357 protein-coding genes, 6 tRNA genes, 3 pseudogenes, 5 riboswitches and 1 other annotated feature (2 of these 372 only partly in view) are annotated in these 461,373 nt (G+C 46.6%); of the genes and pseudogenes, 86 read left to right on the top strand and 280 right to left on the bottom strand.

Going from position 1 to position 461,373, the window contains the following annotated elements:
• On the top strand, nt 1-666 hold the 3' end of the coding sequence (locus ACQW03_RS04465) for a methyl-accepting chemotaxis protein (protein WP_441948445.1). It extends 1,035 nt beyond the left edge of the window; the window shows 666 of its 1,701 coding nt (coding positions 1,036-1,701); its start codon lies off the left edge, out of view; its stop codon occupies nt 664-666.
• 155 nt (nt 667-821) lie between these two features.
• On the opposite strand, the gene ACQW03_RS04470 is transcribed toward ACQW03_RS04465, so the two are convergent.
• The 10 genes from ACQW03_RS04470 to cobD form a co-directional block, all read right to left on the bottom strand.
• Nucleotides 822-2,441 carry a cobyric acid synthase gene (locus ACQW03_RS04470; protein ID WP_220030948.1) on the bottom strand — a complete coding sequence of 540 codons (1,620 nt, stop codon included), beginning with the start codon at nt 2,439-2,441 and terminating at the stop codon, nt 822-824.
• A 38-nt stretch (nt 2,442-2,479) separates the two neighbouring features.
• Nucleotides 2,480-3,349 carry an adenosylcobinamide-GDP ribazoletransferase gene (cobS, locus tag ACQW03_RS04475; RefSeq protein ID WP_104494979.1) on the bottom strand — a complete coding sequence of 290 codons (870 nt, stop codon included), beginning with the start codon at nt 3,347-3,349 and terminating at the stop codon, nt 2,480-2,482.
• Nucleotides 3,346-3,912, bottom strand: coding sequence for a bifunctional adenosylcobinamide kinase/adenosylcobinamide-phosphate guanylyltransferase (gene cobU / locus ACQW03_RS04480; RefSeq protein WP_053324914.1), 567 nt, complete (start codon nt 3,910-3,912; stop codon nt 3,346-3,348). The genes cobS and cobU overlap by 4 nt, the downstream gene beginning before the upstream one ends.
• Nucleotides 3,909-4,979, bottom strand: coding sequence for a nicotinate-nucleotide--dimethylbenzimidazole phosphoribosyltransferase (gene cobT, locus ACQW03_RS04485; protein WP_071639981.1), 1,071 nt, complete (start codon nt 4,977-4,979; stop codon nt 3,909-3,911). Before cobT ends, cobU begins: the two co-directional genes overlap by 4 nt.
• 43 nt (nt 4,980-5,022) lie before the next feature.
• The gene (locus ACQW03_RS04490; protein ID WP_441948448.1) at nt 5,023-5,856 is read right to left on the bottom strand and encodes an ABC transporter ATP-binding protein; all 834 of its coding nucleotides are present in this window, start codon (nt 5,854-5,856) and stop codon (nt 5,023-5,025) included.
• A complete protein-coding gene (locus ACQW03_RS04495; protein ID WP_441948450.1) occupies nt 5,853-6,899 on the bottom strand; it encodes a FecCD family ABC transporter permease in 1,047 nt (348 codons plus the stop codon). The genes ACQW03_RS04490 and ACQW03_RS04495 overlap by 4 nt, the downstream gene beginning before the upstream one ends.
• Nucleotides 6,896-7,903, bottom strand: coding sequence for an ABC transporter substrate-binding protein (locus ACQW03_RS04500; RefSeq protein ID WP_441948452.1), 1,008 nt, complete (start codon nt 7,901-7,903; stop codon nt 6,896-6,898). Before ACQW03_RS04500 ends, ACQW03_RS04495 begins: the two co-directional genes overlap by 4 nt.
• Nucleotides 7,904-8,111: 208 nt before the next feature.
• Nucleotides 8,112-8,305, bottom strand: a riboswitch (cobalamin riboswitch).
• A gap of 122 nt (nt 8,306-8,427) precedes the next feature.
• Nucleotides 8,428-9,180: a histidine phosphatase family protein gene (locus ACQW03_RS04505; protein WP_441948454.1), complete on the bottom strand. Its 753-nt coding sequence runs from the start codon at nt 9,178-9,180 to the stop codon at nt 8,428-8,430.
• A gap of 43 nt (nt 9,181-9,223) precedes the next feature.
• A complete protein-coding gene (cbiB, locus tag ACQW03_RS04510) occupies nt 9,224-10,195 on the bottom strand; it encodes an adenosylcobinamide-phosphate synthase CbiB (protein ID WP_441948456.1) in 972 nt (323 codons plus the stop codon).
• Entirely contained in the window at nt 10,185-11,288 is a 1,104-nt protein-coding gene (gene cobD / locus ACQW03_RS04515; protein ID WP_441948458.1) for a threonine-phosphate decarboxylase CobD, read from the bottom strand. Before cobD ends, cbiB begins: the two co-directional genes overlap by 11 nt.
• 159 nt (nt 11,289-11,447) lie before the next feature.
• Between cobD and ACQW03_RS04520 the strand changes: the two genes are divergently transcribed.
• Nucleotides 11,448-12,449 carry a lipoate--protein ligase gene (locus ACQW03_RS04520; protein ID WP_441948460.1) on the top strand — a complete coding sequence of 334 codons (1,002 nt, stop codon included), beginning with the start codon at nt 11,448-11,450 and terminating at the stop codon, nt 12,447-12,449.
• Nucleotides 12,450-12,611: 162 nt separating this feature from the next.
• A complete protein-coding gene (locus ACQW03_RS04525) occupies nt 12,612-13,412 on the top strand; it encodes a Cof-type HAD-IIB family hydrolase (protein ID WP_023987642.1) in 801 nt (266 codons plus the stop codon).
• Nucleotides 13,413-13,550: 138 nt separating this feature from the next.
• On the opposite strand, the gene ACQW03_RS04530 is transcribed toward ACQW03_RS04525, so the two are convergent.
• Complete coding sequence (locus tag ACQW03_RS04530; RefSeq protein WP_013309297.1) at nt 13,551-14,462, bottom strand: DMT family transporter; 912 nt, start codon at nt 14,460-14,462, stop codon at nt 13,551-13,553.
• 132 nt (nt 14,463-14,594) lie between these two features.
• Between ACQW03_RS04530 and ACQW03_RS04535 the strand changes: the two genes are divergently transcribed.
• Complete coding sequence (locus tag ACQW03_RS04535; protein WP_441948463.1) at nt 14,595-16,088, top strand: aminotransferase-like domain-containing protein; 1,494 nt, start codon at nt 14,595-14,597, stop codon at nt 16,086-16,088.
• 15 nt (nt 16,089-16,103) lie between these two features.
• Here the strand turns inward: ACQW03_RS04535 and ACQW03_RS04540 are convergent, their stop codons facing one another.
• Together ACQW03_RS04540 and ACQW03_RS04545 are read right to left on the bottom strand one after the other, a co-directional pair.
• Nucleotides 16,104-16,874 (bottom strand): MBL fold metallo-hydrolase, encoded by a 771-nt coding sequence (locus ACQW03_RS04540; protein WP_071639972.1) that lies wholly within the window; start codon nt 16,872-16,874, stop codon nt 16,104-16,106.
• A gap of 165 nt (nt 16,875-17,039) precedes the next feature.
• The gene (locus ACQW03_RS04545) at nt 17,040-18,101 is read right to left on the bottom strand and encodes a sulfate/molybdate ABC transporter ATP-binding protein (protein ID WP_061829549.1); all 1,062 of its coding nucleotides are present in this window, start codon (nt 18,099-18,101) and stop codon (nt 17,040-17,042) included.
• A gap of 222 nt (nt 18,102-18,323) precedes the next feature.
• On the opposite strand from ACQW03_RS04545, the gene ACQW03_RS04550 reads away from it, so the two are divergent.
• On the top strand, nt 18,324-18,725 hold the full coding sequence (locus tag ACQW03_RS04550; protein WP_023987637.1) for a secondary thiamine-phosphate synthase enzyme YjbQ: 402 nt from the start codon (nt 18,324-18,326) through the stop codon (nt 18,723-18,725).
• 173 nt (nt 18,726-18,898) lie between these two features.
• On the opposite strand, the gene ACQW03_RS04555 is transcribed toward ACQW03_RS04550, so the two are convergent.
• The 3 genes from ACQW03_RS04555 to ACQW03_RS04565 form a co-directional block, all read right to left on the bottom strand.
• On the bottom strand, nt 18,899-19,480 hold the full coding sequence (locus ACQW03_RS04555) for a TetR/AcrR family transcriptional regulator (RefSeq protein WP_023987636.1): 582 nt from the start codon (nt 19,478-19,480) through the stop codon (nt 18,899-18,901).
• Between the two features lie 5 nt (nt 19,481-19,485).
• Nucleotides 19,486-20,118 (bottom strand): YigZ family protein, encoded by a 633-nt coding sequence (locus tag ACQW03_RS04560; protein WP_023987635.1) that lies wholly within the window; start codon nt 20,116-20,118, stop codon nt 19,486-19,488.
• A gap of 141 nt (nt 20,119-20,259) precedes the next feature.
• Nucleotides 20,260-21,615 carry a glucose-6-phosphate isomerase gene (locus ACQW03_RS04565; RefSeq protein WP_013369975.1) on the bottom strand — a complete coding sequence of 452 codons (1,356 nt, stop codon included), beginning with the start codon at nt 21,613-21,615 and terminating at the stop codon, nt 20,260-20,262.
• Between the two features lie 250 nt (nt 21,616-21,865).
• Between ACQW03_RS04565 and ACQW03_RS04570 the strand changes: the two genes are divergently transcribed.
• On the top strand, nt 21,866-22,765 hold the full coding sequence (locus tag ACQW03_RS04570; protein WP_071639971.1) for an NAD(P)-dependent oxidoreductase: 900 nt from the start codon (nt 21,866-21,868) through the stop codon (nt 22,763-22,765).
• Between the two features lie 108 nt (nt 22,766-22,873).
• On the opposite strand, the gene ppnP is transcribed toward ACQW03_RS04570, so the two are convergent.
• The 4 genes from ppnP to ACQW03_RS04590 all read right to left on the bottom strand — a co-directional run bounded on the left by ppnP (nt 22,874) and on the right by ACQW03_RS04590 (nt 27,912).
• Complete coding sequence (gene ppnP / locus ACQW03_RS04575; RefSeq protein ID WP_025722684.1) at nt 22,874-23,188, bottom strand: pyrimidine/purine nucleoside phosphorylase; 315 nt, start codon at nt 23,186-23,188, stop codon at nt 22,874-22,876.
• Nucleotides 23,189-23,402: 214 nt separating this feature from the next.
• Nucleotides 23,403-25,448 carry a transketolase gene (tkt, locus tag ACQW03_RS04580; RefSeq protein ID WP_441948468.1) on the bottom strand — a complete coding sequence of 682 codons (2,046 nt, stop codon included), beginning with the start codon at nt 25,446-25,448 and terminating at the stop codon, nt 23,403-23,405.
• A gap of 414 nt (nt 25,449-25,862) precedes the next feature.
• A complete protein-coding gene (gene purU, locus ACQW03_RS04585; protein ID WP_023987631.1) occupies nt 25,863-26,762 on the bottom strand; it encodes a formyltetrahydrofolate deformylase in 900 nt (299 codons plus the stop codon).
• 22 nt (nt 26,763-26,784) lie between these two features.
• Entirely contained in the window at nt 26,785-27,912 is a 1,128-nt protein-coding gene (locus ACQW03_RS04590) for a deoxyribonuclease IV (RefSeq protein WP_235307806.1), read from the bottom strand.
• Between the two features lie 419 nt (nt 27,913-28,331).
• On the opposite strand from ACQW03_RS04590, the gene ACQW03_RS04595 reads away from it, so the two are divergent.
• Nucleotides 28,332-29,246, top strand: a complete 915-nt coding sequence (locus ACQW03_RS04595; protein ID WP_441948471.1) for a TIGR01777 family oxidoreductase — start codon at nt 28,332-28,334, stop codon at nt 29,244-29,246.
• A gap of 112 nt (nt 29,247-29,358) precedes the next feature.
• Here ACQW03_RS04595 and ACQW03_RS04600 read toward each other — a convergent pair whose 3' ends face one another.
• From ACQW03_RS04600 to ACQW03_RS04685, 18 genes and pseudogenes are all read right to left on the bottom strand, one after another.
• A complete protein-coding gene (locus ACQW03_RS04600; RefSeq protein ID WP_441948473.1) occupies nt 29,359-29,880 on the bottom strand; it encodes a hypothetical protein in 522 nt (173 codons plus the stop codon).
• A 197-nt stretch (nt 29,881-30,077) separates the two neighbouring features.
• On the bottom strand, nt 30,078-30,320 hold the full coding sequence (locus ACQW03_RS04605) for a DUF1871 family protein (protein ID WP_069080969.1): 243 nt from the start codon (nt 30,318-30,320) through the stop codon (nt 30,078-30,080).
• A gap of 338 nt (nt 30,321-30,658) precedes the next feature.
• Nucleotides 30,659-31,487, bottom strand: a pseudogene (locus tag ACQW03_RS04610) (WXG100 family type VII secretion target); the annotation flags it as partial.
• 306 nt (nt 31,488-31,793) lie between these two features.
• Nucleotides 31,794-33,608, bottom strand: a complete 1,815-nt coding sequence (locus tag ACQW03_RS04615) for a DUF6382 domain-containing protein (protein WP_441948475.1) — start codon at nt 33,606-33,608, stop codon at nt 31,794-31,796.
• 63 nt (nt 33,609-33,671) lie between these two features.
• Nucleotides 33,672-34,184, bottom strand: a complete 513-nt coding sequence (locus ACQW03_RS04620) for an A24 family peptidase (protein WP_025722689.1) — start codon at nt 34,182-34,184, stop codon at nt 33,672-33,674.
• Nucleotides 34,185-34,278: 94 nt separating this feature from the next.
• Nucleotides 34,279-35,274, bottom strand: a complete 996-nt coding sequence (locus tag ACQW03_RS04625; RefSeq protein ID WP_076292461.1) for a TadE/TadG family type IV pilus assembly protein — start codon at nt 35,272-35,274, stop codon at nt 34,279-34,281.
• Nucleotides 35,243-37,459 (bottom strand): hypothetical protein, encoded by a 2,217-nt coding sequence (locus ACQW03_RS04630; protein WP_441948478.1) that lies wholly within the window; start codon nt 37,457-37,459, stop codon nt 35,243-35,245. The genes ACQW03_RS04625 and ACQW03_RS04630 overlap by 32 nt, the downstream gene beginning before the upstream one ends.
• A gap of 40 nt (nt 37,460-37,499) precedes the next feature.
• Nucleotides 37,500-38,168 carry a TadE family protein gene (locus ACQW03_RS04635; protein WP_441948480.1) on the bottom strand — a complete coding sequence of 223 codons (669 nt, stop codon included), beginning with the start codon at nt 38,166-38,168 and terminating at the stop codon, nt 37,500-37,502.
• A complete protein-coding gene (locus tag ACQW03_RS04640) occupies nt 38,168-38,359 on the bottom strand; it encodes a Flp1 family type IVb pilin (RefSeq protein ID WP_013309278.1) in 192 nt (63 codons plus the stop codon). The genes ACQW03_RS04635 and ACQW03_RS04640 overlap by 1 nt, the downstream gene beginning before the upstream one ends.
• A gap of 13 nt (nt 38,360-38,372) precedes the next feature.
• Entirely contained in the window at nt 38,373-39,245 is an 873-nt protein-coding gene (locus ACQW03_RS04645) for a type II secretion system F family protein (RefSeq protein WP_071644244.1), read from the bottom strand.
• An 18-nt stretch (nt 39,246-39,263) separates the two neighbouring features.
• The gene (locus ACQW03_RS04650) at nt 39,264-40,055 is read right to left on the bottom strand and encodes a type II secretion system F family protein (protein WP_220030934.1); all 792 of its coding nucleotides are present in this window, start codon (nt 40,053-40,055) and stop codon (nt 39,264-39,266) included.
• On the bottom strand, nt 40,052-41,299 hold the full coding sequence (locus tag ACQW03_RS04655) for a CpaF family protein (protein WP_071639963.1): 1,248 nt from the start codon (nt 41,297-41,299) through the stop codon (nt 40,052-40,054). The genes ACQW03_RS04650 and ACQW03_RS04655 overlap by 4 nt, the downstream gene beginning before the upstream one ends.
• A 15-nt stretch (nt 41,300-41,314) precedes the next feature.
• Nucleotides 41,315-42,472: a hypothetical protein gene (locus ACQW03_RS04660; RefSeq protein WP_076292457.1), complete on the bottom strand. Its 1,158-nt coding sequence runs from the start codon at nt 42,470-42,472 to the stop codon at nt 41,315-41,317.
• Nucleotides 42,473-42,999: 527 nt separating this feature from the next.
• Nucleotides 43,000-45,327, bottom strand: a complete 2,328-nt coding sequence (locus tag ACQW03_RS04665) for a histidine kinase (RefSeq protein ID WP_441948483.1) — start codon at nt 45,325-45,327, stop codon at nt 43,000-43,002.
• A 215-nt stretch (nt 45,328-45,542) separates the two neighbouring features.
• The gene (locus tag ACQW03_RS04670) at nt 45,543-46,430 is read right to left on the bottom strand and encodes a metal ABC transporter permease (RefSeq protein ID WP_071639960.1); all 888 of its coding nucleotides are present in this window, start codon (nt 46,428-46,430) and stop codon (nt 45,543-45,545) included.
• Nucleotides 46,427-47,356 (bottom strand): metal ABC transporter permease, encoded by a 930-nt coding sequence (locus tag ACQW03_RS04675; protein WP_071639959.1) that lies wholly within the window; start codon nt 47,354-47,356, stop codon nt 46,427-46,429. Before ACQW03_RS04675 ends, ACQW03_RS04670 begins: the two co-directional genes overlap by 4 nt.
• A 5-nt stretch (nt 47,357-47,361) precedes the next feature.
• Complete coding sequence (locus tag ACQW03_RS04680) at nt 47,362-48,126, bottom strand: metal ABC transporter ATP-binding protein (protein WP_023987614.1); 765 nt, start codon at nt 48,124-48,126, stop codon at nt 47,362-47,364.
• Between the two features lie 14 nt (nt 48,127-48,140).
• Nucleotides 48,141-49,112, bottom strand: a complete 972-nt coding sequence (locus ACQW03_RS04685) for a metal ABC transporter solute-binding protein, Zn/Mn family (RefSeq protein WP_068939875.1) — start codon at nt 49,110-49,112, stop codon at nt 48,141-48,143.
• Nucleotides 49,113-49,347: 235 nt separating this feature from the next.
• Here ACQW03_RS04685 and ACQW03_RS04690 point away from each other — a divergent pair, with 235 nt between their 5' ends.
• Nucleotides 49,348-50,124, top strand: coding sequence for a DUF3153 domain-containing protein (locus ACQW03_RS04690; RefSeq protein ID WP_441948487.1), 777 nt, complete (start codon nt 49,348-49,350; stop codon nt 50,122-50,124).
• 192 nt (nt 50,125-50,316) lie between these two features.
• On the opposite strand, the gene ACQW03_RS04695 is transcribed toward ACQW03_RS04690, so the two are convergent.
• The 3 genes from ACQW03_RS04695 to ACQW03_RS04705 all read right to left on the bottom strand — a co-directional run bounded on the left by ACQW03_RS04695 (nt 50,317) and on the right by ACQW03_RS04705 (nt 51,741).
• Complete coding sequence (locus ACQW03_RS04695) at nt 50,317-50,742, bottom strand: thiol-disulfide oxidoreductase DCC family protein (RefSeq protein ID WP_441948489.1); 426 nt, start codon at nt 50,740-50,742, stop codon at nt 50,317-50,319.
• A 129-nt stretch (nt 50,743-50,871) separates the two neighbouring features.
• Nucleotides 50,872-51,198 carry a hypothetical protein gene (locus tag ACQW03_RS04700; protein ID WP_013309265.1) on the bottom strand — a complete coding sequence of 109 codons (327 nt, stop codon included), beginning with the start codon at nt 51,196-51,198 and terminating at the stop codon, nt 50,872-50,874.
• Between the two features lie 123 nt (nt 51,199-51,321).
• Nucleotides 51,322-51,741 (bottom strand): organic hydroperoxide resistance protein, encoded by a 420-nt coding sequence (locus ACQW03_RS04705; RefSeq protein WP_013309264.1) that lies wholly within the window; start codon nt 51,739-51,741, stop codon nt 51,322-51,324.
• A gap of 264 nt (nt 51,742-52,005) precedes the next feature.
• Here ACQW03_RS04705 and ACQW03_RS04710 point away from each other — a divergent pair.
• Both ACQW03_RS04710 and ACQW03_RS04715 read left to right on the top strand, forming a co-directional pair.
• Nucleotides 52,006-52,299, top strand: a pseudogene (locus ACQW03_RS04710) (manganese catalase family protein); the annotation flags it as partial.
• 211 nt (nt 52,300-52,510) lie between these two features.
• Complete coding sequence (locus ACQW03_RS04715) at nt 52,511-53,830, top strand: Nramp family divalent metal transporter (protein ID WP_071639954.1); 1,320 nt, start codon at nt 52,511-52,513, stop codon at nt 53,828-53,830.
• 76 nt (nt 53,831-53,906) lie between these two features.
• Here ACQW03_RS04715 and ACQW03_RS04720 read toward each other — a convergent pair whose 3' ends face one another.
• Genes ACQW03_RS04720 through cysE form a run of 5 tightly spaced genes read right to left on the bottom strand, consistent with a single transcriptional unit; the run spans nt 53,907 to nt 76,637 of the window.
• Nucleotides 53,907-68,498 (bottom strand): amino acid adenylation domain-containing protein, encoded by a 14,592-nt coding sequence (locus ACQW03_RS04720; RefSeq protein ID WP_441948492.1) that lies wholly within the window; start codon nt 68,496-68,498, stop codon nt 53,907-53,909.
• A gap of 16 nt (nt 68,499-68,514) precedes the next feature.
• Nucleotides 68,515-71,790, bottom strand: coding sequence for a non-ribosomal peptide synthetase (locus tag ACQW03_RS04725; RefSeq protein ID WP_441948494.1), 3,276 nt, complete (start codon nt 71,788-71,790; stop codon nt 68,515-68,517).
• 26 nt (nt 71,791-71,816) lie between these two features.
• Nucleotides 71,817-74,996: an amino acid adenylation domain-containing protein gene (locus tag ACQW03_RS04730; protein ID WP_441948496.1), complete on the bottom strand. Its 3,180-nt coding sequence runs from the start codon at nt 74,994-74,996 to the stop codon at nt 71,817-71,819.
• 37 nt (nt 74,997-75,033) lie between these two features.
• Nucleotides 75,034-76,044 (bottom strand): SagB/ThcOx family dehydrogenase, encoded by a 1,011-nt coding sequence (locus tag ACQW03_RS04735; protein WP_211201801.1) that lies wholly within the window; start codon nt 76,042-76,044, stop codon nt 75,034-75,036.
• Between the two features lie 20 nt (nt 76,045-76,064).
• Complete coding sequence (gene cysE, locus ACQW03_RS04740) at nt 76,065-76,637, bottom strand: serine O-acetyltransferase (protein ID WP_071639949.1); 573 nt, start codon at nt 76,635-76,637, stop codon at nt 76,065-76,067.
• A 514-nt stretch (nt 76,638-77,151) separates the two neighbouring features.
• Here cysE and ACQW03_RS04745 point away from each other — a divergent pair.
• Together ACQW03_RS04745 and ACQW03_RS04750 are read left to right on the top strand one after the other, a co-directional pair.
• Complete coding sequence (locus tag ACQW03_RS04745) at nt 77,152-77,694, top strand: PadR family transcriptional regulator (protein ID WP_071639948.1); 543 nt, start codon at nt 77,152-77,154, stop codon at nt 77,692-77,694.
• 13 nt (nt 77,695-77,707) lie between these two features.
• Nucleotides 77,708-78,916 carry an MFS transporter gene (locus ACQW03_RS04750; protein WP_071639947.1) on the top strand — a complete coding sequence of 403 codons (1,209 nt, stop codon included), beginning with the start codon at nt 77,708-77,710 and terminating at the stop codon, nt 78,914-78,916.
• 132 nt (nt 78,917-79,048) lie between these two features.
• Here ACQW03_RS04750 and kdpC read toward each other — a convergent pair whose 3' ends face one another.
• The 5 genes from kdpC to ACQW03_RS04775 all read right to left on the bottom strand — a co-directional run bounded on the left by kdpC (nt 79,049) and on the right by ACQW03_RS04775 (nt 84,352).
• Complete coding sequence (gene kdpC / locus ACQW03_RS04755) at nt 79,049-79,780, bottom strand: potassium-transporting ATPase subunit KdpC (protein ID WP_441948499.1); 732 nt, start codon at nt 79,778-79,780, stop codon at nt 79,049-79,051.
• Between the two features lie 19 nt (nt 79,781-79,799).
• Nucleotides 79,800-81,830, bottom strand: a complete 2,031-nt coding sequence (gene kdpB, locus ACQW03_RS04760) for a potassium-transporting ATPase subunit KdpB (protein WP_076292448.1) — start codon at nt 81,828-81,830, stop codon at nt 79,800-79,802.
• Nucleotides 81,831-81,867: 37 nt separating this feature from the next.
• Entirely contained in the window at nt 81,868-83,544 is a 1,677-nt protein-coding gene (gene kdpA, locus ACQW03_RS04765) for a potassium-transporting ATPase subunit KdpA (RefSeq protein ID WP_076292447.1), read from the bottom strand.
• 151 nt (nt 83,545-83,695) lie between these two features.
• A complete protein-coding gene (locus ACQW03_RS04770; RefSeq protein WP_071559652.1) occupies nt 83,696-83,773 on the bottom strand; it encodes a potassium-transporting ATPase subunit F in 78 nt (25 codons plus the stop codon).
• A 183-nt stretch (nt 83,774-83,956) separates the two neighbouring features.
• Nucleotides 83,957-84,352, bottom strand: coding sequence for a hypothetical protein (locus ACQW03_RS04775; RefSeq protein ID WP_023987603.1), 396 nt, complete (start codon nt 84,350-84,352; stop codon nt 83,957-83,959).
• A 115-nt stretch (nt 84,353-84,467) separates the two neighbouring features.
• Nucleotides 84,468-84,640, bottom strand: a riboswitch (cyclic di-AMP (ydaO/yuaA leader).
• Between the two features lie 466 nt (nt 84,641-85,106).
• On the opposite strand from ACQW03_RS04775, the gene ACQW03_RS04780 reads away from it, so the two are divergent.
• A complete protein-coding gene (locus ACQW03_RS04780; protein WP_071639943.1) occupies nt 85,107-85,592 on the top strand; it encodes a glutathione peroxidase in 486 nt (161 codons plus the stop codon).
• A gap of 146 nt (nt 85,593-85,738) precedes the next feature.
• On the opposite strand, the gene ACQW03_RS04785 is transcribed toward ACQW03_RS04780, so the two are convergent.
• Nucleotides 85,739-85,821 (bottom strand) — tRNA-Leu (locus tag ACQW03_RS04785).
• A 263-nt stretch (nt 85,822-86,084) separates the two neighbouring features.
• Here ACQW03_RS04785 and ACQW03_RS04790 point away from each other — a divergent pair.
• Together ACQW03_RS04790 and ACQW03_RS04795 are read left to right on the top strand one after the other, a co-directional pair.
• Entirely contained in the window at nt 86,085-86,822 is a 738-nt protein-coding gene (locus ACQW03_RS04790) for an urease accessory protein UreF (RefSeq protein WP_104496718.1), read from the top strand.
• Between the two features lie 296 nt (nt 86,823-87,118).
• The gene (locus ACQW03_RS04795) at nt 87,119-87,367 is read left to right on the top strand and encodes a hypothetical protein (protein ID WP_013309254.1); all 249 of its coding nucleotides are present in this window, start codon (nt 87,119-87,121) and stop codon (nt 87,365-87,367) included.
• A gap of 95 nt (nt 87,368-87,462) precedes the next feature.
• On the opposite strand, the gene ACQW03_RS04800 is transcribed toward ACQW03_RS04795, so the two are convergent.
• From ACQW03_RS04800 to ACQW03_RS04825, 6 genes are all read right to left on the bottom strand, one after another.
• A complete protein-coding gene (locus ACQW03_RS04800) occupies nt 87,463-87,846 on the bottom strand; it encodes a helix-turn-helix domain-containing protein (protein WP_013309253.1) in 384 nt (127 codons plus the stop codon).
• A 92-nt stretch (nt 87,847-87,938) separates the two neighbouring features.
• Nucleotides 87,939-88,313 carry a helix-turn-helix domain-containing protein gene (locus tag ACQW03_RS04805; RefSeq protein WP_028543045.1) on the bottom strand — a complete coding sequence of 125 codons (375 nt, stop codon included), beginning with the start codon at nt 88,311-88,313 and terminating at the stop codon, nt 87,939-87,941.
• Between the two features lie 185 nt (nt 88,314-88,498).
• A complete protein-coding gene (locus ACQW03_RS04810; RefSeq protein ID WP_071639942.1) occupies nt 88,499-88,954 on the bottom strand; it encodes a MarR family winged helix-turn-helix transcriptional regulator in 456 nt (151 codons plus the stop codon).
• A gap of 163 nt (nt 88,955-89,117) precedes the next feature.
• Nucleotides 89,118-89,200 (bottom strand) — tRNA-Leu (locus ACQW03_RS04815).
• Between the two features lie 15 nt (nt 89,201-89,215).
• Nucleotides 89,216-89,291: transfer RNA gene (locus ACQW03_RS04820), tRNA-Lys, on the bottom strand.
• Between the two features lie 86 nt (nt 89,292-89,377).
• Nucleotides 89,378-89,449, bottom strand: a tRNA-Glu gene (locus tag ACQW03_RS04825).
• A gap of 244 nt (nt 89,450-89,693) precedes the next feature.
• On the opposite strand from ACQW03_RS04825, the gene ACQW03_RS04830 reads away from it, so the two are divergent.
• Together ACQW03_RS04830 and ACQW03_RS04835 are read left to right on the top strand one after the other, a co-directional pair.
• Complete coding sequence (locus ACQW03_RS04830) at nt 89,694-90,455, top strand: DeoR/GlpR family DNA-binding transcription regulator (RefSeq protein ID WP_071639941.1); 762 nt, start codon at nt 89,694-89,696, stop codon at nt 90,453-90,455.
• A gap of 69 nt (nt 90,456-90,524) precedes the next feature.
• Nucleotides 90,525-91,400, top strand: a complete 876-nt coding sequence (locus ACQW03_RS04835) for a Cof-type HAD-IIB family hydrolase (protein ID WP_441948505.1) — start codon at nt 90,525-90,527, stop codon at nt 91,398-91,400.
• A gap of 179 nt (nt 91,401-91,579) precedes the next feature.
• On the opposite strand, the gene ACQW03_RS04840 is transcribed toward ACQW03_RS04835, so the two are convergent.
• The 3 genes from ACQW03_RS04840 to ACQW03_RS04850 all read right to left on the bottom strand — a co-directional run bounded on the left by ACQW03_RS04840 (nt 91,580) and on the right by ACQW03_RS04850 (nt 92,302).
• Nucleotides 91,580-91,668: transfer RNA gene (locus ACQW03_RS04840), tRNA-Ser, on the bottom strand.
• A gap of 1 nt (nt 91,669) precedes the next feature.
• Nucleotides 91,670-91,745, bottom strand: a tRNA-Asn gene (locus ACQW03_RS04845).
• Nucleotides 91,746-91,789: 44 nt separating this feature from the next.
• Nucleotides 91,790-92,302 (bottom strand): SprT family protein, encoded by a 513-nt coding sequence (locus ACQW03_RS04850; protein WP_071639939.1) that lies wholly within the window; start codon nt 92,300-92,302, stop codon nt 91,790-91,792.
• A 144-nt stretch (nt 92,303-92,446) separates the two neighbouring features.
• Here ACQW03_RS04850 and cmpA point away from each other — a divergent pair, with 144 nt between their 5' ends.
• Nucleotides 92,447-92,581, top strand: a complete 135-nt coding sequence (cmpA, locus tag ACQW03_RS04855) for a cortex morphogenetic protein CmpA (RefSeq protein ID WP_007429337.1) — start codon at nt 92,447-92,449, stop codon at nt 92,579-92,581.
• 104 nt (nt 92,582-92,685) lie between these two features.
• On the opposite strand, the gene ACQW03_RS04860 is transcribed toward cmpA, so the two are convergent.
• From ACQW03_RS04860 to ACQW03_RS04885, 6 genes are all read right to left on the bottom strand, one after another.
• A complete protein-coding gene (locus ACQW03_RS04860; RefSeq protein WP_179085886.1) occupies nt 92,686-94,908 on the bottom strand; it encodes a Tex family protein in 2,223 nt (740 codons plus the stop codon).
• Nucleotides 94,909-95,087: 179 nt separating this feature from the next.
• Nucleotides 95,088-95,438 carry a type II toxin-antitoxin system PemK/MazF family toxin gene (locus tag ACQW03_RS04865; protein ID WP_007429335.1) on the bottom strand — a complete coding sequence of 117 codons (351 nt, stop codon included), beginning with the start codon at nt 95,436-95,438 and terminating at the stop codon, nt 95,088-95,090.
• A gap of 6 nt (nt 95,439-95,444) precedes the next feature.
• Nucleotides 95,445-95,726 carry a CopG family ribbon-helix-helix protein gene (locus ACQW03_RS04870; RefSeq protein WP_007429334.1) on the bottom strand — a complete coding sequence of 94 codons (282 nt, stop codon included), beginning with the start codon at nt 95,724-95,726 and terminating at the stop codon, nt 95,445-95,447.
• 293 nt (nt 95,727-96,019) lie between these two features.
• On the bottom strand, nt 96,020-97,216 hold the full coding sequence (gene alr / locus ACQW03_RS04875; RefSeq protein ID WP_441948509.1) for an alanine racemase: 1,197 nt from the start codon (nt 97,214-97,216) through the stop codon (nt 96,020-96,022).
• Nucleotides 97,217-97,474: 258 nt separating this feature from the next.
• A complete protein-coding gene (locus tag ACQW03_RS04880) occupies nt 97,475-98,752 on the bottom strand; it encodes a DUF4367 domain-containing protein (protein WP_441948511.1) in 1,278 nt (425 codons plus the stop codon).
• 110 nt (nt 98,753-98,862) lie between these two features.
• Entirely contained in the window at nt 98,863-99,495 is a 633-nt protein-coding gene (locus ACQW03_RS04885; protein ID WP_071639936.1) for a LysE family translocator, read from the bottom strand.
• 234 nt (nt 99,496-99,729) lie between these two features.
• Between ACQW03_RS04885 and ACQW03_RS04890 the strand changes: the two genes are divergently transcribed.
• Together ACQW03_RS04890 and ACQW03_RS04895 are read left to right on the top strand one after the other, a co-directional pair.
• Complete coding sequence (locus ACQW03_RS04890) at nt 99,730-100,722, top strand: ABC transporter substrate-binding protein (protein ID WP_071639935.1); 993 nt, start codon at nt 99,730-99,732, stop codon at nt 100,720-100,722.
• A 108-nt stretch (nt 100,723-100,830) separates the two neighbouring features.
• Nucleotides 100,831-102,561, top strand: a complete 1,731-nt coding sequence (locus ACQW03_RS04895; protein WP_071644238.1) for an ABC transporter substrate-binding protein — start codon at nt 100,831-100,833, stop codon at nt 102,559-102,561.
• A 24-nt stretch (nt 102,562-102,585) separates the two neighbouring features.
• Here the strand turns inward: ACQW03_RS04895 and ACQW03_RS04900 are convergent, their stop codons facing one another.
• From ACQW03_RS04900 to ACQW03_RS04910, 3 genes are all read right to left on the bottom strand, one after another.
• Nucleotides 102,586-104,217 (bottom strand): formate--tetrahydrofolate ligase, encoded by a 1,632-nt coding sequence (locus ACQW03_RS04900; protein ID WP_071639934.1) that lies wholly within the window; start codon nt 104,215-104,217, stop codon nt 102,586-102,588.
• Between the two features lie 212 nt (nt 104,218-104,429).
• Nucleotides 104,430-104,738 carry a hypothetical protein gene (locus ACQW03_RS04905; protein ID WP_013309242.1) on the bottom strand — a complete coding sequence of 103 codons (309 nt, stop codon included), beginning with the start codon at nt 104,736-104,738 and terminating at the stop codon, nt 104,430-104,432.
• A 100-nt stretch (nt 104,739-104,838) separates the two neighbouring features.
• Nucleotides 104,839-105,342, bottom strand: coding sequence for a DUF6933 domain-containing protein (locus tag ACQW03_RS04910; RefSeq protein WP_023987589.1), 504 nt, complete (start codon nt 105,340-105,342; stop codon nt 104,839-104,841).
• Nucleotides 105,343-105,610: 268 nt separating this feature from the next.
• Between ACQW03_RS04910 and ACQW03_RS04915 the strand changes: the two genes are divergently transcribed.
• The 6 genes from ACQW03_RS04915 to ACQW03_RS04940 all read left to right on the top strand — a co-directional run bounded on the left by ACQW03_RS04915 (nt 105,611) and on the right by ACQW03_RS04940 (nt 112,649).
• Nucleotides 105,611-106,318, top strand: coding sequence for a response regulator transcription factor (locus tag ACQW03_RS04915; protein ID WP_220030924.1), 708 nt, complete (start codon nt 105,611-105,613; stop codon nt 106,316-106,318).
• Nucleotide 106,319: 1 nt separating this feature from the next.
• Nucleotides 106,320-107,264 (top strand): sensor histidine kinase, encoded by a 945-nt coding sequence (locus ACQW03_RS04920; protein WP_220030923.1) that lies wholly within the window; start codon nt 106,320-106,322, stop codon nt 107,262-107,264.
• Nucleotides 107,265-107,372: 108 nt separating this feature from the next.
• A complete protein-coding gene (locus ACQW03_RS04925; protein ID WP_076292440.1) occupies nt 107,373-108,296 on the top strand; it encodes an ABC transporter ATP-binding protein in 924 nt (307 codons plus the stop codon).
• Entirely contained in the window at nt 108,289-108,984 is a 696-nt protein-coding gene (locus tag ACQW03_RS04930) for an ABC transporter permease (RefSeq protein WP_220030922.1), read from the top strand. The genes ACQW03_RS04925 and ACQW03_RS04930 overlap by 8 nt, the downstream gene beginning before the upstream one ends.
• 121 nt (nt 108,985-109,105) lie before the next feature.
• Nucleotides 109,106-109,250, top strand: a riboswitch (FMN riboswitch).
• Nucleotides 109,251-109,422: 172 nt separating this feature from the next.
• Complete coding sequence (locus tag ACQW03_RS04935) at nt 109,423-110,370, top strand: DMT family transporter (protein ID WP_076292438.1); 948 nt, start codon at nt 109,423-109,425, stop codon at nt 110,368-110,370.
• Between the two features lie 248 nt (nt 110,371-110,618).
• Nucleotides 110,619-112,649 (top strand): methyl-accepting chemotaxis protein, encoded by a 2,031-nt coding sequence (locus ACQW03_RS04940; RefSeq protein WP_071639928.1) that lies wholly within the window; start codon nt 110,619-110,621, stop codon nt 112,647-112,649.
• 167 nt (nt 112,650-112,816) lie between these two features.
• Here ACQW03_RS04940 and ACQW03_RS04945 read toward each other — a convergent pair whose 3' ends face one another.
• Both ACQW03_RS04945 and ACQW03_RS04950 read right to left on the bottom strand, forming a co-directional pair.
• A complete protein-coding gene (locus ACQW03_RS04945) occupies nt 112,817-114,298 on the bottom strand; it encodes a carboxylesterase/lipase family protein (protein ID WP_071639927.1) in 1,482 nt (493 codons plus the stop codon).
• 154 nt (nt 114,299-114,452) lie between these two features.
• Nucleotides 114,453-115,016, bottom strand: coding sequence for a GbsR/MarR family transcriptional regulator (locus ACQW03_RS04950; RefSeq protein WP_071639926.1), 564 nt, complete (start codon nt 115,014-115,016; stop codon nt 114,453-114,455).
• 515 nt (nt 115,017-115,531) lie between these two features.
• Between ACQW03_RS04950 and ACQW03_RS04955 the strand changes: the two genes are divergently transcribed.
• Complete coding sequence (locus ACQW03_RS04955) at nt 115,532-116,755, top strand: quaternary amine ABC transporter ATP-binding protein (protein WP_029516322.1); 1,224 nt, start codon at nt 115,532-115,534, stop codon at nt 116,753-116,755.
• Nucleotides 116,730-119,327 carry a glycine betaine ABC transporter substrate-binding protein gene (locus ACQW03_RS04960; RefSeq protein WP_441948519.1) on the top strand — a complete coding sequence of 866 codons (2,598 nt, stop codon included), beginning with the start codon at nt 116,730-116,732 and terminating at the stop codon, nt 119,325-119,327. Before ACQW03_RS04955 ends, ACQW03_RS04960 begins: the two co-directional genes overlap by 26 nt.
• Nucleotides 119,328-119,423: 96 nt before the next feature.
• Here the strand turns inward: ACQW03_RS04960 and ACQW03_RS04965 are convergent, their stop codons facing one another.
• From ACQW03_RS04965 to ACQW03_RS04990, 6 genes are all read right to left on the bottom strand, one after another.
• A complete protein-coding gene (locus ACQW03_RS04965) occupies nt 119,424-120,647 on the bottom strand; it encodes an ABC transporter permease (RefSeq protein WP_441948521.1) in 1,224 nt (407 codons plus the stop codon).
• 1 nt (nt 120,648) lies between these two features.
• On the bottom strand, nt 120,649-122,013 hold the full coding sequence (locus ACQW03_RS04970) for an HlyD family secretion protein (protein WP_023987577.1): 1,365 nt from the start codon (nt 122,011-122,013) through the stop codon (nt 120,649-120,651).
• A 23-nt stretch (nt 122,014-122,036) separates the two neighbouring features.
• Nucleotides 122,037-122,621, bottom strand: coding sequence for a TetR/AcrR family transcriptional regulator (locus tag ACQW03_RS04975; protein WP_071639923.1), 585 nt, complete (start codon nt 122,619-122,621; stop codon nt 122,037-122,039).
• Nucleotides 122,622-122,876: 255 nt separating this feature from the next.
• Nucleotides 122,877-124,241, bottom strand: coding sequence for an ABC transporter substrate-binding protein (locus ACQW03_RS04980; protein WP_104496467.1), 1,365 nt, complete (start codon nt 124,239-124,241; stop codon nt 122,877-122,879).
• Nucleotides 124,242-124,366: 125 nt separating this feature from the next.
• Nucleotides 124,367-125,188 carry a carbohydrate ABC transporter permease gene (locus ACQW03_RS04985; protein ID WP_025721535.1) on the bottom strand — a complete coding sequence of 274 codons (822 nt, stop codon included), beginning with the start codon at nt 125,186-125,188 and terminating at the stop codon, nt 124,367-124,369.
• Complete coding sequence (locus ACQW03_RS04990) at nt 125,185-126,150, bottom strand: carbohydrate ABC transporter permease (RefSeq protein WP_023987573.1); 966 nt, start codon at nt 126,148-126,150, stop codon at nt 125,185-125,187. The genes ACQW03_RS04985 and ACQW03_RS04990 overlap by 4 nt, the downstream gene beginning before the upstream one ends.
• 191 nt (nt 126,151-126,341) lie before the next feature.
• On the opposite strand from ACQW03_RS04990, the gene ACQW03_RS04995 reads away from it, so the two are divergent.
• Nucleotides 126,342-126,662, top strand: a complete 321-nt coding sequence (locus ACQW03_RS04995; RefSeq protein ID WP_071639921.1) for a hypothetical protein — start codon at nt 126,342-126,344, stop codon at nt 126,660-126,662.
• 112 nt (nt 126,663-126,774) lie between these two features.
• Here ACQW03_RS04995 and ACQW03_RS05000 read toward each other — a convergent pair whose 3' ends face one another.
• On the bottom strand, nt 126,775-127,149 hold the full coding sequence (locus ACQW03_RS05000; protein ID WP_441948525.1) for a PH domain-containing protein: 375 nt from the start codon (nt 127,147-127,149) through the stop codon (nt 126,775-126,777).
• A 371-nt stretch (nt 127,150-127,520) separates the two neighbouring features.
• Here ACQW03_RS05000 and ACQW03_RS05005 point away from each other — a divergent pair, with 371 nt between their 5' ends.
• The gene (locus ACQW03_RS05005) at nt 127,521-128,309 is read left to right on the top strand and encodes a polysaccharide deacetylase family protein (protein WP_441948527.1); all 789 of its coding nucleotides are present in this window, start codon (nt 127,521-127,523) and stop codon (nt 128,307-128,309) included.
• 73 nt (nt 128,310-128,382) lie between these two features.
• Here ACQW03_RS05005 and ACQW03_RS05010 read toward each other — a convergent pair whose 3' ends face one another.
• Entirely contained in the window at nt 128,383-129,342 is a 960-nt protein-coding gene (locus ACQW03_RS05010; protein WP_220030915.1) for a sugar-binding transcriptional regulator, read from the bottom strand.
• A gap of 167 nt (nt 129,343-129,509) precedes the next feature.
• Here ACQW03_RS05010 and ACQW03_RS05015 point away from each other — a divergent pair, with 167 nt between their 5' ends.
• Nucleotides 129,510-130,478 carry a Gfo/Idh/MocA family protein gene (locus tag ACQW03_RS05015; protein ID WP_071639917.1) on the top strand — a complete coding sequence of 323 codons (969 nt, stop codon included), beginning with the start codon at nt 129,510-129,512 and terminating at the stop codon, nt 130,476-130,478.
• Nucleotides 130,479-130,600: 122 nt separating this feature from the next.
• Here ACQW03_RS05015 and ACQW03_RS05020 read toward each other — a convergent pair whose 3' ends face one another.
• The 5 genes from ACQW03_RS05020 to ACQW03_RS05040 form a co-directional block, all read right to left on the bottom strand.
• Nucleotides 130,601-131,929 carry a prolyl oligopeptidase family serine peptidase gene (locus ACQW03_RS05020; RefSeq protein ID WP_441948529.1) on the bottom strand — a complete coding sequence of 443 codons (1,329 nt, stop codon included), beginning with the start codon at nt 131,927-131,929 and terminating at the stop codon, nt 130,601-130,603.
• 101 nt (nt 131,930-132,030) lie between these two features.
• On the bottom strand, nt 132,031-132,912 hold the full coding sequence (locus ACQW03_RS05025) for an AraC family transcriptional regulator (protein ID WP_441948531.1): 882 nt from the start codon (nt 132,910-132,912) through the stop codon (nt 132,031-132,033).
• Nucleotides 132,913-133,248: 336 nt separating this feature from the next.
• Complete coding sequence (locus ACQW03_RS05030) at nt 133,249-134,922, bottom strand: hypothetical protein (protein ID WP_441948533.1); 1,674 nt, start codon at nt 134,920-134,922, stop codon at nt 133,249-133,251.
• A 30-nt stretch (nt 134,923-134,952) separates the two neighbouring features.
• Nucleotides 134,953-135,981 (bottom strand): LamG-like jellyroll fold domain-containing protein, encoded by a 1,029-nt coding sequence (locus ACQW03_RS05035; protein WP_441948535.1) that lies wholly within the window; start codon nt 135,979-135,981, stop codon nt 134,953-134,955.
• Nucleotides 135,982-137,304: 1,323 nt separating this feature from the next.
• Complete coding sequence (locus tag ACQW03_RS05040) at nt 137,305-138,285, bottom strand: hypothetical protein (RefSeq protein WP_441948537.1); 981 nt, start codon at nt 138,283-138,285, stop codon at nt 137,305-137,307.
• Nucleotides 138,286-138,661: 376 nt separating this feature from the next.
• Here ACQW03_RS05040 and ACQW03_RS05045 point away from each other — a divergent pair, with 376 nt between their 5' ends.
• A complete protein-coding gene (locus ACQW03_RS05045; protein WP_233901837.1) occupies nt 138,662-138,889 on the top strand; it encodes a tyrosine-type recombinase/integrase in 228 nt (75 codons plus the stop codon).
• Nucleotides 138,890-139,549: 660 nt separating this feature from the next.
• Here the strand turns inward: ACQW03_RS05045 and ACQW03_RS05050 are convergent.
• Complete coding sequence (locus ACQW03_RS05050) at nt 139,550-140,494, bottom strand: MBL fold metallo-hydrolase (protein WP_441948539.1); 945 nt, start codon at nt 140,492-140,494, stop codon at nt 139,550-139,552.
• Between the two features lie 229 nt (nt 140,495-140,723).
• Between ACQW03_RS05050 and ACQW03_RS05055 the strand changes: the two genes are divergently transcribed.
• Nucleotides 140,724-141,134: a MerR family transcriptional regulator gene (locus ACQW03_RS05055; protein WP_071639909.1), complete on the top strand. Its 411-nt coding sequence runs from the start codon at nt 140,724-140,726 to the stop codon at nt 141,132-141,134.
• A gap of 340 nt (nt 141,135-141,474) precedes the next feature.
• On the opposite strand, the gene ACQW03_RS05060 is transcribed toward ACQW03_RS05055, so the two are convergent.
• Together ACQW03_RS05060 and ACQW03_RS05065 are read right to left on the bottom strand one after the other, a co-directional pair.
• The gene (locus ACQW03_RS05060) at nt 141,475-141,897 is read right to left on the bottom strand and encodes a hypothetical protein (protein WP_420538174.1); all 423 of its coding nucleotides are present in this window, start codon (nt 141,895-141,897) and stop codon (nt 141,475-141,477) included.
• 73 nt (nt 141,898-141,970) lie between these two features.
• Nucleotides 141,971-142,174: a hypothetical protein gene (locus tag ACQW03_RS05065; protein WP_071639907.1), complete on the bottom strand. Its 204-nt coding sequence runs from the start codon at nt 142,172-142,174 to the stop codon at nt 141,971-141,973.
• A gap of 373 nt (nt 142,175-142,547) precedes the next feature.
• Here ACQW03_RS05065 and ACQW03_RS05070 point away from each other — a divergent pair, with 373 nt between their 5' ends.
• On the top strand, nt 142,548-142,847 hold the full coding sequence (locus ACQW03_RS05070; protein WP_441948542.1) for a tyrosine-type recombinase/integrase: 300 nt from the start codon (nt 142,548-142,550) through the stop codon (nt 142,845-142,847).
• A 99-nt stretch (nt 142,848-142,946) separates the two neighbouring features.
• Here ACQW03_RS05070 and groL read toward each other — a convergent pair whose 3' ends face one another.
• The 7 genes from groL to ACQW03_RS05105 form a co-directional block, all read right to left on the bottom strand.
• Nucleotides 142,947-144,575 (bottom strand): chaperonin GroEL, encoded by a 1,629-nt coding sequence (groL, locus tag ACQW03_RS05075; RefSeq protein ID WP_013309215.1) that lies wholly within the window; start codon nt 144,573-144,575, stop codon nt 142,947-142,949.
• A 73-nt stretch (nt 144,576-144,648) separates the two neighbouring features.
• Nucleotides 144,649-144,930 carry a co-chaperone GroES gene (gene groES, locus ACQW03_RS05080; protein WP_007429271.1) on the bottom strand — a complete coding sequence of 94 codons (282 nt, stop codon included), beginning with the start codon at nt 144,928-144,930 and terminating at the stop codon, nt 144,649-144,651.
• A gap of 359 nt (nt 144,931-145,289) precedes the next feature.
• On the bottom strand, nt 145,290-146,057 hold the full coding sequence (gene tatC / locus ACQW03_RS05085) for a twin-arginine translocase subunit TatC (RefSeq protein ID WP_023987474.1): 768 nt from the start codon (nt 146,055-146,057) through the stop codon (nt 145,290-145,292).
• Nucleotides 146,058-146,168: 111 nt separating this feature from the next.
• On the bottom strand, nt 146,169-146,420 hold the full coding sequence (locus tag ACQW03_RS05090) for a twin-arginine translocase TatA/TatE family subunit (protein ID WP_013309213.1): 252 nt from the start codon (nt 146,418-146,420) through the stop codon (nt 146,169-146,171).
• A gap of 103 nt (nt 146,421-146,523) precedes the next feature.
• Complete coding sequence (locus tag ACQW03_RS05095; protein WP_013309212.1) at nt 146,524-147,006, bottom strand: MogA/MoaB family molybdenum cofactor biosynthesis protein; 483 nt, start codon at nt 147,004-147,006, stop codon at nt 146,524-146,526.
• Between the two features lie 113 nt (nt 147,007-147,119).
• Nucleotides 147,120-147,608, bottom strand: a complete 489-nt coding sequence (gene moaC / locus ACQW03_RS05100; RefSeq protein ID WP_013309211.1) for a cyclic pyranopterin monophosphate synthase MoaC — start codon at nt 147,606-147,608, stop codon at nt 147,120-147,122.
• A gap of 38 nt (nt 147,609-147,646) precedes the next feature.
• A complete protein-coding gene (locus ACQW03_RS05105) occupies nt 147,647-148,300 on the bottom strand; it encodes a 5-formyltetrahydrofolate cyclo-ligase (protein WP_441952303.1) in 654 nt (217 codons plus the stop codon).
• A 270-nt stretch (nt 148,301-148,570) separates the two neighbouring features.
• Between ACQW03_RS05105 and ACQW03_RS05110 the strand changes: the two genes are divergently transcribed.
• The gene (locus ACQW03_RS05110; RefSeq protein ID WP_220031444.1) at nt 148,571-150,535 is read left to right on the top strand and encodes an ABC-F family ATP-binding cassette domain-containing protein; all 1,965 of its coding nucleotides are present in this window, start codon (nt 148,571-148,573) and stop codon (nt 150,533-150,535) included.
• A gap of 547 nt (nt 150,536-151,082) precedes the next feature.
• On the opposite strand, the gene tsaD is transcribed toward ACQW03_RS05110, so the two are convergent.
• From tsaD to tsaE, 4 genes are read right to left on the bottom strand one after another with little or no spacing between them, the layout of a single operon-like run.
• On the bottom strand, nt 151,083-152,147 hold the full coding sequence (gene tsaD, locus ACQW03_RS05115) for a tRNA (adenosine(37)-N6)-threonylcarbamoyltransferase complex transferase subunit TsaD (protein WP_076292343.1): 1,065 nt from the start codon (nt 152,145-152,147) through the stop codon (nt 151,083-151,085).
• Nucleotides 152,144-152,659 (bottom strand): ribosomal protein S18-alanine N-acetyltransferase, encoded by a 516-nt coding sequence (gene rimI, locus ACQW03_RS05120; RefSeq protein WP_071639897.1) that lies wholly within the window; start codon nt 152,657-152,659, stop codon nt 152,144-152,146. The genes tsaD and rimI overlap by 4 nt, the downstream gene beginning before the upstream one ends.
• Nucleotides 152,660-152,676: 17 nt before the next feature.
• Nucleotides 152,677-153,513, bottom strand: a complete 837-nt coding sequence (gene tsaB / locus ACQW03_RS05125; RefSeq protein WP_441948547.1) for a tRNA (adenosine(37)-N6)-threonylcarbamoyltransferase complex dimerization subunit type 1 TsaB — start codon at nt 153,511-153,513, stop codon at nt 152,677-152,679.
• A gap of 3 nt (nt 153,514-153,516) precedes the next feature.
• The gene (gene tsaE, locus ACQW03_RS05130) at nt 153,517-153,996 is read right to left on the bottom strand and encodes a tRNA (adenosine(37)-N6)-threonylcarbamoyltransferase complex ATPase subunit type 1 TsaE (protein ID WP_071639895.1); all 480 of its coding nucleotides are present in this window, start codon (nt 153,994-153,996) and stop codon (nt 153,517-153,519) included.
• Between the two features lie 134 nt (nt 153,997-154,130).
• Between tsaE and ACQW03_RS05135 the strand changes: the two genes are divergently transcribed.
• The 5 genes from ACQW03_RS05135 (at nt 154,131) to ACQW03_RS05155 (ending at nt 158,591) form a co-directional block, all read left to right on the top strand.
• The gene (locus tag ACQW03_RS05135) at nt 154,131-154,661 is read left to right on the top strand and encodes a cysteine hydrolase family protein (RefSeq protein WP_025718312.1); all 531 of its coding nucleotides are present in this window, start codon (nt 154,131-154,133) and stop codon (nt 154,659-154,661) included.
• Between the two features lie 589 nt (nt 154,662-155,250).
• Nucleotides 155,251-156,435, top strand: a complete 1,185-nt coding sequence (locus tag ACQW03_RS05140) for an acetyl-CoA C-acetyltransferase (RefSeq protein ID WP_028543085.1) — start codon at nt 155,251-155,253, stop codon at nt 156,433-156,435.
• Between the two features lie 55 nt (nt 156,436-156,490).
• On the top strand, nt 156,491-157,231 hold the full coding sequence (locus ACQW03_RS05145; protein ID WP_071639892.1) for an acetoacetate decarboxylase: 741 nt from the start codon (nt 156,491-156,493) through the stop codon (nt 157,229-157,231).
• 41 nt (nt 157,232-157,272) lie between these two features.
• Complete coding sequence (locus ACQW03_RS05150; protein WP_441948550.1) at nt 157,273-157,938, top strand: CoA transferase subunit A; 666 nt, start codon at nt 157,273-157,275, stop codon at nt 157,936-157,938.
• Entirely contained in the window at nt 157,935-158,591 is a 657-nt protein-coding gene (locus tag ACQW03_RS05155) for a 3-oxoacid CoA-transferase subunit B (RefSeq protein WP_071639890.1), read from the top strand. Before ACQW03_RS05150 ends, ACQW03_RS05155 begins: the two co-directional genes overlap by 4 nt.
• 240 nt (nt 158,592-158,831) lie before the next feature.
• On the opposite strand, the gene ACQW03_RS05160 is transcribed toward ACQW03_RS05155, so the two are convergent.
• From ACQW03_RS05160 to ACQW03_RS05170, 3 genes are all read right to left on the bottom strand, one after another.
• Nucleotides 158,832-159,011, bottom strand: a complete 180-nt coding sequence (locus ACQW03_RS05160) for an H-type small acid-soluble spore protein (protein WP_023987462.1) — start codon at nt 159,009-159,011, stop codon at nt 158,832-158,834.
• A 56-nt stretch (nt 159,012-159,067) separates the two neighbouring features.
• Nucleotides 159,068-159,307 carry a hypothetical protein gene (locus ACQW03_RS05165; RefSeq protein WP_071639889.1) on the bottom strand — a complete coding sequence of 80 codons (240 nt, stop codon included), beginning with the start codon at nt 159,305-159,307 and terminating at the stop codon, nt 159,068-159,070.
• A gap of 334 nt (nt 159,308-159,641) precedes the next feature.
• The gene (locus ACQW03_RS05170) at nt 159,642-160,040 is read right to left on the bottom strand and encodes a RidA family protein (RefSeq protein WP_071639888.1); all 399 of its coding nucleotides are present in this window, start codon (nt 160,038-160,040) and stop codon (nt 159,642-159,644) included.
• A gap of 412 nt (nt 160,041-160,452) precedes the next feature.
• On the opposite strand from ACQW03_RS05170, the gene ku reads away from it, so the two are divergent.
• Nucleotides 160,453-161,367, top strand: a complete 915-nt coding sequence (ku, locus tag ACQW03_RS05175; RefSeq protein ID WP_441948553.1) for a non-homologous end joining protein Ku — start codon at nt 160,453-160,455, stop codon at nt 161,365-161,367.
• 22 nt (nt 161,368-161,389) lie between these two features.
• Here ku and ACQW03_RS05180 read toward each other — a convergent pair whose 3' ends face one another.
• From ACQW03_RS05180 to ACQW03_RS05215, 8 genes are all read right to left on the bottom strand, one after another.
• Nucleotides 161,390-163,195 carry an ABC transporter ATP-binding protein gene (locus ACQW03_RS05180; RefSeq protein WP_441948555.1) on the bottom strand — a complete coding sequence of 602 codons (1,806 nt, stop codon included), beginning with the start codon at nt 163,193-163,195 and terminating at the stop codon, nt 161,390-161,392.
• A gap of 144 nt (nt 163,196-163,339) precedes the next feature.
• Nucleotides 163,340-164,836, bottom strand: a complete 1,497-nt coding sequence (locus ACQW03_RS05185) for a nucleotidyltransferase domain-containing protein (protein WP_441948557.1) — start codon at nt 164,834-164,836, stop codon at nt 163,340-163,342.
• Between the two features lie 28 nt (nt 164,837-164,864).
• Complete coding sequence (locus ACQW03_RS05190; protein WP_076292338.1) at nt 164,865-165,350, bottom strand: lasso peptide biosynthesis B2 protein; 486 nt, start codon at nt 165,348-165,350, stop codon at nt 164,865-164,867.
• 1 nt (nt 165,351) lies between these two features.
• Nucleotides 165,352-165,654 carry a lasso peptide biosynthesis PqqD family chaperone gene (locus ACQW03_RS05195; RefSeq protein WP_071639883.1) on the bottom strand — a complete coding sequence of 101 codons (303 nt, stop codon included), beginning with the start codon at nt 165,652-165,654 and terminating at the stop codon, nt 165,352-165,354.
• Nucleotides 165,641-166,684, bottom strand: a complete 1,044-nt coding sequence (locus tag ACQW03_RS05200) for a serine kinase (protein WP_441948559.1) — start codon at nt 166,682-166,684, stop codon at nt 165,641-165,643. Before ACQW03_RS05200 ends, ACQW03_RS05195 begins: the two co-directional genes overlap by 14 nt.
• 190 nt (nt 166,685-166,874) lie before the next feature.
• On the bottom strand, nt 166,875-167,003 hold the full coding sequence (locus ACQW03_RS05205) for a paeninodin family lasso peptide (protein WP_023987454.1): 129 nt from the start codon (nt 167,001-167,003) through the stop codon (nt 166,875-166,877).
• Nucleotides 167,004-167,055: 52 nt separating this feature from the next.
• A complete protein-coding gene (locus ACQW03_RS05210; protein ID WP_441948561.1) occupies nt 167,056-168,981 on the bottom strand; it encodes an asparagine synthase-related protein in 1,926 nt (641 codons plus the stop codon).
• Nucleotides 168,978-170,246 (bottom strand): sulfotransferase family protein, encoded by a 1,269-nt coding sequence (locus tag ACQW03_RS05215; protein WP_441948563.1) that lies wholly within the window; start codon nt 170,244-170,246, stop codon nt 168,978-168,980. Before ACQW03_RS05215 ends, ACQW03_RS05210 begins: the two co-directional genes overlap by 4 nt.
• A 214-nt stretch (nt 170,247-170,460) precedes the next feature.
• Here ACQW03_RS05215 and ligD point away from each other — a divergent pair, with 214 nt between their 5' ends.
• Nucleotides 170,461-171,363: a non-homologous end-joining DNA ligase gene (ligD, locus tag ACQW03_RS05220; RefSeq protein WP_071639880.1), complete on the top strand. Its 903-nt coding sequence runs from the start codon at nt 170,461-170,463 to the stop codon at nt 171,361-171,363.
• A 69-nt stretch (nt 171,364-171,432) separates the two neighbouring features.
• On the opposite strand, the gene ACQW03_RS05225 is transcribed toward ligD, so the two are convergent.
• A complete protein-coding gene (locus ACQW03_RS05225; RefSeq protein WP_104496492.1) occupies nt 171,433-172,377 on the bottom strand; it encodes a YitT family protein in 945 nt (314 codons plus the stop codon).
• Nucleotides 172,378-172,573: 196 nt separating this feature from the next.
• Entirely contained in the window at nt 172,574-174,004 is a 1,431-nt protein-coding gene (gene cls / locus ACQW03_RS05230) for a cardiolipin synthase (protein WP_441948566.1), read from the bottom strand.
• 146 nt (nt 174,005-174,150) lie between these two features.
• On the opposite strand from cls, the gene ACQW03_RS05235 reads away from it, so the two are divergent.
• A complete protein-coding gene (locus ACQW03_RS05235) occupies nt 174,151-175,182 on the top strand; it encodes a M23 family metallopeptidase (RefSeq protein WP_071639878.1) in 1,032 nt (343 codons plus the stop codon).
• 45 nt (nt 175,183-175,227) lie between these two features.
• Entirely contained in the window at nt 175,228-175,689 is a 462-nt protein-coding gene (locus ACQW03_RS05240; protein WP_025720451.1) for a bactofilin family protein, read from the top strand.
• Between the two features lie 39 nt (nt 175,690-175,728).
• Here the strand turns inward: ACQW03_RS05240 and ACQW03_RS05245 are convergent, their stop codons facing one another.
• From ACQW03_RS05245 to ACQW03_RS05320, 16 genes are all read right to left on the bottom strand, one after another.
• Nucleotides 175,729-176,814, bottom strand: a complete 1,086-nt coding sequence (locus ACQW03_RS05245) for an AI-2E family transporter (protein ID WP_441948568.1) — start codon at nt 176,812-176,814, stop codon at nt 175,729-175,731.
• A 239-nt stretch (nt 176,815-177,053) separates the two neighbouring features.
• Nucleotides 177,054-177,836 carry an ABC transporter permease gene (locus ACQW03_RS05250; protein WP_025720453.1) on the bottom strand — a complete coding sequence of 261 codons (783 nt, stop codon included), beginning with the start codon at nt 177,834-177,836 and terminating at the stop codon, nt 177,054-177,056.
• The gene (locus ACQW03_RS05255; RefSeq protein ID WP_071639875.1) at nt 177,829-178,749 is read right to left on the bottom strand and encodes an ABC transporter ATP-binding protein; all 921 of its coding nucleotides are present in this window, start codon (nt 178,747-178,749) and stop codon (nt 177,829-177,831) included. Before ACQW03_RS05255 ends, ACQW03_RS05250 begins: the two co-directional genes overlap by 8 nt.
• Before the next feature lie 109 nt (nt 178,750-178,858).
• A complete protein-coding gene (locus ACQW03_RS05260; protein ID WP_071639874.1) occupies nt 178,859-179,350 on the bottom strand; it encodes a hypothetical protein in 492 nt (163 codons plus the stop codon).
• Between the two features lie 131 nt (nt 179,351-179,481).
• Nucleotides 179,482-180,459, bottom strand: coding sequence for an LCP family glycopolymer transferase (locus ACQW03_RS05265; RefSeq protein ID WP_441948571.1), 978 nt, complete (start codon nt 180,457-180,459; stop codon nt 179,482-179,484).
• A gap of 14 nt (nt 180,460-180,473) precedes the next feature.
• Entirely contained in the window at nt 180,474-181,814 is a 1,341-nt protein-coding gene (locus ACQW03_RS05270; protein ID WP_441948573.1) for a UDP-glucose dehydrogenase family protein, read from the bottom strand.
• A 51-nt stretch (nt 181,815-181,865) separates the two neighbouring features.
• On the bottom strand, nt 181,866-182,675 hold the full coding sequence (locus tag ACQW03_RS05275; protein ID WP_441948575.1) for a WecB/TagA/CpsF family glycosyltransferase: 810 nt from the start codon (nt 182,673-182,675) through the stop codon (nt 181,866-181,868).
• On the bottom strand, nt 182,653-183,894 hold the full coding sequence (locus tag ACQW03_RS05280; RefSeq protein WP_071639870.1) for a glycosyltransferase family 4 protein: 1,242 nt from the start codon (nt 183,892-183,894) through the stop codon (nt 182,653-182,655). Before ACQW03_RS05280 ends, ACQW03_RS05275 begins: the two co-directional genes overlap by 23 nt.
• The gene (locus tag ACQW03_RS05285) at nt 183,891-185,123 is read right to left on the bottom strand and encodes a glycosyltransferase family 4 protein (protein WP_441952305.1); all 1,233 of its coding nucleotides are present in this window, start codon (nt 185,121-185,123) and stop codon (nt 183,891-183,893) included. Before ACQW03_RS05285 ends, ACQW03_RS05280 begins: the two co-directional genes overlap by 4 nt.
• 705 nt (nt 185,124-185,828) lie before the next feature.
• Nucleotides 185,829-187,097: a hypothetical protein gene (locus ACQW03_RS05290; RefSeq protein WP_441948577.1), complete on the bottom strand. Its 1,269-nt coding sequence runs from the start codon at nt 187,095-187,097 to the stop codon at nt 185,829-185,831.
• The gene (locus ACQW03_RS05295; RefSeq protein WP_441948579.1) at nt 187,084-188,427 is read right to left on the bottom strand and encodes a flippase; all 1,344 of its coding nucleotides are present in this window, start codon (nt 188,425-188,427) and stop codon (nt 187,084-187,086) included. The genes ACQW03_RS05290 and ACQW03_RS05295 overlap by 14 nt, the downstream gene beginning before the upstream one ends.
• 77 nt (nt 188,428-188,504) lie before the next feature.
• Nucleotides 188,505-189,494, bottom strand: coding sequence for a GDP-mannose 4,6-dehydratase (gene gmd / locus ACQW03_RS05300; protein ID WP_441948581.1), 990 nt, complete (start codon nt 189,492-189,494; stop codon nt 188,505-188,507).
• 21 nt (nt 189,495-189,515) lie between these two features.
• Nucleotides 189,516-190,454, bottom strand: a complete 939-nt coding sequence (gene fcl / locus ACQW03_RS05305) for a GDP-L-fucose synthase (protein ID WP_071639866.1) — start codon at nt 190,452-190,454, stop codon at nt 189,516-189,518.
• A gap of 36 nt (nt 190,455-190,490) precedes the next feature.
• Nucleotides 190,491-191,189: a sugar transferase gene (locus ACQW03_RS05310; protein WP_023987434.1), complete on the bottom strand. Its 699-nt coding sequence runs from the start codon at nt 191,187-191,189 to the stop codon at nt 190,491-190,493.
• Between the two features lie 85 nt (nt 191,190-191,274).
• Nucleotides 191,275-191,961, bottom strand: coding sequence for a CpsD/CapB family tyrosine-protein kinase (locus tag ACQW03_RS05315; RefSeq protein ID WP_023987433.1), 687 nt, complete (start codon nt 191,959-191,961; stop codon nt 191,275-191,277).
• On the bottom strand, nt 191,942-192,691 hold the full coding sequence (locus tag ACQW03_RS05320; RefSeq protein ID WP_023987432.1) for a YveK family protein: 750 nt from the start codon (nt 192,689-192,691) through the stop codon (nt 191,942-191,944). The genes ACQW03_RS05315 and ACQW03_RS05320 overlap by 20 nt, the downstream gene beginning before the upstream one ends.
• Nucleotides 192,692-193,018: 327 nt before the next feature.
• Here ACQW03_RS05320 and ACQW03_RS05325 point away from each other — a divergent pair, with 327 nt between their 5' ends.
• Nucleotides 193,019-193,387 (top strand): helix-turn-helix domain-containing protein, encoded by a 369-nt coding sequence (locus ACQW03_RS05325; protein WP_025720479.1) that lies wholly within the window; start codon nt 193,019-193,021, stop codon nt 193,385-193,387.
• Nucleotides 193,388-193,440: 53 nt separating this feature from the next.
• Here ACQW03_RS05325 and ACQW03_RS05330 read toward each other — a convergent pair whose 3' ends face one another.
• The 25 genes from ACQW03_RS05330 to thpR all read right to left on the bottom strand — a co-directional run bounded on the left by ACQW03_RS05330 (nt 193,441) and on the right by thpR (nt 225,162).
• Nucleotides 193,441-193,623 carry a hypothetical protein gene (locus ACQW03_RS05330; RefSeq protein ID WP_025720481.1) on the bottom strand — a complete coding sequence of 61 codons (183 nt, stop codon included), beginning with the start codon at nt 193,621-193,623 and terminating at the stop codon, nt 193,441-193,443.
• A 311-nt stretch (nt 193,624-193,934) separates the two neighbouring features.
• Complete coding sequence (locus tag ACQW03_RS05335; protein WP_071639865.1) at nt 193,935-196,232, bottom strand: hypothetical protein; 2,298 nt, start codon at nt 196,230-196,232, stop codon at nt 193,935-193,937.
• Nucleotides 196,233-196,280: 48 nt separating this feature from the next.
• Entirely contained in the window at nt 196,281-197,855 is a 1,575-nt protein-coding gene (locus tag ACQW03_RS05340; protein ID WP_441948586.1) for a glycosyl hydrolase, read from the bottom strand.
• A gap of 13 nt (nt 197,856-197,868) precedes the next feature.
• Nucleotides 197,869-197,949, bottom strand: a riboswitch (cyclic di-GMP riboswitch).
• Between the two features lie 155 nt (nt 197,950-198,104).
• Entirely contained in the window at nt 198,105-199,481 is a 1,377-nt protein-coding gene (locus tag ACQW03_RS05345; protein ID WP_025720487.1) for a sugar phosphate nucleotidyltransferase, read from the bottom strand.
• A 292-nt stretch (nt 199,482-199,773) separates the two neighbouring features.
• Complete coding sequence (locus ACQW03_RS05350) at nt 199,774-199,920, bottom strand: hypothetical protein (RefSeq protein WP_441948588.1); 147 nt, start codon at nt 199,918-199,920, stop codon at nt 199,774-199,776.
• 241 nt (nt 199,921-200,161) lie between these two features.
• Nucleotides 200,162-201,490 (bottom strand): UDP-glucose dehydrogenase family protein, encoded by a 1,329-nt coding sequence (locus tag ACQW03_RS05355; protein ID WP_071639863.1) that lies wholly within the window; start codon nt 201,488-201,490, stop codon nt 200,162-200,164.
• A gap of 5 nt (nt 201,491-201,495) precedes the next feature.
• Nucleotides 201,496-202,596, bottom strand: coding sequence for a glycosyltransferase (locus tag ACQW03_RS05360; protein WP_025720491.1), 1,101 nt, complete (start codon nt 202,594-202,596; stop codon nt 201,496-201,498).
• 28 nt (nt 202,597-202,624) lie between these two features.
• Nucleotides 202,625-203,773 (bottom strand): glycosyltransferase family 4 protein, encoded by a 1,149-nt coding sequence (locus tag ACQW03_RS05365; RefSeq protein WP_071639862.1) that lies wholly within the window; start codon nt 203,771-203,773, stop codon nt 202,625-202,627.
• The gene (locus ACQW03_RS05370) at nt 203,770-204,957 is read right to left on the bottom strand and encodes a glycosyltransferase family 4 protein (RefSeq protein ID WP_071639861.1); all 1,188 of its coding nucleotides are present in this window, start codon (nt 204,955-204,957) and stop codon (nt 203,770-203,772) included. Before ACQW03_RS05370 ends, ACQW03_RS05365 begins: the two co-directional genes overlap by 4 nt.
• Nucleotides 204,944-205,783 (bottom strand): glycosyltransferase family 2 protein, encoded by an 840-nt coding sequence (locus tag ACQW03_RS05375; RefSeq protein ID WP_441948591.1) that lies wholly within the window; start codon nt 205,781-205,783, stop codon nt 204,944-204,946. The genes ACQW03_RS05370 and ACQW03_RS05375 overlap by 14 nt, the downstream gene beginning before the upstream one ends.
• A gap of 22 nt (nt 205,784-205,805) precedes the next feature.
• Nucleotides 205,806-207,185 carry a lipopolysaccharide biosynthesis protein gene (locus ACQW03_RS05380; protein WP_013309157.1) on the bottom strand — a complete coding sequence of 460 codons (1,380 nt, stop codon included), beginning with the start codon at nt 207,183-207,185 and terminating at the stop codon, nt 205,806-205,808.
• Nucleotides 207,186-207,190: 5 nt separating this feature from the next.
• The gene (locus ACQW03_RS05385; protein ID WP_025720500.1) at nt 207,191-208,633 is read right to left on the bottom strand and encodes an O-antigen ligase family protein; all 1,443 of its coding nucleotides are present in this window, start codon (nt 208,631-208,633) and stop codon (nt 207,191-207,193) included.
• Between the two features lie 5 nt (nt 208,634-208,638).
• On the bottom strand, nt 208,639-209,409 hold the full coding sequence (locus ACQW03_RS05390) for a WecB/TagA/CpsF family glycosyltransferase (RefSeq protein WP_013309155.1): 771 nt from the start codon (nt 209,407-209,409) through the stop codon (nt 208,639-208,641).
• Nucleotides 209,410-209,413: 4 nt separating this feature from the next.
• A complete protein-coding gene (locus ACQW03_RS05395) occupies nt 209,414-210,751 on the bottom strand; it encodes an O-antigen ligase family protein (protein WP_441948594.1) in 1,338 nt (445 codons plus the stop codon).
• 10 nt (nt 210,752-210,761) lie between these two features.
• Nucleotides 210,762-211,697 carry a glycosyltransferase gene (locus ACQW03_RS05400; protein WP_061830280.1) on the bottom strand — a complete coding sequence of 312 codons (936 nt, stop codon included), beginning with the start codon at nt 211,695-211,697 and terminating at the stop codon, nt 210,762-210,764.
• Complete coding sequence (locus ACQW03_RS05405; protein ID WP_013309152.1) at nt 211,697-212,395, bottom strand: sugar transferase; 699 nt, start codon at nt 212,393-212,395, stop codon at nt 211,697-211,699. Before ACQW03_RS05405 ends, ACQW03_RS05400 begins: the two co-directional genes overlap by 1 nt.
• Before the next feature lie 16 nt (nt 212,396-212,411).
• Entirely contained in the window at nt 212,412-213,305 is an 894-nt protein-coding gene (galU, locus tag ACQW03_RS05410) for a UTP--glucose-1-phosphate uridylyltransferase GalU (protein ID WP_013309151.1), read from the bottom strand.
• A 39-nt stretch (nt 213,306-213,344) separates the two neighbouring features.
• Entirely contained in the window at nt 213,345-213,983 is a 639-nt protein-coding gene (locus ACQW03_RS05415) for a CpsD/CapB family tyrosine-protein kinase (protein WP_441948597.1), read from the bottom strand.
• Nucleotides 213,967-214,710 (bottom strand): YveK family protein, encoded by a 744-nt coding sequence (locus ACQW03_RS05420; RefSeq protein ID WP_071639858.1) that lies wholly within the window; start codon nt 214,708-214,710, stop codon nt 213,967-213,969. Before ACQW03_RS05420 ends, ACQW03_RS05415 begins: the two co-directional genes overlap by 17 nt.
• A 282-nt stretch (nt 214,711-214,992) precedes the next feature.
• A complete protein-coding gene (locus ACQW03_RS05425; RefSeq protein WP_013309148.1) occupies nt 214,993-215,631 on the bottom strand; it encodes a response regulator in 639 nt (212 codons plus the stop codon).
• Nucleotides 215,632-215,747: 116 nt separating this feature from the next.
• Nucleotides 215,748-217,385 carry a sensor histidine kinase gene (locus tag ACQW03_RS05430; protein WP_441948600.1) on the bottom strand — a complete coding sequence of 546 codons (1,638 nt, stop codon included), beginning with the start codon at nt 217,383-217,385 and terminating at the stop codon, nt 215,748-215,750.
• Nucleotides 217,386-217,706: 321 nt separating this feature from the next.
• Entirely contained in the window at nt 217,707-222,305 is a 4,599-nt protein-coding gene (gene gltB / locus ACQW03_RS05435; RefSeq protein WP_068938671.1) for a glutamate synthase large subunit, read from the bottom strand.
• Nucleotides 222,306-222,769: 464 nt separating this feature from the next.
• Nucleotides 222,770-223,453 (bottom strand): metal-dependent hydrolase, encoded by a 684-nt coding sequence (locus ACQW03_RS05440; protein WP_071639857.1) that lies wholly within the window; start codon nt 223,451-223,453, stop codon nt 222,770-222,772.
• A gap of 218 nt (nt 223,454-223,671) precedes the next feature.
• On the bottom strand, nt 223,672-224,484 hold the full coding sequence (locus ACQW03_RS05445; protein ID WP_071639856.1) for a cell wall hydrolase: 813 nt from the start codon (nt 224,482-224,484) through the stop codon (nt 223,672-223,674).
• A gap of 111 nt (nt 224,485-224,595) precedes the next feature.
• The gene (gene thpR / locus ACQW03_RS05450) at nt 224,596-225,162 is read right to left on the bottom strand and encodes an RNA 2',3'-cyclic phosphodiesterase (RefSeq protein ID WP_071639855.1); all 567 of its coding nucleotides are present in this window, start codon (nt 225,160-225,162) and stop codon (nt 224,596-224,598) included.
• A 227-nt stretch (nt 225,163-225,389) separates the two neighbouring features.
• On the opposite strand from thpR, the gene ACQW03_RS05455 reads away from it, so the two are divergent.
• Complete coding sequence (locus ACQW03_RS05455; protein WP_441948603.1) at nt 225,390-226,346, top strand: D-2-hydroxyacid dehydrogenase; 957 nt, start codon at nt 225,390-225,392, stop codon at nt 226,344-226,346.
• 4 nt (nt 226,347-226,350) lie between these two features.
• On the opposite strand, the gene ACQW03_RS05460 is transcribed toward ACQW03_RS05455, so the two are convergent.
• The 21 genes from ACQW03_RS05460 to ACQW03_RS05560 all read right to left on the bottom strand — a co-directional run bounded on the left by ACQW03_RS05460 (nt 226,351) and on the right by ACQW03_RS05560 (nt 289,068).
• Nucleotides 226,351-227,337, bottom strand: a complete 987-nt coding sequence (locus ACQW03_RS05460) for an RNA methyltransferase (RefSeq protein ID WP_441948605.1) — start codon at nt 227,335-227,337, stop codon at nt 226,351-226,353.
• Between the two features lie 13 nt (nt 227,338-227,350).
• Nucleotides 227,351-228,295 carry an MsnO8 family LLM class oxidoreductase gene (locus ACQW03_RS05465; RefSeq protein ID WP_441952307.1) on the bottom strand — a complete coding sequence of 315 codons (945 nt, stop codon included), beginning with the start codon at nt 228,293-228,295 and terminating at the stop codon, nt 227,351-227,353.
• Nucleotides 228,296-228,364: 69 nt separating this feature from the next.
• A complete protein-coding gene (locus tag ACQW03_RS05470; protein ID WP_441948607.1) occupies nt 228,365-229,780 on the bottom strand; it encodes a deoxyguanosinetriphosphate triphosphohydrolase family protein in 1,416 nt (471 codons plus the stop codon).
• A 243-nt stretch (nt 229,781-230,023) separates the two neighbouring features.
• Nucleotides 230,024-230,935 (bottom strand): nickel transporter permease, encoded by a 912-nt coding sequence (gene nikC / locus ACQW03_RS05475; RefSeq protein ID WP_023987407.1) that lies wholly within the window; start codon nt 230,933-230,935, stop codon nt 230,024-230,026.
• Nucleotides 230,936-230,970: 35 nt separating this feature from the next.
• On the bottom strand, nt 230,971-231,975 hold the full coding sequence (locus ACQW03_RS05480; protein ID WP_441948609.1) for an ABC transporter permease: 1,005 nt from the start codon (nt 231,973-231,975) through the stop codon (nt 230,971-230,973).
• A gap of 29 nt (nt 231,976-232,004) precedes the next feature.
• Complete coding sequence (locus ACQW03_RS05485; RefSeq protein ID WP_441948611.1) at nt 232,005-233,660, bottom strand: ABC transporter substrate-binding protein; 1,656 nt, start codon at nt 233,658-233,660, stop codon at nt 232,005-232,007.
• 497 nt (nt 233,661-234,157) lie between these two features.
• The gene (locus ACQW03_RS05490) at nt 234,158-238,027 is read right to left on the bottom strand and encodes a non-ribosomal peptide synthetase (RefSeq protein ID WP_441948613.1); all 3,870 of its coding nucleotides are present in this window, start codon (nt 238,025-238,027) and stop codon (nt 234,158-234,160) included.
• Between the two features lie 4 nt (nt 238,028-238,031).
• Nucleotides 238,032-249,344, bottom strand: a complete 11,313-nt coding sequence (locus ACQW03_RS05495; protein ID WP_441948615.1) for an amino acid adenylation domain-containing protein — start codon at nt 249,342-249,344, stop codon at nt 238,032-238,034.
• A gap of 33 nt (nt 249,345-249,377) precedes the next feature.
• A complete protein-coding gene (gene fabD, locus ACQW03_RS05500; RefSeq protein ID WP_441948617.1) occupies nt 249,378-250,625 on the bottom strand; it encodes an ACP S-malonyltransferase in 1,248 nt (415 codons plus the stop codon).
• A gap of 13 nt (nt 250,626-250,638) precedes the next feature.
• The gene (locus tag ACQW03_RS05505) at nt 250,639-257,772 is read right to left on the bottom strand and encodes an amino acid adenylation domain-containing protein (RefSeq protein WP_441948622.1); all 7,134 of its coding nucleotides are present in this window, start codon (nt 257,770-257,772) and stop codon (nt 250,639-250,641) included.
• Nucleotides 257,773-257,808: 36 nt separating this feature from the next.
• A complete protein-coding gene (locus ACQW03_RS05510; RefSeq protein WP_441948624.1) occupies nt 257,809-259,443 on the bottom strand; it encodes a carbamoyltransferase N-terminal domain-containing protein in 1,635 nt (544 codons plus the stop codon).
• 42 nt (nt 259,444-259,485) lie between these two features.
• Nucleotides 259,486-263,520 carry a beta-ketoacyl synthase N-terminal-like domain-containing protein gene (locus ACQW03_RS05515; RefSeq protein WP_441948626.1) on the bottom strand — a complete coding sequence of 1,345 codons (4,035 nt, stop codon included), beginning with the start codon at nt 263,518-263,520 and terminating at the stop codon, nt 259,486-259,488.
• A gap of 3 nt (nt 263,521-263,523) precedes the next feature.
• Nucleotides 263,524-265,548, bottom strand: coding sequence for a non-ribosomal peptide synthetase (locus ACQW03_RS05520; protein WP_441948628.1), 2,025 nt, complete (start codon nt 265,546-265,548; stop codon nt 263,524-263,526).
• A gap of 5 nt (nt 265,549-265,553) precedes the next feature.
• Nucleotides 265,554-266,765, bottom strand: coding sequence for a pyridoxal phosphate-dependent aminotransferase (locus ACQW03_RS05525; protein ID WP_071639842.1), 1,212 nt, complete (start codon nt 266,763-266,765; stop codon nt 265,554-265,556).
• Between the two features lie 31 nt (nt 266,766-266,796).
• Nucleotides 266,797-271,716, bottom strand: coding sequence for a condensation domain-containing protein (locus ACQW03_RS05530; protein ID WP_441948631.1), 4,920 nt, complete (start codon nt 271,714-271,716; stop codon nt 266,797-266,799).
• Nucleotides 271,713-279,335, bottom strand: coding sequence for an amino acid adenylation domain-containing protein (locus ACQW03_RS05535; protein ID WP_441948633.1), 7,623 nt, complete (start codon nt 279,333-279,335; stop codon nt 271,713-271,715). Before ACQW03_RS05535 ends, ACQW03_RS05530 begins: the two co-directional genes overlap by 4 nt.
• Before the next feature lie 83 nt (nt 279,336-279,418).
• The gene (locus tag ACQW03_RS05540; protein WP_071639839.1) at nt 279,419-280,567 is read right to left on the bottom strand and encodes an archaeosine biosynthesis radical SAM protein RaSEA; all 1,149 of its coding nucleotides are present in this window, start codon (nt 280,565-280,567) and stop codon (nt 279,419-279,421) included.
• A gap of 2 nt (nt 280,568-280,569) precedes the next feature.
• A complete protein-coding gene (locus ACQW03_RS05545; protein WP_441948635.1) occupies nt 280,570-281,976 on the bottom strand; it encodes a condensation domain-containing protein in 1,407 nt (468 codons plus the stop codon).
• A gap of 14 nt (nt 281,977-281,990) precedes the next feature.
• Entirely contained in the window at nt 281,991-283,022 is a 1,032-nt protein-coding gene (locus ACQW03_RS05550; protein WP_076292320.1) for a class I SAM-dependent methyltransferase, read from the bottom strand.
• Entirely contained in the window at nt 283,019-285,934 is a 2,916-nt protein-coding gene (gene uvrA, locus ACQW03_RS05555) for an excinuclease ABC subunit UvrA (protein ID WP_441948638.1), read from the bottom strand. The genes ACQW03_RS05550 and uvrA overlap by 4 nt, the downstream gene beginning before the upstream one ends.
• A gap of 38 nt (nt 285,935-285,972) precedes the next feature.
• On the bottom strand, nt 285,973-289,068 hold the full coding sequence (locus ACQW03_RS05560) for a cyclic peptide export ABC transporter (protein ID WP_441948640.1): 3,096 nt from the start codon (nt 289,066-289,068) through the stop codon (nt 285,973-285,975).
• 576 nt (nt 289,069-289,644) lie between these two features.
• On the opposite strand from ACQW03_RS05560, the gene ACQW03_RS05565 reads away from it, so the two are divergent.
• Nucleotides 289,645-294,135, top strand: a complete 4,491-nt coding sequence (locus ACQW03_RS05565) for an amino acid adenylation domain-containing protein (protein ID WP_441948642.1) — start codon at nt 289,645-289,647, stop codon at nt 294,133-294,135.
• 117 nt (nt 294,136-294,252) lie between these two features.
• Here ACQW03_RS05565 and ACQW03_RS05570 read toward each other — a convergent pair whose 3' ends face one another.
• From ACQW03_RS05570 to ACQW03_RS05690, 25 genes are all read right to left on the bottom strand, one after another.
• A complete protein-coding gene (locus ACQW03_RS05570) occupies nt 294,253-295,218 on the bottom strand; it encodes a glycoside hydrolase family 25 protein (protein ID WP_220030886.1) in 966 nt (321 codons plus the stop codon).
• Nucleotides 295,219-295,377: 159 nt separating this feature from the next.
• Complete coding sequence (locus ACQW03_RS05575) at nt 295,378-295,824, bottom strand: phage holin family protein (protein ID WP_076292315.1); 447 nt, start codon at nt 295,822-295,824, stop codon at nt 295,378-295,380.
• A gap of 92 nt (nt 295,825-295,916) precedes the next feature.
• Complete coding sequence (locus ACQW03_RS05580) at nt 295,917-296,060, bottom strand: CD1375 family protein (protein ID WP_220030885.1); 144 nt, start codon at nt 296,058-296,060, stop codon at nt 295,917-295,919.
• A gap of 59 nt (nt 296,061-296,119) precedes the next feature.
• Nucleotides 296,120-296,407 carry a hypothetical protein gene (locus tag ACQW03_RS05585; RefSeq protein WP_441948645.1) on the bottom strand — a complete coding sequence of 96 codons (288 nt, stop codon included), beginning with the start codon at nt 296,405-296,407 and terminating at the stop codon, nt 296,120-296,122.
• A gap of 14 nt (nt 296,408-296,421) precedes the next feature.
• A complete protein-coding gene (locus ACQW03_RS05590; protein ID WP_441948647.1) occupies nt 296,422-297,099 on the bottom strand; it encodes a phage tail protein in 678 nt (225 codons plus the stop codon).
• A gap of 15 nt (nt 297,100-297,114) precedes the next feature.
• Nucleotides 297,115-297,504, bottom strand: a complete 390-nt coding sequence (locus ACQW03_RS05595) for a phage tail-collar fiber domain-containing protein (RefSeq protein WP_441948649.1) — start codon at nt 297,502-297,504, stop codon at nt 297,115-297,117.
• Nucleotides 297,505-297,546: 42 nt separating this feature from the next.
• Entirely contained in the window at nt 297,547-298,314 is a 768-nt protein-coding gene (locus tag ACQW03_RS05600) for a putative phage tail protein (RefSeq protein ID WP_441952309.1), read from the bottom strand.
• A 52-nt stretch (nt 298,315-298,366) separates the two neighbouring features.
• Nucleotides 298,367-298,498 (bottom strand): hypothetical protein, encoded by a 132-nt coding sequence (locus tag ACQW03_RS05605; protein WP_441948651.1) that lies wholly within the window; start codon nt 298,496-298,498, stop codon nt 298,367-298,369.
• A gap of 41 nt (nt 298,499-298,539) precedes the next feature.
• The gene (locus ACQW03_RS05610) at nt 298,540-298,806 is read right to left on the bottom strand and encodes a hypothetical protein (RefSeq protein WP_076292311.1); all 267 of its coding nucleotides are present in this window, start codon (nt 298,804-298,806) and stop codon (nt 298,540-298,542) included.
• Nucleotides 298,807-298,866: 60 nt separating this feature from the next.
• A complete protein-coding gene (locus tag ACQW03_RS05615; protein ID WP_441948653.1) occupies nt 298,867-299,478 on the bottom strand; it encodes a hypothetical protein in 612 nt (203 codons plus the stop codon).
• 12 nt (nt 299,479-299,490) lie between these two features.
• Nucleotides 299,491-302,082 (bottom strand): hypothetical protein, encoded by a 2,592-nt coding sequence (locus ACQW03_RS05620; RefSeq protein WP_441948655.1) that lies wholly within the window; start codon nt 302,080-302,082, stop codon nt 299,491-299,493.
• A complete protein-coding gene (locus ACQW03_RS05625) occupies nt 302,083-302,757 on the bottom strand; it encodes a YmfQ family protein (protein ID WP_441948657.1) in 675 nt (224 codons plus the stop codon).
• Complete coding sequence (locus ACQW03_RS05630; RefSeq protein ID WP_441948659.1) at nt 302,750-303,901, bottom strand: baseplate J/gp47 family protein; 1,152 nt, start codon at nt 303,899-303,901, stop codon at nt 302,750-302,752. The genes ACQW03_RS05625 and ACQW03_RS05630 overlap by 8 nt, the downstream gene beginning before the upstream one ends.
• Nucleotides 303,901-304,365, bottom strand: coding sequence for a DUF2634 domain-containing protein (locus ACQW03_RS05635; RefSeq protein WP_441948661.1), 465 nt, complete (start codon nt 304,363-304,365; stop codon nt 303,901-303,903). The genes ACQW03_RS05630 and ACQW03_RS05635 overlap by 1 nt, the downstream gene beginning before the upstream one ends.
• Nucleotides 304,358-304,765, bottom strand: coding sequence for a hypothetical protein (locus ACQW03_RS05640; protein WP_014280222.1), 408 nt, complete (start codon nt 304,763-304,765; stop codon nt 304,358-304,360). Before ACQW03_RS05640 ends, ACQW03_RS05635 begins: the two co-directional genes overlap by 8 nt.
• Nucleotides 304,758-305,735, bottom strand: coding sequence for an XkdQ/YqbQ family protein (locus tag ACQW03_RS05645; protein ID WP_104496537.1), 978 nt, complete (start codon nt 305,733-305,735; stop codon nt 304,758-304,760). The genes ACQW03_RS05640 and ACQW03_RS05645 overlap by 8 nt, the downstream gene beginning before the upstream one ends.
• Nucleotides 305,732-306,376, bottom strand: a complete 645-nt coding sequence (locus tag ACQW03_RS05650) for a LysM peptidoglycan-binding domain-containing protein (RefSeq protein WP_220030878.1) — start codon at nt 306,374-306,376, stop codon at nt 305,732-305,734. Before ACQW03_RS05650 ends, ACQW03_RS05645 begins: the two co-directional genes overlap by 4 nt.
• Before the next feature lie 36 nt (nt 306,377-306,412).
• Nucleotides 306,413-308,206 (bottom strand): hypothetical protein, encoded by a 1,794-nt coding sequence (locus ACQW03_RS05655; RefSeq protein ID WP_441948663.1) that lies wholly within the window; start codon nt 308,204-308,206, stop codon nt 306,413-306,415.
• Between the two features lie 21 nt (nt 308,207-308,227).
• Nucleotides 308,228-308,359 (bottom strand): hypothetical protein, encoded by a 132-nt coding sequence (locus ACQW03_RS05660; RefSeq protein ID WP_019686368.1) that lies wholly within the window; start codon nt 308,357-308,359, stop codon nt 308,228-308,230.
• A gap of 23 nt (nt 308,360-308,382) precedes the next feature.
• Nucleotides 308,383-308,817 (bottom strand): phage tail assembly chaperone, encoded by a 435-nt coding sequence (locus tag ACQW03_RS05665; RefSeq protein WP_007429164.1) that lies wholly within the window; start codon nt 308,815-308,817, stop codon nt 308,383-308,385.
• A 100-nt stretch (nt 308,818-308,917) separates the two neighbouring features.
• On the bottom strand, nt 308,918-309,325 hold the full coding sequence (locus ACQW03_RS05670) for a phage tail tube protein (protein WP_013309122.1): 408 nt from the start codon (nt 309,323-309,325) through the stop codon (nt 308,918-308,920).
• Between the two features lie 122 nt (nt 309,326-309,447).
• Nucleotides 309,448-310,914 (bottom strand): phage tail sheath family protein, encoded by a 1,467-nt coding sequence (locus ACQW03_RS05675; protein ID WP_441948666.1) that lies wholly within the window; start codon nt 310,912-310,914, stop codon nt 309,448-309,450.
• 2 nt (nt 310,915-310,916) lie between these two features.
• Nucleotides 310,917-311,135 carry a hypothetical protein gene (locus ACQW03_RS05680; protein WP_013309120.1) on the bottom strand — a complete coding sequence of 73 codons (219 nt, stop codon included), beginning with the start codon at nt 311,133-311,135 and terminating at the stop codon, nt 310,917-310,919.
• Nucleotides 311,136-311,145: 10 nt separating this feature from the next.
• Complete coding sequence (locus ACQW03_RS05685) at nt 311,146-312,006, bottom strand: hypothetical protein (protein WP_441948668.1); 861 nt, start codon at nt 312,004-312,006, stop codon at nt 311,146-311,148.
• Between the two features lie 467 nt (nt 312,007-312,473).
• Complete coding sequence (locus ACQW03_RS05690; RefSeq protein WP_013309118.1) at nt 312,474-312,950, bottom strand: ArpU family phage packaging/lysis transcriptional regulator; 477 nt, start codon at nt 312,948-312,950, stop codon at nt 312,474-312,476.
• Nucleotides 312,951-313,278: 328 nt separating this feature from the next.
• Between ACQW03_RS05690 and ACQW03_RS05695 the strand changes: the two genes are divergently transcribed.
• The 4 genes from ACQW03_RS05695 (at nt 313,279) to ACQW03_RS05710 (ending at nt 317,192) form a co-directional block, all read left to right on the top strand.
• Nucleotides 313,279-313,752, top strand: coding sequence for a helix-turn-helix domain-containing protein (locus tag ACQW03_RS05695; protein ID WP_071639821.1), 474 nt, complete (start codon nt 313,279-313,281; stop codon nt 313,750-313,752).
• Between the two features lie 11 nt (nt 313,753-313,763).
• Nucleotides 313,764-314,189 carry an ImmA/IrrE family metallo-endopeptidase gene (locus ACQW03_RS05700; RefSeq protein WP_071639820.1) on the top strand — a complete coding sequence of 142 codons (426 nt, stop codon included), beginning with the start codon at nt 313,764-313,766 and terminating at the stop codon, nt 314,187-314,189.
• A 194-nt stretch (nt 314,190-314,383) separates the two neighbouring features.
• Complete coding sequence (locus ACQW03_RS05705) at nt 314,384-316,276, top strand: 5'-nucleotidase C-terminal domain-containing protein (protein ID WP_441948671.1); 1,893 nt, start codon at nt 314,384-314,386, stop codon at nt 316,274-316,276.
• 244 nt (nt 316,277-316,520) lie between these two features.
• Entirely contained in the window at nt 316,521-317,192 is a 672-nt protein-coding gene (locus ACQW03_RS05710; protein WP_023987369.1) for a 3'-5' exonuclease, read from the top strand.
• A gap of 40 nt (nt 317,193-317,232) precedes the next feature.
• Here ACQW03_RS05710 and ACQW03_RS05715 read toward each other — a convergent pair whose 3' ends face one another.
• From ACQW03_RS05715 to ACQW03_RS05725, 3 genes are all read right to left on the bottom strand, one after another.
• Nucleotides 317,233-318,216, bottom strand: coding sequence for a helix-turn-helix transcriptional regulator (locus ACQW03_RS05715; protein WP_013309113.1), 984 nt, complete (start codon nt 318,214-318,216; stop codon nt 317,233-317,235).
• A 71-nt stretch (nt 318,217-318,287) separates the two neighbouring features.
• Nucleotides 318,288-319,055: a hypothetical protein gene (locus ACQW03_RS05720; RefSeq protein WP_071639818.1), complete on the bottom strand. Its 768-nt coding sequence runs from the start codon at nt 319,053-319,055 to the stop codon at nt 318,288-318,290.
• A 223-nt stretch (nt 319,056-319,278) separates the two neighbouring features.
• The gene (locus ACQW03_RS05725; protein WP_023987366.1) at nt 319,279-319,434 is read right to left on the bottom strand and encodes a hypothetical protein; all 156 of its coding nucleotides are present in this window, start codon (nt 319,432-319,434) and stop codon (nt 319,279-319,281) included.
• Between the two features lie 313 nt (nt 319,435-319,747).
• On the opposite strand from ACQW03_RS05725, the gene ACQW03_RS05730 reads away from it, so the two are divergent.
• From ACQW03_RS05730 to queF, 6 genes are all read left to right on the top strand, one after another.
• Entirely contained in the window at nt 319,748-320,188 is a 441-nt protein-coding gene (locus ACQW03_RS05730) for a hypothetical protein (protein ID WP_071639817.1), read from the top strand.
• A 25-nt stretch (nt 320,189-320,213) separates the two neighbouring features.
• Nucleotides 320,214-320,918 (top strand): AIM24 family protein, encoded by a 705-nt coding sequence (locus tag ACQW03_RS05735; RefSeq protein WP_441948674.1) that lies wholly within the window; start codon nt 320,214-320,216, stop codon nt 320,916-320,918.
• A 79-nt stretch (nt 320,919-320,997) separates the two neighbouring features.
• A riboswitch (PreQ1 riboswitch) is annotated at nt 320,998-321,041 on the top strand.
• 134 nt (nt 321,042-321,175) lie between these two features.
• Complete coding sequence (queC, locus tag ACQW03_RS05740) at nt 321,176-321,859, top strand: 7-cyano-7-deazaguanine synthase QueC (RefSeq protein ID WP_220030872.1); 684 nt, start codon at nt 321,176-321,178, stop codon at nt 321,857-321,859.
• Nucleotides 321,852-322,343 (top strand): 6-carboxytetrahydropterin synthase QueD, encoded by a 492-nt coding sequence (gene queD, locus ACQW03_RS05745; RefSeq protein WP_071639815.1) that lies wholly within the window; start codon nt 321,852-321,854, stop codon nt 322,341-322,343. Before queC ends, queD begins: the two co-directional genes overlap by 8 nt.
• Nucleotides 322,336-323,199 (top strand): 7-carboxy-7-deazaguanine synthase QueE, encoded by an 864-nt coding sequence (gene queE, locus ACQW03_RS05750; protein WP_220030871.1) that lies wholly within the window; start codon nt 322,336-322,338, stop codon nt 323,197-323,199. The genes queD and queE overlap by 8 nt, the downstream gene beginning before the upstream one ends.
• A 413-nt stretch (nt 323,200-323,612) precedes the next feature.
• A complete protein-coding gene (queF, locus tag ACQW03_RS05755; protein WP_013309106.1) occupies nt 323,613-324,110 on the top strand; it encodes a preQ(1) synthase in 498 nt (165 codons plus the stop codon).
• A gap of 112 nt (nt 324,111-324,222) precedes the next feature.
• Here queF and ACQW03_RS05760 read toward each other — a convergent pair whose 3' ends face one another.
• From ACQW03_RS05760 to ACQW03_RS05785, 6 genes are all read right to left on the bottom strand, one after another.
• The gene (locus ACQW03_RS05760; protein ID WP_071559072.1) at nt 324,223-325,056 is read right to left on the bottom strand and encodes a helix-turn-helix domain-containing protein; all 834 of its coding nucleotides are present in this window, start codon (nt 325,054-325,056) and stop codon (nt 324,223-324,225) included.
• Nucleotides 325,057-325,271: 215 nt separating this feature from the next.
• Entirely contained in the window at nt 325,272-326,651 is a 1,380-nt protein-coding gene (locus ACQW03_RS05765; protein ID WP_441948678.1) for a glycoside hydrolase family 32 protein, read from the bottom strand.
• Entirely contained in the window at nt 326,644-328,899 is a 2,256-nt protein-coding gene (gene bglX / locus ACQW03_RS05770; RefSeq protein WP_441948680.1) for a beta-glucosidase BglX, read from the bottom strand. The genes ACQW03_RS05765 and bglX overlap by 8 nt, the downstream gene beginning before the upstream one ends.
• Nucleotides 328,900-328,917: 18 nt before the next feature.
• The gene (locus ACQW03_RS05775; RefSeq protein ID WP_076292297.1) at nt 328,918-330,324 is read right to left on the bottom strand and encodes a sucrose-specific PTS transporter subunit IIBC; all 1,407 of its coding nucleotides are present in this window, start codon (nt 330,322-330,324) and stop codon (nt 328,918-328,920) included.
• Between the two features lie 269 nt (nt 330,325-330,593).
• Nucleotides 330,594-332,363 (bottom strand): acid phosphatase, encoded by a 1,770-nt coding sequence (locus tag ACQW03_RS05780; RefSeq protein ID WP_220028061.1) that lies wholly within the window; start codon nt 332,361-332,363, stop codon nt 330,594-330,596.
• Between the two features lie 209 nt (nt 332,364-332,572).
• A complete protein-coding gene (locus ACQW03_RS05785; RefSeq protein WP_441948683.1) occupies nt 332,573-334,564 on the bottom strand; it encodes a stalk domain-containing protein in 1,992 nt (663 codons plus the stop codon).
• 355 nt (nt 334,565-334,919) lie between these two features.
• Between ACQW03_RS05785 and ACQW03_RS05790 the strand changes: the two genes are divergently transcribed.
• A complete protein-coding gene (locus ACQW03_RS05790) occupies nt 334,920-336,188 on the top strand; it encodes an MFS transporter (RefSeq protein WP_075153862.1) in 1,269 nt (422 codons plus the stop codon).
• 103 nt (nt 336,189-336,291) lie between these two features.
• Here ACQW03_RS05790 and ACQW03_RS05795 read toward each other — a convergent pair whose 3' ends face one another.
• Complete coding sequence (locus ACQW03_RS05795) at nt 336,292-337,206, bottom strand: EcsC family protein (RefSeq protein ID WP_071639807.1); 915 nt, start codon at nt 337,204-337,206, stop codon at nt 336,292-336,294.
• Nucleotides 337,207-337,339: 133 nt separating this feature from the next.
• Between ACQW03_RS05795 and ACQW03_RS05800 the strand changes: the two genes are divergently transcribed.
• Entirely contained in the window at nt 337,340-337,816 is a 477-nt protein-coding gene (locus tag ACQW03_RS05800; protein WP_441952311.1) for a GNAT family N-acetyltransferase, read from the top strand.
• Between the two features lie 66 nt (nt 337,817-337,882).
• Here ACQW03_RS05800 and ACQW03_RS05805 read toward each other — a convergent pair whose 3' ends face one another.
• Complete coding sequence (locus ACQW03_RS05805; RefSeq protein WP_071639805.1) at nt 337,883-338,308, bottom strand: Lrp/AsnC family transcriptional regulator; 426 nt, start codon at nt 338,306-338,308, stop codon at nt 337,883-337,885.
• Nucleotides 338,309-338,467: 159 nt separating this feature from the next.
• Between ACQW03_RS05805 and ACQW03_RS05810 the strand changes: the two genes are divergently transcribed.
• On the top strand, nt 338,468-339,220 hold the full coding sequence (locus ACQW03_RS05810) for an MBL fold metallo-hydrolase (protein WP_441948686.1): 753 nt from the start codon (nt 338,468-338,470) through the stop codon (nt 339,218-339,220).
• Between the two features lie 119 nt (nt 339,221-339,339).
• On the opposite strand, the gene mmsB is transcribed toward ACQW03_RS05810, so the two are convergent.
• The 5 genes from mmsB to ACQW03_RS05835 form a co-directional block, all read right to left on the bottom strand.
• Complete coding sequence (gene mmsB / locus ACQW03_RS05815) at nt 339,340-340,503, bottom strand: multiple monosaccharide ABC transporter permease (protein WP_071639803.1); 1,164 nt, start codon at nt 340,501-340,503, stop codon at nt 339,340-339,342.
• A complete protein-coding gene (mmsA, locus tag ACQW03_RS05820; protein ID WP_441948688.1) occupies nt 340,487-342,037 on the bottom strand; it encodes a multiple monosaccharide ABC transporter ATP-binding protein in 1,551 nt (516 codons plus the stop codon). The genes mmsB and mmsA overlap by 17 nt, the downstream gene beginning before the upstream one ends.
• Nucleotides 342,038-342,069: 32 nt before the next feature.
• On the bottom strand, nt 342,070-343,155 hold the full coding sequence (gene chvE / locus ACQW03_RS05825) for a multiple monosaccharide ABC transporter substrate-binding protein (protein WP_441948690.1): 1,086 nt from the start codon (nt 343,153-343,155) through the stop codon (nt 342,070-342,072).
• A 388-nt stretch (nt 343,156-343,543) separates the two neighbouring features.
• Nucleotides 343,544-343,876: a nucleoside triphosphate pyrophosphohydrolase gene (locus tag ACQW03_RS05830; RefSeq protein ID WP_441948692.1), complete on the bottom strand. Its 333-nt coding sequence runs from the start codon at nt 343,874-343,876 to the stop codon at nt 343,544-343,546.
• Between the two features lie 77 nt (nt 343,877-343,953).
• Complete coding sequence (locus ACQW03_RS05835) at nt 343,954-344,496, bottom strand: hypothetical protein (protein ID WP_441948694.1); 543 nt, start codon at nt 344,494-344,496, stop codon at nt 343,954-343,956.
• A 451-nt stretch (nt 344,497-344,947) separates the two neighbouring features.
• Here ACQW03_RS05835 and ACQW03_RS05840 point away from each other — a divergent pair, with 451 nt between their 5' ends.
• A complete protein-coding gene (locus ACQW03_RS05840; RefSeq protein ID WP_023987345.1) occupies nt 344,948-345,295 on the top strand; it encodes a helix-turn-helix domain-containing protein in 348 nt (115 codons plus the stop codon).
• A 41-nt stretch (nt 345,296-345,336) separates the two neighbouring features.
• Here ACQW03_RS05840 and hcp read toward each other — a convergent pair whose 3' ends face one another.
• The 4 genes from hcp to ACQW03_RS05860 all read right to left on the bottom strand — a co-directional run bounded on the left by hcp (nt 345,337) and on the right by ACQW03_RS05860 (nt 351,069).
• Entirely contained in the window at nt 345,337-346,629 is a 1,293-nt protein-coding gene (gene hcp, locus ACQW03_RS05845; protein ID WP_071639800.1) for a hydroxylamine reductase, read from the bottom strand.
• A 145-nt stretch (nt 346,630-346,774) separates the two neighbouring features.
• Nucleotides 346,775-348,076 carry a response regulator gene (locus tag ACQW03_RS05850; RefSeq protein WP_441948697.1) on the bottom strand — a complete coding sequence of 434 codons (1,302 nt, stop codon included), beginning with the start codon at nt 348,074-348,076 and terminating at the stop codon, nt 346,775-346,777.
• Nucleotides 348,027-350,081 carry a cache domain-containing sensor histidine kinase gene (locus ACQW03_RS05855; protein WP_441948699.1) on the bottom strand — a complete coding sequence of 685 codons (2,055 nt, stop codon included), beginning with the start codon at nt 350,079-350,081 and terminating at the stop codon, nt 348,027-348,029. The genes ACQW03_RS05850 and ACQW03_RS05855 overlap by 50 nt, the downstream gene beginning before the upstream one ends.
• Entirely contained in the window at nt 350,062-351,069 is a 1,008-nt protein-coding gene (locus ACQW03_RS05860; RefSeq protein ID WP_069079719.1) for a substrate-binding domain-containing protein, read from the bottom strand. The genes ACQW03_RS05855 and ACQW03_RS05860 overlap by 20 nt, the downstream gene beginning before the upstream one ends.
• Nucleotides 351,070-351,290: 221 nt before the next feature.
• On the opposite strand from ACQW03_RS05860, the gene ACQW03_RS05865 reads away from it, so the two are divergent.
• On the top strand, nt 351,291-352,517 hold the full coding sequence (locus tag ACQW03_RS05865; protein ID WP_071639797.1) for an acyltransferase: 1,227 nt from the start codon (nt 351,291-351,293) through the stop codon (nt 352,515-352,517).
• Between the two features lie 268 nt (nt 352,518-352,785).
• Here the strand turns inward: ACQW03_RS05865 and ACQW03_RS05870 are convergent, their stop codons facing one another.
• Nucleotides 352,786-352,971 (bottom strand): aspartyl-phosphate phosphatase Spo0E family protein, encoded by a 186-nt coding sequence (locus tag ACQW03_RS05870; RefSeq protein WP_076293429.1) that lies wholly within the window; start codon nt 352,969-352,971, stop codon nt 352,786-352,788.
• Between the two features lie 226 nt (nt 352,972-353,197).
• Complete coding sequence (locus ACQW03_RS05875) at nt 353,198-354,595, bottom strand: helix-turn-helix domain-containing protein (protein ID WP_076293428.1); 1,398 nt, start codon at nt 354,593-354,595, stop codon at nt 353,198-353,200.
• A gap of 198 nt (nt 354,596-354,793) precedes the next feature.
• Here ACQW03_RS05875 and ACQW03_RS05880 point away from each other — a divergent pair.
• The 3 genes and pseudogenes from ACQW03_RS05880 to ACQW03_RS05890 all read left to right on the top strand — a co-directional run bounded on the left by ACQW03_RS05880 (nt 354,794) and on the right by ACQW03_RS05890 (nt 356,504).
• A pseudogene (locus tag ACQW03_RS05880) lies at nt 354,794-355,201 on the top strand (AbrB/MazE/SpoVT family DNA-binding domain-containing protein).
• A 207-nt stretch (nt 355,202-355,408) separates the two neighbouring features.
• Nucleotides 355,409-355,915, top strand: coding sequence for a DJ-1/PfpI family protein (locus ACQW03_RS05885; protein ID WP_071639794.1), 507 nt, complete (start codon nt 355,409-355,411; stop codon nt 355,913-355,915).
• A gap of 94 nt (nt 355,916-356,009) precedes the next feature.
• Entirely contained in the window at nt 356,010-356,504 is a 495-nt protein-coding gene (locus tag ACQW03_RS05890; RefSeq protein ID WP_071639793.1) for a hypothetical protein, read from the top strand.
• Nucleotides 356,505-356,591: 87 nt separating this feature from the next.
• On the opposite strand, the gene ACQW03_RS05895 is transcribed toward ACQW03_RS05890, so the two are convergent.
• Nucleotides 356,592-357,068 carry a hypothetical protein gene (locus ACQW03_RS05895; RefSeq protein WP_071639792.1) on the bottom strand — a complete coding sequence of 159 codons (477 nt, stop codon included), beginning with the start codon at nt 357,066-357,068 and terminating at the stop codon, nt 356,592-356,594.
• Between the two features lie 376 nt (nt 357,069-357,444).
• Here ACQW03_RS05895 and ACQW03_RS05900 point away from each other — a divergent pair, with 376 nt between their 5' ends.
• From ACQW03_RS05900 to ACQW03_RS05915, 4 genes are all read left to right on the top strand, one after another.
• A complete protein-coding gene (locus tag ACQW03_RS05900; protein ID WP_071639791.1) occupies nt 357,445-358,533 on the top strand; it encodes a glycoside hydrolase family 11 protein in 1,089 nt (362 codons plus the stop codon).
• A gap of 37 nt (nt 358,534-358,570) precedes the next feature.
• Complete coding sequence (locus tag ACQW03_RS05905; RefSeq protein ID WP_441948701.1) at nt 358,571-359,644, top strand: polysaccharide deacetylase family protein; 1,074 nt, start codon at nt 358,571-358,573, stop codon at nt 359,642-359,644.
• Between the two features lie 176 nt (nt 359,645-359,820).
• Nucleotides 359,821-360,756 carry a hypothetical protein gene (locus tag ACQW03_RS05910; RefSeq protein WP_441948703.1) on the top strand — a complete coding sequence of 312 codons (936 nt, stop codon included), beginning with the start codon at nt 359,821-359,823 and terminating at the stop codon, nt 360,754-360,756.
• A gap of 75 nt (nt 360,757-360,831) precedes the next feature.
• The gene (locus tag ACQW03_RS05915; protein WP_013309068.1) at nt 360,832-361,068 is read left to right on the top strand and encodes an NHLP leader peptide family RiPP precursor; all 237 of its coding nucleotides are present in this window, start codon (nt 360,832-360,834) and stop codon (nt 361,066-361,068) included.
• Nucleotides 361,069-361,167: 99 nt separating this feature from the next.
• Here ACQW03_RS05915 and ACQW03_RS05920 read toward each other — a convergent pair whose 3' ends face one another.
• Both ACQW03_RS05920 and ACQW03_RS05925 read right to left on the bottom strand, forming a co-directional pair.
• On the bottom strand, nt 361,168-363,057 hold the full coding sequence (locus ACQW03_RS05920) for a sensor histidine kinase (protein ID WP_071639788.1): 1,890 nt from the start codon (nt 363,055-363,057) through the stop codon (nt 361,168-361,170).
• A 132-nt stretch (nt 363,058-363,189) separates the two neighbouring features.
• A complete protein-coding gene (locus ACQW03_RS05925) occupies nt 363,190-363,477 on the bottom strand; it encodes a hypothetical protein (RefSeq protein ID WP_441948706.1) in 288 nt (95 codons plus the stop codon).
• 183 nt (nt 363,478-363,660) lie between these two features.
• Here ACQW03_RS05925 and ACQW03_RS05930 point away from each other — a divergent pair, with 183 nt between their 5' ends.
• The 3 genes from ACQW03_RS05930 (at nt 363,661) to ACQW03_RS05940 (ending at nt 367,686) form a co-directional block, all read left to right on the top strand.
• Complete coding sequence (locus ACQW03_RS05930; protein WP_025723196.1) at nt 363,661-363,921, top strand: hypothetical protein; 261 nt, start codon at nt 363,661-363,663, stop codon at nt 363,919-363,921.
• A 464-nt stretch (nt 363,922-364,385) separates the two neighbouring features.
• Nucleotides 364,386-364,657 (top strand) — a binding site (T-box leader).
• An 87-nt stretch (nt 364,658-364,744) separates the two neighbouring features.
• On the top strand, nt 364,745-365,827 hold the full coding sequence (locus ACQW03_RS05935; RefSeq protein WP_013309063.1) for a bifunctional 3-deoxy-7-phosphoheptulonate synthase/chorismate mutase: 1,083 nt from the start codon (nt 364,745-364,747) through the stop codon (nt 365,825-365,827).
• 236 nt (nt 365,828-366,063) lie between these two features.
• Nucleotides 366,064-367,686 (top strand): nucleoside hydrolase-like domain-containing protein, encoded by a 1,623-nt coding sequence (locus tag ACQW03_RS05940; RefSeq protein WP_441948709.1) that lies wholly within the window; start codon nt 366,064-366,066, stop codon nt 367,684-367,686.
• An 86-nt stretch (nt 367,687-367,772) separates the two neighbouring features.
• On the opposite strand, the gene ACQW03_RS05945 is transcribed toward ACQW03_RS05940, so the two are convergent.
• Entirely contained in the window at nt 367,773-368,633 is an 861-nt protein-coding gene (locus ACQW03_RS05945) for a TrmB family transcriptional regulator (RefSeq protein WP_071639785.1), read from the bottom strand.
• A 155-nt stretch (nt 368,634-368,788) separates the two neighbouring features.
• Between ACQW03_RS05945 and ACQW03_RS05950 the strand changes: the two genes are divergently transcribed.
• Nucleotides 368,789-369,691, top strand: a complete 903-nt coding sequence (locus tag ACQW03_RS05950; RefSeq protein WP_071639784.1) for a DMT family transporter — start codon at nt 368,789-368,791, stop codon at nt 369,689-369,691.
• A 116-nt stretch (nt 369,692-369,807) separates the two neighbouring features.
• Here the strand turns inward: ACQW03_RS05950 and ACQW03_RS05955 are convergent, their stop codons facing one another.
• Both ACQW03_RS05955 and ACQW03_RS05960 read right to left on the bottom strand, forming a co-directional pair.
• A complete protein-coding gene (locus ACQW03_RS05955; RefSeq protein ID WP_023987319.1) occupies nt 369,808-369,987 on the bottom strand; it encodes an aspartyl-phosphate phosphatase Spo0E family protein in 180 nt (59 codons plus the stop codon).
• Nucleotides 369,988-370,137: 150 nt separating this feature from the next.
• Complete coding sequence (locus ACQW03_RS05960; RefSeq protein ID WP_071639783.1) at nt 370,138-371,370, bottom strand: MFS transporter; 1,233 nt, start codon at nt 371,368-371,370, stop codon at nt 370,138-370,140.
• Between the two features lie 131 nt (nt 371,371-371,501).
• On the opposite strand from ACQW03_RS05960, the gene ACQW03_RS05965 reads away from it, so the two are divergent.
• Nucleotides 371,502-371,759, top strand: coding sequence for a YqkE family protein (locus ACQW03_RS05965; protein WP_023987317.1), 258 nt, complete (start codon nt 371,502-371,504; stop codon nt 371,757-371,759).
• A 330-nt stretch (nt 371,760-372,089) separates the two neighbouring features.
• Nucleotides 372,090-372,767 carry a peptidylprolyl isomerase gene (locus ACQW03_RS05970; protein ID WP_071639782.1) on the top strand — a complete coding sequence of 226 codons (678 nt, stop codon included), beginning with the start codon at nt 372,090-372,092 and terminating at the stop codon, nt 372,765-372,767.
• A 226-nt stretch (nt 372,768-372,993) separates the two neighbouring features.
• Here ACQW03_RS05970 and ACQW03_RS05975 read toward each other — a convergent pair whose 3' ends face one another.
• Both ACQW03_RS05975 and ACQW03_RS05980 read right to left on the bottom strand, forming a co-directional pair.
• A complete protein-coding gene (locus ACQW03_RS05975) occupies nt 372,994-373,665 on the bottom strand; it encodes an MgtC/SapB family protein (RefSeq protein ID WP_441948712.1) in 672 nt (223 codons plus the stop codon).
• 121 nt (nt 373,666-373,786) lie between these two features.
• Nucleotides 373,787-375,160: an N-acyl-D-glucosamine 2-epimerase gene (locus tag ACQW03_RS05980; RefSeq protein WP_441952313.1), complete on the bottom strand. Its 1,374-nt coding sequence runs from the start codon at nt 375,158-375,160 to the stop codon at nt 373,787-373,789.
• A gap of 258 nt (nt 375,161-375,418) precedes the next feature.
• On the opposite strand from ACQW03_RS05980, the gene ACQW03_RS05985 reads away from it, so the two are divergent.
• A complete protein-coding gene (locus ACQW03_RS05985) occupies nt 375,419-376,210 on the top strand; it encodes an SDR family oxidoreductase (RefSeq protein ID WP_441948713.1) in 792 nt (263 codons plus the stop codon).
• Between the two features lie 118 nt (nt 376,211-376,328).
• Here the strand turns inward: ACQW03_RS05985 and ACQW03_RS05990 are convergent, their stop codons facing one another.
• On the bottom strand, nt 376,329-377,111 hold the full coding sequence (locus ACQW03_RS05990; protein WP_441948715.1) for a YwaF family protein: 783 nt from the start codon (nt 377,109-377,111) through the stop codon (nt 376,329-376,331).
• A 140-nt stretch (nt 377,112-377,251) separates the two neighbouring features.
• Here ACQW03_RS05990 and ACQW03_RS05995 point away from each other — a divergent pair, with 140 nt between their 5' ends.
• Nucleotides 377,252-377,464, top strand: coding sequence for a hypothetical protein (locus tag ACQW03_RS05995; RefSeq protein ID WP_013309048.1), 213 nt, complete (start codon nt 377,252-377,254; stop codon nt 377,462-377,464).
• A 93-nt stretch (nt 377,465-377,557) separates the two neighbouring features.
• On the opposite strand, the gene ACQW03_RS06000 is transcribed toward ACQW03_RS05995, so the two are convergent.
• From ACQW03_RS06000 to ACQW03_RS06030, 7 genes are all read right to left on the bottom strand, one after another.
• Nucleotides 377,558-378,829 carry a methyl-accepting chemotaxis protein gene (locus ACQW03_RS06000; protein WP_023987309.1) on the bottom strand — a complete coding sequence of 424 codons (1,272 nt, stop codon included), beginning with the start codon at nt 378,827-378,829 and terminating at the stop codon, nt 377,558-377,560.
• Nucleotides 378,830-379,092: 263 nt separating this feature from the next.
• Nucleotides 379,093-380,433 carry a hemolysin family protein gene (locus ACQW03_RS06005; RefSeq protein ID WP_441948718.1) on the bottom strand — a complete coding sequence of 447 codons (1,341 nt, stop codon included), beginning with the start codon at nt 380,431-380,433 and terminating at the stop codon, nt 379,093-379,095.
• A 141-nt stretch (nt 380,434-380,574) separates the two neighbouring features.
• Nucleotides 380,575-381,234 (bottom strand): SGNH/GDSL hydrolase family protein, encoded by a 660-nt coding sequence (locus ACQW03_RS06010; protein WP_441948720.1) that lies wholly within the window; start codon nt 381,232-381,234, stop codon nt 380,575-380,577.
• A 168-nt stretch (nt 381,235-381,402) separates the two neighbouring features.
• On the bottom strand, nt 381,403-382,320 hold the full coding sequence (locus ACQW03_RS06015) for a PD-(D/E)XK nuclease family protein (RefSeq protein ID WP_441948722.1): 918 nt from the start codon (nt 382,318-382,320) through the stop codon (nt 381,403-381,405).
• A gap of 131 nt (nt 382,321-382,451) precedes the next feature.
• Entirely contained in the window at nt 382,452-383,747 is a 1,296-nt protein-coding gene (locus tag ACQW03_RS06020; protein ID WP_441948724.1) for a galactokinase, read from the bottom strand.
• 189 nt (nt 383,748-383,936) lie between these two features.
• Nucleotides 383,937-385,460 carry a copper amine oxidase N-terminal domain-containing protein gene (locus ACQW03_RS06025; protein ID WP_441948726.1) on the bottom strand — a complete coding sequence of 508 codons (1,524 nt, stop codon included), beginning with the start codon at nt 385,458-385,460 and terminating at the stop codon, nt 383,937-383,939.
• Between the two features lie 101 nt (nt 385,461-385,561).
• Nucleotides 385,562-387,226, bottom strand: a complete 1,665-nt coding sequence (locus tag ACQW03_RS06030) for a PucR family transcriptional regulator (RefSeq protein ID WP_023987304.1) — start codon at nt 387,224-387,226, stop codon at nt 385,562-385,564.
• Nucleotides 387,227-387,470: 244 nt separating this feature from the next.
• Here ACQW03_RS06030 and ald point away from each other — a divergent pair, with 244 nt between their 5' ends.
• On the top strand, nt 387,471-388,601 hold the full coding sequence (gene ald, locus ACQW03_RS06035) for an alanine dehydrogenase (protein WP_071639774.1): 1,131 nt from the start codon (nt 387,471-387,473) through the stop codon (nt 388,599-388,601).
• A gap of 91 nt (nt 388,602-388,692) precedes the next feature.
• Here ald and ACQW03_RS06040 read toward each other — a convergent pair whose 3' ends face one another.
• The 11 genes from ACQW03_RS06040 to ACQW03_RS06090 all read right to left on the bottom strand — a co-directional run bounded on the left by ACQW03_RS06040 (nt 388,693) and on the right by ACQW03_RS06090 (nt 404,863).
• Nucleotides 388,693-389,229, bottom strand: a complete 537-nt coding sequence (locus tag ACQW03_RS06040) for a mismatch-specific DNA-glycosylase (protein ID WP_441948729.1) — start codon at nt 389,227-389,229, stop codon at nt 388,693-388,695.
• A 14-nt stretch (nt 389,230-389,243) separates the two neighbouring features.
• Entirely contained in the window at nt 389,244-390,107 is an 864-nt protein-coding gene (locus ACQW03_RS06045) for an aldo/keto reductase (RefSeq protein ID WP_076293421.1), read from the bottom strand.
• Nucleotides 390,108-390,120: 13 nt separating this feature from the next.
• Nucleotides 390,121-391,413, bottom strand: a complete 1,293-nt coding sequence (locus tag ACQW03_RS06050) for a hypothetical protein (protein WP_441948731.1) — start codon at nt 391,411-391,413, stop codon at nt 390,121-390,123.
• Between the two features lie 145 nt (nt 391,414-391,558).
• Entirely contained in the window at nt 391,559-393,013 is a 1,455-nt protein-coding gene (locus ACQW03_RS06055) for a PstS family phosphate ABC transporter substrate-binding protein (RefSeq protein ID WP_441948733.1), read from the bottom strand.
• 194 nt (nt 393,014-393,207) lie between these two features.
• Entirely contained in the window at nt 393,208-395,307 is a 2,100-nt protein-coding gene (locus tag ACQW03_RS06060) for a multidrug ABC transporter permease (RefSeq protein ID WP_441948735.1), read from the bottom strand.
• Nucleotides 395,282-396,184, bottom strand: a complete 903-nt coding sequence (locus tag ACQW03_RS06065; RefSeq protein WP_025723753.1) for an ABC transporter ATP-binding protein — start codon at nt 396,182-396,184, stop codon at nt 395,282-395,284. The genes ACQW03_RS06060 and ACQW03_RS06065 overlap by 26 nt, the downstream gene beginning before the upstream one ends.
• Nucleotides 396,177-396,566, bottom strand: a complete 390-nt coding sequence (locus tag ACQW03_RS06070; protein WP_025723754.1) for a GntR family transcriptional regulator — start codon at nt 396,564-396,566, stop codon at nt 396,177-396,179. The genes ACQW03_RS06065 and ACQW03_RS06070 overlap by 8 nt, the downstream gene beginning before the upstream one ends.
• 164 nt (nt 396,567-396,730) lie before the next feature.
• A complete protein-coding gene (locus ACQW03_RS06075; protein ID WP_441948738.1) occupies nt 396,731-399,406 on the bottom strand; it encodes a PAS domain S-box protein in 2,676 nt (891 codons plus the stop codon).
• A 164-nt stretch (nt 399,407-399,570) separates the two neighbouring features.
• A complete protein-coding gene (locus ACQW03_RS06080) occupies nt 399,571-400,506 on the bottom strand; it encodes a nucleoside hydrolase (protein WP_441948740.1) in 936 nt (311 codons plus the stop codon).
• 175 nt (nt 400,507-400,681) lie between these two features.
• The gene (locus ACQW03_RS06085) at nt 400,682-402,820 is read right to left on the bottom strand and encodes a glycoside hydrolase family 6 protein (protein WP_220030838.1); all 2,139 of its coding nucleotides are present in this window, start codon (nt 402,818-402,820) and stop codon (nt 400,682-400,684) included.
• Nucleotides 402,821-403,363: 543 nt separating this feature from the next.
• Nucleotides 403,364-404,863, bottom strand: a complete 1,500-nt coding sequence (locus ACQW03_RS06090) for an alpha-glucosidase/alpha-galactosidase (protein WP_441948742.1) — start codon at nt 404,861-404,863, stop codon at nt 403,364-403,366.
• 263 nt (nt 404,864-405,126) lie between these two features.
• Here ACQW03_RS06090 and ACQW03_RS06095 point away from each other — a divergent pair, with 263 nt between their 5' ends.
• From ACQW03_RS06095 to ACQW03_RS06115, 5 genes are all read left to right on the top strand, one after another.
• A complete protein-coding gene (locus ACQW03_RS06095) occupies nt 405,127-405,972 on the top strand; it encodes a Cof-type HAD-IIB family hydrolase (protein WP_076293417.1) in 846 nt (281 codons plus the stop codon).
• Between the two features lie 328 nt (nt 405,973-406,300).
• Nucleotides 406,301-407,299 carry a sugar-binding protein gene (locus ACQW03_RS06100; RefSeq protein ID WP_441948744.1) on the top strand — a complete coding sequence of 333 codons (999 nt, stop codon included), beginning with the start codon at nt 406,301-406,303 and terminating at the stop codon, nt 407,297-407,299.
• Nucleotides 407,296-408,741, top strand: coding sequence for a sensor histidine kinase (locus tag ACQW03_RS06105; RefSeq protein ID WP_441948746.1), 1,446 nt, complete (start codon nt 407,296-407,298; stop codon nt 408,739-408,741). Before ACQW03_RS06100 ends, ACQW03_RS06105 begins: the two co-directional genes overlap by 4 nt.
• A complete protein-coding gene (locus tag ACQW03_RS06110) occupies nt 408,716-410,053 on the top strand; it encodes an AraC family transcriptional regulator (RefSeq protein WP_025722404.1) in 1,338 nt (445 codons plus the stop codon). The genes ACQW03_RS06105 and ACQW03_RS06110 overlap by 26 nt, the downstream gene beginning before the upstream one ends.
• Nucleotides 410,054-410,280: 227 nt before the next feature.
• Nucleotides 410,281-411,681, top strand: coding sequence for a sugar porter family MFS transporter (locus ACQW03_RS06115; protein ID WP_441948748.1), 1,401 nt, complete (start codon nt 410,281-410,283; stop codon nt 411,679-411,681).
• Between the two features lie 109 nt (nt 411,682-411,790).
• Here ACQW03_RS06115 and ACQW03_RS06120 read toward each other — a convergent pair whose 3' ends face one another.
• The 20 genes from ACQW03_RS06120 to ACQW03_RS06215 form a co-directional block, all read right to left on the bottom strand.
• Nucleotides 411,791-412,702, bottom strand: a complete 912-nt coding sequence (locus tag ACQW03_RS06120) for a helix-turn-helix domain-containing protein (protein ID WP_441948750.1) — start codon at nt 412,700-412,702, stop codon at nt 411,791-411,793.
• 148 nt (nt 412,703-412,850) lie between these two features.
• Nucleotides 412,851-413,510, bottom strand: a complete 660-nt coding sequence (locus ACQW03_RS06125; protein ID WP_071639758.1) for a TetR/AcrR family transcriptional regulator — start codon at nt 413,508-413,510, stop codon at nt 412,851-412,853.
• Nucleotides 413,503-414,702: an MFS transporter gene (locus tag ACQW03_RS06130; protein WP_076293414.1), complete on the bottom strand. Its 1,200-nt coding sequence runs from the start codon at nt 414,700-414,702 to the stop codon at nt 413,503-413,505. The genes ACQW03_RS06125 and ACQW03_RS06130 overlap by 8 nt, the downstream gene beginning before the upstream one ends.
• A 143-nt stretch (nt 414,703-414,845) precedes the next feature.
• Nucleotides 414,846-415,502, bottom strand: a complete 657-nt coding sequence (locus ACQW03_RS06135; RefSeq protein ID WP_441948753.1) for a DJ-1/PfpI family protein — start codon at nt 415,500-415,502, stop codon at nt 414,846-414,848.
• A gap of 212 nt (nt 415,503-415,714) precedes the next feature.
• On the bottom strand, nt 415,715-417,553 hold the full coding sequence (locus ACQW03_RS06140; RefSeq protein ID WP_076293413.1) for an ABC transporter ATP-binding protein: 1,839 nt from the start codon (nt 417,551-417,553) through the stop codon (nt 415,715-415,717).
• A complete protein-coding gene (locus ACQW03_RS06145) occupies nt 417,534-419,270 on the bottom strand; it encodes an ABC transporter ATP-binding protein (RefSeq protein WP_081396559.1) in 1,737 nt (578 codons plus the stop codon). Before ACQW03_RS06145 ends, ACQW03_RS06140 begins: the two co-directional genes overlap by 20 nt.
• Nucleotides 419,271-419,514: 244 nt before the next feature.
• Entirely contained in the window at nt 419,515-420,651 is a 1,137-nt protein-coding gene (locus ACQW03_RS06150) for a homocitrate synthase/isopropylmalate synthase family protein (protein WP_220030833.1), read from the bottom strand.
• Entirely contained in the window at nt 420,629-421,393 is a 765-nt protein-coding gene (locus tag ACQW03_RS06155; RefSeq protein WP_025719337.1) for a HesA/MoeB/ThiF family protein, read from the bottom strand. Before ACQW03_RS06155 ends, ACQW03_RS06150 begins: the two co-directional genes overlap by 23 nt.
• 92 nt (nt 421,394-421,485) lie before the next feature.
• Nucleotides 421,486-421,875: a NifB/NifX family molybdenum-iron cluster-binding protein gene (locus tag ACQW03_RS06160; protein WP_028543220.1), complete on the bottom strand. Its 390-nt coding sequence runs from the start codon at nt 421,873-421,875 to the stop codon at nt 421,486-421,488.
• On the bottom strand, nt 421,872-423,179 hold the full coding sequence (nifN, locus tag ACQW03_RS06165; protein WP_441948757.1) for a nitrogenase iron-molybdenum cofactor biosynthesis protein NifN: 1,308 nt from the start codon (nt 423,177-423,179) through the stop codon (nt 421,872-421,874). Before nifN ends, ACQW03_RS06160 begins: the two co-directional genes overlap by 4 nt.
• Entirely contained in the window at nt 423,169-424,530 is a 1,362-nt protein-coding gene (gene nifE / locus ACQW03_RS06170) for a nitrogenase iron-molybdenum cofactor biosynthesis protein NifE (RefSeq protein WP_441948759.1), read from the bottom strand. Before nifE ends, nifN begins: the two co-directional genes overlap by 11 nt.
• A gap of 79 nt (nt 424,531-424,609) precedes the next feature.
• The gene (gene nifK / locus ACQW03_RS06175) at nt 424,610-426,139 is read right to left on the bottom strand and encodes a nitrogenase molybdenum-iron protein subunit beta (RefSeq protein WP_441948761.1); all 1,530 of its coding nucleotides are present in this window, start codon (nt 426,137-426,139) and stop codon (nt 424,610-424,612) included.
• Nucleotides 426,136-427,584 carry a nitrogenase molybdenum-iron protein alpha chain gene (gene nifD / locus ACQW03_RS06180; protein ID WP_025720286.1) on the bottom strand — a complete coding sequence of 483 codons (1,449 nt, stop codon included), beginning with the start codon at nt 427,582-427,584 and terminating at the stop codon, nt 426,136-426,138. Before nifD ends, nifK begins: the two co-directional genes overlap by 4 nt.
• 88 nt (nt 427,585-427,672) lie before the next feature.
• Nucleotides 427,673-428,539: a nitrogenase iron protein gene (nifH, locus tag ACQW03_RS06185; protein ID WP_441948763.1), complete on the bottom strand. Its 867-nt coding sequence runs from the start codon at nt 428,537-428,539 to the stop codon at nt 427,673-427,675.
• Between the two features lie 6 nt (nt 428,540-428,545).
• On the bottom strand, nt 428,546-430,045 hold the full coding sequence (gene nifB / locus ACQW03_RS06190; RefSeq protein ID WP_071639746.1) for a nitrogenase cofactor biosynthesis protein NifB: 1,500 nt from the start codon (nt 430,043-430,045) through the stop codon (nt 428,546-428,548).
• Between the two features lie 271 nt (nt 430,046-430,316).
• Entirely contained in the window at nt 430,317-433,574 is a 3,258-nt protein-coding gene (locus ACQW03_RS06195; RefSeq protein ID WP_441948766.1) for a GH32 C-terminal domain-containing protein, read from the bottom strand.
• On the bottom strand, nt 433,571-435,037 hold the full coding sequence (locus ACQW03_RS06200; RefSeq protein WP_441948768.1) for a glycoside hydrolase family 32 protein: 1,467 nt from the start codon (nt 435,035-435,037) through the stop codon (nt 433,571-433,573). Before ACQW03_RS06200 ends, ACQW03_RS06195 begins: the two co-directional genes overlap by 4 nt.
• Nucleotides 435,038-435,062: 25 nt before the next feature.
• On the bottom strand, nt 435,063-436,652 hold the full coding sequence (locus ACQW03_RS06205; protein WP_441948770.1) for an ABC transporter substrate-binding protein: 1,590 nt from the start codon (nt 436,650-436,652) through the stop codon (nt 435,063-435,065).
• Between the two features lie 64 nt (nt 436,653-436,716).
• Nucleotides 436,717-437,598, bottom strand: a complete 882-nt coding sequence (locus ACQW03_RS06210; RefSeq protein WP_071639743.1) for a carbohydrate ABC transporter permease — start codon at nt 437,596-437,598, stop codon at nt 436,717-436,719.
• Between the two features lie 15 nt (nt 437,599-437,613).
• A complete protein-coding gene (locus ACQW03_RS06215; RefSeq protein ID WP_071639742.1) occupies nt 437,614-438,576 on the bottom strand; it encodes an ABC transporter permease in 963 nt (320 codons plus the stop codon).
• Nucleotides 438,577-438,985: 409 nt separating this feature from the next.
• On the opposite strand from ACQW03_RS06215, the gene ACQW03_RS06220 reads away from it, so the two are divergent.
• Entirely contained in the window at nt 438,986-440,035 is a 1,050-nt protein-coding gene (locus ACQW03_RS06220) for a substrate-binding domain-containing protein (RefSeq protein WP_441948773.1), read from the top strand.
• A 335-nt stretch (nt 440,036-440,370) separates the two neighbouring features.
• On the opposite strand, the gene ACQW03_RS06225 is transcribed toward ACQW03_RS06220, so the two are convergent.
• The 5 genes from ACQW03_RS06225 to ACQW03_RS06245 form a co-directional block, all read right to left on the bottom strand.
• Nucleotides 440,371-442,887, bottom strand: a complete 2,517-nt coding sequence (locus ACQW03_RS06225) for a rhamnogalacturonan lyase (protein ID WP_441948775.1) — start codon at nt 442,885-442,887, stop codon at nt 440,371-440,373.
• Between the two features lie 501 nt (nt 442,888-443,388).
• The gene (locus ACQW03_RS06230) at nt 443,389-446,670 is read right to left on the bottom strand and encodes a DUF5704 domain-containing protein (RefSeq protein WP_441948777.1); all 3,282 of its coding nucleotides are present in this window, start codon (nt 446,668-446,670) and stop codon (nt 443,389-443,391) included.
• A gap of 4 nt (nt 446,671-446,674) precedes the next feature.
• Nucleotides 446,675-447,622: a stalk domain-containing protein gene (locus ACQW03_RS06235; RefSeq protein ID WP_220030826.1), complete on the bottom strand. Its 948-nt coding sequence runs from the start codon at nt 447,620-447,622 to the stop codon at nt 446,675-446,677.
• 438 nt (nt 447,623-448,060) lie between these two features.
• Entirely contained in the window at nt 448,061-449,518 is a 1,458-nt protein-coding gene (locus ACQW03_RS06240; RefSeq protein WP_441952316.1) for a beta-L-arabinofuranosidase domain-containing protein, read from the bottom strand.
• A 54-nt stretch (nt 449,519-449,572) separates the two neighbouring features.
• On the bottom strand, nt 449,573-453,628 hold the full coding sequence (locus ACQW03_RS06245; RefSeq protein WP_441948780.1) for a DUF5695 domain-containing protein: 4,056 nt from the start codon (nt 453,626-453,628) through the stop codon (nt 449,573-449,575).
• A 680-nt stretch (nt 453,629-454,308) separates the two neighbouring features.
• Here ACQW03_RS06245 and ACQW03_RS06250 point away from each other — a divergent pair.
• Nucleotides 454,309-455,160, top strand: a complete 852-nt coding sequence (locus ACQW03_RS06250) for an aldo/keto reductase (RefSeq protein WP_441948782.1) — start codon at nt 454,309-454,311, stop codon at nt 455,158-455,160.
• A gap of 118 nt (nt 455,161-455,278) precedes the next feature.
• Here ACQW03_RS06250 and ACQW03_RS06255 read toward each other — a convergent pair whose 3' ends face one another.
• Nucleotides 455,279-455,959 carry a TetR/AcrR family transcriptional regulator gene (locus ACQW03_RS06255; protein WP_441948784.1) on the bottom strand — a complete coding sequence of 227 codons (681 nt, stop codon included), beginning with the start codon at nt 455,957-455,959 and terminating at the stop codon, nt 455,279-455,281.
• Nucleotides 455,960-456,100: 141 nt separating this feature from the next.
• Between ACQW03_RS06255 and ACQW03_RS06260 the strand changes: the two genes are divergently transcribed.
• Entirely contained in the window at nt 456,101-457,453 is a 1,353-nt protein-coding gene (locus ACQW03_RS06260; protein WP_029514780.1) for an MATE family efflux transporter, read from the top strand.
• 234 nt (nt 457,454-457,687) lie between these two features.
• Here the strand turns inward: ACQW03_RS06260 and ACQW03_RS06265 are convergent, their stop codons facing one another.
• From ACQW03_RS06265 to ACQW03_RS06290, 6 genes are all read right to left on the bottom strand, one after another.
• On the bottom strand, nt 457,688-458,422 hold the full coding sequence (locus tag ACQW03_RS06265) for a TetR/AcrR family transcriptional regulator (RefSeq protein ID WP_441948787.1): 735 nt from the start codon (nt 458,420-458,422) through the stop codon (nt 457,688-457,690).
• On the bottom strand, nt 458,311-458,859 hold the full coding sequence (locus ACQW03_RS06270) for an L-serine ammonia-lyase, iron-sulfur-dependent, subunit beta (protein ID WP_441952318.1): 549 nt from the start codon (nt 458,857-458,859) through the stop codon (nt 458,311-458,313). The genes ACQW03_RS06265 and ACQW03_RS06270 overlap by 112 nt, the downstream gene beginning before the upstream one ends.
• Before the next feature lie 200 nt (nt 458,860-459,059).
• A complete protein-coding gene (locus ACQW03_RS06275; protein WP_441948789.1) occupies nt 459,060-459,455 on the bottom strand; it encodes a serine dehydratase beta chain in 396 nt (131 codons plus the stop codon).
• 91 nt (nt 459,456-459,546) lie between these two features.
• Nucleotides 459,547-460,311, bottom strand: coding sequence for an enoyl-CoA hydratase/isomerase family protein (locus ACQW03_RS06280; RefSeq protein WP_258383046.1), 765 nt, complete (start codon nt 460,309-460,311; stop codon nt 459,547-459,549).
• A 61-nt stretch (nt 460,312-460,372) separates the two neighbouring features.
• Nucleotides 460,373-461,212: an enoyl-CoA hydratase/isomerase family protein gene (locus ACQW03_RS06285; RefSeq protein ID WP_071639732.1), complete on the bottom strand. Its 840-nt coding sequence runs from the start codon at nt 461,210-461,212 to the stop codon at nt 460,373-460,375.
• Nucleotides 461,213-461,240: 28 nt separating this feature from the next.
• Nucleotides 461,241-461,373, bottom strand: the end of a protein-coding gene (locus ACQW03_RS06290; RefSeq protein ID WP_441948792.1) for a M20 metallopeptidase family protein. The gene runs 1,094 nt beyond the window's last position; only the last 133 of its 1,227 coding nucleotides appear in the window; the start codon falls outside the window, past its right edge; it ends in the stop codon at nt 461,241-461,243.

The following is a 461,373-nucleotide window of genomic DNA, read 5'->3' on the forward strand; positions in this document are numbered from 1 at the left end:
GGTAATACGCTCGCTCAAAAAGCTGTAGCTCAAATGTCACAAGTTGGACATGCTGCCGATGAATCGCTTCGATACATCCATAGTATGAATGAGCGCTCAGAAGCCATTGGCAGTATCGTTTCGGCTATTTTCGATATTACGAAGCAAATTCAAATGTTGTCCCTGAATGCCTCCATTGAAGCCGCCCGTGCAGGCGAACATGGACGGGGCTTCGCCGTAGTAGCTGGAGAAGTACGCAAGCTTGCCGAGCAATCTAAAGAAGCCACACAAGAAATTTCTGACTATTTGGTTACCATTCAAGAAGTATCGCAACAATCTGTGGACTCTGTGACCCAGGTTAGCCGTGAAATTCATTCGGGAACGGAAATCGTTCAACAAGCGAGCTCAGCCTTTAACCAGCTAAGTGAGCTTATGCAAAAGATCAATGCTACGATTCAAACGGTATCTGCAGCAACGGAGCAAGTATCCGCCAGCTCGGAGGAAGTATCTGCTTCCGTGGAAGAGACAGCTCTCATCGCTGCCAATGCACAGCATATGATTCAAGAAATCGGTTTTAACGCCGATGAGCAACTAAATGAAATGGAAAGCCACAGCGAGGTTGTTCGCCAATTAAGCAAACAAGCAACCGAACTGCAAAAGGCAGTTCAAAAATTTAAAATTACGTAATCCGATACAATAGAGGATTTTGCAAAAATCCCATAAGCGACTGGAATCGAATTTTGCAAACTCCTGAATAAAAAGAGGTATCTCACAGTCTTGAAAATGGCTGTAGAGATACCTCTTTATTTTTTAAAAGCGATTTTAATAATCATCCATGAAGTTTATGAATTCATTCCCATAATACGATAAATTTGCTCCATATCTAAATGATCCCGTACCACCTCTGCGACACGGTCAAACTCTCGTTCCTTGGCTTCACGTACAGTAAAAGTGCTTTCTAAAGGTGCCAAGCCCTTGGTTTGTCGCAATCCATCCAGCCAGCACCGGCGAAAACGGTCATTATCAAACACACCGTGCAAATAGGTTCCCCATACTTTACCGTCTGTCGTACCCCAGCCTTCCTCAAAAGCAGTTCCTTCGCCACGCCGGATATGGAATAACCTTTTCATTTCGCTTAGGTTAAAAGGTATATCTGTAGGTTCGTATGGTTTCGTAACATACTCCGTAACGCCCATATGTATTTCATAGCCTTCAATGCTTAGCTTGGAGGCAGAACCCGAATCAGGCACAGTGCTAAGCAAAAGCGGGCAATGATTAGACAGGGTTCCCTGTACGCGTACGGTTTGCTTTTCCTTTAAAAAGGTCGTGGATAGAGCCAGCCAACCTAACCCTTCTGCCTGCTGCGGCAACCCAGATTCGACGGCTTCGGGATCAAATAGCGCTGTACCCAGCATCTGATAACCTCCACAAATGCCAACTAGCTGTGTGCGTCCGGTATTCATAGCCTGCCGAATGTCTTTCTCCAGACCTCTCTCACGCAATTCCAGCAGGTCTCCAATGGTGTCTTTGGTCCCTGGTAAGATAATGGCGTCCGGTACGCCCAACTGTCCGGCTTCTGTGACATAACGAACACTCACATCCGGCTCTGCGGCCAGAGCATCCGTGTCTGTAAAATTGGAAATCCGCGGATATTGTATCACCACAATATCCAGTTCTTTATCCTTTGCAGATTGCTTGGGCTTCTTGTCCAGTACTACCGAATCCTCTGCTTCAATGCGAATGTCTGGTAGATAGGGCAATACACCGAGTACAGGAATGCCCGTCCGTTCTTCCAGCCAGTCTAATCCCGGTTGAAGCAGAGACAGATCACCTCTGAATTTGTTAATGATAAATCCGCGGATACGCTGTACTTCATGGGGTTCTAGTAACTCGATGGTTCCTACGAGAGAGGCAAAAACACCGCCCCGGTCGATATCTGAAATAAGCAACACTGGAGCATCCGCCCAGCCTGCCAGATTCATATTTACGATATCGCGGTCCTTCAAATTAATCTCTGCCGGGCTGCCCGCCCCTTCCATAAGGACAATATCATAGGTATCACGCAACCGATTCAGAGCAACCATAACGGTCTGTTTGGCTTTTGGCAAAAAATCCTTCCGGTAATCGGAGGCGCTCATATAGGCATAAGGTACACCGTGTACAACAATTTGTGAGTGCATATCTTTGACTGGCTTAATCAGAATCGGATTCATGTCAGTCGTGGCCTCAATACCGCAGGCCTCAGCCTGCACCCCCTGAGCGCGTCCAATTTCCTTGCCGTCCTCGGTAACATAAGAGTTTAACGCCATATTTTGCGACTTAAACGGTGCGGGACGATATCCGTCCTGCGTAAAAATACGGCAAAGCGCAGTTGTCACCACGCTTTTGCCCACATCCGACGCTGTTCCTTGAAGCATCAATACGGCTGCCGGGTTCGTGCAGGACGGTTCGAAAGTTGACAATTGCCTCTTCCCCTTTAACGAATTCATTTCAAATCTGGTCACAACCCGTACAAAATTACAATAAACAACAATAAAACAGTCTCCAGCAATTCGTTTAAAGTTCCGTATATATCTCCCGTAAGTCCACCCAAGCGGCGGTTAATACGGTTTGCCGTGAAGGTTCCAACACCGTAAGCCAAGACCGGAATCAACACAAAACCTATCGAGATTGGAAGGCTCTCAGAATATGAAAGGAACGTCTGTATGGTTGATCCTGCCAACGACAGATTCCCAGTATCCCTTGTTGCTGTAGCCAAACCTGCCAGAAGATATTGTCCTACGGCAGCACTCAAGGTCACTAATACAGCCCAGAATACGGCTAACCCTGCGCGGCCACCACTCATATCAGCAAAACGCGCAGCCAGCCCATCATCATTACGGGCTTTAGGCCAGCGCTTCATTGCATGTACCATAAACCAGCGGCTCCAAACCATCGGAAGCAGCAGCAAGCCAGACACATTCCGTTCAACCAACACCGTATACAGCAAAGAAGCCTTGAGCATGAGTAGCAACACACAAGCAATAACGCCCATCGCTCCTACACGGCTATCCTTCATAATCTCCAGCATCCGCTCACGGGATCGGTAGCTGAACAAGGCATCAGCCGCATCCATCCACCCGTCCAAATGTAATCCGCCCGTCAACCAAACCCAGACAACAAGCGTAAGAATCGCACACGGCAACGGCGGCAACACCATAGAAGTAAGTGCCGCAAAGCCCCAGACAATGATGCCAATAACCACTCCAACCAGCGGATAATAACTTGCACTACGTTTAAGCAAATTCGGGGAAAAATCCAATTCCGCCTTCACCGGAAGACGCGTTAAAAATTGAAAAGCCGCAGCAACAGCCTGACGTTCGCGGCTCATAGCTTATATTCCAACTGTTTGAGTTCTACGGGAATGCCCGCCGTCACCAAAAATACTTCATCACAAAGACGGGCAATCCGCTGATTCATAACCCCACTCAAATCCCGATACAGCCGACCCAGCGGATATTCGGGCACAATACCGTCACCCACCTCGTTGGTCACGATGACGAGCTGCCCCGGATACTGCTCCACAGCTGCCGCCAGTTCATTAATGGCAGCTCTGGACGCAGCTTCGCCGTCCTCGCCTGCGGCCAGCAGTACGTTCGACAGCCACAGGGTCAGGCAGTCGACTAGCACCATAGGCGCGGGTGATGGCTGCGACGCTTGATCGCCGCCAAGCCGTCGCAGCAGCTCCGGCAGCGCCTGCGCTTCCTCCAGCGTCTGCCAGTCGTATCCGGCAGACTCGCGCTGGACCCGATGAAGGGCGATGCGCTCCTTCATCTCCATGTCATAGGCTTGCGCCGTTGCAATATAGCAGGCGCCAGGCGCGCGCGACATGCATAATCGCTCGGCAAAGCCGCTTTTCCCGCTGCGTGCCCCGCCGGTCACGAGCGCTTTCATCGCTGCGCGGCTCCCTGACCATCCGATACGCCTGCATCGGCAAAGGTCGCCATTTCGCGCATAATGCGGCACGCCGCATCAATCAGGTGCAAGCTAAGCGCACCGCCTGTGCCCTCCCCGAGCCGCATGTCCAAATGAAGCATGGGCTCCAGCTTGAGCTGGCGGAGCACTGCCGCGTGCCCACGCTCGTCCGAGGCGTGCGAAGCGAGCATGTACGCAGCGCTAGCAGGCGCAAGTGCACGCGCTGCGAGGGCGGCTGCGCCTGAAATAAAGCCGTCCAACACAACTGGACAGCGATGTGCGGCTGCCCCGAGGATGACTCCTGCCAAGGCGGCAATCTCCAGACCGCCGACCTTAGTGAGCACGTCGAGCCCATCATTTGCATCTGGCTGGTTCACGTCTAATGCGCGGCAGACAACCGATATTTTACGGGTAAGCCCAGCCATATCTACACCCGTCCCCCGGCCTACGATAACTTCCGGCTCTAGCCCAGTGAGAGCACATACGACCGCAGCGCTGGCTGTCGTATTCCCGATGCCCAGCTCTCCGGTAACGAATAGCCGTGTGCCACCTTTAACCGCTTCTGCTACGGCTTCTGCTCCGGCCAAAACCGCCTGTTCCGCTTCCGTACGCAGCATCGCTGGCCCTTTAGCTATATTCGAAGTACCCATGCGTACCTTACGGTCCACCAGATTCGCGTGAGCGACATCCGCATTCACGCCAACATCTACCACCTTGACATCTGCGCCCGCATGGCGTGCCAGCACATTAATTGCCGCGCCACCTGACAGCATGTTATACAGCATTTGCTGTGTAACCTCAGCCGGAAAGGCACTGACTCCCTCTTCACACACCCCGTGATCCGCAGCCATGACCATAACCGTTTTACGATCAAATTCAGGCTTGTCCACTCCTGTAATTCCTGCTAGCTGAATGGCCACACTTTCCAACTTTCCAAGACTTCCCGGTGGCTTTGTTAATTGGTCCAAATGGGCTGAAGCTGCCGAGGCCGCCACCCCATCCGGCTGGGCAATGCTATCGATCAGCTGACGCAGCTTGTTGTTCATACCTTCCACTCCCTGCTCTTTTTAAGTGTGTTTCATCGTTTATTTAATTTGCTGTATCCGAAGCACTCCTGCGCAGCAAGAGCTGCGGCACACCGCTATCGGGATGCGGAAGCATCACAGGCTCAACACCGTATACTCGTCGAATCCGATCCTCGGTTAATAACTTCGATGAAGCTCCCAATCCTTCAACCATTCCATCCTTGAGTACAAGCAAATCTTCGCAAAATTGGGCTGTCAAGTTAAGATCATGCAAGACCGCAATGATCGTCACACCCGTTTCTTGGCGCCAATCTGCCAGTAGTTCCATAAATTCAAGCTGATAGCGCAAGTCCAGATAGGTCGTAGGCTCGTCCAGCAGCAATATTCGTGGCTCCTGCACCATTACTTTTGCCAAAGCTACACGCTGTCGCTGTCCCCCACTCAAGCGGTCCAATGCTCTGTCCGCCAGCGTGGTAAGACCCAATCGCTCCAGCACGCGATCCGTGATCGCCTCCACATCAACATCCTTTTCCCTGCCTAGCCAGTCCTGATGAGGAAAACGTCCCATTTCTACGACTTCCCTGACGGTGTATCCCACTGAAGGAAGCCCTTCCTGTTGGAGTACGGCTATGAGACGGGAAAGCTCTTTTCTGCTGTAGCTACCGATCTTTTTGCCATAGATATGAACGTTTCCCGAAGTTGGGTGATCTACACCCGAAAGCAAATGCAGCAAGGTCGATTTTCCACTGCCGTTCGGACCAATAATCCCCCACCAGGTTCCTTCGTCGACGCTCCAGCTTATATTCTTTAACGCATGGAACTCTCCATAGGCACGTGTCAGACCCGCTACCTCTAATGCCCGATCACGTACCTTCTGTGATTCACTTTGTTCTGTCACAGCAGTTCCCCCCTGCGCAGCTTCTTGTTCCGGTACAGGAGATATGCGAAGAACGGTGCCCCAACAAAGGCCGTCATCACGCCCAGAGGAATTTCCGTGGGGGCTAACAACGTGCGAGCCGCCGTATCTGCCCAGGCCATAAAAATAGCTCCACCGAGCGCAGATAATGGAACAATCATCCGGTAATCAGGCCCTGTCACCAGACGAATGATATGCGGTACAACGAGTCCCACAAAGCCAATCACTCCACATACCGACACAGCGGCTGCTGTCAGCAGCGTGGAAATGATCAGAACAGATAGCTTCGTCGCATCTACATGAACTCCCATGTGAGCCGCCTGACGTTCACCCAAAGCCAAAATATTCAGCACACGTGCCTTATTCCATAGAAATACCAGTCCTATGACCACATAAGGTAAAAGGATTCCTGTATATGACCAACCGCGCAGACTAAGACTTCCCATCGTCCAGTACAATATTTCATTGACCGTCTCCTTCGACATGGCTGTCAGAAAGGAAACAACCGCTCCCAGAAAGGATTGCATCACCACACCCGACAAAATGAGACTTTGTGTCGGAATTTTTCTACCTTCCCGTGCCAACGTCAGCACCATCCACAGCGTCAGCATTCCGGTCGTAAATGCCACTAGCGGCAGCGTCCATATGCCAACAAATGAAAATTGAAGGCCCCAATAAATCAGTACTGCCGCTCCTACCGAAGCCCCCGAGGATACCCCCAGTGTATACGGATCAGCCAAAGGATTACGCAGCACACCCTGAAATCCGGCTCCCGCCAGCGCCAGCGCTGCCCCTACCAACATTCCCAGTAACACTCGTGGCAATCTGACCTTCAAAATAATCTGCTCTGAGGATGTATTCCAATCCGGTGTAAACGTATCGCCTAACCACGGAAGGTGGTTAACCAGAATGCCCGTGATCTGGCTGACCGGAAGCTTGGCCGAGCCGATGCCAAGACAGAGCAGTAGCGTCAGAAACAGCAAGACAAGACCTGTCCCTCCAAAGCCGATCAGTTTACGGTTCATTTGAAAATTTCAGGATACACGCCCTTGGCCACTTCCTTGAGACCTTCCGTTACGCGTGGCCCCGGACGACTGATCAAATTATCATCCACGGCAAATACCCGGTTGTGGCGAACAGCCGATATTTGATCCCATCCACTGCGAGCTTTAATGATTTCGCCGAGCGTTTGACCAGTTTTGTCGTCCTTGACACTTTTGCTGTACAAAATCACGTCAGGGTTCGCAGCAATAATATTTTCTTCACTAATTTGGTACCACCCCTTCTGCGTGGCACCTACATTTTCGCCGCCCGCCAACGTAATCAGCTCGTCCATAAACTCGCCTTTACCAACTGTCCAGCCTGGTGAAAACTCGACGTATACCCGCAGCTTCTGCCCTTTACCGATATTTTTAACTCCTTCTTTCACTTCCGCTACATCTGCTCTCATCTTGTCAGTCACCGCTCTCGCTTCTTTTTGATGATCGGTGATTTTCCCATACAATTCGATGTTAGCTATGACATCTTCAACTGTCTTCGGTTCCGTTTTAAAAATCATAATTCCCATGTCGCGCAGCTTGGTCGTAGCCTGCTCACTAAGTGATATCCCTGCAAAAACGACTTCCGGGTTAGCAGCAATGATCGCCTCTTCGTTCGGTTTCATAATACCGCCTACTTTAGGCTTTTTCGTAGCTGCTTCCGGGTAATCAGAGTAGTCGGAGACGCCAACTATTTCCTTATCCAGACCGATGGCGAACAGCGCCTCGGTTTCTGCCGGGGAGACGGAAACGATTTTATCCGGCGCTTTTTTGAATGTAAATTCCTGTCCTGTTGCATCCTTAACCGTGAGTGGGTAAACTGTTTTGCCCGGAGGCTCTTGTGCGGTTACGGTCTGTCCCGGCTGCTGTGAAGAATTCTGGTTCTCTTTATTTTCAGCATTTTTTCCATTAGCGCCACATGCACTCAGCACAACTGCCAAAATCAGAACCAATAGACCTGTTGTCCAAACCTTTATTTTTTTTCCTGCCATGATTTGCACCCCTTCATAAAAAAATCGTTAAGAGCGTTACTTGAACATCATCAGATATCTTCTAAATCCAGCCTTCTTTTCCTATCAAAAAAACCCCGCATCCTCATATCAGGACACAGGGGTCACGTTAGCGCAGATCGTGCGCAGGCGGCAGCTTCTTTCCGCATGGACAGTCACTGCGAACACGTCATCCTTTCCTCGAAGGATTATGGTGACAGGCGGACGGGCAGGTATCCTGACTTATGGTAAAATGCATGTCCTGAAGTTCTTTCATATGCTTAGTAGCACATAAAGAAGGACTAACGGGCATGTTTCCATTTACAGTGGCGGGACCGCGCCGGACTCACACCGACTTCCCTTTTAACAGCGCAGGCAAGGGAAACCATAGTTTCATCACGCTGCGCCGACCTCGTCTGCTGGATATTTGATGTAGTGGTAGTCAAGCCGTTCTTTTACTTGATGATTATAGGTTAAAAAGAGGCGGCTTACAACCCAAACAGCCTCTTTATCCGCTGGTGTCTAGCCTAATGAGGAAGCATTTCTGCTATGTAATTGTGCCGTCCTGCCAACCTCAATTGAATCCTAAATGATTCTCCCGGCCTCGGATTCAGACTCCAAAAATCATGACCCGGTATCAGCATGCAAGCCAACTGACGAATTACGCCACCATGCGTAACGACCAAAACTGAGGGCGGCGCAGCAGTCAAATCCATGGGTTGAACTTCCATAGCAACACGCCATTCATACAGAGAGTCAAGAAATTTCCGTAGACGATTCACAAAATCTGCCCAAGACTCTCCTCCAGGAGGGGTTATCCGTTGCGGCTCATCAATCCAAGCGCGATACAAAGACACATCCTTGAGCATGTCATACGTTTTTCCATCCCACTCGCCAAAATGAAGCTCTCGCAGACGTGGTTCCATCATAGGAGACATAGTAGATAGGGAACCTCCAGACGTCAATTCTGATTCCGGCACAATGATCTGCAGGGTCTGGCGACATCGCATTAAATCGCTGCAATAGATTCGAGCAAAGGACTGCCCTTGCAATTTTTCTTGCAAAGGCTTTAATTCCTGCTCTGCTCCCGGTAGCAAACCTAAGTCGGAGTGTCCCAGATATCGACGTTCCTTATTCCATAAGGTTGTACCGTGACGAACTAACACGAGTTCCATGTCCCAATGCAGATCTTCTTTAGCATCATACGGCACCTTATCCTCCTGTGAGTTCGGACTTTGTGCGTATTCTACCGTCCTTTTTGCTGCTATATCTTGTTTCAAGAAATGTCACTTCCTGCTCGATCATTATTCAGTGTGTCACTCCTCACCGCACCCATCCCAAGGCAAAACAACCTGCGGCTCCTAACAAACACAATCCTACAAACATACTGGACACGGCGAACATCAGCTGGATCGTATGCCGTATATCTTTCGACTCTAGCGGTCGTATCCAATCGCCCATGTATGCACGAAAGGAGCGCACGCCATGATACACATTATAGCCTCCAAGACGAATCCCCAGTGCACCAGCAACAGCCGATTCCGGGAAGCCACTGTTCGGGCTTGGGTGCAGACGAGCGTCTCGCTTGACTGTGCGCCAGCTTCTTGCAGCATCTCGCTTGTACATCCACGCCGCTACCACAAGCATTGCCGCTGTCAGGCGTGCCGGAATGTAGTTAGCGACATCATCCAGACGTGCTGAAGCCCAGCCTAAATTCAGATACTTCTCATTTTTGTAGCCAACCATGGAATCAAGCGTATTCACAGCACGATAAGCCAGCGCCAAGGGTGCTCCCCCGATCAAGGCATAAAAAAGCGGGGAAATAATCGCGTCCACGATATTTTCAGCGACCGTTTCGACGGTACCGCGTACAATCTCAGGCTCATCAAGCTGTTGCGTATCCCGCCCAACTATCATGCCCAGCTCCCGCCGTGCCGCAGCCAGGTCATCCGCCTGCAACGCTCGGTATACTGCCATTCCTGCGTCCTTTAGTCCTTTGGAAGCAATCGTGGTCGCAATCAGCACCATTTCTACGCCGACAGACAACCACGGATGAATCCAGGCAAGCAAGTGCAATAGCGCCCAGGCGAGCGCAAAGGAGCCTCCCGCCACAATGAGCGGAAGCAGTATGCCCGCACGTTTTAGCCCCCGGTCACTTCGGACCTGGCGGCGAATCAATTTTTCCAATGCCGAAATGGCATGTCCCATACCGATGACTGGATGCGGCAACCACCTCGGATCACCGATCAGCCTGTCCAAAAGGTAGGCTGCCAGGATAATCAAGCTAACTGTCACGCCGCTGCTCCTCCTCCAGCACTTCACCCAATACAGACAGCAGCCAGTCGTTGGCTTCTGCATCCTTGACCGCAATCCGAAAATGGCTCGTCGTCAGTCCCGGATACATAGCACAGCTACGTATAAGAATTCCGCGTTGTCCAAGCGCCTGCTGAATAGCCGATGCGCTCCACGTACCCGGCGCCCTTGCCAGCACGTAATTGGCTTCACCGGGAACGACACCGCAGCCCCATTCCGCCAAGGCGGTCAACAGGCGGTTGCGCTCCGCAGCAATCAGCTCCTGTGTTTGGCGCTCATATGCTTGCCCACTTCTCAAACACGCCTCCCCAGCCAGCAACGCCAATCCATTCACACTCCAGGTCACCTGTTTGGCCGTCATTCGCCGGATATAGTCCGGATGAGCAATCGCATAGCCCAATCGCAAGCCAGGAATGGCATAAAATTTGGTCATTGACCGGATCAAAATCACATGAGGATAGCGATCCAGCACAGGCAGCAGTGAGATTCGCCGTTCCATCGGAATAAAATCAATGAATGCTTCATCCACCACCAGCACGGTACCCGTTGTGCCAGCCGCCTCTGCCAGCTCGCACAGCTCCTGCTCACTATATTGCACGCCATTTGGATTATTCGGCTGTCCGAGGAACAAAACATCTACCTGCTCCATGAGCTGAAGGATGTCCTCCACGTCCGCCTTCCATTGAAGCGAGGCCTTCCCATACACCCGGTTGACCTCGGCTCCGAATTTGCCAGCCAGCTCGGCATATTCCGAAAAACACGGCTCCACTGTACCCACACGCTTAGGAGCTAGTCCCAATAGTAGGAGCGCCATGCTTTCAGCCGCTCCGTTTCCGATACTTAGCGACTCCGGTGGAACATGCAGTCGCCGTGCGAGCATATTTTTAAAATTCCGATGCCCGGGGTCTGGATAGCGAATCACAGTGTCAAATGAGTGTTGCAGCGCCTCAAGCACCTCCGGCGGTGGACCAAGTGGATTAATATTTGCACTAAAATCTACAAAATCCGCAGCAGCTCCGCCAAAAGTCGCGGCAGCTGTTTCCCTGTCCCCGCCATGACCATAAACCTCTATCATTGCCTCTCATCCTTTCCGCCCGTTTCCAATCATTTAGCTCCATTATGAGGCTGCTTTTTGCGTCCCGTCAATGCAAATGAGCTTTTGTACATGGCTCACTTGGGTTACAATAGAAGGAGGCACACATAAATTACACAGTTTATATACGGAGGAATGGACATGCTGTTCATCGACAACCAGGGCATACACGATCCAGCCATTAATCTTGCTATTGAGGAATACGCGCTCAAGCATCTACCGCTGGATGACAGCTATTTGCTGTTTTATATTAATCAGCCTTCTATTATTATAGGCAAGCATCAAAACACTATTGAAGAAATCAACGCCGAGTTTGTTAGGGACAACAATATTCAAGTCGTTCGTCGCCTGTCCGGCGGTGGGGCTGTATATCATGATCTCGGTAATTTAAATTTCAGCTTCATTACTAAGGATAACGGGGAGTCCTTTCATAATTTCCTCAAATTTACGCAACCTGTGATTGATGCACTCCGCCAAATGGGAGTAGAAGCTGAAATGACAGGCCGCAACGATCTACAGGTCGGAGAACGTAAAATTTCAGGAAACGCTCAGTTTGCCACACGCGGACGTATGTTCAGCCACGGTACATTGATGTTTAACCTGAATCTGGACAATGTGGCTGCATCGTTGCATGCCAATCCCGAAAAATTCAAATCTAAAAGCACTAAATCCGTCCGCAGTCGCGTGGCTAACATCAGCGAACTGATGGACCGTGAGATGACCATAGAGCAATTTCGCGAGGAACTACTGCGTTTCATATTCGGATCAGAATTGGATCAAGTACCTCAATATAAGCTCACCGATGCCGACTGGGCCAAAATCCATGAAATATCCAAAGAACGCTACCAATCGTGGGATTGGAACTACGGTCTATCCCCCGAGAGCAATATCAAGCACACACGTAAATTTCCGGTCGGTATTATTGATATCCGCATGGATCTTAAGGAAGGCTATGTCCGTGATATTAAAATCTATGGGGATTTCTTCGGCGTGGGTGACGTTGCTGATATTGAAAATATCCTGCGCGGCAAGCGCTATGATGAAGGTGAGGTCCGTCAAGCCTTATCCTCTCTCGATTTGAAGCACTATTTTGGTAATATTGAGCTGGACGATTTTGTTGGACTTGTATTTTTGGAAGACTAACCGTTACTTTTTTCCATCGTTTCAAGCCAATACTTCAGTGGTTATAAGGGGACAGGCTCTTATAGGAGCCGTCCCCTTTTCATTGCGATATTGTCATTTTGAATATTATAAGATACAATTTTAACATTGCCCCAAGATAGAGATAAAGGAGAGAATACCGATATGTATAAATTAATTGCCATTGATATTGATGATACACTCATTAACGACCAGAAAGAAGTTACACCGGCGACACAACAGGCATTAGAAGCTGCTGTAGCTAAAGGTGTGGTGGTTACCCTCGCTACTGGACGAGCTTATGCCTCCGCCCACAAAATTGCTCGCCAAACTGGTTTGAACGTGCCAATCATTACGTACCAAGGAGCTTTGGTTAAAAACCTGCTGGACGAAAACGTGCTGTATGAGCGTTATGTTCCACTCGTGGCTGCACGTCGCCTGTATGAATTCTGCGTGGAACGCAATCTGCATCTGCAAACGTATATAGATGACAAATTGTACACACGTGAAGATAATCAGAAAATCAAAGATTACACGGAGCTGAACAACACGGAATATTTTGTAGAGCCTGTGTTCAGTAAAGTTATAGAACAGCCGGCTCCTAAACTGCTAATCATCGACGAGCCGGAAGTATTGGATGAATTAATTCCTGAACTTCGCGAACTGCTTGGCAATGAAGTGCATATTACAAAATCCAAGCCTCATTTTCTGGAAATTATGCATCATGAAGGCACCAAGGGTCACGCGCTTACCTTCCTTGCAAACCATTTTGGCTGTGAACTGTCGGAAACGATTGCCATCGGCGACTCTTGGAACGACCATGAAATGCTTGAATGCGCTGGTCTCGGCATAGCGATGGAGAATGCCATTCCTGATTTGAAAAAGCTGGCTGATTACATCACTCGTAGCAATAACGAAGACGGTGTTAAGCACGCCATCGACAAATTCGTACTCAATGTTGAATAAACAAAAAGTGCCTGCTCCCATAATTCTTAAATGAAGTAATACAACAACAAAGCCTCCAACTGTCGCATGATCAGTAACATACGACAGTTTGGAGGCCTTTTCTGTCAGATCATATAATAACCTGACCGCTATAAAATATCAGGCAGCAGAACGTACCTTACGCCTGTTCACCAGACGGATAATTCCATTGTTCATAAGGATTAATCCGGTCACAATGAGCAGCACCCCAGCCAGCATCCACCAGCTTACATGCTCTCCATACAACAACGCTCCCAAGCCCACCGCAATCGGCGGTGATATATACAGCCACGTCGTCGGAAACAGGGGATTTGTACGCTCCATGAGCCAGTAGAACAGTGTATGTGCAATCATCGAACCAAACAGGATCAGATAAAGTAAAGACCCCATGGCAGGAAGGTACTGCCACCCCTCAGAACTCCACGGTTCCGTGATCGCAGACAGCAACAGCAGCATCCATCCCCCATGGATCATTTGCGCCGCATTCAGGGCAATCGGGTTCGTTTCACGAAATACATCCATCACTCGCTTGGAATAAAGAGCTCCCCCGGAATAACACAGCTCCCCCAGCAAAATGACAAGGCATCCCGCCAGCCACAGACCACTGATCTGAACCGCCAATCCGGGCAGCACAACCAGCACCACACCAAGAAAGCTGATCATGCAGCCAACGACCGTAATCCGTGACGTTTTTTGCCGTAGCAGTACAGATTGCAAAATGACGATCATCATCGGCCCGGTAGCTGACAAAATAGCTCCGATCCCCGAGCTGACATATTGTTCTGCCCAATACAAGGCTGAAAATGTACCGAAGGTCGTTCCTGCTCCAATCAGCAACATTTCCTTACGCCATAATAACGACCATCGTACTTTTCCGGTCAGCTTCATAGCAATGAACAATATCGCCCCTGCCGCGAAAAAACGTACACCTGCCGATAGAAATGGCGGAAGTCCGGCTTCCACTCCCACTTTTATGGCCAAAAACGTTGTGCCAAAAATAAGACACATTACTGTAAACGCGATACCTATCATGATACGTCCCTCTCCCTTCAGTTGCTTTTAAGCATACAGGGAGACGAACAGAACAGATGTATAACTACAGAACAGTTGTATACGTTTTTAAAGTGCTATATAGTACAATACACAGAAAGGAGCGTGGACAGCATGGGTAAGAACAACAGCGAACTACTCTTTCCAGCCGATCATGCCTTAAAGCTGTATGAGCAGGTTATCCATTATGTAACTGTGCGGATTGATCGTGGGGATTGGCAAACAGACATGAAGCTGCCGTCCGTACGAAGCTTGGCTCAGGAGCTGGGTGTACATCGGCTAACTGTTTTCCGGGCATATCAGGAGTTGAAGCAACGGGGACTGGTCTATGTAAAGGACAAATCAGGATATTATGTTCATGCTTCGCAAGCGACTGGGCATGCAAAATATGCTGGCTACTCGGGACATTCGTCCATTGACCTCACGATTCACTCCGAATCTGCCCATGCGGCAGATGATCCGTCAGTTTCAGCCTGGAGAGGAATGGATGGACTTAGCCGCGTTCAATCGGTAAATGCGAATTTCCAGTTTTCCAAAGCGCTGATTGACCCCTCTCTCCTGCCCAACCGATTTTGGGGAGAGCTGATGATGCAGGTATTTGAAAAGCATCCAAAAGTAGCGGCCACCTATTCCGCTGTACAGGGCGATGCCGAGCTTCGGGAGGCCATGGCGCAGCATTTTAGCGTGGATAAGCATTTTGCTTTATCACCGGATGAAGTGCTGATTACCTCCGGAGCACAGCAAGCCATTGATTTAATTGCCCGATCTCTGCTCCGTACAGGAGACCGTGTATTGATCGAACGCCCTGCCTATGGCCCCGCTATGGAAATATTCCGTAGACTAGGCGCACGTCTGACTATGACTGATATTCGACCAGAAGGTTATGATATGGACCAGATTGAGTGGTGCATGAAAACGGAAAAACCACGCCTCTTTTATATGAATCCAACATTCCACAACCCGACGGGCTTTACGGTCCCCGATAAGCAGCGCAAACGACTGCCTGAACTAGCTGAGCGCTACGGTTGCCTCATTGTTGAGGATGACAGCACCTATGACATCAGCTTTGGGCAAAAGCCCCCTTCTCCGATTTTCGCCTATGATGTTTCGGGAAGCGTCGTCTACATTCGAAGTTACAGTAAATATGTCGCACCTGGTCTACGAATCGCAGCCGTGACCTGCCGACCACAGCTCATGAACAGCCTGCTGAACATCAAAGCGTTGGTGGACAATGGATCGCCACTGCTGAATCAAAAGCTGTTTTTACAATACTTTCAATCTCCACGTATGCAGCAACATATTAAAAAGCTATGCATTGCGCTCCAGATTCGTAAGGAAACGATGGAAGACAGTCTCCGCGATTCCGGTTGGACATGGACCAGCCCGGCGGGGGGACTCAACCTGTGGCTCCAGCTGCCTTCAACGTTGAAACCTAATGAATTACTTGCCAAAAGTATACAAGAGTCCGTATCCTTTGTTACTGGCAATGTGTTTGATCCCATCGGCGCAGAGGGTAAAACGCATATTCGGCTGTCTTATTCATACGCCAACGAGCTACAAATCAAAGAAGGAATCTCCACACTTCTACGTATCAGTCGAACGATGTAAAGGTAAAGAGCAACCTTATTCTAACGGCAAACTCATGCCGGTGTATGCCAAGCTAATCCCTTCCAGAAGCCCATAGTTGCGTGTGACATCCACATCATGGGACATATGTGTAAATACCGTGCTTTCAGGCTTAAGCCTTCCTATAAGCTCCTGAGCCTCCAGCATGTCATATACGGAACGGGTGGCATACTCGGCCTCCTCATGATAAAAACTCGTTCCCAGGACGAGCAAATTCAGATTGTGCAAGGGCAGAATTTCCGCCTCATTTAATCCAATCGAATCCGAACAGTAAGCCCACGAGAAGCCGTCCTTTTCCAGACGATAAGCGTAGGCATATCCGTTCTTCCCGTGATTCACACGCCACCCCCGGATATTCCATCCCCCAAGTTGGGCACCCTGATCTACTGGAATAAGATCCAAGTTTCCAGAGAGCCAGGAAAATTGACGCAAGATCGTGTCGATCACTTCCTGTGGCGCGTACAAGCGACCTCTGTTCCCAGTCCAGCGACAGGCATCTGCCCATTCTGGTAATCCTCCAATATGGTCAAAATGTGCATGTGTCACAAGGATCGTAGGGATAAAACGCAGACCGCGTAATTCTAGCTGTCTGCGCCAGTCCGGGCCACAATCAATCATAAAGTCCTCCGTCTCGCTTTCGATCAGCACAGACGATCTCAATCTTACATTCGCCCCTGTCGTGCGAGCTTCTGTGCATACGAGACAATCACAATATACACGCGGAACCCCCATTGCATCCCCCGTGCCAAGAAAAATAAGCCGATTCATGGTTTAACTCCTATCTATCTGGGTCTTTTTACTACTATTATAACGAACAGACCGATTCTACGTAAATCATCAGTGTAAATCCTTCCAGCGTCCAACGCCAAAAGGAGCATGCCCAAAGCCGTGAAATCAGGCTAGACATCCCCTCATGCGTGATCGTATTTATTTTTAGATGATGATAGGCATTGGATCTTCCTTCAGACGGTTTTCCACCATCCAGCTGGACTGGTCATTATAAAGATAGGCTCGATGCACCAACACTCGCACTTGCTGACCAGGTTCCAGCGTAGACTTCTCCAGCGAGCGGTATGTCATGAGACGATGATCCCCGACCTGTACTTCAACCATCCACTCACTTCCACGAAAATGCAAATGCTTCACTGTGCCTTCCTCGGTCGCCGACAGAAGCGTAAATTCCTCGCTTGGCCCGACATCAATATACTCCGGACGGATCAAGGCACGTGTTCCCACTCCAGCAGCTTCTTCGAAGCCTCTGAGACTGCCTGCCTGTTCAATCACTGTAGATTCCCCAATAAAGGAAGCCACAAACGGGGTACCCGGTTTTTTATAAATATCCCAAGGCGTTCCCTTCTGCTCCAGTCGTCCCTGATTAATCACCATAATTTCATCCGCTACTTCAATCGCCTCATCCTGATCATGGGTGACAAAAATTGAAGTAATACCCACCCGCTCAATCAACTCTCGCAGCCAGGTTCGCAGCTCCTGACGAATTTTGGCATCAATAGCTGCAAAAGGTTCATCCAGCAGCAGCAGTTGAGGCTCTGGTGCCAAAGCACGCGCAAAAGCAACCCGCTGTCGCTGTCCACCTGACAACTGATGCGGATAACGATGCTCAAAACCTTTGAGCCCCGTTAGTTCGACCAACTCTGTAACCCGTTCCTTGATGCGGGTTTTGGAGCTTTTTTTCACTTTCAGACCAAAGGCAATATTGTCGTAGACGCTCATGTGCTTGAACAAAGCATAGTTTTGAAATACAAATCCGATTCCACGTTCCTGCGGGGACAGCTCGTTTACCCTTTTTCCGTGAAAATGAATTTCTCCTGCATCCGGTTGCTCCAGACCCGCTAAAATACGAAGAATGGAGGTTTTTCCCCCACCACTTGGACCGAGTAAACCAATAAGATGGCCCGCCTGAATATCAAAAGATACGTCCTTTACCGCATGAAAATTACCGAAATGCTTGTTTAATCCTCTTACTTCCACATGCATATCCGTACACTTCCTTTCCGCTTCTGGACCTGTTCAGGCACAACAGCAGCCTTGCTTACCGCAAAGCACGTACCTCATTTGAAATCTTTTAATTATTCCAATGTATATACTATGTTTTTTTCTTATGTGATACTTTATCAAAGGAAAGTAATTTTCGTCAACTCTATATTTTATCTTAGGAATTAAAAGGGTAAAGTATTAAGAAGAAAGGAGATGGAGTCATTGCTGCATACTTTAGAATTATCCACTACACGGCGAGATGAAATGCGAGATATTACACGAGAGGTTGCTTCATTGATCGAAAAAAGCGGGGTACAACAAGGAACCGCACTTGTTTATTGTCCACACACGACAGCCGGCATCGCCATTAATGAAAATGCAGACCCAGACGTCAAACATGATGTGATGTTAAGACTAGATGAAGTTTATCCGTGGGAGCATCCCCAATATCGCCATATGGAGGGAAATACAGCTTCCCACCTAAAATCCATTACGACAGGCCCCTCACAAACGATCATCATCCATGATGGAAAGCTGTTGCTCGGACGATGGCAGGGGCTTTATTTTTGTGAATTCGACGGACCACGCAGACGCCAATACCATGTAAAGATCATGGAGGGTTGACGGACCGGGTAAAAAAAACAGACCATGATGTTTTCCTACTGGATGCATCATCGTCTGTTAAATCCTTAGTCGCTTTCGCAAAGTACCGTAATAATAAGTTACCGTCATGAAGTGCATACACCCAGAAAAGCGCCCTACATGTTCATGGCTGAAGCGTGTGAATGCAGGTACGCTCATAGGTGTCTGCACAGCAGCTTTACATGTGCTAAAGCAGCAGGCCTAATTTCTTCAAATGTTAAACCGTCCTGAATATAAAAGGATACAAAGCCATGCATGGATAAAAACAGGCTTTTCGGTACCCTTGAGCAATCTTCCTCCGAATGCCCCTGTCCACTCAATTCTTGACGGATCATAGACGCAAATAGTTCCACACAACGGTTTTGCTCTGTGCGACAGTATGCAAATAGTTCTTCATCGTGCATCATGAACATAATTTCGTACTGATATGGATTTTCCAAACCAAAACGGATAAATTCCAGCATCAAGTACTCCAGTCTGCTCAAGCCATCATCAGACGTACCTGTTGCTGCTTGCAGTAGAATCCCACGCAATGTATTAAAATCTTCAATCACAATGGCATAGAACAGTTCAGCCTTCTCTTTAAAATGATAATATAACGAACCATGACTGTAACCCAGATGCTGGCCAATGCTGCGCATTGAAATCGCACGGTAGCCCTTGGTAATAAACAAGTGCCTGGCCGCTTCCAGAATCCGCCCTCTTGACAACTCCTGTTCTACTGCTCTTCTAGCCATATTATTTATTCCCCTTCAATAAAGTAAAGCTGCTCTCCCTCCGACACAAGCGATTGCCCCTGCGTCAAGTCTGTTATCCAGTTGCTGAAGGATTCCGCATCACCAGCCAGCGGCAGACAGGTTAAGGTAACTTTATCCGTAAACATTGTTTCTCCAGTGCGGATGCTGCGATTGCGTAATTCATTTTCCACTTTGCCCAACCAGGTATAATCCAATTCTACAAAAACTTCGCGATGCAGCACACGCGTAATTGCATCCCCTGCCTCGATTGCTGCAACAGCACCATCTGAATATGCGCGAATCAGACCGCCTGCTCCCAGCAAAATCCCACCAAAGTAACGGGTAACAACAATAGCGACATTTTTCAGCTTCTGGTTGCGGATCACCTCCAAAATAGGCTTTCCAGCCGTACCACTCGGTTCTCCGTCATCCGATTGCTTTTGGATTTCGTCTCTTTCCCCAATCATGTAAGCAGAACAATTATGGGTAGCGTTCCAATGCTCTTTTTTGATGCGTTCTATGAAAGCAGTTGCTTCTTCCTCAGTTTGAACAGGCTGAATATGGCCGATAAAACGGGATTTTCGGATCACAATTTCCTTGTTGCCGGCACCGCGTACGGTTCGGTATTGTTCCAACATACACGTATAACCTTCCTTACTTCATTTTACAAGAAAGCAGTCCCCCGCTTCTGGCAGCTGGTGAACTGCTTTCCTGTACTTTACTATACACTATAACACTTCTGACCGAAATCCTGTTTCGCATCAGAGATTACAGCACTCTTATTCAGACAATCTCGCTTCAAGCTCAGCTTTTTCTTTTTCGAAGCCTGGTTTGCCGAGCAGCGCAAACATGTTCTTCTTGTAAGCTTCTACGCCCGGTTGATCGAACGGATTTACGCCCAACAGGTAGCCGCTGATACCGCAAGCTTTTTCGAAGAAATAAGCAAGATAGCCGAAAGAGTAAGGGCTCAAGTCAGGAATATTTACAATCAGGTTCGGTACTTGTCCGTCTGTGTGAGCCAGCAATGTACCTTGGAATGCCTTTTTGTTTACAAAATCCACAGTTTTGCCTGCCAGGAAATTCAGTCCGTCCAGATCATCCTCATCTGCTTCGATGGTGATGTGACTAGGTACATTTTCTACTTGAATTACCGTTTCGAAAATGTTGCGGCTGCCTTCCTGAATGAATTGTCCCATGGAGTGCAGGTCTGTCGAGAAATCAACAGAAGCAGGATAAATGCCTTTGTAATCCTTGCCTTCGCTTTCTCCGTACAACTGTTTCCACCACTCGGATACAAAATGAAGAGACGGCTCATAGTTTACGAGAATTTCAATTGCTTTACCTTTGCGGTACAAAGCGTTACGAACAGCTGCATATTGATAAGCCTCGTTCTCAGCTACATTCGGGTTGCTGTACTCTTTGGAAGCGTCTGCCGCCCCCTGCATCATTTCCTCGATGTTAATGCCTGCAGTAGCAATCGGCAACAAGCCTACTGCTGTCAGCACGGAGTAACGACCACCCACATCATCAGGAATAATGAAGGATTCGTATCCTTCCTCGTTAGCCAGTTTTTTCAAAGCGCCACGTTCTTTATCCGTCGTTGCATAAATACGCTTGCGTGCTTCTTCTTTACCGTATTTTTTCTCCAGAGCTGCACGGAATACGCGGAATGCGATAGCTGGCTCTGTTGTCGTACCTGATTTAGAAATGACGTTCACTGAGAAGTCTTTTCCTTCAATCAGTTCCAACAGATGATTTACATATGTAGAGCTGATGTTGTTGCCTGCAAAATAGATAGCTGGACCCTTGCGTTGATCTTTAGGCAGCGCATTGTAGAAAGAATGCGACAGCATTTCGATCGCAGCACGTGCTCCAAGGTAAGAACCGCCGATACCGATTACGATCAGTACTTCGGAATCGCTTTGAATTTTAGCAGCAGCCTTTTGGATGCGCGCAAACTCTTCTTTATCATAATTAGTAGGCAGGTCAATCCAACCCAAGAAATCGGAACCTACACCGGTTTGGTTGTGCAGTTGCTCATGAGCCAACTTGATAGGCTCTGCAAAATAATCAATTTCGTGCTGACCTACAAAGGAGAGTGCTTTAGTGTAATCAAAAATAACTTTTTTAGACATGTTTGGAACCTCCTGTTTGGTATTACTAAGACCATGAATACGAACATAAGGACTTAGGAATAGGATACTTTAATTTGCTGGGCCTGACAAGCTTGCGTTACCTGTGTATCCTGTGCTTGACAGCCCTTCTTGTAGATAGGGTAGCATGCCCATGCTACAATTAACTGAGATCAACCTGTTTCAATATTCAATTCAAGCCGAACTCGCATCTGCATCGGACGGCAACTTCCAACAAGAAAGGTGATTAGCAATGAAAAACATCGGATTTATCGGACTGGGCACCATGGGCGCCCCGATGGCATCCAATCTGCTAAAGCAGGGATTCGGAGTCACAGTTTATAATCGTACCGCTTCTCGCTGTGAACCACTGGCAGAGCAAGGCGCACGTACAGCTTCAACTCCTCGTGAAGCAGCTGAAGGTCAGCACTTGGTCATTACCATGGTCAGCGATGATCATTCCATTCGTGACATCTATTACGGCGAAGACGGCGTGTTTGCCGGTCTTACGGCTGGCATGACTGTGATGGACAACAGCACGATTTCACCTGATCTGGTCAAACAACTAGCCGCCGAAGCGGACAAGCTGGGCTGCTCCTTCATTGATGCTCCCGTAACAGGCAGTAAGCCTGCCGCTGTAGACGGCACACTCGTGTTCATGGTTGGCGGTAATGCAGAAGCCATTGCGGCACAATCAGATGTTTTTGATACGTTGGGCAAAAAGGTACTTCATATGGGACCTAATGGCAGCGGAGCCGTAGCCAAGCTCGCTCATAATACGATGGTTGGTATTCATAACCTCGCTCTGGCTGAAGGCTTTGCTATCGCGGCTAAATCCGGCATCCCGGCAGACAGCTTCCTTGAATTGGTGCAACTCGGATCGGCAGGCAGCAAGGCCGCTGACCTGAAAGGGCGCAAAATCATTGAACATGATTTTAGCAACCAGTTCTCACTTGCCTTGATGCTTAAGGACTTGAAGCTTGCTTCCTCACTAACAGACAGCCTGTCCATCCCTGCACCTATGTTATCCATTGCCAAAAGCCTGTTTCAAGCCGGGCAAACGCAAGGCTACGGCGACGAGGATCTATCCGCTGTCGTGAAGACTTACGAAGCATGGATTGGCCGCACCATTGGTGGTCAACCTCTCGAATAAGCTGTACCTTTCTTTGTAACCATACGGCTGTGCTTGTGTACATATGGCATAGCTTTAGGGTAAGCACACTTGGCTTGAAAGCTGAGTGTGCTTACCCGTTTTAGCTTATTATTCGGGATAAGAACAGCAATAATCAGTTACACTTCGTACTTCCAGCTTGAATGAAGACTTTGCAGGTACGTGAAAGGTTGATGTCCCTTGTATTTCCAGCCATTCCTCAGTACCTGGAAGCAACACTCTCAAATCCCCTGCCAAAATCTCCATGATCTCACGGGAATCCGTGCCGAACTCATACGTTCCTGGCAGCATAATACCCAGTGTAACCTTACTGCCGTCACCCAGGATGACTGTACGGCTTGTAACCTGACCATCGTAATAAACATTTGCTTTTTTAACTACGCTTACTCCATCGAACTGTGTCATTCGTTATCCCCTCATCTGCTCTCAATGGTTGAATGAATATTTGTGCATCATAACATAGATTTGATTCCAGCTTCAGTATGAAAATACACACTGTATCACCGTATGCTATACACTGGAATTCAATAGTGATTTTTTTACAAAACATCAACTGTATGAAACAAACAGCCGTAAGCCTTTCTCAGGTTACGACTGTCTGTTTTAGATGCTAGGTGTTTTATTTCAACAAAGCTTTCACACGACTAACAACATTCTCTACCGTAAAGCCGTATTCCTTAATCACGCGGTCGCCAGGTGCGGATGCGCCGAATGTGCTGATACCGAGAATGTCGCCTTGGTCGCCAACATATTTTTCCCAGCCCAGTGGATACGCCATTTCTACAGCCAAACGAGCTTTCACTTGTGGCAGCAGAACGGAATCTTTGTATGCTTTGTCTTGTTTTTCGAACAGATCCCAGCTTGGGAAGCTGATAACACGTACTTGGATACCTTGTTCTGCCAGTGCTTCCTGAGCTTTAACAGCCAATTGTACTTCGGAGCCTGTAGCCAGAATTTGAGCAACCGGTTTGCCGTCTGTTGCATCTGCAACCACATAAGCACCGCGTTTGATACCTTCGCGTGCATGCTCAGCACTAGCAGCCAGGATTGGCAGGTTTTGACGAGTCAATACCAGAGCAACCGGGTTTTTCTTGTTTTCCAGCGTATAAGCCCAAGCAGCAGAAGTTTCATTACCGTCCGCCGGACGAATTACTGTCAGGTTCGGGATAATACGCAGGGAAGCCAATTGTTCGATCGGCTCATGAGTCGGACCATCTTCACCCACAGCGATACTGTCGTGAGTCAAAACGTAGGTTACAGGCAATCCCATCAGAGCTGCCAGACGAACGGCTGGACGCAGATAGTCTGTAAATACGAAGAATGTACCGCCGAATACTTTTACACCTTGGTGCAACGCCATGCCGTTCATCGCAGCAGCCATACCAAATTCGCGGATACCGAAATAGATGTTACGGCCGGCGTAGTCTTCTGGCGTAAAGTTCGTCAGGTTGTTCAAATGTGTCATCGTGGAGCTCTCCAGATCGGCAGATCCGCCTGTCAGGAAAGGTACGTTTGGAGCCAATCCGTTTAGAGCATTACCAGAAGCTACACGAGTCGAAACGGCTTTGTCTCCAGTCGTGTATTTCGGAAGATCACGATCCCAGCCTTCTGGAAGATCGCCGTTTACAGCTGTTTCGAACTGCGCTGCCAAATCAGGGTGGGCAGCTTTGTATTTCGCGAACTGTTCATTCCATGCTTTGTTCGCCGCAATACCGCGCTCTTTTACTTTAGCAAAATGCTCGCGAACTTCTTGTGGTACGTGGAAGTCCTCTTCGTATACCCATTTGTAGAAATCTTTAGTCAACTTGGCTTCTTCTGATCCCAGCGGGGAACCATGAGTACCACCGTGTCCGCCTTTACCTTGTTTGTTCGGGCTTCCGTAGCCGATGACTGTTTTCACTTCAATCAGCGTAGGGCGTGTCGAGTCGCCTTGCGCTTCTTCAATGGCTTTTTGGATGGCTGGAAGGTCGTTACCATCTTCTACGCGCAGTACTTGCCAGTTGTAAGCTTCAAAGCGTTTGGCAACACTCTCGGAAGAGGACAAATTAAGCTTGCCGTCCAGTGTAATATCATTGGAATCAAACAATACAATCAGCTTACCCAGTTGTAAGCGACCAGCCAGCGAAGCAGCCTCGTGGGAAATACCTTCCATCAGATCGCCATCGCCGCAGATTGCATACGTGAAGTGATCTACAACTTTAAATTCGTCTTTATTATATGTTGCGCCCAGTTGAGCTTCAGCCATTGCCATACCTACGGACATTGCGAGACCTTGTCCCAGAGGGCCAGTTGTAGCATCTACACCAGCAGTGTGGCCAAACTCAGGGTGACCCGGTGTAAGGCTGCCCCATTGACGGAATTGTTTCAGTTCTTCCATAGGAAGATCGTAGCCGCTCAGGTGCAGAAGGCTGTATAGCAACATGGAACCATGTCCTGCGGACAATACAAAACGGTCACGGTTAACCCATGTAGGTTGATCGGGATTATGATTCATCGTTTTAGCAAAAAGTTGGTATCCCATTGGCGCGGAGCCCATCGGCATCCCAGGATGTCCCGAGTTTGCTTTCTCGATGGCGTCAATTGCCAACGTACGAATAGTTGTGATGGACAAATTGTCGATCGTGGAGTTTTCATCCTTTTGAATCGCTTGGTTCTGGTCAGTCATGGTTTGCCTCCTCATATTGTATAAAGTATGTCAATTGCATTCGGTCATACTCTCCAACACCACCGTCCGATATAGAAACGATGTCTATTGAAGTGAGTGAATCTGCTTGAATGTTTCAATATGACTTATACATTCTTAAGTATTGTACCATCTGCCGTGAAAGTTTGCCAGATCGTTTATAAAGATGATTGTGGAAATGTAGTACCGAGTCCTCATATAAATATACCCGTAATGTATTAACCTCATTTAAAAAATTATAAAATCACAAAAAATATTATGTACTGACCGTTTATAAGGCAAATAAACTCACATGAGGATTTTGCAAAAATACTTACATAAAAAAACAAAGCCCGTTATGCGACGGGCTTTGTTTAACAAAAAATATACTCACAAATTTTTTCTGAAATTTTAAGATTAGTTAAAAACGACCGTTTTGTTCTCATGAACCAGAATACGATCCTCTGCATGCCACTTCACGGCTCTTGCCAAAACGACCCGCTCTATGGTGCGACCGATCCGCTTTAGCTCATTTACATCATCTCCGTGGCTTACACGCTGCACGTCCTGCTCAATGATCGGGCCGCCGTCCAATTCTTCAGTTACATAATGCGCAGTAGCACCAATAATTTTCACACCGCGATTATAGGCTTGGGCATATGGCTTCCCACCCACGAATGCCGGCAGAAAGGAATGATGGATATTGATAATCCGGTTGCGATAATGCTCAATAAACTTGGGTGAAATAATCTGCATATAGCGGGCTAAAATGATAACGTCAATGTCTTCGCCAATGACCTCTAGTTGACGGCGCTCCGCCTCCGGTTTGGTATCGGCTGTTACCGGAATATGGTGATACGGGATGCCAAATGATTCCACATACTCCTTCATATCCGGATGATTACTAACCACCAATGAAATATCCGCGTCCAGATCTCCTGCCTGCCATTGCCACAGCAGTTCTACCAAACAGTGATCTTCTTTAGAAACGAAAATAGCCAGTTTTTTCTTGCGGCTAACCGCAGAAATCGTCCACTCCATACGGAATTGCTCAGCAACAGCGGCAAAATCCTGCTCCAACTGTGGCTGGGTTGCACTCAAATTCGGCAGATCAAATTCAATCCGCATAAAAAACATACCGCCGGACGGGTCCATTGTATATTGATCAGATTGAACGATATTGGCCCCATGCTCGTACAAAAAACGGGACACGGCCGCTACAATACCTGGTCCGTCTGGACAAGATACAAGCATACGCGCGCGGTTTTCATGGGCAGACAGAGTGCTATTTGGCTGATGTTTTACGTGAATTTCCATGTGGCTATTAATCCCCCTTAGCTTATACCGTCACTGGCAAATGACTGCCGGCAAACCAGGCAATCAACCGTTGATTAATGTGTTCTTCACTCAAATCTGGAAATAGTGCTGCTTCCGTTATCATGTCATACAGACGCTCCAACGGCTCACGTGGATCGGCTTTTCTTGCTTTGGCATCATTTTTCAGTAAAGTCCATGTGTCCAGCACAAATTTACGGACATCCACATCCTGTTTTTTGAAAAACGAATGCAATTGCTCTACCTGACCCAAAAACTCATCCCCAAAGCGCTCCTTTACATTTCCGCGAAGCAGGGCAATTTCAACCTCATACATCGGACGCTGAGTTTTGGCTTCCTTACCAATCCATGGCGTCTCCAAAATAAACGGACGTCCTTGAAGTGCTTCATGATGCACCACATTATGAATGGTCTGATAGCCAATCCAGCCTGATCCGATCGGAGTATGTCTGTCTTTATGAGCGCCAACTGGATTTTTACTATCATTGATGTGAACAACTGCGATGCGATTCAAGCCGACAATACGGTCGAATTGCTCCAATACACCGTCCAGATCATTTACGATATCATAACCTGCATCGTGAATGTGACAGGTGTCCATACAAACCGTAAGACGCTCGTTATGCTCTACTTTATCAATAATGGAGGCAATCTCCTCAAAGCTACGACCCATTTCCGTTCCTTTGCCTGCCATCGTTTCAAGCGCAATGTTAACATCTGTCTCCTTCACGCCGTTTAGTACCTCGTTCAAACCATCAGCAATACGCCCGATTCCGTATTCTGCATCCTTATCGGTAAAAGCGCCTGGATGCAGCACGATATTTTTCACACCAATCGCGTGTGTGCGTCGAATTTCCTCTTGAAGAAAGCTGACCGCAAGCTCATAGGTATTTTCTTTGTAAGAGCCAAGGTTGATGATATACGGGGCATGCACCACGATATCTTCCATTCCCTTCTCAGCCATTAACTGCTTGCCTTCCTCCAAGTACATGGACTCCATCGGCTTACGACGCGTGTTTTGCGGTGCTCCCGTGTATATCATAAAGGAGCTGGACCCGTAAGAAGACGCTTCTTTTGTAGCGCTGAGCAGACCCTTGTCCGAGAAGGACACATGAGAACCAATTTTCAGCATGATCCTGATTCATCCCCTTATCCTGTTATGCTTGTCTTATTTTAATTTAATCATTTTAACGTGATTATTGAAATCAAACAACATAGCTTTTATGGCAGCTTTCTTAAATGACTCTATTAAGGGAACACGTAGATAAAGTACACATCAGAATATATGTTAGTCAAACGAGGGTAAATAAAATCATGGATTGACATCCTTAACCGTATAAAGGTACATTCATGAATCAATTTCATAACTCATTAAAGCTTGGTGGTTGTAACTAGATATAGACAAATCGAATCATTTTGATCTATTTCTAGTTTTGATTGAAGCAGCTAAAGGTATTATGAAATTGATTCTCATATGAAGTTTTTTTCTCAAAAAGGGTTATATTCTATAACAGATGTATTTTTTTGTGAATTGGAAGGAGAGCTGGCTCCATGAACATCATCGTATGTGGAGGAACTGGATTGGTGGGGAGTGCACTGGTCAAAAGCCTGCTAGACGACGGATACACCGTGAAAGTCGTTACCCGCAAGCCACTGGTAGGACACGAAGCGAGCCCCCGCTTGCAATATATGAGTTGGAACGAATTAAAACAAAAGCCTGAAGTACTGGAAGGCACAGATGCGGTCGTTAATTTAGCAGGCGAAACGCTGAATCAGCGCTGGACGGATAAGTCCAAACAAAGAATTCTTCAATCACGACTCCTATCTGTTGCCCGGTTGGCTGAAGCATTGAATGCTCTACAGAAAAAACCGAAAGTTATCATTCAGGCTTCGGCTGTTGCCGCCTATGGTACATCCCTGACCGAAACATTCGATGAAACGAGCCCGCGTCGTTCGGAAGATTTTTTGTCTCAGGTGGTTGAGCAATGGGAGGAAGCCGCTAATGCCTACCCTTCTGATGCCCGTTTAATTAAGTTACGCATTAGCCTTGTGCTGGACAGAAAAAAAGGGGCATTCCCACTCATGAAGATACCTTATAGCTTCGGATTCGGCGGCAAAATAGGCAGCGGCCATCAATGGATGAGCTGGATTCATATTGAGGATATTGTTCGTCTGATCACGTACTGCATCCATACGAAGGAAATCGTCGGGGCAGTGAACGCATCATCACCACATCCCTTGACGAACGACCAGTTTGGGAGGACAGTAGCTACGGTATATCACCGTCCGCACTGGTTTCCCGTCCCCAGCATTCTCGTTTCAAAGCTAGTTGGTGAGATGAGCACGCTTGTATTGGATGGTCAAAAGGTACTACCGCGCAAAGCGCTGGAGCACGGATTTAAGTTTAACTATCCTTCACTTAAGGACGCTCTAGAGGAACTCCATTCTTCCCAAAAACAGCATTGAATTTAAAAAGAGGAACTCCAGGCTGGTAGGTAGTGTCACTACCGGCTTAGGTTTCATTTTTTTAGTCAGACACAATCTATCGAGCAGACTGTAAGTTTTTAAGTTGCCTCTTTTATTCTTTTGAATATTCCACTTCTGAAGTTTTCTCTCTATCTTCGGTAACTCGGTTTCCCACGCTTTTAGATTCTGAGTTTGGAAAAGTCCATCTCCAGTTCTCTTGCCCTTGATCACTCAAATCAGAAGATTGCTTGTCTTGATAATGACGTCCTGCTACGAACCCGGTCAGCTTATCTACCTGATAACGATCATTTTTACGCTGTGCTGGGGGAGAAGTAGGACCTAACCATTCCGAATCCAATACAGGTGCTGAATCGCTGTACATATGAGACGAAGTTCGATTGCGCTTCCATTTCCCCGTCCAGCTTATATAAGCAACAGCTGCAAGTACTAAGGTCAGCACCACGGAGATGATCAACGGTACCGTTTCTGGATGATCCAGATAAATATAACGCCACACAATGGCCGAAGTGAGCAGACATCCGAGAGCAATGTACATTTTATATTTTTGCAATCCAGAATCCACATCTTCCATCTCGAATTCGGCTTTTACCTCTGCATTCTCCTCTGGTTTCACGGACGGTTTGAGCCGATTGATGCGTTTAAGTTCCTGAATCCCCTGCAGAGTCTCCCGGTGATCTCGCCCGTACGTTCCGCCACGTTCTGTATAGTTCCCTTGTGAGGTATGAGAGGATCGAGCAGAAAGGCTAGGGTTGGCTGATGAAAAAGATCGCTCCCATTTTTATAGTTAAAGAAGCAAGCTTCGTGGATTAATTATTTTGTAACATTAATTATTTTTTCAGCGATTAATCGACATTCTTCAATACTTTTATCGAATTCCTTTTTAAAAGAATGAGCAAATACAAAATGAATCTGCTCCGCTAATTCTTCCACAGAATTTGTTATCTTACTTTTTTCATAGATTTTACTTATTTCTGAATAATATTCATCTTCTAATAGAGGATGTATCTCGATTGGATTCCATTCATTAATCATTTGTACGATATCATTGTTCATTTTTATACACTCCTACTCTCCAAATAACGATTTAGATAGTGCTTTATATGCATCATCATACTTACTCTTAGGAATAACTGTAACAAGTGTCCCATCGTTAGCAACTACGGCAGCACCTTCTTTTGAAAAGAACAAATGTTTACTGCCATTATTCTGGGAAAGGGACTTCCCATTTTCCACCCAAGAATCTGCCATTTCTTTTGTTACGCCGCGCTCTTGCATTCTTTCTAAAGCATGATTTGAAGAATTAGACCAATTTATTTGTGTTCCCGGATTCTCAACCAGCGTCCCTGACTTTCCAAAAGTATCACCAACCTGTGCAGTTTCACCTTTTCCCTGATGAGGAGTCGTACTTTCTGCCTTAGCTCCCGAAGATGGAGTAGATTTAGATGAGCCTCCACCTTCCCCTTTCGCCATTTGCCACAATTCCGCTGAGCTTTTCCCTATTCCGCTTGCTCCTTTAACTGCGGTTGTACCTCCATGTGCCGCTAAAGCTGCTGAGCCAATCAATCCAGGTATTCCGATAATACTACCAACTCCTGTGGATGAAACAGCTACTGATAATCCTTCTCCACCTGTTCCAACGATGACCTCACCAGCCCCCTGCAATGTCGTAGCTACGTGACCAAGAATTTCACCTACTTTAGCTGCCATTGGATGATCATGGTCACGGTCTTTGTCAGGCAGCAACCCCAAGGTTAAATCTTCCTGAATAGCTCCTTTCGCTCCCTGAGCAGTATCCCAGAGAATTTCTCCTTGAAGCTTGCTAGCTTCCATCTGAGCTTCAGCCTTGGTGATCTCCGCTTTTCCGATCTGTTCAAAAATTTTATGTAACCAACCTTCACCGCTTGATGCCGTTTTAACAGGCACACCATTCCCGGGCACATCAAGTACTACTTTTTCTCCATCTACCTGTGTGAAGTTTTTTGAAATAAAGATGAGTTCTTGGGCAACCGTAGAAAGCCGTTCAAGCGTCACACCCATGGATTGTCTAGAGACCTGAAAATCTTGGAAAAACCTCTCTCGGGTAGCACCAGCTCAGCCTTGTTGGACAAAATCAATTCTTCCATTCAGTAAATTCAACATCCGTTCCATTTCGTGTTTACCATGCAAGAACTGGTCAGCCACTTCCATTAGCTTGTCAGGTGGAACTAATATTCTCCCCATTCTACCACGCCCACTTTAATTTTGATGGAAATAATCTTATCAGAAGGAGATGTTTAGGGACATCCATCTATTATCCTGAAATTCCCTTTTTATATTCTGCGACAATTGGACTGAGATAATCAGATTTGCTATGCCTAAAGTATTATAACCCTTGTTATAAGATACATTTTATCAGCGTAGTAGTAGTAATCATCGCCTTCACATTATGTTCCTCAACCATAAATCCTTTCTAGCTCGACAATGCAGTTAGCAAGCTTTTTCATACAATTCAAAAAGGCTAGACGGACAATTCCGTCTAACCTTCATTTATGATGCATTGGAGGATTTAAAAGAGTCCAACCGATAAGTATAAGAGACTCCGGCGATTTTAAAAGTGTCTCCATCCTTCATTGTGTACTCCTTATAAGGCACCATAGGCTCTCCATTCAGAACAGTTCCGTTCGTCGAGGATAAATCCTTAACAATGTGGCTATGTTCTCCTGTAACTATGCAAAGCTCAATATGAGAACGGGAAGCTCCATCCGTATGCTCCACAAACTGGACCAATTGCGGATCTCTCCCGATGATAAAGCTGCCTACAACGAATTGGTCTGGCTGCAACCGGATGCGCTCGGTCCCTCCACTACCTGGTGGCTTGCGATCCAGGCAAGCAATCGGTGATTGCTGAACAGGTGAAATCTGTATCTCTTGATCTGGACGAAGCAGCATCGTTTCCTGCTTAGATACAGCATTTAGCAGCTCCGTTACCCCAGAGAGAGACTTATAATAAGCCTCACTGGTATCGCTGGCTTCCAATTCATTTCCTCGTTCCGCACCTTTCCACGATGGCTCGTGTAGGTCATAGTTTGCTGAAGTGTTCTCCCTATCTTCCGTAACTCGGTTTCCCACGCTTTTCGATTCTGAGTTTGGAAAAGTCCATCTCCAGCTCTCCTGCCCTTGATCACTCGAATCGGAAGATTGCTTGTCTTGATGATGACGTCCCGCTACAAACCCGGTCAGCTTATCTACTTGATAACGATCATTTTTGCGTTGTGCTGGGGAAGAAGTAGTTCCTAACCATTCCGAATCCAATACAGGTACTGAATCGCTGTACATATGAGCTGAAGCTCGATTGCGCTCCCATTTCCCCGTCCAGCTTATATAAGCAACAGCGGCAAGTACCAAGGTCAGCACAACGGAAATGATCAACGGTACCGTCTCTGGATGATCCAGATAAATATAACGCCACACGATGGTCGAAGCGAGCAGACATCCGAGAGTAATGTAGGTTTTATATTTTTGCAATCCAGGCTCCACATCTTCTACTTCGTTTTCTGTTACAAGCTCAGAATTCTCCTCTGGTTTCACGGACGGTTTGAGCCGATTGATCCGTTTAAGCTCCTGAATCTCCTGCAGAGTCTCCCTATGCTCTTGCCCGTATGTTCCGCCACGATCAGTATAATTCCCCTGTGAGGTATGAGATGTATGAGCAGATATGATAGGGTCGGCTGATGAAAAGGCTCGCCCTTCCATACTTTCTCCCTTCACGCTAGCACTCTCTGTACCAGTCTTCATTCCTTGCAATAGCAGTTCCTTTAGCAATCCCAATTCAAATTCATTTCTATCACACAGATCGAGAATGCGTTGTATATATTCTCCCTGAAAGTGGGCTACACGAGTCATTAAACGAATAACCATCTGCTTAAATTGACTGCCTGTTTGCTGCCCTGTATACTGTACACTGCGTAAAGGAACATAGGTTAAACTGGCGGTTTCCCTTGTACCTGAACCACTTAGAAAAATATAATCCTCGTGCAAAATAAACTGGCGGATATCTAACATATATTGCGGGCTGCGATGGAGGGCATCTGCCACTTCAAAAAGAATCCGGTAGAAATCAGAAGTCGACACGCTCCCACCTTTCCATAGCTGGGAAAGCATGCGTTGCCCCGAAATGTCGTAATGTAACTCTATCTGAAAATCGACTTCCTTTATTCTAAGTTCCAGCAGACCGGGAATCCGATTACCAGTCATCATGCCGGTCTGAACGGAATTTAAATCATCGGTCTTGAGCCCGTCTTCCTTGTTTAGAATCATAAATGTCCCGCCGTTCCGGGCAAAATCCCTGCTTAAACCAAACAATTCATGACCTCCTTAACAATTTCCTATCTCCGTGAGGTAGCATGATCTCCCCCAGCGGACATGTTATGGCAAGAAGTAAAGATAAGCACTGATCGCTCCCGGAATGACTGCCGTCATAAAAGGAAACCTGAGGTGCGCTTCATTCCCACTGGTCAGCGCTTTGCCGCTGCGAAATAGAAAAAATCCTCCTAAATTAAAAGCCACGCGCCGCAGTCTCATGATGGTTTCCCTCTTCCATAGCAAAATTCCTATGCCAATAATACCTGCAAAAAAAATCGAATATAAAGCTGACTGCCATGCAAAAGCGGCACCTGTCCATGCTCCAATCAAGCCGAACAGCTTTACATCCCCTGCACCAACAGCTCCCATCCAGTACAAAATCAGCATGAAACCAAATCCGGTACCCAGTCCAGCAACAGCAAATAAAAAACCGTGCCACCCTCCAAACAGAGTATTGAACACCAAGCCTACCACTATGCCGGGCAATGTAAGCTTATTAGGGATTTTCATGCTACGTAAATCCGTAACTAACGCGATCGCGAGCAGAACTCCGCATACAATATACATCCACGTCAATGCGATCTTCCCCCTTTATAAAATAGAACTAGCAGACTACCAAATCACTTTCCATCGTAGGTATTCCTGTCCGTCTATGTCGAGTCGATTCTATCTATCCATCAGCTGGCTTTTCCACGGTAAACGGAACTTCTATACGTTGACCATCCTCTGTTTCAATCACAAAGCTCCATTGACCGGGTGTTGTGTTCGTTCCCACAAACCAGTTCCATTCAATAATCCCGTCCGCATTGGCAGAGGTCCAGCCCAAATGCTGGGCCGTGCTTTGGCCCGACTTATAAAGTACAGAAAGATTAGCAGTCGTCCCAGGCTCAATCTTGGCCTTGATCAAATTGTACACACCCTTCACAGCAGGTTCAGGCTTGACGAGCAACTGTATGGAATGCTGCGCATCCTTATCCGCTGTTGCCTCTCCTGTACCTGTCCCCTCCCCTGTGTTCCCAATCCAGAGACGTTCCTCTGCCGCTGCCTGAATCACAATGCTGCGATACAAAAAGGGGACCTTCATCGGCAGTTCATACGATAGCTCTACTCTAAAATAAGGGTCCTTAGTTCCTGTAAGAGCAGGTACATGTACGCTCGTTATATGAATACGGTCATACTCCAGAATGCTTTCCTCCATAAAAGGCTTTAGCATCGGCTTCAGAACAGGATCGAGTGCAGCTTCCGTAAATCGCCCCCGCAGTTCCTCCATCGGCTTTTGACCGCCCTGAACAGCGCTTTCTACCCAATCGCCAATTGGAGGTGGCAACTGGGCAGCGAATTGGCTTGCATATTCACTCATAGATAACTTGGGCAATTCATCCAGCGGTTCACGGACTGCATCTATTTTCGCGGACGCCGCCTCCACGGCTAGAGAAACTGGGTAGATTTTAGTCGAAACCTGCTTGACCGCTTCTGAAGCGGTGTTCTGCAAGGCTGTGGATACCAGCGTCATCTGAACCATATAAATGAGAAAAATAATAAAAAACAGAAACATTGGCAACACCAGTGACGCTTCTAATACAATACTCCCTTGTTCACATTGCTTCTGCCCACAAACTTTCCGTAAACACCGATTAATAGGAAAAATGCGCTGTTTTCGTGACATAGTACACACTTCCCTTAATACTCTCGCCTTCTTTTGAGGCGGTCCCGAGCATCTTCATTACCCCAGGTAGAAACCACAGCCTCATCCCATTCTTGACCTCACCCGTTGCATACGTTTGCCGCTCAGCAGGATTGACATCTGTATTCAGGCGGATCAGAGCAAGCATACGGGACATTTTTCGTTCATTATTGCTATGGAGCATCAGGAACAATCGCAAATGATCCTTGTATGTCATTCGAAATTTCAGAAAATCAGACAATGGCACGTCCCCCTTTTGTGCCAGCATAATCATATCTTCTATTGCTTTTTCTACTCCATATAACAAAGCCGCCGCCAAAACGACCAGCGGATTACCTTTTGAGCTGTTTTTAACCAATCCCTCCATTGTTCGAATGGCAAGTCTCATAGCGAAAATTTCTCCATAGGCGGATGCCAGATTGCCCGTCGGATTATGGAACCCATACAGGATGTACTCAACTTCCTGATTATTCACCTCCAGCTGATCTCCCAAAATCTGTGCAGCATTTCCCACATTTCCACCCGATCCGGTCAAGCTGCCAAAACGGCTAAAATCCACATGATGGAAGTAAGATAGCGCATATTCATTCTGGTAAAACTCGTCTCCCAGTTGAGTCAGTAAATTGGATGCCGACCCGTATAGACCATCCATACTATCCATTGAAGCTCCCGCTGCAACATAGGTGTCATAGGGCAAATCAGCGGATACAGATGGACTGGATGTAGACTGGTTAAACGAAATACTTTCATTGTAATAGCGCTCCAGATGTTGGAATTTTTCTGCACTTTGTTTACCTTTGGAAAGAACCTCAATGATCCGATAGGCTTGTTTGAGCTTGTTTTTCGCCTCTTTTTCCATTTTCTTGCGTTCTTTGTCCGGTCCACGTCGCGTATCCATCATTTTGGCTTCACCGTCGAGTACATTGGCAGGTCCCGCCCAAGCATACGCATTCAAGTATTTATCTATCTCTTTGAGCGTTGATGCGACTTCTTGCTTGAGCATGTCTGCATTCAAAAATGGATCTGTATAAAAAGATAAGGTATGCATAATGCTCGTTATTCCATTGTTAGCAGTATTTATAGAAGTCCGTTGCCTTTCGATTTCTGCTTCCCATTGCTCAAATTCCTTATCTGGAATCAACAAATCCTCTGCTTTTTGCCGTGCGCTTCCTACCGACGGATCTGCGTTGGAGCCTGCTCCGCTTGGAGTAGGGGCTGCTGAAACCTCATCGTAGCCTGCATTGGCCGCCCTCTGCTTATATTGGGCAATGACTTTGCGCATCTCTTCATTAATCTGTCGGGCCTCATTTAACGGTTCCTTGGCTTCCAGAAGCAGCTTATCATGTTCTTCTCCAGCCTGAACCATGATCTGACGCAGGCGATCAAGCGCTGCCCTCGCTCTACGTGCATATTTTTCCATCTGCATGATTTTAACGTCGTCCACACTCTTCTTATTGTCTTCATATACATGTACGTAATGCTTATATTGAGCGGCAATATCGGCTACAACCTCAAGCGGGTCCCATATATACTGATTGGGCATATAGGTGCCCCTCTGTTTAATAATCCGCTTGCGAACCTCTTCCATATAAGCTCCTGCCTTACGCTGCTTCTCCAGCATGTCATCCAGTTGGGCCTCTCGTCTGTCGTACAGCTTTTGCAGCCTTTTCAGCAAATCTACCGTATGAGAAGCCTCTTTCATGTTTTGAGAGAGCGGCTTTAGCTTTTCGAGCACTTCAAACGTAAAATCGACAGGTGCTTTATACTTCATCTCTTCACGGATCTGTTCGTTAAATATGGCATATTTACCAAGCTCTCTTTCCATTTGCAGGGAACTTGAATCCAGCTTCGTATTCATCAGCGGGAGTGTATCCGCGTGTGCCGTACGTCGCGCGCTGTCATTCAGCACTTTGACCATAATTTGTTCTCCGCCGCCTTCGCCATAAGCAAACAAACCGTACTCCTGTTGTAATGTCGGATCATAAGCAGACATCACTGAACGAACCGCCGCATGGGTCAGCCGTTCGGTCTGCACATGCAATGCAGCAATTCTCGCGTAATCAATAAATACAGCAATAAAACCGAACATGACCGCCAGAATCAGAATTAAAAAGACCGTGACAGCACCTGATTCCCTGTCCTTTGTATTTTGTCCCTTACCAAACACCTGCTTCCTCCTTTCCAGTTACATTCCCGTTACTTACTTCTCACTGACCGTTTTGACCATATTGCATCAGTACTTTCCCTGCAACTGCCGAATCTACCTTTTCACCTGATCCTCTGCCCATAAACTTCGCACCATAATAACGGACCAACTCCACCGTACGAATCCATTCCACAGGTTCGACCACGCCAGAGCTCATTTTCCCTTGCAAATCTGTCTGATCTAAAAACTGATTCAACAAAGGTACCTTCACTATCTTATTTAACTTTGTGGTCACCTTACGGTGAATCATACTGTTCTCATATGTCATCTGCCCCTGCATGCCCGCAGGCATTCTATTTTCTGCATTGGACAGCTTCTGAGCAGGTAACGAGCCTCCCCCATTGCCGCCCGGAACCTGTACACTTTCCTGATTGTTGGCTCCGGTCCAGCCAAACAGGGCTCCCAGCATACCATCATCCTTCAGGCGCCAATAGAGAGAATCCCGTTGCCCTTGTGTAAATGCTCCCGTACGTGGGTCCTTGAAGCTGTTATTCCAACTGTAAGCGGCCCTTTCCGAAGCAGTAGCAGCGACCTGCACCAATATAGATTTTTGATATATGTACAGGCAAAAAAATAACATCACAAAAATGACCAGCAGTAGAATGGGAAAGACGAGGGAAGCTTCCAAGGAGAAGCTCCCGTCCTCTTTTTGTGCCAATTTGCGCAGCATTATGAATCCATAAAATCGTTACTTTTTTTATCCGCCTTTTTCAAAAGCCCTTCTACAATTTTCTTGATCTGATCCTTGAAAATAATTGCCACCGCAATCAGAATGGCAATGATCAGGATCATTTCTAACGTACCCAGACCATCCTCATCCTTGTACAACTTACGAATACTGCCTGTTACTAATGTCATCATCGTTGTATTCCTCCTACATATTCATCATCATTAAAGCCGGAGCGCCCACCAGCACAATTACCGTTAGCAAAATCAGCGCCATCGGGAATACTAGCTTAGATGAAGCCTGCTCCCCTCTTGTGCGGCTAATTGAAGTCCGCTTGCCCCATAACGTCTGGGATAGCTCACGCAAAGCCATCACGAAATCGCTCCCGCCGCGCCTCATATTCAACAAAACTGTCGTCGTAAATACTGTCATTTCCTGAATACCACAACGTTTGCTCAGGTGCTCAAATGCCTGTTGAAAGGAAAAGCCACTTTCCCATTCCGTCACCGTCTGCCTCAGTTCTCGATACAACGGATGTTTCGTATCCGCTCCTTTACGTTCCACGCAATGGAGCAATGCCCGTTGTACCGTCTCACCTGCACCTACTAAAAGCATCATTTTACTCAGCAGTTCAGGCAATTCCATTAAAATTTGCTGGTCCCGCTTCTGTACTTTCCCATGCAAATCCTTGATCAGCGCGATAGGTACCAGAATGCCAAGTCCCAATCCGAGCACCAGCCCGGTCGCATCCCCACCCATCAAGAGCGATATTATAACTCCACCAGCAGCCATCATATATCCGTAACCCAACATTTCTGCCAGAAAAAGCATCGTTTTTTCTCCGCTGTTGCGCATACCATACAGCTTCTGCACCGAACGCTGGAGCTTAAACATCAGCAAAGGCAGCCTGTGAGTAGCACGTGAAGCATGAATCATGTGTACAAATGGGACTGAAAGTCTTTGCAGCCGCAGTCCCTCCAGCTTCATATGGCGAAAATGCGCATACTTAGCACCATGCATCTGGTTCAGCACCACCCAACCTCCCACTTGCAGAACCAGCATGACCAGACAAACCAACATCACCACATCTATCTCTCCTTACACTTCAATCTTCATAATGTGGTTGATCCACACAAGACACCCACCAAGCACCAATAAACAAAAGGTTGATAAAATCATACCTGTACCGCTGTATAAGGGCATCATGTAATCACCCGCTGTCATCGTCATAAACAATACAAAGAAAAAAGGCGCCGCAAACATAACCCTCGATTCAAAACGTTTCTGTGCAATCATTACACCGATCTCCTGCTGAATTTCCAACTTCTCACCAATGACACTTGAAGCTCGTCGTACGACTTCCACCAGATCACCTCCGGTTCGCTTGCAAGCCGCAAATACGTCCGCAAAATTCGTAATATCCTCCATCTGCGCCCGACGGGCCAAATCCTGCAAAGCAGCCTCTACAGGTTGTCCGATTTCGAGACAGGCGGTAATAATGTTAAATTCAAAAATCAGGTCGTGATCTCCATCCGGACTAAGCAATCTCAAATCCTCTACAGCCTCACGAAAACCATTCTCCACCGACCTTCCCGCTGAAAGAGAAGACGAGAGCGAATATAAAGCCTGCTTGAATTGGATGCTTAGAGCAGACCTGCGTCTTTGCAGCAAAAATTGCCTAAAATAACGAGGTGTCACCACAGCCCCGGCAGCGCACAGCAACGATAATATCCATTGGTGATAAAATAGATAGCCGATCATCGCAAACAGCACGCCACTAAAGAATATGCACAGACTTTTTTGTACTGTCGATAATGTATACACCGTATAATCTGGCAGAGAAGGGACTTCACGTGATACTTGCTTGGCAGTCGTTTTTCCTGGCTTCACGCTGATACTCCTCCCCTGTGCCAGTTTTCCGGATTGATCCCGGCCATTTGCAGCTTCAAAGTATGTTGCAGACCCTCGCCACAACGTTCCAGACCTCCTACGATTCGCCCCTTACTTTCTCCTCGTTCCTGAAAACGATAAAGAGGGTTAAGCGTCACCTCACCATTTTCAAAGCCAATCACTTCGCTAATTTCCAGCACTCGTCTAGATTTGTCACGCATCCGTGACAGATGAACGAATATATCAATAGCTGAGCTGATCTGCTGCCGTACTACTCCAAGTGGAAGCTCTGCTCCTCCGAGCACCATCGTTTCCAGCCGGCTGACCATATCGCGGATATTATTTGCGTGGCCAGTTGACAAGCTTCCATCATGGCCAGTATTCATCGCTTGCAGCATATCCAATGCCTCACTTCCCCGGACCTCACCCACCACAATGCGGTTGGGCCGCATACGCAGGGAGGAACGAATCAGATCACGAATTGTGATTTCTCCCTTCCCCTCGGTGTTCGCATTCCTTGTTTCCATGGAAACTAGATTAGGGACCGTCACAATTTGCAGCTCTGCTGAGTCTTCAATGGTAATAATCCGTTCAGACGACGGGATAAACTGGGATAATGCATTCAGAAAAGTTGTTTTACCAGAACCCGTTCCTCCGCTTATAAAAATGTTGTACTTGCTACGTACCAAGTCCTTGAGCATAGCAGCGGTTTCTGCATCAAGCGCACCCATTTGTATCAAGTCATCCATCGTCATAGGACGCTCGGGAAACTTCCGTATTGTCATCGTCGGACCCTTGAGAGCAACTGGAGGCAGCACAATATTTACGCGTGACCCATCCTTTAACCGGGCATCCACAATGGGGGAAGCCTCATTCACAATTCGGTTCACCCCGGCTACAATCGTCTGGATTAAATCCTCCAGCCGCTCGCGAGACTCAAATTGATCAGGTACCTGCATCACTTCACCAGCCCGCTCCACAAAGATTTCCCGGTGACTGTTAATCATAATTTCCGTAACGGTCGGATCGTCAATCAATGGCTGGAGTACATCCAGCCCACGGAAAGAGTTAAAAATCTTGCGGACAAGTGCGTGCTTCTCTCGGGAAGTTAAGCCCACCAGCTCTACATCGTGTAAAATTCGATTTTCAATATGCCGTACCAGATCTGTATCCTTTACCGAAGACGTTACGTCTAACCCGTTTCGGATATCTGCTCGCAATGCCTTAAAACGTTCCTCATTCATGTTCATCAGCCCCTTTTAAGACCAAACGGCGGGCGGATGTGTTACACTGTCCACATTCAGCAGCTCGTGGCACAGATGACGAATTTCCCGCTGATAAATCGGTGAACTAAGCAGTAGCTCACGGTGCTGCATCTGCTTCCATGAAGGTATATAAGGTAACGCTCCGTTTAGCTCCATGAAGTCACGAGGTAATGAGTTGATCATAGTTCCCATATAGCGGTTCACCACAAAGCTGGTTTTGCATATCATGTCTTCAAGCCCTTCAGGCTGCGTGGTTTCTAAAACATCCAGCCATAATCCGCACTTGTGCATGCTCATTAAATCGTCTGCCAGCAGCCAAATCAGCTTATGACTAGCTTCAAGCACGGCTTGAGCCCGATCACCTTTTTCAGAATCGCCATCTACGATCACTACATCATACTGCCCACTTTCGGCAACCGTTCGAATCAGCTCTTTCGCTTCATCACAAGTCATGTCCGTCAGCTCCTTGCGATTATAGACAGGCTGAAAAGTATCCGCCTGAATTTCAGGGCGACGAATACAATAGGAAGCCATGGATAATGGAGTGTCCTCACTCCCCTCCGCCTTGAGATCATAGAGCAGCCTGGACAGCCCTTCTCCTTCTGCTCCGCTAGCACTGCCTGAACCAGTGAACAACGAGCTTGAATCCACCGTCTCCAGATTCAGATAGAATACCGAAAATCCCTCATTCCCCAGCTGTTTGGACATATTGAGTGCGGCCGTTGTCTTACCTAGTCCACCGGAAGCTGCTACCATGCCGATAATCATTCCACCTTCCCGACTGTTTACACTTTTCCGACCGTTCGACCTCTGTCTAGCCGTTTCCAAAATAAAACCGACCAGCTCAGATAAAGGCTGATATTTTAATAAAGGCTGTCCATATTCGCTCACTTGTTCTCCCTCATGCAATACCAAACAAGGAATATCAGCAGCTTCCCTGTCTGTCCATAGATTCAAAAAAGCCGCTTCACCTACCACCACATCCGGTCTTTTCATTCCACTGGTTTCCATCATGTATTGATGAAATGCCTCCGGTTGCGAAAAAGCCGTTATTCTCAGCCTTCTGGCGTACTCGCTTCCGTGAACATAATTCAGCAGCGGCTCAATATAATCCCGGCCTTCTACGGCCAATACCACTTTCACTGGAACCATAACGCTCATCCCTTTCCCTAACACAACAACGCAAAAAAGCACCGTTCATCAATCCGTAAAGTACATACGGTTGGTGAACGGTGCTTCCGTCACGTGCAATCTATTTACTGGTAGAATAGCATAGCGCTTATATTAGAGCAAGTATTTTTTGTGCAAGTATCTTCCAAAATCCTCGTACTAGGAGAAGGCGGGCAGTCTAGCCCCGCCTCCTACTATCTTCATCTTAGTAGAATTTGTGGTGACGACGATGACAGTCATGATGGCGATGATGGCGATGATGGCGACGTTTCCGGCAATGACATTTCTTATCAAAATCTTCATGTTTCCGGTGATCATGTTTAAATTTAGGTTTAAACTTAATGACAGTCACCTTAATGATCTTCTTAAAGATACGTTTTTTTGGCTTACGCGAATGACAATGTTTAAACATTTTTAATTCGCCTCCATTTCTTTGAGATAGAATATACTATGGAAGCAGCGAACCATCGGTAACCATCATATGACTATTTATGAATTTACTGGGCTAATTAATAATCTATCTCCAGTTTAATATCCGGATCATAATCCGCCACAATTAGAACATCCATATGACGTGCTTGACGGAGAATCCTCGGCACAACCGCAGCCTTACCCCAACGGCTACTTCGGGAAGACTGCCCCACGATGAGCTGCGTACCTGAATATCCTTCCACTGGAGCAATCAAAATGTCGGCAATTTCGCGTCGGCTGGAAACAAGCCGAATCTCAAAGGTCCCCCCCAGTCGGTGGGTCAGCAACTTTAGTTGTTCCAGACGAGGGTTCAGTCTCTCAGGTATACGCTCACCAACATGAGCATAAGTCACAATCCACACAGCCTTCAGACGAAAGGCGATACGAAAACCGCGGCGAATCAACCTTTCAGCATTTCCGCTTAGCGTCACGCCTACGAAGATCACTTCCTCCCTGCGCCACGGTCCCCGAAGTGATTCGTGTCGATCCCAGGATTCCAGCCGCTCATCTACGTCATCTGCCAATTCCCGCAAAGCAAGTTCACGCAACGCAATCAGATTGCCCAGTTTAAAAAAGTGGCTAAGTGCCTGTTCCACCTTCGCATGATCGTATATTTTGCCCTCACGCATACGCTGCTGCAACGATTTGGGAGCCACATCAACAAGCTGTACTTCATCGGCCAGACGCATCATATGGTCGGGAACAGTCTCTCTCACTCGTATGCCAGTAATCTGTTCTACCGCATCATTCAAGCTCTCCAGATGCTGTACATTCATTGTGGATATCACAGAAATACCTTGTTCCAAAATGATAAGCACATCCTCATAGCGCTTAGATCTCAGACTTCCGGGCACGTTGGTATGTGCCAGCTCATCAATAAGCACCACCTCGGGATTACGCCTGAGAATCGATTCCGTGTCCATTTCTTCCAAGTGTGCGCCATGCCGCTCGATGGACTGACGGGGTATCATCTTCAGAGATCCTACCTGGGCCAGTGTTTCTGCTCTTCCGTGCGTTTCCAGCAATCCGATAACTACATCGATTCCGCTCTCCAGCAGATCATTCCCCTCTCTCAGCATCGTGTATGTTTTGCCGACCCCCGGAGCAGCGCCAATGTATACCTTGAGCTTGCCCCGCAAGATTTTGGCTGCCTCAGCCTGTGCTTCCTCAACGCTCAAACGATGATACGGATCATTATCCCCCTCCTCCTGTCTCATTGTTGGCAAAATCCGCTCACCCTCCTGCTCGGCCCGGTCCGCAATCAGCAGCAGATCCATATTTTTCATTCGTTTTAAAATCCCGTTCACAAGCGATCCTTTCATCAACTCCTGCCACGGAGTCTGCCGAGAATGCCCCATAACAATTCGGGTAACATTGTGCGTCACCGCATAATGAATCAGTTGACTAGGCAACCTTCTGCGTGAAAAAAGCGGGATTTCTTCAAATGTTGATCCTATCTTGTCAGTCAATTTCTCAATTGAACGCTTGAAGGCTGCTGATTCCTTGGACAGCTTGCGCTTCGAGCTGACAAAGGAGACTACTAGCATATCTCCACCCAACCGCTTGGCGACCTGTTCCCCCCTACGTACATAAATGGACCCATTCCAATGATATTGGACGGGTACCAAAATACGCTCTGCGGCTCCTGATGCCCCGTGCAAGCCTAACTCCTCCCGGTGCCGTTCCAGCGAATCGTTCACATCCTCTGCTACCAATCGCAGGGCTAGCTCACGCAATTTACCCAGATTACCCCGGTGAAACATCTCAGGATTGGGCGTATGCATGTAGCCTTTCGCCAGCCGTTCCAAAATCATCTCCGGGGTGGCATCAATCAGACGAATTTCATCCGCTAGCTCGAGTGTATCAACCGGAACCGTATATTCCGCTTCAAAGCCTGTCAGCTGATATACCCACTCCGTAATTCCTTCGAGTTCATAAACATTGACCGTTGTAATGACGCTAATTCCCTGCTCCAGCAAATACCGAATATCCTCCAGCCGTGTTGGAAATGGGGCGTCTTTCCGGTTATGATGTGCCAAATGATCCACCAGTACCACTTCGGGATTTCGTGCCACCAAAGCTTCCACATTCAGATCCTTTTGCTCCTCACCATCTTTTATCCAATGAATACTAGGCACTCGCTCCAGCGTGCCGACCTGTTCCACGGTCACAGGCCGCTGCATGGTTGAGACCGCACAAATCACAACATCAATACCTTCATGCTGCAGCGATTGTCCCTCCTGCAGCATATGATACGTCTTGCCCGAGCCACTGACCGCACCCATGTATATTTTGAGTCTGCCTCGATGCAGTTTGTTAATCGAATCCAGTATTTCCTCTGGTGATTTACGTTTGAAGCTCTCCACTTTCGTTCCTCCCCACAGCGTGCTTGTTTGTTCCGTCCATTCTTATATGGTTGTAATGAATGTACTCCCGTGTCCCAATCAATTCAAGATGATCAATCAAGCTTGCCTCAAAAAAAGCCGCACAGGGCAGTATAAGCGCAAAAAACGTGCATTCAGGTCTCTTATGCCTGAATGCACGCTATTTTGGGTAACTCATATGGGATCACTTCCTACAATCACTTGCTATCTTCGCCAACGATCCCCCGTTGTTGAAATAACTTTTGCCATACCACACCGTGAGACGGGGAAAAGAGAAATACCAAAAGCAGCAACACACCCGATATACACAGCATACATGCCGCAATAGAAGCATCCAATACACTTGCTGTGTAAAAACCTGCGACCGAGCTGATGGCTCCAAATCCTACGCTGTATACAATCATACGGGACAACTTCTCCGTCAGCAAATAAGCGGTAAGAGGCGGTACAACGAGCATGCCAACCACCAGAATTGCACCCACGCTCTCAAATGACGCCACCGTCGTTAGTGAGACGAGACTCATCAGCAGATAATGAAAAAAAACAACTGGAATGCCTAATGAAGCTGCCAAGGCGGGATCGAAGGAAGTAATTTTAAATTGCTTGAAAAAGCCCCCTATCACGATCAAATTGATCAAAAACATCGCGCCCGTAATCCACACAGCCCTCGGACCGACATCGAAGCCGGCTATCTCTAACGTATTCCACGGCACATAAGCAATTTCCCCATATAAAACGTGATCCATATCCAGATGGACATTGGAAGCAAACACGCTGACCAGCAATACACCGATAGCAAACAATGTCGTAAACACTACCCCAATGGCAGCATCACTTTGCAGACCGCTTTGTTGGAACAGCTGAATCAGGTACACCGTTAGAAGACCCAACACTGCCGCACCAAACATCATCCACACCGAATCTCTCGATCCGCTGATGAGAAAGGCAATGACAATCCCCGGCAGTACCGCATGACTGATTGCATCACCGATCATAGCCATTTTTCGGAGCACGAGAAAGCACCCAACGATACTACATCCCCCTGCCACTAACATTCCCGTCAAAATTACATAAAATGAACTCATAGGGCACGCTCCTCCCTTGGCTGTGTACCGACTGCCTGCTCCAGATTTTTTCTGGCGTTCAACCGAACGATAGCCTTGGAGATCATCCCGCGTTGCGGCGCAAAAATCAAGCTCACTCCAAACACCACAGTCGCACACAACACGCATAACGGTCCTGTAGGCAGATTTTGTCCCAGAGAGCTAATGACCGTCCCACCAAGGCCTGCTATAGCACCAAACAAGCCTGATAGGCATACCATGACACCGAGTTTCTCTGTCCAGTATCTTGCTGACACGGCCGGGGTAATCAGCAGAGCAGCCATCATAATGACTCCCACGGCCTGAATGCCAGCAACCACCGCAATGACAATCAATAGCATCAACAACTTATCCAGCAAACCTGCCGGAAAACCAAGACCGCGGGCAAAGCCGGGATCAAAGCTGAGCAGCTTAAATTCCTTGAAAAATAATATACATATTCCGATGAGAACCACCGAAATTACCGCCATCGTATAAACATCAGACAATACCATTGCCGCAGCTTGACCAAATAGAAATTTATCCAACCCGCTTTGGTTTCCTGCGCCACTATGCTGGATTTCGGTCAACAGCATAATACCGAAGCCAAAAAATACGGACAGCACCGCTGCAATCGCTGAATCGCTTTTAATTCGCGAATACCGGGTTAACGCACTGATGGCAAAGGTCGCAACAATCCCTGCAATGGCGGCTCCAATCATAAATCCAAACACGGATTTTGTACCTGTGATCATAAAAGCCACACATACCCCCGGCAAAGCCGCATGTGCCAAAGCATCTCCCATGAGCGACTGCTTGCGCAAATACATAAAACTGCCAATTACCCCGCTACTTAAACCGAGTAAAATGCATCCCAGCAAAATCCACTGCATGTTTGGGTCGGTCAAAAGCGTTGCCAAGCTTGTCATACTGCTCACCTCACTCCGAGTATCGTACCGGAATCCGGGCCTGTTTTGAGTATACTCAGACGCCCGCCATACGTACGCTGCAGATTTTCCTCGGTAAAAATATCTGTCGTCTCTCCAAACGCCATCAGATGCCCGTTCAACAGCATAACCTGATCAAAATAATCCGTGACTGTAGATAAATCATGATGAACGACAAGCACGGTTTTACCCTGCTGTTTCAGATCGTTGAGCAATGAAATAATGGCTTTTTCTGTTGCAGCGTCCACACCGACAAACGGTTCATCCATAAAATAAAGCTGAGCATCCTGCGCGAGTGCTCTGGCTAAAAAAACACGTTGTTGCTGACCGCCAGACAATTGACTAATCTGTCTGTCTGCATATTTGCTCATTCCAACTTTATCCAAACTCTCCATCGCAGCCTGACGATCTGCTGCTCCCGGACGCTTAAACCAGCCTAATCTGCCATACCGTCCCATCATAACCACATCCAATGCGTTCGTCGGAAAATCCCAATCCACCGACTCCCGCTGTGGTACATAGCCAACCTTGAGTAGCTGTTGCTTATAGGGCTTACCGTAGACCAGCACTTCGCCCCTAAGCTTTGGAATCAGTCCAAGCGCTGCCTTAATCAGCGTAGATTTCCCAGCCCCGTTCGGACCGATAATACCTATCAGCTTGCCTTCTGGCACTTCAAAGGAAACATCGAACAAAACGGGCTTTTTTTGATAAGCTACCGATAAATCACGAACGACAAGTGGTGAATGCCCCATGTATCTTTGCCTCCTTATTTAAGAGCTTTAACAATCGTATTGACGTTATGCTTGACCATTCCAATATATGTTCCATCTTCTGTGCCCTCTTCACCCATGGCATCCGAATAGAGCTCGCCACCAACCTTAATTGTATGGCCTTGCTGAGCGGCCCCCTGAATAACCGCATCTATGGCCTTTCTCGGAACACTAGATTCTACGAATATAGCCTTGATTTTATGCTCCACCAAATAATCTCGCAGCTTGGTCACATCTTGAGAACCCGCTTCTGACTCTGTGCTCATACCTTGAAGTCCTCTCACTTGAATGTGGTAGGCATCTCCGAAATAGCCGAAAGCATCATGTGCTGTGACAAGCACGCGCTGGGCTTCCGGTATACTGGCAATCTGCTCTCTCGTGTAATCGTCCAGCTCTCGCAGCTCAGTGAGATAGGCTTCTGCGTTGGCTTTATACTCCTCCGCATGAACAGCGTCAAGCGCCGATAATTCATCTCTGACGGTTTCTACCGCAGACATCCAGTTCTGTACGTTAAACCAGATATGTGGATCATGCTCAGATCCCATTTCCGGACTACCTGCACGCAACTGATCCTGTGCGATGTTTTTGGACACGGGTATGACGGGTTTTTGCTTGCTGATTTTCTCCAGAATGTCCTGCATTTTTCCTTCCAGATGCAACCCGTTATAAAAAATAACGTCGGCCTGATCCAGCTTGCGCATATCTCCCTGAGAAGCCTTGTACAAATGCGGGTCAACGCCTGACTTCATAATTCCCGTGACCTCCACATGATCACCGCCGACCTTGCCGACAATGTCAGAGATCATACCGATGGTAGCCGTAGCCTTTATTTTTTGTCCAGCCTCTCTCGCAGTTCCCTGCTCCTTCTTCTTAGCATCGGTACATGCAGTCGCTAGAACCAGAGCTAGAGACAATACACCAACTGTCGTTACCCATCGCGGCAGAGCCTTCTTAAACTGCTTGTTCATGTTTTAAAATCCTCCTCTGAATTTCGTCTTGGGACAAACTATTTCCTTGATTCAATTATTTTTTATCAATACTATATTTTAGAGTATACACTAAAGTTTTTACCTAGGGAAACATTTTATAAAATATAATTCTTGTGCATTTCGTTATACCGTTCGATTTTCGTTCTCCCAATGTGTAATATATAGAAGATATCCAGTCGTTAAACCAAAGAATACATATAAAGAGGTGTAGGTCGTGGAGCCAACAGGATACAGCCCTTATCGGAACAAACGTCGGCAAGTTCGGATACGAAAAATACTGCTCATTTTTATGCTGGTGTGCTGTCTGCTTGCCCTAACTTCCTGTGCTCGAGGTGACATCCATGTAGATGTTCATCTCGATCAAAGTGTAGATATGGATGCAACGTTCAGTGTAAACAACCAGACACTGATGATGTTGGACAATCCCGGGCTGCTAGATCGATTAGTCAAGCGTATTCAAAGCAACAATGTAGATGTACAGCCGCTAGCTGAACAGGGAAGAAAGGGATATCAAATCAAGGGACATTATCAAGGAGATTGGAGCACAAACAAAAAAAATCCCAGTCAGGGATTAAATCTACCTGAGGGATTAGAAATAAAGCGCGCTGTGAGCCAACATTTTTTCACAACGAATATTGATCTTACCATGAAGCTCGATCTACCACGCCTGCTTCCTGAAGAAGCTCAAGGACTGAGTGACAAATTTGAGCAAATGAATGTGTTAGCGCGCAAATTACTGGAGCGGCAGCTGGATCTTAACTTCAGCCTATCCTTACCCATCCAACCTGCTACCAATAATGCGGACCGTGTGTCGGAAGACGGAAAAACACTGTATTGGGACATTGCTCCTTTGGAATCTAACGAGCTAAAATTGTCTGTTAACGTACCCAATGTACGACATATCGTGTATGTAGCTGTTACGAGCCTGATACTGATCGTGCTCGCTGTGATCTTACTAATTCGTAGACATCGCTCCAAAAAAGAAACTTAAAAAAGCAACTAAAAGTGCGTGTTCAAAAAGTCGGCTTTTCAGGACCGAGAAGGTTGGATGAAGCTAGGGACTGAGTAGCGGAGCGTAGACAGATCTACGTGAGCAACGGAAGGCCCGGCTGAATTCAAGATTCGACGTCGAATCCGCTTCTTGAATAGCTTCGTTATGGAAAGACGACTTTTTGAACAACCTCTAAAAAAATCGTTGTCTAATTTCTGGTGGGGGGATCTGACATTGATCCTCTTCATCCTTGCCAAACCAACGATATCGGTTACGCGCCACCCAGTTATAGACGGCATTGCGCACAAAGCGGGGAAGCAGGATGAGCACATAGGCCAGCGGATATGGAAAACGAAGATGTTTGGCAATTCGTAAAGCTGCGGTTGACCTTGTATAATACGTACCGTCTTCAATCAGCACGAACGTATCCAGCTGATCTGTAGATAGTCCTCCTGCACGTAATAGTTCTTGTCCTGCCTCAGATTGCAGGGAACCAAAATGAAATGTTCCCTTAGGGTCACGCTTGATAATAAAGCGTGCCGCTCCCTGACAAAAATGGCATACCCCATCCACCAACACAATGGAGTGATCTGAATGAGCATGATCAGACTGGTTCATAAATCATTTCACCTCCAGGGAAATCAATGGCATGAATACCAACAGCACAACCATATGAATATAAACAAAAAAACGCCGAAAGTATCCGACGCTTGTTTAGAAATGTATAGTCTTTACCTGTTCGAAAAACTAGCTCAATGCTTTCTCAAACAGCTGTTTCGTATTAATTTGCTCTAAAAACTCCTCATGGAACTTATCCATACACTTGCAGATAAAATCCTTATGGCATACCGGGCAAGGCGTCGTTAGCAGTCGACTAATATTCGTCAAGGTCCACTCCGGATGACGTTGAGAAAAAACGCGGCACTCCGTTCCATCGGCCAAACTCATTTTAAACTCATAAAGCCCTTCTTTTTCGTTGCTGCCAGCCAGCGTGAAATTAACAATATTCGGTCTGTAAGACATCATATCACCCGTATTTTTCAAATTTGTTTCGTACCTGATGACCAGAATCACCTAAGCCATCTTAATGAATTTTGGCGATGATGTCAAATGGTCGTGAATCTCAGCGAATCAAGATCTATGCGCAAAGGCCCCCGATAAATCGGCGGCCAGAGTGTAAAAGTTATAGAAATGCAGTCAAATGACATTAAGCTCGACATCAATGTTACCGCGTGTCGCTTTGGAGTACGGACAAAAATCATGTGCTTGGCGTGCCAAATCTTCGGCCTGGGCGCGTTCAATACCGGGTATTTTCACATCCAGACGTACCGCCAGCTGGAAGCCGCCATCACTTGGGTCCTTGCCGATAGATACGTGGCTGGTGACCTCAACATTGTCCACCTTCACCTTAGCCTTTCGGGCTACGTTAGCCAATGCGCTCTCATAGCAGGCACCATAGCCTGCCGCAAACAATTGCTCCGGATTCGTAGCTTCTCCACCTGCGCCACCCAGCTCCTTCGGCGTACTGAGCTTATGCTTCAAAACCCCATCAGATGAAGCGACTGAACCGTCTCTTCCACCATGTACCGTTGCTGATGCCGTGTATAATGCTTCCATGATTTCATCTCTCCTTCTCTATATCATTTTACATTTCGCAGGAATCCATCGTCATGTTAAGACATGATTACCTTCTCGTATGTATTTTAAACGAACTACACAAAATGAATCATTTAAAACATGGAAGTTAACTAATTTATTTACCGTTTAATTCCACCTCACCTTGTTTACACTATATGTTATAAGCCCCTAACTTGATGGGCCGTCTATATTCACCATTTAGGAGGTAAAAGACTATGTTCATGCGCATGGATCGTTTATTGATACGAAATGACTGACAACCCTGTCGCACGCGAGATCGTAGGCTACTTGTTGGTACAGGGTGGAGTCCATGTGATGGCCTATGCCAAAGCGTTGGAAAAGCTTACAGGCGTAGAAATGACCAAAATGCTTCCGATTCCGAACTTGGAGAATAAAGCCTTTTCTGAAACGCGTAAATTCGAAGAAAAAGGATTGCACCGGGCTATTTATCGTTTCAGTCCGAATGACTACAAGGAAATTGATAAAATATGGAACGGCGTTCACCCGGAAGATGGACAACAATTTAAAAAAATCCAAAACGACCAAGCTGCTCCCCTCAGAGCGATATAGCTTGGTTTTTCTATTGTTCTGCTTTATACGATGGCTATATTGCTTCAAAAATACGATTAACTTGCTTGACCACACAAAAGTTGCACTAGACAAAAACTATTGTGGGTGTACAATAGGGATAACACAATCGTTATGTCACTAATAATATATTTCAACATCAATAAAGAAGGTGAAGCGTATGAAAAATACAAAGGGCAACTTCGCGGAAATCGCTTCACTATCGGAAGTGAATCGTTCCTTGAGCGTCCCGAAAGACGGGACTTGGTTTCGGAAGTTTCTTGCCTTTGCTGGACCCGGCTATATGGTCGCAGTCGGCTATATGGACCCCGGCAACTGGGCCACAGACATCGCTGGCGGATCAAAATTCGGCTACACGCTGCTTAGTGTCATTCTAATCTCCAACCTGATGGCCATCCTGCTGCAAGCCTTATCCGGCAAGCTTGGCATTGCCACAGGTAAAGATTTGGCTCAAATGTGCCGTGATGCCTACAGTCGTCCTGTCGCCATCGGCTTATGGCTCTTGTGCGAAATTGCCATTGCAGCCATGGATTTGGCCGAGGTCATCGGTTCAGCCATTGCGCTGAAGCTGCTGTTCGGTCTACCGTTACTATACGGAGTTATCATTACAGCATTTGATGTTATGCTCATTTTACTGCTGCAAAACAAAGGTTTTCGGGCATTGGAAACACTCGTCATTGTGCTGATGGCGACGATTGCCGGCTGTTTTGGGATTAATCTCATTTTGGCACAACCGGAATGGGGCGGCGTATTGGGCGGCTTTGTACCAGACTCGCAAATTTTGACGAATCCGAGCATGCTGTATATTGCCATCGGTATTATGGGCGCTACCGTAATGCCGCATAACCTGTATCTGCATTCTTCTATTGTACAAACTCGCAAATTTGAGCAGACTTCAGCAGGTAAACGGGAAGCCATTACATTTGCAACTTGGGATTCCAGTATAGCGCTGATGTTCGCATTATTTATTAATGCCGCTATCTTGATCGTGGCAGCTGCTGTATTCCATACGGCAGGAAGAACAGATGTAGCCGAAATTAGTGATGCCTATTATCTGCTTTCGCCACTACTGGGAACCACACTGGCGAGCATACTATTTGGGGTGGCGTTACTCGCCTCAGGTCAAAATTCAACCGTAACAGGCACTTTAGCTGGACAAATCGTGATGGAGGGTTTTTTGAATCTTCGTCTTTCACCTTGGTTGCGTCGTCTAGTGACCCGCCTCATCGCGATCATTCCAGCGGTCATCGTCACTGCCATCGCAGGGGAAAAAGGTGCGGAGGAACTGCTTGTACTGAGCCAGGTCATCCTGTCCATCCAGCTTCCCTTTGCCATCATTCCATTACTGCTCTTTACCAGCGACAAAAAGATTATGGGTGAATTCGCAAATAAAATGTGGCAAAAAGTATTAACCTGGATCGTGACCGCCGTCATTATTATCTTGAATGTGGTGCTCATTGTACAAACGATATCAGGTTGACAGACCGTTTGGATACAACCATTAAAAAGAGGTATTCCACAGGCCAAAACAGCCAAGGAACACCTCTTTTTATCGTTTATTTTTCCAATGTGTTTAGAATCAACTCTGCATTCTGTTCAACAAATGTAGCATCAAGCATGCTTTCATGATCTCCATAACCATCACAAATGGAATACTCCCCACTTGTAGAATGCTCCCACATTCGGATATCTCCACGTATATGTTTACTTTGACTCTGAAGAGATTTAATAACATGAATATGAGCGGCAACTTGTCCAGAATTCATTAAACTATCCAAATATGCATAGTATCTTTGAATCTTCTCGCCAACATGATTATGGAAAAAATCTCCTTCACTTTGCAATTGCGGATATTTTTCCAACATAAGATCTACCGTTTCTTTCGCATATTTACGACTCTCTTCCGTTGTAAGCCGCTCTGAATTTATTTCTGTAATGTAAAATGAGTCCAATAAAATGAGCTGGCGAACCTTATCCCCCTGTTTTTCAAGAGCTTTTGTAATTTCAAAAGCCAAATTGCCTCCCGCTGAAATCCCTAGAAATACGTAAGGTCCCTCTGGCTGAACTTCTTTTATAAGACGGATATATTCTGCAATGAGACGGTTCTGTTCGATCTCAAGAAAGTTGAAACTGTACAATCGATAGGAACCAAGGAATTCAGCAAGCCTTTGATATACAACCCCTAAAGCAACTACCGGCGGAAAACAAAATATGTTTCGGTCTCCTTCTCCCTGTGGATTAAACAACATTCTTTCGTTAGAAAGGTCACTAATCTGCGTCTCAGGTGAAGAAACTAGGGACGCCATCTCTCGAATAGTTGGTGTCACAAATATCTGTCGAATTGGAAGCTCTATTCCGTGCCCTGTAGCTAATCTCGCCACAAATTTAATTACACTTGTCGAATCCACCCCCAGTTCAAATAAAGAATCGTCTATGCTAATGGAACTGTACTCTAAAATCTCTTCCCAGATTCGTACCATAATACACTCCATCTCCGTCACTGGAGCTTCATATTTCTTTTGAAATATGGTTTTAGCCGATGGCTCTGGCAGTGCTTTTCGGTCTAATTTACCATTAGGTGTTAAAGGAATTTGTTCAAGACCAATAAAGTGGGTAGGCACCATGTAATTTGGCAATGTACGACTAATACCTTCTTTAATATCCTGGATGCTCAAACTTGGTTGGGTCACAATATACGCGCACAGTATTTTATTTCCTCTCGAATCCGGGGTATACAAAACCACTGCTTCCTTTACTCCAATAATTTGAAGAATTTGATTTTCGATTTCGCCAAGCTCTACACGATAACCACGGATTTTTACTTGCTGATCGTTACGTCCCAAAAATTCAATATATCCTTTTGAATTCAGAATTCCTTGGTCTCCAGTTCGATATAACCTGCCAAACTTCGGATGATTTAAGAATGAAGATGCCGTTTTTTCTTCTTCGTGAAGATAACCTTTGGCTAAACCAGCGCCTCCAATATAAAGCTCACCTTTTACACCTACTGGACAGAGTTCCTGATCGTAATTCAATACATAATAAGTTTGGTTAGCTAATGGCATACCGTAAGGTATGGAGGCCCAGTCTTCATGTACTTCATATACAGGATAATAAATGGACCAAATAGAAGCCTCTGTTGCCCCGCCCATACTTACTACGTTCGCGTGAATATATTGTCTGCAAATTTTATCCGGTAGACTGAGAGGTACCCAGTCTCCACTAAGAATGACCAAACGCAAAGAACTGTTTTTCTTACGCGATCCAGACGACGAAGGAATATTATTCCAGTAATAACATCTTTCCTCTTCTTCTCCAAGTACATGGTTCAACATCAAGTCCATTATAGCTGGTACGGAGTTCCAAATTGTAATTTTATGTTCCTCAAGTGTCTTGGCGACTTCAGTAATATCACGTTGATCATCAATAAGTACGATAGCCGCTCCAACCGCTAACGCTCCAAATAGATCATAAACCGATAAATCGAAACACATGGATGACAATCCAATTATACGATCCTGCTCATTCACATTGAATTTACGATTAATATCCTGCACCGTATTAGCTACTGCCCCATGTGTAACAATGACTCCTTTAGGTTGGCCTGTACTGCCTGAAGTATAAATCACGTAGGCTACATCATCAGGATCATGTTCGACCGGGAGTGCTTCACCAGAATAAACTGCTAATCCTTCCTTAACATACAGATCCGGTTCCAACGTTAATTTACAACCACTGTGATCCCTAATATATTCACGACGTTCCTCCGGATAATCAGGATCAATCGGCACATAAGCCGCTCCGGCCTTCAATATACCTATTATATTCACAATGGTTTCAATACTCCGATTGGCTAATACACTAATAAAATCTCCACGACACACGCCATGTTCATGTAAATAGCGAGCCACCCTATTCGAACGTTCATTTAACTCCTGATAAGTGATGTGGCTGTTCTTATAAATCACCGCAAATGCCTCTGGCCAACGAACAACCTGCTGTTCAAACAAGGAATCGAGTGTAGAGCTTGGAATTTCTTCACAAGTATCATTAAAAGCTGAAATCAGATGATGATTTTCACGTCCCCATGGGAACCTATTTGCCGCATCTGAGTTTAAGGAAAATTCCAGCAGCATAAAGTACTGGTCAAACATCGCTTTAATTAATTCCGAATCAAACAGTTGTTCAACATAATCCCAAGTGATCGTGAGTCCGCCATCTACTTCCAGAACCTGATAATCTAAAAAAACTTGAGAGGTTTGAGAAACCGCTGTCTTTACATCCCCCATAAAATAAATAGACTCATCTGTACCTTTTCCTGTATCCAGTAACATGCTTGTGAATACAATGGGCATCGCTGCCTTATGGGTTTCAGCACCACGTTGGCGTATAATCTCTCTGATAAATTGAATTCCGTCGTAGTGCCTATGTTCGAGCGCCTCCATCAACACGTTTTGCACGGATTCAGCTTGCTCCCAGAAAGATTTTCCTCCTTCAAGCGTGATGTCAAGCAACATAACAGACGTAAAGTCGCCAATCATCTTATATACATCTTTATGAAATGGATAACGATTAAAAATAGTACAATTGAGCGCTAATTGAGATTGATTGCTCCAGTAAGACAACACTTTGGCAAATACAGTACATAGTACTGCAGTTGGTGTCAGGTGATTCTTTTGTGAAACTTGCTTTAGCTTTTCGTATAGTTCCCTATTTAAGTGTTTGGTTGCCCTTTTGAAGCGCGGTTGTACAATCATGCTTGGAAAGGAAATATACGGCAAGGAAGGTGGATCAGGAAAGTTATTCAATTTGTTCATCCAATACTGCCGATCCCTCTTATATATTTCCGAAGATTTGAATGCCGTATAAGCCATCATATAATCTCTGAAAGTAATATCCACACCTGCCAGGTCTAAGTCTGGATCATGGTAAAATTTCATAATTTCCTGGTGAATAAATTGAAAGCTCGCCCCATCCGTTATTAACATGTCATAACCAATAAAAAGATAAAACGTTTCTGCAGAACATTGATAAGCCTTATACTCGAATAGAGGCCACTGATCAGTCTTGAAAATGTAGTGAGACATGCGCTCTCTTTCCGTCAGTATTCTCTGTTCCTGAGCTTCCTTGGAGAGATCCTCAATCGGGATAATCTCAATTTGGTATTCTGGCATATGATCTAATATTTTTTGCTGTCCGCTCGGCAAAATAATCGTCCGAAGCATAGTATGACGTTCAATAACTTTTTGTAGAGCTCGATTAAACCGATTCATGTTCAATGAAGTTTCTAACTCAATATATACGTGTGTCGACACTCCACCCATTTCAAAATGGTTCTCGCGTCCCATCAGATAAGCCATCTGTACATCAGTTAACGGAAACGGTTCATACATATGTTCCGGATCAGGTGTTAACTCCGGATACACGATGGCCGCTTGTGTATCTACGCCTTCCTCGATCCGTTCTGACAGCTTCGCTATGGTATAATGCTGCAGAAAGTCTCGTAGATTCAAATCTATTCCCATTTCCCTGCTTATTCTGGTTCGGATTTGCACCATCAGAATCGAATTTCCACCCAATTCAAAGAAATGATCATGGATTCCAATTCGTTCGACTCCCAATACCTCTTTCCATATTTTCGTCAGTTTCTGTTCCGTTTCATTTCGTGCTTCTTCGTATTTCAACTCCATTTGCTGCTCCACATTCGGCATCGGCAGCTCTCTTCGATTTACCTTGCCATTAGGGGATAACGGTATTTTCTCCAGTTCGATATAATACGACGGCACCATATAATTCGGTAGTTCTCGCTGTAAATATATTCGCAGTTCCTCTGAGGTTACTTCCTCCCCATCTGGAACATAGTATGCACATAGAAATGCGTGATTGCGGTCATCCCTTTGTTCCATCACCACTGCATTTTTGATGAATTCATGTGCTAGCAGACGCCCTTCAATTTCTCCTAACTCTACTCGGTACCCCCGAATCTTTACTTGCTGATCCTTCCGTCCCTGAAATTCGATATAACCTGCCGGACGCCATACTCCATAATCTCCGGTTCGGTATAATCGGCCCAGCTCTGGATGTTCCACGAAAGATTCCTGGGTTTTCAGTTCATCATTCAGATAACCTGCTGCAAGCCCCATCCCACCAATGTACAGTTCCCCTTGTACATGGACCGGGCAAGGCTTTAGCTCATAGTTCAGTACATACACCTGCTGGTTCGCCAGCGGTCTACCATAAGGAATCGAGGCGGTCTGTCCATCCCATTCCCTGATTGGGTAGTAGATGGACCAGATCGAGGCTTCGGTCGCTCCTCCCAAGCTAATCACTTCTGCATGTGGACAATGTCGCTTAATTTTCTCTGGCAAGTGCAGCGGTATCCAATCCCCGCTAAGCAACACCGTTCGAATTCCATCATTGTAAAAGTCAGCCGTGACGTTGGCGAGCACCATTTCCATAATAGCCGGTACGGAATTCCATAGGGTGATGCCTAGATGCTCTATCGTGTATATTACATCATCGACATCCCGCTGATCGTCAATCAATACCAATGCCGCTCCGGCTGCCAAAGCACCAAATAGATCATACACGGACAGATCAAAACACATAGAAGACAAACCTATCATCCGGTCTTGCTCATGAATACCGAATTTATGATTAATATCCTGAATCGTATTGGCTGCTGCTCCATGAGTTGTGATTACGCCCTTGGGTCGGCCTGTGCTGCCCGACGTATAGATCACATACGCCACATCGTCCGGATGATACTCAGTCGGCAGAGCTTCGTCTGAATATCCTGCTACTCCGGCTGTATCGTACAACTCCGGTTCTACAGTTAGCTTACATTGACTGTGCTCGTGAATGTAGTAGCGCCGTTCTTCCGGATAGTCCGGATCTACCGGTACATAAGCTGCTCCGGCTTTTAAAATACCTATAACGTTAGCAACAGTTGCTATACTCCGACTCGCCAATACGCTAACATAATCACCACGACATACACCCTGCCCTTGCAAGTAACGGGCTATTTGATTTGAACGTTTCTGCAGTTCTCCATACGTAAAGCATTCATCCTTGTGCATTAATGCTACTACTTCTGGAGTGCGTACTGCTTGCTCCTCGAACAGGCCATGCAAGGTGGTGTATGGTATCGGTTTCTCTGTATTATTATAGCTCTCCATCAACTTCGTTTCTTGTTCAGTAATTCTCATGCAATTAGTATTCAGAGTTAGTGTATCAATATATTGCTTGAACATTGAATGAATTACATTTTCATCAAATAGTTGCTCAACATAGTCCCAAACGATTCTCAACGAACCATTGTCCTCAAAAAGTTGGTGATCCAAATACACTTGAGACGTCTGTCCGGCCCCCAATTGTATCTCACCTAGTTCATACCAACTAACTTCGCCTCTTTCCTTGCTCCCCAGCAGCATGCTTGTAAAAACAACAGGCATAACAGCACGATTACCATAATTATGGTATTTAGATATTTCCCGTATCAATTCAATACCATCATAATGCCGATGCTCAAGTGATTCTAAAAGGCATTCCTGGATCCGTTTAGCTCTCTCCCAATACCCTTTCTCGGATCTGAAATCAATTTCTATTAAAATTACGGAAGTAAAATCCCCAATCATGTCTTTTACGTCTTGATGAAACGGCAGTCTGTTGAAAACGGTCAAACTCACGGCTAAATGAGGCTGATTACTCCAAAAAGCCATCACTTCTGCATAAGCAGTAAGAAGAGCGGCTGTAGGCGTTATATTGTACTGATACGCCTGCTTTTTAATTTTCTCCCAGGTTTCTCTATCGATTTCTTGCTCCAGACGGCAAAAACGAGGCTTAGTCACACCGGACGGATCCGCTTTCAAAGGAAGTTCCGGAGCTGAAGGAAAATCCTCCAATTTATTCAACCAATACAGTTTGTCCTTTGTATAGGTTTCTGAATTTTTAAAATGCTGCAATGCCAAAATATAGTCCCTGAATGTGCTCTGTAACTGTGATGGCATCCAATTGGGCTCATGATAGAATTTAACCAGCAGCTTGCCGATCAGCTGAATACTTGCTCCATCCGTAATCAACATATCGTAGCTGACAAACAAATAATGAATTCCTTCAGATAATTTAAAAGCTTTATATTCAAAGAGCGGCCATTGGTCTGTTGGAAATACATAATGAGACATTCTCTCTCTTTCTGACACTATCCGTTCTTGTTGCTCAGACGAACTCAAATGGGTAAGGTCAACCACTGTTATTCGATATTCCGGTACGTTCTCCAGAATAACCTGCTCTCCGGTAGGAAATACGACTGCGCGCATCATGGGTTGATGTTTAATGACCTGTTGTAATGCACAATTAAGTCTGTCTAAATCAAAGTCTGTTTTGATTTCAGTATATCCATGCGTTGACACTCCACCCAGCTCAAAATGGTTTTCGCGTCCCATCAGATAGGCCATTTGCACGTCCGTTAGCGGAAACGGTTCATACATATGCTCCGGATCAGGTGTTAACTCCGGATACACGATGGCCGCTTGTGTATCTACACCTTCCTTCATCCGTTCTGACAGCTTCGCTATGGTATAATGCTGCAGAAAGTCTCGTAGATTCAAATCTATTCCCATTTCCCTGCTTATTCTGGTTCGGATTTGCACCATCAGAATCGAATTTCCACCCAGTTCAAAGAAATGATCATGAATTCCAATTCGTTCGACGCCCAATACCTCTTTCCATATTTCCGTCAGTTTCTGCTCTGTTTCATTACGTGCTTCTTCGTATTTCGAATCCATTTGCTGCTCCACATCCGGGATAGGCAGCTCTCTTCGATTCACCTTGCCATTAGGAGATAACGGTAGTTTCTCCAGTTCCATATAATGCGACGGCACCATATAATTCGGCAGTTCCCGTTGTAAATATATTCGCAGTTCCTCTGGGGTCACTTCCTCCTCATCTGGAACATAGTATGCACATAGAAATGCATGATTGCGAGCATCCCTTTGTTCCATCACCACTGCATTTTTGATGAATTCATGTGCCAGCAGGCGTCCTTCAATTTCTCCCAGCTCTACCCGATACCCCCGGATCTTGACCTGCTGATCCTTCCGTCCCTGAAATTCGATATAGCCTGCCGGACGCCATACTCCATAATCTCCGGTTCGGTATAATCGGCCCAGCTCTGGATGTTCCACAAACGATTCCTGGGTTTTCCGTTCATCATTCAGATAACCTACCGCAAGCCCCCTCCCACCAATGTACAGTTCCCCTTGTACATCCGCCGGACAAGGCTTTAACTCATAGTTCAGCACATACATCTGCTGGTTCGCTAGCGGTCTGCCATAAGGTATCGATGCGGTCTGTCTATCCCATTCCTTGATTGGGTAGTAGATGGACCAAATTGAGGCTTCTGTTGCTCCTCCCAGGCTAATCACTTCTGCATGCGGACAATGTCGCTTTATTTTCTCAGGCAGCTGTAGCGGTATCCAGTCCCCACTGAGCAACACCGTTCGAATTCCATTATTGTAAAAGTTAGCCGTGACGTTGGCGAGCACCATTTCCATAATAGCCGGTACGGAATTCCATAGGGTGATCCCTTGATGCTCTATCGTGTAGATGACATCATCAACATCCCGTTGATCGTCAATCAATACCAATGCCGCTCCGGCTGCCAAGGCACCGAACAGATCATATACAGACAGATCAAAACACATAGAGGACAAACCTATCATTCGGTCCTGCTCATGGATGCCGAATTTATGATTTATATCCTGAATCGTATTGGCTGCTGCTCCGTGTGTTGTGATCACGCCCTTCGGTCGGCCTGTACTGCCCGATGTATAGATTACATACGCCACATCGTCTGGATGATAATCCATTGGAAGAGCTTCGTCTGAATATCCTGCTACGCCGGCTGTATCGTACAACTCCGGTTCTACAGTCAGCTTACATTGACTGTGCTCGTGAATGTAGTGGCGCCGTTCTTCCGGATAGTCCGGATCCACCGGTACATAAGCTGCTCCGGCTTTTAAAATACCTATAACGTTAGCAACAGTTGCTATACTCCGGGTTGCCAATACGCTAACATAATCACCACGACATACACCCTGCTCTTGCAAATAGCGGGAAATCTGATTCGAACGTTTCTGCAGTTCTCCATACGTAAGGCATTCATCCTTATGCATTAAGGCCACTGCTTCTGGAGTACGCGCTGCCTGCTCCTCGAACAACCCATGCAAGGTGCTAGGCGGTACAGCCTTGTTCGTATTGTTGTATAATCGGATAGCTTCCTCATTCTCTATTTCAATTTTCAGATTTGAAGAATAAATAGCTTTTAACAAAAGAGAATCAATGATTTGCGTAAACTGTCTGAACATACCTTCAATCATTTCTGGCGAAAACAATTCCTCTACATAATCCCAAAATAACCATAATTCATCCGCTACTAACGTAGCCTGAAAATCAATATAGACCTGTGAGGTTTGCGTTATTCCTGTTTTCAAGTTTCCTAATTGTTCAAGACCGGGTATGCGTTCTGTTTTATTTTCAGAAAGCACAGAGGTAAAAACATACGGAATTACAGCCTTTCCATGTCTAATCCCATGATGTCTCACAATATCCCTAATAAACTCAACACCCTCATAGTGGCGATGCTCCAATGCATCAATTAATACAGACTGAACATCTTTGGCCTTTTCCCACAATGACGTACCAGGTTTAAATGAAATGCCGAGCAACAGGTTTGATGTAAAGTCACCTACAATATGTTCTACCTGTTCATGAAAGGGATAACGATTAAAGACTGTAAGATTAATGGACAAGTTCTCTTGATTGCCCCACATGGAAAGAAGATATGAATAAATGGTCGCAAGCAAAGCAGATGGGGTCACTCCATTTTGTAAAGCCAGCTTTTTTAAAGAAATCCACTGTTGTTGATTGTATATCTTCTCTTTTCTTTGAAATTTTGGTGCTGTTATTTGTTCTGGATTACATTGTAAAGGGAGAACAGGCGCTAATGGAAAATCTTCAATTTTATTAAGCCAGTATTTTCGATCCAGCTCATATATTTCAGAGTGCTTCAAATCTAAATAAGCAAGAACATAATCGCGGAAGCTGAAGTCCAATTGGGGCAATTCGGCATTCGGATTGTGATAGAAATACATCAGATCACGACCGATAATATCCATACTTGCTGCATCAGCAATGAGCAAATCCCTGCCCATACATAATAGACATTTATTATTCTCAAGCTGAAAAGCCTTAAATTCGAACATCGGCCACTGTTCAGGAACAAACACATGGTGTGACATCCGGCTTCGCTCCAGATGAATTCGTTCCTCTTGTTCTCTTCTTGTCAGGAATCGAAGATCTTCTATAGCCATTTGATATTCAGGCACGTCTTTAAGAATAACCTGCTCGCCGCTTGGCATGATAATTGCTCTTAGCATCGGGTGTCTCTGAATGACTTTATTCAAGCATTGATTAAAATGCATCATGTCAACGTCAGTCTCCACCTCGGTATATACATGAGTGGAAACGCCGCCCATTTCAAGCTCATCATTTCGACCTAGAAAATATGCCATCTGAATATCAGTTAGCGCAAAAGGAGCGTATATTTGTGCTAAATCGGGAAGCGCTGTCGGGTATATTTTTTCACTAAGCTCTCTTGTTCCACATGTTATGCAATGATTAATAATTTCTAAGAGATGATTCTTGAAATTCAGGGCAACTTCGGTCAGTGTATCTTCATCATATTCATGCTTATTGTATATAAAAGAAATTCTTAGCTCGTCCTCCATGACTGCTGCCGTTATATCAATGGAATAACTTCGCTCTGATTGCGGATCAAGCATTTGGCCCTGAGACATATCAGAAAGCGTAAAAACTCCCTGATCTATACTTTGGGAAAATTCACCTAAATAGTTAAAGCAAACTTCAGGACGAAGTTTCCACTTCATTACTTTATTGTGTTCCAGAGCAGTAACATATCTTAATAAACCGTATCCGATCCCTTTTTTCGGAATTTGGCGCAATGTTTGTTTTACATGTTGAACAGTATCCTGTACAGAGCAAGATAACGGAAGATCAATTACTACAGGATACATTGTTGTAAACCAACCGATCGTCCGAGAGACATTATTATCAGGGACTATATCTTCTCTCCCATGCCCCTCCAAACCGATAAGAATCTGGGTATGATCTGTCCAATCTCGGAATGCACTCCCTAATGCGGCTAACAATATATCATTAATTTCCGTATTGTAAGCCTGATTGGAATGACGAAGCAGATTGTCTGTGTCCTGCTTGGATAGTTGCATATTAATCGATCTCGTATCCTTGATAAAGTTGGTTGAACATGTGTGATCCTTAGGCAGAGGCTCAATATGCCGCTGATCCATATTCATCCAGTATGGAATCTCATCAAGTAATACCGGACTGTTCGCATACTCCTCCAGTGCGCTAGCCCAGCTCTTATAGGAAGTCGTCCTATACGGTAATGAAGGCTTTTCTCCAGAACTAAGCTGTTTATAAACCTGTGTGATATCTTCCAGCAATATTCGCCAAGAAACACCGTCGATTACTAGATGGTGCGCAACAATAAGGAGATGATCCCCTTCAATGGTTTGGAATAGTCCCAATTTCAGTAGAGGGCCTGTAGTTAAATCCATACTCATATGAATCTTTTCTGAAAAATTTGCGATACGATCCCTTACATCAAATTCACTTGATAGATCTACAACCTGCAACCAAGCTGACCCTTTCATTTCCTGATTTGTTTGTACAATAGAGTCTTGCTCGCTTGCATACATCATACGCAGAGCATCATGATGATAAATAATATAATTCATCGTTTCTTGAAGGATGTCAGGTTCAAATCCTTCTTTTCTATACAACATAAAAGACTGATTCCAATGATGCCGTTGTATCCCCTGATGTTCAAAAAACCACTTTTGAATAGGCGTAAGCGGAACGATCCCTTCAACGACACTCTGATCTACAACTTTTGTTTGTACAGCCAACACCTGAGTTAATTGTGCAATCGTCGGATTCGCAAAAATATCTTTAATTCCGATATGCACCTTATGACGTTGTAAACGTGATGACACTTGAATGGCTTTGATAGAATCTCCCCCAAGCGCAAAAAAATGGTCGTGAATACCCACTTTTTCTACACCCAGAACTTCTTTCCATATCTCTGATGTCACTCTTTCAATATGATTTCTTGGGGGTGTGTAGCCTGTAGATACCTTTACTGTGATGTCCGGTATTGGTAAATTCCTACGATCAATCTTTCCGCTTTGCGATAGTGGGAATCTGTCTAACTTTATAAAATAAGACGGCACCATATAATCTGGAACAGACTGGACAAGATAGTCTTTTATAGCATTTTCATCAATAGATTGAGATCCAATAATATATGCGCATAAATATCCATTATTTTCGCCATCCATACATAATGTAACTAATACTTGCTGAATACCTGCATATTGTAGTAGAACGTTTTCTATTTCTCCAGTTTCAATTCGGTACCCCCGGATTTTGATCTGAAAGTCTTTTCTCCCCATGTACTCAATATTTCCATCATTCATCCATCTTGTTAAATCGCCTGTTTTGTACATATGTTGACCGATTCTAAATGGATCTCTTACAAATTTCTCTTTTGTTGCTTCAGGAAGATTCACATATCCTGCTGCTACGCCTGTACCCGAAATACATAATTCTCCTGCTACACCAACTGGCTGTAGTTGATCATCCTGGTCTATAATATACATTTGAATATTATCTATCGGCTTGCCGATTGGGATGGAATCCATCTTAAAATCAGAAGGACAATCAAAATAAGAATCGTGTATAGTACCTTCAGTCGGTCCATATAGATTAGAGAAAACAATGCTTCTATCTCTTCTCCATACATCGTTAAACCGTTGAACATGCCTGCATGTCAGTGCTTCTCCACTGGTAAACACTTTTTGTATAGATGATAAACGCTGAATATGTCCTTCCCCATATTCCAAATAGTCTAAAAATGCATGTAACATGGATGGCACAAAGTGGATTACAGTTACTTTTTTTTGTTCAACTGTATGGATTATGCTCTCAGGATCTTTTTCAGCTCCAGGCTCCAACAAACATAGAGTCGCTGCACCCTGAAAATACCACCAGCACAATTCAAACACGGACACATCAAAAGTGTAAGCTGTTTTTTGCATGATAACATCCGCTTCTGTGATCGAATACTTTCGTTGCATCCACAACATATTGTTGACAACGGACCGATGCTGTACTATTACCCCTTTCGGCTTGCCGGTAGAACCTGATGTGTATATGATGTAGGCCACATCATCAGGATGATTAACACAATTAAGATTGGTGTTATCCTCGTTATCAGACAAACTTATATCCATGAGCAGGATTTCTATTTCTAAACCTACAAGGCGTTCATTCCATCTTGTCTTTGTTAAGACAAGGTTAGTTCCACTGTCTTGCAGCATATAACGAACACGGTCTTTGGGATAGTCGGGATCAATAGGTATATAAGCACCACCAGCCTTATGAATCGCCAATATAGCTATGATCATTTCAAATGATCTTTCAACCATTATTCCAACGCTCTGGTTACTACATACTCCCTTGCGTCGTAGTATTCTGGCTAATTGATTGGCACGTTTGTTAACCACTTCATAGCTCATATTTTCTTCACCAAGGATCAGGGCGGTTTTGTCAGGATAAGCTATAGCTCTGTCCTCAAAAAATTCGTGTAAATTTTTCAGGTCAGAAAAAACATGTTCTGTGTTGTTGAATTCTGTTAATATGCGTTCTTTTTCATCTGGTGTGAGAATTGAAATATTTCTAACAAGTATATGTGGATTTTCAGTGATGGCAGTTGTGACTGCACGAATATGTCCAGCAATCTTTTGAATATCTTCATTTGAATAGCAAAATGCATTATATTTTAAGCATACAGATATTTCCTCAGAGGGTATCACAATGATATTGAAATCATAGTTTGTCTGATCTTTTAATTCAAAATCATAGATTTTCAACTCATGTACATGCTGTCCGTCTAATAAATTGAATTCCAAAGGTACATTTTCAAAAACTACAATATGATTAACTAAATTCTCTTTCAGAGGCGTAGGCGCTTGTATCTTCATCAGAGGATAATGACTATGCTCTTGGGACTCAATCATTTGCTCATGGATTAATGACAACAGGTCTTCAAAATGGATATCTTGCTCGAACTTTATTCTTACTGGATTGGTATTGATAAATATTCCGATCATTTGGTCGATTCCGGAAACCGCTGCATGCCTTCCTGAAACGACTGTCCCAAAAACCACATCATTGGTATTATTATATCTTTTTAGCACGATGCTCCAGATTGCTTGAATAACAGCGTTCATCGTTACACGATAGGCAAGTGCCAATTCCTTAAGTTTTTTAGTCATTTCCCGATCGAAGGTAAACTTAACTTGTTCCTGCAAATAACCTTCCTTTTTCTGTTTTGGTTTCCATGGTAGACCAGTGGACTGTTCAATCCCCTCTAAATACTGGTTCCAGTATAAACTTGCAGAATCTTGATCCTGTTGTTTAAGCCATTCGATATAATTTTGAAAAGAGTGGATTTCCTTTAGATCAGGTGATCGTTGCGCAGATAAGGCACTATATATTTCAAAAAGCTCTTGTACTATCGCACTCAAGCTCCAACCATCCACAATAATATGATGAAAGCTTAGAAGTAACCGAAAATGTTGCAGGTCCGTCTGAAATACAGTAAGCCGAACAAGCATTTCAGCAGTTACATCGAAACCTTTAATTTTTTCCTCACTGGCATAATGAGATATAAATTCCATCTGACTATTATGATTCATTTCAGTCAAATCTTGAAAAATCATTCTATTTTCCAGATGGTCTACGACCATTTGAATGGGTCGCTTCGCTTTATCAACATTAAAAAGCGTACGGAAAACATCATGTCGCTGTACAAGCAATTGCATACTCTTATTCATAATGTCTAGTGAGAGAGGCCCTTCCACACTGAAAAAAAGCTGAACTATAAAATTACCCTGATTTTCTTCACGCAATGTATGGTACAGAATTCCTTCCTGCATTGGTGTTAGCGAATAAATCTTTTGTAAAAGTTGTTTAGACGACATGACTAGTTCCCTCCTGTTAATTGATCTTAGAATTCAACTCTATTTGAAGTTCGTGCAGATCACTTGCAGAAATCCCTAATTCGTCATAGCCATTTTGAATCGCAGCAGCATTCACAGACTGCATCTGCTTCGATTGTCCTTTTATAATAAAGGTACTTAAGTCTGCTACACTTGGATGCTGAAATATATCTTTGGTAGTTACTTTAATATCTTTCGCTCGGAGTTGCGCTGAAATTTGAATAGCTTTTATTGAATCCCCTCCCAATGCATAAAAGTCTTCGACCACGCTTACGTTCCCAATGCCCAACACCGTTTCCCATACGTGAGCCACCGTCTCTTCAGTGCTGTTTCTTGGAAGTATAGCTTGATCCTGAAAGAGCTGACTTGTATCGGGCATTGTAAGTTTCTTATGATCCACTTTGCCATTTGCGTTTAGAGGTAGCTTCTTAACTTGTACAAAAAAGGCAGGGATCATGTAGTTCGGCAGTCTTTCAGCAACCCAATGCCTGATTTTTTCGGTATTCATTTCTTGATCTGCAGCAAAATACGCACATAAGCGCTTATCCCCTTGTTTATCTGACTGCTCCATGATGAATACTTCTTTTACAGCTTGATTTTCAAGAATACACTTTTCAATTTCACCCAATTCAATTCGGAATCCCCTAATCTTTACTTGATGGTCATTACGTCCCAGAAATTCAATTTCTCCGTTTGCAAGCCGTCGCCCTAAGTCACCTGACTTATATAATCGTTTTTCGTACAGATAGAAAAATTTCTCTTGAGTTAATGGGTCATTGTTAAGATATCCTCGTGCGAGACCTTCTCCAGCAATGCACAGTTCCCCAATTGCCCCAATCGGCTGTTGATGATTTTCCCCATTAAGAACAAGCACCTCCGTATTCTTAATGGGTCGCCCGATCGGAATTGTATACATATCCTCATTGACTTCTTGAATTTCATGATACATCGCATAAACCGTACTTTCTGTCGGGCCATATACATGAATAATTTTACCTTTCCCCATTAACTGAAATGCTTTTTTTACATGTGCTACTGATGCTCGCTCGCCACCAAAAAGCACCTTTCTTACATTGGTCAAGCAATGAATTTCAAGGTCAACGAGTGTGTTAAACAGAGCAGTTGTCACAAAAAAAACGGAGACATTCTCTTTTGAAATTAACTGAGCTAACTCAGATGCATTAAGCAATGTCTCTTTGTCTACTAAAACAAGTCTTGCTCCATTCAAAAGACTCCCAAATATATCAAAAACAGAACCATCAAAAGCAAAGTTGGACAATTGAAGAATAGTGTCTTGTGGTGCAATTTGTACATAATCCGAGCCCTTCACAATTCTCATCACATTGATATTTTCAATCATGATCCCTTTAGGTATACCGGTCGAACCGGAAGTATACATCACATAAGCCAAATGGTTAGCCTCTGATACGCGTAGTGGATTACTCTTATCACGATCATTTGTTTGTTCCAGTACGTCCTCAAGAACTAAAATCTGACGTCTTGCGGAACCCTCTAGTTGTTCCATTAGCTTTGTAATTAAAGATAGATTCGATCGCGAAACCACAATGATTGATAAGTTAGCATCCTGCACAATAACCTTTAATCGCTCGATTGTATTTTCAGGATCAAGAGGTGTATAGCCCGCATTTGATTTCAAGATGCCTAGTATCCCAATGATCATCTCTGGTGAACGCTCTGTAAGTAATCCAATTAGTTGATTAGGTTGAACACCCATATCTTGTAAAACGTAGGCAAGCTTGTTGGCTTGCTTATTTAACTCTCCATAAGATATATGTGTTTCTCTACATGTAAGGGCCGTTGCAAATGGCGAAACTTCAACTTGCCTTTCAAATAAATCTGCAAGTGTTTCTTTTCCGTTACTCTCCATAATCTTTGCACTACTCAATTCAATAATTTCGGTCTCCTCTTCAGCACTCAAAATACAAATATCTTTCAAGTAAACGGAAGGCTCACTACAAATTTTCATTGCAACATTATACATATGATTTGCCATTCTTCTCACTGTATCTTCAGAATAAATATTGGAATTATAGATAAACGTTATATTTGTTTCATCACCCGGAAGCACTGTAATACTTAAGTCATAATTAGTATGTTCTATAACATCAACATCCTTGATGTTTACATTTACTTCAGCTAACATATGTTTCCATGTTGAACTTAAAGGCGTATTATCAAACACATAAATATGATTAAACAAGCTTTGTCCAATCGACTGATTTTGAATCTGTGATAGTGACAAATGCTCGTAGGGCTGGGCATTTAAATTTAAATGATGAATTTGCTGCATTAGTGAAACAAAAGTTAGGTCCCCCGCTGATTGTACACGTACAGGAACTGTATTAATAAACAATCCTATCATTTGCTCAACTGCTGATATTTCCGGGGGCCTTCCTGCTACAACAGAACCAAATACAACATCGTTACTATTATTATATTTTTGTAGCACCATCCCCCACAGACTCTGATAGACTGCGTTTAATGTGACTTGATTGTTTCGGGCCAACTCTTTTAAAAATTCGGACAGCGGATGCTCCAATTGAATAGAATGTTTACCCAAGCTATAATCTTGAATAGATTTTTTTCCATTACTATGTGTTTGACCTAGCAGGACAGAGCATTCTTCAAATCCGTTTAAATAGTCTTTCCAGTATTTAAGTGCACTTTCTTGGTCTTGTTTTTCCAACCATTCTATATACTGACTATAAGACTGCTCCATATAAGTGAATTCGCTTTGTCCTTCAACTAGAGAAGTATAGATCTCAAATAATTCGCAAAGGAGTAAATCTGAACACCATCCATCCATTAGAATATGATGAAAAGTGAGTACACAAATATATTCCCTAGGGCTTGCTTGCAGCATCGATAGCCTAATGAGCGGATCTCTCGTCAAGTTGAATCCTCGCTGACGATCCTTTTCTAAATATTTCTGAATCCACTGTTTTTCATCCAGACTTGATATATCAGCTCTGCTTTCAAAAACAAATTGAAGAGGCCTTTCCGTTAGCACTACCTGAAGTGGTTGTTTGACTTTTTCCAATAAAAAAGTTGTTCTTAATACATTGTGCCGTTGGATGAGTGTCGAAAAACTTTGCCGCATAAGTTCAACATTAAGATGACCTTCCATAGTTAGGATCAGCTGTACTACATAAGTGTTAGGCTCAGCATCTGATAGAGAATGATATAATATGCCTTCTTGCATAGGTGACAACGCATATATATCCTGAATTTGTTCTTTCGAAAACGGATTCATTCTGTTCACCCGCCTAGTCTAGTGGTTTAGATATTTAACGAATTGAGTAGCACATCATAAATCATATTTAAATCCTCTTCTTTTAAATTTTTCAATGTAAAATCACTTGGAGTACGCACCTGCTCCTTTTTGTCTATGCAATGCTGAATAATCCTGATAAGCTGCTTTTCATATCCTTCCGCCAAATGTTGGATTTCTTGTACACTAATTCGTGCACTATCATAGCCGATAGAAAGATGCAATTGATCTCCCTCGATATATCCTGTTATTTCAAGTGCATAACACAGTTCATTATTAGGACTGATATTCCCTAATCCCTCAGGTCCAAAGGAAGCTGCACTACTGTAAGGAGAGAGTTGGAAATATGGAGAATTCGAGATTTGGTCAAGTTGACCTAAATAATTAAAATTAATTTCTGGCTCAATAGAAAATATCAAAGGTGCTCTCAGACGTTCCGGGCTAAGATATTTTAGTACCTCATAGTCCAATCCTTTATTTGGAATAGTTCTAAGATTCTCTTTGGTTTTTGTAATCCACTCAGACAAATCGTCAGGATCATGCATGCATAGAAGTACGGGGCACTGAGATGTAAACCAACCGACTGTACGAGTAATATTCATATCAGGTAAAATATCAGTACGACCGTGGGATTCCATATTGATTACAATCTGCCTGATTTCAAGCCAATCATGCAAAGCCATTCCTAAAGCAGATATCAAAACGTCATTTATATCGGTGTTATACGCATGATGAGCTTGACCAAGAAGCCATTTTGTATTTTCTTTTGATAGAGCAAATTTTAAATTATGTTTGTTCCTTTGTGTTGACCTCTGTACTAGTTCTCTCTTCCACAGTATCGATTCCTGATTAACTCTTGCTTCAAAATCCAGCCAATAGGGAATTTGTTTTACTACCTCCTCACTACATGAATAATTTTCTAATGCCTCAGCCCATCTTTGAAATGAATCTGTTTTCTCCTGTAGTACAACCTGTCTCCCCTCAATAAGTTGCTCATAGGACTTTGTCAAATCTTCGATTAATATACGCAGTGAAATTCCGTCCATCACTAAATGATGTATGGACAGCAACAAATGATCTCCTACCTTGGATCTGAACAACTCTAAATGTACTAATGGACCTCTTTCTAGATTTTTACTCCCTTGAATCTCCGAGATTTGGTTGATAATAAATTGTTCTTCATCCTCAGGCGGCACGTTGAGTATATTGAAGCTGAATACTTCAGGATTCATGTCCATGTTCATCTGCTTTAGAATGCCACCCTCCATTTGGTAAGTCATTCTAAGCGCATCGTGATGCTCAACCAACGTTTTCAAAACATTGAACAAAACCTCTGGTTCATAACGTGCTGGATTATAAAACAGAACAGATTGATTCCAATGATGTTTATCAGTTAACTTTTTTAGAAAAAACCAATGCTGAATAGGGGTAAAGCGGACATTCCCCAAAACTTTACCTTGGTCACCTTTACGGAGAATCTGTTGAATGGACTGACCAAATTGTGCAATAGTAGGTTGTTTTAAAAGATGATGGCTACTGAGCTTTAGATTATGAGAGTTCAACTTTGCAGATAATTGAATGGCTTTAATTGAATCACCACCCAAATCATAAAAGTTATCATTTATGCCCACCTGGCCTACACCAAGAACCTCACTCATTAGTAAGCATAAAAGTTTCTCTAAATCAGTGCGAGGCTGCTGATGATTAAGTTGCCCCGATAAATCCCTAGTTGGACTAGGAAGAGCTTTTCGATCCACTTTTCCATTAATGGTCATAGGAAGTTCAGATAAATAAACAAAATAGGTTGGTATCATATAAATCGGCAATTCTTGCTTGATAAACTGACGCAGCTCAGTTGTGTTTATCGCATTTCGAGCTACATAATACGCGCACAACTGCAACTGATCCTGCTCGCCCTGAATAGTCTGCACCACTACTTCTGTGATTTCCTTGTGTTTAAGAAGGATGACTTCAATTTCTTCCAATTCAATTCGATGCCCACGTATTTTTACTTGCTGATCCGTTCTTCCGTGATACTCCAAATTTCCATCAGAAAGCATCCGTACTAAATCTCCGGTTCTATATATTGTTGTTTCTGGAATTGTTGGATGTTGGATGAATTTTTGTTTTGTAAGCTCTGGACGATTCAAATAGCCTCTTGCTAGCCCACACCCGCTTATGAAAAGTTCTCCAATTTCTCCACAATCAACAGGCTTCAGTTGCTCATCAAGAATATAAAAATTCGTATTCGGCAATGACAAGCCTATAGGAACCGAATTACCTTCAAAAAATGCTGAAGGAGCCACCCATAAAGAAGCGCATATGCTCGCTTCGGTGGGTCCATATGCATTCACATAAGTTGTATACGGAATCCATTGATTTACCAAATTACCGGATGATGACGATCCTGCTGTTATCATCAACCTTAAATTCGTAATACGCGAAGCCTCCAAATAAACAGCATAGCTTGGAGGCAATGTTAGTACAGTAATCATATTTTCTAAAACATAGGACTCAAAATCGAGGGTCTGATGTATTATTTCCTGAGGAATAATATATAAGGTTGCCCCATTAAAAAGTGCCATAAAAATTTCCCAAACAGAGGCATCGAAAGAAAAGCTGGCGAACTGACCAATTCGATCTTTTGAAGTAATATGGAATTTATTTGCCCAAATTGACTGTAAATTTTCAATTCCCTTATGTTCTAATAAGGTTCCTTTAGGCTGCCCTGTTGAACCTGATGTATAGATTAGATAGGCGAGATCGCTTGAGCAAATATTCCGCTCCAAATTGTTGGTCGAACAATTGGAATACAGCTGTTCAGTCACTGTTAATTTACTTAGTCCCGGATGATTAGGAGATTTTAAGTGCTGTTGTGTAAGTAGCAACTTCACATTGCTGTCACTCAGCATGAATTCAACTCTCTCCTCAGGGTACCCTGGATCAAGTGCCAAATAAGCTCCTCCAGATTTAAGGACTGCTAATACTGCAATGATCATATCGACGGATCGTTCCATCATAATTCCGACAATACAACCAGTACAAACATTGTGCTCAACCAATATTTCAGCTAATTGATTGGACTTTTCATTTAATTGTCGATAAGTTAGGTATTTTTCACAACTGACAACAGCGAGACGATCTGAATTAGCTACTACTTGCTTTTCAAATAGACTGTGGATAGTCATATTGTTTTTCCTCCCTGCCGAGGTTCCATCGTTCTATTTACTTGAGCCCAACTTCAATGGAATGCAGCATAACCTGACTGGAATTTAGTTTGAAATATTTTTTAATTTTACGGAAATTCATATCACCAATAGAACACAACCCCACCTGCTCCAGCTCAGCTACTTGGGTCAACAGTTGCACCATAATTCCACAGTCAATAGCGGCATACAAATAGCCCATTCCACCATATTTCGGCATTGTAACCTCGCTGTTATAAACCATAAATACAGAAAAAGCCGATGTGCTAAATATTTCTTGATTTTGGGCATAATGCGCTTCCTGTGTGATAACACAGGCGCTGCTTACCATTTGAAGCATATTACGTACAGGATTATAGTAATATAAACCAGCCTTCACCTTTTCTATCCGGGCATCTTTTACATAAATGAATATATCAATTGGATATAGGCCGCCATCGGTTGCATAGAAATAGCGAATCTCCCGATCGGTTATAGTCTGTTTAAAAACAGAGATTAGCTTTGAAAATGTTTTAAATGGAAGTTTACGGTTTATATCAAAATTACGAAAAGATCTACGATTTACAATTTCTTCCGGAAAAGAAACATCCTCTAAGGGAAGATCGTACTCCATAACATTCGAAAATGTGCGTTCAAGCTTTTTTTGTTTGAAGCGATTGTATCGTTCCGGATCGATGAAAGTGTCTTCGTGGTGAGGGTTGTGTACGAGATAATTATGTGGATAAAGAAGCTCTTGAGGGGATAATATAGAACTTACTAATATACGTTCATTAATTAGATGTTTAATAAAATCAACAAGAAATTCCTGATTTAAATGAGAATAATGCTCGATAAGAGATTCCAGCTTTATGCCTTTTTGCGTTATGTAGTACAATTCAGGAAATAGTTCAAGTGCTATACCAGAGAATACTGAATGCTCAATTTCAACGGCGTCCTCTGTTTTACACCAACGAACGGATGGAGACCAGAAATAATCAGCTTCATCCTGGATTAATTTAGACAATTGAACAGGGATTTGCTTATGCATCATAGTTCCTCCTCTAAATATGATCATTTAAAATATCTGACCACTGACTTAATATGCTGGTTGTTTTTTATGATTGAATATCCGTTCCATTTCACTATGCCTGCCGAAACACCAACAACGGTACAATTGGCGGGAACATTTTTTAATACTACTGCACCTGCTCCTATTTTTGAGTAATCGCCAATTTTGATAGGGCCCAACACTTTGGCCCCAGCACCTATGACAACCCAGTTTCCAATAGTAGGGTGTCTTTTCCCCACATCTTTCCCAGTGCCTCCTAAAGTAACATTCTGGTATATTGTCACATTGTTCCCTATTACAGCGGTTTCACCTATTACAACTCCAATACCATGATCTATAAAAATCCCATCCCCCATGTTCGCACCTGGATGTATATCGATTCCCGTAAAAAAACGGCCCCAATTAGATAATATTCGTGCAAACAAATACAAATGAACCTCAAAAAGTAAATGGGATAAACGATAGACTATCAAAGCATGAAAACCTGGATAACATAATACTATTTCAATCCAACTATGTGCTGCTGGATCCATTTCTCTAATAAAGCGGATATCCTTGATCACCTTGCTTAACATTTCGGATCACTCCCCTTGCAGAAAGTACCTTTCCGATGTAAATGTAAGCATCATTATAAACTGCTCATATGTTCCCTCCTTTCTAATAGAAAACATTAATAACTATACATTTTTTAAAAAACATAAAATACTAAATATTTAGTATGTTTCACAAGAAATATTCTACCTCCATATTTTCGTAAAGTAAATATGAATTTAATGTTTTCCAGGTTAAATTTATATTCGCAAACTATTATAAATTCATCAGACTTTATCAGTAAAAAACTATCCTATAATAAAGGGATTATTTGGACCGCTTATCTAACTCCGATGTTGAGGCCAACCATAGTGTCTCCAAGGCCAAAGCCGATTAATTTCGTTAGTATGGCTCTCCTTTTGATGAGGTACAGTGAGGAATGTATGTAGGGAATAAACCTTTACATCATTAGATTGTAATGATATAATCCGACTATAATCCTTTACTAAATATTTAGTATAAAACATTTAGCAATAAAGTTATGGAGGAGATGTCATCTTGAGTACGACACGTGTAATGGTTCTTGGGCTCTTGTTACAATATGGAGCAATGTCAGGATATGAAATACAGCAGAAAATGCAATCAGCACAAACGGATAAATGGGCTTATGTGCAACCAGCTTCCATATATCATGCCTTAAAAAAAATGGATTCAGAAGGAATTGTACAGTTAGAAACATTAGAACAGACAGGGAACCGGTCCAAAGCTATATATGCTATCACGAAGGCAGGAAAAAATGAGTTTAGTCGGCTTTTAATCGAATCATTTAAAGAATCTTCTGTTGTGTTTCCAACAGCACTGTACACAGCTTTAACTTTTATGGATGAGGCTGGGCTCCATGAAATTGAAGAAGCTTTAAGTTTTCAGCAGCAAGCCATCGAAAAAATCTATAAGGAAATGAAACTAGGGCAAGAACAAAAAGCTGAAATTATGGATATCCCCGTAAACGTCATGTTAATTTTCAGAAATATTTATGATCAATGCGAGCTTCAATTAAAATTTGTTAAACAAATTAAAGAGGAAATCAGAAGAAATTTATGAGGAGGATGTAATAATGAAACTGAGTAAAGGAGCACAAAATAAGCAAAAAGCTGCACTAATTGTTGTCGGATTAGCTGTATTCATTGATATGTTAATCTATGGATTAGTCGTTCCCATTTTGCCAAGATATGCAGATTCTCTGGGCGCAACTCAAACTGAAATCGGATTTTTATTCAGCAGTTATGCAATCGCATTATTTATAGCTACACCTGTTTTTGGCCTATTAACAGATCGGATTGGGAGAAAGACACCTCTATTATGGGGGTTAATTGGACTCATAGCCTCCACTTTAATGTTTGCCATAGCCCACACGTTCTGGCTGCTTGTAGTGGCACGCGCTTTTCAGGGAATTGCAGCCGCAATGACCTGGACAGCAGGACTCGCTCTCTTGGCTGATCTATACCCTTCTGAAGAACGTGGTAAAGCCATGGGCTTGGCATTATCCGGTCAAGCCGCCGGAACCCTTCTTGGACCGACAATTGGCGGTTGGTTGTATCAATGGGGAAGTTACCAGCTTCCTTTTTACTTTGCCATCTCCTTGGCCGTCATCGATGCTGTACTTCGACTAATCCTCCTGCATGATATTCCGGAAGCGAAAAATGAAAAGTATATTTCCCCTTTCTCGTTCATGAAAAATAAAGATTTGCTTTTGGTTATTGGAGTGGTGATTATCGGCGCATCCATCCCAAGCGTACTTGAGCCAACATTACCGTTACACCTACAGCACAATTTTAGCGCTAACCCAGGAATTATTGGATTATTATTTGCTATTCCCACGCTTGCTTATGGCCTGGCAACACCTTTTATAGGACAGTTTTCTAGTAAAATCGGCTATAAAAATGGAATTCTCCTCGGTCTACTTATGGTATCCATTGCACTTCCTCTGACTGTACTTCCAGCAATATTATCGCTTCAAGCTGTTATTTTAGCTGTTTTAGGAGTTAGCATGGGTATGGTCCTTGCTCCCTGCTTACCTCAACTTGCTGATATCTCTCAACGAAGTGGAATTCATTCTTATGGAATTACTTTTGCACTCTATAACACGGCATACTCAATTGGCCTAATGATCGGCCCTATTTTGAGCAGTACTCTCACGGATCTAATGAATATTAAGTTCTCTTATTTAATCATAGGCATTATTGTATTTATATACATGTTCGTACTCGCTTCAGCCTTAAAGAAAGCCAAAAATTCATCAAGCAATGTAAAGCTAAGTAAATAAGTGAACAAGAATTCATATCCCCATAAGGAATAAAACATTTTCTTGTATATTTTTCTATTTTAGAGCATTCCAATTCCTGAAAAAAAGGTATCCCTCAAGCTTATCGCTCAGGAATACCTTTTTTTGATCCATCTATGGCTTGGCAGGCTGCTCTACCTTTATTTGCGCCTCAAGCGCGAGATTCAGCTTGAGCACGTTCACACGCGGCTCACCGAACACCCCGGCGCTGCGGCCTTCTGTCTGCTCCTGCACCAGTGCTCTCAGTTGATCCTGCGGGATACCCGTCAAGCCACTAATGCGCGGAATTTGCACCCGTGCCGCCTGTGGCGAGATGTGCGGGTCCAGACCGGAGCCGGAGTTCGTAATCAGGTCCACCGGAACCTGACTGACGGGTACATCCGGGTTATGCTTCTGCCAATCCGCAATAGAGTCCTTTACTCGCTGTATCAAGGCTGGATTCGACGGCGCGTAGTTGCTTGAGCCTGAACCAGCCCCATTGTAATTAACGCTCGATACCCGACCTTGAAAAAACGCCGAATCGGCAAAGGACTGCCCAATCAGTTCGGAGCCAACCACCCGCCCCTCCGCGTCACGAAGCAGACTGCCGTTTGCTTGCTGTGGAAACAGAACCTGCGCTACTCCTGTACTGACTAGCGGATATGCCAAACCGCACAAGAGAATCATCAGCACTGAAGTTCGCAAAGCCACTCCAATAACTGCACTTCCTCGCATCTCTTGTCTCTCCGGTTGTCCTCCCGACACTGTCCCGGTCCCTGTACGTTTGTTATGACCTTGCCCGCCAAATTCGGCTTTTTCGTGCGCAGCAAATCTGCGTCCAGACATCATCCGATAAAAACCACTCATGTCGTTCACCCTTTCTGCGCTAAATCCACAAATGCACCAGCAAATCAATGGCCTTAATGCCAACAAACGGTACGACCATACCGCCCAGACCGTAAATCAGCAAATTCCGTCCCAGCAGGCGATCCGAGCTCATCGGCTTATACTTCACACCCTTCATGGCCAGCGGAATCAGAAGCGGAATAATAACCGCGTTAAAGATCAGCGCCGACAAAATAGCGGACAGCGGGGAGCCAAGCCCCATGACGTTCAAAGCGCCCATTTGTGGAATGGCCAGCATGAACATCGCCGGGATGATGGCAAAATATTTGGCAACATCGTTCGCAATGCTGAACGTTGTCAATGCTCCGCGCGTCATAAGCAGCTGCTTGCCGATCGCGACCACCTCAATAATTTTGGACGGATCGGAATCCAAGTCCACCATATTAGCCGCTTCTTTGGCCGCGACTGTACCGCTATTCATGGCAAGACCGACATCCGCTTGCGCCAGCGCAGGTGCATCATTGGTGCCGTCTCCGGTCATGGCAACCAGCTTACCCTGTTCCTGCTCACGTCGGATAACCGCGATTTTGTCCTCCGGCTTGCTCTCAGCTACAAAGTCGTCCACACCCGCTTCTCGTGCAATTGTAGCTGCTGTCAGTGGATTATCTCCGGTGCACATGATTGTACGGATACCCATTTCCCGGAGCTGATCAAACCGTTCCTTCATGCCTGGCTTCACTGTATCCTTCAGATAAATAATGCCGTATATCTGATCATCCAGCGCGACTGCCAGCGGTGTACCTCCTTCAGAGGCTACCTGATTCGCTTTTTCCTCCAGATCGGCTGGAACACTGCCGTTTTGCGATACGATCCATTGCCGAACAGAATCCACCGCGCCCTTGCGTACCTTTCGTCCATCGGCCAGATCCAGACCACTCATCCGGGTCTCCGCCTTGAATTCGATAAAAGTTCCACCTGCTGCCAAGGATGCATCCAACGTATGCTCCTGTTTGCGCATCAATTCGAGAACTGAGCGACCCTCTGGCGTCTCATCCTTCATAGAGCTAATCGCTGCCCACGTCACTAACTCTGCCTTCTCCACGCCCTCTACAGGCACGAATTCACTCGCCATTCGGTTCCCGAAGGTGATTGTACCTGTTTTATCCAGAATCATCGTGTTGATATCCCCAGAAGCTTCTACCGCCTTGCCTGACATGGCCAACACGTTAAACTGGGTGACCCGGTCCATACCGGCAATCCCGATGGCTGACAGCAGTCCTCCAATCGTGGTTGGAATCAGACAGACTAGCAACGAAATCAGCACAGGAACAGGCAAATCAATATTAAAATGACGGGCAATCGGCGCTAGCGTAACCACTACAATTAGAAAAATAATCGTTAAGCTAATCAGCAAAGTGTTCAGTGCAATCTCATTCGGCGTTTTTTGCCGCTGTGCGCCTTCCACGAGCGAAATCATTTTATCAATAAATGTCTCGCCCGGCTCTGTCGTAATCCGCACCTTAATCCGGTCACTGACCACTCGCGTCCCGCCGGTTACCGAGCAAAAGTCACCACCCGATTCCTTGATGACCGGAGCCGATTCGCCCGTAATTGCAGATTCATCCACCGAAGCCAGGCCTTCAATGACCTCACCATCGCTTGGGATCATTTCGCCCTGGGAGACAATAACCACGTCCCCCTTACGCAATTCGGTTGAGCTAACCACCTGAATGTCATTTCCGATGAGCTTGTTAGCTTGCGTATCCTGCTTGGATTTTTTTAAAGAGGCAGCTTGTGCCTTACCCCGCCCCTCCGCGAGCGCTTCGGCAAAATTAGCAAAAAGCAACGTAAACAACAGAATAACAAACACGGCCAGGTTAAAGCCCAATTCCTTGCCAGTTCCAAAATAACCGGGAAACAGTAACATTAGCAGCACGACCAATGTACCGATCTCCACGACAAACATGACAGGATTTTTCATCATAATCATCGGATTTAATTTTATAAAGCTATCCTTGATCGCATGCTTCAAGATGCTTCTGTCCAGCATGTGTTTGCGCTGTTCCTTCATGATCAAACACCCCGTTCATCCATTCTCATTTTCTTCTTCACATGGTCAAAAATTCAGCAACAGGTCCCAATACGATGACGGGTAAAAAGGTCAACGCACCAATCAGCAGCACGACCCCGATCAGAATAGCTCCAAATAACTTGTTGTCCGTGCGCAGTGTCCCCGTCGTCACCGGAGTCGGTGCTTTGGCATTCAACGAAGCCGCCACAGCCAACAATGCAATCATAGATACATATCGTCCGAAGAACATAACCATCCCCGTTGTCATATTCCAGAATACGTTGTTATCCGAAAGACCTTCAAATCCCGAACCGTTATTTGCGGCAGATGACGCATATTCATAGAGCACCTGAGTCAACCCGTGATAGCCAGGGTTAGTGACCGCATCGTATCCCCAATGACTCATAAATGCAAGTGCAGTTGGGGCGAGAATGAGAAACGGATGTACCAAAATGGCAATCGCGATCAGCTTCATTTCCTTGCCTTCAATCTTCCTTCCCATAAATTCCGGAGTTCTCCCGACCATCAGTCCGCATATAAACACACCCAGAATCGCATACATCAGCATATTCATCAGCCCGACACCCTTGCCGCCAAAAATGACGTTTAGCATCATTTCTCCCAAAGCAGCCATACCACCCAGTGGGGTTAGTGTATCATGCATATTATTGACCGAACCTGTCGTTGCCGCTGTTGTGACCGCAGTGAATAAAGCCGATTGTCCAATGCCGAAACGAACCTCTTTCCCTTCCATGCTTCCTTGAGAAGCATCCACACCCAGTGTCTGGATTAACGGATTACCTGTCTTTTCAGACACATACGTAATGGATAGAAAAATTAGAAACAATACCATCATGGAGCTAAAAATAATCCAGCCCTGTTTACGATTACGGGCAAACAATCCAAAGGTATACGGCAATGAAGCCGGCATTACCCACATTGCCAAAATTTCCAGCACGTTCGTCCAAGGACTTGGATTTTCAAAAGGATGCGCAGAGTTAGCTCCCGCATAACCGCCCCCGTTTGTCCCCAAATGCTTGATGGACTCCAGAGAAGCAATGGGTCCCATAGAAATCTGCTGCTGTGTTCCGCTCAGTGTCGTAAGATCCGCCGTAGGCTGTAGCGTCTGTGGTACCTTCAATCCAACCAGCACCAGCGTAAGCACAAAGGCCAGCGGCAGGAAAATTCTTATAATGGCTTTAATAAAATCTTGAAAGAAATTGCCCATCCCTTCACCGCGCCGCGTCAATCCCCTCATAAAAGCCGCAGCAACCGCAAAACCGGAAGCAGCCGAAGTGAACATCATCATCGTGACGAACGCCATCTGTGTCAGATACGTAAGCCCGCTTTCTCCGCTATAATGTTGGAGATTCGTATTCGTCATAAAGCTGATTACCGTATTAAAAGCTAGTGATGCTTCCATATTACTGTTTCCCGCAGGATTACCGGGAAGCATTCCCTGTATACGCAACAGCAAGTAGCTGATCGCCACAAGCACGACATTCGTTGCAATGAAACTCATAACATACGTAGTCCAACGCATGCTCTCCAGCTTCTTCAATCCTACTATCTTATAAATCAGCTTTTCTGTTCCGCCAAAAATCCGATCCGTCCGATTGGGTTCATTCGAGAATACATGATACATATAAGTGCCCACTGGCTTTACCAAGAGCAGCAATATGACGATCACAATTCCAATTTGAAGCAGCTCCATCCTTTATTCCTCCTTCAAAATGCTCCTGCGTTTGGAACAACAGACCTGCTTCCAGAGCACCAATTGTGTGCACACGTTTGCGAAAACCCGCTACCTATGATGCTTAATATTCAGATCTGTTGTTCCCGCCCGCTCTATCCCCTATAGCTGACTAGAACTTTTCAGGGTTCAGGAGTGCGTAGATTAAATACATAAACACAATAGCCGTAAGCCCAAGTATAACGATCATCCTCTTCGTCCTCCTTTAGAGGTCTGCGCATCACACCAGCGTACAAACAGCAGTATCACTCCATAACTCACAGCCATGACGAGCAACATGTATATATCCATCATGATTATACCCTCCGTATCGGTCCTCAGATCGCCATTCTTATTTGATCATAAAATCATAAAACAACTATGTTATAAGTGCTTATCCGTTCAGCAGAAAACCCACCTCTCCGTTCAATGTGTAGATCACATGATCCGCTCCCAATCCCCGATAAATTCCTTGTGGATTACAGCCGTGCGTAATAACATAGATCGATTCCGATGTTAGCGGCCGACATATTTGCAGGAAACGGCAAGTTAGATTCAAGCTGTTCTCGAACAAATACACACTACCAATTTCTTTTTTTGGAAAATTCCATTTTCCTGCTTGCATAGTATTGATGCGGACAATGTGCTCCACACCCATTTTTTTGAGCTGTCGTTCCTCCTGGGCGCTATTCGTCAGAACTGCAAACGCCAATTTTTTGAAAATAAGCAATTTCACAAAACTTCTGCCCGCTTCATTCGGTGCAGTGACAATAATTAACCGACCTTCCATCAGTAGCTCCTCTCCCGGTATAAAAAGACAACAAAAAGAAGCCGAAGGAAAAAGGCTTTCCTCCGGCTTCTTACATATCCATGATAAAATAAACCATGGCTGCACACGGCGGTTTGTTGCCTCTCCCTGTACGCTTACGAGGTTAGCTGTCGGATTCGGACGTGAGAGTCGCCCTATTTCTGGCACTTGACCGGAAAATTCACCCCATGAGACACACGGCTTCCGAAGCCGTACAGTCTCGATTGGTTCCCCCGCTTTTGCAACTGCAAAATTCAGCGCTATAGACATTTCGTTGTTGCTTCATTCAAGTTAATTTGAAATTACGTCTTGAATCATACACCCGCGCATGGAAGACTGTAAAGCTCAACTGCGGGGTTATAAATCGGCCTTTAGAGCCTAGGATATTAATAATAGCGCTTACAATACTACTATGCTTATCACAGCTCCTTCAATCTCTGTTTTTCATCCCTTTTCAAAAATGACAAGCATGTCAATATTGGCGTAGGGTAGGGCGTTTTTGGCCTTTTTTTGTAAAAAGAGAAGAAAATACGCTATATGTACCAGCTAAACACCGATTGAACCCGCTTTTATAAGAAGAAACACCTTAATTCGCTCCATTTGCGGTGCGATTTACTGTTTTGAACAAAATACGATTTTACAGCGGCTAAAGGCTTGATACAGCTTTTCAAAACTTGCAACCTCGCTTTTAATTGCTTACAATTTAATTGCTGAATATTGAATAAGGAGAGATACTATGACCGTTTATGAATATGATGCGCAAACCCTGCAAGGGAAACAAATTCCGTTATCCACATATGAAGGGAACGTTCTGCTTATCGTGAACACTGCCAGCAAATGTGGGTTAACCCCCCAATACAAAGCGCTACAAGAGCTATATGACCAGTACCATGAACAGGGGCTCGAAATTTTGGGATTCCCCAGCAACCAATTTGCCAAACAAGAGCCAGGTTCCAGCGAGGAGATTTCCGAGTTTTGCCAGATCAATTATGGTGTTACCTTTCCGATGTTCGCCAAGACAGATGTCAATGGCGATCAAGCGCACCCCTTATTTCGCTACTTGACCCAAACTGCTCCGGGGGTATTAGGGTCTAAAGCGATCAAATGGAATTTTACTAAATTCTTAATTACACGAGAAGGTAACGTATTTAAGCGCTATGCACCGCAAACCACTCCAGATAAGCTGGCGGGAGATATAGAGCAGCTTTTGCAGCAAAACTGACATCCTTCTTTATCACAGTTAATAAATGACCTATTGTCTACCGTTGCTTCTGTGGCTAAAGGATATAACGAAAAATGCTTAACAAAAAAAGCATCCCTTCACGTAAACCGTGTCAGGATGCTTTTTTAACTGAGTCTTGCATATAATGCGGTCGAGAGGACTCGAACCTCCACGGGCGTACGCCCACTACCCCCTCAAGATAGCGTGTCTGCCATTCCACCACGACCGCAAATCATAATGTAATGAGGCAACAGATTTATTATACTCTCTCATCAACTATTTGTAAACAAAAACATAATAATTATTTTATATGTTATTTTAACTAACATATATGAGCGATAAGAATATTTAATTTGACACAAAAGCTATTTAAATGTAAATATATATTACATATATTTCGAATACAGTTTGTTTCCCCAAAGTAAAGAGTTAAATAACATAACATAAGGATTCACTTCGAGGAGGCGAACCACCTTGCATAAAGGCAACCGTTTGCTGAACTATGCATTATTGTTGGACCCTTCCCTACCTGTTGGTGGCTTCACCCGTTTTAACGGACTGGAGAAACTATTCCGTAACGGACATTTGAACAGTCTACAAGACCTGGAACATTACATGCTGGATGATTTGTATCCTCAATTTACAACCGTTGACGGCATGGCTATCAAAAGTCTGTATGTCGCCATCCAGCAGAATGACAGTTGGCGGATCGCCCTCATTGATAAGATGCTGCATACCCAACGTCCCTCCTGGCAGCATGTGAAGGAGTTTCGTCTATCCGGCCAGCGTCTGCTCAAGCTCGCTAAGGCTCTTTATCCTTGGCTTGAATTTGACCAGTTGGAATCCATACTCATTCAATACAATGCGATTGGCACACTCGCTACCGTTCACACCTGGATTAACTTCCTCCTCGGAAACGATGTAGAACAGACCGTTCACGGCTATCTTAGCGCAGCGGTGTCCTCCTGTGTGGAAGATGCCTTCAAATTACTCAATCCTCCTTATGAGGAAAAGAACCCTCTTATGGAGCGTATGACAAGCGAGCTGCTCTCCGCCTGGAAGAAGCTTAACGAGCCTGAGCCAACTGCATTCCAGCGTCGCCTTCTTCACAGACATTGGTCCAGCTCCTACATCACTCTACCTCTTTATACGAGCCATAATAGCCAATCGGATGAACCTAGACTGTTTTCCTCCTCAGGTCTATTCAAACGCCTTCCTGCATCCCCCTGATGCGTCGTTTCGCCAATGTGGTCACAACACCAAAAACACTCTGTCCCTTTCCTCAGGTGGCAGAGTGTTTTTGGTCCACATATAATCGCAATTCACACCATTGGCAGACTCTAGACGGATTATCAGAACCACCTAGCACTTAATTAAGTAATTAATTCAACAAAATGACGCATTTGCGATTGTAAAAACACGTATAAAAGTGTATCATAGTGTTAGATGGTTAATTCTAACATGTTTACTGATGATTATTATAACACACCAATTATTCCGCAAGAATCCGTAAGGGGCGATTTCTCTTGAACAACAAAATGCCTGTCACCTCCTTCGGGTGGGCCATCAAACAACGGCTTGTCGAACTTCGACTGGATCAGAAAACATTTTGTGAGACACACAATATTCCGCCTTCACGCTTGTCCAATCTGATTCACGGCACCCGCAAAGCACAAAGGTACAGAAAACAAGTTGCTGCAATTCTGAACATCGACGATAACGATTATAAGGAGGCACCGCACTCTAAACCTAACAAGCATTCCAGTTACATATAGGTCATTCCATATCACCAAGAAACCAAATAAACCCGTAAAGCGAACCCCTCCAGTTCGTTTACGGGTTTTCAACCCAGACATCTTTAGCCAAAAAATTATTCCGGCTTTGTTTTATCCTTCTCACTTTTTTGCTTACGGTATTTCGCAAATTCAACATATTCTAAAATAAAATTCTGTTCTTCCGTCTCAAGATCTTCTGCCTGGCAATTCAGTGGCCCCATCACTCCAAAAAAATAAGCAGCCTTCTGCTCCTGAAGTACGCCTTCTCCTGGCTTAATCCCTTTCATTAACCAATCGAGCGATACATTAAAAAAGTCCGAAATCTGAATCAAATGGGTGGTACCCGGCGTTGTTTTACCCCTTCTCCAATCACCGAGATTCCCTGAACTGATTTTAAGTTTTTCACAAAATGCCTTCTTGGTCATTCCGCGATCCTTAATCAAAGCTTCAATCCGCTGATAAATAGTTTGATCTCCCAAAATGTTTCCCCTCCGACACAGTAACTTTTTCTGAAATAATTTTCATTTTTCAGCCTTACTCATTAGTAATCCTCATCAAATCCTAAGCACCATTACCCCATAGTAGAATTGCGCTGGTTTTTCTCTTTACGAAAGCGGGTAAATTCAATATACTCAAGTATAAAATTTCTTTCCGCCTCACTAAGCGGTTCCCCCTGGCAATTCAGTTGCCCTGAAGCGCCAAAAAAATAAGGGTCTTGCGACTCCTTTAGCACCTCACCCTGTACATCCCGACCCAGCATGATCCAATCCAGACTGGCATCAAAAAATGAAGCAATTTCAATGAGTTTATTCGTGCCCGGCGTCGTTTTTCCTCTTTTCCAATCCCCGAAGTTCCCTGTACTAATGCCTAACTGCTGGCAGAACGCCTTTTTCGTCATTCCCCGTTCCTTGATGAGTTCCTCAATGCGATGGTAAATAGATTGCATAGAAGTTCCTTCCTCCCTAGCAGGCTCTCAAATAACGATATCATGTTCTCTGTTCCCATTTCAAAGATCACGTATGCTAAAATTACCGAATTATGTATGTTGGTTTCCATTATACCACAACACGCAACAAAAACCGCCTGTTTTCCGAAGAAAGGGCGGTCTTTAAGCCAGTCCAGTTACGCCAATCACGTAGCAATGTTGTCAATTTTAAGTAAAATATGCTTCAATTCATTCAAAGTTTCACTCAGATGCAATAAATCTTCTTCCGGCAGATACACCAGTCTTTCTTGAATTTTATTGGAGAAGGTATGAAATACCTGTTCACAAAAAGCATCGCCTTCCTGTGTAATCGCCACATTCACGACTCTGCGATCCGAATCACACGACTGGCGGTCAGCCAACCCATGCTCCACCAGTTTGTCCAGAAGAGGAGTCATGTTCGGACGTGAGACGTTGAGCTGTTTGGACAAATCTGATACCGTAGACGAACGCACTTCACGCAGAAGCATTAGCACCTGAAAGTTATTAGGTGACAAGTGTAATGGGAAATCGAGCGGACCGTAGGTGAAAAATTTCTTCTTCACAATCGGAAACAAGCCCAAAATATTTTCTGATATATTTCCTAACAGTTGAGTGTCCATATTTTTCACCGTCACTTCATAAGTTTATACTTATCATTCTATAACATTATGGCGTTATATTATACTATGGAATCATTATTTCATCATAATCATTACTTTATTACATCACTAAACAAATAAAAAAAGCCTCTACCGCGAGAGACTTTTCCGTTTATTCCATTGATGCGGTCGAGAGGACTCGAACCTCCACGAGCGTACGCTCACTACCCCCTCAAGATAGCGTGTCTGCCATTCCACCACGACCGCATAACAAAATATAAATGGTGAGCCATGAAGGACTCGAACCTTCGACACCCTGATTAAAAGTCAGGTGCTCTACCAACTGAGCTAATGGCTCATGCAGTTCATCCAAGCTGTCCGCCATTAGACCAGACCTCAGGAATTTCCCTTAAGCATGCAACATGTAGTCTATAAAGACAACAATGACCCGTAGGGGATTCGAACCCCTGTTACCTCCGTGAAAGGGAGGTGTCTTAACCCCTTGACCAACGGGCCTTATTATTATGCGCCAACTTGGCGACAAGAAAGAGTATACCAAATAGAATAACGGATGGCAATACTTATTTCTAAAATTTTAAAAAAAACAGTTTTTATAAGTACAAAATTCGCATTCACTTACAATGCCTTATCCAAAATCACTAAAATCCTGAAAATAGCGATAAATGATTGCAATATCACTTGAATTTACTTATAATCACTTACGAGATACCGAAATAATTATATATTAGAGGAGCTTTTTATGTATCAGGAAGAACGAATGTTAAAAATCGTTGATTACTTACAGCTTCATAAGCGTATTTCGGTGGATGATATTTGTGAATTTTTCAATGTTTCACGAGATACGGCCCGTCGAGACCTCGTAAAACTTGAAGAGCATCAAAAAATTATTCGCACCCGCGGCGGCGCTCTTCTCCCTACACTTCATCACGATCCAATTGGAAATTATAATGAAAGACTACTTACTGTATCCGAGGAGAAACAAGTGATCGGACAACTGGCTGCCAGCATGGTACGAGATAAGGATCGTATTATATTGGATTCCTCTACTACCGTACAGGCGTGTGCAGAAAGACTGAATGTGCAGGAATGTTCGGTCATCACCAATTCAATCAATCAGGCTGACGTGCTATCTGGAAAAGACGGTGTCTCCATACATCTGCTGGGAGGCCGCCTGCAAAAAGAACACCGATATGTATATGGCTCCTCCGTGATCGCAACTTTGTCTCACTATTTTGTAGACAAAGCCTTTATCGGGATTGGTGGTATATCTGTCCACGGACTAAGCCTGATTCATGAAGAAGACGGTATGTTGAAGCATCAAATGATGAAACAGGCAGATCAGGTGATCGTCCTTGCGGACCATTCGAAATTCGGAATCAATTTTCCATATCGTTTTGCCGATCTGTCTGAAGTTAATATCGTGATCACCGACAGATTGCCAGAACCAGCGATGCTGGAAATTTTGCAACATTATGATGTGGAAGTTGTTGTACCCTCATAAAATACGAAACCGATTAGCTAGAACTCAAGACTTATCACAGAGATATCGAAAGACAGGAGCTGGGGAGAAATGAAACTGTTTGCGATTGATATGGATGGAACACTGCTGAACGAGGAAGGAAAAATAAGCAAAGTGAACGCGGAGGCTATACGCCAAGCACAGCAGCAAGGCGTTCAGGTGACAATTGCCACTGGTAGAGCCGCTTATGACGCCTGGACAAAGCTAGAGGAAGCAGAGCTTGTAACTCCCGTCATTGGAGCAAACGGCGCAACCGTACACGATGTGCATCGTCGTCAGTTAACCTCTACTCCTATGGGCCGCAGTGAAACGTTTGAAGTGCTGAGCTGGCTGCATGACAACGACTTTTACTATGAGGTCATGACAGACCGCGCTATTTATTCTCCACAAAACGGACACCAGCTGCTTGCTGTTGAAATGGACCGCTTGCTGAGCTCCAACCCGGATATTTCGCTGGATACTTTATTACATGCAGCTGAAAAACAATATGAACAGACCGGACATACCCGCATCGCCTCATATGAGGACATTCCACTGGATGTAGAGATTTATAACGTGCTCTGTTTCTCCTTTGATCAAGCCAAATTGGATTGGGGCCGGGAACGTTACCGAAGTTTTCAGGGGCTGAACATGGTCATCTCTTCAGAGCGTAACTTTGAAGTCGAGCATAGGGATGCGTCTAAAGGTAATGCATTGCGTTATCTGGCGAATCATCTGAGCATTCCCATGCAAGAAGCTGTAGCGATTGGGGACAGCTACAACGATATCTCCATGCTGACGATGGCAGGAACAGGCATTGCCATGGGCAATGCAAAAGACGACATCAAGGCCGTCTGCTCCGAAGTGACTCTGACTAATGCGGAAGATGGCGTCGCTCATGCTCTGTTGAACATACTCAAGACAGCCGAGGCTGACACCGTGAAATAAGAAGTCATTGGCTGCGTACAAGACAGGCTAACGTCTCTTCATGCTGTACGCAGCACGTCCGCCTCTCCATTTAAACGATTTCAGCCCACCGTTATTCTCAAAGCAGATATAGACGAAAAGGACGCTCGCAAGCATCATTACAATGCACACGAGCGTCCTTTTTCTGCTTAAAATACCAACGGAGAGAGAGGGATTCGAACCCTCGCACCGCTTTCGCAGCCTAACCCCTTAGCAGAGGGTCCCCTTATAGCCACTTGGGTACCTCTCCATGGCTCCCCGAACAGGACTCGAACCTGTGACAACTCGATTAACAGTCGAGTGCTCTACCAACTGAGCTATCAGGGAACATTACTGTAAATTATCATACAGTATGGTTAATTTACCATGATTCAGGGGGTGCCGTCAAGTGCCAACAGGCGAAGCTTACCTCCACATTTCCCACAGCGATACCGCTGAGGATTCATCTTACGCTTGCGCATATACTCCTGTTTACAGGAAACGCATACTAGCTTGTAACGATAAGGCTGAGGCTTGCGTTCCGTTCTTCCCGGCAGAGTCTGACAATGCCTGCTTCCTCCTACACGGGCCAGCCATGCTTTGAAGTCAGCATCTCGATGTTGATAGCCCATCCCGCGTAAATGTAAATGATAATGGCACAGCTCATGCTTAATAATTTTCTCCACCTCAGAACGTCCGTAAGCTGCGAGTTGATGTGGATTAATTTCAATATGATGACTTTTCATAAAATACCTACCGCCTGTGGAAGACAGGCGCGCATTAAAGGTGGCTTGATGTCGAAACGGCACGCCGAAGCTCTCCAGCGAAATGCGCTCTACCCATTCTTGAAGCTCTTCATTACTCATAGAATGGTTCATTGAATTGCTCAGGGACTTAGACTCCATCCTTCCGGTCTCTCCTCCTTTGCTCCTTACTGACAAGCATATTATAAAATAACGGCCGAAGTCTAACCCCTAATTCATAAGCACACTTTAGGTACCCACCCCATATGCTAAACATACAGAAGTAACGCAGAGGAGGAGATCGGCTTGCCTCAATGGCTCAGCAACCAGCTCATGCGGGCCTTTTACAAAAAGGACCGGCGCCAAATTAAACTGTTGAACGATTGTTGGTTTTTTTATCATAAAGCACCTGGCGTGGAGTTCGATGCCAACAACGGGTAGAAGCTAAGGCAATCAAAAATGAAAGCCGGAATCTCCGATGCAGTTCGGAGATTCCGGCTTTTGTTATACCTTCACAAGAAGGTTGTACAGCTTTATTTAAAGTATTATGCCTGCGATTGCGCCTCTGCAGGAGGTTTCATCGTCAGACCAACCCTGCCTTTTTTCAAATCAACATTTAGCACCCACACCGTCACGTTATCACCGACAGATACGACATCCATCGGATGCTTTACGAAGCCACTGCGCAGTTGTGAAATATGAACCAACCCGTCACTTTTAATACCGATATCGACAAACGCGCCGAAATCAATGACATTGCGGACGGTTCCCTGAAGCTCCATACCCGGTGAGAGATCCTCGATCTTCAGCACATCCTTGCGGAATACGGGCAACGGCAGCTCGTCACGCGGGTCACGGCCCGGACGCTGGAGACTGTCCAGAATATCCTTCAGTGTCGGCACGCCGACTTCCAGCTTCGCGGCCAATTCGTCAATGTTGGACACGCTCAGTGCTTCCATTGCAGTCTTAGTACCCAGATCGTGGGCGCTGATGTTCAGTACCGCCAACAGGCGGTCTACGACAGCATACGATTCAGGATGAATCGGTGTACGGTCCAGCGGATTTTCTCCACCCGGTATACGGATAAAGCCTACAGATTGCTCATAGGTTTTTGCACCAAGGCGCGGCACTTTCTGCAACTGACGACGGTTGCTGAATTTACCGTTTTCCTCACGGTACTTAACGATGTTTTTGGCAATCGTCGCATTGATCCCCGCTACATAGGATAACAGCGCAGAGGAAGCCGTGTTCACATCCACACCGACATGGTTAACGGCTGATTCGACAACGTCCTTTAAGCTTTCATCCAGATGTTTCTGCGACACATCATGCTGGTATTGGCCTACACCAATAGCCTTCGGCTCAATTTTGACCAACTCAGCCAGCGGGTCCTGCACACGACGTGCGATGGAAGCCGCACTGCGCTCGGCCACGTCCAAATCAGGAAATTCCTCCTGTGCCAGCTTGGAGGCAGAATATACGCTCGCGCCCGCCTCATTGACGATCAGATACGCTAGACTGCTGTCACCAATGTCCGCGATGACTTCCGCTACGAATTGCTCTGTCTCGCGCGAAGCGGTTCCGTTACCAATGACAATCAATTCGATACCGTATTGGGCAATTAGCTGCTTGAACTTTTCAGCAGCCTCGCGCTTCTTGTTGTTCGGCGGTGTCGGATACGTCACAGCCACTTCCAGCAGCTTGCCGGTGTCATCGACAACCGCCAGCTTACAGCCTGTCCGATAGGCGGGATCGACACCGAGCACACGTCGGCCCTTGATCGGAGCCTGTAGCAACAGGCTGCGCAAGTTGCCTGCAAAGATGGAGATGGCCTGCTGCTCGCCCTTCTCCGTCATTTCAGCGCGTACTTCACGCTCGATAGATGGCGCGATAAGTCTTTTATACGCATCCTCAATGACACTGCGCAGCAGATCTTGCACGACAGACGATCCTTTAATCACTTGGCCGGCCACGTAATTGTAAATGGAATCTGGCGCTACCTCCAGACCAACCTTAAGAATGCCTTCCCGCTCCCCGCGATTAATCGCCAGAATACGGTGAGGTGGCATTTTCTTAGCGAGCTCACGATAGCTGTAGTAGTTTTCATACACGGATTCTTGCTCCGCGTCCTTCGCTTCGGAGGTCAACATACCATGGTCCAGCGTATATCGGCGTACCCATTGGCGAATAGCCGCATCATCCGCTATATTTTCAGCTAAAATGTCCAAGGCTCCTTGGATGGCCGCCTCTGCGCTATCCACTCCCAATTCCGCATTAACATAAGACTCGGCTTCTTTCAAAGCATCGCCCTGCTTCGGCTGGCTCCAGATCCAGATGGACAGCGGCTCCAGTCCCCGTTCCTTCGCTACACTGGCGCGGGTTTTGCGTTTTTGCCGATACGGACGATACAGATCCTCCACTTCCTGAAGTTTAACCGCAGAGGTGATAGCAGCCTGCAGGTCTTCCGTCAGCTTGCCCTGCTCATCAATAATGCGGATGACCTCTACCTTACGATCTTCCAGATTACGCAAATACACCACACGATCTTCAATTTCACGCAGCTGATTTTCATCCAGCTCTCCTGTCATTTCCTTACGATAACGCGCGATAAAAGGAATTGTATTCCCTTCATCCAACAAACTGATCGTTGTCCGGATTTGCTTGAGTGCCAGCGACAGCTCTCTCGCCACTTGTTTGACAATCCGCTCTTGGCGTTCTGCTTCGTTCGGCTCCTGCCGGATTTCCGTCTTCGTTTCCTCGTTAGACAAACCTATCCCTTCTTCCTCACAGCTCTTGTCATACACCATGTCTTTCATTATCACAAAAAATGATTCAAAGCGCCAGCAGGTGACGTTAAAGCAAGCCCTACCTGCATTTTTCATTGGACACGCAAAAGGACAGCGCCCAAGCGCTGCCCTTTTCCCGTTTCACTCGTCGTTCCATCACGCTAAAAATCAATCAAACCGAGACTGATTTGTAGCGAATCGCTCACTTTGCGCATGGTTTCTTCATCTAAATGGGTGATTTTGTCGGTAAGCCTTTGCTTGTCGATCGTCCGAATTTGCTCCAGAAGAACAACAGAATCACGATCAAAGCCATGCGTCGCCGCGTCGATTTCCACGTGTGTAGGCAGCTTTGCCTTCTGAATCTGGGCGGTGATGGCTGCTACGATCACAGTAGGACTAAACCGGTTGCCGATATCATTTTGAATGATCAGCACAGGTCTGACGCCACCTTGCTCGGAACCGACTACGGGTGAAAGGTCTGCAAAAAAAACGTCGCCGCGCTTTACGATCAATATGGATTACACCCCGCTAACTGTACGGCCCAAGGTGCTGTTTGCATCTTCCTCCGCGTGAAAGGCTTCGGATGCCATGGTTAAGTTAATTTTAGCCATTTCCATGTATCCACGCTGCATAGCTTCACGAATGTAACGTTTTTTACGTTCGCCTACATACAGCTTCATGGCCTGCCTGATAAATTCACTGCGGTTGGAATTTTCCATAGCTACGATCCCGTCCACTTCCTGCAAGAGATGATCTGGCAAACTGATCATTATTCTTTTGGTGTTCTGCAAATTGGCCAACTTCTCTTCCACCCCCAAAACCTTGTCGCCATTGTACCATTATAACGTTATTCCCGGTAATTTATTCAAACGGAATACAAGAGAATGTATATGATATTCGTATATCATCTATGCTGCATTCCATTATAAACTACGCAGTTCGTTTTCGTACAGGCGTTTGATCCCCGAAATACAAGTGTCAGCGGAGCCTAATGCGTCTTTTGACAGTTATAGCGCTCTTTTCTTTCCTTTGTACATATTTCGGGACGTTCTGCGAAAACTCCTGCTTTTATTCGGTAATTTGCGTTATGAAATTAATTCCAGCGGGTTGGAAGAAGCGAGTTCACTCGAACAACAGGAACATGACCTCGTGTGTATACACGCGGTACCCTGTCTGCGATCATGCAGATCACCTCATAGTGGATCGTACCAAGCTTGGATGCCAGCTCATCCGCCGCGATAGTTTCGCCGGACTGCTGGCCGATGAGAACAACCTCTTCGCCGGTTTGGATTTCTTCCGCATCTTCTGCGAAAGATTGTAAGGATACCATACACTGGTCCATGCAAATCGTACCGAGTACCGGGACGCGGCGACCGCGTATCAACACTTCGATCTTCCCACTCAGCATGCGGGAGTATCCATCCGCATAGCCGATTGGCAGTGTACCGATCCGTTCTTCACTGGAGGTTACATACCGGGTGCCATAACTAACTCCCCAGCCGGGAGGAAGCGTTTTAGTGTAAACCACCGCCGTCTTCAATGACAATACAGGCAGCAGCTCAATGGCTTGCCGATTAACCTCATCAGACGGATACAGACCGTATATACTGATACCAATCCGCACCATATTTGGGGAAAGAGAAGGGGTATCAATGGTGGCGGCGCTATTGCCCGTATGTATAATGGGAATGGTGATACCTTGTTCCCTTAGCGCTTCCGCCACGCCCCGAAACCGATCATATTGTAGCAGTGTATAGCTTTTGTCTTCTTCATCCGCGCGGGCAAAATGGGTGTACATGCCTTCCAGCAGCACCTGCTCTAATTCGTGAACCTGCCGGACAAAAGCCATAGCCTCTTCTCCAGGCAGCAAACCCAGTCTTCCCATGCCGCTGTCTATTTTGATGTGCACCTTCAGCTTGCGTTCATTTCCTTGGCGGTCCAGTCTTCGGATACCCTCCAGTACTTCTTCACTGAACACAGTCAATGAGATATCATGCTCCCAAGCCGTTTGTACAGCTTCCGGTGAGGTATAGCCGAGTACAAGAATCGGTAGTTGAACACCCGCATGACGAAGCTCCAACGCTTCATCCAGAAAAGCGACGCTCAAATAATCCGCACCAAGGCGTTCCAATTCCTTTGAAATTTCCACGGCACCGTGTCCGTAGGCATTAGCCTTGACACAGACCAGTATCAGCTTATCCGCTGGCAATGCCTTGCGAAAAGCTTCATAGTTGGCGCCAAGGTGATCCAGGTTGATTTCGGCCCGGGTCGATCTGTATTGTGCTTGCAAATCCAGTCACCTTCTTCAATTGTTAGCCTGTAACATAACCTTTTACCATTCGGAGTGTGGCAAAGTTCTTGCTTCCAAAGGTTAATGGTAATGTTCAAAAACGTGGCTGTCAATGGCAGGAGACGTTTGCCAGCATCCTCTACAATGAACACAACATACAAGCAGTGCACATATTAGACCGCGAATGAACAAAAGACGGATACGGGCGGCAGCAGAGCATTTTTACACTCTAGACCGTCTGCATCCGTCTATAAAGTTTTACTTACCCGATTGGTCCTGTATAGAAGCGGCAATTTGTATCATTTCGCTCACAGGCAGGTCAGCACTGGTAATTCTGAACTCGATTCCATCATTCATCCAGGTCATCGTCTGCTGTTCGCTTCCGGTCAGAACGGCAAAGCTTCCCCCAATATCAACCAGTTCTCCTGCGGCCAGTGCGACCGCCCGATCTTTGGGACGCGCCTCTACAATGGTATAGTTATACGTTCCACTATACCGCAGCATCACCGCATGTGTACCATTATCCTCCAGCTCCGGCGTATCCTTGATCTGTACTCCGGCTGGCGTGTAGGACGGTTCGATCAAGCCGAACTCACCCATCACAGCTTCTGCCGCATTTGTTCCCGCTGACGTTCCGTTTGCGGCATCCGATGTGCCCGGGGTTTGTTGCTGCGCCTCTGCGTTGGCTGCTGCGTCCGGTTTGGATGTATCGTTTGTGGCAGTACCGTCCACCTTCGCTTCCCCTGACGGCTGCGGGACTGCATCCCCTGCTGTTCCCTGCTCTTGTCCGGGTTCATCAGACGTCACGCCAGTCGTCCCATCCATCGCACCGGAAGGATCAAGCTGACCGCTGGAATCTACTGCTCCAGAAGATGGCGCCCCTCCGCTACCCGTACTCGTCTTACCTGAAGCCATGTTCCGCTCCATATCAAAGGAGTCCTTGTCAAACTTCGTATCAAAAGCAAATTGATCGAATTTCAGATCAACAACTACCTTGGCATTCGCATCAGACACCTGTACCTGAGTAGGTGCATAGTCATTTTTGGACAGCCATATCTTTTGTCTCACCAGCGCATGGCTGTTGTAATTTGCTGCTACATCAAACACATAGGATTTATCGTCGATAGCCAACTGACGGGAGGCATCGCCGATAATACTGCGAACTAACGTTTCATATAAATATACTTGACCCTGATTGTTTGGCCAGTCGCTTTTGAAACGGAAGCTTTTGTTCAAGCTGGGTGTCAGTACAAATACACCCTCATCATTACGAAGCACAATTTGCGTAACATCCTTTTTCTCGTTCGTCATGGCAATTCGGTAATAGGACGGCTTGCGGTAGGAAATATCCACCTTGTATTCCTGCGGCGTGTCGCCGGTATGCAGCGTCATCAAAGCTGTACCGTGGTAGCTGTTCAGGTCGCTCACCACGTCACTCAAATCTTTAACCACATCGTCCGCGCTCTTCTTGCCGCACCCGGCCAGCAGCAGCGTTACACACATGACCATGGCAAGCATCCATGAAATCCGGCGCATGTCATCAACCCCTTCAGCACATGTTTTAAATGAATTAGTACATGTCTATGAAGGACTTGTTCGATTTATGCAGACTGGCATGACAAGCTTGAACGTATCCTTGTGTAATGTTATAAAATCTTTTGGAGAGTGATCATAAATTCATACAGAAAATAAATCGAAAAACCGATCAAAACCACGCCGGCACCGATCGTAACCCACTTGATGGCGGTTCGATTCATCGCTTTTCGTGTTGTCGCTACAAGGATCATCAAGCCTAAATCATGGATAAGAATACCAAACAAAATACCTAAGCCAACAATCAAGAACTGACTTGTATTTGACCGATCAAATGAACTTGCCAGCACAGTTCCAAAAACACTCACCCAAAACACTAAATTTCCTGGTGAAACAGCTACAAGCAGCCCATTTTTATAGGAAGAAAATAATGATTTCGTTTTTTTCTCTCCTTCTATCGCAATACCATGATCTGCATTTTTAATGCTGTCGTACCCCACGTAGCACAAAAATATAGCTCCAATGAGCCACATGATCACCTGTACAACAGATAATGACAAAACAGAGGCCAGACCAAAATATAAACCAATAATTAATAACAAATCGACGGTCATCCCCCCAAGGCCCACAATCCATCCATGCATGAATCCATTCCTTAGCCCTTGCTTCGTCATTTCAATGGTAATTGTACCTACAGGTAGTGCTATAGAGAAACCTAGTAAAACATATGTAATAAACAATGCCATTTCAAACCCCCTTTCAAATGTATAAAAATGATATTCTATACCATAAAAAATGACAAATCAATAAAATTTGAAGAATAAAATGAGCTAAGAACACATGAGACTTATTTTGTACAAAATCGGATGCATTGACCAAGTTTGTCCATTGAGTATTGAGGGTTCAGCGCTTATCATTGCTTTTGTGATAATAATTCTCATTTACAAAATTCTGAATCATTCTATTATACGGAGGTTGCTATGGTCAACAAGAACTCGACAATCAACAAAAAATCTACTCGACAATACACTGCTCTGATCTGCCTTTTCTTTCTTATGGGGGCATTGCTACTGGGATGCGGCGCATCTGACAATCAGACTGCAAGCAGCAACACGACAGCATCTACAAAAACATCGGAAGCTGCCACAACTCGTGACTACACAGACTATAAGGGACATACAGTGAACATTCCCACGACTCCTGGGCGCATTGCTTACTTCGGAGAAAACTATGGAGATCTATTGGTTTTAGACGTACAAGCTATAGGTACATCGACTTCTATGATTGAAGGCAAGGTTTATGAGAAGCAGGTTCAGAACGTGGCCGATCTGGGGTTCCCGATTAATTTGGAAAAAACCTTGGAACTACAGCCTGACCTGATCATTACCGCCGATACAGATGAAAAACAATACGCAGCGTTAACAAAAATTGCACCTACAATTATGTTCGATACCTTTGCCCCGTTAAACGAACGTTTGCTGCATCTCGGAGACATTGTGAACAAGAAAAAGGCTGCTGAAGATTGGCTTGCCCAATATAAAATAAAGGAAGCGGAAATGTGGACCAAGCTTCACGCAGAGGGTGTTAAGGCGGGGGAAACTGCTTCAGTGTTTACCTACTATCCTGGCGACCGTTTATTCGCAATGGGACGGACAGGACTGTCACAAATACTGTATGAAAAGAATGGCTTCAAGCCTACTCCTCTTATTCAGAAAGCACTGGATGAAGACAAAGGATTTGTACAAATATCTCAGGAGGTTATCGGACAATACGCTGGAGATCGGATTTTTATACTAAGAACTCCAAGTTCAGAAGCCCAACAATCCACCGAACAGTTAATGAAAAGCAAGTTGTGGCTCCAGCTTCCTGCTGTCAAACAGGGGCGTGTGTACACTCAGGATATTGGCAAAACTGAAAGTGATGCTTCCACTCGAGAATGGCTGCTGGAGGAATTGCCCAAGCTCATCAAATAAAATTGGAGAAGCTTATCGACACTTGTTGATAGGCTTCTTTTTTGTTGAACCTAAAGGAGGTATACTTATACATGCATGATAACCATTCTCAATAAAAGGAGCAATACCGTGAACCAGTCTCCGTCGTCCGTATATCCTCCCCCATTCAGCTCACTGCTTTTTCATTTTAAAGAAATTGCGTTGGTTGGTGAGCCTACCGATGAATTATTATCACGTCCCAATTCATATCACTGTCTACTTATATTCATCGGTGAAACAGGTATGGTGGACATTGGCCCAGAGCAGTATCTATCCCATACAGGTCATGGGTATTGGCTAGCTCCAGGTGAATCCTATCAAATCGCTCCTCTGAATGGAACTGTACCCGAATACTACACAATCACGTTTGAGGTCATCGCTTTGCCGTCAGAACCACAAGCGGACATGGCCTTGGCTGAACACGCAGCACGTATGCCATCCCTATATCATGGACCTGTCCTGCCGGGACCGCGCGAATACATCGCCTCCTCTTCTTCCTCCAAACTTATTCAGTTGACTGAAGAGTTATTTCATAGTACCCAACAAACGGTACAGCCGCATAACCAAACATCTGTATTACGGCAGCAAATCATGTTTCAAGAGTTGCTCTTGCTGTGGCAGGAAGACCACACCCATATTGATCAAAATAATACCTCTAATCCGGCATTGCCAGCATCGGTGGAAGGTACTCTTTCATATATGGAAAACCACTATGAAAAGCCCATTACCGTCAAGCAGCTCGCTAAACAAGCGAACGTTTCCATATGGCAATACTCCCAATTGTTTCGTAAAATTACAGGCAAAAAGCCGCTGCATTACCTCACTGAGCTGCGCTTGAACCATGCCAAGCGGCTGCTGCTGGAATGCAAACGGCCTTTACGTGAAATTGCCCGTCAGGTTGGTTTCTCTGACGAATATTATTTTAATCGACGGTTTAGGCAAATGACCGGGATTCCCCCTGGCAAGTACGCACTCTCTGTCTCCGGTTCTGTGCGCGTCAAGGATTGGACGGGTCACCAGATTCACATTCCGCGCCGAGCAAGCCGCATCATCTATCATGGAGAAACGATGGGCGATCTATTGGCATTAGGGGCCAAAGCCATCGGTGGAAGTCTGCGACTCAGTGAATACAGCGTCTATAAACATCGCCTTGTGAATGTCGCCGATGTGGGCCTTCCACTGGATATTCGCTTGACTAGCGCTCTTGATCCCGATCTAATTATCATCGCCAATTCGGATGAACAGGAATATGAGCGCATTGCCAGTATCGCTCCTACCGTCACCTTCAACTCCTTCGCCACGCTGGAGGAACGGATGCGTACACTTGGCACCTGGCTCGGTAAGGAGCGGGAGGCCGAACGCTGGTTGTCTACCTTTACAACCCGCAATCTGGCAATGTGGCAGCAGCTCGGTACACAAATCACAGCCGGAGAAACGGCCTCCGTCTTCATCTTCGATCATGGTGATCGGCTCTTTGTCATGGGTATGTCTGGATTCTCGTCGGCCCTCTACCACCCACAGGGCTTTCAGCCCGTTGAGCCGATCCAAAGGGTGCTCGATGAGGGACACGGATTCGCGGAAATAGATCCAAACGAATTGCCTGATTACGCCGGGGACCGCATTTTTATGCTTGTCCCAACAGCCCCGGAATCCAAACGTGCGCTGGAACGCATGATCAGCAGCCCTCACTGGCGCAGCCTTCCTGCTGTACGTCAAGGTCGGGTATATTTCGTAGAAGCTGACCGCTGGAACTGGAGCGATGCCATGACCCGGCAAAAACTGCTTACTGCACTGCCCAAACTGCTTGGCACTCCATCCTGAGAAGCTGCCATTTTTCTAAAGATACTACATTAGACCCTGAATGCTCCCATCTGCCTCCAGCGACATATGCTCAGCTGCTGGGGATTTGGGCAATCCTGGCATCGTCATAGTATTACCTGTTTCCACGACCACAAAGCCTGCCCCTGCGGACAAAGAAACGCTGGACACGTGAATGGTAAATCCCTCCGGTGCACCTAGCAGAGAAGGTTGATCTGAGAAAGAATACGGCGTTTTGGCCATGCATACAGGCAGTTGTCCAAAACCAAGCTGCTCCATACCGGCCAACGCCCGTTTGGCCGCAGGAGTGTAAGCTACCTCTGCCGCACCGTAAAGCTCCTTCGCAATGGCACTAATTTTCGCTTGCAAATCAAGTGTATGCTCATACAATGGTGCAAAATGGGCTTTGTCCTCCTGGAGCAGGTTGAGCAGACTTTGGGCCAGCTTTTCTCCCCCTTGGCTTCCCTGTGCCCACACCTGTGACAGTTCTGCGGGTACACCCAGCTTGCGGCATTCCGAGAATATTAGTTCCAGCTCGGCTTCGCTATCTGTTACAAAATGGTTGACTGCTACCAGTACTGGCACGCCAAACTTTTGTAAATTCCGTACATGCCGGTTCATGTTGGCTAATCCAAGTTGCAATTGATCCAGATTTTCTGCGTCCAGCTCATTTTTAGCTACACCGCCGTTATATTTCAGCGCTTTGGCGGTTACGACCAACAGAGCCGCATCTGGCTGCAAACCGGATTGACGGCACTTGATGTCAAAAAACTTTTCTGCCCCCAGCTCAGCCCCGAATCCAGCCTCCGTGACGACCACCTCTCCCAGCTTCAGGGCTAGCTTCGTACCGATCAAACTACTGCATCCATGCGCAATATTCGCAAAAGGTCCGCCATGCACAATAACTGGAGTTCCCTCCAACGTTTGCACCAGATTGGGTTTCAATGCTTCCCGAAGCAGCACAGCCATACCTTCCACCGCATGTAGTTCCTCAGCTGTTACCGTTTCGCCATCTACGTTATAACCAATCACCATCCGACCCAATCGCACTTTAAGATCGTCCATATCTTCACTTAAACATAATACCGCCATCACTTCTGAAGCTGAGGTAATCAGAAAGCCACTTTCTCTCACCGCTCCATTACCTGACCCCAATCCGGTCACAATATTTCGTAAACTCCGGTCGTTCATATCGACAGCGCGTTTCCACACGATCCGCTCCGGTTTCAACCGCAAAGCATTTCCATGAAACAAATGGTTATCGATCATCGCTGCCAGCAAATTATGCGCAGCTGAAATCGCGTGAATATCACCTGTAAAATGCAGGTTAATGTCTTCTGCCGGAACAATCTGGGCTTGTCCTCCCCCGGTTGCTCCTCCTTTCATGCCGAAGCAAGGGCCAAGGGACGGTTCACGCAACGCAGCAACGGTTTTATGCCCCAGCGCATTCAGCGCCTGTGACAGCCCGATGGTTGTCAGCGTTTTTCCTTCTCCCGCTGGCGTGGGATTCATCGCTGTAACCAGCACCAGCTTTCCATTCGGGCGATCCTTTAACTGCTCCCACAGGGACGGATTCAGCTTCGCTTTATATTTCCCATACGTCTCCAGATGTTCTTCTTCAATTCCTGCTTCTTTGGCAATATCAATAATCCTCTTCATCTTTCGTTATGTACCCCCCGTTTTATAAGTCTGACCGATGGTGCCAAACCCTGTATCGTTTTATTTTACCAAAGTGTGCCGCTTATTGCGCTATGATTCATTTCATCGCAAGCGTTGCTATCATGTGAGTTATAAAAAAAGAGCATTCCCCGCCCGCATGGACTTTGGTGGATGCTCTTTTGATACGTCTCGTTTAACAAGCAGCTCTCAAATTAACCTGCAAAGTTAGCAGCGTAATTTTCAGCAATAAATCCCTTAGAAATCAGGATAGCTTGGGATTTCTTAGTAGCGGGACCATAGCCTTGGGACAGCAGATCATTAATATGTAAGCGGTTATAAATGAAGCAAAATACAAAGTTGGACGCCCCACTCGTAAGGATCGATACCAGAAAAATAATAACTGCCCACTTCCAATCCCCTCTAAACAACGCAGGGAAAAAACCGAAAAAGAGCGTAGTCCATGAAAAACCTACTTTGCGTTCCTTGATCATTCCAGTTTTATTTCTTAATTTAATCTTCATTTACCCCTTACCTCTCTTTATATAGTCTTTTAGAACTATATTAGATTATATAGGACAGAGGGAATAAATGGAACTTAATTTCGGTAAAATCATAAATTTCTCAAATACTCTCTAGTTTATAATGCTTTTCTAGCATTTCTTTAAAAACATCAACAGGGTACTTGTATTCTACAGTTTTGAAAACAATCCGGTTATTCCACTGGTTTTTTTCCAGCTCGCACCCATGCTCCATATCCAGTTCCTTCATGATAAAAATAATCTCATCCAAGGTTCCCATTACACTATGACTATTCGTCGTCGTAGCCAGCATCTGCTCGCCTTCCTGTGTGTATGCCTTTACGATCTGTTCATCAAAGCCTTCGCTGATCATTAATTCCTTCAAAGCTTGCACAAAAAGAACTGGCAGGTTGTTGTACTGCGATTTTTTAATCCCAAAAAGCGTGATGCTTAAGCGGGATATATCATGCATAAACACTATATTTTTTCTTCGATTAAGTAAAAATAAGCTGGCATGCCAACTATTTAAAGGCGGATAAATATCAACTTGAAGTGGTTCAGTCTCCCATTCCTTCAGCAGTTTTTGTGTTCCTCGTATAACAAACATCGTTGCTCTCCTTTATTGACGGTCCTGTACCGCAGCGTGATTCGACATACCTAATCTCTCACATGAGGCATGTCCCGGATATCATAACACCGTATTCCAAACATCGGATTATAAACTCTTTCAGTATAATATAGGGGAATGATATATTACCAGACACATTAATCTTCCCTTTGGATATTTTTTATGGAAATCCCCTCCACTGCTCTATATAATTCAGGTACAGTTCGTCACGCGAGCTTAATCTAAAAATTAGGGGTGTTCCACACCTATGTCACAGCATATTTTACTTATTGAAGACGATCTATCCATTGCCGAAATGCTACTCAAAGCACTCACTAAGGAAGGATACAGTCTAACCACTGCCTATGACGGGGAAGAGGGTCTTCTTGCCTTTGAACGTCATACCTATGATCTGGTACTGGTGGACTTGATGATGCCGAAGGTGGACGGTATGGAGGTGATCCGCCGGATCCGTACCCACAGCGCCGTACCTATTCTGATTATGTCAGCCAAGGACAGCGATGTGGATAAAGCGCTTGGACTGGGCTTTGGGGCAGACGATTATGTTGCCAAACCTTTTTCAATGCTGGAAATGACGGCTCGTATTCAGTCCGCGATCCGCAGATCTACTACATATGCCCGTCAGCAACAGCAGAAGGAACAGCCGCAAGCACAAGTTTTGACCTACGGCAGTCTGCGCATTGATTTTGATCATTTTACAGTCATACGCAATGAAAATGAAATTCAGCTAACAGCCAAAGAGTCCGATATTTTGAAGCTGTTTGTAGCCAATCCGAATCGGGTATTTACAAAAGCACAATTATACGGATTTATTTGGAAAGACGATTATATGGGCGACGAGAACGTGATTAACGTCCATATTCGCCGCCTGCGTGAGAAAATCGAAGAAGATCCCTCTCATCCTGTCCACATTAAAACGCTATGGGGCATTGGCTACAAATGGGAGAATGGCTGATATGAACATCGAAAACATCTCTCAATGGATTGTCGGCCTCATCATGTCAGTCGTTATAGTATGGCTTTGGCGGGAGCGTATGGCCTATAAGCGCAAAATAAAGGATATCCGAGCCCTACTAGAGCGGATTGTGACGGTGAACCATGCGGAGAAGCTGCTATATGTCACAGGTGACGTTGAACTGCAACGACTCATGACGGAAATTAATCGACTGCTGGACTTGAATCTCAGAGTGTCTGCAGATTACAACCGTAGCCAAATTGCTATGCGCAAAATGATTTCAAACATTTCCCACGATCTCAAGACCCCGCTTACAGTTGTACTTGGATATGCCGAGATGCTGGATGGCGATCCGACTATTTTGCCGGAAGAACGTATAAAGCTGCTATCCAAAATTCATCAAAAGACAAGCGAAGCAATTGAGCTGATCGGCAGCTTTTTTAGCTTGGCGAAGCTGGAGGCTAATGATACGGATATTCCGTTGACTCGACTGGAAGTGGGAGAACTGTGCAGACGCAGCATTTTGGAGTTTTATGACCTGCTGACCGCACGGGGATTTACTGTGCATATTGAAATCCCGGAGCACCCCATTCATGCCTTGGGGAACGAAGGAGCGATTGGGCGGGTGCTAAACAATCTGATCTCGAATGCCATTCGCTATGGGGCAGACGGACGGACGCTGGGTCTGGCTTTATCGGAACAGCAGGATACGGTGCGTATAGAGGTATGGGATCGTGGCAAAGGCATACAGGAATCTGAGCAAGATAAAGTTTTTGAACGCATGTACACACTGGAGGACTCCCGTAATAAGGCGGTACAAGGCAGCGGACTGGGCCTTACGATTGCCAAACGCCTGGTTGAAACGATGAACGGAGAGATTCAATTGACTAGCAGACCTTATGAGCGGACGGTCTTCTCTTTTACATTGAAGAAAATCAACTATTAATCGAACTAAACATGCTCAACTTAATAAATTTGTAAGAATCACGAAAGAAAAATGAACAATTCGCCCTTTATCCTTGAATTATCAGCAGTATACGAAGGGAGAACACCCATGACTTACGTAATACGTACACATCAGTTGACCAAGGCCCTGAAGGGCAACGAAATTGTAGCGGGAGTCAGTATGAATGTGCGCAAGGGAGAAACCTATGGCTTTCTCGGCCCTAACGGAGCAGGCAAGACGACGATGATGAAAATGATTACGAATTTACTCAAGCCGACATCGGGTGAAATTGAATTATTCGGTGAGAAATTAACGCCAAAATCGTATCATCTGCTCGGACGGATGGGTTCGATTATTGAATACCCAATTTTTTATGACAGGCTGACGGCACAGCAAAATCTCGAACTTCATTGTGAATACATGGGCTATTATAATAAGCAGGCTGTTCGGGATGCCCTGGAATTAGTGAATTTGCGAAATGCGGATGACAAGCCGGTAAAGGATTTTTCGCTAGGAATGAAACAACGTCTCGGGATTGCCCGCGCTATTGCAACTAAGCCAGAGCTACTCATTTTGGATGAACCGATTAATGGTCTGGACCCAGTGGGAATCAAGGAAATCCGCCAACTATTCCACATGCTATGCAAGGAATATGGGATGACTCTGCTCGTGTCCAGTCATATTTTAGCGGAAATAGAGCAGATTGCGGATACGGTAGGCGTGATTAATCACGGAAGGCTGATTGAGGAAGTGTCGATGGAGCAGGTGCGGGAAACCAATACGGAATATATCGAATTTACGACCAACGATTGTAAAAAAGCGACCTACGTCCTCTCCCATCATCTGAATCTGAATAATATAAGGGTACTAAATGAACAGAGTATACGTATTTACGATTCAAATGTACCGCAGAAACAAATTATGAAGACGCTCATTTTAAATGATATAGAGGTGGATTCCATTCATCAGAAAAGCAGCACGCTGGAAGACTACTTTTTACGGCTGTTAAACGGAGGTAATCTCCATGCTTAAATTGATGCAGTTAGAACTGAAAAAATTTCATCTGGCGGGTTATATCCGTTCAGCACTGATCGCCAATGCATGCATTCTTGGGCTGATCTGTATTATTGCACTGGACAGTCAAAGCGAAGGAATACCCGAATTCACACATTACACTCAACTTTTGGATATAATAGACATTTTTGTAAGAGCCACATTTATTGTGTTTTCCTCCGTTTTGCTATGCCGCTTTATCGTCGGAGAATTTAAATCCAAATCGATTACGATCTTGTTCATGTATCCGATTCACCGTCAAAAGCTGATGATCGCCAAGCTCTTGGTTGTGCTGCTGTTTACGTTCTTGTCTATTATTATATCGGAAATACTCATTACGGCTGCTATTCATCTGCTCAACCAGTTTGTCTTGATTGTACCGGATAACCTTACTCTTTCCGTACTGGGCCAACAATCAGCACGAACGCTAATCAATGCCGTTGCTGCCAGCTTTATGGGACTGGTTCCGCTGTATATGGGGATGCGAAGATACTCTGTACCCACCACCATTGTCACCTCAATCCTGATTGTAGCATTGCTTTTCTCCAATAATAACGGCGCTACACTTAGCTCCATTGCCCCCGTGCAAATCGGCTTCTCTATACTGGGAATGCTTGTGGCTTATGCGGCGATTCGACGTATTGAGTATAAGGATATTACCTCGTAATATGTAATTTCGTAGAGTGCTTTCAAAAAACAGATGAAAATCATTGTTAGATATACACACATTTTTCACTGGACTTCATTCTAAAACAGGTATATCCTATAGGAGAAATTAAAAACGGAATAAGGATCTTCGGGGTAGGGTGAAATTCCCAACCGGCGGTATGGCTCATGGAGCTAAGCCCGCGACTCTGTATCTGGCAACAGGATACGGACTGATTTGGTGAGATGCCAAAGCCGACGGTAAAGTCCGGATGGAAGAAGATCGAAATATCAACATGCCGCGAAGTGGATGAATACTGCGTTATTGGTTTTGCAGTAACTTCATTTAACTTGCATAAAGCGGCAAGTTTATTTGATCAACCCCCGTCTTGCATGGCCTTTCGCCATGGACGGGGGTTTTTGTGCCACCGGTCCTGTATTCGCAAGGAGCTAATTGAGTATGAGTCAATCTTCTACTGTTCTAACATCCAAAGGTTTTGATCGTAGCTCCCACATGAAAAGCGGTTTTTGGCTGGTCGCAATTGGAGCGGCCTTGTGGGGCGCAGACCCGCTGTTTCGTATTATTTTGTTAAAGTCATTTACTTCAACACAAATTGTACTAATGGAGCATGTGTTGCTCTTCCTCGCTCTGACACCGATGCTGTGGAAGCATCGTGAGGAACTCAAAGCGGTACGGCTTCGTCAAGTTTTCGCTATTTTGTTCGTCTCGTGGGGCGGATCGGCGCTGGCCAGCGTGATTTTCACTATGGCACTCAGCAATGGTGATTTGAATGCTGTACTCTTACTCCAGAAGCTTCAACCACTGGTCGCTATTGTTCTAGCCCGTATTATATTGAAGGAAATGTTGCCGCGTCATTTTGGATTATTAATTGTCGTCGCTCTGTTTGGGACGTATCTTCTGACCTTCGGTTGGTCGCTCCCCTTCGGACATGTTCGTGATTTTGTCCAGGTCGGTAGTCTGCTTGCACTGGGTGCAGCAGTTCTGTGGGGCGGTTCGACAGTCATGGGAAGTTACTTGCTTCGTTCAATGAAATATGAAACGGTAACCTCCCTCCGCTTCATGGTGGCGCTTCCTCTGCTGATTGTCCTCACCTCTGTAGAGCATGCGCCATGGAACATGCCTGCCGGTACATGGGCGGGCGCAGCTGTAATTATCAATCTGCTATTGCAGGCATTGCTTCCGGGTCTTCTTAGCTTATTGCTGTATTACAAAGGCTTAAGTACGACCAAAGCGTCTTATGCTACGATGGCAGAATTAAGCTTTCCCATGGTTGGTGTCGTGATTAACTGGATCGCATTTCAGCAAATTGTCACTGTAGCGCAATTGACTGGTTTTATGCTCATCTGGATTACGCTCTTTATGATTTCACGTCAGCAAAAAAATTAACAGTTCAATGTCCCTTTCATGACTTCACCCAAGCCAAATCGTGAAGATGCTTTTGCATCTCCGATTTGGCTTTTTTTTATGTATTCGTATTCATATAAATCATAGTTCTTTAGACCTATTTTCCGAAAAAAGTGTCTAAAACATGCAATTATTCCTCGTTTCTCAAAGATTACATCTATAAAATTCGTCGGTTTATGTCGAATAAAACAATGTAGTGATCATCAGACACAGAGGAGCAATCAATAACTATGACTAAAACAAAACAAACAGTTCCGTGGTGGAACAGGTTTCTCAAGCAGTTTTATTTAATGAGGACAAGATTAATAATATCTTTTTTGGCTGTGTTATTGATTCCGAGCGTACTTATCGGGTACTTTTCCTATCAGGGGGCTACAACACAACTCAGTCAGCAAATGGGTGGTTCCGTATCTACGAATCTGTATCTGATCCGAAGCAATGTTAATCAGTATGTAGCGCCCATTATGAAAGACCTGGACGTGCTTACCACTGAAATCAATTCTGATTCCATTGGTTCCGACCAAGAGGCTCTTCAGAAAAAGTTGGATGTCATCGTCAAGGCTCATCCCGAGCTAGATGCCGCGCTTCTCGGCAATGCGAAAGGGCAATACATACGTTCGCCGAAAAAACAGGAGGCCGATTATGACCCCCGGGAGAGAAAATGGTACAAAAATGCGATGCTGGAAAAGGGCAAGGTATTCGTCGGTGTTCCAGTTGCCAGCGTCACGACAGGGAATTTAGTCGTTAATATATCGGGAACGCTGGAGGACGGTGAAGGAGCTGTTGCATTGGCTTTGAATCTGGACAAGATGGGTGAAAGTCTGCAGTCTGTTAAGATTGGTGAACGCGGAGGACTCATTATTGTTGATTCTGAACATAAAGTTGTATCTGGGACTGGAACAGCCTTTAACAAGACAGGCAAAAAACCGGCTGACGCCATAGAGGGACTTCCCGAAGTGGCAACAACCGTCGAAAATGATACTCCTTCCATGTCGCAAATTCAATTTATGAATCGAGATATGCTGACCTTTACACTTAAGGACCCTCTCACCGGTTGGAGCATTGTCGCACTGTCGGATCTGGAGGATTACAGTGATGCAGCCCAACCGATTCTGAAGCAAAGCCTGATTGTGATTGTCATTTCCATACTTGCCGCTGCGATCATCATTGTGCTTATGGTCCGCTCGTTCTTAATTCCGCTGCGCAAGCTGCAAGCAGGAACACGCATCGTCCGTGACGGAAATCTGACCGAACGTGTTAATCTGTCCAGTAAGGACGAGTTCGGCGAACTGGCACAGAATTTTGACCAGATGACGCATTCCTTGCATACGATGGTTTCCGAGGTCAATCAAACGTCCTCCCGACTTGCCTCCTCTTCTCTGATGATCAAGGAAAGCACAGAGCAAACGACAGAGTCCGTACAACACGTAGCGGAAACGGTTATGGAATCTGCGGAAAATGCAGCCACCAGCGCCGAGGCGTCCGAGCAAACCGCTAATGCCGTTGAAGAAATGGCAAAGGGTGTCAGCACCATTGCCGAATCGGCAAGCTCCATCGTGGATTCAGCAGGACAAACCGAGCATGATGTGGCTCAGGGCAGTCAAATGATCAGCCATGTGCGGACACAAATGGACCGTATTCTGGAAGCTGTAAGCCAAACAGCTAGCCTGATGGATGAGCTATCCCAGCTCTCAGACGATGCGAAGCAGATGAATACAGCTATTGCCGCCATTGCCAAGCAAACCAATTTGTTGTCTCTGAACGCGTCTATTGAAGCTTCCAGAGCAGGCGAAGCCGGGCGTGGATTTGCCGTAGTCGCTATAGAGGTACGCAAGCTGTCTGAGCAATCCAAGGAAAGCGCGGATTCCATCAGTCAGATCATTACTCAGATGCTCGATTTGATTCAACGCTCCACCGCCACCATGAACGGTAATGTTCGTAACCAGGTAGGTGAAGGATTACGTATTAGCCAAGATGCAGAAGGTGCATTTACGAATATTGAACGCTCTACATCTCATATCGTGGAACAAATTCAAAGTGTATCCGCTGCGGCTGAACAAATTTCAGCCAGTACAGAGGAAGTTTCCGCTACTGTCACCCATTTGGCAAGTCTGTCTCGCAATTCGGCGGACAGTTCGCAGACAACATCTGCTGCCGCTCAGGAGCAAATGGCGGCTATGGAGGAAATCGCATCTTCGTCTCAGGAGTTGTCCAACATGGCGCAGGATTTGCAACAACTGGTTAAGCGATTTAAGATTTAAGTTACACATAGTATCGTTGCAATTTCATGCAAGTAAGAATGAGCAGCAGTACATCTAACTACTAGAGGATTTTGCAAAATCCTGACTAACAAAAGCCTTCGTCCGTGTACAAAGCGGGCGAAGGCCTTTTACATTTGAGTTCTTGGGATCCGCTCTCTCTTGTTTACTTATATGGTCATCTGACCGGTTAACTGACGGCGTCTATCTCCTTCGGGGTCGTGCTCTACTTTAATATCCTGATGGAAAATAGCTGTAGTCCGCTCTTCCCTGTCGTACATCGGCCAAGCCCCCTCAGACAGCACTGGCTTCCCATCACGTGCAAAAGCAACCCATGCCTGCTGCATATCTTGAGCCAGCTTCTGCATCGATGGTTGAATCTCTAATCCAAGCTTACCTAGCAGCTCCAGATTATCGAAAACAAACGCAATTTCTGCACCGTGAACCGCTTGTCCAAAGGTAGGATGCCCCGGCAATGTCCAATCAAAACGATACATCCATACAGGCGTATGCGCCGACTGCGCAACAGCAAGAGCCAACGCAGGGCGCCAAAAAAATAGATCAGTCAACATTTGCGCCTGTCCCTCAATCGTAACCGGAAATGGTTCTATCAGATCGCCGATGTCTGACATGCCCGTCATCATTTCCAAAGCCTGACTCGCTGTTGACTTGTTCATCAGATGGGATTCTTTTCGGATGAAATAGGCCCCCTCATGCAAGTTCGTTCCAATCAAAACGGATACCTGCTTTGCTGAACCTTGCGCGATTGCAGACAGCGGTACATCTGGTAAGGTCACACCGTCCACGACAGGTTGATAGATCATCGCCATCCCTGGTCCGATGACTTCATGCGTCTTCGCCATAGCTAGCATCAGCGCATCTGTCGGCAGCGTAAACAACCGTTCTGGATGCTGAGTGTTCACACCCAGCTGCTGCAGATACACAGCCGTCACTTGTTCGGCCTGTGAAGTTGACAATACCTGCGACGCCCCACTCTGCAAAATCGCACGCTGGAACAGTCCCTCAGCTGCTGGCATCGCCAATAAAGCGGCAATACTCATCGCCCCTGCCGATTCACCGAACACCGTTACTTCGTCCGGGTTACCACCAAAGGCAGAGATGTGATCCCTAACCCATTCCAGCGCAGCGATCTGATCCAGCAGTCCCGCATTAGAGGTCAGGCCATCTCCCTTTGGAGTCAGATGCAAAAATCCTAACGGCCCCAATCGATAATTGATCGTAACAACCACAACATCGCCATTTTTCGCCATGCGTTCCCCGTCATATAAAGGTATAATCCCGGACCCCGTGACAAAGGCACCGCCATGAATCCACACCATCACTGGGCGTCCCTTCTCAGGTGCCTTCGAAGCAGGTGTCCAAACGTTCAGGTATAAGCAATCCTCTGACTGCTTAGGCGGTTCCACCAGATTTCCAGTCATACTTTCAGCGGATGGCATAGGTTGCGGACAGATTGGCCCAAAACTCGTCGCAGTCCGCACACCCTCCCAAGGCTCCAAAGGCTGGGGTGCGTGAAAACGTAGTTTTCCAACAGGAGGCTGTGCATATGGGATACCTTTCCATACATGATATCCATTCCCCGTTTCCCCACGTAATTGACCTAGACGAGTATGTACCGTAATACTCTCCATCATGAAGCCTCCTTTATCTCATATATTCAACACAACGGATTAATATCAATCTTTACATATCTCTATTATACCCTTTGCACAGGACCAAACCAAAAAATACCGGAAGCACTTTTGCGCCTCCGGCATTTTTATAAACAAGATAGGGAAATAGCGATTAATCCCCAACTTCTTCTTTTGGAATCAGCTTGTAAATTTCTTCGCTTTCCATAGAGTCAATTAATCGGTCTAGCCACTTGTAATAAGCGACGGCCTGCTTCATTTTCAAACGATCTTGCTGAAGAATCGACTTAAATTCCTCGTACTCTTCACCCTGATTCATCAATCTATCCAGCTCATCAATGGCTTTGCGCAGCACCAGTAAATTTGTTTCTACCGCTTTTCTCCATTTAATAGCGAAGAAGTCAGTAAATGTTTGATGCCAGTCATATTCGACTTCATACAAGTCCTTGCGTGAGCCCTTGCTCCATACCTTATTTACCATTTTCAGGTCCAATAATGTTCGAACTCCTGTACTCATACTCGTTTTGCTCATTTCCATTTCACGGCCCATCTCGTCCAGCGTCATCGGTTTATCCGCAAAAAAAAGCAAACCGTATAAATGCCCCGCAGACAAAGTGATCCCATACAGGTCCATGTTTTTACCTATAGCTTCTATGACACGTTTGCGAATTTTTTGCAGCGAAGCCTGCTGCTCATCACCTAACTGGTACAAGCTCATGCTTGCAACCTCCTAATTTTAGAGCATTTTGCACAACCTAGTATGAACGATTTACCCGTAAAAGATTAGCTTTGACGCAATATATGAAATCTTTCAACAATAAATGAAATGTTTCAAAAGCAAAGCTTCTGTCCATATTACAACAGCATGGGTCGTTCAAAATCATAATTCGCAAAATTGCTAATGATAGTAAACTTTTAAAATTATGGATATACATAAATCTTTTTCTTATGGTTATATTTCATTGTCTATTTTAAAAAAAGCACTATCGGTTGTAAAGTTCCGAATGTTTGAGCATTCTATAGAACGAAGGAGCATATCAAAGGAAACTTTGTACAGTTTTTTCTGTACGTACTTTATGAACAGTTTTTTTGTTTGAAATGTAAGCAATGCTTCTGTTACAATTAATTTTGTCATTAACCGTTCAGGATGTTCAGAATTATGATTTTTATACTCAATCCTTAATGCAACATGGGGTTAATACCAAGCAAAGTATAGAAAGAAGAGGTGTATGTATGACGATTTTGGAAGTCAAAAATGTCAGCAAACTCTTTGGTCCTCACGCAGAGCAAGGTGTTCCGCTCCTGGAGCAAGGCTGGGGCAAGGAAAAGTTGGCCAAAGAAAAACAGATTACTGTTGGTGTCAATAAGGCCAACATGGAAATTAAGCAAGGTGAAATTTTCGTAATTATGGGTCTATCGGGCAGTGGCAAGTCCACTTTGGTGCGAATGCTAAATCGCTTGATTGAGCCTACCTCCGGTGAAATTCTGGTCCACGGCAAAGATCTCCGTAAGATGAACAAAGAACAACTTCGCGAAGTTCGTCGTAAAACCATCAGCATGGTTTTTCAAAAATTCGCCCTGTTCCCACATCGGACTGTATTAGAGAATGTAGAATATGGTCTTGAAATTCAAAAGGTAGAAAAAGCACAGCGTCAGGAAAAGGCGCAACAAGCGCTGGAATTGGTTGGTCTTAAAAACTGGGGCGATAAAATGCCCGATGAATTGAGTGGCGGTATGCAGCAGCGTGTCGGTCTGGCACGGGCGCTGGCTAATGACCCTGAAGTGCTCCTGATGGATGAAGCGTTCAGTGCATTGGACCCGCTCATTCGCCGTGACATGCAGGATGAGCTGTTGGAGCTTCAAGATAAAATGAAGAAAACAATTGTGTTTATCACCCATGATCTGGATGAAGCGTTGCGGATTGGTGACCGGATTGCATTGATGCGAGACGGTGCGGTCGTACAAATCGGTACACCGGAAGAAATTATGATCCAACCGGCTAACTCTTACGTAGCCCGCTTCGTCGAGGATGTGGATCTGTCCAAGGTATTGACGGCTGCTCATGTCATGCTTCGTCCAGAAACCATCACCATGGATCGTGGTCCGCGTGTGGCTCTGGAATTGATGCGTGAGCGTGGGATTTCAAATTTGTTCGTCATTGACCGCACTAAAAAGCTACTGGGTGTTATTAACGCCGAGGATGCTGTTCATGCACTGCGCAATAATTTGAAGATTGAAGATATTTTGATCACTGACGGACCGCAGGTTGCTGCTGAGACTGTCATTAATGATTTGTTTGAAATTACAAGCTCTTCCAAGGTACCGCTGGCTGTGGTCGATGACAAGCAAAAGCTGCTGGGCGTTATCGTCCGTGGAGCATTGCTCGGCGCACTTGGTGGAGATGTTACCACTACGAAGGAGGTGAATGCCCATGATACCGAAACTGCCAATCGCTGAGTGGATTCAAGCCATTGTCGACTGGATGGGTATTCATCTGGCTGGATTGTTTAATGTTATTTCTTCCATTATAGAAGCTGTAGTAGGCTTTTTCTCAGGCCTGTTCATGCTTCCGCACCCTCTGGTGTTCATCGTGATCATCGGGATTATCGCCTTTATGATCGGGCGGGTTCAGCTTACGCTGTTTACTGTCATCGGCTTCCTGCTGATTGATAATCTCGGCTATTGGAGTGAAACAATGAATACGCTCGGACTGGTCATCACGTCTGCGCTCGTATCCATTGTGATCGGGATTCCCATCGGGATCTGGTGTGCATACAGTAAATCCGCATCACGCATTATCACGCCTTTACTTGATTTTATGCAGACGATGCCTGCATTCGTGTACTTGCTCCCAGCGGTTACCTTTTTCAGCTTGGGTGTTGTGCCGGGTGTTATCGCATCTGTTATCTTTGCTATCCCCCCAACCATTCGCATGACCAATTTGGGGATTATGCAAGTATCAGGTGAGCTGATCGAAGCCTCAGACGCTTTCGGTTCAACATCTGCGCAAAAGCTGTTCAAAGTTCAGCTTCCACTGGCATTGCCTACCTTAATGGCTGGTATTAACCAGACGATTATGCTGTCACTGTCCATGGTTGTCATTGCTTCCATGATCGGTGCAGAAGGCATCGGTGCTGTTGTATACCGTGCTGTGACACAGCTGCAAATCGGTAAAGGTTTTGAAGCCGGCTTAGCTGTTGTCGTTCTGGCTATTGTGCTTGACCGTTTTACGCAAAACCTGTTTAAACCTACGCAAAAAGGCAAAGGCCGCGTATCTAGCAAGCAAAAAGTATGGATTACTTCTGCAGTTACAGCTGTCATTTTGATCGCTGGTGCATCCCAATATTTTGTCGGTACAGATCATTCCGCATCTGGCAAAGGTAACGCTGCTGCCAACCCGGTTGGCGAAGAAGTCGGTTACAAAATTATCGGTATTGATGCCGGGGCAGGCATTATGAAATCGACTGCCAAAGCAATTCAAGACTACAATTTGTCTGATTGGAAGCTCGTTGAAGGTTCCGGAGCAGCCATGACAGCCACACTGGACAAAGCCATTAAAGCGAAAAAACCGATCATTATTACAGGTTGGACTCCTCATTGGATGTTCAACAAGTATGATCTCAAATATTTGGAAGACCCTAAGAAGTCTTATGGTGAAGCCGAGGGTATTCATACGATTGCCCGTAAAGGATTGCAACAGGATGCTCCTATCGCTTATGAGTTTCTGAAACGTTTCAAATGGACACCAGAAGATATGGGTGAAATGATGGTCGCCATTCAAGCCGGAACCAGTCCTGAGCAAGCTGCCAAGGATTGGGCGGAGAAACATACTGACAAGGTTCAGGAATGGACTCAAGGACTGCAACCTGTCAATGGTGACACCTTCAAGCTAAGTTATGTGGCTTGGGATTCTGAAATTGCCAGCACGAATTTGCTGAAGTATATTTTGGAAAACAAACTAGGTTATAAAGTAACCGCACTGCAAGTGGAAGCAGGTCCTATGTGGACGGGTGTCGCTAGTGGTGATGTAGATGCTTCACCCGCTGCATGGTTGCCGTTAACCCATGCGGATTACTGGGCTAAATACAAGGATAAGCTCGACGATCTTGGGGCTAATATGAGCGGTGTTAAAACCGGATTGGTCGTTCCAGCTTACATGGATGTTAAATCGATTACTGATTTGCAGGATAACGGAGCCGAAGCGGCTCCGGCTTCCGCCACAACTGGGGACTTTGGCAAAGAGGTCGGTTACCGCATTGTCGGTACCGACCCTGGCGCCGGACTAATGAAGCTGACCGCTAAAGCTATGAATGACTATGGCTTATCCGACTGGAAGCTGCTTGAAAGCTCTGGAGCTGCTATGACCGCTACACTGGATAAAGCTATCAAAGCCAAGCAGCCTATCGTCGTAACAGGTTGGACTCCTCACTGGATGTTTAACAAATATGATTTGAAATACTTGAAAGATCCTAAAAAAGCGTACGGTGATAAGGAAGAAATTCATACCATCGCCCGCAAAGGCTTGAAGCAGGATGCTCCTGTGGCTTATGAATTTCTAAGCCGCTTTAAGTGGACTGCTGAGGATATGGGTGAAGTGATGATCGCGATTCAGGACGGTACTGCCCCACAGCAGGCTGCCAAAAACTGGGCTGATAAACATCCTGACAAGGTACAGGAATGGATCAAGGGCCTACAGCCCGTCAACGGTGATCCTTTGAAGCTGAGCTACGCTGCTTGGGATTCTGAAATTGCCAGTACGAACGTATTGAAATATGTATTGGAACAAAAATTGGGCTATAAAGTAACAGCCCTGCAAGTGGAAATCGGCCCAATGTGGACTGGCGTGGCCGGCGGAAGTGTAGATGCCACTGCTGCCGCTTGGCTTCCATTGACGCATGCTGATTATTGGGCTCAATACAAGGATAAGGTGGATGACATCGGAACCAGCATGACCGGCGTTATGTCCGGGCTTGTCGTTCCATCCTATGTGCCGATTGATTCTATCGAGGATCTTAAGGCGCCGCAATAATATTTCTTCCGCTTTTAAACCATACGAATAAGCAAAAGGCAGATCAGGGTTTACTCCTGATCTGCCTTTTTATGATATCCATATTTAAAGTTGCCCTCAGCCTTTTAGCGTGAATCCTTCTTGAGCAGGCACATCGGCATGCTGCCCTGTCGTCTGGTGCTGTCTAAAGAATAACGGATAGATCGCGAAGGACACCAGCAGACTCACACAACCAATGACGCCCAGGGCAATCATATCTTTGAAGATGTATGTGATATCCAGTCCTTTGAGCGTGATGTTCCGTACAGCATCCAAGTAATACGTCAGTGGCAATATTTCAGCAAGCCCCCGCAAGAAGGCGGGCATTGCTTCCAATGGCCACGTATAGCCTGACAGCATAAAGGAAGGAACAGCAATCAGCATCAGAGTTTGGGTCGCATCCACTCTAGTCTTGGAAAAGAGACTGAACAGGAAGCCTAATCCGCACAAGGCAAAGTTAAAGACCAGCGACACCAAAATTAACGGCAGTACCTGTCCCCTAAACGGAATATCGAAGCATAAAGCGCTGATACTGAATACAGTCAGCACATTGAAAGCTCCCGCTGCATAATACGGTGCCAATTTGGCAATAGCCAAACGCCAAGGGGTATTTCTCCATGCACCAAATCTCCCCCACGTCCCTGCTTCCTTATCACGCGTGCAAGACAATGCAATACCAAGCAGCAAACACTGCTGGAGAGCCGCAGAAATAACCCCTAGTGGCATGAAAAGTTTATAATCATATACCGGGTTAAATAGCACTCTGGATCGGAACGGGATGGTTGTCAGCGTCGAGGCGGCCTGATCGGCGTTCATTCCCTTTTGTTTCATGGAATTGACTGATACTCCGGCACTCACGCTACTAATAACCTGATTCGCAATCCGACTGGCGCTGTTGGAATACATCATATTACTGCCGTCAATCAGCGTTAGCACGGGTGGATTTTCACCATGCTTAAGTCGAGTGGTAAAGTTGTCGGGAATGACGATTCCGACCTTAGCTTCCCCGGTCTCTACCTGACGGACAACATCTTCCTGATTGGTCGCTTGCCGTGTAACGGCAAATGAGTCGGTCGAGTCGAACGCCTGAATGATTTGGCGACTAAGCTGCGAATTATCCCCGTCGTACACCGTGACAGGCATCTCGGTAATCCGCTGATGTGAATACAGGAAGCCGAACAGTATCGTATACACAATCGGCGTAATCAGCAGAATAGCCATAAAGCGGCGGTCCCGGAAGATGCTCAGCCATTCCTCGCGAAACACATCGCGGATACGAAGTCTTTCCTGTGAATCCTGCATATTACTGCGCCCCTTTGCCTGTAAACAGAACCGTGGAGCCTGTTGGAACCGAAGCAGCAAGGTCTGGCAATGCTACTTTAACACCGAAGGAACGGACATCCTTGTCACCGGAGCTTTGGCTCGGTTTTTGAATGGCAAAGTCTGCAGCCGATTCTAACAGAATGACTTTACCCTTCAGCTCCTTACCGCCAGACAGCAATTTAATTTGGACTGTATCCCCTGCTTGAAGACCGTTCAGAGACGTTTCAGGTACATAGAATTTAGCCCAACGTTGTGTCGAAGTTTCAATGGTATAGACCGGGAATCCTGCGCTAGCCATTTCACCTAGGCTAAGCGACTTGGATTTTATGATTCCATCTTCTGACGCATATAGCGTAGTATAGCTCAAATAGGTCTGAGCCTCTTGAAGCGCGGCTTCCGCTTGGGCTACCTGTGCATTGGCACCTGCAACCGCAGATTGAGCCTGCTCAACTGTGGATTGCGCCGCCTTCACAGCGGATTGCGCTTGCTCTACCGAAGCCTGAGCAGCTTTGACATCTTCCTGTTGTACAGCAACTTTGCCCGCTCCTGCCTGTGCTTCCTTCACCGCAGCCAAGGCTTGACGGTATTGAGCTTCAGCCGCCGTAATTTCCTCCTTGCGGCTTCCCTCCCGTGCCATATCCAATTTTTGTGACTCTGCATTATATTTGGCCACTGCCTGTTGATGTTCCAATGTCGCTTGATCCAAAGATGCCTGGGTTGCTGCTCCGGCTTCTTGAAGCTTTTTGGCACGCTCCAAATTTTTAACGGTCAGGTCCAGCGTTTCCTTGGCTATCTTCACAGATACTTGCAATTGCTCAAGCTCCTGCGGTCTTGCCCCGCTCTTGAGGGCATCCAGTTTTGCCTTGGCGGCGTTCGCAGCCGCTTTGGCCTGTTCAATCTGACTGGAGGAAGCCTCTGCGGTCACACTGACCGATGTCGTACCTTGGCTCTTCTTGGCCTGAGCTGCGCTCACAGTAGCCTGTGCCTGACCTACGCCTGCTTGAGCCTGCAACACACCGGCTTTTGCTTTGGAGACATTACTCTTAGCTGCCAGCAACGCCGCCTGTGCCTGCTTCACCTTATCTTCCAACTCGCGACTTTCCAGATGGGCCAACACCTGCCCCTTTTTAACCTGATCGCCTTCTTTGACGAGCATCTGGTCAATCCGTCCTGCCATTTTAAAGCTGGCATTGAGGGTATCCGACTCCACATAAGCCGTAGGAATGGAAGAAGACTGATCCGCAGACAAGCTGCTTCCACCCCGTGGAAAAGCAGTCAAGGCATATATTCCAACCGCGATTAAAATAATAAGTACGACGTAAATCGTATATTTTTTAGCTTTCATGTTCTCATCACTCCATCTGTCTATTAATGTTGCATGCCCAATGCATTACACACAAATACTTCAATACTTTCACGAACCTCTTGCAGATTCATCGTTTCGCCCCAAACCATAGACCGCATTGGAGCAAAAATATAAATCCCAAATAAGCAATTGGCTGTTGTTTTGGCATCCAGCTTACTTGAAATTTTCCCATATAACTTACCGGAATCAATCTCTGCCTCCATAAAATCAAAATAATCAGCCAGCACCTGCCTAATATTAAAATGCTGCTCTTGCGAAACCCAGCCCTTACTGACCAATAGACGGCAAAAGTCCGGCTCTCTCACAATAAACTCAATATGTACTTGGATCAGCTTACGAATCCTAAGCTCCACCTGATCTTTAGGAGTATGAGCCATTGCTTCATGGATATCCCGGACAAAACGCTCCATCCCCATCTTCAAAATGTAAATGTACAATTCTTGCTTGTTTTTAAAATTGTAATACAGGGTGCCCTTGGCTATGCCGCATACCTTGGCGATTTCCTCCATATTTGTTTCATTAAATCCTCGTTCGGAAAAAGCTTTGAGTGCGCCGTTAAAAATAATTTCCTTTGTCTGCTGTTTCATGCTTCCTCCTTTTTTGAACTGACCGTCCAGTACAAAAATTATGTATTCATTATAAGCCCATTTTTAGTTATCCAGCAATAGGAAAAATGAAAATAATTCATTTTAGACATTCCGTCTAAACGCTCATTCTAAAAATGAAAATGCAAAAACGGATCGAATAAGTGAGGGGGTCACTCATTCGATCCGTTATGTCATAAAATCGGATGATAAGGGGGCCATTCTACAGATTATCAACCGATTTTAAGGGAAGGCCGACTATTTTTTTACGGTTTGATTGTATTGAGCAATTTTGCCTGTAATTTCTTGTGCAGCTTGATCCAATGCCTGTTTTGGCTGTTGCTGACCACTCAGAACGGCCTCAATTGCACCTTCTACGATTTGACGTGCTTCTGGGAATACACCCATCACTGCGCCCTGTGTAGCGGTGGATTGTGCCGATGCGTGCAATTGGTCAACCGCCGTCTGGAATTGCGGATATTTTACCATATTGTCTTTGAGTACCTTCTCTTCATAGGCTGCTTTCGTGATCGGGAAGTACCCGGTATTTACACTCCATTGTGCCTGTACAGCTGGGGAAGCGACGAATTTAATGAACTCCCATGCTGCCTTCTGCTGGGCTTCAGGCTTGTTGTTCATAATGTACAAACTCGCGCCGCCTACAACCACGCCGCCTTCTTTAGCTTCATTAGCTCTTGGCAGGAATCCTGTGCCTACTTCAAATTTATCGCCAACCTGCTCCACAATATTACGCAGCGAAGCGGTGGAATCCAGCGTCATCGCAATTTGTCCTGCGGAAAAAGCCTTTGCCGTATCGTCCGAGTTACGTCCCAGATTGGATACAACCTTTTCATCGATCATTTTCTTCCACCACGTCAGCGTTTTTACACCGGCATCCGAATTCAGCATGGATTCCGTTGCCGCTTGATCACGACCATTGCCATTATTCACATAATCCGCGTTCTGATTGGCAAACAGCTGCTCCATGAACCAGCCGTAGATGGCAATGGAAGCACCGGATTTACCATCCTTGCTCAAGGCTTTTGCAGCCTTTTCGAACTCATCATACGTTTTCGGAGGATTAGCTGGATCAAGTCCTGCGGCTTTGAATGCGTCCTTGTTGTAATATAAAATCGGGTTTGACGTATTGAACGGCATGGCGTTCAATTTACCATCAATCGTGTAGTATCGTGTAATATTCGGCTCTAGCTGCGACAGATCAAACTTATCTGCATCAATAAATTGTTGTACGGGTGTGATCATTTTGGAGTCGATCATAAATTTACTGCCGATTTCGTATACCTGAATGATGTCCGGTCCGCTGTTGGAACCAAGCGACGCTTTCAGCTTGTTCAAGCTATCATCATATTTGCCTTGATATACTGGCTCCACCTGAATGTCCTTATGACTGGCGTTAAAGTCAGCAGCGATCTGCTTGATTGCTTTTTCACCGTTACCCGACATCGAATGCCACCAAGTCAGCTTCACTGGAGAAGCCGCTGCTGCCCCATCACTACCATTACTCGGCTTCTCTGCAGCAGTATTATTGCTACAACCTGCTGCAACCACCATGGCAGTCAGAATAAGCAGGGTCAATGCACTTTTCAGACGAAAAAATCTCATAATCTTTTTTCTCTCCCTTTGATTAAATGATTCTTGAATTGGCATTCTCTTGCGGTATTCTTGTGTGTTGAAGCTCTGTATATGGGCTGCTTGCGCAGGTGTTGCTTTTCATTTGACATATGTGCTCAGCCTTTAAGCGCACCCGCTGCCATTCCACGAACCAACTGTTTTAGTCCAAAGATCAGCAGAAGCAGAGACGGTAAAATGACAAGGGCCGTACCCGCAAATACCAGATTCCATGAAGTTGATTCCTGAAATTCGAGCATGGATATTCCGATCTGTACCGTGCGCATATTCTCGCTATTGGTAATCAGTAAAGGCCAGAGGTACGAATTGTACATATTCAGGAACGAATACACAGCCAGTGTTCCGAGCGCAGGGCGCGATAACGGAAGCACATGGAACAGAAAGTAACGGATATGCCCGCACCCATCCATACGAGCCGCCTCAAACAGTTCCTTGGGAAGCTGGAGAAAAAATTGCCTTAACAGGAATGTTCCGAATGCCGTCGCCAGAAAAGGAACCGTCAATCCTTGATATGTATCAAGCCAGTTCCAGCTTCGTACCGTCAGGTAGTTCGGAATAATGGTCACTTCCCAAGGGATCATCATCGTCGCTACAAACATGCTGAAAATGAAGTTTTTCCCCTTGAATTCCATTTTGGCAAAGGCGTAGGCCGCCAAACTGGCTGTAATCAGCTGCCCAATCATGGTCAGACCCGAAATGAGAAATGTATTTCCAATAAAGGCTGCAATCGGAACAATTTCAAACACTTCAGTGAAATTCGCCATATGAAAAGAATGTGGAAGAAAGCTTGGTGGATAAGCGCTTGCTTCCTCCGGCGACATGACTGCCATAAAAAACGTATATATAACCGGATACAAAATGAGAGCAGCTGCAATCGTAAGCAGCACATACAGCAATGTTGAATTCAGGTGTCTTTTCATTGGTAATGCACCTTTCTTTCCACCCATTTGAACTGAATCATCGTGAGCAGCAGAATGACAGCAAACAAGACAATCGCCTGCGCGCTCCCCGTTCCGAACCGGAAATTAACGAAAGCTTCCTGATAGATGGAATACACGAATACATTCGTACTGTTCACCGGGCCACCTTTGGTCAAAATGTTAATTTGAGCAAAAGACTGGAAGGCTCCAATGATGGAAACTACAGTCACAAAAAAGATTGTCGGTGATAACAGTGGCATGGAGATACGCCAGAACGTGACGAGCGGGCCAGCTCCGTCCATTTTGGCACTTTCATACATGTCATCTGGAATCCCTTGAAGTCCGCTTGATAAGATAATGTAATTGAAGCCTAGATTCATCCAGATGGTCATCATGGCTACTGAGAACAGTGCCCAATCCGGGCTGGTCAGCCATGGAACTGGATTGATATGTAGCAGGGAAAGCACATAGTTGAACATCCCCAGTGTCGGATGAAAAAGAAATTTCCAAATGACCGCAGATGAACCGACCGACAACACCATCGGCAGCGAAAAGGCAAACTGGAAGATACGCATTCCCCGTAATTTACTGTGTGTAAGTGCAGCCAGTACCAGCGCCAATAAAATACCTACTGGTACTGTTAGCAGTGCAAATAGGAGTGTCACCTTAATCCCTTGCAGAAACAGTCCCGAGCTGAAAAGTGTAGTGAAATTATCTAACCCCACATAAGCCGCAACGTTTCCTGCGGGATCTGTAGAATGCAAGCTGAGATAAACGGACTTGATCATCGGATAAAACATAAATACAGCAAACAAAATAAGCGATGGAGCCAAAAAGGTATACGCCAGCGCGTTTTCGCGCAGTCTTTGAATTTTTAGCGAACCCGTGCGTATGCGGGCTTTAGACGAAGTCTGTTGCTGACTCCTCGTCCCCAGTCCCATAGATTTGTTAAGCTCACCCAAAACGGAGCGCCCCTTTCTTTTCAAACCAACCTCAGTAAGTGTATCGTTTCGATGTAAAGGGAACGTCAAGTCGGCTGGAGTAAAATGTTAATGTTTTTTCTTTTTGTAAAAGCAACCCTCTATAGGTAGAGCACAAAGACATGGACTCCTGCATACGATGCATCATTACATGGTATGGAGGTTAGAGGCGAATGCCGTACAACACCGTCAGTCCGCAAACTTTATATCAAGCTAGACCAGAATTACAGGCGGAACTCAAAAATATCCGCGATCATTTGCATTATCAATTAAGCCCCTACATGAATCACACAGTTAGGGTACAAACGATGGATCATCAAGTATATGAAGGAACGATTGTGCACATCGATGCGGATCACTTATATCTGAGAGTCCCTCAGGAATATCACTCCCCCTTCTCAGGCACCACAACCCCTGATCGCTCCTATGCCTACAACAATGTCATTCTGCCGCTGGTATTATATAATTTATTGGTTATAACCCTGTTGAGTTAACGCTCGATCCATATCTCTCTAATTAAAAGACAAAAAAACCTCCAAATTCTGTAAGGAGCCTTCTTGGCACATTACGAAGTTGGAGGTTTTAGTTATTTGTTTTCCATAATCATTAGTTCTCACAAGAGATACCTGCTTCTTGCTCTAGTACAGCTACAAAGCCCTCTATACAATCTCCACTCGGCAGGTGGGTGAACACCTCGTTCACACCCTGATTAATCAGCGTGATGTTCCCCCTAGAATCCGACAAATCCTTATCTAGCTTAGCCAGTGAAATATGGTGATAACTGATGAACTTGACCCAAGGAGTACCCATAGTGCAGGAATAAAAGATGATTCGTTCGGACGTCACTGCCAGCATTCCATGAAGCGATATCTTCTGGGAGCTCTGTTGCAAATCATACGTACACCCCATATATGATCGGATGTGTTCGCCCGCTTCTAATGTCAGACTAATAGCCCGCAACTCTTTTTCATTTGTTTTCATCCCGTCTCATCTCCTGTTCGAAGTTCAGGAACGAGTCGCAGCTCCTTGACCTCAGATCAGCTTTTGCGGCTTGTCCCGTCGACCTCTTCATTTTTCGTCAGATTAAGACTCTCACGAACTGGACAATGACCTACCTCAACTGCACATTGAAACCAAGGATGGATATGTACAACTTAACATGGGTACAGGATGTTATCAACAAGCAAGCTATCACTATTTTTGAGCATAACTCCGTAATCTGCGCCTTGCTGAAGAAGCAATTAGATCTAATTTTAAGTGATTGGAATGGATGAATTTCAGAAACGAGGAATGGTATATGCTTCTTCTTGGCAAGCTAATGTGAGAATACGTTAGAACGGAGAAGAAGCCTTATGAAATATAACCGTTTGCTGTGCACTGGAATCGCTGTTTCTTTACTCTGTATCAGCTCTTGTCCCACTCCATCTACCAATGCACAGGCCCCATCATACGCCTCCCCTACTCCTACAAAGGGAAGGGCCTATTACGAAGAACGGGGCGACATTGTATGGGAAGTTCCTACCCATCGTAAGCTTATCGCTCTCACATTCGATGACGGACCGGACGAAAGCAACACGCCTGCCATTTTGGATTTGCTTAAAGAATACGATGCTAAAGCGACATTTTTTGTCGTCGGCAGTCGTGTAGAAAAGCTGCCTCACCTTGTCAAGCGGGAACGAGAAGAAGGGCATGAAGTTGGCAACCATACCTTCCTTCACTCATCCTTTCAGTATATTTCCCGCAACAAAGCTCTGTCCGAATTGGATCAAGCTCAGGCGAGCATTGTTCAGGCAACTGGTACGGGAACCCATCTTTTTAGGCCGCCCGGCGGCTCCTATACTGATTCGCTGGTTAAGCTCTCCAAGGAGAAAGGGCTGAAAATTATTTTATGGTCCTGGCATCAGGATACCTTAGATTGGCGAAAGCCTGGTGTGCATCGCATCGCTAATAAGGTCCTTCGCAACGCCCGTAACGGCGACATTGTCCTCATGCACGATTATGTACATCAAAGCACACAAACCGTTGAAGCCTTGAAAATTATTCTACCCGAGCTCAAGAAGAGAGGTTATACCTTCGTTACGGTATCCCAATTACTCTCTAATCGGGAAAAACCGGATGGGCTGATTGAAGTGAATAAGTGAAAGGAAGAATTAAACTCCGTCAATTATTGATTGACGGAGTTTTATATCGTACATATCATGTCATGGACATTTGTTATCGGGAGCTTTGCTCCAGCAGTTTTAATGCTGTCTCTTCCGTTGTGACAAGCACATTCATGTAACCTCCATTCAGTGCACCCAGGATTCCTGGAACCTTTTCTAAAGATTCTGCTACACCAACAGAAAGTTTCGCCTTTTTGATTTGCTCCAGCGAAATGGTAAGTGTCCTATCTTCCAAACTCGTTTTTATTGGAACACCGCTATCGTCAAAAAAACGCGAGCAAATATCTCCGGCCGCCCGTCCATCCTCCAATTCTGTAATAAATGCATCGCCATAAAAGCCTCTCCACTTTTCATGTCCCTGCAACTTCGCTGAGCCAATACCAAATAAAGCAATATCTAACTTATCCCAATATTCTGCGATTGTCTTGAAATAAGGAGACTTTATCAGTTGCTCCCTGGTCTCCCTCTGCTCTGTAATCGCCGGTGCATCAATCATTAATGAACGGGCATTCCACTTAAGCGCCGCTTGATAACAAATAGTGTTCACATGATAACGGCTCTCCAGTTTTCCTGAGGGACCACCAACCATGGGTATGAATGTTACAAAAGGGCGGCTATCGGGGGAAAACTCCTCCACTACACTCGCTAGACTGCTACCCCAAGAAAAGCCGATAACATCCTTTTCCTGAACCTTATGCTGTAGCCAGTCTGTGCAAGCCTGACCTATGGCTTTACGCTTAAGGTGGCTTGGCTGAGCTGGATCGGTCATAACAACAATAGCTTCTTGAAGTCCAAAATGCTCGCATAGCTTCTGCTCCAGTGGAAGTTGGCCGGCTGCCCCATAATTAATTGTAATGCTCACGATCCCCTCTTCACGTACCCGCTTCAACATCCGGCTGATTGTTGTCCGATAAATGCCCAGCACTTTAGAAATCTCACTCTGTGTCATGTCCTGCTCATAATACATCTGGGCAACTTTAATTAAAAGTTTCCGGTCTTCTTGCAAATTCATCTTTTCAACCTCTCTTTGCACATCCTGCATTTGACAGAAAAAATAACCGCCGATATACTATAGACGATCATTTTGCACACATTTTATCATAATGCACAAATGTGCAGAAGATCAAATATTACTGGGAGATGATTGGCTTACATCAAACTAAGAGCGGGGGCTTCACAATGGATCACTTGAAGTGGGGTATTATCGGGCCGGGATCGATCGCTGCGGAATTCGCAGCCGCCCTGAATGAGCTTGGCGGAACACTATATGCAGTAGCCTCGCGGACACTGGAGAAAGCTGAGGAATTTGCCAGCCGATACGGCGCCTTGAAGGCTTATGGTGATCACAGCGAAATGCTGCAGGACTCCGAACTGGATGCCGTCTACATCTCCACACCGCACAGTCATCATTATCAATACATTATGGAATGCCTTTTGAAGGGCAAGCATGTTCTCTGCGAAAAGTCCATCACGGTAAACAGTGCACAGCTATGCGAAATTGCCCGTCTGGCCGAAGAAAAACAATTAGTAGTGGCTGAAGCAATGACGATCTACCACATGCCACTTTATAAAAAGCTGCGGCAACTCTTGGACGAAGGGGCCATCGGCCGTTTGAAAATGATTCAGGTCTCTTTCGGCAGTCATAAAGAGTACGATGTGAATAACCGTTTCTTCAGCAAGGATCTGGCCGGAGGGGCACTACTGGATATTGGAACTTATGCCATATCATTTGCCCGTTATTTTCTTTCGGAGAAGCCGCAAGAAATTCTATCGACTGTCAAACGCTTTGAGACGGGCGTGGATGAACAATCTGGTATCATCCTGAATAACAGTGTAGAGGAGATGGCCATCGTCTCTCTGGCTATGAGATCCAAAATGCCCAAGCGGGGTATTGTGGCGGGAGAATTGGGGTATATCACCGTGGACAATTTCCCTCGGGCCTCCAGCGCCACTGTTCAATATTTGGACGGAACTGTAGAACTCATTGAAGCAGGAGATAGTGACAAAGCACTGCAGTATGAGATTGAAGAAATAGAGAGCCGTATTGCCGGCAAGAGTAACTGCAATACCCTAGCCCTCTCCCTCGACGTTATGGATATCATGAGTCAGATACGAGAGCAGTGGGGAATCAAGTATAGTTTCGAATAACCGGTCTATCCACTGTATAGTCTGGGATGAGATTCTTGGCATTTGGTTTTGAAAAGAATCTCATCCCCCAAAATATAAAAAGCCGCGATTTACGCGGCAATTAATAAGATCATTGCTATACTTTAGTCCAATGTTTTGGAGGCCAGCCATTGCATCATAGTTGTTTTCTTTCCGTCAATCACCTTCGATACTTCGTTGTTATACACGTAAATCCAGGACCAGTGGCCGTTGTATTCATACGGTGTTTGGTCGCTCTTCTTGTACAAACCAGAGGTATCCACTACGTTATCAAATAACGACATATGAACATCCTTTGCTCCGGCATTCACTAAACGGTTGTAGGTCGGAATCGTATAATCGTTGGGCGGTACTACGGTGTCGGTTTTGGCAGCCACAAACCAGATCGGCAGGTCCTTCATTTCGTTAATTTGTTCATCGGTTATAAGGCTGTCCTTCAAGGCTTCACAGGCCACCACAGCTGCTGCAAAATAATCTTTATAATCACGGATCATCAGCATAGTCATGTAACCACCGTTGGAGTCTCCGCCAATGTAGATTCGATCTGTATCAATGTCTTTGTTCTTGGCCACGTACTCCTTAATTAAGGACATCAATGCTTGCTCGTACTTGGAGGTTCCATCTCCAAAGCCTGTAAAGCCATCCATCCAGTAGGTTGGGGTCTGAGGTGCCAACACATAAGCCCCGCCAAAATAGGATTGGATATCCTTAGAAGCAAAATTCGCTGCTTTATTTCCGGAAATCGGAATCGTCGGATCGGTACCTCCCTCACCCATACCGTGCAGCCAGATCACTAGAGGGTTTTTCACTTTGTCTTGTGCCGGTGCGTAGTCCACATACGTTAAAGTAACACCGTCAAAAGTAGCTTTGCCAGTTGTAAATTGATCAACCAGCTTCCGTATCTCTCCCGCGGAAGTATCAATCTTCAAGCCGGAAATCGTTCCTGATTTGGTTTTAATAGCTTTTTGCTGCGTGATCGTGTATTTGTTATCATTCCATGCATTAAACCCGGAGCCTGCCGCATCATAATGAATAGCGGAGCTTAGTGTTAAGGCCGGACCGATTTCCATTTCCAATACAACGTAGCTTCCGGTTTTATTTACAGGGTTGCCACTTTTATCTGATACATAGGCCTTGGTGACTTTCCGGTTGCCATTCTCAATAAAGGGATTTACCAGCCTGTTGTCGCTTCTTCCCACATGGACCTTAAATGTATCCTTTGTTATCGCATCTTTAGGGACTGGCTTACCCAGGTTAACAATGATCTTCGTAATGGCTGCTCCCCAATCCTTAACCTCCGCAACCGTCCGGTATGAGGTGGGCTGTATCTTTACATCCTTGGCCCATGCACCGGAGCTGAAAGCAAGAGTCGTACCGATAGCTAAAGTGAGTAACATAGTTGTTTTAGCAGCCTTTTGAAACCGTTTAAACATGATGTCTTACCTCCCAGATCCATTAATAAAACGCTTACATTATTTATTTTAATGGTCTTTTTCATTTGCATCCTGTCTTTTATTAGCCTAATTCAGGTCAATTACTGACACCTTGCTCCAGAATACCTCTTGTTCTCTTTTCGATATTGATGTGGTGTTGCTTGAAAAACCTTCTTAAATACCCTGGCAAAAGATTTCTCGTTCGGAAATCCGTGCTCCAGCGCAATTTGTATAATGGAATGATCCGTATTCATAAGAACACGATAAGATCTCTCCAGACGGATGGCATTGATATATTGAAATAGAGTCATCCCTACATGCTTGACAAAAAAACGGGACAAATATTCGGGAGACAAACTAAAAACCTGGGCTATCGAATCCAAGGATAAGCTTTGATCGTAATTCTCTTTGATATAATTGGTTATCAACGTCAGCCGCTCCAAATATTTATCGGAGTTAAAGCCGCGGATAGACTCATTATCCATTTTAAAATGCATTAATAACAGATACACCAGTTTATAAGATAGCGATGTTAAATGGATATGTGCTAAAGAGTCATTATGCTGGTTGAGATAAGCCACAAATAAGGTGTTTAACAAATCACGCAGCTCCGCAAAATGCTGTAATCTCTGCTCGTTAGTTTCGAAAATGGAGATACAGTCAAATGAAATGGGGTTACTGCCGTTAACATTTGCTCTGATAAATTCAGAAGGAATCAGAACGGTTATAGCCTCTCTTCCTTTTCCCTTAGCTACAGAAAAGGAATGAATGGCATTCGAATTAATGAGCACAATATCTCCTTCTTTGGAGCTATAACTCGCGCCATCAATATAGATATTATCGATTCTTCCTGAAAGCACATAGGATATTTCGATGCTGTCGTGCCAATGCCCAGGTATGTACGCTGGTTCATTTGAGGAATGAACTATAATTTTTAACGGAAAATGATTGTCTGCCTGGACCAGCTCATATTTGTATTCCAAGTTTGTCGCTCCTCTCAGATGTGCTAAATAGAAGAAAATGGCTCCAGCAGAGTGCCGAAACCACTTGTATTTAACCTTCCTCTCTCTATAAACAAAAAAACCTAAGTATAACAAAATACATAAGATCCTTGGATCTTAGCATTTTGTTCCTTAGGTTTTGCCCGTGTAACAGTAACAATCCTAATACTATTCATTTAATTAAGCTAAGTATATAGTGGGTTGAAATCCATGTCAACGCTTTCATTTTGGGCGTTCAACCGCCTAATTACCGGTAAAACAATATGGTCTCTAAACTCACCTAAGTAAATTTGCACTAAAATTCCTTAGTAATATAACTCACAATCGAATATTATCGCTCTTTCGGTCAGGATCTGAAATGAACTTGATAAGACGATAGGTATTCCAGTAACCTCTTGAACGCCCGTATTTATCTACACGACGGGTACCACTATCCCATTCACTAGTTGCACGGTGGACAGTTCTAACTCCCCACCGTCCCGAAAAGTTCCACCATGTAGGCATTTCCACAATTGGATTTTCCAATGAAGTCGGTTCAGGTAGTGGATAGCTACTTTCAGGTAATTCAGGATCGAATCCAAATCGATCAATTACTCGAATCATGGCTTTTAGACCTTTGCCCACAGGTGCAACTCCTGGACTTGTTAACGTTGGGAACCCTGAAGGCAATGCCTGTCCTCCACCTCTCCTAGCAACGTCGGTACTGCTCGGAAGTGGTGCCTCTGTAATCGTTGGATCGTCCTTGAGCAACCAAGATAGCACAAACAAAACTAGGCCAATTAAAAATACCACACCAGAAACAACTAAACATACAACGACTGCTGGAGGAATTGACGATGCTATAAAAGCAAGACATATCCCAGCACCGGTGCCAGCTGCTCCCATAATAGCACCTCCAATGGAATTTAGAGTTGGGTCAGGAGGCGAATCCCCAGGAATCACCACTGCTCCTGCAATGTTAAACAAGTTCTTGTGTAGTCCAGCACCGACAAATGCCACAGTATTCGTACCAAACCTGATTACTCCCAAGTTAGGATTGTTGACATTAAAAAGAGGACGTACCTCTGCCGCCAATGGTGAGTCAAGATCTTCACCGGTAGTATAGCCTTTACTAAATACTACAAAGCGGGGCTCAAAATAGTTAATACACTTCTTTACATCGTTCCCATAGAGAAAATCCATACGTTCCCGTCCATCTCGACTCTTACGCATGCCTAGATCATCAAAGATATTTTTAATGAAAATGGTAATCGCTTCCCACTGTCCCTCCCGTTTATGAATCTCGTCATCTTCACTAGATAGGGCCGGTTCCATTGCAGGATAAAGCATATAATAAGTTATAGCAATATAACGATCAAGGTCTAGCATAATGTTATTCTTATCAGGTTCATCTGATTCGATGCTTGGGGGAAAATCACGTTGTTTATTATCTTTTACACTATCCCTCCGTTCTTTATCAAGCCGCGGATATGTTCCAGCCCATTCAACCTCGGCGTAAATGGTCGGGACGCTTAGACGCGGTAAGGTAAATTCGGGCGAGGGTCTAGGTTCATCTAATGGTATTATTGGATTAATATTGCTACTTACTGACCTAAATAGCAAATCAAGATATTGAAGAGAACCTTTTGTGTAGCCTTGATCGTCGGGAGACAGAGCATCATCCCAACCTGCAACATTAATAAACAAATCCCGATTAAATCCAACAGTAAATTCTTGTCCAATACCATTAGGCCCGGTATTACTGAGGACCAAGTGATCACCTGCGGGGTAATGGCTACCTGCTTGAACATCTATATCGCCAAAGCTAGTGGAATTGCGGTCTACCATCATTACTGCACTACCTCGCTTATTAGTTTTACCATTCCATGAATCAGTGGCTAGATGATCCAACCATTCTTCGGCGGCAATTGGGTAAAATCGCTCACTCGGATCGAAAAGCAGGATTGGCTGAAAAGCCAAAGCGAGTTCCACTGAGTTTAAATTCTTAAACATGTTTATCACCCTCCTGTTTTATTCTCAGGTTTACCTAGACAAACGATGAATCTCGTCAACGAGCGCATTCGGATCTATGGTTGTCTTATTAAGGCAAAACGCGCTTAGTACACCTTGAAGTTCATCGAAAGGTAAAGGCATGCTTTTGATGAGATTGTCTCTTTTTCCCTCAATTTCCTTAATCTGATGTGCACTAAGGTTTTGCATTGCGAGTAAAGCAAGCCTAGCCTGAGCCGAAGTGTAAGCTGCCTGGTCGCCTCGCAAAAAGGCTGTAAAAGCTTCAAAAGAGTATTGACGTTGCTGTTTTGTAACTTCAGCATCGTTACCCCTTACTTGGCTCATGATGTCGAGACCAAACTGTAGTATCTCACGCCCTTTAGCTTCTACCGATTCAGGTGTCTCTTTGTACTGTCGTAACTTTTGCACAACAATATCAATGGCTTTACTGTCTTTGCAAGAGGAATTTAGGAGCCCATTAATGTCTTTATATGGATCATATTTAAACAATTTTATTTCACTGATAAGCCCTTTAAAGGTCGAGTTGTTTACTAATTTATCGGCCTCGTGTCCTATGGCAATGCCTCTAGATCCAATAGAACTTACTTGTCCCTCACCATTATATGTTTCGGCAACTTTCACTCCATCAAGATAAAGTTCTGAAGTATTTACTCCATCATATAGGAGTTCTGCTGTATGCCAATTGTCAGTAGTAATAAGCCCTGGCTCGGATCGAACGTTCCAATGGTTGCGATCGATGAAGATGTTCCCTTGCAATGACCCATCACTTGCAATATACATTCTAAAGCAATCATCACCCTGTATAAGGTTATATGTCCGATTGAAAGCTCCTTCTGGAGACAAATTAAATGAAACGAGGACGCGGATAGACCAAAGATCCTTAAGACTAGGGTTAGGGTCAATTTGAACTATGCTCTCTGGTTTGTCAAAGAAAAAAGCTTCTGGCTGTTGTTTAACATATAATGGCAAGCCATGGTTGCGATTATCAGACAAGTCAAAGGATGAGCGGGAATAGCAATGATGGACAATTAACTTATTCAAAATCCTTCCTCCCCTTTTATCAATAATATATATTCTGAACAAACGATACTTAAATATTCGTAGCTTTTGATACCAATTTGCAGAAGAACTTCTAATTTAGTTTTTGTGCATCAGCATCAAAAAAGCCGATTTCACAATGGAGAATCGACTTCATAAGTATTCTACATACAGATAGGTAAGAGTTTAAAGTTATCGCTCCCTTTTCCCCCTGTTCACACCGTACGTGAGACTTTCATCTCTTACCGAGTTCCAACTAAACCAATTTATTCTATCTATGTATTAAGAAGATAATTGCTATTTTCCCAAAGTTAGATTATTTCATTTTGACATTTCAATCGTAGATTATTCACTTTTTCTTTCTGCTTATTAGCAAACTTTAAATATTGTAAAATTTTCTATTCTATCTTTGTCTTTTTGATGAATTGACTGATGAACTGCTTCATGAACAATAAGCAAGTTCGAATAACTACCGTCTTTCGAAAGATAATAAGGGTTTATGTGATGTCAGTGATGTCAGTGATGTCAGTGCCATTCACGTATCCCTAATTGCTCAAGAAGTAGGAAAGCATACTTTTGTCGATAGCCTTTAAGCTATTATGGTACAATTGTATCCCTCGTATTACAAAGACTTTATACGATCCAAGTAACAATATAAACAAGTATGAATTACTTTTACTGAAAACATCAGGATCTATCCGAACCATTCGTATTGATGAAAAACTTGTGAAAATGTTAAAACGCCAAGAGATTAAACAAAAAGAAATAAAATTAAGAAAGGAAACCTATATGTAGATAATCAGTTTATCTTTGCACGAAATGATAGACATCTGCAATCAAGAAAAGTAGTGGAAACTAGACTAAAACGTCTATTTAAAAAGGCAGGTATTGATAAAAACATTAACCCTCATATGACAGCCAATATAGAGAAAAGGTCTCTCATCATTTCAGTGAAATGATGAGAGACCTTTTCTGATAAGATGGTTTTTGTGAAAAAAGTGAGCATTTTTACTTACTATGAGCAAAAGTATGATCATTTATCTTTATTCCACTTAAAAGCCCCTATATATCAAGGCTTAATGATGTTTATTACATCATTACGCCCATCTTTGATTAATCCTCGCCGCTAGACATTTCAGAACTTAACTCTTATTTTATAACATGTTTTTTCCCTATTCAGAAAATTTCATTTGCCTATATTCGTCCATATTCGCCGAGATTGTGACTTTTTTGTGATTCAAATAACGAAATATTCACCACACATCGGTTTCATGAACAATTTCCTTCTATTATATATTGAGGCATATGAAGTAGCAATTCTTCTTATTAAGTATTAGCGACTGCTGCCGTAAGAGCTCCCGTATTAATAGTGATTGTCTGTCCGCCAGAAAGGGCGTTTCCAGTAGCCTGTAATGTATAAGTGTGTGCACCTGTTAGTGGGGCTTCGTCACAGGTAGTCAAGGCAGTCGTAATAGGACTGTTTGCTGAAACAGGAGTATCGCTTGCAGTTGCGATTACGGTAGCGTCATCACGGAAGATTCTAAATGTGATCGTCGGATTTGCAGAACTAGGAGTCCATGTCGAGTAAGCGGTAAGCCAAACAGTACTCGTAATAGATGGTACAGTTACAGTTACAGATGCAAGATTCGCCGTCGGGACTTCTGCAGTTAAAGTTGGACCTGAAAATGTAGTACAGTCAAACGCGGTAAAAATACCAGGAGCACCTGTTGCGCCAGTAGCCCCGGCAGGTCCCGGTGCGCCTATCGCGCCGGTAGCCCCGGCAGGTCCCGGTGCGCCTATCGCGCCAGTAGCTCCGGCAGGTCCCGGTGCGCCTATCGCGCCAGTAGCTCCAGCAGGTCCCGGTGCGCCTATCGCGCCAGTAGCTCCAGCAGGTCCCGGTGCGCCTATCGCGCCAGTAGCTCCAGCAGGTCCCGGTGCGCCTATCGCGCCAGTAGCTCCAGCAGGTCCTGTTGCACCGGCTGAACCTGGCGTTCCTGGTATCCCTTGCGGTCCCTGAGCTCCCAATGGTCCGGCAGGTCCCGGTATCCCTTGTAGTCCTGTTGATCCTGGAGGACCTAGCACTCCCTGTGAACCTTGAATCCCTTTCGGACCGGCAGGTCCCAATGGCCCGGGAAGCCCCGGTATTCCTTGAGGACCTTGTGGAGCATTAACCATAACTTCAGGCTTAACCTTAATCACTTTAACTTTCTTAACGAGGTGGCGTCTGATTTTCTTTGCAAGGTAGCGTCTGACTTTCTTGGCATGTTTGGACCTTTGCTTTCTCAAATGATACGGTTCACACTTCATAAATTTCACCTCCACAAAAGATACCACATTGTATGTTTGGCATTCGCGGAAGATTGGACACTTGCCTGGAGATATCTAACATGGGGAACATACCCAATCCAAGTGGTCTTGAATGGGAATCAAGTCAATCATTTTTTTAAGCAGCACTGGCAATCGCATGACTTGAATAATCCCAGTGTAAAAACACTAAAATCCCCGCCGACCAATTAAGGTTGCGGGGATTTTACATACCTAGGAACCGGATTTGATTGAAGATTACACTAACCTCCTAACCATTCAAGAGATAGAAAGAAATAAGCGACCTTCCACATAGCATGACGGGGGATTCGTATTCGCAAAAACTGGTGAATTTGCGGGTTACCCTCAAGTGATAAAAATGGTAGAACTACGGATGAAAAGATTACTTAAGTTAGCTGGACTCAATCAGGAATTAACACCACATTCACTTAGACACACCCATACTTCTCTTCTAGCTGAGGCTGGTATTAGTTTAGAACAAATCATGCACCAACTCAGTCATTCAAGTGATCGAATCACAACAAAATGTATCTCCATATCACGAAACCAAAAAGAAAAGAGGCTTCTCAAAAGTTCGGAGAACTAATGAGAGCCTCTAAAAAACAGACTATTTGTTAACAAATCGTTAACAAATCAATATAGCAACCCTTTAAACCCTTGTTGCACCAAGGGTTTTTGGTTTTATTACTTCATGCCGCCCATCTTTGATTTACTCTCGCAGAGGAACGTCGTAAAACTTATCTTCTATTGTATAGCTTGTTTGGGCTTATCTTCAGAAAGTTTTATTCGTCTACATCCGCCCTCATTCGCCGGAATTGTGATTTTTCATGTGATTTTTTGTGATTCAAATAACCATGTTGCCCCCCACATAATTCATTCTAATCAACAACTTCCTTACAATTGTATAATGGGGTATAGAAAGTAGCAATGATATTTCTGAGAATTTAATTTTCTAAAATATCTCACCTTCTCTTGGCGGCATAGGTATGCTCTATCCCGCTCCCAACTCTCCAGAATGACGATATCTCGTAGTGTAGACTTATCCGGCCCCATAATATAGTTATTTTGCTCTAAAGCAAGCAACTAACTTTTATGCTTTCTGTACACCTCCGCGTCTTTATCTCCAGATCTAACATATTACGGAAGACTGACAATTACGTTTGAAAATACCCAAACGTGCTGCCGGGTTGACATTCAGAACTGGCTTTGTGAATCTGGTGGAGTTAAAGGGAGTGCTAGTTGTGTCTCATCTATTATTTTGAACAAGCATTGTATTGAAGAGCCAGCGAAAATTCCATCTGAAATACTGAGCTAGATGCCAATCTTCATAGCCATTTAATACACCTTTATTTAACCAGTAAGACTCTGGTTTTCCGCTCGTCGCAGCTTCAGACACATAAGCGATCGTTTTTTCTAAAAAGCGAATGACATCTAGGATTTTATCTGGAGTGGACACATCTCCATGCCCGGGAATGACAGTATCTACCTTCAGATCTCTTTGAATGCGTCTAAGGATGCGTATCCAAGCGTAGGGATTACCGTATGGCATGACCGGAATCGTCTTGTTGGTTATTAAATCACCAGCAATCAAGGTTCGTTCTTCAGGCACGTAAATAACGGCATCGCTTAAAGAATGGCCGCCTCCGTAAGATAAAACTTCGACAGTGCGTTTTGCTCCTTTTATAACTAGTTTATCGTCAAAAGTTATCGTGGGTATCACCCTACGAAGGGAAGGGATAGCATCATACAGGGCTCTCTGCACGGAAAGATCATAGCCGATTTCGGTTAACATGTGCGGATTTTTTTCTTGTGAACGTACTTGATGTAGGCTATTTATTAACTTCTGAATGTTTTGTTGCATTAGATCAATATTCACTTTACCCATTTCAGATAGCAAATCTCTTGTCCAAACGGTAGATATAAAATCACTTTCCATGAATTCCTGATTGCCGTTGACATGATCTCCATGGAAATGAGTATTGATCACATATTTAATTGGTTTATTCGTTAATTGTTCTGCGGTTTGACGTAACAAAGCACCAGAATGCGGTAGGTTGGTTGTGTCCACAACAACGGTCAAATCCCCAATGTCAATAATTGCCGCATTCCCCAGCGAACCACTACCAGGTACCGAAATAGCACCCCAGATACCTTCCGCTGCTTGTTGAATCGTGAAATATTGGTTGTTCATTGTTTATGCCTCCATCAAAATAAGTTTGACACCATTTCCTTTTATCTTTAGTTTTTTATGTTTCATGTATATCAATTAGCAACTTTAGCTTACAAGTTAGAGTCAACTAGAAATCAAGCACAAATTTTTGAAATGAAGTTAGAGGTGCAAATATCGACTTCGAGTTGACTTAAAGATGTATAATAGTTTTAAATTTTGGTTTAGAAAAAAGGAGTGACATAAAAAAACAATGCTTACTATAAGTCAAGTATCAGAAAGAACAGGGCTAACTCCTTATACGATTCGCTATTATGAAAAAATTGGAGTGCTACAGGAACCAAATCGAAGAAATGGAAGGACACGCATTTATACCGAAAGTGAGGTTTCATATATACAATGTTTAATTAGATTAAAAAAATTGGGATTGTCGCTTGAGGAGATTACGGAATTTACTCGTGACGGATGTGTACTGGATAAAATTCAAAAAGGGGAAGAAGTTGCTAATTTTACTCCTGCCTTACACATACGGATAGAAATTCTTGAAAAGCATCTGGTGGAACTGGAATCCAAGCGGCAGGAACTTGAGTGCATGATTTCCCTTGCTAACGAGAAGATAGCCCTGTACCAAAAACTTACGAAAGACGATATAGTGACGATATAGTAATGTAGAAGACCTGGTTCACCACCAGCATATACGATGGCAACAGAATTGATTGAACTACCGGGAAACGTTAGTTCAATGAAATAGCGATAGTCTAGGGCTTTATATTCCCGTCCTAGCCTACCGTTGTTTCTTTTATTGTAGTTATCAAAACTTTATTTTCATCGAACATTTAAAAAGTGGATTCATAGCACCTTGAATGTCCGTCTGTAAACAATTTCTTTAATAAAAAAGCTCTGCCGACCAATTAAGGGGGTTAATTCACTTGCTGGCTTGAACAAACACATAATTAATCTTCCTCACCAAATGGCTTGAAGGACAAGTTGTATAGCAGGGTAATTTAGAGGTTTCCAGGCTGTGAATCAGCTATTCCCCATGTTTCCCCATTAACTTTATAATCACTGCCTCTCCACTGAAGTGTGTAGTTTCCAGAACGCAAACCGTTGGTGATACCTTCATCAGTACTTTTCCAAATAACTGTGTCATGAGGAGCAATTACTAATGCTTCAATATATAGTTTGTTTGAACCGTTATGAGTTAAACTTACTTTTACTGGATTATTAGAGTGATTTTTCATACGAAGTTTAACATGCCCCCACCCCTTAGGGACATCAAAGGACTCTCCTACAGTTGCGCCTCCGCTCGATCTTTGATTAATTATGATGTTTTCGTTAGTTTTACTTGTTGAAGCTGAAGTAGCCCCTACCGTAATCGCCATGCTTAAAGACAAAACCGAGAACAGAAATATTCTTTTCTTCATCATTTTCCCCTTCTATTTTTTGATATGGTCTACCTTAAAGAGACTACCGTCTACAATCTGGTAGGTCCTTTCATATCTACTCTAATTCAAACTGATTCCGCATATAATACGCTCCGGCAATCTTAATCGTATCGGGCGAAAACTTTTCTACTGTCCCTCCATAGTCTACAACCGATAGCACGTCTTCTCCCAATGACTGAACAACGTATACTCTTATCTGGCTTAATGCAGCTGCAAACAGTTCTATGTCCGACTTTAACACTTTATATGTATGGTTCATGCTGATCACCTCAGTCATTCATTCGATGAATGTGTGATAATTCCTTCAATGTAACAAATCCCCGCCGACCAACTAAGGTTAGTTAGACAGTTCTCCAATTTGATATTCAGCTTGAACCAAATCTAACAAGCCGAGTATTTGGAAGCTATGAGCTATCTTTTTTATCGCTGCCCTCTGCGTTCAGCAAACGTACTCCCACTAATTGGGTACATGTCGTTCCGGTAACCTTTCCCCATATATGACTGCGCTACAAGGTACCTCGCACCTTTAATATACAAAAGTTCGCTCGTACGGATTAACTAAGTTGTTAATGGAACTCAGTATAATTTGAGAGAGCGTGTTATACAGGAAGTAAAGCTCCGGGCGCATATATTTGAGGATCATAGCCGCCCACAAGAACGGCTACCCACTCATTCAAAAAAATGTTTTAATCCGTATGGAACGTATTCTCAAGAAAACCTCAATTAAAAAGAAAGCTACTCCTCATATTTTTCGACACACTCACATATCGATGCTGACTGAAGCTGAAGTTGATCTCAAAACGATCATGAAGCAAGTTAGCCAAGATGACGCTAAAACTACATTGAAAGTCTATACGCACGTTACGGAGAAAATGAAGAAAAATGCCAATGAGAAGATTAAAAATCACTTCGCAGACATCCTTCAAATCTGACTCGTTGCAGAGAATGTGATTTTTTCGTAATTTAATGAAGAAAGGCTCCCTTTCGGGAGCCTTTTAAATAGCGGTATTACAGGGTTTTGATACCCTTTGTTACATCATTCCGCCCATTCCACCCATGCCGCCCATGTCAGGCATTGCAGCCTTTTCTGGTTCTGGCTTGTCAGCGATAACCGCTTCGGTAGTCAGGAACATTGCTGCTACGGAAGCAGCGTTTTGCAATGCATAGCGAGTTACTTTTGCAGGGTCCACGATACCAGCGTCGATCATGTTTACCCAGTCGCCAGTAGCTGCGTTAAAGCCTACGCCAACTTCTTCGCGTTTCAGACGCTCAACGATTACAGAGCCTTCTTCACCTGCATTAGCAGCGATGGTGCGGATTGGAGCTTCCAGAGCGCGCAACACGATGTTCACGCCTGTTTGCTCGTCGCCTTGCAGTTCAACAGCTGCAACTGCTTTGTATACGTTCAGGAGCGCTACACCACCACCGGATACGATACCTTCTTCAACCGCAGCACGGGTTGCGTTCAGGGCATCTTCGATGCGCAGTTTGCGTTCTTTCAATTCTGTTTCAGTAGCCGCACCGACTTTGATGACTGCTACGCCGCCGGACAATTTAGCCAGACGCTCTTGCAGTTTCTCTTTGTCGAACTCGGAAGTGGTTTCTTCCAGTTGCGTACGGATTTGGCTAACACGAGCGTCGATGTCGGCTTTGTTTCCAGCACCGTCAACCACAATCGTATTTTCTTTTGTGATACGCACTTGACGTGCTGTACCCAGTTGGTCTACGGAAGCTGTTTTCAGGTCCAGACCCAGTTCTTCTGTAATCACTTGACCGCCTGTCAGGGCAGCGATATCTTGCAGCATTGCTTTACGACGGTCACCAAAGCCTGGAGCTTTAACAGCTACAGCGTTGAATGTACCACGCAGTTTGTTAACAACGAGCATAGCCAGCGCTTCGCCTTCGATGTCTTCAGCGATCAGAACGAGTGGCTTGCCTTGTTGTACGATTTTTTCAAGCAATGGCAGGATTTCTTGTGTGTTTGTGATTTTTTTGTCTGTGATCAGGATATACGGATTGTCCAGTACAGCTTCCATTTTGTCCGTATCTGTAATCATGTACGGGGAAATGTAGCCACGGTCAAATTGCATACCTTCAACGACTTCCAGCTCTGTTGCAAAACCGCGGGATTCTTCAACAGTGATTACACCGTCTTTACCCACTTTTTCCATAGCTTCAGCGATCAGTTCGCCTACTTCATCATCAGCAGCGGAAATACCAGCTACTTGAGCAATGGATTGTTTGCTTTCGATTGGTTTGGAGATGGCTTGCAGTTCAGCAACAGCCGCTTTAACCGCTTTGTCGATCCCTTTACGGATACCGATTGGGCTTGCGCCAGCAGTTACGTTTTTCAGGCCTTCTGTGATGAGGGCTTGAGCCAAAACAGTAGCAGTAGTCGTACCATCACCAGCTACATCATTCGTTTTGGTTGCTACTTCTTTAACCAGTTGAGCACCCATGTTTTCGAACGCGTCTTCCAGCTCGATTTCTTTTGCAATCGTTACACCGTCATTGGTGATGAGCGGGCTACCAAATTTTTTCTCCAGTACAACGTTACGGCCTTTCGGTCCGAGTGTTACTTTAACAGCGTTAGCCAATGCATCAACCCCGCGCAGCATGGAGCGGCGAGCGTCTTCACTGAATTTAATATCTTTAGCCATTTGTGATAAACCTCCCTATGGATTATGAATGATTTGTTTCAATTCCTATATTCAGGTCTTGTCCGGGTTCCGGTTAACCGATGATCGCGTGGATATCGCTTTCTTTCATAATCAAATATTCTTTACCTTCATATTTGATTTCCGTTCCAGCGTATTTAGAGAAAATGACACGGTCGCCTTCTTTTACTTCCAGAGGAATACGGGCACCGTCTTTCAATGCGCCTGCGCCAACCGCGATAATTTTGCCTTCTTGCGGCTTTTCCTTGGCAGAGTCAGGAAGTACGATCCCGAAGGAAGTCGTTGTCTCTTGCTCAATTGCTTCCACCAATACGCGTTCACCCAAAGGTTTGATCATGAAAAAATAGCCTCCTTATTAAGTGTTTTATCCTGTAATTTGGTTGTTATGTTGTATGTATTAGCACTCGACAGTCGTCAGTGCTAACAACCAACTTTATGATACTCAACTTGAGATTGAATTTCAAGTCCCTAATGTATTTTTTATGGGAATTTTTATGGACAGCCCTTCCCGATTATATCCATCTATCTGAAAAATAAACGTTAACTCAAGGCTAATGGTTACTTTTAAGGCAGCTAAGTTGCTGCTGTTCATACTCTGTAAATAGTTATGAAATACAAATGCAATTCATTATCTGCAAGCTGCCATGTAGCGCGGACCCGAATAAATTGTTTCTGAGCCATTCAGGTCCTGCCTTATTATTCCGAAGCTACACGCAACTGGGCCTCACGTTCCTCCTGCGCACGCAGCTGCCTGCGGTACACGACCGAAGACAAATACACGCTCACTTCATATAGCACTAGCAACGGAATCGCCACCAAAAAATCGGAAATAAAGTCCGGCGGAGTAATGACAACCGCGACGAACACAAGCAGAAAATAAGAAATCTTCCGCCATTTGCGAAGCCGCATTGGTGTTATAACATGAATCCCCGTCAGAAACATGATAAGTAGGGGGAGTTCAAACAACAGCGCTACAGGCAGTACAATATTAAACATAAAGGTGAAATATTGTGCGATCCCGTACGTTTCCTGTAATCCCATACTTTTGGTGACAGACGATGTAAACTGAATCGCCATTGGGAAAATAATGAAATAAGCAAAAGCTGCCCCAATGATGAACAAAAGCAGCACATAAGGCACATATCGCAAAGTCGCACTCCGTTCTTGCGGTCTTAAGCCCGGGCTGACAAACTTCCACAGTTGGTAGCAGGCAAACGGTAGCGCCACCGCAATCCCAATGATCATGGCGATCTTCATGTAGATACCAATCCCGTCCCAAAAGGAAAACGCGTTTAACTGAAAAGCTTGCGCCGATCCGGAGCGAATAAGCCAGTCATAGACAGAGCCCGCCGCGAACAGACCACCAGCCAGTGCCAATACAAATACAATTAGCACATAAATAATTCTGCGGCGAAGCTCTCCCAGATGTTCCATTAGCGGCATTTCATGCTCTGATGGGGTCAAGTCCATTCCTCCTTTCTGAACGGAACGCAGCAGCGCCTCCTAAAAAATAAAGCCCTTCACTGAAGAAGAGGCTCTTGTTTATTGTACACGCATCAAGAATTATAATTAAATCTATGACAAGCGTTTATCCTCAGGCTGAGGTTGAACTTCTGAAGACGTCGTTTGTGATGCTTTGACCACACTATCCTTGCTGTCTTTACGCTCAGTCCGCTCATCTTCTGATAAAATATCGCGTGCCCCGTTTTTAAACTCACGGAATGTACGCCCTACAGCTCGACCCAGCTCAGGCAGCTTGTTCGGACCAAATAACAGCAGCGCCAGAATAATCAACAAAATATAACCCGGTGCTCCAATATTGGGCATGTGTAGTAATCCTCCTTATGTTGACGGACAAAATAAGCATCTTTGCCCGTATACGGCCTTATAAATTCTTATAGGTATCATACCACACACGATGTGCTGCCTTCTACCGGAACTGGCCTGTCACCATAAGCAACGCTTCTGGAAGTTGGTCCATTATCGCTGCCAAATTTTCATGCACACCTTTGGGCGTTCCTGGTAAATTGACGATCAGTGTACGTCCGCGTATTCCCACGATTCCACGGAATAGCATAGCCGCTGGATTTTTCTGCATCACGATCATTCTCATGGCTTCCGCCATGCCTGGCACTTCCCGTTCCACAACCCGCCTAGTCGCCTCAGGTGTCACATCACGGATCGCCAGCTCAGTCCCGCCCGTAGTTAGTACCAGGTCTGCATGAAAATAATCGGTCATTTCGATTAAAGCTGCAATAATTTCATCCGGTTCATCGGGAACGATCCGGTATTCCACAATCTCTCCGCCCAGTTCTTCTTCGATGAGTTCCCGGATGACCTGTGCGCTTGTATCCTCACGCTCTCCCCTTGCCCCTTTATCACTGGCTGTTAGGATCGCCGTTTTCCACACCATAAGATCACCCTTCTCCTATCATGAAAGAATACTTTCTCTTCTGAAAATCAGAAACAGCCACGCTGCATCCTCCATCACATCACAGTACCCTCTCGGCGACAATGTTGTCTATGTCAAGGTTCCCGGTGGTCCTCCCTTTGAAAATCCCCATGCTTGCCACCTGTTTTGGATTGCAGCATGGTAGGGCCGATGATCATATCTTTTTGCAGCGCCTTGCACATATCATACACGGTTAACGCTGCGGCTGAAGCCGCTGTCAAAGCTTCCATTTCTACCCCTGTCTTACCTTCAGTCTTTACTTCAACTTCAATATGAAGCACATCATGTCCATTATCGGAAAAAGTAATGTTCACGCCTGTCAGGGCCAGTGGATGACACATCGGTATCCAGTCTGACGTTTTTTTCGCGCCTTGAATCCCTGCGACCTGGGCCACAGCAAGAACATCACCCTTGCCGATTCTTCCTTCTTTTACAGCCGTCAATGTAGCCGGATTCATCGTAATCTGAGTCACGGCAACTGCTGTACGAATCGTAGACGTTTTACCCGAAATATCTACCATCCGAGCCCGTCCCTGTTCGTTAAAATGAGTAAAGGAATCCACGACTCCCTCACAGCTCCTTTCACATACCCAACTTTACTTCATTCATCATTTGTCAATTTTGCATAATCACAATCTAAGCGTCCATCCAGAGTAAACAGCACGTCCACTCGCAAATCCTTTGGCTCCATGGGCACCTGTGTCAGCAATTGTCCCGGCAGCAGCAGCGAGACATAAAGCGGACCTACGTGGCTGTTGTTACGCTTCTCTGCCTCTACCTGTACGGTAAAGCGGTCATAATAGCCTCCGCCGTAACCAATCCTGCCCCCACGACGATCAAAGGCCAAGCCAGGCACAACAACCCAGTCAATTCCCGCCCACATTTCAGGCAACCATTCCTTGCATGTCAAAGCAGGCTCAGGGATGTTCCAGATGCCGGGTACAATATCTCCGTACTGATCCATCTCCCTCAGCTCCATAGTCCGGGTTACCGGATCCACTCTTGGGGCCAGGACACGATCTCCCTGTGACCAGCAATGCTCAATGAGGGGAGTCGTCGAAATCTCGCTGCCAAAAGAGAGATAACTAAATAATGTTAGCTTATCTCCGTTTCTGTCTATTCTAAGCTGCTCCCATGCCTCGATTGCATGCCGACAGGCCACAGCCGATGCCTTCTGCCTTGTCAGCGGGTCCATGGAGTCACGCGCTTCCCGTTGCTGCAAACGCAGCGCGTTCTTCACATCACAGACATCCATCACATCCGCCCTCCCGCACAATCGTCGATAATCTTTAAAACGTTGCTATTGTCCCATTTGTCAGTAAGTGCTGTACGTTGCAAGTTTTTTTCATTCTTTTTCACTTCTCGTTTAAGTTTATCATTGTTTATACAAATTGACTACACGCGGCTCAAGGGTTTACAGGGTGAAAGCAGTGCAATAGTGGGTAATTTCATGTAAACTGGAAGGAAGGTACCTGCGAAGAAAGCAGGTAGAACTGTGCAAAATGTAATGGAGGAACGATACGCTATGCTATTGCAAGTAACCGGAATTACTAAATCCTATGGAATTGAGCCCGTTCTGGACGGGATTAACCTTCAAATATTGGAACGTGAACGTATTGGACTCGTAGGTGTGAACGGTGCGGGCAAATCGACCCTGCTCAAAATCATTGCTGGTGAAATATCCTATGACAGTGGACAAATTTTCAAGGCGAAGGAGACCAGCATCGGTTATCTGGCGCAAAACAGCGGCTTGAATTCTGATCGTTCTATCTGGGGGGAAATGATGCTGGTGTTCACTCCCCTGATTGAAGCGGAACGGGAACTGCGGCAAATGGAACAGGACATCGCTGACCTGGCCAATGCTCAAAACGAAAAACGCTACGCAGATCTGCTGGAACGCTATGCACGTCGTTCAGACTGGTTCAAGGATCACGGTGGCTATGAAATGGAGACCCGTATTCGCAGCGTGCTGCACGGTATGGGCTTTGGTTCATTTGCACCTGAGACGCCTGTAGCTACTCTGAGCGGAGGACAGAAAACCCGGCTTGCGCTAGCGCGCATCCTACTGCTCGCCCCAGATGTCCTTATGCTCGATGAGCCTACCAACTATCTGGATATTCAAACATTGACCTGGTTGGAGGACTATTTGCGCGGCTATTCCGGTTCTCTGCTGGTTGTATCACATGACCGTTATTTTCTGGACCGACTGGTAACAACGATTATTGAAATCGAACGCCATCGTTCTACCCGATATACAGGCAACTACAGCCGCTACATGGAGTTAAAGGCTGCCGAGTACGAAACGAACCTTAAACATTACGAAAAGCAGCAAGGAGAAATTGCCCGTTTAGAAGCATTCGTACAACGTAATATCGTACGGGCTTCCACGACCAAACGCGCTCAAAGTCGGCGCAAGCAGTTAGATAAAATGGAGCGTATGGATCGGCCCATGGGAGACTTGAAAAAAGCTCATTTTTCCTTTGAAACAGCCCATATGTCAGGTAAGGAAGTGCTGGAGGTACGTGACCTCTCTGTGGGGTATGAAGGTAAAGAGCCTTTATTCCAGCACGCATCGTTCGACTTAAAACGTGGAGATACCGTGGCACTGATTGGTCCGAACGGGATCGGAAAATCGACATTGCTCAAATGTCTGACCGGATCACTTAAACCTGCTGCTGGCTCCATACACTGGGGCACAAAAATCAAAATCGGCCTGTATGATCAGGAGCAGACGAACCTGAACCCCACCAATACCGTATTGGAGGAGTTGTGGAGCGAATACCCTCATATGGAAGAAGCACGTATTCGTACAGTGCTGGGTAATTTCCTGTTTAGCGGTGACGATGTACTGAAAAAGGTAGCTGCATTAAGCGGAGGGGAAAAAGCCCGCGTTTCTCTGGCCAAGCTCATGCTGCGCGAAGCCAACGTATTAATTCTAGATGAGCCTACCAACCATCTGGATCTATTTAGCAAGGAAGTGCTGGAAGCGGCTTTGATGGACTATGACGGTACGCTGTTGTTCATTTCCCATGACCGTTATTTCCTGAACAAAATGGCGGAACGTGTCATCGAGCTACATCCTGAAGGGATAGAACATTTCCTGGGGAATTATGATGACTATGTAGCCAAAAAGCAGGAGTTAGAGGAAATTGCGCAGGAAGCTCTGGAGGCAAATCAGGCCACACGCGGCAAAACATCGGCTACCTCTGCATCCGTGACAGACGAGACCACATCCAAATCACGCGCTGCCACCTATGCGGCAGACAAACAAGCCAAAAGCGAGGAACGCAGCCGTCAACGCAAGCTGGAGGCATTGGAAAACCAGATTAAAACGCTGGAAGAACAAATTTTAGGGCTGGAGGAACAAATGACCCTGCCTGAGATCTATCAGGATTACACAGCGCTTCAGAATATTCAGGCACAACTCGACACCCATAAACAGGAATTGACTGAAACCTATACCGCTTGGGAAGAGCTGTTAGAAGAATAAACACTACTGCATAAAATCTTAGCCTTAAAAATTTCACATTTTCCTCTTCTGTATTTTTGTACACAAGATTATCCACAGCTTATGTGTATGAATGAGATTGAAAAATGGCCTTTTAGGCCATTTTTTTATTGATAAAAAGCCATTTTCAAATGAAAACCAAATTTATCCACCCTTTTATCCACATTATCCACAGATTCCACAAGAACTAAAGGTGTTACATATCCCCCAACTTGCTATCTCCAAAAAGTCTTAGCCTGCTTGCTTCGGGATCGGTTATCCACATTCGAAGCGGTATATGTGGATAACTTTGTTCACAACTTGACAAATCACATCATTATTCGGGCAGTATCAAAATTCCAGATTTTTTTGATGGATCATGAAAAATCGTGAATAATTGTGACGAATAATGCGACAGAATGAGATGCTGCCATTCATTTGCTCAAACTCCTGTATTTTATCCTCTTGAATTTATATTTTTATGATAGTTATGGAGCGGAACAAAAAAGACACGACTCAACTGTGCCGTGTCTTGCTCATTCTTCTTCAATTAAGTTTGGACAGACCATTCTTCCAGAGACAGTCCTGGATCAGCCTTCATATCCAATGAGGTAAATTCCCCACGCTTCCATTTGGCGTAGGCCGCAGCGCCGATCATCGCTGCATTATCTGTACAATATTTCATCGAGGGTACAAGCAACTCAATTCCTTCACGCTCACAGCGCTCCCGTAATGCTGTACGCAGTCCGCGATTAGCAGCCACACCGCCACAAAGCAGGAGCTGCTTCGCACCGTATTCACGCATGGCACGAATCGCCTTTTCCACCAGCACCTCGACGACCGACTCTTGAAAGCCTCTTGCGATCGCTCCGACATGAACGGTTTCTCCGCGCATTTTCGTCTGGTTAATTACATTCAGCACCGCAGATTTCAAACCGCTAAAGCTAAAATCATAAGAACCCGGCTCCAGCCATGCACGCGGCAAAGTAACCACTTCCTCCGATTCATGAGCCACACGATCCACATGCGGACCACCGGGATACGGAAATCCAATGGCTCTCGCTACTTTGTCGTAGGCTTCTCCAACCGCATCATCCCTTGTACGACCAATGAGTTGAAAATGACCTTCGGACTCCATCAGCACCAGCTCTGTATGTCCTCCTGACACAACGAGAGCAATGCACGGATATACAATATCATGCTCCAGCTGATTAGCATAAATATGTCCCGCGATATGATGCGTCCCAATTAACGGCTTGCCGAACGCCAAAGCAGCGCTCTTAGCGGCGACAATACCAACCAGCAATGCACCAACCAGTCCTGGTCCTTGTGTCACGGCAACCGCCGAAATCTCGCGTGGGGTAATTCCTGATGTTTGCATGGCCTCGTCCAGCATATAGGTGATGCTCTCCACATGTTTGCGTGAAGCCACCTCTGGCACAACACCACCAAAGGCTTTGTGTGTTTCAATCTGACTAGAAATCAGATTCGAGAGCACCTCTGTGCCATTTTTCACGACAGAAACAGCCGTTTCATCACAACTCGTTTCCACTGCCAGTATATAGCAAGGCTTGCCGGAGGCGGAGCCTGTACCTGCTTTTTCCTCTTGCGTCATTGCTTCTGCACGCTTCCTTCCTGTTCACCGGATGCCCCATGCGCGGGAAGATCCGCCCACATGATCACGGCATCCTCGTTATTATCCGAATAATAGCCTTTGCGCACACCTGCGGGCTTAAAGCCTTTTTTCTCATACAAGCCTTGAGCGATCCGGTTCGTTACCCGCACCTCCAGCGTCATACGTTCCATCCCTAAATAAGAGGCGGTTTGCATCAGCTCATCCAACAGCTTGTCTCCAAGCTTACGTCCGCGATAAGCCTCACGAATCGCAATATTCGTAATATGGGCCTCATCCATAATCGTCCACATGCCTGCGTAACCAATGGCTTGTCCGTCTAGTTCCATAATCATATATTTAGCGAAATGATTCATCGTCAGCTCATTGCGGAATGCTTCCTCTGTCCACGGTAGCGTGAACGCTTCATGCTCAATCTCCAGCACATCGGGAATATCATTCAGTTGCATCAAGCGAAACTCAAGTTTCTCTTCCCGCTGTATGTTCTTTGCCATGTTGTTCACCGCTCTCTTCAGCGCTGACGAAGCAGATTGGCTTCCGCCTCCGCCAGCTGGGTATAATTAGGAACCAGCGTATGTAGCTCGTCATGTTCTTGACGAAGCAGCTTATCCGCCCCAAGGCGGCCAACCCATCTTCCTTCCAGCTCATAAGGTACGATACGAAGCTCGCTCCAAGCACGCAGGCGCTCGGCTGTTTCGGCGTGAACCGCCGTTTCACCGACTAGCCAAATGACTGGAGGACGCTCTTCAGAGGGCAAAGCCTCCAGCCGTTGCAGCAGGTCATCGGTCCAAGCAGTCATCAACCGGATTGCATCTGGCTCCAGCCGTTGCGGACTCTCGACGTCGTCAACTGTACTCACGGCGAACAGCCCCGTGTAAACCTGACCACGGCGCGCATCCAGCACGGGCACAATCCAGTCTGCTGCCTGTGCTCCGGACGAACCGTTATCCACAGACTCATTTTTACCCTCTTGCCCCTTCATCTCGATGCCGCGATTCCAACCCCCCCACGCCAAAGCGTGCAAAGTGGATATGGACGTCACCGGGACACCCCAGGCCCAAGCGAGTGTTTTGGCTGCGGTCACGGCAATCCGGATACCGGTATAAGACCCCGGTCCAATACCAACTGCAATACCGTCTACATCATCTCGTGTCAGCCCTTCTTCATTCAGCAGTCGCTCCAGCTCGGAAATCACATGCACGGAGTGATTACGTTCACCATAGACATTGCTTTCTCCCAGCAGTTCTCTTCCGTTCATCAGAGCGCCCGCCATCACGGTCGTCGCTGTATCTAACGTCAAAAACCGCTCACGCGGCTTTACATTCACATCTGTATGCTCTCTTTGCATGGTTCAAACTCCATTCTCCCGCAAACTGCGGCACCATTGTTCATAAGGCTCGCCGTACCCGGTCAGGTGAATCAAGCGCTCCCCGACATCCGTTGTTTCTATATACATGTGAAGCCGCTGCTCCGGCAATATATCCGGTATAATACTCCCCCATTCCACCAGACATACTCCTGTCCCATAAAAATATTCGTCCAGCCCGAGATCCTCCGCCTCGTCCTGGGAAATCCGGTACACATCCATATGATACAAAGGCAATCGGCCCTCGTACTCCTTAATGAGGGTAAAGGTTGGACTATTTACGATACCCGGCACACCTAAATGGCTGGCAAAAGCCTTGGAAAAAGCAGTTTTGCCCGCTCCCAGATCTCCATCCAGCACAATCACCGTTCCGGGAACCGCTTTGGCTGCCAAAAAACCTGCCAATGCCCCGGTCTGTGCCTCTGAGACAGAACGGAACGTAAACTGCTCCTGCGAAATTGTCATATATTTTAATCACCTTTCGTCCGAATCGGACCGTTCCAACTTGTTCTTTATTATATAGTTCACCTTATGTCGCCGCAAGGCATGAAGACATGCTATTGTAAGTTAGATGATACACACAGGGAGGGATTGAAACGATGGGGCAAACTGTTTTACTCATGATTGATGTTCAGCAGGCTATGTTTATGTATGATGAGAAGCTGTATCGCGAACAAGAAGTTGTAGCGCATTTGCAGCAGCTTTTGGACAAAGCCAGAGCTACAGGTACACCGGTGATTTTTGTACAGCATACTGATGAAGCGGATGAGGATTTCCGGGAAAACAGTGTAGGCTGGGCCATCGCCGACGTGGTGCGTCCTCTTCCTCATGAACGAATTGTCCGTAAATCATCTTGGGACAGCTTCTACCAAACTGAATTGGGCCATGTGCTAAAGGAACTGGGGGCCGATCAACTCGTAATCGCGGGGATGCAGACCGAGTTTTGCCTCGACACGACTTGCCGAAGCGCCTATAGTCTGGGATACCAGAACAACGTGCTCGTATTGGATGCGCATAGTACATTTGATAGCAAGGTGCTGAGCAGTGAACAAATTGTAGCTCATCATAATGGGATGCTTGGCAATCGTTTTGTGCGTTTACTCGCGACAGCGGATGTAGATTTTTCGTAAGTTGTTGAAGTTTTATATTCCAAGCCGATTGCTTTCAAGCAAGTCGGCTTCTTTTTTTGTTCATGCGAAAAAACCGCAAAAAACACTGACGTTATAACGTCAATACATTAGGTAGCCCAGGTATGTTTCAAAATCATCGAACAAGCAGGCTTTTTTTATTTCCCAGCGATGAGTTAGATGATATTTGCGAAGAAAACTTTTTCACATATGGATTGAAACTTTCATTTTTAACAGAAAATTCAATTTATGATCATGATTTTCAGAAAAATTTAGAAATTAACAGAAAACGTTAGAATGGCCTAATTATTGTGGAGTATATGGCCCTATAAACATCTGTACATAGATATATGTAAATATTTGAACATTGAACAAAATCTGTATTAGAACTATGATAATTCTGGTTTTAATTTCCAGCCAGGAAAGAAGGCGATCGGACCGTCATACTCACTGTCTAGGCACCATGATATGCCCGCATGTAAATGTATCTTGCAGTCTCTGCGTTTCGTAGGTTAAGAGCGGAAATTACGAATTGAAGTGCAATCATGGATGTATTGTGTCTTGAACACAGCGAAAGGAATGTGAGTTTTTAATGAAAAAAGTAGCTTTAGTAAGCCCGTTGAGAACAGCGGTCGGCTCTTTTAACAAAACCCTTGCGCCTCTAAGCGCTCCTGAACTGGGAGCAACTGTGATGACAGCATGCCTTCAGCAAAGTAAATTAGAGCCTTCTTTGATTGATCAAATTTATTTGGGAAATGTTCTTCAGGCGGGCAATGGCCAAAATCCTGCCAGACAGGCGGCACTAAAAGCCGGTATCCCTATTGATGTACCCGAAACAACGATAAACACGGTTTGCGGTTCAGGACTCCATGCCGTTGCTTTAGCTTACAATTCAATATTGGCTGAACAAGGCAACATCGTCTTGGCCGGAGGCATGGAGAGCATGTCGAATGCCCCTTACCTGCTAAGAAATGCAAGAAACGGCTACAAACTTGGCAACGGTGAGTTGGTAGACTCCCTGGTGGCCGACGGTCTTACGTGCCCGATCAACCATTATCATATGGGAATTACCGCAGAAAATGTTGCCGAGAAATATGGAATTTCAAGACTTGAGCAAGATGAATTTTCCTATCAAAGCCAGATAAAGGCCGTAGAAGCTAAAAACAAGAAGCTTTTTGAAGAGCAGATTGTTCCAGTCATGATCAAAAACAAAAAAGAAACTATTTCTTTCACGGAGGACGAACACATAAGAGGAAATACAACGAAAGAAAAACTTTCTCAATTAAAACCTGCGTTTAAGGAGAACGGAACAGTTACCGCCGGAAATGCTTCAGGAATCAATGATGGCGCGGCGGCTATGCTTGTAGTGTCGGAAGACAAATGTAAGGAACATGCGTTAAAGCCGTTGGCATATATCAAGGGTTATTCACTTGTTGGCGTTGACCCTGCATATATGGGAATGGGACCGGTGAAGGCCATTTCGTCACTTCTGAAGCAACAGGGAATGTCTATTGATGACATCGATCTTTTTGAAATTAATGAAGCGTTCGCCGCACAAGCACTAGCGGTATTGAAAGAGCTTGGAATCAATCCGGAGAAGGTAAATGTCAATGGCGGCGCGATCGCGATCGGGCATCCTGTCGGTGCAAGTGGTGCTAGGGTATTAGTTACGCTGGTTCATGAAATGGTGCGAAGATCTTCACGTTACGGCATCGCCTCGTTATGCATCGGAACGGGAATGGGAATAGCGATGCTAGTTGAAAATGCACTCATTTAAAGTGCGAGTTCAGGATGACTTTTAGAACTACCTCTTAAAAGGAAGGGAGATCGCTATGAATCAAAAAGATGTACTTTCACTCCAATCCATGCCTGCGGCCAGCGGCAGTTATGGGCGCCCGCCTTGTCGCTTCATCAACCGGGAATTTTTGATCATTACCTATGAATCCGATCCCGCTGCGATTAGACAAGCGGTCCCGGAACCTCTTCAGCCGGATGGAAGCAATACCGTTTCCTATGAATGGATCAAGATGCCCGATTCATCCGGGTTAGGAAGCTATGAGGAAAGCGGTATTGTCATTCCGTGTACTTTTCATGGAGAACCCTGTAATTTTGTTGCCCAAATGTATTTGGATAACGCGCCTGCTATTCTGGGAGGACGTGAAATCTGGGGATTTCCGAAAAAATGGGCGAAGCCTCGCTTGATCGTTGAGGAGACGGAGACGCTGACGGGTACATTGCATTACAACAACGTCCTGGTGGCCACGGGAACCATGCCTTTCAAATATAACATTCTTGATGAAAAGGAAACGGCTAAAGCCATCGCAAAAACGCAAGTTAATTTGAAATTAATTCCTGACGTTGACGGTACCCCAAAAATCGCTCAGTTAGTAGCGTATAATCTCGAGAACGTTACTGTAAAAGGCGCCTGGTCAGGGCCTGCCAGATTAAGCCTGATCCCCCATGTCAACGCTCCTGTGGCAGATTTGCCGGTTAAAGCTTATATTGGCGGAAAACATTTTATTGCTGATTTAACGCTTCCATATGGAAGAGTCCTCTACGATTATCTCCAATAAAGTTTGCTTTCCTAAAAATATATATATAAGGAGAAGGAACCATGAATAACAAAGTAATCTCCGCTGAAGAAGCAGTTAAGAAGATCAAAGACGGAGACACGGTGATGGTCGGAGGTTTTCTGGCAGGAGGCTTTCCGGAGGACCTAGTGCGTGCGCTTGTCGACACCAATCCCGCCAGCAATCTTACGATTATTTCCAATGACACAGGCACACCGGAATTATCTATTTATAAGCTTGTAAAAAGCGGCAGAGTAAAGCGGATTTTTGCATCCTATATTGGCTCCAATCCAGAAACGGGAAGGCTCCTGATGACGAAAGAAGCAGAGGTCCAACTTTTCCCGCAAGGCACACTCGCTGAAAAAATACGCGCAGGAGGGGCCGGTTTGGGCGGTGTTTTAACACCTGTAGGTGTAGGCACCGTTGTAGAGGAAGGAAAAAAGAAAATAGAAATTGATGAAAGAGAATATTTGCTTGAACTCCCGCTCAAAGCGGATGTGGCGCTAATCAGAGCCCATAAGGCTGATGAAGTTGGGAATCTTGTCATCAACGGCTCTTCACGTAATTTCAATATGGTTATGGCTACAGCGGCAGAGTATGTAGTTGCTCAGATAGACGAATACGTAAAGACGGGAGAAATTGACCCCAATCATGTCAACGTTCCCGGAATATTTGTCGACGCAATTGTAAAGGTGGGTGAAAACGCATGAATAACAGAGAATTCATTGCTCGAAGAATAGCCCAGGAATTCAAAAATGGCGAAGTGGTCAACCTTGGTGTCGGATTGCCTACAATGGTAGTGGACTATATCCCCGAAAACATTCATATTATGCTGCAGGCTGAGAACGGAATCCTCGGTGTAGGCCCCAAAGCGGCTCAGGGAAAAGAAAGGCTCGATTGTATCGATTCAGGCGGAAACTACGTTACAACTATGGAAGGAGCATGCTTTTTTGACAGTGCACTTTCATTTTCCATCATACGCGGAGGGCATGTGGATATCACCGTGTTGGGCGCCCTGGAGGTAGATGAGAAAGGCAACCTTGCAAGCTGGATGATCCCTGGGAAAAAAGTTCCAGGCATGGGGGGAGCCATGGATTTGGTGGTTGGAGCCAAGAGAGTCATTGTAGCCATGGAGCATGTGAACAAAAATGGGGCGCCGAAAATACTGAAACAATGCAAGCTGCCCCTGACTGCTGTAAATGTTGTAAAGACCATAGTAACCGAAAAAGCTGTCATCGATGTTATTCCGGGTAAAGGGCTGATGCTAAAGGAAATTGCTCCGGGTTTGTCGGTGGAAGACGTTCAATTGGCAACAGAGGCTAAGCTGATGGTTTCACCACATTTAAAGGCCATTGCAGTATAAAGGTCATAGAAAGGAGCCAGTTGCACCTTCAAATTAACTTGTCCGGCGTTTAACTGCCCCCTCGACTGCATTTATTATTACAAATAAGGTTCGCTAATTGCTCATTGAGCAATTGCGAGCCTTTTAGGGTTGGAGCGGGACCATTCAAGCAGCATTCTACGATGAAAGCCTACAGCTGTCCAAGATCTTTCTAAAGCTATACCCCATACTATGGGAAAAAATCTGTTTGGTGCCCCTCTCCTATTGTTCTTCCAGACGATCCACACGGACGGTTTGAGTATTTCCTGGTCTGCTACCTATCTGTACCGTTGCCATACCGTTTGCTTGGTCTACATGCTCAATCCAGATCGGTTTACCATCCAATTGTACAGCAATATTTTCGGATGAATCATAAATAGCTTTTGCTCGTTCCACATTCATGCTATTCTTCCCCTCCTGATTGTTGTTGTGTGCATTCATTCAGAAATATAGTTCACCTAGTCTTCATCTATAATCCGTTCAACGTCTAATGAAGGGATGCCATGAGAAGGCGAAGTTGAAACTACAGCCTCCAAATCCACATGAGCCACAGCTACGGGAAATGGCGGACGGATTCCATGTGAAAGAGCAAACTCGGGCGGCAATGCATCCTGTTCGCCTCCAGCTGGGCCCCGAAAGGCGATTTGGCTTTGACCCACACGATGCCTGATTTGCTGAGGATAGGATTTTCCGGACATAAATTGTGTACCCCCTTTTGAATCGGATATGCCTTACTATGTACCAAAATTGCTGTAACCATGCGCACGCGGAAGCAATTCGCAGTCTTCATCCATACCTCATACAATTACTTGTACGAAGCATAAAAATGATTAGCTCACAGCCAAGGCGTTGGAATCGAAGGATGCAGATGCGGATAGCTCATCACTATGCGATGCTCGGTAATTGTTTAGTGCGTTTGCTTGCTACGACGGATGTACATTTTTCGTGAATTTAAACATAAAACAGCCCCAGCTTCTCACGAAGACCGGGGCTATCTATGATTCCATCCCATAAATGAGGTGCGTATTATTTTTATGCTTTAGCTGCCCAAATTTCAATTTCAATTTTTATTTCAGGCAATCCTAGAGCAGTAAGGTAGCCGATAGTCATTGCAGGATAATCATTCCCGAATAACTTTTCCCATTGGGAATACATGTAATCCCAATCTATCTGCTCAGTTGCCCATACATTTACTTTTATAATATTGTCAGCGGTTAATTGTTCGGCGTCCAAAACTGATTTAATGTTATTAAAAGTATTGCTGATTTGTAGGTTAAAGCTTTCTGGGAATTGGCCATTCTGATCTACTCCAACTTGACCCGAAGTCACGAATAGCTCTGAATTTCTGGGAACTTTAGTTATATGTGTGTAATTCCCTACTGGTTTCGGCATACCTGCCGGGTTTTTTCTAGTTATTTTTTCATATTTCATTTAATCGACCTCGTCATTTTTAAATTTTTCTACCGTTTCTTCTAACCACTTTTAGGCAGACTCCACCAATAAAAATGATTTTAGAAAAAAACAGCAGTAGAGTATCCATATCCAAAAGATATAAAATTTAATGATCTTTTCTTCATGACATGAACACTCCTTTCTTATAAAATGTCAAAATCGTTGATTATCCCTTATCTTAATATAACTACTGTGACTTAACAACTTCATATCATTGTGTTATGCGATGTAGTCACACCTCAGAATGCAGATTAGTTGGCTTGCTCTTTTCTTTACACCTCATACAATCACTTGTACGAAGCATACTAAGTGAAAAATCATATGCTCATATCCCGGGGTGACCGGAAACGAAGGATGCAAAATGCGGATTTAAGAAAAGGAGGACTGCGGTATGCATACGGTCTGGAAAGGTGCGATCAGTTTTGGGCTGGTTCATGTGCCCGTTAAAATGTTTTCTGCGACTGAGGATAAGGACATTTCCATGCGTTATATTCACAAGGAGTGTGGAAGCCCACTTAGCTATGTACGAAAGTGTCCCGTTTGTGATAAGGAGGTCGAGTGGGAGGAAATTGGAAAAGGCTACGAGTATGAAAAAGGAAAATTTGTCATGTTCGACAAGGAGGAACTGGAGCAAGTTAGCGGACAAGCGGATAAAAATATTGTTATTTTAGATTTTGTGGATTTGCAGGAAATTGATCCGATTTACTTTCAGAAAACGTATTATTTGTCCCCGGATCAAGCTGGCTCCAATGCGTATAAGCTGCTCATGAATGCGATGAAGGATACCGGAAAAATCGGGATTGCCCAAATCTCCATCCGCTCTAAAAGCAGCCTGGCGGCTATTCGGGTGTTGGATGAATGTTTGGCGGTGGAGACGATGTTTTACCCCGATGAAATTCGCCCCATTGCTCAAGTGCCTAACTTACTGGGGCAGGAGGAGGTTAAAGAGAAGGAGCTGACCATGGCAAAAATGCTGATCGAGCAGCTATCTACACCTTTTGATGCAGCAAAGTATACGGATCAGTACCGCGAGCGTCTGCTGGATCTCATTCAGCATAAAGTGGCTGGTGAAGAGGTGCGAATCGCCCCAACACAGCCTCAGACCAATGTAGTAGATTTAATGGCCGCCCTTCAGGCCAGCATCGAGGCAGTGCAACCTGTCGTTACCGATCCCGGCCCTGCTGCGAAAAAGCGCCCTGCGCGTAAACCAGCAGCCCCATCAGCACAGCAGGCTGTTGCAGGCGAGAACATCTCTCCGACTCCAGTCAAAAAGAAAAGAAGCACTGCCAAACGTAAAGAAACTTAAGCTGAGGTACAGAAAAGTCTGGTTAAGGGGTGGCGGTGACACTGCTTTGATACGATAGTAGCTGACTGAACGCCCCCCGCTCCTCTTGTTCCAGTTGGTGGTAGTTCCCCTGCTGTATGACCTCGCCTTGATCCAGTACGACAATTTGATCCGCATGTCTGATGGTTGACAGGCGGTGTGCAATGACGATCAACGTCATTTGACCTTTCATCCGTTCCAGTGCTGCCTGAATTGCGGCTTCATGCTCACCATCCAGCGCACTTGTCGCTTCATCTAGTATAAGTACCGAAGGATGATGCAAGACAGCCCGTGCTAATACTAGCCGTTGACGTTCTCCTCCAGACAGACGAATCCCGCGATCTCCAATTACTGTGTCCAGCCCTTCGGGCAATCTGGATACAAAGTTGTCTGCGGCGGCAAAATGTAACGCCTCCCATAGCTGCTGCTCACTAACATCCTTATCTGCCAGCATCAAATTTTCGCGGACAGTCGCATGAAATAAAAAGGGGTCTTGTGACACGTAGCCAAACGACTGCCGCCACTGGAGCAACAATTCGTCGTCCAGCACAAGCCCGTCTATTGTAATCTGTCCCCCAGATGGACGTAAAAAACCCATCAGGACATCGACCATTGTACTTTTACCTGCTCCCGATTTCCCTACAATGGCTGTCATTCCCCGAGCGGGTATGAACAAGTTAATATGACGCAGCGCAGACTCTGCTGCACCATCGTAGCGATAATCCAGATGGCTGCATTCGATCCCATGACGAAGGGACAGGGGTTGCCGTACAGATGCAGATACAATTAATGAAGGATCTGTGAAAGCTTCGCACTCCTGTTGCACCTTGGTGACACTTTCAAAAGCGGAGATCATAGACATGATGTATTCCAGACTCGCTTGAATAAGAGCAAATCGGGGCCATAAGCGGGAAAATATAAGAATCAGCACAATCAGTTTTTCAGGAGTAACATGCAGCCACTGCAGCGATATAAATATGACACATGCGACAAAAACAGCTGCCGCTGTACGATGAAAAAACTGTGTGGTCGCATTTTGCCGGACAAATTGGGTCGTATTATCCTCCATGCGTTGTGTCAGGGAACGAAACCAATGGATATTCGCCGCTTCCAACAGATTGCTTTTAATATCTTTCATGCCGTTCATGTGATCCGTAATTCCAGCAAAATAAACCTGCGAAAGCTCAGTGGTACGATCACCTAATTGTTTGGCATTTCGAATGGAGCGGCGGAACACGACAAACAGCCCCAATCCACTCAGAAATACTAGTCCGGTTAAAGAGGGGGATAACCAAAAAGCCAGCGCAATCTGGATCATCGTAAACATGACGGCTGTAATCAGTTGAAGAAGCAAATTCGTTCCCTGACTGACACGCGCCAGCTCGGTCGTCATCACATGGCTAAAATCAGATTTACGCTGACGCAAATAAAATGCCCACTGCGCCTTCATAAAAGAAGTGTACACGTCTATTCGAAGGGAACGCATAAAACGCTGCTGAATCCGCGAATTCAGGATGGATTGGTAACGCTGAAGCATAGCCTGCCCTGTAAGCAGCACTATAAAAACCATCAACATCCCCGGCAACAGCCAGCTTTTAGGAATGAACGCCAAAAAATGTTCCAATCCACCAGACAGAAATGGCATTCCCGAATGACCGACAAATACGCCGATGGCCGCCAGCATAGGAACAAGCATATAAATGCCAAAACCCTCCAGCAGGCTGACCATGATCATACATCCAATATTGAGAAATAACGCACCGCCGTTCACGCTATACAGCTTTGTCATATATAATCGCAGGTGAACCATAATGCACACTCCTTATCCAGGATTTTGAAAAATTCGATTTCAGTCGCTCCAAAGTGCAATATATAGACGAACTAGACCATTTCGATCTATATATTGTTCATTGAAAGTCGCTTATTGGATTTTTGCAAAATCCTCTATCGAGAGTCAGTGCTTTGAAAATCGCCGTTTCAGCCAAAGAAAGGGACGTAAAGGGATATACAAAAAATGCAGCTGGCGAGGCAGTGGAAAAACGGCCGAATCCCCCGTAGAGGGAAACAAACGGCTGATGAGGTACCATAGTCTGTGTCTTGGCTCTTTTAAGGAAAGCAAGTAAGTGCGACTGACCGGCTGATGGGCAGCCGCCGTGTTTCTGGTCATGACTTGGCTGGAGGCGGCAGCTGGAGTAATGGGGGCACAACTGGTAGCGGTGCTCATCGGGCTATGATCGTCGTTACTGGCATCTTCCGTGATGCTAGTAACGCCACTGGTGGCAAGCATGGCTGCTTCGCCACAGGTACCGCATACTGAAGCACCGCCATTCGGAGGTGCGGCCTCCGCTTGCTCCGCCAAAGCTCTGCTGTGCAGCGGCTCTGATGGAGCAAGCCTACCTGTACCCGACCCGTGGGCAATCGGGTACGGTGCGGGAACGCTGGCCTGCATGAAGGCCAGCGCGCTCAGCGCGAGCCTGTGCGCCTGCCGGGTAGCCGATACCGGACGCATCGGCTCCGGTATCGGCGTACCCAACAGCGCAGCGGCGAGTGCCCAAGCCTGCCCGCCAGCAGGCAGGCCCCCGTAGCGGCGCATCATCGGCAGTAGCGCCTCCCAATCGACAGCACATACCGCAAGCCTGTCGATGTCAACCAGCCAGCGCAGCCTGAACCAGCCGTGACGCGCACCATGCGCGCTCAAGTACAGAAATTGATGCTCGCTGCCAAGCGTATACATACAGGACGTCATCACAGTCCTGTTGTCGGCAGATCCCAACGTTACCTGCCGACTGGTTCCTGCAGCTTTGCCTATTTTCCGGCAGTTCCACAGCTCGTCAAAAGAGGGTTCCCCACCCCCATCCGGGTGAAGCCGCCAATGCAGCTCAATCTCTACCCGTTTTTGCAGATGGAGGTAGGATGCATGATGGTCCTTCCATTTCCAACTGCCAAGGACGCGCACTTCTCCGCTCTTGGACGCATATCCGGCTTCCTTCATCCAATGCTCAGCCTCATCCATATCGTCAGGGGCAATGAGTAAATCTATATCCTTGGAGGTACGCAGAGAAACATCCCCGTACAATTGCTGCGCTAGAGCAGGACCCTTCAACATAAGCACACGAATTCCATGAGCTATGAGCAGCCTGGTCAGACGCTCGGCTTCTGCTTGAAGATGGAGCATGCGAAGCGTGTTTCGATGATACTGCGCCTGAAGGTTTCGCAACAATTCTGCGGGAACGAACGGATGATTCAATGTTTTCAGTTGGAGATACACCGTAGGTACCACTCGATGGTGCTCGGTCAGACGTAAAAAGCGGACCCAATCCATCTCACGCAGCTGGGTAGCAGCAGTCTTATCCTGCCAATGAGAAACGTCTTTCCCCAATAGAGAGAGTAACAACGTTAATTCTTGATCCTCATTCCAATTCGCAAGTTCCAAAACAGACTTGGTGGGCATGCATTCTTCTCCTTCTTGTCTCATCGCATTAAAGCAAAGAACTACCTTTATATTCCATCTTTGTATTTGTATCCGTCACAGCGCGTCTCCCGAATATCCCCACCACCGTAAATGCTTCCATCTCCCGTTTCCCCGTAACATAAATCGGTCCGCTACGTACCCATGCATGTGCGGCCAAGCGGCCAGCGGCATTTTTGGCTGTGCCCAGATACAGCGTGCAGTCCAGTTTTCTGCGCCCCAGCAACGTCATCGCCGCAGCGGCTTGTACAAGACAACTACTGCGCCAAGGAGTATAACGGCTTGCCAGCTCTACAGCGTGCGAAATCTGCTGGATGCACTTCTCCTGCCTGACATCACACTGCCATGGAGTTTCTTCCATACATATGCCCCAAACCCTTGAGTAATCCCCAAAAGAACGACGCTGGCGCAGCCTCGCCCATCCCAGCTCCAACCAGGCTTCCGGCAACAATCTCCTAACCTCTGGAGACAGGAGAAGAAGCCGTTGTATCCGCATGTTATACCGACTCCCGTAGAAGCTTTAACAGTCCTTCCCGCTCCAACTCAGCCACAAAGGAATGTACCTGCTGTCTGCACTGTTCCTCGTCCACCTCATATTCATTCGTCAGGACAGTTACGATATCGCCAAGGGAAGGACCTGATTCTGCCAGTTCCCAGATTCGTCCTCCTGTGAAGCCTAAGTTATAATATTTACCAGTGTTAATGCTCATCATCACTTTTTCTCCGTCCATATCACTGACATAGACCTCTTCACCGTAAATGACGCGATAATGGTCTTTAGCTGGATTAGTGGCTGCCATAACTCTTTTCCTCCTTACGAATGATATCAAGTACCCGTTGTACAACCTCGGACGCAGTAAAGACGGAACTATCCCTTAGCAGCCGCCAGCCCTCTACTTTACGAGCCATCCTAGCCGCTGTATCAAACGACCATTCACTCAAACCCATTCGCGGAAGAATCACCCTACGATATGTATGTTGTAGTAATGTATGCAAGCACTCCAGAACGTTCAAGGGCTGTTCCGTAACCGCCATTAGCTCCCCTTCGCGCATCAACGCACGGATTGGAGAATCTGCCACAAGCTCGAATACGCCCCCTAAGGGCAGCGGATCGTTAAAAAATTCATCTACGGCGGGTACAGCATATTTATTCAGCTCACCTGCAAGCATGCGCAGATCACTGTATTGTGGCATTACAGAATTGCCATCAGTTAGGGAACGTATGTTATTTCTTTTGCGTGCATGCTTGTTCTCCCGTAAAGCCTCCAGTTGGAGCAAGCTATCCAACCCCAGCTTTTGCTGCGGATAAGCTGGATACACGACGGCTGAGGAAGCCGTAGCTTTTACAGCAATCACGTCATCACTAACCATCTGATAACCTGCCTGCCTAAAAGCAGCAGCCAGTGTCGATTTGCCCGTACCCGATTCACCCACAAATGCGTAGGCCTTCCCCCCGATGACGACCGCACTTCCGTGAATAGGTAACATTCGTCTTTGCATCAGCAGAACACCCATGCATGTACCCAGTACAAACAGCCGCACGGTGTCAGGATCGGCCCCGGAGAATATGCTTACCTCGATCTCCTTGCCTTCCCTGACGGCATAAATGGCCGTGCCTGGTATTTGGAACATAAATTGCTCATCTAGCATCACAAAATTGGTCTGCTCCAGCTGATCACTCCATGCAGTTAAATCAGCTTGTCGAATGACTACATCCTCTACTGCTTCCGGTGCTGCCAGGATCAGCTCAGGCAGATTAAGCTCACTGGAAATCCTGAGTCCAAAGGCTATATATTTCGTCCAACTGACATTTGCACTCCTGTCATGCACGATAGGACTCACTCCTCTGTCCTTAAAAATCCCGTCTTTATTTCTTGGGCAATACCTCTAACCCGAAGAAATAAAGACGGCTTTGTATTGAATACGAGTCCAATGGATTATGCTATTCTCGTTCATTTAGTCGGTATCGGACCAGTTTTTTCGCTTCCAGCCCAACATCGGCTGCATGTATAACCATGTGTTAGCTTGGATTATGAAGATCGGCATCGTGGTCAGACACCCAGTCAATCTGTTTCCAGCCTTTACCCGCCATAGTCTGGTTAATATCCAGCACCTCTATCGTCGGTTCCTGCCATTCTTTTTTACTCATCTCATCACCTCCCCTCCAACGAATGGCGGACTGTCTGACCGGATAGGTTCGATCAGTTCAATCTACAGAGAAAACGGTACACGATCAGGCTATGCATTAGTAGTCGAATATTCGGATCAGACGCCTGCTCAGGGCGGGGGTGGTGAAGTTTCGCCATAGCCGTCTTAATAAACTCAATATTGAGATATTCGGCGGCTCGTAAATCATGACACATCAGTTGAAGCTCTCCCATAAACGTATCCCAGCAAGGAAGCATTCGATGTAACCAATCTGCAGGCTGTACACCCCGTACCCGCTGGTTCAACCGAACGTCATCAGGTAGATGATCACGCATGGCCGTACGAATGAGAGCACGGTCCCGACCGTTTTGCACATACTGTTCAAAAGGCACCGATAAGCAAAAGCGAATCACTCGGCTGTCTCCGGTCGGATCACGTTCCCACAGGCCATACTGTAGTGAAAGTTTGGTCGCGACCACACCATTTTTGTTAGCAATCGCCAAATTCGAAAATTTCTCTTTTCTCGTCTGATCGGCGTTTTTCATCCAGCCTGTTCCGCTCAATACAGGAATATCTTCTACATGCATCCGTTTGGCAAACTCCGGGTGAATCAGTGAAGGAACGGGACTTCGATTGCTACGCCGTAGCCATGAACGAGATTCAAGCGAAGTCGCTTTTTTCAACATCACAGGGAGTAGATGAGACATACGCCTGCCCGTAAGCTTGCTGTACCGCCACAATCCCTGAAAGGATTGCAACCAGTGCAAACGACGAAACTGCCGGGCATAATAGTCTAGTGCAGGGCCCCACGATACGGTAAAATTGCCTCGTGCCCCGGTCAACAGTACACCGACATTGTGCTCCTGTGCTTTTTCATAAAAACCTCTGATCCAGAAAGAGTTTTCAAAATATTTGTAGGGTGCTTCCATGAGTTCCAGCCAAATATCAATTTCTGAAAACGGGCTTTTCCCCTCAAAATCCATATAATTCTCGTGAATGTTGCCTACATAGCGAGCCGTAGACTGAATATAGCTTCGTTCGTTCGCCAGCAATGTAGGCGGTGTCCAGTCTGTAAAATCTTGAACAGGCACATAGCTGTAGGCATGCAGTGGCTTTTGTTGCAAGTGCAGCGATGGCGCGGCAAAGCTAGCAACCGCCCCGGAATCCAGCCCTCCGCTCAAGGCAGCCCCTACAGCGCGATGCGTCCGTAGTCGGGCAGTGACCGCCTGTGTGAACACCTCGCGGAAAGCTTCTATGTACTCGCCTCCTGTTTTGAGCCGCAGTGGCTCTACCTTATCCAGACATGCATATTTATGAAGGGTTCGCTTCCCCTCTTCCATAGTGAACCAATGTGCAGGAGGAAGCTGGTTGATATGCTTGTATGCGGTCGTTCCGATATCGACGGATTCCTGCATGGCACGGATGGACAAAAATTCGGCCAGCCACGGTTCATGCAGTTCTTTTCGCAGAGAGGACAGGGCCAAAAGTGGAGTGACTACCGTGCTAAACGCGAATCCTCGGTCATGTTGGTAGATGTACAGCGTACGATTTCCTGTCATATCTCGAGCACCATATAATCGATGTTCCTTGGCATCCCAAATGACAAAGGCAAAATCACCTATCAGATAACTGGCTGCTTCCACTCCCCATTTGTCATATGTCAGCAAAATCAGCTCGCTGTCCGTGATATCTTGCCGCCGTTCCTGCTCAACTCCCAGCCGTTCAAACAGCTCGGAACGATTGTCAATAATCGCATCCGCCGTGATTGCCAAATCTCTTAGCTCATCATAGAAGGGAAGACGCTCATGAACAGATTCCGGGGTCACATGCTGGGCATGACAACCCAAAAATATTGAGCCTTCGCACCAAGCACATACGCGGTCAGCGGGATATTTTCGCAGGGCTTGCATCATTTTCCCGCCTTCTTCGGTGCTTACGGACTCATGCCCAAAGCTATAGATACCGGCAATCGCACTCACGTTCTTCCCCCTTTTTCTTTTCCTATACTTGATAACGCTACAGACGCCAAGCGCCCGAGCTTACGGGCAAAGAGGTTGCGAGATCGGAGACCTTGATTTGGGCGTTGATAGCTTTGGAGCTGAGCGATAAGACGGTTCCGCTCCTCATAGCTATGTGCCAACCTGTTTTCCAGTGATTGAATCCGTCTATCGCTCACGATCTGGTCCACCTGCATCCTTGCTAGATCTTGAGGTACAGTATGACGGGTTGCATTTATCACAAGTTCTCTGTTATCTGCATCCTGGTCTTCCAGCATCCGATAACCTGCCTTCCATTCAAAGCCGCTTTGTTGGAGAAATTGTTGTGTACGTTGACTCAGCAGTTCTATATCCGGCTCATCTTCAAAGCGGACTCCAGTCATCTGCTCAGCCTGCTCCAACGCTTCCGCGTAACCAAGCTGTCTAAACATGCGGGACCCAATGCTTCTGCAATATAGCTCAATTTCCGTTTTACTCAACAAATGTTGCCAGCTATGTACCGAATCCTGATGCGCCTGCTCATGCTCTCCTACGAATGGATCACCCGCTCCCATACTATAAAAAAGACTGGATTTGGGCGTCTCCGCAAAGTCTCCGTACTTTTCCATCCCCGGCTCATACTTGATCCCCAGAAAACTGCACAGCTTCTCGATCTCCATCGTTGGATTGGATACGAGCTGTTCATACCTAAGCGGGTATGCAAGTGGATGAGGTGTAGCAAAATAATGAGCATAACGGAACAAACCAACTGTAATATCCGTCATTTTCATATTAAAATACGGACTCCCCAGTTCTTCCAGCAGTTGAAAACGTCCATTCCGTAGCTGATTGACCTTTTTAAATGAGGCCACGATGGCCAAAGGATTCCGGATAAGCCACAGCCTGCGGGCAGTAGGGAATAAACGGTCTATAAATTCCAGCACCGTATAGTAACGCGGAGATTTGTCGATAAGCATATCTGCTGTTGTTCCTTGAAGCAGACCATTATATATTTCAAGTGCATACGAACGGGAGGCCTGCTCCAATACGTCGGAGGGAACCATGCCTTTAAAAAATTGCCGAAGTATGCCTGTTCCTCCATATGGCCGTGCATGTGACTGAGGAAGATCATATAAACTGAGCAGAAACCACATTTCCTGTGTGGCAAACAGGCGGGAATGGTTTTGCAAAATGGCGGTAAGCAGCGAGCTTCCACTCCGAGGGACACTTAACAGGAATACCAGCCCTCCGCCTTGCTTTTCAATCAAGCAAACTCCTCCTCTACCTCTGCTCAAGACACTTTAATAGATACATATCGTATTTTTTATTATAAATTTATGATACATAATGTATCTTGTCAATCCCTTTGATGGATAAATTCTGCACTTCACGTTCATGTTAATCCATATGTAGATCTATAAGTTCAACAATCAGTCTGTAAATAAAGATTTTGCTGCATGTTAGACAAAGGAGGATAGCACTATGGGACAAGCCGTTAAAGGTACCATTACCATTGAAGGCCAGGAAATTCCTATCACAAACCCGGATAAACCACTGTGGCCTGAAGCAGGCGTGACTAAGGCGCTATATCTTCGCAAGCTGGCGGTATTAGCTCCCTTCCTGCTCAAATATTGCCATCATCGTCTGCTGACCGTCATTCGGTGGCCACATGGGATTCACGGTGATTTTTTTTATCAGAAAAATGCCCCACGTCCTCGGCCGGACTATATTGAAACCGCTCTGCATGATGGTATTGAATATATCGTGCTCGGCAAATTGCCACAACTTCTCTGGCTTGGTAATCAAGCTGCGTTGGAATTCCACCCCTCTCTGCATGAAGCGGGAAGCAAGCTGCCCTGTGAATGGATGATTGACCTTGATCCATCCAGAGAGGTGGAGCCACGTATTATGGAGGCAGCCTCTATTGTCGGTGAAGTACTAGCTTCGCTTGGTTTGGATTCCGTCCCTAAAACATCTGGGGCCACAGGTGTACAAATTATCGTTCCGATCCGTACAGGCATAACCTTCGACGAACTTCGCAGCATCGGGCTATTAGTTGGACAGTTTGTGACAGAAAAGCACCCGCATCTGTTCACACTCGAACGGTTAAAAAAGGATCGTGGAACAGCCATCTATTTTGATTATTTGCAGCATTATCAGGGGAAAACTTTGGCCGCTCCTTATACCCCGCGGGCACGCCCCGGCGCTACGGTCTCCACTCCGCTAACATGGGAAGAGGTACGGCAAGATGTATCACCACTTGACTACCATTTGCTGAATATTGAGGAACGACTAAACCAGGTAGGCGACTTGATCGACAAGGTTCCTCCCCAGCCCGTAGAAGACGTCCTCAAGCATATGCGCACCAAGGCACACCCAACCTGATCAATGCTTGGAAGAACAAAAAAGGGGACGAACCCCGCAGCCATTAGGCTGAGAAATTGTCCCCTTGCGCTAGTGTATTCCTTTTTTCTTAAAGCGTCCGCCCTTCACATCGTGAATGTTACCGATCGCAACGAAAGCGTGCGGGTCCCAATCTTCAACGATGCTCTTCAGCTTAGCTTCCTCCAGTCGGGTAATGACAACGAAAATCACTTTCTTGCTTTCGCCCGTAAAGCCGCCTTCACCTTCCAGATAAGTTACGCCCCGTCCAAGACGGTCTGTCAGGGCATCCCCGATATCACGGTATTTTTCACTAATAATCCAGACCGATTTGGACTGATCCAGACCCTCAATTGTAATATCAATCATTTTCATGGCGATATAATAAGCAATCATGGAATACAGGGCATTCGGCCAACCGAACACAAAACCTGCACTTCCCAGAATGAAGATATTAACGAACAGTACGATCTCACCGACCGAAAAAGGAGTTTTTTCACTGACGAGAATAGCTACGATCTCTGTTCCATCCAGCGAGCCGCCAGACCGAATCACAAGACCCACCCCAACGCCGAGAATGACGCCCCCAAAGATAGCACCCAATAGTGGTTCGCCAGGAGTCAATGCACTTACATTGTGAAGTAACGCGGTACCGATGGACATCACGATAATGCCAAATAATGTGGATAAAGCGAAGGTTTTACCGATTTGTTTGTATCCGATAAGTAAAAATGGAAGGTTCAACAGGGTCAGGAAAATGCCGAGTGGATAGCCAGTAATCTTGGAGGCCATAATGGAAATACCTGTGACGCCTCCGTCGATAACGCCGTTAGGAACCAGAAATATTTCGAGGCCCACTGCCATAAGCGTCGCACCAAAAATAATCATGGCCGCACGCTGAAACAGGCGTTTTGCTTTGTTCTTCGGATTAGCTGGAATTTTGCTGATCTTGGTCAACTCTCCGGTTACATCTGTGATATCAGACAGATTTTGAACTTCCTTGCTCACTACACTCATATATAAATCCCCCCGTTACAGTATGGTATATTGGACCGAAAAAGGGGCTGCTATCCGCAGTCCCCCTCTCCTTTACCGCGCTTGTGTTATATGAATAGTATACCATAAAACTGTGATTTTGCGCAAAAAAGTTAGCAAAGAGCACATAAATCACAATAAAGCGGGATTATAGCGATAAAAACGGCGAAAACCGCCTTTAAAGGAGTGGAGAGAGCATGCGAGTTAGAATTTCAGCTATTTTCTGAGATCGAGGCCGTCTGCGGAACACGTTTAAATCTATGCGTGAGGAGTTGGAAATGTCCTCTACAAAATCTTGCGAAAGCCGTTCCAGCGCTGAATTAGCAAAAACTATAGCGGTCAACTCAAAATTATAGAAAAAGCTGCGCATGTCCATATTGGCGGTCCCGACCGAGCCGAGTAAATCATCGACAATCACCACTTTGGCGTGAATAAATCCTTTTCGATATTGGTAGAACTCCACCCCTGCCTCCAGCAGTTCTTGCACATAGGATAAAGACGCCAGATGAACCAGCTTTGAATCGGATTGGTAGGGAATAATAATTTTCACATCTACGCCACTGACTGCTGCCAGCTTGAGCGCCTCATAAATCCCCAGATCGGGAATAAAATACGGCGTCGTAATCCAAATCCGCTTCTTGGCAACTGTGAGCGCTCCAAAACACATTTCCTGAATCGTATCCCAAACCTGATCGGGACCGCTGCTCAAAATCTGTACTTCCTCATCCCCGGTGCAGGTATGTGGAGGAAATAAATTCACATCCATCAGCCTTTCCCCTGAGGCCAGCTTCCAGTCGCTAAGAAATGCATTTTGCAGAAAATAGACGCTATCTCCTTCAATCTGCAAATGCGTATCCCTCCAAAATCCCACTTTGGGGTATTTTCCGAGATAATCGTCGCCTACATTAATCCCCCCCACAAATCCGATCATGCCGTCCACTACCACGATTTTCCTGTGATTGCGATAGTTAATCCGGCGGTCCAACGTGGCGAAAAACGGAGGTAGAAAATAATGAAATTCCACTCCCGCCTCACTACAGGTACGAATAAAGGAATAGGGCAAATGGTAGCTTCCTACACCGTCCACAACGAATCGTACCTTTACTCCCTCACGTGCCTTGCGGATCATGACCTCTTGAAACTTTCTTCCGATTTCGTCGGCCCGAAATATGTAAAACTCCACATGGATATGATGTTGTGCATGTTCCATCGCTGTCAGCATAGCCTCGAAGGTTTCCTCACCGTTCGTCAGCACACGTGTGCGATTACATCCAGTCAACGGGTTTTCCGACATACGAATTAACTGGTTAAACAGACGCTCCTGATGCTTGAAATGAGGATTATGCATTTGCTCCACCTGTTCAATCACCTTGGATTGCGCCCACAGACGCTCGCGAAATTCACGAAACAGCTGCGATCCCCCTTTTCGAACCATTTTGCGCTTCTGATAATCCTGTGCAACAAAGTAGTACACGACAAAGCCAATGAGCGGGAAGCAAAACAAAATAAAAAGCCAGGCTACCGCTTTGGACGGCTTGCGAAATTCAAAGAGCAGGATCGTCCCGGTCTGAAAAATAAAAACAATTAAAACCAACAGCAACCACAGCATGTCTAAGCCTCCTTATATATCTCAGGATTTTGGAAAATCCTCATCTACGTTTTATACTAAGCTCCAATTTTTTTGACATGTTTGCCTCTTAAGCTGAATAGATAGTAACCAAGCACTATAGGAGCGATGTCCGGAAAGGAGCGATTATGAAAAAAGGAAGCCTAAATCGCCGGATGACCCTGCTTGTTATTCGGGATGCACAGCAACCGCCCAAGCAGCTACAATGCTCTACAGCCGCTGTCATTCTCGTCCCAACTCTTGTGATCGCGTCTATCTCTACACTCGTGATCGGGCTGCAAATCCGTTCTTCCCATATTATCTCCCAAATGGAAACGAATCTTGCTGTCCAGAGTTTGCAGATGGAGGTCACGGTAGCGGACAAGGATGCAGCCATTGGGCGACTACGGCAGGAAGTCATGGAGCTGACGAATCAAGCCACCAATATTCGTGAACGCCTCCAGCGTGTAACGGAGCTGGAACAGCAAATGCAGCAATTCATTCGAAAACACGGAAACTCATCTGCCACAAGTAACCATAAAAAGACCATGACGCCGCTCTCCTTGGATGCTTCCGGCCATATCGGAGGTGAGCTGATCGCAGTGCATGAAAATACTGCCCTCCTAACTCGCCAGGCAATGGATGATTTTCAGGAGATCGAATCTCTGTTGGACACGGTGGAACGTACGGTTCCCCGCTCTATTCAGCAAGCAAATGCCGTACAGCAAAATCTGGAGCGCAAACAAGCCGCACAGCTACTCCAGACTCGTAGGCTGGCTCTTGCCGAGCAAGGGAATCCCTCCGTTTGGCCTGTCGGTTCACGGCGAATGACCTCCAGCTTCGGCTATCGCAGCGACCCTTTTACGGGTAGATCTGCCTTTCATTCAGGCGTGGACATTGCCGGACAAACCGGTGATCCTGTCTATGCAGCTGGGGCGGGCACCGTCTTGGAGGCTGCTTCTAGCGGAGCCCGCGGCAAGTGCATCATCATCCAGCATCCTGACGGGCTCCAGAGCTGGTATATGCACCTGAGCGGCATGCAGGTGGCTCCGGGGGATCGTGTCCACAAAGGACAGACCATCGGTCTGCTGGGAAGTACCGGGAGAAGCACAGGACCTCACCTTCATTTTCAGATCGTCAAGCATAACCAACCTGTCGATCCATTACTGTATGTACAATAAGGATTTTTCAAAATCTTTACAATAAAAGATTGGGGGAAAACCATCATGTTCAAGGAATCCAAAAAAAAGCTCTCCGCCCCAGCTATGGATACACTGCTCGCTAATGGCACCAGCTTTGAAGGTACAGTTGAGGCAGAGGCCAATATTCGGATCGACGGTCATTTTCAGGGCGATATCCGCAGCACTCGTACTGTCGTCATTGGAGAATCTGCTGTTGTACGTTCGGACATCATCGCACGAGACGTCATTCTTGCCGGTAAGGTGTTCGGCAGCATTACTACAGAAGGACGACTGACCATTACGCCGACAGGTGAACTGTACGGAAATACGGCGACCGCTGCATTGGTCATTTCTGAAGGTGGTATACTGGACGGCACAATTCAAATGAACCGAACAAAGGATGTAGAGTTGTCAACTTCTACGGATGAGTCAAACGACGAAACCCAATCTAGTTTCAGTAAAAACAAGGAGGACAGCCAAGCCGCTCTGCAATCCGAAGCAGGATAAAGTCAGTATATACTCCTTTAAATCCAGTGCATTTTCCATTCATTCCATAATATCCTCCACTCTGCGCTCCAAAAATAATTGGTACACCTTGCGTATGACGATTTTTCCGCACATATACAATGGAATCACCAAAATGATACCCAGAATCCCGAGCAGGTCGCCACCAACTAACAGTAAAATAACGACAGTCAACGGATGAATATCCAGCTGCTTGCCAAAAACTATAGGTGACAGCCAATTATCCTGAATTTGCTGTGCAGCGATCACCACGACCAGGGACCAGAGTGCCATCGAAGGTGATTCGAGAAATCCAATAATAACCACAGGTATAGAAGCAGCCACTGCCCCCACATAGGGAATAAAATTAAGAAAAATCGAAATAACGGCGAGCAGCAAGGCATAAGGCAAACCAATAATTAAAAATCCAAGAAACATCATCACACCCAACGCGACATTAATCAGCACCCGACTCACGATAAAGCTGCTGAGTGCACTATCGATATCTTCCATAACCTCCAATACGTCCTTGTGATATTTTTTTGGAAAGAAGTTTAGCATTTTAGGGCCAAACTTGCTCCCTTCCTTCAGCATGTAATAGAGCAATATTGGAAAGGTAGCCAATACAATAAAAAAGTAGGACACGAACGATACCAGCTTTACCGAATAATCAGACAGTGTCGAAAAAGCTTCGTTCAACGTATCTGACAGTTGTGACAGCGGGTCTTGACCCGGAGGCAGCACTTGTCTCAAGGATTGATTATGCCGCCATTGGCTCAATTGATCAACCAAACTTTTAATGAGCTTCGGCGCATTTTCAAATAAATTGGTAACTTGATCACGCAGCGTAGGCCACACACCCCATGAGAAAACAAACAATAACACTCCAATGACCAAATAAATCAGCAAGATGGAGATAGATCGTTTGATTTTTCTCCGTTCCATTACATTTACAATCGGCCTCAATAAATAATAGAGGAAAAAAGATAGCATTAACGGTACCACCAGCAAGCTGACCAAGGATACGAGAGGACTAAATATAAAACTTACTTTGGTGCCCAAGTAAATGATGAGTAATATCATGACGATACCTGTAGTCAGACGAAAAAAACGATTATTTTGCAGCATATCATGCGGCCCCCTCTGTTCTGTTTCTCTCTACCTCTTTAAACGCAAAGTGACCCTATTGATTGATTCTTGCTGAAAATAGATTACAATATACCCCTGTACGCAGAATGTGTAGCAAAAATAACCTAAATACAGGATAAAATAGTCTTAAATGAGGATTTTGCAAAATCCTTAAATAACAAAAGGACGTCCAAATGCTAGGCATTTGAACGTCCTTTTGTTATTTAAGACACTTCGATTTAAGTTGAAACATCCCGTTTTACGAAAACCACCCAGGCAATGGCGATAAAAATCACATAATATGCAGCCAGCACGGTGAGCGAAAAAGTTAGACTGGAACTTACCGTACCCGGCGGCATATCTAAATATTTTTTCAGATCCATATGCGTAAATAGAACGTATTTGGTCCATTCAAAACGATCTGTGCTGAACAAGCCAATCGTGTTATAAACTGTTTTGGTGAACATCATGAACAGTGACAGCCCAATCGCCAAGGCACTGGAACGGAAAACAGCGGACAGCATAAAAGCAAAGGCCATCGTCACGAATAAGGCGATATAGCTATACAAGAAGTTCAGCGTTACGTAAGATATCGGATCACTGAACAGTGGAACAGAACCCGCTGGTGCATCCTTGGATAACATCACCCATGAGGACAGCGTAACCATCAAAATCAAAATGATCGTTCCGAGCAAACTGAACAAAATCACGGATATATACTTGGACAACAATATTTTGCTGCGAGTCCAAGGTCGGATGAGCAGCAGTTTAATCGTTCCCCAAGTAAATTCACCAGCCACCGAATCAGCGGCTACAATGACCGTAAACGTCGTATTGAGGAAAAATGTAAATAACGTCGTCAACGCAATCCCATCCCACACACTGACCTGATCGGAAACCAGGGAAATCAGCATAGGAATCGCAGCAGTAATGACCGCCAGCAATCCCAGCATAATCCATGTGCGCACACGCAGGTAAATTTTCAGATTTTCGTTATGTACCAGCTTGAAGAAATCACCCAATGACCCCGCCTCCCGTCACTTCCAAAAATTGATCTTCCAGCGTACGGGCAACCGGGCGAATCGCATATACTTTAATGCCATTTGCAGCCAGCAGGCTGTTCATCTCTGCAATCTGTTCCCGCTCCAGGTGAAGCAGCAGTTGATTACCTTGGACGCGCCCTGCTCCAGCAAGCGCATAAGCTTGTTCGGCATCATTTACCTCAAAAGCAATTTCCGCCTTCTGCACTTCCTCCCCTGTATTCTTCAGTTGCTTGATATCAACCAGCCGTCCGCTCTGAATAATAGCTACACGGTCGCACATCAGCTCCATCTCGGACAACAAATGGCTTGATACGAATACGGTAATTCCTTCCTTACGGGCCAATTGACGCAAATAATCCCGCAGTTCACGAATACCCTGCGGATCCAAGCCATTGGTCGGCTCGTCCAGCACAAGCAGCTTCGGTCGATGCAAAATCGCCTGAGCTACCCCAAGTCGCTGCCGCATCCCGAGCGAATAGGTTTTTACTTTATCATGAATTCGGTTTCCGAGTCCCACCAGACGAATCGCTTCATCCACGCGCTCTTGTGTTACCCCAGGAGACATTCGCGCAAAATGCTGCAAATTTTGATAGCCTGTCAAAAACTTGTACATTTCCGGGTTCTCAACAATCGCGCCGACATGGGAAACAGCCTTTTCAAAATCGGTATTGATGCTGTCTCCACAAATATGAATATCGCCCTTGCTGATCGAAATCAGGCCAACCATCATACGGATGGTGGTCGTTTTACCCGCACCATTGGGTCCAAGGAAACCAAATACCTGCCCCGCCGGAACCTCCAGCGTCAGATCATCCACGATCGCTTTTGAGGAAATGATTTTACTCACACCCTCCATACGTATGACGGGAACCTGTCCTGTCGCTTGCTGCATGCTTTGAAACTCCTTCCATCCGGAGTGAAGCTGTGATCCATTTTACTGTACATTTCCGGTTTTGGAAGTATTGTACCATATTTAACCTTTTAGAAACACCACGCAACCTCTATTCCTTGTCCTTGTATATCCAAAGCACCCGCCACTTCTCATCTTCCTGCGTCAAATAACAAGGCTGTACGATATCAAAATTGCCGAATCGGGTCTTGTAATGCTGAGTGACCGTAATACGGTAAACCTTCCCTAACTCTTCCCCATTCTGATCGGTACGAATGTCATATTCAGCCTGCGGCTCCCCCAGTTCAAACGTGAACGTATCCGTCCCCATATCCTGCATAAAAACGTGCGCACGCTGCTGTACATACGTGGACTTCTCGAATTTCTTTTTCATTTGCGAATGAAAAAACTCCCATGAGCCTCCGAAATTTCCCGATTGCTCCATAGTGTAGAACTCGTTCAGTGCTTCTACCGCTTGATCGCCCTCGCCTGTAGACATCACCCCATGCAGACCCAGCCACAGCAACCATAACAATCCACATATGATTGCAAAATATAATAGCTTACGGACGAACACCGAAGCCGCTCTCCTTCTAAACAGCACACATTGCCCCTCCCTCTGTTGGACTATACCGAATTCTCTACAGATGTATGTGGGACAAGCCTTTTTTAGAAGACTTTATAAGAAAATAACGGGTGACCTCCCAATAGGGCACCCGTCTACATAAGGCTTACCTAAGGCGATATGGCCGTGGTAAGCATGTGCTTCTCCAGCACTCCATGGATACGCTGGCGTTCCTGCTCATCCACAATGTAATAATACACGCCGTTGATTTTACGCCCATGTCCCTTCAGCTCAACGGTATCCGTCTGCTTGAGGGACGGACCGATCCGGGTTAGGAAGGTGGTCATATCGTCAAAGGTAATGTCTGTGCGAATCTGCTCCCCCGCTGCCTCCAGTATCGGTTTTACCCTCAACAGCCCTTCCTTACTGATGGACTGGGCAAGAATTTGCTTGAGTAGCTCCCGCTGGCGAGCATTTCTTCCGAGATCCCCACGTGGATCATCAAAACGCATACGGGCGTAGGCCAATGCCTCAGCCCCGTTCAAGTTCAAATTACCCTGCGCAAAATGATGGCCCTCATATTGAAAATCAAGTGGGTTATGAACCTCGACTCCCCCCACAAGGTCCACCATTTTCGCAAACCCTTCCATGTTCATCTGTACATAGTAATCTATCGGATGGTTCAAAAAATGCTCTACCGTACGGATCGACATATCCACGCCCCCAAAAGCAAAAGCGTGATTGATTTTGTCCTCACGCCCCCTGCCGATCAGCTCTGTTCGCGTATCACGCGGGATGTTGAACATCAACATAGAGCTTTCGGCAGGGTTAACAGACAAAACGATCATCGTATCCGATCGTCCTGGATCGTGAGACCGCCGATCTACGCCCAGTACCAGCACGGTGAACGGCTTGAACTGGGAGATGGCTGCCGGATTGGGTGTACTTGATCCAGAGTCTGTATCTACGGATCGCCCTGCTCCGCCCGTTGCAAGGGTAGAAACCGTCCCAGGTTGCACGATGCTGCGCGGATGATACATCGCATTCGCCGCTGTTTTAAAGGAATGATACACATAAGCGGTGTAGGCAGTAGCCCCTACGACCAATAACGCCGCAGCCCCCAATGTCATCTTCAGCCATCGTTTCATATGCAGCCTCCCCTTTACGGATTTACTACAGACTGATGACGATCTACATCCAGATTGTTCATCTGTGGCCTACCGACAGAATAGTATGCAAAGGCAGATTGTCTGATTTGCTCCTCGCTGTACACATTGCGTCCGTCGATCATAATAGGATATTTCATAAGCTCATTCAGCTCACCCAGCCCGATTTCACCAAACTCCTCCCATTCTGTCAATAGACACAGTGCGTCGCATCCCTCTGCTGCTTCCCGTGCGCTATCTGACCACGTTACTTCCGAGCTGTCCAGCAGTCTGCGGAAGTTAGCGGTAGCGATCGGGTCATATGCACGAATTTGCGCCCCTGCTTCCAGCAGCGACTGCATAATATCCAGCGCCGGGGCATCTCTTACGTCATCTGTATTCGGTTTAAAGGCCAGTCCCCATATACCAATCGTAGCTCCTTCCAGATCACCCAGCGCCTCTTTTAGCTTACGAATCACGTTAAAACGTTGCCCCTGATTCACTTCTACCACAGATTTAAGCAGCTTGAATTCATAGTCCACGTTGCCTGCAATTTGGATCAGAGCTTGTGTATCCTTGGGAAAACAGGAACCCCCATAGCCGATACCAGCAGACAAAAAAGAGGAACCGATCCGCTGATCCAGCCCCATACCGTGTGCCACGCGTGTAACGTCTGCGCCCACCTTTTCGCAAATATTTGCAATCTCATTAATAAACGAAATTTTGGTCGCCAAAAAAGCATTCGACGCGTACTTGATCATCTCCGCCGAACGGATATCCGTGGTTACGATATTTGTCGTCAGCGGCTCGTGCAGTGTAGTCAGCACTGCGGACACATGCGGATCGGAAGCTCCGATGATGATTCGATCTGGCTGTAGGGTGTCTATGACTGCTGAGCCTTCGCGTAAAAATTCAGGAACCGAAGCCACACCAAAAGGATAGTTTGTGCGGCTCGCAATCCAATTTTGAATACGTTCGTTCGTTCCGACAGGCACCGTGCTTTTGGTGACAATTACTTTGTAGCCATTCATGGCGTCTGCCACCTCACAGGCGGCTTCTTCAATATAGGACAGGTTCGCTTCCCCGCCCGGCAGTGAAGGCGTGCCGACCGCCAAAATAACAATTTCAGCTGCCTCCACCGAAGCTGCCGTATCTGTTGTAAAGCTTAGTCGACCTTGTTCTACATTATCTTTAATTAGAGCCTTTAATCCCGGTTCATAAATAGGCACCCCACCTGCACGCAGCTCATGAATTTTGTCCTCATTCTGATCTACACAGACGACGGTATTCCCGAGTGCGGCAAAACAGACCCCCGACACCAGCCCGACATACCCTGCACCAATTACACATAGCTTCAAAGCAACTCCCCCTTTTACATGCTGTCTCATTGCATCCTGCTTTTACCGACTTCACTTCTCTATATCTCTTCCTGCAAGCCGATTATGATAAAGCGTAAGCCGTTTGTTTTGCCGATAAGACTTTAGAAAACGGTATACATACGTCGGATTGTTATAGGCATACCTCTTCCATAATCGCTTCGGTTCGCAGACCAGACGATACAGCCACTCCAGCCCCAGCTTTTGTATCGCTAGCGGCGGTCTACGAACCTTTCCAGTGATATAGTCAAAGGCAGCCCCTACTCCAATCATCACGCCACGGATGCGGTCTTTGTTTCGATACATCCATATTTCCTGCTTCGGGCAGCCTAAGCTGACGAATATGATATGCGCGCCGGACGCATTGATTTCATCAATGATCCGCTCCTCCTCATCTGGGTGAAGCTCACGAAATGGTGGTGAAAAGCTGCCCGCGATGCGGATTCCGGGGTAATCCTGTCTTACTCTTTCTTTTAAGCTCTCCAGCGTATCCGGCGTACTGCCGTAAAAATATATACTTACCTTCGTCTGTGGCGCACGTTCGCACAACTTGAGCATCAGGCTGGGACCATCTACCCGATCCTGACGCTCAAATCCGTACAGCTTAAGCGCCCATACCAACGGCATACCATCCGGAGTACACAAATCGGCTTGAGTGAGCGCTTTGTGGAACTCGGAATGATTCCCGGCTGTGACAATGGAATGCGTGTTGCAAATACACACATAGCCGTCCTTTCGTTCGACTGCCCATTGTTCCAGCGTGTGTACCGTTTCTTGAAACGTAAGTGCTGCAATATCGGCATCCGCAATCCTTCCGACTCTATATTGGGGCAGCTGTTTCATAATCACGCTCCTCCATCGCCTCGCTATATATCGCCATCAGCTGCTTTACATTCACTTCTTCCGTATAGCGTGCAGCATAGTTTTCCGACACCTTCTGTCTCATAGCTGCATAGTTTTCATAGGCTACTGCACAGCGAATCACAGTCTTTATATTTTCCAAATCATCATGTTGAAAATGGAAACCCGTCACCCCGTCCTCCACGACTTCCTCCAGTGCGCCGAGCCGGCTGCATAATACCGGAGTTCCAACAGAAAAAGACTCTACAATGGTCATTGGAAATCCTTCATACCAGATGGAAGGTACCATGACATACATAGCCCGGCTCATGCAATCCAGTACCGTGTCTCCATCCTGCTTACCGAGAAAACAAACATCTTCCTGCGGATAAGCAGCGGCCAATTCAGCCTTTTCCGGACCATCCCCAATGATGACCAGTCTCAATCCCCCCCGATCTTCCAACTGTGACCAGGCTTGCAGCAGATTGCGCACCCCTTTTTCGGCTGAAATCCGCCCCACGAACAACAAATAACGATCATTCGGGTCATACTGGGTTTTCACTTTTTTATGATGGATAAAATTCGGCTTTACCGCGATACGATCCAGCGGAATACCGCTTTCGGCAAATTTGTCCCGTGCAAACTCCGTCAGCGCAATATAGCGACTTACCTTGTGCTGCCATGTGCCGATTAGATTGTTGAACTTAATCATCGCCGCCACCGGAATCGTCTGAAGCTGTGAACCTCGATAGCATCCATGACGGATGGAGTGCAGCAGCGTGCCGTGCAGGCATTTTTCACAAACCTTATTCCCTCGCATAAAGGTTGCCGCCGGACAAATCAGCCTGTAATTATGCAGTGTCTGGACAACCGGAATCCCCAGCCGTTCACAAGCATGATAGACCGAAGGGGATATAACCGGGAAAAAATTATGCACATGCACCACATCTGGCTTCACCTGTAAAAGTATCTTCTTGATTCTTTTGAATTCCGGCAGGGACCATGCCGCCTCTACTGCCAGCTTTGCCATGTTCGCTAGCCCTCTGCTTTGAATGCTGTCGTTATGCACATAGTAATGCTCTGTCTCTATTCCTCTGGAACGCAGCATAGCCGATTCTTGCTCCACAACCTTGTCTTCTCCCCCGCTCTGCTGATAAAAGTTATGGATGATCAGCACCTTGCTTACAGGAGGGTTCATCTGTCTGCTGACCTGTTGGCTCACGTGGCTGCCCCTCTTTCCTGCGTTGATTGCATAGCGTGGTTAGAACTTCTGGGCTTGATCCCTTGATGGCTTACTATTTCATCTGCGATGCGATCCCACGACATACGTTCGACCGTAAGGAAGGCCTTCTCCGCCATACTTCGTCTCAGCTCAGCATTATCCAGTAAAGCGCCTATCCGACCAGACCATTCCTCTTCTGAAAAGCTTCTCAGCATCACTCCGCTCACTTCGTCCTCAATCAAGGTAACCGAGCCCCCGTTTACCGAAGAGATAATCGGAACACGAAACAGCATGCTTTCCAGCAGCACCATACCAAAAATATCGTATTGGGTCGGAAACAGCATCACATCCGCCGCTCCATAAACCTGCCACAGATGACGTTGCTCCACTCTTAAAAAATGTATAATACTGTCCGTTATTCCCAGTTCATGAGCATATGTCCAATAGCGGTCTGTGTCCGTCTTCCGTCCATTCCCGACCATTAACAAAAGGCAGCTAGGATGCTTTTGGAGTACCCTTTTGAACGTACTCAGCATAAAACGTATATTTCTCCGTTCCTCCAGTACACCAACATACAGTAGCACCGGACGATCTCCGATTCGACGTAGCTCATTCGCGACCTCACGGTTTTCCTCACGTTCCCCGCTTATGTCTTCACTGTTGTTACTGCTGTCACTGTCGGATGCTCTCTCTACTTTACTGCGATCCAGCCCGACTCCAAGCGTAACCACGTTGTCAAAACCTTTATTCTCTAGATAGCGCTTGGCGAGGTCGGATTTGACATAGGTACGGCGTAGAGATTTTGTTACCTTCGGCAGCAGCATAATATCGTACAGTTTGCGGATCAGCGCGTGCGTGTTATCCCGGTATGGGCCGTGATACAACGCCAGCTTATCAGGACATTTGCGGGAAAGCAGATAGGTCATGATCTGGTTGTATTCTGTAGTAATGACCAGACCATAAGCATCCAGAAAAGAATCTTTGAGAACATCTCTGTAGATGCTGTTGCTTAAGAACTTAAACCCGTGGAGCCAGATAATACGCAAGGTGCATCCTTCATGACGGTAGACCTGTTCCAGATGGGTTTCCTTACGATCGTTGTAATAAACAATATCGCAATCGTAGCCTTTTCGAACGAGTGCTTTGCCCAAACCGACTTCCTGTAAATTGTATGAGTCCCCGTTCACCTTGCTGGCAAAATTGCGGATATACAATATTTTTTGAATCATCATCAGGGCTCCTGCCATTTCATATTGGGTGAGTTATGGAGCACGGACGGTTCGGAGAACGCTGCGCGTTCCATTTGATCTTCCGATCGCTGTTGCAGTGGGATTCCTGGATATATAAAACATTCCGAGGTAAGAATCCCACTGCAAAGGCGAACGCTAGCGCTTCTTTCAGATTCAAATGGACCGCTCCGCTGCTGACCGCCGTGTCCATAAAGTCACCCCATTTAAAAAAAGGGAATGCTGGGTATGAAGTGCCCTCGCTGCGTGGATACGCGAGCAATGCATGCAGGGCGCTGACCTCGTCGAACAGCTTGTGAGCTTGGTACGGTTATGGCAAGCTCACAAAACAACATGGAACTACTACCGCTAGCTGACCAAGATGCCTTAACTATGGCTAGACTGTCGCCTGTCCAGATTGTTATCCACCGGACCCTGTCACCCTGACAGAGAACTGTACAGAGCATTAATTACGCCGGGATGCATGCCCGGCATAGAAGTTCTAGGCGATAGGGCGAAGCTATCGCCAGGCAGTTCTTACCTCCTCCACCTTATGGGCTGGGGGAAATTCTTTTTGGTGACGGCGGGACGTAGCGAAGGGTAGGATTTGAATCTGGAGAAGCGTAGCGTTCGCCTTTGACGGGGGATTCCGCCCTCTGTAGGGCTTTATTCAAACCAAGGAATCCCACGTCAACAGCGATCGGAAGATCAAATCCGTCCCGAAGCGGCCTTCCCCCTCCAACTTGAATGTTCCCCCTGCCGCTGCCTTTCCTCTGTCATCTGCATATTAAAATGATCTGCCCCTTTGAGCTGGGCAGCTGCCATATCTGCCACTAGAGTCACACTCGATTCCATCGGCACAAAGCGGTATTTGTAGGCTGTAAGCCGATGATCCGTTTCGTGAAATAAAATATCCTGAGCGTAATTTCCCCATCGGTCCTTGGGCATCAAATCAATGGTCATGCCGGCATGCGCAGAGGGCAGCAGCATATTAGAACCGTGGATACCGATTACTAATCTGCTGGCTGCGTATACCTCGCAGACCCGCAGCTCACTTTCCCGGTCAAAGCGTGTGACACGCTCATCAGAAATCCATGCCGGGAAGCTCCCGGTACGCCCAAGTCCAGCGACTGTAAAACGATGATCTGGGAAGCTTTCTCTCAGCCTGCGGAACAGCCGTATGATTTTACTGCGCTGATGATAAATGAGCGGTTTTAGCCCACGTTTGAGCTGCGGAAATTTCTGTACCGCTCTTGCGATATGATGGCTGCCGCTCCACAAGCGGTCTTCCCTCCATACAAAGGTAATGCGCGGCTCCGACTCACGCCCCTCGTCATAGCGGGAGACACCTGTAAACTGCTCAATATCAAACTGATTGGGATGTGAATATGCGGGGCTGACATACACCTCATCAAAACGCATCAGTTCCTCAATCATCCTATGATGTAGTACAGGATAAAAGTTTCGTGCCCTGCTGAACGGCACATCAACCGTCCAAATTTCAGACACGTATGCTGGCACCATCCATTCCAGCGACTTTTGCACAATGACGATGATGCCCAGGTCCGGCGATTGCTCGTATTCGCGTTGCACATTGAGCAGCTTGAGCAAAGCATGACCATACAAATAATCCATTGTGTTGATGATAATCACACGTGTAGAAGCTCTCATTTTATGCACAGTCATGCCGACTGCTAAGTCATAGGAAGGATTCATCAACGATTGCCGCAAAGGCTCTCCGAGCCATTTTCTCGACTTCGCATCACCGGTCAGAATATAGTCAGGCATTTCTACACGATAAGGTGAATACGTGGCATGACCGACCCTCATGTCCTCGAGATATTCGCGTCCGCACCCCTCACACGCAGTGCTGACACATACATGGATTCCCTGCCACAGCACCTCTCCACCACGTACCTTACCTCCACAATGTGGGCACTGTTCCTCATGCCGAACAAACGGTTTAATGGGTATCATGATTGTTCTCTCCAACTTTCGGTACTGTAATATGAACACGCCAGAAGGTCAGGATGGACTTCATCATCCAACCCAAATTAGATTTAACTTCCTTAAATAGCAAATCTAATAGGAATACTGATATCGTAAAGGACAAGATCGTCGCCACTAACGACCCTCGAACACCAAGCAACGGGATTAGCGCGTAATTGAAAGCGATATTCGTAACCGCACCCACCACCGAGGTCAGCAGCGTGTATCTGAACAAATTTTCATTGGTAATAAACAAGCTTTTAGCAACACTGAAGTTGGTGAAAAACAGACGAATCGCAAACAGAGACAACAGCGAACCTGCTTCGGTAAATTCTTTCCCATACAGCACAACCACTACCCATTGGGATAGAAAAAATAAAGGTACCGAGGTCACAAGAAAGCATATAAACATCAGGCGATATACCGTAGACAATGTCTGTCTGTATTCGTCGCTTCCTTTCTGCTTGGAGTGGGTTACTACTGGAGCATAGGCCGTTGTCAGAACAACCGGAATGAAGCCCAGGACTTCGATAAGTCGGAGTGCAACGGAGTATTGCCCAACCGCAGCGTTCCCCAGCAGTTCACCGATAATGACTTGATCGATCCGTGCCTGTACATATACAGCGGAGGATGACAGTATTAGCGGCCAGCTGTGATTCATGATTCGCCGAGCTGTGGCTAAACGGAACGTCCATCGGTTTACACGCCGTCCTTCCTTATGGAAGAAATACAGCAGCATCAGGCTCCCCAACAGAAACTCTCCATGAGCACACAACGCCACCACCCATATCGGGACACCGGACAACAACAGAATAATTTTGATGGTGGAGCCGAGAACAAAGGCAGTATTCTTGGCAACGACCGTATATTTGGACAGCATCTGCGCACGAAACCAGTAGTCGATGATATCAAACAATTGAAATACCGAGGCCGTAGCCAGGATCAGATTGATCAACCGCACCGAACTGTCTTCCGGTCTGAGCAGTGAAATGAAGGAATAGGACAGTACAATGGCTATCAGAGTACCTACCAATTTCAGCAGAACCGCCGTACCCAATAGCTCATGCTCATCCTTGGGGTCTTTGACAAGATCGCGTACTAATATAGAATCAAAGCCAAGGGTCGTGAAAATCAGAAACATCCCGAAAAAGGATTCCGCATAATTCCACTTTCCCAGTTCCTCTGGTCCCAATACTCTCGCCATGATGATGCTGACTGCCAGGCCGAACACCATGCGAATCATTTTGTCACCGAACAGCCAGGATGTATTCACCAGCAAACTTCTGCGCGGTTTGGCGCGTTTTTCGACTAATGTCATAGGTTTTACTCCATCTTGAAAAATGACCTTGCGTACAGCGAAGAGACCCCCGCCCAGGCGGATGGCCTCTCCATCTCTTACACGACGACAGAAGCTTCAACTGCAGCCTGCCTTTTTACCCGCTCCAAGTCTGTATCCACCATCATATGAATGAGCTGCTCGAAGCCTACTTCCAATCGCCAGCCCAGCTTTTCTTTCGCCTTGGCACAATCGCCGAGCAATAGATCTACCTCTGCCGGACGGACAAATTGAGGATCGATCACGACGTAATCCTCGTAATTTAATCCTACATGGGAAAAGGCAATTTGCAGCAGTTCACGCACAGAATGCATTTCTCCCGTGGAAATGACGTAATCATCCGGTTGATCCTGCTGAAGCATCAGCCACATCGCCTTTACATAATCCCCTGCAAAACCCCAGTCTCGCAGTGAATCCAAATTTCCCATGCGCAGCTCCTGCTGCAACCCCAGCTTGATACGAGCTACCGCATCCGACACCTTACGCGTTACAAATTCCAGTCCTCGGCGTGGGGATTCGTGATTGAACAGAATGCCAGAGCAAGCAAACATATCAAAGCTTTCGCGATAGTTCACTGTAATCCAATGGCCGTACACTTTGGCGACACCGTAGGGACTACGTGGGTAAAACGGAGTCATTTCTGTCTGCGGTGTCTCCAGTACCTTACCGAACATCTCGCTGCTTGACGCCTGATAAAAGCGCGCTTCCGGTTTGGCAATTCGAACCGCCTCCAGCATATTGGTGACAGACAGCGCTGTAATCTGCCCTGTAGCCAACGGCTGCGGCCATGAAGCCGCTACGAAGGATTGAGCAGCCAAGTTGTAGACCTCATCCGGGTCGGACTGACGGACGGCTTCGATCAGTGAAGCCAGATCGGTCATATCACCGGAAAGCCAGTGGATGTCATTCTGGATATGCGCTACATTTTCAAAGTTCGGTGTGCTGGTTCGTCTGCGCACCCCGTACACCTCATAATCCTTGGACAGCAGCAACTCAGCCAGATAGGACCCGTCTTGTCCGGTAATCCCTGTGATCAGCGCTTTTTTCATTCCCATTCCCCCACCGTTTTTTTATTGTTCAACCAGATCCAGACCTTGAAATGCCTGATACACAGACTTTAATCCCTCTTCTAGTGAAATACGCGCCGACCAACCCAGCTCGGAAATTCGGGATACATCTACCAACTTACGCGGCGTTCCATCAGGAGCGGAGGTGTTAAAGGTAATTTCACCCTCATAGCCGACTACATTCTTCACTCGTTCAGCCAGCTCACGAATGGAGATATCCTCACCTACGCCGATATTTACAATTTCATTTCCCTCATAATTGTTCATCAGGAACAGACAGGCTTCAGCCAAATCATCAGAATGAAGAAATTCTCGCCGTGGCGTACCAGAGCCCCATACTTCTACACTCGGAGATTGATTCAGCTTGGCTTCATGAAACTTGCGAATGAGCGCAGGCAGCACATGAGAGGTCTGGAGATCAAAATTGTCGCCCGGACCGTATAAATTCGTCGGCATCACAGAAATAAACCGGGTTCCATACTGACGGTTGTAAGACTGACACATTTTAATCCCGGCAATTTTAGCAATCGCATAGGCCTCATTAGTAGGCTCCAGTTCACCCGTAAGCAGATATTCTTCCCGCAACGGCTGCGGAGCAAATTTAGGATAAATACAAGTAGATCCGAGGAATAACAGCTTGCCTACATTCGCCCGGTATGCCGCATCAATCACATTCGTTTGTATAAGTAGATTGTCACGGATAAAATCAGCCGGATATTCGTTATTCGCCAAAATCCCACCAACCTTGGCCGCTGCCAGAAATACATAATCCACAGGCTCTGTTTCAAAAAAATGATCTACTGCCTCTTTATTGCGTAGATCCAGCTCACGGCTTGTGCGAGTAATAATATGACGGTAACCCGCATCCTGAAGCGCTCGGACAATAGCGGAACCCACCAGTCCGTTATGCCCTGCTACATATATGTTGGAATGAAGATCCATAATTATTCCCTACCTTCTTCGTGAAAATGAAAGACTTTAATACGCATCCTTGGAGCCTAGCAGCACACGAAATGTTTTCAGCATAATGATCATATCTGTGCGGAAACTGCGTCTGGATATGTACTCCAAATCCAGTTCTACCATCTGGTTAAAGCTTAGATGATTACGACCGCTGATCTGCCATAGACCGGTGCAGCCCGGTGTAACCGTCAGACGCAGCTTATCCCTCACAGTGTAATCATGGACTTCTCTTGGCAATGGGGGTCTGGGTCCTACCAGGCTCATCTGCCCACGTAGTACATTGAACAGTTGTGGCAGCTCGTCGATGCTCGTTCTGCGAAGAAAGCGACCCACACGGGTAATTCGGGGATCGTCCCGCATTTTGAACATCGCACCCTCAATTTCATTTTCCACTAGCAGTGCGGACAATCTGGCCTCGGCATCAGACACCATGGAACGAAATTTGATCATGCGAAACGGCCGCTCATTTTTTCCAATACGTACTTGATAAAATATTGCACTTCCTTTTGGGTCCTCCAGCTTAATCAGCAAAATGACAAGCAGAAATACCGGGCATAGCACGATGATTCCAATGAAAGACAATATAATATCCATGCTTCGCTTCACGAACGGGTATACGTTCCATCCTTGCCGCCGTTCAAGCCCATGAGCGACCGAATAAACATCCACTGACGCGCCCAGCACTTCGGCCTCGTTCGAGCGGGAAGAAGACACGTCTCATCACCTCGCTCCTTATTAATAAGTATTATTTATACATTGTTAAAAGAATTTTATATACTATCATTTTCCTCCTTTTTATTCATGTCAGATTGCGTTCCTCCATACCCCGCTCAGCGCGGGTATTCGAACGCTTCACATTATTAAGTACTACACCCAGAATGCGCGCCTTTACTCTTTCCAAATTCGCTTTTGCTTTCTTGACGATATCCTTTTTGACCTTCCCTGCCTGCACCACCAGAATGACTCCGTCACACATGGCACTTATAATTAAGCCATCCGGAAAGGACAGCAACGGCGGCGTATCCATTAAGATCACGTCATAATGTTCTTTTAGGTCAACCAGCAGAGCATTCATTCTGCGGGAACTGAGCATCTCGGACGGATTGGGCGGGTTCGGTCCGGCTGTAATTGCATGCAGATGGTCAATCCCCGTTTCCTGAACCACATCCTGCCATGCCTGTTGATTGGCAAGCACCCGTGTCAGCCCCGTGTGATTACGCAAACCAAACATATGGTGCAAAGAGGAGCGACGCAGATCCATATCCATAATCAGCACTTTTTTCCCCTCTTGCGCATAGGTTACAGCCAAATTGCTAATCGTGACCGTTCTGCCTTCACCCGCCTGAGCGGACGCCACCATCATAACCTCAATCGGCTCGTCTATAGAAGAAAACTGGATGTTAGTACGAAGCATACGGTACTCCTCCGAAACGGAAGACTGAGCATGTAGGGATGTAACGAGCTGATTATTGATTAATCGCGGCATATTGCCCTTCACCTACCTGTTTAGGAGTTGTAGTGGAGCTGTCAGAGCGTTTATCTTCTTTTTTCATTTTCGTAATCAGGGATAGGGTAGGCAGACCGAGTTCTTTTTCAATATCCTCTTCATTCTTAAATGTATCATCCAGTACCTCCAGCAAAAACGCCAAGCCTATTCCCAACAACAAAGAGGTGGCAAAAGCAATAAATATCTGTATAGCGGGATTACTGTTCACGGGAACTGCTGGATCATTCAGACTAGCCTCGCTTAGGATGGTGACATTGTCCATTTTCATGATAGAGGGGATTTGCCGTTTGAATACTTTGGCTACCGCATTGACGGTTTTCACAGCCTTCGTATACGATAAATCGCGGATTGTTACATCCATGACCTGTGAATCACCTGCGGTGTTCACTCTTAATTTTGACGCCAAAGCTGACGGAGTGACCTTAAGGTCGGGGAAGCTGGCGACCACCTGATCCATAATCGCCGAGGAGATCATAATTTGCTTATAGGAGTTCGTTAAGGCTATATTCGTTTGAACTACACTGTAATCAACGACACCTGCACGATCCGGTCGTGGCGTCTGGTTGATAATGAGCTTTGCGGTAGCTTCATAAATCTGTGGGGTAAAATATACATTTTTTATGCCCACTACAGTACATACCAGCAGTACGATGCTACCAATCAACCACATTCTTTTACGGATCAAACGGATGTACTCTTTCAACTGCACAAGACCAGTCCTCCCTGATTGACTTGTTTTCGATGCAATAACGCTTGTACTGATCCTCTGCATAACGGGGAAAAGAACGGTGCATGACCCTCTAATCTATAGTAAAATGTTGTATAATAGCGCATAGAAGGTCCAGCCAGCGAATAAGCACAAAATGCTCAATCATCGGTGGCCTCTTAGGGTATATAAACGAAGACATAAGTGAAAACTATGAAATAAAGATACGTTATGTAACTTACATAACTAATTTATGATACAAAACGTATCTTGTCAAGCGTAAAATTGCTTTTTTACCTTTCTTAACCTTGCCTTCAGGAGGAAAAACAGATGAATTATGGCACCCGCATCGCTGAATTACGAGAACATAAGGGATTAAAACAAGAGGAACTAGCGCAATCCCTCGGAATTACGCGGGCAGCTCTTTCTCACTATGAAAAAAATAGGCGCAAGCCAGATTTTGAGATCCTGACCAAGCTCGCTGATATTTTTGGGGTAACGATTGACTACTTGGTGGGACGTACGAGCCATCCGGCAGCAATATTGGATTCAGATGTGAGGGAATTTGTGGACCAGCTTGAACTGTCCGACGAGGATATTCTGCAACGTTTCAACCTGACCATTGACGGACGCACCTTGTCTGAGGAAGAAGCCAAACGTTTTATTGCATTTGTCCGAATGGAACGAATGATGGAATAAAGAACGCGGCCGACTGCTTTACGTCTCGCTCAAGTAAGACCAGCCGTTGGAATTTACACGCGCTTGTCCTTCCGGTATGTGGTTCCATCAGCGTCGCTTTCTAGCCATTCTGGTATCGTGATACCACATTGGAGCAAAATGTCCCGGATGTCCAAGTGGATGGCAGCTTTGTCTGCTTTCTGTACGTTGTTTCGAAAAAGAGGGTTGTTCACCCCTAATTCTGTCTCCTTGTTCATTCAGCACTAACCTCGCTTTATTATTCTTGGTCACCGGAAAGAGATTTCCCACAAACCATGTATGTATAGTCATGAACAAAACTATTATATATGAATACATACCTGCAATGTTGTCGTCTTATGACGAGAATATAAAAGGATTTTCTTATTTTTTTCTTCATTATACGTAAAGTATTGGCAAATCAGAACGATTTTCCAACAAAAAAGAACCTGTCAGGTCCTATTTTCTCCTGATAGGTTCTTTTTTGTTTTAATTCGAAATGATGTTAGGTATTCGTTATCTAAGGTCCTATATACAATCCGATCTGATATTAAGCGACCTCGGCTGCCTGGGAAACCTGAGTGCCTCCGGTCGCCCGAACTTTGTAGACATAGTGACCTCCGGCTTTTACCGTCCGATCTGTATACGTGCTTCCCGCTACTTGCGAGGCAATCACCTGATAGGCCCCGTCGGTCCCGTCAGCACGCAGCACATCATAGGAAGATACGCCTTCTGCCTGAAGCCAATTAATCTTTACTGCCCCATCCTGAACAGAGGCAGCCTTCACCCCTGTTGGAGCTGAAGCTGCGGTTTGATCTGTACTTTTGAATTCCAAAATATATTGTACCGCTTCGCCAGGACCCAGCTTTTCTTCAAAATCAAGGGCAGGAGAAGCCTTGAGTCCTGATATGGAACGTTGTGCCTGACTGTAAGTAGAACCCGCTCCAAAACGTTCACCCGTGTACAAACCGGCTTTCGGCATCGTTACCCGTACACGAACTGTCTGCGGGGTAGCCTCAAAATTCACTAGATTCACCAGCAATTTGTCTGAAGTAGCGCCGCTACCTGCCAGCGGTTTAAGCTTGGACGTATCCACCGCACGAACATACACCATCTTATCCTTGGTATCCTCTGGATTCAGCACTGTATAAGTCAGAGGTTTTCCATGGGTGGCATAGGCTAAGCTCAAGCGTCTCATGATCTTAACGCGGGTGTCCTGCCCTTGCCCGAACGGATAAATTTCTGTGTTGGCCGGGTTATGACTTTGCAGATCAAAGCCTGTTTTAAACAGCGTATAATCTTTATAAAAAGCAGCGTGCTGGATAAACATATCGGCAAACCCAATTTGCGAACGCATAATCCGGTCGAATGCGGCTGCTTGTGGCTGACTAGCCCCATAATCTGGATTGTCTCGATGCGTATCATTGGTACCGAACTCTGTGTTCAGCATCTTCTTCGCCAATCCATTGCTCGAACCGCCGAAGGTTTTTAAATTTTGGACGAAGCTGCCCCCGCCCTCTTCATTGTACGATTCACCATAGGCGTGTCCATTGGTCAAGTCGGTGACTTCCTCCAGCTGTTTACGTTGCGCTGGGTCCCGTTCCCATCCATCTGGGTCACCGCATTTTTGCGTACCTCCGGTTTGATTTTTGCACGCCTTGGTAGAGTACGTTGGCCAGTAGGCCCAGCCCGGTGCTACGGTTTTGAGATGCGGTGCCAATTGCTTGCCTTCTGTATTCAACCACTTGGCCACAGCCAGATTTACCGCCTTGGAGCGATTAAATAATCCAGGTTCGTTATCTACTTCATAATATTGAAGATAAGAACCGTATTTTTTTACATAATCGCGCAACTTTTGCTTGGCCGTCTCTGGTAGAGAACCATCTTTTTGCAGCTTAATATCACCTGTATATAGATACAAAGCAGACGATTGCATATTATACTGCTTTAACGTTTGATAGTAATCATCCACGTCCGTACAGGCCTTGCCCACATTACTGGCACAGGTGACCCTCATGACGTTGCCACTATAAGCAATGCCCAGCCACTTGAGAACGTATGGTAAATGCTTAACTGCACCCTGATCATAATAAAATTCTTTATTGTTCACATTTGTTCCGGTTAGTATATATTTACCGTGTACCGGTTCGGTCGCAGGTGAAGCTAACGTCTCCAAGCTCAAGTCATCCCAAGTCCACCACACATTTTTATCTTCTGCAGAGGAGCAGTATAGGCAGCGCGCTGTCTTTAGCTTGAGTACGTTAACACCGCTTTGCAATTGCTCTTTGGGTATATACAAATCGTAGTTGTTTTTGAAATTATAAGCACTCCCAGTACCAGATACCCCGGCAATCTGAATAATACCGGATAGCTGATGATTTGAAAATACAGCCATTTGCGGGACTGCTTTGCCCGCATCCAAAATCCGAACACGGAATATCATACCATTGGGAGGAATTTGATTCAGCTTATACTGGAGTGTCAGTTCAGGGTTCGTGGACGCATTCAAACCGGGAGGAATATCTCCACTGCTGAGCAATACCGGAACTGTTGTACTTCTCTCTGCTTCCGACAATGCTGACAATGCTCCTTTAGCAGACGATTCGGTAGAGGCAGCTGCTGCAGAAATATCGATATTTTCCCTACCAACCACACCTTTGAATTCCGCTGAAGAGTCATCCCTCTGACCCAGCTTCCATACTGGACTGGCAGCCGCTACTTTATCCGTCTGCAATTCTGCGCTTCTTGAAGGCGTGTATATAAACCAAGCGATCATCGCTATAGCTACGACCGCTAGTAGTCCAGATAAAACTACTGTATACCTATGGGATAACCATTTTTTTATCATATGATCCACCCTCTCTCCTCAAATTTTTTGACCGGGAAAGAGTATCAATCAAGGAAGAAACAAAGCGTTTTCGGGAATCACCGCTTTCGCTTCATGCTGACTTTCCCACATTAGACGTGCCATCGCATCGCCTTTTTCATCATAGTATTCCACTTTTAAATCTACCATTTTGCCTGCTTCCAAAGTAATACTACCTTTACGCTCTGTCCAGCTTTGTTTGAACCAGCTGTCAATAACCAACTTGCCGTCTACCCATACACGGATACCATCATCAGATATCGTTGTGAACGTATAGGTCTCGCTATATTGCGGTTTGATTTTACCCGTCCAGCGAACCAAGAACTGATCGGCATTCACCTTCGGATCAGCTGCATTGGCACGCCAGTTGTAGTCCAGCTTGCTATCTGTACGGATCAAAGCAGGACTTCCACTCAAATTCATATTGTTAAAATATTCGCCCTGCAGCCCGTTCACATATACCACATCAGGAACGGAAGGAGGAGACGGAGCCGGGATAGGCTCACTTTGTCCCTCGTCCGGTAAGGTCGGTACATCTGTCCCAGGTTGTTCAATTGCTGCCAGCCCATTTTTCACATCATCCCGCGTCAAACTCTTCGAATCATTCATATAATCCTGAATTTGATTTGTTGTGTTATTCTCAGTCAGCATCTTGCCCCAAGTCATGGAATATACCCATTTAGGCTGAGCCTGCAATACCTCAGAACTAGGCATCTCACCGTGCTCCCCAATGGCAATCGGTTTATTCCGTGCCAGCCCAAGCAGACCTTCGTAATGACTTTGCTTAAAATCATTGTTGTAAATGTCTACTGCCAAAATGTCCACTTTGTCATCCCCCGGGTATTTCGGGGTATACGGGACAGTATACGAATTGGGAGCATTCGGACTCCATACCCACAGCAGATTGTTCAATTGATGTGTGTTTGTAAAACGGTCGTACATGATATTCCATAGCTGATTGAAATTAGTTTTGTTTCCCCACCAGAACCAGTCACCATTCATTTCGTGGTAAGGTCTCCACAAAACCGGAACCCCTGCATCACGAAGCTGCTTTAACGATACAGCGACCTTATCCAGATCGGCAATGAGGAGGTTATACTGCGCAGTACCTGGAGTCACGTATTTGTTGAACTCTGTCTGACTTACTTTCGCCTGTACATTGGCCCAAGTCAGTGGCCTACCTGGTAGCGCTTCATGAAAAGTCATCGTCACAATACCACCGGATCTACTCCAACGGATAGCACTATCGACGACATTTTTACGTTGTGCTGCTTCGGTAGCGTCAGATTGACCAGAGATAGCTCCCATCTCATAGCCGTGTACACCTACATATGCCTGACTGATTTTTTGGACCTTGTTACTTAATTCATCCGGACTTTCCAAATAATCATGCTGACCGGTGACTATTTTTTTCCCTGAGATGTTGAGTAAATAATTGTATAGTTCACGGGCCTGAGTAGAAGCGTCCGAATTAACAGGTTGTAATGAAGCGGCATTCGCTACAGACAGAGAATCAACAAAACCGACGGGCAACAATGAAAAAAGCATAACAACGGGGAGTACACGACGTATCAGTCGATACAGAGGAATAAAATTGAATCTCACTTTCGCTCTTCCTTTCGGTAGCCAGGCTGCCATCCTTGTGGAAGGCCCTTTAGCTTTGCGTACCTGCCTTTCGACAGGGCTGCGTTTATCGTTGGAAGGAGTTTGGATTCCTTCTTACCCTAAGTATCGACTTTTATTTACCAAAATTTAATAGGTCATGTTCATGAATTTACAGGTTTTCGTCCAATTTCGACAGTTTGGGCCATGAATTTTCATGAATTCGTCTTTTTTTCGTTTTTACGAAAATAATTATGAGATAAATTGGTGACGGGAAATTTCATTCCAATCCATACAAAAACGAACAATATCCTCTTCAACCAATTCAGAGCCAGTCTGCACCTCAATAAAATCCACATCGGTCACAGCCAAAATGCTATGCTTCGTCCCTTCAGGAATGCGAACTACATCGCCAGCCTTCACTTTGTGCAGCTTCTCATTCAAAATAATTTCCGCTTCACCGCTAATAATGGTCCAGATTTCACTTCGTTTGAAATGAAGCTGGTAGCTGATATTTTTGCCTTTCCGTACGCGAATTCGTTTGGTCAATACCTCGTTACCCTCGTCATACTTGACATAATCCACAACCCGATACTGCCCCCAACGACGTTCTTCATACATTGGACGCTGATCATGAGCCTTGAGCACTTCCTTAATGCGAGGACTTTCTGCCTTATTGGTCACAAGAATGCCATCCGGGCTAGCGGCTACAATCAGATCATTCGTTCCAATGATCGCTACAGGAATGTCTAACTCGTTAATAAGACTCGTATTGACGCAATCCTCCGTTACTACACCTCTGCCCACTTGTTGATTAGACATTTCTTCTGTGAGCGTATTCCAGGTACCTAAATCCTTCCAAAAACCATCATATGGAAGAACTACAATATCCTTTTCCTTCTCGACTACTTCATAGTCAAAGCTGATTTTTTCCAGAGATGCGTATTGCTTTTGCATTTCTTCATAATTAAGCGGCAACCCCTTGGATGCCAAGATATCCAGCAAATAACTTAATTTGAATGCAAAAACCCCGCAGTTCCATAGAGCATTGCGTTCAATCAGACGCTCCGCCTGCTCCCGGTCGGGTTTCTCTTGAAAATGGCTCACTTCGCGGTAGCCTGTGCTACCTTGAGTGGCATCGTTTTTCGGAATAATGTAACCATATTTCTCTGAAGGATAGGAAGGGACAACCCCGATTAAAGCAAGCTTGCCTTCACTCTCCTGAAGCGTATGTTCCAACTGGGCTACGGAAGCGAAGAAAGCATCCTCAACATAAGGATCTACAGGCAATATTGCTATAATTTCATCAGGCGAAACACCTGCAATGGAATATAGATAAGTCGCTGTCAGCGCAATCGCAGGAAAGGTGTCTCTGCGTTCCGGCTCAACAATGATGCGCGTATTCGGCCCGACCTGACTCTGGATCATTTCGACCTGTGCTCTCCCTGTCGCAATAAACGAGGATTCTGATAATCCGTTGTCTCCCAATTGTCTCCATACCCGCTGTACCATGGATTCCGAAGTCCCCTCCGGGCTCTCCAGTACCTTCAAAAATTGCTTGGAACGGGAATCGTTGGACAAAGGCCATAATCTTTTACCGGAACCACCAGACAAAAGTACGAGCTTCATAACTCTCCACTTCCTCTCTATAATGTATGGGTGATCGGATGGGGCAGGGTTGAGTAGCCCGCTACGGGATGGATTCGATCTTACGATCGCTGTTGGACCGGGATTCATTCGATTATATAAAATCGTATAAAGGTTTGAATCCCTCTAAGCTTATGCTTCCGATGCGAGCTTTCCTTTAGAAAGCTTTCAGGCGAACACTATCGCTTCTCCAGATTCAAATCCAACCCTTCGCTACTCAAAAATGCATCATATCGATCATACCTTGTGGTGCAAAAGGCACGACCGGACATTATTAAGTCCGGTCAGCCTGTAAAAATCTCACGCCTTCGGCAACAGCAATGGCTTCTTTGCGTCGCAGGAGCAGCATAGCGTATCCGCATGGTAGTGCTTGCTCCACAGGGGCGGCGCAGCGCCGCTTGATCGGAAGGAGCGGCTTCAACCGTGCCGCTCCTTCCGATACGCCCTTCCTGCTCCCACCCCATAAGGTGGGAGATTAAAAATCGTGACTCCACGGCGGAAAGCAGCGGAGCGGGCAGAATTGTTCTGAAGAAGCGCAGCGTTTGCCTTTACCCCCGGATTTTAACCTTTGAATGTTTTACACAATCCAAAAATCCGGGGGTAACAGCAATCGGAAGAACAATCTGCACGTGTAGCGTCTCCACCCCCGCCACAGTCATTTTTTAAACTTCCACTTTATCTCTGTTCCACCCACTCATCCGCGGACGACCCACGGAATAGTATTCCAGCCCGGAGCCTTGAATCTGTTCCTCAGCGAATACGTTACGACCGTCGATGAGAACCGGCTTGTGCAGAATGGAGGCCAGTTGTACGAGATCGACTTTTTTGAACTCTTCCCAATCGGTCAACAGGCACACAGCGTCGCTACCTTCAGCGGCTTGCTGTGGGGATGAGCACCACACAATATTCGGGTGATCCACGCGCTCCTTGAATTTATCCATCGCAATGGGATCATACAGTTTGACAATAGCGCCTGACTGAATGAGCGTTTCTACGATTTCCAGTGCTGGAGCTTCGCGGATGTCATCTGTATTTGGCTTGAAGGCGAGGCCCCAAATACCAATGGACACACCGTTCAGTTGACCCAGCGATTCGCGCAGCTTGGATACAATCATAAAGCGCTGGTCGGTATTCACCTCGACCACCGATTTCAACAACTTAAATTCATAGTCTACATTACCCGCAATTTGGATAAGCGCATTTGTGTCTTTTGGAAAGCAAGACCCACCATACCCGATCCCAGCTTGTAGGAAAGAGGAGCCAATCCGTTTGTCCATACCCATACCATCAGCCACACAGGTTACATCGGCGCCAACCTTTTCGCAAATATTAGCAATTTCGTTAATGAACGAAATTTTAGTTGCCAGAAACGCATTGGACGCGTATTTGATCATTTCAGCACTACGGATATCCGTCACATAGATTTTATCCGTGAACACCTGATGCAGAGTGACCATGGTTTCACGCAATCCTGTATTGTCCAAACCAATAATGATGCGATCCGGATGAAGTGTATCATTGATGGCTGAGCCTTCTCTCAGAAACTCTGGCGCGGAGACGATATCGAAAGACAAACTCGTGTGGCGAGCCAATACATCCTTAATCTTTTCGTTCGTTCCGACAGGTACAGTGCTCTTGGTCATAATAATCTTATACCCGTTCATGGCTTTCCCAACATCAGCAGCCGCCTGTTCAATGTACGACAAATTTGCCTCGCCGTTAGCCAGAGAAGGCGTACCTACCGCCAAAATTACGATATCCGAGCGGCGTACCGCATCGGCCAAATCCGAGGTGAACTCCAAACGGCCGGCTTCCAGATTCAACGCGATCAATTCCTCAATACCCGGTTCATAAATCGGAGATTCCGCCCGGTTCAACATGTCGATTTTGTGCTGCTCCAGATCGACACAAATCACCTCATTACCTTTTTGCGCAAAACATACACCCGAGACGAGCCCAACGTATCCAGTACCGATTACAGCCAGCTTCATTCCGTTCATCCTCCTTTTAGAAAGTTCACATAGGCTTGTTCTACATACTTTTTTAATTGATCCTTGAAGTTATCTTCATCAAATTTGCGGGCATGGGTAATGATATCGTCCACATTCCATGCATGTTGCTCAACCTTTGCGACGGCCTCCAGCACATCCTCTACTTGATGCTTGCGGAAAAATACGCCGTTCACATGAGGAACAATCGTATCCAGCGCTCCCCCACCCTGAAAAGCGATGACAGGCCGTCCGGCCGCATTCGCCTCCAAAGGCGTAATACCGAAGTCCTCTTCACCCGGAAAAACGAGCGCTCGGCATTCTGCCATCAGCTTGTTAACCTCTTCGTCCTCAAGCCTGCCGAGGAACTCAATGTTCGGGGCAGCCATACCTTCGAGTCGTTTACGATCCGGTCCTTCACCCACAATGCGCAGCTTGAGACCGTTACGTTTGAATGCTTCGATCGCGAGATCGATGCGCTTGTAGGACACCAATCGGGATACGATCAGGTAATAGTCACCGATGTTTGTAGCGCGTTTAAAACGGGATGTATTAATAGGTGGGAAAATGACATCCGAATCCCTTTGGTAATAGTGCAAAATTCTTCTTTTAACAACCGAAGAGTTGGCGACAAACTGGTCTACGTTGCGAGAAGTTTTGGCATCCCATGTTTTCAACCGGTTCATGTACAGCTTTAGCATGTTTTTGAGCAGGTTGGATTTGGACTGCCGGGCCATATATGTATCGTAATCCCAGGCAAACCGCATCGGTGTGTGACAATAACAAATGTGAAACGTATGCTTGGGTACCTGGATGCTTTTCATAAATGCGCTGCTGGAGCTTAAAACAATGTCGAAATCCCTGAAATCAAAATCACGGATAGCGATGGGATACAGCGGCAGCACTCCTTTGAAGTTGGCCTTCACTCCTGGGACGTTTTGTAGCCAAGTGGCTCTAATATCCGCATCCTTCAAGTTACGCGACAGGCGGTCGTCGCTGAACACCGTTGTGAAGATAGGAGCCTCCGGATACATATCGTGGAATACCTCTACTACCCTTTCCGCTCCGCCCATTTGGATTAAGTAATCGTGTGCTATCGCTATTTTCATCTGAATCATCCTTTAACGCGAATGTCGGTCAGACTCCTGCCAACAAACCCTTATAGTAATGAACTATATCCTTAACTGTGTTCTCGATGACAAAATGCTTCTTGACCCGCTCCATCCCTCTCTCACCCATCTGCTGACGTTCCTGTGGATGCTCCAACATCCAGCGGATGGCTTCTTCCAGCTTAGCCGGGTCACCCGGTTCAATAAGTAGCCCGGTTTCATGGGGTACCACCGTTTCCTTGGGTCCACCCTCATTGGAAGCAATCACTGGGAGACCCGCAGCCATGCCTTCAATAATGACCTGACCGAATGGTTCTGGTGTAATAGAGGTATGAATCAGCAAATCACAACGCTGCATCAGGCCTTGAATGTCATCGACGTGTCCCAGCAGATTGACGTTAGCCAACCCGTATTCGCGCATCGTGGACTCTAATCGTTGCTTGTATTCCTCTTCTCCGAACAACGCATCTCCAGCCAGCCAGAATTTCACGCGCTGATCCGGTAAAAAGGAGCGTGCCGCTTCCAGTAAAATATGCTGTCCCTTCCATTCCGCCAATCTGCCGACCAATACGACGTTAAACGAGTCATCAGCACGTAAATCCGCAGCCGTGTCACGTGCTGTAATTGCTTTAGCAAAAGCGGAATAAACGACAAGCGTCTTTTTGTCCGGGGGTAACTCCAACGCACTCAGCGTGGACTTGGAATTAGCAATCACTCCGTTGGGCAAAAAGCGGGACATCAGCCGAATCCCTTTGGCTACAATCGGCTTCAGATACGGCGGACCGATGTGGTCACGGATATGCCAGATCAAGGGCAGCTTCGCCGATTTGGCGGCTACTGCACCATATAGTGCAGACTTGAGCGAGTTCGTGTGAACGCACACGACCTTTTCCTCACGCAGCAAGGGCGCAAGTTTTCTACCGTAAGCCAGCAAACGAAAAGCTGCTGCAGGCGCACCTAGATTCACGGCATTTCGTCCCCGATTGCGAATCGAATCGTCCAATGGGATGATGCGCACATCAATATCACGCTGCCGAAGCCGATCTGCCAAATCGCCCTCCTCTGCCAAAATAACGAGTGGGTCGATATGTTCCCCGATATTCGTCAGTATGTTATACAAAGCGACTTCGCCGCCGCTCCATCTTGCCGTATGGTCAATATAAGCTACTCTCATCATTTCGCCGCCGCCTTTCTATCAAGGACCTGTCGGAACACCTCTTCCACCTGCTCCGCTACATGTCCCCATGTATATCTGCTCAGGACATGGTCCCGGCATTCCCTTGCATTCGGTAGAAGTTCACGATGATCCAGCACACGCAGCAATCCTTCAGCAATGGCTTCACTATCCGTTCCCTTGAACAAAAGCTCAGGACGGAATCCTCTTAAAATCTCCTTGTTGCCACCCACAGGAGTCGCCAGCACCGGCAGTCCCGAGGCCATCGCCTCCACTGTGATCAGACCGAAGCCTTCCAGTGCCTGTGTGGGTACAACGAACAAATTCGATGCTTGGTGATACAGTGGAAGCTCCTCATCCGACACATAACCGAGCAGCCTTACATGGTTATGAAGATTGTATTCCTCCACCTTGGAAGCCAATTCCTCCATTAAGGGGCCCTTCCCTCCAATCAGCAACAGATGATCAGGATGACGCTCGGTTACTCGTCTCCATGCTTCCAGTAGCTGTAGCAGTCCCATTCGATTAACAAGACGACGAACGGTTAGCACAATCGTCGCATTTTGCGGCAAATTCAGGCGCTTCCGCACGGCTTCTTGATCCTCTGCCGGGTGGAACCTTTCTACATTCGCCGCACCAGGAATAATATGAATTTTGCTGAGTGGAACCTTATAGTGCTCATGCAAAATATCCCGAAAAGTCTCGCTTAGCACTATAAATTTATCCGACAGACCGTAGGCCTTCATTTCAATGGATTTGGCCAACGTCGTTTTTAGAAAATGCTTGATGCCCTGTCCCTCAATCTTCATTTCCTCCGTCCACGGTCCGTGAAAGGTGGTAACTACCGGGATTCCTCTTTTTTTCGCCTCCAGCGCCGGCCCGACACTATAGGGGGCAAAATGGGAATACAATATATCCATCGGTTGCTTGTCAAACAACTCTGCTGCATATTTTTGCATTAGCTCCCGGCGCTTCCAGATGGATTGCTGCTTGCTGCCAATCGTATGAATCCGAATACGGTCGGGCGCTTGCGGCTGCTCGTCACTACAGATTAGAGCATCCAACGTATTGCGCTCTAGCGTAAGCTGCTCACAGATCGATTTGAAATATGTGTTGAGGCCTCCTGGCTGCAAGGACGGCCAGCTAAGCCCCGTTGCCGCAATACGAAATCCGTTATTGTACGACATAGCTGGTTTCTCCTTTCTGCTCGGTATGTCCGTCATCCACGATTTCTATCTTTTTTCGCCGCTTGGTTAGCTCATAATGCTTGAAGCAGACGAGAAACTCATACATCACCCAGAATACTGCTACGGCAAAACCCGCCAATCCCTTGCGGTATAAGCCTTGGACAAAATACTTCTGCACAAAGCGGGCAGGAGGCCGCCACAATAGTCTGGTAATCCGAAAGGATCTTCCTCTGTTAAATGCCGTCTCTGCTTCCAGATCTGTATATTTGTTAAAACGGGTCATATGATCACTGATGCTGCGGAAGCCATAGTGCCATAACACGCCCTCCAGATTGACAATCTGCGAAGAGGCTACATCCGGCATTTCATGAACAAGACTATTCGTAATGCCATAAATACGCCGATTGTACAAACGAACCAGGTATTCCCCTTTGTTCATCCATTTGCCGAGAAAATCTCCAATCCGAAATACGGAATATGCTTTGGCCGGATCGTGGAGCGTTTCCTTTACTTTCAATAAGTCTCCAAGCAACTCTGCATCCACTACTTCGTCCGTATCAATCAGGAATATCCAATCAAATTCCGCTTTTTCAACACCAAACATGCGCTGTTTGGCATAACCGGGCCACGGGTTAGAAAACACCCGACAGCCCAAGGATTCAGCTACCTGAATCGTATTGTCCTTGCTCCCTCCGTCAATGACGACGATATCGTCCGCAAAGGGCTTGCAGGATTTAATGGCGGCTGTGATTCGAGTGCCATCATCCTGAGCGATAATAACTACGGATATCCGGTTGTCCGCGGGAACGCTAGACATGTGGTTCATTAGCGGGTGCCTCCTTCTTTATCTAACCGTTAACTGGCTTTTTCCGGATGTAGTGTGACATCGTTGATCGGAGCCATTGAAAATCTTGTTTGGAAATAAGCAGTCTTGGAATCTTCATTTTTAGAACGAATTTAACATTACATAAAATGAAAATGAACCGTAGAATTCCCGAAGACAGCATTGCTATGCCTGCACCCGTCAATCCATATTTCGGTACGAGTATGGACAGCAATGGAATGACGAGCGCCAATCCGACACCCTGTAGAATGGTAACCAGTTTGGGCTTACCCAACGCCATAAATTGTTGTGCCAGCACCATGGTCCCTCCACTGATAGCAACCTCAAGCACCAGGAACCGGAATACCGTAAGCGCTTGTTTAAACTCTTGACCATATAACAATGTAAATACGAACGGAGCAATCAGCATCAGCATCACGGCAGCCAGAAAGGTTGCCGTTGATGTCACTCGAAATGCCCGAAATGTTATGGCCACCGCCTCTTCCTTATTCAGACCGGAGGCTTTGGGAAACAGCACGACAATGATCGAGGTAGAAAATACATTCACCATCCTGGCCAAGCTGACCGCTACTGCATATAAACCGAGATCAGCGGGTCTGAGCAGACCCGCAATCAAAATCTGATCAATATAAGTGGAAACCTGCCCCATGAGATCATTTCCGTATGAACCCATACCGTAGGTAAAGAGATTTTTAAATTGCGTCCAGCTGTTCTTTACCTTTGGTTTGTACAGCCGAATCATTCGTATCGTGACACCGATATAAATCGGCAAACCTGGCAGTAAATAGGCCAATGCCGAGGTGTACGGATTCATATTTCCGGTTAGGATCAGAATCGCTAGACCCAGCAGTGTACTTAGCGGTACCAGATACCGGAATAAATTGTACTGCTTATATTCCGAGCGAACTTGAAGCAATGCATTATTGATTTGTGAAATCGCTATGAGCGGACACATCATCATGGAGCACTGTGCGAAAAGTATGACCGATGAAGAAAAAGAGCGCAGCCAATAAGGAATTAGAAATACTCCGACGAGTGTCGCCAAGCCCCCGAACATGGTAGCCAGCAGCAAGGCCAGACCATACAGCTTGCCCGTTTCCTCCGGTTTCCTTTTCGCATTGTAAATCAATGCAGACGGGACACCGAAGCTCATGCAGAAGGCGAGAAATTGGGACCAGTTCACCATCGCTGTCTGTTCCCCGCGTCCAGTAGGACCCAGGAATCGTGCCGTTAGCACACCAGTCAGCATATTCACGACGAGAATCAGCATACTGAATATCATCGTTTTTACTGCTGCAGAGCTGTTATCCTTGCTTTTGGCAAACCGAATCACCGTGGACCATAGTGTCCGGACAGGTGCGGATAATGCTTGTAAGTTTTGCACAGCCTTTACCTTCTTTCCGCGATGACATCTTTTGCCCATAGTCCTATTCCGATCATCATCCAGATCAGATAGCCGCGCATACCGGGGAAACCATTATCTGATATGAGACTGGCTACAGCTCCGGCCCACGTAGCCAACGCCAGTCTGATATAAGGCTGACTGGCATCTCGTGCGGCAATACGGGCGAGAAGGCGCTTGATGATAACGAACAGACCACCGAAGAAAAAGAATGCCCCGAAAATACCGAAGGTGAGGAAAATGGCGATATATCCATTATCCATAATCCCAAGTTCGCCGAGATCGCCGCCGTTATCAAGCTTGGTTCCGATTCCTACACTCCCGATCCCCTGCCCGACCGGATTGCCAGCAATCGCCGGAAGCATCGTATGCAGTAAATCCAAACGTTCATTGTACGAATGATCCTGCTGAATATCCGTCAGCGTCTGCATGCGAGCCACCAAACCTTCTGCCCCTGGAAGTTTTGGAACAATGATGTAGAGAAGAAGGCCAACTATAGCTAGTTGAAACAAGGTTTTCCACTTTCCCTTGGAAGATGAACTGAGAATGTAAGCCAGCAACATGACGAATGCAATTAGCCAGGCTGAACGTACCAGCGTGATCAAAAGACAAACGACCGTCAGCAGGATTCCGATCCATCCCAAAGTGCCACGCCACCGTTTTTCCATTAGCATGGGTACAAGTGCCATCGCCAGGAAAATAGCGCAGGGACCGGGCGAGTTCATGGAAGAAAATACTCTGATTTGAAGTGGTTCTGGAACACCAATGGAATTCATTTCTACATGATTCATCCAAAATGCATCCCACGGAGGCACCGTCAAGTACTGGATAATGCCGTAAATCGCCACAAGAACAGCAATGTTGGCATATGAATACAGCAGTCGGTCCAGCTCCTTCGCTTTCATGGGCTTAATCGCAAGATATGGCAATAGGATCAAAGGAACCACATAATTGGCTAAATCATAAGCAAAAACAATACCATTTTTGAATAACCCGACCACACTTCCGTAGGCCAGTTCTATGCCGAAAAATACAGCAATTCGGGTCAAGGGTTTTTCCGCCTGATGAATGCCTCGCAACACAGGAATAATCAACATACTGCTTACCAGCAGTGGTGCCACGCTCAACAAGGAAACCGAGTGATACGTTCCCTCCAACCAATCCGCAATGCGGCGGATTTCCGGGCCTACTGCCCACACTGCCAGTGTGTAAGGAATCAGTAGCCGGGATTGCAAGATCGCCAGCAGGAAGGCCGGAAAAACGAGCGCCAGCAATATGGCTCCCTGCTGGCTCATGGTGGGATTCATCTTGGCGCTGACAAATCCGATGGCGAGTGGCAACATACAAGCCAGCAACCCCATGCCGATCATGCCGATTCCACGCCGATTTCCTAGCCAAACGGAAATCTGCTGATCTGCCAACCGACTCATGTTTCTCACCCCTGACCTCCCTTCATCCGCTTCCGCTTGAACATCTCCTTAAACAGCAGAACGAGAAATTGGGAATCCTCAATCAAATATCTTTTCCACAATCGTTTAGGCTCCTGAGACAACCTCCAGAACCATTCAAATCCCGTCTTCTGCATCAGCTCCGGTGCTCTTTTCACATTTCCCGACAGGAAATCAAAGGTCGCTCCCACCCCAATCGAAATCGGAGCGCGGTAAGTCTCATAATATCTATAAATCCATTTTTCCTGTTTAGGGGCGCCTACACCTACAAAAACGATGTCCGGGCGAGCCTCTTGAAGCAATTGGACAATGTGCCTGTTCTCCTCTTCGTTTTTCTCAAAGCCATAAGAAGGAGAATAACAGCCCACCACATTCATGTTCGGATAAGATTCCTGGAGATTGAGCATAGCCTTCTCAGGAATACCGTCAGCTGCACCCAGAAAAAATAACCGATAGCCTCGATCCTCAAAAGCCTCTCCTAACCGAGTGAACAAATCTGATCCGGACACCTTTTGTTTGAGAGGCTTTTTCAGTAACTTGGACGCCCATATGATAGGCATCCCATCGGCCACTACAGCTCCGGCATCCGAATATACCTTGCGGAATTCATCATCCTTGCGAAGCTTGATCACATGATCGACATTACAGGTCAAAATGTAGGAATGACGCTGATGTTCAATAGAAGTATCTATAAATTCGAGTAGATCATTAAAATCGTAATTATCAAAGTTGACATCGAACATGTTCACTCTGCTCATCGTATCACTTCTCTTTGCGAAAATCGGTTTGAGTAGATGTCTGGTATAACGCGTTCAAATACCAGCAAAATGGAATAATCATCTGAACCGTCGACAACGTATTATCTGAAAACGAGTAGATCAGAAAGCCTGCAATTAAGCTTGCAAAATAAGGTTTGATAGACTTGGCAAGCGACCGGTAAATGAGAGCGAACACGATCAGCAATGAAAGCATTAATAGTCCGCAACCGATATATCCCGTGTCAAAATAAAAGCGTATATACTCGTTATGCGGTACAACAAAGCCATTGAATAATGTCCCGTCGTTCGCGACCGTTACCGCACCAAGACCTCTCCCTGACCAAGGGTAATCATGTACTCTGTTCAAAAAATATTCCCATGCCTCCGAGCGTCCCGACAGGTCAATGCCTGTATCGGTCTCCCGTTCGAAGGAGCGTTTTTTTAAATTGTTCCATTGCAGGGCCACCGCCCCCAGAGCAACCAAAAACGATCCGGCCAGCGGTAGCAAATAATTGACTTTCCCCTTGAGGTACTGACGGGCAATATCAAACAGATACACAGCAAACATTAATAACAATGCCAGAATCGGTCCACGTGTACCGGTAGCGATCAGAATCAGAAAGTTCAGTGCCAACACAGTGTAATAAAAAGCGGCTTGCTTGGGTTTGCGTTTGACCTCAATTAGAGAGACGGCAATTCCGAGAAAGGAGAGCATTGCCAGATGCGGCGGTATATTCGCTCCTTGTACTCTGACTGCGCCCGTAAATTCCACATCCGTAAACGAATGCAGCCCCACAACCTGCAAACCCAGTCCAATGACCACACTAATAATTGGCAACAGACTGATCAGTCGGATATGCTTTTCTGCCACATCCTTTTTCCACTGGATCAGTAAAAAAAAGAAAGGGAGTGATAAACCGACGAACGCCTTGACGGCAATCGAGGTCGTTAACAAAGGCAGCCATGCTGAAAATCCAAATGTGATCCCCAGCATGATCACCAATGCCCAGACCGGATAGCTGAACTTGAGACGTATGCCATACACGAGCATGCACGGCACCAGCAGAGCCAAAATGCCCAATTTGTACAATGACAAAATCTCAATACCGAACACGCCACCCTGATACAGAGAATCGACTGAGACTGCTGTACTTAGCAAAACAGCGTAGCTGATGCGCTCCGGATGATGGATAGAAATAGCCAGCAAGAGCAGTAAACATACCGCCGCGATACTGACCACCGGCTGATAGGTAGCCGCAATTCCTACAGCAAGAGCGCCCAGTAGAAAAATAAAAACATGCTGTATGGTGTTTATTCTAGTAGTCCAAGGATAGTTACTCATGTTCCATCTTTCACCCCGCAGCTGACTCGCTTTTCCGGTTGCGCAGTGTATCCAGCGTCCCACGGATACTTTCAAGCCTGCACCGGTTCAACAGCTTCCTGCCCTCACTACGCGCCAGCAGGGAATCCACAGTGATGTATAACACTTTGGCTGCCGTCTTCGCCATCAGCATCGCGTTGCCGCGCAGACCTACGGCCTGAGCAGCATTAGACATGCCCTGACAATAGTAGCGGTTCATGATCCATTCTTTCGTTAACCGTGAAGCCGGCACAAAATGTTCCACAGACATGTGTGGATGATACATAATCGTTCCACCATTTTTACGGATTTGCTCGAATACCCACGATTCTTCACCTGATAGAAGGATATCTCCCTTTCTGCCTAGATGAAGAGGGAACATAACGGCAGCAAAAGCCGTTTTGCGCATCGCCATATTCGCTCCAAATGGATTCAGTCCCGACGGATATTCACGAACGGCTTTGCCCAGATCAATAATCGTGTAAGGCAGTTCAAGCGGGCCTGTTAGCCAACCCGGTCGTTCCGTCTCAAACATAGGGTCAATTTTCCCACCCATAGCCGTCAGCTCAGGATTGTTCCCGAATGCTGACATAATCGTTTGCAACCATGTAACACACGGAATTGCATCATCATCGAGAAAAGCAATGACTTCCGCTCTTGATAACGTAATGCCTGCATTACGAGCAGCAGACAGTCCTTGTTCGCGCTCATAATGATATCGGAGATGAATATTCTGACCATGGGCGACGGTGAACCTTTTGATCGTCGCTGCTGTATGATCAGTGGATCGGTTATCGACCACTATGATCTCAGCCAGTGCAAGGTCTTCCAGCTCCAGCAGGGACATTAACGTTTTCTCCAGCAGGTCCGCCCGGTTATAGGTGCAAATAACGACGGACACTGCGGGACATCGCTTGAATGCATCCATCAGTAAGCATCCTTGGAGAACAGCATTTTAACGCCTGTTTTCATGATGATTTTCAAATCGAGCCACGTATTGCGAACATGAATATACTTCAAATCCATTTGCACCATTTCTTCGAAGCCTACACTGTTACGTGCGCTCACCTGCCAGTAACCCGTACATCCCGGTGTTACAATCAGGCGTTGCTTATCATAATCGGAATATTGCTCGACCTCGCTGGGCAACGGCGGACGCGGACCGACTAAGGTCATGTCGCCAACCAACACGTTCCACAGCTGCGGAATCTCATCAATACTCGTCTTGCGCAGAAAACTGCCAATTTTCGTGATCCGAGGATCGTTTTTAATTTTGAACATGGCGCCGCTCACTTCATTCAGCTCCATCAAGTCCTTTTTCAGTTCCTCTGCATTGGACACCATTGAACGGAATTTATACATATCGAATAACTTCTCATTCTTGCCCACCCGAGTTTGCTTGAAAAACACGCTTCCCTTTGGGTCTTCGAGCTTAATCAAAACGCCTACCACTACAAAAAGTGGAAGCAAGACGATCAAGCCCACGAACGACAGCAGCATATCAAGGAGGCGTTTTGTGACCAGGTAGGACGTTTTATCCTGAATTTGTGTATTTCCGTATGGCATGTAAAACGCTTTACCTGACATGACAGCCTCGCCGTCCTCCGGTAAATTTTCCATGCTCATGCTGACGTACCCCCTCTCAACCTGCCGTGGTTGCTTTCTCGGTCTTTTTCAACCATTCATTCATAGCCTCCATAACCGGATACTTCAAATCATCGCTGGCAAGTGCAAATTCAAGTGTGGTTAAAATATATCCAAGACGCTCACCCACGTCATAACGTGTGCCTTCAAAATCATAGGCGTACACACGCTCACTCTGATTCAGCTTTTGGATCGCATCCGTCAGCTGAATTTCGCCGCCAGCTCCTTTTTCCTGAAGATCAAGATATTTGAAAATTTTCGGCGAGAACACGTAGCGACCCATAATAGCCAAATCGGATGGCGCTGTACCTGGAGCCGGTTTTTCTATAAAATTATTCACTCGGTACAAGCGTCCGTCCTGCTGATCCGGTTCAATGATGCCGTACCGGTTCGTAAATTCCTGCGGTACCCGCTGCACACCGATAACCGAATTTTGAGTTTCCTCATACTGATCCATCAGCTGGCGCAGGCAAGGTTTCTGACCTGTTACGATATCATCGCCCAGCAGCACACCAAACGGCTCGTCCCCGATAAAGCGTCTTGCGCACCATACCGCATGTCCAAGACCTTTGGGTTCTTTTTGGCGAATGTAGTGGATTTCCACTCCCGAAGAGCGCTGTACTTCCTCCAGAAGCTTCAGCTTACCGTCCTCGAGCAGTTTGGATTCCAGCTCAAATGCGTTGTCAAAGTGGTCCTCAATGGCACGTTTGCCTTTACCCGTAACGATAATAATGTCCTCAATACCCGAAGCAATCGCTTCTTCCACGATATATTGAATCGTAGGCTTGTTGATAATTGGAAGCATTTCCTTAGGCATCGCTTTTGTGGCAGGGAGGAAGCGCGTACCTAACCCTGCTGCTGGAATAATGGCCTTTTTCACTCTTTTCGTCATCGCACTCATTCTCCTTGCTTCATCGAATTTTGGTGTTGCTTACTTCACCTGATTCATCACAATTCCAACCAGCGTCGCACTGGCCTGCTCCATGAGTTGCTTTGTTTTGCGTAGATCTTCCCGTTTGGTACGACCATGTCTAGCAACGAGAATCACACCATCCGTCAAGCCTGCAATCAAGCGAGCATCCGTATAATTCAACGCCGGAGCCGAATCAAGCAGGATGATGTCATATTCACGTTTGAGCTCTTCCAGCAGCTCTGCCATACGTTCGCTACCGAGCAGATCTGCTGCGTTGTACAGGGTGTCTCCACCGGGAACAACCGATAGCTCCAGCCCACCATGCCTAACGGTAGACTTGGAAGAAGCCCCACCGCGCAAATAAGCCGATAGACCTCCGGTATTCTCCATTCCGAATATCTCGTGCAGCGCTGGTTTATGCAGATTGCAATCCACCAGAGCCACCTTCTTGCCTTCTTGTGCAAAGGAAACTCCGATGTTGGCGAGCAGTGTAGTTTTACCCGCTCCGCTTTCCGGCGAGGTCAACAATAGAACCGTCCCACGGTCCTTTTGCCCAATCACCTGCTGCCGGATGTATGTACGGAGGGATCGAAATGATTCCGAGATATACGATGATGGATTACTTTCTGTAATCAACATGTCATTCAATCGCAGCATATTTACGCTCCCCTACCCGTTCTTTGGAATTTCCGGCTGCTCCATCGACGTCCTTCTTGCGAATGACTGGAATCGATGCGATTACCGGAAGGCCGATGTCCGCGTCCGCTTCTTTCTCCGAGCGCAGCGTGCCGTTAATGCTTTCCAGGAACACAATCGTGCCCAATGCAATCATCAGCGACACGAGAAAACTAATCGCAATATTCATGAGCGGGTTCCCATTAATCGGGTCAGGATTGGCCTGAGGGTCCGCTTCATTTAAAATTTTCACATTATTCAATTCCATCAATCCCGGAACTGTCTGTACGAATTTCTGGGTTACCGCGTTTACAACCGCTGCGGCCTGTGGATAGCTCCCTGCCTCAAACGTCAAACCGATAACCTGACTTTTATCCGAGGATTTAATCTGCAGCTTCTCTGCCAACTTCTGCTGCGTCAAACCGAACTCGGGATGAGTCGCTACAACAGCGTCCATAATTTTAGGTGAAGTGAGAATTTGCTTGTAGCTTTCCACCAAATTAAGACTTGTGTTGACGTCGTTCAGATTGTTGCTCCCCTGCTTGGCGGAAATATGATTAACCAGCAGTTGGCTTGAAGCGGAATAGACTGGCTTCACAACATTGTCGCTCACAAAGTATGTTGTTACACATGAGAGAATGACAAAAATTGCGATCAGCCACAATCTTCTTTTGATCAGGACTAGATAATCCAAAATGGTTTTCTCCACAAAAATCCTCCCTCCTACACATTTTCTCTTCTTATTTTAAGTATGATCTAATTGTAACAATCCGTTGTGTGAACGACATGGAACCGAATGGCACTTTCTCCCTCACTACGGGGGGAGGGAAATGTATACTTTCGGATACGGCATGGTATACTTTTGTACCATGCTTTGTCGATTATGGAAAAAGAAATCGAAAAAAGCCTCAAAATCACAAAGCTTAGTGATTTTGAGGCTTTTCTTTCCACTCGCATATAAAAGTGCAGCGCAGCTTATAGAGTCAGCGCATCATACCATGTTTGTTGGCTCGTACTTCGCCAGACCAATGGCATTGGCATACAATGCTGCCTGCGTACGATCCGCCAGCCGCAGCTTGGCCAAGATCTGACTGACATGCTTTTTGACTGTGAACTCACTGATAAATAACCGCGATGCAATTTCACGATTGCAGGCTCCTTGTCCCAGCTCGACCAGCACTTCCTTTTCCTTTGGCGTCAGGTCGTCCGACAGATTGCCCGCATCTTCACGCAGCTTGTTTTCGAGAATAGCCGGATCATAATATTTGCGTCCTTTGTTGACAAGATGAATCGCGTAAATTAATTCCTCAGGCAATGCTTCCTTAAGCACATAACCATCCACGGAAGCTTCCTCTGCTTTCAGAAAATCTTCACGTGTTGCGGAAGAGGTCAGCAAAATAAATTTGCTTCTGAAACCACGTCCGCGCGCTATCTTGATAATATCCAGCCCCGATTCATCAGCTAGTTTCAAATCCAGCAGTACCAGATCCGGATCTGTTTCCTCAATCACCACAAGTGCTTCCTGTTGATTCTGGGCCTCTCCCGCAAACTGAACATTGGGTTGCATGGATATAACCGCAGCGAGTCCTTTCCGTACTAAAGGATGATCATCGACAATGACAATTTTCATGATTCGGCCTCCTGTCTACAGTTCAGGATTTGCATAATCCCTATGTATCCGATTGTTACCGCAGATTTTGTATTGCAGAATGTTCACACATTTTATTCGAGGATTTTGCAAAACCCTCATTCATAAGCATTTACCGGAATGGACAATCGGATCTGTGTTCCCTCTCCGATTCGACTCGAAATATCAAATTCGCCTCCCATCGATTGGGCTAAATATTCCATATTCATCATGCCCAGGCCCCCGCCTGCACTGACCGCCTCACCTCCTGCTACCATTCTCGCCGTCTCAAACCCTACTCCGTCGTCATGAATAGACAGTCTAATCACTTGGGGCGTCAATTTTAACTTCACATCAATTCGCTTGGCCAATCCATGACGGATTGCGTTTCCCGCCGCTTCGGAAATGATGCGGAACAAAGCCTTTTGGTACAAATACGGAAGTGAATAATGATCACCATGAATGTCAAAATCAATTTGTACATGGTTCAGCTTGGAGAGTGTATGCAGATGACTTTTCACCGTCCCTAACCAAGTTGAGCCTCCGCTTTTTTTCGAGCTTAAACTATGAATCGCCCCTTTCAGCTCTCTAACCGCTTGGTTGGCAGATTGCTGAATTAGATCAATTTGCTCCTCCACCTGCTCCTTTGGCTGATGACACCAGGTTTGCCGGAGAGAATGCGTTGCGTACACAATACCAAAAAGACTTTGAGAAACATTGTCATGCATTTCATTTGCAATCCGGTTCTGCTCATTCGTCACAATCAGCTGATTTTCAATACGCTCCAGCTCATAGCGCTCCAAGAACACAGCGCTCAGCTCAGCCAAGAATATCAGTTGTTGCACGAGCCAGCGTCTTCCTGTCAGACTTTGATCCGGTCCCAGCTTGAGGCCAATCGTCGCTACAAAGCGGGTCGTCATCGGTACGGTGATCATGAGAAAGTCGCCCCATTCTGGCAGATGTCTGAAAAATGGCTCGCGCTCTTCCCTGAACTCCTCCCGGTAATTCTCCAGTTCCTCGAATAATTGCTCCTCCTCCTCCACCGTCCAGCCTGTCTGGCTGCTTGCCGGTGCATCCTCTTCCTGACTATCCAGCCAGAAAAATGCACGGCTCTGCTTGGTTAGCTTGACAGTGTAATCCGAGATGACCTGACCCAGATTTAATGCCTCATTATGGCTGGTCGTCTCCATGATGTGGTAAATCGACTTGATATGATCCATCGTCTCATTGGCTTGTTCTTTAGCCACCTTCAGTTCGTCCTTCATGACGCCAATAACCTGCATTGCCATCGTGGTTACGATCAATACCAGAAACAAATTAATGTTCTGCAATATAAGATCCCACAAAAAATATTGACCTGGTGTAAAAAAGATATAACAAAATGTAAGCACCAAACCGATATAAGAAAGTAGGAGCGTCCAGCTATACCTCATAGATAGATGAGCACAAGCTACCAGCATGGGAGTAATCACATACCATTTGAACGGGCTATTTATCCCTCCGGTCGGGAATAACAACAAAATGATCCCTGCTGTTTCTAGTGCAATACTACATTTCAATACCATATCATGAAGTCTGTATTTACGGTAAATCCAAGTAAATGCTGTAACGGATAAAAATAGAAAACCAATCAGTAATAGCTTCTGCCATACGATTAACCTAGATGATTCGAACAGAAAAACAAGTGACGTTAAAGATAGTGATACATAACGGTATAAAAAAATCATTTTGTCTTCTGCTGACTTCTTCAACTTCATCCTGTCACCCTATTCTGTGTTTTGAAGGGACGATGGGCATATTAGGTTTGTTTGCGTACTCTAAAAAAATCATAACCAATCCAAAAATAAATAACAAGACATAAACTCTTACGTAAACGGTTACATTCCAAAAAATTTGGTACTTTTTATAACATATTTACCGTTTCAGGAAAACATTTTGGGGGTAATGTCATAATTTATGACGTTTGTCAAGGAAATGAATCACATATTTAGTAACCTAAAAAAGACTTGCTGGTACCACCGTGATTATAACAGCGGTATTCAGCGAGTCCTTTTTTAGTAAATTTGGTAGTCTACATTTTAGCCCCCGGCACGCGCCAATTCACGCATATTGGCTTCAAATGCTGCCAACAGAGCTTCATCTCCGCTCAAACCAGTTGCCTCTTCTTTTTGAATCTGTTCAACCATACGCTTGTAATCCTTTGGAATCACCCGTACAAACTGCTGAATCGCAGTCTGCCAATCATCCAAAATACGTTGTCCCGCTTCACTACCCGTGTAAGTGACATGGCGTTGAATCAAGCCGCGTAAATCCGCTGCTTCTGCAGGTTCTTCCACACCTTCCAGCAACACCATTTCCAGATTACAACGGCTCAGGAACGTCCCCTCAGGGTCATAGACATATGCAATACCTCCGGACATTCCGGCTCCAAAATTCCGTCCGGTTCCACCCAATACCGCTACACGTCCGCCCGTCATATATTCGCAACCATGATCCCCAACGCCCTCAACTACAATTCGTGCGCCGGAGTTCCGAACGGCAAAGCGCTCGCCTGCGATTCCGCTAATGTAAGCTTCACCGCTGGTCGCTCCATACAAGGCTGTATTTCCGATAATAATGTTCTCCTCTGCCTTAAAGGTCGCTTTGTGAGACTTTTTCACAATAACCTTACCGCCAGATAGCCCTTTACCGACATAGTCATTGCTATCGCCTTCCACGCTCAGCGTGATGCCTTTCGGAATAAATGCCCCGAAGCTCTGACCTGCCGATCCAATAAAGTTAAAGCGAATCGTATCCTCAGGCAGACCCGCCGCTCCATACTTACGGGTGACCTCGCTGCCCAGAATCGTTCCTACCGCCCGATTCACGTTTGTAATAGGTAAGGTGCCCTCAACAGGCGTTCCGTTCTCCAGCGCTTCCGCAGCCATCGGTACGAGCTGCTGCATGTCGAGTGTTTCTTCCAGACCGTGATTTTGGCGTTGTACGCGGTAACGTACACTCCCTTCTTCCAGCTCAGGAACATGCAACAGCAAGCTCAGGTCAACGCCCTTCTTCTTCCAGTGCGAATCGGCGTTCACGGTATCCAGACAATCCGTACGTCCAATCATTTCCTGAATCGTACGGAAGCCCAATTCCGCCATAATTTCACGGACATCTTCTGCGATGAAACGCATAAAATTCACCACATGGGCAGGATCACCCATATAATTTTTGCGCAGCTCCGGATTCTGCGTAGCCACACCAACCGGACATGTATCCATTTGGCATACCCGCATCATAATACAGCCCAACGCCACGAGCGGCGCTGTAGAGAAGCCGTATTCTTCTGCGCCCAACAGGGCAGCAACTACCAAATCGCGGCCAGACAGCATCTTGCCGTCTGTCTCCAATACCACGCGGTCGCGCAGGTTGTTTAACATCAGCGTCTGATGCGTCTCCGCCAGCCCCAGTTCCCAAGGCATACCCGCATGGCGAATGGAGCCTTGCGGGGAAGCGCCTGTACCACCGTCGTAACCGCTGACCAGAATAATGTCAGCACGGCCTTTTGCTACCCCTGTAGCAATCGTGCCTACGCCTACCTCTGACACCAGCTTTACGTTAATGTCAGCACGCGGATTGGCGTTTTTGAGATCATAGATGAGCTCTGCCAAATCCTCGATAGAATAAATATCGTGATGGGGCGGTGGTGAAATCAAACCTACTCCTGGCGTAGAACCACGCACCTCAGCGACCCAAGGGTATACCTTACGTCCTGGCAGTTGTCCACCTTCGCCCGGCTTCGCGCCTTGCGCCATTTTGATCTGAATTTCGTCGGCATTCACCAAGTAATTCGATGTTACACCGAATCGGCCCGACGCTACCTGCTTAATCGAACTGCGACGAGAATCGCCATTGGCATCCGGTATGAAACGTGCAGGGTTCTCCCCACCTTCACCCGTATTGCTCTTGCCACCGATCCGATTCATCGCAATCGCCATATCTTCATGCGCTTCCTGACTGATTGAGCCAAAGGACATGGCTCCTGTCTTGAAGCGACGCATAATGGATGCAGCGGATTCCACTTCTTCCAGCGGCACAGGCTCACCCGTAGGCTTCAACTGAAGCATGGAGCGGATCGTTAGATGCTGTTCCGTTTCGCCCTGCACCAGCTTGGCGTATTTCTTGTATAACTTGTAGTCTCCAGAGCGAACCGATTGTTGAAGCAGATGCACCGTTTGCGGGTTAAACAAATGCTCTTCCCCATCGTTACGCCATTGATAGTCGCCGCCCGAATCCAACACTTTGTCGTTGCCGTCCTTGTCGGTGAAAGCACGGTTATGATGAACCAGCGCTTCCGTAGTCACTTCCTCCAGACCGATACCGCCAATGCGGGAAGGTGTCCAGGTGAAATAACGGTCAACAAAATCTTGCTTCAGACCTACAGCCTCAAAAATTTGTGCTCCACGGTACGACTGAATCGTGGAAATACCCATTTTGGACAATATTTTAACGACACCCTTTGTTGCCGCTTTAATATAATTTTTAACTGCCTTTTCGTGCGAGATGCCGCGCAGCAAGCCCTGCTGAATCATGACATCCAGCGTTTCAAAAGCCAGATAAGGATTAACCGCGCTCACACCGTAGCCAAGCAGCACCGCATAATGGTGAATATCCCTTGGCTCCCCAGACTCCAGCAAAATGCTCACACGTGTGCGTGTACCCTGCTTAATCAGATGGTGATGCAGGCTGGAAACAGCTAGCAACGCCGGAATGGCCGCATTTTCCGCATCCACTCCACGGTCGGACAAAATCAGGATGTTATGACCTTTGTCAATGACACGGTCAGCCGCCTCAAACAATCCTTCCAGCGCCTTGCGTAAGCCCTCAGCACCTTCCTTCGCTTCAAAGAAGATCGGAATTGTCATAGATTTGAAGCCCGGACGGTGTACGTGGCGAATTTTGGCAAACTCCTCATTCGACAACACCGGCGAATCCAAACGAATCTGACGACAGCTTTCCGGTTCTGGATGCAGTAAATTGCGCTCTGGCCCAATCGTAGTTGCGGTTGACGTTACAATCTCTTCACGAATGGCGTCAATCGGCGGGTTCGTGACTTGGGCAAACATTTGTTTAAAGTAATTGTACAAACGTTGCGGACGATCAGACAGCACCGCCAATGGTGCGTCGTACCCCATTGAGCCAATCGGTTCTGCACCTGTAAGTGCCATCGGCTCCAGAATTTTGCGCAGTTCTTCAAACGTATATCCAAAAGCGAGCTGAAGCTGATTTACATTTTCATGTTTAGGCTCTGGCTGTTCTAGTGCTTCCGGCAGCTCATCCAGGTCAACCAAGTGCTCATCCAGCCATTGCTGATAAGGTTCCTCGGAAGCGATACGTTCCTTTAACTCTTCGTCAGAAACGATACGGCCTTCTTGGGTATCAACCAACAGCATACGACCCGGACGGAGACGATCCTTATAGAGCACATTTTCAGGAGCAATATCCAATACACCCGCCTCTGAAGACAGTGCGATCAGATCGTCCTTGGTCACATAGTAACGTGCAGGACGCAGACCGTTGCGGTCGAGAATCGCCCCGATCTGGATACCGTCTGTAAACGCCATTGCAGCAGGTCCGTCCCACGGTTCCATCATGGTGCTGTGATATTCATAAAATGCGCGTTTCTTCGGGTCCATGGTTTCATGCTTGTTCCAAGGCTCCGGCACCATCATCATGGCTACATGAGGAAGGGAACGTCCGCTCAGATACAGAAACTCCAGCGTATTATCAAACATGGCTGTATCGGAGCCATCTGGGTTAATAACTGGTTTTACCTTCTTGATATCTCCGCCAAACGCTTCACTTTCAAACTGCGCCTGGCGAGCATGCATCCAGTTCACGTTGCCGCGCATAGTATTAATTTCACCGTTGTGAATCATAAAACGATAAGGATGCGCACGGTCCCAGCTCGGGAACGTATTCGTGCTAAAACGGGAATGGACCAGCGCGATCGCCGATGTCACCCGCTCATCCTGCAAATCCAGATAAAATTTGCCTACCTGCTCGGTTGTCAGCATTCCTTTGTATACAACCTTGCGACATGACAAACTTGGAATATAGAACGACTCACCGTTCTCATCCTCTTGGTTATAGCGAATAGCAAGCTCTGCACGTTTACGAATGACGTACAGTTTCCGTTCGAAGTCCAGCTCTTCCTTCAGATCGCTACTGCGACCGATGAATACCTGACGCACGCCCGGTTTAGCTGCTTTTGCCGATTTTCCCAGCATTTCGTCATAAGTTGGAACATCGCGAAAACCCAAACAATTTTGACCTTCGTCCACGATGATATCTCTTAGCTTCTGCTCATGCACCTCACGAACTTTGGGATCATTGGATACAAAAAGCATACCAACGCCATAATGTCCGGCCTTTGGCAATTTGAAACCCAATCGCTCCGCTTCCTCTTGAAAAAACAGATGAGGGACCTGAATCATAATCCCTGCTCCGTCACCGGAGTTTGGTTCACTTCCCTGACCGCCCCGATGCTCCATATTCACGAGCATGGTCAAAGCCTGACTTACAATATCGTGCGATGGTTTTCCCTTGATGTGGGCAACAAAGCCCATGCCGCAGGCGTCTTTTTCGAATTGGGGATCATATAGTCCCTGTTTGGGTGGTAAACCTGTCTGTCTCATGGAACGCAACCTTTCTGTTATAAAGTCATGCTGGCCTGAAATACAGGCGGCCGAATAGAAGACAGTGGCAACAAGAGGTAACTCAAAGAACAACTACGAGGAATGGGGGACAAAACATGTGACGTATTCAAGGCGGTACGGTCCGCTGAATGCGTATGTTTTTCAATAATTATGCAATGGCTTGACTTGAAAAATACGTCGATTCCACTGATGAATCTAATTAGTTCTATCATTTTATCATTGACCTATCATGTTAGCAATTCAAAGTTTTTATGATTGTGATAATAAATCTTTTACATTACAGCTTCAACGTATCAATGCAAAAATATCTCATTTTTATGTATAAATATTCACTTTTTAAAAATAGCCTTTCCTATTCCTCTTAAGGAACAGAAAAGGCTGACAAAGGAGATTTGATGAGTCTATAGACCATCAAATGTTTTCCCGCAAATCAGATATCCGTATTAAAATTCGAGACTTTCGCCGGGCTTCAATGCTTTCCCTTCAATGCCTTCTTTGTGCAGGCGATCACAGAAGCCGTCTCCGTCCTGCTCAATACCCGGGAACGTATTGTAATGCACCGGTATTACGCGGCTTGCACGCAGCCATTTTGCTGCCAGCAGTGCATCCTCCGGTCCCATCGTATAACCATCTCCGATCGGCAATACCGCAGCATCAATGGAATTAGTTTCCCCAATGAGACGCATGTCGCCAAACAGGCCAGTATCCCCTGCATGAAAAAAGGTTTGGCCTCCCATGGTCAATAAAATCCCCGCAGGCTCTCCCATGTAGATGGTTTTTCCGTCCACCGTCAAAGATGAGCTGTGGAACGCAAGTGTGAATTTCACATGGAAACCGTCAAAGTGGTGCCCCCCACCCAGATTCATACCGTGAGCTTTGGCCCCCAAGGATGAACAATATTCGGCCAGTTCCGCGACTGCGATTACAGGACAATCATTGCGCTTGGCAATTTCAACAGCATCTCCAAAATGATCGGCATGACCGTGTGTCAACAGTACGGCATCCACCTGAATATCCTCGGCCTGTACGGTTGCTTTAGGATTTCCCGTCAAAAAAGGATCAATAATAATCCGTTTCCCCTCTGCCTCTACCAGTACAACTGAATGTCCATAATATGTGATTTTCATATCATCTACGCCTCCTTTGTCACTTTCATTATTTTGGTTACTTTCCTTTACCTATTATACCTCTTTTGCATAATGGCTTCACCTGTACCACAAAATCCGTTCACAAAGCTGAACCCTATTGTTTAGAAAGGGCTGTTATTTGTAGAAGGCTGCCAACTAAACCGTTTTAATCTATACATTTACTGATTTGAAACGCTCATGGGTTTTATGCCAAATGCTCATTTATAGAAGGTATGATGACCGATAGTTTTCACCTTGGTACGCGAATGATGAACCGTAAGGTCCTGGGCCAACGTAAGCGACAGGAAAAAACAGGTGTTATCAGGCACGGCTTTATGGCCGTTCAAAGCAGCAGTAACCGCACGTATGCTGTCCTGGTTGGGCTGAACACGACGAAGACGCCCGTTCGCGACCGGACTAAATTGCGCTTTTTGATAGATCACTGCCTGAATCGTATCGGGAAATGGGGCTGACCGCAGCCGGTTTAAGACAACGTTGGCAACTGCCACTTTGCCTTCGTACGGTTCGCCTTCTGCTTCTGCCATCACTATTTTTTGCAGCAGGAGCAGTTCTTTAGCGGAGACAGGATAGCTCCAGGTAGACAACGCCTTGTCATCCTGAGTGAGCATTTTTGTCTTCGTAAAGTAGATGGTTGTAGGAGGGGTTAGGATTGCGGACTTGCTATGCTGGACCTCAGGCTTTTTCTTGCCTGTAGCAACGTTATTCCGAGCTTGTTCCGCCTGCTTCATCTGGGAAGCGGGTAACGGAGTCGGCATGATTTCTTTCCAGCTTGACTGCCCATGAGCAGCGACAAAGATGGGGCTTGTCCTGTTTGACCCGTTATGGGTCCCCATCCTGTCGCCATATGAAGGAGCCGAAGAGTTCCCTGACCAGCTCAGAGATTGCATAGGTGTATTTTTATGATTGTTCTGTGTTTGCTGAACCTCAGCGTAGAGGCCTATCCCCAATATACAAACAAGCAGCACACTCAAAAGAGGTGCAAACCAACGATGCTCTTTAACGATTTCCATAATGTTCCTCCCGTTAACTTTAAGCACATTCCTCAGATATGTAACCCAAAATGCGCCTTTTGAATAACGCTGAAACACTATATCACTAAATTCGCTGATAGATCAAGGCTTTCACCTCATTAATGGGAATATTTGAATTATTTGGTACATTGGTTTTTGCCCCATTCGAGTTGCATATAAAACAAATTCTCCCACTTCCCACGGCTCGTCGCATCGGTCATTTGGCTGCCAAATAGACGGTGGAATAGGCTGTTCTCCTGTGTACGAACGTGCTAGGGTGATATGAGGTCGATAAGGTCGTTCCTCGGGTTTAAAACCCAGCGGTTCGGTAGCCTGAATTATGGACTGGTACAGTTGATCCAGTGACTCACGCTGCCCGGTCACTCCCCTCCACAATACACGCGGAAATTCTTCACGGCCAAAAAAGCCCGCTTCTCCAATGCCGAGCGTGAACGGGCCATGCTCAGCTGCAGCTTGAACTAAAACCTGCTCAAGTTTTGGTATAGCCGCAGTCTCCACATCACCCAAAAACTGAAGTGTCACGTGATAATCTCTGAAATCACTCCATTTGCGAAAAGACAGGTCATTCAAATCCTGCTCCACCCAATCACGTAACTTCTTCTTATGCTCATTCGGGAGAGCAATAGCTGTAAAAAGTCTTTGCGATTCATTTTTCATCAACCTATACCTCCTTTCCTAATAGATATTTGTGGATATCTCAAAAAGTAGCTGTTTGGATTGTCCCTGATCAGGGTAAAGCCATTTGTTGTTATATATAGTGACACTGCGAGCTCGTTTTTACCCATCTTATGCAATTTTTTCGGCAATCTGTTATTCTTGAAAGGATGGTTCGCCAGAATATATTGGAAACTCCAAGGAATCAAAAATCGAGGAGGCTATGAACTATGGGAAACATTTTAAGCTTACATCAACTTACGGAAGAGCAAAAAAAACAAGTTCGTGCAACGGCTCCGGACTACGAGTTGATTATTGGCAAAGCTCAAGAATTAGAGTCTAAACAAATCCGTGAGGCCGAGGTTATTCTAGGCTGGTCCAAGCATATTGCCGAGGAGGCCTTACATCCAGACAGCAAGCTGAAGTGGATACAAACCTGGTCGGCTGGGATTGATAAGCTCCCGCTTACCAAATTGGAGAAGCGTAACATTTTACTAACGAATACAAGTGGTGTACATGCAATTCCAATTACAGAGCAGATCTTTGGAATGCTGCTATCGCATACACGTTATTTACAGCAAGCAGCTCTCTTGCAACGTCAGAAAACATGGCAGCCACCGAAAGGCCAACTGACGGAATTACGTGGCAAAACGCTGTTGATTACAGGCGTTGGCGAAATTGGCCGTGAAACAGCGCGGATTGCAGAAGCTTTTGGCATGCGGGTGATCGGAGTCCGCCGTTCTGGCAAGGAAGCTCCCCATGTAGAGCACATGTATACTAACGAACAACTACACGAAGCATTGGGAGCAGCGGATATCGTGGTAAATATATTGCCATTCACCGAGGAAACCCATCACTTCTTTGACGAAAAAGCATTTGCAGCTATGCGTAAGGGAGCCTTCTTCATTAATGTAGGCCGCGGTGGCACCGTTCATACGGATGCGCTTGTACGCTCTTTGGAGCAAGAGCATATTGCCTTTGCCGGACTGGATGTATTCGAGGAAGAACCGCTACCTGCTTCACATCCGCTATGGAGTCTGGACCATGTCTTGATCACACCGCATATTGCAGGCGATACGGACCGATATGCCGAACGGGCGGTAGATATTTTTCTTACTAATTTGAATGCCTATGCCGCTGATCAGGAGCTACCGCTGAATGTGGTTAACTACAAAACTCAGTATTAACTCACTACTTACAGATCCAAATTTCCCGACTCATACCTGGCTTATGTATGCGGCATTGCTCCGTAAGGGTCCAGCCTGACTCGGATAACAATGTTTCCATCGGCTCCGTGCTCACGACCACTGCCCGCGCGGCCAAGCGTCTCAGACTGCGCAGCATCTTCTTTTGTTCATCAGCCGGGAGCACGGAGCACAGGTTATAGGGCATATCCAATATGGCCGCATCGTATGTACCTTCGAGCATATTCATATCCCCCAGCTTCACTAGATCTTCTTCATATCCAAAATGACGCAAATTCACTCGTGCCCCACGCACCGCCAACGGGTTGATATCACAACCGCGAATATCCTTTCCCATACTCAAAGCCTCAATCATTACATTGCCCATACCACAACACGGGTCTAGCAGTTTCAATGAGCCTGACTCTCCCTTTGCTGCTGTTAGATCAGTTGCTGCCAAATTCACAAGTGCTCTGGCTACCAGAACGGGTAGTCCAGTAGAATAATTTTGCGGCTTCTGACGACGCTCCTGCCACGATCTGTCGCTATACTGACACGTGCCCAGTAGCCACCGTTCTCCTATCCGAATAACACCAAGGGTGATATCCGGTGTCTTCATTTGCGCCTGCCCATGAATACGTGCACCAATCCGGCGTTCGATCCCGCGCCGCTCGTCATAGTCAGCCTCATGGTCACCTTCTTTAAGGCACAACACCTTGAAAGTCTTTCCTTCCTCAAGTTGTAACATAGAAGCTGCCTCGCATAGCTCTTCCAGCGTTCCCGCATCTGTCATTACATCCAGCCGAAGATGAATAAACGGGCTCGTCTCCGGCTCCAGACGCCGATGGGACAATAGGATAGAGTCCTGCACGGGCGGCTGATCGAACAAGCATTTTAATTCCAAAAGACATAACTCACGCTCTGTTTCATGACATGCATAGGTATAGACGTAGCTTGGTTTCATTTCATCGATATTCGTTTTCTGTTTATTCATGTCAAATCTCTTTTCATTTGGAATCAAGGCTAGAATTTACGGCCTCCGCTATTAGACAGTAGGAGTGAAGCCGCTGCTCATAATCGGGAATCGGTGTGACCAACAGAAACTCATCAGTATCATATTTAATCTGCAATTCACGTAACCATTCGGCAATAACCGACGGCGTTCCCACCAGCCAACCGGCTCGCATTGCCGGGTTGCCCAATGAAATCTGACCAGCCCATTGCTGCGCCAGCTCATCCGTCAAGGCACATACTGCTCCTACAGCAACCATGGTACGTGGCTTGTCCATCCGGTTGGATGGTTGAAAGCTGGAGCGGTAAATGCTTAGCATTTCTCCCGTTTGCTGTTCACTCATAAACTGACCGAATACATAGCCTGTTGAATACTGGGCGGCATATTCGGCACTTTTTCGGTTTGTACCCAGCATCCACACTGCTGGCGGCTGTTCAGGCATTGGCCGGGCAAACACGGGCACCTGTTCATATTCGTAAGTACCTTCCAGCAAAGCCAATAGGGCTTCCATCGTCTGTGGCAGCTCCGCCACATGTTGAAGAAAATTGCCGCTCAGTGCCATCGAAGCATGAGGTCCCCCACCAGGTGCTCTCCCCAGGCCCAATTCAACTCTGCCAGGATATAGAGCTGTCAGCAGATGAAACCATTCCGCGACCTTGACTGGACTATAATGCGGGAGCAAAATAGCACCCGCACCCAGTTTGATTGTCTTCGTCACCGCTCCGATATGAGACAGCAGCACTTCCGGGCTGGAGGAAGCCAGCCCCTCCATATCATGGTGCTCCGAGGTCCAGTAGCGTGTATATCCCCATGCTTCTGCCCGTCTCGCTAGTTCACCAGCTCGTTGAACCGCCTGCTCCGGACGGTTACCGGGCAGCAACGGCACCATATCGAGCACACCGAGATTCAACCTTTTTATAGATAAAGACTGAGATGGCATAGACACAATCCTCCCTCCTACTATCCGCTACAAACCAGTTTCTTCTACTATATAGGGGGAATTTAAAGGTTAATCCAGATCATAAATGGAACCCACCTTCAGGCCGTATAACTCATTATAGATTTTTTCAGCAAAAGCATCGGTCATGCCTGCAATATAGTCTATAACCATATGCTCCCATGTCCAGATCGGCTTCGTCTTGGCTTGGTCGCGCTCATAGCGCTGGAGCCAGTCGCTTGGAATAATAGATTTGGATGTTTCCGGGTCCAGAAAAGCCAACCAAAGTCGTTTGAGCATCCACTCACTCCGTTTTTGCAGTCGCTGTACGCGCAGATCGCGGATCATCGTAACCCAAGCAAAGCTTTTCAATACACTCACCGTGCGCAGCATATCCAAATCTTCGTTTCCATCCCGTACAAAGGTCACCTTTTTCCAATTTCCATCATCAATTACACCCAAGCTGCTGACAAACAGACTGACCCAGTATGCCTTCACTTCACGGCGGGTCCGGGAATAATCGTGTTCACACATCGGCATCTTGCCATTCCACACCTTCAAAAATTCACTCAGCACAGCCGCTACCTTCTGCTCAATCTGAGCCAGTTGCCAGCCTTGCCAGAAGCTATCCTCCAACGTGGTGATTTTCTCCGTAATCAGACGAATTAAATACGGATCATACAAGAAGTGCTCGTGTACCTCGATTTTTCCAGCCTTAATCCCATCCTCCAAATCATGCGCAGAATAAGCGATATCGTCGCACAGGTCCATAAGCTGGGCTTCCAGCGTTTTTTTACCATCAGGGATACCCCAATCCTCGCGGATGGAACGTATATATTCCCACTCATGCAGATACAACCCTTTTTTGTTCAGAATCCCTGGGTACGGGTATTTGTTGATCCCCAGTAACACAGCGTCCGACAAATTCAAACCATCCACGTTCTCACGCTTCTCCAAAAACATAATCAGCCGGAAATTGTGCGCGTTCCCTTCAAAATGCTCATAAATTCGTCGCTCACGCGCATAGGCCTCCTGTCCACGCTTGGACTCCGGTGTGAAGCCTCCGGCAGAGGATATCTTTTCTACCTTTGTTTTAGTCAGTTGATCCAAAATCCCGTCCAGCACCTCTTCTCCCTTGTGTCCGAACGGGGGATGCCCAAAGTCATGTGCGATGGAAGCACATTCTACCACTTCAGGGTCAATGATCAGTCCTGCGTTATCTGCCTGTTCCAGTTCTACTTCGGGATGGCGGCGCAGCAAGCTTCGTGATGCTTCACGCGCAATTTGCGCTACCTCCAAAGAATGCGTCAGTCGTGTGCGGTAATAATCGCCCGTGCCTGCGCCAAATACCTGTGATTTACCCTGCAACCGACGGAAAGTCGGTGAATGGATCAAACGGGAGTAGTCCCGTTCATATGCGGCCCGTGAAGCGTCGCTTCGTGTCTGTTCCGCAAACTGTCGATGCTCTCTCTTGTCCTGCCATGTCATAAAGCCCACTCCCTACGTACTCAATTGGAGTGATTATACATTTTTTTTGCGCCTCAGGAAAGCTCACATGACTTTCAACTGTAAAAGTTACTTTTAGCGTCACTGCGCAGTCGGATGGTGCTTCCGAAGTGAGCTATCCTACGGAAAGCTCTTAATGTCATATAAAAAAGGTGTTCTCCAGCCATTTGATTCAGGCCAGAGAACACCTCTTTACTCAACTTTATATACCTCACCACTTTTGCTCTAACGCTTCGCCCTCGGGTCCAATACATCCCGCAACCCATCACCCATCAGATTAAAGCCCAATACGGTCAGCATGATAGATACCCCCGGAAAAATAACTGTCCACGGCGCGTTCTGGATATATTGCCGCGAATCGGACAACATTTTACCCCACTCTGGCTCAGGAGGTTGTGCACCCAAGCCCAAAAATCCAAGCGCTGCCGCTTCAATGATGGCCGTTCCGATCCCCAACGTTCCCTGTACGATGATCGGCGTCAGGCTGTTAGGCAAAATATAACGGAGGATGATTCGTGTATTGTTGGCTCCAAGCGCTCTGGCAGAAGTGATATACTCCTCCGTTTTGACACTCAGCACCTTAGATCGAACCAACCGTCCATATGTTGGCACATTGACAATGGCAATGGCATACAACGCATTTTCCAATGAAGGTCCTAGAATGGCCACAATAGCAATGGCCAGCAAAATCCCCGGAAATGCCAGTAAAATGTCGAATAGCCGCGAGATGACCATATCTGCCCATTTTCCGTAAAATCCTGCGATTAAACCTAAGGCCGTTCCTACAATCATTGAACCAATAACGGACAAGAAACCGACCCACAACGAGATTCTGGCTCCATACAGCGTGCGAGTCAGTAAATCTCGACCGAGATCATCCGTACCGAACCAATGCTCCGCAGAAGGAGGCTGCAAACGGCTCACCAAATTTTGCTCTTTATAGTCAAAAGGAGCAATCCACGGCGCAATCAAAGCAATGATGACAAAGAAGATAATAATGCTCAGGCCGACGAACGCCATTTTGTTGTGACGGAAAGCCCTCCATGCGTCTCTCCAAGGGCCAGTCACGACAGGCAAATGCGCCAATGTGCTGCGTGTCGTCGGTATGTTGTTGGGTTCCATTGAAAATTGTGACATCGGACAAGCTCCCCCTTGAACAATTGGCGACTTGATTACTGATAACGGATACGCCGGTCGAGCACCGCGTACAGCAAATCGACAATCAGATTAATGATGACGAACAGGAACGCAATGATCAGAATTCCGCTTTGAATAACCGGATAGTCACGCGAGCTGATCGCTTCAAAAATATACCGTCCGATGCCAGGCCAGGCAAAAATGGTTTCTGTCAGTACCGCGCCTCCCAGTAGGGAGCCAGTCTGAAGACCGATGACAGTAAGTACGGGGATCGCAGCATTTTTAAGCGCATGTTTGTATACGACTTGAAAAGATGCCAGCCCCTTCGCCCGAGCTGTACGGATATAGTCCGCATCCATAACCTCCAGCATGCTGGAACGGGTAATGCGCGCAATGACCGCCATAGGGATCGTTCCCAGTGCGATACTGGGCAGGATCAAATGCTTGATGACGGTCCACACCTGATCCATACGTCCACCTATGAACGCATCAATCACGGCTAAATGTGTCACAGCTTCCACCGGATCACGGGAATTCATGCGTCCGATGGAAGGAAGCCAATGCAGTTTATTTGCAAAGATCCATTGCTCCATCAAGCCCAGCCAAAAAATCGGCATCGATACTCCGACCAGGGCAATGACCATACTGACATAATCAAACCAGGAATTTCTCTTCCAGGCACTCACGATGCCGGCATTCATTCCGACTACAACGGCAAAAAACATGCTTGCTACTGTCAACTCCAGCGTAGCCGCCAGATAAGGGACCATTTCCCGGGCAATCGGCTGCCTGGTGCGAATGGAATCACCCAAGTCCCCTTGTGCCAGCTCACCTAAATAGGTCCCATATTGCTGTAACCACGGCTTATTCAGCCCCAATTGCTCACGTAGCACCTGCTTGGACTGCTCCGTAGCCTTATCTCCCAGTATGGTTTCCGCCGGATCTCCCGGAATGGCATGAATAATCGAAAATACGATGAGCGTCATGCCCAGTAATACAGGAATCAATATAGCCAGTCTTTTCACAATATATGAGTTCATATCAGATTCACCGCCTACTTGCGTTTGGGCTATTCAAAATAAATATTTCCGTACGCTTCCATACCTGCTGGAGAAGGTACAAAACCCTTGAGATTCGCTTTACCTGCCATCAGCGGTGTGCTGTGAACCAATGGAATCCACGGGGCATCCTGTTTAATAATCACTTGTGCTTGTTTATACAGTTCCCCACGCTTGTCCTGATCGACCTCAACCTGCGCCTTCACCAATATTTTATGAAGTTCCTCATTCACATAAAAACTGCGGTTATTGCCTGGAATCGTATCCTTGTCCAGCAATGTATAAAGGAAATTATCCGGGTCACCATTGTCCCCGTTCCATCCCAGCATATACAGATCATCCTTTTCCCCCGCCTTAACATCATCCAGATACGTAGCCCATTCCGGGGATTGGATGTTTACTTTGACGCCTATTTTTTCAAAATCGGCTTGAATGGCCTCTGCCACCTTTTTGCCGTCAGGCATATAAGGACGAGATACGGGCATTGCATAGAAGGTTAACGGCTCGGGAAGCCCGTTAGGAAAGCCCGCTTCCGCCAGCAAAGATTTAGCCTTATCCAGATCATAGGCGTAGTCCTGAATACTATCGTTGTACCCCCATAACGTAGGTGGCATCGGATTGACCGCAGGCTTAGCCTGCCCTGCAAACAATGCATCAATAATGGCCTGCTTGTTCACTGCGTGATTCAGTGCCTGCCGCACCTTGGGATTATTGAAGGTTTTTTTCTTTAAATTAAAGCCAATGTACGCCACATTAAAGGAGGGACGTTCAATTTTGACCAATTCGCTATTACCGTCTAACTGCTTTGCATCATCCGGGTTCAAATCCTCCATCAGGTCAATTTCCCCGTTTTGCAGAGCATTAAATCGCGCGGTATTGTCGGGTATGGAACGAACAATGATCTTTGCCAGCTTCGGCTGCCCCTTTTTCCAATAGTTTGGATTCTTCTCCAGCGTGATGGTATCATTCCGTTTCCATTCCTTAAATACAAAAGGACCCGTGCCGACCGGATTACTCTTGAAATCAGCCTTTTTCTCCTGAATAGCCTTGGGACTTGAAATACTAAAGGACGGCATAGCGATATTTTGTAAAAACGGCGCCTGCGGCTTGTTTAGTGTAAACTGGACGCTGTTCGCATCTACCGCTTTAACCTCCTTAATCACCCTACTTCCTTCAGGACCGAACATAGAATCATAATAGTCAAACGAGTCACCTTCAAATTTGTATGGACTTTTCGGATCAGCCCAGCGGTCAAAGTTAAACACAACCGCATCTGCGTTAAAGTCACTTCCGTCATGGAATTTTACACCCTGACGCAGCTTGAACGTATAGACCAGTCCATCCGGTGATACTTCCCAGCTCTCTGCAAGCCCCGGTTGGATCTCCGTTGTGTTTTCCTTATATTCCAGCAGTGTGTCGAACACTTGCATTCCGATTTTTAGCGACTCGCTTTCAGTCACAATGGCAGGATCTAGCGCCACGGAATCTCCGCCGCGTCCATAAATGAGCGTGTCCTGCACGCCCTCTCCTGCTCCGCTTGGTGTTTTCTCTGCCTCTGGCTTTGCTCCTTCACCTGATCCCCCACAACCGGAAAGCGCCAAAACAGCTCCTAGCGCAAGCACCAGCAGAACGGTCCAGACTTTGTGTTTTGCATACTTTTTGCTCATGCAGCAAACCCCTTTCACACCTTATATATTGTTAATTCGTTGATACCGGATGAATGCCAATTCCTTTGGATTGACATGACAAGCTTGTCCTCAAGCTGTGGTCCCAGGTTCCGAGTTCATCAAATAGGTGTAGTAGGGAAGGTATAGGGTTCTATGGACAGGCTTTTATTGAAAATACTGGCACAGAAGTGTTCATAATCTAGTGGTGTAAGAGATGCTGTAGGGTAATGAATAGATGTGATGTAATAAATAGAAAGAGGAGTATGTGAGGTCGTGGTGAAAGTGTGATATATACTCACAAACAGTGAATATTATGCTCAAACAAAGTTGATTATTGGATACTTTACTATAAAATCTGGAAGCAGACAAGGGGGTTTTTCATACATTACGATATGTTTTTATACATCATGTCAATTAATATTACAAACCAACTTACACGATCATATCAAACAAATGCTCCTACTTGGGATCTTCAACCGCCAAGCAGGAGCATAATCTTACCTCAAAAATGTATTCAGCACCAAACCTACAGACACGGCTTGGGCTCCTTTTACGATAGAGAAATGATCGCCAGGCACTTTATGCGTGAACATTTCCCCCTTACAATACAATTCCCATCCTTTATATCCTAATTCCCAGGTATGTTCTGAAATAAACAAACATACAGGGGCCTTTACAGCTCGATCGGGCTGGTAGACATGCTGCATTTTCACCCAATGATTCACACTTTTAAAGCGTTCTAGTAATTCACTCCGTCCCAACTCATTAAATTCCGGTAGCAAGGGGAGTACGCTGGCTGGAAATGCTCGCTTCCACAGCGATAAGTCCAACGTTTCTTCCATCCTCTCCAGTTCCTGAATATGGTGGTCCCAGTGATCTTCCTTGTCATACTTCAAAGGTGGCAGTGTGTCCAGAATGGCCAAAAGTTCGACACGTTCTTCTTGTTCTTCCAATTGTCGGGTTATTTCGAAAGCAAGCGTTCCCCCCATACTCCACCCCGCAACATAATACGGGCCTGTTTCCTGAATACTTTTCAATTGATTCACATATCGGTGTGCCGCTTCCTTCATCCCGGCTGTTTTATTTTCAGCAAGAATCGAAGCATCCATTTTTATGCCCCAATAATTCCAAGTAGCTGTAAGTCCGTTGACCAATTCCATGTAGCAACTGACATCCAAGCTTCCATCATGGATGAAAAAAAGGTGCTTATCCTGCGCTGTGCCGGGCTTTAAGAGGACAAGCGTGTCTGCTCTGGCTGGAAACACACTTCTTTCCTTTCCCTGAAATGCACTTGCCAGTTGGCGAATGGTAGGAAAAGTAAATAATTTGGTGAGCGGCAGGTCTATCCCCAACTCACGCAAAACTAGCGAAACCAGCTTGGTAGCCTTGAGCGAACTCCCTCCCAGGGTAAAAAAATTGTCCGTTACGCCAATGCGATCCGTCGGCAGGTTCGTGGGCAGAACCATCGACCAGATGCGAACCAGCTCCTGTTCCAGTTCATTGCAAGGAGGGACATATTCATTCTCCCGCAGTGCTTCAAGATCAGGCTCTGGCAACGCGTTCCGATCGACTTTGCCATTCACATTCAGTGGCAAACGCGGAAGTCGGATCAGACAGGCAGGAATCATATAATCCGGTAAATATGTAGCCAGCTCCAGCCGGACTTCTGCCTGTGACATTTCTACGTCGGAAACAAAGTAAGCACAGAGGTATTTGATCCCGTCGCTGTGCTGACGAACAAGCACGACTGCTTCCTGAATCCCCTCTATATGTGCAAGCCGAGCCTCAATCTCGCCAGTTTCAATACGAAAGCCCCGAATTTTGACCTGGTGATCCATGCGACCCAAAAATTCAAGCGTTCCGTCAGCCAGCCATCGGGCACAATCTCCAGAACGGTACATACGCTCTTCTGGGAGCCAGGGATGAGAAACAAATTTGGCTGCCGTTAATTCCTCCCGAGCCAAATAGCCACGTGCCAATCCTTCACCTCCAATGCACAGCTCACCCGGTACTCCAATGGGCTGAAGTTGATTGGACGCGCTCAGGATATAGACCTGTGTATTGGCGACAGGCTTGCCAATTGGTACGTTATGGTCATAGTCCTCCTGAATCGTATGGAACGACGTAAAAATTGTATTTTCCGAAGGACCGTAGGCATTGACAATCGTTAAATTCGGCTGGGCGGTGCGAAGGAGCTTCATATGCTGCGGAGACAAGGCGTCTCCCCCGGTCATGATTAATCGAAGTCCAGTAAAGATGGAAGGTTTCTCATCAATCAGCTGATTTAGCAAAGGAGCCGTGAACCATGCCATCGTGATTTCATACTGTGCCATCCTCTTGCCGAGTATGTCGGCAGATAAAAGCTCTTCTTTTTCAATAAGATACAAGGTTGCCCCACTCAGTAGCGTTCCCCACAGTTCAAAAACCGACACATCAAAGGCCAGGGAACACGTCTGTAATATTCGATCCTCTTGCGTAATAGCTAACGGCCCCGGCTCTAACACTAGGCGGGCAAAGGATTGATGCTCAATCATTACCCCCTTCGGTTGTCCTGTAGACCCTGAAGTATAAATAATGTACATCACATTGTGCGCCTGATTGCTGTCCTCCAGATTACGGGGTTCTCCCGTATAGAGACTCTGGTCTGTGAGCAGTAACATGTCCACTCCAGGAAAGCGACTAGTGCTGGCAGTCGGTAGAAGGCATATTTTCGCCTGACTATCCTGTAATAAATATTGAACCCGTTCATCCGGGTAGAGCGGATCAATCGGCAAATAAGCGGCCCCGGCCTTCAAAATAGCTAAAATACCAACAATCATCTCCAACGCAGGCGTAGCTAAAATACCGACTACATCTTCTGCCTGAACTCCCTTTTGCCGTAAAACCCGCGCCAATTGATTGGCACGTTCATTTAATTCATCATACGTTAGTTGCTTTTCTTTCCACCTCACGGCTGGATGATCAGGCGTCCGTATCACTTGCTGTTCGAACAGTCGATGGATGGTTACTCCATGCGAATTTTTTTCGTGTGCATTTTTGCTGTGGGTCTGATTAAAAGTATGAAGTAAAACGGTGCGCTCTTCTTCTGTAACCATATCAATGTCTTCGATTCGAATATCGGGTTGTTCGCCAATGATTTCGACAATTCTGGCAAAATGCAGTAGCATACGGCGGGCGCTTTCCTCCGTAAATAACGCTTTGCGATATTCCAGTTCCAGTCCGATACCCTCCTGCATTTCGTATGCATACAAGGTGATATCAAATTTAGCGATTTTATGTTCAAAAGTATAAGGAGAAAACGTGACCTCTGATGCCTGCACGACAGGCTGCGGTACATTTTCCAATACAAAGCAAGCATCAAATAAGGGATTACGACCACTGATTCGTTCAGGATTGACCTGCTCCACCAGCATATCAAAGGGGTAGTCCTGATGCTCAAATGCAGCAAAAGTTCGGTCTGCCACTTCTTCCAGAAAATCAGAGAACCGGTTGGTTCTCTGCGGTTTTTGGCGCAAGGCGAGCGTGTTCACGAACATGCCCACAATCCCTTCAAACTCGGAATGAGTCCTTCCGGCGACAGGTGTTCCGATGACCAGATCCTCCTGTCCGGCATATTTGGACAGAAGGATGCTGTACGCGGCGAGTAGAACCATATACAACGTAACATTGTGCTGCAAGCATAATGCACGCAAGGAGTGAGCCGTGTTAGCTTCAATCGAGTACGATACGATCCCACCGCTGTAATCGGACCTTAAGCCTTTTCCATCTGTAGGCAGCGACAGCAGAGGAACATCCTCTGTAAATTGGTTCAGCCAAAATTCACCCTGTTTCTGAATATGAATGTCGCTTAATTGATCGTTTTGCCAGATTGTATAATCGACATACTGAAACTCTAATGGAGCAAGCTCCTGTCCCTGATATAGAGCCATCAGCTCTTCAAATATAATGTTGATGGTTACCGCATCCGCGATGATATGGTGGATATCAAACAGGAACAGAATTCCCCCATCAACCAAAGGTACAAGCTCAGCCCGCCAAAGAGGGGCTTCGTTCAGATTGAATGGACGGATAAATTCGTTAACAAGCTTATCCGTACACTGATCCGAACGTTCTCTATAGGGAATCGATACGTCGATGGATTCATGGACGAGTTGTAAAACCTCGCCGTCCTTTTGAGTAAAGGACGTTCGCAAGCCCTCATGACGTTCTGTCAGTCTACACCATGCTCTGTACAGCCGCTCCGGCTCCAGCGCTCCTTTGATGATTCGAATGCTGGGCATGTTATAGATGATGTTAGGTCCGAGAAGATCATGAATCAGATATAGCCGTTTTTGCGCCGAAGATGTTTCATATCCTTCATAATGCATGATGCTAAATCTCCCTCCGTCGGCGTTCTTTTTTCTCTACTTTCACTGATGACAGTGCATGCTGCTGAACTGGGATGACTTCTCTCATAAGCTTTCCATCGCCCCGAAGTATGTTGCTAATCTCGGTTTCCTCTGTTCTGAAAAACTCAATGGCAAACGGAACAGATTCATGAATAAGCTGAACAATCTCGCCGTTGATCACATCAAATGTGGTCCTAAAAGCTTCGTGACGCTGAATAAGCGCTTGGAAGGCTCCCTCAAGTCTGGCCATGTCCAGTTCTCCTTCCAGCATCATGGCACCCGGTAGATTGTAGCTTAGATCCTCTGGATTCAGCTCGTGCATCATAAAAAGACGCATTTGAGCAGACGAGGCCGGATAATGGGCGCTAGGAGTCGCAGCAGGGATCAAGGAACGGACTGTCGCTTCATCCTCGTGATGACACTCAACTCTTCTGGAGCTTATGTGATCTGAAAGTTGTCGAATGGTCGGAGCTGCAAAAAGTTCCTTTAAAGTAATCTCGATGGCCAACATTTGACGCACACGCAAAATGAACTGGTAAGCGAGCAATGAATCTCCGCCAAACTCAAAGAAATGATCATCTATACCTACTGCGCCTGTTTTGAAAATGTCCGCCCACAACAGAAGCAGTTGCTGTTCCATTTCGTTGCGGGGCGGTGTATGTTCTTTGCCGGAAGGCAACTCTACCCCCAAGGTATTTAATGCCTTACGGTCCAGCTTTCCGCTTGAACCTAGAGGCATCGTCTCCACCTTCACAAAACGTAAAGGAATCATATATTCCGGCAATTGTTCCAGCAAAAATGCCCGCAGTTCTCGAACTGTACAGTCGGATTGCACAACCAGATAAGCGCACAAATACTTATTGCCCTGCTCATCTGTCAAATCAAGTACAGCCGCCTGCTGAATGTCGTTATTTTGCAAGAGGGCTGTTTCAATTTCACCTGTCTCAATTCGGTAGCCCCCGATTTTCACCATTTGATCCGACCGTCCCAAGTAAACAATCTCGCCGCTAGGCAGCATCCGGGCAAGATCGCCTGTCCGATAGATTCGTTCACCTGGTACAAAAGGATTGGGGATAAAACGCTCTGCCGTAAGTCCATCTAGATGTACATACCCGCGTGCCAGATGGCACCCTCCCAGACAAAGCTCTCCTACCTGCCCCAAACCAACCAACGCCAGCTCCTGATTTAAAATATACGCCCGGGTGTTGCCCACAGGCCGTCCGATCGGAATCGGACCTTCGGAAGATACAGACGTACACGTATAGGCTGTTGCAAACACACTGGCTTCCGTAGGCCCATACAGATTAAGTAATCTCGCTTCCGGGAACTTCAGATTAAAACTTCGCACCTGCTCCTGGCCTATCTGTTCGCCACCCGACATGACCCAACGCAAAGTGGCTGCTTGGATCGTATCCTCGACTGAAAGCTCTGACAAAAACATTTGCAGCACGGTAGGAATGAAGAAAGCCACTGTAACCTGATGCCTATGAATGGTATCCAGCATTTGACGGGTATCCGTTTCTGCACCTGCCTCCAATAACACCAATCGTCCTCCGCCCATGAACCAGCTGAAAAGCTCGACGATGGAACCATCAAAGGTATAGGATGCTTTTTGCAGCACCGTGTCCTGCTCCCTTAAACCAAGCTGTTGTGCCAGCCATACCACTCGCGCACTAAAGGCGTGATGCTCCACCATCACCCCTTTGGGCTGCCCGGTTGAGCCGGAGGTGAAGATGATATAAGCCAGATGATCAGGCTGGATGACAAGCTTTGGATTGCCTCGTTCTTGCTGATCCTGACACAGTAAGTCGACGTCGATGACCTGCTGGATTCCTTCATCTATCCAGTTGGCATGGCATTGCTGATGGGTCAGAATCCATTCGGCACCAGCGTCTGCCAGGATATAGCGAATCCGTTCCTTCGGATCGGCTGGATGAATGGGGAGGTACGCCGCTCCTGCCTTTAACACGCCCAATAAAGCAACAATCATTTCCGGTGAGCGCTCCATGACAATAGCTACTACTTGCTCCGGCCGGGTACCGGAGTCCAGCAGGCTATGTGCGACCAGATTCGCCCGTCGATTCACTTCTCCGTAGCTGATCTCCTGTTGACCGGAAATGAGAGCGATCTGCTCAGGGTTTCGGCTTGCTTGATCCTCGAAATATTGATGTAACAGCTTTACAGATCCCAGATCCATGTCTGTCTGATTGAAATCATGGACGAGTGTCTTCCATTCCGCCTCGTTCACCGATTCCGAAGCGGCTATAGCAAGCTCACTCACCCAGTCCTCTTCCTTATGGACGCTTGCTGACTCAAGTACTTCCTCTCTGTCCCGCTGATTCGGGTCAACAGCCACCTCTTCTATCCGAAGCTCTCCAATCTTTTGCTGTGGATTGACAAGGACAGTGTGTAAGATTTGAAGGAATTCCCGGCTCAAGCGTTCCACCGTCTTCCCGGTAAAGAGATCTACATCGTATTGAAAAATACATTCGATATGCTCGTCGGTCATAGCTGCGGTAAATGTTAAATCGAATTGTGCTCCTGTATACTCCGCTTCATCACATGGAGTCAGTTTCAGGCCGGGTAATTCTACGATGGTACGGGAAGATTCGTTCAATAATGCAAACATGGTATCGAACAGCGGATTGCGGCTTGTTTTGCCAGCCAAATTCAACTTCTCAACCAGTTGCTCAAATGGATAGTCCTGATGCTCAAAAGCCTGGAGAGAGCGTTCCTTTACCTGCATTAAAAATTCGTGCACTGTCATGTCCTTCTTCGGCGTGTTGCGAAGGGCCAACGTATTGACGAACATGCCGACAAGAGGACTCAGGCTCGCATGAGTTCTGCCGGATACCGGAATGCCGACGATAATATCTTCCTGTCCACTGGCTTTGGCCAGCAATAGGTTATAGGCCGCCAATAGAACCATAAATACCGTGACATTTTGTTGCAGGGCAAAGCGTTTTAACTTCCACGTCCATTCCTGATCCAGCTCAAAATGAACAGCTTGCCCTTCACCTCTTCTCACATCAGGACGTGCATAATCCGTAGGCAATTCCAGCTCTGCAATTTCCCCTTGAAAAAGCTCCAGCCAAAACTGCTCCTGCTGACGGAATTCCACACTGTTCAAAAACTCACGCTGCCACACGGCATAGTCTTTATACTGAATCGTCAATTCCGGTAAGCTCATGCCCCCATATAAACGAGCAAATTCCTCGACGATTAACTCTTGGGAAAGCCCGTCCGTAATAATATGATGCATATCAATGAACAGCAAATGACGGTTGGCAGGCTGATGAATAACCTGAACGCGGAACAATGGCTTTTGTCGGAGATTAAAGGGCTTGATTAATCCGTCCTGTTCCACCAATATTCCATGTTCACGGCCCGATTGAATTTCTTCTATCCATGTCGCTAACCCTTGAACCGTACCTGCCCGGAAGAAGTCGCGCAGTGTCAGATTTACATTCCATTCCTTGTTAATAAAGTAGACCAGCTTGGTTGCCAGCAAGGATTGTCCACCCAGCAGGAAGAAGTCATCCTGTGTACCTATCTGCTCCCGGTGCAGGATTTCCGCCCAAAGCTCAACCAGGCATTCTTCCAAGGGTGAAGCTGGATGTACATAGGCCGTACCGACCTTGATACTTTCATTAACCTGTGGTAAAGCATGACGGTCGATTTTTCCGTGATGTGTTAACGGGATCTCATCGACTCGAACAAAGTAAGACGGAATCATATATTCAGGCAAGGTTACCGACAGATGGTTCTTCAGTTCTGCCACCGACAATTCGTGATCTGTAACGATATAGGCGCATAGCTCATGCATACCAGGCTGGACTTCCTGAACCAACACAACTCCATCCTGTATATGTGGGTGCTGGAGCAACGATTTTTCAATCTCGCCCGGCTCGATGCGGTAACCCCGCACTTTAACCTGCTGATCGACTCTTCCTAAAAATTGAATTTGCCCATCTTCGAGGTATCTGCCCAGATCACCCGTTTTGTACATCCGCTCACCCGGTATCCACGGATTTGCTACAAACTGCTGCTGCGTCAGTTCGAGGCGGTTCATATAGCCGCGTGCAACGCCCCAGCCTGAAATGCATATTTCACCGGGTACCCCGATAGGCATAACATCCGTACCACTGCGATTCATGATGTATACCTCAGCATTGGCTACAGGTCGTCCGACAGGCAATGGATGAACAGCTGGAATATCCGGCACACAATAATAGGTAGCACAGACGGTCGCTTCTGTCGGTCCGTACGTATTGTAGACCTTTGCGGAACGCAACAACTGGGTAACATATTCGCTTTTCAGCACATCTCCCCCGCTAATATACGTGCGAATATGCGGGAAAGGGGGCAGTTGATTCAGCTCATTTAAAATATACGGCGAGGCGCTAACCACGGTCACTTGCTGCTGGCGAATGAATTGATTCAGCAATTGGATGTCCTTCAGTTCATCCCGTGAAACCATAGCCAGCGTTCCCCCCACTGCCAATGTAGGGTAGATTTCCTCTACGGAAGCATCAAAGGTAATGGCTGCCTGCTGGAGCACTACGTCTTCAGCCGTTAGATGGAACTCATGCTGGAAAGCCGTGATGTAATTCGTTACATTTCTATGCTCAACCATCACACCTTTGGGCTTACCGGATGATCCTGACGTGTACAAAATATAAGCCAAATGGTGAGGTGCCAGAGGCTCCTTGCCCGCAAGTGCAAAAGCTACATGATCAGCATCTCCGCTGTACAAGGCCGGATCACTTACATCCATGACAGACCCTGTAAAGCGAAGCGTGTCGATGCTGACGGTACCCGCAGAAGTTAGGAGCAGAGACACGCCGCTGTCCTCCAGCATGTAGGCCACCCGCTCCGTCGGATGTTCAGGGTCCATAGGGACATAGGCTGCTCCTGCTTTGAGTACGGCAAGCATGCTGGTCAGCATATCCAGCGAACGGGGGACCAGGATGCCGACAGCTTGGTCCGGTACCAAATGATAAGTTAGCAAGTGCCGGGCAAGCTGATTAGCTCTGATATTCAATTGGCTGTAAGTCAGCGAATGCTCTCCGTAGACGGCAGCAATCCGCTCAGGATGCTGTTCGGCCTGCTCTTCAAACCACTGATGAACCAGCTTTTCCTGTGGGTAATTCACCCGGGTTTCGTTCCACTCATACAGGGTTCGCTGCTGTTCTTCCGCCTGATTCATGGAAATAAGGCCAATCGGCCGCGAAGCATCCGCACAAACTTCTTGCAAAAGATTCTTGTAATAGCTCGCAAGCCGACGTATGGTCTCTCCCTTAAATAGTTGAGTCGCATACTCAAAGTGAAAACGCAGCTTGCCTTCATTTTCAACCCATATGACTGTCAGATCGACTTGGACAGCCTCCATCTTAGCTTCCAACGGAGTAAAGCGAAGCCCGTTGATGCTCATCGGCTCCCCCCTAAAGTTCTGGGAAATAAACTGAACATCAAAAAGTGGGTTCCGGCTCCGGTCTCTCGGTACGCCAAGCTGATTCAGCAGCATTTCAAAGGGATAATCCTCATGCTTATAGGCTTCAAGTGCGTGCTTCTTAACCTCCTGCAAATATGCCACGAAAGGCTTATCTTCAGCTGGCGCAGTTCGCAGGGCCAGCGTATTGATGAACAGCCCAATCATGTGCTGGACCTCTTCCGACTGGCGACCTGCGCTTGGAATGCCAATAATGATATCTTCCTGATTCGCATATTTGGCCAATAAAGTACTATAGACAGCGTACAGAAGCATAAAGAGCGTAACCCCATGCTGTACCGCTGTTTTTTTAGCCAAAGCTGTTAATTCCTCATTCAGATCAAATGTATAGACATCCCCGGCATTGCTCATTTGTGCTGCCCGCGGCTCATCTGTAGGCAAATCAAGTACAGGCAGCGTCCCCTTAAATACGTCCAGCCAGTATGCCTCCTGCTTTTTCATTTCGGCACTGTCCAGACGCTGATTTTGCCACAATGTAAAATCGGTATATTGCATAGGCAGTTCCGGTAGATCCTGTCCAGAATAGCCCTGTATCATTTCACTTAATAAAATACCAATTGAGGCTCCATCGGCTGCAATATGGTCAACATCGCACAGAAAGAGGTGGGAATCATCCTTCAGCCGGATCAGCTTCGCCTTTAACAGCGGCGCACGATTCAGGTCAAAGGGACGGATAAATTCATCCACATACGCTTCCAGCTCGCGCCCGTCCCCTTCGCTATATTCCAGCGAAAAATCTACCTCCGGGTACACTCTCTGTACCAGTTCGTTATCCCGCAACTCAAAAGCGGTGCGCAAGGAGCTATGACGACGAATCACCGCATATATGGCTTCCTCCAACCGATGATGATCCAGATTACCGGTGATGGTCATCGCACTGCATAGATTATTCAAGGTGCTATGTCCTGCCATTTGACGCATCATATAAAATCGACGCTGCGTCGAGGAAGCTGGGTACACCTCACGTTGTTCCACCGGATGAATGATCAGATTTTTGTCAGCTGATTGGGGTGCAGGCAGCTCCGTTTCCGTCTTAAGAGGCTGCTTCGCTTCTCCATCCGTATACAGGGCTAATTCGCTGACCGTCATATAGTTGAAGATATCGCTCATATCCACTTTTTTGGACAAGCTTTGATTCATCTGCCCCACCATTTTACTAGCAATCAGGGAGTCTCCTCCCAACTCATAAAAACTGTCATAGATGTTCAGCTCATCAAGCCCCAACACTTCCGCCCATATGCTTGCGATTACCTTTTCCGATGAGCTATATTCTCCTGCCGTTCGACCACGCAGCTGTACAGGACGTCGCACAGCAGCGGATGACGTGACCGCATGGTCATGCAGAAGCCGACGATGACGGTCCAGAATAGTCCGCATTTCATGAGAAAATCCGAAAGGGATGGCAGCGGAATCCAGCGCGGCCACCTGAGCGTAATTCAAGCCACCCACAATGACACGCGGAACGGGATGAAGCAATAATTGTTCAAGAGCGGCCAGTCCCTCTTGTGTGGACAGAGCCTGAAATAAGCTCTCCTGGAAATCAACCTCATGCTCAAAAGCCATCCCAACTTCCTGCCAAGGAGCCCAGTTGATGGCAAGCGTACGTCGGCCGGAGTGATTTCGCCACTCGGCAAAGGCATCCAGATAGGCGTTGGCCGCCGTGTAGTCGCTTTGGCCTGGTCCACCCATCAGTGAAGTCACAGATGAAAAAAGAATAAAAAAGTCCAGTGTATCCGCAGCGGTGATTCGGTCAAGCACATGTGTGCCTGTTACCTTCGGAGCCAGTACCTCGGTAAAGCGGTCCTGGCTCTTGAGAGCCATAAAACCGTCTCCAGCCACACCCGCAGCATGGATGATACCGTGAATAGCCCCATACTTGTGGCGAAGTTCATTCAAGGCTTGCTTCATAGCGGTCTCGTCAGCTACATCGACAGCATAATATTCTACCTGCGCTCCCTGCTGCTCCAATTCCAGCAAGGCGGTAACCGTATTCAGCATCCTTTTATTCATATCTGGCTTTAAGTTCTGTCTTACGTTACGGCTTCCGTTCGAATCAGCGTTTGCAATGGCCTCCCATTGCTCCTTGGGTGGCAAAGGCTTGCGACCTATCAATCCCAGTCTGACCTGACCTTTAGAAGCAAGCCATTTACCGATTGCCAATCCCAGCCCGCCAGTACCACCAGTTATGATATAGGTTCCCTGCGGTCTGATCGCAATCGGGTCAGCTTCGCTTTCCGTCAGATCCACAGGTTCAATCTGCTCTACATAACGTTCGCCGTTACGCCAAGCGACCAGAAATGTATCATCATCGTGCCGTAGGGAATGAATGAGTTCTGAAGGCTGGGTGCTTGTATCTATATCGAGGCAACGGCAGCTCAAATCAGGGTATTCCTGACCGATGACCCGGGCCAGCCCAAACAAGCCCGCATGTTCTGGTTTTAATTCATTTTCCAATTCATTCACTTTATAAGCCTGCTCAGCGATCACCGTCAGTTCCTTAACAGCTGATTTGGTCTGTGCGATTGCCTTAGCCAGATGAAATAGCTGAACCATAGACTGCCCGCTCCAGAGGTATATCAGTTTCTTTGCGTTCTGACATCGCATCTCTGTCAACAAGCGTATATGATCTTCCTCGGAACCATTAGAAAAGTAAACATGGTCTGACATTTTAGCAAAGGTGACTCCCCGCTTCACTTCAACCACATCATACCCTTCATGCGCCAACTGTCCACGCAGTGATACACCGATCGGACGGTTATCTGTGAATAATAAAATCGTTTCCAGCGGTGTGGATAACACTGAACTATTTGCGGTCCGGGTTACTGTATCTTCTTCATACTCGGAGGGTGCTTGTTCTTGCTTTTTCCATACAATCTGATGATATTTATGATGTTCTGTGTACCGGTTTCGTTTAAAATCCGCCTCGTGTACACGTTTGACTGCATAATCTTCAATTTCTACCAGTACCTGACCTTCGGCACCCAGAATGAGCACATCTACCGTTAAAATTTCTCCACTTTCCCTGACCTTGCTTTTTTTGCGCAGATAACTGTAGCAAAGCCGTGGGAGGGAGTCGTAAATGCGCAGCTTGTGATATGAAAATGGCAGGAACAGGCCATTTCCTAAACTCTGGCTTGCTACCCCGACGGCCACATCCAACAAAGCGGGATGCAGCACATATTGGCTTACATCCATATGATAGGCTGCGGGCAGCTCCAGCTTAGCCAGCACTTGATCTGTTCCAATTGCAATCGTCCGCAGCGTCTCCCACCGCGGCCCGAATGAAAATGCAGCAGCCGCTTCGGCGTGATTCTCACCCACTAATACTTCCTGATCGTTGCATTCAGTCCGAATATCGCCCAGACTCATAACAGGATGGGCAGCCTTTACAAACACCGCGCGCCCCTGTGCATGCCTTACCCAATTCTGCTCCCACGGCTGAACTGAGGGTCCCGTCCGGCTTAATACCTTAAACGAAAACGTCTCACCCTCCCGTTGCAAAACGGTGTGTACTTCTCTTTCTTCCTCTACTCCCACGATGAGCGGAGAAATAAACTGGATGTCATACAGCTCCAGCACCTTGCCTAGACGCTTGTATTTTTCCAATCCTGCCCTAACCATTTCCAGATAAGTGGTTCCTGGTACAATACAGTTTCCCAAAATCTTATGCTCGCTTAGTACCCAATGACGCCCAACAGAGAAACGGGTCAGGTAAATATCCTGATCCTCGGTTTCTGCCAAACAATAGTCCAAAAGCGGATGTGTTGTTTCCATCTCTGTGAATTCTCGAACATGGGAAGCCTGAGAAACGACTGCCTTCTCCTCTACCTCTACCCAGCATCGCTTAGGCTCAAAAGGATAGGTGGGAATGCTTCGTCTGCGGCACGCTTTGCCTTCATACAAGCTCCCCCATTCCACATCTGCTCCCTCAACATACATACGGCACAGGGAATCCAGCGTATCGAACTCGAATGAAAGCTGGGTCAGTTTCTCTTTGGCTGATGCTGCCAGTCTTCTGGACTCCTCCAGCGTAAGTTCTCCTGCTTCTTTTTCCTTCTGTGCAGATACAACCTTATGACGTCCAAAATACACACCCGGTATGAACTCTTTTTGTTGCGCTTGTCCGCTGAAGCCTGAGGTCTGAATTTGAGTCAGCTTTGCTCCTAGATCATCCCAATCCCGGCACAGAATCGCCAAACGATAGCTATATTGCCCCCGTCCGGTATTAGCGGTATAACAAAGATCGCGCAACGGGTAGGCTTTAGGTTGCGTAACGTATTGCTGATATTGCTTCACATAGGCTGCTAGCACTGTTTCATTTTTGGCGGATAACGTAAAAAGCTGAACCGTTTCCGGGGTTTCCTGCTCCAATTGCCCCCCGTCCTGCGTTTCAGCCCACACCGGGGCCTCTTCCAGAACGACATGGCAGTTCGTACCGCTGAGCCCGAAGGAACTGACTCCGCAGCGTCGCGGAAAATCCTCCTTGGGCCAAGGCTGCAGCTTGTCATTCACATATACAGGCGAATCAATAAAGCTAATATCCGGGTTTGGGTAGGTAAAATGTAGGCTCGCCGGAATTTCTGCATGCTCCAAAGCGAGCACTGCCTTTAAAAAGCCCGTGATTCCCGCACTGTTATCCAGGTGACCTACATTGGTTTTGATCGAGCCTATGGCACAAAATTGATTCCGGTCGGTATACTGCCGAAAGGCTCTCCGTATACCATCAATCTCCACTGGATCACCCAGCTTGGTGCCTGTCCCATGAGCTTCAATATATGTAATGGTATCCGGGTCAATCCCAGCATCCTTCCAGGCCCGTACAATAACATCCTCTCCTGCCAGCGAATTGGGAGCCGTAATCCCGGCTGAAGTCCCGTCATTGTTCACAGCACTGCCTTTAATGACAGCATAAATATGGTCCTGATCCTGAATGGCCCGCTTCAAGGGTTTGAGCAGAACAGCGGCTACACCTTCTCCTCCACCTGTGCCATCCGAAACGCTATCGAACGTTCTCGTCCGGTCATCCGAGGAGCCTACACCCAGCCCCCCGCCCTTTCCCTCTTTTATAGGTACGAGTGTGACCTTCACCCCGCCGGCAATCGCCGTATCGCAATCGCCGTGCCGCAAATCCCGGCAGGCCAGGTGAATGGCCACCAAAGATGAAGAACATGCGGTATCCACCAACAGACTGGGCCCTTTTAAATCCAGCAGATAGGCGATCCGACTGGCAATCATGGAATGAATATTACCTGGAATCGCTGAAGAAGCTGATGAAGGAGCCATTTCTGCTATAAACCGCTTGTACTCCTCACCAAAATCACTGCTGTAGCCGACATAGACTCCTGTCCGACTACCAGAAAGCTTTTTACCACCGTACCCCGCATCTTCAACCGCCGCCCAGGCAGACTCCAAAAACAGTCGTTGGTTTGGGTCCATCAATCGCGCTTCAGCCGGAGAAAGTTGAAAAAAGGGATAGTCGAACTTATCAATTTCTTCTAGAAATCCACCTTCATTTAATGCCGTTTGCTCATTCAACAGCCCGGCTTGGAAGAGGCTCTCCAGCTCCCTTTTTCGTCGGGCAGGAAAAGGGCGTATGGCGTCCTGCCCCGCCCGCAGAAGATCCCAAAACTGAGCCGCATTTTCACTTTCGGCAATTTTACAGCTAATCCCGATGACTGCAATATCCGAATCTCGCAGCTCATTAACCGCGATCGGACCCGCGTCCTGAAAATCCTGTTCATTGAATTGAAGAGCCGCCAGATTGAATCCTGTTTTTGTCATCATCGTACTCCCTTCCGTTCCTCGTGTTCGCTGCGATTAGCTGACCTGAAACGCGGGAAATAATTCGCGTGTATGCGTATTGCTGAAAATCTGCTCAAACCGTTCAGCCCGTAGTTCCGTTGGTGTTAATTTGGTTGCAAAAATGGACTTTAGCTTGTCCAGAGCTTGCTGCATTTGTTCCAACGTTGGTTCTGTTCCGGTTGTGATCAATTGTTCGCGCAGGTTTTGCAATTCTTTGTATGGAACGACTACACCCTGCTCATACTCATCGTTATTCCAGTTGCGGTTCTGGGTTGAAACCGCAATCGCAATACAGGAGGTCACCAGACCCAAACCATCTGGTTTGCTCTCGATATCAGCATTCCGCAGCAATTCCAGAGTGGAGGGATGCTCAAAAGCAAAGGAATGAGCCGTAGAGGTGATACCTGTCATTAAATTTCTTAATACGGTTTTGGGGCCGATTTCTATAAAATGATTCACACCCTGATTCAGCATGTATTGAACGCTTCTGTGCCATTGCACAGGCCGTGCCATCTGGGACGTCAGGTTAGATAGGATATAACGACGATCCGCATAGGGTGTCGCTGTAACATTAGAGAGCACAGGCCATTGAAAACGGCCATAATCATATCTCTCCAGCTCCTCCCGAAATTTGCCCGCAGCGCTCCGCATTAAATTCGTATGGAACGGAAAGCCCACCTTGAGGCGAATCGTCTTGATTCCTCTACGATTCAGTTCCTCTTCTGCCTTCTCCAGTGCAGGAGTATGACCCGAAATGACGAGCTGCTCAGAGGAATTATAATTCGCAATGCCGACCGATACGCCGGCTGTCGAGGCTTGCTGGCACACCTCATCCACCTCACGCTCATGACTCCCGACTACCGCCAGCATCGCCCCTGTACCTGGAGCAACAGCTTCCTGCATCAGAATGCCCCGCTGACGTACTATTTTCACCGCATCCGAAAAAGCAAGCGCCCCTGTACTGACCAATGCCGAGAATTCTCCCAGACTGTGACCCGCTACCAGAGATGGAGCAAGCTTCAATTCCTGCATCAGTACACGAAAAGCTGCGATGCTCACGGTCAAAATGGCAGGCTGGGCATTAGCGGTCAGAGTCAGCTCATCCATAGAACCTGTGAAACAAAGCGTCTTTAGATCAAACCCTAGCGCATCCTCGGCCTCTTCAAAGGTTTCTCTTGCTACTGAATATTCATCGTATAAGCTTTGACCCATGCCTACATATTGAGAGCCTTGCCCCGGGAATAAAAATCCTAATTTTTTCATCGTTCCATCCTCCTTATAGTAGGTCTGCAATCTTGTGCAGTACGTGGACATAGGCCTTCATCATCTGTTCCGCCCAAGTCTTCTTCAGTTTTCCAGCTTGATATTCGCACAGGAAGCGTACCTGCTCCGCACGCACATCCATATGAAGCACCCAGTCAAATTGCCGAGTCACCTCATGTCCCGCCGGCGTATGATTCAGAAACACACAAGGGAGAAAAACAGATGGATTGGCGTTTCCTGTCCCATTTGGCAACATACCTGGGATCGGGTAAAGGTCGGTCTCTTTCGCTTTTTGACGATGACCAGCAACCTCTATGCACAGGGCGCTAAAATCATCATTTTCCGTCAATCGTACACGCAGCGGATACAAGCTCTCCCCTGTCGGTTGTGATGCGGGAAAAGAGGACTGTCCATGGTGTATGAACTGTTTATGTGGTAATGGGTATCCTTCACCGATGGGCAATACCAGTTCGGACTGACCTGTCATTTGTGACAAAACATACGTATAAACGGCTAGTAACAAGTCTGTTAGGGCAAAATCCTGACTCCAGACTGCTTTCTGTAACGTGGTCAACAGGTCCGCAGGTAAGGTAAAGGTGAACGTAGCCTGCCCCTCGGCTCCTCCATCTGTCCGCATCACCTCATTCCACGGAATAAAAGATAACGGTTCAGCCAAATAAAGACGCCAGTATTGCTCCTGACGCTCATATCGTTCCTGTTCCGCATCCGTCCATGCTTGTTCTCCTTGCTGCTGCTCCAGAAAACCGGAAAGTCTCGCAATGGTCGGATAGGCAAAGCAGTCTGCAACGCTGATTTGCCCTGGAAAGATTTGCTGAAGACGAACATTCATTTGAATGAGTAGAACCGAATTGCCCCCCAGCTCAAAGAAATTATCGTGAATGCCAAGCTCACTTCTGTGCAATACCTCTTCCCAAATTTGGCTGACCTGCATTTCCACCTCTGTAGCAGGTGCTGTATACTCCACTCCAAGAAGAGGACGGCTATGATCCGGCTTGGGCAGCATTCGACGGTTTATTTTCCCGTTCGGCGTTAAAGGTATCTCCGACAAGGTAATAAAATGCGACGGAATCATATATTCTGGCAGTCGGGCAAGCAGATGATTGCGCAGCTCACCTACCGTCAAATTCTGCTGGCCTACCCAATAGGCACAAAGGGAGCGGTTCTCCTGATCGTCTGATCGGTCCTGTACCACCACAGCTTCCCGAATGGCAGGATGAGCCATCAGCGCCTGTTCAATTTCCCCCAGCTCCACCCGATAGCCACGGACCTTGATCTGATCATCCATCCGGCCCAACACTTCAATCTCACCGTTAGGCAGCCACCGCGCCAAATCTCCGGTCTTAAACATTCGCTCACCGGACCGGAACGGATTGGCTTTGAACTTCTCCGCTGTCAGCTCAGGGCGCTTGTCATAACCGGATGCAAGTCCCTTGCCTCCAATCCAGAGATCACCCGCTACAAGATCCGGTACAGGCTGGAGCTGCCCATCCAGAATATATACTTGTGTATTCGCTATCGGCGTACCCACTGTCACCCGCTCGTGCTGGGTAAGCTCCTGCACAGTTGACCAGACTGTAGTTTCGGTTGGGCCGTACATGTTAAAAATGCGCGCAGTGGTCATCTCCTGCGTCTGACGAAGCAATGGCTCTGGTAAAGCCTCGCCTCCCACCATCACGACCTGCAACGTGCGCATACTCTCTTTTGCTTCCGGGTGCATAAGCAAAAGCTGAAGCCGCGAGGGTGTCATTTGCAGCAAGTGCGGACCTGTTCGGCGAATCGCCTCCAACAGCAGTTCAGCATTTGCCTGCTCTTCTCCCGTAGATAACACTACCCGTAGCCCCTTCGCCAAAGGCAGTAGCGTTTCCAATACAAAAATATCAAATGCAGCAGTAGTTACTGAGAAGAAGGTTTGACCTTCAGGAAACGGTATTCGCTCGGTAATCCCGTAGATCAGGTTCACAATGGCTTCCTGACGGATCATCACGCCTTTCGGATTTCCAGTCGAGCCTGAGGTGAAAATCATATACGCCAAATCATGGGGTCCCGGCTGTGTGATCTCCAGCCTTTTTCCATCCTGACGGTATATACTCTCGTCATTCAACGAAATGACTTCGCCTCTAAAATCCAGTTCATCCAGCAGCGTGTCCCGACTAATAAGCCATTGCGCTTCACTCTCTTCCAGCATGTAGGAAATACGCGCCGCAGGATAGTCGGGGTCGATCGGCAAATAGGCAGCACCTGCCTTTAAAATGCCGAGCATCGCCGTCAGCAAATCTACCGACCGTTCCAGCAGCAAGGCAACCACCGTATTCACGTCCGCTCCTTTGCTGCGCAATGTTCTCGCCACCCGATTGGACAGGACATCCAGCTCGCCATAGGTCAAACGCCGGCTCCCACATTCTACCGCTATGGCGTCCGGCATCCGTGCAGCCTGTTCTTCGAACAGGTGATGCATCAGCTTGTCAGCCGGAAGCGCAAGCTCAGTCGCATTGCGGGCGACAAGAATGCGTGATTGCTCCGCAGGAGTCAGCAGGCTGGCAGCATACAGAGGACGGTCTGGCTGCGAAGCCAGTTGGGCCACCAGCTCTATGAAATGCTGCGCCATCTGGCGAACCGTATGCTCGCGGAACAGTTCCGCGCTGTATTCAAAGGTACAATGCAGCCCATTAGGGCGATTATCACTCGCACCTTTAGCAGTCGGCATCTCAACCACGGTCAGCATCAAATCAAATGAAGCAAAAGGGCTTTCCAACGGATAAGGCTTCACCTGTAAACCCGGCACTTCCCTGCTGCCATCCATAAAATTTTGCAGCCGAAACATCGTGTCAAACAGCGGATTACGACTCAAATCCCGCTGGAGATGCAAGCGATTGACGAGCATATCAAAGGGGTAATCCTGATGCTCAAACGCATTCAACGCATTGTCTTTGACCTCGTCCAGAAACTGTCGGAAGGTCTTCTCCTGTACGGGAGCATTTCGTAACGTAAGTGTATTTACGAACATACCGAGCATCCGCTCCAGCTGAACATGCGATCTCCCGGCAACTGGCGTACCCACCACGATGTCCTCCTGTCCACTGTAGCGGGACAAGAATACATTGTATGCCGCGAGCAAAACCATAAATAACGTGGCACCACTCTCCGTTGCCAGCTTCCGCAAACTTGTTGCACAGTCTGACGACAGACTAAATTCCAGCGAGCCCCCGGCAAAGCTCCGTTGTCTTGGTCTTGGATAATCTCCCGGCAGATTCAGAAGCGGAATTTCCTTTCCAGTGTGCTGTTCGTCGAACATCTTCAGCCAGAACGCTTCCTGTTCTTTCAGATGTTCCCCGCTGAGCTGTGTATGCTGCCAGGCGGCAAATTCTTTATACTGAATGTGCGGTTTTTCCAGAGCGCTTCCTTCCATTAGGGAGATAAACTCATCAATAAGCACTGTCGCAGAAATTCCATCAAAAATAATATGATGCACATCCAGCAGCAGAACATGGCTCTGCTCCGCTAATCGAACCAGCATTACCCGTAAAAGCGGGGGCTGTTGCAAATCAAAAGGACGCAAAAATGATTGCTGAATCTGCGGCATATCGGCCGCCGTCCCTTCGGTATATTCCATTTTCCAAGCTACATCCGAATGAATCTGCTGTACTACCTCATCCTCCAGCAGGGTAAAGCCCGTTCGAAATACTTCATGCCGGAGCAGTAATGTTCGAAACAGACGTTCAAGCTGCTCTCTTTGGATACTGCCTTCCAAATGCCAGGCAGTGAACACGTGATTGCTCAGGCTTTCTCCTTCCAATTGATGCAAAACAAATAATCGTCTTTGAGCGGCGGAAGCTGGGTAATACTCCTGCTCAGGCAACGGTTCAATAGAAGCTGCATGAACAGAGGTCTTTTGACGAAGCAAATCTGCCAACTCACGAATGGTTTGATGATCAAAAAGTTCTTTGAACGTCACTTTTATCTGCAAGCGCTCCTGAATCCGGTAAATCATTTTTGCCATCTTGAGTGAATGTCCACCCAACGCAAAAAAGGGGTCCTGTACACCCACTTGCGCTATATCCAAAATTTCTGTCCAAATAGTGGACAGCTCTTGCTCCATACCGTCCCTTGGAGGTACATATTCTGTTCCTGCAAGACTTCTTCCCTCAGGTTTTGGCATATGCTTACGGTCGATTTTACCGTGTGGGGTCAAAGGCATGGCTTCGAGAGGGACCAACAGACCGGGAACCATATAGTCGGGAAGCCGTTCTTTTAGATGTTGGCGCACCCCTTCTGACGTCATTTCCGGCGACTGCAATGTGTAATAGCCGATCAGCCCGGTTAATCCCGTTTCCTCCACATGTGCAATCACCGCTGCCTCACGAATAGATGGAAGACTAACCAGCGCCTGCTCAACTTCCTTCATTTCGACGCGAAATCCCCGCACCTGAACCTGATCGTCCTTTCGCCCAAGATACTGAAATTGCCCGTCCGGAGTCTGACAACCTAAGTCTCCCGTTCGATAAAGCCTTTCTCCGGTAAACGGATGCGTAGTGAAGGCTTTGGCTGTCAAATCCGGCTTGGCCCAATATCCGCTCGCCAGTCCTGTCCCGCCGATACAAATCTCGCCTTGCACTTGGAATCCGGCAAGCTGTCCATCCTGATCCAGTACATACACATGAGTATTCGCAATCGGCAGCCCCAGAGGAATACGTAATGTTCCTGCATCCGGCTTGTGCTGAATGATATGCTGGGTCGCATAGATGGCCGATTCGGTCATGCCGTATAGATTGGCGATTTTCGCTGTGCGAAAAAGAGTGTACCATTCCTGCACGATATTCACCGGAAGCGCTTCGCCCCCGTTAAAAATCCACTTTAGATCAGGCAATGGATGAGATTCCCCCGCATTTCGTACGGCACTTAGGAAAACATTCATGAGCGCAGGAACAAATTGAGTAACCGTCACTTTTTCCCGCTCCATAAATGGGTATAGCTGTGCAGGGTCTTTGACGATATCCACAGGTACAATCGTTAATTTGGCTCCCTCCATCAGCGGCCAGAACCATTCCCACACCGAGTCTGTAAAGCTGGTAGACGTCTTCTGCGCGATGACATCGTCTGCTCCCAGAGCAAAGGTATCCTGCAACCAAAATAACGTATTCAGCACAGCCTTATGGGTCATCATCACCCCTTTGGGCTGTCCCGTGGAGCCTGAAGTGTACATAATATACGCCAGGTCTTTTTCCTTAGGAATATTTTGCAGACTCAGATTATCCGTAGACATCCCTTGTTCTTTGACAGGAATAAAATAAGACTCATCCCCTCGCATCTCCCGCAGTCTAACGATCCACTCCGACTCTCCCCATACCGTTTCATCTAGACAAATGACAGTTTCAATACAGTCTGGCAAATGATCTAACGTCCGCCCGAAATAACGTGAATTCGTAACAAGCACGCGGCACGAACTGTCGTCAAGCATATACTTGATTCGGGATTGCGGATAATCAGGATCAATCGGTACATAGGCACCACCGGCCTTCATAATCCCTAAAATAGCGGTAAGCAATGGGACATCCCTATCCCCCATAATGGCAACCAGCGAGTTCGGACGAACTCCATAACGACTGAAAAGCTGGCCCAATTGGTTGGAGCGAAGGTGCAGCTCCTTATAGGTGACAGCCATCTCGCCGTCCAGAACCCCCACTGCATCAGGGGTACGGAGCGTCTGCTCCTGAATACGGGACGTAATCGTGACTCCAGCCGGATAAGCCTTCTGCGTATCATTAACGCGATGGATCACCGCCCGTTCCTCTGCCCCCATGTAATCCATTTTCCACACAGGCTGCTCCGGGTCCTGAATGGCACCCGCAATAATGTTACGGAAATACGCTCCGATCCTGGACATCGTTGAGGCTGTAAACAAATCTGTTCCATAGCTAAGCGATATGACCAATTCGTCATTTACGGATTCCACGATTACGGTCAAGTCAAACTCGTTCGCGTCGGCACCATTTCCCAGCTTGATTCTTTCCATCGGGATTCCCCCGAAGTTCTCCTCATTTTTGGAGCCGGCTGCAAAATTAATCAGGACGTCAAACAGCGGGGCACGATTTAGGCGGCGCGGACGGTTCAATACCTGCAATAGCTTGTCAAAAGGATAGTCCTGATGGGCGTATGCTCCTGCGCACTCATCTTTAACTTGCTGTAACAATCGGGAAAAAGAAATGTCCCGGGAAAGTCGATTCCGCAGCACGAGAGTATTTACAAAAAAACCCATCAGGTTTCGAACCTGCTTTTGATTCCGTCCCGCCACAGGAGTACCAATAATAATGTCCTCTTGCTGAGTAAGCCGGGCTAATAACACATTCAGACTGGTAACGATCGACATGAACATGGTGGTTCCGTACGTGCGGTTCAACCGCTCCAAGCCCGCGCATAATTCCGCATCCAGAATGACCTTTTCCACCGCCGCCGGAGCATTTCGGATGCTCGGACGCGGAAAATCCAAAGGCAATTGAAGACTTGGCAATTCACCATCCAATCGGGATTTCCAGTATTGCTCCTGCGAGCTTAGTTTTCCAGTAAGCACCTGCTGATTTTGCCAATGTGCATAATCAATATACTGGATCGGCAATGCTGGCAAATAGGGGCTTGTTCCTTGCTCCAACGCCTGATAAATATGAAACAGTTCTTGAAAAAACAGATCCATAGACCAACCATCTTCAATGATGTGGTGCATACAAATATGAAAAACATAGTCGTTTGCCGCCAGCATGTAGATCTGTGCCCGCCATAATGGACTCTGTTCCAGATCAAAAGGCTGATTCATCACAGTCTGTATTTCTTTTTGTACCTCTGCCCACGCTGTTTCTTCCCCTGTATCCGATACATCCACAACAGGCACGTTTAAGGTCAATTGCTCCAGCACCACTTGCTTCGGTACACCTTCGACCACCGTGAACACTGTACGAAGGATAAAATGTCTTTCAACGATGGTATGGAGGGCCTGCTGTAAATACGAGGTATTCACAACTTGTCTGGTTCGAACGGCTACCGACTGATTTAAGGCGCTGCTCTGAGCGTCCAGCTGGGACTGAACCCAGAACCGTTTCTGCCCATGAGACAGATCATAGGTCTGCTTCTCTCCCATGTGTAAACCTCCATCTATACATTATTCGAGGATATGTTACTGCTTTTCGTATAACGTTTCATTGCACCAGACATACCGGGTTCCGTTCCATTCGGTTGCAGAACGCACATCCGGGAAAAAGCCGCTGCCGAGCAGATTGGCGCTAGTATTACACAGCACTGGAATGCCGCTCAAATTCTCGTACGCATGCAGTAAATCATAGATCAGCGGATTATCCTCCCGACTCACCGTCTGGAGGCGTGCCGTTCCATCGAGATGACGGATCGCAGGAATGCGTTCCACCCATTCATCACGCAACATATGATCAAAAAGCATATACGGATCACGGGTTCCCGGTGAAAAAATAGCCGGTGCACGCTCCTCCATACAGATCGGTGAGACCGGACGATATTCTTCCCGCTGCTTGATGGCATTCAGGCGGTCTTTCATATCCGGTTGAACGGCAGCTGCCAGTATACTCCGGTTGCCCAAAGCACGTGGTCCCAGTTCCGCCCGATCATGCAGCACCACGACTGGATCATCTGTCGTATGCAGCAGCTCCGCAAGCTGTGCTACCGTACAAGCACGTGATTCCCAGCCTTCTGCTGGCTCATTTTGAATGACCATGGGTCCGCTGTACACAGACCAATTCAGATGGGGATGACCTGTCTGATGAATCATTTCACAACAGGCAGCACCAATCGCCGAACCTGTATCATTGGTAAACGGAGAAACAAACACATCGTCAAATAATCCACTTTCCCGAATTGCACTGTTCCATTTGATATTCAGAGAACAGCCTCCTATAAAGCAAAAGTTTCGTGTTTTCCGTCCATGCTTGGTCACACTCGCCTCCAGCGAGGTTACGAGAAGCTGCTCCAAATACTGATGGAAAGACGCCATGGCGTCTGCATGCGGAATATGATGTTCATCTACATATCGCTTGATTTCCTGGGAAAAGGTCCAGTTAAACTCCATTGAGGGTGAAAAATGCCGTGCATACGTCAGTTCAAACTGTTCGAGCAGCTCTGGACGTACCTGTCCCTTGGCAATGTAGGCCATGACCTTGCCCGCTACCGAAAGATCATCCACACGCGGTCCTTGCCCTCCGCGAAGAAAAGGCTCAAAGTGCAGCGAAAACAGTGAATAAATGTTGCCAATGTACATGAAAAGAGGACCCAGATTTTCTAATTTTCCGTTCGCTGGATCAAAGTAATAAAAACGCGGATACATGCCGCCATCGTACACAAGCGCGTAAGACGGCTCCTTGGTCACCGCGTAAGGACTTGCACAATAGGTGCTGGCGATATGTGTGGTTGAATGCATATAGCTGGTATAGTCGTAGGTTCTTCCGCCAATGGCAAGTCCGTTGCCCGAATAGGCTTGGAGCGCGTCGGCTGAAAGCGATACTTCGCGGTAAGGTGCAACCGTGAGAGACAGCTCCTGCCCATGGGAACGCGTATCCACCTTGCTTTCCTTCAATCCGGCCCAGCCGTCGATGACAAACCGATCCACATCTGCCGAGGTATAACCATGCTGGTTAAGCACTTCCTCGACAAAATCCAAATCAGGAATTTCGCTGTAGCGTTTGTTGTTATTGAATTTTTCAACCTCATAGCTGAAAATAAGCTTGTTATCCTCAATTAAGGCCACACTACCATCATGCGTTAATTTCAGTCCGCAGAATAACATGTTCCTTTCACTCCCCACCTGTTAGCCCAACACAAAGCCGCTTTATTGTTCAGCCTCAGCAAAATGACGCGGTAACACCGGAATGATATCGGATTCCTCGGAATCGACACGATTGGATTCATCTATCCAGCTTCCCAGCCCGCCCACCGTTGGCTCCTGAAAAAAGACCTGAATCGGTACATCTATGGCCAGCTGGTCTTTAATTTTAGCAATGACACTCATCAGCATCAGCGAATCTCCATTTTCAAAAAAGTCCTGGTGTATGCTAATTTCCTCATGCCCCAGCACCTCGCCCCAAATCTGACCTAGCTGCCGTTCTGTTTTCGAATATGCATCTCCATCACGGCCGATCAAGGTCACTTGAATGTGAGAGTTCATGTGCACTCCAGTGTCCGTAGCCTCCGACTTGGGCTGTAGCGTACGAAACAGCTCTTCCTCGAAGGAGACAAATTTAGCGCCCAGCTGCACATTTCGCTGGATCATATCATTCAGTGCCTCATTAGAGGTAATAAATTGCTTCAGCTCTTGATAAGACTCCAGTAAATGAATATAGGCTTCAGGCTCTTGCTCGCTGTGTCCCTGCGCTTGCTCTGTCATTTCCTTTGTTACATCCGGGGAAAAGCGGATCTTGAGCAGCGTCAGCATTTGAACCAGCTCCTGGCTGCGAATGTTGGCAATGACCGTTTGGGTCAGCTTGTATTGCAAAAGCCGATCAAGCAGCTGACCATAGTCCTCCGAGGAAATCGGCTGAGATAACATCCGTTGCTCCATCAGCTCATCCGATGGAGCCTCCAGTTCCAGATGCGACCAGTTGATCGCCATCATCTCCATGCCACGACGGCTCTGATAGTGGGCATACTGATCCAGAAATGCATTTGCAGCAGCGTAGCTGCCCAAGCCTGCACCTCCTAACTGCGAAGCTACTGACGAGAATAGGAGCCAGAAGTCCAGCGCCTGATCCTTGGTCACCTCGTTCAACACCCATGTTCCTATGACCTTGGCTTCCATGGTTCGCTGGAACGCGGCCGCATCCATTTGCTCCAGACGAATTTCCTCCAGATGCATCGCAGCATTCATGCCCCCATGAATCGGGCCGTAACGTGCATGTACATCATCCACGACCTGCTTCATTACGGCCAGATCCGTAATATCTGCCGCATAGTAGCTCACCTCGGAGCCGAGCTTTTCAATCTCTAGCAGCTCACGAATTTTTCTCGTGCTCACAGAAGCATCCGGTTCCGCGGCTCGTTCCTGCCAAGTTTCCCGGTCCGGAAGCACAGTACGGTTCACCAGCACGAGCTTAACCTTCGCCTGCCGGGCAAGATAGCGGCAGGTTTCCAGTCCAACCGAGCCGGCTCCCCCGGCAATCAGATAGACGCCGCCCTCACGGATCGTAATCTTCCGATGTGGAAGAGCCGTAAGCTGCATTCGTTCCAGCTGCTGCGTATACCGCTGGCCGTTTCGCCATGCTGAACTCTGCTCTGCCTCGTCCCGATCCAATTCCAGCATAATTTCCCGAGCAATATCGGAATTATCGCGTCCGATCGTTTCTACATCCATACAGCTACAACGATGCTGGCTATATTCCTGTGAGATCACCTTCATTAATCCCCACAGAGGCGCCTTTTCCGGGAATACATATGTATCCTCCGCTATGACCAGCTGTGCGTAGTTCGAGACGACTTTGATTTCCAACGGGTGATGAATCGAGCTTGCTTGAACAGCCTTCATCAAATAAAAAAGACTTAAAGCCCCTTGCTCCTGACTTTCATTCAAATCATCGAGCTGTCGCATGCGACTGCGAATTTCGGTGCAGGTCCACAAGTGAACGATACCGGAAAGCTCTGCTCCCCCTCGCGTTTCAACCTCGGTCACGGCTGCAAGCAGCCTGTTATAATCCTCCGTATAGCCGGGACGAATCTGATAATGACTCGGATCTATGGCAGCATAATCAGATGCAGCCTCTACGATAATAGGTGTGAGTCCTTGATCCTTCATAAGCTCGCTAAGTGAAGCAGCTACGCCTTCTTCATCCGCCAGAATAAGCCATGACTTACTGGTAACCGACCGTTCTTGGGAGGCAGAAGCCGTCAACGGACTGGCTACCCAATTCAGTTCATAGAACCACTGGTCAACCTGCTTCTCCGGTACCGATCTCAAGGCTGGGGAATCTACTACATGCTCCATCGCATGCTCCGGGATATAATCCACCCAATGCCGCTTGCCTGCAAATGGATATACTGGTAAAGGAACACGATGTCTTTGATCCAAATCATGCAGAGCACTCCAATTGATATCGCTACCTTGCATATATTCATCCACAACCCGATCCAGGCTGGTGTCAGGCTGTACCTTGAAGCTTTTCTCCTCACGGGTCGTTAGGCGGGTATAATATATCCCCTCTCCCGCTAAAGCTGGACGTGCAGCTTCATCTACATTTGCAAAACGCTCCAGCCCTTCCTTCAACTCTTCAAGACTTGTAGCTACAATCGCAAGCCGATAAGCATAGTGCCCCCGTCCCTGATTGCTTGTAAAACAAATATCTGGCAGCGCATGAGCCGTGCGATCCAAAAACGTACGATAACGGTCAACCAAAGCACCAAAGGAAGCTTTACTCTTGGCAGACAACGTAAATACATACGGTACGTTTTCTCCGCTGGCGGACTGGCTCTGCTCGTCCTGCTCATATTCCTCCAATATGACATGACAGTTAGTTCCTGCTAGACCAAAAGCACTTACTCCTGCCCGCCGTGGCACTCCTGCCTCCGTCTCCCATGGAACCAGCTCTGTATTCACATACACAGGCGATTCGATAAAATTAATGTGCGGATTTGGCTCGTTAAAATGGAGGGTTGCCGGAATTTCCTTCTTTTGCAATAACAGCACCGTTTTGATCAGACCTGCAATACCGGCTGCGGTGTCCAGATGACCTATGTTCGTTTTTACCGCGCCCAAGGCACAAAAATGCCGCTTGTCCGTGTAGCTGCGGAAGGCGTTGGTAATGCCTTCAATCTCAATCGGATCACCTAGACGAGTTCCTGTACCGTGAGCCTCAATATAGGTTACCGTTTCCGGAGAGATGCCCGCATTACGCCAAGCTTCCTTCATCAGCTCCGTCTGAGCCAAGGCACTTGGCGCGGTAATGCCGTTGGACTTTCCGTCCGAATTCATGGAGCTGCCTTTAATGACAGCGTAGATATGGTCCCGATCCTTTTTAGCCTTTTCCAGCGTCTTCAGTACGATGACCCCGAATCCCTCGCCCCATACCGTCCCATTCGCTGCGGCATCGAAGGTACGCGCAACAGAGTCGGGCGAAGCAATGCCGATATCGACCAGCCCTTCATCTACGGGAAATAAGGTCAGGTTCAGCCCGCCAGCTACAGCCATATCACAATCGCCAGTAATCAGCCCTTTGACCGCATGATGCACAGCAGCCAAAGATGCCGAGCAGGCGGTATCAATCAGATGGCTGCCGCTGGCGAGATTCAGCAAGTAGGCCACCCGACTGGCTACGACTGAAATGGTATTGCCGGGTAAGGCATACGGCTCCATGTTCTGAATCAGTTGCAAGTAATCGGCATCCGTATCCCCTACGTATACCCCGGTTCGTGAGCCGTACAATTCCTTTTCGGCATAACCGGCATCCTCCAGCGCTTCCCAGGTAACTTCAAGGAAAATGCGCTGCAAAGGGTCCATACACCGGGCTTCTGCAGGAGTAATGTTAAAATATTCCGCATCAAAACGATCAATATGGTCCAAATAGGCTCCTCTGCGATACTTGATCTCCGGCGCATATCGTTTACCTTTAAAATAGTCCCGAATAGGCCGATCCACGTCAGCCTTGCGGCTTTCCGGGAAGTCCCTCACGGCATCCATGCCGTTCACGAGATTATCCCAAAACTCATCTGTTCCATTTGCGCCCGGAAACCGACAGGCCATCCCAACAACGGCAATATCATCAACCTTCACCGTCTTGGCCTCATTTTCGAATAGCTCTTTTAGCATCGGCAGAGCTTCTATCTTGGAGAGATGTTTTGCGGCAACCTGAGCTAGCAAATACTTCTGAACCCGTTTCATATGTTATCCCTCCTTCAGATGGTCCAGCGCCCGTATAGACTCGCTTACATCCAGTGAGCCATCTTCAATTTGATCCAGCAGGCTCATAAGATCCTGATCCAGCTGTTCATCATCCTTGGACTTATTTTCAAAGTGATTCATATACGCTGCAATCGTAGGATAGGAAAACAGCTCGGCTACTGTTGCCTCACTGCCCAGTGCGTGCTTCATCTTTCGATGAAGCCGAACAATCGAGATGGAATTGCCGCCGATTTCAAAAAAGCTGTCATGGATGCCGACGTCCTCCGGGCTTATATTTAAGATTCCGGCCCAGATTTTCGTCAGCATATGCTCTCTTTCATTGCGAGGCGCCACATATGCGGTTGAACGATGAACTCGGCCCTCCGGCTGTGGCAGATTTTTGCGATCAATCTTCCCGTTCGGAGTTAGCGGCATCTCCAGCAGTTCCATGAAAAATCCCGGAATCATATACTCAGGTAATATTTCACGCAGGTGTATTGTCAGATCATCCACTTCGAGTCCTTTTTCCAGCGAAGTAAAATAACATAAGAGATTGGTTACACCAAACTCATCCGTTTGGGCAATCACAGCTGTTTCCTTGATCCCTGGAAAAACGGATACGGCCCGCTCCACTTCTTTGAGTTCTACGCGATACCCCCGCACCTGTACCTGATCATCCTTGCGGCCGCTATACTCTAGAATGCCATCCGGCCGTAACAGTCCCAAATCACCTGTACGATATAGCTGTTCGCCTGTTTTGGGATGCTGGGTAAAAGCCTTGGCAGTTGCTTCTGCCTTATTCCAGTACCCCTCCGTCAGACCAATCCCGCCGATGCATATTTCGCCTTTGACCTCAAAGGGGCACAATTGCCCCTCCTTGTCCAAAATATAAACATGCGTGTTCGCAAGGGGCCTTCCCAACGGAATGCTCAATTCGCCCTCTGCCGGAGATGCGTCAATCAAGTAACAGGTTGCATAAATAGCCGACTCGGTCATACCGTAAATGTTGGCAATCTTGGCTTGCTGGAATGTGCTGTACCAGTCCCGCACCCCATTGACGAGCAAGGCTTCGCCTCCATTGAATACCCATTTAAGTTCCGGTAGCGGATGATCCGTCTCTTCGGTCGGAACCGCATCCAGAAAGAGACTCATCTGGGCCGGAACGAACTGGGTGATGGTAATCTTGTCATCCCGGAGCTGTTCATATAGCCGCTGAGGATCTTTGACCGTATCCGAGCTGAATATAGACAGCTTGGCTCCGTATATCAAAGGCCAGAAGAATTCCCATACCGAATCGGTAAAACTGGCAGAAGTCTTCTGCGCAATCACATCTTCTGCGGTCAAACAAAAGGTGTCCTGCAACCAAAAGAGCGTATTTAGCACAGCTTTATGCGTCATCATGACTCCTTTGGGATCTCCCGTAGAGCCTGAGGTGTAAATCAAATACGCAAGATCATTTTCACCGGCAGGACAGGCCCAGGAGCCCTGCTCCTGGCGCTCCCAATCCGACCGCTGATACACCTTCAGACGATCTGCTCGCATCTTCGTTTCGTCAAGACAAACAACCGTCGTCATGCTTTCCGGCAAATCTCCCAGCATCGTTTGCAGCTTGGCAGACTCGGTGATCAGCACACCGCAAGCACTGTCGCGCAGCATATATTGAATCCGCTTTTTCGGGTAGTCCGGGTCAATAGGCACGTAGGCTGCACCTGCTTTTAATACGCCGAAAACAGCCACTAAAAGCTCAATTCCCCGTTCCGCTACCACCGCTACCCGCTGGTTAGGCCGGACACCTGCTGCATGCAGCAGGCGGGCCATTCGGTTCGCTTGTTCCTCCAATTCGGCATACGTAATGGAGGAGCCGTATTCATAAATAGCGGTTTGCTGTGGTGTGATTGCGACCTGACGGGCAAACAAATCAGGAATCGTAACATGATCCTCATAAGGCTTTGCAGTCTGATTCATCTCCGCAATGACGCGTTCCTCTTCTGCCGATAGAATTTCAAATGCATCAAAATCCAGATCCATAGGGTCTACTCCCGAACCGGAATTGCAGCAGATACAGCCGATTGACCTACCAAGCTGTTTGTGAAAAAGTCCACTAAGCGATCTATGCCTTCGTTGTATCGCGTTGTAGAGTAGGACAGGCGCAGCATTTTCGGCAATCCAAAATCAGAACCTGGTACAGTCGCCACTTGTTTGGCTTTCATAATTTGTTCAGCCAGCTCCAAACTCGTTTCGATGCCGTGCTCGTCCATGTACTTTTCACAATCGAGTGTGAAGTAAAAGCTACCTTGTGCAGGGATAGCACGTACGAGCGGAACCTCATTGAATTGCTCCACCGTATAATCCCGTCTTGCTTTATACAGGCTGACCAGCTGCTCAATCTCTTCGGGATGTGCCAATGCTTCCAGTGCGCCAAATTGCACGACAGGGTCGGCTGTCAGCAATGTGTGGTGCTGTATGACCGTGAGCGGTGTGACTAGCTCGTCAGGAACGATACAGTAACCCACGCGCCGACTGTACATCCGGTATCCTTTGGAGAAAGCATTCGTCGTAATAAAGGCTGATTTGGTATCCTTCAGCTCCAGTACCGAAGTGCTTCGTTCATCAAAGCAAACATTGGCATAAATCTCATCATTAATGACCACTGCCTGACCGTTGATAATTTCATCAATGGCATACAGCTCGTCTTTCGTTAAGATGTTGCCTAGCGGATTACCAGGCGAATTAATGACTACAATTCTAGTTTTATCCGTGAAATTTTCCTTAAAGGAATCCAGATCCAGTGCCAGCGTCTCTAAATTGATATCATAGTAGCGAACATTCGCCCCTACCAATTGGGCGCAAAAATGATACAGAGAATAGTACGGACGCGGTAAAAGAACCTCATCCCCCTCTTTTGCCAGCAAATAAAACAGATTTCGGAATAAAGCGCTGGTGCCTACATTAATCAGGATATTGTTAGGGTTAATGTCCAGATCATATGTTTTCTTGTATTCCTCCGCGAGTGCTTCCTTTAATTCCGGCAAGCCCGGCGGAAATACAAGCGAGCTTTTTTCAAAGGTGTCCAACGCATCCTTCATCGACTGAATGATATCCTCATGCAAAGGTAGCTCGGATTTTCCCAAGGTCATTCGAATGACCTCTTTGGAGCCGTTTTTCTCAAATTCATAAGCCATTTGATCCAGAACGAACATTAAAAACCGATTGTCATAAAATTCAATAGATGATCTTAATTCCATTTGTAATTGCCTCCTTTGAATGAACCGCACGTTAATGGGATACCTTAGACAGGTTGGACACACTACTAGCAATGGTCTTGATTATTTTGTGATACCTTTCCAGCATGGAGTGAACATAGGAAGATTCCAGCAAAGCGGTATTCCACCTCAGGGAACAGGTCAGTCCGGTTACTGATTTCACGACTGACAGTTGCAGTGCTGCTGGCTCTGAGGGGTATACACGCAATTCCACTGCCCCTACCTCGGGTAAAGATCTAGTCACATCCTCTGTGCAAAAGACGACTTTATAACGGAATGAAGCCTCCGTCCCGCTCTTCAACTCATTAGGGTCCAGCAGCAAATGAAACGGATATAAAACAGCTTGAAGCGCAGCTTGATGTTTGTCCTTCACTTTTTCTAGCAAAGGATTAAACGACGAAAGTCCCTCCATCGAAACTCTGACTGGCACAGGATGCTGGATACGTAAAGGTACTCCGCTCCCCTGAACCGGATGTCCTTCGGAATGTATGACATAGATCAAAAGCTCCTCCGCATGCGTTAATTGCCGCAGCAGCAGGAAATAACAGGCGAATAGAACGTCCGTAACAGAACCTTCATGACTGGAGGCAAAAGCTTTTAGCGCTTCAGTCTCCTCTGTGGCGAGAGGCACTTCAATAGAAGTCCACTCGGATGTTACAAAAGCTTCTTCCCCGCGTTTGAACGGCAATCCGATCAGAGGGAGCGGCTTTTGCAGTACCCCAGTCCAATATGCCTTTTGAGGCTCCAAATATCCTTCCTGCAGCAACCGTTGTTGCCAATAAGTAAAATCAATCTGCGAGATGGACTGAAACATGTAGTCTGTATCCACTGCCGAATCCGTAACAGCAGCGGAATAGCGAATAAACAGTTGTTCCAGCCAATCTTTCAGGTTCAGGCACTCCGTTAGTAATGGATGAACGGCGACGATCAATTGGCATCGTTCGTTGCTGTCACAACCCAAGCGTATCCGGTACAGCGGACCTTGTCGTAACTCGAACGGGTTTTGATACTCCACAGCCACACGGTGTTCCGCCCAAGAAGCTGCATCCCCCTCTATTACATCTGTGAATTTGTAATCCAACGGAAGATACGCCTGCACCTGCTGAGTCGGCCCAGCTGTCTCTTCCCTGAAGATTGTTCTGAGCGTGCTGTGTTCGGCTTGCAGTTCTTCCAGCACTCTGACAAATAACGTCTGATCCACCTTGCCTTTCCACACTGCATGAACGATCACGTGAGGGGTTGATCCTCGATGTCGCCATATCTGCTTTTGGTAAAAAGATAAAGGGTGCTGTTCAGCCTCCGGTGCCGGGCAGATCGCAGGAAGCGCAAAAGTAGAGTCCTTTTCCTGCCGTTTCTGTTTCATCTTCTCCGCTTCCTCAGATGAAAAAATCCGGTACTCCGCTAAAGCTTGCTCAGGCTGGTCCACAATCTGGTCGATCAGGCTGAGCAAATGTCCTGCCAGCGCAGTGATCGTCTGTTCGTGAAACAAGCAGGAGTAATACTCAAAGGTACATTTCAGTTCCCCTTGCATTCCCTGAAAAATGTCGAGCTTTAAATCCATGGTTGAACTATGCTTGGCCCAGTCCACCATGTTCAGCATCAAATCTCCCATCGTAAATTGGGTTCTCTGCATCCCCTGGTTATGTAAAATAAGCATGGTGTCAAAAATAGGGTTGCGTGAAAGATCGCGCTTCTGATCCAGATGCTCCACCATCTTTTCAAATGGATAATCCTGATGATCATACGCGGCTATGGTGCGATGAGCCACCTCCTCTAAGAAGTCCGCAAAGCGACGCTCACCCGCTGGAGTGTTACGAATAGGCAAGTAGTTGGTAAAAAGCCCTATCGTATGCTCTACACCCGCATAACGTCTGCCGGCAATGAGGGAGCCTACAATGATATCCTCCTGCCCTGTGTATTGATAAAGCAGCACATTGTATACAGCAAGAAGCGTCATATACAGCGTAGCGCCATGCTCCTGCCCCATCGCTCGCAAGCGTTCAGCGACCACTTTGTTAATCGTGAACGAGTACACCCCCCCTTCAAAAGTCATCACAGGTGGCCGGGGATAGTCACTGGGCATTTTCAGAACAGGCAATCCTGACTCCGGTCCTTCCGTTAACGTCCTCAGCCAAAATTGCTCCTGTTGCAGCATCTGCTCACTTTGCAGAAAAGCATTTTGCCATACAGCGTAGTCCTTATATTGGATACGCAGCGGCGGCAGGTTCTGCCCGGCATAAAGACTGGTAAATTCCCGAATGAGGATCTCCATGGAAACGCCATCCGAAACAATATGATGCATATCAAACATCAGCAAATGCTTGTCCTCTTCATCACATTCTTCCGTTAATCGCAGCAAGCGTACCCGAAGTAAAGGAGCCTCTCCCAGAGAAAACGGCTGGACAAATTCCTCCATCAGCTTTTGCACATCTGCTCCCTTTAGAGCCACTCCCAGGGATATATCAAGCTCAGCCTGTGGAAGAACACTTTGCACAATTTCATCCTCCGCAACATCAAACACCGTCCGAAAGGATTCATGGCGACGAATGATCGCAGCAAAAGCAGCTTTAAAGCGTTCCACATCCAAGCGTCCCGTGATCGTAGCCGCTCCGGGCATGTTGTAACTCAAATTGCCTTCTGCCAGCTGCTTCAAAATAAACTGACGGCGCTGCGCATTGGATACGGGATAAAATGCTTGTGGAGACACAGGTTCAATAGACTGGTAATCCGATTTTTTTTCGCCTGAAATAAGCTGGGCAAGCTCACGAATGCAGGGATGTCCAAACAAATCAACCAATGTAATTCGTGTATGGAATACCTGGCTTATGGCAGTAATCAGATCTGTTGCCAGCAGAGAATCCCCGCCTAGTTCGAAAAAATCTGCATCCACAGACAGTTTGTCAATGCCTAAAATTCGGCCCCAGATACGTGCCAGCCTGTCTTCTGTTTCCGTCGGAACATATCCGTCACCAAAGAAAACGCGTGCTTCGCTATAAGCTGACACCTGTTTATCGCGGTTGCTGCTTCGACGTTGGATCGGCGGGTCCACCCAATATCGTTGCTTTTCCCAAGCGTATGCAGGCAAGGGTACTTTGACACACCCACCTGCCGGATAATCCTCCGCCCAGCGCCTGTTCTCCCCAGCAACATATCGCCGGGCAATCATCCGGGCATCATCTGTATCCAGCGCCATTTCTGTCAGGGACTCGCTGCAAATGGTACAGAAAATCCCCTGCTGCTCCAGCCCGGTTCCATCCTGACAAACCAAAGCATCGTAAGCCTGTTTGAGCTTTGTCCAAAGACTGCGTCGATCCGTGACCGGAATCGCCAGCCGATAAGCATGATGCTCTCTGCCCGTATTCAGGACGTAACAGATATTTTCCAAAGAGGGAATATCGTCACTCTCCAAAAAATCAATATATCGGGCAGTCAATCTTCGCAGTGAATCCTCACTGTATGCCGAAAGGGTAAATACACGTTCCCCACCGCAGGGTAGATCGGAGGACGAAGAAAGGGAGGGCCTGCTTCCCTGATAATCCTCCAGCACCACATGACAATTTGTTCCGCTTAACCCCCATGAACTGATACCCGCCCTCAGTGGTATTCCGTCCTCACTTCGCCATTCGGTTAGCTTCGTATGGATATAGACCGGAGAACTATGCAAGTTCATCAACGGATTAGGATAAGCAAAATGCAGGGTGGGTGGAAGCTGCTTATGCTGTAAAGCCATGATCATTTTGATTAATCCTGCCATGCCTGAAGCGGAATCAAGATGACCGATATTGCTTTTGACCGAGCCGATACCGCAAAATTGTCTGTTTTGCGTATACCTGCGAAAGGCATTTGTAATCCCCTTAATTTCAATCGGATCTCCAATTTTGGTCCCCGTTCCATGAGCCTCGATGTAAGAGATCGTCGAAGGGTCAATGCCCGCACGCTTCCACGCCTCTACAATCACTTCTTCCTGAGCTCGGGCATTCGGGGAGGCCAATCCGTTGGAGGCACCATCCTGATTGATGGCACTTGCTTTAATCACGGAGTAAATATAATCGTGATCCCTCTCGGCTTGCTCCAGTGGCTTGATTAGAACAACACCACAACCTTCGCCCCATCCCGTACCGTTGGCATCCGCGTCGAAGCTGCGTGATTGTCCTTGCGGAGAAGTAATCCCCAGCCCGCCCGGCTCCATCCTGGTGGGTAACGCACCAATGGCTACTCCACCCACCAACGCCATGCTGCAATCTCCAGCGCGCAATCCCTCACAGGCCAGATGCAAGGCAACCAGGGATGACGAGCAGGCGGTGGCTACACTCAATGCTGGACCGGACAGATTCAGCGCATAAGCGAGACGGCTTGCGATCACTGGCGGAAAGTTCCCGACAAAGGCGGTGGACGACTCATTTTCAATCAGCTCCTTGTATCTCGCTTCGCTATAGCCCACGTATACCCCCACTCGTGAGCCACGAATGCGCTCACCGCCATAGCCTGCATCCTCTATGGCCTCATAACCGGTTTCCATGAACATACGCTGTTGCGGGTCCATATATTTGGCTTCACCGGGAAGAATATTAAAAAATGCCGCGTCAAACGTATCAACTTCCTCCAAATAGCCTGCCGGCATATATGGCCCTTGGTTCTCTTCATCCAAAAAGGGACGAATCTGCTCCAAACGTGAGCTTGGAAACGTTCGTATCCCATTCAAACCGTTGACCAGATTACTCCAATATTGTTCCTTGGTATCTGCTTGCGGGAACCGTCCGGCTACGCCGATGATGGCTATATCCCTGTTGCGGTTTATTCCATCATGGGCTGCGGACGATGAAGCAGTTTTGAGCCGAACCTGATATTGCTTGATCAGAGAATACGCATGCTCTTCGGATAATTCCTGTTTGGCTACAAGCTGCAAAATGGCTTCAACAAACGTATCCCTCATATGCTTTCATATCCTTTCATAGCTTCATCCACTGAAATAGCGTCCTCCTTTACACGCTTGATCAGGCTTCGTAAATCCTCGTCCGCTTCGTCCGCGCCGGAAACTTCAACCTGTAAGTGCGGTTCTACGTCCGTCACTTCTCTCGTGCTGGCGGCATGCCTGTTTTCCATAAACTGCGCCAGCTGCGCAACTGTACCGTACGAGAACAAATCCCCGGCCTCCACTTCGGGATCAACCCGTTCATTCAGAAGACTCAGCACTTTCAAAATAAGCAAGGAATCTCCGCCGATTTCAAAAAAATGTTGACCTACATCAATTTCCTCATATCCCAGCACCTCTGCCCATATTTGGGCGATCTGCTGTTCCAGCTCTGTGTAAGGCTCTGTCGTTTTCCCTTTCAGACTGACCTTCACATCTGTCACCAAACGGTTAGGATCGACAGATGGCAGAGCTCTTGCTTCCTTGGTGGATTTAGCTACAGCTCGGCGTCGACTCGTCAACATATCCGGCGCAAGCTGAATTTTCATCATCGGCGCCCATTCACGGAGCTTCTGTGTATCAAACTTGCCGATTGCCACCTGATCCAGCGGATAAGACAGACTCATGCGGAAAGCAGCCAGCGCATCTGATACTTCCATATAGTCCATGCACCCTGGTCCTGTGAGTCCCTCCCACGCATACCAGTTGATCGCAAGCGTCGTTTGCCCCCGCATGTTACGCTGTGCGCTGAAGGCATCCATAAACGCATTGGCAGCCGCATAATCCCCACCACCAGCTCCGCCCCATAGCGAGGCTACCGAGGAGTACAGAACAAAGAAATCTGTCTCTTGTTCCGTCAGAAGCTTATCCAATACCAGCGTTCCGTGAATTTTGGGACGAAGCACCTTGCGAAAATCACCCAAATTCTGAATCTCCAGCGGACGACTGGTGTCGCCGCTAGCTGCCGCACAATGAACAACTCCCTTAACGGGGCCATAACGAGCTTGTACATCGTCAAAAATGTGTTGCATCTGCCTATAATCAGCCACATCTCCCGCGTAATAATGCACCTTTGATCCGTGTTTTTCCATGTCTGCAAAGGCCGAAAGCTTACGGTAAATTACGGTATCAGCCTTCCTTTGCACCGGATCATTTATGATGAGTGACCATTGCGATTTTTCCGGCAACTCCGTTCGGTTCACGATGACTAGATGGATCGGGGCTTGCTCGGATAAATACCGGCTAACCTCCAGTCCTAATCCCCCTGCGCCTCCAGTCACGATATACACTGCACCCGGACGAACGGTGATGGAACGCCGGGGTGGAATACCCGGATGATTCCGATTATCTGGAGTGCTTACAGTATCCGATTCGAGACGGGCCATACCTTGGATGTAACGCTCCTGACGGATGACAACGAATGAATCCGTTTTGTTCTCCTGCAGCTCGGTCATGATCAGATCCGCCACTTGCCCGTTGGTGTGGTGGAGCGTTTCGACATCCAGTCCGAAGCATTGCAATTGTGGATGCTCCTGAGAAATAACTTTGACCAAACCGTGAATCGCCGCTTTTTCAGGTGATACATGCTGCTCGTCCGATATCCGCTGGGTAAAGTTCGAAACCACCCGCAAATCCAGCGTTTCATGCAGACCCTGATGAAGTAATGCTTTAGTCAGAAAATAAAGACTATAGACACCTGACTCCAAACCTGCATCCACTGTTTCAATGTTGACTGGGGGTGACGGGGTGGCTGTACAGGTCCAGAGATGAACGATACCGTTCAAGCGCTGGTTACGTTGTCCCAGTTCATTCATGAGTTGAATGTAATCTGCTTCTACCCCCAGCTGGATGGTGTACTGATGATCGCTCCTTTTTTCAAACCTTTGCCCAGCCTCTACAGTCACCACATGATGACCGGAGTGCGTCAAGCGTTGCACCAGTTCCTCACCAATCCCCAGCTTGTCTTGGAAGATTAACCAGTTTCCTTGAGCCAGCACGCCTTCTCTTGTCTTCTTCAGTTCTTTTTTAATCCACCGAACACGGTACATTAAATCTTCAACCCTGCTCACTTGTTCTTGCTCGCTCATTCGACCGATAATCAGCGCGGTTTCGGCCTCGGCACGGTTTGACAAATGCATAGGAAAGGTTCGTACCTCCGTGAATCGCTCCTCCTTCAACAACTGCCCCCATGTTTCCGTCGGAACCAGCGGAGAATCCTTTCGTATGTCCTGATCCTCGAACAGCCACCATCCCTCCGTCATTCCCCAGACGAGATTTTCCGCAGGCTCGTTCTGCACTTTTTCGATCATAAACAGGGCTCCACCAGGAGCAAGCACCTTTTTCAACTGGGACAAGGACGTCCGCAAACAGCTCGTGGCATGAACTACATTCAGGCCAATAATGATATCAAACTGTTCTGGCGCAAAGCCTTGTGCCAAAGGATCTTCTTCAATATTAAAAGTCTGATATCGAACAAACGGGTAGGCTGCAAACTGCTTTTGCGCTTCCAAAATGATGCCCCGGCCCAAATCGGTGTAGCAATACTCGACTTGACGATCTGCTATGGCTGGGAAAAGGACCTTGCCCACCGTTCCCGAGCCTGCCCCAACTTCCAGAATGCGGAGCCGTTTTCCCGTTTGTGCTAAAATATGCTGCTTTAATGCGTCCAGCGCCATCTTCTCACACAGATCGCCCAGCGTACGTCCCTGATTGGCAAAGCCCGCTAGGAATTGCGGTGTACCATCGGGAAACAGCACACTCAGGGGTGACCTTTTCCCAGTCAGCACAGCCGGATAGGTGTCCAGACAATACTTCAACACCTTGAAGGTTCCCGCAAATGCCGGATATTGTTCCACGTATTGGGTGCATAAGGCCAACAGATCGGGAGCTGACCCTTCAAGGGTTAGCGTGATATTATCACCGTCAATACAGATGTAACCCTGTTCTTCTACGAAACGCAGCATGAACCGAAATAGACCCTGATATGTGGAAGTAATTCCTATCGTATGCAACATTTCTGGCTCTTTATATACTTTTCCGGGTTCCGTGAGCGTCCCCCATTGTCTAAATAATCCGATAATAAGCTGGGCCGCAAATTCATCAACCGCCTTTTTATAGCCCTGTTCTACCGCAAAGCCGCTCTCTTCCAATAACCGTTCACCAAATTGGAAAACCGTCTCGGTAGCCTGCCAGAAATCAGGAGCTTCCTCCTGCGTGTCAGGGGTCAATTCAGCACTAGTTGGTACATGCGGTGGTTGCTGAACTTTGGGTTCAACCCAGTAGCGCTTCTCTTCAAACGGGTAGCCTGGAAGAGGGACTCGCACCCGGTTTTGTCCGTGATAATAGTCCTCCCACTCCAGTTCCCTTCCTTGCATATACGCCTTCGCCATACGCTCCAGCGATTCCGCAGGCTGTACCCTATACGGCTCAGGGCTGTTCCCTGTTTTTGCTGTCATATTTACGTATATTCGTTCGCAATCCGGTAATGCCGAAGCTGAATCATGATCGCTCTGCTCCACGAACAGCATGAGCTTACGCCGTAATTCTTCCTGGGAGCCGATGACGGTAGCCAAACGGCAGGCGTCGTTTCCACGGCTGATATTGGTGCAGTAACAAATGTCTGCCAAAGCTTCGTTGGTATTTCCCAGATAAGCTGCAAACCTGTTGGCATAAGCGTAGAGCGCTTGTTCAGTCCGGGCTGACAAGGTGAATACATATTCCTCGCCCAGAGAAGGGACTTCTCTTTGGATCGCATATTCCTCCAGCACAACATGGCAGTTCGTTCCGCTCAAGCCAAAGGAGCTTACCCCTGCACGACGAATTCCGCAGTCTGGCGTCCATTCCTGAAGTGACGGAGCAACATAAACCGGAGAATTTGCAAAATCAATATGTGGGTTAGGCACTTTAAAATGAAGGGATGCTGGAATCTGACGCTTGGTGATGGCCAGCACTGCTTTTATAAACCCAGCAATCCCTGCCGCTGAATCCAGATGCCCGATATTGCTTTTGACTGAGCCTACCGCACAGAACTGCTTACGATCTGTGTACCGTCCAAAAGCCCGTGTAATGCCCTCCATTTCAATAGGGTCACCTAGCTTGGTGCCTGTTCCGTGTGTTTCGATATAAGAAACCGTCTGCGGATCAATCTCCGCGCGCTTCCAGGCCTCTTCAATCACTTCAGCCTGCGCTGCCGCATTGGGAGCTGTGATCCCGTTGGAGCGACCATCCGAGTTAGCTGCGCTTCCCTTGATTACTGCGTAAATATAATCACCATCAGCCACCGCCTGCTCCAGTGACTTCAGTACAACAGCGCCAACCCCTTCGCCACCGCCTGTACCATCTGCCGATGCGTCGTACGCTTTCGTCTTTCCATCAGGTGAGGCGATTCCCATATTGAAGAGATTTTCATCCACCATCGACAGATACAGATTGACACCACCAGCCACAGCCATTTCACAACCGCCGGACGTTATCTCCTGTACCGCATGATGCACGGCGATGAGTGAAGAGGAACAGGCTGTATCAATAACCTCCGCCGGGCCTGTCCAATTGAAGGCATAAGCAATCCGTCCAGCAATCACAGCCTGCAAATTCCCCGGAATTGCGGAAGGCTCTACCTGTGGCATAAGGTCCACATATTGCGGTGTGCCTGTCCCTACGAACACTCCTGTCTTCGAGCCATACACCTCTTTTTCCGAGTATCCCGCATTCACCATCGCTTCCCATACAACCTGCAACAGTAGACGCTGCTGCGGGTCCATCATCCGTGCTTCATTAGGGGATATTTGAAAAAACGATGCATCAAAGCCATCAATTCGATCCAAATATGCGCCTTGCGGCAACGATCTTGACTGCCCGACTACATCATCTGAACCCTGAGCAATATCCTGTAACCGATGGGCCGGAATGTCGCGAACGGCATCCACCTCGCGACACAGATTGTCCCAGAAGTCATCGCAATTGTCCGCCATAGGGAAACGGCAAGCCATGCCAATCACAGCAACATCACCGTTTCGCCCCTTGCTTCCAAGCTCAGGTCTGTGGGTATGTAGTCGTTTTGTTTCCGTTTTGCGAAGGACTTCGGTAGGTTGCTCTACACCGCCGAACTGAATGATTTTGGCCTGCATGGCGATCGTATGATGTGTAAAGAGCTGCGGAATCGTCAGCTGAACTTTCAGCAGATGGTGGATTCTGCTTTGCAGTCGCACGATAGACAACGAATTTCCACCTGCTTCAAAAAAGCTTTCCTCCACACTAACGACAGGTACGGCCAGCAGTTTCTTCCAGATCTCCGCCAGCTGTTCTTCCAACTCATTACGTGGTGCCACATATGCACGGGGTTCGGTGATTCCAATCTGGTGCAGAGGCAACGCTTTTTTATCCACCTTGCCGTTCACTGTAACGGGCATGGACTCCAAGCAGACGATATGAGCCGGGACCATATAGCCCGGTACATGCTGCTTCAAGTACGACTGGACATCGCTCGTTCCGATCAGAGAGTCTTGCCTGGCTCCTAATTTCTTTAAGGTATAAAAGGCAGCAAGATCCTCGGTTCGTTCCTCTGATCCATGCGGAATGACCACGGCTTCTTTGACGGACGGATGACTTCTGAGAACAGACTCAATCTCCCCCAGCTCCACACGCATCCCTCGGATCTTAACCTGATCATCGGACCTGCCGACAAACTCCAGATTGCCGTCAGCCAGCCATCTCACCAGATCGCCTGTTTTATACATCCGTTCTGATTCGGTCCCAAACGGATTCGGCACAAAGCGTTCTGCCGTCAAGCGTGGATTGTATAAGTATCCACGCGCCAGTCCAGCGCCAGCGATGAACAGCTCTCCAGTAGCTCCGAAGGGCAGCAAGCGTTGCTGTGGATCCAGAACGTATACCTGATAATTCAGCAGAGGCTTGCCTATAGGTAGTGTTGCTCGCTGCTCTACAGGCAGGCATTCATACAGAGTCGTATTAATAGCCGCTTCCGTTGGGCCGTAAATATTGAGCAGCTTGTCTATGTTCAGCTTATCGCGTAATTGCTGTACCAGCTCGCCGCTGCAAACCTCACCTGCCACCATGATAAAGGCAAAGTGATGTTCGATATCTGTCACCTGTTCCAACAGCACTTCCATCAGTGAAGGTACGGTATTCAACACGTTAATCCGTTCCTTCCGTACCAGTCCCCAAAAGGCGCTTGGATCGGTTTTGGCCTCTTTTGGAATCAGATATAGTGTCCCGCCTGTAGCTAACGGTAAAAAAATCTGCTGCACAGAGGGATCGAATGTGAACGGAGCCATCAAAACATGTCTCAACTGTTCATGGAAGTCATAGCTACGTTTCAGTCCAGCCAATTGATTGACAATATGACGATGCTCTATCACCACCCCTTTGGGCGCTCCCGTCGAGCCTGATGTGTATATGACATACGCTGTATGATCAGGTCTACCCTCAAACGGTAGATTAGACGGCTCCCCCGCATATAACGCAGGATTGGATAGATCGAGCACTGTTCCTTGAAAAGAATGGGTATCCACATGCTGTGGAGGCGAGATCAACAACTCCATTCGACTATCCGTTAAAAGCTGCTGTACCCGCTCTACTGGAAACGTCGGATCTATCGGACAATACGCCGCTCCAGCCTTTAATACCGCTAAGATGGCAATGATGACCTCCGTCGTCGGCTCAGCCATGATGCCCACGATATCATCCGATCCCACTCCGTGACGTTGTAAAGTACGGGCCAGCTGATTTGCTTTCGCATTTAGCTCTCTATAGCTAATGCGATACCCTGCCTCGACCACAGCAGCTTGTTCAGGCGTTGTCATCACCTGTTCTTCGAACAATTGATGCAGCAAGGTCACACCCGGCAGTTCTACAGCCGTCTGATTTAATCCATGTACCAGAAGCTCTCGTTGCTGTGGAGCCAGCATATTTGCCGCATCATCCTCCAGAGAGACCGCCGATTTCTCAGGCCATTGAGCCAGAACATACAGCAAATTTGCAGCAAAGGATTGGACTAGCGACAACGAATACACCTCAGGCCGATAAACCAGTTGCAGCATTCGGCCTTCTTCGTTTGGAACAAGCTTGATCATCAGATCAAACCGATCCAGGTCCTCAGTCACCGTTTGTAATCCCTCATCCACACATGCCAGTTGCCACAGTTCTTGCAGTTCTCTCCCGTGAACGGATGTCCATTTGTTATAGAGAAGGGGCACAGAAACATCCTGATGATTCATCGTTCGAGAAAACTCGGCCTTCATGTCTTCGTTAAGCTCACGCCAGGTTCGGCTTCCCTGAACCCGCGGCTTGAGAAAAAGTACATTTCCCCGCTTTGGTTCGGACTGTATAAGCGTCGTCGTGCCGATACAAATATCCTCTGACTGCGAATAGCGATAGACCAACCCTGACAGCGCCGTCAGGAACAAAATAAAACGTCCCAACTCCGAGCCCTTCGACATTTGATCCAATTGATGAATCGTTTCCCTGGGAATAACCATTTCGAGCGTTTCCTTGCGAGCCTCCGGCTGATGGTTAGACTTGCTTCTGCTTGTAGGCAGTAATTCCCTCGGCAGGTCTTGAGACCATTTTTTCATCCAATATTCTTCAATGATCCGGCCTTTCAAATGTGTACTTTTGTCCATACACACTCCCCTCTCTGTCAACCGTTCCAGGTCTTCATGAGCTGACGAATCCACCCTATTTTTCAGTTGATAATCTCAATGAATCACTTGATTAATTCACTATTCAAAATGCTCAGTCTTTCCTCAAAAGGAGGATGAACGTGATTCAGTTCCTTCTCCCATTCAGCCTTGCAGCTGCAATCCAGATGTTCCAGAACGCTCGGATCAAGAGTGTGATTATACTCCTTCAACGCCTCCATTACTCGATCACTACAATGCGGACAATTGTAAGGCACCCCGACAGGGGAAGGATAGAATTGGAACAAGCCGACAATGATCTTGCCCAAATGCGCCGTCCGTTTTACCACCTCAACGATGCTCCAGAGCCATGCCGGTTTATAGGCACCCTGGTCACTTAAATATTGCACCAGTGTATAATCCTGTACGGTACAGCTTTCCAGTGAAACGGTCGTCGTACCGAGCTCAAAAGCATGCTCAATCGTTTGTACGGCATGTTCGATAGCCTCTTGTTCCGTAATAAAAGGCGGCTTCAGCAACACATAGCTGCGTAAATTCAGCTCCTGGGTCACCAAGCGGGCGGCCTTATCAAATTGCTTTAAGGAAAAGCCTTTGTTTATGCATACATACCGCAAAAAGTCGTCAATCATTTCGAGCCCCATAGCGACTTCCACATGCTTATCCGGTAAAAGACGCTTAATTTCCGCCATATTTTCTTTCGTTACAAATTCGGGTCTGGTTTCGATGACCAGCATTTTGATCTCAGGCTTTTCTCCAACCATGCGTATGATTTCCCACAGCGCTTCAGCCGGAACTTCATTGTCGTTGAGAATGGAGCCGTTGTTATACAGATTGAGTAAAGGATATTTGTTAAAATCAATCCGCTTAAATTCCTCACTAAATTGCTCCAAATAATAATGGGCAGAGAGTGGGCCGTCTTTACGTGTTTGCTTAGCCAAATGACCGCACATGGTGCAGCCATTTCCGTTTTTCAGGGCCCACTCACATCCGTTAGACATTAAATACATGACTGCGCGTTGATAGTTTTTTCCCTGAAAGTTTTCCTCACGAATATCCGTTTCTGTCGCTACTTTGTCCAAATGATACTGTTCATCCGGAATTTTGGCGTGAATCTCCTTCATTAAATTGGCGATGAGTCGGTAATAGTGGGCGGTTTCTTTCGTGGTCATCCATTGATAGGAATCCATTTGTTCCCAAGCTTTCGGCTTCTTCATCTTCATACACTCCTTTTCAAAGTATTCGGGCTATAGTCAAATTCAATCGCCCAAACCTCTTCCAGTCTCTTTTCCATCTCCGTCAAGGAGTGAATATTCTGAATGGCATAATCTCTTTCTGTAACGATCAGCCTGAGCAAAGCAACATAACGTTCACATAACAGTTCAATCGCGGACGGCTCATATTTTGAGGGCTGATACATGATTTGGATGGTCGTTTGCTCCATTTGATGAATGCTCACCAGAAGTGAATAATCCGTTACGCTATGGCCAGAAAAGGATTCCAAGGTCAATTCACTCTGTCGATTGATCTCCAGCGGATAATTTTCAATCACAAGCAACGTATCAAAAAGACGCTCTGTGCTTCTGAAATTGCCGTAAGATTGTATATCCACAAGCGGCGTTGTTTCGTAGGGCTGTCTCGCTACGCTGGCTTGCTGAATATCGAGCAAGGCTTGTTGCAGCGTATCTCCATTGCCTGACTGTAACCGTACAGGAACCGTGTTCATCAAAAGCCCCACTACCCGTTCAATTCCAGGCAGGCTGCTAGAGCGACCAGATACCGTCGTGCCGAAAAGCACATCCTGACGTCTGCTAACCTTTTGCAGCAGAATACCCCAGGCCGCTGTAAAAAGGGTACCTACTGTCACGGATTCTTCCTTCGCAACAGCTTCAAGCCCCCTCACCAGCTCCGATTGCAAAACATACGATTCGCAAGCTGTATCGCTTATTTCTGATCCAGCAATTGTATCGGGTAAACACAGGGGCTGAACCTCATATCCAGTCAGGTAAGCTTGCCAAAATGCCTTGCTTCCGCTTCTATCCTGCGTACTAAGCCACTTCACGTACTCTCCAAAACGCGGCTTGGCTAATCGTTCTGGCTCCCGGCCTGCACGCAGCGCATCATATGCCCGGATAAACTCACCCAGCACAATGCCATTACTCCAGCCATCCATCACAATATGGTGGTTGCTGACCATCATGATATGACGATCATGCGCCAGCCTAAACACCGTAGTCCGAAATAGGGGACCCTCAGACAGGTCAAATCCTACAGCACGGTCTGCCTCGCGCAGCTCCTGTAGTACCGTCTCTTGCTCCACATCTTCCATTCCTGTGAGGTCATGGAAAGTGAAAGATAGGACGCGTTCTTTCAGGACAATCTGAACCGGGTTCTGGATCTTTTCCCAGCGGAATACGCTTCTCAGCACTTCATGCTGTTGAATCGTCCATTTCCACGCCTCACAGCAGACAGATAGATCAAGCTGACCCTGCAGCGTATAGCTGTATTGCTCAAAATAAGCTCCTGTATCCTTGTCCCGTAAATAGTGGTAAAGCATTCCTTCCTGCATGGGAGTCAAACCAATGACGTCCTCCACACGTGTTTTGTTCAATGGACGGTGGCTCATGGTTTCTCTCCCCCTTACAATTGAATGATGGTGCCAATCCCATATGCGAACAGTCCCTCTTGCGGGTGACGAATAAATGGCTCTCGACAGCCCGTTGGGTCTACAAACTCCTCAAAGGAGGGATAACTTTGTTTCACTTCATCCCAGAAAACGCCAACATCATAACCCCTTCCCCACGTTTCAGGCCGCATGCTGATATCATGAAAAGCAATCATGCCGCCCGGTGCCACCAGTTCTTGATACATACGAAAATCCGAACTCACTCCACCGTAGGAATGATCTCCATCAATAAATAGAAGGTCAATCTGCCGTTCTCCTAGAACCTTTTTCAAGTCCTGTTTGGTGGAGCAGTGAAATGAACGGTCTCGAATAAAAGAAAACTGCTGCCCCGTGCTACCAAAGCTGGAATAGAGCTGCACCTCACTGTCATCCTGACCACCTCCATACGGTCCACCTGGATAATCAATACTGACGAGCAACGCGTCCGGATCGGCCAGTTGACTCAGGCAATAAAATACACCGCCGCTGGCTGTCCCGATCTCAACGACTGTTTTAGGCTTTTGGCTCTTCACGACCTCCAGAAAACGACGCAGCTCATAGGGATTCTGAATGGCTGGAAAAACAGGTACATGCTCGGCGACACGCTCCAAAATAGCTCTTAACCGGATAGATTGCGGACTGGTCACGTCTTCTTGAAGATTTTCCGGGGATAGCAGTTCGAATAACTCGGGCACGATGACCTTAGCCAAGAGTCCTTCCACATCAGGTTCATCTTCTCCGTCCAGTAGCCATGATTCTGGTAACCGAGGAAGCTTGTCCTCTGGGTTTTCACCTTTTTCAATGGCTGCTTTGAGAAGATTCGCCTGTTCCCGTGTTAGCTTCACATACCCAGGCTTCCATGCATGAATGAGTATAAAATCACCCTTTACCTTGATGTGATCCAAGCCAAACTTGTGCACCCATGGCAGATCGTTGTATCGCTTTTGCAGATAATAATTTAGGGGGCCTGTCGGGAGAATGCGTAAATGTTCCAATCTGTTGCTCATCCTCTCACCTCGTTATCGTCGTAATCCATTCCTAAGTTACGTAAAAAAGCTCCGGTATGGGAGTGCTCACAGGTCGCAACCTGCTCAGGCGTTCCAGCTGCCACTAGCTGTCCACCTCGGGTTCCCCCTTCAGGGCCAAGATCTATCACATAATCTGCTGTTTTGATCAGATGCAGGTTATGTTCAATGATGAGTACGGTGTTGCCCTCATCCACGAGCTGTTGGAGGATGGTTAGCAGTCGCTGAATGTCATCGGGATGCAAGCCTGTGGTCGGTTCATCCAAAATGTACAACAGGCTGCGCCCTTTTTTTAACTGACTTAGCTCCTCTACCAGCTTAATACGCTGGGCTTCCCCGCCAGATAATGTCGTTGCAGACTGACCCAGCTTCATATAACCAAGACCCAATTCGTTCATGAGCTTCAACTTGCCGTAAATATCCGGTTGGTCCGCGAAGAAAACAGCAGCTTCTTCAATGCTCATCTCCAATACATCCGCAATATTCTTCTCGTGATATGTAATTGCCAGTATATCCTCGCTGTAGCGTCTGCCCCGGCACGTCTCGCAAACCATTTCAACGTCAGACATAAACTGCATTTCAGTAACGATCACCCCGAGTCCTGAACAAACTTCACAGCGTCCACCCGGTGAATTGAAGCTAAAATGTGCACTCTTTCGTTGGAACTGCCTAGCTATTTCCGTCCTGGCAAACAGCTTTCGAATAGCATCAAACACCCCCACATAGGTAGCCGGAGTGGATCGCGGTGTCCGTCCAATTGGCTTCTGATCGATACAGATCACCTGATCAATCGACGCTTCTCCTTTCAGCTCTACATTGTGCTTCAGATATGCAGATTTACCATCCAGGCGAGAACGTAATTTTTCATATATTACGTTATGAACCAGCGTGGTTTTCCCTGATCCAGATACCCCTGTAACACAAACCAAACACCCAAATGGAATACGTATATTCAGGTTCTGTAGATTATTCTCCCTGGCTCCTATCACCTCAAGATATTTCCCGTCACGGGCCTTTCTTCGCTGGGTGGGAACAGGAATACCTTGCTTGCCGCTCAAATATTGTCCTGTCAAAGACTTCGAATTGTTCATGACTTCTTCCACCGTACCCTGTGCTACAATTTCACCGCCGAGCAATCCTGCGCCAGGCCCAATATCTACAAGATAATCCGCTTGGGCCATAATCTCTTCATCATGTTCGACGACCAAGATGGTATTTCCCAAATCCCGTAGTCTGTGAAGCATAGCTATCATTTTCCCGGTATCTTTCGGGTGTAATCCGACACTGGGTTCATCTAAAATGTAGATCATGCCCATCAGCCCTGAGCTTAGTTGGGTCGTCAAGCGTACGCGCTGTGATTCACCACCCGAGAGCAGAGTCACCGGACGGTTCAGATTTAAATAGTCCAGTCCCATATCCAGCAACAGCGTCAATCGAGTCTTGATTTCCTGTAAAATGGGCTGGGCCACAGCTGCAAGACTCTCGAAAACTTGAGGTGCCGTTCGCAGTAGTTCATCACAGCCTGCATACAGCTCAACCAACGGCATGTTCGAAAAATCGCGGATCGTTTTGTCCCCCACACGATACAGCAGTCGTTCTGCCTTCAAACGTGTTCCTCCGCAGCTCGGACATACTTGTTCCTGCATCACTTCCTTGTCTTCCGCTTTCATGGCGCTCATTTCATCCTTGGCATTAGCGTTAAAGCGCTCATAAATAAGATTCACAATACCTGCAAATCTTTCGTGCATCAGCTTGCCACCTGTAGCAGGATTCTCAATTGCAATCTTTTCCCCTTGAGTACCGTATAGCACAGCGTATAAAGCCTCATCTGGCAGATCCTTGATCGCCGTATTCAGATCAAAATGATATCGGGTCGCCAGTCCCTCCAAAATTTTTCGATTTTTATGAAATTTCTCTTGCTCACATTGCCAGCCAAGTAGCTGAATCGCTCCTTCAGCTAGAGTTTTGGATCGATCAGGAATCACACGTTCCAGATCTACTTCATAATGAGTGCCCAGTCCTGTACAAGTCGGACAAGCACCCAAAGGACTATTCGACGAGAAAGCCCCTGCCGAAACTTCACTCGCCACCATGCCACAACAGGAGCAGCCAAAATTTGGATTCCATACGAATCGTTTATCAACCATAGGTCGAATTTGAATCCAGCCATCTCCTAAATCCAGTGCTTTATCCACCATAGCTTGGATATCTTTGCGTTGCTCCACGGAAGCTGAAATCGTAATTCTGCCAACCAGTACCTCCAGCTGACTGTCTCCTTTTCCTAGATGTACGGCCTGTGGAGACCTACCGGAAAACAAAACTTCTGCTTGCTCTATATCCAGCATTTTTTGATTCCAGCTTAATTGGGTGTAGCCTTTTTTTTGTATTTCCTTCAGCAACGCGACAGGCCCTTCATGTGGCATGGAAAGGATCGGCGCATAGATTTCTATTGAAGTATCAGGTGAGCATCGGAGTACCTGCTCCGTGATTTTTTTCCTTGTCTGTACAGACAGTGCTTCCTGACAGTAGGGACAAACCGTCCGACTTGTTCGTGAAAACAACAACCGGACAAAAGAGGAGATTTCGGTCAATGTACCCACGGTTGACCTCGGGTTGCGCGACACCGTCTTTTGCTCCATAGCGATTGCCGGAGACAACCCTTCTATCAAGTCCACATCCGCCTCTTCCGTTTTTCGCAAGCCCATTCGTTCATATGCGGATAGCGACTCCATTAAGCGTCGTCGCCCTTCCGCATATAGTGTATTGAAAACAAGCGAGGATTTCCCCGAGCCACTAACTCCCGTGAAAACAACCAGTTGATCTCGCGGAATCCGCAAAGAGATATTTTTCAAGTTGTGTTGTCTTGCACCTTTGACAACAATGTAGTTTTGCATGCTACACCCACACTTTTTTATAAATTTTAATGGATTGGTTATGAGCCACTGACTTCAGCACTCAGCACTTCCAGCTCCTTCATCTGCCCCATTTCCATCTTCAGCAGCCGGTCTGCGGTATGGAAATAATGGTCATCATGCGTAATGGCCAAAATAATTTTACCCGCCGCCTTCATTTCAGGCAGAAGTGTATGGTAAAAGAACTTTCGGAATTCCGGATCTTGATCGGCAGCCCATTCGTCAAACAAATATACGGGTCGATCCTCCAGATAACAGATTAAGAGCGCAAGCCGCTTCCGTTGCCCGCCTGATAGCTTGAGCGTACTGAAATATCCATCCTTGACCGTCACTTTTTCCTCTAGTCCTAGTCTTTTCAGATAACGCTCAATGTCGGACTGCTTTTCCTTATAATCAATTTCGTACAAACGCTCAAACAGATGAAAATCAGAGAAGACGGTGGAAAAATACTCACTCGATGTGCGGGCGTCAATGACTTCTCCATTGATCGTGATGTATCCCGTTTGTGGAGGATAGAGAGCAGTCATTAATTTAGCAAGTGTCGTTTTACCACTGCCGTTGCCGCCTGTGATGAAAATGATCTGTCCTTTAGCCGCTTCCAGTGTAATAGGTCCGACCAGAAAGCTGGACTCTCCAGTCACGTTACTGTACTCGAAGCTAAGATTATGAAAACCAATTCGTTCCACAGCCACTTCTTCATCCACCAAACTCGCAGTATCATACACTTCTCCGCTGTCATCAGTCGGCATTTCCGCAATAAAGGCTTTAATTCTTCGCCAGGATGTCCGAATCTGGAACAACTCCGGCACAGCCTGCAACAATCCGTTGATGGGTCCAATCAAATAGAGAAACACAACAACAAATTGAATTAATGTGTAATCTTTAATGTTCGGGAAAATCGTCGGGAACACAAAGGTAACTACACCTAAAATTAAAATCAGCAGCGTCTCACCCAGCACCAGCGCATTGGTAAATTTAATGCGGGACACGGAGCGTTTTTGACGATACTGTTCACAGCTATCCTGAATATCGCTGCTAAACTCCGTCTTTTTGCGTCCATGCATACTAAGCTCTTTAAAGCCTTTGAGCATATGGTCGATGAACCCCAAATACACGTTTTGGGTATCCCTCGCCTCTTCCCAATAGCGGTTAGCCGTACCGCTGACGATGCTATAAAATGCGGCAATCACCGCAATGACAGCCAGAGAAAGTATCGTACCCCAAAATGAAATCGTACCGAGATAAACAAAGCAGCAGATGACTGTCAGTAGGCTGGTCGCGAACCCAACCGCCACATTGGCCGAGAAACCCACCATCTCCGTATCATTATTTAAAGTGGCTAAAATTTTGCCATTGTCCATGCGTTCTAATTTGTCATAAGAGCTGTGTAGCACACGTTGAATCAGTTCCATTCGTTTTCGATAAATCATGTTGTAGGTAATCTTCACTAATTTGGTTTCAATCAGCTTGCGACCGAAAATATAGACCGCCAGCGCTAATCCGAAATAATACAGCAGATATTTGAGCGGTATTTCGCTGCCAATTGAGAAATTGACGATAAAAATGACAAAGGCATTCGCCGCCCCGCTCAGCAAGCTCATCATTACCAGTAAAGGAAGCGAGCGTTTATTTTCGTCTGTGTTCGGAAAAAGCGTACCCAGCACCAGGTAGCCAAAGCTCAAAAGCAATCCCAGCCCCAAGGCTGCAATCGCAAACGGAAAGCTAAACGGAGACCAGACAATCGCAGTTGTCCAAGAAACGCCCTGCATGGCAGTAGGAACCAGATAAACTCCATACAAAAACGGTGTACTGCAAAGCAAAAACAGCAGCCATGTGAGCAGCTTTTTTGGATTCAAAGGCTTCAAAACACGTTGTTTACAGATGATATCCCGTACCACCGTCATCAACAGGACCACTACCGCCAGCACATAACATGCCAGCATGATCGTAATAACGGACCACGCATTGTCTGTTTTCTGATCTGGCTCATACGGAGACACAGGCTGACGATCTCGTAAAATGTCCATAAGACCATGCCCGGTGATATACGTTAACGTGGTACCGTTGTTTGCCATAATCCCTACAGCAAGCTGATCTTGAGGGCGAAAAACCATATAAGCAGAAAAATTCGGATTTAATCCAGCCTTGGACACCTCTCCGTTTCCGCTTTGATAGTCAGCCCAGCCCATAGCATAAGACGACATATCAAACTTGCTGGGGGTAACGGTGCGGTCAGGCGCATGAGTTTCCATAATTAATGGAGTCATGGGAGATTTCAGGCTGCCCAACTGATATTTGAGCCAAGTGGCGAGGTCATTTCCGTCCATCATGATATAACCAGCGGGACGGTTTCCTCTAAAGACAGGGGATTGATATTCACGTGCTTGAAAAAAGCCGTTCTTGTAGCCTGTTGCCATCGTGGGTGCGGCTTCTGTGGGATAAAGAGTCGTTTTATTCAGACCTAAAGGCTGAAAAATATGGGTCTTCATATAATCTTCGTAAGGCTGCCCTGTGACCTTTTGAATGACAGCCCCCACGATTGCATAGTTAATGGTGGCATATTCAAAGCGTTCGCCAGGACGATTATGTAATTCCAGACCATTCACATTTCGTACAACCTGTTCCAGGGAATCGGAACGGTTGGAGATCGGGATGTCGGTAATTGTGTACCATGGAATGCCACTGGAGTGATGTAACAGCTGCCGCAGTTTAATCTCGACATTTTGGTGCTTATACTTGGCTTGAAACCATGGAAAAAACTTTGAAACGGGATCATCCAGCTTCAACAACCCCTGTTGCTGTAGTTGCAGCACGGCAAGTGCTGTAAATCCTTTGGAGCAAGAGGCAATTTCAAAGCTTGTCTCGGGTGTTACAGGAACCTGCTTGTCCACATTGGCGTACCCAAAACTTTTGAGATAGGCCGTCTCCTTTCCACGAATCACAATAACTGTCATTCCAGGGATATGACCTTCCTGCATCTTCTCGTGAATAAATGCTTCCAAACGCTGAGTGGTGTTTTCATCCAATCCTGCTGCGGCCTCCGCACGACTGGGCGGAATACATGTAGCCACTAAAGCGAAAATCAGGATAACCGCTGCCATTTTTCTCATGATCATCTTTTTACATTCCATAATCGCTCCAGCTTTCTTTGTAATATGTAATCAAAGCTTGCTTGACCAATATATGTAAGACCATTTATCTAGTAATTACATAAAAAAACTAGGATAAACAGTATTCAACATCATGAATAAATATACACAATTTGTATATTTAATTTATGAATAATTAAATAGTTTAATAGTAAATATATGTTAAATATAGATGGATTTATTTAAAGGGAAATTAAGGAAGAATGCCAGGATATTGATTGCGAAATCGGAGAGTCAATTACCAGAAATACTTAATAAATTAATATTTATCAATATTATCGAAATTGTATTAACACCTTAACATTTCATCCATATCGGATGTAGTGAGCTAATTCACACTTTTTAAAAATTCCATTGTAAACCTACGGAAACCTTTTAAAGGGAACTCGCCTTTTTAAATTGGAATAAAATTGTCGAAAATCCGTTTTATTTTTTGTTTAAAAATACATTTTTTCTGCTTGATTGTTTTTATTGGGTCGGCTAGGATCATTTTTATGTAGACTCTATGTTTTTCAATATCTGCATGTATAAGGAGGCTAATGGATGTTCTATGCATTAACGCATTCTCAAAAAAGAGTTTGGTATAACGAGAAAATATATGGCACGACAGCCATGCACAATCTGACCGGACTTGTACGCATTCAAAAGGAACTAGAGTTTGACGCACTAGAGAAAGCGATTCAACTCTTCATTTCCAAAACGGAAGGCCTCCGCATCCAGATCGAAGAGCAAAATGGAGAACCCGTACAGTACGTAAAGCCCTATGAAAAGGAGCAGATCGCTTGTATTGATTTTAGTCATGAACCCGATCCGTTGCTTCATTTTGAACAATGGCTGAAGGGTGTGAGCGGACAGGTTATGCCTCTGTTGAATGCCAAACTGTATTCTTTTGTTATTTTTAAGCTGGGGCCTGGTGATGTTGGTTATTTGGGTAAATTTCATCATATTATTGCAGACGGTTGGGCCTTACATATCGTGTCTGAACGAATTTCGCAGTATTATACTTTACTGGTTAACCACGCCCCCCTGCCTGATGATGAAGAATATTCCTACATACCGATCATTGATCAAGAACAAGCCTATTTAACATCTGAGCGTTTTATAAAAAATAAAATATTCTGGCATGAAAAATTTCAAACCTTACCCGACATGATACCTATCAACAAAAGCAAAGATATTTCGGCCGTTCGAACTTCCTTTACCATCGACAGTGAAACTTCACGTATTATTCAGACCTTTATCCAAAGCTCCAAACTTTCTGTAAACGTGTTATTCGTATCCGCCCTTCTGCTTTACATTTACCGGACGACTCAAGAAACCGATGTGGTGATCGGGACTCCAGTCCTGAACAGATCGGGAAAAAAACAAAAAAATACATTTGGCATGTTCACCAGCACCATGCCGTTTCGCATCCAACTGGATGAAGCTTTAGACGCCTGCTCTTTGATGAAGCATGTGGGGGCGGAGCTGATGAATTTTTATTTTCACCAAAAATATCCATATGATCTTCTAGCTAGTGACCTGGAGCTTGCTCAAAAAGGACATAACAGTCTGTTTGATATGTGTGTTAATTATTACAATATGAAATTTAGTCCCCAATTTGATGGATGCCCCTATGAAGTTCAGGAGGTTTTCAGTGGTTATCAACCTTATGCGCTGCAACTGGTTATTCGTGACTGGGAGGGGAGCGGAAGAATTACGCTGGACTTTGACTATAAAGTGAATTCTTACAGTGAGACACAGATCGCAAAAATGTTTGAGTATATCATTCATATAGTTAGCGAGATGATCGAGCATCCACAGACCCCGATTGCGGAAATTGAAATGCTATCTCCGCAGGAACAAAATGAGCTGATCTATGGGCTGAATCAAACACATTCTTCCTATCCCTCGTCCCTAACCATTACTCAGATATTTGAGCAGCAAGTCGTTGAAAAAGCTACTAATATTGCCTGTTACTTTGAAGAGCACACGTTAACCTATCGTGAGTTAAATGAACAAGCTAACCAACTGGCGAGGTTTTTAAAAAGCCGTGGTATTGGGCAAGAGAGTATCGTGGGGATCATGGCTGGGCATTCATTTGAGCTTATCATTTCGATCTTAGCTGTGTTGAAATCAGGTGGGGCCTATCTGCCTATAGATCCTCACTATCCAGCTGACCGTGTTAGCTATATGCTGGAGGATTCCGGGGCTGCTTTGCTTCTTACCGATGCACCTTTGGATGATGATATTTCATTTTCCAGAGGAGTTTATCGTGTAGACGATGCATCCCTGTACCATGGAGATTGCTCGAATTTGAAGCCACAAAGCGGACCGAACCAGCTCGCTTATGTGATTTACACCTCCGGCTCCACAGGCAAACCTAAAGGAGTGGCAGTTCTCCACAGAGGACTTGTTAATTACATATGGTGGGCGAATAAAACCTACTTGTCCGCAACTCATGAAGTCTTTGCCTGTTATTCATCAATAGCCTTTGACCTAACCGTCACTTCCATATTCACCCCATTAATCAGCGGCCATGCCATCAACCTCTATAGGGATAATGATCCCGGGGAATTTGTATTGTTCCGCATGATGAAAGACCAACGTACAACCATTGTAAAGCTAACTCCCGCACACTTGTCCCTTCTACAAGAGTCGGACATTCGTACATCGAGCGTCCGCAAATGCATCGTAGGAGGAGAAGATCTCAAAGTCAGTCTTGCTCACAACATTCATGCCAAGTTTGGCGGAAGTATTGCCCTGTTCAATGAGTACGGACCTACGGAAACCGTTGTAGGCTGCATGATCCATATTTATGATGCAGACCGGGATAGCAGAAGATCCGTTCCCATCGGAGTTCCTTCCGATAACGTGGCTGTATATTTGCTGGATGCGCATTTAAAGCCTGTTCCTATGCAGGTAAAAGGAGAACTCTACATTTCCGGTCATGGAGTGGCAAGAGGATATCTGAACAGACCGGAACTCACAAAAGAAAGGTTTCTCGATAATCCTTTTGTTCCTGGCGAACGAATGTATAAAACCGGTGACATGGGGATACGGCTGGAAAATGGCCTGATCGAATACCTTGGCCGAAATGATCACCAAGTCAAAATCAGAGGCTTTCGTATCGAGCTGGGTGAGATTGAAGGAGCTTTATCCTCCTATCCTGACATCCATCATGTTGTCGTAAACGTTGTGGAAACAGACGATGCAAATAGATATCCCATTTTGTGTGCCTATTATGTATCTGATCGTGCTATCTCTCCCGAGCTTCTCAAAGATTATTTACATGCTTGTCTTCCCCATTATATGGTACCAAGCCACATACTCCAGCTGGAAATCATCCCGCTTACATCCAATGGCAAGGTCGACAAGCAAAAGCTTCCTGTGCCAGACGTGTCCTCTGGATTAACTGACATATATGAGGAAGCCCATAATACGGTGGAAAGCATTCTCGTGCAGGTTTGGGAAGAGCTGTTCCATACGTCTACCATAGGTATCCACGATAATTTCTTTGCACTGGGTGGAGACTCTATTAAAGCGATCCAGATGACATCCAAATTAAATAACTATGATTTGGAAGTGGGTGTACAGGATGTCTTAGCGCATCCCAGTATAGCAGAGCTTGCTCATTACACACGCCAAAAGAGCAGATTGTATGATTCAGTTCCCGTCAGCGGTGAAATTCAGCCTACACCGATCTCCATGTGGTTTATGGAGCAGTCATTTCATAATCCTCATCACTATAATCAATCGGTCTTGCTTCTGCTGAAAAATGAAATGGATCGTTCTGCTCTAGAAAAGGCATTTCACAAGGTAATTGAGCATCACGATGCTTTAAGGATGAACATGCACCCAGATGGCAAGTTATTTTATAACCCGGAACTCACTGCAATCCCGTTCAAGCTGGATTATCATGACATGACGCCTATTTCAGCAGAGGCTCGGCAGCATGAATTCAATAAGCTGGTGCATAGCTTGCAATCCGCTTTCGATTTGTCCCACCGTCTTCCTATTCGAGCAGCTATATTCGATCACGGACAAGGAACTCGGGAATTGTTCATCACTGCGCATCATCTGGTTGTAGATGGAGTTTCCTGGAGAATTATATTGGAGGATTTATTGGAGGCTTATCATGCCTTAGAAGAAGGCAAGGAGGTACATTTCCCGAGAAAAACAGCCTCTGTTCAAACCTTTGCCAGGGAGCTTCATCATTATTCCACTACTGCGGATTTACGGGAGGAGCTTGATTTTTGGAATGAAATGGAGGGCGGCAACGACCATTTTCCAGCATTCATCACAAGCCAGCCATCCACTGCCGTAAACTATGCTTCATGCACAGTCGTCGAAGGAGAACTTTCCCCTGCCCATACGTACAAATTGCTCACCAAGGCGAATCAGGTCTATCATACTGAGCCTGTGGATTTACTGCTGGCTGCCTTGGCGTTAAGTGTAAAGGAATGGATTGGATTAGAAGATTTCACTTATGAGGTTGAGCATCACGGAAGGAGCCTGGATCACGTAGACGTATCCAGAACAGTTGGCTGGTTTACGGCGTTACATCCCTTACGTATTCAAGTACCGGGCACAGAAATAGGCAGTGTCATTGCATATGTCAAGGAACTGCGCCGACGCATTCCCCAACAGGGTATCGGTTATGGCATTTTAAAATACATGCTAGGAGCTATTGAAAAAAGTAAAGAGATTCGTCCCCTACGCTTCAATTATCTGGGACAGTTCGATCACGAAAGTCAGAGTTCAGACTATGTATATAAGCATACTCCAGGCCTTCAAGATGTGGACTACGCCAATCATCTAACGGCTGGCATTGAAATCAACAGCCTGATTGTTAACGACCAGTTGGTGGTCCATATGATGTACAGCACAGCAATGTTTGAAAAAGAAAGTATAACTGAATTTATGCATATGTATATTCAAACTCTAAACCGCGTGATTGATTTTACGATTAGTCAGCAAAATGTTCACTTCACTCCTTCGGACTTTGAATCTGCTCAGATTAGCCAAGAGGATATTGAATTGCTTTTTGAATAAAAGATTCAATAAGGGCAGGCGGCTCATTTAACCGCCTGTCTATTTGGGCTTTAGAGGTAACTACTGGACTTATTTCATATAAAATTGGGGTTGGCAGTACATGAGTTCTTTCGAAGATCATTTGGTTGTTTTAAACACACCCAGACGGTTCAGTACGACCAGTAAGCGATAAAAATCGTAACTGCTTGGCAGTTTCGCATCCACAATCGGGCTTGCCGGATTAACTGCAACAGCGGCAGCCATCGCTTCCTTCGCCCAGGCCGGTACAGGCATAGCCTGACGCGCCTCCAGTTCTGCTACCCGCTGATCCACTTTTTTAATATAAGCGCTCTGTTCATTCAACGTCTGCTTGAGCGCATCTTTGCTGTTTTCAAAGGCGGCGACCTGCTGCTGCAGGGCCTTAAATGCCGCTTTTTCCTCTGCTGTCATTGGCTCATCCCCCTCTTCTCCTGCAAATGCTTGACGTAGCTCGGCCTCTGTTCCGGCGTATATATTGAGGTCAACCGGCCCTTGAATTCCATCAACCCGTCCACTATCGCTGTATTGCCAAAAGTCCCAGCGCCTCCATGCCGTGGTATCGCTGGGTACCCGTGTACTATAACGCGCAATCCACAGCTTATAACTACCCAATGGCGCTTTGAAATGGGCAGCAAAAGCATTGCCTGTATATACCATCGGCTTACGGCCGCTTACCCGTTCAAATTCCGTTACAAATGCCAACGCAACCTCATGAATCGCGGCCGAGCTAAGCTCTCCCGGATTATTTTCGTAATCCATCACCGCTGGCAAGTCCAGCGCTTTCGCACCACCCACCTGATCCAGCACCTCGGCGAAATGCCTGGCTTCCGCTTTTGCTGCGTTTACACTGGTGGCATCTACAAAATGGTAAGCTCCGAGCAGAATCCCGGCTGCCTTGATCCCTTTTGCATTCGTGATAAATGTCGGATCAACGTAACGCTGTCCTTGACTCGCTTTAATAAAGGCAAACGATTTACCATCGGCTCGTACACGTTTCCAATCAATCGTTCCCTGATATCGGGACACGTCAATGCCTTCGGCAGCGTTAGGGCTGCGATTCTGCATAAGGCGTTCCCTCCTTATCATTCATAATGTTGTAGCTCACTCTGTCTCTGTTATCCATATGCTTGGACCATCCATACGGTCTGGGCTTTTCCACTTTTATACCGAAAAAAGGGCAAAAAGGTAGTCTGCCTAATTTTGGCAGTGGCTACTGGTGGCACTTTATGAAGCTTTATTTTCTTTGTCAGAAGGGTCGGTTGACTTTATTTTTTCTCCACTCGACTTAGACTCAAAAATAGCTACCGCATTCCGCAAAATATCCGGCATCGGCACTCCCATTCTGCCTACATTTTCAATAATGGACAACAGCTCGTTCGCTAAATAAAAGAAAACGACGGCATCCCGGAAGTAATGTGCATCCCCGAGAATACCGTCGATTAGATGAGCTACCGTAATGAGCAAAAACACGGTAACCTTGCGAAAAATACCGTAATACCCCTGGCGGCTTTTTAGCTCCCCATTAATCCAGGCCGCTGCCCATCCGGTGAAAAAGTCGATCACGACCATCCACCACAGCAACGTCAACATTGTGGTCCACCCCCCAAAAAAATAACCGATCAAGGTCCCCGTGGAAAACCCCAGCCAAATCTGATCGATCTTTTCATGCATGTTTGTTCCCCCTTTTGAACCAAGGTGTAAAATGAATGCCCTTGGACTGATCCAAGGGCGATATAAAAACACGCTCTGCGCAGGCATTCTTTTTATACTTGTTGATTTTTGGCTAAATTCAAATTCGCCTTAACCATGTCTTGGAGCACTACTGGTACATCTTCTATTGAACGACGACCAGATAAAATAAGTTGTACGAAAGTTACTGCGAACGCTTTTTTAATTTTATTATCCAACGTATTACCTCCTCTGGTTATTATATTAAAGTAAATAGTACCTATCTTTAAAATTCTACTTAAACATTCTGCTGTGATATCACGAGCTGAATCAGCCCTGCAATTGTCTCTTTGTTATCCAGATCAGCTTGTTTTAATATCTCAATTTCTTCTTGGAGCTTTTCCTCCACAGACGGCCTAGGATTCGGTGCTGGAATTCTTTCGAAATCACCTGTATCCGGATGGAATTTACTCCCTAATACTTCGTATCCATTAACTTCAATTACTTTATCACCTGCTGGCGCTTCAATACTCTGCGATACTGCGAATATTACGCAATCATTATTATACTGAGCAAAATATTTCATATAACATCCCCACCTTAATTAAATTCTATGACTTCAAAACTTGCAAAAATATAATAATCTCCGCCTCTTTCATGAGTGAATTTGACTTGCGTTGGGCTTATAATGCTGGCCATATGGCTATCATCATCTCCGTAAGTTGTTAAGTTCAACATTGCTTTTCCGACATTGACAGGTGCAATATTTACAATACCGTCAGGCACATTACTGGAAATACTAAATCTTTGTATGCTTTTCACTGAACCAGTCTCCTTTACACTATTAATAAGTTGTCTTAATTCATCACCTATTGCCTTTACCGCACTGGGAGTAGCTGCCTGATCTGTAGCTGTGCTTCCGGTAGATGTATTAAGTTGCACAATCCCCCTAGCCTGTGTGGATGCAGAAGGCAAATCTGATGCTGGGTGACTATGCTGCTTGGGAGCAGCGTACTGATCTGTATACTTCTTGGCGTTCCCCTCTGTTGCACTCCATACCGCTTGCTTGGCTGCCGTAACATGGATCTCTGTATTGCTGGCATGATTGTCTAACGCTTCCTTAGAAGCAACACCGTTTCCAGCCGGGTCCTTTTTGATATTTTCAACCTGTGCGGCCAATTCCTGATCGTTTGCGTAAAGTGTATCAATGGGTACATTCAGAACATCCGCATGTCCCTGGTCAGTAGTAACAAATCTGCGTGGTTGTTGTATACTCATACTTCTTCATCCTCCTTAATAAATGTCATCAATTTCAAAAATAAACTCCATATCACTGTCCTTGACCTTATTACTCATCGTACGAACAGCCGTTAGTTTACCAGCCGAATCTACCAGCGCAAGCTCATTAATAGTTTCACCCGCCAATTCATTTTCTGCCAGTGAACAGGTATAACGGATGGTTGCAGGAGCAATGAATTCTGAATTGGTAATATCCTTCTGAACCAGTTCCTTTTTCAAAGCCTGCTCTGTTCCCTCCAAAGGCAGTGGCTTCCCTGCTTGATCCACACCCCCACTACCAAACGCCATTTTTACTACTTTAGTCAGCGTTCCTCCTTCAGCACGGGCACGTGCCATTTGTTCCCTTGCATAAGCAGTTGTGACCGTTAGAACTTGTTCTGCCATACTTACCATCCTTTCTATTTTTAAATAAAAATTTTTATGTTTTTAAATTGAAATGACTTTCTCGGTTGAGCTTAACATCTGACTTCCATCCAGCATCATGCTGCCATCTAACTTCCAATAATGGTTTCGAATTTTCACGTTGCCTTCCTGATGATGATCCATTCGATGCTTGGTGACCAGTTTCATACGGTTCAAATATCGCATAGGTTCCTCTGTCCACCCGGACAAAGAGGCTATTCCATTCAGTAACTCGACACCATCTAAATACCATGGCTTCCCACCAAAAAAGCGAACTCTCGAACGTAATCGGATGCGAGAAACCATTTCAGTCTCATGAAGAAATGCAAGCCTAGTTTTGTTATTCATATAAAATGCAAGATGAGCAGGCTTTATATCCTCTATGATCCTTTTGAAATCAACCATATTTTCAGGAATACGGTTTTCAAAGCTTAAACCGAACTTATACTCCGTCGGATGAAAGCCTACTTCCCCTTCTACACCAAAAGAGTTCATGATTTTCCGTATTAAGTCTCCTGAAAATTTACCACTTCCACGGAGTTTCGACTCCACAACAGAACGTCGCTGTTCCAACGGCTTTTCCAAATCGACCAGGATACCTAACTCCATCTCCCAGCTTTCCAGCGCCCAAGTGGCGGTACGAACAAAAAACTGAGCTAACGTATCATCCAACGCGAGATATAGAGCATCTAGTTCGCTACCCTTTGCATCCATATCGACGTGCATAACACGGGATGCTTCGTAATAGGCAGGAAGATAGGAAAATAGCTCCGGTCCCCGCAAACTGAACATTCGATTACTAAAATCATCGGTTACATCTTGGATAACAGATTCTTTTTTTTCGTCAATATCCATCCACACTCACCATCCCCAGCTCTACCCCCTGACCGAATTGAATCGTTATAAAAGGATTGCTTTGTCTGTTCATTTTCAGCTTGGAGAAATCCATTATAATCAGATCCATTCTTTCATACATGCTCGCTCCTCCTTTGAGTACAGGCATTTTTGCTCTCTGTTCTATACCGTTTTTTTACGAAAAATAGAGCTATACCATTTAACCGGTTCTCGCTGTGCACTGGAAACCTCTATAGATGACGATTCCTCTACGTTGTCCAATACCAGATCAGAACGATGGTATAAAATCATTTCCTTCACTTGTTTACGTTGTTTTTCATCTAAAGCGTAGCTTCCAATGATAGCTGCTATATTACCTTCTCCCCGATCATAGCGGGTAACACAAGCATAAGCACAAATACGCAATTGAGTCTCTGCTAAAGCAGTCATAGTTATGACTTCACCTCTTTTAAATAAGATTTTTTCAGTTAAACAGGAGTCAATACTTGGTTATTTTCCTGTGTTACCAAGCATGAGCTGGCTCAGCGTTACTTCGAGATCTGCAATACGCTGCTTCAATTGATCTGTCTCACTTGGCTGTTGCTCTGCTTTTTGTGTCACTTCCTTAATCGCTTCTTCGCTCAATCCTTCACTCCAGAACGTCATTGGATCTCTTCGTTCTGGAGCCGTAAATGTATGAGCAAAATATACCGGCTCGTCCTCACGTTTGTTTTCCGGCTTGATTTGCCATTCATCATGTAGCTTCTGAAATGAAGCTTGCGATTCCTTATTAATTTGCTCGTACTTCTTCTGGGCCTCAATCAGAGTTTCGTTATATTCTGCTTCATAGGCCAGCCAGCCTTGGATATCAAAACGAGGATGATATAGACCTGGTGGAACTGGGATTGCTACCGTGTAGCCAGCAGGGATGTTTTCTGAATTCGTTTCATCAATAGCACTCGATTTATCGGCAGTAAGCACATAGATGTCTTGCTGTTGGTCTGTATCAGATAGCGTGAGTGAAGATGGAGCATAAAAAGGGACGACACCCGAAAAGGCATCGTCCACCAGCTCGTCCTCCAGATAGAGGCCATCTGTATTTACTTTAGGTACTGCTTTCATATATTATCCTCCTTAAACTTCTGCTATAAATTGAATGGCATCTAAACGTATCCAACCATAGCCTCCTCTGCCTACTACTTCAACACGTCCGTCAGGGGATATTGCAATTACGGCAGTTTTGTCAGAGGACACCGCATCAGATGCTGTGCAGGTTAATACCGTTAGGATTTTGGGCCTGTATCCTTCCGGCAACCTAAAAAATGTGACGGTTGCATTAGAAGTCGGTACCTTTATTGACCCGTGCATCTTAATAAGATTATCTGACATTTTAAGGTACTGAGGCCACATATCCACTGAGGATGTTTCTGCTGTAACGCCATTAAGCAGCGTGGGTGTAATCCAGGAAGGGCTATCCTTATACACTTTCTTGTTCTCCACCACAGACAGGCGCAAATTTGCTTGTTGCACGCAGTCTATCAAATCCAACAGCAGTGTCTTTTCATTGGCTGCGTAGATTCCTGTGAACGGCACAACGGGTGAGAGACCAACCATAAAGTATGTGACACTGTAAGCCGATACTCTGTCGCTATCCGATGCATTCAAAAGTTGCGATAACGTACCTGCACTCGTGATCCATCCGACGCCCTTAGTCCATCTTGTGTCTAAGACTCCATCTTTGTATACCGTCAACGGTTGTATAGACCTGTTCCTGAGCAAGCGCGCGCTAAAGCTGGCGTTATTTATGTTCATCCTGTTGCCGAACATAGTTCCTGTCTCCATAAATACGTCGGCAGGCTCGCGCAACACAATTCCCGTACCTACTTCAACCTGATTGTCTCCCTCAACGAACGTTAGTTGCCCTTCGGATATGATAGGCTCTGCTGTAGGCGTTGCGAGTTTGTATACGAGTTGGTATGCCGACCAATTTCCATATCTTACGTACGACAAGGATGTTATCGCTGTTGTCGGCAAAGTAGTTACGTACAGCGTTGCTGCGGCCCCGTTCGAATCGTAGATAGAATCAAGCGGACACCACGCCTTCCCTACTGCCTCATTGTTAAACGGCTTACTAACATCTCCTTGACCAGCCAAATACATCTTCCAGCCCATAAAATACGCCTTTATTTCTTCTGTTGTAGGTGTGTAGTTATCTCCCCATCCACTGTCTGCGCTAGAAATGGACAGACCCACAACACCAGATTCTGGGCTAAGGTGGGATTGATCCGGCCCGCTTAAAGGGAAAACATGCTGAACCAACTTACCGTCAAACTTTGTTATCCTCTCACTGTCAACCATTCCATTAGTGGCAGGTATCCGCACAACTTTGTAGCCTGCGGCTGAATCGAAGTAACCCCAGGGTAGCGAGCCGTCAAGCGTCATACTGTACCAACGTTTGCTTTTATAATATTGCCCATCACGTTCAAACACTGTATCAGCATTAGCCCCTGTAACTGGATCGGCGTACAGGTCTGTTTGCAGTGCCAGCATGGAGTCTTCATGCTGCTTGAATGGTTTGGCAATACTGCCGATGTTGAACATAAAGTCTGAAATCGTTACTTCGGCAGTGGATGTGCCCAACAAGCGGATCACTACACCTTTAGTACCTGCCGGAACTGTGAATGTATAAGATATAATTCCACTACCTGTTACATTACCGATAACCGCAGTCTCGTTTTGCATATTTACATGTATTCTACCCGTTGCTCCACTCGACTGAGCGGAAACCGTGTAAGCCTGACCCGGAACTAATGGGTAGATGGAAGATATCATTATATTCGAAGAAGAAACAACAACATTTCGATTATCTTTAATAAGAGGTGTTCCGACCGTATCGTCCCAAGAATAAAAAGAGTGTGGGGCCAAATTCTCCCCGTACCGGACCGCGTATGGATTACGTACAGGCATTACGCTATCCACATAAGGATATTTGTTGTCAATTTGATCGTCAGTCATCGTTGCTAATGCTGTATATTCTGCTGCAGAAATCTCATAGATACGCGCAGCCTCAAAATAAGAATACTGTCCTACAGTACCCTGTGTTACCAAATCTATGTTAGTAATAATATCGCTGGTAGGAGCCAGCCTAAACCAAGCCGTAGCAAATTTAGTCTTATCCGTAACTATAACTTTCGATTCTACCAGAGCATTCGGAGCCGAGATTCCTGCATCTATAGCGTTACCTACTTTCGCTCTTACAATTGCAACATAATATTTCCCAGATAAAAATTTAAAATCACTATAAAACCCAACTCCAACGGTATATCCAGGCTTGATCGTTACTTTTAACGAATTAGGCATTGTCCCTTTATTCAAAGTATCTAGCTCTATATCGGCTTGATACGGTGTTACCCCCATTAATCTACTCAAATTCCCCCATCTTCCCAACAAATTCACCAACATACGCCCGCTCAGCCCTGTCAGCGAAAATGGCGCAGCCTTTTCCGCATGAACAATTTGCATCCCGGGTTCGAGAGTTACCGCCTTACGCTCTGTCGTATCCAGACGCTTCTTGATCTCATTTACACCATCATTCACGTCACCTACGAAATCGTCTACAGCACGCCAGTTTTGGTCCAAATACTTTTCCAGATCAAAATACGTGGTTTTGGGCGATGTGCGGTCAATTTGATTTAAGCCAAGATTTGGTGTTTTTTCGCTTGCCATCTATGCGCCACCTCCTAAATATCTATCCTGGGTTGTATATTCATTTTCATAGAGGGTCATAGACTCAACTTCGGCAATGGTCAGGTAGCGTAATTTGTACTCCACCGCCATGTGGGCGGGCTTGATCTCCTCAATGGCTGCTTTAAGATCCTCCACGTTGGGTGGAATCCCGATGGTATCCATAAATTTGACCGTAAATCCCCATTCGGAGGGATGAAAAATAACATCTACCGTGCCACCGTCATACGCCTCTGCTACATTTTTGACAAGCCGGCCGGAAAAAGTTCCTGCCCCTCGCAGTTTCGATTCCACCACCGCACGCCGTTGGTCCAATGGCTTCGCCAGATCGGTTTCGATACCCAGCTCCATTTCCCAGCGTTCCAGCCCCCACGTGGCGGTACGTACGAAAAACTGTCCCACCGTTGCATCCATTGCAAGATACAAGGCGTCCAATTCGCTTCCTTTAGCATCCATATCGGAACGCATCACACGTGAGGTTTCGTAATAGGCAGGCAAATAGGAAAGCAGCTCGCGTCCCCGCTCGCTGCTCATTTGGACCAATGTATCTCCCGCTATAGTTACCCGATTGACAAAAGTGCCACTACGGTTTGCACGTTTTCCCTGGTCTGGGTTATTCAATAAATCTTCAAAACTGTTCGTTCCATTGTTACTCACTGACGCTCACCGTCCCCAGCACTGCCACCTGACCTGATCCAATCTCAATATTCTGATTGCTCTGTCCATTGATTTTCAGTTCAGAGAAATCAATAATGATCGGAATGTCCAGCAGCACAGCAGAAATCCGGGTATACCGTACCAACGGGTCTTCCTTGTAAAAAGCAAGCTGCTTCAAATACGTCCGCACACCGCTTTCGATCAGCTTTTTGATTTCATCCAGTGTAGACGGCTTCTCTTTGGTACGCTGTACCTTGACTGAGATGTTAATCTCCACTTCTGCCGCTGGCATGATCGTCACCACAGGGCCCGCTGGTGCTAGCCCTTCCCCTTGCCCATCCTGCGTCGGATCAATATACTTCTGCACCGCTGCCACGATATCCGGGCTGGCTGCTCGTTTGTCTGTATCCAGTACATATAACCCCACTGTTCCTGGCCCTTTCCAGAGCGGAACAACCTCTACACCGCCCACTCCGGCAATTTCATTCGCCCACTGGGTATACTGCGCCTTGTTGCCGCTTGTGCCCTGGTTCCGCACCTTGGCATAAAAACGCTCCAGCAACAGCTGGTCGTTCTCAACGTCTGTGCCGCTTTTGGTCTCCTGCGTATTGATCACAGAGGCAACCCCGCTAACCGGGGTTGCCATCACTTGGATGACACCCGCAGGCACATTACCGCTGCGCCCGGGATTGACCGCCCGAATAGTCGCTTCCCCAGTACCTTGTTCATCCAGCGTGACCGATGCCGTGGTCGCATATTCAATGGAAGCTTCCCCGGATACATCATCTGCCGGGGTCGCCACCAACGTTCCCGCCGGGACGGTCGTTCCCGCTGTGCCCGTAAACGTGACCATACCTGAGGCAGCAACCGCTTCTCGCCGTGTCACCCCATGCTCTGCTGTCCGCAAATCCAGCTCTGGCGAGCGAAAATCCGGGTTGTCGCTGGCTGCTGTGCTGGCAAAGCCACGTCGCAGTAGCTCCTGCGCCCAGATTGCCGCTTCGGATAGCATAAACGCTACCGGCGCCTGTGCATCCCAAATAAAAGAGCCCTCGGACTTATCCATGTCCGAAGGCACTTTTTCCAGCATCCGATTTAAAATTCCCTCTTCCGTCTGGTCTACCAAATATTCCGGCAAGTCTGCCATTAGATCACCACACTTTCCACAATTTCCGTTTCATCTCGCACGTTCGTAATCTGGCAGCTAAAATGGCACGCTTCACCTTCCCAGCGAAACGTGAACTGATCCACATTAGCCGTACGTGCATCTGCTAGTAATGCCTCCGTGACTATGCGTTTAATTTCGCTTTCGTGCACACCGTGCCCATAGCTGCTGCCAATTAGCTCCTCCAGTTCACTCCCATAGTCAGGTGAATAGATCACATGCCGGTAGCGAGGGGTGCGAATCGCTTTTTCACACCACTGTACCCAGGCTTCTTTCTCGCCTGTAGTCACGATTTTACGGCTAGGGCTCATAACAAACTCACCAGCTTCAAAATCAAACCGCCAGCTTCGCCCAAATACCGCACGGTTATCCTCCAGTACATCCGGGTCGGTCATATCCGTGTCTGTCCAGATCATATCATCTGTTTCGGGAAATAAATTAGCCACGTCCACTCACCACCTTGCACACGACCACCACATCATTGCCGCTATTCACCCGAACCGCCAGTACACGATCTCCAGGCTTAAGACCTTCGTTCAAACTGAGATTCACATCCTCCAGCTCGTCCTCCCCTATATAAAAGGAAGTTTTCAGCTCTTTGCCTTCCCAATTTTCCGATTCCACTGCGGTTGAGGTGCCTTTATACATATGGCGTGGTACAGACAGCAGCCCCGGTAGCTCGGCGACCAGATAATCCTGAAGCTCATGTTTAAAATCGTCCAGCTTGAGTCCCGTGGAGGTGATCGTGCCTAGTACCGCGCCCACTCCACTCAGCGCTTGCTTGGTATGCTTATGAAATGAAGATTGCAGCGCAGTAGCCAAATGCCCGTAGGGGTCTTTATTCAAGGTAAAACCTCCTTTTTACATCGTCATACGTTCCGAGCTCCAGCGACATACTGCCGGGGTTACCTAATTCCCTGCTCACTGAAATGACCAACAACTTTATGGAGCCTAACATTACCGCGTCTCCTGCTCGGATCGTGTTCATATCCGGTGCATTTACCGATATCGTTTGTTGTATGCCTCTCAGCTTACTTTTGGCCAACTCACGTGCTGCTGCACCAGACTTGACCTCGTCATCCTGCACAATGACCTGAAGGGTTCCATATTTGGCAATGTCCTTTTCTTCAAGCGCCATCACCTTGGACGGTACCTCATTGCCTGATTCACTAGCCGCCGTAGCCAGTACCTTCACTCTTGTGGCCGCACCTTCCAGCGTACGGGACTGTGTCGTATCAGTCACTCTCTCCAAAACATACACATCTTTGTTCGTTCCCAGCTCGTACAGCTCCAACCCGGAAGAAATCATCCGTGGATGATACAGCTTCCCCCCCGCCTTTGCCGTTTCGCGCAGATCTCCCAGCATCATAGAATAGATGGACTGTGTGCGGTATACGGCGCGTCCCAGCGTTTTTTTCGTATCTGGCAACGAAGCGATTTTCAGCTTCCAGTCCCTAGCATACTTCTGAAAACGCTGAGTAGCCGTTTGCTTAGCAGGGAGCAGATATTCATCCTCGGACTTGTCCAAATACACCGTACGGTCATATAACGTCAGCGTCATACGTTTGAGTCCGTTGTTAGAGGTTTCTACTTCCCAGATCACCGCTGGGGACAACAAGGGGACATAATCCTTTTTGCCATAAGGAATCCCACTAACCCGAATGGACATCCCTGGAGAAATGGGCGGCATATCCGACGTAACGACCAGATTGACCGTTCCCTGATAGGCGATTTGCTCCAGTGAGTCCCTCAAATTAATGTTCTCTACAAGCGGCGACAAATCATATTTATCCTGTAAAATGACTTTATAACTCATGACAGCACCAGCTTTTGCCCCGGTTTAATCGCATTTGGATTTTGTCCAATGACCTTTTTATTAAGCTGATAAATTCGACTCCATTGCGAACTGTCCCCCAACTCCAGCTTGGCAATTTTGGACAAGGAGTCCCCGGACTTAACCGTATATGTTTTTTTCTTTTCTTTCATATCTGTGCGGGGCTTTTTGTTGACCGCAGCCGCCTTACTTCCTGTGCCACCAGCTTTTTTGGCAACTTTCATATCACTCCAGGTCCGCAGTGACAGATCAAAATTCACATCCCCATACTCGCCGCCGCGAAAGATCGAATTATGAGATGCGACAATTACCGGCACATTCACGGCTGTCTCCGTGATGATAAAACGCAGCGGGTTTTTAGATAACAAAAAGCCATTCAACGTGTTCATGGCCTCCTGCGGATCAGGGATATCTTCGTATGTGCAATACGCTGGATTGTATTCTTTCGGAAAAAAAGAAGAGAAGGAGATTTCCTTCACCTTCTCCCCTTGTGGGAAGTCAAACTCCCCATAGGATAAAATCGTCGTTGTATCAAATCCCTTTTGCCGTGATATCGTCACTTCCTCAGGATTTACTGGAAACTGAAATTTTTTTCCTTTACCATCTGTCAAACTAAATTCCATCTCTTTCCTCCTTCCCCATTGCTACCATCTACTGTATTACATAGCTCCAGCGCCCGCTGGCTTGGTGTTCTGTGTTGCACGCAGAATTTCAGCTTTGAGACGGTAGCCAATTTGCGTAATAAGCCCATCCACATCCAGCTTGTTCTCATGTACAGTGACCTGTACAGCCCCCGCAGGAAGATTGAATTGGTTGGTGGTTTCCGTTTTAAAATCCTTCAAAAAGCCAGACAGTGTTCCCATTTGTTCAGGACTGATCTGAACTACTTGAGGTGTCGGATTACCATTACCTTTGCCTTTAGCTTTGGCTCCATTATTCGCATGAGCCGCAGTATTCAGTAGTGGGTTTGGGTTGACTCCCTGGTTAGCTATAGCCATCGGTCCGTAAGGATTAGGAACACCTTTTGCACCTGGTTGCGGAGGTACGTTTGCAACTGCACTAGCACTATAATTTATAGCCATAGGCGTTAAGGGCTCAAATGACTTACCTAAATTCGAATGAGGTGGGATTGCTGGTTTAGAGGTTGCTGGTTTAGGAGCTTCAGGTGGCTTAGCTGGCTCTTTCTTAGGTTCATCTTTTTTACCAAAAGAAAAGAAATCAGAAAAGCCTTTACCAAAATCTCCAGCCTTATCAGAAAGCCAACCTGTGACCTGGGAAGCTTTTTCTCCAAGAAATTTACCAGCGGACTTCGCTTTGTCCATCATGGCTGGACCATAATCTGAGACTAATCCACCAATTTTCCCACCAACAAAGTCTCCCGCCATACCCCCAAGTGTAGAACCAACCACAGTACCAATACCCGGAAGCAAAAATGAACCTATAGCTCCGCCTAATGCAGAACCAGCAGTCCCACCAACTGTGGAACCGATAGCTTCTGCCCGTTCTTTACCAGAGGTAGCCTTCGCAATGTTCACAATATCCATTCCATAGCTTAAAGGTCCCAACAGTTTTTTCGCTCCACCTTTTAGAAGGTTTTTGAATAAGCCTGATCCGGCTTCCTCAGCTGCACCTGCAACACTACTTGGTCTGATAATACTTGAGGCTGCATCTGCCGCAGCACTCGAACTTGCAGCGCTAGGTACTACACCAGCAGCTTCGCTTGGATTAATCATCCCCCAGCCTTTAGCCTGATCAAACAATCCCTGTCCACCTTCAATTAAATCTGAAGACCCTCCAAATTTTTCTAAAAACTCACCCCCAGATTTCCCTACATTAAATGCTTTACTAGCAAAATCTTTAAACTTCTCTCTTCGGTTAGCTCCCTGGAGCGGGCCCTTTAAAATACCAAAATCAGTTTTAAATTTCTTAAAAGCTTCAGGAGCTTCAGATATGCTTTTTACCCCTTCACCAACTTTTTTTACATTACCAAGAAAATCCTTTACCTGAGTTAATGCATCCTTAGGCTCTTCTTTTTTCTCTGCAGCTGGTGTCACAGATCCCAACTTAGTACCTAAATCAACAATAGCTGCTGTATTGGCATTTACAGCTACAGTATTCAATTGCACCGCAGTGCTTAGCAAAACGATACTTGGATTGTTATCGGTCTTCGGGGAGCCCGAGCCAGATTGGGAGTTTACCTTCACATTTACATTTCCCGAGGCGTTAATAATCTGGGATTTGACCCGGTTAATCTTGTTCAATAGATTGTCCAAGCCTTTGGAGGCCATATCGTTCAGTACAATTTCAGGAGCCATGCGGGTACGACCAATTTTCAACACTCGCCCTTGAATCCGCTCAAAATAGCGTTCCATTGCGCGTAATTCTCTGTTCGCCTTAATGACGTTTTTAGGATCAATCACAAGGTTCATGCGGTAATTTAATGCTTCTGCCATCTATCATGTTCACCTCCTTGTTTATGCTTTTGAAGCTGCTATGCTATCCATTTCCTGTTCGGCAAACGCCAGCAACAGCATACGCTCACCACGGGGAAGTCGCCAAAAGTCTCCGGGACGGAGGTGGTGCCGGACCCACAAGTGGTACAGCATCGTCGTCATTCCCCCGGAGCCGATTAGTTTTTTAGGTCAGCAATCTCAACGCCAAAACCGGACAGTTCCAGCACCTTATCTCCTACTGCATCCAGTTCACCTGCCAGTAGCATACGGCGGACAGACTGTTCGCCACCGGACAGCTTTAAGCGGCTTGTAATCCGGGGATCGCCCCAACCGTTAAGGGACAACCCCTTCACTTCCAGCTTGCCGGTAGCTTCCGAGATCAATAAGGCGTTGAACGTTTCGGTATCTACCTTCTCATCCACTGCACCCTTCACAGTCCGCCGAATCGTGCAGCGTTCACGAATGCTGTCCACCTTGCTGGAGGTCAGGCCGTGCAGCACAATTTTCATATCTAGACGCTTGATGCGGACCGTTTCCTCTGGCAGTTTTTCAGCAGCTTCAAACAGGCTGTCCAAAATTTGTTCTTCTGTCATATTCTCATTTAAGCTCATAAGTCATTCTCCCTTATTTTTAATTTCATGATTTTGTAAAATCCTTATTTGTATTTGGGGAACGGAACGCCTAACAGCATCCCATCCCCCGTTAACCAATTTAGTTTGCTACAATCGGATCAAGCAGCTCATAGCCTTCAAAGGTGAAGGTCGTTTCTTCCTGTACTTCTTCACCTGCTGTCCAGTTGGCCAGTTGAATTTTGTCAGCAGTGCAACGAATGAGACGAATACTTTCATGTCCGAAGGCTTCTGGATCATCCAATTTAGTAATAATCTCAAAACGGTTAAAACCGCGACGAATCATATCGGACGTAACCTTGTAGCCACTCATCGTTCCCGTTCCCTTTTTGATACCGCGCTTGTGTACCTTCCACTCGTTGCCCACGAGATTCAGCTCGCGTTTTTCCATTTCCACGCTGGCTTCCAGCTTATTGATATTCGTCTGCCACACCCCATCCACATGCGCCTGACCATACGTACCTAAAATGACTCTTGAAGCATCCAACATTTCTTTTTCCTCCTCAAAATAATCCATAATATAGTTCGGGATTTCATAAAATCCTCGTTGTTAACAAGCTACTTTAATCCTGCTGATTGCCTGCGAAATACTTATGCACGCAAAATGCTTATTCATTGCACGTAAAATGTGCCGAACAGTTGCTCCATCACGTCGGTAAGCTTCACGTTCCATTGCAGGAACACTTGATCCGGCTCCGGTTTGATGACTGGCGCATCGCCGTAGTAAGCCGGGTCGAGAATGACATCGTAGCCATCTGCTTCGATGACGTTGCTCAGCGACAGCTGTGCCAGGTATTCTTTGATTGCACCGATAAGCGCCAGACGACCTTCCACCGTGTTGTTGATTTTGCCAATGTAAGTCTCTTCGGCTGCACGCTGCAAGTCAGCATTAATAGCATCCATGACACGGATGGAACGAATTTTCTTCCATGCGTTGTTTTGCCCAGCAGCCGGGTTCACCAAGCTGTTGATGCCACGCAGCGCTTTGACCTGACGACCGTCAAAGAACAAAAGGAAGATACCATTACGGACTGCCTGCTCCTGCTCGGAACGTGTCCAGCGACGGGTCACATCCTCAAAAGGCGTAACCGCATACGTCGCCGATTGATTCAGACGTTGGCCTGCAATCAGTCCGGCTACATAAGCAGCCGTTTGGGCGGAACTGTAGTCCTTTCCTGCTAGACGTACGCCTGTACCGACGTTCACGATACCTTCATGGTTCAGCGCTAGGGAACGTGCAGAGGCCAAGCTGACGGCTGTTTTGGACACATCATCTGCCGCAGAACCGCCGAATACAGCGATGACGCCTTTACCTTCGTTGCGAACACGCTTGATCCAGGCAGCAAAGCTTTGCAGCAATGCCAGATCAGCTGCATAATCCAGAGCCAAGACATTAAATTCCTGTCCTTCAAGTGCCTCCTGCATCGAGATGTAATCGGCATTAACCAGCTTGCTATTGCCGCTGTTACCGCCAGTAAGGTGTACACCGCTGACATCCACCGGAATGCCGCCGTCGCCAACAACCTCGGCCTTCACCCATACGTTTTCGCTGTTCTCATTCATGGCTTTGGCAATAGAGGCTGCTGTACCGTCACTGCCTTTGTACGTGCCGAGTAGCTTGGTTCCTTCATAGAGGCGCACCTCACGAGCTTGGTCATCACCCAAAGTTGGCTGTACAGTTACAGCGAAACCATTACCGCGGCTACCTGTGTACAAAGCCTTCAGGCGCAGCACATCCGCCGGGGTCGCACCGCCGCTTTTCAGCGTCACAGATGCTTCAGCAGCTGTATCATCTGCCAAACGGTAGGCTAGAAGCTTTTTCGGACCGCCCAGCAAAGCCAGATACAGCGTCGAATACGCGGTCGCACCGTCCAGACTGTCACCGGAAAAGATTTGGCTGATTGCCGTTTCACTGCCGATCTCTACAAACTCACGTACAGGGCCCCAATTCGCCTTAACGGGTACAACAACCGTACCACGCGACCCACCTTGAATTGCTGAAGCTGCTGCTGCCTGAAAATTCATATACAAACCCGGCAATACCGGTTTATTCGTGTTTTCCCATGTTCCGCCTGCCATAATTAGTCCACCTTCGCTTTCATAAATTGTTCGATTTTAGTGTGTGCTTCTGCTACCGTAAACAGCTTGTCCTGTGTGCCAAAAAAGGCGCCTGCCAGCACTTCTTCTTTCACGGAAAACAATTGTTCTGCGTGCTCCTTTAGCTCCTCCAGCGTATAGCGAGGGCCACTTGCTTCCTGCCCGGCATATACCGGGGCCTTCTCATGGTTTTCCAAGGTCACTCGGACCACCTCATTTCAAAATAGGATGAATTTCCACTCTGCGAATCAACGCCGCTTCCTCAGCCGGGCGCATACGCCGCTGTACCAGCATCAGCCGAAGCTGACCATCTAAAATGGCATCCGCCTGCAAATCGGCTGAAGCTTCAGCTGTAGACATATAACGGCCTTTGTCCTGATCCAGAGGAAGCTGGATTTGAGTGGCAAAGCCCTCGATCAGTGCGGAAGCTGCGCGGTTTTCTTCAGTGGTGTCCGGGGCGGTAATATGCCCGATGAACCGTTTGCGCAGCTCATACATGGAGGCTCCCGCCATCCTAGTTTCGCAGCCGCTCATCCGCCATAGTACCGCTTGTCGCCCCGGCTGTGCGGGCCAAGCGTCGGCGTATACTGACCACGTTTCGCCCAGTTGCTTCTGCGTCCAGCGGACCAGCGCAGCCAGCCACTCTTCCGGCTGTGTAGTACCGTTTGCTGGAACGGCCAAACCACCTTCCGTCTCAGGCACATACACGCCAAAACGCAGCGTTCTATAGGCCTTGCCCGTAACGTTGTCCAGCTTTTCTGCATCCCGCACACCCAAATAGTGCGCGGTAAAAGCCGATGTGTCCTCACCCGCACCTGTCACTGGTTCCCGGTGCAGCCCGGCAATCAGGGCATTCGCCCATACATCAGCCTGCGCCAACCCGGCTTGTCCTGCGTACAGCTTAATGCGAACAACCTGACGATAGCCGGCCCAGGAAGACTTCCAAATTTCCTCGCCCAGCGCCATAACAGCATACGGCTCCTCTGCCGTCTGCGACGGTGGCTGAACATCGTATACACGCCCTTGTAGCGCTGGAATAATTTCAATGAGCTTTTGCTTAAAGGCTTGTCTCATCCTGCGGCATGCCACCTTTGCGTCCCCTGCGTTCGCATGTTGTGGCTATTCAGCCAGGCTTTTTTCCACTTTCGTGTTCTCATCCGGCGCAGCCTCGTACTCATGCATTGCAGCATCCCTTGCTTAGGCAACACGACTCCTCCTTTCTATTCAACGAATTCCCGGGAACCGACAGAGACGATCACCGCATGAAAAAACCGGCCCTAATGGCCGGCTAACGTTTGACTGTGTGTGTCTTCGGTATGTCCTCTTGTCTTGATTCCCGATGATATAATCTTACACCCTAATAACGAATGCGTTGCCGGGGAAATGGACGATAAAAGCAGAGACTAGGGATGATGTTGGGAGGTTTTTAGAGAACGTATGTTCCTATTAAAAAAAGCCTTGATCCCTGTTATTACAGGAAATCAAAGCCTTTTAGGAAATCATTTTAAAATAGAAATGAGAACGAATGGATAATTATTACATTAACCCAGTTTTCGATCCGCGCCCTTCTGCAAGCCTGCCAAATTTAAAACGCCTTGGTCCGCCAGTGCAAGCGCCATTTTGTAAAAAGCACGCGTGCGAAGCTTCGTATACGTATCCTTGCTGACTGGCGGGTCTAACACATAATTGTAAACCTTGTAATCAAACACATCGTCATCCTTTAAATAACGTTCACGGATGAGCAGCTGTTCGCGTTCATTCAAGCGACTCACTACGGCATCCACCATTTCGCAGTAGGCCAAGCGGGCGGCAGGAGCATCTACATTATATACGGCTGTCCGGGCCGTTGGATCGCTTGTCACATTCGTTGGGCCGTTCGGGCGATCCGTATAGCCAGCCGTAATAAAGCTCTCCCGATCCATAAAAGTAATCGTTTTATAAATCCGGTATTTCTCAAACACACCCTCCAGTGCATTCTGCGTTTTGCGACGGTCCAATTCGGGTAAGTTATTTCTCATGTAAAGCAACACTCCTTATCTTATGCCTTTTGACAATGATGTATTTTTAAATGAGGTTTTTGCAAAAAATCCAATGAGCGAATTTTGCAAAATCCTGAAATAGAAAAACGCTTATGTTTACATTGTGTTCCCCTTTTGTTCGTATCTTGAGTATAACATAACATTATTTAGGATAGGTATCCATCGTCAAAAAAAGCAGTATAGCTCCAAAAACAGGATATTCGCTTTATTTTCCTATGCCTTTTGGCATATTACGTGCTTTTACTATTTACCTAATGGTATAATAAAACTGATATCTATGATTCTCTTGCAGAAAGGAGTCCCCATTGTGGAACAGCCAGCATTCGGAACTTACTTAAAACAGCAGCGTGAGCACAAACAATGGAGCATCAACCAGTTGGCAGATGCTGCAGGTATTAGCAATTCACAAATTTCCCGCATTGAAAATGGACTGCGCGGAATCCCCAAACCCTCCACTCTCCGCAAAATAGCGGACGCGCTTAGCGTATCCTATACCGAAATGATGAAGGCCGCCGGATATTGGGGAGATGATGATTCAATGGAGCAAAATCCACATGAACTTTATCGTTCTACTGTGCCGGAATGGGCAACCTCCAAAGACCGCCGGGATTTTAAAAAAATGCTGGAGGAAGACGACGAATTAATGTTTGATGGCATTCCGCTGGATGAAAAAGATCGCCAACGGATCAAGGACGTGCTGACAGGTCTGTTCTGGGAAGCCAAACAGATGAACAAACATAAAATGCCCAAAGAGCCCCGAGCGGGCAAAGATCAGGGATAGTAGGTGAGCGCATGAACGAACTCATTCACAAACTTGTCCGAAAACACCGTACCAACTGCCCCTTCAATATTGCGAAAGCATTGGGTATCCATATCCGATACTGCGATCTAGGCCCCACAACCAAAGGGCTGTATTACCACAAGCTGCGTAGAAGATTTATCGTTATCCACAATGGCCTCACACCCGAATGGGAACGGTTCGTCTGTGCGCATGAATTGGGACATGACCGACTGCATAAAGGCATTAGCCGCTTTTTTATGGAGGAGCACTCCTACTTTTCTCCAGGAAAATTTGAACAGCAGGCCAATCGGTTTGCCGTGCTTCTGCTGAGTGAAGGAAAACCGCCACTAGCTGACGAAACGTTGGATCACTATTTACCCCGGATCGGGCTGCCCAAAGAGACTGCCCTTTTTTTTGACTACAAAACAGAACATTAGTTCCTATTCTATAAGTTGCTGTTTATTACTTCCTCTACAATATAGGTAACTAGACGATGTATTTAACAACCGATATCTCAAAAAATTTTAGTGCTTTGATATAAAATAGAAGTTATTTTTACAATCATCTGATAAAATGTGGTCGTAAGCGGTTTCTCTAATTCATTCATTTTATGGGAGGTTGAAGGAACAACATGAACTCATGGAAAAAACTCTCGTCGATCCTGACGACTGCCGCGCTTCTACTTGGTTGTCTCGGTACAGCAGCAGCAGACCCAGCAACCAATGTGGGAACGGAAACAGCTCCAGTCAGCGGTAAACACATCACCATCCTACATACGAACGATACCCATGCCCACGTGGTCGCGAACGACAAGGAAATGGGATTTGCCAAGCTGGCGGGTATCATTGATCAGTACCGGGCTTCCAATCCCAATACACTGCTGCTAGATGACGGGGATACCGTTCATGGAACGACCTTCGCTACTTTGGTTAACGGTGAGAGCATTGTGAAAGTGATTAACAAGCTGCGTTATGATGCTATGGTTCCGGGTAACCACGAGTTTAATTATGGTTGGAAGCATCTTGTTGAGCTAAGTAAGGAGATTCAGTTCCCTGTGCTCAGCGCCAATATTAAACAAACAGACGGAACACGTTTGTTCAAACCCTATGTTATTAAAGAAATGGACGGCGTTAAAATCGGTATTATCGGTCTGACTACGCCAGAAACAGCATATAAGACTAATCCCAAAAATGTTGAGGGTATTCAATTCACCGATCCTGCGGCTGAGGCCAAAGCGGCTGTTGATGAAATCCGCAGCAAAGTAGATGTGGTTGTTGTTCTTGGTCACCTGGGGCAGGATGCGTCTAGTAAGGACACCAGCCTCAAGGTTGTTAAGGAAGTGCCTGGCATTGATATATTCATCGATGGACACAGCCATACCGTTCTGGAAAAAGGCTTGGTTAGTGACAATGGTACATTGATCGCTAGCGCAGGTGAATACACCAAATATCTGGGTGTTGTAGACTTATGGGTCGACGGAGGTAAGGTTACGCAAAAGCAAGCCAAGCTGATTGATTCGACTCAAGCAGTCGACGTTCAGCCCAACGCTGAGATTGCTGCATTGATCGCCTCCATTCAAAAGGACCAGGAACCTATTCTTAAAGAGGTTGTAACGCAAACGAGCGTGGATCTGGAAGGAGCACGCGAAAAGGTACGTGCAAGTGAAACCAATCTCGGTGACCTGCTCACCGATGCTATGCGTGACGTTTCGGGAGCAGACGTGGCTTTAACGAACGGTGGCGGCATCCGGGCTTCCATCAAGACGGGGACGGTAACCAAGGGAGACATCATCACTGTGCTGCCCTTCGGCAACCAGATCGTTACCCTGAAAGTGAAGGGCTCTGACATTCAGGCCGCACTGGAAAATGGTACAGCCTCCTATCCAGAGCCAAGCGGAGGTTTCCCGCAAGTATCAGGTATCTCCTTCAAAATAGACACATCCGCAGCTAAAGGGAGCCGTGTTCATTCTATCCTGATCGGCGGGAAGACACTTGATCCTGAGGCAACATACACACTGGCCACCAATGATTTTACTGCCGTAGGTGGTGACCAATATACGATGTTCGCTAAATACCCACAGGCAGGTATGTTCGGCTCGCTTGACGAAGCGTTAATTCGCTACATGCAAAAGGTGGGCTCCGCTAGCCTGCAAGTACAAGCAGACGGTCGCATTCAAGAAGCCAAGGCTGACGGTAAAACTTCTGTCCCTGCCACACAAGCTGCGCCATCTGCTTCAACGGCAGCACCTGCACCTGTGCAGGAAAAGCCGCAATCCGTCCCTACACCGGCTGCGAAACCAGCACCCGCAAAACCGGCACCGGCAAAGTCTCAAACAGCCAAGCCACAGCAGACATCCGATTCTGCACAAGTTACAAATAGCCATGTATATGTTGTGAAATCCGGGGATACGCTGTATGACATTTCCCGCAAACATGGTACCACCTGGCAACAGCTTCAGCAGTTGAATAAGTTGAAGAATCCTCACCGCATTTATCCGGGACAAAAGTTAGACCTCCCGGCCTAATTCAATAGCTAGCAAAAACAGCGTCCGGAATCCTGGTGATTTCGGATGCTGCTGTATGTCAGACGTTTTTAGATATGCGATAGTCCAAGCTCATTTGGACATCGCATATTTTTTTTAAAAAGCAAACCTTTTAACCGCTGACAAGTTGTGAACCGAGAGGTATGATGGAGAAGAGTCATTCGGGCAGAGAACATTCATCCCGATATCCATCGGGATCAGTTATATGTGTGGAAGGAGTCTAGAAATGCAATACATTATTTACGATCTTGAATTTACCGTTAGCCGTAACGCCAGATATTCCTCCGAAATCATTGATATCGGTGCCGTCAAAGTTGTTCAGGGAGACGATGGCCTATACGTTGCGGATACGTTTCACAGTTTTGTAAGACCCTCGAATCGGCCTGTACTCTCTACAGATACCGTTCAGTTCACGGGTATTACTCAACGAGACATTGATGCCGCCCCACTATTCCCTGAAGCTGTGAAGCAATTCATAGCCTGGCTCGGTACGGATTCCCCTTATTATTTATGCGCATGGGGCCCGGATGACCGTCAGAAGCTGGTATCCCATTGTCGTACCCATCATGTAGATCTCGGATGGATTCATAATACAAATGATATACAGAAGCAGATTTCCCGTCTGTTTAGTTCCAATGGAAAGTACCGTCAGTTGAGCCTGTCTCAGGCGCTGGAATTGTGCAACATTGACTTTGACGGTCAACAACACCGGGCACTGGATGATGCCGTGAACACCGCGCAGGTTTTCATGTACCATTTTGATCGTATTACATTAGTTCATAATGCTGCTGACGATGAGGAAAGCCGTGGATCGAAGCTCGTCTACTCCTCACCAGAAGAAGAACAGGAGCAGTACAGTCCTTTTGGCAATCTCGCCAACCTGTTTAAGGACCGTTAAGCGGATAGCTCCCCGGCCCGTTCCGGGGGATCTCCCCCTGTTATTCTTGATTTCCTGCCTTTTTATCGAAATAGAATGCCCCCCAGGTCCGCAGCATTTCTTGCATTCGTTTGCGGTACCGTAAAGGCTCCAGGATCTCGGCCTCAGCTCCATAGGAAGTGAGCCAATCCAAAAATTCACGGTCATGATTGACCGTCACCTCAAACAACAAACTTCCATCCGGCAAATCCTTAAGAAAAGGCTTGATGAACAGCTCCTCTTCTTTGACCCGATATACAGACTCGGCAGAAAAACGTACCACAAACCGGATATTCTGATTTCCTTTGGTCACCGACCAGGTCCCTTTAAAAAACATTTCCATTTCAGTTGTATTTTTTTGAAACGTATACGGCAAAATTCTCATGTTTCGAAATCGGCTGATCCGAAAGGTTCTCATAGCGGATTGCTTGTGACAAAAACCAAGCATATAGAATCGCCGATCCTGCGGGACCAAACAATAAGGATCCACCTGAACTAGTGATACATCTTCATTTTGAGGCGAGCTGTATTCCGCTTCAATGGTCTGCTGCGTAAGACTCGCTAAAACAATCAGCCTGAGCAGATAGGGCTGGTTTTCCCGATCAAGTGTCGAGCCGAGCCGGACAATATTTTTCATTTCCTGCGCGAAGCTCGTCTGGTCCATCTTTTTTTTCTGACTAGAGGCCATCACTTTCTCATAAGCACTTTCAAAAGCTGGCGGTAAAAGAGGCTTTACCGTTTCCATAATCTCTCCCAGCTTTGTAAAAGCCTCTGCCTCTTCTTCCGTCCAATTCAAAGGATACAAAGCAAAATTGCTAATAAAAATGTACCCCTTGCCATGCCCCATATTCGTAATCGGAATATGCATAGCGCTTAGCGCCTCCATATCTCGGTATATGGTACGTTCTGATGTTTCACAACGTTCGGCAAGCTCTCTTGCCAATATCCCTGGATTTGCCTGAACAATAGTAATAATCCGCATTAAACGTATCAACCGATCAGTCAAGGAAGTCTCTCCTTTACAAAAAGATAGTAAATTAGACTCACTATATTACACAAATAAACTAGCATAATTGCCTATCTCAAAATATCATTTTCAGTAAAACGAACATCTTCTAGCGGTATTTTCTTATTAAAAAAGACCTTAGAACTATACGCTGCAAATGATACAAAAGTACCACTCCATTTATTACGTATGCCCAGAAGCAACTCGGCTTCCTGCAAGTAGTCCATATCATCGCTTCTTGCTGCACGTATAAGTAATTCATCTGCTTGTCTGGTAAGGATGAACGCCCCTCGCTCATATTCCCCTTTCTCGTACATACGCAATGCTTTTTTTACAATAGGGGACGTCTCATTCAGCTTTATGTATTTTTCCACCTTCGGGTTGGATGGAATGCTCAGCAGACCAAGATGATGCGTGAAATGGATATAGAGCTGGTCTGTCCGGATCAGCGTTCGCTTTTCCTGCGATGGCTTGCGCCAGCTCCACTCCATCATTCCAATCGTATGTCTTCCGGACGAGTGAGCCGGTATAGAAAACGTCAAAATAGCCTGTCTATATTTTCCCCGCCGTACATCACCACAGTGAACAAACATGCAATCTCCGTTTTCCGAGCGTTTAAAACCGAGCCTTACCCCTTCAGCTTTTAATAGACTTACCCCGTTTTCTGGAATGAACTGGAGTTGAAGGTCACAACCCGCTGCTTTCGGTATTAGATTCCCTTTTCTTTTACGTATAGCTCCATAGCCCCATTCTATCAGTAGATTTACTTGTTTGGACCCATTCGCAGATATGGACTCTTTGTCCCATGTGCACGTTACATTGAGCATTGACTTCACCACTGGTAAATTCCCCCTAAAAGAACATGTAACTCTAAATTAACAGTGTTATCTGACACTATATTGTCAGGGAACGTATGTTTGATTGTGAAAATTATACATGGGAATCTTTATGAAGGGGGACCTAGTTTGGTAAATAACATTTTAAACCATTTTAATTACATAAATGCGCAAAAATAGCCCGGCATATGCCGGGCTATATTATAGTCTACTTCTATATTTAAACTTATGAGATTGTAGTTTCTGTTAAAGAAACTTTCGTTTTTGTGCAAATATCAGATATAGGAGCAAAAGTAGTGCTATCTACGACGAGATCCTTTGATAATGGCTTTCCATTTACAGTGATTTTTAAAGTTTTATAGTTTTGTTCTCTCTCATTCATCTTGCAAAATCTCCTTTTATATCAATTTTTAATATATTTCAGTTCATATATTCAACTTAAGCCCTGATCAGGTGCGGATCGTTCTTTACTCGTATGCTGGGAAAAATGCCGGAATGTTGCCGCTTCCTTGATATACCCGTTTTAAGGTACACTTAAACTAATATATCGACTTTTTTTGAGAACTTTTTCTTCGTATTTGTCGTCCGTTTATTCTAAAATCTGCATCCGAATCGTTATATTATACGTAACCATGTCATATGGGTAATGATCTGTATCATCTAACATCTTGGTTTATCAAAAGGGGGAACATCTCTTGGCACGACCAACTTGTCGTTTTGCTTTGTACCGCCGCATTGTCTGCGTTGCTATAGCACTTTTGTTTATTTTTGGGATAACTCGTGTACCCGAAGTACATGCTGCTTATTGGGATGATGTGTACCAAGGCTTCGAGCAATTTTCGCGGTTGCCCGGTGATGTGTACCAGCTCAAGGAAAGCTACCGACAAACACAGGAGGATCTGGAAAGGGCCCGTAACAGCTTAGAAGCCTATCAGGAGCAAAACGCCCAATTGCTGGAGCAAAACCGCAAGCTGACCGACACTGTCACAGAATTAAAAAATCTTCAAACCCAGCGCGATCAGGCTTCACACCGAAATAAAATGCTCATCATCACAGCTATAATTCTGCTGGCCGGTTATTTTATCGGTATCCGACTGTTGCGTTACGGGATGCGTCGACGTTCGGGAAGATACTAACTGTCTGAAAGGATGAAAGGTCTGAATGGACATACAAGCAGGACAACACCATGATGAAAGTGTCGGTTCGGTCGTAACGCTCGATCTGGCGGAAGGAGAAAAGCTGCACGTTCTGCATCCGCAGCAAATCATCACATACCGCGGACCCAGCTCAGGCCGTAGTGATAAACTGATGAATATTAAGGGCATGTATCGCAAACACAAACTGATTCAGGCCGATTTCACAGGTGCTTGTCGTCTAATTGCCGCACTTCCGCCTGGCTTTAGTCTGAAAATGATTAAGCTTGAAGGGAGCGATGATCTGTTATACGATTTTCGCAACCTGTTCTGGTACAGCTCCGGTATCCAAATGCGGACTAAGCTGCTAAGCATGAAAAACATGTTGTTTAGCCGCGATGTTATAAAAATGAAATTCGACGGTGTTGGTCAAATCGGTCTTTTGACGCAGGGATTGGTATGTCAAGAACAGCTTCATCCCACAGAGCCGATATATGTGGATGCGAGCAGCGTCATTGCCTATCCCGAAAACGCCAAACTGGAGTTGACCGTGTACGGCAACCATCTGGCCAGCCAGCATATGAACTATCATTTTAAAATGACCGGACAGGGTACCGTACTATTTCATGCTGGGGAACATCATCGGCGGCTCCAACAGGATATGAACGACGATGGCGTGATCAAGCGATTTTTAAGGGAAGTCATTCCATTTGGTGGAGTGTTTATCAAATAGCCCTGCCATGCTATAATGGCAATGCTATAGCCGTCTGTCCTCATGGCAGATACTAATGAAGAAAATCCATGCGTCATGCATGGGAGAGGTTCGCGAACTCCCTCTATAAAAAACTAACGATGCTTTGTCCTCCGCAAGAAAAATGATTTCGCGGGGCAAGGCCTGTTTTTTGTTGAAGTCGGTTCAAGAACTCTCCTTCTTCCAAGTGACAAGACTCCATGTCTTGCACCATTCCAAGAAGATCGAGAGGTTTTTTTATGTTTGCAAACGAAAAAGCAGTCGTCGTATTCAGCGGCGGCCAAGACAGCACAACCTGTTTATTTTGGGCAAAAAAACATTTTGCTGAAGTAGAAACCGTGACGTTCGATTACGGTCAACGCCACAAGCAGGAAATCGAAGTAGCCGCTGGAATTACCCGCGAGCTGGGTGTTCCGCAAACGGTACTGGATATGAGCCTGCTTAATCAACTAGCCCCTAATGCCCTCACACGCACCGACATTGACATTACTCAACAGGAAGGCGAACTGCCTAGCACCTTTGTAGACGGTCGTAACCTACTGTTCCTGAGCTTCGCGGGAGTTCTCGCCAAGCAAAAAGGAGCGCGCCACTTGATTACAGGCGTTTGTGAGACGGATTTCAGCGGCTATCCCGATTGCCGGGATTCCTTTATCAAATCGCTGAACGTCACACTGAACCTTTCGATGGACTATCCCTTTGTGATTCATACCCCGCTCATGTGGTTGAACAAGGCCGAAACCTGGCACATGGCCGATGAGCTGAAAGCTTTTGAATTTGTAAGAACACGTACACTAACGTGCTATAACGGCGTCATTGGCGATGGCTGTGGCGAATGCCCTGCTTGCAAACTTCGCCGTGCCGGACTGGAGCAATATCTCGCGGTGCGCGGAGCTTCATCCCAAGGAGTTGAAGGTCATGCGTGAACCAGGTCCCTTTCGCATTGTCGACAAGCTCCAGCAGTTCGGGACAGACATTGAGCACTCTCAGCTGCGTTATCACCGCAAACGTGTACTAGTCAGCAAACAATTTACATTCGATGCAGCACATCATTTGCACTGCTACGAAGGCAAATGCAAAAACCTGCACGGACATACCTATATCGTCGTGTTTGGCATAAGCGGTATACCGGGTGAAACGGGTCTAACGCTGGATTTTGGTGACATCAAAACGATCTGGAAAGAGCGGATTGAGCCTTTTCTGGACCACCGTTACTTGAATGAGACGCTTCCTCCAATGAATACAACGGCGGAAAATATGGTCGTCTGGATCTTTGAACAAATGGAGTCAGCCTTGACCTCGGATGCATACTGCAACCGTGTCGAAGGTGGACGTACTGAGTTTGTACGGTTGTTCGAGACACCTACCAGCTACGCCGAGTTCCGACGGGAGTGGATGCTTGATGAGTAATACCGTGACGACTCACCAACCCATGACAGCCTCCCACGGCACCAAACTAGCCCCTATTCCCGTACTAGAGGTGTTTGGTCCCACTGTACAGGGCGAAGGTATGGTCATTGGTCGTAAAACGATGTTTGTTCGCACCGCAGGCTGCGATTACCATTGCTCGTGGTGCGACTCCGCCTTTACCTGGGACGGCAGCGCCAAGGACCAGATCCGTCGTCTGAGTGCCACTGACATTTGGCAGGAGCTGAAGGCCATCGGTGGCGAACGGTTTTCGCATGTGACCCTTTCTGGAGGCAATCCTGCCCTGCTACCGCAACTTGGGGAGCTAATTACCCTGCTGCGCAGCCAAGGCATTGCTACCGCTGTCGAAACACAAGGCTCCCGTTGGCAGGAATGGCTGTACGATATCGATGAGGTAACCCTATCCCCGAAGCCGCCCAGCTCTGGTATGACGACCAACTGGGACGTGCTGGATGATATCGTCGCCCGTCTATCGAACCGGAAGATGGCTAATGAGTCCCGAGCTACGTCCAACGTCCCAACCCCAACAGGCTTGAAGGAACCCTCTAATGAATCTGCGCGGCTCTATACCGGAGCTTGCAGCTTGAAGGTCGTCATCTTCGATGACACCGATCTTGCCTATGCCCGCATCGTTCACGAGCGCTATCCACACGTACCGCTGTTCCTCCAGACGGGTAATCCAGATGTGAACACGGAGAACACCGGACAGATTGCGGAGTCCCTACTCCATCGTTATGAATGGCTTATCGACTGTGTCATGGACGATTCCCGACTAAACGACGTAAGAGTACTCCCGCAGCTCCACACGCTCGTATGGGGCAACAAACGCGGCGTATAACACTTATATGTAATATATTCCGTATGGGCTGTATGTGATACACAAGATACGCCAAATTAGTCGAAGTACACCCTCGACACCCAAGTTACAAAACAAGAGAAACCCTCGTCCGTGAGGACGGGGTTTCTCGTAAAATAACGCTCCTTTCATATAGGAGCGAGCACTATTCTCTTCTATCCCACGAGCAGGGACTTTATGGTAGTGACGGCGGTCGGCAGCGAAGCGGAGGATTTGAATCTGTAGAAGCGTTAGCGTTCGCCTTTGAAATGGGATTCTAACCTATACATCTTTCAAATCATCAGAATGAATCCCATTTCAACAGCGATCGGAAGATCAAATCATTCGCGGAGCGACCTCCCCACCACCATAACTCCCATTTCGTTTACCAAACTTACTTTAAGGAGCCCCATCCAATGACCGGAAGAACACCCGAAGAAATGACTGACGTTACCCTGCTTGGCAATCAAGGCACACAATACACGTTTGCCTATGATCCCGCCATTCTCGAAAGTTTTGATAACAAACATCCGTATCGGGATTATTTTGTAAAGTTCAATTGCCCGGAGTTCACCAGTCTGTGCCCGATTACAGGACAGCCTGATTTTGCAACCATCTACATCAGCTACATTCCCGATATTAAAATGGTAGAAAGCAAATCACTTAAGCTGTACCTGTTCAGCTTCCGTAACCACGGCGATTTCCATGAAGACTGCGTCAATATCATCATGAATGACTTGATTAAGCTGATGGACCCTCGCTACATTGAAGTATGGGGCAAATTCACGCCACGCGGCGGCATCTCTATTGACCCGTACACCAACTACGGCAAGCCAGGAACGAAGTATGAACAGATAGCGGAGCACCGTATGATGAACCATGATATGTACCCGGAAAAGATCGATAACCGTTAAGCGAATAACTCTCCTGACATAGCGTAAATATCAAGGGGTTGTCCTAAAGTCATCAAATGACAAGGGACAGCCCCTTGGTTGTACTGAAAGGATGCTGTGCGTGCTCGTGGCGTTACACATCCAGATCAAATCTTGATTTTTTATATTCATACGGTGTTTTACCCATAACTTCTCTAAAAGCTTTTCTGAAAGACTTCTCGTTTGGAAACCCCACCTCGTAAGAAATTTCTGTAAGTGACTTATTGGTTGAATCCAGTAAATCGATTGCCTTCTCCAAACAAAGGATTTGCTTGTATTCGGTAAACGTCTGGCCTGTATATTCATGAAACATTCGCGACAAATAAGCCTCCGAATAACCGCAGATACGGGCCGTTTTGGCCAGGCTAATATTTTCAGTATAATGCTCTTTAATAAAGTCCATGATTGTCTTTATCTTTCGTTGCTTTTCACTAAATACTTCCGGTGGAATGTCTGTTGCCTGACTAAAATGATTGACAAGCAAATATTTCAGTTCAATAATTCGGCTTTGCTCTAAAATGTAGTCGTATTTGCTTTTGGAAATATGTAGATCATATATATCCATAAACAATCCTCTTAATTTAGAGATTATAGTATCGTCAACTTGTTTCTCTTGCGTGTTTAATTGGATGATTACTTGTTCATTGGCAAAGAAAGTGTCTGGAAATTGCAGCACAATGACTTGGTTCTCCGTAATGCTCTGCGTGGAATGCGGGACATTGCTGTTAATGAATAGCGCATCCTTTTCCATCAAAATAGTTATTTTTCCTTCATGCCACACCTTTAGACTTCCACTTGTACAGTAGATCAACTCCATATTGCTGTGAAAATGCATAGGAATGACTCTTTCTGTATCTCTGGATTGGAACATAAAAAGGTTAATCATTTTTTTTCTGTCTATTTCGATATGTTCATATATTTTTTTCATCACCACACCTCATCAGCCAGCCACGAGTGATCCATCTGTATTCTATATTAAGCAATAAACTCTTATACTAATACTCATACTATACCGATAGTAAAATGCCCGGACAAGCAGAATCTATTCAATAGACCAAAATAAAAAAAGAAGGCAGTTCTTCCCGCAAACGGGATAATGAACAGCCTTCCTTAGCCTGCTTGCAACTCGGCAAGCAAAACATGTTACCCTACACATTCCTGCAACTGATACATTCTAACTTCACCTACATTGCCTCCTGCCTCAAGCAATACATTGCGTTGGTCTGCATCTTCTATGAAATAACGCAGGGATAACACTTCTTCGCCCTCGTTAACAAATAATTCCAAACTTGAGCTTTCAATGAATATTTGCATTTCTGCAAGCTTATTATTTAATGTTGCTTTTCTGTACTCCCTCTCCCCAGTCAACCAGTTTGTTCTCCAAACTGTCAGACTATTTTGTTCCCAATCATAGTCAATTTGTACAGCATCCCTAATGATCATTTTAAAGTTTTCTGTGAGTAAGGAAAAATGAACAATGAGCTCCGCTTGTGTAGAAGGCAGTAACCACTCACTGTTATTTTGAATTTCCCCTTTGTAATGCATGTCATCCAGTCTTAACAATTGTAATTCCGGCAATGGTTTCTGGTACAACACACCGTTCATCAATACCACTTCTCTAGGAAGTGTCAATGCATGAATCCAGCCCTCCTGAATGGTCGGAACAGCTCTCTCCGCTTCCTCATTCATGGCGCTCATCCATCCGAACATAATGGTTCTGTCATTAACCTTAAATGATTGTGGCGCGTAAAAATCAAATCCTCGATCAAGCTCTTTAAAATCGGAAAGGTTGCCGTTGAATTTGCCTGTATTCGATAATTTGCCAACAATATAACCAGATTGATTAGGATTTTTATAATATTCGCCTCTCACCGGTAAACCCTGAGGAGAGAAAACAAAAACATCATTTTCTGCAAAATGAAGTACATCCGGACATTCCCACATATATCCAAATTGATGATCGTGATCAACAAATGATCCTTGGCATTCCCATTCGGACAAATTTTTAGATTTGTAGATAAGCGTATCTCCAGTCAAATCTTCTCTCTGGGCACCAACAATCAACCACCAGTTCCCGTGTTGGTCTCTCCATACTTTCGGATCTCGAACATGCCGGGTATAACCTTTGGGGTGCTCAAACAAGGGACCTATTTTTTGGAAATACTCGCCATCCTCCGAAATCGCGGCGCATTGATAGCTTTCTTTTACTCCATCATCTCGGATTACATTTCCTGTATAAAACAGATACAGCTTTTCATTATGAACAATGCCTCCGCCCGAATAAATGCCATCTTTGTCATACCATTCTGAAGGCTCCAGCGCGACACTTTTCCTTTGCCAGTGCACCAGATCGCTGGAAACAACATGGCCCCAGCATTTATTTTTATGCTCAGTTCCTTTTGGATTCCACTGATAGAACACATGATATTGATGATTGAAATAGGCAAGTCCATTAGGGTCATTGAGCAAACCGTAAGGAGGAGTAATATGATATTTCAGGTTATACGCGTCGCTTTTATTCATGCTCATCCTCCGGTAAAAAAACAAAACTAAAACTCAGCAAAATTTCCTGCGAGCTTGACCCGATATAAATATCAAATTCGCCGGGTTCACTTTTGTATTGCATTTCACGATCATAAAATTTAAGCATCTCTTCATGAATTGAAAATTCGATATTTTGGGTCTCGCCACTTTGCAAAAAAACTTTTTTAAAGTCTTTTAATTCTTTCACAGGCCTTGCAACACTTGCAAATTTATCGCGAATGTATAATTGGATCGTTTCCTTTCCATCATAAATTCCAGTGTTGGTGACAGAAATACAGATATCAACTGACTCATTTTTTTTCATTTCTTTTTGGCTAATTGTTAATAGGCTGTATTCAAATGAGGTATAGGATTTACCATAGCCAAACGGATACAAGGGTTCATTCACTTCATCAATATATCGAGACGCAAACCGATAAGAACCATTTTCCTTTAAATTTGGTCTTCCTGTATTCAACTCATTGTAGGATATCGGAATTTGTCCAACGCTTCGTGGAAAGGTCATGGCTAATTTCCCCGATGGATTGACTTCCCCATACAGTATATTGGCCAGTGCTTCTCCGCCCATCGTTCCTGGATACCAGGCTTGAACAATAGCGTCAACTTTTCCGGCTACTTCGGTAAGAATCAAAGGTCTTCCGCTATAAACGATCAGAACCATCTTTTTGCCCAGTAAACTTAATTCATGGAGCAGTTTCATTTGCGGCTTAGGAAGCGTCGGGTTCGTTCGCGATCCCCCTTCTCCGCTCTGATAAATACTTTCTCCCAAGGCGAGGACAATGACATCCGCTTCGTTAGCATTCCGGATCGCTTCGCGCAGCAGAGCCTCCTCATCGACTGTTTCAGCAGCCAGCTTGTCCGCATATTTGCCAAGGGCTTCTCTTGCATTAGCGGGGAGCATATGCGCCCCTTTGCAAACCGAGAGATTGTCGGGATCAACATGCTTTAATAATCCCATTTTCAAGTTGACGGTATCCGCCTCATCCCCCTTGATGGCCCACATGCCCAGGGTAGAGTTTTCATCTGCGTAAGGACCGATTAAAGCTACTTTGGTATGTTTAGACAATGGCAGCAGTTCATCTTCATTTTTCAGCAAGACTACGGATTCTTCAGCCAAGGACAGCGCGGCTTTTTTATGTTCATCTGACAGAATACTGTTTCTCGACCGCTGAACGGTTTCCTGTAATCCGCGGAACGGGTCCTCAAAAAGTCCCAAATCATTTTTCAGCTTTAAAATACGGTATACCGCTTCATTCAACAGCTCCAGCATATGCTCGTTATCCGATACTACTTTCTCCAATTGATTGGCGTATACTGCTGTCTTCATATCCACATCAACACCAGCCAACAATGCCAGCCTTGCGGCGGAAGCCTCATCTTCGGCATAACCGTGCATGATCAGTTCTTCTATAGCGGCGTAATCCGAGATTAACACACCATTAAAATTCATTTCTCGTCTTAGCACGTCGCGGTTAAGCCACTCGTTTCCTGTCGCAGGGACGCCGTTCAAGGTATTAAAGGCCGTCATAACAAGCTTTGCCCCCGCCTCGATTGCAGCTTGATACCCTGGCAAATAATATTCTCGCAGCGTATGCTCCGACATATCCACGGCGTTATACTCACGTCCAGCGACAGGTGCCCCATAAGCGGCAAAATGCTTGACGCAAGCGGCAATTTTATTGGCTGGTATGATCCCTTCCAAGTTTCTTCCCTGTATCCCCTGAACCATGCTTTCAGCGTATTTCTTCGCTAGCAAAGTATCCTCTCCAGGCGATTCCATCACCCGCCCCCAACGGGGATCTCTAACGATATCTACCATGGGGGAAAAGGTCACGTGAACACCTTCGTCGTAACATTCCTGGGCAGCAATCGAACCCGCATGTTCTATACCCTCATAATTCCAACTACATGCTTGTGCCATCGGAATCGGGAAGATAGTTCGATACCCATAGATAATATCTGCCATGAACAGTAGCGGAATTTTATGAATCGATTTTTCCAAATAATCCGTTTGCAACTGGATAATTTTTTCCGGGTTAGTAATGTTCAATATCGATCCTGTATTATATATATTGTAGCCGGCGTTTAACCCTAATTTTTTTAAAGGCCCCGTCACAACAGTGTCTATATCCCCTTCAAAAAAATCACCGGTCAGTTGGATGAGCTGGCCCATTTTCTCTTCTATTGAAAGGCTGTCCAATTTCTTAAGCAGTGTGTTGTTGTCCATGATTCTCTCCACATCATTTTATTTGTTATCTGTTTTTTCTTTAAACCCAAAGATCCACGTTAGCACAAATGCTACAGCAAAGCCGATTACACAAACTAAAATATAAAGAAATATCTGATTGTTCAGGTACAATAACATTCCAGGTAGGGCTGTAATCGACATACCCGTTGCTTGAATATTAAATATACGTGCGAAGAAACCACCAACCGCTCCTCCAATCAAGCCCATCATGAACGGTTTGCCATATCGAATGTTCACCCCAAAGATAGCGGGTTCTGTAATGCCCAATAACGCAGACAAGGTAGAAGGATAAGCAATGGATTTGGTTTTTACATTTTTGGATTTTAGACCAACAGCTAGCGCAGCACCCGCTTGTGCGCAAATCGACGCCGAACTGATTGGGTTTACCATATTCCAACCATTGCCCACTAACATCTGTATTTCAATCAGGTTTAAGGCATGGTGCAGTCCGGTAACTACAATAATCTGATTGATGCCACCGTAAATAAATCCGCCGATGCCGTATGGTAATTTCAAAATAGCGGTAACAGCCATTAATATTAAAGTTTCCACCTCGTGAAAAATGGGACCAATTACGAACAATCCCAGTACCAGTGTTATTAATAATGTCAAAAACGGTGTTAGAATTAAGTCCAATGCATCGGGGACTGATTTTCTGATTTTCTTCTCCAGCATCGCCCCCACGACACCTATTATGAAAGCAGGCAGAACCGAGCCCTGATAGCCTGCAATTTTAATGAACCCGAAAAACACTAGTGGTTCCTGTACTTTTTGGGCGACATCCCAGGATGTAGGCAACGATGGACTCACTAACATTAATCCAATCAAAATCCCCAATAGTGGCGATCCACCAAACACCCGGAAGGCCGACCAACATACCAACACGGGTAAAAATGCAAAAGCTGTATCAGTCAATATTTGCGTAAACAATATGAAATTCGCAGAAATATGATCAGGTGTAAGTCCAAATAACTGGAGCAGTGCAGGCTGAGTTACTAAGCCTCTAACTCCCATGAATAATCCTGTAGCTACCAATGCGGGCATAATCGGAACAAATACATCCCCGAAAACTCGGATCATTCTTTTGAACCGATTATCATCTTGGGTGGAGGCCATTTCTTTCAAATCAGCTTTTGATGTAGCAGATATGCTTTGACCAACCATGGCATCGTATACTTTATTTACAGTACCGGTTCCAAAAATAATTTGATATTGCCCAGAGGTAAAGAAAACGCCTTTGGCCTTATCAATATTCTCAATAAATTCATCATCAATAATTTCTCTATCTTTTACAATCAGCCTCAGCCGTGTGGCACAATGTGCCATGGATATAATATTGTCTTCTCCGCCAAGCCCTTTAATGACATCTTGGGCTATTTTAACGTATTCCTTTTCAAGACTCATCAGTCTCTTCCTTTCCTCTGTTCCTCTTAGTTAGTCTGAATCGTTTGAAACTTTGATCAAATATGCTTCTTAAGAATATCATGACTGCGCTTTCAAACAGCGGGATTATTTTACTACATTAAGGTCAAATTTTGACCTTTTTATACTCTTGATTAATTATGATGAAACAATAAAGTGCACCCTAGAATACATACTGGAATAACCTTCTGGTTTATCCCCATGTATTTTAAAGGTGCACTTCAATTGTTGTATAGAGAGTTAATTACGTTTTACTTAGTGACTTTCAACTGAGCACTGTCAGCTGTATAGATAACCTTCACTTTATAATTGCTTGGTAAACCTACTGTTTCAATCGAAGAAAATGCTCCATTCCGTTTACCATAAGTTAAGATCGTAGCACCATTAGCCGGTACATATTTGTTAGAAAAATTCAGACGTAATTTTCCGTTGAGTATGGCTGTTCCCTTCATTTTGAGCACATCATTTTTACTGCGCAGGTTGAGCTCAAGTGTTCCCTTGGCAGATTGTCTGTAATTTCCGCCAATAATCAGCTTTCCAGTAGCATTTTTAAGAAGAGTTCCCCCGTTATTCGTAACTCCACCACTTCCGAAAGCCGTTTCTGTATTTCCCTCCAGAGTACCTTGTTCGATCTGTGTACCGCCGGAATACGTATTATTGCCCATTAGCTTCAAAGTACCTGTTCCCTTTTTAGTCAGCTTTCCAACACCGGAGATATTGTTGCGCCAGCGATCCAGTGCATTGAAACCGCCTTTGGAAGCGTCCATATTCACCGTCACATTATTGGCGAAAGCACCGTAGCCATCCGCAGCGGAAAACAGGTTCAATCGTCCCCATCCCTCAGCATCATCAAGTACAGGATAGCCGGAAGGAATCCCCGTGGTAGCCAAAACCCAACGACGTTGTGTGCTATCCAGGTAAGGCAAGCGTGTCTCCAATAGTACCTCCGCTCCCTTAGGCACTGTCATTGGCGTCGTAGTTGGATTAACCTGACTGAATCCGTATGTTAATCGTTGATTATAATTTTTTTTGTTTGTGGCATAATTGCTGAACCGATCTGGAGCTGTACCTTTTTGAGACAGCAGTTGTTTACGAGCATCCTGATAAGCCGCTTTCTTCAAACTGCTATTGGCTGGATCAGACAGGATAGCAGTAGCCATCGCCGTTGCCATGACACGCCCTCCCATAACATCAAGCGGGGAGTGCATACCGGCAACAACACGGTTATTGCCCAGCTCCGAAGCTCGTGTCAGCAGTTCCTGATAACGCTCCGGCACGGCATAGGCCATAGCAATAGAACTGAGATACGCAGCATTGGTATGACCGCTAGGAAAGCCGCCATCGCTAGTAGCATCAGCTTTGAGAGCAGGAATAAGGCTCGGAACAACCACTGAGTTATCACTCCAGCGAAACGGACGAGGATAGCTAAAGTAAGACTTAGCCGGGTTCGTCGTAGAGTATTCCCCGCGCAAGGTATTTACCAGATTTACAATGTTGCCGAGATTGGAGCTTGTACTCCCGGCATTCGTTCCCTCATCTTCGTATTTCTTAGTCAGGGCATCTGCCGGAATATCGTTGATCGTTGTCGTGGCACCTGCATTCTTTCGATATACATCAGTGAGCGAACCCAGACCGTCGATCACACTGTAGCTCTGGTTTCTACGATCATCCAAATAAGCCGCATCGGCCTCACTGGAAGTGCGACGGGCAGCCATATCAATTACTTTTTGAATATTGGCATCCAGCACGCTGCTGTTTAGCTTGGTACCTGTATCCCAAGTAGCGCCGGGAGTCCAAAGCTTATTAAATTCGGAGAGCAACCCGAGGGTCGGATTAGAGCTTTCCGTCTTATTGGCAGAACTATTATTTTTATAATGATCTACGAAATATCCCCACGATGGTTCTGTTGGAGTTACCGTTGTTGGTAGGGTTGCCGCACTCGCATAACTTCCACCCAGGGAACCTAGAAGTAATGGTAAAGATAGTAATGCAACTGATAGTGGTTTCCTTAGCGATTTCATTCTCAAATCAGATCCTCTCTTCTCTTGTGCTCTTCATACTTTCACTACGAAGCTATTATCTATATAACAAGATGTATGACATAAAGAATCATATCTTAAGTTTGTTAAATCAAGAGCTTAGTTTTGTTAAATGAAAAAAAGGCATCCCAAGAGCCGTATATACGACTCTGGAGACACCTTGTTCAAACTGTTATAGAAAACCAGCTACCCTACAGCCATACTTCTATGACTTTGCCATTCACGAAAGCTACCGCCTTGAAATAAAGACTTCGGTTGCCGTATACCCAGGCTTCGACTTGAGTTCCGTTTGAAGCAGCCCCCTTTTCTCTGACTGTTGGGTTTCCCCATGCGAACTGCACCTGAGTCGTATTCATGCCCAAGCTTACCTCATTATTTTTAATCTTGTTCCAGATGGCTTGCGACCATTGGTATTTCTTGTACGGATCGTAAGTCAGAAATTGATCGGTATCAGACAGCATTTGTGGAATGCGTGAAGCTCCGATGATGGAAAACGTGTTATAAGTTTCGCCATTGGCCCCCTGGAAAATAACTTCGTAAGATTTAACACCGTTCGGGTCCGTGCTGACTTCGATATCTTTAACTGTTACCTTGCCAAATCGCTCTCCAGCGCTATAGAAGTTATTGACCCAATAGGTTTTGCCAATTAATTTGGACAGACTGCCCAGATCAATGGCTCTGATAATTTTTGCCGTTTCCGGCGTCTCAATGACCAGCTTGGTAGCGCCTACAGATAATTCTCCTTGCTGGCGGTCACGATTCCATTTGAATCCGCCCAACTTCAGATCGGTCAGTAATGTTCCCGGGAATACAACCTGTCCGTTAACCGTTTGAACCTTGCCCTTCAGTGCAACAGTTTTACCATTCACCATTGCGGTGGAACTCCCTTTTTGGAGTACGATATTGTTTTTACCCAGCTTGATCGTTAAGGTCTGGTTCGCCACGGTAACAGATCCGCCCAGCGTCTTGAACACAGACTGCACAGGTAAATATACATTGCCGTTCAGTATAGCCGCCCCGGTCAAAGTTTGATCGGATGATACCTTTAGTGTAAAAGAAGAGGGTATTCCTTCGGTCCGCAGAGCTACGGATGTGCTTCCAATGCCCCTTACTTTGAGTGTACCCGAACCATTCTGCTGTAGCTCGGCAACCTGCGGTTTCTCTACTTCAATCTCACTAGCTTCGGGATGACGTGTTAGTCGATAACCGTTCGAATATGTCTCTTGTACATTTAATTGAATAGTGTCGCCGATGGCAGCCTCTTTGGAGGTCGTCAACAAGGACATACCCGTTAATGTAGGCAAGCTCAGCGCAGTCGTGATCCCATCCTTATAGCCGACCCAAGAGCCATCCTTTAATTGTGCAAAAAGCTCGTCAGGCGAATCAACCAACCGTGCAACATTAGATAACCCGCTTAGCTGCACAGCTGGATATTTCTTCATTCGGTCATAGCTCCATACAGTCCCATCATGATGTACAGTAATCAAGACATGTGTACCTTTTTTCCATAAAATCGAAGAAATATCACTTCCCACTTCGCGTGGGGGTTCATTGGTCAGCATATCCAGCATCGTGACATGACCATCTTCCTTAAGCACTGCAGCGTACGCCGTACTCATCTTGATATCAAGCGCACCATCTACATGACCTATTTTGCGGGGCTTAGATTCTGCGTACCCTGTGGAATACCATACATCCCCGGATCGAGTAAGAACCGTAAAATAGGTACTTACCTTATCACCGTCTATAGCATCCGATATTCCCTCAACCTGTTCTCTTCCCCAGGAGATCGTCCCATCGGTTTTAATAGCCAGACCCTCTCCGGTAATTTCTTTAACTCCTGAGGATTGAGCCGTCACTTTTGGGTCGGAGTTATCATCCCAGATGGCTACCTTCCCGTCCTCAGTCCAACCATAATAACCTTGGCTCTCGTTTTTGCTGCCTGTAATGCCTTTCAAATTCAATTTCTCAATAACCGGGCCATCTATACTCTTTCTCCATAAAGAACCGTCATCCAGTATGTAGTTATTCCGGTCGATCACGTCTATAATTTTAGCGTTTTTCCAAGTGTTATTCGTCGTTATATTCGCCGCTACTGCTGTTTCTCCATTGTTTAACGCAGTTCCCACCACCGCTCCACATACCATGGATACTGCCAGCAAAATCTTCGCTGCTTTTCTCATCGTAGTTCCCCTTTTCTATCTATATTTCCATATCAGTATTTTGCATAATTCCACTCCCAACGCTCAAAAATATAATATATAGACGAGCTGGAGCACTTCAATCTCTATATTGCTGATTTGAAAAGCGCTCTTGGGACTTATGCAAAATACTCACATATATATCGGTTTTGAGGGTGATAAACGTTTGAATTTCGATGTGCCATTTTAGAAACCAACTAAATCGAGCAATAAAGAGTATCCAGCAGAATGGGCAAGCAGCAATGAGTAAAGTGGGGCTTTATCCCACTTTCAGCCATTTGCTGCAAACGGATCGCTTCCTATATCTTAAAATATACATACATATTCGGAGGTTGCCATGACTAGTAAATCTGCTACAAAAAATGAAACGGGCCAATCGCTTCCCCTCCCGGGACCGCAAGCGAAAAGCACCGTTTTTGCGATTCTGATTGCGATCAGTTTCGTCCATCTGTTCAATGACTCGATTCAATCGGTCATTCCAGCGATCTTTCCAATCTTAAAGGAATCTATGAGCCTGAGCTATACGCAGATCGGCTGGATTTCATTCGCGATCAATTTTACAGCTTCAATCATGCAGCCTGTGATTGGCTTGTTTTCGGACAAACGACCTACGCCAGCTATCCTTCCCATCGGTATGGGCTTTACGCTGACTGGCATGCTGCTGCTCGCCTATGCTGCCGATTATAAAGCGGTGCTGATCGCAGTCATCTTTGTGGGTCTGGGCTCGGCTGCCTTTCACCCTGAAGGCTCGCGCGTATCCCATATGGCGGCAGGATCACGCCGGGGCTTAGCACAATCCATTTTTCAAGTTGGCGGCAATGCGGGCCAATCGCTGGCACCGATGCTCACGAGCTGGATTTTTATCCCGTTGGGACAGTTCGGTGCGATCTGGTTCACAGGTATTGCAGCAGCGGGAATTGTGGTGCAATCGTTCATCGCCCGCTGGTACGGTAACGTCCTGCGTACAGAAGGCATTGCACGCAAAAAAGCGGTGGCACGCCGCATGAAGCCCGAAGTGCGTAACCGTGTTATGTTTGCCATGATTGTCCTCATTCTACTGGTATTCGTCCGTTCGTGGTACTCAACCTCGGTCGGAAGCTACTATTCGTTTTACCTGATGGAAGTATTCAAAATGCCATTGGCTGATGCACAGCTTTACATTTTCCTGTTTCTCGGGGCTGGAGCGCTGGGCACCTTCTTTGGCGGTCCGCTGGCGGACCGTTTTGGTAAACGCAATATGATTTTTCTGTCCATGGTATTAGCTGCACCGCTAGCGCTGTTGCTACCGTATGCCAACCAATTCTGGACGGCAATCCTGCTGGCGATTATCGGATTTATTATGCTGTCTAGCTTTTCGGTCACAGTCGTATATGCACAGATGCTCGTGCCTGGTAAAATCGGGACCGTGTCTGGTCTCATTACGGGCCTCGCTTTTGGCCTTGGCGGTGTGGGCGCACTCGTGCTCGGCAACTGGATCGACAAGGTAGGCATCACCCACATCATGTTCCTGTGTGGCTTTTTGCCACTACTCGGCATCTTAACCTTCCTGCTTCCTACAGATAAAACCCTGAACCGCTGGGCGGAAGAAAATGGAGCCGAAGTGTAACAGGCAAACGTGCAGCGGCCATCTTGGCCGCTGCACACCTTTATAGCCAACTCACGTGTTTCCTCACGAAAAAAATATCCCCTTTTACGCCTAAATGTTGCAATCAGTTCTCTACTTCTGCCAAACGCATCAAAATACGACGCTTCCGATACAACATTTTCCCTGCTTCAGCTACGTCACTAATAGCGCTTCGATTCGCGATGGAGCCGAACAAAATGCCTGCAATCGGAACCATTTGAAGCAGCTTTTTCCATCCAAACTGATCACGATAGGTGTTAATGACCTCTTTCCATCCCTGCATCTGGGAAAAAACCTGTGCCTGACGTGAAGGATCATCGAACAAAGCCAACTCCTCTAATACAGCCTTTTTACCCACAATATCGGATGAAGCGAATTGCATACACTTAATAATAAAAATACGTTCCTGCTTATCATGGGGATTAAAGCCATAGCATAAGGCTATTTCCTGAAGCACTTTGAGCGACAAGCCGAGCAAAAGAGGAATATCCGCCGCAATCGTAAACACACCGCCAATCCCCGTTGTTGCTCCCTGAGCGGTGGCAAAGGTAATGCGACCCGACGTCATATCGTCAGCAGTCCGATCCATGATTGTTAGCGGGAGATCAGCCGCCTGTTTCAACTCCCACCTAGGTTCGGCACTATGTTCCGAATCAGCGTTTTCCCCGGCACGAGGCAGGTCCTGCGTATCCGAAGCGGAATCTGCACCAGTTTGCTGAATTACATGTTCATGGGCCGTCTTTTTCAGCCTGTTCAGAACCGTTTCTTCTTTCACCAAATATTTGCCGCCGTTCTGAATGAAGCTGCCCAGCTCGTTAAGCAGTTGCTCCAGTTTGTCTTTAATGATTTTGGGCGTCAGCCGATCCAGCAGCATAAAAGGCCATCTGCCGATTTTTTCCCAGAAAAAAATGTCCTTCTGCTCCTTCTCCCATTTTTCAATATTCTTCAACTCATGACGCAATACGTCCTGGCTTTCCCGATATTCTGTAAGCTGCTTCATAACCGTAGACGTCTCCTTTTGACTATGCTAGTTTATGTATGGGTAATACGTAAGCAAGGCGAGTTCAGGTTTCTTTTTTTAGCAAACTAGATGATATAGTAAGTTAAAAATCCGTACAGATCGGAGTGTAATGATGAATAATGTAGAGCTTGTCCCTTACCATTGTGGGCATGATGCCATTTTACATACCTTCTACTTACCTGAGGAGCAGAAGCAGTTTACTGGAATGCCGGATGAAATGCTGACACTGGCCAAGGAAGATCCCCACCGCCATCCTGTCGTGATTACGGCTACTAGAAGACCCGTTGGATTTTTCATTTTATACGATGGGGATGAATTAGCGGACTATACGAATACTGCTGAGGCACTGCTGCTGCGCGCGTTCTCTATTCATTACGCAGATCAGGGACAAGGATTCGCTAAAAAAGGGCTGCTTCTACTGCCACAGTTCATCGCCAGACACTTCCCACATATTCGAGAGATCGTACTGGGCGTCAATGCCCGCAATCTGTCTGCCCAAAGTCTGTATCGCAAATGCGGCTTTAACGATGAAGGCAACACTAAAATGGGACAACACGGCTTGCAGCATATATTTAAAATGAGCCTATAACGTTGACCTCGATAGCCCCCGCCCACATAAAAAAGCTTTCGGCACAAACGCCGAAAGCTTTTATCGTTAAATCTCACCAATGGAAAAACTCAATTTGTAATTACCAAACTTCGTAAGCTCATCCAGCATGGTATTTAACTCTGCCTGTGATGACATGCGCAAGCGCATCCAATAACAGCCTTCCCCACTCACCCGATGGATTTCGACAATATAGGGATGCTCCCGGGCAAAAGCCTGGAAAGCACTGTGAGTTGTTCCTGAATTCAAAAAAACCGTAATAAAGGCATGAATCGTCTGTCCAATTTTTTCAGGGTTCCAACGCAGCGTATAGCCCTCGATAATGCCCGCATCCTGCATTTTTCGAACACGCGCCCCTACGGCTTGACCTGTCAAATGAACAAGCTGGCCGATCTCCTTGTTCGATAAAGAGCTGTCTTCAATTAAATGATGAAGAATGCGTAGATCGGTGTTATCAGGTACGAATAGTTCCATAGTTATTTTTCCTTTCATGATGAAACGAGAATGCTGGTTTTCCTTTCAACAAGCCGTAGCCTGTAGCTCCTTGCGTCAGATATGATTGTAACAGAAACAAAGAACTACAGAAAATACACTCGGTCAAAAATAACATCCATTACAAAGGAGCTTCCATATATGAAAATCACACTAATCCGCAACGCAACCTTATGGCTGGAATACGCTGGAGTAAAATTTCTGATTGATCCAATGTTAAGCGATGCTGGCGCAAATCCGCCGATTCCCAATACGGAAAATGCCCGCCGTAATCCGCTGGTTCCCTTGCCACCGCAATGGCAGGCGCTCGGACAGCCTGACGTTGTTATCGTCACACATTTACATCTGGATCATTGGGACCCGGCAGCCGTACGCTGGTTGGACAAACAAATTCCCGTCTTCTGTCAGCCCGGAAATGAAGAACAAATCACTGCTGATGGTTTTACACGGGTTAATCCGATTTGGGTGGCTGGTTCTGTGGGAGAAATTGAGATTATCCGTACAGCCGGGCATCACGGCACCGGAGAAATCGGGGAACAGATGGGACCCGTGTCCGGCTTTGTGTTTCAGGCTCCAGGTGAACCTGTAGTCTATTTGGCCGGGGATACGATCTGGTGCAGTGAAGTCGCGGAAGCACTAGATAAATACCGTCCTGAGTGGACAATTGTGAACGCTGGAGGAGCACGGTTTACAGTAGGTGATCCTATAATTATGACTGCCCAAGATGTAACAGCTGTTGCGCAGCATGCCTCTTATACACAAATCGTGGCTGTCCACATGGAGGCAATCAACCATTGTCTACTAACTCGCTCTGAGCTTACAGAACACATCAACCGTGAAGGTTTGAAGGAACGCGTCCATATTCCGGCAAATGGAGCGACGGTTTCGGGATAATATGTGTGCTGGCATCGGATGATGGTTCCTACATTCCAGACCTAATAAACAAGACACCTCCAGCATCCACATTTTAAATGGGACTGGAGGTGTCTTGTTTTACGATATCGAATCTGAGCTTAAGCAGATCTTTTGTTTTTGTTGTAAATATCGAAGGCAACCGCCAGCAGAAGTACCAAGCCCTTGATGCCTTGCTGCCAGTCAATACCCAGACCGATCAGAGACATACCGTTATTCAGTACGCCCATGACCAAACCACCGATAATGGCTCCAAAAACGGTTCCGATCCCCCCGGATGCCGAAGCACCGCCGATAAAGCAAGCCGCGATGGCATCCAGCTCAAAGTTCGTACCTGCTCTCGGCGTAGCCGCGTTCAGACGTGCAGCAAAGATCAGACCGGAAATGGCAGCCAGCACGCCCATGTTGACAAATACCCAGAACGTTACTTTTTTCGTTTTGACACCGGACAGACCCGCTGCCTTTTCATTTCCACCCAACGCATACACATGACGGCCCATAATCGTGCGGTTCATGACGAAGGAGTATACAACGATCAGTATGAACAGCAGCACGAGAATGTTAGGTATCCCCGCGTAGCTCGCGAGCATGAAGGTGAACAGATTGATAACCGCAGCCACCACAATCAACTTGAGTACAAATAATGTCTGTGACGGAACCTCGAATCCATATTTAAGCTGAGAACGGCGTTCGCGAATTTCGTTCACGATAAACCATACCGTGAGTGCAATACCGATAATGATGGATACCAGGTTATAACCGGTAGATGAAAAATCCGGCAGGAAGCCTGAACTGATTTTTTGGAAGCCCCCCGGAAATGGAGAGATAGATTGGCCTTCCAGCACGATCATTGTCAATCCGCGAAAGAGCAGCATTCCCGCCAATGTAACGATAAATGCCGGAATCCGTACATAAGCGACCCAGAACCCTTGCCATGCGCCGATTAACGCCCCGACCAGCAAAGATGCAATCACAGCAATCCATGCTGGAAGCTGCCAATCGACCATCATTATGGCGGCAACCGCACCGACAAAAGCGGCTATGGAGCCGACAGACAAATCAATATGTCCAGTGATGATGACCAGCACCATCCCGATAGCCAGCACGAGAATATAGCTGTTTTGCAGAATCAGATTGGTAATATTAATCGGCTTCAACAGCAGGCCGCCCGTCAGCACCTCGAACAAAATCATAATGACGACCAGTGCAATCATCATGCCATATTGGCGGATATTATTTTTAAATAGTTTAGTTATGGTTTCCATGCTTCACGCCTCCTGACTTGGTCATATATCTCATCAACGTTTCCTGCGACGCGTCCTCACGGCTAACCTCTCCAGTGATCCGCCCAGCATTCATGACATAAATCCGGTCACACAAGCCTAGTACCTCTGGTAGCTCGGACGAAATGACCAGCACTCCCTTGCCTTCAGCGGCAAGTCGATGAATAATCGTATAAATTTCATATTTGGCGCCCACATCAATGCCGCGTGTCGGCTCATCCAGAATCAGAATATCCGGCCCGGCGAAAATCCATTTGCTCAGCACCACCTTCTGCTGATTGCCGCCACTCAGATTACCCGTTTTCTGTAAAATGCTCGGCGCTTTGATGTTCATGCTTTTTTTCATTTCCTCTGCAACGACGACTTCCTCCTGCTCATTGACGACAGCGCCCTTCGTCAGCTTGTTCAGGCCAGTCAGCGAAATATTACGCTTGATATCATCCATCAGAATGAGGCCATACTCCTTGCGATCCTCTGTCACATAGGCAAAGCCGTTGTTGATCGCGTCCGTAACCGTGTTGTTCTGGATCGGCTTGCCGTCTTTAATCAGCTGACCGGAAATGTTGCGTCCGTACGACTTGCCAAAAATACTCATCGCCAGCTCGGTCCGTCCCGCCCCCATCAGCCCGGCAATACCGACAATTTCACCACGCCGGATGTTCAAATTCACCTGATCCAGCACCTTGCGGTCTGCATGATGCTCGTGATACACCGTCCAATCCTTCACTTCCAACACGACTTTGCCAATCTCGGCATGACGCTCTGGATAACGGCTGGTCAGATCACGTCCAACCATCCCGCTAATGATCCGATCCTCCGTAATTTCATCCTTTTTCATATCCAGTGTCTCAATCGTCTTTCCGTCCCGCAAAATCGTGATCGAATCTGACACCTTCGCGACCTCATTCAGCTTGTGGGAGATGAGAATGCAGGAAATGCCCTGTTTTTTAAATTCCAGCATCAAATTAAGCAGATTTTCACTATCATCCTCATTCAACGCCGCTGTCGGTTCATCGAGAATAAGCAGCTTCACCTTTTTTGATAGCGCTTTCGCAATTTCAACTAGTTGTTGCTTCCCGACCCCGATGTTCGTAACTAATGTATTGGGATTTTCACTCAAACCTACCTTGGACAGTAGCTCGCGTGTCCCTACAAAAGTCTCTTTCCAATCAATCACGCCGCCACTGGCGCGTTCGTTGCCCAGATAAATATTTTCCGCAATCGAGAGATACGGGATCAGCGCCAGCTCCTGATGGATAATGACAATGCCCAATTCCTCGCTCTGCTTGATATCCTTGAACTCACACGTTTTGCCCTGGAAAACAATATCCCCTTCATAGGTTCCATGCGGATATACACCGCTTAGTACCTTCATCAGCGTCGATTTGCCCGCACCGTTCTCACCGCACAGGGAATGGATTTCGCCTTCCTTGACCTTGAGATTTACATTTTCCAATGCCTTCACGCCGGGAAAGGTTTTGGTAATTCCCTTCATTTCCAAAATGATTCCAGTCATGGGATACGCTCCTTTCGGTTGGATTCTTACTCTTATTTCAGTCCGATTTGCTCTTTGGTGTAATAGTGACTGCCGACAATATCCTTTTCTACATTCGTCCGATCCACCGAGATCGGATCAAGCAAGTAAGCAGGAATGATCTTTTTACCGTTGTTATAGGATTCGGTGTCATTCACTTCCGCTTGTTTGCCCTGTAAGATACTGTTGGCCATCACGACCGTTTGCTCAGCCAGCTTGCGAGTATCCTTAAATACAGTTTGCGTCTGCTCCCCAGACACAATCGACTTGATGGAAGCCAGCTCCGCATCCTGCCCTGTAATGATCGGCAGCGGCTTGTTCGCTGATCCATATCCGACCCCTTTTAGGGATGAAATGATACCGATACTGATTCCGTCATACGGGGATAGTACCGCGTCCAGATTAGCCCCCGAATAGTACGCACTCAGCAGATTATCCATTCTCGACTGGGCCAAAGCTCCGTCCCACCGCAGTGTAGCGATCTGCGCCATCGTCATCTGCTTGCTGCGCACGACCAGTTTGCCGGAATCCACGTACGGTTTAAGTACAGACATCGCACCATTGAAGAAGAAATAAGCGTTATTGTCATCCGGTGAACCACCGAATAGCTCGATATTGAATGGGCCTTTGCCTTCCTTGAGTCCCAGCTTTTTCTCAATATATGCCGCCTGTAGCACGCCCACCTTGAAGTTATCGAAGGTCGCATAATACGTTAGATACGGTGTGTTGCGAATCAGACGGTCGTAAGAAATGACCTGAATGCCTCGGTCGTGTGCCTTCTGAATCACATCCGTCAGCGTGTTTCCGTCGACCGAAGCGATCACCATAACATTGACGCCCTTGGTGATCATATTTTCGATTTGGGAGATTTGGTTTTCAACCACGTCCTCGGCGTACTGTAAATCCGTTTTATAGCCTTGCTCCTGAAACAACCGGACCATATTCTCTCCGTCCCCTACCCAACGCTCGGACGATTTGGTCGGCATGGAAATGCCCACATAGCCTTTTTCCTTGCTGCCCGTTCCACTCTCCGCCAAATTACAGGCCGAAAGCATCAGGGCCAAAACCAGAAGCCATACGACAACAGCTCCTTTTTTCATATGAAGTTCCCCTTTCCTCATGTGATGCGGGTCAATTTGAAGGTAAGTGCTGATTAGAGTCGAAATTAGATAGCGCTTACATAAGTGAGGCAATGAGCACCTCTCCTTTTTTTATGTGCAAACACATGGTATCATTCCAGGCCGGGAAAGGTCTTTGCAGGTTTTGAACTTTTTTTATAAAATTTTAACCTTTGTGTGGGGGGAGGGGGAAGTTGGAGGAGATAACATGAAACTCGTTGACTAAATAGTCATATGGCTTGTAAATAAATTAAAATAACTTCCACTTTATAATTTTCCGCTATACTGGGTGCTTAAAAAGAGACAAAAAAAAGGCAGCTCCAGTTATCAAGCTCCCTTTTTGAATGTGCTTATCTTAAAAGTATTTTAGTTAACTTTTACCTTCATCGACATCAATTAAAAACACCCGCTCATGGAATCCGCCCCGTGCCTCGGCTTTGTCCGTCCGCAGCTTGTCCAGCTCTTCTGCATTCGCTCCATGTTCTTCTGCCAGCGCTCGAATGACTTCCAGCATATCCGCCAGCTCTTCCAGCGCATCCTGATCTTTTTCCGCTTCAAAATATTCCTCTGCTTCTTCACGAAGCTTCGTTCTCAGCTCCTGCTTATATTCCTCTGGGTCCAAAATGTGTGTCCGACATTCCTTGCCCTGAGACATAATGAGGTGCGGAATCCGATCCCGCACCAGCTTGTTGTATGTAGGCATATGAAATAACACCCTTTCTGATGTGGAAGCTTTAACCCGTAATCCAACATATTCCTTTTCGTCATTATATCATTAGCTCAATAAGCATCGGGGATGATTGATAAAAGATCTAACGATTCATTGAATGAATTTTCTTTATAAATAGATGGATACCGCTTAGACGGATCAGCTACGATTCGCTGTGACAAAGACTCTAGAATAGAGTCCGTTTTATAAAGCAACTTGTCTACTTCCCCCAGCTTCATCGGCTCTTTAGATACATCATCTTCTCCCGAAACCAGATAATGTACCGTACCGATAAACAGCACCATATCTAAATTGGGCTCAGCCTCTGTGTGAATTAAAGGGAACAGGTCAGTCACAGATAAACGAATATACAATGGAATGATTTGGTTTCGATGAACATAAATGGCCTTAGCCATAGAAAACATCGCTTGATCACAAAGAATGAGGCAGTTGTGAAACTGATTATGGTCGCGCATCATCTGTGCAAGCTTGATCTGGTATTCGGCAAGCTTTTGAAAATCCATCATGCAATTGAATATGTAGGTGTCACTGTACTTAGGCAGTTTGAAATCGGAATCACTATGTAGTTGGGGACTTAAGGAGTAATGTTTCAAGGGGAATCAACTCCTGAATTAAAATTTCATAAACGAGGATTTTGCAGAAATCCCATAAGCGACTTCCAATGAACAAGATATAGATCGAAATGGTTTAGTTCGTCTATATCCTTGCACTTCGGAGCGACTGGTATCGAATTTTGCAAAATCCTGAAACAATGTGAGCAACATAGCACAAATATGTAACCATCAAGATGTATAATTTTCTAGCTACCGGACAAGCTTCCTAATAAATATTACTATATAGTAGTTTTTAATTCAATTTACTTACTAACACTTATTAATTAGATGTAACTCTTTCTCTACACTTCTAACTAGAGGATTTTGCAAAATCCAACAAGCGACTTCCAATAATAATATATAGGTCGAGATGATCTAGTTCCTCTATATATTGCACTTTGGAGCGATTGGAATCGATTTTGTAGAACCCTTACTATAGAGAGGTGTATTCATGTCAGAACTTTTGGAATTAGTCGGTACACGTATTCGAGATATTCGAAAGTCTAAAGGGCTTTCCCAAGAAGCTTTAGCCGAAAAAGCAGGATTCAATTCGAGTTATATTGGATTCATTGAGCGAGCGGAGAGAAATATATCTTTGAAAAATCTGGAGAAAATAGCGAAGGCATTGAACGTGGGCGTCTATCAGTTGCTTACATATGTGAAGGACAATGATGAGCTTACCGAAGAAGATTCGAGTATAAAAACCATTTTGACTCTCCTAAGAACTCGTGAATCCAAAGATACTGAGCTGGCATTAAAGATTCTTACGGACATCTTTATAAGAATCGATGAACGATGAAACAAAAAAGGAACTGCGCTTTGCAGTTCCCCACCAACCTCTTACGACAACGCCAACATCGCTTTCATATCTTCCTCTGCGGTAGTAATTAGCTTCAAGCCAAACATCTCCACCAGTACATCCAGTACGCCAGAAGAAATAAACTCAGGCGGCTTCGGCCCAATGCGAATATCCTGAATGCCGAGGCTGAACAAGCCCAGCAGGATGGCGACCGCTTTTTGCTCAAACCAGGACAGAACAATGCTCACAGGCAGCTCGTTCACCGTACAGCCGAAAGCATCCGCTAACGCCAGAGCAATTTTCACAGTAGAACCCGAATTGTTGCATTGTCCCAAATCAATATAACGCGGAATGCCGGTATCTCCAACGGTGCCATAATCCACGTCATTAAAGCGGAATTTACCACAGGACGTGGTCAGAATAACCGTATCGTTCGGCAAGGATGTAGCTAGCTCGCGGTAATAGTTACCGCCTTTGCCTGGTGCATCGCAGCCTGCAATGACGAAGAAACGGCGGATATGCCCGTCTTTAACTGCCTGAATAATCTCAGGAGCCAGCCCGATAACCGTCTCATGATGATATCCCGTCGTAAGCACCTGTTCAGACTCTACATCTGCGGCTGGCAGGGCCAACGCGCGCTCGATCAGTGGAGCAAAATCGTCGTTCACAATTTTGGCAACACCCTCTAGTCCAGCAACTTCATAAGAGAAGAAGCGGTCTGCATACGTGCCTTTAATCGGCATAACACAGTTCGTTGTAGCCAGAATCGCACCTGGGAACTCCTCGAACAGTCTGCGTTGATCGTACCAGGCTTTACCGATATTCCCTTTGAGATGTGCATATTTCTTCAATGCCGGATAGCCGTGGGCAGGCAGCATTTCTGAGTGGGTATAGATGTTGATGCCTTTACCCTCCGTCTGCCGCAGCAATTCCTCCAGCGCATACAAATTATGTCCAGTCACGACGATACATTGGCCTTCGATCTTATTCTGGCTAACAGTAATCGGCTGCGGAATACCAAAACGATCCGTATGCGCACGATCCAGCACATCCATGATCCGTACAGCCGCATTTCCGACCTTCATCGCCATTTCCAAATGCTCTTGTACATTAAAGTTAGAATTGGTTAAGGTCATATATAACGCTTCATGCGTGATCCGATCTACCTCTGGATCGCTATATCCCAACTGACGAGCATGTGTCGCATAGGCAGCAATCCCTTTTAATGCAAAAATCATCGTATCCTGCAAGCTTGCTATCGTCTCATCTTTCCCGCACACCCCAACTACTTTACACCCGCCACTCGGCGTCTGTTCACACTGATAACAAAACATATCGTTTTCCTCCAAATATTGATAGATATTTGTTCGTTATCCCCAGCGTAACAAACCCCTGAATGCGTAGGTGTGATTACACACACATTTTTTCTTACAGTTTATTATGAGACAGTGTGGGACTCATCCCTCATTTCAATCCTTCCTACTCTACCGTGCTTTCTTGAATTCCACCGCCTTTACGGTACTGCACAGGGGACACGCCCATAGTCTTTTTAAAAGCGGTGCTAAAATAGTGCTGACTGTCGTATCCCGTACGTTCTGCTATATCATAGATAGACAACGTCGTGGAATCCAGCAGTTGCACCGCTTTACGGATACGAGCACGCGTGACGAGGGTCACGAAGCTGTCGTTGAGCTCCTTTTTGAGCACACGGCTGAGATATACGGCGGATACTTGTAGCCGCGAAGCAAGGGCTTCCAACGTCAGCTCCCGATCGGCGTAACCTTCCTGAATGAGCTGCCGAGCCCGGCGTACGATGGGAGACAACTGCGATTCGCCATACACACGATCCCGACTCACCCGGTATGCGTCAATTGCGCCTTCCAGTCCACCCGCGTTGGACTGCACATGCGTATGAACCGCTATATTCAGGTAGCGCCCAATCGCCTGCTCCATGGAAGCGCCTATCGTCTCGGGTGCCTCCTGCCACAGGCATATGCCGATCAGCCCGTTCGCATCGCGGAACAACACATGCGGTCGGTCCTCCAGCAGTTCGCCAATAATATTTTCAGCAGCAAAAAGAAATAACTGGCGGTCATTCTCGCGCATAATCGTCTGCCGGGCCTCTGCCGCAGGCCACCGTACGACACCGATCTGAGCAGGCGGCCGCGATGGAAGCCGTAAAAACGCCAACTGCTCCATGACGTCTTTTCCCGTGTGTTGCCCTTCCAGCCATTCCAGGCAAAACCGCTGGCGCAGTAGCGGAATATTCCGTTCAATCTGTCCGGCGGCTTGTTCTACATAGGCAGCACGCTTGTGCTCTTCGTCCATTCGCTGACGAAGCCGCAACAACGCAGCATGAAGCTGATCCGCATCTACCGGCTTCAAAATATAATCCTCTACGCCAAGTCGGACAGCCTCCTGCGCATAAGCAAACTCATCATGCCCGGAAATGATCAGACAGCGGCATTCCGGACGCTCGTCCCGCAGCCGCCGAATCAGTTCAATCCCGTCCATGAACGGCATATTCATATCGACCAGCACGATGTCGATATGAAGCTGACCCACCAGATCCAGCGCTTCTTCTCCGTCCTCCGCCTCTGCTGCAACCTCCATGCCCAGAGCTGCCCAGTCTATGCAATCTCGTATCCCCTCTCGGATGATCGGCTCATCATCTGCGATCAATACTTGGTAACGTTTTGCCGTCCCTATGGTCACTTCCGTTATGGCCTGGTCAATCAGACTCGCCGTTGTCGAGTTGTCTGTGGCCTGTGATTTCGTCATCCTGACCCTCTCCTTTTTCATAAGGCTTCTTCAGTTGTGCCATATCCAGCAGCAACGGTTGAGTGATCGTAACGCAGGTACCTGTCCCTTCTTTGCTCTCCAGTACAATTCCATATTCCTCGCCAAAAGACAATCGGATACGCGCTTGTACATTCAGCATGCCATAGCTTCTGCCATGGGTACTAACTCCCTTTTGCTTCTGCTTTCCTTCCATCGCCTCCAGGGGTATTTCCAGCCATTCGCGCAGTTCACGCAGACGGTCCGCCGTCATCCCTGCGCCATCGTCACGTACCGTCAGCAGCAGCTTGTCGCCCTCGGCTTTAGCTTCTATCCAAATCGTGCCTGGGCCTCGTCTGGCCTTGATGCCGTGATAAATCGCATTTTCCACTACAGGCTGAAGCATTAACTTCAACACGAACAGATCCTTTAGCTCGTCGGGTACATTCAATTCCCAGCGAAGTCGATCACGATAGCGGGTTTGCTGGATTTGCATATAGCTCGATATATGCTCAATCTCGGAGCGCAGCGGAATAAAGTCATCCCCCTTGCTCAGCCCGAGATGGAACAATCTCGATAGCGCCCCCACCATGTCGGACACGTCGTCTGCTCCATTTTTTCGAGCCATCCAGTGAATGGTATCTAGCGTATTGTATAGAAAATGCGGCTTAATATGCTCCTGAAGGCTGCGCAGCTCAGCATCCCGTTTTTGCCGTTCCCTCAGTTCGCTAAGTGACATGAGACGGCGAATTTGCTCCAGCATCCGGTTAAAGCTCCGTCCCAGCATTCCAACTTCATCCCCACGGTCACTCCATTGGCGAACTGTAAGATCTCCTGTCTCTGCTGCCCGCATATAGGACATCAGCCGGAAAATCGGCTGCGCAATGGAACTCGACAATCGCAAGGATGCCGTTAAGCCAAATAGACATACAATAAAAACAAAACAGACGACATAGAACTTAATTTGCCGCACTTCCAGTGTAGATTCGCGTGCCGGGAATACCCCCACTGTTCTCCAGCCCGTGAATTCGGAAGCCCTGAACATGAACAGCAATTCTCTGCCCCCAGCTTCACGGGTAAACATCCCGCTGTCACCTGCCCCGAACCATTGCGGCGGAATGCGCTCAATCAAAGGCATATCCGGCCTGTACACGCTGCGCCCCTCAGCATCTGTCACCATTAAATACCCGCTTTTGCCCAAGGTTACGTCCCTGGCGGCCTGCGACACAGCTCTCAGCTTGAGGTCAATCATAATCACGCCTAACACGTGACCGGTTTCCGAATCCGTAACCGAACGGACGACGGAGACAATTTCACTATCCTTGTACCGGACATGAGTCGTTACATTACGGTGGCTCGGCTGTCCTAGCACAGTGAATATGCCTGCATGCTGCGCCGCCTGTTGGTACCAGCCTTCTTCCGTCAGGCTACGTGTGCTTCTAGCGTACATTTCGTTGCTGATATAGTCGCCTTTTTCGTTTACGATCAGAATCCCTGCAATCTCAGGATATAACGTAGTATAGCCCTGCAAAAATTGCTTCATTTCATATAGCGTATCCTGCTCCTGTACAGAACTTAATGCCTGCTTGGAGCTGAGAGCCTGATTTTGCACCGAGTTCTGTGTCAGCTCCCCCTGGTTTTCGGGCGTTACTATACTCGCATGACCCGCGTGGCCGTCTGCCAGCGTCCGCCCTTTCCAGAACTCCCCGATATCGGGGTTAAAAGCAATCAGATACGTCATGTTTTGCAAATTTTCCATTTTGGTGTCCAGCGCTTCGTTTACCTTGCCAATCAACTGCATCGTATGGTCTTCCACCTGCCGCTCAATAATCCGTTCCACCGTCCAATTGACCAGCAGACCTAATCCCAGCGAAGGCACAATGCCAAACAACAGGAACAGCAGCATGAGCTGATAACGTAAAGGCATATTGCGCAAGCGTAACCGCGGTATCGTTTGGCGCACCCCTAATTGGATACGCTCCCAAAATTTATTTCGCATAATAATCATCTACATTCGCCCGGGTGACCACGGAAATCCCAGTATCTACCCGCACGGGCAGCGGAGTGTTGTCTCCAGTGGAAGAAGGTGCAGGAATCGTCAAATGATGATGCAGATGGAACAGATATTGAAGCGACCAATAGCCCATATTCCATGTTCCTTGGGCAATTGTTGCCGAGATCGTCCCACCACGAATCATATCCAGTGTCGCTTTATTCGTATCAAAAGAAATGATTTTCAGCGGATGGCTGTTTTTTTGACTCAGTACCGCTTCACCCACACCTGTTCCTCCCGTTGCATCGGTCACAAAAATGCCCGCCAGTTTCGGATAAGCTTTCATCAGCCTTTGCGACTCATCCCGGGAGACCATCGCGTCTGCCCGGCCATCTGCGACTTCCACCACCTTCATGGCAGGATACTGCCGTTGAATGGTATCACGAAAGCCACGCGAGCGTTCTTCATGATTTTGCTGTCCAGGCAGTGTCAGAACAGCGACTTGGCCTTCTCGTCCCAACAGTTCTGCCATTTTATCTGCAGCGGTCACGCCCGCCTTATAATTATCCGTGCCCAAAAAGGAATACGCACGACTCCCCGGCGCTCCGGCATCAAACAGCACCACAGGAATGCCCGCATCTAGTGCCTTATTAATCACCGGAATGAGAGAGTGAGGATCAATCGCTGATATGGCAATCCCTGCGGGCTTACGAGCAATCGCCTGCTCAATAACGGTCGTCTGCTCCTGCGCATCATAACGGGTAGCTCCCCGATACTCCACAGTCACCCCCAGCGCATCCCCGGCATCCTCGAAGCCCTTGAGCCCACTTTTCCAATACTCCAAACCAGACTGGAAGGTAATCATCATATAGGTTTCTCCGATGCTGCCTCGTAGCCCCTTATCCTCCCAAGTGCCATTCAACGGGCCCGTTTGTTCATACCTGAACACATAGAGAGCAAAGGCCGCAATCAACAGCATATATACCAGCAGCGTTTTTTTCATCCTTCCTCTCCTCTTCCTGTGTGTATCCTTAAGTTATAAATTCACTTTAATTTATTCTGGTTTTACTTAGATTGTAAACGCAATCATATTAAAATGGAACTACTTCACTCTTCTTACTTTCAGGTGGCGTTAATCCTGCACTAATGTTTCTACGTTACAATACCTACAATTGTGTGATGGAAAGCATATGCGAATCTTCTTTAGGAAAAGGAGTGATATGGATGAGCAAGCCGCGTATCGCGGAGTGGACAGAACTACGGGGCCTTGCCTACCTCGCTGTCGTGCTTCAGCATTGCATTGGCGAATATATTTATCGCAGCGACATCCAACAGCCAGATTCTGTTATGCTCGCGATGCTGTATCATTTGACACGTTTTGGCACACCAACGTTCGTTTTCCTGTCTGCGGCGCTGCTTTTTTATAACGGCAACAAACCGATTGGCTATCCTCGCTATATTGGCAGGCGGTTTCGAGATATTTATGTTCCTTTCCTTTGCTGGACTGTTATTTATTGGGTATGTACTCAAAACTGGTCAACGGCACAGTGGGGAAATATTTACTTTTACAAAGGTATGTTCGAGGAAATGATCATCCCCGTCAGCGGATATCATCTATGGTTTGTAGTGATGATCTTTCAGTTTTATATTTTGTTTCCTTTATTTTCAAAAGCAGCCGGGCAGGTTCAAGCGTTTCTACGTCGTTACAGCACGAAAAGACGCAAACAGCTTGTTTTGGCTATTATGCTGATTGCCGCTGCGGTTTATGCTTTGCTGTTACAATGGTCCTACTATGACATGTCTGCATGGAGCACTCGGTTACCGTCCTTTTGGCAGACTCTGCTGGATTATCGCACCTATAACTTTGTCATGTACTTTTTCTATTTTATGCTGGGCGCAGTATGTGCTTACATGACAGACACCTGGCGTGGACTAGCCAAACAGACGTTGCCGTGGAATGTATTTGTCTTTATTGGTTTGTTCATGCTCATGGGTCACACGATGCTGATCCAGTCGGGCGATACGATCAATCTTAATATTTCGACCTATTTGAAGCCAAGTACCTTTGTTCTAATTGTGTCGCAGTTGCTTTTATTGTACGGACTGCTGCTCCATTTGCAAAAAGATACGCGATCCGAGCCGTTTCGCCGTATGCTGAACTGGATCGGACGTTATTCTTTTGGAGGATATCTGGCCCATGCACTCGTGCTGGCCTTCATATCCTACTACACCCGCCCGCTTGCACTGGGCGATCATCATTTTACAGCTACGCTCATTACGTTTATCGTCGTGGCAAGTGTTTCTCTGGGCATCAGCTGGCTCTTTGCCCATCTGCCCGGTGGCAACTGGATTGTTGGTTCCAAAGGCAGACAGCGATTGAATTGGCATTCGTTTCGTTTCCAGTTTCTTTCCTCCAAACGTGCTTCCAAAAGCACGCAGGAGCTTGGCTAATCTTGTGCGTCTGTATTTCAGCATGGGGTTATAATTCCAATGGATTTGGGCAGGGCTCACTTATTGAGCTCTGCTTTTTTTGTTGCCTTAGTATGCCGTCCCCTCAAAAAAATGATTAACATTTTATGACATGAATATGTATTTTATTTTAAAATAAGTAATTATATAGAATAATCATAAACGTTACGCGGGAAAAGTTACAGTTTTGCATAACAAAGAAGGGAGAGGATGTACTGAACATAATATCGTCGTTGTTAATGATCTAGCCCTAAACATAGTGAGGCAGCTTCTTGGTCTGAAACATACGGTTGTACTGATTAATCAGTTCATCCAAAAGCATAGACTGCTGAAGTACACAAGCATGTCCGAAGCCATACTCTTCGTAAAGATCATGCAATTGTTGTCTGGCGTGTTCCATCTGTTGAATTAACGGCACCGTTTCATACCTGCTCATCCTGCATACCTCCTAATGAATTTCATTTTAAGGAGGGATGTACAAATACGTCATAATCTTTTTTGAGCCGAAAAATTACAAAATAATACAAAAAGAGACCAGCAATAAGCTGGTCCAGGGTAATGAATTAGTGCTTGGTCAAGATCCACCAACGTGTCCTTGTGTTTGGATCGTGTCATGGCTTAGATTTCCAGTTTGGACTGGTACTGTGAATACCAGTAAAAAGCTAGTTACCGCCAAGAAGAAAGCCATCCTTTTGATCATTTTTCTCCCACACCTCCTCATAAATAGATTGGAACTGTGTCTGTGTTTCGGGAGCCGCATGTGTTTTGAAATGAAAAAATAATCCAAAACAATTGGCAATAAGTAGTACATGGTTAATTGTAACAGCTTTTTCAAACGCGTTTATTAAACATTTGAAACCATATGGATATCTACCTTTATATAGGCTATACTTAGCCATTTTATACCAGAAGCGTACGTATTCTTCCGGTAAAACTTGTTGTGTATACATGTCAGAAGACAACGGTTCCTGATACGCTGCAATTTGGGATTCAAAACGCTTAAGGATATGGTCTACATCTACATTGTACCGATTAGCAACTTCAAGGACGTTTAGTAGCTCGGAAAAAATCTCATTTTCAGCAGCCATATGTTCTACGTAATCGGGGAGAACACTAATATCCCCGGACATAAGCCTGTTGACGTACGTATTAATTTTCGCCCATTGTTGATATTGCTTCTTCCAATAAAGTGAATCAGGATCCTTCTCCTTCACCCAACTTAGATCGGCATAACCTCGAATATGTTCTAATGCCTGTTCATGATCACCTTTTGCATCGCAAGCATTAGCACACAGCAACTCGGAGTAAACTATGTATACAAACAGTGGCCTGCTTAGCTTTTTTCGTGGCTCTGTTCCTTTTCGCTTAGAGTTATTAACCAAATTATATTGGATCTTTCCCATTTGACCCATTTGAGATGAAAATTCATACACCTTGTCCCACATGCTTAATGATCTGTACATGTTTGCCAAATCTTTTAATGCATCTAATTGCTCTATCTCGTCTAAACGATCAACAAAAGGGGCAAATTCAATGGCAGCCTGAAGATTTACAGCTCTATCTTGTCCAATATTGATTTGGAACAAACGATACTGGCAGATCGCCAATCGCTCTGAATGCTGCTGCTTCTCACTTTCAGCCACCTTTTTGTAAAGGTATGCCGCTGCTTCATTGTAACCGTCTTTGTATACATTTTCGGCAACTTCAAAGAGTGATGGCAGATAATTAGGGTTATCCAATAACAGAATTACCACTCGCTGTAAGCAGTCCAGTCGTCCTAGTTCAATACATCGGTATAGGAAAGGGCTGATTTTTTTCCAGTTTAACGGAGATTCTTCAATGCATTCTTCAATATAACGTTCGTAAAAATAATCCGGTGGTAAATTCATTCCCGCAGTAATACTATCCAGTTGGTGAACAGAAATAGATCGGTTACCGGTCACAATGCTACTAACTGTACCTACATTCAAATCAATCGTGTGACCAAACTTGGTCATCGTTAAACCTTTTCGTTTCAGATAAGTTTGAATTTCTGCCTGTATCGTAGGTGTGATTTCCATGGACAAACCACCCTTTCAGCATTTTCATAGAATTTCAATTTCAATAAACAATATAGTTTGGAAACTAATAGTATAATTATTGATTTTCCTTCACGATAATACCATCTTTTGGAACAAACATAAATGCTTTTACTTTATTGATTTTTATATTTTTATTAGGAGATCATTGGATGTTGGACTATGAAAGGAGAAGATCATTTGAAAAATACAGGCATGACACGTCCATTGGATACGTTAGGTCGAATTGTTATTCCTAAAGAGATGCGAACCTCTATGGGTATTCAAGCTGGTGAGTCTTTAGAATTTTATTTAGATTGTGAAACAGGTTTATTGAGTATGCGGAAGTATATTGGAGTCTGCTGTCACTTATGCTATTCGATCCAGGATTTAAGCTATTTCAGGGATTCATTTTTATGTAAAAAATGCATAAACGATCTGAAGGGAAACATAGGTGTAAGTTAAATAGCACATCGGTCGCCTTCACAACATTTGGTTGAGAAGCTAAGAAGACTTATGCGTGAGCATCCAGCAGCCAAGCAAGGTGAATATGCTGAATGGCTTGGCGTATCCCAAGACCGTATTCCCCAGCTTAAAAAGCTATTATAGGTGCCGCTCAGCTCATATTCTAGCGAAGCTAAATAACCAGTCGCTGGTTGATTTTGTGCGACTGGTTATTTAAACTTTCAACTCTATATTTGCTGTAAATTATGGAATTAAACCTATCTAGGTGATATATTTTCACTATATGTAAACTTCCTAAAGGCGCACTTAACGGACTCAAAGCTAAAAACTAATGTTGAAGTAGGTGTACGAATGAAATCACATGTTCTAATTTATGATGGTTATGTGAGTTTTGAGATTATGTTAGCAACCTATTTTATGAAAACCAAAGGGGACATTGTTACGATTGGGGTAACCAAAGACCCAGTGATTTCCTATGAGGATTTTAAAGTTATGCCTTCGGTGGCCATTGATGAAGTGTCTGCCGAGGATATTCAACTCCTAATTATACCTGGTGGAGATAACACTCAATTAAAGACGAACAAGCAACTCCTAGCTTTAATCAATACACTGAATAATGATAATAAAGTGATAGCGACCATTTGTTCTGCCACTGAATTACTGGAGATAGCAGGTGTCTCCTATAAAAGTCCTGTGAATCATCCAACGGGTCTGGAGATACACAAGAACATCATTGCGGCTAAACCAAATAAGTATGTGGACTTTGCAATTGAAATAGGCAAGGTGATGAACATTTATACGGATGATGAAGATTTAAGAGAAACCATTGATTTTTTTAAGCTCTTTAAAGATAGTTGACTCTTCTGCTCTCCCCCACAACAATCACTTTATGTATGGTGATATTTAGAATATTATTAATAAGGAAATTAGCATACATAAAGGGGTAATTAAAATGAATGACAAATTAAAGGGGCTATTAGTGGGCTTAACCATTGGTACGATGATTACAGGTGCAACCGCAATGGCTGCATCTGGAACAAGCGTAAATGCTGTTGTGAAAAAGTTTGATGTGTTTTTAGAGGGTACAAAAAAGAATACTGCCGAGGCCTTGATTTACAACGGAAACACATACATCTCTGTTAAAGATATTGGAATTGCAGAAGGCAGACAAATCAGCCTCATTGATAATAAACTGTATTTAGGTAAACAGCAAAATATTATTACAGAAAATCAAGCGATCAATATTCTTTTTGATAAAATAAAAAACGAAGCTGTTAAATACAATTTAAATGTAATGGTTGAAGGTTTGGAAGGAACAAAATACTCTTTAAGAGCTTACGAAGATTTCCCTGATCACATTGCAACTTATGGATTCTATTACGTAGACAAATACACTGGCAAAGTAACTAAATATGACATCGTACACGATAAGGAAGTTGCAATTTAAGGATGGGTTTCCCCCATCCTTTTTTTTGTTGTCAAACGATCTGCTCCTCGACTTATTCAAGATGAAGATATGCCACGGTATCCCCTGCTAACGCTTCAATTGAGCTTCATTCGAAGTGCCGGACTTACGATCGAATGTAATTGGCCCTTTGCGGTTGACGAGCCGTTTCAGATCGACGGTCATTTCATTTTTCAGCTTATTTATAAGCTGTTCCTCATTAATTCCTTTGCTTTTAGCGATGTCGGACAACGATTTGCCTTGTCCCAGCTCATTTTCTAAGCGAACAGGAGTGATACCCAATAGTTTGGCTACTTTTTCGTTCAGATGATGGTCCCAGCCTCCAGGCCGTTTGCCATGCCCGTGCTTATAAGCATGTCCTTGTCGATGGCAGTCCTGTGACTGCATGCGCCCTGGATCAGCCTCACCCTGAATAGAGTTACTAGGAGTAAGAGCTTGCATCTGGGGGCTTGTCTTTATACCAGCAGCTTCGATCATCCCTGCACTACCATACATCATCACTCCTCCATACAGGGTAGCAGTGATTAATTTCCATTGTTTTTTCATATTCAGGCCCTTCTTTCACCCTTTTTAATTTAATATTTTCTCTTTCCTGTATTTTTATTCGTATTTTCAACTGTTAAGTAGTCACAAGACCGGGAAAATACGAGCTCATGAACATTTCTATCACGGTTACACCCCAATCTTCGATCTGAACGCACTCCTTGGAAACCTTATCATGTAGGGTAAGTAAGAATGAAGTACTAAACTTTCTACAATATAATTCGAAATTTTTCAGGTAAAATATCAAGGAAAATATGATAAAATTTTTTTGTAATCGATTACAATTAATTTTTTGGAAAGAAATGTTGTATCAAGCTACTACAGAATGCACTGCATCATAGTCAGACTACACGCAATTACACACAAGGAGGAAAGTCCAATGAAACAAAAAAGAATACGGTTATTTTTATCAATTTTGATTTGTTTTTCGCTTATCTTACCCGCAGTAAATGCACAGGCGGCAACAACGATCACCTCAAACCAAACCGGTACCCATGACAACTACTACTATGAATTGTGGAAAGATCACGGGAACACAAGTATGACTCTTAATAATGGGGGTGCGTTCAGTGCCCAGTGGAGTAACATTGGAAATGCATTATTCCGTAAAGGCAAAAAATTCGACGAAACCAAGACACACCAGCAAATCGGAAATATTTCGGTAAACTACAATGCCGACTACCAGCCAAATGGTAATTCGTATTTGTGCGTTTATGGATGGGCAGTTGATCCGCTCGTAGAATATTACATCGTCGATAGCTGGGGAAGCTGGCGTCCACCAGGTGCAACATCCAAGGGCACCTTTAACGTTGACGGGGGAACATATGATATTTATGAAACCACTCGGGTAGACCAGCCTTCCATTAAAGGAGACAAAACAACTTTCCAACAGTATTGGAGTGTCCGGACATCCAAACGCACAAGCGGAACCATATCGGTTAGCGAGCATTTCAAAAAATGGGAAAGCATGGGCATGAAAGTGGGCAAGTTGTATGAAACTTCACTTACTGTAGAGGGATACCAAAGCAGTGGAAGTGCTAATGTAACTAGTAATACAGTTACAATTGGCGGCAATTCCGGCGGCGGAACTGAAACTCCTCCAGGCACAAGCACAAAAATAGTAGCCCAAAGTATGACCAAAGGTGGTCAGTACACTTCTAATATCAGCTCGCCGTTCAACGGAGTGGCTTTATACGCCAACAATGATTCGGTAAAATTTACGCAAAATTTCACTAGCGGCACCCATAGTTTTTCATTACGTGGTGCCTCGAACAACTCCAACATGGCCAAAGTTGACTTGAAAATCGGTGGACAAACAAAGGGGACCTTCTATTTCGGTGGAAGCAACCCTGCTGTCTATACTCTAAACAATGTCAGTCATGGCACCGGAAACCAAGAGGTCGAGCTCGTTGTAACAGCCGATGATGGAACATGGGATGCTTATGTTGATTATTTGGAGATCAACTAACCTTACTATCTATTAAAATTGTTAAGGAGGTACAGCCTTGTTTATAGCTAAAGCAGGAAAATGGACGGCAATTATGTCAATCACCTTGTCTTTATTCACTGGCTCGCTGGTGATCTCGAGCAACCAAGCGCATGCGGCTGATTGCTCGAACGGTTATGTAGCGTTAACCTTTGACGATGGTCCCAATCCCTCTAACACTAAAGCGCTGCTTAGTGCTCTGAAGCAAAACGGTTTACGCGCGACGCTCTTTAATCTTGGACAAAACGCGCAAAACAATTCTTCGCTTGTACGTGAACAGCAGGCAGCAGGCATGTGGATCGGTAACCATTCATGGTCACATCCGCATATGACACAACTGAGCACATCGCAGATGTCATCGGAAATTACACGAACGCAGCAAACGATACAGTCCATTACTGGCACGGCACCAAAGTTGTTCCGTCCTCCGTATGGCGAAACCAACGCAACCCTCAAATCCATCGAGACCCAAAACGGTCTTACCGAAGTATTGTGGAACGTTGACTCCCAAGACTGGAACGGCGCCTCCACTGCACAGATCGTAGCTGCTGCGGGCAAACTTAAAAACGGCGATGTGATCCTGATGCATGATCAGTACCAGACTACACTCCAAGCTATTCCACAAATTGCACAGAACCTCAAAAACCGTAACCTTTGCTCTGGTATGATCTCACCAAGCAATGGCCGGGCGGTAGCGCCTGATGGCGGAGACGGCGAAACGCCGCCAAACAAAGGCACAAAAGTGGAAGCAGAAAATATGACCAAAGGCGGTCAGTACACTTCAAATATCAGCTCGCCGTTCAACGGAGTCGCTTTATACTCCAACAATGATTCAGTGAAATTCACACAGAATTTTACCAGTGGCACCCATAGTTTTTCACTCCGTGGTGCTTCAAATAATTCCAACATGGCCAAAGTTGACTTGAAAATTGGTGGACAAACGAAGGGTACCTTCTACTTCGGCGGGAGCAGTCCTGCGGTCTATACTTTAAACAATGTCAGCCATGGAACCGGAAATCAAGAGATTGAGCTTGTTGTAACAGCCGATGATGGGACATGGGATGCTTATATTGACTATTTAGAGATCATCTAATTTTAAAAAACAAAATCCCGGCGGGATCTTCCCGGCCGGGATTTTTGTCGATATCCTTTTTACAACATTCTCAATGTAAAAATAACAAAATATTGAAAATTGCAATCTGTTGTATAATGGCGGGTAACAACTAGAAATCGCTATAAAAATATTCATAAGAGATGCAGGTGATAGCGATGGAATGGTATTTTGCATACAAAAACGAATTGGAAAATGTATTTCGTCAAGCGGAGGAACGGACGTCCACGTTTCCAGCTCCCTTTCAGCAAGAGGGTTTGGACTATCTGGCGCGTTTTAATCCGTTGCGGGAAGACAGCACGCGTAATTACATATGCTATTTGCTTCCATTTTGGCTGCAAGAACTCACCGGACTGCCCCCCGAGACATGCCGCAAGCTGTCACTTGGCAACGTGTTCGTCATGGCTCACTATTTAATTCAAGACGATGTGATGGATACAGCAACAGACAACCGTAAAACGCAACTCGCCTTAAGCCAGCTATTCTATACCGAGTGTCTAAGCGTATATCGGGACCTTTTTCCTGCAACCTCTCCTTTTTGGTCATATGCCCGAGCGTATGTTGATGAATGGGCCGTTAGTGTGACATCCGAAGGAACAGAGGACTATTTTCAAGGAGAAAGAAATAAGGTCGCGCTGAAAGCAAGTCCATTAAAAATGGCTGGAACGGGTGCTTTACTGCTTGCAGGCCGTGCCGATCTGATCCAGATCATTACAGATATGACGGACTTGGCGCTACTCGTGCTTCAAATGTCGGATGATTGGGCGGATTGGTCAGAAGATTTGGTCGAACATAGCTATAACTGTCTTTTGTCCCATATCAGTGCCGAGCAGAAGACGGCTTACTGTGAAGGATTGGGACCCAAACAGATTCAGGAAGCGATTTATGTACGCGGTGCGCTCGCCAGCTATGTGAACATTGCCGATCAAGCAGTCCAACAGTTAGAGACCCTGGAGCCTTCTATCCACGGCCTACGTAGCTTTGCACATTCTATCACAGCAGAACTGGGCGAAGTGGCGGCGGAAATTGAAGGCGGACGCTCGCATTTAAGAAGAGGCGGACTTGATTACTGGCTCTCCAAAAATATGAAATAATGCTAGATTTTTCTGAGTCTTTCGTGGTATACTGACTAGGTAAATATAACCAATTGAATGAGAGGGTGATTTTTGATGGCTACTGAAGTTCTTCAAACACAAGTCATTCAAAAAGCTTGGGAGGATGCCAGTTTCAGAGAGAAACTGATGACAGATCCCAAATCTGCAATTCGTGATGTGTTAGGAGTCGTGATCCCCGATCATATCCAAATCAAAACGTTAGAGGAAACGCCTGATCAGTTTTTTCTGGTAATTCCTCCAGACCCCTCCGGTGTACTCGCTGCATCCCAGAAACCTCGCTCGATGTGGTAAATTGGTTGTTAATGCTTATTTAATCTATACTCCTTATTCTCATGTGGGTGGGCTCAGCAAGCTTCCCTCCGTCTTCTCCGAATGCAAAAAAGCCGGATATTATCCGGCTACGGGGAAGCGGATGGTCGCTTCCGTTCCCACCCCTTTTGCACTTGTAAAAGTTATTTTTCCATTCATCGTTTCAATAATCCGAAAAGTCACCATCATCCCCAAACCCGTGCCTTTTGTCTTATTCGAGAAATAAGGCTCACCTAGTCTGGATAAAGTCTGAGCATCCATCCCTTCACCATTATCCCGAATATGAATGACAGCTTCTCCGTTGTCCACATAAGCCCATATATGAATATGACCCTGGTCTCGCAGCGCTTCAATGCTGTTTTTGATGATATTGATGAACGCCTGCTTGAACTTGGAGGAATTCCCGCGTACTTTGATTTCCTGGGGAATATCCAGTGAAATTTTTCCACCTTGCAAATTAGCCATTGGACTGATGATTCCTTCAATATGTTTGAATTCGTCCAATATGGTCAACGTTTTGGTTTGGTCAAACTCTGGCTTGGCAAAAGTCAGAAAATCAGTAATAATCGCGGAAGCTCGATCCAGCTCCTCCAAAGCGATATGTAGATAGTCTTTGTTTTTACCATCCTCCTGCTTGCTCATCAACTGAAGAAATCCACGTGTAACCTGAAGGGGATTACGTACCTCATGAGCTACAGATGCAGCCAGATCGCTAATAATCTCCATTTTCTCCGAACGTTGAAGCTCATTATTGAACATCTCCAGTTCTCTGGAATACCGAACCACCTGCTTGTGCTTTTCTGCCAGCCTTCTGCCCAAAATCGCGATCAACGCCAGTACAAAACCGAACACGCCCCATTTCCACAAAAACATATTGTAGTGTCCGTCCAGAATAAAGAACCAGCTCAGTTCCCCGATAGAGATGACTGCAAAAAATGCAAAGCCTGTCGATAAAATGATCGCTTCGTGATCACCCTTAAGTGCCATGCGAACCGAAGCAAATACCAGCAATATCATTAAGGCGACGAGTAATATACCCAAGATCACTACACTAAAAAAATAATATATATCGTTCAACCGCTCCTGTGCTCCTAAATTTACAATCATCATGGTAAAGCAGAACAAAGAGTAGGCGGTTAACAACTTTCTGAATTTGCGAATCAGTATAATCGAATTGATATTTTGCTCAAAAAAGTAGGCTAATGAAGGCAGCAGAATAAATAGTGCCACATCAAAAAGTTGTAAGTACAGCTTTCCATAGCCGCGATAGAATGTATACAAGAATGGTGAATACGTTACGATCATCAGACCAATAGACAATACAATCGCACTTAGGGACAACCACATAGCCATACTCGGACGGAATAGAAAAAACGAGCAGATCAGTAGTACCAGGGCGATAAAGATAAACGTACTACCCAGTACAATATCTAAAACATCCATTCTGACCAAGGTTCCCAATAAATCACGATAATCACCGGTCATCACATTGCCGATAATGCCCAGTCTATTCTTACTGCTTTCCGTCCATATGTATAATGTTTTACCGCTGTCTTCCGGCTTCAGCGGAATCAGAATACGATTATTCTCATAATTGTACCCACGGTAGGATTCGTAAAAATTGGTCCCATCTTTATACAGCGTAATATGCCTGCCATAAATATTTTCAAAAAGTACCGCTGGCGTTTCGTCATTTAGCGAAGGTAACTTAATACGAATCCAGGCGGAGCCTAGATTGCCGGGCTGCCTAAGCAGTTGTGTATCATCTTCAATATGCATCCAGATCTTGCTAGGGTCCTTTACCTCATCTAAAGAGCCATCCTCGTTTACCGCTCCCCATCTCATATCCCAGGAGGGTATTTTATAATCCCTTTCCGGGGTCATTTTGGCCGCATAGACGGAGTGGCCCAGCGACAACAGCAACACAATGACCGCTAGCAGGGTGGCGACAGCTTTGGGCACATGCCTCATGTTAAGCACCTCAAAGTTACATAGTAGGATTTACAAGTTTGTATACGTTTTAACATTTTTTACGTCCTGAAATTATATTATTCTATACGATGATGTGCATACCTTCTTCATAAGAAGGGTATCATGTTCTTTTTACTCATTTTTTGTAAAATCTTCATATTGATTAATGATCATTTCCTGTTCGCGCCGCTCCTTCTGCTCTCTAAGCCCCAACCATGGTTCACAATCTTCATCTTCATAGATCGTCCAAATATCAGAAAATAAATAATCGCGTATTTCTACTATTTTTCCAGCCTGTTCGCCATCTGTCCAGTATAAGCCTTCTGGGCGCCGAATGAGGGTGCGGGAAAATCCCGGGGTAGATGCCTTTTGACCTACTCGGATACGACTAATCATCGGACCAAACATGTACCATTCCAATTCATATCCCTCCCTATCTTCTTTATCATATCACAGCAGTTACCAAAAAAACGCTAATTGAGAATGGGCATATCCCTATTCGCATGATTTTAACTTCCTACAGACACACTAACTCAAGGTTTAGCCGTTCTTCTGTTTGGGTAAGGTCGGAATAAGCAACAAAAAGTAAAGGAGCTGAGCAGCATGGCCAATCGTGATGATCGAACTACTGAGCTACATGACAATGATTTCGAGCCTTCTCTGCAAAATGCAGAAACCAACTGGGAGAATCTTACTGAAGGGCCGGATACTCCTCTGGAGGACGTCCCCGATGCCGATGAACTGACACCGAACAGTCCTGTCGATCCTTCTGCTCCTGCTGAATTCCTGCATGGTACCGATTTGCTGAATGGTACCGATGGGGACGAAGAAGAGCAACTGGACAGCGACGATATGCTGGATTAACCACTTCATTTTATCGGGTGAAAGAAAACGGTTACCCATTCTGCTATGCGGGTAATGAAGTGTATAACAGAAAGGAGTTGACTGATCTCCTATGTATAAAGATCCGATGTCTCAGGCCGATATGGAGTATAAGCGCTACAAAGCCTTAAATCCCGTGGAAGCAGACGAACGTAGGACCGCGGACAAGACAACTACAGATGATATCTCGGCCGAAGATAACCCACGAGGAGTCGCATCTGCGAAGCCCGAACCCAGGGATCAAGGAAAATGAAAGGACAGACAGAGAATGCCAAAAGGGTGCTACCCAAGCCACACAGATGATACACATGGCTTGAGTGCACCCTTTTGAACTTCACATGTTGTAAGGGCAGCAATTCAAGAGCAAAAACTTGAACCTGATAATCAGGGCTTGCCTTCTGCACCTACTTTGTTTAAAATAAGGTCAAATCTTTTGAATACCATGAACAAAGACAGTGACGGAGACAAGTAAACGTCTAACGGATTCCCACAGAAAGGTACGAATTGCTGAGAGCGTACCGCAATCCCGCGTTGAAATTCACTCCCGAGTCGAGCCTTGAACCGACAGACGGATTCATTCCTTTGTCCGCAGTAGAGGTTTCCGGAAGCCCCCGTTACGGGCATCAAGCTCAGAAGTTACTGCCGTCGACTGAACGACGTTGACGATTCGTATGTATACTTCTGTAATTAGGGTGGTACCACGGCATTCGTCCCTTGCGACGAGTGCCTTTTTGTGTTATTTTCTGCAAGAAAAGTTTATGAACTGACAGAAAAAACAAATTTAAATTCGGGAAGGGTGTACTGTATGTCTACAAACGAAAATTCTTTGGAGCTGCTGCGTGAACAGCTCGATGCTACAAATTTGCAATTGCTGGAGCTGCTGTCCCAACGCGCTGAACTGGCGGGACAACTTGGAAAATTGAAGGAAGCTCAAGGGGTACCTGACTTTGATCCGGTACGTGAGCAACAAATGCTGGACAAGCTGATCGCGGCTAACCGTGGGCCTTTTGACGATGCTACCATTCGCCAGCTGTTCAAAAATATTTTCAAGGCTTCTTTGAACTATCAAAAAGAAGAACACAAAAAACATCTGATCGTCAGCCGCAAAAATCAACCAGATAGCACAGTTATTAAGGTTAAAGATACGCTGGTGGGCGGCAAAGCCTCCATCATGGTCGCAGGTCCCTGCTCGGTGGAAAGCTACCAGCAAACTCGTGAAGTAGGTGCGGCTCTCAAGGAAGCCGGTGTGCCGATTCTTCGTGGTGGCGCGTTCAAACCACGTACGTCTCCGTACGATTTTCAAGGACTGGGCGTGGAAGGACTGCAAATTCTCAAACGTGTAGGCGATGAGTTCGGGCTGGCTACAATCAGTGAAATCGTCGATCCAAGACATTTGGAGGAAGCGATCCAATACATCGACATTATTCAAATTGGTGCGCGCAACATGCACAACTTTGAATTGCTCAAAGCTGCAGGTGAAACTAGAACTCCGGTTCTGCTCAAACGCGGACTGGCTGCCACAATGGAAGAGTTCCTTCATGCTGCTGAATACATCGTTTCCCGTGGTAACACGCAAGTCATGCTGATTGAACGCGGTATCCGTACGTACGAAAAATGGACGCGTAACACGCTGGATATTTCCGCTGTTCCGATTTTGAAAAAGGAAAGCCATCTGCCTGTATTGGTGGACGTGACTCACTCCACAGGACGTAAGGACATCCTGGCCCCTTGCGCCAAAGCTGCCTTGGCTGCTGGAGCCGATGGTATCATGGTGGAAGTCCATCCGAACCCAGCAGTCGCTTTGTCGGATGCTCAGCAACAGCTGAACATTCCTGAGTTCCACAACTTCCTGTCTGAAGTCAAAGAATCCGGTTTATTCAAAGCGTAAAACTAATTTTATGCCCGGATTCATAAACCGCTTTCATTTTCTCGGTCAATGATGTAGAATTGAATCAGGATTGTGACTGATCATGCAGGCAAAACCTAAATGTATATATGCTCGATATTTGTCGAGACATATATATGTTTAGGTTTTTTTTATGCCTAAATCTTGAATAATAAGAATACCTACATGGTTATAATCCTAAAACAACATCATAGGAACGTTCAGAGAGGGGAACAGAAATGAGAGAAAGAAAAGGGTTAAACATTTTTCTATTAGCCATGATATGTATTCTGATCATCAGTGGCTGCAGTGGTAAGGCGCCCACCGTTGTGAAAGATGAAAGCGCTGCTCCAACAGAAAAACAAACGGAAAATAAAGTAGAAAATAAAGCAACCAAGCCCAGAACGGTGATCACTACCGACGGAGAAGTAGATGATATGAACTCTGTCATTCGCTTCCTTCTTTACTCCAATGAAATGGATTTGTCCGGCATTGTACTGACTAGCTCCGTATATCATTATGCAGGTGATGAAAAGGCTGGCATCAAGCCATTTAGATGGACCGGAACACAATGGGTAACGGATATGATTGATGCCTACGGAGAGATTTATCCCAACTTAATCAAACATGCCGAGGGCTATCCAAAACCTGAATATATCAAGAGCGTTACCAAAATAGGTAACATATCAAATAAAGGTGAAATGGACAAAGAAACGGAAGGCTCCAATTTCCTTAAAACACTTTTCCTAGACGATGACAAAAGAGATTTGTACGTACAAACTTGGGGTGGAACCAATACCACGGCCAGAGCTCTAAAGTCCATTGAAGACGAATATAAAAATACAGATCAATGGGAAACGATTCGAAAAAAAGTAAGTGATAAACTCGTACTGTACATCATTCTGGACCAGGACGATAGCTACAATAATTACATCGCTAAAAATTGGCCTGACATCAGAATTATTAATGATCAATCTAACTTCTGGCATTTCGCTTATGCTTGGAAAATGCACACAGAAGAAGTAAACAGCAAGTTACACGGGGAATGGAACTTCAAAAATATTAAAGATGGTCATGGCAAGTTGCTCAATATGTATGCCTTGATGGGCGATGGCAATATCATCAAAGGCGAGTTGGATGAAGAACAAAGAGGCAGTGAGACCTACTTAAAGAAAAATCCACAATACGACAAGTATGACTTTATTTCTGAAGGTGATTCTCCATCCTTCTTCTATTTAATTGATAACGGATTGCGGAGTATGGAAAACCCAACCTATGGTGGCTGGGGAGGGCGTTTCGGTGTCGTTAACGAAAAATTATTTAGAAATACCGTGTTAGATTATGATGTGCATACGAAAAAATTCGAAGCAGAATATTCTCTGATGCGTTGGTTTGATGATGTTCAAAATGACTTTGCTGCTCGTGCAGACTGGGCTATTGCATCCGACTACAAAGATGCCAACCATAATCCAACGTTGACCATTAAAGAAGGATTAGACCTAACCGCTAGTCCAGGGGAGAAAATAACCCTGCATGCAGAAGGTTCAGATCCCGACGGTAATCAATTGACCTATAAATGGTGGAGATATTTTGAAGCAGACACGTATGAGGATTCTAAAGTAAAACCAGCACAAGTTAAACCTGAATTACTGGGGGATATGCAGCTTGGGCTTCATCGAGAAGTAGCTAAAGGCGAGAAAGTAAACACGATTGACTTGCAAGGTAGTGATACGAATGCAGTTAGTTTCACAGTTCCTGCAGATGCTAAGTCAGGGAATACGCTTCATATCATTGCAGAAGTACAGGACAATGGAAAACATCCTTTAAAGCATTATCAGCGTGTGATTGTAACCGTAAAATAATAGAACACAACATCCACTAAAATTAGGCTCATGGAATAACACTCCATGAGCCTTTTTATTGTTGTACATCGCACCTCGGACAATCTCTATACACGTTTCATGCTTTTTTCAGTCAAAGGAATATAATATCCTTTGCCATTCGGACCCATAGCAAATTTATTGCGAAGATGAATTAGATTAGGGCCAAATTTCGCCTCTAATTGTTCACGGAACTCATATAGGATTTCCATGATATAAATATCATGAATAATTACTTCTGTAATCGGCATCACCAGACCCGGATGTAACGTCCATGCAGCGCGGCTGTCATCACCAAGTGAAAGTATGCCAGCTACGACCTCACGGTCGTCTACGCTAAGTACAATCCACCGACCACCAATTTCAGACGTAATCTCCTCACTCATATCATGGCGGTAAACAGTAGCGAAATCAAAGTTAAGCTCCCCATACGCTACAATGATCACTTCAATTCCTTGTTGAGCGACTTGCTCTAAGGCATCTCGGAACACCTCGGCATCCTCTTTCCAAATTTCCAATAAAATCCGGTGTTTTGCTCCCTTTACCCCTTCATTTATGCGATTGATAATGGCTTCATACCCCGAAATATTCCAAATGTTCTCTCTATTTTGAAATGATGCTGTGTACTGTTCCAAACTCTCTTGCGCCACATTGAAAATCTGCTCTGCTTTGCGTTTTCTCTGAGCAATCAATTCATGTGGCGGGAGCGGCACATACAGAGGCGTATTTTCTTGACTGACCATGATATCCCCACGGTTGACCATTCCAGACAAAACCTCGTAAATTTTGGATCTCGGTACCCCGGAATTCAATGAAACGGCGTATCCCGAAAGTGGAGAGCTTTCCAATAAGGTCACATAAGCCTTGGCTTCATATTCTGTAAAATTCAAATCCCGTAGAATTTCTAATATATTTGGTTTTGGTTTCATGACGTCTTCTCCTCAATTCGTGTTCATCCTTACTATATCACTTCCCCTTGACAAAAACTGATATACACACTATCTTTTTAGTAACGTTTTTATAGTAGTCACTTTAGTAGCTACTATCATCATTTCACAGGGGATTACCTCAGGGAGGATTTAACTTGAACAAAGTCATAGCTCATTACAGCGAAAGCAGCCGGATTTACTATGGTTCTACGATTCTGGCCCTATTGATCTGGAGTACATCGTTTATTGCCACCAAAGCAGCCTACACGACGTTCCCCCCTCTTACCTTGGGTCTATCCAGATTTATTATAGCTTCCGTTGTGCTAGGTATCGTTTTGCTGATTAAAAAAGAACATATCAAAGTAAAGCCAAAAGATTTGGTTACGATTTCGTTTAGTGGTGTTTTGGGAATCACTCTCTATTTTTCAATGGAGAATATAGGGGTTAGTTTGACTACCGCTTCCAACGCAGCATTAATTGTTGCATCATATCCCGCAATTACATCGCTGCTTGAACTTATTTTGTATAAAGTGAAAATATCCAAATATAAAATTTGCGGCATAGCACTGGCTATGATCGGGGTATATTTCTTGACTTCAGTTGGCGAAAGTTCTGATAGTAAGAATCAACTCATCGGAAATTTAATATTGATTGGAACGGGTTTTGCGTGGGCGTTTTACACTTTCATGACGCGCAAGGTAGTAGACAAATATCCGCCTGTGACGTTATCTTTTTATCAAACTGTTGCAGGAAGTATCTTTTTTATACCGTTGGCTCTATTAGAAAAGGATCGTTGGCAGGCTCCGACAACAGGATCGTTTATGTTGTTAGTATATCTGGGCGTATTCTGCTCCGTTATCGCATTTTTGCTTTACAATTACGGATTAATCAAGCTGTCACCGAGCAGTTCCGTTTCTCTGATGAATTTGGTTCCGATATTTGGAGTCTTATTTTCTGTGTTGCTTTTGCAAGAAACGATTACATGGCGCCAAATCATTGGTGGTTTGGTCGTCATTATAGGCGTCCTACTGAGTGCTCATCAAACGAACCGTACCTAAAATGATAGATTGCACAATAGTTATAAAAGTTAAGATAAGCATCGTTGTTATAGGTATAGCGCTACAGTACAAGGGCGAGTGACCTCACCAAAAGTTTCTCGCCCAGTCGGTTGCATTTATGCAGTCGGCTTTTTTTCTTTTATATAAAAAAGGTGGTTATATTGATTGATGAGGTTATCCATAATTACAGACTGTCTGAGCACACTGGCATGATTAAAGCCATGTTTTGCTTGCAAAATATACAGCTTTTGACGAGCATTCTCAAGCTGTTGACGCAAAATGTCGTCTCTTATCATAATATATCCCTCCTTGTCATATTATCAGTGTAGAGGGTTATGAATAAGTATACTAAAAGTAAAGGTTTGGGATAATTATCTAATAACACAAAAAAAGACCTGCTCTATGAGCCTTAAGCTTATGCCGTTAGACAATCCAGTGTCATTCGCCTATCCGGCAGAATGAATATCCTGATCCGTTACGTTCTTCTTGACTGAAACCGGGAAAACGTTTTTTCCCTTCGCCCATAGCAACAACGCTGCAAGCAGCAGTATGCCACCGTTTAACACAAAGATCCAACGGATTGGCATCCAGCTGCCAAGCATACCGCCAATCAACGGCCCCGCCATTGTCGCGAGTTGAGTGGCTGATTGGCTCAGGCTAAAGGCTCGTCCGCGAAACTCCGGCTTGGTAACCTCCACAGTCATTGCGTTGATAGCCGGCATGACGGACGCATAAAACAATCCATATCCAAACCGAAGCGCACCAAAACCAACAAAGTTGGTTACAAAAAATTGTAAGATGTTCCCGATTCCCGAACCGATCAGCCCAATCAGCAGCACGTGTGCGAATCCGGTCCGTCCCCCAATCCGTCCCCATTGGGGAGCCATGAGCACCGCCGCAATACCTACGGCTGAGAATACAATCCCGGAACTTAAAGACGCCCGGCTACGGTCAACTCCCATTTCAAGCACATATACCGTAATTAACGGTTCTAGTATCATGACGGAAAAGGTACTTAATCCCGCCAGAATAAGCAAAAAGCACAAAGGCCGATTAGCAATAGCCTCCTTGATATCATCACGAACATGCGAGCGGGTACTGGTTCCCTTGAAGCTGTCCTCTCTAGCGCCAAAAGTCGCGATTAACGCAGATACCAGCACAAGAGCTGCAGAGAAAAAAAAGGCATTCCGATTGCCATAATAATGGCTCACTACACCGCCAATCAACGGACCTATAATGCTGCCTGTCGCCCCAGCGGTCGCCATAATACCGAGTGCATAGCCGGTTTTCTCCTCAGGCGAACCCGTTCCGACCAGCGCAATCGCAGCAGGAATAAACCCGGATAGAAGGCCTTGAAACAACCGTACTCCTACGAACACATACGGATCTGTCACAAAAGCACATATCAGGTACAACACCGCCAGGCTAAAGCCTGAACGAATCAACATCGGCTTACGTCCATACTTATCTGCAAGCGAACCCCAAAATGGGGCAATCAGCGCGCTGGCTAAAAACGTGACTCCAAAGGCAATCCCCGACCACAGTTCCAGATGATCATTTACGCCCATTTCCGTATTCAGAAAAATAGGTAAAAACGGAATAGAAACGGAATAGGCCATGCTGCAAAACAATACTCCAATCCACAAAATGACCAGGTTTCGCTTCCAATATAGATGCATGATGCCACACGTCCCTTCTGCTCATTCCATTATTACCCTCTAAATTAGAAAAGTCTACCGCCCCGCTCATCCTTCAATCGTGGAACAACCGTGCAGAAGCTGATATAATCGAATGGAATGGAGATGATGACATGGCTAAGAAGAGAAATTCGTCTTCCCCTGCTCCTGCGGCTCAGGACAAACCTGCTACGTTAAAAGATCTGTTGAGCCAGGATGTGCTGAATAAGCTTAAGGCTCAAGCCAATGAAGCCCAAGCAGAACAGGACAAGCGTAAAGAAGACGAACGGCAGCGTGCCGTCGAAGCAAAAAAAGCTGAACAGAAGAAGCTGGATAACAACTTCGAGCATCTACTGAATAACAGCAATTTGGACTGGCACAAATATAAATAAGCCAAAACCACAACGGTTTTGGCCTATCTTTACGTTTTATATTATAGCCAGTCACGAATATGTTGTACTGAGTACAGCACCCCTACCCAAACCGGCAGACTGAACGCCATACCCCATATGAGACCTTTCGCCAGCTTTTTGTCTACCTCCATCATGATCCTGCCCCTTTCCTTGGGAATAGCAGCAGTATGGGTCAAGAATACGGCTTTCAAACCCGTATTTCCTTATCCCCAGCAAAAAAGGTATGATAGAAAATGGAAAAGTGTTCTGCGCTGCCCCCAAACTATAATTTAGGATGTTACATCATCCAACCTTTCAGGAGGAATATCAATGAACCGAAAAACGATACGCCCATGGTACACGCTGTGCCTGCTGGCCATCATGCTCGTGCTGGTTGCTGGATGCGGCACAAAAGCGGCCGATGTGGAAGCTGCCAGCCGGACAAGCACTACAACTCCTGCTGCGACTAAAGACAAAAGCAAGGCTGTCTCCCATCCGATTGTCACGATTGTCATGAATGATGGCAAGAAAATTAAGCTTGAGCTGTATCCGGAAGTAGCACCGAACACGGTTAACAATTTCATCTCTTTGGTGCAAAAGGGAGCCTATAACGGTACCATTTTCCACCGTGTTATCCCAGGCTTTATGATTCAGGGTGGTGATCCGCAAGGTAACGGTACAGGTGGCCCCGGCTACAGTATCAAAGGCGAATTCAAGAGCAATGGTGTTAACAATACACTCAAACATACACGTGGCGTATTATCCATGGCCCGCTCAGCGGATCTGGATTCGGCCGGATCGCAATTTTTCATCATGGTTGCCGATGCGGACTACCTCGACGGTCAATATGCCGCTTTTGGTAAAGTAACGTCCGGGTTGGATGTGGTCGATGCTATCGTCAATTCCAAACGGGATAGCAATGACAAACCGATCCAACCGGCTACGATGAAAAAAGTAACTGTGGATACGCTGGGTAAAAAATATCCAGCTCCAGTCAAAGTAAAGTAAGACATTCAAATCATTCTTTCAAAACGGGATAACAGCAACGACCTTGCGCATACGCGTGAGGTCGTTTTTGCTTATCCCTTGATGCTCTCTAAGCTGCTGCCACTATGATGTAGTAAGAGTATATACACAAAAGGAAGCGTTTTCAATCATTATTTTTAAAGCTTTTTTCCGTTATAAGAACCGCCAGCGTTCGACAAAAAAGCTACTGTATGAGCAGTAAATTCGTCTAATTGGACTTAGTCTCGACTGAACGAATATCTTCCATCTCTTGAAGCAGTGACAGCAGTTCCTCCACTCTCTCTGATCGGGACAGCTTTAAAAGCATATGAATAACCAACTGCTCACCGTTATTGATGCGCTCGGCGTGAAAGCTGTGAATCGTTAGCTTCTTGTGTTCCAGCAGTTCTTTGATCCGATTCAGTACGCCCGGCTCATTGTCGACCTGAACAACCACTTGTCGCGTAGACGGAGTAGCCATCTGATAAAAACGACTATGGAGCAAGGACTGAGCCGCTAAAATAAACAGCGTTACACCTGCACCAAGCCCATACATCCCTGCGCCTACAGCAATACCAATTCCGGCGGTAGTCCAGATGCCCGCGGCAGTGGTCAGTCCTTTGATTCTATTTTTTTGTGTGAAAATCATCCCTGCGCCGATAAAACCGACTCCACTTATAACCTGTGCTGCTATTCTGGAAGGGTCTAGCGACAGGTTCGACCAGACAGCTTGATCCTGAAAACCATATTTGGATACCACCATCATGAGCGCTGCGCCAATACCGACAATGAAATGCGTGCGAATGCCCGCTTCCTTCATCCGACTTTTGCGCTCATAGCCGATTAAGGCACCGCATAGTCCGGCAAACATGACCCGAATCAGGTAATCCCAATCCCACATACTTTTTTCACTCCACTATAGTTTATGTTTTGAAAGATGCTGTTCCTCAAAAATATACAATTCGAAAATGCTACGGTAAATGAGTCGTTTATACAGCTGTTAATTTGTTATTACCCCAATTTTAAGGAACCCTCACTTCATCCTCTGGCAGATTGCGATGTACCTTCCTCCCCTTGAGCAACCACAGCTCCGGTGTATCCTGCACACCATCAAGGCGCAAGCTGAACGCCCCCGCTGGTAAATTGCGTATACGCAGCAATAGACGGTTTCCGTCTGCTACGGCATCTTCAAGCTCCAGCAACGTTAGTGAATCGTCCCTTAGGTGGCGGCTCAGGTCGCGTGTTGTACCTGCTCTGTCCTCCCGGCTCCAAATACGCAGCTCATCTACAGACGGTATGGCAATCCGCTTGCTGAAAGAAATAACTACCTCATCTTCGGCTGAGCGTTCCGCCCTAAGCGGTTTGGGTGGCTCATCGTACATGTAACCACCCAAATGGTATTCATAGGCGGTCCAGGCGTCGTAGTCGCCCTCGAGGGCGATAGCCCCAAACCGCTGCGTCCACTCGCGGTCCCGAACCATACGTGCGAGGGAGCCAATATCCGCCTGCACCCCGAGGGGCAGGCCCGGATAAGCGGCCCGGATCGACTGCGCGATGCGAGCATAGCCCCGGGTATACTGTGGCGGCAGACGGTTGCGCATCCAGTCCGGCCAATGGGTCTGGAGTACGTGCATATCCGGGGCGACGCACCCGATCATAGCTACCGCGTCCAGACCCTGCCATTCCCGCAGCTGGCCTGGGACATCGCCGCGTCCGCTCACAGCAAGCGACCATGTCGCCACGCAGATGTCCGGCCGGACATCACGCACACCGCCCGCGCCGTTCACCAGCTCGCTGATCAGGCCGTTCACGGCGTCCACACGCAGATCAACCCACTGCGCGTACAGCTTCGGAACCTTCCGGTAATAATTACGTGCATGCTTGTCGCGGAAATCCGGAATGTCCTCACCGCTACGCTCGCGAAAGGCACGCTGTGCATGCGGCCCAACATCCCCGTACACTCCACTGCGCAGCCCATTCCATTCGGGGAAATAAGGCTCCGCCACCTCGAACCCGTCGAACGGAATGTCGGTGACGAGCCGGGCAGCGGCTTTCTTTTTCCATTCCACATACTCTTGGGAAAAATGCGAAAGCCGCTGAAATCCGTCGTTCGGTTCGCGCAGCAGCTCCATGCGCCATCTTTTCCACTCCGGCGGCAACTGGGACACGCCAAAAGAACCGTTGCCTAGTACCATCGCCCACACCGCTATGCCTCTGCGTTGAAAAGCAGCAACAAGTGCTCTATCCACTTCATTTTCACGCACGACAAAATAATGAACGGTCTGGTAGCCCGCAAGGGCGATCTCATCCGCTATACTGTCCCGCGAACGGTTGGCGTAATAGGGAAACAACGGATCGATTTGAATACTGGGGCCGCTCAGTGCCCACGGTTTCATTTTTCCGGTCAGTGCTATAGCGTTTGTCGATTCGGGCCGGTCATTTGCGTTATAGCTCAATTCGATCCACCTCCGTCACTCGGTCTTCTCCATACTTGTTCCTGCTATATGTTTTTGCTATAAGTTCCTGCTGGTTCGCCTATGTTACCATATTTCGCAAATGGGATGAAATCCAGTATGACTGTTTCACCATCAACGTACAGAGGTATGGAATAACGAGTCAGGTTTAGTTTATGAACGGAATGGGAGGAATAGTCAATGGCAGAGCAGAGATTGCAAGGGAAGATAGCAGTGGTCAGTGGTGGAGGTTCAGGGATCGGCAAGGCGACCGCGATCCGTTTTGCAGAACAAGGCGCCAAGGTGGTCATGTTGGATCGGACACCCAAGCATGCAGAGGAGACCAAAGCAATCATTGAGCAGGCTGGCGTCGAGGCGCTTGTACTGGAATGTGATATTTCCAAGCCGGACATGATTCAGCAGGGGTTCGCTAAAGTCGTGGAAACGTACGGAAAGCTTGACATCGTATTCGCCAACGCAGGCATTAACGGCACCATGGCCCCTATTGAGACACTGGAGCTGGAGGAATGGGACCGCACGATGAACATTAATCTTCGCGGCACCTTTGCTACCGTTAAATATGCCGTCCCTTACCTGAAAGAACGCGGCGGCAGCATTATCATTACCAGCTCCATCAACGGTAATCGTACCTTTTCAGGTATTGGATTCTCAGCCTACGCCTCCACCAAGGCAGCTCAGGTTGCTTTTATGAAAATGGCAGCGCTGGAGCTGGCACGTTACAAAATCCGGGTCAACGCGATATGCCCGGGAGCCATCGACACGGAAATTGACGATAACACGTACCCTTCGGAAGACTTGAAGAAGGTACAAATTCCAGTCGAATTTCCGAAGGGCGGAGAGCATCCGCTAGAGGATGCCCCTGGTGAGCCAGAGCAGGTTGCCAATCTGGTCCTGTTTCTCGCCTCAGACGAGTCATCTCATGTATCGGGTACGGAAATTTATGTAGACGGAGCAGAATCACTACTGCGTTAAGTATTAGAATGGGGAACGTTATACACATACTACTATTTAGGCATTCTTAGCAGCCTTATCCCTGGTCATATACTTGTGGAATAGGCTGCTTTTGTATGGCTTTGGCTTTACAACGGCTTTATATCGACCTGTCAGCAACGTGCGGAGCTCCTTTGCGAAAGCGGACATACAGCCTACCTCCCGGGAGCACCTCGAACAACAGCATCAGAAGCGAAAAGAACAGCAGTGCAATGGCTTCTTCTGCCAGAATGTACAGAGGATATGGCCCCAAAACATCCAATATCGACGGTGTCGACGGCTTTCCAGCTAGAAACATGTAGTTAGCACCGAGAGCATCGTCTACGATCCACACCATCAGCGCCAAGCCATTCAGAAAAAGCATAACTCCCCCCACACTCTTCCATGTCGGTTTGAGTCCTTCTATCCAGGTCATATACAAGGCTGCCAAAATAATAGCAATATGAGCTACGAAAAAATGGATAAAACGATAATGCGGAAATGCGTATGCCAAATTAGGCGTAAGTACGGCTTGGAGCGCCCCTCCAATTCCGGCAAAAAGGATGATCGGATATAACCAGCGGCTTCGAAAAATAAGCATCAGGATAGACAGCAGCAGTGTCACGCTGCACAGTTCTAATGGCAATGAGGTCTGGACATCCCAAATATGCTGCATCACATACCAAATATTCAGAGTCAGCTCCGACAGAATGAGGACTGTAATTAACAACCAGCGAATTCCCTCGCTTACAGGCTTGTTCGATCGAATCCATCCCCGAGTCAGCCACAGCATCAAAGCGCATACAATGAGTCCCAATATAGCCAACCCATGTGACGGAGTAAACGCCTCGAACCCTTCTGGCGCATTGGCATCAAACCAAGGCCCTGACCACGACCTATCCATAGTTAGCCCCCTTTGATCTCTTTCTCTCTTCGTTGCATTCTATTTTATACCCAATAGCCGATTATGTTCTAGCCGTGTTTCTTGCTTGTTCAATACCTTACCTTTATGATAAAAGATATTATATTCAAAGGAGAACCCTCATGGCCATTAATCGCCGATTAATTACAGATCAGGATTTCAATGAGGCACTGGAACGTCATCTTCGTGTCCGAGTATTTCAGGATGACCAATTGATTGGCTCTGGCGGAATCATAATCCGTTTTGACGATCAAACCATCGTCGTGCAATCCAGCGTCAGTGATCTGGCTTACCACCCCAGAAAACAATGTGAGTTTTTTGAAATTAAAAAATAGCCACTACACACCGGGGAACCATTTTGCTTCGTTTTCCGGTGTATAGCGGCTATATTTTGTTTGTATATATCATGCCTCACATGACGGTTTCTGTTATAGTTGCATTCCACGTGTTTTCATCATGAGTTTATTCGTAAGCACTTTCAAATCCTCGGAAGAAGACGAAATTTCCTGCATAATTGCTGTCTCCTCATGAGCAGCTGTATAAATTTTGTGAGCTCCTTCAGAGAAGGCCCCTGACATTTGCTGAATACGATGGATCTGCTCAAAGGTTTGATCTACCCGGTTCGTCTGCTCCGTCACGGCTTCTTCCATTAAACGGATGCTCTCAACAAATTCACGTACAATAGCGTTCAAACGGTTCAGCGTCTGATCCACAGAGCTTGTCCGTTCCGCCTCAGCACTGACCAATGACGTTTGCTGATGCATCAACTGCACTGTCTCTACGATTTGTGACTGGACACGGCTAACGATGGCATTTATTTGCTGCACAGACTCCGTACTTTGGGCAGCAAGTGCGCGAATTTGGTGAGCCACTACAGCAAACCCGTTCCCTTCTTCTCCCGCACGCGCCGCTTCTATGGAAGCATTCAGCGCCAGCAAATGGGTCTGTTCCGCAATATCCTTCACGGTGCTTGTAATCGCTTCAATTTGGGAAGCTTCTTTTTCCAATCGTGCAATCACCTGCTGCGAACGACCATGTGATGCTGTCAGCTCTCCCATTCCATCCATCAGGGATGAAAATACGGTCTGCGTCGAATCTACTGAATGCTCCATATGGCCTGACAGTTCCAGCATATGCCCCGATTTGCTACGCATCATTTTAAAATCGCCCAGCATTCGGTCTGCTGTTTTAATAGATTGGGCAGATGCTTGCTTTTGCTGCTCCACGCCATTCAAAATATCTTCTACCACCGAAGACATGGACTCAATTTGTGTGGTAGCCTGCACAATAGCCAAGCTCAGATTTTCCGCACTTTGCGAAGTTGTTCTGGTGCTGTACGAGATCTCATTGAACATATCTTTAATGTTCAGCATCATATGCCGAAATGCATCATACAGAACTTTAATTTCATCCTCCGAACGACGTTCAGGAATCACAACAGACAGGTTCCCCGCCGAAGCTTCCTCTGCCGCCTTTGCCAACCTAACAATTGGCCGTGTGAGTAATTTTGAGATCAACCAGCCCAAAATGCCACTCCACAGGACACCCAATAACAGAATGATCGAAGTGTACACCCATTCTTGTGTACCTTGAGCAAGCCAGTCCTTGAGTACAAAAATAAAAAAAGCGCTTGTTCCATAGGTTATTGCAGAAATTGAGACAAATGCAGTAACCATTTTCGTACCTAGTGACATCTTCATGTACTGTAGCCCACCCCAAAAAACTCAAATTTGATTCCATTTTACCATAAAATTGCTACATTTCTAGTAGTATTTTTCATAGACAGATATATTCATGAGTACAAAGATACAGAGTCTTAAGTCCCCTACGCTAATTACCAAAAACAATATGTTACCAGGTAGCAGCTTGCATTTTAAAATGGACGAATCGCGCTGCTACAAGCTTTACAGGCCATTCGTCACATTTTAAGCGAGTTGTTACTCGACAAAGTCATTTTCCATTATTAAAAATCATTGTCATTTTTCTGTTCAACGATTGCTTTCTTAATTGCTTCAATTGTGTCTATTTGGTGACTGTTTTTTTCCAGTACAGTAAACTCCCATAAACCGATGGTCAGCTTCTCTCCTTGCTGGATATCAAAGCGCTCAGAAAGCATCCATCCCCCAATTGTATATACGTCCCCGGCCTCAATATCCGTCTCCAAGCGCCGATTGACCTCATGAATGAGCGCCTGTGATTTAAGTATGTAACGATGATCATCTGTTTTTGTAATGAGTGGAGTTAACGCTGCGGGGGTTTCGGTGTCGGTATAGGAAGGAATGTCTCCAACAATCTCCTCCATAATATCCTCCAGTGTGACAAGTCCAGATGTTCCACCATATTCATCCACCAGCACCGCTACTGGAATGCGTCGTTTTTGCATCTGAATCAGCAGATCCCGAGCCTGAACCGTCTCGATAACCTGAAGCACCGGGTGAATATAAGAAGCCATCGTCGTATTCCCTGTGCTGTGCCCACGTGCCAAATCATGCAGGGCTTCCTTGACGCGAATCATGCCGATAATACGATCCCGGTCGCCATGTTCAGCTACAGGTAGAAAATTATAAACTTTGTCTTCGATCAGCTCCATAAACTCGTCCACTGTTGCCTGGTGGGAGATGGAACGGATGTGGATGCGCGGTACCATAATTTCCTGTGCCGCACGGTCGTCAAAATCAAATACATTGTTTAGATATCGATATTCTGTCGGTGTAATTTCACCACTACGAAAGCCTTCAGATAACGCCAAACGAAGCTCGGCTTCACTGAGTGCCGCATCTTCTTCAGATACCCTTTTGAGCCCAAAAAGACCCGTAATGACACGCGATGAACGACTGAGCACCCAATTCAGGGGATAGGTCATTTTGTAGAATATCGTGATCGGACGGGCAAAAAACAATGCCATTGGTTCCGCAATCTGTATGGCGAATGTTTTCGGTACCAACTCCCCAATGACCACCTCGAAATAGGTCAAGATTAGAAAAGCCAGCAAAAAGGAGAGCACTCCCGTCAGGCCTGCTGGAATATGAGCCAACACAAACAGGGGATGTAGCAGATGTTCAACAGTAGATTCCCCTAGCCAGCCTAGCGCCATTGAGGTTAATGTGGTTCCGAGCTGACAAGCAGATAAATACTCGTCCAGCCGAGACAGAATGTTTTTAACGGCTTTCGCATTTTTGTTGCCTTCAGAGGCCAATTGATTGATGCGAGATACTCGCACACGAATAATGGAATACTCCGAGGCCACAAAAAAAGCAGTTAATGCGATAAGCAATATAACCAGAATGATATTTATCGTTTCCATAGCCCTCTCTTGCTCCGTTCATGACGAAGCAAGAAGCCCCCCCTTTGACATTCATTTTTGGATGGAACCATAACATAAGTAATGATGTCCATAATCGTGTATTACCCAAAAATGACAAGGAGTAGACTATGTATGCCCCTGTTAGCGAATCGCCAGCGGACTCTTTTGCACAATATCTATCCATTGATCAGCTATCAATTGATGCCCAACCGCTGTCGGATGAACCCCGTCATGCAGCCAATAGGAGGCGTCCGCCTGGATAGCGGCTTCGTTCAACATGCTCTGGAGCGGCACAAATACGGCCCCAAATTCGTCCGCAAGCTGACGTACAATACGCTGGTATCCCGTTATTTTTTCTTGCCAAATGTCCCATCGCGCCTCGGTAGCTCCCGTTTTCAAAATAAACGGCTCGCACAGCACGAGTCCCAGATCAGGAATCACTTCACGCGTTTCTTCCAGAAGGTGGCGATAGGCTCGTTCAAATCGGTCCGTCACCCCGGACGGCTCCTGCTCCACGATCCGCCAGGCGTCGTTCACTCCGATTAGAATACTGAGCAGGTCCGGCTTCAGGCTAAACGTGTCCTCATTCCAACGTGCATACAAATCCGAAACTCGATCCCCCGAAATTCCCCGGTTCACAAACTCTGGCTGCGTGGTAGTCAAACGGCTCCCCAACGCACCTGCGATCAGATACACATAGCTCTGACCCAGCCAATGGTTCGCGTCCTCATTTCGTCCCCTTCCTCCGTCTGTTATAGAATCTCCCTGAAAAAGAATACGTGCGTGTTCTATACTCGTCATCTTCCTAACTTCCTCCTTCGCATTTTCCAATAATACCCTTATCATACCTCGCAGCTTCTAAATTATAAAGCGGTTTCAAAACATAGAAGAATTATAGATTTGCCATATGGCCGGATTCACTAGCTTTAATTAGGGTAGGAATCCGGGGGCAAAGGCGATCAAGTCATTTCACACCGCTCGGTACTTACATACCTCACGAAAATTACAGCCTCCGCACGCTCTGCGTGAAGGCATCGGAGTGAAGAAAGACTCGGGCTTGGGGCGGTTATAGTAATCGTCATCAAGACAGGACTTCATTTCATCGATGTATCGTCCGACATTACCAACCACTTTGTCGATATCCTCTTGCGCGGGACGATATACCTCATGCTCTCCTGTCATCAGATACTCCACACGTACCTCGATCTTCTCCAAAGGAAGCTGATAGTGCTCCTGCACATAGGAAGCATACAAAAAAAGTTGGTCGGAAAAATCGCCTTCCTTGCCTGTTTTCCAATCCATGATGACCATGTCTCCATTGTCTCTACGGTAGAGCAAATCCATTTTGACATACACTTTCGTCTCATGAAGGAGCATCGTATCCCACTTCTCCACTTCTACAATTCGGGCCTTTCCCTGTTGCAGTTCACGCCAAACCGCAGTACGGTATAAATTGTGTATCACCGCGTGCTGTCGCTCCTTAATAAGGGCGATCCGTTCCGAAAGCACCTCGTCGTCGTAATAAACCTCCGCCAGCATGACGCGATTTTTCGGATCTTGTAGCCATAGCTCACGGTGTAGCGATTCCTTGTAGCTGTCATTCAACATGTTCTTCATAGCTGTCTCGAGGTATGCTGTACGCGGGATAGCCCCTTTTTCCATCCATCCACGTATGACTGATTCACACATTTGATGCGTGATATTCCCGAATAAAATATATAAGTTGCTCAGTTGCTTGAGCCGATACAACGTAACTTGCTCTTCAGTGCCCTGTGCCGAATTCCAGCCATTATGCGAGCCGTAATAATGATAATAGTATTTGCGTAAGCATTCATCGAACGTTTGAGCCCTCGATTGCGAATAGGACCAGGACGGGTATATAGCCATGACAGGCCCTCCTTCATTAAAACTATCATCTCTTTATTATAACGCAAACCTAAGCTGTATCGGCGATAAAAAGGACAAAGACTTTAACCCATGGGTTAAAGTCTTCTACTGACTGACTAGTTTGTAAACTCTCAATGAGTCCGTTCAACATTTATCAAATCACTAACATTAACGGCACCGTCCTCACGGACGTTGACAACAAGTACCGGAGTTCCCAGCATTCCGCTGATCCACTCCTTATAATTATCCACATGATCATTCGGAAGAATCGTCAAGATGACACCAGCAAAGCCACCACCATGTACCCTGCATGCGCTGTTATCTATTGATTGTAAATACATTTCGGTTAAAGCCAGTGCAACCGATACGTCTTGTTCCCGCGCAACCCCACTTCTATATACGTTTTGGAGCCATTTCCATGAGGAATTACCAGATTCTGTAATGAGACTCAGGAAATCAGTAAAGCGTCCCTCCTCCAGTGATTTCACCTGTTCATCCACACGCCTATTTTCTTCAAAGAAATGCAACGCCCGCAGTACTGCACGGTCTCCTGCTTTTTCCCTGACCGTTTTAAGGTTGGCATATAGATCCTCTGGCAATAAGTCACGGCAAACCGAAGCGTCTAAAGACTGAGCCACTGCAAACATTTCGTTGGGTACCGCCGCGTAATCGTCCGTTAAATCAGCATGATTTCCACCTGTATTTACAATAACGAGGGAATATCCGTTTTGTTCAAAATTCCAATGAACAGGATTTATGATCGGTTCCTTGGGATTTTTAAAGTCAATGGAAATCAAGCCGCCATATGCGCAAGCCATCTGATCGAGCAGCCCCGAGGGCTTGTTCCAATAGCCATTTTCCGCATACTGACCAATTTTGGATTTAGCAACAGCATCTAACGCTCCCTCATTATAAAAATGATTTAATATCGTACATATCAACATTTCAAAAGAAGCGGAAGAGCTTAAACCTGAAGCAGAGAATACATTACTTGATATATAAGCTTGGAATCCCCCGATACGGTATCCGAATTCAAGTAGACCAGCGGCAATACCACGGACCAGCAGCATCGTACTGTCATCCTCCGGTTTTGGCGACAAGTCGGTTAAATCGATGACGTACTTTGTCTTGTAGCCTTCAGAAAAGAATGTAATTACAGACTCCTCCACTTTAGAAGCTGCAGCGATGGTATCGAGTGTTATACTGCCTGCCAGCACCTTCCCGTGATTGTGGTCTGTATGATTTCCACCAATTTCGCAACGCCCCGGAGCACTAAACAGTTCAATATCCCCTACACCAAAATGCTCCCGATACGCCTGTATAAGTGATTCATATCGAGTCGTTTGCTCAGAGATTTGCTGTTGACCGTACATTCGGGCAAGCACCATTTGTCCCTCTCTGGAATTCAATAGCTCCATATCTTTCATCGTATATCCCCCTAATTGTATGTGTTATCCTATGCTGGAATGATACTATCATTATCTCAATTTTCCCTGTATAAAAGTATGGCACTTTTAAAATTTGTAAGCGCTTATTTTAATCGCTTTACTGAGCATTTTACCAATATAACTAAAAAAGAACCAGCCCCTAATTGGGCCGGTTCCTTGAATTTCTTTTTAGTCGCGTTTCAGTACATATTCCCCATCATTATTACGAGTTACTGTGGCGCCAAGCGCCCCGGCAACTGATTTGAAAGGAACATACAATGTGCCATATTCATCCGTATATGGAGCTTGTAGCAGCGTCAATGTGCTTCCTTCCAATACAGCCTGTTTGGAGCCACTTTTCAACTTAATCGTCTTACCTGTAATATCATCAGTTACAGTAGTCTGTTTAGCTGCTGCATCCCATTTTAACTCGGAGTTCAGTTCGCTCGTCAGTTCACGCAATGGAATAAAGGCAGTGCCACCACGATTCTCCAAGACATAGTAATCGTCTTTAGGATCGAAAATGGTTTCTACTTTTGTAATTTCCAAATCATTTTTTAAAATGTTGTAGATCGGAGAATTCGCTTCAAAATTGCGCAGCGTCGCTCCCGGAGTTAATTCAGCTTGTTTATTCAAGTCAATAACACCGTTAGAAATATCCACTTTATCAGCCGTCACACTACCATTGACGTTCCAGGATTGAGTTTCGGTTAGAATTGTGAAGGACTTCACCGGAAGACCGTCCACATCTGGCAAAGCAACCGTCAGGTCTGTCGCCGCTTTGCGAACATTTCCTTTTTCATCAAAATACATGTCGTTTTTCAGAACCGTGTTAGCACTCAGAACCGTTTTGATTTCAGGGGACTGTGCATACATGGTACTAACGCCTACATCAAACTGATCAACGGCCAGATCCAAATACTTTTTAACTTCGGTATAAGCCTCATTGACCATTTTTTCTTTGTTAGCACTCAGTTCCGTTGTTACTTTATCACTACCTTCAATATTCATGCCGGAAGCAATCGTTTTAGTCATATCAATGGCTTGCCCGATCAGCTCTTTCAAGCCTGCTTCGTCCTTCGCCAGATTCGTCAGGAACGGTTTTACCAATGTTACCAGCTCATCACCACGAAGTTCAGCATGCAGATGGGTCAGTTTCACTTTGTCTTTTTCACCGTATACTTCCTCGGTTACAGACGTTGCAGAAATGGTCGAAGGGTTAGGCGCATGCTTGAGCATAAGTGCAGCGGCTGTTTTCGCCAGTTCTCTCACGTCTTTGGAATATACATACGGATCAAATCCAGCAGGCAGACCGCTCAAACTCTCTTGCGAGTTCAAAGATATGTAATAAGGTTTTTTGGCACCTTCCAGTTGAATAGCCAAACCTTGGCGGTCTAAAGCAAGTTCAAACGGCAAATTATACTTATCGATGTGCAATGTACCTTTGGCAGAAGCAAGTTCCTCTGATTGTACCTTGGCTTCATCCACAGTGACAGAAATCGAATTAATCAAATCTACGATTTCTTTATCTCCTTGCGTGATTCCTTCTTTTGGAGTCAATTTAAGAGAGATTTTCTCCGTTGTCTGCTGGGATTTCACATCAAGTGTTCCTAATAAATTTTTACTTACATCAAATCCGCCTACTGCCTGGCAACCTGTCAAAGCTACCATTAACAGAATAAGAGGGACGGCGATCCATTTTTTTATATTCATATTAATCCCCTTTCAATATATTTCCGTAATCTCTTCTATTATCTCAGTGTTAACACGCATTGTAAATGAGTAGAATGGAAAATAGAACTAGTTATTTAGGATCAATTTTCAGCCTGAAGCATCCGGTAAGCCAGTAGTGCCATCTCCAGGCAACGACGTTTGTCAGGGTCTGCCAGATTTCCCTCTATGATTTCATTAATTTTATCCAGCCGATTATAAAGGGTCTGTCTGTGAATGTACAAAATTCCGGCGGTATCACGCTTGGAGCCATGGGATTGAAAATAGGCATCCAGTGTATCCAGAAGCTGCATATGGTGCTCACGATCATGCGCAATCAGCCCGCCCAAATGGTCCTCTACGAACTCTTGTAGAAAAGGAATGCGGGGCACCGCCTTCAACAACTGATAGATTCCGATGCTGTCGTAAAATAACCGATCCTTCATGACTGGGACGCTTCGTGCCACTTCAATGACCTCATATGCCTCTTCAAAACTGCGGTCCGTCCCCGTCATGCGATGCCTTACTTTACCAAAGCCTGCATGAATGCGCACCTTATCAAGCTGTCCTGCGGCATAGTTCTGAATATATTGAACAGTATGGGCAAGCACTTTTTTCATTTGCGCTGCGGAACGCAGTGTTAATTCCTCCTTGGCACAAAGGATGTAGCATTGACTCCCCTTCATCATCAGCAGATTGTGCAACGTTTCTTTTTTCAACAATGAACGAAGCAGCACTAGCACATCCTGATTGATGGATTCCTTGCGTACCTGACTGGCATCCTTGTCCTGATGTTCTACCTCAATGACCCCTGCCCAAAATAAATACTGCCCCTTCGATAACAATCGCAGGCCCATTCGGGTCTGGGCCTGTTCTTCACTGGGAAGCTGTCCGCTCAGTACATCCTGAATCAATTCATTTTGATTACGCAGCAATCGGTCTTCAAGAAACTGTGTTCTCAGCACCAATGTAGCGGCGGCCTTGGCCGTGTAATCGAGTAGCAGCGACATTTCTTCCGTCGGCATTTCACTATGCAGCACCAAACCTACTGCGGAAAACACCTGACCGAAGCATACAACGGGCTGGAACAAGACAGCAGTGGATTCATTCAGGTGAAACAGCAGGTGTCCCTCCCGATCAGCGGTCATACTAGATTCCACTTCATTGGCATAAAAATCTGCAATACGGTCCGCCAAATCCGGCTGGACGGAAGGTACGAATCGATTGGTGTCAATGGAAGACATGTAGATAACCTGCCGGGCTGCATAGTCATGAAGCACACGCAAGAGGGCGTTCATATCGGTGCTGCGCAGGGTCTCCTGCTGAAGCTGACGTGAAAATCGTTCCAGATCTTTTAAGAGTTCATGATGTCGGTTAATAAGTAGGGAATGAATATCTTGTGTAATTTCAACAAAACGCACTGGCTGCTCAAATACGATGACCGGGAAGTGATGTCGTTCCGCCAACTCCAGAATTTCAGAGGGAATTTCATGAATGCTCGTGCCCAGCTCCACGCACAATCCCGCGGCTTCCGAGCGGATCAGTTGCTCCATATACTCGGCACGCTCTTCCCCCTTCCGGGTGAGCCACAGGCCGGTCGTCAAAATCAAGTCATGACGGCTCACAAACGGAGAAACATTTGTGATTTCTAGTACATGGACCCAACCCACACGGCGATTTACGCCCTGTTCCCCCGCCGCCAGTTTTGCCCGCCGGAAAACGGGACGTTCCAGCACATCCGCAATGGTAAATGTTTTTTTACCGTTCATCGGCATTCTCCTTATGTATATGTCTTTATGTCATTTTATATGACATATATTCATCAAAAAGTCGAGCCTTTGAGTCAGATAATCCGACAAAATGTATGATGTCAAGGAGCTTCACCCCTTGTAAACTGTACCTAATCTAACATGAATTGCATTTATCGGCTTGAGTCCATGTAACTAATCGGCAGGCTGCACAAAAATGATAGTGTAATTTTCTTAACAATTATTTTTAGGAGAGGTGAATGAAATGAAAATTGGGGTTCCGAAAGAGATTAAAAACAATGAAAATCGTGTCGCTCTAACGCCAGCAGGTGCAGCTCAAATGATTCAACACGGACATCACGTATTTGTGGAAAGCCATGCAGGTGTTGAAAGCGGCTTTACGGATGGAGATTATGCCACTGCGGGTGCAACTCTTGTGCAGCAAGCTGCGGACGTGTGGTCCCAGGCGGATCTGATTATCAAGGTAAAAGAGCCGCTCCCCTCTGAATACGGGTATTTTCGACCAGGATTGATTTTATTCACCTATCTGCATTTGGCTGCTGAGCCAGCACTGGCCCGCGCTTTAACAGACAACGGCGTAGCCGCCATTTCCTATGAGACGCTAGATGTTGAAGGCAGCCTCCCGTTGCTTACCCCGATGAGTGAGGTTGCCGGTCGAATGGCTGTACAAATTGGAGCACAACTGCTGGAAAAACCAAAGGGTGGCAAAGGCATCCTGTTGGCAGGTGTGCCGGGGGTCAAACGCGGTAAAGTGACCATTATTGGCGGAGGGGTGGTCGGCACCAATGCTGCCAAGGTCGCCATCGGTCTCGGGGCAGATGTGACACTAATAGACCTGAGCCTGCAAAGACTGCGCCAACTGGACGATATTTTTGGCAATCAGCTCCACACGCTGGTGTCCACCCCGTCCAACATTGCTGAAGCCGTGGCGCAAAGTGATTTGCTGATCGGTGCTGTCCTAATCACTGGTGCCAAAGCCCCGCGGCTCGTAACGGAAGCGATGGTACAGACGATGCAGCCCGGCTCTGTGATTGTGGATGTCGCCATCGACCAAGGCGGCATAGTCGAGACGATTGACCACATCACGACACACGATCAGCCTACCTATGTGAAGCATGGCGTCATTCACTATGCGGTAGCAAACATGCCGGGCGCGGTACCGCAAACCTCGACGCTCGCCCTGACGAACGCGACGCTCCCCTTTGCTCTCCAGCTCGCAGATCTGGGGGTGCAGGAGGCGCTTCGCAGAAGCAAGCCGCTGCTTAGCGGCACCAATGTCCTGAACGGACATATTACCTACGAAGCGGTCGCACGTGATCTGGGATATCCTTATGTTCCCGTGGAACAGGCATGGCAGGCGAAAGCCTTACAATAGTAACAGCTCAAAGAACCACACGCTCTTCCCGGCAGGGACTGAAGCGTGTGGTTCTTTTTGTGCTAGCTGTATTCACCGTACTTACTGCATTTCAGACGATTTCTGACGAAAGGAACGTATGGAGACGGCGATAGATATCTGTGATTTCTTCCAGCGACATGCGCACCAGTCCGCTAGACGAAGGTGCCACAAATTCATGCATCTCAGGAATTAGCGGTTCAGGCTGAAATCCCCAATCCACTTTGGATTTTTTACTATATTCGGTGTACACGCCTTTGCCGACAAAGCAAGCAACCTTCGGGCGGTATTCCTTTAGCTTCTCGTATAGCTTCAGACGTCCTTCGGCGTATTCCTCGCGTGCAATGTCCTCTACTCCCCTCGTGGGACGGGAAACAATGTTCGTAAAACCGAAGCCCAGCTTCAGCAGCTCACGATCTTCCGATGGATCGTACAAGCGAGGTGTCAAGCCTGCTCCCTCCAGTATGCGCCAAAAGCGGTTGCGCGGATTCGCATAATGATGTCCTACCTCGCCTGATTTCAAGCTGGGATTAAAGCCGATGAATACAACGGATAAGCCATAATCCAGATGATCATCTACCTCATGCAGTTCTGTCTCTCGCTCTGTCATGGGCTCCTCCTTCCTCAAACAATATCCAGCGGCTGCTTCCGCGTTGGCGGAGGAAAAGCTTCGTCTATTTGTTGAAGTTGTTCAGGAGTGAGCCGAATACTGGCTGCCGCTGCATTTTCTCGTACATGCGATTCCTGCACCGCCTTCGGAATTGCCCAGACATCACCATCCCGTATGACCCACGCAAGCGCAACTTGGGATGGAGTTACCCCATGGCTGGCAGCAATATCTACCATAACAGGATGCTCCAACAGACCCCGTCGCAGGCGGCCACCTTGGGCAATCGGGCAATAGGCCATCACAGGCACCCCATGCGTACGGCTCCAAGGTAGCAGATCATATTCGATGCCCCGCGAAGCTGCGTGATACAGCACTTGGTTGACAGCGCAGGCTTCGCTTCTACTCAGGCTCCATAGCTCCTCCATGTCGGACTTGTCCAGGTTGGACACTCCCCAGCTACGGATTTTACCCTGCTCACGCAGTTTTTCCATACCTTCTATCGTCTCTTCCAGTGGAATATTCCCACGCCAATGTAACAGATACATGTCCATGTACTCCGTTCCCATTCGGGTTAGGCTCGCTTCGCACGCTTGAGCCAGTCCTTGGCGGTCCGCATGATGAGGGTAAGCCTTGCTAACAAGATAGACATCGTCCCGGCGACCCCGAATGGCCTCTCCGACGATCTCTTCTGCGCCGCCCTCCGCATACATTTCAGCCGTGTCCACCAGCGTCATGCCCAGCTCCAAGCCAAGTTGAAGCGCGCGCACCTCTTCCTGCCGGAGTGACGCTTTTTCACCCATATTCCACGTACCCTGCCCGATTAGCGGTACTTTACGACCGTCAGTCCAAGTAATCACACTTTTCTTATGTTGGCTCATATGCATTCCCTCCTTAGGATCCTGATGCCACAGGCTTGTCAAATACATGGCTCTGCGTCCAATGCTGTCCACCATCCGAGGTGGTGTACATAACTGGGGCCTGCTCTGAATCTGAGAAAATAGCCCAGCCTTCCTTGGCATTTGCCATCCCGATTTGCTGACCGCCATAACCGTCAAAGCCTTGCTTGCCATTGTTCCACGTCTTGCCGCCGTCAGTCGTCCAGCCGATGGTATTGGGCTTGTCGCACGGTGCGCAGTAGCCACCCATCCATGCGGTACTGCTATTAACCGGATAGAGCATACCTGGTGCCGTCCCTTCATTTTTGGCAACCTGGTTGTCTTGCTGGCTAATACCTGGTGCCGGACCGCCGCCAGCAGTGGCATTCGCCAGCACAGCACGCCAGCTTTGTCCGCTATCAGCAGTATGCCAAAGCGAATACGACGTCTGATTCATCCCCGTATCTCCAACCAGCTCGATCCATGCGTTGCCACGTTCTACCGAACGAATAATGGCTCCATTTAGAGGCGCCTCCGTTGTGCGTGACATGACAGTAGTCCACTTTTGGCCCCCGTTAACAGTGTGTAAAATCTGAAACGAACGGTCTGTGTCCTGCGTAACCGCCCAGCCGTTTTGGCGATCATGGTAATATGGCTGTCCTACCATGTGGCCAGGCACGGGGAGCGAAGACCAGCTTTGCCCGCCATCCTTCGTATATTGGCTGCCACTGAATCCTTCCTTGGATGATACAAAGTGTAAAAAGCCCGTTTGTCCTTGCTCAGGTACAGTCCCGACAACCTCCCAGCGTTTGCCGCCATCGCGAGTGCCCAGCAGCGATCCGCTGTCTGCCATAACAGCCCAGGCCTGCTGTCCGTTCAAGGCAAAAATCTGCTGAACCGTACCTTGGCCCTGATATTGCACATTCCACATTGATCCGACTGAACCGGATGCAGCCGCGGCCGTTCGGGCAATCCAGCCATTTCCGCCGATCCAGCCGGATTGACCGTCGATCAAACGCAGCGCGGTAATATTGTCCATGCGGACTTTCGCTATAGTAGAGTCTATGGTTGCTTGTCCTCCTGTTTCCGTTGCATTGCCAGTACTGGACGGGGATGCGCCATTTTTTCCGTTAACAGCGGTCTGCTGTTCCGGTGTATCTACAGTTGTTCCCGAACCATTCGCTTGTGCCGAGGTGGCACCCTTTTGCTCATTTTGAGCCGTTTGTCCTGTTTGCGAGCCTGTTTCACACCCCGCTGTCACTATGGCTACGGCGAGCAAAAGCACCCATACCGATGTTTTTTTCTTCATTTTCGTTCATCCCCTTATGTTGGTGATATACATGCTGTGCGGGTATTGTATTCACAGCAAAGTATATTCTATGTATTACCCTGCTGTCTTCGTTTCACTCTTAAGGTGAATATACGGGTGACTGTATGCGAACCATCGTTTCAGGTTACGAGTTTACAGGAACAAAGCCGCCCTTTTCGATGGCCCTGGTTCCTTCTTCACTTTGCAACCATTCGAGTAATCGTTGCATCGAAGAGCTTGGTTTCTCGCCTTCCCGTGTGACCACAAACAATTGAGCTGTGAATGGATATTGTTTCGAGCGAATGTGTTCTTTGTTCGGCTCTACTCCATCAATAGACAAAAATTTAACCTCTTGACGATTATGCATCACATTTGCAAAATAATAAAATGAATATCCGAGCGCGTTGTGATCCTTGTTAAAATCTGCGACTGCATTAATCATACCACCCATAATGCCAATTTGTAGTTCACGCGGCGGGTCAGCCATCTCATGGCCTGCCATCACTTTCTTTTGCATGTATGTCTGACTGCCTGAATTTTCTTCTCGCTGATAAGCAATGATCGGCTGATCCTTGCCCCCTACTTCATTCCAATTATGGATAGCTCCTTCATATATACGACGAACCTGCTCCGAAGAAAGTCCGTCAACCGGATTGTCTTGATGCACGAGAAAAATAAACGCATCCCACCCAATAGGTGTGAGCTTCATTTGTATTCCCCGACTTTTTGCCAGACGCAGTTCCTCATCGGAAGGACCGGCCACCAGAATCAGATCCGCCTTCTTTTCGATCAAATTGACATATGCCTGATGGGTCGTGTTGAATCTCAGCTCGTGCGCCGCTCGCGCCTTGCTCATTCCAGTCAGTTCATGCAGCATATCCTGCGCAAAAGGAATGGCCGCCGTAGCCCCGTCAACTACCGGAAAATCCTTCTCTGCAATGTACGGGCGTTGAGGAAGCATCAGTGTAATCGTCAGCACAATGACGAGCGCAGCAGATATTGCGGCAACAATCCATTGCCATCTATGATCCACCTTACCATTCTTGTCGGTCACCGCTGGATAACGATTCACCCCAACTCCTACTACCATACCAACTATCGGCAGCAGTGCTGCCAGTAGAAACCAGATTTCACCATGCTGTGTATATGGCCCCAGTACCTCCAACACAGGCTCCGCCCAAGCGTGATAGAGTGAAAAGAGCTCCCAAGCCCCTCCCCACACTTCAGCAGGTTGACCACCAGACCCTTGTATTCCTATAATCCACAACCACAGCCCACATAATAATGATAATATCCCAGTCAGCATCAGCGAAAGCTTGCCCATGCTGGACATACGTGCACTCAAGGCACCATAAGCTGCAAAGATGAGACCGATAATCCATGCATATAGAAGCAGTATTACAATCACAGTTGTATCCGTCACACCTCCATGCCTCAGCAGAAGCTGCACTTGGGGTGCCACAACCTTACTCCAAACTACATTAAACATGACTGAAAACAATCCAAACATAAACGTACCGCCCAGCCATGGCCAAAACCATGCTATCCGCACAGACTCGTCCTTTTCCGGCTTGGTTATAACTCCCTTTGGATCAGACATGTACATCCCCCTATATCTAATGAATGAAATGAGACTGTAAGCCATTGCTTCTTCATTGTACAATTATGGTAAAGATTAGTATACGAAAGGAGGAAAAAATGTCCTTATCTGATCATCCGAACGAGGAGGCACTCAAGCTACATATGGCAAAAAGGCCTCCCCCCCCACGGGAAAGGCCTTTTTGGTATCGGATTTTAAGGAACTGTCGGTAAAGCCTTTGCAAGCTCCGGTGTCATTTCGTTTGGAGTTAAATAGCAATAGCGTGTATGGGGGTCTGAACTAAATAAAGGTTTGATCTTGACCTGAACCAGGTAAGTGCCTTTCGCCCTATTTGGAGTATAGCTATAGGGTCTGCGCTTTTCCAGTACAGTGCTCCAGAGCTTCGGATCTTCAATCGTTATTGCTTTATGCTTCTGTTGGATGCTTTTAAATAGCTTATAGTCTTCAATATACTGATTGGGTTGATAAGGTTCAAGCTCTTCAGCAATAATAGGAACAGCCCGTATCGAAAAAATATCCTTGGAATCAATGATCACCTTATCCGCATACCCCTTTTGCTCTAGCCAACCTGTAAGCTTGTGATAGGAAGCCGGCCATTCAAATGAAAATTCACGATGCCAGCTCGGTTCGTTATTGGTAAAGGATGACTCTTTGTTTGTAATAGAAACACTCCCTAGGGGATATCGATGTGATTGCATTTCGCTATAACTCATATTTAATACTTCTTCTCTGAGTATATCTTCAAATTCACGAGTTTCTTTTGGATTGGTTAAAACCACTCGTCTTTCATTATCATCTACGGATTGGATATTAATCGTCTCTGCTTTTCCTTGCAGCTTATCCAGCTCGTATCTTACCGTTTTATAAGGCTCTGCTTCCATCACTTTAGTCAGTTCTGTCCGGAAAGGCTTCTCCGGGAATGTATAGCGGCGAGTCATGGTGGAACCATCATCCAAGCGGTAGATTATGACTGCCCTTTCGACGGCCAGGTTTTTGGACAATGTTTTCTCGCCAGCTGCATGTGCACGTACGAGTTCACGATGTAAATTCAGCACAGAGGCGATATAGGCCCTGTCTTGGGAGTAATAAGCTTCTTTTTCTGCATTTCCCCCTAGAGGCTCCTCTTGCCCGACATAAACTTTTTCTACGGAGTGTGCTGTTGGAATCCGCCCCTCATAACCCAACCAACCTGATATCGGGATATATAGTACCAGCCCCATGATCACACCGTACACGACCATTTCCACCAAAGCTCGAACACGCACAATTTGCCACGTCTTGCGGACGACCATCTCTACAACGATATAGCCTAGAACAGCTCCAAGTGCATACCCAAAAATCGACCAATTTGCTGCTCCTCTTGTACCTGCATTATAAAAATAATCGCCTATTACAAGCATGGCGCATAGTATAACCCCTGCCTTGAACAAAGGTTGAAAGAAAGAAAACGCCATGGCCTGAGTCGCCTTCTCGACCAAGCGTTTACGATACAAACCATAACTCAAGGCAACAAACAACAGAGAGATACCTAAATAGGCAAGTAGCTCCATGTAGGAAAAGGCGCGCTGCGGCAAATTGTCCATAATGCGTACAAACGGCGATAAGTTATCCCAGACATTATTACTGCTGCGAAACTCCGAGCCGTTAATATATTGAACAATGGTTTCTCGCACTTGCACATAACCGTATAAATTACGTTCCAGAAAACGCCCTATCATCATGGATAGAAACTGAGGCAATAGCAGCAAAACATACACTACTACGATCTGTAGCAACGATTGTCCCACACAAATCCCTACAAACACAGTAAAAGTAAACAGGAAAATCGTAAGGACAGATACGACCAGTGCCCATGATCCAATATCATTGATATGAAAAATATAAGGCAGTTCGACTGACGTGTTAACCCAAGCAGTTACTCCCGCAGTCAGCCATACAGGTACAAGTAAAAGAATAAGACCGCTAATCAAATGTGCCGTTAATAGATGCTCTCTACGCAAAGGTAGGCTGTGATACAAATCGGATGACCCCTGTCGCTGAACAAAACGAAGCAGCATCACACCTGCCAGCACGGGTACGGTCGTTAAGATTAATTTTTGCAATTCATTACCTGAGCTTGTGTTATCGAACAAGCTTTTTAAAACCACTCGTGGTTGTTCATCACCAATGCTCATAAACAATGGCAGCAGTACTGTAAACAGCAATCCTACCAAGTACAATAGACCGATCCAGCCATGCTGTCTCAGGCATTGGCGAATTACGCCGCCGCTACAGAAGAATCGGTTGGATGTCATAACCTGCGTCCTCCATTTCATAAATGAAAATTTCTTCAAGCGTCAACGGCAGCAAATCAAACACATGCGGCTCATACGCCTCAATCGTCTCTGCAATCCGCTCTCGTTCCCCCCGGATAATGAGCAGCAGAACACTGCCCCTCCGCTCCTTATGTACAACCGAAAGTTGTCCACATACGGTTTCCTCATGCGTGCTTTCACGAAAGGCAACCTGCACCTTATGCGTATCAGACTTGAGGTCGTCGACCTCTTTTTCCAACAGCATCCGCCCCTGGTGCATAATGCCGACGTGATCACACATGTCTTCTATTTCACGCAAATTATGAGATGAGATCACGACGGTCATCTCGCGTGCAGCGGTTTCCTGGAACAGTAAATTTTTGATCATTCTACGCATCACCGGGTCCAGCCCATCAATCGGTTCATCCAAAATGAGCAGCTCAGGCATACAGCTCAAGGCAAGCAAAAAAGCAGCCTGGCGCTTCATCCCCTTGGAAAAACGGTGGAGCTTTCGTTTAGGATCTAGCTTAAAAATCTCCGTAAGCTGTATGTAGCGTTCCTCGCTCCAGCTCGGATAAATGGAGCGGTAAAACCGGGCCATCTGACGAATTGTCGCTTGCGGAAAAAAATAGGGGGTGTCTGGCATAAACAGAATGTGCTGCTTGACTTCTGGCTGCTCATATACGGACTGTCCGCCAATCAGTACCTTTCCTGCATCCGGTCGGTAAATCCCGGCGATGATTTTGAGCAGTGTTGTTTTCCCCGCCCCGTTTGAGCCCAGCAGTCCAAAAATGGAGCCCTTCTTCACTCTAAGGGCGAGCTGGTCGACAGCCTTTTCTTCTGTAAATGTCTTTGTGACTTCCCTTAATTCAATCAAGGGACATCCCCCTTTCCTTTGTTTGTATAGCTTCCACGTACATGTCGTCCACTTCCTGCTGTGTAAAACCGAAATGGACGGCTACAATCATCTGTTTTAACAACGCCGCCCGAATCTCATCTCGCTTGATTTGTTGTGGCTGATGTTGGGCAGGTGTGACAAAGCTGCCTTTGCCCTGAACGGAATAAATGTATCCTTCTCGTTCCAACTCGCGATACGCCTTCTGAATCGTATTCGGATTCACCGTTAGCTGAGCGGACAATGTCCGCACAGAAGGCAATTGCTCATCCGGCTGAAGTGACCCATACACGATCATTTCCTTTACCCTGTCCATAAGCTGTTCGTAGATCGGCTTGCGGCTGCGGATATCCAGCTCGAACATGGACTTCCTCCTTTCAAGACTTAATCTGATTCATTTGTATATGCTCAGCTGTTCTAACTGTACTATAATTAATAGTACAGTTAGAACAGTTTGTCAATCTTTTCTTTGGGGATTTCTCACAAAAAAAATAGCCGTGATGCATGATGCATCACGGCTATCTCTTTTTAGCCTTCCTTTGACTCATAAGGTTCATCACGGCTTATATTCGCGAGCGTTGAACCATCCGGCAGCTTAAGATCCAGCTGGAACCGGAACGTCGCTCCTCTGGCCTCATCGCTATCCACACCAATGGACCCCCCCATCAGCTTGACCAAGTTTTTACAGATGGACAATCCCAGTCCTGTCCCTCCATATTTTCGGTTCAGTGCCGGATGAAGCTGGGAAAAAGGCTGAAACAATAGATGCTGGCGGTCTGCTGGGATACCGATTCCAGTATCAGTAACACTGAACTCAATCAGGCATCTATTTTTACGACGGCTGTAAGCCTTTCTCTCCACAAAGATATTTACACGCCCTCGCTCCGTAAATTTGATCGCATTGCTCACCAAATTCACCAGCACCTGCCGGATACGCACATGATCACCGACCAGCATCCCCGGCATTTCCTGATCCACATGCCATTCCAGCTCAATGCCTTTTTCCATAGCCTGCGTCATGAATAGGTCAGCCACACTGCCGACCACGTCATCTAGCACAAAGGATTCGTGCAGCAAAGACATTTTACCAGCTTCGATTTTGCTCAAATCCAGTATCTCGTTCAATATCTGCATTAAAGCGCCGCTGCTACTGGTAATAATGTCTATATAGCTACGCTGCTCCTCATCCAATTCAGTATCTGCCAGTAACCCTGCCATGCCTATAATGCCGTTCATCGGCGTACGGAGCTCATGACTCATCACAGAAAGAAACTCTGACTTGGCCCGATCGGCGCGTTCGGCAGACTCCTTGGCCCGAATGATCTCCTTTTCATTCGTCCTGTCTACAAAAACCATCACGGCCCCTTTTCGCTCGCCATTATCCATCAAAGGGCTGATTCGATAGGAGGCCAGAAAGCTGGACCCGCCTTTTTTCCAAAATACAGCTTCTTCTGCCTGATAAGAGGCTCCGCTTCGAATCGCTTGAAGAATAGAGGACTGTTCGTCCGGAAAATGACTGCCAATTTCGTCAGCATGGAGGATCATGTCTATGCATGCGCCATTCAGCGGATTGGCCGATCCTATGCCGAACATCTCGACAGCCGCCGGGTTCATAAAGCGGACATGTCCTTCGGTACTTAAACCTACAATTCCTTCGGATACGGCGTTCAAAATAAGCGAATGCTCATTACTGAGCTTTTCAATTTGAGCAATGTAGCTTTTAAGAGGGGTAACATTTTCTATAATCCCGTAGCAGCCTACAATTTCCTCTTGCACGAAAATCGGGATATTCGTCATCTTGATGAATAGACGCTCCCCCTCCTTATGTATAAATTCCGATTCATAGGTTTGCGTCTCACCCTGCTGGGCCAGCTCCATGTGACGCTTGATTTTGTCCTGTTCCTCAGAGGAAGCCATGATGAGTATGTCAGCTTCAAGCAGCTCATCCTTCGTATAACCCGTAAGCTCCTCCAAGCTCGGATTCACACTCAAGATATGACCTTCCATATTCACGGCGCATATCCCGAGTGGATTATGCTGAAACAGTGACCTATAACGGTTTTCACTTTCGCGCAGACGCAGCTCCATTTCCCGGTGCTCTGTAACATCTTGAATCATACCGATCACTTGAACGGGCTTGCCTGCATGCTCGTCCATTTCAGCTTCCCAGATTGAACGAAGTACCTTTTGTTCCCCATTCGGCAATACAATCCGGTAAAAGGTTTCTTCGTGAACTCCCTTTAATATAACGTTGGTGATAATCTGTTTCATGCGCTCTGTATCTTCTGGATGAACAGCCGCCATTAAGGCGTCAATACTTGTTTCAACCGACTTGACACGATAACCAAAAATGCTGCGAAATTCCTTGGAGAAATGCATAACATTGTTGACCAGATCCCAGTCCCATGAGCCGAACATCGCCAACCGTTGAGCTTTTGCCAAATTCTCCTCGCTTTTCTGGCGCTCTGTGATGTTGCGTCCGATGGACAGTACTCGCTTGATCCTGCCCTGTTCATCCCGAATAATGCGGTACGATACTTCCAGCCACAAATAGTGCCCGTCCTTATGACGAACACGCCGCTTCATGATGCCTGTTTCCTTGAAGAGTCCATGTACACGCATATAATCGGCATCTTCAACATGATAGAATTGGAGCCGCTTTTTGCCGAGCATTTCCTGCTTTGTATAGCCTAGTAGTTTTTCCACCGAAGGAGAAATATATTGGAGTATGCCGTCCGCCGTGCTATATGAGATAACATCCGGCGTATTTTCCGTAATCAGCATGTACAAATCCTCATTATCCGAGAGCACCTGCTCCATATCTTTTTTCTCCGTGATATCCATTGCATACGCAATCAAATAAGATTGTTCGGTAGCCTCATCATCAAATATGGTTAATTCCAGCGATAGCCAGACGGATGTTCCCCTTTTATGTTTCAAACGCAGCTCTGTCTTATAGACTTGATCCGTAGCCTTTAGCCAACCTGCATAAGCCTCCCTCAACCCTTGCTGATCCTGAGCCTCTTTATACAAGAGATGGTAATACCGGATATCCAGTAATTCCTCCTGCTCATATCCGACCATTTTGCAAAAGGCGGGATTGACGTACAGGCACTTCCCCTCCCTCGACAAAATCACGATTCCTGTCGGGGCATGATTATACATATGTTCCAGCAAAGGCAGTCGTCGAGCAGCAGAAAACACAATGAATCTCCTCCTTTGTGGTCCGGCAGTTTTCTAACTATACCTATTCTAACATGATATGGGATTTTTATAGCGGTGAGTCCACCTCTAAATGAATGCCCTTAAAACATGTATGCACAAAAGATTGCCGATGCAGGTTCATCGGCAATCTTCGAATTATTTTTTTATACCACCCGGCTGAGGAAATGACGCAAAAATCGCTCCGCATCGACTTTAAGTGCCACATCAACCGTAGCCAGTGCTTGAACTTCGTTCTCATTTTGCATCTCACGGGTGCGACCAACCTCGGCGGAATTCCCCACCTCAACGGCAATGTGCATTGGACGCGTCTCCACAAAACTGGAATCTATCGCTAATCCTACAGCCAGTGGATCATGCAATGCACAGCCTGCAATACCAGGTCTGAAATTGCGATAGGCTTCCATATAAAAGTCTGTCATATCTGCCATAAACGCGCCCAGCTCGGTCCCTTGCTCACGCCATTTGTCCACATCCTGCTGTGGAAGCAGTGTTTGCATCGTGACATCCAGCCCAACGAGCGTAAGCGGAAAACCCGCTCCCAGCACATAAGCTGCGGCTTCTGGATCGGCATAAATATTCGCTTCAGCCGTCGGAGTTACATTGCCTTTCACTGTGACCGCGCCGCCCATAATGATCAGGCGGTCAAGCAATTGGGGCAATTCGGAACAGCGATCCAATGCAATCGCAAGATTGGTCAGCGGTCCCACAGCTACCAGGGTAAGTTTGCCTTCATAGCGACGAGCCTGTCCGATTATAAAATCAGCGGCATCCCCAGACGCAGCCTGACGGGAGGGCGCTCCTTTCAACTGATTGCCAATACCGTCTTCACCGTGAATATGCCGGGAATAAGGTTTGAACAACTCCCGAGCATACGGCTTGTGAGCGCCGGACACGACCGGAGCCTCTACCCCCAATTTTTCCACCAGAACCAGTGAGTTACGTGTTGCCTCCTCCACCGAGATATTACCAAAGGTGGTTGTAATACCGAGTAGCTCCAATTCCGGCGAATGGACCGCGTACGCAATAGCAAGCGCGTCGTCAATGCCAGTATCTACATCTAAGATTAACTTTTTGCTCATGATGATCCTCCACAGTAAAACAGCATTCTTTTTTTTCATTATACACAATTTCAATGCTTATTCCCTTGGTCATCAAATTCTTTATTCGAAGACGTAAAAGAAGGCTACGACAGTTATGCCATAGCCTTCTTTTAATACTTTTCAATCACTCAAGCGCACATGTTCTGTCCACATCCTAAGGCTCGATTCCCCATACCAGCTTATCATTGTGGAACAACGTTGCTTTGTTCCATTCTGCATAAGAGGTTTTGGTTGGATCGAAGGAGTAGTCATTGGATTCGTCTAGATTAGACCAGTCGCTTTTGTTGATGCGGATCTGAATATCACCGGTTTGCGCTCCGGCAGCAAGCGTACCGGCAGCAGGACTGAAACCAATTTCAATATAGTTGTCAGTAAAGGTACGCAGCACGTTATCATTACCTACTTGCGCATAGTCTACTGCAGATTGCAGCTCCTGGCTGCCATCTTTCGTGAAATAGTAACGAATTTTCAGCTCACTCAGCTTCACGGGTGTTGTTCCTTTATTTTTCAAGTTAAAGAAAGGCTTGGCAGCGTTATTCGCTGGATCAGTGTCCCCGGCCCGGTACATTACAACCAGATCACCCGCTGGTTCTGTAGGATCAGTAGCTTTAGGTGTAGCGCTTACCACTGCGGAATCCTTACTTGTTCCTTTCGCATTCGTAGCACTTACAACATAGAAGTAAGTTGTTCCGTTCGTCAGTCCCTTATCCGTGTACTCTCTTTCCGTTACAAGAGGCGCAACGGCTGTAAAAGGACCTGCTTCGCTAGTGGCACGTTTTACCGTGTAGCTATCGGCACCAGTAGATGCATTCCAAGTCAGCGTTACTTGAGCATTGCCCGCAACTGCCTTTAAGTCTGTCGGTACAGCTGGAGCTGTAGGTAATGGTTCCACACCACCAGTGGAAGGCACGATTACAGGGTACGCATTTTTTACCAGCATCACAAACTGATCATGGAACCATGCTCCTGAAATAGGTGCATTTGGTAAAGCATCTGTTAATGTGCCGTCCTTGGTTGTATAGGTAGGATCACACATACGGTCAAAGCCTTTACCTTCATTGTTCGGAATGAGTGAGCTAGAACCATCGGAATCCCCTGGAGGTTTTGCCCATACGTAAGCGTCAATATGACTAGCTGGGGCCGTTTGTGGCGGTGTTCCCATGCCGGCTCCACTGCTATTACACCAGTTACCACGGTGCGCCCGTTTGTCTACACGGCCTGAATTAACATAGGAGTTAATATCACTGCCGACTGCAGAAGTCGGACGGTTAGGTCCTCCCCATCCATTGCGACTCGTATCAATTAACATACCGAGCGAGCTTGGCCAGCCTGCATTGACAAAATCTTTATGCAATGACTCTGTGAAATGCAATTCATCAAAATTAGGATTCCATTCGTAGAACTTGGACGATTTGATCGGTTGTCCACCGATATTCAAATCTGGATTAGACAAATTTGGTTCTGTCAGCGGTGTAGTATTGGCTGTATTCGTGATAAATCCATCTATACTGGACAGCCCTTTGCTAGTGTCTCCAAAGATAGTTGTATACAGGGATACGGTTGCTGAACGGTTGTTATCCCAACCTAACCAGCCAGAGTGACCGATATCTAAGTATTTGTACACATTCGGAATATTGTTAAGCTTATTGACTGTGTACTTAACGCCAGCTTCATAAATTCCTGTAGATTTGGCTTGAGCACACTGAGGAGTATCCAAGTTGGTTACCAAGTTTGGTAAACTATCCGGTTCAATGATTGCTACAATACGAATATCCTTATATTTGGGATTTGCGAAAATAGTAGCAATTTTGTCGATATAATCTTTTTTATATGTTTCCAAACCTGCCTGGGTCAGCGGTAATTCACCATTAGAGGCCAAGGCATGACAATCCCGTCCGGGCAGATCGTACACAATGAATTCCGCTGTAATCGGTGTGCTGCCTTTCTTTTGCGCCAATACTTGGTCCAAATGTGCTTCCAGGCCAAGTCTACCCCCATCACCATCAATAGCAGCGATACGATCAAGCCACACAGCTGTTGGGAATGTTTTGACCGTTTGCATTTTTGCCTTCAGATCGGCATCCGTAATCTTGGCAATTGATGTGTCAACACTAGCCGCATAATCAGGACTAACATATTTTGTCGCCCCTTGGTAAGGGTTGTCCACATGGGATTCTGCATGTATTTTATCCGTAAATCCTGCACCTGGTAGAAAGCTACTCGCGACGAGTGATAGCGCAAAAGCATACTTCAAGCTTTTACGCAGCACTTGCTTAGTTTTCAATTGCTTCACCTATCTTTCCATGGATTTTGTTGAATCTTCCTATGTCGGCACCTGATTGTTACATGATTAATTGTGAGTTACGCCTACTTTTTTCAAAAAAAACGGCGTTCATAGTTGCAAAAGGTAAGCGCTCTCTATTTATTCGTGCGCTTACTTTTTCCCCTTTTTGTCACCTCCTATGTTAGATTATAGTGAGCTGGAAATCTTCTGTAAATTGAATAAATTAAGGACTACATTATTAATTAGGCATATGAATTGCCATTCTAGTGGTTTATCGCGGCCTCTCTTTTTCTGAAATCGTTTTTTTCATTTGTTGAACATCCCTACTATGACAAGCTTTCAGGAGATTTAGGATCGACAGCAAAAGAGCAAATTCAAAAAAAGCAAGACTGTATCCTTTAATTTCCGTCAGCCTAAATCGACAATGATAAACTCTAGAACACCAACTATGCCAAATCGTTATATCTATCGACAGCAAAAGGGTGTTTTCAGGCCACATGACCGTGAAAACACCCTTTTATTGTTGTGAAGTCAATCTATGCTCTTGTTGTTCTACACTTTTTCACGATCCTTGCCCTTGTCGGATTGCCCTGCATTTTTATTGGCGGCATCCCGATCCAGTTGCATTTCTTCAACCGTCTTCACCTTAAGTCGCGCTGCTCCCTCATAAGGTCGGGTTGGAATCAGATCGCCTGCTGCTAGACGTTGACGCGCCTCGGCAATTGCTGTTCCGTATTGCGGCAGCCATGCTTCCTGGGCCACCAGCATTTCATCGACCATCTGCCAAATTTCTTTTGGATTACACACCGCGCCCACTAGCGGGTCCATCATAAACGCTTGCCGCAGCAGCTTATCATCTCCGTGTACAGCCGCTTCAACAGCCAAACGCTGGACGGAAATACTTACATTGCAGACGGCAGCAAGACCGAGCGGAAGGTCTCCTACATGTGGCATGGAGATACCATTTCGATCCATATATCCAGGTGCTTCAATGATCGCGTCGTCTGGTAAATTGGAAATCACACCGTTATTAACGACATTAAAATGCCCCCGGTATACACGTCCGGTTTCCAGACCTTCGATAATGTATGAACCATGCTCTTCACCGCGATTTTCCGCCTTGTACTCCAATGGATCTTCTTTCATCCAGTTAGGGAAATCTGTTTCAAACCAATTACGTCCTTCTGTACATACACGCAGATAGCCGCCTGTTTCTCCGTTGATCCAGCTGCCTAGATCAATCCAGTCCAGAATTTCATTCGGACGCTTCCGGTACCAAGGTACATATTCACTTAGATGGCCATTCGACTCTGTGCTGTAATAGCCAAAACGACGAAGCATGTCGATGCGCACCTTTTCGGTGCGGCTATATTCGGGATGTTTTTCAAAAGCCTCCAGCAGCCCAGCTGTCAGATCCTTGCCTTCATGTGACGCCTGAATGTACCACGTCTGGTGATTGATTCCGGCGCACACAATGTCCACATCCTGCTTCTCCAGACCATACACCTCGGCAATTTGGTGATGCCCATGCTGGACGCCGTGGCATAGACCGATTGTACGGACACCGCTGTATTTATTGCAGGCCCACGTAATCATCGCCATCGGGTTTGAGTAGTTCAGCAACAATACATCCGGTGCACTTAGCTCGCGGATATCCTTGCAGATGGCCAGCATTTCAGCAATACCACGCTGACCGTACATAATCCCTCCTGCACACAGTGTATCGCCCACGCATTGATCCACGCCATATTTCAGCGGAATATCCACATCGGTTGCAAAGCCCTCCAGCCCGCCTACCCGTATGGTACAAATGACGTATTTGGCATCCTTTAGAGCTATCTTTCGGTCCGTAGAGGACTGTATTTGTATGGACAAACCATTCTCACGAATATCCCGCTGGCAGAGCTCAGTAACCATATCCAGATTGTGCTGACTGATATCCGTAAAAGCCACTTCAATATCGTTAAATTCCGGCACCGATAACAGATCTCGTAAAATTCCACGGGTAAAACCGATGCTTCCTGCTCCAATAAAAGCTACTTTAAATGACACGGCATTCAACCTCCGGTAATTAGAATTGGTATATACCGTCATTGTAGCAATAGCTCTGCGGAAAGCGTTATCAAAATCATGACCAGTTTCGTATTTAGGTGTCAAAAATCCTAACTTTCGCTTTAGCAGAGGGTTGCCAATTTCCTTTTTGCTCCATTCGCTTCTCTCTTTCTATCTAGTGTTTTTTCAGTTCAATATGTACTTTAAGTGCGGTAAATGTAGTAACATAAAAGAAAACATTAGAGAGCAAGGAGCAGCCTAAGATGAACAAAAAGATTATCTTTTTAGATATAGATGGAACGCTAGTGGATGATGATGGGATGATTCCCGAATCTGCAAAAACAGCATGTATCGAAGCGAGAAAGAACGGACATCTGATTTATTTATGCACTGGCCGATCCAAAGCGGAGATTTATGATTTTATCATGGAGGTCGGTTTTGACGGGATCATCGGAGCTGGTGGGGGCTTTGTAGAAATCGAAGGCGAGATGTTATATCACCACAAAGTATCGGATGAAGATGTTAAACATATGGTCGATTACTTTGATGAACATGATTTGGACTTTTATTTGGAATCGAACGGGGGACTGTTTGCGAGTAAAAACTTTTTGCCCCATGTGGAACGGCTTATCTATGGTGATGTAGACAATGATCCCGTAGCCAGAGAAAAAAAAGAACAACGCCCACATCCTTTTATCACTGGCCTAACTATAGGAGAGGACAACCTGTACCGTAGTGACGTGAACAAAGCATGCTTTTTGGAAAACAAAAATATTCCTTTCGAACAGATCAAAAAGGAATTTTCAGGGAAATTCGAGGTTATTCAATGTACTGTATCTGCTTTCGGGCAAGACAGCGGCGAGCTAATGGTTCCCGGTATTCACAAAGCCGTAGCTATTGAAAAGCTTATTGAGCATTTGGGAAGATCCCAAGAAGACACCATTGCTATCGGAGACGGGATGAACGATGCTGAAATGATTGAATATTGTGCGCTAGGAATTGCCATGGGAAATGCCAAACCGGGCCTCAAAGCCATTGCAGATGACATTACGGATGCTGTGGATGAAGATGGACTGTTTCATAGCTTTAAAAAGCATGGTCTGATTTAGTTTTTATACTTAAGCCCCTGCAGTAGTTTCTGGACTTAAAAATGTCCTAATTCTACTGGTAGGGGCCTATCTCCAATGCTATCTTTCCACGGAATTCACTTAGTGCTTGCTGCTCGGCTTCCATCTCCTCACTACTTGTAAGATGGGCAAACCATTCTTCAAATATCTGTTGTTGCTTACCCTTCAAGATTTCTACTTTGGTCATGTACCTTGATTAAAATATGGAATTCCTCCTCAATAACCGCGCTTATGCTGCCGATAGCTGCGTGCGGTTGTTTTGTTGCTGTATAATGAGTTGAGTCTGTAAATATTTACAAAGGAGCAAGACATGTCAAACCGTAAATGGACATTTATCCTTATCCCAGTCTTCCTGCTATTTGCCTGGCTGCTCTTCCAGTTCACTCTGTCTTCTTTTCAAATTCACCAATTTGCAGAGCTATTGAAGACGGTTTCTCCAAAAGACGGGGTTTCCGCTACAAAAGTCGTACTGATATCACAGGAGTTGGATAATTATTACTGGCGGTCAATCGAACAAGGAGCCCGAAAGGAAGCGGAACATTACGGTATGCGGCTCGATTATATCGGGCCGGACCGCATTAATCCGTCCGAGCAGGTCAAACTGCTGGATAAAGCGATCGCCAGTAAGGCGGATGCAATTCTGGTTCAAGGGATAAATGATCCAGAGTATCGCCGATTAATCGACAAAGCAGCCGGACTTGGCATACCCGTCATCACGATCGATACGGATGAACCAGATTCCCGTAGACTAGCTTACGTGGGGACAGATAACGAAGGAGCAGGAAAACGGATGGGCACGCTGTTAGCAAAAGCCTCTGCAGAGCGTGGCGACATTGGAGTTATGATCAGTAGCGAGCGCGTCGAGAATCAGCGACTCAGGCTTGCTGGATTTCGTTCCGTGATCGGTCGCTATCCCAAGCTCCGCATTGTGGAGATTCGCTCCTCGAATATTTCACGGCTTCAGGCAGCACAGCAAGCTCAGAACATGCTCACCCGGTATCCGCAGATCCGCTACATGGTCGGATTCAGTGCGCTGGACGGCCTTGGCATTCTGGAAGCCTCGGAGCGAGGCAGAGCGCGGAATTTGCAGATTTTCGCTTTTGACGATATGGCCGAGACGTTGAAAGCCATCAGAGATTGCAAAATCGAACTGACCATTGTTCAACAGCCAGAGGAAATGGGGGCTAAGTCCATAAAATTACTGAATGATTATCTAAAGGGGAATACCCCCCAGGAATTAACATACACCAGGATATATGAGATGCATGCGGACACTCCCGACAACATGACCGGAGGTGACAGACGATGACGATCAGAACGAAGCTGCTTCTGTTCATCCCTCTTCTAGTTGTGTTCGCCAATATCATCGCTTATTTTGTATTCCAAAGCGGAAAGGTCGTACAACAGAGCTACGATGAAATGCTTGGCCGCATTCTTCTCATCGAGCAAACCTCCGAATCGGCGGAGAGCAACTTAAATCTCCTATATACCTATCTGCTTAATCCAAGAGGCGATAAGGCTGTGCAGGGCCCGACAGAATACCAATTGATGCAGTTGAAAGGCAGAATTCAGGAAGTCTCCGACTCGACCGACCCTTCTTTCGCCGAGGAGGACTACGTGAATCTGTTGGCTACATTTCTAAAAGAGAAACAAGCCGCAGTTCTGGATGCAAAGGCACAAGATCCTCAATCGGCTTTTGAACATTATATTGAAGCGGAGAAAACCGTCAGCTATATTCATGAGGAGGGTCAGCAACTCATCGATGATGAACTGGCATATTACCGGCCAATCATTGAGAACATCCGGAACAAGAATGAGCGAATGAACGGATGGGGAGTGGCGTTGTTCGGCATGAACGCGCTGATGGGGGTTTTGCTTGCAATCTGGGTCTCGCGCAGCATTACTGGCCCTGTCGGCAGACTTGTCGGACTGGCGAAGCGGATCGCCACAGGTGATCTGAATATCAAGCCCCAACCGCGACGGGATGACGAGCTAGGCGTACTGTCGGACGCCATTTCGCAAATGTCCGCCGATTTGAGTATCCTCATCGAGAAGGATAAACAGAGTCTGGAAATGCGGCGGCTTGTGAAAGAGCTGGAGCTTTTGGCTCTGCAAAATCAAATTAACCCGCACTTTTTATTCAATACCTTAAATGTGCTCTCCAAGCTGGCGATCCTGGAAGGGGCGGAAAAAACCAGCGACCTGATCGTTTCGCTGTCCAATCTGCTACGGTACAGCCTGCAGAAGCTGGACAAACCCGTAACACTCCAGGAGGAACTGGATCATATTCGCGAATACGCAACCATCCAGCAGGCACGCTTTCGGGACAGAATTCGCTTTAATCTTCACTTTGACGCTTCCGTTCTTCAGCAGCAAATTCCGGCCCTGATCATCCAGCCATTTATTGAAAACGCTTTTCTTCATGGTGTAGCAGATATGGAAGACGGAGCCATGATCGCGTTAACGCTGTCGCGAGCGAACGAGGATGTGCTAATTGAAATTTCGGACAACGGAAAGGGGATGACGGAGGAAACCCGACTGTCCGTGCTCCGTCTTGAAGGCGAAGTCGAAAGCGGCAGTTCAACAGGACTTGGAATGCAAAATGTGTTTAGGCGGCTGCAGTTGTTCTACGGAAAGGAAGGAATGGTTGAAATCAATAGCAATATCGGACGAGGTACTACTATAACAATACGAATTCCCGTCAAGAAGGAGAGTGAGCAGACTGATGTATCGGTTGTTGATCGCGGATGACGAGGCTTTGGAGAGAGAAGGACTGGAATTGACAGTGGAACGGGCGATGCCGGGGATATTCCGGTTTATTCATGCCGGCAACGGTCGCATGGCGATTGAATGTGCGGAAGAGCACCGTCCCCATATTGCCATTCTGGATATCAATATGCCTGGAATTGACGGGCTTGCGGCGCTTCGTGAATTAAAGGAACGGCTTCCCGATACCCGATTCGTGCTCGTCACTGCCTATGATTATTTTGCCTATGCCCGGGAGGCGCTCTCTTTGGGTGTAAAAGAATATATTCTGAAGCCGGCGAAGCGAGAACTGATCATCGGTACACTGAAACGACTGATTGAAGAAATTGAGTGCGAGAAGCGGGCACGTACGGAAGAATTGGAGCTTAGGCACAAAATCTCACAGCTGATGCCGCTCGCAGAAAATGAGCTGGCTTTAATGCTTATGGTCGACCAGACAGTGGATTCGAGCGCTTCCCAGCTATCGGAATGGCTGGACTTTCCTCTTGATCAGGGAAGCGCCATCATTGCCGCCTTTGACGGATATACGGACGAGCAGGATAAAAAGAAAATTTACGATCATTTCCGAAGCTATGTAAAAACGCATGGCCCGAATGCCATTGTAAGCTCCTTAATCGACCATCATGTAGCCACTTTTTTACGAAAGCCGCCTGTCACCGGCGAAAACGACTGGCGGCAGTTGGTTAATCACCTTGTTCAGCAGCTCTCCGAGCTTGCCCAGCAGCAACTTGGTATAAAGACGGCCATTGGAATCGGATCGCTGCATAGCGGCGAGGAAGGACTTCGCAAGTCCTATTTCGAAGCCGTTTTTGCCTCCACCCTACGCAAGCGGGATGGAGGTTACTGCCACTTTGACGAACTGAAGTCATCAGAGGCTGGAAACGCTTCTTTGCTTGCCATCAAAGCGGAGAATGGAATGCTTCAGCAGACGTACGTCATGTCAGCACTGCAACGGATACGCGAACAGCGAGAGGTTCAAACACTGACTATGCTGGGTAGAGCGAAAATGTATATCGAGGAACGGTTCAACGATGATCTTTCGCTGGAAGAAGTGGCTGATTTTGTCCATTTGAATCCTCACTACTTCAGCAAAATTTTCAAACAGGAATACGGAGAAACATTTATCGACTTCGTAACCCGGCTGCGGATTGATAAAGCCATCTCTCTGATTAAGGCCGGCAACCTTACTCTTAAGGAAATCAGCTTTGAAGTGGGTTATAAGGACCCGAACTATTTTAGCCGCGTCTTTAAGAAGATAACGGGCGTTCCCCCCACTGAGTTCAAGGGCCAAAAATAGTAGAGATTCATCCATGCCGACTATCGGCATGGATTTTTTTAAGCTCGAATGACAAGGTAATGCTAGGTTCAGCCCCTCCATCTCCGATTCGGGAATCGAAGCCAAAATCGTGCATGAAAAGGTCCGTTTAATGAAGACGATAACCGGCCTTTCTTTTATAAGCGCATGTTATACTTCTCCTCGAAGAATGGAATGAGGTTCCAGAGATCTGGAGGGGAGATGATCATATGGCAGTAATCATCAATAATGAAAGCGCTCAACAGAAAGCGCTTCAATCAGAAAAACCCAATATGCTTTTTGTGACGTTGGTATCCATCGTAGCTGCACTCGGAGGTATCCTGTTCGGTTTTGATATCGCGGTTGTTTCGGGAGCCGTTGAATTTCTACAGCAGCGTTTTTCGCTGAGCGAATTTCAGGTTGGTTGGGCGGTGTCGAGTCTGATTGTAGGGAGTATCACGGGAGCAGCTCTCTCCGGCTACATGAGTGAAAGGATCGGCAGAAAAAAGGTATTACTAGCTGCCGGATTTTTATTCGTCGTCGGCTCAATCTGCTCTGCGCTTCAAGACACGTTCACCGGATATGTTATCTTTCGCATGATCGGCGGCATTGGCATAGGAATCACTTCCACCGTTTGTCCGGTGTACAACGCGGAGATCGCTCCCGCCAAATACCGGGGCCGTTTGGTTGCTTTAAATCAGTTGGCGATTGTAACAGGCATTTTCCTGGTTTATTTTCAGAATTCGTGGATCGTCAGCCTGGGGGATAAAGCCTGGGGGGTCTCAACGGCCTGGCGCTGGATGTTCGGAGTGGGAGCCGTTCCGGGACTGATCTTTATGCTCTTGATGCTCTTCATACCCGAAAGCCCGAGATGGCTTATTAAACAGAATCGGCCTTATGAAGCGTTGCCGATTTTGCTGAAAATTCACGGTGAAGAAGCCGCAAAGCAGGAAGTGCTTGATATCAAGGATTCATTCAAAAATGAGAACGACTCATTGAAGCAATTGTTCGCTCCCGGTATTCGAGTCGCTCTCTTTATCGGTGTCATGCTCGCCATTATACAGCATATTACTGGCATCAATGCCATTTTGTACTACGCGCCGGTTATTTTTAAGGGAATGGGACTCGGTACGGACGCTTCTTTGACCCAAACCATTTGGATCGGGTTGATCAATGTGTTGTTCACCATCGTATCCGTATGGCTGATCGACAAAGCGGGACGAAAAGTCCTGCTGATAATTGGCACCTCGTTGATGACCCTCTGTTTGGTCATTATTGGAGCCGCATTCAAATTGGGTTTGACCACCGGACCGCTTGTGCTCATCATGATATTGATCTACGTGGCCTCCTTTGCTATATCGCTTGGGCCGATCGTATGGGTTATGATCTCGGAGATCTTTCCGAACCGCATTCGCGGCAAAGCGGTAGCCATCGCTTCGATGGCATTGTGGACCGGCGATTATGTGGTATCGCAGGCATTCCCTCCTCTGCTGAGTTCAGCTGGTCCGTCCAACACCTTCTGGTTATTCGGAGCCATCTCCTTGTTCGTCGTAATCTTTTTATGGCGCAAGGTTCCCGAAACCAAGGGGAGATCACTTGAACAGATGGAAAATATGTGGCTTGGAAAATGACCCCCACTTTAGCTCTCAAGAAGCCCGGACACATGTTATAATGCTTCAAAACACACGTCCTCTGAGTCATACCGACCTAAATCGGCAATGGTTCAGAGGCTTCTTATTATCAGTTTCCTTCCTCCTCCGCATAGTTCCTCACATTGCGCTCTACAGCAGAGCGGTATTCAACAGGCGTCTTGCCTGTGTGCTTTTTGAACAACATATGAAAATACTGCCTGCTGGCCACCCCTACATAATCTGCAATTTCTTGAATGGGAATGTCCGTTTGCTGAAGAAGCATACGAGCCTTGTCCACTCGCAGCATCGTTAAATACGCGGTGAGGGTTAGCCCAGTATGTTTTTTGAAAATACGGTGCAAATAACCTGGATGCAGATTCACAGCTGCCGCCATGTCCTTAACCACAATATCTCGGTCATAGTTCAGATGGAGAAATTCAATGCATCGTTTGATGTACATATCCGTTTGCTGTGTGTTGCTGCGCTCTGCCTCTTCCCGTAGACGTGCAATTCGTACTAGCAATTGCATAAAAAGCATCTCTGCCATTGCACCCGGCTGCTCTTTTCGTTGGTCCAGCTCCAGCACGAGACTTTTCAGCGCATAATATACCTCTTCCGGGTCCGATAGTACCAGATACGGGAACGGACGTGACATGAGAGTCGTGACCTCCTGCTCCTCTGCTGCCATTTGTCGGATAGACGGCCCTACCCTCACTCCCTCCGTAAAACCAAACTCTACATTTAGCATCCGGCACGGTTGTTCTCCTTCCACCACTAGTCGATGCGGTACACCTGCGTCCAGCATAATAAACTCGCCTTTACGCAGCGTGATGCTTTCTTCCACATTCTCTCCCGTTTGTACATCTACCCTGCAAAAGCCGGAAATCATGTACATAATTTCGGTAGAATGATGATCGTGGTAAGACATGGTGTAGTCATGCCATTGCTTGTAATAGTAAGCAAAAAAACGGGGAATATAATCCCCGTCACGCAGCCGTGGCTCAAACAGACTTCCGTTCATCCCCGCACCTCCACAAAATAGATAAGGATAACACGACAACGTATCTGAAACCGCTCTATTTTCACAGTTTAACAGACTGAGTCCTGTACTTCTATTTCACTCCATCGGACGATCTGAAATCCTTTGGAATACGGTAGGCGACTCCTGCCTAAAAGGTTGGGGATTTATCACTTTCTGGACTTAAATACTGAATCAACATTCCCGCAAATCGGTTAGCAATTTCTATATCATCAAGTTCGTTATTCCAATCGTCCTTGGACGTCAGACTCATTTTCTGGAGTATACCCATCATAGACGTAAAGATAAAATGAGCGGTCTTCAAGGGTTCCGTGTCGGAGTTTAATGATCCATCTTGGAATCCAACTTCCAGAGCATCCATCAGGAAATGTCGTTCCTTTTCCCGGCTAACAAAATTTTTGTACTGTTCTTTGAGTTCTTGATTTGAATCATAAGCTTCGTAATGCAGATCGAATAGAAGAATAAACTTGATGTATTCCGGATGTTGCCAAGCGTAATCAATCCATGCATCAAGCATCGAAGTAAGCATCTCTTTACCGCTCATTTCGGCTGAAGGTGCCCTTCTAACAAATTCGGTCATGCTCTCAAGGATTTCCATCTGAACCTCAAAGATCAGTTCGTTCATGGACTGAAAGTGCTTATAGAATGTGACCCGACTTACACCAGCCACGTTGCATACATCCTTAATATTAACTTTGAGAAAGCTTTGCTTCATAAAAAGTTCCTTGGCAGCCGCAATGAGTTCTTCCCGATTTTTGTTTTTCAAATTCTGGTGCCAGTTCTCAGTCATTAACAACCATCCGTTTCTCATTTTTCGATTTTTGTAAGGTTAAGAAAAGGGCAGATGCAAGGATAAGTGCACCAAAAATATAAGGAATATGAATGTGTTTGTCAAACATCAAACCCGCTAAAATGGGTCCCAATATGTTGCCTAGGCTGGTATACGTCGTATTCAATCCAGCGGCATATCCTTGACGATCACCAGCTGAGTTCGCGATCATTGTACTTACGGTTGGCCTTAGGAAGGCATTAAAAGCAAAAAACAGAGCCGAAACCGCCAGTAAATAACCTAAATTGACCTTAATTATCATTAACAGTAAAGCGATGGCTGTCATGATCAAAGAAAGACGTATCAGCTTCATTTCACCAAGTCTCTTGATGAGATAATCAAGTAGCCATATCTGCACAACGATGCCTATAATTGCACCAACCGTAATGATCATTGAAATTTTAGTGGCATCAAAACCATATTTTCGTTCCACAAAAAGAGCATACACCGTTTCGTAATTCATCAAACCTAATGTCATGATCAGAATGAGGAGAAGATAACGAAAATAGGATGTCCGAAATGAGTTTAGGATTTGGTTGCGAATTGGCTCCCGGCGGACCCATTGGCTAGCGGGTTTTCGTTTTTCCTTGGGCAGTGTCTCTGGCATATACAAACTAAGCAGCGTAGCTACAAGTCCAAGTCCACCAGCAAAAAAATAGGGCACCCTTATGCCAAACTCAGCAATCATACCGCCTAATCCCGGACCAAGCACCATACCCAAATTCATGGAGGCACCCAAGTATCCCATTCCTTTAGCTCGGGTTTCAGAAGTGGTAATATCAGCGACGTAAGCCATATTAGAAGGAACCATTAAGCCAATACCTATCCCCCCGATAAATCGGGCAATATATAGAAGAGGCAATGTCGTAGAAACAGCAAACATTAAATCCGAGATGACGGTTAAAAACAGACCGGTGATGATCATGGATTTTCGACCCCATCTATCCGAGAGCTGCCCACCTAGGGGCGAAAAAATAAACTGTGCTGCTCCAAAAGCGGCAATAAGATACCCCGCAGCAGCTCCTGCCGCATTAAATTGTTTCAGATATTCAGGCAGAATGGGAATCACCATACCTTGACCCAATAAAGCAATAAACAAATTCAGCATCAGAATGAAAAGTGGAAATTTAGCAGACTTAGGTAAGCTGCTCATGTTTGTAACCCCCTTCAACCATTTACACTATGTAACCCTTTACTATGTGTAAACTATATTAGTTGAAATAGGGACCCTTGTAAATAAAATTACAAACCTATTAAGCCAAGCTAATACCGGAAAGAGATCTTATTATTCTTGAGTTACACATTAGGCTCCTGTTTTGCAAACTCTTGTAACATGCCTCTTATTTGTTCTACCAATATAGCAGGCGCTTTCTTTGGTGAACCCGTGTCAAACGGAGGCTGAGGATCGTATTCCAAAATCAGCTGAACTCCTTTACTCATATCTTCTCCCAATTCCCATGCCAATAGCTGGAGTGCCATATCAATACCAGAGGAGACACCGGCTGCTGTAACGATTTTGCCCTGACGAACCACTCTCTCATCTGTTGGAATGGCTCCAAGAGATTGGAGCAGGTCTAAGGAACCCCAATGACTGGTGGCTACGGTTCCATTTAACAAGCCTGCGGCGCTCAAAATCAAAGAGCCGTTACAAACCGACGTGGTCCATTTTGTAGTTTCATGTATTTGGCGAATCCAATTTAACGTTTCTTCGTCATTCATTGTAGTTTTATAATTTGGCGGACTGCAACCTGGAACAACAAGAATATCAGCTGAACTAACCTCAGAAAAACTGTAATCGGCATGCAAATAACCCATATTTGAGTCCAGCTTGATTAACCCTTTTTTCTTAGCGACAAACTTCACTTCACATTTCAGTGTAGCAGCAAATACATCGTATGGACCTATTGCATCTAATGCCGTAATTCCATCGAAAAGCATGATTGCGATTTTCATGATGATCTCTCCTTTGAAGTGGGATTTTATTCTTGCACACTCATACTAACATACATATACGGGGTATGGGTATATTTATTGTTATGAAAGCAGTATCTTCATTTCAAACGCCTATTTAAGAGTACGTACCTGTAAAAAGGCATACTTAAAAAGGGCCACCCCCGGGGTAGTCCTTTTAAGTATGCCTGTAAATCTGTTAATTGCGAACCGGCTTAAGAGCTTTGCTTCCTCAACTGACCATAATATAAATCACTGTAAAAGCCTTTGTGAGCCAGCAGTTCATCATGAGAACCCTGCTCCTCCAGACGGCCATCCTTCAAGACCAGAATCCGGTCAGCCTGACGAATGGTATTCAGCCGATGCGCGATGACGAAACTTGTTCGACCCTGCATAAGCCGCTCCAGTCCTTCTTGTATCTTCATCTCTGTAATGGTGTCAATGCTGCTGGTTGCTTCGTCGAGTACAAGGATAGAAGGGTTGGCTAAAATAGCACGGGCAATAGCCAGCAGCTGTTTTTGTCCTTGACTGATGCCGCTGCCGTTCACTTCCAGTACCTTGTCGTATCCGTCCTTCATCCGCATGATAAAGGAATGGGCGTTAGCCAGTTTCGATGCTTGTTCAACCTCCTCATCGGTGGCGTCCAGTCTGCCGAAGCGGATATTTTCACGAATCGTCCCCTGAAACAGGAAGGAGTCCTGTAGCACAAATGCCATACGGGAACGCAAGCTTTCACGCCGGATGGTAATAATGTCGCGCCCGTCCAGCGTAATCGTTCCCTTGTCGGGACTATAGAATCTGGAAAGAAGCTGGATCAGTGTCGTTTTCCCTGCCCCGGTCGGGCCGACTAGTGCGATCATTTCACCAGGTTTGGCTTCAAAAGAAATACCTTCCAGCGTAACGCTTCCCTCATCATAACCAAAGGAAACATCCGTAAACCGCACCGCCCCCTCCACATGCTCTACCTCCCCTGCACCGCGTTCATCCTTGGACTCTTCATCTTCATCCAATATTTCAAATACACGCTCAGCTCCGGCAATGGCGGACAGCAGGGTGTTCCACTGGTTAGCCAAATCGTTCAGCGGTCTGGTGAACTGGCGGGCATATTCTACGAATACAATAATTGTACCTATAGTGATGGAACCTCGAATGGCCAAAATCCCACCGATCCCCGCTACAATAGCAAAGCTGAGATTATTCAGTCCGTTCATCAGCTTCGGTATAAAGCCTGAAATCGTTTGTGCCCAGAAGCCCGATAGCCGAATACGGTCATTACGCTCGCCAAAACCACGGATGACTCTCTTTTCCTGCGAAAATGCTTTAATAATCTGCTGCCCGGACAGTGTTTCTTCGATGTATCCGTTCAGTTCGCCCAAATTCTTCTGGCGTTCCTTATATAAAGGTCCGGTGCGTCGTGTAATCCAGCGCATCCCGGCAGCCATTAGCGGCACCACGATAAAGGTCAGCAGGGTCATCAGCGGGCTTAACCACAGCATCACCGTGAGTGTACCGATTAGCGTCAATATGCTTGAAAAAATCTGAATGGCGGAGCTGTTAAGCGTAGAACTGACATTTTCGATATCATTGGTCAGACGGCTCATAATCTCTCCCTGCTGACGTTTGCCGTAGAAAGGAATCGGTAGTCGATGCAAATGTGAAAACAGATCGAAACGCATGCGGTACACCGTCTCTTGGGCAATCTCAATCATCCAGATATTTTGCAGCCAGGAGGTTAGCGAGTTGAGCAGATATACAGCCCCTAATCCGATGAGAAAATAAATCCACGTGCGTCCACCCGGACCTTCGAGAAAATCATCCACCGCTACGCCGACCAGATATGGACCCAGCAGAGCCAGCCCGGAGCTGAGCAGTACCATGAACAGTACCAGCATCAGTTTGGCCTTACGGCGGGCCAGATAAGCCCATATCCGTCCTAACGTGCCAGACCAGTTCTTCGCCTTGGCCTTGCGGCGTCCTTCAGCTCCCGCCGGATTTCGCAGCACACCGGACGGCGGTGTAGGCTGACGGAACGGTTCAATGAGTTCCTTGAACATGCGACTCCTCCTTTCCGTATTGTGATTCATAGATACGCCGATACAGATCCGAGCTATCCATGAGATGCTCATGGCTTCCACTTGCCATCAGGCGACCCTCATCCAGCAATAAAATCTGATTTGCCGATGCGGTCGAGCTGATCTTCTGCGTAATGAGAAATGTCGTACAGGACAGACCATCAAGTGCATTCAGTAGTGCTGCTTCTGTCCCTACATCCAGCGCACTTGTGCTGTCGTCCAAAATCAGCACTGCCGGCTGACGCACCAGTGCGCGGGCAATCGAAAGCCGCTGTTTCTGTCCACCGGATAGATTGACGCCACGCTGCCCGAGCATCGTGTCATAGCCTTGCGGCAAGCGTTCAATCATATTATGGATTTGCGCCATGCGTGCGGCTTCCTGAATTTGCTCCAGGCTGGCATTCTCCAGCCCCCAAGCAATATTATCCCGAATCGAGCCGGTGAATAGCAGCACCTCCTGAGGGACATAGCCAATCGCCTCTCGCAATATGGATGCATCCAGTTCACGAGCGTCCTTTCCGTCAAAGCGCACATGACCTTCATCTTCTTCATACAGACGTGTAATCAACTGCACAAGTGAGGATTTGCCCGAGCCAGTGGCCCCCATAATAGCTATCCGCTCGCCCGGTCGCGCCTTAAAAGATATATCCTTTAGGACAGCCAGATCACTGCCCGGATAATGAAAGCTCACCCGGTCCATTTCCACCTGTCCCTCAATCCGTGTATGATGCGTTGAAACAGGCTCCAGCTCTTGCCCATCTTCATTAGATGTTTCCAATACCTCTCGAATCCGCCCGGTAGAGGCAGTTGCCCGGGAAAATACAACAACGATACCCGATAAGGCAGACAAGGCTCCAATCGTCCGCAGTGAATAATTGACGACTGCGACCACCTGTCCTACACTGGCATCCCCAGTGGAAATTTGGCCGCGTCCGAACCAAAGTACTGCAATAATCCCTGCATTCATCGTAAACAAAATGAACGGCATCGTCGTTTCTGTCCAGCGTAGAGCGGACACCGTCCCTTTCATCAACTCGCCTCCGTAATGGGCAAAACGTTCGATTTCATGCCGCATCCGCACAAAAACCCGGATGAGACGGATACCTGTCAGATTCTCCTGGATTACTCCGTTAACGTCATCCAAGCGTCGCTGGACACCTTTAAACAAAGTGACCGTTCGCCGCATCATCACCAACACAAACACGAACAGCACTGGGGCCATAACCGCCAATAGCAGCCCAAGCCTGAAATGTACAACCAGTGCCATGACAATACTGCCGATGACTACAAGCGGAACCCGCGTCATAAAACGCAGGCTCATAAACACCGTATCTTGTACTTGCGTGACATCCCCGGTCAGGCGCGTAATCAGCGACGAAGTGGCAAAACGTTTAAACACAGGATACGAAAAGGATTGCACTTTACGGTATAGCTTTTCTCGCAAATCATAGCCGAAGCCCTGACTTGCATGTGAAGCAAAAAAAGAGCTGGATATCCCCGCCATAAAAGCGATAACGGCACTCCCCACCAGTACACTGCCCCATAACCAGACGACGGACAAATCCTGCTGTCGGATGCCCTCATCAATGATTTTAGAGATCAAATATGGCTGTGATAGCTCTACCGTCAATTCCAGCAACATCATCACGAGCGCTGCGATGGCTGGAACCCGATATTTTTTTAGAAAAGAAAACATCATTCCCACAAGCATTCCTCCAATTGCCCATAGCCGTCCTTCCAGATCAGCGTGTAATGGTTATAAGATTCGAACCTGTCTGCTGTAAAACCATATATACGCACTTTATACAGCACTATATTTTATTATACCCTTCTGAACGGCTTCGTTTAACCAGCAAATTGGAGACTCCGGTTGTGAAATTAAAAGATATACAAGAAAGCGTTCCAGTCACGGTCACACTTACCGGACGGGAACGCCTTTTCGGTTATTTCGGCAGCTCTGCCGGATAATACTGCAGCCAGCGCCTTAAATCCGCGCTATGGATGACACGCTTGGGATCTTCACCGACTAGGCGAAGCCGCTCCAGCAGGAACTTGATTTCACCGGAGCCTGCCTCGATTCCTTCCTGCTTCAGCATATATTGAACTGCACTTCTGCCCGAATGCTTGCCGAGTACAAACGAATGGTCAGCGCCCAGCTCGGTCGGATCAAGGGCCTGATAGGCGGCGCGCTCCTTTAGCAGACCGTTGATATGTATGCCGGATTCATGGGCGAATACCATGTCTCCCACAATCGGTTTGCCTTCGGGAATGATTCGGTTGGAGGCTTTGGACACCAGTGCAGCCAGCGGGTTCAGCATTTCGGGACGGACACTGCAGGTTCCTTGATATAGGTCCCTCCACGACATCACCACTTCCTCCAGCGCCGTATTACCTGCCCTTTCCCCAAGGCCCGACACTGTGGTACTGGCCCAGACAGCTCCCGCCTGCAAAGCTGCCAAAGTATTGGCAAGCGCTAGGCCATAATCATTATGACAGTGAATCTCAAGCTCCACATCCTGTGGCACGCGCGATACAAACCTGTCTATACGGGCAGCTATGGCAGCGGGATGGTGAACGGACAGCGTGTCGGCATATCTGAAGCGCCGGATACCATCTCTATAGAGCTGACTCGTCAACTGCTCAAGGAACAGGTCATCTGCCCTTGAAGCATCCTCAAAGCCTACGGAAACAGTCAATCCTTTACACAGACTGTAATCGACAGACTTGCGGATCAGCTCAGTCACCTGCTCAGGGTTCATACCCAGCTTGGCCTTCATCTGCACCGTCGACACGGGAACCGAAATATGGGCCCAGCCGACACCTGTCGATTCAGCTGCATCAATATCCGTGAACACCGCGCGATTCCAGGTCATTAGCTTCATCTGAAGTCCGAGAGCAGCAATCCTGGCAATAGACCTGCACTCCGCCTTTCCCATTGCCGGAATTCCGATCTCAGCCTGCTCCACCCCCGCCGAGTCCAGCATGATGGCAATTTCAGTTTTTTCCTCGGCCGAAAAGGCAACGCCCGGAGCCTGTTCTCCGTCACGAAGTGTCGTATCACAAATATGCAACTGACTCATCTGTATCCCCTCCCGTTCCGCAGCACGGACAACGCGTGTTGCGTTTGACTGCTATGGTGCAACTACTCATATCCAGCACATTCATACGGTACATGCGGTCAGTGAAGAGATTGCCCGCATCTGTAATCCATTTGACCGCTTCCAGTGCAGCCATACAGCCAATCAAGCCGGAGGTGGCTCCCAGAACCGGGAAGCCCAGAGGCTCCCAAGGCTGTCCGCCTTCCGGGTAGAGACATTCTAGGCATGCCGTCCTACCGGGATCAATGGTCATCAATGATACTTCATAGGCGTACATGGCCGCTTCTATCATCGGTCTGCCATGTCGAACACATAGTCTGTTCAGCGCATATCTTTCCGGAAAGTCATACCGTGCATCAATCACGATATCCGCCGCTTCTACCCATGGTCCAGAGGATTCTTCCGTGATTCTGTCGGCGTGGCCTTCAAGCTGGGTCTCCGGATTAATACGGTGCAAATGCTGCAATGCCGTCTCCATCCGTTCCTCCCCGATTCGTCCGCTGTCCATCAGCACCTGCCGATTCATATCGGGCAGATGGATTACGCCCTCATGGGCCAATATCAGCTTTCCCACTCCAGCAGCGGCCAGGTACATGGCCGCTGTCCCTCCCAATCCTCCGATACCTGCAACCATAACAGTAGCCTGCTTTAGCCTGTTCTGACCTTCCGTTCCCAGCAGCTTCAACTGGCGTCCGTATCTACTGTCTTCCAGCAGCTGTACCATTCGTCCACCCCCTCCACGTGCGGCCCCGCCTTTAAGATATTCGGTCCGCAGGATCTTGACATCATATATGGTTGCTCTTCCTTACAGAAGGCTCATGATTCGGCTTTGCCGCTACCCTCCTCAGCATGCAGGATTTTGGCAAGCCACATGGGCGGATTACGAGCCAGCATATTCTGGAGACGCTGGACCTGCTCCTCAATGGTGCTACCGAAGGCCACCTTCACAGGCATAATGGTCCGTTTGGTAACCTGTGCGGCGGCCGAAGCGCCAATCTGTACCAGGAAGATCAAGGCACAATCCTCGATCAGGCCAATGCGGCTGGCGATCTTGCCCGCCTCGTTCTCATCGCTCCCCAGGGCTATCCGCCGATGCTCCAGGAACTGGACGCCTGAGTGCCGGATTTCGAATACAGTGAACATGGGACTCTGCCCAAAATGAGCATTCACATGCACACCGTCTTCCGTCGCAAATGCAACCTTCATCCTCCTCTCCCCCTCTCGGCAAGCAATACATTACCCACCTTGTTCACCCATTCCATGGTTCCACGGTATCCGACGTTTACGGATGTGTGGGCGCCCAGCTCGTCATACACCGGCAAGCCTGCCGGTACGAATGAGGCCCCGGCCCGTGCCGCTCCCTTTCTTCCATGTGAATTGCTGATCCACAAATCAACGCCCTGCGCGCTCTCCTCTGCATCATCCAGATCACCGATCCAGACTTCCCGTTCTGTCTTTTGCAGTGCGGGCGTGCTGCAGGGTGTAATTAGCCGTTTCAGTTCCACTCCCATCTCCTCCAGCCAGGCTGCGGTCGACAGCATATGATCCGGTTCTAGCGCCACTACAGCCGAAGCGCCAGAATAATAGAAATGGGCATCCAGCATGCTGTCCAACAGATTTTCACGCTGCCAGCGAAAGCGAACGGGGGCTGGCTCGCGGCTGATTTTCTGCAGAAAATGTATGAACGCATCGCTCGCGGCCAAGCCAGACAGACCAGCGAACAAGTGGTAGGGAATGCCTGCGGCATGATCCAGCCTGCGCGCCGGACGTTCCATGCTCGCGCCAATGGCAATGGTGCAGGAAGACTCCAGCATCTGGCAGGCTGAATCCAGCGGAGTCCCCCCTCTCGTCAAAGGGGAAAAGCCTGTCAGCAGGTGACCGGACAAGGAAGTGGAAATATCGGGGAGCGTAATAACCTCTAGGCCGAAGGAAGCGATAATATCCTTGATTTCCATGACATCTCCAGCAGTCAGATAAGAAGCCGGCAGCAGATTGATCTGCGTCCGGCGCTGTTTTTTGGGGGACTTGCCTCCGGCCAACCCGAGTACGGCATCCATTAGCGACTCTACTGTACTGCTGTAGCCCGTCTCCAGAGAGCCGTGAAAATCAGGCAGCGATACAGAAAACAGCAGACTGTCCTTCAATGCCCGTTCTCGCTTGAACGCCTTTACCCTGGACTGAAAATCAACGCCTGCCACCTCGGTGAGGGCCGTGCTGATAACGCCGATGACATCTGGATGGTGCTTGGACCAGATATGATCCAGCGCCTCCTCCAGATTCCGGTCTGCATCAAATATAACGTCCATCTCTTGCAGCGCAGAGGTCTGAACGGCAATCGGCTCTCGAAAATGGCGAGTCAGCAGCGCCTTGGAGAAGGCCGAGCAGCCCTGTGCGCCGTGCAGCAAAGGCATTGAGCGATACATCCCTTGCAGAGCCAGCACTCCGCCCAGAGGCTGTCCTACCTTGAGCGGGTTGACACTGACAGGCTTCGTGGCGGATTTAATCGGCAAATTCCGTCTCCTCCTCCCATGGAGCCAATTTGGCGGTCAGCTCCCATACCGGATGCTGTAGCGTATGCACAAGCTGTTTCGCTAGAGACAACAGCCCGTCATAGCCCGCATAGGCTTTGTGTCGTTCTTGATTGATGTCCACAAAAGGAATCTGTTCCTTGAGCGCCATATACATGTTCCGGCCCCCGGCAATGACCATGTCTGCCTTGCGGCTCCGTACGGTCTTGAGAATCTGCCGGGCGCCGCCTTCCGGGATGTATTCCGCATCATCTCCGATACGGTCAGCAATCCGGGATACATCCTCGGCAGTGCTCTTGTTCGTGCCTACACCAACTACCTTAATGCCCAGCTCCTGCAAAGCCGTAATGACAGACCAACTCTTTACACCCCCGGTATAGAGCACTGCCCGCTTTCCTTTCAGCTGCTTGCGATAGGGCTCCAGCTCCAGCGATAGCCTCACTTCCTCCCGTGCGGCCAGCTTATCCACCCGTCGCTCTACATCACGATCTCCGGTCAGGTATGCCATCTGCCGCAAGGAATAACTCGTCTCCTTTGCTCCATAAAATGAACCTTCAAAATAAGGAATGCCGTATTTACGCTCCATTTGGACTGCTAGGCCCAGCAAAGCCCGGCTGCATACGACCATATTGGCCTTGGCACGATGCGCCCATCCCACCTCACGGAACCGACCGTCCCCGGTAATTCGGGACAGGATACTCATTCCCGCCTGCTGCATCAGCCGCTCGATATGCCACATCTCACCCGCAATATTGTATTCCCCAATGAGATTGATATCATGGGAGGTTGTCTGTTCCGGCTCGGTGCTGCCGATAATATGCTGGAACAGCACATCTCCAGCCAGCCGGGTTCCGAGATTCTTGCTGCCCACAAATCCCGGACTGTTCACCGGAATGATCGGCGTCCCCAGCCGCTCCGATTCAGCCTTGCAGACCCCCTCAATATCTTCACCAGTGAGGGCTGTGACACATGTTGTATAGACAAACACAGCGGGAGGAGCAAAGCGGCTGACAATGTAGCGAATCGATTCATGCAGCTTCTGTTCACTACCAAAAATGATGTCCTGTTCTCCAAGATCAGTAGTGAAGCCATACGCCGACAGCTCCGGGCCGCTGGACAGGCTGCCTCTGCTCTCCCAGCTATTGCCGAGACAGGCAATCGGCCCGTGCACCAGATGAGCCGCATCTGCAATGGGGATCAGTGTAATCTGGGCCCCGTCAAAGGAGCAGCCACCCGAAGCCTCCCCCGGCACAGGCCGGGGACAGGGCGTGCTTTTGGGAATTTTGTTGCCGCAGGATACCTCCAGCCTTCCGTTAGACACAGCCGGCTCCATCCGCACACCCCCTTATTTCAAATAGAATCCATTGAAATCACAAGCCAAGCTGCCAACTTCCATCTACGCGGTACAGCAATTAGCGCACCAGATCAAAGCTATGATCCGGAGCCTGTTCTTCCATGACATCCAGTACGGTATTCACGAATTGGGTAAGCAGATTCAGCGCACCCTGGTAGCCGATAATCGGATAACGATGCAGATGATGCCTGTCGAAGATCGGAAAGCCCACACGGAGCAAAGGAATTTTCGCCTCTTTGGCCGCGAACTTCAGATGGGAGCTACCAATAGCCAGGTCCACCGGGTCCTGGAACAGCAGCGAACGCATATGCCACAAATCCTGACCGGAATGAACTGTGGCTTCTGCACCGTAAGGACTGGACTTCAGCAGAAGCTCTGCTTCCTTCTCAAATTTCCGGTCCCCATTGGAGCAAACAATATGCACCGGCTCCATACCCAGCTCCAGACAAAAGCCAATCAGGCCGATGAGCATATCCGGGTCTCCCGCCATAGCCACTCGTTTGCCGTGCAGATAAGCATGCGAATCCATCATGGCATCCACAATTCGGGCGCGCTCCTGCTTCAATGCCTCGGGAATCTCTTTTCCGGACAGACGGCTGATCTCTTCAAGCAAGCAATCTGTAGCGCGGATGCCCAGCGGCGTGGAGATGGAAGACACCTGCTGTCCCCAGGTTCGCTTCATATAGCCTAATGTTTTACGAAGAGAGTACTGCTGGATCGCCAACGTGCCGGCAGCATCTGCGGCCTCGGGCACATCCTTAAGCGGCGTTCCCCCGTAATAGTAGCTGTACTCTCCAGTGGCCCCTGAATCAAAATTACTGCTGTGGTCACCCAGAATGGTATACGTAGCGCCGAACATCCCCAGTATGCGCCGCATTTCCGCAAAATTGCCCGTATACCCGTCAAACCCGAGCAGTACATTCAGCTTCAATTCATGACCAGGCTGCGGCGTCCGGCCTGACTTGTTATACAGCGTCTCCAGCACAGAGCGCAGCATGGCGTCATAGCCTGTAATATGTGAACCGGAGAAGCTGGGGGTATTGGCAAAAGGAACCGGCATATCCTCGGGAAGGGCTCCCTCCTGACGGGCATTAGCCAGGAAGGCAGACAGATCATCTCCGATCACCTCTGCCATACAGGTCGTGCATACCGCAATCATCTCCGGGTGATACAAGGCAATACAGTTCTCTATACCGTCAATGAGGTTGCGCATGCCGCCGAATACGGCGGCATCCTCGGTCATCGAGGTGGAGACGGCAGGAACAGGCTCTTTGAAGTGGCGGGCAAGATGGCTACGGAAATAAGCCGTACAGCCCTGTGAGCCATGAATGAACGGGAGCGTTTTTTCGAAGCCCAGCGCAGCCATAACCGCCCCCAGCGGCTGACAAGCCTTGGCCGGGTTCACGACTACAGCTGTACGAGCGAAATTCTTATCCTTGTATTCCTTGGTCTTGGTGTACTCTAGGGTGGCGGTAACCTCCTCTGGAGAGCAAGGGGCCTCGAAGGCCCGTTTCTCCTCACGCTGGCGCACATATTTATCCTGCCGAAACAGCTGATTGTGATCGACAATGTTCAGACGCTCGCTCATACCGGCACCTCCGCAGTCTGCCGGGACGGCAGCAGGCTCCATACTGGACTGTTTATGGTCATATCCATATCACGTGCAAAAATCTTGAAGCCGTCAAAACCATGATAAGGCCCGCTGTAATCCCAGGAGTGCATTTGACGGAAGGGAATGCCCATTTTGTGATACACGTATTTCTCCTTGACTCCGGCGCCCATTAAGTCAATATTCAGCCGCTGGGCCAATTCTTCCAGTTCATATGCCGTTGGATCATCGTACAGAATAGTGCCTTCCTTTACATCGGGAAACGTCTTTTCGTAATCATCCTTATGGGCAAATTCATAGCCTGTAGCCACAATTTCCATACCCAGGTCCTCATAGGCACCGATGGTATGCCTTGCCCGCAGTCCGCCAATCAGAAGCATCACCTTTTTGCCTTCCAAACGTGGGCGGTATTTACGGATGACCGCCTCCATCTGCGGCATATATTGGGCGATGACCTGCTCACATTTTTCCTGAATCGTCTCGTCAAAGCGGGCAGCAATCGCTCTTAGGCTCTCCATCGTCTTGGTCGGGCCGAAGAAGTTATATTCCATCCAGGGAATTCCGTATTCCTGCTCCATTGTTGTGCACATATAATTCATGGAACGATGACAATGGATCAGGTTGAGCTTGGATTTATGCGCAATCCCCAGCTCATTGATCGTACCGTCACCCGACCACTGCGCTATGACCCGCAGTCCCATTTCCTCCAGCAAAATGCGCGAGGCCCAGGCATCACCGCCGATATTGTAGTCTCCGATAATGGAGACATCATAAGGCCCGGACTCCTTTAGCTCGCGGCGCCCCATCAGAAAATCGCGGATAGCATCATTGGCAATGTGATGGCCCAGAGACTGACTCACCCCGCGAAAGCCCTCACAGCGTACAGGAATGACCGGAATGCCCAGCTCCTCTGTCATCTTCTTAGCCACGGCCCCGATATCATCACCAATCAGTCCGACCGGACATTCAGATTGCACGGAGATGCCCTTAGCCAACGGGAACATCTCCTTAATTTCCCTGCAGATCACCTCCAACTTCTTATCTCCGCCGAACACGATATCCTTTTCCTGAAAATTGCTTGTAATCTGCATGGCGGTAAAATTATCGATTCCCAATACCCCATTCGCATAATTGCGTCGGGTACCCCAACTGTATTGCCCGCAGCCGATGGGACCATGGCTAATGTGCACCATGTCTTTAATCGGGCCCCATACCACACCCTTGGAGCCTGCATAAGCACAGCCCCTTGCTGTCATGACGCCGGGCCGTGATTTCATGTTGGACTTAATGGAACAGGTTCCGCAGTTCACAAGCTCCTCATCCGCGATCTCAAAATGCTTGGTCCGGTCCTTCTTGGCCTTCTTGGGATATACCTCCAGTATCTCCTCTACGATCTGCTTTCCCTTATCCACAATACTGCTCATTTGGCCTATTCCTCCCTCCTGCGAGCTACGCGTTCAGCTCCCTCCATCATCACACGATGGTTCCGTCATTAAGCCTTCTGGCTGCAGCCTACTGCCCGGACGCCTCAGCTTTGTTGATTTCGGTTTCTTCATCCTCAATAATGCCAAATTCCATCAACAGATCCTCCAGATCTTCCATGGAAATGGGAGTGGGAACCGTTAGCATATCGTTATTCAAAATCTTACCTGCCAGCTCTTCATACTCCGCAGCCTGCTTATGTTCCGGGTTATATTGGGTAACAGTCATACGGCGCAACTCAGCGTGCTGCACAACATTGTCACGCGGCAAAAAGTGGATCATCTGCGTGTTCAGCCTTCTTGCAAGCTCCGTAATCAGTTCCGCTTCCCGGTCCGTATTCCGGCTGTTGCAGATTAAGCCGCCCAAACGCACCCCGCCGCTGTTGGCGTACTTCAAGATCCCGCGTGCAATATTGTTGGCAGCGTACATAGCCATCATCTCACCTGAGCATACGATGTAGATTTCCTGCGCCTTCTTTTCCCGAATCGGCATGGCGAACCCCCCACACACAACGTCCCCCAGTACATCGTAGGACACGAAATCCAGCCCTTCGTAGGCGCCCTCTTCCTCCAGAAAATTAATGGCTGTAATGATGCCGCGCCCAGCACAGCCGACACCAGGCTCTGGCCCACCACATTCTACGTTTAGAATGTCACCGAAGCCCTTCTGGACAACGTCCTCCAGCTCCAGGTCCTCCACCGTACCCATTTCAGCCGCCAGATGCAGTACGGTTTGTTGGGCTTTCGTATTCAGAATAAGACGGGTGGAGTCTGCCTTGGGATCACAGCCTACAATCATAATTTTTTGTTTGAATTTGGTCGCGAGCTGAGCCAGTGTATTCTGCGAGGTTGTCGATTTGCCGATACCGCCCTTACCGTAAAACGCAATTTGTCTCATATTTTCTCAGCCTCCAAAATGTTCAATGGGTAAATCCGAATGATTGCCCTTAACTCCCTTATTGCGCTTACTTCCCTTATTGCTCTGCACAGGATACATATAACGTAGAAATTTCACATATTCCAGAACGGATTCTTCAATTTCCCCGCCGCATACAATAGGTAGCACGCCTGCTTCCTGCAATGTCTCTTTGGGGGCTTCGCCTATGCCGGACGACAGCAGCAATGCACAGTCATGCACCATGGAAAGGATCTCCTTCATCGTCTCGGCCTTGTCCCCATTGCAATCGGCTTTCCCATGGCAATAGGATTGCACCTTACGAATGCCTATGAAATTTACGATAGTCCCGTCGCTTTCATAGATCATGAATTCCTTGGCACGACCGAAATGCTGATTCACCTTCCCTCCGCCACGACTGGCCACAGCGATTAGGACTGGCTTTGAGGTAAAGCTTGCTTCAGGCTTATCCTCCGATAACGGGCAGCTACATCCAACCCCGGTTGACGGTTGTTTGTGGTGCGATTGTCCCTCCTTGCGTTCCATTCTCACTCTCACCTTCTCATCCAGTTCTTTCTGAAATTGTGCCCTTGCCTCTTCATCCATGGGAGGAGCAGCCGCAATGTTCTCCCATGTAAAATCCTGATTACGATCCTCGCCCAGCAGTCCAATCGCATCCGCCCTGCACTGACGGCAATGGCGCATAATGACAGCTCCCGCCTCAGCACATTGCTCCTGCAGCTGCCGGACCAGACGGGGACGGGGGGCCCGCATCCCTTCCTGCTCATACCGACTGCCGGGTGCGATGATGAGCGGCATAATGTTGTGCAGTACCGCGCCGTGATCCTTGACCACCCTGGCTACCTCTGGCAGATGGACATCATTGACTTCAGGAATCAGCACCGAGTTTACCTTGCACAATACGCCTCTCGAAGCCAGCATCTTCAAGCCTGCCAGCTGGCGGTCAATCAACAGCCGCGCGGCCTCCTCTCCTGCATAGCGTTTTCCTTCATCGTAGACCCATCCATAAATGCGGCTCCCCACCACCGGATCTACAGCATTGATCGTGATCGTGACATGCGAAATACCTAACTCTACAATCCTGTCAATATGCCTGATCAAGGTAAGGCCATTCGTGCTGAGACAGAATATGACATCCTTAACTGTCTCACGGACCCGGCGGAAGGTATCGAAGGTTGCCTCCGCATTGGCCAGCGGATCTCCAGGTCCCGCAATGCCGACAACGGACAGTTGCATCAGCTGTGCCGCTACGCCATAGGTCTTGCTCGCCGCCTGCTCCGGCGTGAGCAGTTCACTAACAACGCCGGGACGGCTTTCATTGACGCAATCGAATTTGCGGTTGCAATAATGGCACTGAATATTGCATGCCGGGGCTACTGGAAGATGAATGCGCGCAAAATAGCGATGTGCCTCTTCGTTATAACAAGGATGTCGTCTGAGGGTGTCCAATGCTAAGGGGGTTTCCGAGAGATCAGCTAAAGAGTCCATTCATTCCCTCCTCTCCACGTTATATTCCCTTACACAAATCTCTGTTTTTGTCTGGAATATAATTACATCTTAGAGTCAGGGACAAAACCAGTCAATTCACTTCTCCATGAAATCCCTGACATTTATCTTCATTTCACATATGTGTCAAATTTTACGTCAGGTAAGATATCACACTCTTTACATGTGTGCGGTTACATTTTATATTCTCAATAACATCAAAACGTAAAAAAAGAGAGTCCGTTAAGACGGCTCTCCTTTTGAAATAAGAAATTCAAATTGGCTCGATCCTTACATGTTGGTAAAACGCCTGCCCTCCAAATACATTCACACCCACATGTCCCTCGGTGAACGTACTATCTTCCAGGTCGATGACCTGCTCACCGTCTACATCAATACGAATGCGCAGGCCCTCCGCCACGATTTTAATATGATGAAACATTTCGGGCAAAACGAATCTTGGAACCTTAGCAAGCACCTGCTGATCCTCGAAACGTCCGTCTTTTTTATAGAACAGACGAATCAATTTCAGATTGGGGTCCAAATTCAGATAATAGCCACTCGATCCGTCAGCATTGGCGCGGAAGAGCATGGAGCCTGCACTTCCATTTCCATGCAGCTTCATATCAGCCTCATACGTAAAATCTTCCGCCTGCTCAGTAGCCATATAATTCGCATCGCTGATATAGCTTCCTCGTATCCCATCCGTTGTCACGATCCACCGCGATGCGGAAACATCCGGCTTCCAACCTGTAAGGTTGGTATGAAACACCCCACCGTGCACCTTAACCAAGGTACTGCCACGGACCTTATCCTCCGAATCGGAAGCCGTAACAACAGCTTCTCCCGGGGCAATCGCCTCTATTAGCGCACTCCCGTCCTCGGACGCGGTGATCTTTACAATCTTAGGATTGTTAGAGACCCAAATCAGCGAGTTTTCTTTTTCTCCAGACTCATCCTCCACACTCGCGTACAGACGCTTCGTCTGCTCCCTCGCAAGCTCCACATAAGTGTGATCCATGATCACTCTGGTGGACGAAGCATCTGGTAGCCTCCAGCTGTTCCGCAAGGCATAAACATGGAGGGAAACAACCTTCACCTCACCACCCTGGGTGTAAAAGCCCATCCCTCTTCGCGCCGAATCGGGCAAAATAATCTCCGAAAATACGACTTCTCCATCATTCCCAAACACCTCAACCGAGGATTCGTCCACAAATATACGCATTTGAATTCGATTTCCGATAGGTGCAAGTGATGCTTTATGAAGCGTTGAAAATAGAATAGAGAAATCTGTAAGCCCTGAATCAGCACGGTTTACAAACATTTGTTGTATGTCTGTTGTATAGCCGACCGCCGTTCTTTGCTCACCGCCATCCCGCACGTAAAACCCGAATGCTGAAGCAGCCCCAACAGAAGGCAGTTCGAACACCGCTTCAATCTCATAGGCACCTGCATCCAAACCTTCCAGTATATTCGGAGAAGATTCCGTGACACTTTGATTTTCTATCGCAAATAAACGGAAACGCAGCGAAGTCAGCTCGGATATCGGATGCTGTATCAAACGGATGCCTTCACGAGTTGTTTTTAGCGATAACTCTCTCGGGATGCTAAACTGTCCCTTCCAGGGAGAAGTCGGAAAGCTGAACGGATAGTCCCAATTCGTCATCCATGCCAGCATGATACGCCGCCCGTCGGGTACATCGGAGAAGGACATTGAGGCATAGAATTCCTTGCCCCAATCGGTTTTCAACACCTTCCCCGGTGAATGATCGTTTTGAAATTTGCCATCAGACATCAGTTCACCGATAAAATATTCCGCATCCGAGCCTTGAGTGTTTGTGCTGGCTCCAGTGCTAATCATCAGCACCCATTTAGAGGTGTTACCATCGTCTACCGGAAGCCGAAATAGATCCGGGCATTCCCATACCCCACCACGTATATAATCACCATAGCCAAAGTTATCCGTCCAGCGCCAATCTATTAGGTTCGTGGAGGTAAAAAAACGGATATGATCGCCTCCCGACACTACCATAATCCAGCGCTGATAGGCTTCATCCCACACTACTTTAGGATCACGGAAATCCCAATTGCCAGGATCGTTTTCACTTCGACCCGGGTTCTCTATTACAATCGGACGGTCTTTCGGGTATTGCCATGTACGCCCCCGGTCTGTGCTGTAAGCAAGGCCGATTCTCTGGTTTCCCTTGGGCTGATCGGGATTGAAGGAAGTGTAATAGGCAATCAGCCCTGCTCCTCCGTAGTCACCGAACAAGCTGGAAGTATTGGTTAGATCGGCTACAGCCGAGCCTGACCAGATATGACCAAGATCATTCCACTTCAACGCAAACGGAAGCCTTTTCCAATCCAGCAAATTTTGGCTGACCGCATGCGCCCATTGTCCACCATCCTGATGAAACAGGTGATACTCCCCCTCAAAATAAACCAATCCGTTTGGATCACTCGCCGAGCCTCTGGCAGGAGAATAATGATACTGTGGGCGATATTTTTCTGTATAGTAATTGGAGACAGAGGTGAGGTAGATATCCTGAAAATAAGCAGTTCCCCCGGTCACTTTCAAGCCTATAAAACCGTTGGTATAGCTGCTATCGATGATATCAATTGCCGCAGGAGTATATCCATCTATAAATACCTGAATCCGCTCTCCATGAGCGATGATTTCCAAGTAGTGTTTGCCGCTGAACCCACCCGGATATGTCTGTGCCGACTTTGTAATCAACGTTCCGTCCGCCTTCTTCAGTTGTACGCGAACCTGATTGCCTTCGCCTTGCACAGAAGCAACATATCCATCCTTCCCATCCTGACTCCCTCTGAAAAATAGTCCTACTTCCATCCCCGGTTCGGAAGGATTCAGTGTCACACCGCCTTCCAGCACCAGGTCTGTAGCTGCGGAGCCATATATTTTCAACGCATCTTCTGCACTTGTTCCCTCAGCCCTTTGCCCTTTCAGGTCAGGTTGCCATTTTCCACGAATCAGGAGCGGTCGGCTTAGATTCGTATCTATATCACTGACTTGAATGTTCTGAAATAACGCCGATCCATTCCAGACATTCAGACCCAAATATCCTGATGTATAAGTCGTATCGACCACATCTATAATCGGGTTATATCCCACATCCCAGAACACTTTAAGATGGGAACCCTCTACGCTCACCTTGAGATGATAAATAGCTCCTTTTTTTAAATTGACCTGACGTTCCTCTTTCAGTTTTCCAATATCCCCGGCAGCATCCCGCAGCCGCAACAATCCGACAGCTGGTACGATCTGGAGCATATAAGAAGACCACCCGTCCTCACTGGAACGGAATACTAGCGTGGCATCCGCCTGTGTGTCAGTGACCATCACATCCGTCTCAAAAGTAAAATCCTGAGACGTTGTTCCGGACATAGCCATCACATTTTCCTGCGGCTCCGACCTCAGCAAAAGTCCCTGGATGTTATCTTCTATGTGCCCTTGCCCTGTAACCTTCCAGTCCGTCAGATTCGTTCGAATAGTCGGGAACTCCCGCTTCACATCCAACCCTCCAAAGCATAAAGCTCCAGCGAAAACAACGTGATCTGCTCATCCGCTGTGAATATTTCAAGACCCTTAGATTCTGCATCGGGAAATATTAAATCGGTAATTACCACCTGCCCGTGGTTAAAAAACACTTCAATGGACGAACGATCCACATAGATATGAAGGTCCAATCGGTTTTCTGCCGTTTCCAGTGGGACTGCGTGTCTCCCTGCAAAGTCCTCATGAAAATCCGAACAGCCTGACCTTGTCCGGTCTACATATACTTCCTGTGTTTCGGAAGCATAGCCGACGAGCGTATCCTGTTCGTCTGATACCCGCACTTTGAAAGCAAAGTCTCTGTCGGTCGCAACTTCAGCTACAATTTCGTAGCAGTCCAGCCGCAAGTCCGAGAATGCGGCCTGAATTTCAGCCAACGATGGCTCTTTCAGGGATAGGACAGGAGTCCTCAATCCTTCCAGCTCCCGAACAGGACGCTGAGTAAGTGCAACTTTGCCGTTTCTCGTTTCCAGCGCGAGTTCTCTCGGAATGGACATGGCCCCTCTCCAGCGTTCAGTTGGTGTCAGGTTGGCATATCTCCAGTTACTCATCCATCCAATAAACAGGCGCCGTCCGTCCTCCACCGGGATATCTGACCAGCACACACCTGCGTAGTTATCTCTGCCATGGTCGAGCCAGCGGACCTTTTCGCTATCCCTATCCGCCACAAATGTCGCCCCATCAAATTCACCTGTAAAATACTGTGTTCTAGACCCTTCTCGAATCTCTGGAGTATCGCCAATACTTACGAGCATGACCCACTTCACCCATGTTGACTCTCCATCAACATAAAGCGGAAATAAATCCGGGCATTCCCACACTGCGTCATGGCTACCTATGCCATGTCCAAATTCACTGGCAAAGGCCCATTCCTTCAAATTAGGAGAATGATAGATTCGAACCGTCTGCCCACAAGCCAGCACCATCACCCACTGCTCTGTAGGCTTATGCCAAAACACTTTGGGGTCCCGAAAATCAATGCAATGCTCATCCTCCAACACCGGGTTGCCTGTGTATTTAATCCAGCTCTTACCTGAATCGGTACTATAGGCAAGGCTCTGGGACTGCCGTATCTGATCCGTGTCCGGATTCGAACCATGATGAGTGAAAATAGCTACCAAACCCGGTTTGCCTCCAAAAAATCCAGATGTATCCTTCTCATCTACCACGGCGCTCCCCGAAAAAATCATTCCTTGCTCATCCGGCCCCAAAGCAATCGGCTGCTCCTCCCAGGTCACCAAATCAGTGCTGACCGCGTGCCCCCAATGCATAGGTCCCCATGTTGTGCCAAATGGGTGATGCTGGTAAAACAAATGATAGCGTCCTTCAAAATAAACCATTCCGTTTGGATCATTCAGCCATCCGCTTTTCGGTGAAAAGTGATAGGATGGGCGGTATTCATCTTGTCTAATCATATTCATATACTCCAGCTCCCTCGAAAAAGAATCATTTACTTGCATTTCTGTCATAACCCGCCTGCTTGATTTGCAACCATTCCTGTAGCCCCAGACTGTTCAGCTCCTGCAAATATTCCGGCCACTCCTCCTCTACCTTGCCGTTCTGGTACCATTCCGTACGTTTCCGGAGAACATAGGCGAATAGATCGGTTTCAATGGTCGATAAGCGGTCCAGCTCATCTATAGAGAAAAACACTTTGGGATAATTATGATCCGCCTGCATATGGGGAACCATCACCTTTTTGAGCAAACCTAGTCTCCATGTGGCATCTTCTGGCTGCGTGGTGTATTTTCCGTAGTATTCATCCAATACAGCTAACGGTCCACCAATGTTCGTCTTTTGTCTGATTTCCACCGGAGCTGATCCTTCCAGTGGTAGATGCTTCAGCATTCCCTTTGTCGTATCATACTCAAAAATATTTTTCTGCTTGGTATCCCCGTAAGTTCCCCAATTGTTCTGTATAGACTGGATCGGATCATAGAGCTGGTCAATCCACTTGGCGGTAGCTTCCAATTTCTTATTGGTACTGGTGATCACCATACGCCCCCGATCGAAGCCAATACCATTGGACCGTGTGACATTTACATGTCCATCCGGGCCAGCCAGTGGCGGCATTAGGTCATATTTTTTATTCGTGCCTGTAATATTCGCTTTATCCCATGTAAAGTACAGGCCATAGCGGTGATCCTTCCCTTTGGCCAGATACGTGTTCCAATCCTGCTGGGAAGACTCTATGTCCACCAGCCCTTCCTTGTATAAATCATGAATATATTTGACTGCTTCCTTATATCCGTTATCTGCTGCTGTAAATACGACTTTTCCATCGTTTGTCACCACTGTATGATCCCAGTTCTCTCCAAGACCAAAGGCTCCGTATAAAAAGGCTAAGTCCTCGCCCCCCGGTTTATCTATAAACGATAACGGAATTTCGTCCGCCTGCCCGTTGCCGTTGGGATCTTTTGTTTTAAAAGCAATTAAGACCTGCTTCAGCTCTTCGGTCGTTTTGGGCATGGACAACCCTAGCTTCTTTAGCCACTCCACATTAATCCACGGCAAATCATCCACGGACTGGATTGCTTCTTTTCCCGTTCCTAATTCTTCAATCCATGGAAAGGAGTAAATATGTCCATCCGGCGCGGTCAACATGGCCTTATATTCCGGTGATTGCTCCAGCACCTTTTTAAAATTCGGCATATGCTGTTCGATTAAATCCTCTACCGGAATAATGACGCCGTCTTTGGCTAGCTTGAGCAGATCATAATCGGAGTACCCCGCATCAAACACTGCATCGGGGAGATCCCCGCTAGCAATAGCCAGATTTCTTTTTTCAACAAACTGATCACTGGTAAAGTTCTTCCAACGAATATGAATGCCTGTCTTTTCTTCCAGCCGTTTGTTAATCAGCTTGTCGTTCGGGTCTGCCGGAGCGAGTGGTGAGCTTTGGGTTAAAAAGTGAAGCGTCACTTTTCCATTCACATCTGTTGATTCGTTCTCATTAGAGGAACTGCTGCTGCCGCAGCCGGAAAGAATCAAGATCGCCGCTAGTGCGGCAAATGAGGCAGTTTTGAGCATCTTCATCTGGATGACCTCCATGGAATAAAGTAAAGAAGCATGCATGTAGCGTATGGTAAGTGCAGCCCTGTTATTTTAAGGAGCCGACCATAACACCTTTCTCAAAATACTTTTGGAAAAAAGGATACATCACCAGCAACGGCAGGCTTGAAATGACAATAGATGAATATTTGATCATTTCAGAGAGACGTTTTAGCTCTGCCATCGCTAATTGATCACTAATCATGCCTGGCATCGTCTGATTCTGGATCAGGATAGATCTAAGTACCAATTGAAGCGGATGCAGTTGTGGATTATCCAAATAGATCATGGCGTCGAAATACGAATTCCACTGACCGACAAAGGCATATAACGCAATGACAAAAATAATCGGCTTGGACAGCGGCAGCACAATTCTGAAAAATATCGTCCAGTCTGAAGCCCCGTCCACGTTGGCAGCTTCTTTTAATTCATTTGGAACACCTTTAAAGAAGGTTCGCGCCAAAATCAGATCCCACACATTGATTGCACCGGGGAGGAGAATGGCCCATACGGTATCCAGCATCCCTAAATTCTTGACCAGCAGGTAGGTAGGAATCAGTCCTCCACTGAAAAACATGGTGATGATAAACAATGTCATGAAGAAATTCCGTCCCACTAGGCTGTTCACCGATAAGGCATAGCCAGCGCAAATCGAAACCGTCACAGAGATCAGGGCAAAACATGAAGAATAGAACACCGAATTGGCAAATCCACGGAGCATCGCCGGGTTGGACAAAATTTTCCGATAGCCCTCCACACTCCAATCAGAAATACGAAATGATAGCCCTTTGCTTAACAAAACGGTCGGGTCCATAAATGAGGCAATGACGATATAACCCAAGGGAACTACGATAATCAAAACAGCCAGAGTGAGCACAATGTAATTCACACTTAGGATGAAGCGATCCAGATTGGAATGTTTGACTTGCATAAAGAGGCTCCTTTCCTAATAAAGCCCTTCTCCCTCATTGAGCTTCTTAACGATAAAATTAACGGTCAGCAGCAGCACTACGTTGATCACGGAATTGAATAGCCCGACAGCCGCAGAATAGGCGTAATTGCCAGATTGCAAGCCGACTTTATACACATAAGTAGGAATAATTTCAGAAGTAGGCAAATTCATGGATGTCTGCATGAGATACGCCTTCTCAAATCCAATCGACATGATCCCTCCTGCTGCAAGTATAAAAACAATCGCCATAATCGGTTTAATCGTCGGTAAATCAATATGCCAAATGCGCTGGAGCAGATTAGCCCCGTCCAGACTTGCTGCATTATGTAGCTCAGGGTCCACATTCGCGAGCGCCGCTACATAAATGATTGAAGACCACCCTGCCCCCTGCCAAATGCCAGACAGGATATAAATCCAGCGGAAATATTCAGGCTCTGTCATAAAGATCACAGGGTTGCCGGTCACCGACGCGATGATTTGATTCAGCGGTCCCGTCGGAGACAAGAAAATAAACAACATCCCCACAATAACAACGACAGAGATAAAATTAGGTGCGTACAAAACAAGCTGGATATTCTTTTTCAATCCCGCTTTGCGGATTTGGTTCAGCATAACCGCCAACAGGATCGGTACAGGAAAGCCAAGCAAAAGGCCATAGAAGCTCAGCTTCAGCGTATTGAAGAAAATATCCGTAAAATTCGGTGAGTTCAAAAATTTAGCGAAGTATTTCAGCCCGACCCAGTCGCTTCCCCAAATCCCTTTGAGCGGGCTAAAATCCTTGAACGCAATAATCGCCCCATACATCGGGACATATTTGAAAAGAATCGTAAGAATTAGTGCAGGTGCCAGCAGTACATAAAGAAAGTAGTTCTTGTGAATATAGTTTAATTTGCTGACAATGGACCTTTGCTCCCCCAGTTTGGCATTACTTTGAGCTGCCTTAGCCAAGTTCGCCATTTGCATTCCCCCAATCTGTAATCAACGTTTGTACACTAAATGTGAAAAGGCTTACAATTTTCATCTTCAATTTACCAAATCGAAATATCATCCGTCAATAACTTTTGTAAAATAATTTATTTACATTTAACCAAAAATATTTGTTTTAAAGCTACATTTTTGTAACAATAAACGATAATAGTCATAGCTCATAACCCAGATTTGAAAGTTATCCATTAACAACGACTACTTACGCTTTACCTTTACATAATTACAAAAGTAAAAATAATTTGCGCATTTGTAATGTTAACATTGCTATTTTATGCGAACTATTATACATTTAGGATACATTTTAGGTCTGTACGGAAAGCCGTAAGAGGACATTGTACCTCTCAGGCAATCCATTTATTAGTGAAGGTGGAACCTGTCTATGAAGAAAGAAAAAGTCACCATTCAAGACATTGCTGACGCTTTGGGAATCTCCCGAAATACCGCGTCCAAAGCGATTAACGGTAGTGATAGCATCCCGATTGATACTCGAAACAAGGTCATTAAAAAAGCGATAGAACTTAAATATAAGCAATTTGCCTATGTGGAAACGGAGAGTATCATCCCGAAAAATCAAGGTAACATTGCTCTGGTCACATGCAATCTGCCGAACAGCTCACATTTTGGCTCCTTGCTCATCAGTGGTCTGGAGAAAAGAATAAGCGCAGAAGGATATAATCTGTCGATTCATATTGTGCGGGAAAATGAAATTCATGCAGGAACACTTCCTAACAATTTTGAAGCCTCCAAGGTGAATGGAATTATTTGTATTGAAATGTTTGATCCACAATATACTGAACTCATTACGGATTTGGGACTGCCTACGATCTTTATTGATTGTTCTGTGGACATTTCTTATCCTGATTTGAAAGCGGATTTATTGCTGATGGAAAATGAACATAGCGTTTATTCTGTCACCAAAAGCCTGATTCACTGTGGATTTACGCGGATCGGGTTTGTCGGGGATTATAAGCATTGCAAAAGCTTCAACGAGCGGTGGGTTGGATATAACAGAGCTTTAATCGAAGCAGGTCTACATGTGGATTTATCTTGCTGTATCGTCGATCAGGACCGAAATTTTTTCTCCGAATCGGATTGGATGGATAAACAATTGGAAGGCATGAGCGTGTTACCGTCTGCGTTCGTGTGCGCCAATGATTTTATTGCCGTCAGTGTTATGAAAGCGCTCAAAAATAAAAACTTGAAAATTCCTGACGATATTGCCGTGTTTGGGTTTGATAATGCTCCTGAATCCCGGATTGTGGAACCTCATTTGTCCACCGTGCATATCTACAACAACGAAATGGGCATTACGGCGGCTGAGATGCTACTGGCGCGGGTCAAAAATCCTTCCCGACCTTATCAGATCACGCATATCAGAACAGAGCCGATATTTAGAGAATCCACTCCAGTGTTACAAATAGAAAAATGAAAAAGGTGTTCTGACGACGCTCCGCGAACGGAACGTTGCTCCAATCGCTGTTGTATCCGGATTTTATTAAATAGCCTAGTGGTAAAAATCCGGATACAAAGGCGACCGCTCACGCTTTTTCGCAATTGTTCCGTCCTCTCCGCTGCTTTCAGCGTTTCCCTCATTATTAAGGCTTTTCTAACCATTAATATAGACCTTGGATAGAGCTATCTCTACTGTGAAAGCTCTAAGAAAGCAAAAAGACAAGCCTCTAAATAATCCAGAGACTTGCCTGTTTTCTAAATCCATTAACTTAATTTATACGCCAAAATAGAACTTAGTCTTCAGCTAGTGCTTTATAAATCCTCTGCTGGAACTACAGGAACTACTGGGACTGCTGACTCTCCCTCTATTTCCTTCGCATCTATTTCCGCCCCATCGACTTTCGTTTCATCGATTTTCATTTCATCGACTTCTTTTTCATCTACCTCCGCTGCCTTTGCCTCATCCACCTCATCACTGCTCTCTTCCTCCATCAAGGCTTTTGGCGTGTAGAGCTTGGGAATCGGCACATTCGCCCAATCCATATCGGACGCAAAGTAAAAGCTCGTATAGGAAGGTTGATTATACCCGGTATTTTGGCGCGCCACATCCGTGCGATATTGCGGATCATGCATCAACGTGTACAATTTATGCGTCGTAGGCTCTGTGCTCAGATAGATACGGATTGCTGAGCTATCCGCTGTGCGGACGAGCATTTCCTCCCGCCAATCTCCGAAAATGTCGGCTACCAGCGATGGAGTTCCTTTCGTATAGTTGTTCGTTTTGGTTCCAGTGGCGGTCAACAATGTACCTCGTTTCCAATCCTCAATGGTTGGGGTTACATCAATTGCGCCGTTTACGATTTGTGTGGTCATATCAGCTGCCCATTTGATACTCATATTGGTACCCGGCATCTTCGTATCCAGCTGTTTACCCGCTGCGGTCCACAGGCCTATGGCCCACGTCTCCAGACCTCGCTGATCCGGATCTATGTCACCGACCATTCCCCGACCTGTATCCTTGCCGGAATATGCGCCGTAAATGATTTCACCCGTTTTGGCATCCCGCAAAGAATAGCCATATGGAGCGTAGGTGCCACCTTCATGTACCATAAAGATTTCTTTGCCGGGGCGATCCGGGTCAATATCGGTCACATGCAGCGCATCGCCATGTCCCAATCTGGCGGTTTGACCCGGAGTTGCGCTTTCAGGAGGCATGACATCAAATGAGCTGTACAACAGGCTGCCATCATGGTCAATCGTGGCGGAACCGTATACGATTTCGTCCTTGCCATCACCGTCCACATCCACCACGCTCAAAGAATGCGCTCCCTGTGTGGTCAAGGTGCCAAATTTCCGGTCCGTTCCATCACGCCCGTGCGGACTATCGTTAAATGGATTGGTCATCGGTGTCCAGCCACTGTCCACCATCCAATGTTTTTGGAGATGGCGGCCATCCCATGTGTAGGTGGCCAAAGTGGAACGCGTATAATAGCCGCGTGCAAATACGGCGTACGGCTTGCGTCCGTCCAGGTAAGCTACACCTGCCAGGAAGCGGTCTACACGGTTGGCGGGTTCAATTCGGGCCATGGCGTAGTCTCCCCACATGAGACCATCGTCATGACGCTCTGGCTCATAACGGACGGTATCCAGCTCAGCTCCCGTTTTCCCCTTGAAAATCGTCAAATATTCTGGTCCATCGACGATGAAGCCCTCGAACTCTCTCAGCTTGTTTTTGTCGCTCCGTGAAGGTGCGTATACATCCATAAAGTAGTCTGTCAGGCTTTCCGCATCCTTTCGGGATAACGGATAACTGTACTTCGGAGCGATGCCAAAGCATTCCTCCAACGTAGCAGGCCATTTTCCCTTGACCACTTCTTCATGCTTCGTCCAGTTCATGAACATGTTCACCACATGCTCATAATAATCCGAGCGACTCAAACGGTAATCGTCCTCATGTGTAATTCCTGCTTTGCGATCCTCACGTGGCAGAGTAATATATTTTTCTTTTTTCGGCTTGCCCTTCTTATCAAAAGAAATCGTTTTGGTCCCTGGTGCCGTTTTGAACATCAGCTCGGCTTTACCATCGCCGTCAAAATCGTACACCATCATCTGTGTATAATGCGCACCTGATCGAATATTCACGCCCAGGTCGATCCGATACAACAGCTTGCCTTCGGCCGTATACGCATCAACATACGTATTTCCGGTATACCCCTTCTGAGATACATCTTTGGAGTTGGACGGGTCCCATTTTACAAAAAATTCATATTGTCCGTCTCCATCCACATCCCCCACACTCATATCGTTGGCCGAATAAGTATAAGATTCACCTGCGGGTGTTACGCCATCGGCAGGCTTTTGGAGAGGAAGTTCATAGTAACCTTGTTGCCATGGCTTCACTTTGGCGCTACGATCCTTTTCCCGTCCATTAACGACTGAAGCTACTCTGTATACCGATTTCCCATTCCCTTCCTTATCCACATAGTTGGTACTGTCGGTCACTGTCGCGATCTTCTTACCGTCACGGTATACGTTAAAGTCCGCTCCTGTCAGCCCCGTTGAACCGTAACCGTTCACTTCTTGAGCCAATAACCGCCAGCTTAAAAATACCCCCTCCTGCTTCACCGCAGCTACCAGTCCGCGATCCAGCTTTTCCAGCTGAATGCTGCCGCTACGGTTCTGTTCAACTGCGATTGCTGATTCCGCCTGCAGCGTCGGTTCGGACAAGTCTTCCGCAGCCACTCCTCCAGTCGTCCCCGTCATCGCCAGCATTGCTGCCAACGCGGCGGTCAAGCTTCCCTTTCGCCATGCGCCTTTCCCTTGAGCCATCCAGGTCGTCCTCCTCGAATGTATTGTGATGACAAGCAAATACCCGAAATGATTGCGCTTACATAAATTAAATTCCCTATTATTATAGTTTTGCCGTTCCCCCAAACGCGTTTAAATATCCGAGGATTTCTCTACACAAAACCGTGTTGTTTACTCATTCCAAATAAAACAGCCCTCACCAAGCCTGTTAACGGCATACTGAGGGCTCAATATATATCTAATTTTCCTTTTACATTTTAGTGATATCCAATAATTTGAGCTACAACCACGAATACTGCACCCAGTACGAACTAGGCGGCCAGTAACGGCCAAAAGAAGCGAACCCATTTCTGATATGGAATACCCGACACCGCCAAACTCCCCATTAAGGCAGCGGACTGCAAAAATATTCGCATAAACTCAAAAGGAAATATAAAAAAACGGACGGTGGATTGTTCCCATTGTCCGTTTTCGTATTTTTCGCGCTAACTATTGATAAGGATTCGTCTTGATTACTGCAAGCTAGTGAGGGACAAATGAACTGAAATCGTCCCGACTGGACTGATCCGCATGATAAAATACTACATCCCCATCCTGTACATGAAAGGTATGCCCGTACGGGTCTTTTATCTCTCGGCGGTAACCCTCCAGTTGCCACTGGTTCAATAGCGGACCATTTATATACTGTAAATGCGGATGCTGGGTGTCCCCCTGACGCAGTGACTCCACATTAAAGTTGACGACGATAAAGCCCGTTTTCTTGAATATATCTGTATGCTCGTTTAGCTCCTGACGGCGACTAACCTCGCGCAAATCCGTGCCTTTGGTGACTGCGTACACATCAGCAGGCAGGCTATATTCACCATACCAGCGCTGAATCGACGCATTAGCGCGATCCACGTTGACCCCATCTGGCAGGTCTGTCTTCGGACCAATCAAGGTACGCACAGCCGCAGGCAGTACCAGCCAGTCGTAACGTCCAATCCAGGTCTTGCTGCGTGCAATACGGTGGGCATACAGGGAAACATAACGTTCCAGTGTCAACTGGCTTTGCTGTGCTTCACTCAGCTCATGCTTGTATTGGTAGGCTGACGTGTCCTGCATTTCCTCCATCGGCACATTGCGTAGCCGTTCATTCAAAATAACATATCGCTTTTCACGGTCCTCCGCCGATCCCAAACGGATAAATTTTCGACTGCCGGAATGTGTATACAGATCCACCTCTTCCCGCTGTCGCCCATCTTTGCTCACCCAATAGAACGATGGCGTGATGCGAATACCGTCCTTGGCGCTAAACATATTGCCTTTGGTTTTGAGGTCAAACTTGAAATGATAGCCTGTCTTGACCGCCACATTTGCATAACCTTCATATGGGTGACTGCCGGGGCGTACGGGCAAGGTGAATGGCTCCGGGTTCCCTCTGGGCAGCCCGTCAATATTGCCAAGCCCCGTCCAATAGGACAAACCGCTATGCATCGGGCTTCCTTTTCGCTGCCGAAACACCCGCTCCCAATGGTAATCGGCAATATCCGTGATATGAAAATCGTACATCCGTCCGATGACCTCTATATTTACCACATCATTGGCAACATGATGGGCGATATCCGTGTTGGCATGGCGTTGTTCGGTGAACCCGTCCGGTGCATTTTCGGCAATGGTACGGAACTCAACTGTATAGTTGCCTTCATCCACCCATACGGGCAAATAAAAGTCTGTGTCGAGCTGCTGCACCGGAATGTCGATCCAGGTATCCCGCGGATAAAATTGTATCTTCCCTTTGTCGTAGACATCGAACGGAAATCGCACCTGCTTGGTTCGTACATATTTGGCATACTCCCGATCACCATAGCCGGGAATGTTCAAATGTGGGCCTGCTGTCGAGATCGTCACCCGGAAAGGGCGCTCCAAAATAAGCGCGGATCGCCCTTTCGTAGGTTGGGTTTTCTGGTTATGAGTAGCATCGTCCGACACACTAGACAGATTCACTACGGGAGTGTGGACAGTCACTGTATTGATCCCCTGTATCGGGAACGTTTTATCCGCGCCTCCATTGATATTTCCTTTGAGAATAGCGTAAGTGATGTCACCGCTGCTGGGCGTATTGGACTTATTTATCTTATGCTTATCAATCACATGATCTGGACTATACAGCACATCCGGCCCAATCGCTCCGGAAGAGGGAATAACGCCTGGCCTAGGGCCATTCACCTTAACACGCTCCGGATTCATAATGATCTTGTTTTCAAAGGTTAGAGTGTCGTTCTCCACTTCGATTTCCTTAACAGCCCCCTCTGCCTTGGATTTCAGTACACTACGGTCATCAGGTACACTCGGTTTGCTGCTGCCACCGTTTTTGCTACGGCTACCGCCATCCACGGTCCCGGGTGCAGGGGGCGGATAAAAGTTGCCCTGAGTCGCTGCAACATAGGAAGGGGGTGTATAGGATTGCGGACGCAAAGTGATTGCTTCGTTGGGTAACGCATAATTTCGGAGCGTAGCCTCCTTGATGCCGTACACCTCCAAATTATCTATCGTCCAATAAGAATACGGACGGACGATTTGGTAAGTATAGGTTCGCTTCACTGTCTCACTCCGCCGAGATTTTTTCTTAGGCCGCCAAGTCAACCGATATTCCCGTTTTACGTTCACTGTATAGGTACACTGGCCTGTCATGTTCACAAACTTATGTTGAAAAAGGTATCTCTTCGCTTGCACATGACCATATAGGCTTTCAGATGTAGGAATACCTTTGGATACGTCAAATCGTTCCCGACCACGCTGGTCCGCTTTGATAACGGCAGATACTGTCGGGTCCAATTCGGCAGTTTCCAAGCGCAGACCTGGAACGGGGCGGGAGCAGACAACACCGTTCTTGTTTTCATTATCATCTTGGCAATCTGAGGGTGCTCCCTCTTGGCTTTCTCCAGGCTTAGGACAGCCCTGGGCTTCTTTGTAATACAAATAAGCGGTAAACTGCTCAAAAGAACCATCATAGGTGAATCCGGGTACAATTCCCGGCAAAATATCTCCGCTTGGCGGTTTACCTGTCGTGCTTTTCTTATAACCCACATACTCATATTTCGGGTTGGTTGGCGGGGTGAAATCATACAGTTGATCAGCTTTTAGTTCATTTTCTATTGGTGTAAATACGTTGTTAAGTGATTTTCCATCAGTGGTAAAATGCTTGACGATTAGGCTACTCTCCAATTCAATCTTGAATAGGATGGGCTGGTAGATGCGCCAGGCTTCTACTTCCTTTGCGCAGGTAGGGCAACTCTCTTCTTTTATATTTTTAGCTTGAACCATCGCATTCAGCCTTATATTTACAGTAATAGGAATTACAGTGGTATCCGTACCAAGCCCCTGCTCCTGGAAGGGACGAACATCCTTCTTATAATCCGTGCCTCTACTAATCGCGTAGGCGTACTCATCGTAGCTATCGGAACGGGATTGCTGAAAATATTCTGGGTGGCTCAAATTATCTGCTTTTGTATACAAGCTAGCTGTAACATTCTTGATTTTACGGCCCGGAAAATTAAACTTGTAAGTAAATTTGGCTTCACCCTGCATGTCCTTATCGGGCTGCTTACCGCCATCAGTGACCCAAGTTCCAGCGGTATTCTTCCACATATCAAAATACATCATGCCGACAAAGTAGCGATCATTCCTATCTGCAAAATAGGACAGTGGTGTAATTTCTGTATCGGCTGCAGCCTTGTCCGTGGGATATGAAAAAGGCGGGAGCTGCAAGAATAGCAGTACCCCCACCAGCATTACGGCCAGAATGCGTTGTGCCTTCTTCATGCGCTTAATTACCTTTCCATGGATTGACCATCATCGGAATATACTCCCTTGACGCTAATCCGAATGCAATATATTCAATGTCTTGGAGTTTAAAAGATTTATAATTTTTAATGCCTTGAAAGAGTTCATCACCAGACGAATAAATTGGGTAATAGACCATCTTTGTACCATCTCCGTTATCTTGCATCAAGTCATCCATCGGAAAGCGCACACGTGCATCTTTGTTCTTCGTCAAATAAAATATGCTCCCTGCTGTAGTAGACTTCGTTTTCACCCTCATACGCAGGTAAGGAACCCCCTTCGAAGATGTATAAGGTTCAACTGAATAAATATCCCGAAGCAGCTTAACAGGCAGGTCAGATTGTTTGAAGATCACCACTTTGTCGTATGGCTTATCTGAAACATCGTTTATGAGGTTCGGTACAGTGTTAATTGCTTTCTTGTACGGATTAATACTAACGGGTTGCAGGCCCTTAGTCTCCAGCGCAGCAATTTCTTTCTTCCCAATCCAGACCCAGCGGCTGACCTTATCCCACTCCACCGTTTGCCCCAGGCCTTCGCTTACCAACCGCAGCGGCACAAACGTACGGTTTTGCTTCAAAATAATCTTCGTTTCATACGTTTTGGTCTGCCCATCCACGGTAGCGGTGTTTTGACCCACTGTCATGTTAACAGCATGTGCATCATTTTTAATCGACACAGCCAATTGACCGCCTGTTTTCTCCCAGCCAACCTTAGCCCCTAGCGCTTCGGATACAAAACGAATCGGAACCATCACATAATCGTTACTATCCTGAAAAGGTTTAGCATCTGGAAACTGTATTTTTTTCGCGTTTAACAAGACTTCAATGGGTTTGGTGCTGCTTGCTGCCTCCGTCGTTGGAATCGTACTTGTCGCGCCCCATAGCAACGTGACTGCGGTCAAACTCAACATCCATTTTTTCATACTCATCTCTCTATCCCCTTTGTCAGCTTAAACTTTAAACTATGTATATCATCTCTAATCTCATAAACTTATCGCATCCCCACTTTCGGAAAATACTGGATACAACTTATATATTATAGGGTTTCCCTATTACAAAATCTATAAGAAAAACTTCTAATACAAAGCATTCCTAACAAATAGACTCTATTGAGCAATCCCTCCCCCTAAATCATAGAACTGACTCTTTAAAAAAGTTTATTTTTCCGCAAAATATCAACAAAAAAGGGCTGCCTCTCCCTATGAAGGAAGAAACAGCCCGTGTGCTTCACGCGCAACAAAACTTATGAATATATCAGCTCATACCACCAAATGGATTATTCCAGCATCATCCAATATTTCTTACATCATAAATCATACCGGACTAAAAATCAAACGTTACTTTTTTCTCACGAAACATTACAAAGATCATTCATGTATACCTGAACCTCCAGCTTGATAGAGTTGCTCATACACGTCCTTGTGGACCATCCTCAGCCCAAACAATCTGCGAATACGCTGTCCCGGCTTGGCCTTGAAGGTCACCGTCGCTTGATCCTTCCCCTCCAGATATGCAGCCGGAATAGCGGCATTAACGTTGTAAAACTTATCGGCCTCATCAAAACCTTCACTAAAATGCTCAAGCGGATGACCATTAATCAAAATATCAAAACCGCAGTTAGGCATTTCCAGCGTAGCTGTGTAGGTAATGACCAACAGCATCGGAGCAGACGGATCTGTATTCAGATCAAAAGAAAACCAGCCGTCAATTCCCGCATTCCGGTAAGGTCGGTTGTTCACATATCCGGTGCGAGTTGAAGCATCTCCCTGGAAGTTATGATCTCGCTCCGGCTGCATTTCTCCGGGTTGGGCAAAATCAATCGTGCACTGCTCCAGAATCGCCAGCTTTTCGCGTGCCGCTGTGTATTCCTGTTCCGCCTCCTGCCACGCTTCCTTGGTAAAAATGTCCCAGTATACGGAATACGTACGGTCATGCATTTTATACAGAGGAGACAATTCCACATCCCGGGGATGCCCTGCATTCAAGGTACGAAACGTATTGGTCTTGCCTTCCACGGGCTGTATCCAGGCATCCAGCTTTTCCGTTTGGGGGATGAATACCGGTGTGTACAGAAACTCCTTGGCTTTAGGATCTTCTAAGGGTCCCAGGTCGCCTGCCAGCACCAGCGGTCCATACATGACAGCTGCCCGATCCGGGTTATCTGGCATCTGCTCCAGTCTCAGCGACATCGGAATCGTCACCTCTACAACATCACCGTCAATCCACGTTCTGGCGATGTAGACAAAGCTGCCCGGTTCCGATACGACCGATTGTTCCTTGCCATTTACACGAATGGTAATTCCTTTTTCAGCCCAATATGGATAACGGATGAGTAGCATAAATGAGGCAGGTTGATCGCATTGAATCTCCAGCGTCGTATGATCCGTATCTGGATAGGAAGTGTTTTGTTTTAGCGTAACGCCCGTGTCCTTCCATTCCAGCGTGGAGGCAATGAACTGATTGACATACAGCTTATCGTGATCGTGAAAATAAATGCCGCTGCCGTAGCTCGCATGGTTTTCCATCCCTGTGCCGACACAGCACGTAAAATCATCAAATTTGCTTTCAAAATGCTTGTGGCCGCCCATCGCCAGCGACAAAAAATACGTTACGCCCCCGTGAACCGGGTCCTGCGAAGCCAAAATATGATTGAATAGACCTCGCTCATAAAAGTCCGCTTCCTTGGCGGAAACATTCCATTGAAACAGATGATTTGTCAGCTTGAGCATGTTATAGGTGTTGCACGTCTCCGTCGTATGAGGCCCGATGCGATCATTCAAGCCATCTGGCGCTCCAAAATATTCTCCAAAGCTATTCCCGCCAATGACATACCCACCGCCACTCTCCCTTTTTCAGGAGGAAAGTGACGATGGGAAAGGTTACTCATAACTATGCGTTGTTGCCTCCCATTCAGGATACCCCCGCTGATTTAGCGGAGCAACAGGCTGAAGCGGTAAGGCAGATGTTACCGAGGGTGTCGTAGTTGGCGGGGTTACTGAATTCTCCGGACTAACCGGTGTTACCGATGAATCCGCAGCCCCAGCCTCAATCACAGTTACCTTCGCAATTGCCTTTAACTCTGTCCCTTCTACTTTACCCTTCAACTCAAACGAACCTGGAGCAGCATATTGTGCAGGGTCTATATCCTCCCATTCCACAGCCACCCATTTGGTGAAGCCTTCTCCATACGTAGCTTCCACCACGCTTGGCAGTTCGGGTTTTTCACCCGCACGAGTCGTCACGTTTACTTCTTTTAACGCGGTGATTTTCTCAGTTGCCGCCAGATTCTGTGCTGTACCAGAGGCCAGTCCTGCCACCTCGGTTGCATTCAAAGCACGGCTGTAGATACGGAATTCATCCACCAGACCATTGAAGTACGGATCAGGGTACTGAGATTTGCCGATGAAATTATTTTTGGTCTGACCCAGACTGGTAGGATTCAAGGTCAGGTTGGTATTGCGTCCCACTTCTTTTCCATCCACGTACAAAATACCTGTGGAACCCGAAAGCGTGACCGCAACATGCTTCCATACGCCTGTCGGCAGTACAGGGCCTTCAATCGTCTGCTCCTGTCCCTGCCCGTTGCCTTGGTTGGTAATGGCAAACAGCATGGTGTTTCCTGCTTTAGGCGTCAGGAACATATATTCATTCGTCCCGGAGCCGAAGTCAAAAATCCGCACATAATCGCTCAGGCTGTTCGCTTTGACCCAGCCGGATACGGTCAATTGCTGTGTCCGACTGACAATACCCGCCGGAAGCTGCACATAGCTGTCCTTGCCGTTCAGGCTGACAGCATTGCCTGTTTTACCCGCAGCCCATGCAGCCGTTCCCTTCACAGCAGCATCATTGCCACTGTCCGATGAATCCGCAACTATAGAACCGCTTGTTTCATCAAACTTGTAAACTGCAAGCTGTTCAAGTAACGGAGCCGCCGCTTCAGCTACCACCGTTACTTTAGCCTCCGCTGACAACTGAGAATCGCTGGCTGTCAGCTTGAACACATACGTTCCTGGCTCGGAAACGTCCACCTTCGTGCGCAGCGATGTTTTGTTACTGAATGTGACCTTCGCGTCCTGTGGTCCTTCGACCAGACTCCACTCGCTCGTCACCTTACCTTGTGGAAGTCCATCATCCGTAGCCGTGCCTTTCAGAATGATCTGATCCGGCAGCTTTACCTTCGAATCTTTGCCAGCATCCACGATAGGTGCTTTGTTCGGATCAGGTGTGGTCGGTGTCAGCTCTACCGTATAGGAGGGTGCTGTACCAATCTCCAATTTAAGTTTGTTGGTGGTCGCATACGCATTAAACTTTCCTTGCGATTGACCGCCCACTTTAACCAGATACGTTCCTTTCTTCAAACCGTCAAATGTAACGTACGTGGAATGGGCTTGGCCCGGCGTTTGATTTTTCAGTTGGAACCATACATAATCCTTGGATGTTGCCAACTTGGCTTCTGTATATTGGTCCTTTTCCAGCTCGATATACAGCTTTTCCGTGATCAGATTGACCCGCTTGAACAGGCCGTCCAGTGGCTTGATCGTATACACGTTGCCGCTTTTGCTCACCTCTGCACCGTAGCCCGTCAATCCAAAAATAGGATCAATCGCGATATCAGCACTTAATGTTTTGAGCGCACCGAACAATCCGAGATCAGCCTCACCGCTCATGCCGCGCCAGCCGTTAAAGAGCGGAACATTTTTACCGCCGCCAGTGCCGTTCGTGCCGTTATTGCCTTTTTCCGCTTGATACGTCCATGCGACCGCCCCGATGTTTTCAGGGTCGGAGCTGATTTGCCCGGAGTTAATCGCTCCAACATTGGCAATTTTAGCTGCATAGGACAACCGCTGTTGTTCCTCACGGTGATTGTCCTCATGATGGCGAATCCAGTCATCCATCGCATATCCGGCAAGCGAAGTCGTGTACTGGAAGTTAAACCAGTTCTCCCCGGTAATCGTCACCGGATCGGTGTAGTAGTACCATACGGGCATATGACCGCGTGCCGCACGGGTTTTGGCATTAATTTTACTCATCATTTCCAGGGCTTTACTTTGCTCGCCCTCTGTATCTATATTCTGCTTGGCTAACGTATATACAGCCTCTTCCCCTGTATTGTCATAGCTATATTCAGAACCGTAAGGATACTTTGTATTTTTAAAATTGTTATATTTACGATCCATTTTTTCCTTGAGATCATTCGCTTCATCATCATAGCCTTCATCATGAAGTGCCTGAATAATATCCGGTGTGGTCAGTTCGCCCATCAAACCTGTTTCCCAGTTGTACGCGACTGGCCCTTCATACAATGCTTTGAAAATGTTATACGCCCGCAGCAAATAGGTTTCCTTTGGATGCTTGTAAGTGACAAGATCCGGGTATTCCTTGGCAATCTTGTACATGCTGAAATACGTGTTGTATACGTGCGGATACGCATACCCTCGATAGGTCGGTGTATCGTTAGGCTCTGGCATCAAGAAATCATGAATTAAATAATCCTCATGATGTCCGTTCATCAGATTTGTCCAGATCGCTGTCTCCAAATAATCGTCTACTGCCCGCACCTCTTTGGCGACTGGAGACAGTGTGTTTTTCTCAGCCAGGAACTGTCCGTGGGTCAGACCCCAATCGTCTCCCCAACCCCAATAGCCGTTAAAAATGTTGCGTTTGGATTTGGTATGCATCATCCAATCGTCAAATACCTTGTCGCGCAGATCACCCGGCACATTCCACTGGGTTTTGTCGACCATAAATGTAGCATGCCGTTGCAACGCCTGATCAATCGGCTCGATGGCATAGAACTGTAACACCGTTTTGTTGCCGTTGCCGTATTCTACCGTTATGAAGTTCGGGCCCAGCTTAGTAAATTTCAGTTCATAAATGTAATGTCCTCCGGCTTTGCTATCCGTCTGCGGAATAACGGTTCCGTTTGGATAGGTTACTTTGCTGATCGCCTGCTTGGAGCGCAGGTCCACCTTCGCTTTTTGATTCGTAGGCACGATCATGCCAGGTACGACTGTTGTATCCACCAAGTTTTCTTGGTACAACGTATCTTTTACATCATGCTCGTCCTTCACCGCCAGAAACTTGAAGCCATAGTTTTTGCTTTGACCAGGATTCAGGATCAGGCTTGTATTGGGCAAATACCCCCGATTGGTGGACTTGATGACATTGGAATGAATATAAAATACATTGAGTCCTTCCAGCCATTTGCCTTCGTTGGCCGGATTCCAGGCCCATTTGCTGCCTGGATGCTCCTCATCCCGCCAGTGATCCTGATACTCAAAGCCCGCACCCGTTGTGGAATCAGGAATCAGCAGCAGGGAAGAACCAATGCCGCTGGGACGCCCAGCTGTAATATAGGAGCTGTTATTGCCGACAAAGGAATGCGTCACCACTCTAGTTTCGTAGATCGCATCACCGTTGGTCCACTGCTCATTAAAAGGCAGAGGCAAACCGAAATCGCCAATCTCCAATTTTTTTCCACTTGTATTCTGCACCTGTATATTCCACAACACCGAACCATTCGACTCTGCCGAATACGTTTCAATGACTTTAAAATTGCGTATGCCTTCTGCATTAGTAGAATTCTCGTACGTGACAGTGACACGGTTACCACTGGTTGTGATCTTACGTGCGTCTGCCGACTTGTTCGTCCATGCCTTCGTCCAGCTGCCTCCATCCAAGCGGTACGTGAACATCAGCTCCCCTAGCCATTGATGATCTGCGGTGTTCTGCTCAGGTGTAACCGTTGCGTTCATCACATATTCAGTCGGAAAAGCATCTCCTTTGATACGTATTGATGAAATTTCTCCATGCTCGCCTGTCTGAATCGTCAGCTTGTCATTAGATAGTTCATGGGCCTCTGCCGTATGCGTCCCAAACAACACAGACGCTGTGGTTAATAACAAAAATGCCGCCAATATTCCCTTAAATTTCATCAACACGGCCTCCTTTTGGATCTCGGGGTCCTGATTTGCTTGCCAATCACCTGAAGTCTCTTCATTTCGCCGCAACCTCCTTGGAAATGTAAGCGTTACAACTCTATTGTACAAATCCTTGTCCATTGGTAAAATCAACATTTTCAACCGATTTATATAGGATTTCAACCTAATCATGAGATGAGTTATAGTGGTGAGTAGCGAGCGCTGCACATACAGATCATTCTTCCGATCGCTGTTGTAACGAGATTTTTTCTATTTAAATAATGCAAGACTTTCATAGATACATCGGGGTTTGATCAAATCATACAAACAGACACTATAAAATCGAGAATTTATTTTGAGTTGCTGTAGTGGGGAATCGATACGTTGGGTTTTTCCAGATGTGAGGGTATTTATTAAGATAGATTCGCTCCTAAGGTAGAATTTGGAGTCTGCGTATGTAAAGAATTTTTGGGATAGGGTATGGGGAAAAATCTGAGTCGCGTATGAAAACTAATATAGTCCATATGTATCTGTTAAATAGGTGGTAGTGAGAGGATTAGGCAAACATTTGGCACGAACGGGATAACGATCGCTTTGTCATCTGGTGCATAATAAGGATGTGAAGTGGATGTCTGTTAAGAATATGGATTGTAGTTGATTTACACATAATAATTAAAAATACTGGAGGATTTTATATGCAAAAAGTAACTTTGAACAATGGGATTGAGATGCCTATACTCGGTTTTGGTGTTTATCAGATCCAAGATGCAAATGAATGTGAACAAAGTGTTTATGACGCTATTATGACAGGCTATCGGCTGATTGATACCGCTGCCTCCTATCTAAATGAAGAAGCAGTTGGCAGAGCGATCAAACGTAGTGGCGTGGCAAGAGAGGAGTTATTTATCACTACGAAACTTTGGGTTCAGGATACTGGTTATGAGCGTACAAAAAAGGCATTTGAAAAATCACTGGAAAGATTGCAGTTGGATTATTTGGATTTGTATTTAATTCACCAGCCATATGGAGATGTGTTTGGTTCTTGGCGCGCTATGGAGGAATTGTATCGTGAAGGAAAGGTCCGTGCAATCGGCGTTAGTAACTTCCATGAGGATCGCCTGATCGATTTGATTATTCATAATGAAGTAGTTCCTGCCGTAAACCAGGTTGAAACGCACCCATTCAACCAGCAAATCGAAAATGCAAAATTCATGAAAGAGAATAATGTTCAGATCGAATCCTGGGCGCCTTTTGCTGAAGGGAAAAACAACTTGTTCCAGCATGAAATCTTGGTATCCATAGCTGAAAAGTATAATAAATCTGTTGCTCAGGTGGTTTTACGCTGGTTGGCACAAAGAGAAGTTGTTGTGATTCCAAAGTCTGTTCGTAAAGAGAGAATTATCGAAAACTTCGATATCTTTGACTTTGAGTTAAGCCAAGAGGATATGGAGTCGATTACTACGTTAGATACGAAACAGAGCCTGTTCTTTTCACATCGCGATCCTGACATGGTGAAATGGATCGGTACCCGTAAACTCGATATCTAACCCTCTTTCAAAAGATCACCCGTAGGTTTTGATTACGCCAAAAGAACCAACAATTTAGGGTAAACGTAAACCTAATTGAAACCGCCCATCCAATAACCGGATGGGCGGTTTTTACATACTACTTCTCCTGCTCCTTTATCACCTGCTCAATCCCCAACAGAATCAGCTTCAAGCCGAACTCAAACGCCCCGTCGGTTCCCATCAGATTGAACAGCCCGTTCGTGAACATCCTCCGAAACAGTCCCACATCCGTCTCGCTCATGGAGTCCAGAAGGCGAATCATCTCCTCACCCGGATGCGCTTTCTGGTCCTTAAAGATAGCGGAGACATTGCGCTCATGCTGATAATCGTCTAGAACGAAATAGAAGACATAGTTCACAAGCGTAGTAACCACTTGCATTTTCTGCTCTTGCTCAAGCGGCGTCGATTCCACGCAGAGCAGCATACGGTTGGTGAACCGGATGATGTCCGGTTCGTGGGGCAGCGTCATCATCATGAGCTGCGTGGAGCAGGGATATCGGCTGAGCACGCTCCGTACCGTTACCGCAAGCCCCGTCAGCTGCTCCTTCCATTCCCCCTCGGAGTGGAACTCTTCCAGAATCATTTTCGATACCTGGTTGGCCAGACGCTGGTAGAGATGCTGTTTGCTCTTGAAGTACCAGTACAGAGAGGGAGCCTGAATCCCTAACCTGTCGGCCAATCGTCTCATGCTTAATTTCTCGATGCCCTCCTCTCTAAGAAGCTCCCACGAGGTTTCCAAAATCTTATCCTCCGAAATCTGAGGTTGCTGCTTTTTCATGTCATCCGCCCTTTTATCTAACAGTGTAAGTTTATGCTTTACAGGTTCATTGGTTCATGATACCATCTAACACTGTAAGGTACAACCTAACGGTGTTAGACTGAAAGACAAAATAAATAAATAAAGAAAGTAGTGATCCGCATGGATGCAGAAAACCTCCATTACTTTGAAAAAGCACCGGTCGCAAAAGCCGTAGCTCACTTCGCTATACCAATGATGCTAGGCACGTCAATGAGTGTCATTTATTCCATCTTGAATGCCTATTTCCTTGGTACACTTCACAATACTGCCATGTTAACCGCACTCGCACTAACCCTGCCGTTATTCGCAATCATTATGGCGCTAGGCAATTTGATTGGCATGGGTAGCGGTACATTCATCTCCCGTTTGCTAGGTGAGAAAAAATATGATGAGGTAAAGCATGTGTCTTCATTCGCCTTTTACAGCAGTTTAGTTCTCGGTCTTATCGTGATGGCCGTGGGTCTCCCGTTGATCAATCCAATCGTTCATGGCCTGGGAGCAACGTCTGACTCCTTCGGATTCACGAAGGACTATGTCACGATTATGCTTATTGGCTCACCATTCGTCGTATTATTCTTCACACTAGAGAATATCGTGCGTTCGGAGGGTGCAGCAATCACGTCGATGATCGGTATGATTCTCAGTGTTGTTATAAATATTATTCTCGACGCGTTAGTCATCTTCGTGCTCCATTGGGATGTGATCGGCGTTGCGTCTGCTACGGTCATTTCTAACTTGGTTGCGAGTGCATTCTACGCCTTCCATATGGGATATAAGAGCCAATTCTTAACCGTCTCCGTAAAATGGTTCAAGGCTACCAAGGACATTCTGAGCAATGTATTCAAAATCGGAGTTCCCGTCTTTATTATGAGTATCTTTTTGGGTGCAATGTCGCTCATCTTTAACCATTTTCTTGTCGAATACGGGGATCAGGCCGTAGCGGCTTACGGAATTTCATCACGTTTATTGCAATTTCCTGAGTTTATTCTGATGGGCTTATGCGAGGGAGTCGTGCCGTTGATTGCCTTCTCTTTCACAGCGAATAAATTACGCATGAAGAATACCATTGGATTTACGATCAAAGTGATTGTGGCGTTAGCAGTCGTATTCGGCATCATCGTCTATTTGATTTCCGACCACTTAATTGGTTTATTTACAAATGACTCGCAATTAATTGGAATGGGCAGCTACATTCTACATGTGACGTTCCTATCCTTGTTCATTACAGGAATGACCACATTGTTTACCGGGATCTTCCAAGCATCAGCGCAAGGAACTGCCGCGTTTATTATGTCAATTATTCAAGGGATTACTCTGATTCCTGTGTTGTTTATCGCCAATCAAATGAACGGCTTCCACGGGGTGGTCTGGTCGCTTGTCATTGCGGATGCGGTCGCATTCCTTGTTGGTGCCATCATGTTGTATGTTTTGCGGACCAAATTGCAGCCAGAATTGGATAAGTTAGTACAGTAGAAAACATATAACACCCAAGCAGGCAGGATAAGGACACTCCCCGATCCTGCCTTTTTTAGGTACGTGGACGGGGAATAAGGGCAATTGTCATTTAAAAAAGGAAAATGCCCCCTACCTGCAGGATCTTGCTTATTCAGCGCCCCCATCGCCACACTCATCGGAAAGTTCTTACCTCTGAAGATCATCGTTCCCAGCGCAAACTTCGAGACGAGCAAACCCGTGCCTCCTAATCCCTTATATTTCACTTTTCAAACCCTGTTCTAAATTCAAATATTGTTTCCCGTTAGTTGAATCATTTCTGTGATTGATCCACCTTGTAGATTCTTCTGGTAAGTGCCTCGTCACCATCTGTCCATGATATTTGGAGCTGTTTGCGGGTTTTTGAGTGCAGGCAGTAGAATGCCATCGATTAGCGCTGTGAAGAAAGGCTTGTAACGGTTTGCGCTGGATGAGTCCGCGAAAGGAAGCCATTGAAGTAATGACCTGGCAAGCCATCTCAATGTCCGCGTGAGCGGGAATTTCACCGCGGACGACGGCTCGGTTCATAAGCTCGCGGTTCACAACAACCCATGGCTCGAAAATCCCGGCTGTTCCTGCTTCGGCAAATTCCGGATGCTGCAAAAAGGAGCCTAGACCCGCTAGGACTCGAAATTTTCGTTCTTCTTCCGCGATCGATTGCGGCTTCAAAAGCACGAGGAGATCTTCGCGCAAGGTTCCTGTATCAGGCAAGCTTTCGAGCTCAAGATGATTTCGATTCATCCAGGCCAAGGCGTCTCGGACTAACTCCGCCTTGGAAGACCAGCGGCGGTAAACCGTCGCCTTCCCAGCCTTTGCTCGAGCCGCGACCATGTCCATTGTCATACCATCGAAACTCGTATCGGCGAGGATATCGATTGTCGCCTCAAGGATTTTATCATCCCGCGTGTGATCTCGCTTGCGGCCCAATGTTTGCACAGGCTTTTCTGCCACACGGCGTTCCGCTCGATGCAAGGGATCTGAACAAGTCCGTTAATAGGATCACAGGTCAACCTCAAATGGTGCTCCAACGCAACCTCCGTTGCATACTCAATCTGGTCGATACCCATATCAGACAGATCTGCCAATGCAGCCGATGCCATAGAGCAAGCAGTGCCAACCTCCCCCTGGCAGCCGCATTTAGCAGCGCTGATGGAGGCGTTCTGCTTGACCAGATTGCCAATGAGCCCGCCTACTGCCAGAGCCCGGGGGATCTGTTCGTCCGAGACATGCTTCTTTTGCTGCATATAAAGGAGCGCGGCCGGCATGACACCACTGGCCCCACAGGTCGGGGCCGTTACGATTGCACCGGCGGCGGCATTTTGTTCGCTGACCGCGAAAGCATATGCGCTGACAATCCTGTTTTCCCGCGTCTCCGGGCTCTCATCAATATGCCGCTGATTATAAAGAAATTGCGCCTTGCGTTCTCATGGAGACCGCCTTCCAGAATACCTGTGACTGAAAGCCCCTCGTTGACCGAATGCTTCATCGCTTCCCAAATCCCATAGAAAAAATCCCATATCTGTTTGCCTTCACACTGCTCGACGTAATCGCTTAGGCGGATATTGTTCTCTTTACAAATTTTACTAATTTATACAAAACTATTCTCCCTATAGACATCGGGCGACAGCATCTCCTCCCGTCCCTCAATAACGATGTCTCCGCCGCCGATACTTACAGCACGCATGGATGTTGTTTGCCGCCCGTCTTTGTAAGCAAAAAAATCAATGGTATTGGGATGGGGCAGAATAAAATCTGCGTGTGGAACAAATTCAATCTCCGTTGGAAATGGTGACAGTGCTTTAATAATGGCCTTGTCCGTCATATGGCCTTTGCCTGTTTTTGCAAGGGAACCATAAATCAATGCCTTGAATCGTTCGGCATCCTCATTTTCTGATTTGAAGATTCTGGCGGCTTTCTCCGGCCCCATTGTATGGGGGCTGGATGGTCCACTGCCAACCTTATAGAGTTCTGTCAAAGATTTCATAGCACCCTTACATCCTTTCTCAGTTTTCAGTTTTCTTTGGCATAAGATCTTCCTACTGCTTGACCAATATAAACGTTCGGCATCGTTTAAACTATCGCTCGTTCCTCTGAAAACGTTCCTTGATTTTCATCAGCCTCTCAAGAACATCCTCTTCATCAATGGCCATGTCATACAATTGGTGAGTAAGCTGGAGACCTTGATCGTTGGCAAGGGCTTTTTTCCATGTGTGCGACACAATCGAATGAGTAAGATGTCTTACAAAGCGAGGTGCCTGCATGATCATCTCTGCCAGTTCCCACGCACGTGGAAGAAGCTTTTCACGAGGCAGTACCTCACTAACCAGACCGAGGTCTAATGCCGCTTGTGCATTAATATTCATACCCGTGTATGCGCAAAATGCCGCTTTCTTGATTCCCAGTATATTTTGAAGTGCTAAGACGATTCCATCTCCAGGCGGTACACCGCCTAGGTAATGAGCATCGAAAAACTCTGTGCCTTCAGCACAAATGGTAATATCACAAAGCGTTCCCATTTGCCAGTGTGAGCCTGTACCATTGATCACCCCAATTGTGGGGATGTCGATGCAATAGATCATATTTTCAATCATTCTCAACGATTCATGATATAATTCCAGTTTCCGGTTATTCGGCCAATCCATGAATTTTGTTGTCCAGACTTCAGGATTGCCTATTTGCCACAAATCTCCTGTCCCTGTAAGGATCATCACCTCATTTTCAGGGTCACGGCCAACATCTGACCATACATTGCCATATGCAGTTTGGGTCGCCCAGTCAAATTGAAGAGGTCCCCCGCGAGTGTGCATACGCACTTCGAGTATGCCGTCACGGCGAGTCATGAAGAACAAGTCCTTGTACTTCTCCGAATATTTTTCGAATCTTGTAGGTCCCGCCATATCTCTATTGAACTTCGTTGCCCATTAGACGTCCTTGCATCTTCATCAGTCTCTCAAGAGCACCTTCTTCATCAATAGCCATATCGAACATTTGGTGAGCAAGCTGGAACCCTTGATCACTGACCAAGGCTTGTTTCCATGGACGGGATATAATTGAATGTGAGAGATGTCTCGTTGAACGTGGTGCCTGCATGATCATCTCCGCAAGTTCCCAAGCACGTGGAAGGAGCTTTTCGCGGGGGAGGACTTCACTAACTATGCCTAGGTCCAATGCGGTTTGACCATTGATATTCTTGCCAGTGTAAGCGTAATATGCTGCTTTCTTGAAACCTATCATGTTCTGCAGCGTGAGTAACATTCCATCTCCGGGAGATGTGCCTCCCAGAAAATGAGGATCAAAAAAGTCCGCGTCTTCTGTACAAATAGTAATATCACAGAGAGTTGCGAGTTCACAATGCGTTCCCGGCCCATTGATCGCCCCTATTGTGGGGATGTCAATGCAGAATATCAAATTTTCAAGCAGTCTCAGCGATTCATGATACTGTTCGAGCTTCTTTTGCTTCGGCCAGTCCATAAATTTTGTATTCCAGACATCAGGGTTCCCTATTACCCATTTATCCCCTGTTCCAGAAATGATCATTACCTCGTTTTCAGGGTCACGGCCAATATCTGACCATGCATGGGACCATGCAGTATGGGCTTCCCAAGAATGTTGATACGGCCCTCCGTCGGTGTGCAACCGCACTTCAATTATTCCGTCACGACGGGTCATTAATAGAAAGTCTTTGTACTTCACCGAGTACTCTTCAAATTTTGTTGGTCCAATCATACGTCGCTCTGTCATTTCAATTCCTCCTAGTTTTGTTTAGATATTATCTATTACTTTCAAGCCAATCTCTGGCGAAAGCAGCGTATGCCGCAGCCCCTTTATAAAGTACCTCATCCGAGAACATCGTCTTTGGATGGTGCATAGGGTAACCATAACCTTCTTCGGTATTGCCTGCG

Origin of the sequence: Paenibacillus sp. DRB1-1 (genome assembly GCF_052119485.1) — a bacterium.
Taxonomy (GTDB): Bacteria; Bacillota; Bacilli; order Paenibacillales; family Paenibacillaceae; genus Paenibacillus; species Paenibacillus polymyxa_B.

Coding starts and splice junctions, on each gene's coding strand:
- cobS (WP_104494979.1), bottom strand. CDS start 3,349: ATGAGCCGCGAACGTCAGGCTGTTGCTGCGGCTTTTCAATTTTTAACG.
- cobU (WP_053324914.1), bottom strand. CDS start 3,912: ATGAAAGCGCTCGTGACCGGCGGGGCACGCAGCGGGAAAAGCGGCTTT.
- cobT (WP_071639981.1), bottom strand. CDS start 4,979: ATGAACAACAAGCTGCGTCAGCTGATCGATAGCATTGCCCAGCCGGAT.
- ACQW03_RS04495 (WP_441948450.1), bottom strand. CDS start 6,899: ATGAACCGTAAACTGATCGGCTTTGGAGGGACAGGTCTTGTCTTGCTG.
- ACQW03_RS04500 (WP_441948452.1), bottom strand. CDS start 7,903: ATGGCAGGAAAAAAAATAAAGGTTTGGACAACAGGTCTATTGGTTCTG.
- cobD (WP_441948458.1), bottom strand. CDS start 11,288: ATGATAGAGGTTTATGGTCATGGCGGGGACAGGGAAACAGCTGCCGCG.
- ACQW03_RS04520 (WP_441948460.1), top strand. CDS start 11,448: ATGCTGTTCATCGACAACCAGGGCATACACGATCCAGCCATTAATCTT.
- ACQW03_RS04525 (WP_023987642.1), top strand. CDS start 12,612: ATGTATAAATTAATTGCCATTGATATTGATGATACACTCATTAACGAC.
- ACQW03_RS04530 (WP_013309297.1), bottom strand. CDS start 14,462: ATGATAGGTATCGCGTTTACAGTAATGTGTCTTATTTTTGGCACAACG.
- ACQW03_RS04535 (WP_441948463.1), top strand. CDS start 14,595: ATGGGTAAGAACAACAGCGAACTACTCTTTCCAGCCGATCATGCCTTA.
- ACQW03_RS04540 (WP_071639972.1), bottom strand. CDS start 16,874: ATGAATCGGCTTATTTTTCTTGGCACGGGGGATGCAATGGGGGTTCCG.
- ACQW03_RS04545 (WP_061829549.1), bottom strand. CDS start 18,101: ATGCATGTGGAAGTAAGAGGATTAAACAAGCATTTCGGTAATTTTCAT.
- ACQW03_RS04555 (WP_023987636.1), bottom strand. CDS start 19,480: ATGGCTAGAAGAGCAGTAGAACAGGAGTTGTCAAGAGGGCGGATTCTG.
- ACQW03_RS04560 (WP_023987635.1), bottom strand. CDS start 20,118: ATGTTGGAACAATACCGAACCGTACGCGGTGCCGGCAACAAGGAAATT.
- ACQW03_RS04565 (WP_013369975.1), bottom strand. CDS start 21,615: ATGTCTAAAAAAGTTATTTTTGATTACACTAAAGCACTCTCCTTTGTA.
- ACQW03_RS04570 (WP_071639971.1), top strand. CDS start 21,866: ATGAAAAACATCGGATTTATCGGACTGGGCACCATGGGCGCCCCGATG.
- ppnP (WP_025722684.1), bottom strand. CDS start 23,188: ATGACACAGTTCGATGGAGTAAGCGTAGTTAAAAAAGCAAATGTTTAT.
- tkt (WP_441948468.1), bottom strand. CDS start 25,448: ATGACTGACCAGAACCAAGCGATTCAAAAGGATGAAAACTCCACGATC.
- purU (WP_023987631.1), bottom strand. CDS start 26,762: ATGGAAATTCACGTAAAACATCAGCCAAATAGCACTCTGTCTGCCCAT.
- ACQW03_RS04590 (WP_235307806.1), bottom strand. CDS start 27,912: ATGCTGAAAATTGGTTCTCATGTGTCCTTCTCGGACAAGGGTCTGCTC.
- ACQW03_RS04595 (WP_441948471.1), top strand. CDS start 28,332: ATGAACATCATCGTATGTGGAGGAACTGGATTGGTGGGGAGTGCACTG.
- ACQW03_RS04605 (WP_069080969.1), bottom strand. CDS start 30,320: ATGAACAATGATATCGTACAAATGATTAATGAATGGAATCCAATCGAG.
- ACQW03_RS04625 (WP_076292461.1), bottom strand. CDS start 35,274: ATGTCACGAAAACAGCGCATTTTTCCTATTAATCGGTGTTTACGGAAA.
- ACQW03_RS04635 (WP_441948480.1), bottom strand. CDS start 38,168: ATGCTGCGCAAATTGGCACAAAAAGAGGACGGGAGCTTCTCCTTGGAA.
- ACQW03_RS04640 (WP_013309278.1), bottom strand. CDS start 38,359: ATGATGACATTAGTAACAGGCAGTATTCGTAAGTTGTACAAGGATGAG.
- ACQW03_RS04645 (WP_071644244.1), bottom strand. CDS start 39,245: ATGTTGGTTTGTCTGGTCATGCTGGTTCTGCAAGTGGGAGGTTGGGTG.
- ACQW03_RS04655 (WP_071639963.1), bottom strand. CDS start 41,299: ATGAATGAGGAACGTTTTAAGGCATTGCGAGCAGATATCCGAAACGGG.
- ACQW03_RS04660 (WP_076292457.1), bottom strand. CDS start 42,472: ATGGTTCCAGTGAAAGTGGTATTGGCCGTAGAAGGCCGGGATTATATT.
- ACQW03_RS04670 (WP_071639960.1), bottom strand. CDS start 46,430: ATGAGTTCATTTTATGTAATTTTGACGGGAATGTTAGTGGCAGGGGGA.
- ACQW03_RS04675 (WP_071639959.1), bottom strand. CDS start 47,356: ATGACAAGCTTGGCAACGCTTTTGACCGACCCAAACATGCAGTGGATT.
- ACQW03_RS04680 (WP_023987614.1), bottom strand. CDS start 48,126: ATGGGGCATTCACCACTTGTCGTTCGTGATTTATCGGTAGCTTATCAA.
- ACQW03_RS04685 (WP_068939875.1), bottom strand. CDS start 49,112: ATGAACAAGCAGTTTAAGAAGGCTCTGCCGCGATGGGTAACGACAGTT.
- ACQW03_RS04695 (WP_441948489.1), bottom strand. CDS start 50,742: ATGAACCAGTCTGATCATGCTCATTCAGATCACTCCATTGTGTTGGTG.
- ACQW03_RS04705 (WP_013309264.1), bottom strand. CDS start 51,741: ATGGAAGCATTATACACGGCATCAGCAACGGTACATGGTGGAAGAGAC.
- ACQW03_RS04715 (WP_071639954.1), top strand. CDS start 52,511: ATGAAAAATACAAAGGGCAACTTCGCGGAAATCGCTTCACTATCGGAA.
- ACQW03_RS04720 (WP_441948492.1), bottom strand. CDS start 68,498: ATGTCGTCTAAACAACTTTTACAAAAGATTTATTCGCTAACACCAATG.
- ACQW03_RS04725 (WP_441948494.1), bottom strand. CDS start 71,790: ATGAATCCGTTTTCGAAAGAACAAATTCAGGATATATATGCGTTGTCA.
- ACQW03_RS04730 (WP_441948496.1), bottom strand. CDS start 74,996: ATGACTATCCACAGTCTATTTGAAAAGCAAGTAGTAGCTAATTCAGAT.
- ACQW03_RS04735 (WP_211201801.1), bottom strand. CDS start 76,044: ATGATGCATAAGCAAATCCCTGTTCAATTGTCTAAATTAATCCAGGAT.
- cysE (WP_071639949.1), bottom strand. CDS start 76,637: ATGTTAAGCAAGGTGATCAAGGATATCCGCTTTATTAGAGAAATGGAT.
- ACQW03_RS04750 (WP_071639947.1), top strand. CDS start 77,708: ATGAAACTGAGTAAAGGAGCACAAAATAAGCAAAAAGCTGCACTAATT.
- kdpC (WP_441948499.1), bottom strand. CDS start 79,780: ATGAGTGGTTTTTATCGGATGATGTCTGGACGCAGATTTGCTGCGCAC.
- kdpB (WP_076292448.1), bottom strand. CDS start 81,830: ATGAAGGAACAGCGCAAACACATGCTGGACAGAAGCATCTTGAAGCAT.
- kdpA (WP_076292447.1), bottom strand. CDS start 83,544: ATGGAGCTGCTTCAAATTGGAATTGTGATCGTCATATTGCTGCTCTTG.
- ACQW03_RS04770 (WP_071559652.1), bottom strand. CDS start 83,773: ATGATCGTTATACTTGGGCTTACGGCTATTGTGTTTATGTATTTAATC.
- ACQW03_RS04775 (WP_023987603.1), bottom strand. CDS start 84,352: ATGGAAGGTCGGTTAATTATTGTCACTGCACCGAATGAAGCGGGCAGA.
- ACQW03_RS04780 (WP_071639943.1), top strand. CDS start 85,107: ATGACCGTTTATGAATATGATGCGCAAACCCTGCAAGGGAAACAAATT.
- ACQW03_RS04805 (WP_028543045.1), bottom strand. CDS start 88,313: ATGCAATCTATTTACCATCGCATTGAGGAACTCATCAAGGAACGGGGA.
- ACQW03_RS04810 (WP_071639942.1), bottom strand. CDS start 88,954: ATGGACACTCAACTGTTAGGAAATATATCAGAAAATATTTTGGGCTTG.
- ACQW03_RS04830 (WP_071639941.1), top strand. CDS start 89,694: ATGTATCAGGAAGAACGAATGTTAAAAATCGTTGATTACTTACAGCTT.
- ACQW03_RS04835 (WP_441948505.1), top strand. CDS start 90,525: ATGAAACTGTTTGCGATTGATATGGATGGAACACTGCTGAACGAGGAA.
- ACQW03_RS04850 (WP_071639939.1), bottom strand. CDS start 92,302: ATGGAGTCTAAGTCCCTGAGCAATTCAATGAACCATTCTATGAGTAAT.
- ACQW03_RS04880 (WP_441948511.1), bottom strand. CDS start 98,752: ATGCGCCGGATTTCATGGATGCTTGCCATGGTCATGTGTGTAACGCTG.
- ACQW03_RS04885 (WP_071639936.1), bottom strand. CDS start 99,495: ATGGCATTGTTTATTACATATGTTTTACTAGGTTTCTCTATAGCACTA.
- ACQW03_RS04890 (WP_071639935.1), top strand. CDS start 99,730: ATGGTCAACAAGAACTCGACAATCAACAAAAAATCTACTCGACAATAC.
- ACQW03_RS04900 (WP_071639934.1), bottom strand. CDS start 104,217: ATGAAGAGGATTATTGATATTGCCAAAGAAGCAGGAATTGAAGAAGAA.
- ACQW03_RS04905 (WP_013309242.1), bottom strand. CDS start 104,738: ATGAAGATTAAATTAAGAAATAAAACTGGAATGATCAAGGAACGCAAA.
- ACQW03_RS04910 (WP_023987589.1), bottom strand. CDS start 105,342: ATGTTTGTTATACGAGGAACACAAAAACTGCTGAAGGAATGGGAGACT.
- ACQW03_RS04915 (WP_220030924.1), top strand. CDS start 105,611: ATGTCACAGCATATTTTACTTATTGAAGACGATCTATCCATTGCCGAA.
- ACQW03_RS04920 (WP_220030923.1), top strand. CDS start 106,320: ATGAACATCGAAAACATCTCTCAATGGATTGTCGGCCTCATCATGTCA.
- ACQW03_RS04925 (WP_076292440.1), top strand. CDS start 107,373: ATGACTTACGTAATACGTACACATCAGTTGACCAAGGCCCTGAAGGGC.
- ACQW03_RS04930 (WP_220030922.1), top strand. CDS start 108,289: ATGCTTAAATTGATGCAGTTAGAACTGAAAAAATTTCATCTGGCGGGT.
- ACQW03_RS04935 (WP_076292438.1), top strand. CDS start 109,423: ATGAGTCAATCTTCTACTGTTCTAACATCCAAAGGTTTTGATCGTAGC.
- ACQW03_RS04940 (WP_071639928.1), top strand. CDS start 110,619: ATGACTAAAACAAAACAAACAGTTCCGTGGTGGAACAGGTTTCTCAAG.
- ACQW03_RS04945 (WP_071639927.1), bottom strand. CDS start 114,298: ATGGAGAGTATTACGGTACATACTCGTCTAGGTCAATTACGTGGGGAA.
- ACQW03_RS04950 (WP_071639926.1), bottom strand. CDS start 115,016: ATGAGCTTGTACCAGTTAGGTGATGAGCAGCAGGCTTCGCTGCAAAAA.
- ACQW03_RS04955 (WP_029516322.1), top strand. CDS start 115,532: ATGACGATTTTGGAAGTCAAAAATGTCAGCAAACTCTTTGGTCCTCAC.
- ACQW03_RS04960 (WP_441948519.1), top strand. CDS start 116,730: ATGATACCGAAACTGCCAATCGCTGAGTGGATTCAAGCCATTGTCGAC.
- ACQW03_RS04965 (WP_441948521.1), bottom strand. CDS start 120,647: ATGCAGGATTCACAGGAAAGACTTCGTATCCGCGATGTGTTTCGCGAG.
- ACQW03_RS04970 (WP_023987577.1), bottom strand. CDS start 122,013: ATGAAAGCTAAAAAATATACGATTTACGTCGTACTTATTATTTTAATC.
- ACQW03_RS04975 (WP_071639923.1), bottom strand. CDS start 122,621: ATGAAACAGCAGACAAAGGAAATTATTTTTAACGGCGCACTCAAAGCT.
- ACQW03_RS04980 (WP_104496467.1), bottom strand. CDS start 124,241: ATGAGATTTTTTCGTCTGAAAAGTGCATTGACCCTGCTTATTCTGACT.
- ACQW03_RS04985 (WP_025721535.1), bottom strand. CDS start 125,188: ATGAAAAGACACCTGAATTCAACATTGCTGTATGTGCTGCTTACGATT.
- ACQW03_RS04995 (WP_071639921.1), top strand. CDS start 126,342: ATGCCGTACAACACCGTCAGTCCGCAAACTTTATATCAAGCTAGACCA.
- ACQW03_RS05000 (WP_441948525.1), bottom strand. CDS start 127,149: ATGAAAACAAATGAAAAAGAGTTGCGGGCTATTAGTCTGACATTAGAA.
- ACQW03_RS05005 (WP_441948527.1), top strand. CDS start 127,521: ATGAAATATAACCGTTTGCTGTGCACTGGAATCGCTGTTTCTTTACTC.
- ACQW03_RS05010 (WP_220030915.1), bottom strand. CDS start 129,342: ATGAATTTGCAAGAAGACCGGAAACTTTTAATTAAAGTTGCCCAGATG.
- ACQW03_RS05015 (WP_071639917.1), top strand. CDS start 129,510: ATGGATCACTTGAAGTGGGGTATTATCGGGCCGGGATCGATCGCTGCG.
- ACQW03_RS05020 (WP_441948529.1), bottom strand. CDS start 131,929: ATGTTTAAACGGTTTCAAAAGGCTGCTAAAACAACTATGTTACTCACT.
- ACQW03_RS05030 (WP_441948533.1), bottom strand. CDS start 134,922: ATGTTTAAGAATTTAAACTCAGTGGAACTCGCTTTGGCTTTTCAGCCA.
- ACQW03_RS05040 (WP_441948537.1), bottom strand. CDS start 138,285: ATGAAGTGTGAACCGTATCATTTGAGAAAGCAAAGGTCCAAACATGCC.
- ACQW03_RS05045 (WP_233901837.1), top strand. CDS start 138,662: ATGGTAGAACTACGGATGAAAAGATTACTTAAGTTAGCTGGACTCAAT.
- ACQW03_RS05050 (WP_441948539.1), bottom strand. CDS start 140,494: ATGAACAACCAATATTTCACGATTCAACAAGCAGCGGAAGGTATCTGG.
- ACQW03_RS05055 (WP_071639909.1), top strand. CDS start 140,724: ATGCTTACTATAAGTCAAGTATCAGAAAGAACAGGGCTAACTCCTTAT.
- ACQW03_RS05060 (WP_420538174.1), bottom strand. CDS start 141,897: ATGATGAAGAAAAGAATATTTCTGTTCTCGGTTTTGTCTTTAAGCATG.
- ACQW03_RS05065 (WP_071639907.1), bottom strand. CDS start 142,174: ATGAACCATACATATAAAGTGTTAAAGTCGGACATAGAACTGTTTGCA.
- groL (WP_013309215.1), bottom strand. CDS start 144,575: ATGGCTAAAGATATTAAATTCAGTGAAGACGCTCGCCGCTCCATGCTG.
- groES (WP_007429271.1), bottom strand. CDS start 144,930: ATGATCAAACCTTTGGGTGAACGCGTATTGGTGGAAGCAATTGAGCAA.
- ACQW03_RS05090 (WP_013309213.1), bottom strand. CDS start 146,420: ATGCCCAATATTGGAGCACCGGGTTATATTTTGTTGATTATTCTGGCG.
- ACQW03_RS05095 (WP_013309212.1), bottom strand. CDS start 147,006: ATGGTGTGGAAAACGGCGATCCTAACAGCCAGTGATAAAGGGGCAAGG.
- ACQW03_RS05105 (WP_441952303.1), bottom strand. CDS start 148,300: ATGGATGTCTGTGATGTGAAGAACGCGCTGCGTTTGCAGCAACGGGAA.
- ACQW03_RS05110 (WP_220031444.1), top strand. CDS start 148,571: ATGCTATTGCAAGTAACCGGAATTACTAAATCCTATGGAATTGAGCCC.
- tsaD (WP_076292343.1), bottom strand. CDS start 152,147: ATGACGCAAGAGGAAAAAGCAGGTACAGGCTCCGCCTCCGGCAAGCCT.
- rimI (WP_071639897.1), bottom strand. CDS start 152,659: ATGGCAAAGAACATACAGCGGGAAGAGAAACTTGAGTTTCGCTTGATG.
- tsaB (WP_441948547.1), bottom strand. CDS start 153,513: ATGCAAAGAGAGCATACAGATGTGAATGTAAAGCCGCGTGAGCGGTTT.
- tsaE (WP_071639895.1), bottom strand. CDS start 153,996: ATGACAATTTCGCAGGAGCAGTTTACGTTCCGTTCTGTCTCAGAGGCA.
- ACQW03_RS05135 (WP_025718312.1), top strand. CDS start 154,131: ATGGGGCAAACTGTTTTACTCATGATTGATGTTCAGCAGGCTATGTTT.
- ACQW03_RS05140 (WP_028543085.1), top strand. CDS start 155,251: ATGAAAAAAGTAGCTTTAGTAAGCCCGTTGAGAACAGCGGTCGGCTCT.
- ACQW03_RS05145 (WP_071639892.1), top strand. CDS start 156,491: ATGAATCAAAAAGATGTACTTTCACTCCAATCCATGCCTGCGGCCAGC.
- ACQW03_RS05150 (WP_441948550.1), top strand. CDS start 157,273: ATGAATAACAAAGTAATCTCCGCTGAAGAAGCAGTTAAGAAGATCAAA.
- ACQW03_RS05155 (WP_071639890.1), top strand. CDS start 157,935: ATGAATAACAGAGAATTCATTGCTCGAAGAATAGCCCAGGAATTCAAA.
- ACQW03_RS05160 (WP_023987462.1), bottom strand. CDS start 159,011: ATGAATGTGGAACGAGCAAAAGCTATTTATGATTCATCCGAAAATATT.
- ACQW03_RS05165 (WP_071639889.1), bottom strand. CDS start 159,307: ATGTCCGGAAAATCCTATCCTCAGCAAATCAGGCATCGTGTGGGTCAA.
- ACQW03_RS05170 (WP_071639888.1), bottom strand. CDS start 160,040: ATGAAATATGAAAAAATAACTAGAAAAAACCCGGCAGGTATGCCGAAA.
- ku (WP_441948553.1), top strand. CDS start 160,453: ATGCATACGGTCTGGAAAGGTGCGATCAGTTTTGGGCTGGTTCATGTG.
- ACQW03_RS05180 (WP_441948555.1), bottom strand. CDS start 163,195: ATGGTTCACCTGCGATTATATATGACAAAGCTGTATAGCGTGAACGGC.
- ACQW03_RS05185 (WP_441948557.1), bottom strand. CDS start 164,836: ATGCCCACCAAGTCTGTTTTGGAACTTGCGAATTGGAATGAGGATCAA.
- ACQW03_RS05190 (WP_076292338.1), bottom strand. CDS start 165,350: ATGCGGATACAACGGCTTCTTCTCCTGTCTCCAGAGGTTAGGAGATTG.
- ACQW03_RS05195 (WP_071639883.1), bottom strand. CDS start 165,654: ATGGCAGCCACTAATCCAGCTAAAGACCATTATCGCGTCATTTACGGT.
- ACQW03_RS05205 (WP_023987454.1), bottom strand. CDS start 167,003: ATGAGTAAAAAAGAATGGCAGGAACCGACGATAGAGGTGCTGGATATT.
- ligD (WP_071639880.1), top strand. CDS start 170,461: ATGGGACAAGCCGTTAAAGGTACCATTACCATTGAAGGCCAGGAAATT.
- ACQW03_RS05225 (WP_104496492.1), bottom strand. CDS start 172,377: ATGAGTGTAGTGAGCAAGGAAGTTCAAAATCTGTCTGATATCACAGAT.
- cls (WP_441948566.1), bottom strand. CDS start 174,004: ATGCTGTGGTTGCTGTTGGTTTTAATTGTTTTTATTTTTCAGACCGGG.
- ACQW03_RS05235 (WP_071639878.1), top strand. CDS start 174,151: ATGAAAAAAGGAAGCCTAAATCGCCGGATGACCCTGCTTGTTATTCGG.
- ACQW03_RS05240 (WP_025720451.1), top strand. CDS start 175,228: ATGTTCAAGGAATCCAAAAAAAAGCTCTCCGCCCCAGCTATGGATACA.
- ACQW03_RS05245 (WP_441948568.1), bottom strand. CDS start 176,814: ATGCTGCAAAATAATCGTTTTTTTCGTCTGACTACAGGTATCGTCATG.
- ACQW03_RS05255 (WP_071639875.1), bottom strand. CDS start 178,749: ATGCAGCAAGCGACAGGACAGGTTCCCGTCATACGTATGGAGGGTGTG.
- ACQW03_RS05265 (WP_441948571.1), bottom strand. CDS start 180,459: ATGAAACGATGGCTGAAGATGACATTGGGGGCTGCGGCGTTATTGGTC.
- ACQW03_RS05275 (WP_441948575.1), bottom strand. CDS start 182,675: ATGAAACAGCTGCCCCAATATAGAGTCGGAAGGATTGCGGATGCCGAT.
- ACQW03_RS05285 (WP_441952305.1), bottom strand. CDS start 185,123: ATGATTCAAAAAATATTGTATATCCGCAATTTTGCCAGCAAGGTGAAC.
- ACQW03_RS05290 (WP_441948577.1), bottom strand. CDS start 187,097: ATGATACCCATTAAACCGTTTGTTCGGCATGAGGAACAGTGCCCACAT.
- ACQW03_RS05295 (WP_441948579.1), bottom strand. CDS start 188,427: ATGACATTAGTCGAAAAACGCGCCAAACCGCGCAGAAGTTTGCTGGTG.
- gmd (WP_441948581.1), bottom strand. CDS start 189,494: ATGAAAAAAGCGCTGATCACAGGGATTACCGGACAAGACGGGTCCTAT.
- fcl (WP_071639866.1), bottom strand. CDS start 190,454: ATGGATCTTCATTCCAACATATATGTAGCAGGGCATAACGGACTGGTG.
- ACQW03_RS05315 (WP_023987433.1), bottom strand. CDS start 191,961: ATGCCGCGATTAATCAATAATCAGCTCGTTACATCCCTACATGCTCAG.
- ACQW03_RS05325 (WP_025720479.1), top strand. CDS start 193,019: ATGAATTATGGCACCCGCATCGCTGAATTACGAGAACATAAGGGATTA.
- ACQW03_RS05330 (WP_025720481.1), bottom strand. CDS start 193,623: ATGAACAAGGAGACAGAATTAGGGGTGAACAACCCTCTTTTTCGAAAC.
- ACQW03_RS05335 (WP_071639865.1), bottom strand. CDS start 196,232: ATGATAAAAAAATGGTTATCCCATAGGTATACAGTAGTTTTATCTGGA.
- ACQW03_RS05345 (WP_025720487.1), bottom strand. CDS start 199,481: ATGAAGCTCGTACTTTTGTCTGGTGGTTCCGGTAAAAGATTATGGCCT.
- ACQW03_RS05355 (WP_071639863.1), bottom strand. CDS start 201,490: ATGAAGCTGGCTGTAATCGGTACTGGATACGTTGGGCTCGTCTCGGGT.
- ACQW03_RS05360 (WP_025720491.1), bottom strand. CDS start 202,596: ATGAAAATAGCGATAGCACACGATTACTTAATCCAAATGGGCGGAGCG.
- ACQW03_RS05365 (WP_071639862.1), bottom strand. CDS start 203,773: ATGATGAGAGTAGCTTATATTGACCATACGGCAAGATGGAGCGGCGGC.
- ACQW03_RS05370 (WP_071639861.1), bottom strand. CDS start 204,957: ATGTCGTACAATAACGGATTTCGTATTGCGGCAACGGGGCTTAGCTGG.
- ACQW03_RS05375 (WP_441948591.1), bottom strand. CDS start 205,783: ATGAACCACATGTCTAGCGTTCCCGCGGACAACCGGATATCCGTAGTT.
- ACQW03_RS05385 (WP_025720500.1), bottom strand. CDS start 208,633: ATGAGTCGGTTGGCAGATCAGCAGATTTCCGTTTGGCTAGGAAATCGG.
- ACQW03_RS05390 (WP_013309155.1), bottom strand. CDS start 209,409: ATGAGCAGAGTGAACATGTTCGATGTCAACTTTGATAATTACGATTTT.
- ACQW03_RS05395 (WP_441948594.1), bottom strand. CDS start 210,751: ATGAGTAACTATCCTTGGACTACTAGAATAAACACCATACAGCATGTT.
- ACQW03_RS05400 (WP_061830280.1), bottom strand. CDS start 211,697: ATGGATGCATTCAAGCGATGTCCCGCAGTGTCCGTCGTTATTTGCACC.
- ACQW03_RS05405 (WP_013309152.1), bottom strand. CDS start 212,395: ATGAGCATGGAAAATTTACCGGAGGACGGCGAGGCTGTCATGTCAGGT.
- galU (WP_013309151.1), bottom strand. CDS start 213,305: ATGACGAAAAGAGTGAAAAAGGCCATTATTCCAGCAGCAGGGTTAGGT.
- ACQW03_RS05415 (WP_441948597.1), bottom strand. CDS start 213,983: ATGCTGCGATTGAATGACATGTTGATTACAGAAAGTAATCCATCATCG.
- ACQW03_RS05425 (WP_013309148.1), bottom strand. CDS start 215,631: ATGAAAATTGTCATTGTCGATGATCATCCTTTAGTACGGAAAGGACTC.
- ACQW03_RS05430 (WP_441948600.1), bottom strand. CDS start 217,385: ATGAAGTTGAAGAAGTCAGCAGAAGACAAAATGATTTTTTTATACCGT.
- gltB (WP_068938671.1), bottom strand. CDS start 222,305: ATGAGACAGACAGGTTTACCACCCAAACAGGGACTATATGATCCCCAA.
- ACQW03_RS05440 (WP_071639857.1), bottom strand. CDS start 223,453: ATGAAAATCACATATTATGGACATTCAGTTGTACTGGTAGAGGCAGAG.
- ACQW03_RS05445 (WP_071639856.1), bottom strand. CDS start 224,484: ATGGAAATCGTTAAAGAGCATCGTTGGTTTGCACCTCTTTTGAGTGTG.
- thpR (WP_071639855.1), bottom strand. CDS start 225,162: ATGAAAAATGAATCGCAAAGACTTTTTACAGCTATTGCTCTCCCGAAT.
- ACQW03_RS05455 (WP_441948603.1), top strand. CDS start 225,390: ATGGGAAACATTTTAAGCTTACATCAACTTACGGAAGAGCAAAAAAAA.
- ACQW03_RS05460 (WP_441948605.1), bottom strand. CDS start 227,337: ATGAATAAACAGAAAACGAATATCGATGAAATGAAACCAAGCTACGTC.
- ACQW03_RS05465 (WP_441952307.1), bottom strand. CDS start 228,295: ATGCCATCTCAGTCTTTATCTATAAAAAGGTTGAATCTCGGTGTGCTC.
- ACQW03_RS05470 (WP_441948607.1), bottom strand. CDS start 229,780: ATGACATGGCAGGACAAGAGAGAGCATCGACAGTTTGCGGAACAGACA.
- nikC (WP_023987407.1), bottom strand. CDS start 230,935: ATGTCACAATTTTCAATGGAACCCAACAACATACCGACGACACGCAGC.
- ACQW03_RS05480 (WP_441948609.1), bottom strand. CDS start 231,975: ATGAACTCATATATTGTGAAAAGACTGGCTATATTGATTCCTGTATTA.
- ACQW03_RS05485 (WP_441948611.1), bottom strand. CDS start 233,660: ATGAGCAAAAAGTATGCAAAACACAAAGTCTGGACCGTTCTGCTGGTG.
- ACQW03_RS05490 (WP_441948613.1), bottom strand. CDS start 238,027: ATGCATTATGAAGGATATGAAACATCTTCGGCGCAAAAACGGCTATAT.
- ACQW03_RS05495 (WP_441948615.1), bottom strand. CDS start 249,344: ATGATGACAAAAACAGGATTCAATCTGGCGGCTCTTCAATTCAATGAA.
- fabD (WP_441948617.1), bottom strand. CDS start 250,625: ATGAAAAAATTAGGATTTTTATTCCCGGGGCAAGGCTCTCAATATGTA.
- ACQW03_RS05505 (WP_441948622.1), bottom strand. CDS start 257,772: ATGGGAGAGAAGCAGACCTATGATCTGTCTCATGGGCAGAAACGGTTC.
- ACQW03_RS05510 (WP_441948624.1), bottom strand. CDS start 259,443: ATGTTATTCTGCGGACTGAAATTAACGCATGATGGTAGTGTGGCCTTA.
- ACQW03_RS05515 (WP_441948626.1), bottom strand. CDS start 263,520: ATGAAACGGGTTCAGAAGTATTTGCTAGCTCAGGTTGCCGCAAAACAT.
- ACQW03_RS05520 (WP_441948628.1), bottom strand. CDS start 265,548: ATGGATCTGGATTTTGATGCATTTGAAATTCTATCGGCAGAAGAGGAA.
- ACQW03_RS05525 (WP_071639842.1), bottom strand. CDS start 266,765: ATGGAATTAAGATCATCTATTGAATTTTATGACAATCGGTTTTTAATG.
- ACQW03_RS05530 (WP_441948631.1), bottom strand. CDS start 271,716: ATGAGGGATACGTTTGTTGAAGCCATTTTGCAGCTTGTAGCCAAACAG.
- ACQW03_RS05535 (WP_441948633.1), bottom strand. CDS start 279,335: ATGGACAAAAGTACACATTTGAAAGGCCGGATCATTGAAGAATATTGG.
- ACQW03_RS05540 (WP_071639839.1), bottom strand. CDS start 280,567: ATGAAGAAGCCGAAAGCTTGGGAACAAATGGATTCCTATCAATGGATG.
- ACQW03_RS05545 (WP_441948635.1), bottom strand. CDS start 281,976: ATGAGCCACCGTCCATTGAACAAAACACGTGTGGAGGACGTCATTGGT.
- ACQW03_RS05550 (WP_076292320.1), bottom strand. CDS start 283,022: ATGAGCAACAGATTGGAACATTTACGCATTCTCCCGACAGGCCCCCTA.
- uvrA (WP_441948638.1), bottom strand. CDS start 285,934: ATGCAAAACTACATTGTTGTCAAAGGTGCAAGACAACACAACTTGAAA.
- ACQW03_RS05560 (WP_441948640.1), bottom strand. CDS start 289,068: ATGATCATGAGAAAAATGGCAGCGGTTATCCTGATTTTCGCTTTAGTG.
- ACQW03_RS05565 (WP_441948642.1), top strand. CDS start 289,645: ATGTTCTATGCATTAACGCATTCTCAAAAAAGAGTTTGGTATAACGAG.
- ACQW03_RS05570 (WP_220030886.1), bottom strand. CDS start 295,218: ATGCAGAATCGCAGCCCTAACGCTGCCGAAGGCATTGACGTGTCCCGA.
- ACQW03_RS05575 (WP_076292315.1), bottom strand. CDS start 295,824: ATGCATGAAAAGATCGATCAGATTTGGCTGGGGTTTTCCACGGGGACC.
- ACQW03_RS05585 (WP_441948645.1), bottom strand. CDS start 296,407: ATGAAATATTTTGCTCAGTATAATAATGATTGCGTAATATTCGCAGTA.
- ACQW03_RS05590 (WP_441948647.1), bottom strand. CDS start 297,099: ATGAGTATACAACAACCACGCAGATTTGTTACTACTGACCAGGGACAT.
- ACQW03_RS05595 (WP_441948649.1), bottom strand. CDS start 297,504: ATGGCAGAACAAGTTCTAACGGTCACAACTGCTTATGCAAGGGAACAA.
- ACQW03_RS05600 (WP_441952309.1), bottom strand. CDS start 298,314: ATGTTCAGTTTGCGGGGACCGGAGCTATTTTCCTATCTTCCTGCCTAT.
- ACQW03_RS05605 (WP_441948651.1), bottom strand. CDS start 298,498: ATGTATGAAAGAATGGATCTGATTATAATGGATTTCTCCAAGCTGAAA.
- ACQW03_RS05610 (WP_076292311.1), bottom strand. CDS start 298,806: ATGACTGCTTTAGCAGAGACTCAATTGCGTATTTGTGCTTATGCTTGT.
- ACQW03_RS05615 (WP_441948653.1), bottom strand. CDS start 299,478: ATGAAAGCAGTACCTAAAGTAAATACAGATGGCCTCTATCTGGAGGAC.
- ACQW03_RS05620 (WP_441948655.1), bottom strand. CDS start 302,082: ATGGCAAGCGAAAAAACACCAAATCTTGGCTTAAATCAAATTGACCGC.
- ACQW03_RS05630 (WP_441948659.1), bottom strand. CDS start 303,901: ATGGCAGACTTGCCGGAATATTTGGTAGACCAGACGGAAGAGGGAATT.
- ACQW03_RS05645 (WP_104496537.1), bottom strand. CDS start 305,735: ATGAGTTATAAAGTCATTTTACAGGATAAATATGATTTGTCGCCGCTT.
- ACQW03_RS05650 (WP_220030878.1), bottom strand. CDS start 306,376: ATGGAATTTAGTTTGACAGATGGTAAAGGAAAAAAATTTCAGTTTCCA.
- ACQW03_RS05655 (WP_441948663.1), bottom strand. CDS start 308,206: ATGGCAGAAGCATTAAATTACCGCATGAACCTTGTGATTGATCCTAAA.
- ACQW03_RS05660 (WP_019686368.1), bottom strand. CDS start 308,359: ATGCTGTACCACTTGTGGGTCCGGCACCACCTCCGTCCCGGAGACTTT.
- ACQW03_RS05665 (WP_007429164.1), bottom strand. CDS start 308,817: ATGAGCTTAAATGAGAATATGACAGAAGAACAAATTTTGGACAGCCTG.
- ACQW03_RS05670 (WP_013309122.1), bottom strand. CDS start 309,325: ATGTTGGATGCTTCAAGAGTCATTTTAGGTACGTATGGTCAGGCGCAT.
- ACQW03_RS05675 (WP_441948666.1), bottom strand. CDS start 310,914: ATGGCAGGCGGAACATGGGAAAACACGAATAAACCGGTATTGCCGGGT.
- ACQW03_RS05685 (WP_441948668.1), bottom strand. CDS start 312,006: ATGAGACAAGCCTTTAAGCAAAAGCTCATTGAAATTATTCCAGCGCTA.
- ACQW03_RS05690 (WP_013309118.1), bottom strand. CDS start 312,950: ATGAGAAATAACTTACCCGAATTGGACCGTCGCAAAACGCAGAATGCA.
- ACQW03_RS05700 (WP_071639820.1), top strand. CDS start 313,764: ATGAACGAACTCATTCACAAACTTGTCCGAAAACACCGTACCAACTGC.
- ACQW03_RS05705 (WP_441948671.1), top strand. CDS start 314,384: ATGAACTCATGGAAAAAACTCTCGTCGATCCTGACGACTGCCGCGCTT.
- ACQW03_RS05710 (WP_023987369.1), top strand. CDS start 316,521: ATGCAATACATTATTTACGATCTTGAATTTACCGTTAGCCGTAACGCC.
- ACQW03_RS05725 (WP_023987366.1), bottom strand. CDS start 319,434: ATGAATGAGAGAGAACAAAACTATAAAACTTTAAAAATCACTGTAAAT.
- ACQW03_RS05735 (WP_441948674.1), top strand. CDS start 320,214: ATGGACATACAAGCAGGACAACACCATGATGAAAGTGTCGGTTCGGTC.
- queC (WP_220030872.1), top strand. CDS start 321,176: ATGTTTGCAAACGAAAAAGCAGTCGTCGTATTCAGCGGCGGCCAAGAC.
- queD (WP_071639815.1), top strand. CDS start 321,852: ATGCGTGAACCAGGTCCCTTTCGCATTGTCGACAAGCTCCAGCAGTTC.
- queE (WP_220030871.1), top strand. CDS start 322,336: ATGAGTAATACCGTGACGACTCACCAACCCATGACAGCCTCCCACGGC.
- queF (WP_013309106.1), top strand. CDS start 323,613: ATGACCGGAAGAACACCCGAAGAAATGACTGACGTTACCCTGCTTGGC.
- ACQW03_RS05760 (WP_071559072.1), bottom strand. CDS start 325,056: ATGAAAAAAATATATGAACATATCGAAATAGACAGAAAAAAAATGATT.
- ACQW03_RS05765 (WP_441948678.1), bottom strand. CDS start 326,651: ATGAATAAAAGCGACGCGTATAACCTGAAATATCATATTACTCCTCCT.
- bglX (WP_441948680.1), bottom strand. CDS start 328,899: ATGGACAACAACACACTGCTTAAGAAATTGGACAGCCTTTCAATAGAA.
- ACQW03_RS05775 (WP_076292297.1), bottom strand. CDS start 330,324: ATGAGTCTTGAAAAGGAATACGTTAAAATAGCCCAAGATGTCATTAAA.
- ACQW03_RS05780 (WP_220028061.1), bottom strand. CDS start 332,363: ATGAAATCGCTAAGGAAACCACTATCAGTTGCATTACTATCTTTACCA.
- ACQW03_RS05785 (WP_441948683.1), bottom strand. CDS start 334,564: ATGAGAAAAGCAGCGAAGATTTTGCTGGCAGTATCCATGGTATGTGGA.
- ACQW03_RS05790 (WP_075153862.1), top strand. CDS start 334,920: ATGACTAGTAAATCTGCTACAAAAAATGAAACGGGCCAATCGCTTCCC.
- ACQW03_RS05795 (WP_071639807.1), bottom strand. CDS start 337,206: ATGAAGCAGCTTACAGAATATCGGGAAAGCCAGGACGTATTGCGTCAT.
- ACQW03_RS05800 (WP_441952311.1), top strand. CDS start 337,340: ATGAATAATGTAGAGCTTGTCCCTTACCATTGTGGGCATGATGCCATT.
- ACQW03_RS05805 (WP_071639805.1), bottom strand. CDS start 338,308: ATGGAACTATTCGTACCTGATAACACCGATCTACGCATTCTTCATCAT.
- ACQW03_RS05810 (WP_441948686.1), top strand. CDS start 338,468: ATGAAAATCACACTAATCCGCAACGCAACCTTATGGCTGGAATACGCT.
- mmsB (WP_071639803.1), bottom strand. CDS start 340,503: ATGGAAACCATAACTAAACTATTTAAAAATAATATCCGCCAATATGGC.
- mmsA (WP_441948688.1), bottom strand. CDS start 342,037: ATGACTGGAATCATTTTGGAAATGAAGGGAATTACCAAAACCTTTCCC.
- chvE (WP_441948690.1), bottom strand. CDS start 343,155: ATGAAAAAAGGAGCTGTTGTCGTATGGCTTCTGGTTTTGGCCCTGATG.
- ACQW03_RS05830 (WP_441948692.1), bottom strand. CDS start 343,876: ATGCCTACATACAACAAGCTGGTGCGGGATCGGATTCCGCACCTCATT.
- ACQW03_RS05840 (WP_023987345.1), top strand. CDS start 344,948: ATGTCAGAACTTTTGGAATTAGTCGGTACACGTATTCGAGATATTCGA.
- hcp (WP_071639800.1), bottom strand. CDS start 346,629: ATGTTTTGTTATCAGTGTGAACAGACGCCGAGTGGCGGGTGTAAAGTA.
- ACQW03_RS05850 (WP_441948697.1), bottom strand. CDS start 348,076: ATGACGAAATCACAGGCCACAGACAACTCGACAACGGCGAGTCTGATT.
- ACQW03_RS05855 (WP_441948699.1), bottom strand. CDS start 350,081: ATGATTATTATGCGAAATAAATTTTGGGAGCGTATCCAATTAGGGGTG.
- ACQW03_RS05860 (WP_069079719.1), bottom strand. CDS start 351,069: ATGAAAAAAACGCTGCTGGTATATATGCTGTTGATTGCGGCCTTTGCT.
- ACQW03_RS05865 (WP_071639797.1), top strand. CDS start 351,291: ATGAGCAAGCCGCGTATCGCGGAGTGGACAGAACTACGGGGCCTTGCC.
- ACQW03_RS05870 (WP_076293429.1), bottom strand. CDS start 352,971: ATGAGCAGGTATGAAACGGTGCCGTTAATTCAACAGATGGAACACGCC.
- ACQW03_RS05875 (WP_076293428.1), bottom strand. CDS start 354,595: ATGGAAATCACACCTACGATACAGGCAGAAATTCAAACTTATCTGAAA.
- ACQW03_RS05885 (WP_071639794.1), top strand. CDS start 355,409: ATGAAATCACATGTTCTAATTTATGATGGTTATGTGAGTTTTGAGATT.
- ACQW03_RS05890 (WP_071639793.1), top strand. CDS start 356,010: ATGAATGACAAATTAAAGGGGCTATTAGTGGGCTTAACCATTGGTACG.
- ACQW03_RS05895 (WP_071639792.1), bottom strand. CDS start 357,068: ATGAAAAAACAATGGAAATTAATCACTGCTACCCTGTATGGAGGAGTG.
- ACQW03_RS05900 (WP_071639791.1), top strand. CDS start 357,445: ATGAAACAAAAAAGAATACGGTTATTTTTATCAATTTTGATTTGTTTT.
- ACQW03_RS05910 (WP_441948703.1), top strand. CDS start 359,821: ATGGAATGGTATTTTGCATACAAAAACGAATTGGAAAATGTATTTCGT.
- ACQW03_RS05915 (WP_013309068.1), top strand. CDS start 360,832: ATGGCTACTGAAGTTCTTCAAACACAAGTCATTCAAAAAGCTTGGGAG.
- ACQW03_RS05920 (WP_071639788.1), bottom strand. CDS start 363,057: ATGAGGCATGTGCCCAAAGCTGTCGCCACCCTGCTAGCGGTCATTGTG.
- ACQW03_RS05930 (WP_025723196.1), top strand. CDS start 363,661: ATGGCCAATCGTGATGATCGAACTACTGAGCTACATGACAATGATTTC.
- ACQW03_RS05935 (WP_013309063.1), top strand. CDS start 364,745: ATGTCTACAAACGAAAATTCTTTGGAGCTGCTGCGTGAACAGCTCGAT.
- ACQW03_RS05940 (WP_441948709.1), top strand. CDS start 366,064: ATGAGAGAAAGAAAAGGGTTAAACATTTTTCTATTAGCCATGATATGT.
- ACQW03_RS05945 (WP_071639785.1), bottom strand. CDS start 368,633: ATGAAACCAAAACCAAATATATTAGAAATTCTACGGGATTTGAATTTT.
- ACQW03_RS05955 (WP_023987319.1), bottom strand. CDS start 369,987: ATGATAAGAGACGACATTTTGCGTCAACAGCTTGAGAATGCTCGTCAA.
- ACQW03_RS05960 (WP_071639783.1), bottom strand. CDS start 371,370: ATGCATCTATATTGGAAGCGAAACCTGGTCATTTTGTGGATTGGAGTA.
- ACQW03_RS05965 (WP_023987317.1), top strand. CDS start 371,502: ATGGCTAAGAAGAGAAATTCGTCTTCCCCTGCTCCTGCGGCTCAGGAC.
- ACQW03_RS05970 (WP_071639782.1), top strand. CDS start 372,090: ATGAACCGAAAAACGATACGCCCATGGTACACGCTGTGCCTGCTGGCC.
- ACQW03_RS05975 (WP_441948712.1), bottom strand. CDS start 373,665: ATGTGGGATTGGGATTACCTGATTCGGGTCATGTTTGCCGGACTATGC.
- ACQW03_RS05980 (WP_441952313.1), bottom strand. CDS start 375,160: ATGAAACCGTGGGCACTGAGCGGCCCCAGTATTCAAATCGATCCGTTG.
- ACQW03_RS05985 (WP_441948713.1), top strand. CDS start 375,419: ATGGCAGAGCAGAGATTGCAAGGGAAGATAGCAGTGGTCAGTGGTGGA.
- ACQW03_RS05990 (WP_441948715.1), bottom strand. CDS start 377,111: ATGGATAGGTCGTGGTCAGGGCCTTGGTTTGATGCCAATGCGCCAGAA.
- ACQW03_RS05995 (WP_013309048.1), top strand. CDS start 377,252: ATGGCCATTAATCGCCGATTAATTACAGATCAGGATTTCAATGAGGCA.
- ACQW03_RS06000 (WP_023987309.1), bottom strand. CDS start 378,829: ATGAAGATGTCACTAGGTACGAAAATGGTTACTGCATTTGTCTCAATT.
- ACQW03_RS06005 (WP_441948718.1), bottom strand. CDS start 380,433: ATGGAAACGATAAATATCATTCTGGTTATATTGCTTATCGCATTAACT.
- ACQW03_RS06010 (WP_441948720.1), bottom strand. CDS start 381,234: ATGACGAGTATAGAACACGCACGTATTCTTTTTCAGGGAGATTCTATA.
- ACQW03_RS06015 (WP_441948722.1), bottom strand. CDS start 382,320: ATGGCTATATACCCGTCCTGGTCCTATTCGCAATCGAGGGCTCAAACG.
- ACQW03_RS06020 (WP_441948724.1), bottom strand. CDS start 383,747: ATGAAAGATATGGAGCTATTGAATTCCAGAGAGGGACAAATGGTGCTT.
- ACQW03_RS06025 (WP_441948726.1), bottom strand. CDS start 385,460: ATGAATATAAAAAAATGGATCGCCGTCCCTCTTATTCTGTTAATGGTA.
- ACQW03_RS06030 (WP_023987304.1), bottom strand. CDS start 387,226: ATGAACGGTAAAAAAACATTTACCATTGCGGATGTGCTGGAACGTCCC.
- ald (WP_071639774.1), top strand. CDS start 387,471: ATGAAAATTGGGGTTCCGAAAGAGATTAAAAACAATGAAAATCGTGTC.
- ACQW03_RS06040 (WP_441948729.1), bottom strand. CDS start 389,229: ATGACAGAGCGAGAGACAGAACTGCATGAGGTAGATGATCATCTGGAT.
- ACQW03_RS06045 (WP_076293421.1), bottom strand. CDS start 390,107: ATGAGCCAACATAAGAAAAGTGTGATTACTTGGACTGACGGTCGTAAA.
- ACQW03_RS06050 (WP_441948731.1), bottom strand. CDS start 391,413: ATGAAGAAAAAAACATCGGTATGGGTGCTTTTGCTCGCCGTAGCCATA.
- ACQW03_RS06055 (WP_441948733.1), bottom strand. CDS start 393,013: ATGTCTGATCCAAAGGGAGTTATAACCAAGCCGGAAAAGGACGAGTCT.
- ACQW03_RS06060 (WP_441948735.1), bottom strand. CDS start 395,307: ATGACATCCAACCGATTCTTCTGTAGCGGCGGCGTAATTCGCCAATGC.
- ACQW03_RS06070 (WP_025723754.1), bottom strand. CDS start 396,566: ATGTTCGAGCTGGATATCCGCAGCCGCAAGCCGATCTACGAACAGCTT.
- ACQW03_RS06080 (WP_441948740.1), bottom strand. CDS start 400,506: ATGAGCAAAAAGTTAATCTTAGATGTAGATACTGGCATTGACGACGCG.
- ACQW03_RS06095 (WP_076293417.1), top strand. CDS start 405,127: ATGAACAAAAAGATTATCTTTTTAGATATAGATGGAACGCTAGTGGAT.
- ACQW03_RS06100 (WP_441948744.1), top strand. CDS start 406,301: ATGTCAAACCGTAAATGGACATTTATCCTTATCCCAGTCTTCCTGCTA.
- ACQW03_RS06105 (WP_441948746.1), top strand. CDS start 407,296: ATGACGATCAGAACGAAGCTGCTTCTGTTCATCCCTCTTCTAGTTGTG.
- ACQW03_RS06110 (WP_025722404.1), top strand. CDS start 408,716: ATGTATCGGTTGTTGATCGCGGATGACGAGGCTTTGGAGAGAGAAGGA.
- ACQW03_RS06115 (WP_441948748.1), top strand. CDS start 410,281: ATGGCAGTAATCATCAATAATGAAAGCGCTCAACAGAAAGCGCTTCAA.
- ACQW03_RS06120 (WP_441948750.1), bottom strand. CDS start 412,702: ATGAACGGAAGTCTGTTTGAGCCACGGCTGCGTGACGGGGATTATATT.
- ACQW03_RS06125 (WP_071639758.1), bottom strand. CDS start 413,510: ATGACTGAGAACTGGCACCAGAATTTGAAAAACAAAAATCGGGAAGAA.
- ACQW03_RS06130 (WP_076293414.1), bottom strand. CDS start 414,702: ATGAGCAGCTTACCTAAGTCTGCTAAATTTCCACTTTTCATTCTGATG.
- ACQW03_RS06135 (WP_441948753.1), bottom strand. CDS start 415,502: ATGAAAATCGCAATCATGCTTTTCGATGGAATTACGGCATTAGATGCA.
- ACQW03_RS06140 (WP_076293413.1), bottom strand. CDS start 417,553: ATGTTCAAGGAACTCATTGAACCGTTCCGTCAGCCTACACCGCCGTCC.
- ACQW03_RS06145 (WP_081396559.1), bottom strand. CDS start 419,270: ATGATGTTTTCTTTTCTAAAAAAATATCGGGTTCCAGCCATCGCAGCG.
- ACQW03_RS06150 (WP_220030833.1), bottom strand. CDS start 420,651: ATGAGTCAGTTGCATATTTGTGATACGACACTTCGTGACGGAGAACAG.
- ACQW03_RS06155 (WP_025719337.1), bottom strand. CDS start 421,393: ATGGTACAGCTGCTGGAAGACAGTAGATACGGACGCCAGTTGAAGCTG.
- ACQW03_RS06160 (WP_028543220.1), bottom strand. CDS start 421,875: ATGAAGGTTGCATTTGCGACGGAAGACGGTGTGCATGTGAATGCTCAT.
- nifE (WP_441948759.1), bottom strand. CDS start 424,530: ATGGAGCCGGCTGTGTCTAACGGAAGGCTGGAGGTATCCTGCGGCAAC.
- nifK (WP_441948761.1), bottom strand. CDS start 426,139: ATGAGCGAGCGTCTGAACATTGTCGATCACAATCAGCTGTTTCGGCAG.
- nifD (WP_025720286.1), bottom strand. CDS start 427,584: ATGAGCAGTATTGTGGATAAGGGAAAGCAGATCGTAGAGGAGATACTG.
- nifH (WP_441948763.1), bottom strand. CDS start 428,539: ATGAGACAAATTGCGTTTTACGGTAAGGGCGGTATCGGCAAATCGACA.
- nifB (WP_071639746.1), bottom strand. CDS start 430,045: ATGGACTCTTTAGCTGATCTCTCGGAAACCCCCTTAGCATTGGACACC.
- ACQW03_RS06200 (WP_441948768.1), bottom strand. CDS start 435,037: ATGAATATGATTAGACAAGATGAATACCGCCCATCCTATCACTTTTCA.
- ACQW03_RS06205 (WP_441948770.1), bottom strand. CDS start 436,652: ATGAAGATGCTCAAAACTGCCTCATTTGCCGCACTAGCGGCGATCTTG.
- ACQW03_RS06210 (WP_071639743.1), bottom strand. CDS start 437,598: ATGCAAGTCAAACATTCCAATCTGGATCGCTTCATCCTAAGTGTGAAT.
- ACQW03_RS06215 (WP_071639742.1), bottom strand. CDS start 438,576: ATGGCGAACTTGGCTAAGGCAGCTCAAAGTAATGCCAAACTGGGGGAG.
- ACQW03_RS06220 (WP_441948773.1), top strand. CDS start 438,986: ATGAAGAAAGAAAAAGTCACCATTCAAGACATTGCTGACGCTTTGGGA.
- ACQW03_RS06225 (WP_441948775.1), bottom strand. CDS start 442,887: ATGGCTCAAGGGAAAGGCGCATGGCGAAAGGGAAGCTTGACCGCCGCG.
- ACQW03_RS06230 (WP_441948777.1), bottom strand. CDS start 446,670: ATGAAGAAGGCACAACGCATTCTGGCCGTAATGCTGGTGGGGGTACTG.
- ACQW03_RS06235 (WP_220030826.1), bottom strand. CDS start 447,622: ATGAGTATGAAAAAATGGATGTTGAGTTTGACCGCAGTCACGTTGCTA.
- ACQW03_RS06245 (WP_441948780.1), bottom strand. CDS start 453,628: ATGAAATTTAAGGGAATATTGGCGGCATTTTTGTTATTAACCACAGCG.
- ACQW03_RS06250 (WP_441948782.1), top strand. CDS start 454,309: ATGCAAAAAGTAACTTTGAACAATGGGATTGAGATGCCTATACTCGGT.
- ACQW03_RS06255 (WP_441948784.1), bottom strand. CDS start 455,959: ATGAAAAAGCAGCAACCTCAGATTTCGGAGGATAAGATTTTGGAAACC.
- ACQW03_RS06260 (WP_029514780.1), top strand. CDS start 456,101: ATGGATGCAGAAAACCTCCATTACTTTGAAAAAGCACCGGTCGCAAAA.
- ACQW03_RS06275 (WP_441948789.1), bottom strand. CDS start 459,455: ATGAAATCTTTGACAGAACTCTATAAGGTTGGCAGTGGACCATCCAGC.
- ACQW03_RS06280 (WP_258383046.1), bottom strand. CDS start 460,311: ATGACTCGCCGTGACGGCATACTCGAAGTGCGTATGCACACTCGCGGG.
- ACQW03_RS06285 (WP_071639732.1), bottom strand. CDS start 461,212: ATGACAGAGCGACGTATGATTGGACCAACAAAATTTGAAGAGTACTCG.